We start from the raw sequence: 451548 nt of genomic DNA, 5'->3' as shown, positions 1-451548 counted from the left end.
TTCATCAGCGCCATGGGCTTGCGCCGCAGGCTGTGAATGACGTGGCGATAGTCGACGACGTGTCCATGCTTGCCGTCGCCGGGAGCCCGTCCGCGGCGAAGCGTCATGAGGCGTGTCACGCCGAGGAAGAGATCGAGCCGGTCGTCGTACAGGCGGACCTTCACCCTGTGGCCGATGAGGCGGGACGGGACCGTGTAGAACACCTTCTTCAGCGTGAAGCTGCTGGTCGAGGTGACCGTGACGATGGTCTCTTCATAGTCACCTGTCCGCACCGGCGGCAATGGCTGCAGCACGGCTCGCTCGGCGTCGATCCTGGTCGCGTTGCGGCGGTTCTTGCGCGCGACGATCTCGTCGATGAAGGCCCGGTAGGCCGCGAGATCCGCGAAGTCGCCAGACCCCCGCATGAGCAGCGCATCGTTCACGGCATGCTTGAGATGGCCGTGCGCGCTTTCGATGGCGCCGTTCTCGTGGGCGACGCCGCGATTATTGCGGGTCGGCTCCATCGCATAATGTTCGCACAGTGCGTCATATCGCCGGGTGAGATCCGTCCGCGCGTCGGTGTCGAGATTGCGGAATGCCGCAGACAGGCTGTCGCTACGGTGCAGCCGCGGCGCGCCGCCCAGCGCCCACAGCGCGTTCTGGAGGCCTTCGGCCAGGGCAACATAGCTCTCGCCGCCGAGGATGACATGGGCGTGCTCGAAGCCCGACCAGGCCAATCGAAAGTGATAGAGCAGATGCTTGAGCGGTTGGCCGGCGACAGTGACCGGTACATCGAGGTCGCCCATGTCGGTGAAGTCCGACAAACCCATGCGGCCAGGTTCATGGGTCTGGCGGAAGATGACCTCCTGCACCGCACCATGCCGCGCCCGCCATATCCGGATGCGCCGCTCCATAGTCCGCCGGACACCGGGCGAGAGATCCGGATGCCGGCGCAGCATCTCCTCGAAGATGGCGACTGCCCGTAGCCCCGGCGCCGCCTGGAGAAGTGGGACGATTTCTGCGTCGAAGATCTCTGCCAACGGGTCCGGTCGGCGCCTGCCACGTGGCTCTGCCTTCTGCGACGGCAGCCTCCCGTCCTTGAGCAGCCGATAGGCTGTCGCCCGGCTGATACCGGCCTTGGCCGCTGCCACGGGCAGCGGGTCGCTTTGACGATGTTTCATGAAGAGCCTCATCTGATGATCGTTGACGTGTCCACCGCTCACCCGGCTCTTCCCTCACGGAAAAACCCGGATGTAGGTCGGCCACGACCACCAAAGCCCTTCGAAAGGGCTTCCGTTTGAGCCTGTCGGCTGCGGGCTACGCCCTACGCCGACAGGCTCAAACGGAGTCTCATCTTGATTGACGCTGCTGTCTCACCTTCATCGCCGCGCGGCAGCCAGGAGCGATCCGATCCGGTATGAAGTAATCCCGTCCGACCTTCATGAGCTAGGCACAGTTCTCGCCGAGAACCCACGCCAACTTCTTGCTGCGACGAGCGAATGGTACCGGACGGACCCGCGGTTCCATGAATATCGCGGTGGCCAGCTATTTCGTAACGTCTTCCCGAACCTGGCCGAGGAGGCTTCCGGCCCGCTGCGGGAAATCGTCGCCAGGGGTGATCGGGACGACCTCGCCTTTGTCCTCGATACGCTGGCCGCCTACCAGGGCGCCGAGCCGATCTTCGTAATCTGCATGGATGTCGTCGACCGGCTCGATGCAGGGGACGATCTGCTGGGACGCGTCTCGCGCGTCCTCGGCGAACGCGGCATTCTGACCGGTGACTATGGATCGGTCGAGGCGGATCGTGCTGAGCACGCTCAACTCGCGGCGTGGCTGGATGACCCGCGCGCGAAGGTGAAGGCCTTCGCCAAGGAAGAGCGTCGGCGGATTACCCAGTCGATGGCCCAGGAACAGCGTCGCGCAACGGGCGAAATCGAGCATATGAAGGAAGATTGGGGCGAATCCGCGGTCAAGGCCAAGCCGGAACAAGACGCAGCCACGCGGGGCGCATGAAGGCGCTCGCCGCGGACTTGAAGCGGCGAGGCGCCTGCTCGGCTAAGCCTTGGATCGCTCGCCACCCATCGTCCGAAACGCTGCCCGCGCGCCAGCCCTTATCTCGGTTTTCTTTTTGAAAACCTGCGCTCGCATAGGCCCTGCGGATGCCAGTCGTGGATCAACGTCGTCGGCGGCTGGCTGGCATCGTGCAGGATGAGAGCAAAGCTTTTCCGTGGCGCCTTTCCCGTGGCCATCAGCAGCATCGGAGGGCCGCCTCTGATCACGAGGCTGTTGCCGCGGCCTCGGCCAAGCTGAACGCCCTCGGGCGTCTCGAGACAGGTGTCCCCGCTTACCGCGTAAAATGCCTCGGGCCCAGAATGGACATGGAGCGGGGATGTCATGCCCGGCGTGAAGATCGACCGCAGATATTCGGCGGCGTAGCTCTGCGCGGGCTGGACCGGGAGCGGCCCTACGGGCGATGCGTGTTTGCCGCCTTTTGCCCGCCACGACCGGCTCTCAATGGTGAAGAGCCAAACCTCCCCGAAGGCCTTTACGACAGAACTGGTAGACGCTGCCGCGTGCTCGGCAGCCTCCTGTGAGGCGAAGCGGTCCAGGTGCCAGTAGAGCGGTCCCGATGGCAGTGATGCGAGACTTTGCCGGGTCAGCAGGCAGGCAGGGCCAACCGCTTCGTGTGTCCCACAAGGGCGGGTGGTGGCCTGACCCCAAGCCGTTTGGGTGAACAGCAACGTGCCGAGCAAAGCGAGGCCGGACAGCAATATCTTCATCGTTGCCCCCGATCGTGATGCGCTGCGAAAGGCGCCAACAGCTGCTACGCAGACTGACGGCGCCTCTTGGTTGGTGCTAGCCGTTCAGGCGGTCCTTCACCGCCTTGGCAGGCGTGAACCCGAGCTTCTTGGACGCCGCGATCGTGATCGCTTCACCGGTTGAGGGATTGCGGCCCTGGCGCTCAGGCTGATCCTTGACCTTGAATTTGCCGAAGCCGGGCAGCGAAACCTCTTCGCCCTTTGCGACGCCGTCTGCGATCGTCGCGAACACTGCATCAACGAGCTTCTTCGCCTCGGTCTTTGCAATGCCGTGACTGGTGGCAACCGCCTCTGCGATATCGGAATTATTCATGCACGATACTCTCTTACCTGTTGAATCGGCCGCAGCGCGCGCAGTCACATTGGACTGCGAATGCGCTTGCGCCCACCCACTCTAGCCGGTTCGAACCGCAGGCGAAATGGTACGATGATCATTCAACATCGTGCTTCAAATCCGCACTGCGCCTTGACGGAATCCTGCCGCTGCCGGCACCGATCTTAACGCTTTGCGGCACTTTTTCCGCGAGACTTTTTGGCCATCTTCATCCTGCGCGGCCGAAGTACCGACTCCGTGACACGCTCCCTGGAGCGGATTTCCCCAAGATCGAAGAAATGGCCTCTGATCCAATCCTCAAGATAGTCCCGCGCGCGACACGCCAGATGATCCCTGGCCCTGACATGCTTCGCCAACTCAATGTCGACAACATGCAGGGCGGCCTTCCAGTCATTAGGCCGCGATCGTACCAACTGGTCCAATAAGCGGCCGATCGCCCGGCCTTGCTGCCAGGCGGGAAGCTTCAACGTCCAGACGCCTCGCATCATATCGATCGAGACCCCGATATGCGACGGCATGTCGGCATTGCGGCCGCCCATGAAACGGATGGCGGCCTCGAACAGCGCGAAAGCCCGCGGATCATCAAGGACCAGCATTTGCAGCAGCGTCTGTGCGTCGAGCCAGAGATGATCGTGGCGCATAGCCCCGAGCATTCCCACTGCGACGAGATACTCTGCCTGGGTGATCCGTCCATTCAGCGCAAACAGATGAAGGACCACCTGCAGCCAGGCGCCGCCCTTGACGCCCTGGCTTGCCGCATACTGACGCAGGTTCAAGTCCTCCGAGAGGATGATGACATCCTCCGTCCGCGCCAGATTGATAGGATCGAATATGTCTTTCGACCCGAAATTGTCGAAGAGCTTGTCGAGCCGGCTGTCGAGCGACCCGTCGACCGGCAGGATCTCGCAATTGGTCTCGAGATCCGCGATGATCGCATTCACCCAGTCAATCCGTTTCTCGGTGTCCTCCGGGCTGTGGACCTGACGCCACGCCTGATCGCCCTCGAAACCCATGGTCATAAACTCGCGACCGCGGTTGCTCTCGATTTTCGCTCGCAGCTCGATCAGTTCGTCCATCGTCGAACGAGCGATGCACAGTCGCCCGAAATATTCCCTGGCAGTCTGGAGATGACCCAGTTCGCGCAGTTGCCAAACGGTCAGCGTATCGAGCGCAACCCCCTTGCCACGGGCCTGGCGCACAAACATCGCCGCTTCCTTGCGCTCATCCTCAGCGCCGACACAGGTGCGCAGGTTTGTCCCGGTCATCGTCAGATGCTCGGCCAGTTGTAGGACAGTCCGATTCGACATCGCCGCGATCGCGGCCAGTGGCACCGGATGAGATGTGTAGGTCGAGGCGACGAAATCGTCGTTGCTCTGGAGGTCCCGGACCACATCGAGAATCGGCTGCACATCGCCGTCCTTCATGGTCATCTCGAACATCGATCGTGCCGCCGGGAAGCGCGCGGCGTGCGACGCCATGATGTCGTGGAGAAGCCAGATATATTTGTGCTTGAGCGCCCGCACGCGGTAGCGCCGCGGGTCCCAGATCTCGGCCGGCATTTCGATGATATCGTCCACCGATTTTCCCGCGAGCGCTGCCGCCAAAGGATGATCGGGCGCATAATGGTCGATGCCCGGTATCTCCTCATCGTCGATGATGCCGGTTACGTCCCGCACACCGTCCAGACCTTTGAGATCGAACCAGAAGCCGGTCTGCGCGGGGCCCGCATGACCGATCGGCGCGGGGAGCGCCTCGTTCATGAAGATGAGGGCGGGATAGGCAGAAACCACGCTCTCTTCGCGGCGGTGGGTCGCCGCCACACGGTATGCCAGCCTCAGCGCTCTTGCGGTTTCACCGGCGTTGCGATGGCGGTGCGCCAGCCGCATGAGGTCGTCGGGAGAGCCGTCCACGGTATCGTCATCCACGCCCGCGATCAGGTCTCGCGCCGCGGCACCACGATTGCCGCGCATCAGCGTGCTCGAGAGCAGAAGTGTCGCGCGCAGGTCGGTCGAGTTCGCTGAGATCGCCGAGCGCAGGTAGCGCTCCGCGGCCTTAAGATCGCCCCTGTTATGTTCAGCTGCGCCCGCCAGTCGCGCAAAGCGGGGCAGGGCGATCACCGAAGGTCCAAGCGATTTGTAGAAGGGCGACGTCCTTGCCTGCGGCGCCGCGTTCGCGAAGGCGTGCGCTAGCCAGGCCAGTGGCTCGGAGGGTTGATCGAGCGCGACAAACCCGTCCAGCGCCTCGATGATATCGTCCCAGGCCTCCCGAAACAGAGAGAGCTGCGCGAACATCACCCGGTCCGAGTAACTCGTCTGCGATGTGATGAGAGAGCGCGTCTTCGCAGCCATTGTCGCGACCGCTTCGGGCTTTGCCGATCTATAGATATCGCTCACGGCGATATGCGCCCCGACGCCCAGTGGCCAGCGGTCCAGCAGCCGCTCGACATCCTCCTCGAGGTCTGCGCCGGTCTTCCCGGCATGCCGCGCGCGGAAGACCAGCACGTCGAACAGTTGCCGCGCCGACGCGGGCAGCTGCTCACGGCGCTCGCACGTCGCCTCTTCAATCACTTCGGTCCATTTGTGGAGATTGGAAAGCGCCACGAGAAGCGGAAGGACAGCCGTGTTGGCGATCGGGACGCTTCGCAGGACCTTCTCCGCCTCGGCGAATTCGTCGCGGTCGATCGCCACCCAGGCGGCACTCAGCGCCGCATCGGGGTCCTTGGTTCCTGTCGCCAGAACCTCCCCCGCGACCCGCTTCGCCGCTTGTAGTTCGCCCAGCGCCCTGTAGGCGGTGATGAGATTGTAGCCCACCATACACCAATTCGGCTCGGCCGCTTGCTCATAGTGCCGAACTTCGTCCCAGTGCCGCTGCAGCAACGCCGCGCCCTCGCGGAGCTTTGTTCGCCGACCTTCGGGCACAGGGCCGAGGCGCTCGACGACATCGCCCGAAAGAGCCTCGTCTATCAGCGCGTCACCCGCCATCCGGACGGAATTCCCATCGTCCGGGAAGCGCTCTAGCGTTTCGGCGGCCAAGGCCCACCAGCTGTCGGGCGCGCCCTTCTGGCGAAGATAGCTGATCTGGTGGATACGGACGCCATGATCGTCGAGGAGGTCGGCGGGGACGATCGCCATCGGGTCGCGATCGACTTTATCCATCGACGCGACCTGGAAGGCGAGCGCGGCGGCGCCAGCATTGCCAGGATCTTCGGTCAGTACTTCCTGCGCGAACGCCCACGCCCCGGCCAGATCACCTTTGATGGCAAGCGCAAGGATCCTGTTTGCCCGCGTGCGTGGATCGGTCGGATTGAGCGCATATGCTTCTTCCAGAAGGGTCCCGGTGCCCGTCTCGTCGCCGAGCTTCATCCGCGTGATCGCGATATTGACCTTCACGCGAGCGCGGATCGAGGCTGCATTTGCATCGTCGAGGCTCTTGTCCAGTACCTCGAGCAAACCCAAGGCCGTGCGCGGCTTGCCGGCGTTCAGCATGTCACGATACTGATCGATCTGCGCGTCGAGATGCTGATCGAAGGCGCTGCGAGCCGTGTCGAGCGGGCTGGTCGTGATCGTCGCCAGGATCACCTCGAGATGCTGATGTGTCTGCTCGTTCTGCGCCCGAATCTCTGCCTGTCCGGAAAGCGTTTCACTGCCCAGTTCGAGCAGCCGCCTGGTTGAAGCGCTATAGTCGGGATCGAAGGCGGCAAGCGCCTTGGGATCGTTGCGGATCTTCTCCTGTAGCGTGTCCCAGCCCCAAATCTGGATATCCACCGTCCGGCCAAGTTTTGCCTGATCCTGCGCCAGCTCGATCGCGAGGAAGTCGTGGGCAGGCTCGTCGGTCGCTGTGGTGACGATGTAAAACTCGGTCAGCGCCGGCTTGATGCCCATCGCCTGGCTAACTTCCTTGCGTATGACTGCTTCGGTCAGTTTAGCGCCGCGCGTGATGAGCTTGCACTGGATACCGACGGGCTGAGCGGGATCGCGATCCCGCTTGCCGATCAGATCGAGTCCGAACTGCTTTTTGCCTCGGGTCCCGAGAAGCTTGACGTTGGGGTCATTGAGAAGCCCCGCAAACAGCGGGATGCAGTTGCTCTCGAACACCTTGTCGTCGGTGGGGATATTGATGATCGTCGAGGAGGCCACGCGTCTCTTTTCCCGATCCCTGAAGGTTTGAAACGATCGCTGCCGCGGACTCATTCCTACCCGAGTTGTTCGCTGATCGTTCTTTCTGCCGCAGGGCCGGTTCGCCCGCAACCAGTTCGCCGCAAGACTGGAACGAGCCGGGCCAAGCCGCGCCACGAAAATGTCGAGTGGACAGCTGCGTGAGGTAGCCCGATTGCTTATTGTCGAGCCGCCGGGTTCCGTACCGTGCCATGCATGGTGATTGGACAAGACGAGGCCGATCACCACATCAGCGCGAAGGAGTGAAAGCCGAGATTGCGGGTATGCGCGACTAAAACGGCACGTCGTCCTCCATCTCGCCCCATGGGGTCGGCTTGGCCGGCTGGGCCGCTCTTGGCAGCTCCAAGCGGTGCGCGGTGTAGAGGTTCAGGATATGCTCGCGGTCCATGAACATGATCTGGCTTCGCTGCGATGCATTGAGCACGCCGCCGAGCCAGTTTCTCGCCGCTTTGGTGATCTCCCCGCCGGCGACGATAAAGGCATGGTCGACCAGCGCCTTCTTGTTCGTGTCGCTGTCGAACACCTCATGTCCGAGCATCATCAGGACCTGCTGATAGATCTCCGACACGTTCGCATTCGTGCCTTTCGTGGCGCCCGCTGAATCGAGTTTGCCCTTCTTCGCCTGGATGCCGAAATAGATGACGTGCTCGGTCGGCAGCTTGTACCGCATCCACACGTCCTTCCCATATTCAAGCGCCTTGTCCTTGTGGCCGACGCTGGTGATCCGCTGATACCCAAGGTGCCGGAACATCGGCAGCAGCACTTCCTCGATCAGCTCGTCTTCCGAGCAGCGGTCCAGATAGGCGATTAGCAGGCTGCGCCGTTCCGCCTCGACAGGTGTGAGCGGCCGATAGAGATTGACCGGCGAAGACACCGTACGCGTCTCCACATGCCGAATGTAGAACTGCCCGTCCTCGCCGTAATAGCCCTCATAGCCTTCGCGCCCGAGCGGTACGTTAAGGGCCGCCAGCGCGAGCGCACGATCGGCGTCGCCATCCTGCGCTTCGCGCTTGTCCATAAGGGTGCGCAGCACGATCGCGAAGCGCTCGGGGAGCTGGTTAGCCGCTGGCTGTGGATCGTTCAGAAGCTCGGCCAGCACTCCCTCTGCCCATGGCACCCGTGACGATCCGTCATGGGCGAAGTCCATCTCGCATTCTTCGAAGAAGCGCGTGATGTAGTAGCTGCTCCTGTACTGGAACCATTGGTGGTCCTTGTTCCCCACCACCATCTCGGCAATCGGTCTCAGATTTCGCGCCTTGAACTGCATGACGCCAGTCTAAAGATTTGCACCCGTTTGCCAATCACAGGACAGCGCAGTCCGGCGAGACCATCGTCGCGGCGTAAGGGATATACCCGGCGGATGAGGCCGGCCGGCCCCCTTTGCGGATGCGGACAGTCTGCATCTTCTCTCCGATTTGGTCGAGCAGTTCGAGGGCCGATGGGGCCGCCCAGACAGCAAGGCAGGGGGCGGATGCCCGCGAGCGGGCACCGGGCTCTATCTCCGCTGCGCTCCGACCAAGCCCCTGCGGGTCTTGGCCGCTGACGCGGTTACGATCCCTTCCGCAGGGGCGCGGGGCAGGGAGGGCGTTCCTTCCTGGGGCGTAAGACCATGCGGCACGACCATCGCAATGCAGGCTTCGCCTAAGGAATCGCGCTGACGCGCGATGCGGATCGTGGAGCCAGCGGACATGCCATCGCCCCCTTCGCCGCCTTCGCAGGATCCGCGCGTTGCAGAACCGGTTTCGGACACAACGAGTTGCGTCGGGGCAAAGCTACGCTAGGCAAAAAGGGGCCGGCGATGTTTGTCCGTTTTCAACGGAAGCGCCGGCCCCTTTTTGCCAAGCTCCGCTAAGCCCCTCCCGTGCCTGTTGTGTCCAAGAGCCCGGTCCTGCGCCTTCGGACCTGCGAAGGCGGCTCCGGGTGCGATGACATGTCGGCCGGCCCACGCTCCCTTTTCCATGTCTGCAGAACCGTCCGCTAGCGCGGCCGGTGCGTCTTCAGGTCTGTTGGCCGCTTCGCGGCTGTTTCTTGCTCAGGCTCACCAGGTACGATGAAAGTCTGTCAAGAAATCAATGCCATGGAAGAAATGGAGGGGAGGGAGTAGGGTTCAAATGTGGCCGGGAAAGAGAAACGGACCACAGGACAGAGAAAGGTTGAAGTCATGAAGATAGGTAACTTCAAGTTCGACGAGCGCGCCAGCGATATCATCGGCAAGATCGCCACCCGCGAGATGCGTTTTCCTTACCTCATCATGCGTCGCGTCGAGGGCCGCCAGTCCGACAGCGCCCCCGTCTACGAGATTTACGAGACGAACCGGGCGGGCGACGAAATCCAGATCGGCGTCGTCTGGGAACGCAAGATGCGCTCCAATGACGAGGTGTTCCTGTCCGGCATGATCGACGATCCGAGCTTCCGCGAGCCGCTGCCCATCGCCCTTTTCGGGGACGAGACCAACGGCTTTGACGTCCAGTGGCGGCGCGAACGGGAGCGCGAGACGCAGGGCGGCGGCTTCGGCGGGCGTTCGAGCGGCGCGCGCGCGGGCGGCGGGTTCGGGGGACGGACCGGCGGCGGCTTCTCCGGCGGCAGCACGGCAGGACCGGACGGCGGTTATACCGGCGGCGGGCGCAGCCTTGACGATGAGGTGCCCTTCTAAGGCAGCCATGGCGGGCCGGGGGAGCGCTGGAACGCTTCCCCGGTCCTGAACCGTCTCCCATCCCAAGGAGTGCATCCCATGAGCAAGCCAACGGCCTTGCGCAGCGTTAGCAGCTTAGCCGACCTGCCGGAACTCTATGCCGAACTCACCGCCACGCCCGATTTCGTGGCATCCTTCGGTGATCCCATCCCGCTTTCGATCATGGAACCGGGCGACGAACCCGCCGAACATGCAATGCCCGATCCCATCGCCGCGCAGGCCGAATGCGGCGGCATCGTCGCCGCCATTTTCGACCTGCTCTGCGATACGCGGCTGGACCCGCTCGCGCCGGAATTGGCGTGGGGCTTCGTCAACAGCTTCCACTTTGTCGCGAACCGGCTGGAAGGCCGCGAGGATCGGCTTGCCGACACCTTGCGCGACATGGCCCGCCGACTGGAACCGGGCGAGGTGTTCAACAAGGAGCTTGAGGACACCCAGCTTGAATGCCAGTCGGTCGCCGAACAGCGCACCGCCATGGAGGCAATGCGCGACTATGCCGCCGCGATGTATCGCGCTTATGCCGGTCGCCCATGGTCGCCTGCCAAAGGGTCGCGCGCGTCCCATGTCACCACCGCCAGCCAGATTTCAGCGCTCGACTTCCTGCGGGCGCGATCCGAACGGCGGCGCGACCGCTACGACCCGCAAGGCCCCGTCGTCGTCGTGTCCGGTCCGCAGGACTGGCATGACTGGCGTATCATCTGGGGCAGGCTCGACCAGATCAGGACGCGCATTCCGAACATGGTGCTTGTCACCACCGGGCAGCGTCTCGGGGTGGATGCAGCCGCCGCCGCATGGGCCGCGCAACGGGGTGCCGTGTGCATCGCGTTCGGACTCTATGGCCGGGGCAACGGCAAAGCCTTCCGGCGCAATCGCAACATCGCCGAGCTTATGCCGGTGGAAGCGCTCTTGTGCGAAGGGTCGGGCATCCAGTCGAGCCTCTATGACCTGTTTAACCCAAGCCAAGGCCACCGCGTCCCCACTCACGTTTTCATGCGGGCCGATCAGGAACCCGCCGTGCCCATCAAGAAGAAGCGCCGCGTCATAGCGGCCTGACGGGCAAGGCACCGAAAAGGAGGCCGGGGCGGCCGACCGCTCCCGGCCCCTTGTCGTGCCTTTGGCACGAGCGGGGGAAACCCGAACGGTTTCCCCCACCTCGCTCCTTTTGCGGGGCGTTCCGCCCGCCAACGTCGCTCCCCTTTCCGCTAAGGATGCACGGTCTTGGAGGCATCCTCACCGCCAGCGGGGGCAGCGGTCGCCCGCTTGCGAGGCGATCCGGCGGGCGTTTCACCCTGGACAGCGGGCGCAGCCAACTCCTTGAGCGCGGCAATCGCGGCGCCACCACCAACCCGGATTGCCTGACCCAGCACATCGCGAAACTCGCGCTCGCTCAGGCGTTCGACCGGCAATTCCGTCACCAGCTTTCCATAATACGCGCGCAATCCCCGCCGCACCGTCTCAGCTTCCCGAGCGAGACTATGCTGATCGGCCTCGATCTTCGCGAGCCGCTCACGTTCCGTCATCTTGGGCATTCTTTGACTCCTTCAAAAAAGGAGGTCTGCCCGCCACCGCCGACTATCTCTCAAGGGCTGACCCCATGCAATGCTTTCCCCACGAGCGGAGCCGATTTGACCCTGCCCGGTTCCGGTTTGGGGAGAGCCCCGCCGACCTGAGTCGGACGGGCGCAGCGGGCAAGCGCGCTGCGGAGGAGGGACGCACGCCGGAGGCGGTTGTAATGCACCCCACGCACGGGTGCTGCAGGCGCGAATCGCCCGGATTTCCGCCGTTTCCTGTCGGCACGGCGCGGCAGCCGGTTCGGCACTGATCGGCTGCCGCTGGCAGCCAGCCCATGCGATATCGCAGACTAAGTAGCTGATCGCGCTCGGCACTATGTGGCTGCCACCGGCAGTTCTGATAAATTGTTGAGATCGGGGCGTAATTCGACTATAAGGACGACGCTTCACCACGTTGCTGGCGTGCCGGACAAGGAGTCCGCCGCTTGGCACGCATCACGATCCGCATAGACGACGACCTCTATGCGAGCCTTACTGTACAGGCGCGCAATGCCGGTCTCGGTGCCGCGACCTATTGTCGCGACATCCTCGAGCGCTTCGAAGGCGCCGATCCATCGGGCTATCATGCCCGCTTCGACGAGCTCCACGCGACCGCCATCCAGGCCTTCGCGATCCTCGCGACGTCGGTGGGTGAGCGATCTCCCGACATCCTCCAGAAGGGGTTGGGCGAAGCCCGCCGCCTCCTCCGGGAAAGGGGGCTGCTCGATCCCGAGCAGGACCGGCCATGAGCATCTTCCGCCACGATACGCTCGGCTCCTGGACGAGAGGAGGCCAGGCCATCGTTCATAACGTCCGCATGACCACCCAGGTCTTCTACCAGACCCTCCTCGCCGGGCTGGTGATCTGGGTCGGCGGCACCGTCTGGTTCGCGCTCGAAAAGTCGTCCGAGTATGAGCGCTTCGTGATGCTCAAGGTCACGCAGGCCTACTTCATGGGCAACACGCTTCCCGGCAACGCGACCCCGATCCTGTTCAAGACGCCGGCTGGCAAGCAATACTGGACCACACCCAAAGGGCTCGTCAGTTCCGGCGTCGCGCACAAGACACTCGCCGCCTTCGAGACGTACGTTCTCCATGGCGCGCTGCTCGCCGGTCTCTTCGCCCTCGCCATGCTGGGGTGGGCCTGGTTTTACTTCACCCGGACGGGGCGGGGGCTCGGTTCCAACCAGTTTCTACGCGGCGCGCGGTTCGGCACGGTGCGGCAGGTCCGCCGTGCGTTGTGGCGCTATGCGAAGGGCAGCTTCGATATCGGCGGGGTGAATGTCCCCGACGCGTTCGAGCCGGAACACATCCTCATCTGCGGTGCCCCCGGCACCGGCAAGACCAACATCATCGTCAAGATGCTCGACGGCATCCGCAAGCGGAAGCGCCGCGCGATCGTCTACGACACCGCCGGCACATTCGTGGAAAAATTCTATCGGCCGGGGATCGATGTTCTCCTCAACCCGCTCGATGGCCGGGCGGACTGCTGGTCGCCCTGGGTCGATGTGCCAAGAGACTATCACTACGACCAGATCGCCGAGTCGACGATCCCCGACAAAGCCGGCGATCCCTTCTGGGCGAAGGCTGCGCGAGGCACGCTGGTCGCCGTCATGCGGAAGCTGGCGCGGCAGGAGCGCACCCTCGTTTCGATCCTGCTGGACACGCTGCTGCGCTCCAAGCTGAAGGACCTCGCCGCTTTTGCCGCCGGCACCGATGCGGCAGCCTTCATCTCCACCGAGGGTGAGCGCACCAGCGCCGGCATCCAGGCAGAGCTCGCCTCGGTGATGCGCAGCTTCTCCTATCTCGATGATACCGCCGACGGCTTCTCGATCCGCGACTGGGTCGCCAACGAGAAGGACGACAGCTGGCTCTTCATCACCGTTAAGGCGGACCAGCTTCCCTCGTTGCGCCCCCTGATCACGGTATGGCTCGATATCGCGATCAGCGCGATCATGAGCATGACGCCCGATCGCAACCGACGCCTCTATTGCGTGATCGACGAGCTTCCCACGCTCCAGCGTCTGCCCTCGCTCGGCGATTTCCTCGCCCGCGCCCGGAAATATGGCGGCTGCGGCATCCTCGGTTTCCAGAGCTACCCGCAGCTCGAAGCCACGTACGGCATCCAGGATGCAGCCGCGATCACCGGCTACTGCTCGACCTGGGTGGCGCTGCGCGCCAACGACACCCCCACCGCAAAGCATGTCAGCGAGAACCTGGGGCAGGTCGAACAGGTCGAGGCCAATGAGGGCATGTCCTATGGCGTGAACGACATGCGCGACGGTGTGAACCTCTCGCGCATGCAGGTGACCCGCCCGCTGGTCATGCACACCGAGGTCACCAACCTGCCCAACCTCATGGGCTATCTGCGGTTCGGGCGCAGCCTGCCGGTGGTCCGCTTCGAGGATAGCTACAACAAGGTGGCATCCGTCGCCGACGCTTTCGAGGAACGCCAAACCGCTCCGGTGCGGATGGCTGTGCCGGAGCCCGCAGTTTCCCCCGCGCCGGCATCATCGCCACCACCGGCCGCGCCGAAGGCGCCTTCCGCGAAGCGACTTCGCGCGACCCAAGCTGATCCCGGTGCTGAGCTACCGTTCGTTGCGCCCGAAGAAGCGATGGATCGGGAAATCCCGCCAGCGAAAGACGAGCCTAGTCCACCTTCACCACGCACTGCGGAGAAAGGGGAAGCGACCGACCCGCCGCCTCCACTCGAGCTGTTCGGCAAGCCGGCCGGCTTCCGCCTCAGCCAACACGGCCGCCATGACGGCGCCCGCAATGCAGCGAGGCCGGCATGATCAACCCGATCCGGCTCAAGGGCAAACCCGCCAACATCGCACGCTATTATACGGTCGGCGATTATTACACCAAAGGACCCGAGGAGCAGTCCCAATGGGGCGGAAAGATTGCCGCCGAACTCGGCCTGGAGGGCGAGGTCGATCCCGGCACCTTCAAGGAATTGCTAGCCGGTAAAGTCGGCGAGCAGCAGCTTGGCCGTCGCCGCAGGGATGGCGAGATCCAGCATCATCCCGGATGGGACTTCGCCGTCAACGCGCCCAAATCGGTGTCGATCATGGCTCTGGTGGCAAACGACGAGCGGATCGTCGACGCCCATGAGAAGGCTGTCACGGCGGCGCTCTCCTATCTGGAAGAACATGCGCTCATGCGCCATCGCGTGGATGGCGAAGTCACCGAGAGGACGACTGGGCGTCTGATCTGGGCGCGTTTCACCGAGCACGCCTCTCGCGAGCTCGATCCCCACCTTCACACGCATGTCGTCGTCATGAACATCACCGATGAGCGGGATGGCGCGAAAAAGGTTAGCCTCGAAACGCGGGCCATGTTCGCGGAGCAGATGACAGCGGGCCAGGTCTATCGGAATGAGCTCGCCCACCTCCTGCGGGAGCGGGGCTACGACGTCGAGTTCGACCCGCGCCGGGGCCTGTTCGAGATCCTGGGCGTGCCCAAGGGCCTGATTGCCGATATGTCCCAACGGGCCGAGCAGATCGATGCCCATGCCAAAGAGCATGGTTTGGGCGGGCAGGCCGGGCGTCAGAGATCCTTCTACGCCACCCGCGGCCCCAAGCAGAAAGTGTCGCTCGAAGGGCTGCGCGAACGTTGGCAAGGGCGCCTGGGGCAACATGCCGAAGCGGTGCGGCAGACCTGGGCCGACGCCGAGAAGATCGGTGGGCGTCAGGTCGATGTGGAGGCCCCGATCGCAGCGCGGGCAATGTTGTTCGGTATCCGGCAATCGGAAGGCAAGGAGGCGGTCAACAATCTCGGTCGGCTGTTGCAAACAGCTCTAGCCTCTCATGTCGGCGAGGTTCGCCTGTCGGATGTGCGTCCAGTTGTTGAGGAGCATCAGGCCCGCGAGAAGCTGCTCGCAACGCGCGAGCGGACGGGCGATGAGATCCACACGCGGGGACGAACAACCCGCAAGACCGCTCGCCTGGAAATCGCGCTATCGGATCAGCTGGCGCTTGCGCTGAACGATGCCCGGCCGTTGGCCTCTGTCGAGGCGTTGCGCGACGCAGGGATCGCTCGCGATCTCAAACCCGAACAGCGGACAGCGCTCCTCCATCTCGGCACATCCGACCACCGGGTCATCGCGGTGCATGGCGTTGCTGGCTCGGGCAAGTCGACGATCATCGGAGCATTGCGTGAGGCGGTGGGGGATGGGGCGACGCTCATCGCCCTTGCTCCCACATCCTCTGCCGCCAGCGAACTGGGACAAAAGGCCAGTATCGAGTCGCGCACTGTGGCGAGCCTGCTTGCCACCGGGGGAGCGAAGCTCGACGACAGCCATGTCCTGGTCGTCGACGAGGCGGGCCAGCTCGGCAACCGGCAAGCGATGCGGCTGCTCGAGATCAGCCGTGCCACTGGAGCGCGTCTGATCCTGCTCGGCGATACACGGCAGACCGGGGCGATCGAGCAGGGCAAACCCTTCTGGTTGATGATGCGGCTCGGCATGCCGAAGGCCGAGCTCAAGGATCCCGTCCGTCAGGAGAATGATGGGATCATGCAGGCTGTCCGGCTCGCCCGCCTCCAGAATTACGACGGATCGCTCAAGGCGCTCGAGTCGGTCACCAGCGGTGCCAACAGCGAAGACCTTGCCAAGGCGCTGGTCGCCGACTGGACGAGGCTGAGCCCCGAGCAGCGCGCGAAGACCAACATCCTTGTCCTGGAGAACGCGACCCGTCTGATCGTTAACACGCGGATCCGTGAGGCGCTGAAGACGGAGGGCGGGCTGGCGGCCGAGGAAGCCCGGCTGTCGATCCTGTCGCCGTCGGGCATGACGGACCAGGAGAAGCATTTCGCGCGCTTCTACGCCCGAGGCCAGGTTGTCGTGTTCTCCCGCGACAATGCCGGCCTCGGCGTCGCCCGAGATGCCGAATACAAGGTGATCGGGATCGGGCGGGACGCGCGGGGTCGCCAGATGGTCAATCTGGTCGACGAGCACGGCAGGACCATCCAGTGGGATCCTCGGCTTGGCCGTGCCTCTCAGATCAACGTGTTCAAGGAGGAGCAGCGAGACCTCGCCGCTGGTGACCGTATTCAGTGGCGCTTGGTCAGTAAGGAGCTTGGCCTCAAGAACGCCGAGCGCGGCACGGTGGAACGCCTCGACGGCTCGGTCGCAACGATACGATGGGATCGCGGTGGGCGAAGCCAAGACATCGACCTTTCTCAGCACAAAACCTGGGACCACGGCTACGGCGAAACCGTCTACTCCGCTCAATCCAAGACCTACGATCGAGTCTATGTTCTGGCGCCCGTCAACTCGCCACTCGTGACGGGCCAAAACTACTACACGGCCATCACGCGAGCCCGCTTTGGTGCGCGGCTCTGGACGGAGGATCAGGGGCGACTGGTTGATCGGCTCAGGGCCCGATCCGGCGAGAAGACCTCGTCGCTTCAGGGATTGGGGCGGATCGACCGGGACAGCGTCAGGGGGCGAACAGCCCAGCATGGAGAGCGGTGGGACCGGCTTCGCGGGGAGCAACGCGCTCAGCGCGAGGCGCGAAAGGATCGGTTGCGGGCCGAGCATGCTGAGAGGTCGGCACCTGCCAGAGAAAGCCTTGCAGCCATTTTTGCCGATCGGGCGCAGGCTGCCGCGAGATCGCTGGATCAGTGGCTCTCCAACCTCCTTGAACGCGCACGCGGCGGCGCCGATCGTGTGGTAGACGGCCGAGACGCTCGTCAAGCACAGGTTCCATCGACACCCCTGCCAGAACGAGCCCCATCACACGGGGGCGAGCATGGAGGCGGTCATGACCGCTAACCGCAGGCGCTTCGCGCCGTTGGTTCTGTTGGGGGTCGTCACCCTCTCCTTTCAACCGACCAGCGCGGCAGTAAGATCGCCGCCCGAGCATGAGGCTCGTCTTGCCGCATGCATTCGCAATGCCGCCGGCGGTCGTGTCTGGCTGGAAAAGACGCTGTGGGGCCTGCGCGACAAGGAGGGTGGCTGGGTCGGCGCGGAGGTGCCGAACAGCAATGGTAGCCATGATCTTGGACCACTCCAGGTCAACAGCTACTGGGTGCCCAAGATCGCCACGATGGTGAGCAGACGACCCGCAGACGTCAGGGCGTGGCTGATCACGGACCCTTGCTTCAACGTCCAGGCGGCGCGCTGGATTTTCCTGTCGGGGCTGCACGCGACCGGCGACTACTGGAAGGCCATAGGCGTCTATCACAGCCCTACGCCCTCGCGGCAACGGATGTATGTCGCATCCGTCTCACGTCATCTTGAGCGCCGCTTCGGTCGTAACGCTTTCTCGGCCCGACGTCCATGAGACGGACGAGATTGGAAGGCACCTTCTACGGTGAGGTAAGCCCGGTTACGGACGACGTCGGCGAATTTCCGGTCACGCTTCCATCGGATGGTGCGGAAGTCAGAGAGGACCGATGGGCGATCCGGAGAGGCGTGCTCTCGAGGCAACTGGTTCTGGATGCCCGAGACCTGTTCGCGCGAAGGCTGCAAAGGCCAGTGTCTGAAAACGAGGCACGCAACCTATTGGGCAACTTGGCCGACTATGTCTGGATGCTCGTCCAATGGGAGGTGTCCGGGCCAGACCCGAATGCGTCACCAAAGGAAAAAAACCTGACGCAGAGACCCCGTGGTCGTCCCCGAAAATCCGACAATAAGAAGAGAAAGCCGCCGGTCCGACCTCCTTCTGCCTAGCCGCTTTTAGCAGCCGGCTGGAGGGGAGAGGGGGCGGGAAGCTGAGCCGGGTTAGATAGGATTGAGTAATGGCACGTCCACGCAAACCAAAGATCACTACCACCGCGCAGGGGCGAACCAGCGGAGGTCAAAAGGCTGTTCTCTACGCTCGCGTTTCCACGGCCGAGCAGGAGAAGGAAGGCTTTTCCATCGATGCTCAGGTAGCCCTGATCCGCGAATACGCTGATCGGATGGGCTTCGTTGTCGCACATCAATACGTCGACGTCGAAACCGCGAAAAAGACCGGTCGCACGCAGTTCGAGGCGATGCTCAAATATCTTCGGAGCCACCCCGGGGTGCGGCATCTGCTGGTGGAGAAGACCGATCGGCTGTACCGGAATATCAAGGACTGGGTCACGCTCGATGGTTTCGACATCGAACTTCATCTGGTCAAAGAGGGGACGGTCCTCTCACGCGACTCGCGTTCGTCCGAGAAGTTCATGCATGGGATCAAGGTCCTCATGGCTAAGAACTACGTCGACAATCTTTCCGAGGAAGCCCGCAAGGGCATGCTGGAGAAGGCCAAGCAAGGCATTTGGCCGTCACAGGCTCCGCTCGGCTATCTCAACGTCGTTGGCCCACAGGGCAAAAAGATCATCGTTCCTGACCCCGATCTTGCTCCCATCGTTTCGCGCCTTTTCGAGTGGTTTGAGACGGGCGATTACGCGCTGAAGGACGTTACCCAGAAGGCGCGGGCTGCCGGGCTCAGGTATCGGCGAAGCCAGAAACCCGTCGGGACGAGCACGGTCCATTACATGCTCCGAAACCGGCTGTACGCGGGCGCCTTTGAGTGGGGCGGACGCCTCTATCAAGGAACGCACGAACCCCTTGTGACCCGTGAGACATGGGAGAACGTGCAGGAGGTCCTTGATGGCCGGAGCGCGAGCAACGTTCGAGCAGAGCCGCTCCGATTCGCTTTCACAGGATTGATTACCTGTGGCCACTGCGGTTGCGCGGTGGTCGCCCAGATGCAGCGGGGGCGCTACATTTACTACCACTGCTCTGGCTTCAGGCAAAAGTGTCCCGAAAAATATGTTCGTGAGGAGACGCTCGCCGACGCCTTTTCCGAGCAGCTCTCCCGTCTTCACATGGACGACGAGATTTTCGCGCTGATCGAGCGCGCAATCCGTGAATCGCATGGGGATAAAAGCAGGGAGCGACTCGAAACGCTCGCACGCCTAAGGGGTGAGGCTGATCGCCTGCAACAAAGATTGGACAAGCTATACGTCGATCATCTCGACGGTCGTATCACCGCCGAGATGCACGATCGCATGGCAGCTACCTGGCGAGAGGAGAGGGCAGGTTGCCTTCGCAGGATAGAGATCCTGAACAATGCGGAGGACGCCTATGTCGACGATGGCATCGCTCTCCTCAACCTCGCTCGGAAAGCGCATTCGACCTTCAACCTACAATCGCAAAGTGCCAAAAATTCCGCTTTGAATCTGTTGGTTTCGAACAGCACTTGGGCAAACGGGCAACTGTCCGCCGCCTTCCGAGAACCGTTTGATATGCTTGAAAAAATGTCGCTTGGAGCTTCAGCGTCCGAGCCCCCGGCAGGGCCGGGCGGCTCGGACAATCCTGAATGGCTCCCTGAGTAGGATCCAATCATCGCCGCTAACCCCTCTGTTTTATCGTGATTTTGTCTGAAGCTGACGGGCTCGGTTTCCCTGCGGATGTCCCCACCGAGCCGTCGATATTTATTTTTCGCGGACGTCCGGACGGCTCGCTTTCCACGCGGCGATGTCCTGTTCCCACCAGCCAACGCAACGCTCGCTGAGTTGCCGCTTTGCCGGGAATTCATTGCGGCGATGGAGTCGGTTGATCGTCGCGCTACTCAAGCCGGTCGCCTCGACGACGTCGGGCATGCGGAGAAATCGGCCGGTTTGCGGCCGCGATTGAGACGGAGACGTCATCGGGTCGGTGCTCGTTGTTGTGGTGAGAGGGCCGGCTTGGTCGGCTCGCTCCCGGGTTGATTGACGGGTTCGCGCTCGGCCGCGCGGGTTGCCTTCCATTTCTCGAAGGCAGCAGCATGCGCGGAGCACAGATCCTTGTTCGGCGCCGGCGACGTCGTGCATCGATCGCACAGCGGCTTGTCGCATGTGACAGATTTCCGCGCGCGGCCCCGTTGCTGCTCAGGCAGTTTCCAGTCGCAAAGCAAGGTTGCGATGCGGCCGCACCCGCAGCGGTCGTAAGGGCGTCGTGATCCGCACACGATTGCCCGACTGCCTCCGGGCAAGACGACGTGCTCGCAAGCCATCAGGCTGGCGGGCCGTAGCGCTTCGCGCGGTCGCTCACGCGAGCCCCAGTGCTTGCTTGTAGGTTTCGAGCAGCGCGTCGGCCTCGTCGCGGTGGTGCTTCTCCATCCTGCGCAGGCGGATGATCGTGCGGATCGTCTTGACGTCGAAGCCGGTCGATTTGGCCTCGCCGTAGACATCGTTGATGTCGTCGGAGATGCCCTTTTTCTCTTCCTCAAGGCGCTCGATGCGTTCGATCAGCAGGCGCAGTTGGTCGGCGGAAATGTTGTCGCTCACGAGCTGAATCCTTCTGGAATGAGGGCAGCCACGTCGCTGACGCGCATGCTGCGGGGGAAAGCCGCGTCGGGCGCATCGAGGTCGAGATCTTCGATCGCACATTGGAGCTCGATCAGATCGAGACTGTCGGCGCCGAGATCATCGATCAGGATCGCGTCAGGTTCGATGCGATGGCTGATGCCCGCGCCGAGCGTCTGGACGATCAGGTGCCTGGCAATATCGAGCGGTTCGCGGCTCACAGGCCGAACAGCGCGCGGAGCGCTGCCTCCAGATTGCCGGACGCGGCGACCAGCACGAAGCCGATGCCCATGCCGCCGGAGAACAGCAGCGTGGCGCGCGTGACGGGATCGAGCGGGCGGCGACCGCCCGGGCAGTCAGGGCAACGGCAATCCTGCCGGTGGATGAACGGTGCGGGCACTGGGCGATCGAGCGAAACGAGATCAGGCTTCATCGGGAAAACTCCCTCATGATGACGACGAAAGCGGTGACGGCGACCAACAGGGCGACCGCGAGGGTCACCAGCGCCGGGGCGGGATGGCGTGTGAGGGCGAAGGCGACGGCGACGCCGGCGACGATGATCGCGACGTCAATCGCGATTCGCGCGCGCCGGACTGCCCGAGGCGACGGGGGCGGCAGGTCGTTCACCCGGTCGCGCTCCGCGCCGGCGGGGCCGCACAGAACGAGCAGAGATCGTCCTCGACCCAAAAGCATGGACCGAACACGGTTCTGCCAAAGCATGGATCGTGGTCGCTACAGGCGCAGACGCGGCAGAGGCGTGGCGGTGCGAGATCCGCACCGAGACTGATCCGCTCGAGCGCCGCGAGCACCGCGATGTCGAATGGATAGACGTTGTTGAAGACGACGATCGTCGCGAAGCTCGCCGGCGCGGCGTCCGCCTCGATCAGTTCGATCAACTCGACGAGGGCGTGTTCGGCCAGGCGCGGCACCGTGGCGATGCGCGCGGCGACGTCGGCAACCGACAGGCGGGCCGCGCAGCGGCGCATCTTGAGATACGCGCCCGGGGTGAGCGCGGGCATCAGCGCAGCCGCTCGAAAATCACGGCAGGGGGCGCGATGAGTTGCACCGCCCGACCGAGCTCGATGTCAGCGGCCGCGAGATACTCCCGCGCGCGCGCCACGTTGAGTTGGGCAGCACCGCCGACGTTCCGCTCGACGTCGCGTAGCTCGAGCAGCGTGCGATCCAAGGTGATGCGCGCCTTGTAGAGATCAGGTCGGCAGGACATGCGGCAGGTTCCAGGCAGCAGTTTTCCGCCCCGACGATCGAGAGATCATCGGGCGGCTTGGGTTCGGAGATGACGGTGGGCGCCCGGCTTACGGCGGCTGCTGGTGGCGCTTCTCGAGGGCGACGCGGACAACCTGGATCGCCTGCGACTGCGCCGCGACCGCCTCTTCCGTTTCGCGCAGCGCGGCGCGAAGATCGTGATCGGTCGCGTCCGGCTGTGACGCGAGGAACAGCGCGAGGTGCGCCTCGCCATCTTCCTTGAGCACGTCCTTCGTGGCGCGGCCGATCGCCACGGCGTCGGCATAGACCTCAGCGCGCGCCTGCGCGACGAGCGCGCCATAGGCGGCGAACAGCGGTGTCGTGCCATCGAAGGCGAGATGCTCGATGTCGAGCTTGAGCATGTCCTGGACGGTGAGGCGCTGCGGCCGGTCCGGATCACTCGCCTCGCGCAAATACGCTGCGGCGCGACCGGTGATGAGCGCGCAGCGTGCGGGCGTGAGATCGCCTAGCACGCGCAGCAGCGCGTCTTCGAAGATCGGGCGGGCCTTCGTCATACCCCTTGCCCCGATAGGGACGACGCCGACGGGCAGGGGGTCGGCCCGCCGGCGCCGCTCGCCGCCCGCATGGCGGCCGAGCTCGAGATACGGGAATTTGGCGCCGATCCGCAGCGACGGATCGAGCGGCGCGACGTACCCATGATTGGCGGCAGCGATCGGGGAGGAGGTCGATCGCTGCCGGTACGCGGGTACGGCAGACACCCAAGGAGCTCCCGCTGGGTCGGGCGCGATCGCGTGCGCTCCGCCTCGCTGGGGAATCGGCCGGTCTGCAAGCGGCCGAAGGGGGGAAGGGTTGGTGATGATGAAAGGGTGCAGCCTTCAGGGGCCGGGCTGGACGCCCGACCCCGTCCGGCTATCGTGGTGTTGCTTACACACCCACGAAGAGGATTTGGGATGCCTGTATCTCCGATACGGCAAATCGTTGTCGCGCTGCTCCAGGAGTTGCACAGCCGCTGGACCGGCGTCGCCGAAGCGGCGGAGGGTAGGGTCAACTCGTTCGCGAAAAATCCGCCTCCCGCGGAGTTCGACAGCGCGCAGACCGGGGGCAAGATCATGGAAGGGATCACGAACCCGGCTCCAGAGTAACCTCGTCCGACTGCGCCACCGCAAGCTGGGCTCGCGCCAAACGGATGTTTGCCATGATCAGCATCTGCATGGCATTTCGCACCCCCACCTGCTCGATCGGGTGCGGTTTGCCGTTCAGTCCGGCAACCAAGGCCATGGCATCCAGTCCGCCGTCGATCCCCGTCCAATAGCGGAGGCGGTGTCGAGCGGTGGATGGCGTGTAGTCGCTGAGGGCGCTCATGGCACCTGCTCCAACACGTCCGCGTCGAAGCGGGGATCGGCTGGTTCGTTCATGCCCGGTGGTGCCACCGTCGGCTTGAGGCCGAGCGCGACGGCGATCTTGTGGGATTCGCCGCGCCGGCAGGCGCGGTTTCCAGAGAGCACCGATTGAACGAGGCTGACCGAGAAACCGCGCTCGCGCGCCCACTGGCTGATGTTGGTGCCGGACGCTTCGAAGCGCGCGCGTGCGACGAGAGCTCGTTCCTTTAGCGCTTCGGCAGGGACTCGGACGGCCAACATCTGTAATGTGCCATTTTGTTGTAAACCGCCTTAGAAATGTCTCAACCGTGGCAATTCGTCAAGAGATTTTCACCAGTGATGAGAAAATTGGCGAGCGCTTGCGGGCGTGGCGGAAAGAAATCGGCCTAAATCAAACGCAACTGGCTGAGCTGGGGGGCGTCAGTCTCAATAGTCAGCACCGCTATGAGGCGGGCGCATTGCCATCGACGGAATATCTGCTGCGAATCGGGTCAGCGGGTGCAGACTGGTACTGGATCGTGACCGGTCAGCGGATCGCGGGCGCACCGCTCGACGACGAGGCGGCGGCGATGCTCGAGGCGTTCGCGGCACTTCCAGCAGCGGTGAAACTGCTCCTCGTCCAGCACGCGCAGGGTCTGTGCCGGGCGCTTGAGAGCAATTCCTCGGCCTGATCTACAACCGTTTGCAACAATCCCGGCTGTATGCGACCTCTCGTGGAGGCGATCTTCGGAGGGATCAGAATGGCGGACGGGGCGCGCACCTATCATGTCAGCATCGTCGGCGAGGCATCTTATCAACGTGCGATCGAAGCATGCCGGGAGGGCGAACGGGTGATGTTGTTCGCGGAGATCGGCAATCCCTACGACGCGGATGCCGTAGTCGTGAAATGTAGCCGAAATGCCACGATCGGCTACCTTGGCCGCGACAACTGGTTGCGCGACGCCCTGCTACATGAAGGGCAGGGCTGTTCGACAACGATCGGGACCTTGAAGCGGGGTGACGATCAACCGTTCCTCGCTCCGTGAGTGCTCTTATTCCCGTACCCAAAGGTGAGTAACTTCATGTCCAATTCGGCGTTCGTGTCCGCTGACCGCATCGAGATATTCAACGGCACGCCCACTTCCGCGCTCGCTTATCTGATCCCCGGTTTCGGTGGTGATGGCTTCCTTCTTGCTGGGGAATGGATGGTCTATCTCTCCGGCGAGAAAATCGGCTCGGCGTTTACGTGCGAGCCTAAAGAGGTTTCTGGCGTTGGTGTATCCGGCCTCCGCCTGGAGGTTGATCTTGGCAGCGCAACGATTGATGCGGCTGAAGCGCTCGACATCCAACTCCGTGGTGGCCGCTTTGGACTGATCGCGAAAAACGAGCGTTCATATGGAGTAACGACCGTTGTTGTACCTTTGGCCGCTACCGGAAATACGGCCGTCATCGGCGAGGTTCGGTTCAGGCGCTGGCGCCTGATGCTGGATGGCAAACTCGATCCGATTGTCGCCTTCGAGCGCAAATAGCGCTTTTACTCGCGGATGAAGCCGATGCCGACCATTGGAAGCCGCTAATCCGGCTTAGCCAAGAGACCGCTTGCGCTGTTGGAAATGTTCTTGTCATGTTCTCTCCATGAGAACGATTCGAGATGACGAGCTGATCTACGTCGTGTTCGACGGAACGCGAGAGTGGACCGCCGCCGATCGCAACCTCGTGTCGGGGCGCAAGCCCGGCGAGTTGGAGCAGTGGATCGACCTGCCGGCCGGGAAGATCGCGGCCCGCTTTCGGTATATGGAAATCTTCGACGCGCAGGGACGCGAGCTGGATGCCAAGGCGGTGATGGCCCGTGTTGGCGCGGAGATCATCGCGCTGCCGCTGGAGTTGCGCCGGACGTTTCTGAGTAAGATCGACCGGTCGATGCGAAATTCGCGGATGGAGGTCGCGCACTTGATTGCCGCCGCGCTCGGCGACCTGCACATGCTCTCACAAACGCCGGAGCCGCCACCCTTCAATCTGAGCATGGGCGCCGCCAGCGGCGTGCCCTCGGTCGTGAATCCGCATGACCGAACGGCGACCAGCAAGCCGGCGGCGGGGTAACGGCGGGGTACGGCCGCGTCGCGAAAGACGCGCGCATCGCGGAAATCCGCGGGTGAGGCACGCACGCGGCGGAGGGCATGTCCGCCGTGCTTCCGCCACGATGATGACCGATTGCACTACGGGAGGCGCTGAAGCGGCGCGGCTTTCGATCGGGCGCTTGTCAACGCCACTATTGCCGTGTCACGATGAATAATGAAGACAATAGGAATCCGCGTCTCGCCCAGTACGGTGACGTTTGCCATATACGATGCCACCGCGGATGAGTTCGTCAACGTAGATGAAATCCGCATTCCCGCTGCGTTCGACACCCCTGAATCGCTGAAGTACGTTCGGAGCCACCTGCTTGATGTCATGCGAGAGTATGGAGTGCAGCGGGCCGGCATCAGGGTGACCGAACCGAGCGCGCAAAATATGAATATACGACGCGTCGAACTCGAAGGAGTGATCCAAGAGTCGTTCGCCAGCAGCGAACTTGAAGCATATTATATTGGTCATGTCTCGTCGATCATGTCGCGCCTTAAACTTACTAGGACGCAGTTCAAGCCGATCGTCGACGGCACCATTGATCCCGGTATCGACGACTGGCAAACGATGAACAAGGAGCAACGCGAAGCCATGCTTTGCGCGAAGGGGGCCTGAATGCTGCAGCCATATAAGCGGGCGGAACTTCAGTTCGCGGAAATTCGCGAAATAGGATCAGACGGCCGAAACTCTAAGACTTGGATCGTGCACGACGTCCAACTCGGCGCAGAGATCGTAATGAAGACCATTGCGAAAAGCTCTCTCCATAGCGTGAACGGGTTTTTCGATGAAGCGAAAGCGCTCTACGCCACCGCCCATCAAAATGTGGTTCAGGTGCACTATGCCTGCGAGGATCAGGACAGCGTGTACGTCGCCATGCCTCTATACAGGCGGGGTTCCGTTAAAGGGCTGATGGCCGCGAGCAATCTGACGGCACGTGAGACCGTGCGCCTCGGCTGCCAGATGCTGAGCGGCCTGCACAACATCCACAGTAAAGGTTTGATCCACTTCGACATCAAGCCGGACAACATCCTGCTTTCAAACCGGGGCGAAGCTCTGCTCGCCGATTTCGGGCTCGCTAAGCAGATGCAATTGGGGCTCGCGCGGCCCAATGGGCTCTACATTCGAATGGCACCACCGGAGGCGACGACCAATCAACAGTTCGACCTCAGGTTCGATATATACCAGGTCGGACTCACGCTTTATCGGATGACGATCGGAAACGATGCATTCAATCGGCAATTCTCCCGCTTCGAGCACGGTGGAAATATCAACATGACGGCCTTGGCTGGCGAGATACTGGCCGGCACCTTCCCTGACCGACAAGCCTTCGACGAGCATGTTCCGACGAGACTACGGAAGGTGATAGTCAAGTGCATCGAGCCCGATCGCAACAACCGCTACAACTCCGCACTGGAGGTGGCGAACGCACTGGCCTCGGTCGAGGATGGTCTAGACTGGCAGCTTGCGAGGGGAACGCTTGACAAGACGTGGATTAAGAACGAAATGGGAACAGAGAAGCGCTTCGTATTGAACGCCGATGGCTCGACGGTTTTTACGACTACTGCTCCTGGCGGAACTCCCCGCCGAAAAACGGACTTGTGCGTTCGTAGGATGACGCGACGAGAGATCGAGAGCGTTTTGAAGAAAAATTGATGGCAAACAGCAAGAACGACAAGAGCCGCTACAGGAAGCGGGAAGTGACGGCACCGAAGGGTTGTACGTCGCTGCCGACGGACTTGGATCTGAGCTCGCCGTTCTTCGTTGCTACGGCTGAGGCCGGTCGGCTGGACTGGCGACAACCCGGAGCCCCGCCAAAGCGGCGATAGCTCAGGAGGCGCTTAAATCGGCGGAGCGCAATGCATCTTTTCGGCCGTAAGCGTTTATACGTCTGAGCGTGGTGGGTACTGCCGGGGGGGGGGGGGTACAACCGCGTCATCTCCATAGGAACTCCGCCAAAATGCCAGAGCATAAAGCGGACCCGGCGGAGGGCATCTCCGTCGCGTGTACGTCCGCGTCCGCAGCCGAAGCCGCCGGCCTGAGAACGGCTATTTTAGGCCGTTGACCTAACCCAACGGCTGTCACGAGATCAGATGTTCTTCATGTGCTGATCTCACAAGCGCGTGGGCCGCGCGCGACAGATTCCGGGCCAGCGCTTAGCGTCACACCGGACAGCTCGACACGTCCGGACGACAAGGGCATGCTACGCCGATCGAGGGGGGAAGCGTGGGGACTGAGATTCATCTCGAGATCGAGGGCATGAGCCTCGATTGGGCGAAAAATGGGATAGGCTTCGATCATGGCTTCCTGTTCCAAGAAGGGGATCGGACGAGGCGCCGAAGCGACGGTATCGACTATGATTATTTCTCGGCGAACAATGAGGATCCCGCCGCATACGAGGCGGCATTTGCCCGCCCGCTAGGGCGCGTGCTGCCCCGCTTGGATTTGGTCGGACATAATCTCGAAGGCGCTCGCCTCGCCTATGAGGAAGCGGTGCGCGACGCCACCGCCTCCGCTAGCTACGTCACATCCATGAATGTGCCCGGCGTGCGAGCGCAAACCAACTTCATGCCCTTTGATGAATTCTGCGCGTTCTGCCGCCGTTTTCCGTTGACGGACCTCGACACCCGCCCCGTGAGGTTGACGGTCGAGGAGGGAAAGGAAGCGCCACCGCCAGGTCGCTTTGCCGCGCTTACCGACGAAATCAGTAGGATCCCGGTAGAGCACAGCCCCTACCGATGGATGAGTGGGTATGCCGAATCAGAAAGACAGTATTTTGGTTCGGCGATGTTCATCCTAGACGCCTATTCGATGCTTCAGGTGTTAGGTCACGATGGCAGAAACGCCGATGCGGAACTGGTCTGGCAATATGGGACGCTGGTCGAGAACGGGTGGGAGGAGGCTGCCTCCTTCATCACCGGCGCACCACGTTACAAGCGTGTTCTAGTGGCGACCGAAGGCACTTCGGACGCCCTGATTGTGAAGCGCGCTCTGAACATTCTCCGGCCCGACGTCGCCGACTTCTTCCACTTTATCGATGTGAACGAAAGTCACCCTTTCTCGGGCACCGGCAATCTGGTGAAGTTCGCCGAAGGCTTGGTCAGAATTGACGTACAGAATAACATTCTCTTCCTGCTCGACAATGATGCGGAAGGTCGAGGGGCGCACTGCCGCCTGCAAAGGCTCGGCATGCCCGAAAATATGCGATCAATGGTGCTACCCGACCATGAGACCTTCTGCGAGTTCCCGGCACGCGGCCCCGAGGGCATTTCTAGCAGCGACATCAACGGCCGGGCTGCCGCGATCGAGTGCTATCTTGATCTTGCATTGCCCAATTATGGGCCGGCCCAAGTATTGTGGAGCAATTTCAAGAAGGACGTCGAAGCCTGGCACGGCGCCCTTGAACACAAGGAGACGTACACCAGGCACTTCTTTGCACAAAGCGACGAAATTTTGGCCGGTGGCTTCTATGATACTTCGAAGCTGGAGCTGGTCATGGACCGTCTGATCGCCGAAGCCACCGTCCTGGCATCGGGCCGGAGTGCGGGGGAGCCATAGTTCTCCTCGGCTCCCGAGCACACAGGCCGGACTGTACCCAGCTCCAACATCAGGGCGTATGAGGCGGCGGTGCGGCCGGGGTACCGCGGGGGTATGATCGCGATCTTTTGGCACAACGCGCGACCTGCATCTGCGGCTTTTGCGGGAACGCGGCGGAGGGGTTCTCCGCCGCGCCCTCGTAATTTTCTGCTAAGAGCAGCTTGAATCCGAAATCTAGTTGTAGAAGCCGAGTACGCTTTGCGTCCCAGTACGAGACGGCAGTGCCGGCACGTGCTTGCTAAGCTTCCATGCACACTTCGCCCACTCGATCACCAGAATTTCGTTGTCGGCCCACTGTGTCGAAACGCCGCCTGCGATCGCGTCACGCAACCTCTGCACGTCGAGTTTGCTCTCCATTGTGTATTCAGCATGCGGAAGATCGTAGGTTTCGGCAAAGCCGCGATCGTATCCAGTGATCGTACGGGACGCTCCGATACGAGCCATCGCGGCGTGAAGCCGATCGTAGGTATGCCGGTCGGCGCTCACACCGTTTATCGCGTTGAGCTGAATGCGTACAAAATAACTGTTCATCGACTTCTTTCCTTAGAAAGAGGCCGCCGAACAGGTTGACACAAATCGGCAGGATGCTAACCAGCCGTTATCGCATTGAACCAGCCCGACGACGGGCCTCAAGTTAACCGGAGCGTTCGAAGGCGCTCCGGTTTTCTCGTTTAAAGTCAGAAAATCTCAGTGTCCAGTCGAGTTGTCCTGTTGTGGCCACAATTGGGACACTTTATCCACACTTTAGATTTCGTCCTACATAACGGAATTCTAATCTTGCCCGCATCCGCTTGGTTATAGCCCTGGCGGTGCCTCGACCGACCGTTAATATTTAAAGCTCCTGCAAACCGCCTGACGGCTCGCAATGGGCGCCTAAGGTCGAGGCAGAGTGGCTACGCCTGTGCGGCTAAGCGTGGTTTGGTAGCGGTGAGATGAAGTCTCTGTTATATGTGCGTAGGGGTCGGGATACCAATCGCGGATGAATGCACTGCTGCCAGTCCGGCCGTCGCGGAAAGCGGAGGCGTTGGCGTATATCACTGAGCATTTGCGGACGAAGGGCCATAGCCCTGCCATGCTCGACATCGCCAAAGCGCTGGGCGTTGGGAAGACCCGCGCGAAGACGCTGGTCCACCAGCTCGCCACCGAAAAGATGATCGAGCGCGCTCCCGGCTCGCAGCGCGCGATCAGCGTGCCGGGGCTGACGGAGAAGATGATCGCGGAGAAACTGCGTTCGCAAGGCTGGATCGTTGACCAGGACGTGATCGGGAGCAGCGGGACGGGTCCACAAAGTCACCTGTCGCTGATCGCCGTTCTGGATCATGTCCCGCCGGTTGAGGCGCTTGGCGGGGACGATCATGACTACGGAGATGACGGTATCGCGTAAGGAACGCGAGCGGCAGCGGGTCGAGCTCCTCGTGCTCGGCGCGCCGCGCCCTCGTCCGCCAAAACCGACCGGCAGGCGCAGCAAGAAACAACCGGCCGCGCCGATCGTGCTCGCTGACGACATCGAGGCGCGCGTCGCGCTCCGCGAGCGTTGGTCGCACAAGGTCAACGCTACTCCCGAAACGCTCGACCACGCCCAGGCGGAAAGCAGGCGGGAAGGGGCGCTCGCTCGCCTGGTGAAAGCCGGCTCGCTCGATGCGCACCAGCTGGCGGCGGCTGAGGAGATCGGCGCGGCCTATGCGGCGACGGTCGCCGACGTCTCGGTGCGGACCGCGCGGTGGACCGGGGGATTTGGCGGAGGCGGGCCGAACAGCGCGGCCGAGGAAAGGCTCGGCCAGGTGCTGCGCGAACAGGCGTACACGCGGTGGCGCGCCGCGATCGGCTCGCACGCCACCATGCTGCTCTCGATCATCATCGACGACGTCGGCCTGGTCGCCGCGGCACGCGCAGCGCGCATGTCGAACCGCCGCGCGCTGGCGATCCTGGTGCGTGCCCTGAACGGCTGGCGCCGCGTCTGATCGCAGGGGTGACCTTAGGGGCACTGCCCACAAGGGCGCGGCGAAAAGCGGTCACCGAACCGACATAAACGACCCCGGCACAGCTGTGTCCCGAGCCCGTCAGCGCACCCCCGCGCGGCGGGCTTCGTCGTTCCTGAAGGAGACTACCATGTCCCAGGACCAAGCCGCCTCACTTCGCGTGCTATCGCAGCTGCGCCGCGTCGAAGCGACGCCCCAACCGCGCCCGCAGATCGCGGATCTTCTCGACCGGATGACCCCGCGTTGGGATACGATCGTGTCGCGTGCGCGGTTGGGTACCCGCCCCCGAGATCTCCACGACGTCGAGGAACTGGCCCAGCGCTTCGCCGACGATCTTGTCGCGGCCTTCCGTGGGGCCAGCGCGCGTCGGCCGAGCGCCGCGCCGCTGGCGATCAGCGAAGACGGAACGAAGGCGATGTTCTGATGACCGACCTCGCCAAGATCGAAGCCGTGCTCGCGGCCGGCCATCCCGACAGCGCCAAGATCGGCATCTCGGTCGGGCTTCTCCGCAAACTCGCTGCCGACGCCCGTCGCGGGCGCGATATCGCCGCACCGGCTTTCGGACGGGAAATCCCTAGCGCATGAGCAAGCCCCAACATCCGGCCGCGATCGACGTCGGCGGCATGCCCTATCTGCGCGATGCGAAGGGCAGCTTGGTGCCGATCGCGACGATCAAGGCGGCCGATCTGCTAATGGATGAAACCGTGCGCGACGTTCTCGTCGCCGCACGCGCGCTGTCCGAGCAGATCGCCGTGTTCAAGGTGCAGGCGTTCGAGGCGGTGAGCGCGCTACAGGCGCTGCTGGCGCAGGATTATGGCGCGCCTCTTGGCGGTAAGAAGGGCAACATCACGCTCGTCTCCTTCGATGGATGCGAGAAGGTCCAGGTGCAGGTTGCCGATCTGCTCGAGTTCGGCCCCGAGCTGCAGTCCGCGAAAGCACTGATCGACGAATGCCTGACCGAGTGGGCAGTCGGCAGCGCCATCGAACTTCGTGCGCTGGTGAACCGCGTCTTCCAGGTGGACAAGGAAGGCAAGATCAACCGCGCCGAACTGTTCATGCTGCTGCGCGTGGATATCGCAGACGAACGCTGGCAGCGCGCGATGGACGCCATCCGTGACTCCATGCGCGTCATAGGCTCGCGCACCTACATCCGGTTCTATGACCGGCCGGCACCGGATGCCGCATGGCATGCCGTTACGATCGACATGGCGTCGGCCTAGATGCCGTCGCAACCGTCCAGCCTAGTCCGGCCCGGGCAGAAGGAGCGCAAGCCCTGGCAGCGCACGTCGACGTTCGTCGATAAACGTAAGCGCGGGCGCGCCGGCCAGCGCGATCGTGCACAGGTGCTCGCCGAGGAGCCGCTGTGTCGAGCTTGCCTCGAGCTCGGCCGCACGACCGCCAGCACGCGCGTCGACCACATCAAGCCGCTCAGCGAAGGCGGCACGGACGACCGCTCAAACAAGCAAGGGCTGTGCATCCCCTGCCATGACGCGAAAAGTGCGGCGGAACGCACCGCCGCCCGGCGCGATCGCCCGGATCGCTGAAAACGTCCCATATTGTGAGAAAAATGGCCGTTTTGGGCCGATTTCACCATGTGGGACGGGGGTGGGTAAAATCTCTGAGGCCCGGCCGGCCGGACACCGCTCGTCAGTCAAATTTTCGCGCAGGCGAAATCAAAACCAAAATGATCCCCGGGAGAACGGCCGATGCCGAGTGGTGGATCACGGCCAGGCGCCGGTCGGAAGCGTAAGGATCCAACGCGCGCGTTGACCGCAGCGGAACGTGCGAAGCTCCCGGCGACGCCGGCGAGTTGCATGGTTCCACCGCTGCATTTGTCCGATCTTGCGCAGCTACTCTTCCGAGAAACGTCGGCGATTCTCGAACACCAAGGTCGGGCCGACCCGTCGTTTATCCAGCTCGTCGCGATCCTCGCCCAGCGCCAGGAGCAAATCCAACGCTGGCAGGCGGTTCTCGAGGTGGTCGGGGACACCTGCGAAAGCACGACGGTGCGCAAGGTCGACGGGCAACAGGTCATCACGACGATGATCCGCGCGCGGCCGGAAGTGGCGATGTTGTCGGACGCGATGCGTCAAGCGCAGTCGCTCCTCGGCGAATTGGGGCTGACACCGTCTGCCTTCCTCCGCCTCACCGGCGGCAAGAAGGATGATCCGGGCAGCGGCGACGAGTTTGATTTCTGAGGTGGCCGCCATGATCGCACACGAACGCGGCAGCTATCGCGGCGCTGAGCCGCTCATCGTCTAATCGCCGTGGCGAGCGCGCCGGGCGCGCCGGCGCGTGACCACGCGGCGATCGCGCGGCAGTACGCCGGCGACGTCGTCTCGGGGAAGATCCCGGCCGGGAAGTATATCCGCCGCCAGTGCGAGCGGTTCATCACGGAGTTGGTGCGCAGCGCCGACGATGACTTCCCGTTCCGCTTCGACGAGGTGCGAGCGAGCCGGCCGTGCCAGTTCATCGAGCGCCTGCCACACACGAAAGGGCCTTGGGCGCGCCAGAAAAAGCGCTTGGTGCTCGAGCCGTGGCAGATCTGGAACATCGCGTGCGTGTTCGGCTGGGTCCACAAGGCCGGGCCGCAGAAGGATACGCGCCGGTTTCGCCGGTGGATGCTGGTCGTGCCGCGCAAGAACGGCAAGTCGGCGATCGCGTCGGGCATCGCGCTCTACATGCTGTGCGCCGACAACGAGTTCGGCGCCGAGGTCTATTCGGGCGCGACCAACGAGAAACAGGCATGGGAGGTTTTCCGGCCGGCTAGGCTGATGGTCCAGAAGCTCAAGCGGCTGAAGGAACGATACAACATCGAGGTGCTGGCGAAGCAGCTGCACCGCCCGGACGACGGCTCCCGGATGGAGACGATCATCGGCGATCCGGGCGACGGGCAGTCGCCCAGCTGCTCGATCCACGACGAATATCACGAACACGTCGACGACGCCCAGGTCGACACGATGATCACCGGCATGGGCGCGCGCGACCAGCCGTTGCAGTTGCTCATCACCACCGCCGGTGAGAACCTCGCCGGACCGTGCTACGCGATGATCCTCGAGCAGCGCGAACGGCTCGCTGGCATCGGGCACAATGGCGGCCCGCCGCTTGATGACGACACGTTTTTTGCCGAATATTCGATCGACGAGGAGGATGACTGGAAGTCGGAGGCGGCGCTCCGCAAGGCGAACCCTTGCATCGGCGTCTCGGTCGGGCTCGAGTACCTGCTGGCGCGGCAACGCGACGCGATCGCCACCCCGCGCAAGCGCGGGATCTTCAAGACCAAGCACCTCAACCTATGGGTCGCGGCGAAGGCGGCCTATTTCGACATTGAGGCGTGGCGCCGGTGTGCCGATGACGCGATCCCGGTGCGGTTTGCGGATGCGATCGAGCAGTTTCGCGGCCGACGGGCGGTCCTGAGCCTAGATCTCGCCTCCAAGGTCGATATCGCCGCGCTCGAGGTGCTGATCCTGCCGGAAGGCGACCGGCCGACCAAGGCTGACCCGTACATCCGCCTAGGCCGGTACTTCCTGCCGTCCAAAGCGGTCGAGGATGTGAGCGCTTACCAGGGCTGGGACGCTCAGGGCCTGCTCGACGTGAGCGAAGGCAACATCACCGACTACGAGGAGATCGAGATCGCGATCGGCGAGCTCCGCGAGATCCTCGATGTCGCCCACGTCGCCTATGACCCCGCTCAGGCGACCATGCTCGTGACTCGCCTGATGAAGTCGGGTGCGCCGGTGCTCGAGGTTCGGCCGACCGTCGTCAACTTCTCGGACCCGATGAAGCAACTCGACGCCTGGACCAAGGCCGAACTGATCCGCCACGCCGGTTGCCCGGTGATGGAATGGGAAATGAGCAACGTCGTCGCTCAGCAGGACGCCAAGGACAACGTCTACCCGCGCAAGCCGCGCAACGAAGCCAAGATCGACAACCCGGTCGCGCTGATCGCCGCAATCGGCGCGGCGCTGGCGACCCACGACGACGGCTTCGAATATACAGGGATGTGAGCATGGGAATGTTGGACCGTGCTCGCGCGGCGATCGACGGCTGGCGTGGCTCGGCCGCGTCGTCCGGCGCGATCGTCGCCGGCGCCGATGGGCTGAACGACCCGGGTGGCATGACCGTGCTGAACCTGCTCGGCCGGGGCTCGGCCGGCGTGCCGATGTGCGAGGCGCGCGCACTCAGCGTGCCGGCAGTACTCCGCGCGCTCGAGGTGCTGTGCGGCCTGTTCGCGATGACGCCGTTTCACTATTACCGCCGGGTTGGCGACGGCAAGGAGCGGATCGACTACGCGCCTCAGGCGCAGATCTTCCTGACCAGCGCGAACGCGGTCCAGCCCGCCTTTCTGCTCAAGGAGTTGATGCTCGGCGACCTGCTGATGTGCGGCCGGTTTGGCTCGTATATCCACCGCGACGCGCTCTACCGCCCTTCGGCGCTATCGCGGCTGCTCCCGACCGCGATCGCGCCAGTGCATCATTGGGACAAGGCCGATGGCCTCGAGATGTTTTATGACGCGCAGCTGCCGGACGGCTCGCGCGAGCGGCTGTCGCGCAACGATATCTTCTACGTGCCGGGCTTCAGCCGCGACGGGCTATGCGGCATCGACCGGCTGAAGCTGCTCGGCAACACCTTCGAGGCGGCCGCATCGACCAACGAGTTCGCAGCGCGCTTTTGGGACAACAACGCCCAGCCTTCGACCGTGCTTACGACCAAGGGCAAGGTCGCGCCCGACGAGAAGCTGAAGATCCGCAACGACTGGCAACAGCGTTTTTCCGGGCCGCGCAACGCCGGCGCGACCGCGGTGCTCGACCAGGAGATGAAGGTCGAGTTTCTCAGCGTCAACAACAAGGAATCGCAGTTCGTCGAGACGCGCGGCTTCAGCGTGGTCGAAGTGTCGCGCGCCTTCGGCGTTCCCCCGCACGTCCTGTTCGAGCTCAGCCGGGCGACCTTCTCGAATATCGAGCAGCAGAGCCTCGAGCTCTACCTCTACACCATGCTCGGCCATTTCGAGCGCGCGGCCGCGTACATGACGCACCAGTTCGCCGAGCCCGGCTGCTTCTTCGAAGCGCTGCCTGAGGCGATGCTGAAGGGTGACATCGCCACCCGCTACACCGCGTACCAGATCGCGATCGACAAGGGCATTCTGAACCCCAACGAGGTCCGCCGGCGCGAGAACCTCAACGATCGCCCGGGCGGCGACGAATACCGCGTCGGATCCGGGTCGCAGATCGAGGGCCAACAGCCCGCGAAGCCGGTCGATCACCGGCCGCCCGCGCCAGCGCCCAGCCAAGAGGAAGACGAATGAGGCACCATGTGCTCGCTGCGATCCGCTCGCAGCCCTGGGCGATCATGCCCGGCTATCTCGAGGCGATCGAGGCGATCGCGCTGCGCGTCCTCGACGATCCGGCCGTGCTGGCTCTGAGCGGCGACGGCCACGCCGGTCGCCAGATCTCGGCGGTGGCGCAGATGGGCGCGCGTGCGGCGTCGACCCGCACCGCGATGCTCCGCGACGGCGTCGGCATGCTGCCGCTGATGGGGCCGGTGTTCCCGCGCGCGAACATCATGACGGAGTTTTCCGGCGCGAGCTCGCTCGACGTCGCGGCGGCGGATCTGCGCGCGCTTCAGGCATCGCCCGACGTCAAGAACATCCTGATGGTGATCGACAGCCCGGGCGGCGCGGTCGCCCAAGTCAACGACTTCGCCCGCATGGTCGCGGCATCGCCCAAGCCGGTTTCGGTCCACGTGACGGGCCTGTGCTGCTCGGCCGCGTACTGGATCGGTAGCTCGGCCGCCGGCGGCATGAGCCTCGACCCGACCGGCGTGGTCGGCTCGATCGGCGTGATGATCTCGACGTCGTATCAGGTCGAGCCCGACGCCAACGGCCGGCGCGATCTCGACCTCACCAGTTCCAACGCGCCCAACAAGCGCCCCGACCTCTCGACCGAGGAGGGGCAGGCGCAGATCCGTCAGATGCTCGACGCGATCGAGGACGTCTTCATCGCGAACGTGGCGCAGGGCCGCGGCGTGACCGAGGCCGTCGTGCGACGCGAGTTCGGCGCCGGCGGCACCCTGACCGGAAAGGCGGCCAAGGCGGCCGGCATGGTCGACCGCATCGAACCGGACGGTCTCGATGGCGCGATCCGCCGACTTGCCAAGTCCGGCCCGGCTACGCCCCGGCGGACGGCCGCGGCGAACACCCTCACGCTCGCGCAAGCCCGCGCGGGCCTCTGAAACCCACCAAGGAGAACGTGTCCATGCGCATCACCGCGCTCAAGACCAGCCTGGCGGCCGTCGTAGCATCGATGGACGGCATCCTGGCGACTGCCTCAAACGACAATGATCGTGACCTCACCGCCGAGGAGCAGACCGCCTTCGACGCCAAAGCGATCGAGGCGAAGGATCTTCAGGCGAAGATCGCCCGTGAGGAAAGCGTGCTCGCGCTGAAGGCCAGCGCCGCAACCCCGGTCGTACTGCCCGGCGCCGCGCCTGGCGCCGCGCAGCCCGGTACTGTGCCGGCGACGGTCGCCGAGAAGCCCGAACCTGGTGCGATGGTCGGCCGCATCGCGATCGCGCTCGCCGCGACCGGCGGCCGCGATCAGCGCGCAATGGCGGCACACGCCCAGGAGATCTGGGGCGACCAGACCGGCCAGATCGTCGCCAACATGGAGCAGTCGACCGCGACCAAGGGCGGCTATCTCGTCGACACCGCCTACAGCGCGGACTTCATCGGCCTGCTCCGGCCCAAGGTCGTGATCCGCAACGCCGGCGCGCGGTCGGTGCCGATGCCGGACGGCAACATCACAATGCGTAAGCAGACCGGGTCCACCAACGCCGGCTACGTCGGCGAACGGACGCCGGCGCCGACGACGGACATCGCCGTCGGTTCGCTCAGCATGTCGGCGAAGACGCTGCGCGCGCTTGTGCCGATCACCAACCAGCTGCTGCGCCGTGCATCCTTCGGCGTCGACGCGATGGTGCGCGACGACCTGATCACCTCCGCCGCGATCAAGGAAGACCAGCAGTTTCTGCGCGGTACCGGCAGCGATCTCGCGCCGGCCGGCCTGCGCAGCATGATCATCGCCGGCAACGTGCTGACGATGACAGCCAACCCGACGCTCGTTACCGTTCGCTCGGACATGGCCCGGCTGAAGCTTAAGGTCGTCAACGCCAACGTGCCGCTCTCGAAGTGCGGGTACATCATGTCGCCGACCGTTCAGTCGTTCCTCGAGAACATCACGGACGGGAACGGCAACAAGGCGTTCCCCGAGGTAGCGAGCGGCCGTTTCGGCATCTACCCGCTCTTCGTCACCACCTCGGTGCCGGACAACCTCGGTGCCGGGGCCAACGAGTCGGAGATCTACTTCGGCGATTTCGAGCAGTTCCTGATCGGCGACACCTATCAGGTGACCCTCGCCGCGTCGGACAGCGCCGCCTACGACGACAATGGCACGATCCGCTCGGCCTTCTCCAACGACGAGACGCTGATCCGGCTGATCGAGGAGCACGACACCGAGCTCCGCTACGACGCGGCCTTCGCGGTGCTCACCGGCGTCACCTGGAAGCCGTGACCGCCTGACGGCCTAGCCGTCACCGTCGCTACCACCATCATCACCGCAAAGGGCGCCCTTGGGCCGCCCTTTGCGTATCCCGGAGAGCCGAACATGGCCGTCAAGTTCCTCAAGCCCTGCCAACAGGGCACCCTCTACAGCCCCGGCGAAATTGCCGGTTTCGACAAGGAAACCGAGGCCGCGCTGGTCAAGCAGGGTTTCGCCGAAGCGGTGAAGCCGACCGACAAGCCGAACGCCTGATCCGACGCCGGCGGGGAGCGATATGTCAGATCTGATTCCGCTCCCCGTCGCGCGCGAACACCTGCGCATCGGCGACGAGGTTTCCGACACCACGCTGGACGGCCTGATCGCCGCGTCTGAGCAGGGCCTCGCCAACCACCTCGGCCGCGACGCCCTGATCGGCGCGGCCGGCTGGCCGAGCGCCGACGCGGTCCCGGCGAATGTCGTTCATGCGGTCAAACTGGTGCTGACCTCGCTTTACGATAACCGCGACACGCCGCTGGAGGACATCGCCGGCGTGCGCTTCCTGGTCGAATATTACATCGTCGTGAGCGTCGGCTGATGACGCGCGCCTCTCTCGCGACTCGGTTGCGGCATCGCATCGACATTCTGGAGCCTAACCGCGTCAGCAACGGACGTGGCGGCTTCAAGACGCCAGACGGGGAAGACCCCTGGCGGCTGCTTGCCAGCCGCGTCTTCGCCGAAGTGATCGCGCTACGCGGTGACGAGGCCGTGCGAAACTCGATCGAGCGCTCCGTGCAGCTCTGGCGGGTGACGATCCGGCCCCGCGCCGGCGTGGCCCCGACGCACCGGCTCGTTTGGAACGGGATCGCGATGGACATCAAATCAGCGGCGCCGAACCTCGCCGGCGACGAGCTCGTGATGACCTGCGAAAGCGGAGCGAACGGGCGATGAGTTCGAAGCTCAAGGGAACGCGGCAATTCCGCCGACTCGTCCAGCAACTGCCCGACGAGGCGCGGGCGGACCTGGTCGAAGGTTTCGGCCGGGCCGGGCGGCGCGCCCAGGCGGCGATGCGCGCGCGTGCGAAGCACAAGACCGGCGCCCTCCAGCAAGGTGTCAAATACAAGGTGTTCGCGAAGACGCTGCGCCTGCAGGTCGGCCTGCTCGGCACCAAGCGCGGCCGCTCCAAACTGTTCTATGGGTTCGTGCTCGACAAGGGCCGGAAGGCGCAAACCGTCACGATCTCGCGCGGCCGGCGCACCGGCGCGCGCATGAAAATCCGGCAGATCCTCGGCGATCGCTTCGTCACCGGCGAGTATCCAGACCTGCGCGACGCTGTCACCCGCGAGGTGAAGCCGCTTTTCAGCCGCATCCTCGCGCGCATCGGCAACGGCGGCGGCAATGACTAGCGCGACCGCCGCTTGCGAAATCATGGCTTACGAGCAGCTCGATGCCGGCATCGCCGGTGCATCGGTGTTCCAGGACGTGCCCGACGACGCGCCGCTGCCGCTCATCATCATCGGCGACATGGAAAGCACGCCCTTCGCCAGCACCGACGATCCAGACCGCCGCATTACGCTGACGCTGGTCGTGGTCACCGAAGGCGACGAGCGAGCGCCGTGTTGCGATCTGCAGGACCAGATCGAGACGATCCTCGCCGGCCAGTCCTTCCTCGTCGATGGCTGGAACCTCCATGTGTCGCTGGAGAGTAGCGACGCCGCCCTGTCCGATGACGGCTCCGGCTACGTCGGCACCACGATCCTGACGATCCTCGCCTTCCGCGAAGATTGATCAACCACCCTCCAATCCACCTCCGCCCCGCCTCGTCAGCGGGGCTTTTTCATATGGGAGAAGCACGATGGCGAAGAAGCTCGGCAACGATTACCTGCTCTGGATCAAGGGCGATCTGGATTACGCGCTGGTGAAGGGCCAGCAGTCGATCTCGATCAGCCGCGACGCGGGCTCCATCGACCTTTCGACGAAGGACGACGAGGGCTACGGCACTGAAGCGCCGGGTCTGAAGAAGCTGAAGATCAGCCTCGACATCCTCCCGAACCTGCCCGACGCCAACGGCTACACCGCGCTCGAGACCAACTGCAACGCCGTCCCGGCGGAGCCGTTCGAAATCCAGATCCGCAAGGGCGGGAAGACCGGTACGGCTGCGGACGCGGTGTTCGACGGCTTGGTCTACGGCAACATCAGCTCGTCGGAGTTCGGCCAGAACGACGCCGTCAAGGCGAAGGCGGAATTCACCGCCGCTGCCGCGCCGATCAAAGACGTCCTGGGCTAAGCGATGGACGCCGCCAACGCGCTGCGCGGCGAGGTCGATCTGGTGCTGGAGGGGCAGAGCTTCGTTCTCCGCCCCTCCTATACCGCGATCATCGCTATGGAGCAGAAGACCGGCTTGCCGCTCATCAACCTCGCCCAGCTCGCTGAGCAGGGCGCACTGACGCAGGAAGCACAGGCGATCGTTGTCACCGAGTTGGTGCGCGCCTGGGGCCGCGAGGCGGTCCTCGACGAATATGCCCCCGCCAGCGAGAAAGCGGCGCTTGCCTCCGCCAAGCATGCAAACGTCGATTCAATCGGCCTGCTGCTGTTCGACGTCGGCGTGCTGGCGGTGCAGCCGCGCATCCAGATCGTGCTCGGCCTCGCGCTCACCGGCGGGTGTCTCCCATCGGGGGAACCGAAGGCGACGGGGATGATGACGACCGAGATCCCCGTCGCCGACTAGCCGGCATCGCGACGTCCGCCCTCGGGTGGACGCCGGCGACATTCTGGTCGTCCACCCCGCATGAATTCTGGGCCGCGTTCGAGGTCTGGAAGTCGATGAACAGCCCGCCAGAGGAGTAGCCGATGGCCGCTGCAGCCGACGTCAAGCAGCTGCTCCTCCAGGTTGACGCCTCGGTCGAGTTGCTGCGCCGTAACCTCAACGCCGGTCAGGCGCGGGTCGATCAGTTCGCCAACGATACTCAGCGGCGGCTCGATGCGACCGATCGCCGCTTCGGCGAGCTAGGACAGCCACTTCGGGGCATGAGCACCTCGATCGCGACCGCGCGCCGGGATATCGCGTCGCTTGGCACCTCGGTTGAGGGCGTCCACGGCCGGATCAGCAGCGCGGCGAGCGGCATCAAAGCCGCATTGCTGGCGTCCGCATCCGGCATCGCGGCAGCGTTTTCGGTCGATCGCGTCAAAGACTATGCGGACGGCTATACCCGCTACACCAACCAGTTGAAGTTGGCCGGCTTGGACGGCGCGCAGCTCTCGAAAGTCCAGAACGATCTTTATGGCGTGGCGCAACGCTACGGTGTCGAGTTGGAGAGCGTCGGCACGCTGTACGGCCGGCTGAGCCAAGGCGCGAAGGAGCTCGGCGCCAGCCAGTCGGATCTGCTGCGCTTCACGAATGGCGTCGGCGCCGCGCTCAAGATCCAGGGCGGCGATGCGGCTGCGAGCTCGGGTGCGCTGCTTCAGCTCACCCAAGCGCTTGGCGGCACCTACGTGCGCGCGGAGGAGTTCAACAGCGTCAACGAAGGCGCCCGCCCAATCCTGCAGGCGGTCGCGAACGGCATCGACAAGTACAAGGGTTCGGTCTCTGCGCTCCGTGCCGACGTCATCGCGGGGACGCTCACCTCAAGAGATTTTTTCGCCGGCTTCCTGAAAGGCTCGGCAGCACTCGAGCAGCAGGCCGCCAAGGCGAACCTGACGATCGGCGCCTCGTTCACCATCCTGAACAACGCGCTCGGCAAATATATCGGCGAAACCGATTCGAGCGTCGGCGCCAGCGTGCGGGTGTCGCAGGCGATTGTCGGTATCGCCAACAATCTCGAAATCCTGGTGCCCGCGCTCACGGCGGTTGGGGCGGGCTTCGCCGCGCGCTTCGTGATCGGGCCTGTCGCGGCGATGGCTGGCGAAATCGCGCTAGTCGCTCGGGCGTTGGATCAGGAAAAGCTGGTGCTGATTGGTGGCAAGGTCGCCGCGGCGCAGAAAGCCGCGGCAGTCGCCGCCAGCGCGGAAACGGAGGTCGCCTCAATCGAGGCGACGATCGCCGCGCGGCGTGCCGACCAAGTCGCACTTGAACAGAGCTTGGTCTTGATCAAGGCGCAGCGCGCGGACGCCTTGCAGGCGCAGGCGGCGATCGCCGCGAACAACCGGATCGGTCTCGGTACCGTCGGGATCACCCGCAGCCTTCCCGACGCGGCGCGAGCCAACCAAGATCTGAAGGCGCTTATCACCACGCGCCGGGCGCTCGGTGCGACCACCGCAGAATTGACGGCCTTGGAGAAGGCGCTCGCGATCGCGCAGGCACAGTCGACCGCGGCAACCATTGAGGCGAACGCTGCCGCCAACGCTGCCACGCTCGCCTCGCGTGCGGCGGCAGGTGCCTCGAAACTGTTCGCGGGCGCGCTCACGCTGATTGGTGGATCAGTCGCCGGCGGCGCGGCGGTGCTCGCGATCGGCGCGCTGATTGCAGCATATATGCTGTATCGCAGCCAGGCTGCGGCAGTCGAGGAGAGGAACGCAGCCACCGCGGCGTCGATGAAGGAGACAGCGGAAGCCAGCCGCGCGTTGAATGTGAACCTCACCGTCCTCGCTGCTACCGGCAGGGCTGCGGCTTCGGGAATTTCGCAGGCCGGCGCTTCCGCGACCACTGCGACGGGCAAGATGCTGACGTTCGCCGGCGCGGTTGGCCAGGCCGCCGAGAAGCTGCTGCAATTGGCCAAGGCGCGCCAGCGCGAGCAGATCGTGAGTTTCGCCACGGAGTCGGTCGCGGCCGAACATCGCGCCAATCAGGCGCAGGCGAGAATCAACGCCCGCAACCTCGATTATGCCGCACGCAAGTATGACCCGAACACGGTCGACGGGGGCGGCCTATCTGCGGCCGATCAGAAAGCGAACGCCGACGACGCTCGCATCGTCGCTGAAAATCGTGCTTTGCAACAGGCCAACTACCAGGCAGCCGTGCGGGCCAAGAGTGTCCCGCTTGCCGCGCGCATCACCGAAAACGATAAAAATGGCGGCTTCGATGTCCAAGGGGAACTTGCGCAGGTAACGCGCGACCTCATTGTCGCGCGCAAGCGCGGCATTCGTTCGCAGACCGATGAGTTGGAAGCTCATCAATACGAGCTGAAACAGTACATCAAGTATCGGGGCAAAGGCGGCAAAGACGACTTGTCCCCGACAGCGGCTAAGGCTGCTGCGGCGGCCGATGCCGCGAAGTTCCGAGATGCGGCCGCTGGTGCTCAAGGTGACCGCGACGCGAAAACCGGTCGCGCCGCCAGCAACAAGGCCGATCGCGCGGCCGCCGCAGCCAGCCGCAGGGCGAAGGCGGAGGTCCGCGACGCAGCGGCCGACGAGCGGGCCTACAGCTCGGCCGAGCGGCAGGCGAACAACCAGATCGCCGCAGCGCGTGCAGATCTGACCAACTCGGCCGTCGAGCGCGCGAACATCGAAAAGGACCGCATCGAGGACGAGCGGAGAAGCCGCGAAAACGAGATCGCCCAGCAGGCGAAGCAGGGTGGCCTCGGCGAAGGGCCGGTCGCCGAGACCCGTAAGCTCGAGTTGCAGCGCCTGAATAACGAGCGCGCCGCGCTTGAGACGCAGGTGGTCGATGCCCGCGAGAAGCAGCGTCAGGCGGATGAGACCCTCGCCGTGGCGTCGGCCGGGCGGGCGAACGAGCAGGAACTGCTCTCGAAGCAGGCCGATCTGCTGACGTCCGCAAGCCAACGTCGCGACCTCGAGCAGCGCATCCTCGACATCCAGTATGCCGAGGAGCGCGCGAAGCTCGAAGGCGTCGTCGCCTCGCGCGACGCGACCGAAGCCGAGAAGAAGATCGCCATCCAGCGCCTGGCGATGCTCGGGAAGTTGCAGGATGCCGACAACGCGGCCCTGAAAAAGAAGAACGCTGGGCCGCTCGATCAATTCCGGGATCGTCTCCAGCAGGCGACCGGCGACACGAACGAAGCGCTTCAGAATGTCGCCGTCGACGGGCTGGAGAACCTTGAGAGCGGCCTCGAAGGGTTGGTCAGCGGCACGGAAACCGTCAGTTCGGCCTTCAAGAAGATGGCGTCGTCGATCATCGCCGACCTGGCGCGGATCGCGATCGAGAAGGCCATCGTGTCGGCGATCGGCGGCGGCAGCTTCTTCGGCCTGAAGCTGGCTGGCGGCGGCAAAGTCGAGGGTCGCGCCGGCGGCGGCAGGATCTCCGGCCCGGGGAACGGCACGTCCGACAGCATCCTCGCGATGATCGACGGTCGCAAGCCGCTGATGGTTTCGAACGGCGAATCGATCGTCACGGCGCAGGCGACGCGCGACCATTGGCCGCTGATCGATGCGATGAACCGGGGCCGGCTGCCGCGCTTCGCCCGGGGCGGTGTCGTTGGAACGCCCAGGTTGCCGAGCATGGCCGCGCCGTCGCTCGACGCGATGAGCGGGACCGGCTCGCGCATCCAGCGCCTCGCGGTCGATGTGCATGCCAAGATCGACGCATCCGAAGACTTCAACGTGACGATGCAGAACGTCGCGGTTCGCACCGTCGGCGCCGCGGCCGGCCCGATCATCGCCGGCGCCAAGTCAGAAACGATCCGCACGCTCAAGCGGCCGACATTGCCGGGGGGATGGGGCTGATGCTGATCCAGTTTCCCACATCGCCGGTGCCGCAGAAGATCCAGTGGACCATCGAGCAGCCGGGACAGGCGAACCGGGGCGAGTTCACCGGACGCCGGCGCGTGACGCTGCTGTCGGCCGCCCCCCGCCTGCACGCGCAGGTTACGATGCCCCCGATCCTCGGCGAGGACCGGGTGCTCGACTGGCGCGCGTTCGTGTTCGATTGCGATGGCATCGCCAACAAGTTCCGGCTCGTTGCCTGCGAGCGCGATCAGGTCAACGAGTCCAACGTCATCGTCGATGGCGCCGGCCAGTTCGGGCAGACCCTCGCAACGCGGGGGTGGAGTTCATCCGGCCAGAAGCTCAAGCGCGGCCATTTCATCACCGTGGGCGAGCAACTGCTCGTGGTGCGGGCGCCGGTCATCGCCGATGGCACCGGCCGCGCCACGATCAGCGTCAAACCGTACATCCGCGTCCAACCCGCCGACGGCGCGGCGATCGAGGTGCGGCGGCCCTATGCCGTCATGTCGATGACCGATCCGAAAAGCGGCTGGGAGGCCGGTGTCGGCCAAAATTACGCGGTGACCTTCGAGTGCGAAGAGGCGTTCTAGATGGACAGCCGCCCCGATACTGCCGCCAACGCCGCGCTCGCGGCGGATGTGCGGCGCCCGGTGACATTCTGCTTCCTCGATCTGGCGAGCGGGCCGATCCGGGTTACGAACGCGCCGTACAGCTTCTCGTTCGCCGGCACCGGCGACGAGGATCTCGACGGGTTCACCTTCGAAGCGGTGGATCCACGGTTCGTGTCGGTCGGCCCGGTCAAGGCGCAGGAAGGTGGCAGCGATACGCTGGTGCTGACGCTTTCGGGGCTCGCCGGTGTCGATGACGAGCTCATGACCGAGCTCGGCGACCGCGCGAACTATGCGGGCCGCGATTGTCGGCTGTGGCGGGCGATGCTCGATCCGCAGCAACTGACGCGGATCGGCGCGATCTGGTCCTATTTCACTGGCTACATGTCGGTGCCGAAGATCGTCGGGGATCGCACCAGCCAGACGATCCAGCTCAGCGTCGAAACCTATCTCGCTTTCTTCGGCCAGGCGTCGAACCGAACCTACCTCGACCAAAACAGCTACGACGCCGGCGACCGCTCGGCCGAGCTCGCGATCGCAGTCGCCAACGGCGCCACACGCCGCACCTGAGAGGTCGCCATGTACCGCAAGCCCGATTGGGATGCTCGGCTCGCCGCGTATCTCGAACCCCTACGTCTGCGCCCATTCGCCTGGGGCAGTCACGACTGCTGCATCTTCGCGGCCGGCGCCGTCGAGGCGATGACCGGCGTCGATCCGATGCCAGAGTTTCGTGGCCGCTATTCCACCGCGATCGGGTCGGCGCGCGCGCTCAGCCGCTTCGGCAAGGGCACGTTGGCGGCGACGCTCGATGACAAGTTCGAGCCGGTCCCGGCTGCGCTGGCGCACCGCGGCGACATCGTGATGACCGATGGCCTGCTCGGCATCTGTTGGGGTGCGTCCCTGTTCGCGGTCGGCAGCGAGGGCGAGCGCGAGGGCCTCGTGATGATCGAGCGCCGGCGCTGGACCAACGCGCGCGGCTGGCGCGTCCAGTACGGCTTCTGACGGGTGGCTAAGGCTCTCAAGATCGTCGGCCTGGTGGTCGGCGCGGCGGTGCTTGCCGTCGCGACCGCCGGCACCGGGTTGGCGCTCGCGCTCGGCACCTCGCTCACCTCGGCGGTCGGCTTCGGCGTCGGTGCGGTCGGCACGCTCTTCGGGGTCAGCGCGGGCACATTGTTGCTAGGTGCCGCAGCGCTGTCGACGATCGGCAGCGCGCTTTCCAACCCACAGGTTCCATCCTCGCAAACCGACCGCCTGACGGCGTCGATCGACCCGCGCGCATTTCGGAAGACCGCGCTCGGCCAAACCGCTCTGGCGACCGATATCCGGTATGAGGAATGGTCCGGCAAAGATCAGGAATATTGCGACTGGATCGTCGCCAACGCGAGCCACGCGATCGACGGCGTCGAAGAGATTTGGCTCGACCAGGAGATGGCCTGGTCGGCGACCACAGGCGTCACGAGCAAGTACGTCGGCTATTTCTCGGTTCCGAACATCGTTCTCGAGGGATCGCCGGCGAGCGCCTTCACGTTCGGCAGCGGCAAGTGGAACCAGTCAGCTCGGCTGACCGGCTGCGCCTATGTTCGCTTGCGCTTCAAGACGACGGGCAACAGCAAGAAGGCTGAAAGCCCGTTCTCGAGCTCGATCCCGACCCGGATCACGATCATCGGCCGCGGTGCCAAGCTGTACGATCCGCGCCGCGATTCGACGGTGCCGGGCGGCTCGGGGCCGATGCGCTGGAACGACCAATCGACGTGGCGCTACACGACCGACGACGGCGCCGTGATCGGCGAGAACCTCGCTCTCCAGATCCTGCGCGTCGTGCTCGGCTGGCGCATTCGTAACCCCGACACAGGCGAAATGCGGCTGGCGACCGGCTCGGGCGTTCCCGGGCGACGTCTCGATCTTGTCGCGTTCCAGGTCGCGGCCAACCTTTGCGACGAGCTCGTCAATCGCTCGGCCGGCGGCAACGAACCACGTTACCACGGCGCCGGCGTCATCTCCGAAGGCGATGATCCCAAGCAAGTCTTGGACATGCTGTGCGCCGCGTGCTGCGGGCGATTCCGCGACACCGGCGGCAAGCTCGCGCTCGTCATCGCGCATAATGACCTCGCGGCGGCGGCGGCGGACGATGGGCTGCACGACGACGACGTGATCGGCGGATTCACCTGGGATCCCGATCCATCGCTCGAGGCCACGCCCAATGTCGCGCGCGGCCGCTACGTCGATGCCAGTTCCGCCTCGCTGTATCAGCTCATCGACTACCCCGAGGTCCGCATCGCCAGCCTCGACGGGCAGGATCGGATCATGACGCTCGATCTCGGCGTCGTGGAAAGCCCGAGCCAAGCGCAGCGGATCGTCAAACAGGCTCTGGAACGCCGCCAGTACCAGCGCAGTTTCTCGGCACCGTTCGACATTCGCGCGTGGAAATACACGGTCGGCGATGTCGTCCCGTTCACCTTCGCCGCGCTGAGCTTCACCCGCGCGCTGTTCCGGGTCGCCCAGCAGGAACTCGGGCAGGACGGCACCTGCAACATGACGCTCTCAGTTGAGCACCCGGTCATCTATTCCTGGGACGCGAGCGATGCGCCACCAGTCCTGGCGGCCGACCCGATCGTCTATGACTCACGCAACAACCCACTGATCCTCGCGATCGATGATGCGGCGAAGACGGCGACCGAAGTCGTGTTCCCCGGCGCGGCGATCGGCGGGACCAAGAACCCGGACGGCTCGGTTTCGGGCGGGCTTCCGGCGAAGACGACGATCGACGCGCTGGCGGAGCTCGCCGGCACGCCTGACGCCAGCACGATCGTCGACCGTGCCAAGGCGTCGGTCGCGCGTGCGCGATCGACCATCGCTAGCCAGCTCGCGGCGCAATTGCTCGGCGAGGACCGCAAGGCCCGGTACGAGCGGCTGCTGCACCTCGACGGCGTCGAGCTTGCAACGCGGGTGGTTCACGAGATCACCGAGCGGAAGGAAGGCGACACCGCGATCGTCGAGCGCGTCGATCTGATCGAGGCGACAGCGTCAGACGGTATTGAAGCAGCCCAGGCGGCGATCCGAGAGGAAGCCAGCGTGCGTGCGTCGGCCGATGAAGCCGAGACGGCTCAGCGCGAAGAAGCCGTTTCGACGGTGCTCGCAGCCGTGGACGGCGAGCGGTTGCTGCGGGAGTCGGAGATCGTGCGGGTGGAAACCACCGCCGCGAACGATCTGGACGCGGCGACGTCGCAATTGGAGACCGCGATCTCCACCGTCGAGGTGGCGGTCGGTGATGAGCGCGTCGATCGGCAGGCGGCGCTCGCCGGCGAGCGGACCACCAGCGCCACCGAGCTCGCGGCGGCGACCTCGGAACTGTTCGCTGCGATCTCGACGGTCGAGACTCTCCTCGATGGAGAGCGGCTCGATCGCGAGGCGGCAATTACGGATGAGCGCCATACCAGCGCCGACGCCTTGTCCGCGGCGACATCGCAACTGCAGGCGGCGATCTCGTCGGTCGAGGTGCTGGTGGACGGGGAGCGGCAGGCTCGCGAGGCCGCAATCACGGACGAGCGGAACACCAGCGCCAGCGAGACCGGCGCGCTCGCCCACCTCCTGACGCTTCTCGGCACTCAGGTCGGCGAGAACGAAGCGTCGATCATGTTCCTGCTCGAAACCACCAACGGCGAGCAGGCGATCGCCCAGCTTTCCGTCAACGTGAATGGCGAGATCACTGGCTTCAAGATCAACGGCCAAGAGAAACTCTTCGTCGTCGCCGCCGAGCGGTTCGTCGTCGGCAACAGTCAGATCTTCGAGGTCGATACCGTGACCGGCGAGGTCTCGATGGACAACGTCGTCGTCAGCAAGATCAAGGCGCGCACCATCGATACCGCCCAGCTCAGGGTCGGGGCCGTTACCGACAGCATCCGCTCGCTCAGCTCGACGACTTTCACAGGATCGGGGTCGGCATGGATCGAGGTGGGCCGGATCACGATCTCGGCCCAATACGATTTGACGGTCGATATCTTCGGCAACGGCCTTCAGGACTATGGCGACGGTCTCTCTTGGGGTCTGCGCATCCTGGTCGATGGCGTCGCCGTGAAGACTTTTCCGTTCGCCTCCAGGAGCGCGAAGCTCGACATCCTGACGATCCAGCGCTTCGGCGTGCCCCTGTTGGCCGGCGGCCACGTCATCACGCTCGAATGGGCGGGCAACAACATCACGTTATCCGCCGTCGATTTCTCGATTTTGCAGAGGTTTGCATGATCTACGCACTGGGCCTGCCCGGTCGGCCCGCAAGGGTGTGGATCGAGGCCTCCCTCGCAAACGCGCGTCTCCAGATGGCCCCGGGCGAGGTCATCACCGACCAGGTCGAGATGGACGACGCGACCGGGCTGCCTGTCCCGCAAACCATGCCTTTATTCGATCAAGTCTGAGGAGACCAATATGCTGAAATGCACCGGTATCAGCGTCAACGAAGTCGCCGTGCCCGGCTCGGCCGACAAGGTCGGCATGTACACCGCCACCCTGACGCCAGTCGCTGGAGGCCCGGCCGTTCGTGTGAGTGGCACCGCGGCGACTGCAGCCGGATCGATGAGCTACGGAAAGCTCTACGAGATCGTCGAAGCCGCCGCGCCCGCCCAGGCCAAATAGGAGAGCGCGCGTGGCAACGACCGATGACATGCTTTCCGAGTTGCTGGCGCGGAACGCCGATCTGTTTGCCACGCTCGAGGCGCGGGAGGCGGCGTACACCCTGCTGATCGCCGGGACCGTCGATGATCCCGACAGCTTCAACGAGACCGGCGGGAAGACGGGCGCGCTCGGCTATTATCCGATCCTAAACGTCAACGGGCAGACGATGTATTTTCCGTGCCAGGCGCGGCTGAAGGCCATCGCTTTGGGCGGCGCCAATGCGGAGACCCTGGACGCGCTCGTGGCGCAGGTGAGCGACAAGCTGGTTACAGTCGATGAGGCTGTCACACAGGCAGATGCTGCCGCGAGTAATGCTGCCGCCAAAGCTAGTCTCGCCGATGAGAAAGCCACGCTGGCGGGACAAAAGGCGGCAGATGCTCAAGCTGTTGTCGATGCTGGCGCAGGCATTCTTTCATCCGTCCCGGTGGTCCAGGCGGCGAAAGCCGTCACCGAAACCGCGCGAGATCAGGCGGTCGCGGCTAGTAACGACGTCGTCGATCGCGTCGGGAATATGCGCGTGGTACCGTTCGTGAGCACGCAATATTCCAACATGATCGTTGACGAGGCCAACAACATCTTGGCGTTGGTCGAGCGCGTGACTGGACGTTGGAAGATGGCACTTACGCCGGACTCCCTCGTCCCTTCAGCGGATGACGCGCTGGCGAAGGCGGCTACGGCGCTGGGGCTGGCAAGCGGGGCAAGCACCCAAGCTACCGCACTGACAAACCAGCTCGGCGGCTTGCAAATGCTGCTCTACGAAAACCCAACTTACTCTCACATCATCGTCGATGCCGCGAACAACGCGCTTGCCTACATCGAACGCGCAACCGGTCGCTGGAAGATGGCGCTTACGCCAGACTCTATTATTCCCGGAGCGCTGTCGTCCGCTATTTCGTCAGCGAATATCGACGAGAGGGCAAGCGGCTGGCTGTTTCCTATCCTCGACGCCGACGGCAATATTTTGGGCGGTTGGCGCGCTGACGGGACGTTCGTCGCGGCGCTCTCGCCGCTGTCTCGGTTTCCGGCCGGCTTCGGGGTCGATGGTGTTCTATCGGCTCTCGCTGCCGGGAATATGGCGATCGTCAGCGGGCGACTGTTCTTCCTCGGCGACAGCCTGACGGCCGGTGCGGGCGGCGGTGGCGTGAACTATCCGCAAACGATGGCGACCCTGCTTGGTTTGCCGTGGATCAACACGGCGGTCGGCGGCACCCAATCCGGGAGCATCGGCGTGCGTGGGGGTGGCATTGCCATGAACCTTACGCTTGCAAGTGATCTCCCGGCGGACGGCAGCGAAGTCGATGTCGTGGCGTATAGCCAGGAGTTCTCGAACAATCAGTCCGCGCAGAGCTGGACGGGTACGTTCGGAGGCATCCCCGTCATCCTGCGTCGCTACAGCAGCCCTAGCCCGAACGAGGCGACCACGCTGAAGTACACGATGCGGCGGCAGAATGCGTCGAGCGGCAGCACGGCCATTCCAGCCGGCACCCGCTTCTTCGCGGACCTGTTCAAGGCCAACGAGAAGGATACTTTCTATATTCAGGCGGGGCGCAACGATCCGAAAACGACGCGGGCGCAGCGTATCGTCCTCCGCGACAATATCCTGTCGATGATCGACCATTTCGCTCACGATCGCTTTGGCATTTTGCCGGTCGCAAATGGCGCTGGCGAAGGCAAAGGGACGGCCGGCTACGACTATATCATGGATGCCAACCGTCTCATCCTAGAGGCGGTCGGCGACCATCATTTCTGTGACCATCGTCGTTACCTGGCCAGCAACGACGCGCAAGCTGATGCGGGCCTCACCCCGGACGCGACAAGCGCGGCGCAGATCGCGTCCGACACGATCCCGGACAATCTCCGCTCAGACTCCATCCACGGCATCGGCACCTATTATCAACTCACAGGCCAGTTCGCGGCGCGGTTCCATCGTGGCCGTGGCTGGGCCACCGGCATCTAAGGGAGACACAGTATGGCAGGCGCAGCGCTCAAATTGGCGGGGGCGGCACTTACCTCGCCGTTCGGTAAGTTTCACGCGATCGAGGGGACATACGACAGCACCATCGCGCTTTGGGATGGTGGCATTCAGATTGCGGGTGGAGTCCCCGCAAACGGCTCGGTTGTGTCAAATCTCGTGCGGGACCGCGCAGCAGCGGTGACTGGCCTTTCGGCCGCAAACTGCGATTTCACTATGGCCAACGATACGGCCAATGGCTTCGTTGCGGCTGAGCGTACAGCAAAGGGCGGCCTTCACATCGCCTCAACTCAAGCCGGGGCTCAGGATCGTTCGGCCAGCGTCGGCTTCCTTTACCCGCAAGCGTTCGCGGACTGGCTCTTGGCAAACACGGACGCCGGTGCTGATTACGCGATCGTATCGACCGTCTGGGCACAGCGCACCCGAGTGCAGGGAGCATCCAATACGGCCGTACAGCCGCTGTCGTGGATCGCGGCGGCGGCGGGTGCGACCAGCAACTTCTTCTATCACTCGCAGGGTGGATTACCGTTCCCGAACTCGGCCGCAGCGCCCGGCTTCGTGGTCGGTCAGGCATTGCCCGCCGGTGTTATGGCCAGCGCGGCGATGCAGGTGGTGTCGGCGCAGGGCTGGACAGGCGCCAAGCCCAGCGCCCTCAATCAGGCCGGTCGGCTAGCAATGCTTGCGAACGTTGGTGCCTGCGCTGGCTGGGGAAGCCTGAACTATAACAAGGCCCCCAGCTTCATCATCTACCGCGCGCAGCTCGATTTGGTCGACCTATCCGATGCAGCCGGGAGCGACCGCAACGCGAAGGCTGCGACGATGATCGCGGCCCTGAATGCGCAGCTCGCGCGCGATTTCGGCGTGGACGGGCGGTTTGCCGGAGACACATTCACCCCGCCCGAAACGCTGAAGGCGTAACATGCTCAATACCCTCGCTCCCGCCGACCCAAATGCAGGTCGTCAATGGTCGGATGAAACCACAATGGAATGCTGAGTATGCCAGCGGCCTCCGGGTGAGCTTCTGCATATTTGATGGCCAAGTGCGCGGAAAGCCTTTGACTGAAATCAATAACCGTCTCTGGTATTTCTTCTGGCTTGAGTGTTCTAGACATCTTCATATTTATGTCGCCTAAAGGTATTTTATCGACTTGAGGCGAGAATGTTTGTACGGTCATACCCCCTCCAAACAATCCGAACGACACATTAAGGTACGAAACAGAAATCCATATTTTAAAATATTTCGTTTCATGAAGAAAAAAAGTTAGCGACGGACTGTTCGGAAGATCATAATTTTTAGATGTTACAGAGATAGAATATACTAAGCTTGTGAAATCGCTCGATTGCATAGCTCCTATTTCTTTAATGCTTATATCATCTTCGTCGACGATTTTGCCAGAGACGTTCATGATTGGGCAGACGCAAGAATAAAGATACGTTGCAAAATCATCCACTGTCGCATCTAAAAGCAGCTTTCCGGTGAACTTTTTTCCATTGATGCGCTGGTTTGTCGTAAAACTTAACCCTGTTCGGCCGATCGAGGGGTGAAGAGAGAAGCGGCTTTCATCTTCCTTGCCGACTTCCATGAATATCGGATCACCACCAATGGTGTTAGTCCAGCCCTCGAAGTTATCTTCGGGCGTCATGGATATTATAACCGTATCGTCGCTCGTCTCACGCATTGCGAAAATCTCGAACAGAGTGCCGTCTTGCCTGATACAAAATCGGGCGACCGATGATTCCGGCATGTTCGTATCCTCCCATTTGGTTGCACGATCATAGACGCTGCGAAGGCACCTGTCCCCAGCCCGTTTACAAGGAAAATTCCATGCGCGACCTGGATTACACCGGTTCGTCCGGTGGACTGTTGGCGCTTGCCTTCGGGGCCGGCTGGGCGACAGCCACCACGATGTGGTTCGCGGTCGCTGGCATGGTCTGGCGCTTCTTCCTCGAGCCGCAGATCGCGCAGTTGAAGGCCGACAACCTAGCCAACCGCGAGCAGATCATGCGCCTCGAGACGGCGCTGCTGATCCACGGCTCGGCCAGCGTCAAGCGCGCAATCCAAGCGACCGCGCCCGAGCCCGCCGCCGACGAAGCGGCCACCCCTTAAAGGAGAAAATGATGGCGGCGAACAACACGCCGGCGTTCGCACGCGCGATCGCCGGCGCCCTCAGTGCTGTCTCGATCGCGGCGCTCGCGATCGCGACACCCGCGCTCGAGCAGGACGAGGGCAAGGCGAATGTCGGCTACCTCGACATTGCGAAGATCCCGACCGAATGCTTCGGCCACACCGGCCCGGATGTCCGCATCGGCGTGCGGCGCTCGGATGCCTATTGCCGCGCCAAGCTTGCCGGCGATGCCGAAACGCACCTGCGCGGCGTGCTCGCCTGCACGCCGACGCTCGCCGATCGGCGCTACCAACTCGCGGCCGCGACGCGGACCGCGTTCAACATCGGCGTCGCCGCCTTCTGCAAGTCGACGATCGCGCGGAAGTTCAACGCGCGCGACTGGCGCGGCGGCTGCGACGCGATGCTCGCCTGGAACAAGGCGCGGGTGAACGGTCGACTGGTCGTTGTCGCTGGCCTCGCCAAACGGCGCGAGCGCGAGCGCGCCATGTGCCTCACTGGCCTGTGAAGGAAACGACCATGCTCAAGATCGACCTGTCGCGCTGGCTCATCGATGACGCGAAGCGCTGGTGGAAGCTCGCCTCGGCGCGCCTGGCGCTCGCCGGCGGCGTGATCGTCACCACGATCGTCGCCAACCCGGGCATCATCCAGCAGACGCTCGACGTGCTGCCCGCCGAGCTTCGCCCAGCGGTACCGCCGATCGTCGGCCTGGTCGCGGCCGTTCTGCCGATCGTCGTGCGGCTGTGGCGCCAGGCGCCGGCGGCGGAGCCGAAGGCATGATCGCCGCGCTCGCACTCCGGCTGCTCGGCCGAGCTGCGCCGGCATGGCTCAGCAAACCGATCTCGATCGCGATCGACGTCGCCATCGTCCTGGTGCTGCTCGCCGGCGTCTACGGCTGGATCTATGGTCGAGGCGAGGCGAGCGGCGCGGCCAAGGTCACCGCCAAGGTCGTGCTCGATCACAATGCCGCCGTCACCGATGCGCGCCATGACGAGCGCGCCGCACAGACGGCCGCCGGCGCGATCGGCGCGGCCGCCGCGCGCACCAACCAGGACGCAACCGCGTTCGCCCAATCCAAGATCGAGGATATGCACCATGCGATCGATGCCATTCCGCCCGCGCCTGCTGGCGCTGCTCCCGCTCGTGTTGACAGCGGCAACCTGTCAGCGACCCTCGACGCCCTCATCGATGGCGCGAACCGAGCGGCCGACGCTGCCGACCCGCAGCGCTGAGCTCACCGCCACCGAGCGCTTGAAGCCGATCGGCCATCCGGAGACCGGCGTGTTCGTCCAGGTCGACAAGGGGTGGCTCGACACGGTGCTGACGCGATTCGGCGAGGCGATCGCCGCGGTAACGCGCGCCAATGCCCGCGCCGGCGCGAACAAGCTTCAGGATGCATGCACGCATGCAATCTTCGAGACCGGCGTCGCGCCGGCGAACTGCGCGGCGCGCTGAACCACCCTCGACGCGCCGCAAAAGCGCTGGCATAGGTCAGCCGTTCGATCGGTCGTAGCCGAAAGGTCGAACCCGCGCGCGCGCGGTCAGACAGGTCACCGGTTCGCCGGGTGGCCTGCGAAATAGAAGACCTTTCGGGGGAATACGTAGGGCGCAGTTGCCTGTCTCTGCGCGGCTAACCGCCCGGTACCAGGCGGTGAAGCCGCCGGGTACCGGCCCAGTGTTCCCCCGAAGCCACTTCCTGATTTCGGCGCCGACGGCGCCACCGAGAACCGCGACCCTGTCGCGGCACGCCGATCGATCCGATCGGCGCCCACCTGCGCGCGTAGCCGACGTGCTTCACCCCAAAGGACGAAGACACGAATGAGCAGCATCGCTGTGCGAACCCCCGCGCCATATCTGGGCGGCAAGCGTAATCTGGCCCGGCACCTAGTCGGGTTGATCGGCGAGACACCACACCGGACCTATGTCGAGCCGTTTGTCGGCATGGGCGGGATATTCCTCAAGCGCCACCAGGCAGCGCCCGTCGAAGTGATCAACGATCTCTCGCGCGACGTCGCCACGCTCTTCCGAATCCTGCAGCGCCACTACGAGGCGTTTATCGACACCCTGAAGTGGCAGCTCACCAGCCGGGCCGATTTCGAGCGGCTGATGGCGGTCAACCCGGACACGCTCACCGATCTCGAACGCGCAGCGCGATTCCTCTACCTTCAGAAGCTCGCCTTCGGCGGGAAGGTGACAGGCCGCAATTTCGGCGTGACCCGTTCGCCCGGCCGCTTCGACGTGATCAAGCTCCGCGAGTATCTCCCGGAAATCCACGAGCGGCTCGCCGGCGTGACGATCGAGTGCTTGCCCTATGCCGATGTGATCCGGCGCTACGACGCTGCCGACACGCTGTTCTACCTCGATCCCCCGTATTGGAACTGCGAGCGAGACTACGGCGACGGTTTCGAGCGAGCGGATTTCGAGCGCCTGGCCGAGCAGCTCGCCGGCATCGCCGGCCGGTTCATTCTCTCCATCAACGACACGCCCGGCGCGCGCGCCGTGTTCGCACGCTTTAACCTCTCGGACATCGAGACGACCTACACCGTCGGCTCGGCAAGCGCCGGGCGCGGCTTGCGCGCCGGCGAGCTCATCGTCCGCAACTAGAGCATAAATCGACCTGATTGAATCGCGGGCGATTCCCAAAGCCGTTGCGATCTGATTCAGTGCGACCTCCGATCAAGGAGGTTGATACATGCCCAGGGCGTTGTCGGTTGATCTACGCAAGCGGGTAATCGCGGCGATCGAGGCTGGCGCGTCGTGCCGGCAGGCTGCGAAGCGGTTCGGCATCAGCGCGTCGAGCGCCATCCGGTGGCATGCGCTTTCGAAGGCCAGAGATGACGTCGCCCCGCAGCGACAAGGGGGCGACCGCCGATCGAAGCGGATCGAGGGCCATGCCGATACGATCCTGGGAGAACTGGCCAGAACACCGGACATCACACTTGTGGATCTGCGGAACTCGCTTGCCGGGCAAGGGATAGCGGTGAGCGTGGCAGGCCTGTGGCGCTTTTTCGAGCGGCGGCAGATCACGCTTAAAAAAAGTCCGGGCATGCGACCGAGCAGGATCGCCCCGACGTCTTGATACGGCGCGAGGCCTGGTTCGAGGGTCAGCCCGATCTCGATCCGCACACGCTGGTGTTCATCGACGAAACCTCGGCCAATACGAAGATGGCCCGTCTGCATGGACGTGCGCCGCGAGGCGAACGCCTACGTGCCTCCATCCCCCACGGCCATTGGAAGACCACCACATTCGTCGGCGCCCTAACGACTTTGGGGATGACCGCGCCGATGGTGCTTGACGGACCGATGACCGGCGAATGGTTTCTCGCCTATACCCAGCAGGTGCTTGTGCCCACGCTCCACCGTGGCGACGTCGTCATTCTCGACAATCTGCCCGCTCACAAGGGCGATGAGGTGCGTAAGGCCGTCGAGGCCGCCGGCGCCACGCTCTTGTTTCTTCCGCCGTATTCGCCCGATTTCAATCCGATCGAGAACGCCTTCTCGAAACTCAAGACCTTGCTACGCAAAGCCGCCGCCAGAACGGTTGATGAACTCTGGCGCATTATCGGTCAATCTATCGACGAATTCACCCCGGCAGAGTGCAAAAATTACTTCGCTCACTGCGGATATGATGCTTTTTGATCGAAAAATGCTCTAGGCGGGCGATATGGGGTATCGGCTGGGGTATGCCCCTGGTCGATACCCGCCTGTAAGGCGCGGAAAACGGTCATTCCTAGCCCGACGCGGCGGAGGGATTGTCCGCCGCGCAAACCGGTAATCCGACCCTCTAATTAATTCACTTCGCCTTAAACCTCTTCAACAAGCGGCTCCGGAAAGTCGCCCGTCAAGACGCGATCAACTAAGCGGGAGAACAAAGCGGTATCCAGAAAATAGTTTGGGTAAGCCTTTTTAAGGGCTGCAATATCAGAGGCGGAAACCAAAACGACCTGTCGTCGCGATCCTTCTGGAATTTTACTCTCAAGTTCCGTGTAGCGTAAATTTGCAGAAGATGACTCCTTCGCCTTGAAGCGTCGCAGCGTGGTTTTTCCTTCTTCGGGATCTACTTCTATAATGAAGTACTTCGCGTCCTTCGCCGCTCCAATTGTTTCAAGAGTTGTATTATATGCCCGCAACATATCCTTTGCCCGCAACTTTTGCGAAAGTCGCTGTATTTCGTTCACGAGTTCGACCTTCGCGATAGGGGCGCCGGGCACGCTAGGGGTCCTCTCGATCGCCGCGATAGCCGAACTCATCAATGCAAAAAACCGCAGCCAGTCTTCGTCACCCTGATTGGATTTTAGAGCTTGTCGCGTGAACAAGCCAACCGCTTCGACAGCAGTCGCCCAAGAATGTTGCATTTGGGTTCTAATTTGAATTTCAACTCGAAGGCCGCTGTATTCCGCTGTCGCGTCAGTGCCAACATACTCATAAACTAGGTGATACGAACGATATCCGTCAGGCTTCGGGTTCTCGATATAATCTTTCTCATTGCGAAACTTGTGATCGAAATCTTTTGTCTTGTAGAATTCCGCGAGTCTATAGACGCTCGTAAGGCGAGTGAAGATCGCGCGGCACCCAGCAATGTCCTGCATCTGAGTAAGGCGCATCGTCTTCTTGGAAATAAGTTTCCGGTGGATAGAGTCCAGACGCTTCGCGCGTTGCGCAACTGTTACAGATTTCTCAAATTTTCTCGCCCGATTTCGGAGAGTGATTTGGAAGGTGTTCAGGGGATAGGCGTGCGCCGATCTCCAGTTGTTTATGACGTCAAGCGCGTGAAGGCCCTCCAGCGTGGATACCGGGAACGCTGTCCGAGCCAAGAGGCGGGCGGCAGCATTGTACTCGTCCGGCTGGAATTCAAGCGTAGTCCAGGCCATGATTACACCTTCGCTTTTGGTAACGGGTCGCCGCCGTCCTAGTCCGTTTTAGAATCTAGCGGTTCCGAAGTGACAATCCCGAGGAATGCGCTCGGATTGATGTAATGACGACTGGCGTAGCCCGTGAGGCAGACAAGTTGACCGTCTATGTCAGCCGCCGAAATCATGAAGGCTTTCGGGCCTAATCCTGCGACCATCGCTGAGACAGTAGCGCCCCGCTTATGCGCTAATTCGACCGCGCGAACCAGCGCCACCGCTCGAACGTAATCCTGATCCGACATCCCGCGTCTCCCGTTGCGCGGCTTAAATCCCCCAAGTGAGAGTGAATGTCCATGCTGACCAGCGCAGCGGTGAAAGCCGCGCGGCCGCGTACGCGCGCGTATAAAATGTTCGACGAGCGCGGGCTGCACCTGCACGTTGCGACCAGCGGCCGCGCGACGTGGCGGCTCAAGTATCGGCTCGCAGGCGCCGAACAGTTACTGACGATCGGCTGCTATCCCGAGATTTCGCTCAACGCGGCGCGCGGCCACCTCGAGGTGGCGCGCGAGCAGATCGCGCGCGGCATCAAGCCCGCGTCGCCGGCGGCGGCCGCGGCATCGCTGATGTCATTCGAGCGGATCGCGCGCTCCTGGCACGCGCGCCGCCTGTCCGGCTGGACCGATCGCCACGCGGTTGACGTGCTCGCCAGCCTCGAGCGCGACGTGTTCGCAGCTGTCGGCGCGCTCCCCTGCGACGAAATCAGCGCTTCCGACGTGCGCGAGCTCTTGGAAGTCGTCGAGGCGCGCGGCCGGATCGAAACCGCGCGCCGCCTGCGCCAGCGCATCGAAGCGATCTTCGCCTTCGCTATCTCACACGACCAGGCCACCGCCAATCCGGCGAAGCCGGTCGCCGCCGCGCTGGCGGCCGTGCCGCGCCGGCGCCGCCAGCCCGCGCTGCTGACGATCGTCGAGGCGCGCGCGCTGCTCGCTGCCAGCGATCGCGCGGCCGGCCGCCCGATCGTGCGGCTTGCCTCACGGTTCCTCGCCCTGACGGCTGTGCGCCTGAACGCGCTGCGCGGCGCGCGCTGGGCCGAGATCGAGGATCTCGACGGGCCGGCGCCGGTGTGGCGCGTGCCGGCGGCGCGCATGAAGCTGGCGCGGATCAAGAAGGCCGACGCGGCATTCGATCATCTGGTACCGCTCGCGCCGGCGGCGGTGGAAGTCCTGCGCGCGACGCGTGCCATTGGTAACGGCGGCGAGCTCATCTTTCCCGGCGCGCGCGGCGATTTGCCATTCGCCGAGGGCGCGATCGGCGACCTGTACGATCGCGCCGGCTACGCCGGGCGGCATGTCCCGCACGGCTGGCGCGCGACGTTCTCGACGGTGATGAACGAAGCGATGCCGGCGGAACGCGAGGTGATTGACCGGGCGCTCGGCCACACGCTGAAGCGCGACGACGGCCACGAGGCGAAGGTGGAGGCGGCATACAACCGTAGCGTGCAGTTGGGGCCGCGCCGCGCGGTCCTCGAGCGCTGGGCCGCGGATCTGATCGCCGCCTGATCGACGGCGCGGCTGGACGATCGGCCGAACCCGTTTGGCACGGATCGTGATCCTCCCCCACGCCAAGCCCGGGGCGGCGCAAGCCGCCTCGCTCCGACAGCCGGGTCTTGGCGGTCGGGTGAGTGGGGCGGGCCGTCACGGCCTGGGGGAGCATCAAACTGGCGCATGAGATCGCTAAAAGGCGATCTCATTCCTCATCCTTACCCCTGAGCCGGGATAGCGGGTGAACTTGGTAAACTCGCGTTGTCGAAAGAAGAACGCATCTCCGACAGTGCTTTGCGAAGAGGCGAATAGGCGGGCTGGGGAGGGCTGTCAGGCGTAGGGGGCGGGGCGCCGTACCTTTTTCCGATCGCCGCCAGCTTGCGATCCCATAGCTGCAGCAGCCGCTGCCGCACCGTCTTCGGGAGCGCGCCCGGGTCGAAATAATAGGCGTTGCTCGTCTGCTCGCGCTGCGGGCCGAATTCGCCATCCTTGCCGGTCTTCCGCGAGCGACGTACCCAACGCAGGAAGCCGTGAGCGCGCAGGCGTGCCAGGGCACGCACCACGGTAACGCGGCACAGGTTCGCCGCCTCGGCGATCGTGTCGATCGCGGGGAAGAGCCGCCCTGTCTTGAAGTCGATGGGGATCCGCTTGCGGCCGCGTCGGCCAAGCAGGATCTCGAGCACGGCCAAGCCGTTCGCGCCAAGCGGCCGCCCACCGCCCTTGCGCCGCTCCAGGTCGTCGAAGTCGCGCGCGACCTCGAGCATGCAGTCGATCCAGCCGAGCGCGCCATCGCGTGTTCCATCGCCGATCGGCCGCCAGGGCTTCGCCTCTGGCTTTTCCTCGTCAAAGCTATGGCGCCGCACCTCGCGATCGGGGCCACGCTGTTTGCCCGAGAGCTCGGCTGCGAGCTTTTTGGTCAACTGGCGCGCCTGACGCGCCGTGGTCGGGTCCGATGCGCTCATCGCGCACCGCCGCTTACGCGCGTCGACGCCGCAAATTGCGCTCCGAGGTGCCCCGCTCCCCATCGAAGAGGGTGATCGCCGGCGCCGCCCCCTCCATCAGCAGATCTGCCCACTCCTGCGCGAGCTCGCGCCGGCGCGGCAGATACGCATAGCGGTTGTAAATGGGCTCGACGCCGGCAGCCATATGCGCGAGCATCAGGTCGATGATCTCGCGATCGCCGACGCGATTGTGGATTGCGGCGAGCGCGTTCATCACCGTCGAGAATGTCGAGCGCCAACCATGCGGGACGTGTCGACCCGCATAGCCAGCCTGTCGGTAGACCTTGCTCAGCGTCGAATCGCTGATCGGCGTTCCGGTCGTGCTGGGGAACAGCACCGTCCGATCCCCGCAAACCGCCAGTGCGACCTTCACCACGTCGACCGCCTGCCGCGACAGCGGCACGATGAACTCGTAGGTCACATCGCGCTTCTGGACGGCGGTCAGCTTCATTTTGGCGGATGGCACGCGCCAGATCGGCTCCGGTCCGTCGAGCCCCTCGAACTCGCGTGGCTCGGCCAGCCGGACAACGCCCGGACGTGCCGCCGTCAGCGCCAGCAGGCGCGAGGCCAGCTTTGTCGAGGGGTAGGACTGTTCGTCCTCCACGCGGCGCAGCACGATCCGGGCGGCCGGAACCTCGAGCACAGCAGGGCGCCGACCTTTCACGACCTTCTCGAGCGACTTGCGGACGCCCGCCGCGGGATCGGTCGTCGCGATGCCGTTCGCGATCGCCATCGCGAAAACGTCCGACAGGTGCTGTCGCAGCCGATGTGCGAGCTCGACCGCGCCGCGATCCTGAACCGTCTTCAGCACCCCAAGCACCAGCGGTACCGTGACCTGCGAAATCGGCAGGGAACCGAGCGCCGGAAAAACGTCGTTCTCGAATCGCTCGAGTACCTGCCGACCGTAGCGTGGCGCCCAATGCTTCGCCTGCATCGTGTGCCAGCGTCGCGTCACCGTCTCGAGCGTGTTCACCACCTCGGCCACCCGAATCGCGGCGCGTTGCTTCTTGTCCACGTCCGGATCGATCCCGTCGCGAAGCAGTCTGCGCGCGTCGTCGCAGCGCTCCCGCGCTTCCTTCAGCGAAATCTCCGGGTATAGGCCGAACGCCAGCCGCTTCTCCTTGTTGGCGAAGCGATACTTCATGCGCCACGATCGCGAGCCCGAGGGCAGCACGTAAAGGTAGAGCCCGCGCGCGTCGCTTAACTGGTATGCCTTGGCTGCGCCCTTGGCCGTCCGGCATGCCAAATCGGTCAGCATGGGGAAATCCGCCGGTGTCCCCACGGTTTCCCCAAATTCTCGCGCTGTCGTGTTCTGCTGTGATCGGCCATGATCGTCTAAACTGCTCGTTTTCCTTGCCGAAGCAAGGACTGTGCGCAGCCGTGATCGGCTCTGATCTTGTAGTGTGGCTCCCTACAGTGGATACGGTTCGCAACCTTCTTTGCCCAACCCACGAGCGAGGCTCGTCGGCTGGTCTCGCAATATAAGGCTGCGTTCGGTAAAGAAGTCAAACGTGCCGCGGGCTAAACCGAGAGTTGGACAACGCGTTCGGTACGAACGGCATCGATCCGGCGGTCGAGGACGTGCTGCGGAACATGGACTGGGACATGGCGCGTCAGGTCGAGCTTGATCTGACGATCGACATCAGCGACGGAATCCACCGTATCCGGGCGCCGACGCTCGTGATCGGCTTCAGCCACGACTAGATGGTTGTGCCGTTCCATGCGGAAGCGTCCTCGGCGGCCGGTCCCGGCGAGCGGTGCTGACCGCGCTCGCCCTTCTGGCGGCCCTCGTATCGCTCGCGGCTACGGCGCGTTCTCAATCGCCGTGACCCGCTCAGGCATCGACAGCAGCTCCGTCGCCGCTGCGGTGATGGCTTCGGCGATCGACGGATAGGTTTCGGCCGAACTCATGGAAACCCCGTCCGGGAGGGTGACGGCGGCCTGATAGCCATTGCCCTTGGGTGTCGCGCTCAACCTCACTTCGCCCATCGTCCGTCCTCCTGTCCGCCTCTGGCACGCAGCGCGTTGCTGAGCGGTCGTCCGTCCAGGCGGCAGGCGGCGACGACCCGGTCATAGCTCTGACGTCCGGCGCGGCAAAACAGAACGCGATTCATGACGCGACTTTCCGGCAGCCGCTTCGCCTCGCGCCCGCCGCGATCGCACGGTTCGGACGCGTTGAAGTCCGCCAGTCGGATTTCGATCCAGCGAGCCGGTCGACCGGCAGGACCGACGCACAGACTGTTTCCGTCGCCGATGTAGCGAACCACGCCGAAGACGGTCTCGCCAAGTTGCGTTATGGTTCTCTGGCACGGACCGGCAACCATCAGCTCGGACTGAGTATTCATCGCCGCTTCTATCGTGTCCCATAGAAAATGGCGGCGACAGGTTGCTCCAACGCCACCAACATAGTGAGGCGCGTTCCCTCAGATAAAGTGCAGTGTCGAGCGACCCAAGCCGACGGGCGTATTATCTCCACTCATTGATCGACTCCAATTGAGAGGCGAATGCAGCATGGCTGCAAGCTAACACCATTGCACGCGCGGAATTCATCGGCGGACGGCGTCATTTCATAGGCAAGTGGATCTAGAGATCAAGGCATCGGCATTCCACCTAACGCATTGGTCCCCACGACTGGCAAGATGGCGGAAACACCTGATTGTCGTGCATGAGGCTGGGAATGGCGAGCTTCGCGTGGAAAGGCGACCATCTGGTTTCGGAAGCGAGAGGATGTGCTACCCACCTTCGTTGAAGGCGGACCATTTGAACCGCCGGAGCTAAAGATGCGTATCGTCCTGCGGCCTGCTACAAACTCAGATGCCGGATATCTCCTTCGATTGGAGGAGACTTGTATGCGTGTTTACGCAGAGGCGCTTTGGGGATGCTGGAGACCAAGCGCGACAATTGAGGCGTTTGATCCCGCAAACCATTATATAATAGAACGCGATGGTGTTGCCGTTGGCTGCATCGCCGAAATCTGGCAGCCCGATCATGTTTTTATCGGCAAGCTCTATGTCGACGCTCCATTTCAGAGGCAGAGCATTGGTGCTGTTGTCTTGGAAATGAAGTCGAAGGAAGCATGCGCAAAAGGCATCCCTATCAAGCTGAGCGTTCTTACCACAAATCCCGCCGATGCTTTCTACCGACGAGAAGGCTTCGAGGTCGAATCTGAGACCGCCGAGCGACGGTGGATGTTGAAGCGGTGGGCGGCTACGGCAGCTTCGGATAGCGCGATCAGCAGCCTCTAACGACCGCAACCTGGGCGCATCCGGATCGGGAGCATTCCCGACGGCAAACACATGCCAGACGGCGGCACTCGCCTGTTTGTCGGAAACGCTACGGCCATGACACTGGACCAGATCCATCATGAGCACTAATAAAAAGCTCATGTGCAAAGCATCCACGAACCAGTCTAACATTTCCGGCTCCTGTCTTTGCGGAACCGTTCGCTTCAAGATCAACGGCTCCTTCGACAGCTTCTTTCTATGCCATTGCTCGCGGTGCCGAAAGGGAAGCGGCACGGCCCATGGCGCCAGTCTCTTCGCGTCTGATGCATCAATCCATTGGGAAGCGGGGGAGGATGAAGTCAAAATTTTTCGGCTACCCGGCACCCGACATCAGCGCAGCTTCTGTCGTGGGTGTGGGGCAGCGCTTCCTGATGTTCAGATGGACGGCGCAATGCTCAAGGTTCCCGCTGGCTGCCTTGATGGTCCCATCCAGATTCGGCCGACGGCACATATTTGTTGCGCCAGCCGTGCAGACTGGGATGTCGATCTGGATGAGATTGCCATGATGAGTGGCCTGCCCGGTTGATCGCCCCAGATGCCTGGATATCGACAATCAGAATCCCGCCTAGATGTCGGCAACCGCCCGTTTGTTGGACACTCGCGAGTTGTCCCGATGGGATCGAGAATTGGGAAGGACGGATCAGAGCGTGCGGGACAGTGGCAGGATGTAGTTGCGGGTCAAAGGTGCCAAGGGCATCGTCGTAGCGGTGACGCGATCGACCCATACGGCCTCCTCAATTTCCGACCGCGTAGCCGGGTCATGCTGCATCCGCACATGAAAGACCTCGGCCTCGACGGTATGCCCGGGTTCGTTGGCAGCGGGTGCGGAATAGCGACCGAGATAGCGTGCATCGTCATCGGCCAATACCAGCCCGATCTCCTCGCTTAGTTCGCGACGGAGGGCACTCAAAGGGCTCTCGCCGTTCTCTATCTTACCGCCGGCCTGCATGAACCACTCGGTCCCTGCCTTGCGGACCAACAGCAAACGGCCTGCATCGTCGTCGATTAAAGCGGCTGCTATCTGGATCGCGCGGGGGGCTCGTTGCTCATGCCACCATGCTAGCAGTTGCGATCTCAAGCTCAACCAGCTTCCCGAAACGAATGTTCAATGGACATGGCTGTGACGGAAACCGCATGGCGGCGAATGGTCGGCGTTGCCAACAGGGATTTCCGGTATTGGGTACCCGAAATGTCCTGATTTCCGTCACACCGCCTCTTTCCCGGAAAGGATCGAGTTTCGGGAACGGCAGAAGCATCCTCGAAATGCATCCACAACGATGTTTCAAAAAGATACGGAGGCTGGCAGCGGGTCGAACAGCAGCCTATATGCGGCTCTGACGCTGCGCCAGACCAGCATCCGGTCATTCGAGCCAGCGAATGAGGGAGTTATGACAGCCCAAGTTGGTAACGGCGTCGATCGGCGGCAGATCGCCGCGAAAGTAGCGCCCTTCGTCATTGTTGCGCTGGCCGGAATGGCGGTGCGAACGCCGCTAGCGACGACACGTCCTCTCCCGGCGCTACTCCTGTTCCTCTGGATCGTCGCAGACACGCTGATGCTGTCGCTCATTGCCCGATCATCGCGGAAGCCGGAGCGCAGCGCCATTCTGGCGGTGCTGGCCGCGGCAAGCTTTACCGTCTGGCTGGGTTCACCCCCGGCAATACGGGACACGCTACTCGAAATGCCGATCTTGGTGTTGGCGATGGCGACCGTCGTTCTGGGTCATGTCGCTTGGGCAACGGCCCGAGCTAGGCGGCTCGTGAACCAAGAGGGTATTGATCGTGAGGAGCGATGGGTGGCTGCCGCATCGGAGTTCTTTCCGCCCGCACTCGTTCGACTGGCCGTGGCGGAAATGACGGTGCTCCACATGGCGTTGTTCCGCTGGGGCGGCCCGGCCGACGTGCCGGCAAACGCCCGAGCCTTTGCCTACCATAAGCACCTGACCCCGATGTGCGCGACGCTGCTGATCCTGTCGGCGATCGAGATCGCGGTTTATCATCTGCTGCTTGGGCATTGGAGTCGCACCGGTATGATCGTCATGTTCATCCTGAGCGACGTGGGGTTCGTGTATCTGGTCGGCCTCATCAAGTCTTTCCGGTTTAAGCCGGTATTGTTGACGCCCGAAGGCATTCGGGTACGGGCCGGCTTCCTGATCGACCAATTCGTACCGTTCGACGCGATCGTCGCAATCGACGGAGCGTTCATCGGCGACGATGTCCGCGATCCGGCCACCCTCAACGCGGCGCTGCTCGCTTGGCCGAACGTCATGCTGCGGTTGGGCCGCCCGCTGCATCGTCGCTCGCTCCTGAAGAAGCGCGCGCCCTTCGTGCGTGTCGCGTTCCGCTTGGACGATCCTGAGCAGTTCACACGGCTCTTGGGGTGGAGGCTGGGCCTCCGAACCAGCTAGGCATTGTGCCTTCCTGATTGGGAGCGCGTAGCGAGAAATCGCGGACGATGATTGCCTTGACGCGCAGGTGCGGAAACCACTTTCCCAAAGCCTGTTCCCGATTGTTAGTTCTCGAAATGTTCCTTGAACATGGAGAACCGGGAAATCCGGGGTGTCGGAAATCACATTAATCTCGGCGAGACTGTTGGCGCTGGGGATGGACGGCGCAGCCCAGAGAGGCCACCTGAGCGCAAGGTAATACCTTTTGCTACGGAGGTCGCATTGTGGCAGCGGCAACATCAATAAAGCTCGATGATGCCCGTAAGGGGCGTGTCCAGCACCTTGCCGATGTGCGGCGGCGCAGCTCGCATTGGATCATGCGCGAAGCTATCGCACAGTATGTCGAACGCGAGGAAAAACGCGAGACGTTCCGACAGGACGCTATACGGGCATGGCACGAATATCAGCAGACGGGCTTGCATCTGACGCTTGAGGAAGCCGATGCTTGGTTGGCGAAGCTCGAAGCGGGCGAGGATGCGGAGCCGCCTAAGTGCCACGTCTGATCTGGACGCCGAATGCGTTAGCCAATGTTCAGCGACTCTATCGCTGGCTCTTGCCCAAGGATGCCGACGCCGCAACGCACGCGGTTGCGACGATCCGGGCCGGGGTCAGGATTCTGGCGGCATCACCGGGCATAGGCCGTCCGGTGGAAGATATGGACCCCGAGTATCGGAAAAAGCTGATCGACTTCGGCAACAGCGGCTATGTCGCCCTCTATCGCCTTGATGACGAGACGGTAGCGATCCTGGCTGTCCGCCGCCAAAAGGAGGCGGGCTATCCATAGCCGTCGACATGGCGGCTATGGCCTGATTGTCGTTCAACAATATTTATGAAGGTATCTTGATCCAGCCTTGCTCGATCGGGCGTCCGTCGCGGTACTCGAAATAAATGGCAACCTGCTCGCCTTCGGCGACATCCGGCCCACGCGGACCGCAAGTGCCGGGGCTAATGGGCCAGCCAGTTTCATATATCGCCTCGGTGAACTGACCCGCCAGAACGGCCTGCACGCGGACGCGGAACCATTTGCCGACAATGGGCACGTCTTGTCGAATTCCTGCGACCCGGCCCACAATGATGACGTCCGAACGCGCCAGCGTCGGATTGAATGGCCCTCTCGAAATCCGGCATGCATGGGCCGGGATCGCTACAAGCATTGCCGCTAATGCAGCGGCGCTCAACAGCATGTTTGAAATTGCCTTCATGATGCGATCATAACCTATCAGCTTTGCAAACAGGTTAAAGCGGCAATTCGCTAGCGCACGATGACCTGTTATCGCATTTTCTTCTCGGCAATCTTCTGCTTAATTAGCGACACTGCCATTCCAGCAAGAAAGCCGGGCAATAGATAACCCCACCATTTTAAGAAATTTGCGGTTGAGAATTCGAATGCTACGCATCGAATGTTCCCACCCAATATCTCGTATCCTTGTTTCTGGGCCAGCCGAATTTGATCCAAACAGACATCGGTCACCTGCGCAGCCTGCGTTTGTCCGAGCACGACAAGGAACAACGCTTCTGTCAGTATGAGCAGTATTGAAATAAATGCGTGCTTTTGAACGATATAACCAGCTACGCTCGGGAATATTATTAGGCAGATGCCGAAATTCACCAAAATAATCGAAACATCCGCACCCATCAGAGAAAAATGTGTTGGTTGAGGAACTGGCATCGTGCACCTCTCTCAAGTGCCTTGTTTGAACAGACTTTAGGCATGAGGGGGCAGGATGGACAAGCAGCGCTCGCCCTGATGCCCGTGTCTCATCTCGCGACAGAAAACGCATGGCCGACGGCGGCTGTCGCCTAATTTTCGCGCATCCGGGATAGGCTGACTTGGGTAGATTACGGACCGTAAGGTTACGGATATATCCTTGGCAAAAGTGAACATCAAAACCATGCAAGATTCCGTGCAAATCCAGTCACAGCTCGGCAGTGTGGCGGTTTATGGTCGCTTGATTTATCTAAAAAGTCTCTACGTTCGTAGGACCAATTTCGGCTAATGTCACCCGATGTCAATAATTGACCATGAAAATTCGCTGCTGATTTTCCAGTCTCGCGACCTCGCATTATGAGCGGTGTAAGATCGAGCAGATTTTTTGCTGTTCGATAGTCACTGCCGTCTGCAACCACTACGCAGTATGGCCGTCCCCCCGCCTTTTTCTCCGCCGCTTCTATAATAGCGAATGGCCAAATCAAAATTGCGATAGCTCCGGTGATCAGCGCCGTTCCGGAAGTGATGAATAACACGCGATGGTGCGGCATAAGCCTCGCTATGCCAAGCATCAGTGCTGATAGAAGAATAGCGGCCGCAACGCATGGCGCGGCTCCGACAAACGAGGGAACGATGGGCGTAAGCAACCACGCTACGCCCCAAATTAGAACGAATAGACAGCTTGCCTGAGCGGGTTTCCAATCGATTTTTTCAGGTAAATTTTCGACTTTCCGTAGACCCAGTAGCAGGCGGAAAAATGCAGGGACTATCCCTAAGAACAATGCGATTGAAATTATAAATCGATCAAACTCACCCCAATCGTCACTTATTGGCAAAGGCCTGCTGATGATCCAGAATAACCATGCATAGGTGGGAACCGTTACACCTATCGCCCACGGATATCCTCGCTTGGGTATAAAAAGGAGAAGCAGAAAAATATAGAGGATGATTTTGAGCACAGTCATAGCTCAGTCATACGCTGAATAGGTGAACGACTGGTTTTAGCGCGTTTCACTTCTTGCATGAATGTCTTGAGACGGTCGCCTACAGTCGCGCAGCTTTGCCCACGACGGGAAGCACATGATGGGCGCCAGCCACGTCCGCGTGAGTTGGAAACCTCAGTTGCCTCGATAAGGCTCGCAGGCAATTCCGTCATCGTCCCCGTCCATTTCAGTTCGATAACCTGGCTCTCCGCGGTAGATCGGCGCGGTACCCGCCGCTCGAGCAGCATCGCACCCAGACCAGTAGTCTCCACTCTGAGGTGCGCGAGCTCGACTCACGCCGGCAGTGACAGCCAGGGAATGTGCCGCTGACGCAATGCGCTGGGGGCCGCCCCCGCTTGCCGCGATCGATCCCAAGCCCACAACAGCTCCAAGCGCCGCCGCTGCGCCAAGTAGCCTGGCTTCCACAGGAACGGGCTTCGACCGCGTTTGCCGCGGATAGAACCGGCGTTGCCTTTTGGACGAAGTTTGATCGAAAGAGGAACGGCGACGCATTGGACTTGGATAGCGGCCCAGGGTTAAGGGCCGGTTGCTTCCGGCGCTGACCATCCGATACGCTCCAGTGCATCCGCGAGCGTTGAACGAGGCACATTGAATGTGCGGCAGACGGACGACTTGATGGCACCAGCGGCAAGGGCCGCGGTTATCAGCTCAATCTTCTCCGCGTCGATCGTTTTAGGGCGACCGCCATGTCGATCACGCCGCTTCGCTGCCGCCAGCCCCGCCATAATCCGCTCGCGTGTAAGCGCCCGTTCGTATTGAGCGAGGGCACCAAAGAGCGAGAATAGAAGCTCGCCATGCGGGGTGCCCGTATCCATCTGCTCGGTGAGCGACCGGAATGAGACCCCACGCTCCCTAAGATCGGTAAGGATCGCCAGCAAATGCGGCAAAGAGCGTCCGAGGCGGTCCAGCTTCCAGACTACCAGCGTATCGCCCGCCTGCAGATAGTCCAGACAGGCCCTAGTCATCTGGAACTGAAGTAAGTCACATTGTATATAACGTCGTCCGAGAGGGAGGCGTTGATGGCGAACGCGTTTGCGAAGGGTCGTCCGATTGAGCCGTTGGTGGTGACGGCGGAGGAACGCGCGTATCTGGAGCGACAGGTGCGTCGGCACCGGGTATCGCGCTCGCTGTCAGAACGATGTCGGATTATTCTGCGCTGCGCCGGTGGTTTGCAGAACAAGGTTGTGGCGACCGAGCTTGGCATTCACGAGCACACGGTGGGCAAGTGGCGTCGGCGCTTCTTGGCTGATCGTATCGACGGGCTTCTGGACGAAGCTCGCCCCGGCAGGCCGCGCTCGATCGATGACGATCAGGTCGCCGCCGTGATCGAGCGGACACTGCGCACGACGCCTGCCGATGCGACCCACTGGTCGATCCGGTCGATGGCGGCAGAGACGGGCTTTTCGCATACGACGATCCGCCGGATGTGGAACGCCTTTGGGTTGCAGCCGCATCGTAGCCAGACGTTCAAGCTATCGAGCGACCCGCTGTTCGTCGACAAGGTGCGCGATATCGTCGGGCTTTATTTGTCGCCTCCAACCCGCGCGATCGTCCTTAGCGTCGATGAGAAGAGCCAGATTCAGGCGCTCGACCGCGAGCAGCCGGTGCTGCCCATGATGCCGGGCATTCCCGAGCGCCGGACCCACAGCTATGTGCGGCACGGCACCACCTCGCTGTTCGCAGCGCTCGACATCGCATCGGGTTTCGTCATCGGCAAATGCTACAAAAGGCACCGCGCCACAGAGTTTCTCGACTTTCTCAAGCAGATCGACCGGGCGGCACCTGACGGGCTCGACGTACACATCGTCATGGACAATTACGCGACCCACAAAACCGCCAAAGTAAGGGCCTGGCTCGCCCGCCGTCCGCACTATCACGTGCACTTCACGCCGACATCGGCGTCATGGATCAATCAGGTCGAGCGCTGGTTCGCCGAGTTGACCAGAAAGCAACTCCAGCGCGGCGTCCATCGTTCGACCGGTCAGCTCGAAGCCGACATCCTCACGTTCATCGACCGGCACAACGAAAGCCCGAAGCCCTACAGATCGACCAAATCCGCCGACGAAATCCTCGCCTCGGTCAAGCGCTTCTGCCAGAAAACCGAGCAAACCTTATGTGGCGAACTTTAGATTCACATGACTAGGTGCTGTCTGCATTTGTAGGATTTCCTTGGGCGAAGAGTTCTGATTCAAGGCTGGCGAAGGAGCCAAGCCATGAGCAGACGCATGCTGACGGACGAGCAATGGGATCGCATCAAGGGATATCTTCCTGGGCGCGACGGGACACGGGGCCGCAGCGGTGTTGATAACCGGCTGTTCGTGGATGCCATTTTGTGGATGGCCGGCAATGCGGCGCGCTGGCGTGATCTACCGGCAGTGTTCGGCAAGTGGAGCGGCGTCCATGCGCGGTTCCGGCGCTGGTCGCACGCAGGCGTCTGGGAGAAGCTCTTCCACACGATGGCCGACACGCCGGACTTCGAATATGTCCTGATCGACAGCACCATCTCGAAGGTTCACGCCGATGCAAGCGGCGCAAAAGGGGGGCTGAAGCTGCCGCGATCGGCCGTTCGCGGGGCGGGCTGACGACCAAACTGCACGCCGCTGTCGATGCGATCGGCCTGCCGATCCGTATCCATCCGACACCGGGGCAGCGTGGGGACGCCCCGCAAGCGAAGAGCCTCCTGACCGGCCTGCACGGCATCGGCCATGTCATCGCCGATGCCGCCTACGATGCCGATCCGCTACGCGCCTTCATTGCCGATGATCTCGGCGCAACCGCGCAGATCAAGGCCAATCCCAGCCGGACCAGAAAGCCACCGATCGACTGGCAGCTCTACAAGGAACGCCATCAGGTCGAATGCTTCTTCAACAAGCTCAAGCGCTTCCGCCGGATCGCCCTGCGCTGCGAGAAAACTCTCCCCGCATTCATGGGCTTCGTCCATCTCGCCTGCACCATGATCTGGCTACGATAAATGCAGACAGCACCTAAGGCTAGTGCGATCCTCGCGGGCGCCCGAGGCCTTGTCGGAAAAGAGGTGCCGGGAATCGACCCCGGCTGCGATCAACGCATCGCGCTGAAGATCGACCGGTTGCCGGTCGTCGGTAGAAGAAACACGCATGTAGCCAATGAGCATGTCGGATAACCCCTGATAGCATGTTATCGGACAGGGCTTCTTTCCGACAGGGATTTCCGGACACCATAGGATTATCGATACGCACGAGATCGCTGGGGTTCACGCAGTTCCGTGCGTAAGCAGCCCGAACCCGCCGGATTTCATGTGATTTCCGGTCGCAATCGGCTTTCGCGCGGACCCTTTACCGCGTATCGCCATCTGGCTTCATCCGAACAACGCGGCCAACAACCATTGCAGCCGCCGCTAATAGGATTGTAGGCAGGATAAACGGATTTAGGCTCCCAGTAGCCGTCGCAAGAAGGCCGGCAAGGATAGGGCCAATTACCCGTGCGATTGCGAACGCGGACGCATTTTGACCAAGGACAGCACCACGATCAGAGTTTTCAGTAATAGTCGCAATTCTCGTTGATATAAACGCCCATGAAATGGCTCTAGCGAGACTTGTGAATGCCATTAGAGAAACTGCTAGCGCTACGTCATTTGCGATCAACTGACCCAATGTTGAAAATGCCACCCCGGCAAAACCAATTATAATACCAGTCTTGAAAGAAATGCGCGACATCCACAGTGGGATAATAATTAATTGTGTAATCGCGGCAACTAGGGCGGAAAATGCGAAAAATAGGCCTATTTCTTTTGCTCCCCATCCAAATTCGTGGTTAGCCCATAGAGAAAATAGGACCTCTATGGATGAAGCTATCGTACCATATAGAAATGTCAGGCCAATCAATGATTGCGTCTCCTTCGGGATTGCCCGCCAGATCATTTTCTTACTTTTACTTTGAGATATATTATTCTCATTTGGGAGAATAATGGCCATTAGAAAGGCGGCAAGGATAGCTAGAACGGTGCAAGTTAGGAACACCGTTTTGTATCCAAGTGGGCTATGTGGATCTCCAACCAAAAGCCCCCCGAGTACCGGGCCAGCCATGAAACCAAAATGAGAAGTCGCACTTAAAATGCTTATAGCTTTTAAGCGCTGCTCTCCTGAAGTGCGATCGGATACATATCCTTGCAAAACAGAATTATTGCCTGCGACGAATCCAGTAACCACTCTTATAAACACGGATAGAAGCACGCTCCCGCTAAATGAGAGCGCAAGCCAGCAAACTGCACTCATGGAAAGTGTCAAAATTAAAACCCGTTTTCGCCCGATTTGATCAGATAAGCGCCCCCAATATGGCTCTCCGAATATTGCCCCAATAGCGTATGCTGAAAACAAGACAGCAATTAACCACGGCTCTGATCCAAATGACCTTCCATAGAGCGGTAGAAGCGGCACAACTACGCCTGAACCCAAGAGGCTTAAAAATGCCGGAAAGGCCACAGCAAGGATAGGAAGGCCGCTAGATGATTTCATTATTCCTCACCACATTTGTAAATTATACAAAATGAATCTATTCGATGCTGCTGAATATTAATTCTGTGCTGGAAAATATCGGTCGTATATCGGACACAAATTTGTCCATGTCCGCTTTAGCATCGTGGAGTGCGACGATATCACGCTCCCGCTGTTCCCATATCGTGAGGCTCGGCCATTTTGCGTGGGCATAGAGTCCTCCGTCTAAACCACGATATAGACTTGAGCCGTTGCTGCCGCAGTGAAGCTTTAACAGCAACGACATATTTTTAGCTGCCTCGATCGCCTTCAGTTCCAAACCTGCTTTAGGTATAAGCTTGAATGAAGAAACAAACATTCTTATTATCCACCCTTATTTTTGGAAGCCACATCGACCAGATTCACTAGATCTCCAATATTTATAATAGAATTAAAATTATCTTCTGGTAGCTTAATCTCCAATATGTCCTCTAGTTCAACAACTATTTCCACCATTTCAAGACTATCTATATTTAGATCGGTTCTGATATTTGATTCTGGGGTGACACTATCTTTATCTATTTTGAGCATTTCGTAAAGTATGTCGCTTATGTGGTTTAGAGATGTCATGATGCTTTCCTCGATCCGCCGGATTTATTCGATGGACTGCCCTTGCCGTTTAATAGCCGCGTTTATGGACTGAACGATCACAACGGTTTGGTAGTCTACTTCGAGATTGACGCGTGCGTTTGTCCCCCGAAGCTCAAATACAGTTTGCCTGAGCGTTTCGGGTATCAGATTGAGTTCGAAACCGGCTCCGTTCGTCCCGATCCGTCCGACCGTTAGACTTGCGCCATCGACGGTGATAAAACCCTTGGTGAATATGAATGGCATGAGATCGGACGGCGCTTCTACAAATACGAGCGCACCACGGCCAACTTTTGTCATACTAGCAATCCGGCCAACGCCGTAGATGTGGCCGGAGACCGCATGACCGCCATTCTCGTCGCCGAAGCGTAATGAACGCTCGAAGTTCAGGAGGTCACCAACGCGTCTATCGCCAATATTAGTTGCATCGATCGTGGCCTGCACCGCGTTGAAGGTCACGGTGTTTTCGCTGTGGTCCACCACCGTCATGCAGACACCGTCTAATGCGATGCTCGCCCCGATTTTGACGTCCTTTAGATGATCGGGACCGACTTGGACGGTTACGTTTAGGGCTCCATCGTGCTCATCTACACCTACGACCCTGGCGCGGGTCTGTACGATTCCACTATACATTTATCGCTCCCAGCCTTGTGCGGTACCAATTGAGGACCCGTCGTCATGCCCATCGTGGTGGGCTATCCAACCACCATCGACCCTCTCGGCGATGCGTATGCTTCCTTGAACACGATCCCTGATCTTGACGGTATGGCCGAGCGACTCCAGTTCCTCGCGTTCCGCCGTGAGGCCGCTTTCTAACTCGATGCGCCCTTCCTCTCCGGCCTCGATGAGATCGGCGCCGGGGAAACAGGTGAACCTAGGGGCGTGGGCGGCCTGCTCTAATCGCATTCCATCGACGAGTGCAGCCGCCAAGGTGGCTGCATTCCACTGCACCTGCCCATCCCCACCAGGTGTCCCTCCAGAGAATGATAGTCCATGCTCCGTTGTCACGGCGTAGGCGTGGATAGTGTTGACAGGCCGCTTTCCCGGTTTGAGGGAATTTGCCAGACCGGCTTTGAGGGGCATGCTTCTGCCCAATCGACTGTTGAATATGATGCCAGTGCTCGGTTCCGCCACGCCTGATCCGAAGCCGAGCGACAAACTAAGTATCATCGAGACCGAATTACCAACCTTATCGCCTACGACGAACTGGGTAGTGTCACCCTCGCTGTAGTGGCCCTTGTAAAGGCACTGCGATCGGTGACGGGCTTTGATTGCGGAGCAGTCTCCCGGAAGGTCTTCGAGCCAGAAATCGGTGCAATATGCGTCTAGATCACCTAGCGCGCGAAGTCGCCAGTTGTAGGTCTGGTTGAATATCTCTCTCCAGACATGAATACGGTTTGTGCCAGTATGTAACGAATTTTGAACTGCAAAATCATACATGGCGAGATTACGCAGAAGGATCGCTCCTTGACTCGGCGCTGGGTTCGTGTGAACCGTATGTTCGCCTAAACGCAATGTGATCGGCTCGTGAATATCAACCTGTGATTGTTCAAAGTCGGAAAGTGAAAACAATCCACCTTGTTTTTCTGTGAACTGTAACACCGCGTTACGATATTCATCGCTTTGTAGATAGCTGGCAGAACCACGCGCAACTTTGTCTAGGAATGCTCCCAATTGGGGTTGCCTAAGTATAGATCCAGTCTGGATAGCCTTGCCACCAGGCAGGAATATCGCAGAGCATGTTTCATCGTCTTTGATAACCGTGATATTGTTCTTAATCCATTTGTGCATTTGACCGGTAACGACCACGCCATCGCGGGCCGCCGTGATCGCCGGTTCGAACAGCTCTTCGAGCGGTCTCGTACCCATACGATGGTGCATTGACACCAGCCCCTCTGCTGCAGCGGGTATGGTAGCTGACATTATGCCGATACGCGGGACGGCCTTATGCCCTAAACTGGCTAGAAACTCCCGCGTTGCCCTTTGAGGGGTACGACCAAAGGCGGTATGGGAAAGAACCTTTCTTGACGCTGCATCGAAACAAATCGCCGCCAGGTCACCGCCAGGCCCACAACACATTGGCAACGTGACGAACAGAACCGCGCTCGCAGCTATCGCTGCATCGGCTGCGGTCCCTCCGGCCTGCATAACGTCCAATGCCACCTGACTTGCGTAGGGGCAGCTCGAATCCACAACCGCCGACGAAGCCAAGTTCATGATAGCATCCTCGACACCTGCGAGGCCGTCAATTCTGAACGGATCGAGCGACGATCAGGGTAGACCAGTGGCCGACACGGAACTCCTCTTGATCTGCCAGAAGCTCAGCGGCTAAGGACGCCTCTCCGCCCGGAAGCTCCGTCCAAGCGCGCCCGCTCGATGAAGCCCAGGCAACATATTCAGCAGGGGCCACGTTCGTAGCCCGCTCGATGATAAACGCTTCGATGACGTCCAACCCGGCCGCCTCGCAAAAACGGGTGGCCTCGTCCGGGCTGATCCGCCGTTGACGGAATGGATGGCGATCGATCGTTCCACCAACCGCTACGATGGCGTTCGAAATTTTCTCGTCGAACTCTTCCGAAGCTACCGATCGGCCCGCTGTTGTGAACGCGATGCATCCGCCAGGGCGAAGAAGTCCCGCGAGATGATCGATGGCGCCTCCGATGTCCGGATAGGTCCAATGCAGTGCAGCATTTGATATGATCAGATCATAGGGTTGAGATCCGCCTAAGTCTGTAATGGACTGATTAACATACAGAATTTCGTGTTCGCGGAACCTCAGCAAGTTCCGCTCAGCCTGAGTAAGCATCTCCCGCGACACGTCCACGGCTGTCACGGTTCGCACGGGACGCGCTTCCAGCAAGGCGGCCGTCGCAAACCCAGTACCACAGCCAGCATCGAGCACATGACTATAGACTGGGCCGTTCGGAATGGCGTTAGCTAAGATTGCCGCATTGCGTTTCTGCAAGCGTGCCGCGAATTGATCATAATCCGCAGCCGCAGTCCAACGGTTTTCCATGATCTATCCCCTATAACAAATGGCGCAACCTGGCTCGTTTTGCGCTCAGGTAATTTGTGTTGTGAGTGTGTACCTCGGCCAGGATAGGAACACGCCTTATGACCGTCACGCCAAGGGCGGTGAGTGCTTCGACCTTATCTGGGTTATTTGTCATCAACTCGATCACATTAACGCCAAGATCATCAAGAACTTTGGCGGCTCCAGTAAAATCCCGACTGTCTATTGGCAGGCCAAGAGATGTGTTGGCATCTACGGTGTCCGCCCCACCGTCCTGAAGTGAATAAGCACGCAACTTATTCATCAAGCCGATGCCCCGGCCTTCATGGTCGCACATGTAGATCAATATGCCGGCGCCTCGATCAACGATCGCCTCAAAGGCACCATGAAGCTGAGCCTGACAGTCGCAACGCGCTGAGCCCAAGGCATCGCCTGTGAGGCAGGCGCTATGCACCCGCACCAAGGCGGGGGGAGCCTTCCACTGACCATATGCAATCGCCAGGATCTCATCGGAATTATGGACATAGCCAGTAACGTCGAACGAGTAGATCTCGCCTTCGACAGTCACAGGAAGCTTGGCCGAAGCAGCTCGCGTCAGCATGCGGAAATCACCTCTTCCTTCTGTCGGATTCCGATAATTTCCCGTGCGATTCGAGGTGTAACGGGCTCCCGCCCGAGTTCCCTTCCTAAACGCACCAAGCGCTCAACTAGCCGAGGATTTGTTGCCGGTTCTCGCGTTCGCCAGTCAAAATATGGATTATCCTCAAGACCAACGCGGACATGTCCGCCAAGGGTCAGCGACGTTACGTTGGCGGAAAGCTGATATCTTCCGATGCCGGCAAGCGCCCAGGTCGATCCCTCGGGCAGGGACCCTACTATCGCAGCTATATTCGTAGCGTTGAAATCCGCGGTACCTAAGGAACCCAGAAGGATGTTAAAATAGTAAGGCGGCTTTAGACGTCCCGCCTTCGCCAAAGAGCGGGCGTAGTTCGCCATACCGACGTCAAAGACCTCAAGCTCAGGCACGATGTTAGCCGCCTGCATTGCATCTATAAGGCCGATGATCGTGTCAGGTGCGTTAACGGATGCACTCTTGGGAAAGTTCATCGACCCCAGAGTTAAGGACGCTAATTCCGGCTTGTGTGGGTCTGGGATTGATAGCGCTTCGGTTCGACGAGGCAGATCGCTCCAGTTTCGCCCGCTACTTGTCACACAGACTATAATTTCGGGTGCCCTCAAGAGGACCTCGGTGATGATCTCTTCGAACCGCTCACCCCGCCATGTTGGGCTCTCGTCATCCTCGCGCGCATGGAGGTGCACCATCGCCGCCCCGGCATCGTAGCAGCGGCCAACATCCAGACCGATCTCCTTCGGCGTGATCGGGACAGCGGGAACCTGGGCTCGAACCGGAATCATCCCGGTGGGGCAAAGATTGACTATAAAGCCCGAATTTCCCTTGTCATTTTCCCGCTCCTCTAGCCTTAGTGAACTTGAAAAATTATTCATACTTGAAGGCGCCCTAGATACATCTTCAACTATGATGGCACCGGCAACGCCATGACCGTAATGAGATTTCTAAAACAATTAGAGAGATAAACTCATAAGCAATTAAAGCCAATCAATGCATTCATTTTGGATGTAACCCGGAGACAAATTCGATTATTGCCAACGACTGCGTATCGGAGGTATCTATCCTATCGACTTGTCGGCGTGGAGGGTGATTTGATATCTAGACCGCTAAAGCACTTTCCCAATTTGGTCCGCATTCGGGAAGGGAATGGTCTCGGCACCGTCGTTTGCTTTCATGCCATCGGCGGAATGATCTCGTCCTACGGGAGTTTGTTCCGCGAGGTTCCGGCCGGTTTCGCTCTGTATGGGGTGGAGTCGCCAAGAAATCCCGAAACGATCCAGCAGCATGCCGGCATTGAAGCCCTTGCGAGCTACTATGTTGGGTTGATCGAGGCTCTACAGCCCGTATATCCTCTTGTTTTGGGTGGATGGTGCGTTGGAGCTGATCTGGCGCTCAACTTACAGGATAAGCTCGATCGGCGGGGTATCCCTGTCGCGGTGGCGTTTGGGCTCGACGCTAATTTGGACTTTTCAGTGCGGAAGGTTATGCAGCAATGCCGCGAAAAAGGCAGTGAAGACGTCTGGCGATTTTTCACAAAAATAATGGCGGGTCCAGAGTTCATTGACGAGCTATTCGCCAGTTCAGACTTCTTAAAAGCGGACAAGGTTGGGCGCGTTGAACGTGTTTATAAGGCTCGCGACGGCCATCCCGACCGCAGCCATATAAAGCGTGACCTTGTAAATCCGACTTGGCAATTCGACTTTATAGACGAATTGCTGGATGCGTCGAGACACTATCGCTTTCAGGGGAACCGCTCTAATAGCAAAATACTTTTGTTCTCGGATGCGTCCGATAAGCACTTTGTCCTTCGTGAAGCCATCAATGTTGACGCGCCTGCGCTCGAACTCGCTTTTTATGATACAAGCCATCGTGGACTGCTTGAGTACCCGCACATCAAACATATTGTCGCACGGGTTATCGACACAATCGAGTTGACGGCAGCAGAATAGATTGCTGTTGATGATTCAGTGGCGCTTCCCGTGCTCGAGCGTAAGATTTCGGCTCCCCCTTTCCTTTCGCGCTGATTGTGGGCCTACTTCATGCCTAAGATGTACGACAATCAGGCGAAAGCCGCCGCCCGCCATGTGATTGGCGTCAGGCGTTTCAATGACAGGCAGACCTTAACGCCTTGCCAGTATCAGTTTCCAGATATGGGAGATTTCGCGAGCCTGTTCGGCGCGCAGGAGGCAGCGTGATGGTTTGGGGAATGAGTTTACCTTCGAACTTCGGTGAATTTTGGCCGGACGCAGATTTTGAGTTCGATGCCAAGGTGCGGGATGGTCGATGGAGCGAGCGTCTTCGCCTTCACTACTTGGCGCAGACTCCTGAGGAGCAGCGGAGGCTGTTCGACTATGGCGACAATCACGTCGGTTATGGAGCCGGAAACTACGGCAATTTTGTTGTTGGGAAATTTACGAGAGAGCGGGGAACGGTGAGGCCGGGCAGTCCGGACTATCCGCCTTTCAGGCCGGTTGAACCCCACGAGGCACCGCGATCGTTTGCAACCGAAAAGAGCTATAAAACGCTCGGATCTTTGATTGAGTTAAACGATGGCGTCGTGGCAGTGGACGAGGCCCTGAAAACAATAATCGAGCGACTTGAACCGGGAATCCATCAGTTTTTCCCGATTGAGATTTGCATGCCGCGCGGTCAAATTTATCCCGGACAATATTACACAATGGTCATCGGTCAATTTGTTGACAGCTTTTTGCCAGAGAACAGTCAGGGGGATTCGTGGAACGGCTACGGTCCAGAATATCCGAATGCTTAATCCTATAAAGAATCGAATAAGGGCATTTCTGGACTAGCGCTGTCTGGAGAAAATTTTGGAAATGCGAATCTGTGGCGGGAGCAGAGATTCACTAACATTTTGCTGTGTTTTTCGGATGCGTTGCAGGCGGAAATCGAGAAGTCTGGCATTCGCGTTCCCGATCATTATCACATATAGAGCGGGCCGTGAATCCCGCAGGGCGTGATTGAAGTTTCGCCTCCGGCGCTGACCCGCCATGAAAGCTCCATGATGACATTCGGATTTCGACGGGGATGGGGGTGGCTGCTGCTGGCGACGCTGACGCTCTCCACCATCGGTGACGAAATCACGCTCATCACCCTGATGTTCCGCACCGCTGGCGATCATGCGGCGCTGGCCATTCCCCTGCTGCTCATCGCGCAGCTCGTCCCCGGGTTGCTTGCCGCACCCTATATCGGCCGCCTGACCGACCGGCGCGACGCTGGGCTGATCCTGATCTTCGCATCGCTGGCGCAAGCCGCGATTGTGGCCTGGCTCGCCTTCAGCGCCTCGCTCCTGGCCACGATCGTCGGCGCGTCGATCCTCGGCCTGCTGTTCGCAATCAGCGGCACGGCAACATTCGCCCTGATCCCGGTCCTCGCCCAGGGCCTCGGCATGACGCTGGCGCGGGCCAATGCCGGTCTGGAGTTCGTTCGCAGCGCCGGGATGCTGGCGGGGCCGGTCGTCGGGGGCATTCTCGTGTCCTCGGGCGGCACCCGCAACGCCCTCCTGATCGACGCCGGCAGCTTCGCCCTGCTGGCGCTCGTAGTCTGGGGCAGCGGCATCAGGCGGCGGACGCAGCCCGCAGATGGGGAGGAGCAGGCCGCACCGACATTGCTCGCGGAATATCTGCCGCTGCTGCGCAATCGACGCATCGTCATCATGGTCGCGGCGCTGACCCTGGAGGTATTCGCCACCGCCATCGCCGATGTCGCCTTCATCTTTCTCATAACCATTTCGCTCAGTGCAGGCGCTACCGCGCTTGGCGTCTTGACGGCCTTCTGGGCAGGCGGGATGCTGCTGGGCGCAGCGCTCGCGGGTGCAATCGCCGAGCGCTATCCCGCCAAATGGGCGTTCGCCACGGCCGCCCTCATGGGCGCGTCCATGCTCGCGATCGGCGTCATGCCCGTCATCGTCGTTCCCAGCCTCGCCGGCGTCGCCGTCGCCTTTGTCGTGGGAGGCGCGGCCAATAGCGTCCACAATGTCGCGGTCCGGACTATGCTGCAAAAGGAGGCTCCGCCCGACGCGCATGGCAAGGTGGCGGCGGTCTATGTCACCGCAACGCGCAGCGCGACGATAGCGGGCTTTCTCGCTGGCGGCCTGTTCGTCCCTGCCAGTGCATTTACCGCCTATATCGTCGGTGGTCTTTTGGGGGTCATCGCTGGCCTCGCCGGATGGGGCCTGTTTCATTTGATGCGTTAATGGCCTCGCCGGCATCAGATTTTTACATCGCAGAAGGGTGCGGAAACCGCCATTTCCATATTCGTGCAAAACTTTTGATTTTCGGTTCAGCGCCTTTAGGCGATCCTCTGACGCAGCCTGTGCGCTTTCTCACCCGATTGGTGAGAAAGCGTCATAGTTGGGCGGGAAATAGCAATTTGATGGAAAGCGGTGACTGGAACTAACTGTGCAGCCTATTGGGGGGAAGCTGTGCATTAACGTTAAGATTGCTACTGGCGTTGACGCGCCATAATATAGAGGATCTGTTGCTGATCCTCGTCATTCCGCTGCTGACGTTGCCATCAATGGCGATCCTCCTCCATTCTGCTCCCGGCCCAACCTGGAGGAAGTCTATGTTCATGTCGTCGGGGATCGTGGGCTGAAAGTCTGACAAGCGTCAATTCGATAGGGAGACCCGCTTGCCACGCCATGCCTTCATCCTCGGTGGAACAGGCCAGATTGGCCGTGCAGTAGTCAGCAATCTGCTCGCTGCCGGATGGGCCGTGTCGATTGCCTCTCGCCAACGGCACTCGCCGCCGGCGGAACTCACTGCCTTGGGGGCAAAGTTCGTGGCGCTTGATCGGGAACGCCCAGGCGAACTGGCCCGATCCCTCGGTGATGGTGCCGACGCGCTGATAGACGTGACGGCCTATAGCCCCGCCGAAGGCCGACAGCTTCTCGATGTGCAGAGCAACGTCGGCGCACTGGTGGTCGTATCGTCGTCCAGCGTTTACCGGGATACTGAAGGGCGGACGCTCGATGAGGCCGCACAGAACGGCTTTCCCGAACTCCCCGAACCGATCGCCGAAACGCAGCCAACGGTCGCGCCTGGTGATGCGACCTATTCGACGCGCAAAGTCGCCCTGGAACATCTGCTGCTCGACAAGGCCACGATCCCCGTCACGGTCCTGCGCCCCCCTGCGATCCACGGCCCCGGCTCCATACATCCCCGCGAATGGTGGTTCGTTAAACGCATATTGGATGGTCGTCAGGCTATACCGTTGGCCTACGAGGGGAGAAGTCGCTTCCACACCTCATCTGTTCTCAACATCGCCGAATTGGTCCGCGTCGCCTTAGATCGGTCGAGCACCCGCATCCTGAACATCGCCGACCCTGTGGCGCTGAGCGTCGCCGAGGTTGGCTCCGCAATCGCGCGACACATAGGCTATGCGGGCAGGTTCGTGCCAGTGACCAGCAACACTTTTCCAGCGAAGATCGGCCGCACGCCGTGGTCCGTGCCGCGTCCGTTCGTGCTCGACAACAGCGCCGCGCTGGCGCTGGGTTTTGTTCCGGTCACGACCTACCCGGAGGCGGTTGGTGCAATATGTGATGATCTTGCCAATGTGGGGGCCAGCGAGGGCTGGCAAGCCCGCTTCCCGATCCTCGCCAGCTACCCTTACGATCTGTTCGATTATAGCGCGGAAGATGCCTTCTTCGAGCGCCCCTCCTCTGCGTTCGCCGTATGACGCCAACGGCGCAAATTTATCTGCTCCGGCATGGCGAAACGGAATGGAATACTGCTGGCCGCTTCCAAGGTCGCTTGGATTCTGCGCTCACATCCAAGGGGATCGCGCAGGCAGAAGCTGCTGCCCGACGACTGGCCCATGTCGCCCCGACAATTGATGCAATGTTCTCAAGCCCGCTTGGTCGCGCGCGGCAGACGGCCGATATTCTATGCTCACTGGCGACTTACCCACCCGTTCAATGGGACGACCGACTACAAGAGGTATCGGTCGGTTCGTGGGACGGTTTGACGCATTTTGACATCGATGCCTGCTGGCCTGGTCTGCTCGATGGCACCTCTCCCTTCGATTGGTTTTTCAGGTCGCCAGATGGCGAATCCTACGACGCCGCAGTTGAGCGAGTTCGGGACTGGCTAGCGGGCTTGGTTGGGACCGTGATCGCCGTCTCGCATGGGCTATTGGGCCGGATCATCAGGGGTGTTCACCTCGGCTTGCCGAAGGCACAGGCGCTTCAATTGCCCGTCCCACAGGATGTTATCTGGCATCTACACTCCGGCAAGATTGATGCCCTGACGGTGGAGGCCGAATGATCGAACGTAAGGCCGGCGCAGCTACCAGTCTGCGCACTATCGTGGCGGCAAGCCCAATCCTCTGCACCATCCTGGATCGCTGGACTTCCATCGACCTACCGGATTGCTGGCTGTCGGGTAGCGCCATCGCGCAAACGGCATGGAATGCCGCATTCGGCCTGTCGCCCGAATATGGCCTCGCCGACATCGATCTGGTCTATTTCGATGATGCCGATCTGTCGGAAGAAGGCGAGGCGCGCCAGGTAGCGCGCATTCGTGGTCTGTTTCCTGATCTACCGCTATGGATTGATGCCAAGAACGAGGCACGGGTCCATCTCTGGTATGAGGCGAAGTTCGGCTACCCGATCACGCCCTACCGATCGAGCGAACATGCCATTTCCACTTTCCCGACGACAGCAGGCGCAGTCGCGATCCGGCCCGGTACTGCCGGCCTCTCGATTTTTGCTCCCTTCGGTCTGGATGATCTGCTGAGCTACACGGTTCGGCCTAACAAGGCGCAGATTACCCAAGTTATCTATGAGGCAAAAGTCGCTCGCTGGCAAAGCTGCTGGCCCGCACTGACGATCGTTGATTGGCACGAGAACTAGCTCGGGTGACCCAGCCTGTACGACAATCAGGCTTTTACCGCCACGAACAGCGATGTGCCGCCCTACGGTCATGGTGATGAACGTCCATCACATAAAGGCCGATCCTTCACTTGGTCGTGTAGCCGCCATTCACGAGGATGGTCTGCCCCGTCATCCACCAGCCGTCCGAGACGAGGAACCGGATGAACGGCACGATGTCCTCGATATCGGTAAGGCCGGTCTTAGAGAAGTTTGATAGCGCGGCCGCAGTCTTATGGTACGCCACCGCATCGGCGCCCTCGGCGGGATAAAAGAACGGCGTATCCATCGGTCCCGGTCCGATCGCCGTCACCGAGATGCCGCGCTCGCCAAACTCCTTCGACGCGGCGCGGGTGAAATGCTCCACTGGCGCCTTGGTGCCGGCATAGGCCGCGTAAAAGGGCGTGAACGCGCCAAGCAGCGACGTGACCAGGGTAACGATCTTGCCATTGTCGTTCACATGACGGCCGGCCTCTTTCAGGAAGAAGAAGGCTGACTTGGAATTGACCGCCGTCATCTCGTCATATTCGGCCTCGCTGATCTCGACGAAGGGCTTCTTGAGCACCTTGCCGACCGTGTTGATCGCGATGTCCGGCCTGCCGACAGCGGCGATGCTGTCGGCAAACAGCTTTTCGATCGCGCCCGCCGAGGTCAGGTCGCCCTGAAAGGCGGCAGCCTGCGCGCCCGCAGCCTGGATGGCGGCAACGGTTTCATCTGCTGCGTCTTTCGTGGCCGAGCTGTTATAATGGATGGCGACCGCTTTCGCACCTTGTTCGGCAAGGTCGCGGGCGAGCAGCCCGCCCAGATTCTTCGCGCCGCCGGCGATGAGGACTGTCTTACCCTTGATGCCGTGATCGGCCATGTGCCTGTCTCCTGCCGGTTGCGGGAGTCGCGGTGATCCCGTCGGAGACGAACCTACAATCTAGATTGTTGCCATAAAGCCGATCATTCTGACATGACATGTCAGAACAGGCGAACAATGGATGGGGCAGTGGATCGGATCGATCTTTTCAGGACCTTCGTACGGGTCGTCGAATGCGCGAGCTTCACCCGTGCCGCCGACATGCTGGGGATACCGCGATCCTCGGTATCGGCCGCGATCCAGGCTCTGGAGGGGCGCGTTGGCGCACGCCTGCTGCATCGCACGACTCGCCGGGTCACACCGACGCAGGACGGCGTCGCCCTCTACGACCGCTGCCTGCGCCTGATCGCCGATGTCGAGGAGGCCGAAGGCCTGTTCCGGCAGACGTCGGTGGGACCGAGCGGCATGTTGCGGATCGATGTGCCGGGGCGGATCGGGCGGCTCATCATCGCGCCCGCACTGCCGGATTTCTTCGCGCGATACCCCGATATAGAGATCGGCCTGGGCGTTTCCGATCGCGCGGTCAATCTGGTCGAGGAGAGCATCGACTGTGTTCTGCGCGTCGGGCCATTGGCAGACTCAGGAATGATCGCACGATCCATCGGCGAACTCCCGCTAATCAATGTCGCCAGCCCTGACTATCTCTCTCGTCATGGTACTCCGGCGGGACCGGCAGACCTCCATTCCCACCGGGCGGTGCGCTACGCTTCGCCATCGAGCGGCCGGGTCGAGAACTGGGAATGGATGGATGGCGAGATCATGAGGACGATGGCCATGTCGGGTTCGGTGACCGTCAACAGCGCCGAAGCCTATATCGCCTGCTGCCTGGCGGGGCTCGGCCTCATCCAGACACCGGCCTATGACGTGAAGGCCCATATCGCCGCTAGCGAACTGATCGAAGTGATGCCGGATCATCGTGCCGAACCAATGCCGATGACATTGCTCTATCCGCACCGCCAGCATCTGTCGCGGCGATTGCAGGTATTCGCTGATTGGCTTGCCGACTTGCTGGCCCGGGAAATTCTGGCCTAGCCGCCAAGCCATCCTGAAAAACTGGATAGGTAGCGGCCACCTTTGCAACGGACGCTCCGAAAAGTAGCGATCGCGCTTTCACAAATCCTGCCCTTTGAGACATTCGACGACCAAAAATCAGGCGGTTGCCGACATCTAGGCGGGATTCTGATTGTCGATATCCAGGCATCTGGGGCGATCAACCGGGCAGGCCACTCATCATGGCAATCTCATCCAGATCGACATCCCAGTCTGCACGGCTGGCGCAACAAATATGTGCCGTCGGCCGAATCTGGATGGGACCATCAAGGCAGCCAGCGGGAACCTTGAGCATTGCGCCGTCCATCTGAACATCAGGAAGCGCTGCCCCACACCCACGACAGAAGCTGCGCTGATGTCGGGTGCCGGGTAGCCGAAAAATTTTGACTTCATCCTCCCCCGCTTCCCAATGGATTGATGCATCAGACGCGAAGAGACTGGCGCCATGGGCCGTGCCGCTTCCCTTTCGGCACCGCGAGCAATGGCATAGAAAGAAGCTGTCGAAGGAGCCGTTGATCTTGAAGCGAACGGTTCCGCAAAGACAGGAGCCGGAAATGTTAGACTGGTTCGTGGATGCTTTGCACATGAGCTTTTTATTAGTGCTCATGATGGATCTGGTCCAGTGTCATGGCCGTAGCGTTTCCGACAAACAGGCGAGTGCCGCCGTCTGGCATGTGTTTGCCGACATCCGAGAACGACCTTTAAAGCGCGATGGCTATAACCGGAATAGGTCCAGCCCTTCTATGATCTCCACTTTGGTCTGTTCCGTTACTTGCCGGCCCGTCTTCGCACCAGCACGTAGGATGTCCATCATCATGTCGGGACGGGCGCTTAGCTCCGCGCGCCATTCCCGAATTGGGGCCACAATCCCTTGAAGAATGCCGGTGAGACGGCGCTTTAGAACCATGTCGCCCAAGCCGCCGCGTTGATAGTCCGCCTTCAACTCACCAATCGCCTCCACGTCCGGATCGAAAGCATCAAGGTAGGTGAACACAACGTTGCCTTCCACGCGCCCCGGATCGGAGGCGCGGAGATGGTTTGGGTCAGTATACATGCGCTGCACCGCTGCCGCGATTTCGGTATCACTGGCCGATAGTGGGATAGTGTTGCCCTGTGACTTACTCATCTTCGCCTTGCCGTCCACGCCGGGCAGTCGTCCCGATCCTGGCCGCAAATATCCGCCGTTACCGCAAGGAGCGCGGTGTCAGCCAACAAGATTTCGCTTATGATATCGAAATGGATCGGACCTATTTCGGCGGTATCGAACGAGGCGAACGGAATGTTCCGATAGATAATATCGAGCGTATCGCGAATGGTCTGGGAATAAGTGCCGATAGCTTATTGATCGAGAGCGGGGAAGATCCAGAGGGAATTTCTGTCCCTGTACCCGAGGGGTAATTCGGTTCGAGAACCAATCACGGGCGTGCCCTTTATTCATTGATCACCGTCCGTTGCGGGTGAGGTTTTGCCAATGAAGTTGGCTGGGCAGCGGCGCGGATGAGCGGGCGGTGGGTGAAGCCTTTCTCGACAAGGATTGTTTAGTGGCCCTAGCGGTAGGGCGCCTGGCTGAGCTTGCGACCGATAGATTCACGCCGCCCTCCCGTAGGCGGGACCTCGTGCATGAGGCAGTCGGAGATCGTCAGGAACAGGCCGGAAAAATTTGCGACTTACACCTCGCCGCCCCATTCATGCCCGACAATGTCGTGACAAAGCGGATGCGGTCTGCTATGGAGGTTGAAACTGGAGATTGAACGATGGCAGTAGCAACAGTCCGATCTGAAAAGCTGGACCTGCGGTTGACCGCAGACGCGAAACGGACACTCAGCGCCGCCGCGAAAGCAACCCACCGGTCGGTGAGCGAGTTTGTTCTCGAGAGCGCGCTGGCGCGCGCGCAGGAGGCGTTGCCCGATCGGCAGCATTTCGGGCTGGATGCGGAACGCTGGCAGCTCTTCCTGGAGGCGATGGACGCTCCATCGCGACCGATCCCGCGCGTGAAGCGCCTGTTTGAGACGCCGAGCGTATTCGAGGCAGAGCAGACTCGATAGCTTCATGGCGTTTCTGATTGAGAAGTTGCGCCGCGATCATAAGGTCGATGCTTTCGATTGCGGCAAAGAGCCTCTGAATAGATTTCTGATCCGGTTTGCATATCAGGCGCAGCTTTCTGGTAGCTCGCAAACCTACATCGCTTTTTCGAGCGAGGAGATCATTGGATATTATACGCTGGTGTTCGGCGACGTCAGCTTCGAGGACGCGCCGGAGCGTTTGCGTAAGGGCCTCGCGCGTCATCCCATACCCCTGATGGTGCTGGCCAGGCTGGCCGTATCGGCGACCTGGGCGGGCAAAGGGATCGGCTCCGGTCTGCTCAAGGACGCGATGACCCGCACGCTGGCGGCCGCTGATATCGCGGGCCTTCGAGCCCTTGCGGTTCACGCCAAGGATGAGGAGGCGCAGTCGTTTTACCGACATTTCGACTTCATCGAATCCCCGAGTGACCCGATGCACTTTTTCCTTCTCTTGAAGGACTTGCGCTCCGTCGTGAGCACAGCGCCTTGATATCGTGCGAACTCCATAAGATTGAGGACATGGACTGCAGAAGCTCGCAAAGCGGGAACAAAATCAACGGGTTCAAATCTGCTTGGGGGCAATTTCTGCCACATGCCGGATCACGAACGATGGAATATCGAAAAGATTTCTGCTATAGTCGTTTGCGAGGAATTCCCGATGAGTACCGCACTCGATACGCGAGAAATCGCCTCCGCAACGCCACGGCTGAGAGTAGCCGATTGGCTGTGGCGTCCATGGTATGCGAAGCTCTGGTGGACCACGATCCTGATCTATTGGCTGGGCATGGCGACGTCGTCCACGCTTCCTGTGTTGGCGGATTTCTATTCCAGCGCTCTGGCGGGATTTCTCAACGTGCTGTTTTTCCCGATGACGGCGCTTATGGTGCTGGGGGTGGGCTATGTGCAGACTTGGCTGGAAGGCTTTTCCTCTGCAGCGGGCGGTAGTCCTTTCCCGGCTCAAGGTACGGCGATGGTGTCCAAGTTGGAGGAACAACACGCTCGGGCGTTCGAGGAACTCAACGCGATCACCGACATCAATGACCCGCGATCTGGCAGTCTCTGGATCGGAAATCCGTTGAGTTTTCAGTATCCGAACCGGCGCCTCTAGCGTTTCTTAAAGCTGCTATCTCCGTCGATCGGGCTTCCAACGACGTCTGTAGAAAAGCTCCCACGTTCCAATATGGAATGCTGCTCAATCGACGTAAGCGGACCTGTAATATCAAACGTCGCTCGATCCGAGTCCGCTTGCTCTAGATAACGATTTCGCATTCCATTTTGGCCCAAGATCCGTTCTGACAGTTCGCGTGATAAGGTTGCCTCTGGGTTGCTGGAACGAGCAGCGGCTCGCTCAGACGCGGCAATCACCTCTCGGACGTCGTAATTTACTATGTCCAGCGTCGATTGAGCAGTTTCATTTGCCGTTCCCATGTCCGAACTGGAGAAGCCGAGCTGCGCACCAAGCCGCCCGGATGACGAACTGACTTTCTGCGGCGACTGGCTGCGGCCAGCCGATGGATTACTCTGAGGCGCCGCTCCGCGTCCTCCGATCGCTTCCGAGTCCGAGATACCAACTGCACCACCAATCTCCGCCCCAACCTTCGTCCCCATGCTGACTTGGTCCTGGGCGGACCGGGCAATGCCACGTTGCCAGCCGGTCTGGGCAACTATGGCTGAGACATCGCGTGTGAGCGTGTCAGCTACCTGTGGTTTGAGGCGCCAATTGCCGTGCCGATCCATCTCGAACCCGCCCTTGAGCCAGTTCTGCATCATGGCCTGGCCCTGTTCGCCACCGCCGAGGAAATGCTCGACGGTATCTGGCCCGGCCTGTTTGCCTGCCTCGAACCGGGTGCTGGTGTCGCTGCGTGCGGATTGCTGAAAACCTACCGAGCTTGAGACCAGCACGTCGTTATGCGCGAAGCTGAACCGGGCTCGTCCTCCGTTTGCGATCGCGCCGAGCTGGCTTTCGTTGATGAGCCCACCCCGCCAGAGCTGCGCAGCGGTGTCCGGCGTGAGATTGAGACTGAGATCGCCGTTCTGATCCATCGCGATCTGGCGCTTCGACATTTTGACGCCGTGTTCTCCGAGCAATTGCTGCATGCGGGTGAGGCGCTCATTATCGACGATCCGGGTCAGCCGATCGTTGCGGGCGCGGTCCGCAATCCCTTCCGCGCCTCCCTCGGCCATATCGACCTGATTGCCTGCGCCCTGGCTGAGGGTTCTGATGAAGCTGTCGAGTTGGGCTGCCTGGCGCACCGACATGCCTGCAGCTCCAGCGCCCTTGGCAAAGCCCGCATTTTCGGCTTGACGGCGTTGCTCCCCGATCCTCGCGGACGAACGGGTGCCATCATGGCCGACCTCGCGCTGCGCATCGAGCTTGCCCGCGCGCTCGGCAACGTCATATCCGGCTGCCTCACGCGTACGGCCATAAACGCTCGTTCCCTCGCGGGCGGTTTCCGCTGTGGCTCCATCGGCCGTGCCCAATTGAACGGAGGCGTTATAGGTCTCGAGCGCATGCATCACCTGAGCCTCGTTCCGACCCGTAGCGCGGGAGAGTTGCGTGATGGCGGAGGAGCGCGCCTCGCCGGAGAGAGCGTTGATGAAGGCGATGCGGCGTGAGGTCTCCTGGACCGACAAGCCGAGCATAGATGCCGCGTTGCGCTGGCCATCGTTGCTGCCGGTGCGGTGAGCCTGCTCGGTCGCCACATTCCCTCGTTCGATCCGGGCTACGTTGTCGCCAGCGAAATCCCGCCTGCCTTCCATCGCGCCGACCTGGATCTGAGCTCCGGTAAGATCATTCCGAAGCATCGCTTCCTGCTCGAAGCTATTGGCGATGAGCTTGGCGAAGGTCGGGTCGGCCGACGCCTGCGCGACGACTCCGGACGCCTTGAGTTCAGCATCCTGGCGCGAGTAGCCCGCCCGCTCGAAATGACGCGACGCGCCCTGCATCATCATGTCGTAGGCGCGCGTATCGCCGAAGGCCTTCCACTGCACCATGTTCTGAAAGAAGGCGGCGAACGCTCGCTCGCCTGTCTGGCCTCCGCCAAAATAGGTTGTACCAAGTGTCCGCAGCGCGTCCTTTTCCGCAAAATTGTGGATCGCCGCGGTTGTGGCGTTGGCGCGGACCGCGCGCACCGTTGCGGGATCGCTGAGATCGCGGCCATTGAGTGCCGGCGATATCCCGCCCAATTCCCTAGCGGCGTCGAGACCACCCAGCCCGAAGGCCGCCGTACCCGACGCACCGCCGCCATGTTCGCCCATCACCGCGCCCGCGGCGCCAAAGCTCCTGTTGGCGGAGAAGGTAGAGCGCTCGCCAAAATCTCCGAAGCTGGAGGATGCGTTCCGCCGGGCCATGGTGCCTGTCGCGGAGGCCTGGGTCTCAAGCGCGGAGGCATAGCCCTCGCGCGTCGCCATCGGTGCGGCGGCCATGGTGCCTTGGCCCTGCGCCTGCAGAGCGCCGCTGGTGAATGCCGTGAACACATTGCCGGAGAAGCGGAAGACCGTAAACACGAACGCGCCTGCGAGCCCGGCCGCAGCGGTCCGGAAGCTGCCGAAGATGGCCAGGGCCTTCATTGCGGACGAGGGCGCGAGCATCCACGCATTTGCGCCGACGTGATTCGACCGCATATCGGAAAGCACATCCATCGCTCGGCCAAGCGTCAACTGATAGATACCGGCATCGATCACGCCCCAGAGCGCCACGAACACGAACAGGCCCAGCGCGAAATTCGCCACACGCAGGTTGATCGGCGTCAGGATGAACAGCAGCGCGATCGGGACCATGAACAGCATGATGCCGAAAACGACTGCGCGGATCGTCGGCATCCACTCATTTGCGACCGACATGGTCGCAAGGCCGTTCGAAATCATGGCACGGTTGGCCATCACCCGCGCAGCTGTTGCTGGGCTGTCCTCAAACAGAACGTCGCCGACGCTATTGCCCAGCAAGACATCGGTCATGAACGCCTGAAGCGAAAGTGGCGTACCCATCATCATCTGCCCCATCTCGCCCAGGCGGGAACGACAGCGTGCGAGTTGCGCGGCGTTGCTTACGTCATAACCGGTGCGCTGGCAGACCTGCGTCGCATAGTCATCAAACAGCGTCGGGTCGCTGAGGCGGGACTGGATATGATCCCAGGCCTCGGTGCAACTGACCGTCGTGCCGCCTTTGTCCGCTGCCGTGTACACCGTGGAAAACGTAGCCGGGCCAGCCATCGCCGCGAACGCTGCCGGCAGATCCGTCGTCGTGCGGAACAGCTGATCATCGTCGACGCCATAGGCAGGCGAAACGCGGGCCACGGGATAGCATTGCCGCACATAGTCCTTGATCGTGGCGTCGAGGAATGTGTCCGTCATCGGGCCGCGCGGGCTGACCGCGTTCAGGAAGAGATCGAAGCTATGGCCGCCCGCGCCGAACTCGAGCTTGGCATTGGGATCGAGCGTATTGTCGTCGATCGTCTCGGCGAGCGATCGCTCCATGAGATTGGTGACCCCGGCGATCAGCACGAGCAGGTTAGGAACGTCGCCGACAGGCTGATAGGCGTTCCGGACACGGTCGTAGACATGAACCGTGCCGGTGGTCGAGACGAGGCCAACGAACAGTCCTATCCCGATCAGCATCTGGAAGCCGAAAGCGACCAGGCCCAAGCCCTGGCCGCGAACGCTTGCGATGATGGCGCCGAGCGCGATCCCGACCACGGCGACGATCAGCACCAGCGTCTCGTAGCGGGCGTCAGCGAAGATCATCGAGACCAGGCGGAAGGCGTCCACCGTCTCCTGGAAGCCGTCATAGGTGTGGAAGCTCGTGTCGATCGCCAGCGCGGGCGTAGCGAAGAGCGAAAGGAGGATGGCTGTGGCTGCATGGCGAAGGCGGCGCATGGGGGCTTTCCTGCTTAGCGGTTGCGGTTGGCAGCGGCGCCAGCGGCATCGCGTGCATCGCGATCGCGCTGGCGGAGCAATCCAGCGTAATTCGCGGACAGATTGGCGGCGCCCAGTGCTGCCACATAGGCCTGCCGCATCTGCGCACGCTGGCGCAGGACCTCCTCCCGCAAGTCGCGAAGCTGTTCGATGCCCTTTGTCAGGATACGGGTCTGGCAGACATTGGCGTTGCCGGCGTCCGCTGCACCGGCCGTGTTGGCGCCGCGCTCTGCGTTGTTGACCGCAAAATCGATCGACCGCGTCAGGTCGTTGAGCATCTGATAGGCGAGGGTGAGCGCAACCAGCTCGTCCGTGTCCGCGATCACCGAGTCCGGCACACCTTGCCGGACGCCCCATTCCAGAATCCGGTAGACCGGCAGCGTCCGGACATTGGCGACGAATTGACGCTCATCGGCGGAAAGCGCCGAGCGCGTGCGGATTTTCGTCGCGATCGATTGCATCCGGTCGCGCGCAAGCTCCAGCGCGCCCTTGCCTGTGTCGGGCGTGCAGTCCGCCCCGCTGGGCGGGATGTTCAGCGCACGGCGCTGAACCTTCCCGGTCAGGAAATCGTCCGGAGATTCGGTGTCCTGATGAGGGCAGGCGGGGATCGCCGAAAAGATCGGAACCTTGTCCGTTGTGTCCCAGCGCATATACACGTCGCCAACGCGGGCCCGCATGACACTGGCCCAGTCGCCCGCACCCACGCGCGTCGCGGCGTGGGAGAGAAGAGAGCCGCTCTTGAAGATGTCGGTGACTTCGGCGGGGCAGTTGGCGAGAGCCTCTTTCAGATCCTCGGTGGGATTATTCTGATTCGCCTGGATTTTCTCACGCGAGTTCTGGTAGCTCTTCGCGAAGCCTTCCTTGACCGATTTGTAGCCGGTCATCTCCTCGATGATCCCGCTCATATTGTCGTCGCCCTTGGCGATCTGGACCATCCGATTGGCAAGGCGACAGTCGTTGACCTGGATGGAATTAAGGAAATTGGTCGCCGCCTCCATCTTCGAGATTATATTTCCCATCTTCTCGTCAAGAGTCTCGAGAAGATATTGAAAAGCCACGGCCGGTGCGGCCTGGAGGATCGATTCCAGCTTCTGCACGAGATAGTCCGGGTCGAGGAAGGACATGCCGCCGAGGAACATATCGATCCCACCGCAGCCCGCCTTCACCTTGGGCAGCGTAAGGCTCATCAGATAGTCGTTGTGGACATCGACGCGGCCTGACATCCCACCTGCGGTCACATAGCCCCGGGTCTGATCCTGGAAGCTGCCCGGGCTCGTATAGGTCACATTGTCGAACCAGCTCTCCGCCCAACTCTGCGCCGCAGCGGGCGCGGGAGTGCAGGCGAGGAGAAGGGGCCAGACGGTCAGAGTCAGGCGGGCACGCAGGGAAGCCATGGCGGGAGTCCTTCGAGGAAGTGGACAAGGAGCTGGCCCGCCATGCTCAGTTCCTTGGCCGTGCGGAGGGTGGGGGCGTGGCGGAACCCACGATCCCGGTGAACTTCGACATGCCGCGCACTCCAACCGCCGGCCTGACCCCCGTCAGCATCTTGGCGGCGAGATAGAGATTGCGCGCAAGATTGGGCGCCTGGTCCGTTCCGATCGCGATGGGCACGATACGGTTAGCGTCGGCGAGGGGCCGGACCCAGCCCACAGGATGGCCAACCCAGGGAAGGCCAAGCCTGCCCGAGCGCACCATCGCTTCCTGAGAGCCGATCGTTCGGACCTGCCAGCCATAGCTTCGCCCGAGGGCGCCGAGCTTGCCCCAAAGGTCAGCACAGGGCAGACAGCCCGGAGCGGTGCTCATCTCGATCACGAAAGCCGGTGCCGGGCCTTTCAGCGTGTCCGCAAAATCGGGAGGCCATTCGTGCGTGACGGGTACCCGCGCAAGCCAGGCACGCATGTCAGCCTCCGTCGCGACGGGATGAATCGCGGCACGCATCGCCTGTTCGCGGGACACTGTCTGTGCTGAGGCGGACGCGGGCGGCAGGAGGAGGACAGCCAGTGCGGCCGCAAGAGGGAGCTTCATGGCCGAGGCTCCACGCTGGCGCCGACCAGATCGCCCCCCAGCGCGCGGGGATCGGTCGCCGAAACCGGACCATTGGCGAGCGCATCGAAGAAGCCGTCCTCCTCGCCAGCACCCGTCATGAACTGTTCGGGCCGGATATCACCGGCCAGCAGCCTGACCGCCTGGTAGGCCATCTGGATGAGATTGGGATACGCCTCGACACCGCTGGCGATCACCATGCGCTGCTGGCTGCCACGGCGGATGATCATGGTCGTGGGCGTTATCTCGACGCCAAACCGCTGAGCCAGCTCAGGCCGGCGGTCGATGTCCATAAGCGTCACCTGCCAGCCCATCTCCTCCTGGAATCTTTGAACGATCGGCCATTGGACGCGGCAGTATCCGCAGGTCGAACGCGAGAACATGACGAGCGCGAATTCCTGGGCATGGCCCCTGAGGTACTGGCGGCGGACGTCGTTCTTGTAAGCGGAGAGCTGATCGCGCGCGTCGCCCACCATCGGATTTGCTGACTTTGCGTTTAGCTCCGGATGCTGGAGCATCGCGATCTGCGTGACGCCGGCGAAGGCGCGCGCCTTGCGCCGTGCGAAATCCTGCAAGCGCCAGAAATCCGAGACGGCATCGACGGTGAGAACGGTCGCGGCATAGTCGCGCTGCTGCTCGATCAGTTTCCTGATCTTCGGCGGCGTCCAGGTCGCCAGTTCCGCCATCGGAGGGATCGCCGGCTTGACAAGGGCTTCGGGATCTTCCGCTTTCTCCACAGGCTTGGGCGGTGCCTGATACCACCAATAGCCGGTCCTCGCCTCGCGTTCTGCGCGCGCGGTCTGCGCGGCCGCAGCCGAGGCTGCAAGCAGAAGAGACAGCCCCAGAGCGAACCGGCCGCCGTTCACAGCACCTGCTCCACACGCCGGAGGCGTCCGGTCTCGACCGGCCCATAATAACGGCTGTCGAACCCGCTTGGATGGCTGGACCCGACATAGATCATGCCGGCGGGTATGGTCCCGTAGGCCGGCAGCCAGTGGTCAAGTTTCATCCCGTTATGGCCGACCGGCTTGCTCACGCCCAGGAGCCGCCCGTTGCAATAGTACCAGCCATCCCAGGTCCCGGCTGTCATCGAGGGCTTCTCGATCATGTCGATCCGGTCGCCGGGGAAGCATAGCGCATATTTGGTGACCATGACCGGCTTGGGTCCGGCGAGCGGATGCGAAAGGCTGAACGACACGAGATCGCCCCGAGCAATCGGGCCAGGCGCGTTGCGCACGAGGCTGGCGTCGATCGAGGGGCTCATCACCAACGTCACCTGAGGGATTGCCCACAGGGTCAGAAGGCCTACTGGCAAGACGATGCCATAAGCCTTCCACAATTGTGCCGGGCGAAGCGGCTGGCCCAGGCCTGAGCTGCCGAGTGCCACCGCCGCCTTCAACGGCAGGAGCTTCAGCTCCGACCAGGAGGCTTTAGCAGCAGCGAAGGCGAGACTGAGCATCGCGAACCTCCTGCTTGCCGCCGAGGCGGGAATATTCCTCCAGAAGTCCGGAGAGGGCGGCGTCGCCATAAATGACGTGCGTCGCGCGCGGACTTTCTTCGTCCCGCTCACAATAGGACTGGGCGGGATCACCCGGCACCATTGCAAGGGCCGGTACACGCACGACGGCGTGCTGACGGAAGATGAGCGGATCGACGATGAGCTGGACGTCGCGCATGGCGCAGGCAGGACCCTGGCAGCCCGGATCAAGGCGGAGGATCTCGGCTGACAGTTTCGCCATCGGGCCGACCTTGGTCAGCCCACCCGGCATTCCGCGAAAAGCGATGACGCCGTGCGCCTTCTCAAGCTGCGCAGCATAGGTGCGAAGCGTCGTCACCGGCATCGACGATGAGACAAACAATACCGGCACCCAGCCCTTGCTGGCCGGCGGCGCGGCGATGCCGGCGACCGCCTTCATGTCGGGCGGTTCCAGCCCAAGGGCCTGGCCGAGCCGCCTTGCCATCGCTTCGCGCTCGGCGACCATTGCGTCCTTACCCTTCTCGAGCGCAGCACGAGCGCGTGCGCCCATTGCCGGCGAGGGCGCGCGTTTGCGTAACCCGTCGAACGCGCGGCGCCTGGTCTCTTCCGGTAGCGCCGGGAGCGCGGCCGGTCCGGTTGCCGGCGCTGCCTGCTTTTGCCGAGCGACGGCACCGCGCAGCCGCTCCATGGCGGCGTCGCCTTCATCGGCCGCCCGATCGCGCGCATTGCCCGCGGAACGGCTGTCCTGCGCTAGCGCAGACGTGGAGAGGAGCATCAACAAGGCGAGCTCGAGCACGCGACGCGCGCTAGCGCCCGATGACCTGCATGTAGGCATCGATCTTACCCTTCATATCGATCTGAATGTCGGCCTGGGCCTTGGCCTCGATCTCGGAATAATATTCGGAGAGGTCCATCTTGCTGAAATCGAGGGACTGAAACTCTTCCGGCGTGAAGCCACGGCAATAGGGTTGCTTGGCGGTGCCCCAGCCGATGCCGTTGAAGCTCTTGAGTTGCGGCCGGCCCTGTTCCTGGATGATACGGCCGAGCTTTGTGTTGAAGCAACAATGCCCCGTGGACTTCTGGATGCAGATGCCGAGGATCTTCGAGGAGCAATAGGTGCCGATTTCGTGGCACATGCCCGACCCGCGCAGCATGCCCACTTCCATGTCCTGCTGGTCGCAGCCCGAAAGCAGGAAATCCATCATGAAGTTGATCGCGAGGCTGATCGCGATCGAGGTCGGATCGATACCCACGATGATGGCATTGGCGCCGGCACTGGCCGCCTGGCTGGCGGTCGCCCCGGCCTTGAACGCCGCATAGGCGGCCTTCATGCCAGTGAACACGCCCTTGGCGACGGCGATCTTGGTGCCGATCGACGAGATCGAGCCACCCATGCCGTCCTTGACGATCTTGCCCTTGTCCTTGCAGCAGTTCTGGAATGTCGTCTTGAGGCCAGCGGGCCGGCAGCGAGCCGCACGTCCCGAGAAAATCTCGATCGAACCAAGGCAATTGCCATCGGCATCGACCGCTCCATCCGCAGGTGTTCCGGGATCGTCGATGACCGGCTCATCGACGATCGGCGTCACGGACGTATCGACGCAGGCGTTGGGGGAACAGGTCGGTGCGCCGCCACTGGCCGGTTCGGCGCAGCCATGGTCCGGTCCAAGCGGGCACGTATAAGTATCAGGCGCCGTGAGCGTGCAAGCGACAGCCTGGATCGGGCACTGCCAACCCCCGTCGGCCGTCAGATTGCAGCTCGCCGTCTCGCCAGGATCGTCCGCGTCGCCGTTGCCGTTCAGATCGGCGGCGCATAGCTGCTGCGCGCTCGCGGGCGCGGGTGCCACGGCGGCCAGGACGAACGTGGCGAGTGCGACAATGGCGAGCGGGGAAGGGAGGAGGGGCACGAAGCGCATCACCGGGCCTCCGAGGTGCAGATGAGATCGGCACCGCCCAAGCGAACGGTCTGCATCATCACCACGGCTTCGGGAAAATCATCAAGACACCCACAAGCCGACACCACTTCCTCGCCGGGGCCGGTCGGGCAAACATTGTCGGTCGAACAGGCGTGGTAGAAGGTGTCCCATCCGGTCGGACTGTTCTGCTTCGCGCCGACGACACCATCCACCGCCGCTTCCGTGTTCGCCTTGGGAGCGCGGGTCTTGCAGATTGCCTCGCACGCCGGCACCGATCCACGGTCGGGAAGGGCAAAGGGCTGCGACGAGGTCGAATAGCTCCCGTCACCCGTTTTCACGCGGTCGGCCAGAAGCGTTTCGGTCGAATGGTCGATGATATAGGCGCCGCGACTCAGGTCGGGCTCCGGCAGGGTGCCGGTGTCGATCGAGCACCGATAGCTGCGTTCGCGCAGGAAATAGTCGCGCGCAATAGTAAGCGAGCACGCGCCGCGTTCAAAGAGTCGCGTCTGGCGTATGGGCGTGAGGCCGGTGCCTACGCCATTGCGGAACGTGACGACGCCATCGACCGTCTCATTGTCGAGGCGACATTTCGCGTCCCCTGCATAGCCCGAGCAGAGGTCGATCAGACGTTCGGATGTTTCGCAGGTCGTGTCGACCGTCGCCTGGACCATGGCGAATGCGTTCCCCTCGTCGCCGACGGCGACGCGAAGCCAGATTTCGTGATCCCCCGCGGTAAGCCACGGCTTCAAATCGACATTGGGATAGGCGTAAAAAGTGCCGTTCTTCTCGCATTTCCCCGGAGGCAAGCCCATGCCTGTCCAGTTCTGGGGTCCTGAACCAATCTGTTGGCCATCGATGCGCACCTGTGCCCAGTCATCGGCGGCAAACGAAGTGAGCCGGACATCCCTAAGTCGCGCAGGATCCGCCACGTGCAGTGTCATCCGAAAATCGAAAATGCCGCATTTGCCGCCCTTTAGGCTCCTGCCGCTTGGCGATCCCATCATGAACGCGACCGTCTGGGGATCGTAAGCATAGGTTCCATACCCACCCGAAGCCCGCTCGATCACGTCCTCGATCTTGACCTCGTTCAGCGTCACTTCGCGTGCGATCGTGCAGGCCCGCACCGTCTCGGCTTTGCCGACGCCGGCCGGCGAGGCGACCAGCGCCTGGAAGATGCTGTTGGACGCCGCGGCGCTGGCGGCGTCGCCCTGGATTGCGGCGGGATTGGCGCGATAGGCGGTCTGGCCGATCGAAGGGCTAGCGGCGCACGCGGTCGTCTGCGCGCCGACATATCGAATGACCAGACCGTCAATCACGGCCTGGGCGATACCGATGCGAGGGTCCGCGGTCGTCAGCGCTCCGATCACGCCGCCGCCCAGGTCCTTCAGGACCGAAGCCATGTTGCCCCACACCAGATTGGTGCCGCAGCTGTTGTTGACGCAATAGCAGCCGGCAAGCTGCGTAAGATCGACTTCCGTGAGCTTGAGGTCGCCGGATGGCGCCACGTCCCATTTGAAGCTGTGGCACCCGTTCCAGCTGCCGGGCTGGCAGGAGATCACACCGTTGGCGCAGATCCCCGAGACCGACATCGGCAGGTTCAGCGTCTGGTCGACGCTTCCATCCAGATCCTTGTCTCGCGATACCCGGAGGGTTCCGATGTCGCCGGTCGAAACAGGCTGCGCGAGCAGTTCGAGAACCGTCGCCGTCTTCTGGCAGGCGATGTTGGGGTTGAAAGTCCGGCTGTTGTCGATCGTTGCGATGGGCTGCCCCGCCAGACCCGGCGTTACGTAATTCTGCTGCAGGGCGTCGCTGTCTCCCGTCTTCGCCCGTGCCGCCTCGGCTGCCGCGCGGGCACGGTCCTCCACGGTCTGAGCCGCTGCCGGTATCGACGCGAGAAGCGCGATTGCGGCAAGGAGTAGCCATGCCGGCTTCATGGGATGTCTCGCCTGCCGATGTGCGTCCGCGATCCGCGGCGCAGGCGGAAGATTGCGCCTGGCGACGGCGCCCCGGCGGTCGAGGCCAGTGTCCGGAACACGGCCTGTCCCTCGAAGGTGGTCAGCACGGCCGTTGCCCGGACAAGCGCGGCGGGGGGAGCCGCATCCATCGAGGCTGGACCGGCCGTGCTGACCGGGGTTGGGGCAGCGCCGCATGGGGCTGGCAGCGCTGCCCCCCGCTCGCACAGATCCGGGCAGCCTTGCAGGCTGTGGCGGGCAGGCTGCGGCCGGCCCTCGGCATGTGCGGAACGGTCCGGGGATACCGGTGCCGCGCCGCATTCAAGGCGTGGATATACCGGCACAACAAATGACCTTTTCGAAAAGCATGAACTGCGCGTTGTCCTTGCCGGGCGCATGTTTGCCCGAGGACCAGAGCGCGCCGGGACGACCGATGTTGACGCATTTCCCGCCCTTTACGGGCTCCATGATCTGGAGTTTGTAGCGGGACTTGGTCCAGATCGGCTGCGGCTTGAACGAGCAGCCGTCGGACGAGGATATGGTGAGCGCGCCAAGGCGGCCCATCATGAACGTGGAGCGTGCGGCAAGGCCCGCCCAGGCCTCGACGCTGTCGTCGAAGTGGATGTCGCCGGCGACGGGATAGGTCGCGCCCCAGCTGCCCATGCACCAGAACAGGGGGTCGATGACCTTCCCCGCGGCGGCCGCGGCGCTATCCGCCATGCAGGCGAGGCCAGCGGCGGGATTTCCGAAAAGTATGCCTTCGGGCTGGATGATCGCACCCAGCGTCCCCGACTGCCAGGTCGGCAGCACCTCCGTGATCATCGCGACGTCGAAGCCGTCGTCCTCGATGCACGGCAGGTCGGTGAACATGTCGAGCATCTTCCAGACCGGCGAGATGTAATAGTGCGCCTGGGCGAACATCTTGCGCGTGTTGGTCCCGTCCGAGATGGACGACTGACTGCCCTGGAGCTTGCCGCCGGTGGGCAGAAGGTCGACGCCCAGGGCCATCATGCAGCCCGGTTCGGTCACGACGTCGACCATGCGGCTCGGACTCCAGAACGAGACCTTGACACCGAACCAGAATGTGACGCCCTTGCGGCAGGCGCAGAGCGGCTTTGATGCCGACTGAGCATCGAGTCCCTTGTCGAGCTTGTCGAAGCTGCCGACCCGCACGCCCCCGATGGTGATCGGGAAGATGCAGTTCCACCGGACCTTGGTCACGGGATTGAAGATGGTCCCCGTCTCGCATTTGGAGGCGTGGGCGGGGCTGGCCGGCGCCAGCAAGGCCACGAGGACCGCGGCGGCACTGGCGCGCAAGGTGGAGGCAAGTCGGCTCATTGGGGACGCCCTCCCTTTCGATCGATGCGCACTTCGGTCAGCTCGAGCTTCTGCCCGACCTGCCGGACCATCACTGGCGCGACCGTGAGGCCAAGGCGCTCCTTCATCCGCTCTTCGAGGATGAACAGCGGGCGGCCGACCTTCTCGCTGAGCGAAAGGGCATCCTGTCCGGAGGCATCGCCGCCCGTCAGGATGATCCAGTCGGTAAGTGCCGCCGTCCTGGTCGCCCAGCCAAGGTCGCGCGGGTGGACGATGACGAGCCGCTGGGGGAGCGTGACATAGGTGAGCGGATTGAAGGTGAAGCCCTTGGGATAGAGCAGCTTGCCGTCGGGAAGCCGGATTTCGGTATCGAGCGTATAAAAGGGAACGACGCTACGAACCCTGTCCGCGTTTGCCGTGCCGAGCGTGGCGCCCTTGAGCGCGCTCCACCCGGATCGTGGTCCGAACTTCTCGGCCATGTTCGCCGGCTGACGTGCCGCGCGTGCCTCGATCTCGGCCATGGCGTCAGGTTCGACGATCGGCCAGGTCCGGCCGATCGTTGCCGTGTCGGCATGCGCGACCGAAGCGAGCAATATTGCGCCTGCGATGAGGCCGGCGATGAGCGTCGACTGGAATACGACGATGCGCCAGCCCTGCGGGTGGAGGTCGTTATTTGCCACGGATCCGCCTCCGCCAATGGGGGCGATCGTCGCCATTCTCACCGCGAACGGCGCAGATGAAGGCGGCGAGCGCGAGGGCGAAAATCATCGCGACCAGGGCGCGCAGCCCGCCCAGATCCGGCGCCGACCACATGACAAGGGCGGCCTGCACCAGAAGCAGGAGATGCGTGCCGACGAGAAGGCGGATCGCCGCTTGTCCGGGTTGCGAGGAGAAGATGCCTCTCATGTGCGCCGCCATGCGGTGACGACGCCGGCCAGGCGTTCGGCGATACGCGCACCAGCGATGAGGGCGTGGCCGCTCAGCAGAGCGACAAGGCCCACCATCAAACTGCAACGCAAAGGATGCGCGGGCGCGGTCGGCAGCGCGGAGGTCACGCCCGCCCAGGCAGCCGTCAGGACATAGGCTTGCCCGAGCAGGACATTGTGCATGCGACGTCTCAATGCGCCCAGGCTGTCGGCCTGCGCATCCGAAAGTGCGCGCAACGCGGCCAACTCCACGCCCATTTCGTGGCGCGAGCGCACCAGATAGTCGTAGAGGGTCTCGTCGGCCCGGCGTGGCTCCGGGTCACGACGAAGCCGTTCCACGGAATCCTGGGCGAGGGAAACCCTGATCATTTCGCCCTCCGCCACCGGCGATACCGGGATACGAGCAGGCCGGTCGCACCTGACAGCCCGATCAGCAGGATGCCGCTTGCAAAGCAGGCTGCTCCCACGATGAGCGCGCCGCGCAGGACGAGCGCTGTGGGTTGATTGAGGGCAAGACCGGCCGCCAGCACTAGTCCCGACATCATGAACGTCTCGAGGACGATGAGGCGGAATCGCCAGCGCATTGCGTCGTTTTCGGCGCGGATCGCGGCGCGGACCTCGATAATCCGCTCGAGCTCCGCGTCCTTGCCGAGTTCCAGCGTCATCTGATCGGGATGGGGCTTGTGCTTGAACATCACGCCGTCTCCTTGAGATATGCGGGCGGAGGAGCCGCGTTCGGCCCGAGGATCTCCCGGGGGTCGACGCCCGCCAGTTCACAGACCGCCTCGAGCGGGGATCGACCGGCCCGCAGCAGGGCTTCGAAAGCGGCGACCTCCTGGGGCGCGCTGGTGTTGATCCAGTAGCTGAAGGGATCGACGACGAGCCGCGCGATGCCGAGGCCAAGCGGGGAGTCGATGAAGACCTCGGAATAGTTGGGCTTGTTGTTCCGGACCGATTTCAGCAGGTCGAGGACGAAGCCGGAATAATCGAGTATCTTGTTCTCGACCGCCTTGTCATAGGTTGAACCCTGCAATAGGAAGCGGGTCGCGGCATTCTCCAGAATCACCTGCCCGGTCCCACCGAACAGCAGCAGATCGTTCATCGACTGCATGACGATGCCGAACGAACCCTGATATTTGCGCGCGCGGCGATAGCCCTGGCCGAAGGCCTCGGCGAGCCGGCTCAGATCCTGCCCGTCGGTCCGCGTCATGAACTGGGCCGCCTCGTCGCACAGCACAAAGCGGGGCCGATCGCGCGCGGAGAGGTAGAGCTCCTGCGTCACCGCATTGACGACGACCATGACGACCACGTTGAAGAGGTCGGGCATGTTTTTGAGCCGTTCGAGCTCCAGCACGACGAATTCGTCGGATGAGATGTCGAACGTCGACGGCCCGTTGAAATAATGGCCATAGGCTCCCGCACTGCCGAAATCCCGGAGGTTGAAGGCGAGTTCGCGCGCCGCGGGAACGAGATGCTCGACCTTGTCCAGATCACTCGCGGTGTTGGCGGGATAGGCGCCCAGCCATTCGCGAACCGCATCGATGCCTTCTTCGGCGCGGCCAGCATCGATCGTCCATTGGACGGCCGATTTCAACAGGTTCCATTCCGACGTGGAGACGCCCTTACGGGTGGCGGCATTCGCCATCTCCGCGACGATCGCAACGGCCATGCTGATCGCCGACTGGCGATCGTCGCCATCCAAGGCAAAGCCCATGTCGAACGGGTTGAGGACCAGCTTTTCCTCGCCGACATCGATATACCGGCCGGAGCACAAGGCGCAGAGCTTGCGGTAGCTGCCACCGATGTCGATGATGCGAATGAGCGCGCCGCTCGCATAATATTGCTGGCACAGGTTGTTGAGCAGGAAGCTCTTGCCGGCGCCGGACTCGGCGGACACGATGAAATTATAGTTGTTGATGCGCTGGTCGAAGAGGTCGAGCGTGATCAACTGACCTTTGCGCCCCGTGTAGAGCAGCGCCGGACGGCCGCCGCCGCGAAAGTCGGTCTGGATCGGAGCCATCAGCACCGCCGCCTTGACCGGCATCCGGAAATCACGCTCCAGCATCCGGATGGTGCGACTGTCCGGATAGAGCCCGAACGGGAGGCTCATCGGCAGCAACACGGGCAGCAGATAGCTTTCTTCCTGCATCATGAAGGGCAGGGGCTCACTCTCCCAGAGCCGCTTGGCGCGCGCCGCCATTTCCCGCGCCTGGGCCCGGTCGCGCCCGAAGACCCACAGCGTAGGAATGACGCGTACGAAGCGGGAATTGCCCGCCTCATCGAGAACCCAGCCGATCTCTTCGATCTGCTTTCCGACCTCGACGGCGAAGCTGCCCGCCGCCTTTTGCGCGGAGAGGATCTGCGCGCGCTTGTGGATCTCGAACTGAGAATGATCGAAGAGGACGTTCAACGTGTAGAGGAAGGGGCCGCCGATCTGGTCGCTGTCCTCAGCGGACCCGCGCATGCCGCCGGTCAGCCGATTGGCCCGTTCGGCACCGATCCGCCGCGCCAGTGATTTTGGTGTCAGACACCGCGCGACCTGGTTGCCGAGGAAAAGCTCAGGTCCTTCGAACGCCAGGTCGGGACCCGCATTGATGATCTGCTTGCGGACAGGCGGGGCCGGAAATTTGTCGCTTCCGCCTGTGACGAAGCTGCCGGGCGCATCCTCGAAGACGCCGTTGAACACGCGCCGATAGAAGGAGACCATCTTCTCGGGCGGCAGGCGGCGGATACCGAGCTTGGCCAGCTGCTCCTCGATCTGTCGCTTGAGATCGCTCGCCATCGGCACCCGTGTCTTGACCGAGAGCAGCGTGCGAAAGTTACGCACGGGAATGCCGTGAAGGGCATCCAGTCCGTGCCGGCCATCGCGCAGATAATCGCATGTATGCCGGGCCGAGGCCTGGATGAGCGGATCATCGCGGGTCTTGAGTTCGAGATAGGCATCGAGTGCATCATCGATCAGCGGATCGGCAAAGCTGTGGATCTGCAGCACCGTCCCAATATCGAAATGAATGTTAAGCAGCCCGAGCAGCGCCTGCTGGACATGCGCGAACATATAGGCCGTCGGCACCAGCTCCCACGCATAGCCCCAGCCATCGTCAATGGTGAGGAAGGCTTCCTCCTCCTCGACCCAGGCGACAAGCGGCAGATGATCCGAAAAGGAGTCTCGTGCGACACCGCGGCGCAACGCTGCGAAGGAGAGACCGCCGCCGGTTCCTGTTCCCGGCGCCCTCATGGGTGGTCTCCATGACCAGGCTCAGGCGAAGGCGGGGTCGGAGGATCGACCGCATCGGCGGGACGCTCGCGCACCTGGTCGAGGACTGGTGCGCGGGCGGCGGGGGACACCGGCTCGACCAGATAGCCGCCAACTACCCAGACCGGCTTGTCGACGATCGAATAGACGTAGCGCGGCATATACAGGCGATCGGGCCGCTGCCGATCGGCATAGGGGAGGATCAGCGTGCGGACCGTAACCGATGGCTTGAGCATCGGCGTGACAGGCTGGTCGATGAGGCCCTGCAGCTCCCGATAGACGCTGTCGCGATAACCGAGGAAGGGGGAGGGAACGTCGGCCTTTGCGCCGCGACGCGCGGAACCAGCGGGGGCGCCGTCTGCGCCTGCCTGGGCTCGCAGAAGCTTGCGGTCGTTCGTGACCCTTGGATCGGACCGCGAGGCCCGGCCCGCGACCGCGTCGTCATAGGCTTTGTCGGGGTGAATGCACTGGCCGTGATCGCTGTTCTTGCATGAGAACTTCTCGGAATAGGGCGACATCAGCGACCCGACCGTCGCGCAGCCTGACAGGCCGAGCAACAGCAGCGGGGCGAGGGACGCGCGCAGCGCGCGCCGGTAGGAGGCAGGTTCAAGCATGGCAGTTTCTCCAGGGCGTGGGTGAAGCGAGCGCATCAGAACTTGCTCCCCGCTGTCGGCTTGATCTCGAGCGTGACACCTTCCTGGATGACGACGACCACATCCTTGGCAGCGCCGACCTCGACGATGGGCCCCGCCTGACGCGCAAGATCGAGATAGAAGTCGGTGAGCTTGTCGGACGATTTCGACAGGCCGCCGGCGATCCCGGTCTTGGCGGCATCGCCCGCATCGAGCGTGCGAACGGTGCCCAGGGCCGATGTCGATGTCTCCCCGAAGGTGTTCTCGACAGTCTGGCTGATCCCGCTGATCGTTCCCGCTATGAAGGCGCGAGCCAGGCTGGCGCCCGCCCGTGTTACAACCTTGCCGCTCAATCCCTTCTTGCCGTCGGTGTCGACGAAGAAGCCCTTGACCGGCTGATCGACCACCGAGCGCTCGTCAAAGTCGACGCAGGACAACGAGACCAGCTGGATCTCCACGCGCTCCTTGGCCAGGCTTCCCGTGGCATTGCCGATCACGAAGCAGCCCGAGAGGTTCGCCTTCACGTCATTGGGAAGCACGGCGGGTGCCTGTACGCGAGCGATCAACGGCTCGGGATTGCTCGTCGCGTCCCGGCTCGCCAGCGCGTCGATCCCCGTCAGCAGACGCGCTTTCATGAAACCAGGCGGCAAATAGATCGTCCGGTTCTTTTTTTTCGAGTCGGCCGCCGCACCGTCAGCGCCGCGCGGCACGATCGGCGTAGTGGCGGCGCCGATCGAGCCGACGACCTTTTCCACCGGCGGTGCGGGCGGTGCGGGGGGCGCTGTCGGAACCGAGGGCGGCGGCGGAAGACCGCCCCCGTCAGAGCCGTCGGGCGCAGGTGGATAGTCGGGGACGGAGCCGGGCAGGGCGGGCGGAAGCGGACCGCCATCACCCTCTCTGCTTGCGCCCGTCGCACCGCTGCCGGGGATGACCTTGCCTTCCTCGATCGCCGTGACCCGGTCGCCGAGCAAGGATTGGCCGTCGAGGATCTTCTTCAAATCGCCGCGGAGTTTGAGTTCGAGGCTGTCGCCGCGCAGGCCGGCGCCCATGTCCAGCTTGGACGCGGAAGGTGCGGTCGCTACGGGTTCGCCGCCGCCCGTGCTCGCGGTGTATAGCCCGTAGCCCAAGAGCGCGATCCCGCCCGCCAGCGCCGCGCGCTTGGCTCTCAGCTTGCCGGTGGAACTCAGGCTTGCCCAGCGCGCCTTGAGGTCGAGCAGCGCAGGTCCACGCTCTGTTGCGTCGTCCTGATCCGCGGCCGCCGCCAGATGTGCCTGATAAGCGCTCGGTTCGTCGGCCCCCAACGGCACGGCGGGCGGATCCTGATCCCCGCCGCTCATTGGACCGCTCCGCGGCGAATGACGATCAGGCGCGCCGTATCACCGGGTTGCAGCGAGACGCGATCGAGTGTGACCGCGAAGATGTTGGCGCCCAGCGCCCGGTCGAGGAACGCACGCTCCTCAAGCGTCGTGGCAGACGCCGCGCTGACGAGATATTCGGAAGCAGAGAGCCCGGCGCCCTCGATCTCGACCCGCCGCCGCTCGGTCAGCTTTGCGCTCGGCAGGGCGGCAACGGCGAAGCTGTCGATGCGCGGTGCCACTTCCGCGAAGCTCGCCGGAACACGGTCCTGGAGCAGCGAGAGCGTGATGGAGACGGCGCGTTCCTCCTCCACCAGCGGACCCAGCAGTTCTTCATTGGCCCGCGCGCGCTGCGTCGAGCCGGGAACCAGTGTCACGGTCTGCGCGGGGATATCCGACGGTTCCGCGTAAAGGGGATAGACCGCGCCGTTGCAGCTGACGAAGAACTCCGAGGGCGTCGTCACGAACGTGCGCGTCGAAATGCCGGCGTCCTCGACCTCCTTGACCAGGAACTTGATCCAGGCATCCGAACCGGCGCGCTCGACGGCGATGGCCTTCTCGGCGGAAAATTTGACGTCGTCGATCTCGCCGCCGACGCAGATGATGTGATTGACGTCGTGATTGGAGAGACGGATGCTGCTGGTCTGGTCGGGCAGCGCGACGATCGGCTGAGCGGACACGGGGGCAGCCGGCGCGATCGCCAGTGCCACCAATATCGCGCCGGGCATGGCGCGCACGGCGGTTCGTCTACCGAAGCTCGGCATCGAAGTTCTCCTCGGAAAGGCGGGTGAGCCAGAAACGGCCGTTCTCGATCGCGTACCCGATGCGCAGATTGCCGCGGAATTTGCGGATCACGCCGCCGATCACGCGGACCTTCTCGACGGGGACGAGGATCTCGCTAGCCGAATAGGTGACCGGCTGATCCGGCCGGATGTAGGTGGCGATCGACAGCGTCGGGTTGTTCGACAACTCGTCCAGGATCGCGTTCAGATTGTCGCGAATTCCGTTGAAAGCGGACGGGTGGACGATGCTCAGCAGCTCCTGGAACTGCCGGTCGGCCGAATAGGCGGAATAGGTGCCCGCCAGCGACACGACGTTGCGGGTCATGGTCCGCATGTAGCCGGCCGAGGGGGAATTGCCGGTGACGTAGAGATCGCCGCTCGATCCGAAGGGCACGATGACCGTGCGCTGATTCTGGTTCGAGGTGTAGATCACCATGCCTAGCACCGCGGTCACGCCGAACAGGCCGACGATCGCGAACTTCAGCAGGCGGTTTTCCTCGAACAGGTTCGACGAGCCCTGGAGATAGCGGTGGATTCCCCAGCTTGCCGGCTTGCCGAGCAAGGGGTCGCTCTGTTGGCGTCCCGAGGATTTGAGAAAGGACATCGTCGACCTCACTCGTAGAACCGGGTCTGCGTGGGACCCGGATAGTGGCGGAAGCGCACGAGGCCCCAGCGCCAGGCGAGATGCGGGATGAAGCCCCGCGCCTTGGTCCGCTTCCAGGGGATGAAAAGGAGAAGAGCACCGATGAGCGCCCAGCCGATCACTCCGCCGACGATCACGGCGACGAAGACGGTCGACACGACCAGAATGAACTCGTCCGATCCGAACCAGAGGATCTGAACCGGGCCGTGCAGATACTGGGGCAGACGCTCATCCAATGCCCTTCTCCTCCTGCTGCTCACGTCCTCGCGAAGCGGGGGCGTCATTTCCGGGGCGGTCGCCCCGGCTCGGGGGCCGGTGCCGGCAAGGGCCGGCGCCGGCCGATAGGTGTCAGATCACCATTCCGAAGGTCTGGAGGATGGTGTCTGCTTTGATGAGGCAGACCGCGGCGACGATGGTCGGGATGCCGATCATGACGTTCGAGAAGAGCCGCGAGACGCCGAACAGGAAGGCCGCGACACCGGCCACGAAGCCGAGCGGACCCTTGACGCCCTTGTTCACCACGATGTCGTAGATGTCGTAGCCAAGGTCGCCAGCGGCGGGTGCCGTGAACGCATGGGCGCCGCCGCTCGCCATCGCGAAAAGCGCCAGGGGGACGCCGATATTCGCGATGCCGACCACATTTTTTCCGATTTTCTTCAACATATGCTGCACTCCAAGCATGGGAGCCGTCCGCGAGTGATGCCTGCCGACCCCGAGGGACCTCGTTGGCGGCCGACGGCAGTGGTGGACGGCTCCCTCGAGCCGCCGCCGCCGGCATTCCGGTCCTCGTGCGGGAGCGGGCGCGAAGCGCTCGCTCGCCGGCAGTTCGAGGTCCGCCAGATGGGAAAGCGGGACATCGCGCCCCGCCGGTTGTTCATTTGTCGCCACGGGACGGGGCCACCTTGCTGGCAAGGAACTCCTCGAGTTCGGCTTGCTGGAAACCGGAAATCAGCTTCCCGTCGACAAAGAGGGTGGGGGTGCCGCCAATGCCAACCTGGCGCACAATCTCGGCGTCACCCTCGACCTTGGCGTGCCCGGGCGTGCATTTGCGCAGTTCCTTGGGCTCCGCGCCGGAATAGACCGCCTTGAAGGCCTCGGCCTTGTCCGGTGAACAGAGGATATGCTCGGCCTTCGCAGCGGCCTGCGGATGGATGCCGCTGACGAAATAGACGAGGCGGCGGACCGGCTTGCCCTCGGCCGCCTTCGCGAGCCAGAACCTCTCAAGCGCCCGGCAATAGGGGCAATCCGGATCGGTGAACTCGATGACGGTCGGCGCGCCCTCGGGACCGATCGCCAGGGCCTTCGCCGGATCGATCACGGCCAGCCGTTTGCGGGCGCTCTTGTCTTGCGTCAGCGCCGTGACGTTGACGCCATTCTTGTCGTAAACGGCGGCGAAGAGGATGTGCTCGCTTTCCGGCGCGAAATAGATGACGCGTCCGCCTGCGACGGCCTGGTAGATCGGCCCTTTGACCGGAGCAGGTCCAAAATCCTCGAACTGAAGATTGGTGAATGTCTGCTGCAGTTGCTTCTGGGCCTGCACAGCTTCGGCGGTCAGAATCCTGACCTCGGCGTCGCCTTCGCTCGCCGTTTGTGTGCTTGCAGCTTGCGCCCCGGCGGGCGCGGATCCCAACAGCGCGGCCAGCGATAAAAGGGCGGTGAATGCCGCCTTGGGGCGGTTAGATGCGCGCATCGCCATTGTCCTTTCCATTCGATTTCTTTTCGAGAAGCTCCCGGTCGATCCTCACCGCGCCGCCCAGGGGGATGAGCGACGGCTGGCGCGGCGACGGGGTCTCAGCTGCCGGCTTGACCTGCGCGATGACGAATCCTGCGGCTGTCTGGACGATCGCCTGCAGCACCACTTCGGGAGCCTTCGGTTCGGCTGACTTTCGCATCGCCCGGGTTTCGGCCGGCAACGCGTCCGCCATGCAAAGATGAGGAAGCAGCAGCACCGCCATCGATGTCCGAACCTGTCGCACCGGGATTCCCCCTTCTGAATGAAGCGCTTGCGCGCACTGCCGGCGGCTCTTGGCATCGCCATGCCTCGATCAAGGCATGGTGGGCAGGCCGTCCTGCGTCTGGGGCTGGAATGATGTGTTTCACTTGCCGCGCACAAGCGAGGAGCTAAAGGAGTGGCGATCGCGCCACCCTAGTCGTCAAAGCGCCACTGAAATGCGATTATCGCCACTGATTTGGCGCTCGCAGAGATGAGCCGCGGGTGATCGGACGGCGTTCACACAATATGCGGAGCAGGAAGCAGCGATGATTCGTGGTGGGAGAAGTTCGAGGACCTTCAGGCTCAGGCTTTCACCGGCTGGCGTGGAGATGTTCCTTGATTGTCACCATCGCCTCGGCTGCCTCGTCAGCGAGATGCTTCCCTTCGGAACGACATTATACTGCGCTCTGCTGTATCTCGATCGGGTCGAGGTGACGTTTGTCGTGGATGACCTTCAAACATTGCCGCGATCAGGATTGAGTGGAGATCGCGACTGCTTTGTCGGGGCTCCGGCGAGCCTCGCCGATGTGCTGACCAGAATTGCCGACCGCGTCGAGGCAGTGCCGGCGCGGCCCAAACTCGCGGCGCTCGGCACAAGGATCTGCGTGGTTGCGCTGAAACGCTTTCGGTTGGCGCCGGTGAACCTCGTTCTCGAAGCCTATGATCAGTTGCTTTCCGACGCCGGCGACAATCTCAAGATCGCGAAAGGCGGACGCGGGCAACGCGACATTTTCAAACCAGGACAAGAAGATCGGTAAGATTAATGTTGCAAGAATGGGTCGTTTCTCAGTTGACCTAACTGTGTGTGATACATCATTTTCTGATGGTCGTGCTGGCCGTGGCGGGCTCAGAGTGCAGTCAGGAGTAGGAGATGGCGCATCAAAGCGTAGACTCCGGATCCGGCGCGTCTCCGCTCGGCTTGATGAAGCAAATGGCGGGAAGACGCATCGAAGACGAACGGAGACGGATTGGCGTGAGCCAACGGCGACTCGCCCTGCGCGCTGGATTTAGCGTGAGCTGGGTGCGTGAGATCGAGTCGGGAAATCCGAAGGTCCGCATCGACGATCATCTGCGCTGCTTCGAAGCGCTCGATATTTCGCAGAGCTACATCCTCATACCGATGATCTTCAATGCTGGCGGGCGGTTCTTCCCGCCCCAGCTGCTCGTGGGAGATATCCGCCATATGGAGGCGAGGCTTCTCGATTTTCTGGTGGAGGAAAACCTGACCTACATTCGCACACTCCTGGATGCGAGCCGGGCAACGAGCGCCAGCCAAAGTGAGGGTGACGGCCGATCTGGCGGCGGCGGGGAACTCCATAGAACGCAGATCGATGACACCGAGTCGGATCGACCGTAACGGCGGCGATCCGCCCAACGCTCGACCTATTGTGGGCCGGCATCTCGAGACGGGCGCCATCCCGTTGCAAATACGCACTTTCGTTGCACTGAACCTTGCATGGCGCTAAATATGGCCCGGCCAGGACGCGTTAGGTCCCGTTCCGGCCACCAACGGGGAACGATCCTTAACCGGTCAACCGGCGCTCTCTCGTTATTGCAAATCATTCGCAAATCAATTATCGGGGCCGAGTTGCTGGAAAGAGCGAAGCATGCCCTCGAACGCTGCCGTCTTGTCGCGATTGATCGCCACCGAACAGCGCCCGCTGCGGCGGATGTTCGCGCGCATGGTTGATCGCGAGAATCTGGAGGACACGCTGCAGATGCTGTGGCTCCGGGTCCAGCGGGTCGAGGACCATCCGCCGATCAACGACAAGCTGGCATTTCTCTACTATCTCGCCCGCAACGTGGCACTCGACCAGGGCCGAGCGGAGGCCCGCCGCAAGCGCCTCAACGCGGAGATTGAGAGCATCGTCTGGGGCGCGGACTATGTACCGCCCATCGACGAGGTGGTGATCGCAAAAGACGAACTCGCCCGGGTGCTTGCCGCCGCGGAAGCGATGCCCGAACCGACACGGACGATCTTCTTCCTCAATCGCATCGAGAATGTTCCCCAGCGTGATATCGCGGTCAGGCTCGGTGTATCGCGAACGACGGTCGAAAAGCATATGGGCCGGGCGCTCGCGACACTTGGCGATGCGCTCGCGGAACGCTAGGAGAATCCGGACCCAAGGTTAGGCAACAGGCTTCATCATTCGCCATAGGATTGAGGGTCTGGAGTCGCCTTGACCCTACCGGATTGCGTGATGGCCGCTTCTTTGGACAGGTACGAGCAGAAACTGACCGACGAGGCGAGGCGTTGGGTTGTCCGGCTGACCTCGGGCGGTATGACTGAATTTGAGATGTCCCGATTTCGCAACTGGGTGGCTGATTGCGATCATGAGCGGGTGCTCCGCCGCGAGATGACGGCGTGGCGGAAACTCGGTCAGCTCGGGGATTTCCTGGAGAGTACGATTTGTCTCCCATCCCCAGTTGAACTCGCCCGTAAACGCGTTCGTAGATGGCGAGTCAGCGGTCTCGCGGTCGCTGCAGGGTTGGCGGTAATCCTCGCGACCCCATCGCTTCTACTGCATGCCCGTGCGGATCAAATCGCGCACGCGTCCATTGAGCGACTGACCCTTCCGGACGGCTCTAGTGTCGTTCTCGATGCCGGGGCGGCGATAGCGGTTCGGTATGCCGAAAGTGAGCGCAAGGTCGAACTATTGCGGGGGCGCGCATGGTTCGAGGTGAAGCACGACAAAAATCTGCCTTTTAGAGTTTCGGCCCGTCCTTGTGCTCGACGCCCTGCCGCTCGCTCGACGGCAGTCAAGTCTGCATCCATGACTGTCTGCAGATCAAGCTGATGGATCGACCTTATGTTCGCCCGGACCTCAGCCGCGGGGGCGATTCCGGTTCATGGCTGATCGCACGGGGGATCACCGGGCTCCATTGGGCGGGCCTCCTGACGGGTGGCGATGTTGATCGCGCTGGCATCGTTCCCGCGCGCCGGATCGTCGATCGAATCGAGAACCAGTTGAGCCTTTCGGTGCTGGCGTACGTCTAGCCAATATGGCTCAACGGCAAATCAGATCGATGGCTCGGCCACGACGACAGACCCGATTAGGTATTGGTCGCCTGTCGTGGCTGTTACAGCGTCGGCGCCGACGAGTGGCCCTGCCGGTGCTCCGTTCTCAGAGCTTGTCTTTTAGCCCCTTTGCGGCGGCGAACGACACCTTCTTCGACGCCGCGATGGTCATCGCCTCACCAGTCGCCGGATTGCGGCCCTGACGCTCGGGTCGATCCCTGACGGAAAACTTGCCGAAGCCGGGGATCGCTATTTCTTCGCCCTTGGCGGCCGCAGCGGCAATCTGATCGAACACGGCCGTTATCGCAGACTTGGCGTTCGCTTCGCTTGTGCTCATCGCCGCAGCGGCACCTTTTGCCAGTTCACCGATATTCATACAGACGATACTCCCATACAATAGGTCAACCCTACTTATGATCGGCCCTGATACAAGTGCGACAGGCGGGAATGGGTGTTTTCGGCCAAATCGGGGAACCTAGCTTTCCGCCGATCATCAATTGGCCACGGGTGCCATGGCATGCTCCCCATCACGCGATGCTTCAGCCATAATGGACGTAATTGATGGGTTCATTGGATTCGTTAGCCAATCAATAGGTTTACCTGGGTTAGTGCAGGGAGTAGCAGGCCATTGGGGTGTTCGGGGGCGAACGGTGTGCATTTTTCCGGCATAAGTTTCGGTAGCGGCAAGGAAAAGCGAGCTGGTGACGAGAACGGAATTTCAGGCAATTTAGCCTTTGTCCTTGCCCTCTGCACGATGAGCCCTGCTGCAGTTCGCGCGCAGTCTGTTTCCCTTCCACCACCCAATCCCCGCCCGATAAGCTCGGCGACCCTTGCCGATCCGATATTGGAGATTGCAGAGCGAAGTGTTCCAGCCTCGCTGTTCCGTCCCGAAATCGAAAGCGCAGTGCTCAATCATCCATCCCTGCAAGAAGCCCGCGCGGGCGAGGCCGAAGCGGCGGCTGCACGACGGCAAACAAGGGCAGGGCTGTTTCCCACAGTAGATATCACGCTCAACAGCAACCGGTCGATCGCGCGTGATTTTTCCAACGATCCGGACAATGTCGTCGAGCGTTCGCGGGCATTGGGTCGGACCGATGCCACCCTCACCCTGCAACAGAATGTGTTGGATTTCGGCGCGACCTCGAGCCGGATTGTCGCGGGCAATGCGCGGGTCCGGGCCGCGAAGGCAGGCACCAGCGCCTCGGCCGACGATATCGCATTGCGGGCGATCAGCATCTGGTATGAGGTCTATGCCCAGCGGGTGCTCGAAAAAGTCGCCAGCGCCTTCGTCCTGAGCCAACAGCGCCTGCGCCATGCCGTCGAGCGGCGGATAGAACAGGGTGTTTCCGCTCCGGGGGATCTGGCGCGGATCGATAGCTATATCGCGAGCGCCAACATCCGACTGGCATCCTACCGACGCGGGCGGCTAGGCGCGGAAGCGCAATATGCGCAAATCATGGGCCACCCAGCCCCCGTTGAACTGATGCGCGCGCCCGACGTGTCGCCCGCTTCGATCAGCTCGGAGGATTTCGCCGGCCTCGTGGATGCCGTTCCGGCGGTGAAAATGGCGGAGGCGCAAGCGGCAGCGGCGCGGCATGATGCAAGGGCGGCCCGCGCAGAGAAACTCCCCACCGTGTCCGCCGGGATCGATGCGGGGCGCTATGGTCTCTTCGAAAACAGGCAGGATTATGACGTGCGCGGCCGTATTACCCTGCGCGCCCGACTTTCGGCGGGAATCACGGCACGGGAAGACCAGGCTTCCGCCCGCGCGCATGCGGCGGAAGCACGGGCCGCACGGATCAGAGAGGAAGCGCTACGCGATGCGACCATCGCCTTTTCCGACACTCGCGCGCTCGAAGATCAGTTTGTCGCCGTCGCTGCCAACTATGTCGCGAGCCGGGACGCGAGGGATGTCCTTGCCGAACGGTTCCGCATCGCGCGCGGCACTCTGTTCGACGTCCTGGCGGCAGAAGACAGCTATTTCAGCGCTGCCGCAAGCTATGTGCAGACGTTGCTTGAAAGGGATGTCGCCAAATACGCCCTTCTCTCGCGAACGGGCCGACTGCTCCCGTATCTTGGCATCACGATCGAAGACGAACACGGCTCGGGGGGCCAGCCATGAGTTATGATGTGCCGATAGTCGCCCCCAAACAGCGCTTCGCGCCCTGGCTGCTGGAGCCCATGCGGCGCAACAAGGCGATTTACCTCAAGGTCGCGCTGGCCGCCACGACCATCAATCTGTTGGGCCTCGTCAGTTCGCTCTTCACGATGACTGTCTATGACCGGGTGGTGCCGAACAATGCCACTTCCTCGCTGATCGGCCTTTCGATCGGCCTTGGCATCGTGATCATATTCGATTTCATCCTGCGCCTGCTGCGCGCCTATTTCGTCGATGTCGCCGGCGCGCAGATCGACCACGAGGTCGGCGAGACGCTGTTCGCCAAGCTGCTCGCCATCCGCCTCGACAAGCGCAAAGGGTCCACCGGGTCTCTGACGGGCATCATGCGGGAGTTGGAGACGCTGCGCGATTTCTTCGCGTCTGCGACTATCACGGCGATCGTCGATGTCCCGTTCATCGTCATCACGCTCGCGCTGATCGCCGTGATCGGCGGACCTGTCGTGCTGGTTCCGCTCGCTATGGTCCCTCTCGTAGTCCTGGTCGGCGTCCTCACGCATCCCGCCATGGATCGCCTTTCCGCGCGAAGCATGGGCGACGGCCTGCTCAAGCAATCGGTTCTGGTCGAGACCATCGGCAGCCTGGAAACCGTGAAGGCGTCGGGCGCCGGGGGAATGCTGGCCAACCGGTGGCGCAAGGCTGTCAATCAGCATGCCGACAGCTCGCTCGGGCAAAGGCTGATCTCCACCATCGCGGTGACAACCGCCACCAGCGCCAACACCATGTCCTATGCGGGCGTTGTCATCGTCGGTGTAGGGCTGTTGCAGGCGAACGAAATCACCATGGGCGGCCTGATGGCCTGTTCGATCCTGTCGGGACGCGCGGTCGCGCCTTTGGGGCAGATAGCGACCCTGCTTTCGAGGATGACCGCAACCCGCACAGCCTATCGCCAGATCAACGGCCTCATGGATTCGCCAAGCGAAGGTCCGCCAGGAGAAGCGCTCGTTCCGACCGCCTTCCAGGGTCGGGTCGAATTGCGCAATCTCTCGTTCCGCTATCCCGGTGCCCCCGAAAAAACACTGGAGGGCATCAATCTCAAGATCGAGGCGGGGGAACGGGTGGCGCTGATCGGGCGCGTGGGGTCCGGGAAATCCACGATCGCACGCCTCCTGCTCGGGTTATATGAGCCGGAGGATGGTCTCGTGCTCATCGACGGCACCGATGTCCGGCAATTCGACACCGCCAGGCTTCGGGCACTGATGGGCGCGGCTTTGCAGGATAATATCCTGTTCGCCGGAACCGTCCGCGAGAATATCTGCCTTGAGCGATCTGGCATCGATCAGGAAGAAATGCTCCGTGTCGCCGATCTTGCCGGCACGCATCGTTTCATGGGACAGATCGCCAACGGATATGATCTCAGGCTCACGGATCGCGGAGAAGGGCTTTCGGGCGGTCAGCGCCAGTCCATCTCTTTGGCGCGCGCTTTGGCTGGCAAGCCGCAGATACTGGTGTTCGATGAACCCACAAGCGCGATGGATGCGCAAACCGAAGCGACATTGATCGAAAGACTGCAAGGCGAACTGCAGGGGCGCACCGTCATCCTCATCACGCATCGGCCCAGCCTCCTGCGACTGGTCGATCGCGTCCTTGTCGTCGAGGGCGGGCGCATTGCTGCAGACGGGCCGCGCGAAGATGTGATGCAGCGGATGGCGAAAGGCAAGGCGGCGTGAGCGACGGGGCACTGATCGAGGATCGCGCCATTCGTATCCGCCCGAAGGCGGCCTCCAATCTTCTGCTATGGACTGTCCTCGCCTTGCTCGCCATCGCGTTCGCCTGGGCCGCGCTGACCGAGATCGACCGCACCGTGCGGGGGCAGGGCAAGGTCATTCCCAGCTCGCAGCTCCAGATCATTTCCAACCTCGAAGGCGGTGTGGTCGAGGCCATATTGGTGCGAACCGGACAGGTGGTGAAGCTGGGCGCGCCGCTCCTTCGCCTCAATCCGATCCAGTCCGGCGCGGACCTCGAAAGCGGCCAGGCGACGCACGACGCCCTGCTACTCAAGATAGCGCGACTGGAGGCGGAAATCGCCGGCCATGAGCCTCGCTTTCCTCCCACATCCAATCCAGCGCTCGCCAACCAACTCGCGGCCGAGCAGTTGTTACATCGATCGCGGATCGCCGACCTCACCAGTCTTCTGCGCGCCAGCGAGGCGCGGGTCAGCCAGGCCGAACGGGCGATTGCGGAGGCACAGGCGGCACAGGCCTCGCGTCTTTCGGCGCGCGAGGCCGCGCGTACCGAACTGGAAATGATACGGCCGCTAGTGCGAGAGGGCATCGAACCTAGACTTACGCTGGTCCAGGCAGAGAACGCCGCCGCAATCGCGGCGAGCGATGCCGCGGGTGCGGCCGCGACACTGGCGCGTGCCCGTTCTTCGCTGGCGGAAGCCCGTGCCAGCGCCTCTCAACAGCATCAGGACTGGAAAGCACGCGCTGCGGACGAACTGACCGTAGCGCGTGCCGAACTGAACAGTCGCAGCGCAGCGCTTCCAGCGCTCACCGACAAAGTGCAGCGGACGACGGTGCGCGCACCCTTGGCGGGGCGCATAAACCGTGTGCTGGTGACGACGGTGGGCGGAAGTGTCCGGCCAGGTGATCCCCTTCTGGAAATGGTGCCCAGCGACGAAAGCCTGCTCATCGAAGCCATGGTTTTGCCCAAGGACATTGCCTCGGTTAAACTGGGACAGAAAGCCAGGGTCAATATCTCGGCCTATGATAGCGCTGTCTATGGCTCGCTGTGGGGACGCGTGGTTTCGGTTTCCCCTGATGCCGTCGTCAACGAGCGCACGGGCGATAGTCACTATCTTGTCAGGGTCCGGACTGACGGCGACGCCATTATCGATCGCGCTGGACGCAAGCTGCCGATCGGTTCCGGCATGGGCGCGGATGTCAGTCTCATCGGCGACAAACGAACTGTTCTTTCCTACATCCTGACACCAATTACCCGACTTCAGGATGAAGCATTCCACGAGTAATATTCTGGTGGAAACACTTCAGCAACATTGCCAGATCGATTGAACCATTCTGGACTTTTATTTCAAAGTTTAAAGCAAGTTAAGATTGATTCGCAGAAAAGGATCGCGCATCCTTGGCCACGAATCTTGCAGGGTTCGGGGGCCTCGCTAATGTTTGATCCAGTGAAATCGGCAGTTTTGCCCCGAGTGGTTGTTACAGGCCGCACGCATTCCATCCAGCGTAGCCTCTGAAAGACGTGCGCTTGGGACTGTTCTCCAAGAAAAATCTCCTGCTCTTAGCCCTAGCGGCCGGGAGCGGCTGCGCGCCTTCCCGCGGGGATGTTTGTGCACCTGGGAACGACATCCGCATATCTGTTGGCAACGCCACGTATGTGGTCCGCAATGAAGACTTAGTGTTCACCTCGCCCGAAGCACCTCCTGGGCTCATCAATCATTCGGGAAAGAATTCTGACGGCATTTTTATTCGTTATTGTCAGAAAAAGGGGCAGAAATCAGTAAATGTCAATTCTTTCGGCTTGAAGATTGAAGGCAAAAGAACAGAGGCATCCCGCAATATTCGTGAAATTTTAATACAAATATTTGATTCGAATCACCTTAATTCTTCAGCTAAACCGCCATGGCCATATATAAACTCCAATAATATACGTAAAATTTATTATGGGGAGATAGTTGGCAGGCCCAAGAATGAAGTTGTAGTTCCGGTTGGCTTCACTCTGAATCGTGGGCGTGACAAAAGCCTCAGCGTCAAATGCGGATGGACTGATCTGCCCTTTGGAAGACTTAAGCGAGGAGGATGGATTGCCACTTGTCGGCCTATCCTTCCATTAGCGCATGGCAATTTCCTTGAGATATCCACCGGCGGAACACCGGACGACCGCTTAGATGCGATCGGCGACGACATTCTGCATGCACTGGCGAGCGTTGAATCTTTCACAGCAAAAGGGACCTCCAGATGACCACCTTGACGGCGCAGCAGATAGCGATCCTGAAAGACATCGCCAATGGCGGATCTGGCGGCGGTTTATATTCTGATACCTCAAAACCATATGCAAATTCATATAACTATATCCGCAGCTTTTTGGGCGGCGATGCTCCAGGCGAAGGCGCGGACGTTGCAGTTTGGAACTGGCTGAGAGGCGCGGAGGGCGTCAACCGCAGCGAGGGACAATTCAGCGCTTTCATTCGCAGTTATACTGCTGCACAGGTCCAGATTCGTGAAGGCCGGACCATGCAGCAATCCGAACTGGACGATGCATCCAATCGCATTGCACTGGCCGTTATCAGCGACATTGAAAACAGCGGTGGCATCATTCCGTCGCTGAGGCAGATTGGTGAGCGGGACGCTCAACAATCAATTCGCGATTTGCCCCTCAAGGACGTCGCGATTTGGTCAGGGAATCCGTTATTTGTATTGCTAGGCGACGACACCTTTTTAAAAGAAAATATTCTAGAAAACACGAGAGACTCTTACGACTTTTTCGTAATGGTAGAGGCCGCATCCCGTGCTTTGCCCACAATAAACTCAATCCCGGATCTCTTTTTCCAATTATGGGATCTATTGGGAATTGAAGGCATGCCTTTCACGGCTGCTTCCGCTATTCTAGAGATCAACCATTTCATATCTGAAGCCTACGGTGGTCAATACCTCTCTGGTGACGTCATAGCGGCTTTGGACCAACGCGACATCTGGGCTGCCAGACAGAATGCCGATGGCAACATTTCGCTCAATGATGATGTTGGCATTATTCATGCGGGCAATGGCAATGACTCAATCACGGTTTTTAAAAATGCAGCGCTGATTGACGGTGGCAGCGGTGTCGATTCAATAGAGTTTAAGACACAGAACGCCCTCCGGCTGGTTTTCTCCGACCAGAGCTCGGCGGTTCCCTTTTCGGGCTTGGTGTTCGAGGAAGGCGGAGGATTCAATCCAGGCGGTCTCTTCGATTTCAAGCGTGCATCGCTCTACGATATCGAAAAAAATCAAGCTGACCGAACATGATGACACGGTGTCGGTAGGTTCTCTCGCGAACGTTCCATCCACGGTCTCGGTCGATGGTGGGGAAGGAACCGACAAGGCGGATCTCGGCAACTCCGACAAGGCAATTACCATTCAATTGGGTAGCGGAGGCAAGGTCGCCGCGTATAACGATGATGGCCGGTTGGAGCTGACGTCCGTCGAAGAATGGATGGGCACAGGTCGCGCGGACACGCTGCTTATTTCCGATTCGACCGAGATAGCGAGCTTTGCCAGTTACAGCTTCAACCTAAGTTCGTCATCCGCCTCCCCTGGCTTTGCCGATACGGTATCTGTCTATGGTATGACGGGTAGCGTCACGATTAATTTATCCGACGTCGCCCGCCAAACGCTCACTGCAGCAGGCGGCACGATCACTTTCAGAAACGCTTATGCCGCCGTTGGTGGAAATGGCGCTGACATCATTACCGCTAACTCCTCGGGCGGCTATATTGAAGGACGGGGTGGTGCCGACGTGCTCCGCGGCAGTACCGGTTCAGACATCATCATCGGAGGCTATAAGGACGGCTCAGTCTATTCGGACGATGGCGTCCGTGATGTCATCTACAGCGGTGGTGGCGCCGATAAAATCTACTTCAGCAATCAGGACCATCTTGCAGATAGGGCGGGTTCCGGCTCAATGCTGTATACTGCGGAAGGAACCCCTCGCAGCATGGCACGTGCCGCTCTGCCAGCCGGCGGGGAAGAAGGTGGGCAAGCCAAGCTGCTGATAGGTGGGGAGAGGACTCTCCCTCCAGAAAATCCGTGCGCACCCAGCCCATCGGACGAGGAAGAAGATGGCCTCACATATCTTGGAGCTGATGGCACCAAGTACATATTGTCGGGCGGTGCACTTACCATCGATTACGGAAGTGGAAAAATCTATCTCGACGCCTTCCGTAACGGCGATGGCGGAATCCGCCTTCGCGAGGAGCGCCCCGACCAGCAGCAGGCCGAATGTACCCGCGACCCGCTCATCATCGACCTCGACGGCGATCGGAATGTCGTTCGCGAACTGTACGACAGCACGGCCTATTTCGATCTCGACAATGACGGCTTCCGCGAACGTGTCGCCTGGTCGCTTTCGGGTGATGGCTTCCTTGTCCGCGACCTCAACGGAAACGGTCAGATCGACAATGGCAGCGAACTTTTCGGCACAGGAAGCGTGGACTCCCTGGGAGGCCGATCGCGCCTCGATGATGGCGGCCGATCGGGAACCGATGGCTTCGTTGAACTGGGCCAGCTCGATAGCAATCGTGACGGTATCATCTCGGCGCTGGATACGGACTTCGCTACGCTGCGGGTTTGGGTGGACGCCAATGGCGATGCCATCACCGACGAAGGTGAACTGAAAACCCTGGAAGAATTGGGGCTGGTCTCGATCAGCCTGTCGACGCGGCAATCCGATGATCTCGACTGCGGATGCGACGGCACCGAAGTCACCTACATGTCGTCGATCACGCGATCGGACGGCGCGCTCGTGCAGATGTACGACGCCTGGCTCTCGATCGATCAATATGACACGCGCGAGAATGTCATCGACGTCACTATCTCGGCCGACATCTCCGCGCTGCCGTTCCTGATCGGCAGCGGCACGCTCAGCGATCTCGACGTGGCAATGGCGCGCGACCCGGCGCTGGCCGAGATGGTTCGGGCCTTCGCCAACCTCGACGCTTCGCAGGTCGGGGAAATCACCGAACGCGTCGAGCAGATTCTCCTGCGTTGGACCGGCGCCGATGCCGTCGCGCCGGATTCGCGTGGCGTCAACATGAACGCGCAGTGGCTCGCGGCGATCGAACAGATCAGCGGCAGCGAGTTCGTCCAGAGCCGCGTCGGCCCAAATCCGCGCGCGGACGCAGCCGCTATCCTGATCCCTGAATGGCAGGATATCCTCACCCGCACCGCCGCGCAGCTTCTCGGGCAGACCAGCCTCGGCGCCACGCTGACGCCAGGCCTCAGCTATGCGGGCGCCGCGTTCTTCTCGGCCGAAGATGGCGCATCGCTCTCCGGGATCATGACCTCGATCGCGGCGCAAACGCCCGCCGATGCCAGGGACGCTCTGACATATTGGCACACCATGCTCGGCCTGGTGTCTCATTACAAATCGGCGCTGGGGGTCACAGACGCCCAGATTGACTCATCGGCAAGCTCCTATCTCGCCATAAGCGGCCTTGGCTATACGACAGCCCAGATCAGAGCAGCCATCATCGTCACCGATGCGTCGCAAATTGCCATTGGACGTATCAATCCGGACATCATCATTGCTGGCGATGGGGTCCACGATCTGGTCGGCGGTGGCGGCAACGACACCTATGTCGTGTCGAGACAGGCAGGCGATATTCACGTCGATGACATCAACGGCCAAAACACCGTTCACCTCGTCGACGTCGATCGCGCGGAAGTGGTCGTGGACTATGCCTTTGTCGATGGTCGAGGGATTATCACGCTGCATACGCTGGATGGCGGCTTTTCTCTCGATTTCAGCCTTCGCGTGTTCCAGTCGCAGGCGCATTTCGGCGTCGAGATCATCAAGTTTGCGGATGGCAGCAGCGCTTCGATAGCAGAGCTGATGACCGACGATGAAATCGTCGGGCCAGACGGCACGGGCGGCACGATCATACTTGGCCGCGCCGGGGACGGGATCAGCTTTAGTTACCGTAGCACGGACGATCAGCTCATCGGCTCGGGGAAGGCCGACATCTATCATTTCGGACCGAATTCCGGCAACGACACCCTTCTGGATCGCTCGGTCAACGGCGCGGGGATCGACACGCTCGTCATTGCCGCCGATCGGGCCGATGTAAGTTTTGCCCTGGTCGAAGGCAGCTCGGGCGATGTCCTCGTCCGCATCGCCGGAAGCGAGGCGACGCTCGTCATCAAGGGCCAGCGCCTCGGCAACGGCACGCAGATCGAGGCATTCACGTTTGCGGATGGCGCGACGATGCCGTTCGGACACCTGGATCAGCTCCTCAACACCGGCACAGCCGGCAACGACACCATCATCGGTGCATCCTATGCGGATACCATCGAAGGCGGCGCGGGCAACGATGTCCTGCGTGGAGACGGCGGGGCGGACGTCTATACGTTCGATCCCGGTTTCGGACGTGACCTCATTATCGATCCGACAGCGGACAATGCCATCATGTTCCGGGCCGGGATAACCCGCGACATGCTCCAGTTCGAGCGCACGGGGGTGAGCGGCGGCGATCTTCTCATCCGTGTCGCGAATACCGATGACCAGATCATCGTCGCGGGTGGCCTGCAGCATTCGGTGGTCACCGAATTGCGGCTCTCCGACAGCTCGATCGTACCGCTCTCGGATATCCTGGCGGAGATCCAGACCAACTATGATACGGCCGTCATCACCGGAACGGAATATGATGATCTTCTGGCCGGATCGCTCCTCAACGATGTCTTCAAGGGGCTCGGTGGCAACGATGAGATCGATGGCTTTGGCGGCAATGACACCTTCTATCTGAGCGAAGGTCAGGACAGCATCAATGTAGGCTCGGGGAACGCCCGCTTCATTGCCCCCGAGGGCATGACGGCCCAGGATTTCCGCATCATCAATGGGAACAACTGGATCACCTTCAACGGCTTCAACGGTAGCACATTCATCTATTACGCCGATGGCGCCTCGTTCACCATTGAGTTTGAGGATGGTACAGTCCTCGATTTGAGTGCCCTTGATCGGACCGTTGGCACCGACGGCAATGACGTGCTGTTTCACAGGAGCTACCAATATCAATCCACCACCGTCTTTACGGGTGGAGCTGGTAATGACGTGCTCATCGGAGCCTCTAGCGAGGGGCTAGCCGACGCCTATAGGTTCGAGGCCGGTTTCGGCCATGATATCATTTATGACAATGGCGGACGTCAGGACTCCATCCTTTTCAGCGGCCCCGGTGTTACTCTTGCGGACGCTGATATTTCGCGGGATGGTTCCGATCTGGTGATTGCCTTTACGGGCGGCGACAAGCTCACCGTCGAAGGCTATTTCTGGCAGTTCCCAAATTATGACGGCGATTATCAATATTGGGGCCAATATGCTGGCGTAATAGAGAACATCTATTTTCAGGATACAACGACAGAAACCTATAGCGGCTTGACGAGCTTCGATGTCGTCGAACTGCTTTCGTCGAAGACCGATGGTGATGATTGGGTGATGACGGGTGTTCGTGATGGCGGCGCCGGCAACGATATACTGGTTGGCGGCGGACTGGCGAACACCTATGTGTTCGCGGCAGGCTACGGCCATGACGTCATCAAGGACGGTTATTATGACCGGAATGGCTCCTATTATCAGGACACGCTAATCTTCACCGGCCTGTCTTCCAACGACGTTACCATCTCCCGCGACCCCAGCGATCCGCTGTCGATCGTCTTCACCATCAAGGCGACCGGAGAGACGCTGACGATCGACGGCACACCTGACGATGGCCACAATGCGGTGATCGGGATGAACAGCTCGGAAGGCCCAGGCGGGATCACGATCGAGCATTTCCAGTTCACCGACGTGACGCTGAGCTTGGAAGATGTAGCAAATCGGGTACTGGCCGCACGGGCCTCCGATGGCGATGATGTCATCTACGGCATCAATTCCTATGGCCGCATCGACGGCGGCGCAGGCGATGACACGATCATCCTGCCCGCCGGCTCGGAAACCATCATTATCACCCCCGACAGCGGCCATGACATCCTAACGATTGAGGAGGTGGCTCGCTACGGCTTCACGATCGAGTTTCAGGGCATGGAGCCGGGAGACGTGGTTCTCCTCCCTGTGGGCGAGGTGAACGGCATCAAGGGCAATCATCTACAGATTGTAACCCGTTCTGGCGCCTCGCTCACGATTCTCAACGGCGCGGACGAACAGCTTCAAACGCCGTCCGAGTTGGGCCGGGGGCCCGCATTCGAGATCCGCATTCCTGGCGCGGACTTCTACGCCTCCTATTCTGGCGGCTATGGCCCGCTTGGCGAGCCGCTGCAGAACGGCACCGCGGGCGTCGATTATCTCTCGGCCAATTTCTGGGATAGCGAGGGCGCCACGTTCGATCCTCAAGGGGGCAACGATCTGATCTTCAGCGCCGGCGGTATCGATACGGTTTTGTTCGGTCGCGGCTATGGTGAAGACCGACACTACGCCGCCCCGGCACAGACAGGCGGCCTGCCGCCCCAAAACGGCTTCGCTGCGGCCAACGGCGATGTGCTGATCGTCGAAATGCTCGACGGGCTTGGCCCCGACGATGTTTCGATTTCCTGGCTGCAGGACCAGATCGGTCTCGCCGAACTGCGAATCAATGACACGGGCGACCGTCTCATCTTCGACGCGGCCCTGTTGCAGGAAATCCGCTTTGCCGATGGCCAGACCATCATCCGCGACGGCGACACTTTCCTGCTGGACGGCTTGGGTGAACAGGTCGTGCTGCCAACGCCCACGGTCGAATATGGCGACGATATCGTGGTTGATGCCGGGGAAGAAGCCGGCGGCACCGCTCTGGACGAAGGTTTTGTCCTCACCGGCGGCAATGCGACCTTCCATTTCGGGACGGGGAGCGGGTTCGATTATGCCTGGGATGAGACGATCGACGCAGTCCTCTACAATGACGAGGAGCTTCCCGTCGACTGGCAGCCCAGCACGCTCGTGCTGGACGATGTCGATGACATTTCCGAACTGCTACTTGTTCGGTCCGGAGACGATCTCGAAATCTACATCCCCTCGACAGGCGACAAACTCGCTCTGGCAAGCCAGTTCGGTGTCGCATCGGGCATAGTCGGGACGATCATCCTGTCGAACGGCACGCAACTCGCCTGGAACGATGTTCTGACTTCCATATCGATCGTGCGGGACACCACCCAATATGATGAGCCCGTGATCGCGCAGAGCAACGAGACGATCACAGCGCCTCCAGGCTTCGTGTCGCTGGTCGCAAACGGCAGCAATGTCACCTTCGATATTCCTTCCGCCACAGGCGTCCAGTTCATAGGCTTCACTGTCGGTATCACCCTGGACGGCGAGCCTGCCGATCCCGATTGGCTTCCCAGCAATATCGTTCTGCATCACGAGATGTCCGCCTATCATTTCAGGCGCGCGGACGACGATCTCATCATCCGCGATACCACGACCGGGAACGAAACCTATATTTCCGGGCAGTTCGCGATGAACGGCGGGGTGATCGCGAACTTCACTTTCGCCGATGCCGCAGATCCTTCCGGTTCCATTGCGTACGACTGGTCCTATTTCGATGGCGACAACATCATCCTGTCGCTTCCTTCCACACCGACCTATTTCAGCACGCTGGAACAGATCGCGACGGCGGGCATCGATCGCCTTCAGCTCTCTGCCGGAGATGAAATCGACAGCCTGGCCGGAGACGACGCCATCATCAGCCTGGAGGGCGGCAGCACGCTCATCTTCGGGGCCGGGGACGGCAATGATCATTTCTCATCGGCAACGATCCGTACCGGCTCGATCTATGACGAAAGCTATGTCGGCGACACCGTGCGCCTCGAAGGTATTGCAAGCCTCGACGAACTGCGCTTCCTTCGCGGAGGCGATAATCTCGTCGATCTGGTCGTGGAGATCAGGGCAACGGGCGAAAGACTGACGATCGCAGAACAGTTTGGGCTTGCCGAGAGTCCTTTGCCAAGCGCAACCAGCGTCCATTATCTGCCGATCGTGACGTCTTTCGTGCTTGATGGCGACACCATGATTGATTGGGGGACGGTCGCCAAACGCATCGAGGGGACCGATCTTGGCGGCGGCAACAGGATCGTCACCGGCACGCAAGGCGGCGTGCTCGACGGCGGCGCAGGCGCCGACAGCCTTGAGGGCGGTACGGGGGACGATATCTACGTCTTCGATCGCGCCTATGGCGAGGATGTCATTCGCGATGCGGGCGGCTCCGATCGAGTCCGCTTCGGAACGGACATCACGCTGGCTGACGTCTATTTCTCGCGTGCGGGCGAAAATGGCGCAGACCTGCTGGTCGAAGTGATGGGGGCCGATCGCCTCGCACTCACCATCGCGGGGCAGTTCTCCTCGTCGGGTAGCCGTGTGGAAAGCTTCGAGTTCGGCGACGGCCAGTTGCTCTCCTGGCAGGATGTGCAGCGCATCATTCTGTCGAACATCTCCACCGGTGGCGACGACGTGATCGTCGCTTTCGCGACGAACGACCAGATCACGGCCAAGGCCGGTAACGACCAGATCACGGGTGGCGCGGGCGATGATGTAATCGACGGCGGCGCTGGCCGCGACGTCGCGATCTTCGCGGGCGTCGCGTCCGATTATGAGGTTACCATTCTCGATGGCGTGACCGTGGTGCGTGATCTCATAGCCGGGAGGGACGGAACCGATACGCTGCGCAATATCGAGGATTTGCGCTTCCTGGGCGACACCGCGTCCGTTCCGGTCACACCGCCCAACAGCGCGCCTGTTGCCGGTCCTCTCGCGGCATCCGCCATCGAAGATCAGGTGCTCGTCATCACCCGCGCCACGCTGCTGGGTCTGGCAAGCGATACCGATGGCGACAGTCTGAATCTGACCGCGGTCGTCAACGGCACGCATGGGCAGGCCTGGATCGACCTGGACGGCAATATCCGTTTCCGGCCTGCGGCCGACTATGCTGGTGAGGCCTGGTTCGATTATGTCGTCAAGGACGGCAATGGCGGTCAGGCGTCTGGTCGCGTCACCGTGACGGTCAGCCCGGTCAACGATGCGCCGGTCGTGGCGGTTGCTCTCGCGACGCAGATAGTTGACGAGGATATGCCGGTATCGATTGCGATCCCGGCCACGACCTTCGCCGATGTCGATGGCGATGTTCTCACGCTCTCGGCGACCCTGGCGGACGGCACTCCGCTGCCCGCCTGGCTATCGCTGGTCGATGGCGTGCTGGCCGGTCAGCCTCCTGCCAACTTCAATGGTACGCTTTCGATCGCCGTCGCAGCCTTAGATGGCAGCCTCACGGCCACGACGACGTTCGATCTTGTCATCACGCCGCGCAATGATGCCCCGACGGTAATCACGCCCCTGCCCGATGTGACGATCGTGCCCGGCGCCATCCTCTCCATCCTCATCCCCTCGGCCATGTTCAGCGATGCGGACGGCGACACGCTGGTGGTTTCGGTTTCGGGCGTCGAAGGCACGTCATTGCCGGCATGGCTCTCGTTCGACGGTCAGTATCTTTCGGGCGCCGTCCCTGCCGATTTCACGGGTTCGCTCGATATTCAGGTCGCCGCCAACGACGGCCGCGCCCGTGCCATCGATCTGTTCACCCTGTCCGTCTCCGGCAATAGCGCACCGATCGTGGCAAATCCGCTCCTTGACGTCTCGACGCTGGAAGACGGCGCGATCGATTTTTCGATCCCCGCCAATACGTTCAGCGATGCCGATGGCGATACGCTTGTGCTGACCGCCACGCTCGGCGATGGCTCTGCCCTTCCGGCATGGCTCAGCTTCGACGGCGGGCGCTTTACCGGTATGCCGCCAGCGAACTTCAGCGGCTCGCTGGCGCTGCGCGTTCAGGCCAGCGATGGCAGCCAGCATGTGGCGTCGAGCTTCGATCTGGTCATTGCGCCGGTCAACGATGCGCCTACGGCGACGATCGACCCGCAGGACCGTATATCGTTGCTCGAAGGGGCGCCGGTGAGCCAGCTCGTCCGCATCGTCGGGCAAGACGTTGACGGCGACGCGCTTGGATATGCGATCCAGTCGGGCAACGCTGTGGGCCTCTTCAGTATCAATCAACAGGGATTCCTGTCCTCTACCAGGACGGCGGTGCAAACCGATGTCGGCATCCATACGCTCGAAATCCTCGTAAGCGATGGGCACGGCGGGACGGTTCTCCAAACCGTTGAGGTCGAGATCGTCGACGTCAACAACGAGCCGGGAACCTCGACGCCGGAAATCAGCGTCAGCGCAACCGAGGATCTGCCGTTCAGCTATATGGTGCCGGCTGATCTGTTCACCGATCCGGACGGCGATCCGCTGACTATCACCACGTCAGCGCTGCCCGACTGGCTGAGTTATGCAGATGGCGTGTTTTCGGGCACCCCAGACCAGTCGGCCGTCAATGACGGCTCCGTGATCATCACGCTCAGCGCGACCGATGGGCATGGCGGCGCTCCCGCGACCGCCCAGCTCACGATCATGCCGGCCAACGTCAATGATGCGCCAGTGCTTGCTGAAACGCTGGCAGATCACACGATCGGCGGCGGCACGGCGGTGAATTTCACCTTGCCGCCGAGCGCCTTTACTGACGAGGATGGCGACAGCCTCAGCTATGCTGTCGCGCTTGCGGATGGAAGCGCTCTGCCTGGCTGGTTGTCGTTTAACGCCGGCACACGGACCTTTACCGGCACGGCGCCAGCCAACGCCTCCACGCTGGATATTCGCGTAACGGCTTCCGACGGCAGCCTGACCGCCAGCGACGATTTCTCCCTGACGATCGAGCAGGGGACATCCGGTAGCGGCAGCACTGCCGGGTTCGGCTTCGCGAACCTCAATAGCTGGTACAACCCCTCATGGGGCGGTGGTTATATCGTGACCTACAACTATACCGTGCAGGCCGACGCCATCGTCGACGGACATCTCAAGGCATGGGACATCGTGTCGGGCTATGACGGGCCGGGAACGGTGGTCGGCGGTTGGCTAAACGGCTTCAACGGCGGCGCATCCTTCACCATCGCTCAAGACGGCGCGGTGTTCTCAACCGTGGGCCAAGGCTATCAGCCCGATCTGACGGTAGGCACCACCTTCCAGCTATCGCTACAGGTCAATGGCGCTGGGTATGAAGCCGATGATTTCGACTTCACGATCTTCGATCGCGACGCGCAGCCCAATCTGGCCGACGCCGGCGACACCGATATCGAGGTCGGAATGACGAGTGATTGGGGAGGCGGTCTTTCGCAATCCGTCACGGTCAACAATATCGGCTTTGCCAAGATCGATGACTGGTCGCTGATCCTCGACACGCCCAATGGGGTCGATCTTGACATCACGAGTGTCTGGGGGGCAACGGCTACAGAACTGGCAAATGGCGATATCCGCTTCGAGGCGCTGGATTGGAACGCTACCATTGCGGTCGATGGGGAAACGAGCTTCGGCTTCAACGCCAACTATTCGGGTGTTTCCTCCCTCCATCTCAATGAAGAACAATTCGCGATCGCCTGATCGCAAGGTTGCAACCTCCATAAGAAAGATTGGGCCTCCCGGCGACATCAGCATTGTCATCGGGCGGACCAAGCTCGATCTTCAATTCACTGGTTCTATGCGCTGTCGGCGCCTCCGGCCCTTAGCGCGAGGCGATGCCGCTGACGGTGTCGCCTCGCGGCCAGTGAGCCTTTCGGTGCTGGCGTCGTCTAGCCAATATGGTTCTACGGCAAATCAGATCGATGGCCCAGCCATGACGATTGACCCGATTGGGTGTTGATCGCCTGTCGTGGCTATTGACGCGCCGATAACAGTGGCAATGCTGTTGCAACAGGAAGGTATAGCGTCAGAGGTCGTGCGATAAGCGGTGTGAAACCGTAGGCCGCATAAAATGCAGCTGCCTCATCGTCGATTGCGTCGGCAAAGATGGCGTGCGCACCGATAGGCGCTGTCGCGATCGTCTTGATTGCATCGAAAAGCAGGGCTTCACCCAGTCCAAGCCCGCGATAGTCGACATGCCGCCCCAACCAACCGATCAGCACGGCCGGCACCGTCGGGTAACGAGGCAGCTTCGCTGCCAGCGGCTCGGGCACGTCGGTCAAGGGAACATTGCTGGACGATAGCGTATAGAAACCGGCGACCTGGCCTGTGGCGTTTTCGCGCGCGACGAAACATTTAGCGTAATGCCGCCTCACGTCCTGTTTTACAGTTTCCCTGAAATAGCGGTCGATCCGCTCGTTTCCGCACGTGAAGGCTGATCGTTTGTGCCCCCTCTCAAGCGGTTCGATCGTGAAGCGGGAACTCACCGGGCCTGGATCAGATCGGCATGTCGTCGAGCCGCGCGCACGAGCTTCTCATTGGCCCTAGGTGGGTCGACCAGTGCCTGGGCGAAACGGATCTGATCCTCCCGGGCGAGTCTCAGGATTTCGGCGTCCTCCACAACGCGTCGGGCGTCCTCTCCGGCTGTAGCGAGCAAATAGCCGGTCAGCGTCATCCCCCGCAGGCGGGCGGCACGCTGCATCTGGTCATAAACCTGCACTGGAATGCGAGCCTCGAGTCTCGCGGTATCTTCATTTGGCCTGGGCATGACGTATTCCTTTGTAGCCGATATACGGCAATATGCCGTATTTATCAACCCTCGCTCGGGCGATCGCGCACTCAGCCCATAAGCCCGCCAGCCTGCCGCGCATGTTTCCCCAGACGCCAGAACGCTCGGCTTCGATGGAACTGACCCTGATCGAGACCCGGTGTATCACCGTGAACGAATTCGCGCGGATCGCAGCCGGAATGGATGGTTTCCCGCGGACCGGGACCGGCGCGCGTGGGCCTACATTTCCGCGCGGTCGACAGCTTCATACGCCATCATCATCGATGTTGTCGATAAATCCCTCGAACAGGCTCACCACGACCGCGTCTGAAAAGAACCTCTGAAACTCGTTTGGATGCAGGAAGGTGTCGCTGAACCAGGGATAGATGTCGGGACAGAAGGCGTTCCTGAGCCACGTGATTGCCTTCCGCACGGCCGGCGACCGAGCGCGCGCCGTTGGACTGATGCAGTAGATCTCTCGTCTGAGCTGGACTCCGATGTCCAGCGGTCGGACCCGTTTGCTGATCGCCCGGGCATAGGTCGGAAGAAATCCGATGCCGGCACCAGCCGATACGGCTCTGAAATGGGCAGAACTGTTGTTGGTGGTGATACCGATCAGACCATTGGGTTCGGATGTGCCTACGAAATATGGCAGGAGATCGGAGGCAACCTGATCGGCCTCTTGCCACACAAGCTTGTGTTTCGGCCAGTCGTCGACCGATTGGGGTACGCCCGCGTGCCGAAGATAAGTCTCGGATGCGAACGGCATCACATGCAGGGTGCCGAGGCGCAAGGTCGTCAGCTTTTCATCGTCGGCTGGGTTGTCGAGTTGAACGGCGAGATCGAAATCACCCGAATCGAGGTCGACGCGTTGCATGTCGCAGTTCAAGGTCAAGCGAAGATCGGGGTTGGCCTTCTGAAACTCGACCATCCGCGGCATCAGCCAGAAGGTACCGAGCCCTTCGGTGACCGCGATTCTGACGTTTGTCGCCGGGCGCCGCGGCCCGGTCGGGCGATTGCTCGTATTTCCGTTCAAGAGCCTCATTCGACGGCCTATCCGCAACAACTCGCTTCCAGCCTTCGTAAGCTTTAAACCCTTGGGAGATCGCCTGGCCACCGGCGCGCCCAGCAAATCCTCAATTCTATCGAGATGGATGCGAAGTGTATTGATCGCATGTCCGGTTCGGACGGATCCGGCGCGCAGGCTGCCGGCCTCCGCGACGTCGAGAAAAAGCTTGAGATCGTGCCAGTCGAGCCGGCTCGCACGCGCTTCGAAAGATGTGTCGTGAAAGCGTGTCTGGCTTGCATCCGACTTTCCCTCGCCATCGGGCTTTGGCACGCTCCGGCGCGGAAGTCTTCGCCGCTTCCCGGCAGGATAGTGGGGCGCCTTCTTCATTAGGTATACGGAAATCTGAAGCGCGAAAATTTGAAGTTGGCCTGTTGGACGCTTACGGGGCCGCCCGTCACTCGGGCCGAATAGGCGGCACATGCCATGAGGGACTGATGAGCATCGAAGATCGATGGCGCGTCATCATCATGGGCAAGCGATCTACAATTCATCGTCGACCTCAGTGCATATTCTTCCCTCAGGAACTAAGGCGTTTCGTGACGCCATCTGCCTAACCCGAAATGTTCGAAATGGAGCAATCCCGCCCCGGAGAGGCTCGAACCACGACTGTCCATGACCTCTGAGTGTCGCAATTATTGATACACCCTGGAGAATCTCTCACTCGCCACGAACGACCGTGATGGCCCTACTGATTGCGACCTCAACACCAAGCCATCGAGGTCAAGCCAATGCGTCATCAGAAGGTCGAAGCCGGGTTCGGTGCCGGATACCAGACAATGTCGTTTTCGGGGCGCGTCAAGCGGCTGTGTGCAGATCCCAACGGAACCGTCCCCAGCGTCCGCGCGGCCAGCAAGGCGGAAGCTCTCGCCGCGCTGGCGGTGGCCCGAACGCATCTCGATGGTCTGGTCGACGACGCCGTGGTCGAGGCGGTGCTGGCCCGCAATCACGACATCTTTCAGCTGATCGAGGGAGAAGGAATTCCCGAGCAGCACACAGCCTTCCTCGCCTATCTCCCACTCACCCATGCAGGCGCCAGCTCTCTTGTCGAGGGGCGCTTTCAAGGGAGTAATCCCGATATTCGCCTGCTGTGCACGCCTGGCGATGTGCCGGCCGCCATCTATGTCTGGCTGATATTCACGCCGGCGGTCATCGCTCCCGCCCTGCGTGCGCTTGAGCCGCTTCTTGCACGTTTGTCGCCGGAAGGCTGTCCGCTGTTCACGCGCGCGGTAACGAGACAGACCCGCAAACTTTTTCCCGCGATGGGGTTCATAGACGCAAGCGGCGCCTATGGCTCGGCGCCTGACGATCTGCTGGTACTGCCGCCCGTTTCGGGCCTGCCGCCCTTCGAAGCCCGCGCCGATGATGTCCTAGCCGGACCGGCCACACCAATTCTCTCCGTGAGGATCGCGCGGACGCTCGAGGACATGATGAAGGCCTTCTCGGTTCGTGCCGCGACCTACATGAATGAACAGGAATGCCCCTATATCGAGGAGTTCGACGGCAACGACTTCTGCGCCACGCATTTCCTCGGCGAGATAGATGGCGAACCGGCCGGCTGTCTCAGGGTGCGCTATTTTGCCGATTTCGTGAAGTTCGAACGTCTGGCGGTTCGTCATGAGTTTCGAAATTCCAGGCTTGCCTTTCGCCTCGTCCGCGAAGCCATCGAGCATTGCCGGCGCAAGGGCTATCGGCGGGCCTACGGCCACTCGCGGCGTGATCTCATGCGCTTCTGGGGGATCTTTGGGTTTCGGCCCGTTTCGGAACGTCCGGCCTTTTCCTTCTCCGACATGGAATATGTCGAATTGGAGGCCAGCTTCGAGCCGTCCAATCGCCGCATAGCGATCGGGGACGACCCCTACGTCCTGATCCGCCCCGAAGGGGACTGGGACCGGCCGGGTCCGCTCGACGTGTCCATCCTGCGCTCCCAGCAGCGGCGGGCCAGGATCACGGCCAATGTCCGCACCGTCCGGACGCAAGCCACCCCCGCATAGAGCGTCGGGCTCGGCGCACATCAGCAGCAGGAGGAAAGGATGGATCAGGAGCGCCCACGGCACTCCGGTGAACGGTCGAAACGTGGCCGTTACCGCAAGCGTCAGATCCCGAACGGCAAACCGCCGTTCCGCGTGGCTGAAGAACCCGGCCCGATACCCGAACCCCTCGATGAGTCGGCGCAGGAGATTTACGCTGAAGGTGTTCGTCTGGCCAGGCAGTGGCTCGCGGCGCTTCGCTTGCGCGAAGACATTTTCGGCAATGAGCTTTTTGCCGACCCGGCCTGGGATATGTTGCTCGATCTCCTCAGCGCCGAAGAGCGGAACGAGAATGTCAACGTGACGAGCTTCTCGGCCATGGCTCCGAGCACGTCAGTTCGGTGGAGCGTGATACTCGAAGAGAAGGGGCTGGTCGTCCGATTGAGGGACCCAGGCGACAGGCGCCGGATGCTCGTCAAGCTCAGCCCGGAAGGTCGGCAGCTTATGCGGAGCTATTTCGATACATTGGTTCGCAAGGGCTCGTGCCCGGGAAGATGGCCCAGTCCCCCGTGACTTTCTCATCGTCGACAGTGATTTCGCCCGGTCCCTGGGAACTTTACCCGGACCTCGGGCCGAATAGAATGATCGCCGCGCCGGCAAGACAGATGACAGCTCCCGTCGCATCCCAGCGATCAGGGCGCATTCCTTCGATTGCCCACAGCCATCCAAGCGAGGCTGCGATATACACCCCGCCATAAGCGGCATAGGCGCGCCCTGCGGCGTCGCTGTCGACCAGCGCCAGCAGCCAGGCGAACAGCGCCAAGGACAGCATGCCCGGCGCGACCCACAGGACAGACTTACCGAGCCTCAACCATGCCCAGAAGGCAAAACAGCCGAAGATCTCGGCCAGGGCGGCGCCGACATATACGAAAGGCGTCACGATCAATTCACCCCTCAAAGATCGCGTGCGGCGCGAGCGCCTCGATGATCCGGCAACACGCGACGGTGCCGCCGGTGCAGGACGCGATCAGTGCCGACAGTTCGCTCCGCAGCGCTTCCAGGTCGGCGATTTTGCGTTCGACCTCTCCCAGATGGGTTCGGGCCAGAGCATCAACTGTCGCGCAATCCTGTCTCCGTTCATCCGACAAGGTCAGCAGCGCCCGAACCTGGTCGATCGAGAAACCCAGGTCACGCGCTCGCCGGATGAATGACAGCCGCCCGAGTTCGGCAGCACTATAATCACGATAGTTTCCGTTGGTTCGAACCGGCTTGGGAAGCAAGCCGATCCGTTCATAATAGCGGATAGTCTCGATCTTGGTGCCCGTCGCCCGTCCGAGACCACCGATCGTCAATGCCATGCTCTTGACCCTGTAGTTGGTACAGGGTCCATTTACGCGATCGTATCCGAAGAATCGAGGAAGTGACATGGCAGGTGGATGCTGTGGCGGCTGCGAGCCCATACCGCCAAAGCCGGACAAGACATGGCGGCGGGTCCTGTGGATTGCCCTTGCAATCAACGCGGGCATGTTCGCGGTGGAGATCATCATGGGCGTGAGGGCGCATTCGGCCTCGCTGATGGCCGATGCGCTCGATTTCCTTGGCGATGCCGCCAATTATGCGATCAGTCTCGCTGTCGCCGGGCTGGCGCTGCGTTGGCGTGCACGCGCCGCGCTGCTCAAGGGCGGCTCCTTACTACTCCTGGGACTTTGGGTGCTGGGCAGCACGGCCTCGCTGGCCCTTGCCGGAACCTTGCCCGCCGCAGAAATGATGGGAATGATAGGGGTGCTGGCGCTGGTCGCCAACATCGTCTGCGCTATCATGCTCTGGCGGCATCGCGAAGGCGACGCCAACAGGCGATCGGTGTGGATCTGTTCACGTAACGACGCGATCGGCAACATCGCTGTAGTGTTGGCCGCCCTGGGAGTCTTCGGCACCGGCGCCATCTGGCCCGACATCATTGTCGCCATCGTTCTCGCGGGGCTGGGGGTGAGCGGTGGATGGCAGATCATCCGGGAGGCACAATCCGAACTAAGACACGAACGAGTTGATCGCCCGCCGGTCACACGCGCCGGATCGGAGGCTGTTTCCCAATCCTGATGACGAAACGAGCGCGAGCGCTCGAGGCATGCGCTGCCTAGGAACGCCCTCGTCACGCCTGTCTGACCGCGACTTGCTCCAGATCGGATCCATCAATCGCTTCCGCGCAGGTTAGGCAAACGGGCTGCCAGCGCGCCTTAAGTTGTGAGGTGGACAGCAAAACCTGAAACGGAGGAGCGATGCGGAGAGCGTTTCAAAGCGGCATAGCGCACCTTTCGTGCTCCAGATTTCTCGCCCGCTTCAGGAGACTGCTGCCCGTGCATGCATCGATCCAACGCCGCATTGCGCAGGCCGCGGGTCAACACGCAGCGAGCCCTCGACCGTCACGGCGAGTCCCGAGCCACAGCTCGACGCATCATCGGCCGGTAGCCCAAGCAGCAAGATATAGCCGTCAGGAGTAACTCATGAACGAGCAATCACGGTCATTTCCGCCGCGCGAACTGCGCGACAATCCGGCAACCGACTATGACCAAGGGATGGGTCTCGCCGGCGACGCGAGCGGCGTCGAATCTGCAATTCTTGAACAGCTGGCTGGTCTCAGATCGAACCAAAGCTATGAGGCCGGGGTTCAGATCGCCAATCTTTGGCTCATGGCCCTGCGTTTGCGTCAAGTGATCTTCGGGAACGACCTGTTCGCCGATCCGGCTTGGGACATGTTGCTCGATCTTCACAGTGCCGAGGCCCGGAACGAGAAGGTCAAGATTACCAGCCTCTCGGCTATGGCGCGGGTTCCGTCCAGCACGTCCTGTCGATGGGCCCGAATACTGACCCAAAAGGGCCTGATCGTGAGGGAGAAGGATCCGGTGGACAAACGCAGGGTCTATGTCCGCCTGAGCCCAGATGCGCGTCAACTCATGCGGGTCTATTTCGACACCCTACTCGAAAAGGGCACGCATAACACCAGCTCGTAGCCGCCAAACTGGCTGGCGGCAGGCGAAATATCACCTGCAGCGCTGGGATGCCGCTCTTGGTGTGCGTGCCGTTACCCTATGTTTCTCGTGTATTCCCGTCATTTTCTCACGGACTTATACTTAACTCAAAGGAAATACTGCCAGATCGGCCTATTTTTATCGGGACTTCGATCGATCTTTTAGCCGGTGATTAAGCAAACACCTTTAAACCCTTGTCCTTCGGATGGGGTTGGTGGGGTTGGACTGTGCTTGTCCTGCAAAACAAGATACTCGAAATGATTGCAAGGGGGGCGAGCCTGGAGGCAACGGTGGCTCAGCTCTGCGAGGAAATCGAGGCAATGCTGCCCGATATCACCTGTACCGTCCTGCGGGTGGATCGAAACGGTCTCGTCCATCCGCTCGCTGGGCCCAGCCTGCCGGCAGACTATCTGGCCGGCCTGGACAATGTCGTGATCGGCCCGCAGGTCGGCTCATGCGGCACTGCGGCCTATTTCGCCGAGCCAGTCATTGTCACCGATATCGAGCATGATTCCCGCTGGGTCCGTTTCAGGGAGCCGGCCCTCAAGCTTGGGATGAAAGCCTGCTGGTCCATGCCGATATTTGATGCCGAACGCATAGTGATCGGCACGATCGCCTTCTATTGCCGCACCTACCGAAGCCCCGGCGATAGCGAGCGCCGCTTCATCGAAACCTGTGTGCATTTGTGCGAGATAGCCTTCGGGCGCCACGAACGCGTGCTCGAACGGGAACGCCGCGCCACGACCGACGCGCTGACGCAATTGCCCAATCGGTACGCTTTCAACCAGGCGCTTTCTCAATTGCCTTGCGACGAGGCTGGAGCGTGGGCCGTTCTGATCATCGATCTCGATAATTTGAAGGTGACGAATGATTTCTACGGTCATGATGCGGGGGACTGCATGATCGAGGCCGTCGCCGGGCGCGTTGCAGCCGGCGTGGCGCCGGACAGAATCTTCCGCATTGGCGGCGACGAATTTGCGATCATCGTCCAGCAGGAGGAAAGCCTCCACGACCTCGATGCCTTCGCCCGCGGGATCCTTTCGCGACTGGATGACCCGGTTCATTGCAATGGCTCGTTGATTGCGCCTGCTGCGACCATCGGCGGCGCTGTGTTCATGCCGGAAGATGGGGGACCTGAAACGGTCAAGCAGAATGCGGATTTCGCCCTGTATCATGCTAAGGACAGCGGAAGAGGCGGTTTCATACGCTATTGGCCCGGTCTGGACACGCGGATCACGCATCGCATCGTAGCTGTGCGAAATCTCGAATCTGCCTTGAACGACCGGCGCATCGAAGTGCACTATCAGCCGGTCTTCGACCTCCTGACTGGTGAGATCAGATGCCTTGAGGCGCTTTGCAGGCTCCGCAATCGCGCCGGCGGAGTCGTGCCGGCTCGCGACTTCCTCGATGCAATTTCTGACCGCCGCCTCGCGCGCGCCCTCACGGGACATATGTTCGAGCTCATCGGTAACGATGCGCTGTATTGGCGGGATGCCGATCTCGAAAACTATCCAATCACGGTCAACATCACGGAGGCCGACATCCGCGAGGGACATGTTCTCGACCAGTTCCAAAGGTTGTCATCGACATATCCGATCGCGCCCGACGGCATCATCCTCGACCTGTCCGCGCATCTCTATCAGTTGGTAGGGCGAGGCGAGGTCAACGGCCAGGTGCAAATCCTCCGCGGTCTTGGGATCCGGGTGACCCTCGACGACTTTGGCACCGCGCCGGTATCGCTCAGGAACCTTCTCACTGCCCCTGTCGATGCCATCAAAATCGACGTGGGCTCGTTAGAAACCGCCGTGGAGAACGGGCCTGAGACGGCGTTTATCGAAGCGGCGGTGCTGATCGGCCGCAGACTCGGCATAGAGCTTATCGCGAAATCCATTGATAACCGTCGATGTGCTGCCACTTTGGTCGAGTTGGGCTGCCAGCTAGGGCAGGGGATGCACTGCTCGCCGCCGCTCTCGCGAGACGAGATAAGGGACATGCTTGTCGGGAAGCCTCGAGAAGGAATTCGATCGGCCACAGCAGTTTAGGACGGCCGCTGAAATGGTCTCGCATTTGACCAACGGGCCAAATCGTTTGCCGGTGCCGCTCGGCCGGGTTGCGGCCGCCTTCGGTGTCAGATTGCGCGCTCGATATCAGTCTTAGCGAAATCATCGCCGACGAAGAGCAGGGGACAGTCATGCTCTTTGGCGACATCATATGCGAAGCAATCACCGAAATTGAGCGCTGCGGGGTGAATGCCCTTGCCCCATTTGGCGTAGGCTTCCGCAATCCGCCGTGCGCTGATCGGCGTGACAGTCACGATGTCAAAGCCAAGGCCGTCGATGAGGCTCGCGATTTCCTCAGCAACATTGCGCCGGGCAGACACGATCAATGCTTCCGCCACGGTGCCGGCGGAGATCAGGAGGTCGTCCTCCGCCTCAAGGATAGCAATGCAGGCGGCTGCCTGTGGCTCATCGAGGACGACGGCCATCAGTGCCGATGTGTCGACGGCAATCATCCAGGCAAGCCGTCGTCGCCATAGAGGAAATCCTGGCTGCGCGCGGCATTTGGTCCGGGATGGGCCTTTGCCGCTCCCGTCATCCGAACAGTGTCCAGGAGCTTGCGGCGCTCCTTTCCGTTACTCACCCGCCGGACCGGAACGAGCTTCACGGCGGCTTGCCCATGGCGTGTCAGGATGACTTCATCGCCCGCTTCAGCGCGACGCACGAGATCCGTGAGTTGCCCTTTGGCATCGCTGACGGAAATATGCATGCTATTCACCCTGCTTCAGAAGACACTTTCCAATTTGGACTACTCAATGGTCCATGTCAACGCGACGACGGGTCCACCCGTTTCGATAGCAGCGTCGGAAGTTTAGGTTTTACCCGAACTGGCGCTTGAGAAACGCCCGGTCATTTTGAGAACGACTCGCAATAATTGAGAGGCCGTGGTAGGGACTCGGAATGGCCCATGAACGATCCACGCTCGTCAGGAGCTGCGAGAATATAGGTTACTGCGAGGAACGCGCTCGGCGTGAGTGGACGGCTGCGGAAACCGCGACCGCCCCCGAGGCGGCCGCCGCACATCGGCTTCTGGCGGTCCAGTACGACGTCGAGGCGCATGACATGCTCAAGCAGCTGGCGACCAAAATCTGAAGGCCGTTCGAGGCTCCGATAAGCCGGGTTTTCAACGGGAGAAATGCAATGGAATATGGTTTTCTCGGATGGATCATTGTCGGCCTGATCGCCGGCGCGCTCGCCAAATGGATCATGCCCGGCAAAGATCCCGGCGGTATCATTGTCACGATCCTCATCGGGATTGCTGGCGGCCTGGTCGGCGGCTTCATCGGCAGCCAGCTGGGCATTGGCGGTAACGGCCATATCGTGAGCATCCTGATCGCGACCGCAGGAGCAGTGCTGCTCTTGTGGATTTACCGCCTGATCAGAAGCCGGAGTGCTTGAGTCCGGGCCGGCGACCGTTTCCCAGCGCCTGTAAGGCTAGAGACGTCGGTTCGACATTCAAGGAAATCGCCCCGTTCGAGCCGATCGATGATATTGTGCGACGTCGGTCACGATCGCGCGTGATCGTCTAGCGGATCATCGAAGGTTGGAAGGGTCGGATATGGATGCTGAATCCCTCGAGAGCGTCGGGGGAAAATTCACGATCGAGGGCATGCTCGAAGTGCGTCGTCAGACGCGGCTTGCGATAGAGACCATCGCGCAACGCATAGCGCCGGGCATGTCCGAGAAATTTGGCGTCGCCACCGCAAAGGCGACGTTGCGGGAGCTTGGCCTCCCGCGGGGATGGCACAAGACCTATGTCCGCTTCGGAAGAAATACCATTCGGGAATATGGCAACGCCTCGGAAGAGGGCGTTGTCCTGTCCGACAATGATATCTTCTTCATCGACATCGGACCTCTGCTCAACAATCTCGAGGGGGACGGCGGAGAGACATTTGTCATCGGTTCGGACGAAGACATGCATCGCGCGCGTCGAGATGTGCTGACCTTGTGGCATCGCGTGCATGACGTCTGGCGAGAAGAAGGACGGACAGGCCGTCAGCTTTATGAGTTCGCCACGGCGGAAGCCGCCGCCATGGGCTGGGAACTCAACCTGAAGCGAATGTCGGGCCATCGGGTCGGAGACTTCCCGCACAGGCACCGATACGAAGGATTGCTCATCGAGGTCGACATCAATCCCAGCCCTTTCGTGTGGATCCTCGAGATGCATATCCGGCATCCAAACCGGCCCTTCGGCGCCTTTTACGAAGATCTGATGATCCCGTCCGGCCGGTAATGGCCAATCCAACCGAGGGGCATCTGCTGCACGAGATCTCGATCACCGCGGCTTCGCGTCGTCGAGCATTCCCCTCGCGAGCTGCAAGGCTTCCGGATAATCACGCGTGAACATTGCGCGGCCGCTCGCCGGGGACAGGTCGAGCCGCTCTAAAATTTCGCGCGGCTGATCTCGTACATCCACAAAATAACCCGAATGCCGGTCGAAGTCGCCTGCCGGACCATGTCGTCGATGACGGCTCCGCCACTCGCATCGAGCAGAGGCACGCCGCGCATACGGAATATGATGACCTTGGGCGCCTTGCCAAAACGGCGCAGCGTATCGAGCAATTCATTCGCAACTCCGAAGAAGACCGGCCCCTCGATCCGAAACACTTCCACCCCATCCGGAAGCGCATCGCGTTGACCGGTCTCTTCCCCTTCCTCCCCCTCGTCCAGATCGGCTCCGCCGGAGGGCCCGGTACTGATCGCGACGGCCTGGCTCATTCTCATCATGAACAACAGCGAAGCGAGAGTAACGCCGACAGCGATGGCGCCGGTCAGATCCACCAGCACCGTCAAGCCGAACGTCAGCAACAGCACGCCTCGGTCGCCATTCGGCATGCGCAGAAGACGGTTGAAGCGATCATGCTCGCTCATACCCCAGGCCACCATGAACAGGATCGCCGCAAGGGCGGGTAGCGGAACGAAGACCATGAGGTTCGAGGCAAACAGGATGAACAGCAGCAAGAACCCCGAATGGAGCATTCCGGCGACAGGAGTTATAGCGCCCGCCTTGATATTGGTCGCCGTCCGCGCGATCGCACCGGTCGCCGGCAGGCCTCCAAACAAAGCGGAAGCGAGATTTGCGACACCCTGGCCCACGAGTTCCTGGTTCGATCGGTGGCGCGACCTGGCCATTCCGTCAGCGACAACTGCCGATAGAAGGGCTTCGATACCGGCCAGAAAGGCGATGATGAACGCTGACGGGATCACTGCCTGCACTTTGCTCAGTGAAATGTCGGGCACGCTGGGAACGGGAAGACCGACGTGCATGCCGGGGAACCGCGAGCCGATCGTCTCGACCGGCAAATGAAGAAGTGCCACGAGTGCGGACACGGCAACGACGGCGATCAGGAAGCCAGGCAATTTCGGCGCCTATCTTCTAACGCCGACAATAGGCGCCAGTGACGCAATACCCATGGCCAGCGTTGCGCCATGCACGGAGCCCAGCGCCGAAAAATAGGCCTGCCACTTCGGGATGAAATCCGCGGGCACGCTCTTCATCGATAGCCCGAAGAAATCCCTCACCTGACTGGACGCGATGATGACGGCAATTCCCGCGGTAAAGCCTGTCACCACCGGGAAAGGAATGAAGCGGACCAGGGACCCAAGCTTCGCATAGCCTGCCACGATCAACAATGCGCCTGCCATAAGGGTCGCCAGGAGAAGCCCATCATAGCCATGTTGCGCGATGACGTTGAACACGACGACCACGAATGCCCCCGTCGGGCCGCCGACTTGGACCCGGGAACCGCCTAGTGCTGAGATCAGAAATCCTGCGACGATCGACGTAGTGACACCCTTCTCAGGCGAGGCACCGCTGGCGATCGCCAGCGCCATCGCGAGAGGCAGGGCTACGATCGCGACAGTCAGACCGGCGACGGCATCGCGTCTCAGCCTCGTGAGGCTATAGCCTTCTTGGAGGACAGTGATCAGTTTTGGCGTGAAGGCGACGAGGCGGGCATCACTTTCCATCGCCGTCGCTTTCCGGTGACGAGCCCTGGTCGAAAAGAAGCGAAGGCATCCGCTGCGGCCTGGCGCCTGCCGCTGTCTCCTTGAGGCGCACGCCGCGACCAAAGCCACTGCTCGGCGAATTCTGCCCAATGATCTCTATGCCCGCAGCCTCCAGCGCACCCACCACCTTCACGAGCGTATCGACAATGCCGCGAACCTGACCTTCAGTCGCTTGTCACGAAAGGCGGCGGGATCGAGATCCCCGTCAGCCCATCCTGCCGCATCGAAAACGGACGTCACCACGTTGCACCCCGCCAACCGCTTCAGGTGCCAGGGAATGAATCATGCTTGATTCCAGGCGAGCAATGCTCATGCGGCCAACGGAATCCCGCTCGCGACCACTTGTGGGTAATTGAAAGCTCCAGGCCACGCTTACGTGTGAGACATCATATCTCAATCTGAACCATACATCGGCCGCCCTGTGCCGACAATCATGGATTGGGGCGATTTCGCTCCTTCATGCTGCCGAGCACAGTGAGAGTATCAAGCAGCGAAGGGCGTGGGCTTCGACCTTTCACCCCAAGAGCCAATCGACAGCCCTCCTAAACAGGTTCGGCCGAGCCTCGTCAGTCGGCCACCTGCCACTGAGCGGCTCTATCTGCGTCACTCCGAGCAGATCGAACCCGTCGCGTATTCCTTCCAGTCGTACGCGCTGGCCGATCAGGTGGTAAGCGCGGTGAGGCGCATCGAGTTGCCATACACCGCCATCGTCTCTGCGGAGCGCGAGGCCGTGCGAACTTCGAAGGAGCAATCCTGTTTCGCGATGGCGGCTTCCATGCGGCATTTGCAGATAGTCACTGTCCTGAGCGCTGCTGTCCAGCGCTGTCATTCTGGTTCCGAGCCACAAACTACACCAAGGCACGACGGTCGGGGAAGGGAGGGAGGGGAGAAGAGCGAACGGCCAGGAGTTCGCACATGTCGCAGTCTGCTCTCAAAAAACCAAATCCATATCTTGAATCCCTCGGCGCCGATCTCGTGAAGCGCCTTGGCGGGATCTGGTCGTCGTCGGGAGGAATGTGCCGTTGTCCAGCCCACGACGATGCTAGTCCGAGCCTGTCGGTCCGGGTCGGCGACACGGCGCTTCTCTTCAAATGCTTCGCTGGTTGCGACACCCGCGACGTCCTTCGCGCGATCCGTCGGCTCGATCGGAATGCGCTACGATCTTATCCGGCAGACGCTGCCACACACTCCAGTTCATCCTCTTCGCTTTGGCTCCGCGAACGGGCGTTGGAGCTGTGGGATAGCTCTGTGCCCCTTCCCGGCACTTCTGGTGCAGATTATCTCCAGCGCCGAGGCCTGCCTGCAGACTCGCGCGTTTTGCGTTTCAACCGCCGCACCCGGCTTGGGCCGGGCAGGATAGCCAGCTGTCGTCCAGCCCTGATCTCCGCACTTCACGAGGCCGGACATTTCGTTGCGGTCCAGCGCACATTTCTCGAACCCAACGAGCCCCGACGCGCACGGGACCTGGCCAATCCGCGGCGAATGCTAGGCCGCCCGCTGGGGGGCGCGGTCATGCTTGCTTCGGCGGGAGCTACGCTCGGCCTGGCCGAGGGCATGGAGACGGCCTATTCTGCCATGATCCTATTCGGACTCCCGGTGTGGGCTACGCTTGGAAACGAGCGCCTGGCAGGGATCACGATCCCCAAGAGCGTTACGCGTCTCCTCCTGCTCCCCGACAACGATCGCGGCGGCAAGATCGGCGCCGCGAAGGCCGAGCAGGCCTATGCCATGCCTGACCGGACGATCGAGACAGTTTGGCCGCCTCCAGGTTTCAATGACTGGAATGACGTGTTGCGGAAATATGGTGCCGATGGAGCGGCGTTCTATCGCCAAGCGGCATAGCACCTTTAGCCACTCACCATTTCCGGTTTGTGATGCGGGCCCATTTGCCAAAGTTTGCAAGCCTGTGACGGGCGAACCCGGGTTACCTACAGCGCGGAACCCGCCACGTCACCGGCTGATTCTCTTAGAAATTCCTATCGCGCGCGATAACAATAGAGTTTGACCATCATAGTTTTGTCTACCAACCCTTACGCATCGATTGAGCAGTGATGAGGAATGTCTAACTGCGGATGACGGACTCGCAGCAAAACCGAGCGGGAAGACCGATTAGCAACGGCGTCCATAGTTTTGAGGTGAGGATCGCGCAGCATTGCGCCGCTCGCATGTTCGGTTGACGTGAGAGGTGGCGAATTCCTTTCCTTCGACGCCAGCCTCGAGCGGATATCCGCCTGACGTTGACGGCATTCCGCGATGGCGGCTGCGGCACCAAGCGGCATTCGTACCATTGTGCGGTCTACGGAGTGCCAAAATGTCCGGCCCGTTATTGCCATCAGGCAGGTAGCTCCCGGGAGATGTCACCCGAAACCGTCACGATTGAGCGCGTCTACGCAAGGCTGAAAGCCGATGTCATTGGCGGAAGATATCTGCCTCGGTCGGAAATCGTGATTGCAACAATTGCCCGAGAATATGGCGTCAGCATTGCCCCTGTACGTGACAGCGCCCAAAGACTGGTCGGTGAACGCTTGCTTGTGCCGCTCCGTCGAGGCGGATTTGCGATACCCGATCTGACAGAGGAAGGATTGCATGATCTGCTCTTCTGGCACGGCCATCTTATTCGCAACGCCGTTAAGCTCAAACGCAAAGGCTCATGCCTAGGGCAGGATATAAGCCATGATTTTGAAAAGGCTTCGAGCGATGCGCTCGCCAGGACTGCCGCCTCACTTTTTCATGAGCTTGCAATCCGCGCCCAAAACAGCGAGATCGCTCCCGCCGTACTCGCGGCCAGCGATCGCCTACACGCCGTTCGCCTTAAAGAGCCCGAGCACCTCCCTGGCGTCGCGCAGGAGCTCCAAGCGGTTCAGACCTTGGCCACCAGCGGTCGTGATCAAGACCTGATTCAGAGCCTTTGGGCGTATCACCGCCGCAGGTTGCGGCGAGTTCGTCAACTGGTGGAAGCGGCGGGTGGAACTGTGCGGCCACTGAAATTGGCAGAATGACAAACCCTTACGAAGGCTTGGCTCGAACTGCGCAACGGGGGACGGGGTCGATAACCCCGTTAGTGCCCTGACTGATACCTTATAAGTTCGGATATAAGAACGACCATCATTTATCCTTCCCATGCCGTGATCACGCGGCATCGATGGAAGGAAATGCCATGAACCGGAGCGACGAGCACCGCGACGACGAGCTGATCGACCTCGGCTCGGTAATCGAGCAGACCAAGGGCATGGGTGCGCCCTTCAGCGACACTGGGGACGGCCGGCAACTGCAGCCCGGTCTCACCGACGATTGATCGATCGAGCGCGCGGTGACCGTTCGCCGCGCGCTCAACATTCGGGACCTCGATGGTGTACCGGCTGCGACAGGATCTCTTTTTTTGCGTCACAAACGGACGCGCGGTCTTCCTTGACCTTAAGGCGGACCGCTATTTTTGCCTTCCGCGCGTCATCGACGCAGTATTCCAGTCTATTTGTGCGGGGCAAGAATTGACGGTAGCCGATCAAGAATCCGTGAAAGTGCTGCTCAAGAGGGACATCATCAGCGAAGACCCGCTTGCAACCTCACCCCCTGCGCCGATGGTGATTGAGAGAGCAGAGTTCGAGCCCGCGCTCGGTTCCCATTCGCGCCCCTCGGCGCTCATGTTGGCACGGGCAATCAGCGCGCAGCTTACATCAGCCGTCGCCTTGCGAACACGTTCCTTTGCTTCAATCAGCCAATCGATCGCCACGAGGAAGCGCCAGCAGGACATCACCACTCTGGAGGTCGAGCTTCGCTACGCGCAAATTATCGAGGCCTTCGCGAAAACGACCTTATTGTTCCGACCCGGAGACAGATGCCTTCCGCGTTCCCTCGCCTTTTTCTCGGTGTGTAGGGCGTATGGTTTAGAACCAACGCTAATCATTGGCGTGAGAATAAACCCCTTCGTTGCGCACTGCTGGGTCCAAAACGGAACCCGGATTGTGCACGATGATTCGGGCGAGGCTACTCTGTTTGCGCCGATTTTAGCCGTCTGATGCTTTACGAATATCTGATCATAGTCGCCAAGGGATCAAACATCCGCGAAGATATGCTTCATCGCCTGGCAGATCTGACCGGATTGGCAGCGAAATTTTCTTCTGAAACACTTGCCGTCCTGGCGAGCGTTGAGCTCACGGTCACGCCATTGGGCGAGACTGGCGCGATTGTCGGCACGATATTCCACCGCCATGGACCGCCCGAGGCGCTAGCCGCCTTCACCATAGATGAAGTTCGAGCTATTCAAAGGAGTGATGGTTCCCACTTGCTAAGTCGATATTGGGGTGGATACGTGGCGGTCTTCGAGACTGAGCACGGCTCGCGGATCATAAGAGATCCGTCCGCATCGATCACATGCTACCAAGTCGAAGTCGATGGTTTGTTTGCCTTTGCTTCGAGTGCTGAAACTCTTCACAAGGCGACGCTGTATTCTCCGACAGCAAATTGGCAGAATCTGGCACGACACATCTACACAGATGGCCTTCCTGCAGTCGAGACAGGCCTGACCGGCGTCAAAGAAGTTTTACCAGGTACGTCTGTCGTCCTCGAAAACGGCCAGGATCAGAGCTTGCCCTGCTGGTCTCCATGGGATCACGTTGAAGTCGAAACATCGAGCACCGAGCGGTTGCGGCGTGCTGTGTTGCAGGCGGTCAGCGCATGGGGATCCTGTTACCCGCGGGTGCTGATTGGCGTCTCCGGAGGCTTGGATTCGTCAATTGTCGCGTCCTGCCTCTCGTCAAAAGGCCATGAACTGACTTGCATGACGATGACAACCAACGACGCTGATGGCGATGAACGACGCTACGCACGAATCTTGTGCGATACCCTCAACGTCGAGCTCATCGAAGACCATTACTCGCTTGATGATATCGAGCTCGGCCGCTCGGCCGCTCGTCATCTCCCTCTACCTGTCTCCCGAACGCAATCCTTGGCCTACAATGCCGCCGTTGCTCGGCAAGCGCTTCGCAGTTCAGCCGATGTGTTCTTCTCTGGAAATGGAGGGGACAACGTTTTTGCCTATTCGCAGTCAGCTACCTCGCTGTACGATCGATATCTTCATGAGGGATGGTCCCTCGATCTCCTACGGACCGTGGGCGACATCTGTAAGTTGACCGGCTGCAGCCCAATACAAGCAGTGAAATCAGCCAGGCGTATATCGAAGTCCAAATCCCGGAGCTACCGATGGCGACCGCAGCCTCTCTTCCTCGCACAAGAGGTGTTGGCAATCGAGACTTCAATCCCGATCTCTCACCCGTGGCTTGAGGCACCCAAGAACGCACTGCCCGGGAAGGCAGCTCACATAGCGGGGCTGCTACGGGTCCAGCCGAACCTGCAAACGAGCGAAGCCGCCATTGGCCTTCCGGTCGTCAATCCACTGATGGCGCAACCCGTGATGGAGGCCTGCCTCCATATTCCGACATGGCGCTGGTGTGCGGGGGGCGTGAACCGTGCGGTCGCACGCGAAGCCTTCGCCGGCGTGCTGCCCAGCGACATTGCGTACCGGACCACAAAAGGCAGGCCCGACGGTTTCTGCAACGAGATCATTGATACTCGACGCGGACACATCCGCGAACGGCTTCTTGACGGGCACCTGGTCAGGAACAAAATTCTCGACGCGAAGTCGATAGATCAAACCCTCGCTGAAGAATCTCCAAACCGAGGCATCGAGCAAATCCGACTGCTATCGCTTATCGAAATGGAGGCTTGGCTCGATCACTGGGTGGGACCGTAATCGCGCTCCCCGCCTTCCTGCGCGCTAGCGGTCTTCCGAAGGTCCTCCCAGTGCGCCAAATCGCTCGTCCGAGTCCGCGGGAATTGCCGAATATCCCGCATCCAATAGTCGAACCAGTCTAAATTTCTCTCGTATATCGACAGGCGGTGGGCTGGTTGCCATTTGACGTGATACTCTCCTGGGAAAATGAACAAATCAACAGGAACTTTTTTCTCGCGCAGCGCCGTGAAGCTCTCGAGAGACGGCAGATAGGAATCATCCGCCATTTGCATCAAAATGGGAGTGCGTTGTGTCCTCGCGCTTCGCGACAACGAGAGCTGCTGCCAGAATGGCGAATTCGTATCGAGGGTCGTTGGGAAGCCCTGCGCAGCGAATTCACGAGCGGCGGCAGGCCCCACCATTGAAGCGTACGATACGTCCCACAACATGCTGCTAACGGCTGCGGCCGCGAAGGGCACACCATTTGTCAGCGCGAATTGGACAGTGGTCGCTCCATCACTGAACCCGGTGATGCCCACCCGATGTTCGTCGACGATGCCGCGACGTACGAGCTGTTGTACCCCCGCCTTCAATGCGGACAAGATGCTTCGCCTGTCGGCAAAACCCGTCAGGTTTTCTCTTTCAACATCGATTGCTGTTTTTGCGGAGTTAAGGAGCCCCACCATCTGCGGACGATTGAAGCTGAGAACGACATACCCGCGGTTTGCGAAAGCTTGAATCGGGTACTCGTCGCCGGTCCCTCCGCGTAGAAAGCCTCGGCTCTCGTATTGCACGATAATCAGTGGGTAGCGTTTGCCTGGTCGATATCCCACCGGAAAAACGACGTCGCCGTAGGTTTCAAGCCCTAGATAGTTGCGCCACTTCATCCTTTCGACATGTCCCATCAACAAGAATCGAAATTCTGGATTTGGATCAAATATCACAGAGGAGGCCCCAGATTCCGGCGATAGCCGGACAATCTGGCGCGGTTGGGTTGAGGACTCGCGCAGGCAAATGAGATCGCCGCTCCGAGGGACGCAGTCCAAGAGGACGTCGTTCGTTGTGTATATCCTTCTGGGCGGGCCATCCCCAGGCTTCCATTCATAGATCGCAGTAGATTCCTTTGACCACCCTTCGCGCCGGAAAAACCGCAACGACCTACCGTCCGGCTGCCACCATATCTTGCCCCGTCGATCAATGCAGCTCTCTGCGAGGCATGGGATACTTCGACCGCCGGGTCCATCTACGAACAGGTAGCTGCGACTGTTGATTGCGTCTTGCTCAGACTGCGTGATCCAGGCCTTGCGTCCCATGGGGCCTACGACGGTTCCGTGCCCGCCATTGAGCACTCCCGCAGGGCCTCGGAGAATCTCTATCTCTGCCTCCGTTGCCCGTCGCAAGTCGGTGGAACCAAGTGTCTCAGTCCAAAACTCGGTACTAATAGGTGGCGCTGCGAACGGCCGGCTAGCCGCCATTGGTGCAAAGCGGTCATCATAATGGTAGCCCGATAGGCCCTCTTTCTGGATCTGCTGCTGCGTGCGCAACAGGCCTTCTCTGGTCGAGAAAATGATGGAGCGTCCGTCAGCACTGATTCTAAAATCTTCTACATCCACGGGGCTTCGCGTGAGCGCCACACTTAGTCCACCGCTCACTTCGGCGCGCCAAACCTGCGTCGAACCGGCAACCCTCTTCAGAAATGCCACCCATTGCCCGTCTGCAGACCATTGGGGCGCGATAGGAAGTGGAACGCCTGTCGGGTACGCTGCTTTGCCGCGAAAATCATATGTCGCTCGAACTAGCTCGCCACCACTATCGACAATTGTAGGCGGGCCATTGGCATGCACAGGCACCACCACCATTGCGAGGCAGTAGTTGTTGATTTCCGGTACCGCCTCGCGGACTTGAAAGGCGATCATCTGCCCATCGGGCGATAGTGCGATCGAACCAGACTCCGGGAAGACGCGGTCCGGCGGGCCGATATCTTTGAGGCGGACCAAATCCTCGGGCGTCAGTGCGCGCGGGACCGCGGCCGTATCCACTTGCCCCGCACGTGACGCTTCGCAAGGGGGCGGCGCGGCGGTCGCCGGCGTGAACTGGAGTGCCAATACAACGGCAATAGCGAAGCCTGGCACTTTGTGTCCTGAAGGGCTTACCACGCCTTCGACACGGTCAGCCCGATCACTCGGCCAGACACTGGATAATTGGTGGAATCGTAGGGCCTGTCGGCCGGATTGTTGTTTCTAATTCTATCCGGCTTCTCGTTGAATAGATTCGTAACTGCGATCGTCGCGTCAATTCCGTGAAACGGCCCCTTGGATGAGGTTGTTCGCACCCTCAGCACCGCATCTAACGTCGTAAATGACCCCACCCGAACGAACGGCTGGAGACGGTTATCCAGCGTGCCGCCTATGTAGCTCCCGAATGCCGAGAGGCTCCAATTGGCATGTTCATATGTTCCCCCAACCCGTCCCCGCCAGTGCGGTGGATTGAAAATCAATCCCGTGAGCTGAATGATGGGCTTTCCCTCAGCAATTTGCCTTTCGCTCTCTTGATAGCTCCCTGACGCAATGAGCTGGAAAGCTTCATCCTGTCCGAATTCGAGCCGATATTTGACCGCAAGGTCTACTCCCTTCACCGTTTGTCGCGCAGCATTTTGAAGCGTTCCATCCAGAATGCCGCCGATGACAACTTCGTTTTCTGGTAGGCCGGTAAAGTTTGCGGCAGCCTGCGGCAAACGCGCTAGTTCCTCGGCGATCCGCTCGGGGGAGGGATTTCGGATGGCAATTTCGCTGATGCTGGGATCATTGAAAGCGTTCAGTGTGTCAGTGATCGGCGATGCGGCTCGATTGCGGAAGCGAATGTCAAAATAGCTTGCCTCGACTCTCAACCCGGCAATGAAGCGGGGCTCAAACTCTACTGATGCGGTCCATGTCGTCGCGCGCTCCGGACGAAGAGCGTCGTTGCCACCCGCGACCACGAGAACCGCTCGGTCGGCAGGAAACCCGAAAAAGAACTCTCCCGGCGTGAGATTGCCGTATCGAACCTGATAGGACTGGTAGAGCGTAGGGGCCTTGAAGGACTTTCCCCAACTGGCGCGGATAGTTACATCCCCGTGCGGCTTGTAAATGACGCCAAATTTCGGGACGGCAACATCACCAATGTCTTTGTAGCTCTCATATCGTACGGCACCATTCAGCGTCAAACTCTCGACAAGCGGCAGAGCGTTTCCTGCCCCAACGAGCGGAACGGACAATTCGCCATATCCGAAAGCGACTTTGCGATTTCCTCCAGTCTGCTCGGCGATCGTCGTTTGACCGCCGGTCGGGGTGCGTGCCACATTGACGTCGAGGCTAAGCGAACGGTAGCCTCCACCGATCGCAAGGCGTACATCGCCGCCCGCAATCCGGAACAATGGCCCCTCCGCGGCAACCTCAGCTGCCGACACATCGTTTGTATATATTAGGCGCGTCCGCCTCGTTTGCGCTCCCTGACTAAACGTTCGGGATATGGTGTCTGATTTGCTGCTTCCCACCGTTCCGCTGAGCGAAAGCGCCCAACCTTTCGGTAGAGAAAACCGCAACGTCGGCGTCACGGTGTAACTTGTGACTTTCGGATTGAGATATATGCCATTCGTAAAGACGCTCGCCGTCGCGAGTGCGGGGAGGGCATTGGCGGATCGGCGATCGTTGAACTGGCCGTCAAGTTCGAACTCGATGCCGCTAGCAATCTCTTGATGACCGGCAAGCACCAGACTCAGCTGCTTTTGGCCCGGGATCAGAGTCGCAGATGGGTCGAGCGTATTCGTGTACGTCCGCTGCTTTGCTGAGATTTCAGTGAAACGGCTGTAGTCGATCGCCGCCATAAAGCCGCCGGAGGACCAACGACGTCCCCCTACGGCATTATATTGCTGTTGTTGATTTCCGCCATCTGTCGAGGCGCCAAATCGCGCTGACGTGACGAGACCATCATAATCACGTCTCAGGACGACATTCGCCACGCCACCCACCGCGTCCGAACCATACAGCGCGGATGCCCCATCGGCCACGATCTCGACACGGTCGATGGCGGCCAGTGGAAGTGCCGATATGTCCACGCCCTGCAAAAGACCGTCATAGGCAACCCTATGACCGTTTATCAGCGTTAACGTGGCGTCTGCTCCGAGACCGCGAAGGTTTAAGGCCGACGAATTGTTCACGTTATCGTTACGCGAACCCTGATTGCTCGAGACGCCCGGATTTTGGCCCCCCGCATAATTTTGCGTGAGCGTGCGCACATAGCCGCCGAGATCGGTGATACCAGCGTCCTCGATCTGTTCCCGTGTCTGAGAGGTAACCGGGGAAGATGGAGGGGCTCCTCGAATTCGAGAACCTGTCACGACGATGTCGCCGCCTTCAGATGTTTCGCTGCTCACCGCGGCCTGCGCGGCCTCCGATCGCCCCCGAATAAGGATACTCCCGCCACGGTCGATCGCAATCAGGCTGCTTCGCGCAATGAGGCGCTCGATTGCTTCGTCGGTGGTGTAGGTTCCATCCAAGCGCGGCGATCGCTTCCCCTCGACAAGATCGGAAGGAAACATCACCTCCCGGCCCGATATCCGACCGACCGCTCTTAGCGCATCTCCAAGATCCTGCTCTTCGAGGTGATATTCTTGACGCTTTTCCTGGGCTGCGGCTGGATCGCCCGCAACCATTGCTCCTACTGCCGCGACGCCGAAGAGCCCCAGTCTCAATCCATGCTTCATTTCGCCCCCTTGGCTCTCTCATCGAGCTTCCTGGGACGGTCATGCAGCCGGGGCCGTGACTATGAGGGCGGGCGACAATTTTCCCGTGTGGGAGTGGGGCATGTTTTCGCGAGGACAAATGCGTCAGCGCGGTCGATCAACGCCAACCCAAGCAAATCACCGATGTTCTCCGCCAGTTTTCGGGTGTCCCGAAGACGGAACGTGCCTGAAAGCCGACGTTCGCCCAGTTCGGCGGCTTCGAACATGAGCGGCTTTGTGGCGTAACGATTTGCTTCTGCAATCAGATCGGCAAGGCGCACTCGATCGAGGTCGGTGACGCCCTCGGGCCAATCTGCGCTCTTGAGGGGTGACTGTTGCTGCTTGACCGGGGCAGCCGCTCCGAAGGTCACGACCTCTCCGACCGTCATGCGTTGAATATCACTCTGAGAGGCGGCATTTGCCGACTTCTGGCGGATCTCGACATCGACGCTTCCGCGCAACAGCCGCACAGTTACCCGATCCTCCCGATCCACGGCGACGTCGAACACGGTGCCGCGGGCGGTCACAGTACCACCGACGACGGCGACGACGAACGGGCGCGCATCGTGGGCCACCGTGAAGCGTGCACGGCCCCGCGTAAGATGCAGATCACGCCGAATGCCCGAGATCGAAACCAGCACGAGGCTGTCACTGTCGAGCGTGACCGTCGAGCCGTCGGCAAGAGGGAAACTCTTGATCTCGCCAATCCTCGTCGCAAGCTGGCCGGGTGAGGGTCTCGCTCCCGCTTGGACGTCCGAAACCTGCTGCTCTGAGGGGACAGGTCGAAGAAAATGGCTTCCGAGTACAGCTGCGCCGGCGATCAACGCGACCGCGAGGCCCCTGGCGGCAAGGCGGCGGCCTCCTTTCGAAGGTGGGTCACGGTCGGACTCCCGAACGGCATCTCCATCTTCAGAGGGCTGTTTCAAGCCCTTGCCGAGGCTGAATGTTTCGGCAATCCGGTTGTAAGCTGTCCGATGCAGAGCACCGCGTGCAAGCCACGCCTCGAACTCGGCACGCCGATCGTCCGCCTCTGGGCCGCGCATGATCGCAAACCAGTTGGCGGCTTCATCACGCAACTGGCCCCCTTGGGGTATTTCGTCCTTGCCTGCGGTCATTCTTGTTCCAGAGCGGCATCGATGTGGGCGAGAGCCCGCGCAACATGATATTGGACGGTCGGAACGCTGATGCCAAGTCGCTCGCCAATTTCCTTATATGTCAGCTCATCGACACGATGGAGTAGAAAGACCGTGCGAGTCTTCTCAGGCAGTTCGGCAAGGGCCTGGCGGTACACGCGCATCACGTCTTCCGCCTCGATACGATGGGCTTGATCGGGGCCGATCGCCGGGTCCATCCCTTCACCGATCGGGACGTGGAAGGCCGCCATCCGCGATTTGCGCCGACGTGTTCGCTCGAAAAGAAGATTGCGCGCGATACGCTGTAGATATGGAGCGGGGTTGCTAAGCGTCTCTCGTGACATGAACGACGCAAGTCGCGCGAAGGCTTCCTGCACCAGATCCTGAGGCTCATCGTGCTCTCGCAACTGCCGGCGAAAGAATCGTGTGAGGCGAGGGGCCTGCTCGCGATACATACCGTCCAGATCAAAGGGAGCGCGCGCCTCATTGCTATCCTCGCCGCAAGACACGACTATGGGTTCAGAAGGCTCGCCGGGGAGCCCACGATTGGCGATAGGCGGGGACATTGATGCACTTGGCCTCGTCGGGCCGACAGATGCCGTGCCCCGGCAACCGGTGCTTACGACGAGCTAGCGACGCCTGGAGCGAACTCCGGCCACCCGACACACGGCACGGGCGTAGTGATGCCTGGCTGGATGATCCACAGGGCCGGCGCCGGCATTCTCGCCCCTGCACCTGTCACATTACCGCAACGCAGCACGCTCGCAAGAGTCAAACGGCGGGAGTGGGGAACAGCGCGGCGTTTTCCGCAACTAAGATAGGCGATACACAGGTTTTCCGCTCAATGTGGGAGTCCTGTTAGCGGTAGCTACATGCCGTTTTCCACGCCGACACGTTGCCCCCCGGGCGGCTGGAATTAGAATTTTACCCTGACGGAACCGACCAGGCCAGCCTGACCGTTGGTGCTGGCCTGATCATGTCCAGCATAGTTTGTGACGACATACATAAGCGATAGCTGGAATGCGTCGAAGTTCTGAATGACGCCGAAGCTCATATCCCATTTAGAGTGGACCATTCCGTCTTCCCAGCCCAGATGCGCGCGCGCCGCGGGGCCGTCATGCCAAACAGGGATGGCAATTGTCTCGGCGATGTACAAGTTTGTGCGCCTCGAATTTGCTTGGCCGGGAGCGACCGCTATGAGCGTCTCACTCGACCCGACCCCGAAGTCGCGTATGATCAAGGCCTCGAAGTCATAGGTGTTTACCCGCTTGCCGCCCGGGTACACAAAGCCATAGGCAGTCAGCGTTATGTCGAAACCCCCGAGCTTTCGGCGAACCCCGGCATAGATGTCCAGCTCCACGTTGGAACCGTGATAATCGGCAATCGTCGATGCCCAGATCCCAGCAACAAATCCGTTGCTGCTTCGTGCGTCGATGCTCCCCTGCAGAGCGGGACCTCGTTCCGATGCGCTCACGCCCCTAAAGCGATAGTCCGAAACAACTGCGATCTCCGCAGAGACGGGGCCGCCTTGGGCTCGCAAGGATGATGGCACTACCAGAAGGACCAGTCCAGCCATGGCGCCGACGGTGTGACAGCCCCATCGAGCGCATGCCTGCCTCGCATCTGGCCGACAGACTGTCACCGGCTAGGTATAGTGAGAGAGGATCTCAACGCTGCCAGTGCGGCGTCCACCTCGGTAAATATTGCCAATGATCTCGTAGCTCGGGTTCTCGCCAGGTCTTTTCACGAATCGGGATAGGTTGACCGCGATCGAGTCCCCCGGCGCCACCATGACGGGCGGCATTGCCAGAAACACTGGGGCCCAAGAGGAGCCCTGCCACGAACTCACGATATTATCAGCATCGACGTGTAGCTCGATCCAAAGAACGAACCCTTCACATCGGCCGGCCTTCATCGTTGTGAACGTCACACTGTCCGAGGCCTGCTCGATCGAGTCTGTATTGAAGTCCAGATCTTCAAAAGGTTTCTTTGCCGCGAGCAGATTGGCTTCCGGAAAGTTAAAGGTGACAATCCGGGTAAGGGGAAACCTATGGCCGATCGACCTGTATATGCGCTCTGCGTAGTGATCCGCGACCGCCGTGCAGTCCTCATCGACATAGACGGGTGACGCCGCCTCAGCCGGGGCGAACCAGGTGATGCATCGGCTAGGGAGCATGCGGCCACCGGGACCAAGCAGGCGTTTTGCATCCTTCAAAGCTGCGGTCACGCCTTCCGCGCCGGCGATCATTCCGATGATCTCGGATACGCAAAGGTCCGCCGGCTGATCGAGGGTCACAGTCGAAGACGACCCGCAATGCACGTCAATCTGCCCGTCGAGGCCCAATTGCGCGATACGGCGTCGCGCGGCGGCGGCAGAGTCTGGCATGACCTCGATGGCATCTACATGGGATGCCCCGGCCTTCGCACACATGATCGCCAGCGGAGCGTCCGCCCCTGTCCCTAGATCTACAATACGCCGCCCCGGCGCAGCGGCTTCGATCGCGCGCCGGTAGGCCTGCATGCGCTCATGATCTTCGAGCAACCACCGATATAGGTGATCGTCATAAACTGGATATTCGCCAATGGTCGGTCTGCAGGTGACCTGCGTGCGCCAGCTATGAAACGCGCGATCAAACACAGCGCGAGAGGGCTCGGCCGTCCACATTTCAGCGTGCCGCTACGCTGGCACTGGAACCACCGAATTGCGCGTCATGATGACGCCGATAGACGCTGCCATGATCGTGCCAACTCCTGCGACCTGCATGATTGACAGACGCTCTCCCAGGATGAGGAGGGCCGATATCGACGCCAGCGCTGGCTCCATGCTCGTCAGAATTCCGAAAACCCGCGTGGAAAGGCGATCGAGCGCAAGCATCTCCAACGAGTAGGGGATCGCACTTGTGAGGAGCGCCACTGCCAAGGCCAAAGGCAGGATTTCGATCGAGAAGAGGCCTGTGCCAGCGTGAGCGACGCCGATCGGCATGACAAAAAGCGCCGCTATAGTCGTTCCATAAGCAACCGCCGGTCGGCCGCCCGACGCGGCTGCCCGCTTGCCGCTGAGGATATAGATTGCCCAGCAAGCGCCTGCACCAAGCGCCAATATGGCGCCCGTCGGATCGAGAGGCGTCGCGCCAAAACTTCCCGGCAACAGGAGAAAGATTCCGCAAATGGCCAGAGCCACCCAGACCAAATCGACTAGGCGCCGCGAACTGAACAGGGCTACGGCGAGTGGTCCGACGAATTCGAGCGCGACAGCGATCGCGAGCGGCGTGGTGCGGATCGCCATGTAAAACAGCAGGTTCATCCCGCCCAACGCCACACCATAGATCAGGATGGGTCTGAGCGCAGCCCTCGTCACCGGAACGCGCCAGGGTCGCCAAAGGGCAAGCAACATCGCAGCCGCAATGCCAAGCCGTAGGGCCGTCGCGCCTTGCGCCCCAACATAGGGAAACAACTGCTTCGCGAGTGCTGCACCGCCCTGAATCGATACCATCGCGAGCAGAAGGGCGATGACTGGCACCAAAGGCGAGCGCGCTGTTGCTGGCTTCATCAATTCGCCCAAATAGGTGTGGACTGCCGCCCGCGCCCTTTGTCGGGAAGCTGTGATCCTGTAGCAGGTTTCGGAAGCTGGCGTCGCATTGCATGTGCCGGCCCATCATGCCGCGATGCGGACCTCGGTGGCCTGCGACAGGAGGTCCTGCCACCACTGCCGCATCGCATCGATCGCGCTTCGCCCGCCCTGGAGCGCTAACGCAGCATCTATCGAACCTTCGGCCGCACCCTGGTCTTCGACCTTCATTCCCACCATGAAGATCCCGAGCTCATCCTTGTGACTCTGTTCCACGCCACCCAGATGCATATCGTGGAAATATTGAAGCCCTCTTCCCTCCGAAGAGAGGTGGCGACGAACGATGACCTCCTTTGAGATGTCGCGGAAAACCTCATGTTCAAAGATCGCGGCTGTTTCTGTCGCGTACATTGCACCGAGCATCCGAGACGGATCCTCGCCGATCAGCTTCGCGATGCGATAGAAGAAATAGGGCGTTGGCGGAAACTCGATGCGATTATCGACATCGACACGGATATCGGCCAGCGCCCGCTTGTACATGGCTGCGTGGCTATTCTCCTCGGCGAGATTGCGCCGTAGTTCGCCTTCGATGTCGGTATTTGTGAACTTTTGAGCGACATCCGCAGCGGCCGCCAGAAACCCGGTATTGCGCGCTGAGAACTGATAGTGCTCGATCATCAGCCAGTCGAGAAACGTATCGCTGAACCTGCTAAGATCGGACAGCCGGTCCTTCACTGCTGAGGTAAAAGTCAGATTTTCGAGGTCCAGGATCTCGGTGAGTGATGATGAACTTTCCACAAAGTACCTCTCAAGCCGCAGGGACGGCAAATCGATTTCGCTTGAGATGGCGCGGGGACGCATGTTAGTGAATTTCATTCTCCTTATGCAAAGTAAGTATGGCTAATCCCGCTCTGGAATATCCTGCGCTAGCGGCGGTTGCCGCAGTTGTCCGAGAGGGCAGCTTTGAGCGCGCTGCTTCCGTCCTCGGTGTCACCCCATCTGCTGTCTCGCAGCGGGTAAAATCGCTCGAAGAAAGGCTCGGCGCCGTTCTGGTGGTGAGGGGGCAGCCGTGTAAGGCCACAGCGACAGGTGCCAGACTCTGCGCTCATTTCGCTCAGGTAAGGCTCCTGGAGAGTGACATGATCGCAATCCTTCCGAAGCTTTCTACCGAGCCATCCGCACCAGGCCTCACGATCAGTGTTGCCGTTAACGGCGACAGCCTCAGCACTTGGTTTCCATCTGCCGCAGCGTCGTTCACGCGTCATTCCGACGCGCTGCTCGACCTGAAACTGGCAGGGGAGGATCAAACGGCGGCAAAACTTAGGTCAGGGGAGGTCCTCGCAGCGGTCACCGCCGATCCCGTGCCGGCGCCGGGCTGCCGTACGGTCTGCTTGGGCGCATTGAGATATGTCGCCGTTGCGGAACCTGATCTGCATCGCCGATACTTCCCGGATGGCGTCAGTGAACGCAGCCTGGCATCTGCGCCGATGCTGCGCACCGATCGTGACGATGCGCTTCAGACTCGATGGGCGTCGGAAATATTAAGCGTCGCCCATCTCCCTCCGACCCACTGGGTCCCCTCGACGCAGGGCTTTATCGACCTCCTGCTGGCAGGCCTCGGATGGGGTATGGTGCCGCACCTGCTTGCGGAGCGGCATATCCAAAATGGCGCTTTGATAGCGTTGCAACCAACCCGCGTTCTGGATGTCAAACTCTACTGGCAATATTCTCGTTTGTTCGCGCGTGCACTGGCAGAACTAAATCGCGCGGTGATCAGTGCCGCGAAGACTGCGCTTATCTCCTGTGATGCGTGACGGCACTTGTGGGCGAGCAATTCCCTACCGCAGGGCCGAACTCGTCATCCATGGTGCCATTCGTCTTGGATCCGGTGGGCAACGAACTGGCACGTCGACGGTTTGATCGTCCCCAAGATGCGGGCGCTATCGCCTCGAGGGCGCGGTCTGCCTTGCTGCATCGACGGTCGCCTGCGCGGCAGTCGGATCGGCTGATTTAACTCGGTAGCGTTCTTTGGAATCTCCGCAGCAATTGTACGACTGTTGCAACGGGACGGCTGACGGTATCACGCAGGAATAGCCTTTTGCAGGTCCTCAAGACGCCGCGTGCAGATATCGTGTACCTTTCGCCCCAGATCCTCGACCCGGCCTCCCAACCAGTCCAGTTCCTCTCTCGAAATCTCATAATGTTTTGAGTAGCGCGCCTTGCGATAGGCATCCTTGAGCTTCTGATACATCGCGCGTTCGGCACGCGTCCCGCGCGGCCACACGTTGAAGAGACTGTGATCCAGACCTTCCGCAAGGGAGCGGAGGAAATTGATGTTATGATCGAACGGGGTGTAGAGCGTCAACACGAGCATCACGCACTGATAGAGCGGCTCGGTCGCCTGATGCAGATCGAACGCAGCCTTCTTAAGATCTCCATCGCCAACCGCATGCTGAAACCCTCGATAGAAGCTCTGCGAATGCCCCATATATTCCTCGAAATAGTCCTTCGCGGCGAGATAGACATCCTCAGGAGTCTTGGGATTGAAGGTGGCCAGCTCCCTGTCATCGGACTGGTAGAGCGCGATCCCGTCCTTGACGATCTCCCTGAAGATCAGTCGGCCATGCGACAGCGCATCATTGACCTCATGGAGCGAGTGGACGATGAAATTGGCCGGCGTCCGGATGACCTTCTCGTAAAGATAGGCATCGACCAGACGCTGCTCGGTCTCTTCCCAATAATCGGCCCTGTCTGCCAATTCGGCCTGGTTGACGATGATCAGAATGTCATAGTCGGACTTGTACTGGTTAGCGTCGAGCGGAGCATCGACCCAGTCGCCCCGGGCATAGGATCCGAACAGGATGATCTTGAGGATCCGCGCTGCCTTTTGACGCCGCCCGGTCGCATTCTGCGTCGCCTCGCGAAACCCCTGGAAGATCATCTCCACGACACGATCGAGCTCGCGCAGCTTGGCGGCCGGCAGATAGTTCAGGTCCGTCCTCATCAGCGCGCCGATCCCGCCGCCGTTTCAGCTGGATACGCGCTCGAAATCCTAGTCATGCCGTTTCAATATCCGTGTGGGGAAAGTCGTCGCCCTTGTAGAGCAACGGCACGCGCGCCTGACGAGCACAGGCGTATGCGAAGCAATCGCCGAAATTCAGATTGGCGGGATGACGCGACTTTCCAAACCGGTCATAGGCGTCAATCGCCATGCCTCTGGTCTCGGGCGAGACGGCCACAACCACGATATCCGCAAGCCGCAAAAACTGCTCGACAGCATCATGCGCATCCCGGACGCCGAGGCCGAGATTGCGGGCGACCGCGACGACCGTTTCCCAAATCGCGAGCGGAGAGGTGAGCCGCTCCTGAGACTTTTGGAGCCTGGCGAGAAGTTCGTTTCCGTCATTCTCGTCGCACAGGATGGCAGTGATCGCTGACGCATCGACGAACATCAGCTCTCACCGTAAAGGCTGTCGATGAACGCCTTGTCGGTCTTGGCGGCTTTCCCCGGATTACCACGCGCCCGAAGTGCTCGTGCGAATTCTAGCCCGCGCTCCACCAAAGAGGGAACGGCTTCCTCCCGCTCCAGCTCGTGCTGAAGCGCGCTTCGGACAGCCTCCTTCTTGCTGATCCGCCGCAGCATCGCCAACCGCTCAGCCATTCGGGCGACTTCGGCATCTTTCACGTAGAGCGCCATTGCATATCCTCCTTGGATATTGGATATACAAACTAGGCTATCGCGACACAAGGCCGAGTTGCAAGCGGGCGAGGCGGTCGAACTCGCTTGTCTCTAATCGATCGCCCAGAGCGAGCTCAGCGAGTCCATGAGCTTGTCGAACACCGTGCGCATTTCGGGCGTCAGCGTGACCTTGATGCGCCGGTTGTCCATCGGATCAAGCGCCCGTTCCACCACGCCCAATTTTGCCAGCCGCCGCGACTGACGATGGGGATTGGCGGGCGGCGCACTGGGGGCGAGACAGCTCTGATAAACCAGGCGCCCCTCGAACTCTGCAAGATAGATCTCGAGCAATATGTCCCACAGCGGATTCGATGTGAAGGTCTTGTCGAGCAGTCGGCCGGCAATCTCCCGTTCCGCAATCAGGAGCCGGCACATCCGGGCGCGTCGTTCTGCCGCCATGCTGATTTCTCTATCGACAGTGGGGAAGCCGGAATGGACGCCGCAATTCATTCGACTGCATCCACCGGCCTGTATTTGGCAGCACCGATGGCCCCGATGCCTGGGCTCCGGATGGGGGCGTGCAGTAGGGGAAAGAGCATCCCCACGGGTGGTCCGGCTTGCCGGCGCCGATCATCGCCCGACCCATCAGACTGCTGCCCGCCAAGGTCGGGAGTGGCTTTCTCCAACAATTGCATTCGCTCCTCCTCAACCTGCAAATGGCTCCGCCGGGCGCACGCAAAGAGCCTGCGTCCGCTTGGCTGCGGCGCTACCTCGGGGACGGTCGTGCCTCAGCAAACTGCCGCACGAACCAAATATGACAATAGCATGAAATGCGTGCGATTTCCGTCCCTTCCTTCAGAAATCGTTGCCAGAATGGGAAGGTTTTCGGCCAACCCGAAACGGTTCAGCGGGGTCCCCAAATCCTGCGCCGCACGGCTTCGACCCGCCTCTGCAGGCTCCATTTCGCCCACCGCTTGGAGGGCATCAGGCTCATCTTCCTCCTTGGCTTTGAACCATCAACGACATGCTTCGGAAGGGAGGGAAGGGGGTGGGGAACTGGTGGCGTCAGGTGGCCTGAATGGTCGGGTCACCGCCGCCAGGAGAACGAACATGAATTATCCGATCATCTATGTGGCGGCGCGCAACTGCGCTCTCTCGCCCCTCAATGTCCGAACCCAGAGTGATCCCGAGGCCGACGCCGAACTCGACGCCCTGATCGGCGAGACGGGTTATGTCATCCAAAACCTCATCGGCGTCGAGGTGAAGCGGAAGAAGGGCCATTACAGCATCTTCGCTGGTGGGCGGCGTTTGACGCGCGTCCACAACCTGATCGAGAAGGGCAAGCTGACCGAGGACTTCGAGGTTCCGGTCCTGGTGATCCCCAACACGAAGGACGCCATCGCGCTCAGCCTCGCGGAAAATCAGAAGCTGCCGATGAATCCGGCCGATGAGTGCGTCGCCTATCGCGATATGATCCAGAAGGAAGGCAAGTCGGCCGCCGAAGTCGCCGTTCGGTTTGGCAAGTCCGAGCGCTTCGTCGAGGGCCGGGTCCGACTCGCGGATCTCGCCAAGCCGGTGTTCGAAGCGCTGCGCAACCGTGAGATCACGCTTCAGATCGCCATGGCCTACGGCAGCAACCCCGATGTCATCAAGCAGGCGGCTGTCTTCGAACAGATGGGGCAGGGCCATTATAACCCGAGCGCGAGCGAAATCCGTCGCGAGCTTGCCAAGGGAACCTATGTCGGCGGCGACCCCAAGGCGCTGCTTGTCGGCCGAGAAGCCTATCTCGCGGCTGGCGGGCAGATCGATCCCGACCTTTATACCGACGAAGCAACCGAACGCTGGCTCGACGGTCATCTGGTCGACAAGCTCGCCAACGAGAAGCTGGCCGAAGCCGCAGACGCCATTCGCGAGCGTGAAGGATTTGCCGAGATCCGGATCTTGCCCACCACCCATGTCACCTATCACGAAACCTATGACCTGCGTCGCGTCCGCGGCGAGCTTCCGCCGCTCGCCCCCGAGCAGGAAACGCGGTGCGAGGAAATCCAAGCCGAACTCGAAGCGATCGAGGAACGCGCGGCCGATGAGGAAGGCGAGGGCTACACCGAGGACGACGAGGCCCGGACGCGCGCCCTGGAGGCCGAGTATCAGTCGATCATGGATCGCACGCCGGTCCTGACCGAAGAGCAGAAAGCCTCGTCTCTCGCCTATGTCGTGATCGGCAGGGACGGCCAGCCGCGGCTTCACGAGCAGCTCTATGTCGCGCCGTCGGCTAACGACGACGAGGACGGGGAACAGGGCGAGGATCTGTTGGAGGACGAGGGCCCGGATGAGCCGGGGCAGGCAAAGCCCATCATCAGCCAGCGGCTTGCCGACGAACTGGCGACGATGAAGGCCGAGCTCCTGCGCGTCCACGTCGCAAGCGATCCCCGGTTCGCGCTCGATCTCGGAACCTTCTACATGGCCGAGAAGGCGAGGCTGCGCTACGGCGGCATCGAACTGGCGACCGAGCTCCACGCCGAAGCTGCTCCGTCCCGAGTGGTCGCCTTCGAGTCCGGCACCCATGCGGCGGAAGAATGGGCCAAGCTCGACGCGGCGCTCGACCGCAGCTGGACCGATCATGACGATGTCCGGGATCGCTATGACGCGTTCTGCGCGCTGCCCGAAGAGGCCCGCGCTGCGTGGCTTGGGTGGGCGATCGCCCGCACGATCCATGCTGTCCCTGCCGGCAAGACCGGCAGCGCGTTCGTCGATCATCTGGGCCAGAAGCTGGAGATCGACGTCGCGACCTGGTGGCGGCCGACCGCGACGAACTATTTCGACAGGATCAGCAAGGCGGCTATCCTGGCGCAGTTCGAGGACATCGGTGGTGCAGAGCTTCAGAAGCGTTACGGCGCGTCGAAGAAGCATGACCTCGCCGCCTCGGCCGAAAGGCTCTTCGCCGGCGACATTCACATCGACGCGGACGACAAGGCCAGGGCCCTTGCCTGGCTGCCCGATGCCATGCGCTTTGAGCCCGCCTTGCCCCAGCCGGCGAACGACCTCGGATCCTCGAACGATCAGTTCGCCGATGGCGATGAATCGGTCGAGGACGAGCCGGGCGTTGAAGCATCTATCGCCAATGCGGCCTGATACGATGTAAACGACGCAGGGGCGCAGCGCTTAGCTGTGCCCCTGTGCTTTTTCCTCACGGCTGGGAGCGGATAGGCGCGACCCGCTTCGAAATGTCATCTCGCCAGGAATTAGCCGACGAACCATCATAATACACTACGGATCAGCATGACTAACCCCTTGGTTGGGGGTGTTTACAAAGCATGGGCACTTCGCCTTCCTATCGCGATCGAAGATGACAGGAGCGAATGTCATGCGGCACTTCAGCGGAGAATTTCACGGCCTTAGGCTGCTCATGCTTGATGAACTCGACGCAATCGCGGGAGGCGAGGGCGAGGATACCGACGAAGTCGCCGATCCTGACGAGGAGATTGTCGTCACCGGCCGGCGGATTACCATGACGCCGATAAATCTCAATCTTCCCCCGATCATCATCGATCTTCCGCCCGACTATGATCCTGATCCGGGTCAACTCGGCATCACTGGAGATCCCTGCCCAGTCGTGCGAAGCGAATTGAACGAGGCGCTGAGCAACCTCGAGGCCGGTTCCCCGACCGGGGCGCTGATCATCGCTGCCGCGCGCGAGTCTTATGTAAACATCAATCTTATGCAGATCGGCGTCAATTACGCCGACGACTTCTACGATGACTGGACGAAAACCATCTACTGGGATCCCTTCAGCGCCTTGAGCGGGGTGAATTCCGACGGCGTGACCTATTTCGCCGAAAGCCCGACAATGCTTCTCATGCATGAACTCGTCCACTGGGCCAATCCACAGCTCGGGCATGAAGGCGTTTGGCGACTGACCAATGAGATCGCGCGCGAGATGAACGCCAACACAGGCACGTCGCACGGCACGAACAGGGACAATGGCGGGGGTAGCAACTACATCGTCACCGATACCGACAGCACGAACTGGCCAGGGCTGGGGGTCGCCAGGCCCGGATGCTGAGATTCAACCGGATCTCCGACTATCGGCTGTCGATCCGAAACCCGCACATCGAATGGAGAAGCCATGATACCCCTCCTGCTTTTCGCGCTCGCCGCGACCGCGCCAGGCGCGGGGGATGCATCGCCATCCCTGTCAGCCTGCCAGATACCTGACAACGCCCGCGCGGTGCTCGACCTGCACGATCTGCCTCCCGCCATCAGGACCGATCTGAATACGCGTCTGCCGAATCTGGCGCCCCGCGACGCTGCATTCCAACGGAGCGACGTTGTGCGTGAACCCGGTCTCCCGACCCGCCGATTCATCGGCGCGGTCTCCGCTCCCGGCTCCTGGATTATCCTCTATGAGCATGGTGTCATCGACCATATCCACGCTGTGAAATACGCGGCGTATCCGACGCGGTCGGCGCAGGACGCGACCTATTCGCTCGTTCCGCACGGCAACTTGACCGGGCCCCTGTGCGCCATTTTGCAGGCCTCGCTTTCAAATGTGAGCGCGGCGGATCCCGGTCATCTCTGACCAGTCCGCCGCGGGTGTGGCGGCCCTTTGCTGATCGGCTACCGCACCCTTCAGGCAGTCGGGGATGCAGAACTGACCATCGACGGTAGCTCCTATCGCGTGACGCCCGGGCGCCTCGATTAGGCGCCGTCCTTAGTCGAACCGCGGATTCGAAATCTCACCCGTCTTGCTGACATCGAAGAACATATATTCAAGCCGCGGCGCGGTGGTGTATGCTGCCGTCGTCGCGAGCCGAACCCGCGCACCGTCAGCGGTGCACTGATCGATCACGGCCTCAGAGATGGCTCGCCCGGCGAGCTTGCTGTTCTGAAGCTCGTTCAGATCGCCGCCGCTCGCCGATCGCGCGTTGGCGCTCAATAGGCTGATGAAGCCGCTGGGATGAGCGGTGTCCCAGGTCAAGGCGACACTGTACCGGTCACCGCCGCAGCGCCCGTCGAACTGACGGGTGACGTCGCTGGGCTTGACCGCGTGTTCGAACACGATTCCCGGTTTCTCGGCGTCTCGGGCAGCCGCGCCGGAGCCGGCAAAACCAACGACAACGAGGATCAGGGCCGCAGCGGGCGCCTCATAATTTAGCAGTCGCATGACGACACTCCTTCAACTCGATCCATGGCGCCTTCAGGGCGTGCAGTCCACGGTTTGCCCGGGCAGGCTATTTCCCAAAGCGCGATCCGACGAGGTCATTGCCTGGTAGCTGGCCTTGTCGGCATAGCGAAATTCGCGCGTAACGCCCCACGGGTCAACGATGTACATCGATAACGAGGCTGCAGGTGCGCCTCTCGCCACGAGCGTATCGAGGGCCTGCCAGTCTGGATCGCTGGGATAGCGCTGCTGGAAGTTGTCATTCGCGTCGTGAATGTTCCACGGATGATTGTGGACTACGCCGCGGACGTCGGCATAGTCCGAAGGCGCGGACAAGACGCTGTACGTCGCCGAATAGGATGTCTGGATAACGTCCCCGCTCGCGCCGTACGTTCCATCATGATTGTCCACGATGAGGGCGCCAAATTCATACTGGCTGCCAAGAGGGTTCTGAGCCGCCAGGCCCTTGATGTGATCGGCGAGATGGACCGCTTCGCCATTTTTGCAGTCGTCGTCCTCGCTATGACCGGTGCTGCCACTGTCACCGCCGCCACCACCGCCGCCTCCGCCACCCAGGCCGATAGGGATTCCGCCGATCAAGGGCGGACCCCAGTCGATCTGCCCGGAATAGCGATGCCCGTTGACGACGATATCCGGCGGAGGAGGCGGAACGTCATCGGTATCCTCGCCATCGCCGCCGGCAATGGCATCAAGCTCGTCCAGCATCAGAAGCCGTAGCCCGCTGAACTCGCCGCTGAAATGTCTCATCGTCCGCGCTCCTGAATACTGTCGAGGAAGCCAGACAGACATTCTGCTCACAGCCCTGTAAACACCCCTAGTCAGGGGTGTCCGTATCGCTTGAGGGCTGTTGGCGCTGCCGCCCTCCATACGTTGTGCTGCCGATAGGCCGTTTGATCAGGCCGGCCCTCCCAAACCTGCATATCACCCCCCTGACTAGGGGTGTTTACGTCAAGTCCCTTCAAGGTCCACTTCGCGAGTGTCCAATGGGGAGACTTGATATGCGCCACTTTAGCGGTGAGTTCGGCGGCATCCGCCTGCTGATGCTCGACGAACTCGATGCCATTTCCGGCGGTGACGGTGAAGACACGGACGACACCTCGACCCCTCCGCCCGAACCGCCGAAGCCACCCGTCAACGGCCCGGTGAATCCACTGCCGCCGACGCCGCCCTGGACGCCTTTGCCTCCTGAGATTCCGCTCCCCGGCGGCGGCACGATCCAGCCGGGACTGCCGCCCGGCACCAGCCCCGGAAACCCTGGCGGCGGAGTGATCATCACGATCCCCTTTTAAAGGGGAGGGGGCGATTGTGTTGGTGTGCTCCGACGAAGGAGGAGCCTGGGAGCAATCCCGGGCTCTTTCCGATTTTGACACACGCAACAGGCTGAAACACATAGGTGCGACATGGTCAGACCCCACAACTTTTGGGCAACCCTCGCCGCGGCAATACTGCTCGTTCCCGCGATCGGGCAGGCGCGAACGCCCAACGCCGCTGCTACCCTTACCGAGGCTCAATCCCGGCTGGACCAGCTCAGCGTCCAACTGGGCTGGCAAACATCGCTGCGCGTACAAGGCGTGGCAGCAGGTGACGAACGCAGCGGACGACGCGTGGACGACAATCTGTTGCTCTCCGAGCCTTTGCTGGCAACGGCGGGTGAACCTCGCGAGCTCACCACCTTGCTGATCTTCCTCGCCGAGGATCACCGTGCGGCCAATTCCTCCGAAGATCCGAGACGTCAGCGCAGGACTGATCCCGGCCCGATCCTGGCCGCGCTCGCTGTCGCTGCCGCGGCAACGGCTCTCGATCCACCCGATCGGACGGATCCATCCCAACGCTACAAGCCATCGCTGGGTAAACCCCATCAGCTGGCCACGCCGGCGGCCGCGGACGAACAGGAGGCGGCGCGGCTTCTCGCCGATGTCGAGCGCGCTGGCAGTTGCTCCGGTCCGTTCGTGGACGTCTTGCGCAAACTTGCACGCGCTGACGCCCTGCCGCTACCCGTGCGCAACAGGGCCGCACGGACATTGAAAGGCCTGGGCTCGGGAGCCTATCCCCCCGATTATTTCTGTGTCGGCTAGGCTGGAGAGCGCAATGCGTCGATCGCTCCATGGCCTGCTGGCGATAGCCCTTATTCTCTCTGCAAATCCGGCTGCGACGCAGCCCGCGGACGTTGACTTCCGCCCTGTCGACGCAGCCGGCCATGGACCCTGGACGCCTTTCGCCGCCCAGGCCGGTGGGGCGCCAGCGGTCACGGCGGCTATCAACGGCCGCCAGGTCTCAGCAATTCTCGACACAGGCGCCGGTTTCTCGATTGCCAGCCCGCAAACCGTGCGGGCTCTTGGCCTGTCGAGCCAGGGCACCGTCACCGTTGATACCGTCGCCGGGCCGGTCGAGATGACCACCGTCGGTCCGGTCACGATCGAGCTGGGCAACTACAGGGTCGAACGCAAGGCAATACTTGCTCAGCCTGCTCCGGCGACCGCGCAGCGTGCCGTCGCGGTTAGCGATCTCGTGATCGGCCGGGACGTTCTGACCTGTTGTGCTCTTGAGATCGACCATGATCGCAACCGGTTCCGGTTCGCCGCTGCAATCGAGGCGCAGCCACGCCAGACCAGGCACGCCCTGCAGTTCACGCCGGGGCGCGCAGACATGGTCCTCCATGCCGGAATAAGCGGGAACCCCCGGCTCAAGCTGATCGTCGATCTCGGATTCGACGGCGAGCTCATGCTGGCATCCCATGGCTGGCAATCTTTTCCCAGTCGCCGCCTCAAGATTACCGATACCCTCGTCGGGGGACTCGGCGGACCGGTGCTCAAGAAACTGGCGATCCTCCCGGAACTCGATCTTGGTGGCCGCAGAATCCGGAACGTCGAGACCTACCTCGAGGACACGAACGGCTATGCGGACGCACGCGGCGTCGATGGCATCATCGGTGCGCGTCTGCTCGCGCGATTCAACCCAGCCTTCGACGTGCGGCATGGGATCCTGGCGCTTACCGACCGGCGTGGCGCCCCAGTCCCTCGGGTCAAGTCCACCAGCGGGGTAGTCGTCCTTCCGGAGGGCGATCGTCTTCATGTACTTCATATCATGCAGGGAAGCCCGGCGGCCCGATCGCCTCTGAAACCCGGAGATCTGATTTGCCGCGTCAACGGCCGTCCTATCCCCGAGGATTATTACAAGAGCGACCTTCGCAAATGGTCGATCGACACGCCGGGCAAGACAGTCTCACTGGACCTCTGCGATGGTCGATATGCCACCCTTGTCCTTCGTGATTTCTATTAAGCGGATCCAATACAGCACTGACCCTAAGGCTTGTGGATCTTGCGCAATGAGCCGCAGCGGGCGCTAATGGACCCTTTTAAAAGGGGCCGTGCTTCTATCGCGCGTCCGCGCTATGGTCTGTCAAAAGCATAGGCGGTGTCGGTGAAGAAATCAGCATGTCTTATTGGCCTAAGTATCGCGCTCGGCGCCGCTATCGGGGCAGCGACCGGCCACGTTGCCATGGGTGTCGCCCTGGGCGTGATCTTCGGTTCCGTCATTGGTCAAGCAAGACCGAGGCGGAACGTGCCGCCTCAAAATTCGAACTGACCGTCGGCGTGAGCGCCGCTTCGCGCTGAGCTATCGCTGCTGAAGCCCACCTGAAACCACAAGGTCGCCATCCTGTCGGTCCTATCTGGACACCGGAAGCACCGTATCGGCGGAAATCCCGCTTGAGCAATCGGCATGGCGCCTGTGCATGTCCCGCCGCTCCCTGGGATAAATGCGGCCTGCCTGTGTAAACACCCCTGATCAGGGGTGTTCCCTTTTTCCGCCTCAATGCCGAACCTGCCCCAAGAATTTGGGGGTCCCGATGATCAATTTCTCGATGAGTCGCGATGAGTTCAGGACCCTCCACTTTGAGCAGAAACCGAGGTTCCTGCGCAAATGCTTCGATCCAGCGCCCTATGGATGGTCGCTGATCGATCGTGCACTGGATCTTCAGGATCCGACCCGCGAGCTGCTCAAGGTCCTGTATAATGGACGGACCGAGCCTTCCGCCTATGTCGAGGAGTTCATCGATGTCGGCCTGCGGCGGCGGAGAATACTCAAGGACCGCCTCTATAATATGATCGCGTCCGGCGCGACGATCGTCCTCAACCGCATCGAGCTCGTGTCGACACCCGTCCGCGATATCTGCCTGGAGATCGGGCGGTTCGTGGGAGCCCAGACAAGCGCCAACGCCTATGCCTCGCTAGGCGAGGAGGCTGCGACCAACGTGCACTGGGACACCCATGACGTGTTCGTCGTCCAGGTCGCCGGTCGCAAGCACTGGCGTCTTTACGAGCCAACGCATCCGCTCCCGATCAGCAGCCAGGTCAGCAACGAGCGCAAGGATGAAGTTCCGGCCACGCCGGTCTTCGACGACGTCGTTGAGGCCGGCGACATTCTTTATGTCCCGCGGGGGTGGTGGCACCGCGTGGTTCCCGTTGCCGGATATGACACGATCCACTTTACCGTGGCTGTCCATACCCCGCTCATCCTCGACTATCTGGTCTGGGCGTGCGCCTCGACGCTGCCGGATCTGGTCGAACTGCGGCATTCGCTTCTGGGCGACACCCATGACGCCGCCCGCGTCGACGAGGCCGCACAGGTCATCGCCAAAGCATTGCGCGACCCTGCCATGCTCGATGCATTCTACACCCGTTCCCAACAGCGCGAACGGGTCGTGACGCCCTTCAATATCGACGCCCTTGTCAAGCAGGCGGACCGGCCGTTGGCCGCGCAAACCCGTGTCACATTGAATGCGCGCCAGGCCAACGCCGAAAGTCCCGTCATCCATGTGAACGGCAATCCGATCCACTTGATGGGCGACCATGAGCGTATCGTCCGGCAATTGGCCGACACGACCAGTATCGACATCGAAAGCCTGCAGGCCCGGATTTCCGACATCCCGGCCGAGGCCCTCCAAACCTTGCTCCGCGACCTCGCCCGAGCCGATCTGATCCGGCTCGAAGCAGTCGTGGAGCCGCTGCGCGAGCAACTGCCCGCCGATCTTTGAGCGACGGCAAGACCATGGCATCGCTGTTCCGCGAACAGGTCATCAGGAAACGGCGGGACCGCCTCTACGGCGACATCGTCATCGCGGACACGCGAATCAACTCCGTATTCGTGACCGTCATGGGCCTTTTCAGCCTTGCCCTGATCCTGTGGGCGGTGAACGCTAGCTACCCCCGCACCGCGCAGATCCCGGGAACCGTGGTAACCAGCCTGCCTTCCGCAAAGGTCTTCGCTGCGCGGGCCGGGACCATCGAGCGCCTATATGTCCGCGAGGGTAGCCAGGTCCGAAAAGGCCAGCCGATCGCCTTCATCGGCGTCGATATGCGCGACGGCGCCAGCCGCGGCTCCGCTGGCGAAACGCTGACCGCGCTCGGACTCCAGAGTGATACGATCGACCAGCAACTGGACGCCGAAGCGCGAACCGCCGCTGACGAAGAGAGGCGCCTTACGACCGCGATCGCCTCGAACGCCGCCGAGAGTCAGTCCCTGAGCCATCAACTCGACCTCCAGACTGCGATCGTTCGTTCGATGTCCGAGACGCTCGAGCGCATCCAACCAATCGCCGATCGCGGCTATATCAGCAAACTCGAGATGGAACGTCGTCGGCAGGCGCTCTACAGCGAACAACAACGCGCGGAGCAGCTACGCCAGCAACGAACCCAGCTTGCGGCACGGCAAAGCGATCTCACGGCCCAGCTACACCAGCTGCCCCTGGTTCAGAGGCAGAAATCGGCCGAACTGCGTGGGCAATTGCTCTCACTCTCCCAGCAGCAGTCCCGTGCGCGCGTGGAGGTGGGCTATACGATCGTCGCTCCGATCGACGGGCGTATCACCGCGCTTCAGGCCACCATTGGCAGAAATGTCGATGCCCGAATCCCGCTGATGGTGGTTGTGCCGGACGGATCGGCCTTCGAGGCAGAATTGTTCGCCCCGTCCCGATCGGCCGGCTTCATTCGTGACGGACAGGCCGTCCGCATCATGTACGACGCCTTTCCCTACAAGCAGTTCGGCAGCTTCGATGGCCGGATCCTCAACATGTCCAAGGCGGCGTTCACCCCAGGCGAACTCGACACTCCGCTCAAGATCGAGGAGCCCGTCTACAAGGTGCGCGTCAAATTGGCGCGGCAGATCGTGCCGGCATTCGGGCGCCCCCTTCATCTTCAGACCGGGATGAGCCTGACAGCGACGGTGATCCTCGAGCGGCGATCTTTCCTCGATTGGGTGCTCGAGCCATTGAACGCCGTCAGGAGGCGCTCTTGAGCCTTATCGAAGGTCTGTCCGAGCACCGAAAGCTGATCCGGCAGGCTGAAGCGGGCGAGTGCGGCCTCGCCTGCCTGGCAATGGTTGCGCGGCACCACGGCGAGCAGGGCGAACTCTCCGGTCTCAGGCGACGCTTTCCGCTGTCGTCACGCGGCTCGTCCCTGAAGGATCTCGTGACCATCGCCGATCAGATGGGATTTCACACCCGGGCTCTTCAATGCGGGATCGCTTCCCTCGACCAACTCGCGACGCCGGCCATTTTGCACTGGGACCTCAATCACTATGTCGTGCTTGATCGTGCCCGTCGGGGCGCACGCGGCGGCAAATACACGATCCTCGATCCTGCCCGGGGCCTGCAGACGCTCGAAGACGAGGAACTTTCTGAGCATTTTACCGGCATCGCCCTCGAACTGACACCAAGCACGAATTTCACACCGGCGCGGCAGCGCGATCGCCTCCGGCTCACCCAGCTTTGGACACGGGTATCGGGGCTTGGACCCGCGCTATTGAGGATTCTCATCCTCTCCTCGATCATGCAGGTCGTCACGCTGATCATGCCGTTCTTCACGCAGCTCGCAATCGATACGGCATTGCCGGGCTCGGATCTCGACCTGCTCAATATCATAGCGATCGGCTTTGGCGCGCTCGTCTTCCTGAATGCCATGACGAGCTGGGTCCGCGCGAGGCTCGTTATCAGCCTCAGCAACAGCCTCAGCCTCCAAACAGCGGCCAATCTTTTCAGGCATACGATATTTCTCCCGTCCGCCTGGTTCGAGAAGCGTCATCTCGGGGATGTCGTCTCGCGTTTCGGCTCACTCCAGCCGATCACGGACCTTCTCAGCCGCGGCCTCGTCAGCGCCGTGGTTGACGGCATTCTCGCCCTTTCGACGCTCGCGCTGATGGTAATTTACTCGCCGGTGCTCACGGCGCTCACCGGATGCGTCGTCCTGCTCTACGTCGCGGTCAAGCTTCTGTTCTTCCAGTCGATGAAGCTTGCAAACACCAATCTCCTGACCGCCCAGGCGATCGAGAGCTCGGCTTTTCTGGAGAATGTCCGGGGAATTTCAGCGATCAAGATCTTCTGCCAGGAAGGCAATCGCCAGCGGCTGTGGCAAAACAAGAAGGCCGATGTCGTCAATGGGTCCATCCGCCTCGGCAGGATCACCTCTGGCTTCGACACCACCAACGCTTTTATCGTTGCCATCGAGAACATCCTTTTCATCTATCTTGCGATCAAGATGGTGATGGCCGGCGAGATCAGCCTCGGCATGCTCTTCGCCTTCCAGGCCTATAAGCAGAATTTCGTTGGTGCGCTCACCCGGCTCATTGACCAGTCATTGAACTACAGGCTGCTCGATGTTCATCTCGACCGGCTTTCCGATATCGCGTTCGAGGCCCGCGAACCCGATGCCTCGCCGCCGGTTCTGGCGCCCTGCGGGGTCGTGGAGGTTCAGAATGTAAGCTATTCCTATGGTCTCGGTCTCCCGCTTGTGCTGGATCAAATGTTCATGCGGATCGAGCCGGGCAAAACCACCGTCATCATTGGCGCTTCGGGCAGCGGCAAGACGACATTGCTCAAGATATTGTCCGGCCTGCTCCAACCCACGTCGGGACGAGTCCTCATCGATGGCGTTCCGATGTGGGAGTTCGGAACACGCTCCTACCGCGGGCGGCTCGGCGTGGTGAGTCAGGAGGACACGCTCTTCGCCGGCACACTGGCTGAGAACATCGCATTCTTCGATCCGGACTACGACATGGACTGGATCGTCGAGTGCTGCAGACAGGCCGCGATCCACGACGATATCGCAAAAATGCCCATGAAATATGAGACCATGGTGGGAGACATGGGATCCAATCTCTCCGGTGGCCAAAAGCAGCGCGTCCTCCTGGCGCGCGCGCTCTACAAGAAGCCGGATATCCTCCTGCTTGATGAGGGAACGGCTCATCTCGACGTCGTTACCGAGGCAAAGGTCGTCAGCGCCCTGAAGGCGTTGCGGATGACGCGTCTCCTCGTCGCGCATCGTCCCGAGACGATCCGTATGGCCGATGTCATCTACCAGATGAGCAATGGCCGGACTGCGCGGATTTTGTCCATGGACCAGGAGGAAAACACAGTCACCCCGATGGTGCTGCAAAGGGAAGCGGAATAGATCAGTTTAAAAATGACGGTGCGCCAGATTGCTCCACGTCAACCTCCCATATCCGGTCACCATACAATTTACCCGAGCGATGGCTTGTATTCGGAGGAAATTGGATAAAGGTACAAACTTCTCGCCAAGTTATTAATAATGATTTGCATTATTTAATGCCGAATTGGCATATATTCGTGTTGATCTTGATTGGCCATCAATTCAACCTCGCTTTATGGCCGGAGATTGTCCAAGTATATACAGATTTGTGTTGGCCTGTCGCCGGCCCTGCAAGGTTGACCGCGCCATAGCCTGCGAACCTTTCGGTATATCGCTCCTGCTGTCACTGCCCGCGGATGCTTCCACCTATCAAGGCTGCCGATCCTCATGATGTTTGCGCTGGGCTCTTCCTGCCTGCCGCATGTTCCCGCGCTGGTGGGCCAGTGCAGCAGAGCTTCATCGATGGCAGCGATGATCCATATCCTCGAAACCTTCTGCACGATGAGCGGCTTTCGCTGGTTCTCCTTGTCACATCTTGGCAGCCCCGGCGAACCGACCGTAAAAATGGTGGACGTGACCAATTTCCCGTTGGCTGCTCGCGAAACCTCCCTGGTCCATCCTCTTCATCTCAACAATCCTATGGCAATGGCGGTCGCCAATTGCGCGACCAGCGTTTCCTGGAGCGACATACCAAAGCGTGTCCGGCTGACCGACCAGCATGTAAGGCTTCTGGAGCTTCTGTCGGTCCACGGGCTGCGCTACGGCGTCACCGTCGCCGTCCGCATCCCAGGCGACCGGGGTGGGCTGGTGAATTTCGCCTCCGATGATCCTTCCGCGGCGCTGGATGAGGGACGATACGCAGCAGAGCTGCTCGCGCCTCACGCCTTCGAAGCGGTTCGCCGTATCGCCGGCCTTGTCCCGCCGACCAATCACGCGAGCAATCTTCCCCTGACCGGCCGGCAGACGGAATGCCTGATGCTGGTCGCCCAGGGGAAAAGCGACTGGGAAGCGGGGCGTATCCTCGGCTTGAGCGACCAGACGGTCCATGATCATGTCGAGACCGTTCGCCGGCGATATGGCGTTCGCCGCCGAACGCAACTCGTCGTCCAGACCCTCTATGACGGCCATCTCTCCTTCCACGACGTTCTCTGATTGACGGCCTTCGATCTGCGACTGCCGCAGTGAAATCGATGCCGCCTCCCGGCGCAGTGGGAAGCCCCGAAAGGCGCGGCGCGCTCCTGCTTCACAACATATCCACCGATGATGCGGAACGCATTCCCATGGTCGCGTTCGCCCCTTGGCATTGGTCGCACCAGAGGAAGGAGAGGGGGAGGGCGGTGGGCGGCGGGGCTGTGGAGCCCCAGAGCCCAGGAGCTTGCCATGACCCTTCCTCTCCTCAAGCTGGTAGATCCGGCTAACGATACCGACGACAAACCGGGGCGTCTCTTCCAGGTCGCCCGCGCTATCGCTGACGGCCTCGCGCGCGGCGACATTCCTACACGGCACGCCCTCAAGCGCCACATGACCGAGGCCTTCGGCACCTCTGATGCCACGGGCGACTGGTCCATGCGCGACGCCTATGACGCGCTCGAGGCCGCACAGACAATCCTGCTCTCGCGAAAGGATTTCGCGCTCCGACGCGACTGTGAACCTGAAGAGACCTTCGCCGCCATGCGCCGGTTCCAGGACCGGCTGCCAACCCAAACCTATCGCAGCGAGCACCAGGTCGCGATGCAACAGTTCAGCACACCGCTGGCTTTGGCCTGGCTCGCGGCATTTGCGGCGGGACTTGGTCACGAGGATCGGGTCCTCGAGCCCTCCGCCGGCACGGGCATGCTCGCTGCCCACGCCGCCTACCTCGGCCTCCCGCTGACGCTCAACGAGCGCGATCCGCAACGCGCACGGCTCCTCTCGCTCGCGCTCAATCAACCGGTAGCCCAGCACGACGCTGAGTTCGTCCACGACCGGCTGCCGGTAGACGATCGGCCCAGCGTCGTCCTCATCAATCCGCCTTTCAGCCGCAGCGAAGGGCGGGGAAGGGACCGCCATGCCGGCGCCCGGCACCTGCGCTCCGCGCTGCTCCGCCTTGCCGATGCCGGCCGCTGCGTTGCGATCATGCCGCCGAGTTTCGCGGCCGACGGCAGCGATGCCAGCGGCTATAATGCGGTTGCCGAACTGGTGACGCCGCGCGCCGAGATCACCATTCTCGGCCATCCCTATGCCAAGCACGGCACCGCAATCTCGGTCAGGCTGATCGTCTTCGACAAGGGCTGGTCTGGTTCGCCGACACGTCACACTGTCGACGATATCGATGCTGCGCTCGCCCCGGTTCTTGCCTTGCCGCCGCGTCTCGACCCTTCGATACCCCCTCCGCCGCCGGCGGCCGCACCGGTTCGGCTCCGACCGCGCCTGGCGGATCCGTCCGGCTCGCTATTCGGTGGCGTTACCGGCCAGAAAATCCCCGTTCCCGACCGGATCGCGGCCACTGGTGATCCGGCCCGGCCACTCTCCTATGCCGTGCGGGCCACGCCCCGGACGGCAGGTGACCCGGTCGGCATCTATGCGCCATGGCGGCTTGCCCGCATCGACATCGAGGATGCCACGGCCCATCCGGACGAACTGGTCGAATCCATCGCAATGGCCTCGGTGCTTCCGCCGGCCCCGAGCCACCAACCCTTGTTGCAGCGCCGGGCATTCGACGCGTTGTCCGACGCGCAGCTCGAAACGCTGATCCATGCCGGAGAGGCCTTCTCTCGCGATCTGCCCGGCACATTCATACCCAATCAGGCTGGCGACCAACTTCACGAAAATGCCACAGGTCACGCCTACCGCACGGGCTTTTTCGTGGGCGACGGCACAGGCGTCGGGAAGGGACGTGAAGGCGCGGCCATCATCCTCGATCAATGGAACCAGGGCCGTCGCCGCGCGATCTGGATTTCAAAGAGCGCATCACTGCTGGAGGACGCACGGCGCGACTGGAGCGCTCTTGGCGGCCTGCCTATCGACATCCAGCCGCTCGATGCCTTCCCACTGAGCGAGCCGGTCGCGATGGCGAGCGGCATCCTGTTCCTCACCTATGCAACCCTGCGCTCATCCCGGCACGACCAGAGTTCGCGCCTCCAACAGATACTGCAGTGGACCGGCCCCGACTTTGAAGGCGTCATCCTGCTCGACGAGTCCCATGCGCTCGGCAACGCGGCGGGAACCGAAAGCGAATTCGGCAATGCCAAGGGATCCGAACAGGGGCTCGCTGGCGTCAGGCTTCAGAATGCGCTGCCCCGCGCCCGCATCGTCTATGAGTCCGCGACGGGCGCGACCAAGCCAGAAAATCTGAGCTATGCCTCCCGTCTGGGGCTCTGGGGGCCCGGCACCGCCTTTCACGACCGCAATGCCTTCATGGCCGCAATGGAAGATGGCGGCATCGCAGCGATGGAGATCGTCGCACGAGATCTTAAAGCGATGGGCCTCTACACCGCACGCGCGCTCAGCTTCGCCGGCGTCGAATATGAGCCGCTCGAGCACAAGCTCACACCCGATCAGATCGACATCTACGATGCCTATGCCGACGCCTGGGCCATCATCCATCAAAATCTCGATGAGGCGCTGAAGGCCGCGAACATCGTCGACCGCATGTCGGGCGCGACAATGAACGCGATGGCCAAGGGTTCAGCGCTCAGCCGGTTCGAGAGTTCGAAGCAACGCTTTTTCTCCCAGCTCCTCATTTCGATGAAGATGCCGACGGTCATCCGCGCCATCGAGGCGGAGCTTGCCGCGGGCCACGCTGCCGTCGTCCAGCTCGTGACCACCGCCGAAGCAATCCTCGACCGGCGCCTTGCGGACCTTTCAGCAGACGAACGCGCCAATTTGTCGGTCGATGTCTCGCCCCTCGACACGCTCATCGACTATTTGAAGACCGCGTTCCCGACGCGGCAGATGCGCGCTTTCCGCGCGTCGGACGGAACGATGCGCTCCGAGCCGATGGTGGACCCGGACGGACGCCCCGTTCATTGCCAGGAAGCGGCAGCGGCCCGCGACGATCTTGTCGAGCGGCTCTGCGCCATGCCGCCGGTTCCGGCCGCACTCGATGCGCTGGTCTGGCATTTCGGCACCGACAGGATTGCCGAGGTCACGGGCCGCTCCCGCCGCATCGTGGTCGATCCGCAGTGCCGACAGAAGATCGAGCGCCGCAGCGCCCGATCGAACATATCCGAAACGCAGGCCTTCATGGACGACAAGAAGCCGATCCTCGTCTTCTCCGACGCCGGCGGCACTGGCCGTTCCTATCATGCCGACCTCAAATGCAAGAGCGCGCACCGCCGCCGCGTTCATTTCCTGCTCGAGCCCGGATGGCGGGCTGACGTTGCAATCCAGGGGCTGGGCCGTACCCACCGCACCAACCAGGCCAGTCCACCGGTATTCCGGCCGGTCACTACCGACTGCAAAGGCGAGCGGCGTTTCATCAGCACGATCGCCCGACGTCTCGACAGCCTGGGCGCACTCACCCGCGGCCAGCGCCAGACTGGGGGGCAGAATCTCTTCAATCCCGCCGACAATCTCGAAAGCGACTATGCCCGCGAAGCGCTCACGCAATGGTATCATCTGCTCCACGCGGGCAAGCTCTCCAGCGTCACACTCGATGCGTTCCAGATCATCACCGGCCTCAAGCTTACCGATGACAATGAGACGTTGCTCGACAAGCTGCCGCCGATCCAGCGCTGGCTGAACCGGATACTTGCCTTGAAGATCGCCACCCAGAACGCGATCTTCGAGGAATATATGGGACTCATCCAGGCCCGTGTCGACGCTGCCCGGGAAGCAGGTACGCTCGATGTGGGCGTGGAGACCATCCGCGCCGAACGCATCGTTCCCTTATCTGAACAGGTCCTCAGGGTCGATCCCGTGACTGGCGCCGAAACCCGGTTGCTACGCCTGGAGCTGCACCTGAAACCGCACGTCACGAGCTTCGCGCGTCTCATGCAGCTTTGGGATGGCACCGACGACGTAGCCTTCCTGCGTAACGGCCGCTCGGGACGCGTCGCGCTGCGCGTGCCATCCTGGTCGATCACCGACGAAGAAGGTCGCCCGGTTCCAATGTGCCAGCTTGTTCGCCCCACCGGCGCGAGCCGTATCCAGTTCGCCGAACTCTGGCATACGCACTGGAAAACGATCGATCGCGAGAGCTTCCAGCAATTCTGGGAGGCCGAGATGGAAGAAGCCGTCGCCGAGGTGGACATTCAGGTGATCAGCGTCGCGACCGGATTGCTTCTGCCTGTATGGCACAAGCTGCCGGAGGAAGACGTACGCGTCTGGCGGATTGACGATGCTGCCGGAATGTCGATCCTCGGCCGCATCGTGATGCCACGAGCGGTCGAAAAGCTCGAAGCGGAATTCGGTCTGGCGGGTTCGATCCAGCTGACGCCCGAGGAGCTGATCGCCGCAGCGAAAACTGGCGATGGGGCGCTCATCCCCGGTCTCGACGGCGCCCGCCTGGTGTCCGCTTTCGTCAACAACAGCCGGAGACTCGAAATTCGGGACTTCAAACCGCATGACCGCGACTGGCTCAAGGCGCGCGGGGCGTTCAGCGAGGTGATCAGCTACAAGACCCGTCTGTTCCTGCCCGTCGACCGCGCGAACGAACTGCTCGTCACGATCATAGCCGAGCGATCATAGCGATTTCCGGGCGCAGCCGGATGCTCGCCAGCATTTCTGCCCCAGCCGCCGGCTAATTGGGCAATTCAGACGTGGGCTTTATACCGAATGCCCGGAATTCCTCCACGAACCAGTCTCGAAATTGCGCAACATACTTGCTGCCTTCTGCCTGAAAGTCGGCGACCAGTTCGTCGCTTAGTCCAAACTCGTCTATCTTCAGATGGCGAAGAGCACGGATCAGGGCATGCCTCTGGTACACGTAAATCGCGCATCGCAGATATCCACGAACAATAGCTTCGATGGCCTTGTCGTCTTGTCCATGCTTCGCGATCAACGCATCGAGTTCTGCAACCGGCGGATTGGGATCGGTCATCATTTGTCTCCGTCTGAGGCGCCATTCCCTCATATCTAGCCGGCGCCAATCGAAACAACCATCAAGTCGACACGCCCACGTCCATGATCGGCCAATATATGATCCTGGAAGATCGTGTAGCCATCGCCCTCATGCTCGCGAAGCCGCCGCACGACGGTCTGAAACGACTCGATATCTTCGATACGATCGCTGACCGGCCGAAATGTCGCGCTCTTCCCCCTGCATTCTGCGAAAAAGTGTCCGCCGTTCTCCACCATTTCATCGACAAAACTCAAGTCTACCTCCAATTTGTTCCCTAGAGGCTGTTATGAACCTGTGGCGAGTGCAATGGCCTGTTTCATCATGAGGCAGGCGAATGCGACGACGTGAAATCCTGCGAGTGTTTCAGCATAGCGTTCGTAATCTTTGACGAGACGCCGGAAGCGGATCGCCCATGCGAATGATCGCTCGACCACCCAGCGTCGTGGCAAAAGAACGAAGCCACGCTTGGCTTCGTGCAGTTTGACGACCTCGAGGACTATGCCGTGTCTGGCTGCAGCATTGGCAGCACGCTCGCCGGTAGCCCTGATCGACCCAGGCGAGTTCGACGGCCTTGTCTGTGACCCCCTGCACGGTACGCGCGAGCCGCTCCACCTCGCCGGGGCCCTCGGCACTGGCCGGCGTCACGTGGAGCGCCAGCAGGTGGCCCAGCGTATCGACCGCCATGTGGATCTTCGAGCCTTTCTTGCGCTTGTCCCCGTCATAACCGGCGCGCTCCACGCTCTCGGGCGTCGATCGCAGCGTCCGACTGTCGATGATTGCGGGAGTCGGCTCGGCGTTGCGACCCGCCGCCAGCCACCGCTGTGTCTGCTCGTACACCGCGGCCCAGGGCGGCAGTTCATTGGGCAGCCAACGCCACGGCGCGCCGGTCTTCACGATGTAGCGCAGACCCCTGAACACCTCGCGCAGATCGTGCTCCCGTTGGCCCGTATCCTCACGCTGCAACAGCAGGTACGGCGTGACCAACTGCCATTCCTCATCGCTGACGTCAGACGGATACGGCTTGCGGCAAATGCTCATCCAATATCGGATGAATCACTCCCGCCGCCAAGTCCATAACAGCCTCTAGCTCAAAGTTGCGCCTTCATCGTCGACTGCGTTCAGCTCTTTGCCTCTCCACCCATGCGAACTGTAAGTGCGACCCACAAAACTGCCTCGGCTGAAATCCTGTTGGGCCGATCTTATCGAACACAGTTCGATATCAGCTTAATTCTCCAGTTCCCCACTTTTCTTCACCCCGTTCCTGCACCGTCTCGCAACTGGCCGCTATCTGCCGGAGGGAAAAGGGAAGGAGGACAAGGCAGGGGATCGCAAATTCTGCGGTCGTAGCCCGGAGAGAATCCATGCCCGACAAAATCGTCGTCGACGACACCTTCGTCGAGTCCTTCAATCTCGCGCTCACCAAGATCGGCAGTTCTGCCTCCATCGCGATCACGACGCTGACAGATGCCGGAGACGTGTTCGAGTTGCATGACGATGAGGGACAATTCGTGACCCTGCTACCCGCTACGGCGACGCCGGAAGTTACAGCCGCAGCATATCGTCTCTATGGCCAGGGACTCAATCGCGGTCTGCACGCAGGTGAAGAAATGGCCTGGGCCAAGCTTCGCCATCTGATCGGGGTCGCAGGCAAGGATTGACGTTGTCCGGCTCTGCCGGACTTGCCCATCGGCATGCAAATGCCGATGGGCAATCAGCGTTATTCCACGGGCTCCGCTGGTGTAGCCTTCGCAGTCTTCCTACCACCGACCTTTTCAGGAGCGGGTGCTGCATTGCTCTTGGCGCGCCGTGCGCGTGTCTGCTTCGGGGCCGTTGGTTCGCCCTGCCTGTCCAGCTTGGCCTTGACCGTCGCTAGCTTCCCGGGCCGTGGCTTACGTGGCTTTGCAGCAGCCTCAGGTGCACCTTCGAGCGCTGCCTGCTCAGTTTCGACCGCAGAGCCAACGACGGGCTCAGACTTTGCCTTGTGCGCGCGCGAGGCTTTTACCGGCGCAACGATGGCTGCGGGTGTTGCCTCCGCTGCGAGCGGCGCATCGATCGTAGCGGGGGCTTCCGCCGGGGGCGCCGTTTCGGCCGCAGGCTCTGCCGCCGCGACGGGTGCCGAAGCGACGCTCTTCCTGTTCCCCAAACCAAGACGCTGGGCGACTTCCCGTCGCTGCTGTGAATAGCCCGGAGCGACCATCGGATAGTCCGATGGAAGATTATAACGGGCGCGATATTCGGCAGGCGTGAGCCCATGCGAGGAGAGATGGCGCTTCAGGCTCTTATAGAGCTTACCGTCGATCAGACTGATGATGTGGTCGCGGGATCCCAAACTTTTTCGAACCGTCACCGCCGGCACATATTGCAGCTCGGCTGTCGGCGCCGGAGCAATCTCGCTTTCCAAGGCAACACGCGTCGACCGGATCAGCTCGGCCAGTTCATTGCTGGCCACCGTGTTGTTCGAAACATAGGCGCTCAGCAATTGCACCGTCAAATTCGTAAGATCGGGCTTTTCTGCCTCGGACATGCTCAGCTCCATGGAAATTGCCACTGCGGATGGGTCGGTCCCCGATAAACAGACCGTCTTTCGAAGAGGTAAAGCAGACTTCCTGCCTTGCGCGATGCATGAAGTCAAAGGGGAGGGGGAAGAAAGCGGGGTGCACCGGGAATTGTCTCGGGCCGATGCTTATATGGGAGACCACCATGGCAGACCGCGCATCCGCATCAATCATCATCGGCGGCACCATATCCCGCTCCGTCATCCCCGAACTGATCGACGCCATCGGTACCGACCATGGCAGAGCGGACTGGGAAGGCGAGGCGCTCGACGCCGAAAAGATTGTTGAAGGTGTTTCGCTCGAAATCTGCGCCTACGACCTTCCCGGCGGCATTTTCGAGCATGTCGAAAGCTTCTGCTTACGGCACAAACTTTCCTATCGGCGGTCCTCAGGCAGCTGTTCCGGCATCTTCGGCCCGGAGCGTGTCGTCTATGATGGGCATGACCAACCGCGACACTATGAACTGAACGAATCCGACGCTGTGGTTCTGACCCTGCGGGAATTGCAGGATATCGGCTCGTACGAGCGCGCCGAGATCTGGTTCACGGGCGCCGAGTTCACACCCCCGCCAATCCTGCTCTCCGATTCAGACGCCCGCCGTCAGGCCTGATCGTCGTATCGAGAAGGAGCCCCGGCATGAACGATCTCGTACGCGCATACGGCCCATGGGGCGAGCATCCCGACTACCGGCTTTCCGATTGGAAAACCGAAGTCCAAAATGACGACACGCGCCTAGGTTATTGGGCCTGGGTCGCATCATGCGCTGACCGGGCGCAAGCATCGCCGCCACCGCTGCCCAATTAGACACCGTGCATGCGCCGCCACCCGCCACCAGCTTCATCGACTGCAAAAGGCCCGGCTCATGCCGGGCTTTTTCATTTCAGGAGACTCTCTATGACCAAGACAGCCCAATCGATCTATGACGACGCGCCCCTGGGCGCCCGCATTCGCTATTCAGATGGCACGCCGCGGCCGCCGGAGCGCTTCACGCGCAAAGTGCGGGCATGGGAAAGCCGCAATGGCGGCGGACGCCTCACCCAGCTCTCTCCCGCAGGTACGGGCAGCCACCCTTATCCCGCTACCTTCACGTTACACGAAGCCGATTATGGCAGCGAGGACGTCATTGTCCTTTCCGTGAACAAGATGTTCGCTGTCACCGATCAGCGTGTTTTCGAGATAGTCGATGTTCCGCCCCCGGGGGCTGCGCTTGTCTTGCAGGAGTGGAACGATCAACGCGAGCTGCTCCATGTCGCGGCTGACCGGGCTGCGGCCGAGAGCTGGCTCGATCGCCACGGTTACAGCCGCGCCCTCGTCGAGATCGTCGGCGAAGCGGAGACCGCCATCAAGGCCGCCTGACGTGCCGACCTCTCCGCAAATCAGGACTGGCGACTATCTTCGCCGCCACGAACGCGAGGCGATCGCCTGTCACGCACGCACGGGCATCGCTCACTGCATCGTACAGCGCGAAGGCGCGACCTGGCCGGCCATTCTGCCCGAAACCGAAGTCGTTGCGGGCGGCCAAACGCTGATCGACGCCATCGTCTGGAGCACCGACACCGCCGAGACCGAAGGGCTCGATCCAGCGCTCCTGGCCTGACCACCCAAAAAGGAACATTCTCATGACGCAGGCACCGCCGGCGAACCCTTCGCCACGTCTGTACAGCCAGACCGTACATGACGATCGTGGCAACTTCCACTATCAGGGCGACCTCTACCGTGAGCGCGAACCCCTGTCCTCGATCTGCAAGCGCATCGAACGGCACCTCCCTGAGGTTTTCGCCGATACCTCCTTCACCATCCAAAGCCAGACCTTCGCAGGTGGCAGGAAGATCATCGCCGAACTTCTCGACGCTGCGGATGATCTTCAGGACAGGTCCGCACGCGATGCGTTCGTCGCCAAAGTCCGCGACCAGATCAAGCGCTTCAGCTTCACCGACTCCAATTTCTACCAGGACTATATGAGCTGCGCCTTCTTCATCGAGGTGCGCATCAGCGGTGCCTATTGGGCCGCACTCGCCGTGCGGCGCGGCTGCACCAATCCAGTCGAGCCGTTGGTCCCGCTCGCCGTCTTCAAGCGCCGTCTCAAGCCTGGCGACCAGCTCAAACTAATCTCTGCAGCGGCGGGGCATCGCGCGCTGGGTACCACGCGCACGGTGCAAGCCGTGCGGTCGGGCGATCTCATCTTCGAAGGCAAAATCTATCTCAGCTTCCCGCGTGCCTCGTGCTTTGCCTGTGACGGCAAGCGGGTGCGATTTGCCATTGGCAGCGAATATGACCCGGACAATCATCTCCTCTACGAATGGCAACCAATCGGAGGCTGACGGGTCCGACCGATTTGGACGCTGCAGCCTGGTTTGTAAGCGCTACGCCACCTGCGTTCTTCCTCCCAAAGCCCGGAACGTCCGCCGCTCACCGCTATACTCGTCGCGCTCTGGTCGCCGCCGCCTGCAGTGTCTTTCCAGTGCGATCCGCCGGCACCGATCACCGCCGCCACCCCGACACATTTTGCTCCCAAGCCGCTTCGCATCCGATGGCGGGAGCGGAGAGGGAGGGGTGCGGGTGCAATCCTAATGGGAGAACAGCATGAAACCCGCCATTCGTATCAAGGCCACCGACCAGCACGGCAATATCGCCTATATCCACCGCGATAGCGATCGCAGCTTCCGATGCACTTTGGCCAGCGGTCTGCCAGCGAGCTTCTTCTATGCCGGCATTCTCCCTGACGAGATGGCGTGCCGCTTTGCGCTCGACAGTTGCACGACGAGCAAGCAGGCGCTGGCCATCGTCCAGAGTCACGGTTCTGCGACGCATATCTATGAAATGCTCGGTGTTCCGGATGCCAGCATTGAACCGCTGACTGCCTTGCGTGCGCTTGAAGCCGAGGTCCAACGGCTGAAGGCATTGCTGCCGCAAGTCTCCGAGCATCTTGATGACCATGTCATCGACATGGCGAGGGCCACGCTCGCGCAAGGGTCCGGGAACGACATTCCTGCCCGCGCGACTGTCCCAGCCTCTTCCGATCCGGACCAGGACAGTGAACCGCCGCAACTCTATCTTCGACTATACCATGGCCGGCGCGATCCGGCCGAGCAGCTCGAGGATTGGGGGAGCGAGGGCCCCATCATAGGTCCTCTAGCCTTTGTCCAGACGACTTACATGTGCGACGTCAAATTCGCCGCCGCTCCCGAAGTGATGGACCGTTTCTTCCCAACGGTCATGGCAGGCTGGCGCGAGCGCGGGCTTTCGAACGCCGACGGGCCACTGTGCGACTGGCAATTCTCGGTCACCAGCGATCTCATCGACTATGACGGCGTCTATTATGGCGACTGGACCGTGTTCCTCGCCAACCCCACCGATATTGAGAGAGAGCGGACCATTTCCCAAGGCGTCGGATAATGGCGCACATCGTCAAGGGAACGGCCTTCTGCCAGAAGCCGGGCTGCGGAAAGACATGGCCGGTCGATCCCGTTCTCACCGTTCAATGCCCCGACTGCAAGGCGCCGGCCGGGGTCGGCTGTCGAAGGCCGAGTGGCTGGTCCGGTCCTTTCGTGGACTTCCACGCCTCGCGCGACCTGCTTGCCGACCGCGAGGGCAGGTACGGCGCATGCCCGCTCAAAATCTGCGGTCTCGACCGCGCATCCGCTCAGGGAACACTTCCCCTTTTCGAGAAGTGCTGATCCGCCGCACGCACCGGGCACCCGGCAACGGAAAGGACCCAAAATGGCAGACGCTATATTCACTCTCGGCCTTTTCCCCGCCGAAATCGAAATAGTGCGCCGTATGGTGCTCGCACAGCGCGACAACGCGACCGGCGAATGGGAGGCCGTCAGAGCCACCAATCCGAAGCGCGCAGGCGAGTTCGAGAGCGTCAGCCGCGGACTCCAAACTCTCGCGGACAAGTTCGCCGTCAGGGCAGGGACATCCATGCTGATCTCGGGCCGCTACTACCCGGATTATGACGGCGAGCAGCGCATATTCCCGATCGAAGGCCTCGGCATCGATGCAGTAAACGCGCACGCGTTCGTGGCCAAAGGCTGACCCGCCGCCAACTGGAGAATAACCGAGCCCGGCCTGGCCGCTGCTGGCGTCGACCATGTGTGTACGCGTGCGAGGCGCCGGCTGACAGCCCGCGGGACGAAGCGCCCCAGGATAAAACGCGCCAGCACCCCCTTCGACTAATTCCCCGGCCGTGACCCCGCGTTCGCCCGTCCTGCCGCCGACAAGCAGCCGCGCACGGCTCGTTCCAGAAAGCATGATCCGATGAAGTCTCGAGACTCGCATCTCAAGGCGGTGTGCAAGCTGCTCAGATCCTGTCAGCCCCGCCATGACCCGTACACGTTCTTTTCCGACAGCATGGAAGCGAGCGCTATCGGCATTTCGAACAGCGTCGACCTACACCAACGCGAACCCAGAGAAGCCCGCTATCTCGAAATCGTCGGCCGCTATGACCGCGATATCGTCGAAATCTTCCCGCGCATCTTTGCCGAGGTGGCGCTCGCGCGGGGAGCTGAACCCGGCGATGTCTTGGGCACAGTTTTTGGAGAACTCGAACTCCACAATGCGGCGCACGGGCAGTTCTTCACCCCTTATGACGTGTGTGACCGGGGTATGTGAGATAACCAAGCTGCATCAGCCCGCAATTTTGGATACGCCTGAACCCGAACACTCGTTAGAAATCCTCGAGAATCGATGGACGTTGCAAATTCTGCTCTTACTGAAAGAAAGACAGCGGCGCTTCTCGGATCTGCGACATGCCCTACCGGCGATCAGCGCCAATGTCCTGACCACACGGATGCGCTCGCTCGAATCTGCAGGACTCGTGAGACGCAACTATCTTCCGCCACCCGCTGCAAGCCATGTCTATGAGCTCGCGCCCATGGCGGATGCCCTGCGGCCGGCACTGGATCGTTTGGCCGACTGGCGAGCAGGCCTACAGGGCTGAAGCTGCCCTGAGACAAGCTAACTCGGCTTGTCTCAGGGCAGTTGCACAAGGGCTCGCCTGTCGTCAGCTGCCACTGAATGCGCGTGGCCCGATCCTCTTGAGCATGGACGGCTTGAGATCCCGCGGCGTCGCCGCGCCGAGCAGCGCCATCGTGCGCTCATATTCTTCTCGCATGATGTCCAGCGCGCGCGACACGCCCTGCGCGCCGCCGCCGGCAAGCCCGTAAAGATAGGGACGGCCGATCGAGCAGGCATCGGCGCCGAGCGCCAAGGCCTTGGCGATATGCGAGCCCCGCCGGATCCCGCCGTCGCAGATGATCTTGACCCTGCCCCTGACCGCATCGGCAACGGACGCGATCTGGTCGATCGGCGCCACCGCCGTCTCTAGCTGGCGGCCGCCGTGGTTGGAGATCATCACCGTGTCGGCTCCACATTCGCTCGCCTGCCGGGCATCCTCTGCCCGCAGGATGCCCTTGACCGCCAGCGGACCCTTCCACCGTGCAGCCAGCCATTCGACATCTTTCCAGGTTATGGAATTGTCGAACTGCCCGGCGACATAAACGTGCAGCGGCACCTGCTTGTCCGACATCGTCGCGACGCGGTGCGCGACGTTGACGAAATCGAACTTGCGACCAAACAGAGCGGGCAGCGACCATCGCGGCTTTGCCGCAAATTGCAGGAAGGTTCGCGCGTTGAGACGGGGCGGAAGGCTGAGGCCATTGACGAGATCGCGCTCACGCTTGCCCGCGACCAGCGTATCGACAGTCAAGACCAGACCGTCATATCCGCCCTCCTGGGCTCGCGAGATGAACTCCTCTGTCAGACCGCGATCCTTGAAGATATAGATCTGGAACAGCCGCGGCGCTGTGGTCATGCGTGCGAAGTCCTCCATCGTGGTCGTGCCCAGGGTGGAAAGGCAATACGGTAATCCGGCCTTGTTAGCTGCTTCGGCGACCGCGACTTCGGCATCCTTGTGAAACAAGCGGGTCAGACCCGTCGGCGCCAGCATCAAGGGGAATGGGATGGTGCGTCCGAAAATCTGCGTTTGGTGATTGGACGCCGACAGATCAACCAGCGCCTGCGGAAGCAACTCGATGTCATCATAAGCGCTGGTCGCACGGCGCAGAACGATTTCGTCTTCCGCCCCGCCGTCGAGATAGTCGAAGATCGGACGCGGTAACGCCCGTACGGCCGCACGACGCAGGTCCATAATATTATGATGATTTTGCATGGATGAGTCCTTCCCCCTGTCAGCAACCTAGCGGGCGCGATGTGCTCTCGCTGTCGCTTTCGCGACACCGCAGATCTTTTGTGGGTGGGTGTCGCCAGATTGACAGCGGACGGGACGATCCCCCGCTAAAGTGCCATTCCATTGGGAGAATGGTGTGCCTGGATCAGCGATTGTGGCGTTACGGACGGTGTCTCTGGACGACAAATGGGCCTTGAGCCGGGGGCGTGTCGTAATGAACGGCACGCAGGCGATTGCACGCGTGATGCTCGCGCAAAAGGACATGGATCAACGCCGCGGACTCAATACCGCAGGCTACATCACTGGATATCGTGGATCGCCTCTCGGCAATGTCGATACCACCTTATGGTCAATCGGCGATCGATTGACAGCTGCGAATATCCGGTTCCAGCCTGGGGTCAACGAAGACATCGCCGCCACCGCCGTCCGCGGCACGCAGCAGCTCGATGCTGTGCCAAACCCACGCTATGATGGTGTGTTCGCAGCCTGGTACGGCAAGGGTCCGGGGGTCGACCGGTCCGGTGACGCGTTCAAGCACGGCAATTATGCCGGCGCGCATCGCAACGGTGGCGTGCTCGTCTTCTATGGTGACGATCATGCGGGCAAATCCTCCACCGTCGCGCACCAGAGCGAACAGGCAGTGGCGGCAAGCCTCATTCCGTCGCTCTATCCCGCCAATGTAGAGGAGATATTGCGCTTCGGGCTGCTCGGCATCGCGCTGTCACGCTTCAGCGGATCGTGGGTCGGCATCAAATGCGTGAACGAGGTTGCCGAGCAGACTGCCACCATCGACCTCGACCTTGATGGTTTCGATATAGCGGTGCCGGAACGCCCTGCTGACCTGCCGACCGGGATCAATATCGAGCAGGCGGCCTATAATCCGCTGCGCGAGGAACAGATCGTCGTCGAGCATCGTCTTCCCTTGGTCCACGCCTTCGTGCGGGCCAACGGCATCGACCGGGTCGTGGTTGATGCACCGAAACGGACGCTGGGCATCGTTGCGGCGGGCAAATCCTATGGCGATGTTCGCGCCGCGCTCGCGTTGCTGGGTCTGGACGAGGGTGCCGCCGCTGCCCTGGGCCTGTCGCTCTACAAGGTCGGGTGCATCTGGCCGCTGGAACCGGTCGGCCTGATCGATTTCGCGCGGGCGCAGGAAACGCTGTTCGTGATCGAGGAGAAGCGCAGCTTCCTAGAACAGCAGATCGCGGCCACGCTGGTCAATATCCCCGGTCATCCGCGGATCATCGGCAAGGCCGATGAGGACGGCGCCCCCTTGTTGTCGTCGATCGTGCAGCTTGACCCGTCCGGGCTGGCGATCGCCATCGCCGATCGACTCGACCGGCTCGGGCTGTCGAATGATGCTGTGCGGGCGACGCGATCCCGTCTGGCGGGTGCCGGCCAGGCGGTCGCGGCACCGCTACGTCGCAGCCCCTATTTCTGCTCCGGCTGCCCGCATAACCGGTCGACCCGCGTGCCGGATGGCAGCGTCAGCATGACCGGCATCGGCTGTCATACCATGGTCAATTTCGTCCGCCCCGACGTGGCGTTGCTGCCCACGCAAATGGGCGGGGAAGGCGGCAACTGGATCGGTCTGGCGCCGTTCACCGACACGCCGCATATTTTCCAGAATATGGGTGATGGCACCTATTATCATTCGGGTCTGCTGGCGATCCGCGCGGCCGTCGCGTCCGGCGTCAACATCACCTACAAGATCCTCTACAATGATGCGGTGGCGATGACCGGCGGGCAGCCGGTTGACGGTCCCATCTCCGTCGCCGAAATCGCACGGCAGGTGCAGGATGAGGGCGTGAAGACCATCATCCTGCTGAGCGACGATCCATCGCGGCATGAGGGCAATCGCGAACTGCCTGCAGGCGTCGAGATCGGGCATCGCGATACGCTGGACGATGTGCAGAAGCGGCTGCGGGAGGTCAGCGGCTGTACGGTCCTGATCTACGAACAGACCTGCGCGGCGGAGAAGCGTCGCCGCCGCAAGACCGGCGCCTTTCCCAATCCGCCCAAGCGGCTGTTCATTGCGCCATCGGTCTGCGAGGGCTGCGGGGATTGTTCGGTGCAATCCACCTGCGTCAGCCTGGTCCCGATAGACACCGAGTTCGGCCGCAAACGCGCGATCGACCAGTCGAGCTGCAACAAGGATTATAGCTGCCTCAATGGATTCTGCCCCTCCTTCGTGACGGTGTACGACGCCGAACCGCGCAAGCCCCAAGCGCTGACGATCGATGAGGCGCTGTTCGCCGACCTTGCGGACGCGCCGCGCGCCATGATCGGGGACGCGGGCTATAATGTCATGATCACGGGCATCGGCGGCACCGGCGTCGTCACCGTCGGCGCGCTGCTGGGCATGGCGGCGCATATCGAGGGCCTGTCGATGTCGCTGTTCGACATGACCGGCCTCAGCCAGAAGAACGGCGCGGTCTACAGCCATGTGCGGATCGCCGCCAATCAGGGCGCGGTTCATGCCCAGCGGCTGGGCCGGGGTGAGGCGGACCTGTTGCTAGCCTTCGATCTGGTCGCCGCGCTCGGCGCGGAGGCGGCGATGACGCTCAGTCCCGTGCGCACCAGCGCCGTCGTCAATGGCGATGTGTCCCCGACGCTGGCGTTCCAGTTCAATCGCGACTTCGATCCCGATACCACGTTGCTGACCGCGCAATTGCGCCGCGCGGTGGACACGGACAGCTTCACCGGGGCGAACGCCTCCGCGATCGCGCTGGCCATCATGGGGGACACGATCGGGGCCAATCTGTTCCTGCTCGGCGTGGCGGCGCAGGGCGGCAAACTGCCCGTCGGGGTCGAGGCGATCGAGCAGGCGGTGGCGCTGAATGGCGTGGCGGTGCCGTTCAATATCCGCGCTTTCCGGCTGGGGCGGCTCTACGCTGCCGATCCGCGGGCCGTGCTGGACATGGCGCGGGGCGCCACGCCGCAACCGCCGCCGCGCGCGCAAACCGTCGATGAGATTGTCGAGCATCGCGCCGCGCATCTGACCGCCTATCAGAATGCGGCGCTGGCGCAGCGCTATCGCGACGTCATGGCGCAGGTCCGGGCTGTCGACGCGGGCGTCGCGTCCGGCAACGATAGAATGTCCCGAACCGTCGCGTGGACCTATGCCAAGCTGCTGGCCTATAAGGACGAATATGAGGTCGCCCGGATGCTGACCGACAATCGCCTGCGCGCGGACATCGCCAAGGCGTTCGATGACAAGGCCCGCATCGCCTTCAACCTTGCGCCGCCGATCCTGGGCGGGGGGCTGGTGAATGGCAGGCCGCGCAAGCGCGAGTTCGGATCATGGATCCTTGGCCCGCTCAGCGTGCTGGCCCGGCTGCGTGGTTTGCGCGGCTCCGCTTTCGATCCTTTCGGTTATACCGCCGAACGCCGGATGGAGCGCGGGTTGATCGCGGATTATACGCAGCTGCTGTCGGCGACACTCGCAGCCCTCACGCCGGCCAATTACGACCGGGCCGTAGCGCTGCTGGCCGCGGCGGACGAGATACGCGGCTACGGTCCTGTAAAGGACCAGGCGGTTGCCGCCTATCGGACCAAGCTGGCCGAACTCGACGCCGCCTTTCGAGAAACCCCGATTGCCAGCGATCCGCCGCGACCGCTGGTGAGAGCCGGGTGATGGCGCGATGTCTGCACAATGAATCATGAGAGGATTTACCAATGACCAAGGCTAATTACGGATTGTCGGGCAAGAAGATCGTTTTCGTGGGCGCAAGCAGCGGAATCGGACTGGCCGTCGCGACAGAATTTGCGCGGCAAGGCGTAGATCTGACGATTACCTCGCATCTCGACGACGTCTTTGAGGCGCGGGACGCTATCCAGAAGGAGACCGGCGCGAAAGTCACCGCCCTGAAATTCGATATTTCTCGCCGGGAGGAGGTGATCGCCGCCTTTGCCGACATGGGCGATATCGACGTCCTGGTGAACAACGCCGGCATCGGCATCCCAACCCCCCCAGCCGATCGCAGCGACAAGAATGCCGAGACTTTCGTTCGCCATTTCGAGGTGAACGTGTTCGGCCTCTATTGGTGCGCGCAGGAAGCCATCGCCCGCATGAAGCCCGGCGGGAAGATCATCTTCACGGCGTCGATCTGGGCGCGCCTGGCGATGAAGGGCAATTTCCTGGCCTATATCTCGTCCAAGCACGCGGTCCTGGGCATGGTTCGCTCGCTGGCCTGCGATCTCGGGGAGAAGGGCATCACGGTCAACGCGGTATGTCCTGGTTCAATGGCGACCGAAATGAACATGAACGGGCTGACGGCCGACGATCAGGCGGCGCTGATGGCGCAGATGGTGATTCGCCCCGGCCTGATCGATCCCAAGCATCTGGCTGGCGCCTATATGTTCCTGGCCTCTGACGGCGCATCAGAAATCACCGGACAGGAGATCAGCGTCGATCGCGGACAATCCATCGGCGGAAACCAAGGATAATATCGAAATCTTGGGGAGAAGCCGTATGTGCAAGCACCATAGCCAGGATAATGCCGGCGCATTGCCGACGGCCGCAACGCCCGGCCAATATCATCCTGGGGGCAAGGCTGGCGGCGGCTCGCCTATTTTAGACAATGCCCGGAGGTCGACACCGTCAGAGATGCCGAGCGCATCCGGCGAGGATGGTCGGCGGCTTCTTATCCGGGGCGGCAGCGTCTTGTCGATGGATCCACACGTCGGCGATTTCGCCTGCGCCGACGTCCTTGTGTCCGGCCGGCGCATCGAAGCCGTTGGCCCGAATATCGACGCCGGAGACGCCGCGATTCTCGATGCGCATGGCATGATCGTGATGCCGGGTTTCGTCGATACCCATCACCACCAATTCGAGACAGCGCTACGCGGCTTCCTGGCGGACGGCATCCTGATCAACGACGGGCTTCCGCATAGCGCGATCAACTATCATGAGGACATCCTCCAGAAGTTCTCGATGGTCTACCGTCCGCAGGACGTCTACATTAGCGAGCTCTTCGGCTCGCTCTCGCAGATCGACGCCGGGGTGACGACGGTCATGGACGTCTCACAGATCCATCATTCTCCTGAACATTCGGACGCCGCCGTACAGGCGCTGCGTGACGCTGGTCGTCGTGCGGTTTTCGGCTATTTCGAGGGTTGGGGCGACCGCGCGCAATACCCGCTCGATGCACGGCGGTTGAAATCGGAACATTTCTCATCTGACGACCAGCTCCTGACCATGGCCATGGGCGGCGAAATCTATTTGCCCGGCCATGCGGAAGCCTGGAAGATCGGTCGGGAACTGGCCATTCCGATCGCGCTGCATGTGGTTGGCACCTTCGGCGTGCAAGCCGTCTTCGATGAGCTCGCCCGTTCCGGCCAGTTCGGTGCGGACAATATCTTCATCCATATGACCGGCATGTCCGATCTCGCCTGGAAGGCAGCGGCTGATGCAGGCGCCCATATCTCGCTGTCGGTGCCGATCGAGATGACAATGCGGCACGGCATGCCGCCGATCCAGAAGGCGCTCGATCTAGGCATGCAGCCGTCGCTCTCGAGCGATGTCGAATGCACGATGACGGCCGACCCCTTCACGCAGATGCGCAGCGCGATGACGCTGCAGCGTGCCTTCGTCAACGAACGGGCACTCAGTGGCGACAGCGACCTGCCGGATATGGTGACCTCACGCGACGCGATACGCTTCGCGACGATCGAGGGCGCGAAAGGCCTGAAACTTGATCGCAAGATCGGCAGCCTGACACCCGGCAAGGACGCCGACATCCTGTTGCTCGACGCATCGGCGATTAACGTCGCCCCGCTCAACCATGTGACCGGCGCCGTCGTCACGTTGATGGAACGCTCCAACGTCGACACCGTGATGGTCGCCGGTGCGATCCGCAAATGGCGGGGGGAAGTCGTCGGCGTCGATGTTGCTAAACTCAGGAGCGAACTGGAAGCCAGCCGCGATTATCTGTTCGAGGCGTCCGGCATATCCCGTGATATTTTCAGATAATAAGCCGACTTTAATGGACGCAATAACCTTGCGTAATATAGAAATGATTGTACTTAAATTTACAACAATAAGTAATTTCGCTATAATAACATGTAACTATTTTATTTAATTACATAATTAGTATGAATTATTGGATCATATAATATTGATCAAAATAATATATGTTTGTATATAGCGATTCACACACTATCTCTTACTAGAGATATGAGATCGTGTGTTAATTTGTTTGAATATTATATAATGTGTCGGAAATATTGCGATTATTTGGAGGAATTTATGAAAAATATATTCGCCATTACGTTGAATATTTTAGGTGCAGCTTTACTAATCTCTTCCGTTGCCGGGCCAGCGCAGGCGACGAGTGGAGGGCGGCGTCTCGATGTGTCTAACGATACAAGGGGAACCTATCGGCCGACCAGCACGTCGCGCGTCAGTTCCGCTCCCACATTGTCTGCGAATGGTGGCACCGGTACGATCCTGTGGGCCCCGAAACCTTCGTCTGCTGGAACATATTTCGGTAAGGTCATCTTTACTAGCACGGATAGTGCTTACGCGAGCTATGCGGCGGAGATTGATGAGACTCTGACTATTTCCACGTCAGGAAACTGTAGTGCGCAATACCAGACGTTCTTCAGTGCGCCAGGGGCGTTCAACAGCGCCAACATCCAAAGTGCCGGGTGTCAGTTTGCTTCCGGTTCAATCTGGTCATTTGGAAACTAGCTTCACTTCTTACCGCTTTTGGCACCCCGTCTTATGCTGACGGGGTGCCATCCAGCTTTCTAGTGAAATCGGGGTGGAGATGCGCGCAATCAAGTCATGGCTGATCGCTTCTATGATGGTGTTGTCTCTCATTCTTCTACCTGCCACCTGGGCTGGAGCAGATGCCGATCTCAAGAGATTTGAAAGCCACAAGGCAAAGACACAAAGCCAATTCAAGGCCTTGCCGCAGGCCGTGATAAATCTTCGTGAGGGAAGAAGATTTCCCTTTTTTGGAAGGGACAATCCAGCCGGGGTAGTGCGTGGTCTGACAATCCTTGTTTGCAGTATCCAGTCGCCAAGTTGCGCCAAGACGTATCGACAGGCGCGACAATCAGCGAACGCTCTTCAGGGTTTACGTATCATCTATCTGGAAATGCCGAGCGCCCAGCCTGGAGGCGTTGATATGGCCAAGCTCGTTCTTGCTGCGGCTCGTGAGGCAAAGCTGTCAGAGTTCCTCGATGCGGTCACGAACGACCCGACTTCCACCGGGCATCCCGACGCCGCCGCTGCGCAGGCCGGGCTAGATTGGAGGAAGCTGCAAGCGGACGCTGGAAGCGATGTTGTCAACGAGGAGCATGAAGCCATCCGCCGCTTCCTAGGCGAGGTACATATTTCCGACGTACCGTTTTTCGGGGGGATGCTGAGGACGATCCAAAAAGACGGACAGCCCGATGATAGCACGTTTGTCGTGACACAACCCTTCGCCAGTAAAGACTTCAAACAGAATGTTGATGCGATGATGCACTGTCGGACGGCCCATTTTGCCGATGTCGCCATAGGCCGTTATCATTGCGATGGGTGAACGGTTTATGGACAGCCTGTCACAGGTCAGAAGTTTGGACAAAAACGTCCTTATGACGCGTTCGGGTCAGGCCTAGAAAAAAAGTCGCTGTGTAGGTTCACGGGAGTATATGCTGCCTTTAGCCATTCTCCGCTTAGCGCCACTTTCTTCGTTGGCTATTGTGCTTGTTTCGGCTTCGCAGGTTCATGCACAGGAGTTTCCGTCGGCAGCGGTGACGGAGGCGAAGGTTGCCTTAGATGAATTAAGCGACACGGCCATCGTGGTTACAGGCAGGCGTTTGACGCCCATCGATGATATCAAGCCGCGTCGGATCCTGTCAGACGATACTCTGTCTGCCTATCGTACAACGACGCTCGGCGAATTGCTGGAGGCCATCGCGCAGCACGAAGGCGTTGCGCCAGACGTCGTCGTTAATGGCCGGCGGCTCGGCTCCCTCGCGGATATCGAAGCACTGCCGCCCGAAGCGGTCGAGCGGGTGGAGATATACGATGCGCCCGTTGGGCAGCGCTTCGGCTTTGCTCCACGCGGGGGCCGCACCCTCAATATCGTGCTGAAACGCAATTTTCAGAGCCTGACGGTTGAAGCCAAAGCCGGCGGCACGACCCGTCGCGACCGTGGGCTCGTCAGTATGGTGGGACGCGGCGCACGGTTGCGGGGAGATCGTCGATTGAACGCTACCGTGTCTGCGGTCAGGGACGGAGAGGTGCGCGCCAGTCGGCGGCCCGCAGTCGGTGGCAACAGCGAAACCGGCGTCCAGGGAAATCGGGACCGCAGCCTGGTCCCTGGACGGAAGGAGTTGGACGCGAGGCTTGGTTTCTCACTGCCGCTTGGAAACGGAATGCTCGATATGGGCGTCAAAACGAACCACGACCGTACCTTCAGCTTGCTTGCTCTGAGCGATGTCTCTGGCGTCCTCCTCCCCGCGCAGCGGCGCCGACAGCTTACAAGTGTCGATGCGCAGGACATCTCCGCGACTTACAGCGTTAATCGCGGCGCATGGTTCACCAGCATAATGATCGGATTAAGCCATTCTGTCTCGCATAGCATTACGCGGCTGCAACAGGATGCCTCGACGGCACTTTGCACCGATGTTGGGCCCGTCTGCCGCTCCCAGAGCGTCGCCTTGAGCACCACGACCGGATCCGTGGACGCACAACTCGGCGGACCGCTACTGGATCTTACGCCCGGGCAGGTGCGGCTCGACATTCATGCTGGACACGATCGATCCTCGGTGGTGAACTTTGATCGGCTCTATGCAACGCGCCCCACTTACCGATACCGCTCCACTCGCGCACAAGTGACCCTGACGCTACCGCTTGTCGGCCCGAAGACACCGTTGTTGGGGGTGCTGGGTACGATCGATTTCAGTCCCACGCTTACGATCGAAAGCCTCGCCGGGACCGGCCGTATGTTCGGCAGGGCTTTGTCGGCGAGTTGGTTGATATTTCCGGAACTGTCAGTGAATGCCGTGATGGAAAGCCGTGGCAGCTTTCCGTCGATCGCACAACTCGGCGCCCCTCGACTGGTCGTGCCTGACGTCAACGTATATGATTATCGTGTCGCCGGAATCGTGGCAACCAACTATCTCACCGGCGGCACTGCGCTGGCACGCGAGAGCAGCGATACAATCACGCTGTCTGCCAACTACACGCGAACATTTGGAGGCATGAGCGCCGCCTTCGGAACGACCTACTTAACGATACGGACGAACGAGCCAATTGTCAGCTTGCCGGAACCGTCGCCGCTTCTGGAAGCGTATTTTCCAGATCATTTTATCCGCGACGCGGGCGGAAGGTTGACGCTCATCGATGCGCGTCCATTCAACGCCAGGCGCCTTCTACGCAAATCGCTGACCCTAACCCTTAATCTCGCCGGAACCTCTGACGCGTCATCGACAGCAGGGCCGAAGGCGACCGTTGTACGCCCCTTGCAATGGCGGTTGGGCGTGCGTGCCGAACATCTTATGGAGCAATCGCTGCAACTTATGCCCAGGTTCGCGCCGATCGACCTTCTGGCGCACCCGCTCAGTATTGTGGGGGGGGCCCCATCGGCATGGAATCTCACCCTGCAAGGGGGGGTGACAGGGGCGCGTACAAGTCTGGTGGTCGACTATTCGTGGCGCAGCGGAGTACATGCACAAGCGCAAAACGGTCATGATGCCATACACAGCGAACCGCTCGGTATGCTTGACTTCACCGCATCCCGGGACTTCGGAAATGCTGGGAATACACAGTCGACGCCTACCTTCCGCGTTACGGGCAGGATACGCAACATTCTTGATGCACGTCCGAACATCACCGTCTTCAGCCGAGCTGGCGCATCGCGCCTTAATCCGTGGTTGCTTGCGCCTGAGGGCCGTTCAATCCTGATATCCCTGACCGTACCGATCGGAAAGGAGTACCCGCCATGAACATGCTATCTCGGATTTATACCATCAGCTAGATACCGTTGTTTTGCACGTCATTAATTAAGTCATTTTGATGTTGCTCGTTCAATGTACCCGTCCGGTGAGGCTTGCGAGTACCCTAAGTATTTTAATTAATTACGGGTCTTCGGGCAATAATTGTTGAAGCGAATGAAACAGTTATGATTCAATCACGCGCACCGTGATGTCGAAAAAGTGGCGACGGCTCATGGACATCTCGACAGGATACAACCTTGCTCTCAAAGATGTGGGTGATTGAAAGCTCGGCGCCACGGTTACTTGAAACCAATAGCGCCTCGCTGCGCAACGTTCGCAACCATTTCGGACCCTCATGGCTCCTCGATCTCAAAAAGGCGACGCTCGATGCTGCCGAGAGACGCTTGGCCAATCGTACGCCTTCGGTGAAGGCCGCCTTGCGGTGATTGGCTGATATTTGGAGATGGCACCGGTGCAAGCACTGGTGCTTGCACCGGTACTAGAGACGGTGCGATGGGTCAGGTGACGATAATTTCGGGGGTCGAGCGGCGGCGCTCTTGGTCTGATGAACAGAAGCGGGCGCTGGTGATGGCGGTTTCGCAGCCCGGTGCGAACGCGGCGGAGATCGCGAGGGAAGCGGATCTGCGGCCCGGCCAGATATATCGCTGGCGGCGTCAGATGTTCGGTGATGGACAAGGTTTTGCTGCCGTTGCGGTGAAGCCTGATCCAGCACCGCCGATGGGGCCAGCGGTTGTCGTGGAACTGGGCAGCATCACGGTCCGCCTGGCTGCGGATACACCACCGGATCTGGCTGCTGCCGTCCTGCGGTCGCTGCGACGGTGATCCCGATCCCCTCGGGTGTCAGGATATGGATCGCGACCGGGCATACGGATATGAGGAAGGGCATGCGGTCTCTGGCTTTGCAGATTCAGCAGAGTTTCAAGCGCGATCCCCATGCCGGGGATCTGTATGTCTTCCGGGGTCGTCGCGGCGACCTGTGCAAGATCCTGTGGCATGACGGCATTGGCATGTCGCTCTATGCCAACTAACCGGTTTCATACTACAGCCCTATCGTCGAGATCGGTGCATTTTGAGCCGCTGAGCCGACGGACGGTCTCAGCCCGGTGGACCAGTTGGTTCCATCGGCTGCACTGCTTGGCCGGGACGTGCGGTCCTGGCGGCTCATAGAGGCCGATATAGCCGTTGTAGGCGTGTCGTTTTACGATGCCGTATTTCGCCCATCTGACCAAGGTACACTCGGTGATGCCGAGTTTTGCGCAGGCTTCCGCTTTTGTCAGCATTCCCCGCTCGCGCAGCCGGTCGTAGCGAGAGCGCAGACCATATTGTTTGACGATATAGATGACGCGCAGGTCGGTAAACTGGGCATCGGCCTGATCACGCCGCGCTGAGCCGCCAGGTCGGATTCCCTTTGCATTCAGGATATCCGCGATTTCGGCGCAGATATGGTCGTCGAGAAGCTTGTCGACCAGTTCGATCACCTCGGGCCGCGTCTTTACCTGCTGTGCGGAGGATTTGGGATTCTGGGTCGTCAGTGTTTCGGTCCTCCCGCCTCTGAAGCGGATGTGGATCCTGGTCTCTCCCTCGGCGGGGAACTTGAGCAGTGTGACGTCCTCGACAAGGTAGGCCAGAAGCTGCTTGCGTTCACGGTTCGGCAGGGTTGGATCGTACCAGACCGTTTTGAAGTCGGTCGTCATGGCGATCAACCGATCGCGGATCGCATCGTCCAGTGTTAGCCGGTCTTCGCGTAGAGCACGCTCTCCTTCTTCCTGCAGGTCGGCCAGCATGCGCAGCTTGTCGTTCCATTCCCGTTCAAGAGTGTCGGCAACCAGACGGTTGTTCGGATCGACCAGCATGAAGCGCCGCTGCGGACCTCGCTGGATCCCGATCCCCATGGCGGCAGATCCACGCCCTTCAGGCCGGAGAAGGAAGGGGGGAGTGGATGAGTGCCGGATTGGCGAAGGTCGCTCCGGTCCGTCCCATCCATCATCAGGAGAGCCGCCATGGCCAGTCTTGCCCAGACCGTCGATCGTCCCGTCGATGGCGCTTACCGCGTCGACATCTCGCGGGGTCGTAATGTCGGCCGCGTATCCTCCGAATGGTTCTCGCGACCCGACGACGAAAAATTCCTCTCGTTGACGGATCTCTATGCGAGCGTTCGTTCCCGCGCGGATCGCGCGACGACCCGTGTCATCGAAAGCAATGCCGTTCGCGTCGAGGCACGCAGCGAAGATCCGGAGCGACTTTCGCTGATCGTGCCCGGCGACGATCGCCCGATCGCGCCGACCAACTGGTCGTTCGGCCAGTTGTGCAGCCTCGTGAGCGCCCCCGCCTCCTACTTGCGGGCCCTTCCAGGGGCTCTCGCCGGTATCAATCTCCAGCACGGTCTGCTCAGCCATCGCGGCGAGCAGGTGAAGTTGCTCCAGACCGATGAAGGCCACTCCGAGCTTCGTGCGGTAACCGGCCCGGATTACGGCAGAATCTGGGATCACGAGCTTGTCGGCGCCGTCATGAAGATCGCCGGCAACGGCGTCGACGAGACGCGCTGGAAGGTGCCTGGCGTGCTCGATTGGGGCAGCATGCGCTATAACCCCTATGTCGACGTCAGCCTGGAGACGACGACGCTCTACGCCTCGGACCGCGACGTCTTCCTCTTCCTCGTCGACGATACGCATCCGATCGAGGCTGGCAAACTCGCCAATGGCGATCCTGATTTGTACTTCCGCGGATTTTATTGTTGGAACTCGGAAGTCGGCTCCAAGACATTGGGAATGGCTACTTTTTACCTCCGCGCAGTGTGCATGAATCGCAACTTGTGGGGCGTGGAAAATTTCGAGGAAATCTCGATCCGCCATTCCAAATTCGCCGCCAATCGCTTCGCGCACGAAGCGGCCCCTGCGCTCGAGCACTTCGCGGACTCCTCGCCCTTGACCTTCATCCAGGGCATCAAGACCGCGCGTGAGCGCATCGTCGCCCGCAAGGATGAGGATCGCGAGACGTTTCTGCGCAAGCGGGGCTTCTCGAAGGCCGAGACCTCGAAGATCATCTCCACGGTCCTGGCCGAGGAGGGCCATCCCCCGTCGTCCCTGTACGACTTCGTTCAGGGGATCACGGCGCACGCCCGAACCAAGACCAATCAGGACACGCGCCTGGAAGTCGAAACCAAGGCGCGCACGCTGCTCGCAACCGCCAACTGAAATGTTCGTCGCCGCGGTCTCACCAGACCCCGGCGGCGCCTAGCATGGAGGATTTCAGCCATGACCGCGACAACTGCCCGTAGTGAGCTTCTCGATAGCATGTACCATCTCCTGTCGATCTATCTTGGCGATGAGTGCCCCGAAGACGAAAATTGGGAGGACTTCGACCCCGACATCGACCGAATTCGAACAGAAGTAGGCGATCTCCTCGAAGGCGAGACCCAGCAAATTGCCACGATGCCGACCGTGCCGCAGCGGTTCGTCGTGGAAGTGGAGTTCCTGAGCGGCGGCGTGCGCTTCGCTGCCGAAACCCATGCTGTCGACGCCGTCGACTGGACCGCGGCGAAGCGTGCCGCATTCCGCCAGGCCGACGACAGCATCTACGACAATGACCGTATCCCGGACCTCACGCGCCGCGCGATCGACCGCACGACCGGCGATCCAGCCCCTGTCCGATGATCACCGAGCGCACCCAGCGGTGGCGCGAACGGCGCTGCCGCTGGATTCCCAACGCTACCGAAATCGATCCGCGACAGCTTGCGGTCGACGTCATCGATACGCGGAAGCAGGCCGCACCTTTCGTAAAGGCGCACCATTATGCCGCTTCCATGCCGGTGGCGCGCCTGTCGGTCGGCCTGTTCGCTAACGGCCCCGCTGGCCGGTCGGAACTAGTCGGCGTCTGCGTCTTCTCTCACCCCGTCAACAACGCGAGTATCCCGAAGAATGCAGGGCTCTCCGATCCCCGATCGGCCTGCGACCTCGGGCGCCTCGTTCTGCTTGAAGGCACTGGAGGCAATGCAGAAACCTTCCTGCTGGCCCGGGCCTTTCGCCTCCTTCGCCGGGAAAAGCCGGAAATTCTCTCGGTCATATCCTATGCGGACCCGGTGCGGCGCGTCGATGCCCAGGGCCGCGTTTTCATGCCGGGCCATATCGGCGGCGTCTATGCCGTGATGGGAAGCCAATATACCGGCCGTTCCAGCCCGCGCACCGAACTCATCATGCCTGATGGGCGTCCCATATCCTCCCGCGCGATCTCGAAGATCCGCAATGCCGAATGCGGGCAACGCTATGCGATGGACGGTCTGATCCGCGCTGGCGCGCGCGATCCTCGCTTCGGCGAGGACAGGGCCGATTGGCTCGCGGAGCTCGAGCGGGTCGGCTTCCTGAAACGGCGCCGCCATCCCGGCTGTCATGGCTATCTCTATGCCCTGACAAAAGCTGCCCGCCTCGCAGCGCGCAAGGTGCCAAATCTACCCTATCCAGTGCTCGATCGTCGCGCGGTCGAAGGCGACGTGACCGCTCTGCCGCTGCTGGCTCGGGCGGCCTAGCCACAGCCCGAACCATCGGGTCAGCCGAGCAGATCATCAGTAAAATTGCAGATGGAGGCAATCATGACCGGACAAGCGAAAAGCTTTGCCGAAACCTACACGATGCGCAGCACCTTCTGGCGGCTTCTCGGTGAAGCCGGGAAGCTGTTGGCGGACGCCTACACGCAAGCCGACCTGGAGAATCAGGCCGCAATCAAGGAGCTGGCGTTCGACGCGATGCTTCACTCGCTGATCGAGCACAACGGCTACACGCCCGACGACCTGCCATGAGCCCGAAAGCCGACCCGTTGGAGGTCCTGGCCTTCATTGCATCCGGCATGTCCATGACCAGCGAGGACATAGCGGCCCGCTGGCCCACATGGTCCAGGATGAAGGATGCCGCGCTGTCCCGCTATGCTCGCGAAAGCCGGGCATACCGTCACAAGTGGGGCGACCGGGCGCGCGGAACGTCGGACCCGATGGTCGATAGCTTTGCGGCCGCCCGCCACCACTGGGTTTATCTTCCCCTGATCCGCGCCGCCCTGAAAGAGCAACCGATGAACAATTCGACATGAGGAGGGCACTGTCATGACGAACTCGACCGAAGCCGGCGGCCAACCGAAATTTCTATCCGGACGTTCCACCGCTCGGCTGCTTGCCAGGGCCCGCGCCGCGATCGCTGCGCCCGCGGACATTGATGACGCACTGCGGGCAGTTCTGCTCGACGACATCGCCAGAGCCGAACACCAGCTCGCGACCCTTTCCGCATGCTGCAAGGACGACATTCACCTCGGGCGCGTCGCCCATGAGGGATGCGTCAGCGTCTTTGCCGCCCATTCGCGCGAAGCGCTGCTGCAGCAACTCCTCACCTATTGCTGTGAACGCTGGCCATGCCCCGACGAACCTGCGCCGCACCAGCTGCAAGGCATCGACCGGCGCCTGCGAGAATATCAGGAAAGGGTCTCCGGCCTCAGTGTCGGCATCTGGACGAGCAGCGCCGGCGACCCCAGCGCGCAGCACCATGAGAGCCTGGAGGCGGGAACCTATTGCGTGCTCGGCACTGCCCATGTTTCCGCCGGGACCGCCAATCTCCTCGACCGATGGTGCAGCGAACGGTCGGACGGCGGTCCTATCCTCATCGCCCGCAGTATCTACGGATGGTTCGTCCCCACCAGGGAGGTCAGTTCGGAAACCAACGATCAAATCCCCGACGATCTGCTTGCAGCCATGTCGTTCGGACGACGACAGGGATATGATCATATTCTGTTCGATTGCGATGCGGCCACCGTCCCGGATCTTCCCGTCCACGACTGGTAGATCGCGCACTGTTCGGAAGGGAAGGGGGCAGGGGTGGATGAGCGGGCTGGAGCCTGTTTTCCCTGCCCATGGAGGCCCCCATGTCGGACCACGATACCATGGCGCTTCTGCTTGAAGCGCTCGAATTCCTGAATGACCATCCCAACTTCGGCCTGCGCCGCGACCGCCGCCGCACGACATATGATCTGGCGGCACGCATCGACCGCCATCTTGCGCTCAGGACCGCGCCAGCACACCCGGCAATCGCCGAAGCGAGGGATCGCTGGGCATCGACGCCATTCCTTCGCATCGACGCCGACGAACATGTCGTCGAGCCGGCAACCGCAGGCTGGTGGGTTCGGGGCTGGATCCTCATTGGCCACATCAGCCTTGAACAATCCGCGCCCGAACTGCGCGCCCGATATGAAGCGGCGGTCGTAGCTTTACCCGCCCTGACGCGCCAGGTCTTCATCGCCCATCGCGTCAAAGGCCTTGCCTATGACGCGATCGCAGAACGGCTCGACATCAGCATCAACGATGTCCAGTGCCGCATCGCCGAGGCACTCATCGCCATTTCCAAAGCCCTTGAGGCCGAGTGAACGACAGTCGTCAGGCTTTGAGGCCGGCCTCCAGCAATTGCAGCCGATCCGCCGCGACTTCGGCGACCCGCGCCTGAATCGTATATCCCTTACCTTCTAGAATTTCGCTCAGATCGCGCATCATGCCGATCAGCGCGGGTGTCGGCACGCCCTCGTCGAGGATGCGCAGCAGTTCGGTTTCCTCGGCGTCCAGTTCGCGCATCCCGGTTCCAGTCCTGTTGAGCTGCGGCGTCCCAGCCGATGCCTTGTCTATCTTGCCTGGCAGGGACGGTGAGTCGGCCTGAACAGATATAACACCGTGCCGGCATGGCCGATATCGCGGAGAAGATCATGCACGCTCGTGACATGGAAATGACGCTTGATAGCTTCGCGCGATCCGGCGGCATTGCGCCCGTTCGCGCCTATTACATATCGGGAGAGTTTCACATCGTCGCAGATGGCGAGACCCTCTACAGCGATGAAGGCCATGAATATTGTCTGCAATGCGCAGAGGGGCTGCTTCGAACGGCGCTGGTCCACCTGTCGGGAGACAAACGGGATGAGCATCGTGTTTCATCCACCGAGCTTCATCACGAAGATACATGCAAGCACTGCCTCATTTGCGGCGCGCTTCTGGACTATGCGCTTAACGATATTGGCGTTGCCTCGGAGCTCGATCATTACCTGATGCATCCGTTGTCGCGTGACCTCCGGCCCGGAGACGCCTTCCACATCGCCAGGATGCTCGAAGCAGCGCCCGCCGACCGGACGGTCCTGCGCATCGCTCGACAGGCGCTACGCCAAATTCCTCGAGTGCATCGACGCAATTAGACGTGCGTTCCCGCCCGGCGATTGTTCATCGATTCACGGACCCCAGTCGCACGCTCCCATAATGGCCCCTTCGAAAGACTGAAGCCTTTCGAGATGGAAGGAAACGATGCGCGAACCAGTCAACGAAGTCAGTCGGGAGAAACACCATGGGCGAACGCAGTCTATTCGCCAAGACAGCAAGCGAACAGCGTTGGACCGAAAAAGCCCAGGTCGATCTGCTCCTCCGCTACATTGAAAATCAGGACTCGGCGGGCGCCTTCGAGGATTTCCTCGCGGAACAATGCGCAGACATCTCGAGCCTGATTCATGATCCGGCCGACAGGTTCCTCTGGGCCGTGGCGGAAGAACTCGAGCACGCCGGGCTCATCCATCGATCCGAATTCCAGAGTTTCTGCGCTGACAGCTTTGAGACCATGACGGTCGGGCAGGCGGCCGATTTCTGGCGGATGCACGAGGGCAACTGAGCCCCGCATCACCACACAAACGGGAGATATTTCCATGTCGGCAAATGCAAGACGCGAATTCGCGCAACTGCTCGCAGGCGCTCGGAGCGCGCTCGAGTGCCCCGATGGTCCCGATCATGAGACGCGCCTCCGGCTCATCTCCCATTTGGAGCGTGCCGAAAGCCTTCTCGACATGCATGTCGTTCCCTGGGAAATCGCTGTTCATATCGGTCAGATCGACCACCGTCATGGTGCCGAACTCTTTGCTGCGCTTGATCGCGACGTCCTTATGGCACAGGTCGGCGCCTATCGCCGCCTCTGGTGGTCGGAGATCGAGGACAAGCGTGACCCTGCCGCGCTTGATAATGACATGGTCGCAAGCATCTATTTCTCGCAGAACCAGAGCGAATGTCTTGCCACGGAAATCATCTCCATACCCGGGCCCGAAAGCAATGTGGCGGCGCCGGTTCAAGGCGGCCGCTACCTGAGCATCAGCACCCATCATGTCCTGCCTTCGACTGGCGATCTTCTCGACGCCTGGGCGCAGCTGCCGCCCGACCAGCGACCACTGCGCATCGCCGATACAGGCTATGGCTGGTTCGTTCGTACCGACGCAGGCGTCCAGGTTCCAACCGCGCAAGTGCCGTCGGATCTGGTTGCGGCCCTTTCCTTCGCCCGCGCTCACGGCTTCCGATATCTGCTCCTCGATCGCGACGCCGACGAACTGGACGAACTGGATCATTTCGACTGGTAGGATGAGCCGCCGGGATATCCGGGCCAGCGGCCCTCTCGATTCACCGGCAATCGAATGGTTCGCGCTTGGAGCCGTCTTCCAGCCATCGCGGAGGGGAGGCGGTGGCGGGTTTGGTGACAAATCCGGGAGACCGAAGCCATGCCCAGTTCCACACCCCTCTGCGTTACACAGTTGCTGTCCCGCGCCCGGGACGCGCTCCAAAACCCGGAGGGTATCACTGCGCCAGACCTTGTCGTCCTGCTCGACGAGCTCGGAAACGCCGCCGATTCCGCAACTGCCGGCAATTCGGACTGGCCCCTCGACATCCATGTCGCATCGATCGCGCACCGCGAAGGCGTCAATCACCACGCGGCTTGCACCCGCACCGCGCTCTTCCGCGAAATCGCCGCCTATTGCCGGGAATGGTGGTACGAGCTCCCGGACGACCAGGACCCGGCCAGGATCGACGATGAACGCGTCGCGCAGATCTATTTCGAGGAGCATCCCGAGGAATCGCTCTCGACCAGCGAACTCACTCTGGAGAGCACGCCAAGCGAGGTCGCCGACCGTCCATCGGAGACCAGCATCCCGGCCGCAGACATCGCTTCCGCCGAAACCGACATTTCGTCCCGCCAGCAAGCCACCGCGACCGCCATCTATAAACGCTATGACTTCGGCCGACCCGTTGGCGATGCCGACGCATGGTGGACCACCATACCCGGCGACATATTCAGCCGGACCATCTGGTTCTCCTGCGATCACACCGGCATTCCGGTCCCGCCGGCCACGCTTTGCATCACTTTCGAACCGGGAACCGATCACCTCGTCTCCGCTGTGGCTACCGACAGCGATGGCAATAGCGTTGGCAGTCTGCGTCCTGCGGGCACCCGATAGCGCCTTCAACCACCGCGCGATTGTAACGCGTTAAGCCGACCCGGGGCGCTGACCAAAGCGCCCACGTTCAGTCTCATCGGGACAGTTCCCGCTTCCATCTTCACCCCAAATCCGGGAGGCAGACATGCTTCAGTCCCGCGACTCCGTGCGCGTCTATCGCCACGGACACATGGCGTGCGGCATCGGTGCCGGCGCACGTGGCTTCAACCAGGCCAACCCCCGCATCGGCAACATGGTTGCCCGCTTCGAATGTGCTGGCGGCATCGACGTCGATCCAGGCGCCATCCGCAATTTCGAGCGCATGACCGGCGTCAAGGGCACGGTCATGGATCTTTTCGACCGCGGCCAATATACTGCCTTCCATGGACACGAGCCTCCGCCGGGCTGGAAGGAGGTGGTTCCCGCCGACATCCGCGCGGTGTTCGGCCGTCTCGATGTCTGCTTCGCTTCCTATCCATGTAAGGGCTTCAGCGGACTTCTCTCCAACGCGGTTTCGAAGACCCAGAAATACCAGGCACTCAATGGCCTGACGCTCCGCGGCATGTGGCTTACCCTCGAAGCCTATCGCGACGATCCCATCCCCATACTGCTGTTCGAGAATGTCCCGCGCATCATGACGCGCGGCCGCTGGCTGCTCGACCAGATCATCGCACTGCTGCGCGGCTATGGCTATCACGTCACCGAAGACACGCACGACTGCGGCGAGATCGGTTGGCTCGCCGAATCCCGCAAGCGCTATCTGCTGATCGCCCGCCACCCGGACAAGGTGCCGCCCTTCATCTACCAGCCGACCAAGCACCCCTTGCGCGGCGTTGGCGAGGTGATCGGCAAGCTGCCACTCCCCGGCGATCCGGCCGGCGGCCCGATGCACCGCGTGCCCGCCCTGCAATGGCGCACGTGGGTCCGGCTCGCCTTCGTCAAGGCCGGCCATGACTGGCGCAGCCTCAACGATCTTGCCGTCGAAGACGGCTTCCTTCGTGACTATGGCATCATCCCCGAAACCGAACTCAGGCCCAACGCCTACGGCGTCGCGCGGTGGTCCGACGCCGCCGGCGTCATCACATCGGCCCGCGCGCCGGGGCAAGGTCGCTTCTCGGTGGCCGATCCCCGCGCGCCATCGACCCGCGAAGGCAGCGGCTTTCTCGGCGTCAATCTATGGGCCGGCTCGACCGGTGTCATCTCGACCAGGGGACTGCCGACCAATGGCGCCTACAGCATCGCCGATCCGCGACCCGGCTACGGCGTTGCCACCCACCGACATGTCCTGGGTGTCCGTCGCTGGGGCCAAAGCGCAGGCGTTGCTTCATGCACGCCCAACCCAACCACGGGCCCGAACTGCGTTGCCGATCCGCGGCCCGGCTACAAGCCCGGCGCCCATCATAACCTGCTTTCGGTTACACCCTATGGCGCACACGCCAGGACGATCGGGGGCGCATCGCATGTCGCAGGCGGTGCGGCAAGCGTCGCCGACCCGCGGCAGCTTACCGGCAACCTGACCTACCAGCAATATGGCGTCCGCCCATGGCGCGGATCAGCGGGTGCGGTGACCGCGCAGTCATTGCCCGGCGGCGGAGCCCATTCGGTCGCTGACCCGCGCATCCAGGGTCGGCCTCGGTTCAACAACGTCTATCGCGTTGTCCCCTTCGATCGCGATGCACCCGCCGTCGCCGGGCCGGGCGGTCCCGCTGGCGGCCTATGCGTCGCCGATCCGCGCGCGCCCGAAGGTCGACACGTCAACGGCAAATACCGCGTCACCGGGTTCACCATGTCGGCAAACGCCGTGATCGGCGCGAGCTCGACCGGCATGGGGGCGTTCGTTGTCGCCGACCCGCGCTGCACATGGGGACCCGACAGCCATCGCAACAAGCTCAAGGTCGTCGCCATGTCCGGGCAGTCGCCCACCGTCACCGGTGCCGACCGCGTCGGTAGCGGTGCCATTTCGATCGCCGATCCACGACCAGCCTGCCTGTCCCGTCCCGGCCGGGACAGCTACCTGACGCAGGGCCATTACGGCGTGGTCTCTTGGGGCGGCGCAGCCGGCGCGATTCCAGCCTTCGCCAAGAACAATAATGGGCGCTGGTCTCTCGCCGATCCGAGGATAGGTGAGCCTGCGGACCTGCCCGAGCCCGCGAACGACTGGGCTTTGCCGTCCCTCGACGAGCGCCTCGTCGCCCGGATCATCGCGCTCGACAACACCTGGCATCGACCCTTCACCACGCTGGAGCTTGCCGCCATCCAGTCGCTGTTCGATCCTGAAGAGATCTTCGTCTTCGACCCGGCGATGGATGCCTATGTCCGCCGCTGGGAACGAAGTTGGGCGACACGGGGCTTCGATCTGGAATCAAGCTCCGACTCGACACGCCGCGAGTGGATCGGCAACGCCGTTCCCAGCGCGTCCGCCAAGGCGATGGCCGAGGTGATCGGCGAGGCGCTTCTGCTTGCCGAAATGGGTGAGACGTTCACGCTATCATCGCGCGAGATCTGGGTGAAGCCACTCGCCCTCGCGCTGGCCGTCAATCCCGACCAGGCTGCCTTCCAGCTCGACATGGGAGCGGGGGCATGAGCGCGCGCCAGCCGCGCAGAGGTCCGTAACCCGGTCCTTGCGCTTCCCTCGACGCGCGCTCTCAAAGCACAGCATCCGCAGATTCTGGCCCTGATTGCCGCCCTGATGTATGACATGCAGCGCGACGCTCGCCAGCGCGCCGACAAGGCGTGGCGGACCCGCAAGGCTTTCATCGCCGCTTACTGGTTCACCATCGCAGTATATGCGGGCCACATAGCCAAAGCTGTTCGACCTCCCCATTACGCGCGGAAAAAGACCGCCCCGTTCCAAGTGCGCCAACATGGCTATGCCGATGTGCCCGCGGTGCACTGGGCCGACGCATCGCGACTCTATTGCGAGCGGCGCGACGACCTCTGTCTTGGGGCCAGTCAGTTTCCCGATGGCGAACTGTTCCTCGATGGCATCCCGATCGCACACATCAGCTATAATGGCCGTATCTGGCCGCTGGGAGCCTACCATGCGGGCATGGAGCCTATCTACGACAACCGCCTCGCCGCAGGTGCGCCATGACGCGCCCCGCCGAATGGGACGAGCCGGCGGGTTATGACCGGAATCTCCGGCGCATGCGCACGCCAACGGACGATTTCTACGATCACCGCAAGCTTGTCCTTGAGAGAATCAGGCATGCGCTCGCTCGCCAAGGGAGGAGGCATCGCTGATGGATATGACCCGAGACCAACTGATCGACTTTCTGATCGACGACACGTTCGACACATGCCGTCAGGACGATGGCTATATGCGATCGATCCTCCGGGAACACTGGACCGGCATGAGCGATGAGGAAATCCAGCGATCCTATCACGACTTGGCGCCCGAGAGTTCCGAAGAACCGCCGGATGACGGCGATGCCGCGCCAAAAACTACAATCCTTCGCTTCAGGCCGCAGGCATGGATCAGGGACTATGCCGTCGATACCGATCCAGACCATCCCGATACCTGGGAAGTGCCCGTCTCGCTCCTGCTCGAACGGTTTCCGACGAGAGAGAGTTGGCACCAGCACGGCAACGATCGCGATGACATACGGTTCGAAGGCAGCGCACCGGCATGGGTACGGGACTGGACCGGCCCATTTGAAGTCGAAATCCTCGACGATACGATCTGGCAGATGGGAGACGGGCGATGATAGCCAAACGCCACTTCGTCCATGTCTATGCGACGATCCGCGTCAAGGTCGCAGTGGACGCGCTTAACCACCAGGACGCGATGGTGTCCGCTGACCATATCCTGTTCGACGATGGCTTTGCGGTTCGGCTTGTCCCTCATGCCGCCGCCGTGCTGGATGCCGAATATGCGGCAGAGGTGACCGGCTACATCGTCGACGAAGCGAACGACCCGGACTTCCTGCGCACACGCAACTATGACCCGGATCACCAGCCCGAAAGCACCCCATCATGAGGACGCAGGCCCGTACGATCGCAGCAATGATTTGCGAACTTATCGAGACCCACATCGAAGGTTGCGACCGCGCGCTCGAACGTCCCGATGACCAACCCCCTCATGTCGTTTCGGAAGTACACAAGACCCAAGCCAATATCGATAGCCTGTCGAGCACCGACAATGAGGACGGCGTCGAAATCACGCTGATCCTCGACGATCATTCGGCATTCCGGGTCATGGTGGAGGCATTGTAGTGGCAAGCTTCAAGATCAAGGTCGTCCAGATCTTCCGTGTCGAGCGCGAGGTCATCATGGATGTCATGGCAGCTTCCGAAGAAACCGCCTGCGAGCTGATGGACACCGGCGAAGTCGACAAGCCGGATCCGCGTGCCTGGAAGGATCACTGGACCCTCGAAAGCGAGATGGTCGAACCCGCATAGCGGCGCGCCAGGGCGCTATTCGGAAGCGGAGGAGGAGCGGAGGGACGCTCCCGGCTTGGGAGCAGACCGGAGGCTCCCATGAAGATCGAACTGCGCCGCATCACCTACAGCGCCGCCCTGTCCCAGGAAACCAGTGCCTATACCGCCGACATCTACGTCGACGGCGAACTGGCATTTCACGCCCGCAACCAGGGCACAGGCGGTGCCGATTTCTTTCATCAGGTCGGGCGCTGGACCGAAGCCGAGGTCAATGCATGGCTCAAGGCAAACCGCGCACCCCGGACCAGTGACGCTTTCAGCTACGACCACGATCTTGAAACCGAGATTGGTGACCTGCTGATGCGCGAACTTGAGGGCCGTCGCGTCAAACGCTTGCTCAAGACCAACCTTGTCACGGTCGAGCACGGCCAGGTCTTCCAATATCCGCTCCGCAAACGTCCGCTCGAGATCGTGACGCGCGCCGTGCGCGCCACCAATCCAGCAGCCATCATCGTCAACGGCGCGAGCGAAGACGTGCTGGGCCAGGCACTCGACATCCTGCTGGCCAGCTGCTGACGCCAAAAACCGGAGGCCCGACATGGCTACCGCACTCGCGGCTGTTCAGTGCGCGCACGAACACGAGCCGCAGATCGCAACCGACCACCTCATCATGGATGCCATCCGGCAAAACGCCTGGTTCGCCTTCAACCTTTCCGGAGGCAAGGACTCCACCTGCGCAGGGCACGCGGCATCAGCGCTCCTTGACCAGCTTGGACATCCGCGCAAACGCCGGATCGCGGTCCATGCCGACCTCGGCCGCGCCGAATGGCGAACGACGCCGGCCCTGGTCGAAGCTGTCGCGCGTCGACTGGATCTCCCGCTTCTTGTCCTGCGTCGATCCGCAGGCGACATGGTCGCACGCTGGGAACAGCGATTTGCCAGCGGCAAACGGCGCTATGAGGCGTTGGAAACCTACAACCTCATCGGCCCATGGTCCTCCTCTTCGCTGCGCTTCTGCACCTCCGAGTTGAAGGTCCAGGTCATCGGCCCGGAACTCGCCCGCCGCTTCCGCGGCGAAACCATCGTGTCCGTCGTGGGCCTGAGGCGCGAAGAAAGCACCGCTCGCCGCAGCACACCCATATCCCGCCTCGATGATCGCTTCGCCAGAACCGGAAACGCGATGGGAACGCGGATGATAAGCTGGCATCCGCTGGTCGACTGGACCGCGAGCCAGGTCTTCGACGCTCATGATCGTCATCGTCTTCCGCTTCACGAAGCCTATTGCCGGTACAATTCGACGCGACTGTCGTGCGCTTTCTGCGTCCTCGCGTCCGGCCGCGATCTTGAAGCCGCATCGCGCGCCGCAGGAAATATCGATCTCTACCGTCATCTCGCTTCGCTCGAGGCGGCCTCCACATTCTCCTTTCAGCCTCAACGATGGCTGTCCGACGTTGCGCCGCATCTGCTCCCGCTGTCGCTTCGCTGCGATATTGAACGCGCAAAACGCGACGCGGCCGAGCGACGACAAATCGAAGCGGCGATGCCCCCAGGCCTGCGTTTCGTCAAAGGCTGGCCGCCACGCCAGCCGACTTTCGACGAGGCGTCGGCTATCGCCGCCTCACGCGCCCCCATTTTGCAACGACACGAACTCGAAAATCGCTATCCGACAGCCGGAGCGGTACTGGCTCGCTTCGAAGAACTGATCGCTCTCAAACATGCACGCCGCCGCTGAAGTCGGGCGTCGCCTTCGCGGGTCGGCAAGCGAGGCTTAGTGGAGCGTTCGAACGCACGCAGGCAAGGGATAGAGCGAGCGCATCTCTTCGATCTTCCGCACCTCTGCGATCCTGCGCTGCACGAGACTCGCCGATAACCCGACCTGGCCGGCAATAACACGGCAGGTCAGTCCCTCCAGATCATGCAAATCCCGCAGCGCGACCGCATGGTCGAGTGCCTCTCGTCGTTGCTCGGCAAGACGGGCACGATTAGCCAAACCCGCAGTCAAATCGCGCTGCTCCTGCGCAAGCCGCAGTCGCGGAAGATCTCCCCACGCCCAACCGAACATCTTCATCACTGCGTAGAGATCATAATAGCAATACCGCCCGAAGTTCGGCACTCGAAACATCTCGCCAGCGGAAACCCCGGCAACGTCGCCGAGGCGGAGATCCTTCACTGGGATCCCTCCCGGACCAACTCCGGCCGCGAACCAGCGGGTTGCCGTATCGAGGCAGTGATAGGTTCTGAGGGTGATCAGATCCCAGGCGCTCAGCGCAATGATCAATGGATTAGCAGAGGGCGTAACGCGACGCTCTACACTCCTGGATCGGGCGGAAAGCGCCGGTTGCTTCGCCATTCTCCAAAACTCCCGTCAACCGCCATATGCCTTTCGCACGCATCGATATTCCACACGACCAATACTGCCATGAACTGCAGAAGCATTGAATGCCTCTCGGATCGATTCATCGCACGTCTCAAAATGCCGGTCGCGCCGCGCACCGATTCTCGCGCTTGGACAGGCTATCGATGATTACCGTCTAGCGGGGCTTCGATCGCCCTATCGCCCGGGTATAGCTCAACGAGCGCGGATTGGGGAGGGAAGGGGGCTGACGAGGGCGTGGGCGGAAATGTCCGCCTGCCTGACAGGAGTCAGCCCATGGACATCATCGTCACGCGGTCTCGTATCGCGGGAACACTTCCTTTCTACGAATATCGGGCGCTGGTCCTTGCCGACAGCGTCGATCAGGCGCGCCGCAGCCAAGTCGCCACAATCGTTTCGCCGCGGGTCGCCGGCCGAACCGCGTGCGTTCGGATCGCGCAAGTCATCGCGCCAGCCCGCTATTTCGACCTGCCCCACTGCAGTCGAGTCGACATCGCCGCGCGCGTGGGTCTCCTGGCGAAGCTGATCGAAACCCTCCTTGTGCAGGACGTCTTTCCTGAAATGACCGCCGATCTACTGCCAGTGGTTTTCCAGCTGGACCATGATCCCGGCGACGCCTGCACATGGGCGTCCATTGACGATCTGACTGCAGCCTTTGATCGCCTCGAACCGGCATGGGCGCAACTTACGGCATCCAGCCTGGGTCTTCCGCAGGATCACCACCTTCGAGCTGCCTGATCGCTGACGGAGCCGTCACGCAGTTCAACCGCGTGGTTCCTGCACCTGACCATCGAAACCACCGGCACGAGTCCACCTTTGGGGCGTGCCGTCACACGGAGATCTCGCCATGCTGGGTCACTATACCGATGACACGCTGGACGCTGCCGCCTGCCTGTGGGGCACTATTCTCGAAATGCGACATGCCACCACTTCGCGCAATCCTGAAGAAGCGTCACTCGCTCGCGACATCGCTGCCAGTTTCGATCGCTTGGGCATGACTGTTCTTCGGCATCATATCCTCGGCTGGACCGAACATGTCGAGGCCGCCTGGTACGACGCCGAGCCGACCTACGAAAAATCTTTTGACCAGCATTTCGTCCCTGAGTGGATTTTGGAGAATATCGACTGGTCATCGGATGACTCGCCGTCGCTTCGCGAAACCGAGCCGGCTCCGCTACCGCCGGGCTACGACGTAGCGATAACGCTCGTCCTGAATGCAGTCGTCCGCACCGGGGGCGGTGAGCCAGTTGCGCTCGCTGCCGCCAAGCAGCTTCTCAATCGGATCGAGGAGCGCCACAGCTGCGCGGCAGGTTCGGATATTGGCGTTCCCGCCGTCACCGAGTTCAGCATCGGTTCCGCCGGGGAAGCCATCGACATCGATCCGATCTCTGACGAGTTCGAAGCCGACGCGCTGTCTCCGTCCGGCCAACCTGACAGACATAGCTGAATTATCGCGCTCCGCAGAGCCGATCGAGCGCGTGACGCGGTAACCGCTGCGATCCCGAGCATCAGCTTCCACGCCCATCGGGTGCGTCTGCCCACTATCATGTCCCCAGGAGTTCAGACGATGATGATCTACATCACGACCGGTACGCATTGCGCTCACCCGACGATCCTACGACGCCATTTCGGGACCTATTCAGCGGCACGTGAAGCGGCTGTCGATATGGTCAATCTCCTCCGCGAGCATATCGGCCAGGACAAGCTTCCACCCGTTTCGGCTGAAGAGTGGCAGCAGGGGCTGCGCGAAGCTCAGCGCGAGCGCCTCCGCCAGCTGGGCGAAGACGTCCAAAATCTGGATAGTGATGACCTTGCGACCCAAGCCGAGTGCGATGTCTGGATCGAACGTGCGAACGTCGACAACATCGCGCCGTTCCCGGTGCTGGGCGATCGTGAACTCGCTGCTATCCTCGCCGCGCTTCGCCTCTTGCAGCGGCAAAGCTGTCCAGCTGATCTTGTCGACATCGTCACCAAGGGCGATACGGTTACGGCTTTAGACCCGGGCGAGATCGACGGTCTTTGCGAGCGCCTGAATGGTGCCGATGGATCCGATGATGTTCCTCGGATCGTCGTAGCCATCGAAGGAGGCCTGGTCTCCGGCGTCGTCACGGACCGACCCGTGATTCTGCACACCGTCGACTATGACATCGAAGGCGCAGGTGACGATGAGATATCTCTCGTTCCGCAGGACGAGCACGATCCCGTCGAGGCCATCGTCAATCGCTGGTCTGACGTGGCGCTTACCGTCGATCCCGACTGGGTCAGCAGGGTTGAAACCGCGCTGATCGAAGCACCCGAGGCCTGAGCTATGCCCAGATTCTTCCTCAGCGCCCGCTACTGCACGCGAAACGGCAACGCCCGCACCTGGTCGGATATGCTTGAGGCCGAGAATATGAGTGCCGCCGTCAGCCTCGCACAGACCGCTGTCGAGAAGCGGCACCGAGGCGCGTCAAAGATCGATGTGACGGTATCGCCGGAAACCCGTCTGCGAATACCCACTCCGTGATTGGTCCAGCCCACTAACGGCCACCCAGGGTCGCGGCGTGGGAACTGAAGGGGAGGAGGGGAGCGGTCTGCGGCCGAAGGATCTGGACGGGTCCAGCCGCCTTGCTTCCCTACAGACAGAGGAGACATCCATGTCCCGCTTCGTCATCATCGCCCACGCCGCCGAGTTCAGCCCTCCCGTGAATGGTGTCGGCTTCGTCAAGTTCGAGCCTTTCAACCCGATTCTTCGAGAAGAATTCGAGGCGACAAAGCTCGCCGAGGTGAAGGCCAAGCTCGACAAGACAGGCCACCGCTTGCGCGCTTCGGCCGAGAGCTTTGTGGCCACCGTTGTCCATATCCGGAATTCCGGCCGCAAACCCGCCGGCTTCGACAAGGCCCGCCTCCGGATCGAGCATGAAGCCCAGAAGCCAGCTCTTCAGGAGGTTACGGCATGACGTCGTCGCTCCTCGAAACGCCAGCATCGTCGGATCTAGCTCCCACCCATGTCGCGCTCAACAGCTTTGAACTGTCCGCCCTGCTTCTCCTCGACTTCGATCCCGACGCTGCCCTTGCCATCCGGCAAGGTGCGCGCATCAATACGATCGACGACGATGACAGTGGCGCGATTCGCCATCTTGTCCCGTTGTGCGGCTTTCCAGAACCAATCTGGCGCGTAGTGGCATCTGCGATCCCGAGCCTGCCGAACGGCCCCGGCACCCAGCCGCTCAAACACATCTATGCCACGCGTATCATGCCACCAGGAGCAACCGAGCCCCAATTCTATCGCCTTGATCCGTTCGAACTTGCGGCCGGCCTGCGGGCCGATCATCCTGATGCCTTCGATCAGAACAATGCCATAGCGGCTCGAATTCACGCCCTCGAATGCCTCAGGGGCGTCGGCGACCTATGCTACCCCATCGAGCCCGATGAACTCACGGACACAGGATGGCTCGCAGCCATACGCGCAAGCTTGTGCAAACACGATGACGTGGTTTGGTCGCCAGCCTTGTTGCGTCTACGCCGGGCAATAGCGGGCAAAAAAGCTGTCGAAGAACGTGCCTGGTCGGTCATTGCCGAGCTTCAAACTGCGATCTGCGTCATCCATGAAGCCCCATTTGGCGCGGGTCTAGATTTCGCGACCTATCTCTCCAGTCTGATCAGCCGCCTTCGCGACGACCCGGCCGCTATGGCGCAGCTCGCCGCCGACGCCCGACCAGACCTCGATATGGTCCGCCATGCTCTCGCATCCGGCGACGGACCGGCGTTTCTCGCCTCGTTGTAGGCACGGCCCGCGCGCCGGCGATCAACACTTCGATCCCTTCTTGTCCTAGCCCCGTGCCGCGAGTTGCTCCGTCGCGGCGCGTGAAGGAGCACGCCCATGAACCTCGCCACACATAGTTTTACAGCGGAGGCCAGTGTCCCTCTTGGTCACAGCGCTAACGGTCCCCTCGAACTTGATCTTCCCCGTCTGATGTCAGGTCGTTGCCTGATCCAGGGCTCCTCCGGGGCTGGAAAGAGCCAGACACTCCGCCGCATTGTCGAAGAGGCTTTCGACTACCTCACCACCATCATCGTCGACCCCGAAGGCGAGTTCGGCAATCTTGCCGAGCATATAGGCGCCACAACCGTCGAAGCGCGCAAGATCGCGACAGACGGCCTCACAGCGACCGCTTTGCGCGCACGCCAGCACCGCCTGCCACTCCATCTCGATCTGACGGATCTGGAGCCCGACCAGCGGATCACGAAGAGTGCCGCCTTTTTCGCCGGTCTGCTCGGCGCTCCGCGCGAGCACTGGAAGAATACCGTGCTGGTGTGCATCGACGAAGCCCATCTCCTCGCACCCCATCTGGCAGCGTCGGCGCGTGATGCAGAAACCCGCCGCCTCGGCGTCGCCACCCTGACCGACATGTGCGCCCGCGGCCGCAAGCGCGGCATCGGCACGGTGATAGCCACCCAGCGCCTAGCCAAGCTCGCCAGCTCCGTCGTCTCGGAACTCCACAATCATCTGATTGGCCTCAACATCTTCGACCGCGATGTGGTTCGGGCAGCCGATCTTCTCGGCTTCGGCAGCGAGCAAGCCAACCTCCTTCGCCAGCTCCCACCAGGTGAGTTCTTCGCTTTCGGGCCTGCCTTGAGTTCGACGCCCTGTCTGGTGAAGATCGATCCGACGATCACACCCCATATCGGCCGCACGCCGGACCTTGTATCCGCTTCGGACCTCTCAGCCGATGAATCCAGGGCGCTGCTCAATCTCGAGGCTCTGCGTGAGACGGGCGAGTCTCGCCGCGGAACCGAGCACGCGCTTCGGGGAATGAGGGCACTCGACAGCTTCCTGCTCGATCCTGCCGCGCCGACCGCCGTCCGAATTCTTGCGGCCCTTCGGCCCATCGCGCCCAATGCGACCACCGCTGGCGAACTTTCGGGCCATCTCGCTCTTCCACGCGACGATATCGACGCTGGCCTCGATCTGCTGGCGATGATCGGCGCCGCCGACACCATGCCGAGAGACGATACCCGCATCGCACGACTGGCGGCGCGTCTCCGCCTGCGTGTGGTCGATACGCCCGTAGTAGGTCTCGCCTGAAGGGAGCCAGGCATGGCCAACAGCCACATTCTCGATCTCGATGCCGATGTCGTCGAACTGGCACCCTATGTGCCCGGGTCTCCCACCGCCGCCGGACCACTACGCGAAATCGCGTTCCGGACCGACGCCTGGCTCCCCGAAGAGACATCGAGGCTGAAGACGCTGTTTGCAGGCGATCAGTCACTCGATGAGATCGCCCTCTCGCTCGGGCGGACCCGCGCAAGCATTTCGACCCGGATCTATGACCTCGGCCTCAGGCGGAATTCCAAGCGAAGCTGGACCGAATGGGACGATGCGTTGCTGCATTCCCGGTATAGCCAGGATCCAACTTCGCGGATCGCCGCCGAACTGGGCCGCGGTGTCAGCGCCGTCTACGCCCGCGCACGACTGCTGGATCTAACGGAACCTGCGGCACCGCCTTATGACGGTTGGGAAGACGCCCAGATTCGAACGGGCTATGAAACCGGTGTTCCTGTAGGACAGATCGCCACACTGATCGGGCGGCCGATGACGGGTGTTATCGGCCGTGCCAGCCTGCTCGGTATTCGTCACGCGGCCCAGCCATCTGGCTGGACCGCGCAAGAGATGAACCGGGCGCTGGAACTGGCCGAAACCGGCATGCGATATCTGGCGATCATCGAACAGCTTGTATCGGAGGGGTATCCCCGCCGGTCCAAGCAAGGCCTCGGTCCGCGGCTGCGCCAGCTTGGCTATGGCCGGGGTTGGGGCAGGGCTTGGACTCCGGAAGAGGATGAACTCCTTCGCCACGCCTATGAAACAAGCGCCAGCCTCACGCTCCTTCGCACCCGCCTCGGACGATCGCCGCATTCCATACGATGGCGCGCCGAAGCGCTCGGGCTGCGCGGCACCCATGCCAACCGGGACGGTTTCCGCCTGGGGCCGATCTGGTCGGAGGCAGACGAGCAAATCCTTCGCGCCGGATACGGGAAAATCCCGAGCCGCGAATTGGCTCGATCCCTTGGTCGCAGCCCGGCCGCCATGTTCAGCCGGGCCAATATTCTGGGGCTCGTGCATGGCTACATCCGTGGGTTCAGCAAGGACGAGGACATCGCCATTCGCAACGCCTGGACTCATGGAACATCGCTGACCGACGTCGCCGAGGCGCTGAACCGCGATTCCGCAGTAATCAGCAAGCATGCCATCCGTCTCGGCTACCGCTTCAGCGACCCAAACCGTCCTGCCCGCGCACCGCGCAACGACAGGTCGAAGCGACCGACAATCACGCTTGCCGAACTCGTAGGCCTCGATCCAGAGCAGTTGGGGCTTTCCCGTGACCGAACGACGCGAGCCGGGACAAAGGCCAGCTCAAGCGCCTCATCGTAGACGGCCTTCCATACCCGCATCTTTTGCTCGTGAACCACTTCACCGCAGCAGCCCACGCCCATGCCGAAGGTTTAGCAGATGACGATGATCCGCGTCACATTTCACGCGCAACTTTCCACAGCTGCCAAGGACTCACCTGCCGGCATCATGGACCCGGTCCGCATGAGCCACGTCTTGTACAATACATGGCTGGATCGTCGCACGATCGCGTGGCACGTGAGCGACAAAACGCCGACTCCCCGGCAGAAATCCCATTCAACTGCTTATCCCGCGACACTGGTCCTCGACTATGCCGCCGCGAGCGCGCTTCCCAACGGCCCCACGGCGCGGCTGTCGATCGATGTCGATCTCGCCGATGCTCAAGACCCTGTCGAAAAGGCAAAGCGACTGCTCGATCTGCCGATTGTGATTGCGCCGCGCTATCGACGCCCGGGAAACGACCGATCTTTCGGCGGGGCATCCTTCCACACGATCAAAGGTGCGTCCGTCATCGGCCCTATGCCGGCACAATGGCCGGTGGACCGCACCATAACTGCCTATTCCCAATATCTCGGCAGTTACGGACAAGGGGGCGTCGGACTTTCGGGATGGCAGCTCAATGGCGGCTCCTGGATAGTGCTGCCGATCTCGGATTCTCAGAGCTGGATCACGCTGACCAAAGAGGAAATGAACCCCAGTGCCGATCGCGCTCGTCTCGACATCAAGATCGATCAACGCATCATCGGCGTCCACCCTAATGGCATGCAGGAATTCTGGCCTTGGGAGCATCGCTATTGCAGCCATGATCCCATCATGGATCTGCCTGACTTCGCGCAGCTACGGCCGCGCGTAGTCCGCTTTGCTGCCACTGCGAGCGGCTTCCTTCTTGAAGCCGGCGATGGCGGACAAACCTGGCGGTTCGAAATGGGCGATCATCTTCCACGACCCCGCTGGGGTGGGACCGGCACACCCCGCGATCTGTATGACGGAGAGAATGTGGCCGCTACGTTCATCCTCACCCACGGTTGCTATCTGGACGTCTGACGCTCCGCACGTTGGCCCCCCAATTGCAGGAGGGAGGAGGCGGCGAAGAGAGCGGGACGGGGAATAGTCCGCTGTCCTCCCGGAGTTCTGTCTCATGACCTTGCCAGCCACGATCCGCCCATCTGTCGGCCAGTCATTGATCACGAAAGTGTCGCGCCTGTTCAATGGCACGATCACTGACGTCCTCAGTGAAATGCTGCAAAATTCGCGCCGAGCCGGGGCCACCGATGTGGAAATCGATCTCGCCCAATTCGACGAGAAGCCGACACTGATCATAAGCGATAACGGTTGGGGTATAGACGATCCGGCAAATATTGTCACGCTCGGGCAGTCGGGATGGAATGACGACCTCGCCCGTCGCGAAGATCCTGCCGGAATGGGCATATTCAGCCTTGCAGGCCGGCGCGTCCGGATTCGGTCCTTCTCGCGCGACGCCGGTCGTGGATGGCAAGTCGAGATCCCTGCGGATGCCTGGCATGGCACGGCTCATTTGGCTGTGCAGCCTTGCGACGTCCTGCAGGGCACGAGCTTTCTCATCGAAATGCCCGACATCTGGATGCAACAAGTCGAAGGGGCCATCAAAGACGTTGCCCTCTACTATCCCCTGGCGGTTCGCTTCCAGGGCAAGCTGCTTCAACGCGAAGACTTTCTCGCCAAGGCACACCGCGTCGAGGAATGGAACGGGTGTCGGATCGGCGTATTCCGCAATCACGATCACGAACCGCCGCATCCGCCGCGCATCAATTTCCACGGCGTCAAAGTGCCCTGTCACCTGCCGACCGTGTCCGAGATCGATGCACCCCACCGATGGATCGCCAAGGTCGATATCGTCGACGCGCCGGCTCTTCAGTTGGTGCTACCGGCACGCAAGGAGATGGCCGAGAGTGATGCCCTGGCTGCGCTCCGCCTCGAAATAGAAGCCACGACCTACCGCACCATCCGCGCCGAATCCGAACACCGCCTGCCATTCAAGTCGTGGAAGCGGGCAGCCGAACTCGGAATTTCACTTCCAGAGGCTGCTGAATGGCTCGAAGCATGGCAACCGACGACGGCCGAGAATTACCAATGCGAAATGGGCGAGCCCATCCGCGAAGAACCGATGATCATCATTCCCGCTCACGAGCCCGATATTGAACAGTGTGCAGCACAAGTGCTGAATCAGGATGGTATGCCACTCGGTTATCGCGCAGTCCGTGCGGAACAGAGCCTCGAAGGCTATAGCTGGTATGACGAGTTGCCCCGCGTCATCGAGTTATCCTTCACGATCAAACGAAGCGAAGGCGTTCTCTCCTACTCCAGCGATCAATCGCTGCCGCCAGACACGTCGTCGGGCGATGCCATCGACATTCGTCTTCTCGTCCCCGTCGCGCGGTCGGCCGAATATGACGACGAACCAATCGCCATGCTCAGTATCCCGCTCGACATTCTGGTCTGCCGCAACGACGGTAGCGATCTTGATGAAGCCATCATCTTCGTCAGGGCAGGGGCCTCGGTGACACCGGCGCGCCTCGCATCGCTGATGGAGCTATGCTGCTTCTGGCACAATGACGACTCCGATTGTGACAGCTGGGACACTCAGCACCGCGAGTTCGAAAAAAATGCCAGAAACCTCGCGAATATCCTTCTCCTCGGTGAAGAGGAAGCCCTGCTAGAGCATATCCGCAACGCCATGCATGAGGAAATACTCTGGCTCATTCCCAAGGATCGTCGCATCGAGATCACCGCATCCAACAACGAACTCTCGCTACTGTTTGCTGACCCGGCCTGACGCTGTCCAAACGTCACCCGATCGATCACCGCGCTGCGGCAGCACCGCCCAGCGCCGATGGTAACGTCATTGGTCACGTCCCGCCTTTGGCGGAAATATTTCCGCCATCCGCTGACAGCTGAACCATTCTTGCTCTCGCATCGGAATTCCCCATGGCACCGCGCACCCACGCACTCGCGCTCTCTCCGCGCCGCGCCGAACTGGCGTCGTTCGACCATGCCTATGCGGTTGCTGTACAGCGCCGCCGCGAAACCGGGCGACATCAGTTCGTTATCCACACAGACGAACCACTACAGCCATATCGCGTGACGACGGTGCCGCCGGTGGACGCCCAGGACGTCGTTATGCACGTCGCCTGAGAGATCCGCGCCGCGTCCATCGATCAACCCGCCAGCGCTCTGAGCGCAGCAGTTTCGCCTACGGCCAGCCGGAATCACCTGCCTTCCGCGCCGGCAACATCATTCTGCACCGCTGTTACAGGCTGCCTACCCTCCAGGATATCCGATATGCCAATCAACGCGCATGTAGCGTCGGCGACGGCGCACGCCCCCGATCTATCATCTCCCATCGTCGCGGCCTGGGGAATGGGAGTCGACAGCACGGCCATGATCATCGAATGGGTGGCCCGTGGCTACCCGCTCCACGCTGTGCTTGCGGCGGATACGGGCGCAGAAAGACCTGAAACCTACGCTTTTCTGCCAATTTTCCAGAAATGGATGGATGCTCGCGGAATCCCGAACCATGTCGTTCGCTATCAACCCAAGCGGTTCAAGAATTGGCCACCATATTACACCATCATCGAAAATTGCCTCACCAATGGCACATTGCCTTCCATTAGCTTTGGGGTGACGCATAGCTGCAGCGCAAAATGGAAAATTCAGCCCCAAAACAAGTGGGTCCAAGAATGGGAACCTGCGCAGCGGGCCTGGGCGGTCGGTGAAAAAGTCCTCAAACTGATCGGCTACGATTCCTCGCCTGCAGACAGTCGTCGCTACGCACATCGAGAAGGCCATCTCGACGATCGCTACGACTATCACTACCCTCTACGAACATGGGGCTGGGATCGGGACGATTGTATCCGCCGGATCCAGCAGGAAGGCTTGCCGGTCGTGCACAAGAGCGCTTGCATTTGTTGTCTCGCAACCCAGCCTTCAGAAATCAGAACACTGCCGCCTTGGTGCCTTCGTCTTATCGTCCTGCTGGAAGCACGCGCCGCACCACGCCTTCGCACCATCGATGGGCTATGGCGCAAGGGCACCAAAGGGCTCCGCGGTCGCGAGGCCCATCCCGGCTCGATGACCGAGTTCATACGCATCGAAGGATTACTGCCACGCAATGAGATCGAGCACATCGTTGCGAATGCACCGCCCGACCTTGTTCGGTTCCAAGACGTCGCGGCACTCGTTCCGCTTGAGGAACGCGAGCCACTTCGACACTGGCTCGACCGTTTCAATGCCGGGCTCGACCGGTTGAATGCTCGCGATGAAGGCTTGGCAGCCTGACAGTCACAAACTGATATGTCGAAACCTGAACGTCCTCCTAGGGGTATAAGGCAAATGCTTATCCCGCGTGCCGGAGATCAGAAGATCACGGAGCCCGCCGACGCTCAGCAGGAGGCCGAGCAATTCTGCAAACGCTTCGGAAATGACTTCGATCTCTGCTTCGAAGGCCCACGAGGAAGCATTTCTACAACCAAGCCAACGGCGCCAGTGATATGCTGGCAAGCGCTTCTGAACGCCCGGGAATCGCATGCGCCTTGTCGATGAACTCGCCGCCCGTCGGCTCCTTTACAGTCGGTCCATCCCGACACTTCCGGACATTTTGCTGATCGACATACCCTCACGGTTTGCCGCTCCAACCCTCCCGATGGGCCGCTATTATCCCGTCATCCTGGAAACGCATGCCGAGGCCGCAGAAATGGAACAATTCCTTCAGACGCAACGTCCGACCGAGGTGCCACCCAATCTTTTTGACCGGCGCTCCTCTGCGCTCGTGACCGAAGACATAATTTTCGCCCGATACGCCCCGCTACAGCCGGACTGGCCGTGGCTGCTCTTATGTTGCTGGCCAGCTGCCTATCGCGCCGTGGTTCACTCAGATAGCGAGCAGTTCGCCCGGGACCAATATACGTCGGAGATATTCCCAACACTCGCCGAGTTGCAACGCACCGAAAACCTTCTTCTGAAAACACTTCGTATGCGGCAGGTCGTGCAAGTCAGGCACTCCCCCGGGCCCCACGGGCACGCGTAGGATTCTGCAGTCTATGCGTTCGGCAATGCGGGCATGGCGGCGCCCGTGGCTTGAATCACGCGATACATATCCGCGCGGTTGCCCATCAAATCCGCAAGCCAGCGAAAGTACGCCAGAGCCTCCACAAAGGTCAAATCCGCGACAGCCTCGTGAAGGCTGCGCTGATAGTGGCAGGCCGGACACGCGATCAGCTCCATAAGATCCTGAGCAGCCTTGCTTTCGAGCATATCAAGCCCGAGATCATTGTCCGAGGCCACGCCAAGCGTCAGATCCGCGAGCTGCCGACTCTCATAATAGCCGCCATCAAGCCCTTGCTTGAGGGAAATCGACGCCAGCTTTCGTTGCCTCTCGTCCGACGCCGGATCCTCGATAACATCGAGCAGAGGGAGATCGAAATCATAGGTTTCGAGCAATGCGGCAATCACGGTTTCCTCCAAAACACACGGAACATAATCAGAACAAGATTGCAAGAATGGCTTTCGGCGTGCCAGAGCGCATCCTCAGGGAAGCGAGAATATGAAGCATACGATTTTATCACGCCACAATCGGATATGGGCATTCCCAAGATCTTCACGTTTGGTCCGGTCATGACAGGCGGTCCGTATCGCCGCCTCACGGGAATGCTGCGCTCGAGCGGGCGCAGTTCGATCCTCGAGACCGACGAAGGGGACCTTATCCGCCTCGCGAGTCCGGAAGAACTTTCCGGCTTCGATGCGACGCGCGTGATCGTCGAAGGCCACCTGTCCGGAACGGACCTCCTCAAGTTGGTCTGGATCGGGGCAGCCACGGACTAGTCGGCTGCTGCCGGCCAGCGCCCATGTTCCTGCGCAACAGAGTACTCGACCACCTTTCTGCTTACCGCGTTTCCTTCATTGACCGTGCCAACCGTCTTTAAAATGCGCGCCTCCTGCGCGCCGGGAGGCGTCGTGCCCACTCCTCATCCGCCTGATGGTTGCGCGGGCGAGAAAGGTGGGGAGCGGGGGGAGGGGGGAGGGCGGATCGCGAGCGCGTGACCGCCGCGTAATCGATTTTTACCCTTCCCGTTACGCCCTGGTCCCCTGTTCCAGGACCAACGCTGATCACCTGCAGATTCCGGTCGTCCATGGGCTGATCGCAGGCCGTCCAACGATCTTCATATGGAGCCCGTCCCTCCGGCGTCGACAGGCCAAATCGCAAACCACTCTTCGTGCGAACGAGCTTCGAGCAACCGTTGGCTGAAGAGAGAATGGGGCGATCTCGGCGCATTGATGGCAACGGAGTGCCCGGCGGAGAGGCCTGCGCCATAGAGGAGAGAAGGACTTGAGAGAGTGTCCTCGGGAATGAGTTCCGAGTGATACTCGAAAGGTTAAGTCCATGAATATCGGTGAAATTCGCAGCGTCAATGGTCGTCTGATGGGTTCTATCGCCACCCGCACGATCGATCTTCCCCGGATCGGTTTGCGCGTGGTCGAAAGCGACAATGAGCGCGCGCCGGTCTACGAAATCCTCGCCCTCAACGTCGCCCGCCGCTGGGTGCAGATCGGTGCGCTCTGGAGGGCGTATTCGAAGAAGACGGGTGAGGAGTTCCTCGCCGGGAATATCGACGATCCGAGCCTGCCCGAGCCGCTCCCGGTGGCCCTGTTTCCGACCGAGAACGACGGTTTCTCGATCGCGTGGCGTCGCGAGACGGTGCGTGCCGAGTTCGGCGGCGGCTTCGGCTCGGGCTCCGCTGGCAGCGGCGGTTTCGGTGGCGCGCAGCGTTCGTATGACGATCGGAGCGGGGGCGGCTTCGGCGATAGCACGGCCGGCACCGACGGCACGCTGGTCGGAGCGGGTGCAGATCTCGACGACGAGATCCCGTTCTCCTGAGCACAAAGGGCTGAACCTCACAGCCTGAACCGGGCCGGGGGAGCGGTGAGCCGCTTCTCCGGCCCTTTGCTTTCTCCAGAATCGAAGGAATTGCGTCATGGCCAGCAAGGCACAGTCGCGTCAGGTGAGCAGCTTGGCGGACCTCAAGGAACTCTACGCCGAACAGGTCGCCACACCTGAATTTCAGGCGTCATTCGGCGATCCCATCCCGCTTTCGATCGTCGAGCCGGGCGAAGAGCCGGGGGAGCATGATATGCCGAGCCCGTTCGCCGCGCAGGCAGAATGCGGGGGCATTATCGCCACCATCTTCGACCTTTTTGCGGGCACACGTCTCGAACCACTCGCCGCGGAAATCGCTTGGGGGTTCGTCAACAGCTTCCACTTCGTCGCTACGAAACTGGAACGCCGCGAGGACAGTCTCGCCGAGGAAATCGGAGACATGGTTCGCCACCCCGACATGAGCGAGGTGTATAACAGCCAGCTCGAAGAAAAGCAGCTTCTCTGCCAATCGACGACCGAGCAGCGCGATGCGATCGAATGCATGCGCGACTATGCGGCGGAGATGTATCGCGCGCAGTCCGGGTGGCCATGGTCCCCGGCCCGGGGATCACGCGCATCTTCAGCGTCAACGGCCAGCCAGATCGCCGCGCAGGATTTCCTGCGGGAACGTGCTCTCAACGAACGCGAAAAGCATCTGCCGCAAGGCCCGATCGTCGTCTTCTCCGGCCCGGCGCAGTGGCATGATTGGGAAATGCTGTGGCGCAAACTCGACGAGGTTCACGCCCGCGTCCCGCATATGACGCTGGTCACCACCGGGCAGCGTAAGGGAGCCGATGCGATCGCTGCCGCATGGGCTGCGCGAGCCGAGACCCGCGTCCCTGTGGTGGCCTACGGTCTCTACGGCACGGGCAAGAAGACCGCCTTCACCCGCAACCGCAAGCTTGCCGAATTGAAGCCGGTCGAGGCGGTGCTCTGTGAAGGCTCCGGCCTTCAGGCCAACCTCTATCAGACGCTGCGCAAGGCCGGTATTCCGATCCATGCCTTCCGCAAAGTCGATCAGGCTCCGGACACGCAACCGGCCACACGCCGAGGACCCGGGCATGCCTTCGGGAAACGCCAGCCGAGTGACCAGTTTTCCGCAGCCGCCTGACACGGCCCGACGGAACACCCATCGAATATCGAGCCGGTCACTTCGTGGCCGGCTCTTCTATTTATAGGAGAAATCCATGAGCCGTCATTTGCTCCAACCAGTGGTGGGGGTTCTACCCTATCCGTCCTCCATCGCAATCGGATGGGATCCACCGTTGGCGACCTTTTTTGCGATCGTCTCTCGCTCCAACGATGACGAGGATAATATGCTCCTTTGGATCGGAACACACTATGCCGAACTCCCGGAGCCAGACGCGGCCATTGATGCCGTTCGTCCCTATGCGGTCATCCCGGACGACCTGAAGTCGAACCTCGAAAGCGATCGTCGTAACGAAGGAGCACGACCGCGGCCACCTTGGCTGGCCTGACGTCCACAATCATCACGCTATAACATCAGTGGGTCGGCCGCGGCTTCGCGCGCCGGCCTTTTTTTTGTCTAGCATAAGCCACCTACCGTTCCATAACGCGGCCGCAGGACGAACAACACGAACAAAGGCTCGCGTTGTTCGATGCCATTCGGGGACTTCGCGCCCCCGAATGGCAGCCTTTTTCATTCTCTCAACTCTTCCCAGGATGGCACGGTGTCATCGCCAGCCTCAAGGACGGCGGGGGTCCCACCATTTTCTTCGGCGGAGCAGGCGTTAGCCTTTTAATTTCAGCTTTGGTGCCCGCCATAGAAAATCGTGACCCCCACCGACGCTGCGCGGTCGCGGACAGGCTCGCGCTCCCTGACTCCGAGGTTGCGCCTAGCGGCACCTATTACGAATCAGGGGCATCGAACCCCTGATTCGCAAGCCTCCTCCTCTCTCTCAAGTCTTCTTAGCGTGGCACGGGACCACGCCGGCCTCAAGGACGGCGGGGCCCCACCATTTTCTTTGGCGGGTCGGGCGCGGGCACTTCTTCGTCACCACACTGGCCGCCAAAGAAAATCGTCTCCCCCACCGCCGCTGCGCGGTCGGGCTTTGCCCGATCCTTGACCCCGTCGCTCGAAGCCCGTGCCGAATGGGAAGCCTCTTTCAATTCAAAGGAGGTTATCATGGCTCAGTTCAAGCGCAGCATTCGGGATTTCAAGGACATCGCCGCTCTCATTGCGGAGGAGACAGGACAGGCGAATGACAATTTCGCCACTGCCTTCGCTTCCGATCTGGACGGCGTTCGGGTCGGGCGTGGTGAGGAGGAACTGACCACCGACATGCCTGATGCGACCGAGGTCCAGCTCGCTGTCGAACTCATCATCACGACCGTCTTCGATGTTCTCCGCGACACGCGCCTCGAAAGTGCAGCCGAACGTATCGCATGGGGCGTCATCTTCAGCTTCCATCGGGTCGCCGACCAGTGGGCCGCGCAAGCCGACAAGGCGACGCGAGACGTGCAGGACCTGCTCGGAACAGCGGATGGAAGCGAAATCCACAGCGTCGAACTGGAACGGGTTCATGACCTGCTGGAACTCCTCGACGAGGGAGCCGACGCGCTCGGATGCATGCGGGATCACGCAACCGAGGTGTTTCACGCCGAGACCGGACGTCCGTGGTCGGCACCGAAGGCGACGCTGGTATCCTCGAAGCGCACGCACGCGGTCATCCAAGGGACCGACTACCTTGCCGCACGCCGCCAGAAGCGCATTGGTCAGCACCACCCGGCAGGACCGCTGGTGGCTTTCTCAGGCGGCAGGCAGTGGAGTGATTTCAGGCCAATCTGGAAAGCGCTGGACGAGATGAAGGCGATCCGACCGACTATGGTTCTCCTCACGACCGCACAGGACAGAGGAGGGGATGCGATTGCCGAAGCATGGGCAGCACGGACCAAGACTCCACTGGTCAGGCTGGGACTGGACGTCGCGCGCTGGGGATCGAAGCGTGCGGGGTTTGTCCGCAACGATCAGATTGCCAGACTGCAACCGGTGGATGGGATTGTCGCCGAAGGGAGCGGGGTGCAGGCACAACTGGTCCGGGTGCTACGATCCACCGGCATCGAGCCTACGCTACTCTCACTCTATGGCGGGCCAGCGCATTGGGCCTCCTGATCCGATGAAGGGCGGGACTGGTCCGGGAGACATCCCGGGTCGGTCCCGCTTTTTTTCTCTTCGCTTCACTAATCGCCGCCCTCAGGAGCCAGACGCTTTCGCGCCTGGTCCGTCGGGCAGCGATGCGACACCTGCGGTGCCGGCCTCCTGCGCGCGGCTCCGCCGTGCTCGTCGCAGGGCCGCCCTACGGGCGAATTGATCGATCAGGATTTGACTGCGGGCAGCACCTTTAACGCCGCAATAGAGGGGGCTCCGCCCACACGGATCGCGCCGACCAGAACGTCCTTGAATTCGCGTTCGGTCAACCCTTCGACCGGTAGATCGCTTACGATAGCGGCATATTTACCGCGCAATGCGCGGCGTGCGTTCTCCACTTCCTCCGCTGCTTTACGCTGGCGTGCTTCGAGGTCAGCGAGTCGTTCTCTTTCACTCATCTTAGGCATGTCATCTTCCTTGCGATGGCCTGCCCGCCAATGCATGACATCGCTCAACCGGGCCTTCCTTGCAAGCCCTTGAGATTGATGGCCGGCGTTCGCCGGCGAAGAGAAACCTCCTCCGGTAAGAACCGCACGCCAGCCATTCCTCGACGGATACTTGTCCGTCATAAAATCTCCTGCGAGTTAGCACCTTCGGCTCAATCATGCGGTGCTTTGCTGTTAACCCCGACCCCTGCGGGGATCGGGGGCAAAGCAGTGCGCTTTCACATCTCGGTATCAGACGGGGCTTCATCGCCAAAGCATGACGCTGGGTGTCCATCGGCCGTCAAGGATCAGTGGTCCCCCCAATTTTGCGGCCGCTCCGCGACAACAAAATCGGTTCCCCCACTGCCCGCTACGCGGCGGCTTCGCCGTCCCTGACTCCCTCAACACCGCGTCCTGATGTTTCCATCCTCATCTGATGGAGATGGGGAGCGCTTCATGATGGAGGCTCTCATGACCTACACGAAATCCTACCTCACCCGCATCGTCGCGTCGCACGAACCCGACTACTGGCGCGCGCAAGCCACAGGCTTCCGACTCATTCGTCTCCTTGAGAAATACATTGGCCTCGCCGACCTTTGCGGACACCTCATCAGCACTGCACAGACCCACACTGAACGAGATTTCTTCAGAGCCGAGTATGACCGCCTTCACCAGACAATCTGTCGGATCGCCCGGCAGGTCTCCCGATCAAACGGCTACACTATATTACGGGCACGCGCTGACGATAGCCCAGCCTATCGCGTCATGGTCCAGCGCCAACCTGTCCCACTGGCCGTCGAAACTCGCGCCGCCGAGACGCCGCTATTCCTCGCCCTTCAACAATTCCGGGCGGACGCGGAGCGGATCGCTGACGCCGAGATGCGGGCGACCTCTTGCGCGTCCTACGAACTCTACGTCTGCCGCTTCAGCGGGATATGCGCGGGCTATATCGACAGGCTCGATCCCCAGATCCGGCGCTACGCGGTCATAATCGCCAGCGAGCACGGCTATACCGAGGACGAGGACGAACTCTATCCCGACTTCGGCCCGGGTTACTGCTCCCTCACGGGCATCGACGAAGATTGCTGCCCCTGCGGCCGTCATCCCTGACGGCACCCGGGACCGGGCCTCGCGCTCGGTCCCTTTCTTTTACCGCTGGCAGCAAGTCCCGGCTCGCTCGCGGCCCAAGCGGACCATTCGGTCCGCATGCCGCTACGCCTTGCCGGGGTCTCCCGACGAGAGGAAACATCTCTCACAGACTTCCCATTATGTCGGACGTCCGAGACCGCATCAAGGACGGCGGGGCCCCACCATTTTCTTCGGCGGATCAAGCGCGGCGCTTCTCCTTCGGTGTCCGTGGCCGCCGAAGAAAATCGTGACCCCCACCGCCGCTTCGCGGTCGCTTCGCGATCCTTGACCCGGTCTCGGCCGCCCGACGCGCCGCTCCTGTCATTCAAGACAGACAGGAGCTTATCATGCACATCATTCCGAGCAGCGTCGCCCAAAACGAATCCTACCAAGTAGCGCTCGGCACAGCGCAACGCCGGGCGTTCAACAGCTACTTCGACCAGCATGTCATTACGGATGACGAAGGGGGCTACATCGCCATCGACGAGGGCGACTACGGCGCGCTGCCGATGGCCATCATCGACCGGATCATCTACACCGAGCCTTGCGGGCTGATCGACGAATACTGAAAAAGCGAAGGGGAGGGGCGGGAACGCCTCTCCCCCTTTTTTTGTGAGGCACAGGCATATGAAACGAGGTTGCCGATCCCCTTGCGGGGATGCCCCGCCCGTGCCCGGACGAGGCATTCGCAGCGACGCAGTCGCTGCGCTTAGTGGACGCACGCGCAGAGGCGTTTGTAATGCACCGTACGCACGGGTGCTGCGAAGCGATTATCGCTCTAAATCAATATGATATACGTGTCCTACAGGTGGGACAATTTCGCGTTTCGCTGTCCCACGCGTATCACCACTTTGCCTTCGGTGTCACTCGAATGGCGCAATTCCACCATTCTTGCACGTCCTACAGGTAGGACAGACTAAAAAGCTTGTGAATCCGCCGATCTTCCAGTTATAAAGCACTTGCTCCTCATGTCCTCGCGAAGCTCCTACTCGGAGCCTTCGCTTGGCAAAGCTTAATCTGCGCATCGACGATGCCTTGCACGAGCGCCTTTCGCGTCGTGCCTATGCCGCCGGCATATCCGTTTCAGACCTGGTCCGTCCTGCGATCGAGCAGGCGGCTGATCCCGATCGCGGTTACGTCTATACGTCGCAGGACGAGATCCTCGCGACCACGATCCAGATCCTCGCGATCCTTGCGGCATCGCTTCGCAATCGGGCACCCGACACGCTGACCCAAGGCATGTCCGATGCGCGTGAACTGCTCCGGAAAAAGGGGCTGCTTGCGCCGGAGTTCGACCGGTGAACGCGTGCATTCGAAACAGCGTCTGGGTCATCAACAGTCGTCCCGACGATGCGGATCTCGATGTCGCTACCCGTCCCGCTTCAGACAATCCATCGACTCTATCGTTCCCCGCCGGGCGAGTGAGCGCGGGGTGCTGGAGTGCGCCCCAATGAGCATCTTCCGGAACGACACATTAGGGTCATGGACAAGGGGCGGTCAGGCGATCGTCCACAATGTTCGGATGACCACACAGGTCTTCTTTCAAACCTTCATCGCAGGCTTTGTGATCTGGGTGATGGGCATCATCTGGTACGGGCTGGAGAAGTCGAGCGAGTATGAGCGCTTCGTCCTGATGAAGCTCATCGAGGCGACGTTCAAGACCGACGCTGCCCCTGGAACGAATGATCCCGTCCTCTTCAAGACCCCTTCCGGGGAGCAATACTGGACGTCGGCTGATTGGCTATTGGCGTCGTCGCTGGCGAAGAAAACGCTTCACAGCTTCGAGACCTATCTCATTCACGGCGCGCTCCTCTCGGGTTTCTTTGCGCTCGGCGCGCTGGCCTGGGCCTGGTTCTATTTCACTCGTACGGGGAAGGGGCTCGGTTCCAACGAGTACCTGCGGGGTGCCCGATTTGGCACGATCCGTCAGGTCAAGCGCGCGCTCTGGCGCCAAAGGAAGGGGAGCTTTTCAATTGGGGGCGTTCCCGTTCCCGATGCCTTTGAGCCGGAGCACTTCCTGATCTGCGGGGCGCCCGGGACCGGGAAGACAAACCTCATCGTCAAGACGCTTTCGGGGATTCGCAAGGCCAAGCGTCGAGCAATCGTCTACGACACGGCCGGCACCTTCGTCGAGAAATTCTACCGCCCAGGAATCGACGAACTTCTGAATCCGTTGGACCGGCGCACGAGCCAATGGTCCCCCTGGGTCGATGTCCCTCGGGACTATCACTACGATCAGATTGCGGAGTCCACGATCCCCGACAAGGCGGGCGATCCCTTCTGGGCCAAGGCTGCCAGGGGCACGCTGGTTGCGGTCATGCGCAAGCTCGCCTTCCAGGGACACATACTGGTGTCGGTGCTCCTCGATCGTCTGCTGCGCTCCAAGCTCAAGGATCTCGCCGCTTTTGCAGCGGGCACCGACGCCGCTGCCTTCATTTCGACCGAAGGCGAGCGAACCTCTGCCGGTATCCAGGCAGAGCTGGCGTCCGTCATGCGCAGCTTCGCCTATCTCGACGATACACAGGACGGCTTCTCGATCCGCAAATGGGTAGAGGACGACGAGGATGACAGCTGGCTCTTCATCACCGTGAAGGCTGACCAGTTGCCCTCCCTGCGGCCGCTGATCACGGTGTGGCTCGACATCGCCATTTCAGCGATCATGAGCCTTACGCCGGATCGGGAGCGGCGACTCTATTGCGTCATCGATGAGTTGCCGACTCTCCAGAAGCTGCCATCGCTCTCCGACTTCCTCGCGCGGGCCCGAAAGTATGGCGGCTGCGGTATCCTGGGGTTCCAATCCTATCCTCAATTGGAGGCAACATATGGCATTCAGGACGCGGCGGCCATCACCGGTTACTGCTCGACCTGGGTAGCCCTGCGCGCGAACGACACGCCGACCGCAAAGCATGTTTCTGAGAACCTCGGCCAGGTCGAACAGATCGAGGCCAATGAGGGGATGAGCTACGGCGTCAACGACATGCGTGACGGCGTGAACCTATCCCGTCTTCAAGTGACGCGGCCGCTCGTGATGCACACGGAGGTCACCAACCTTCCCAACCTATCGGGATTTCTCCGGTTCGGTCGAAACCTGCCCGTCGTTCGCTTTTCGGATAGCTACAATGAGGTGCCCGACGTCGCGCCGGCCTTTATCGAAAGGCAGACCCCGCCGCTCCGTCTTCCGCAGGGAAAAACTATCATCGCGCGGGCAAAGGATGAGGCCGACGCCCGCGAAGCAGTCGAGCAAACGCCGCCCCAAAAACCAGTGGCCAGAAAGCAGAAGGAACCGGAGCCTGATCTCTTTACCGTCCAGTCAACCCCCGCCGATGATCAGGAGCCCGGCCACAAACGGGAGGAAACCCAGCAGGAGAAGACCGCAGACACGGGTGAGAATGCGGCACCACCGAGTGGCATCGACGATCTTCTGTTGGGACCCGCGCAGGGCGATATGCGGGTGCCCCTTCAAAGCCATGCGCGTCGTGCCGGACCTCGGGAAGCAGCGAGGCCGGCATGATCCATCCCCGACGCCTCAAGGGAACGCCCCAAAACATCGCCCGCTATTATACGGTAGGAGATTATTACACCAAAGGAGGCGACGAACATTCCGAATGGGGTGGGGCGATCGCAGCCGAACTCGGACTCGAAGGAGAGAAGGTCGATCCCGAAATATTCAGGGATCTGCTTGCCGGCAAGATCGGCGACCAGCAACTAGGGCGGCACCGAGCCGATGGTCAGATCGAGCACCATCCTGGCTGGGACTTCTCCGTCAATGCCCCGAAATCGGTGTCGATCATGGCACTTGTCATGGGCGACAAGCGGATCATCGAAGCCCATGAAAAGGCTGTCACGGCAACCCTGGCATATATGGAGGAGCATGCCACGCTCCGCCGACGGGATGATGGCAAGATCGTCCATGAGACTACGGGACGCCTGATCTTCGCCCGGTTTACGGAGCACTCCAGCCGCGAACTCGATCCTCATCTTCATACCCACACGGTCGTGATGAATATCACCAACCGCGAAGGTGGCTCGCCCATGGCCAGTCTCGAGACGCGCGCAATGTACGCCGAGCAGATGGTCATGGGACAGGTCTATCGCAACGAGCTCGCGCATCGCGTGCGGGAGATCGGCTGGGAAATTGAAGGCGATCCGCGGAGCGGATTGTTTGAACTGGCGGGTGTCCCCAAGGGCCTCATCAAGGACATGTCTCAGCGCTCGGAGCAGATCGATGCCCATGCGAACGAACATGGGCTGACTGGCCAGGCCGCCCGCCGCGTCTCCTTTTATGAGACCAGGGGGCCGAAGGTGAAGGCAAACCTCGAGGAGCTAGGCGCGCAATGGGCTGAGCGCATCAAGCCGTATGAGGCAGAACTCGCCAAGCTCATGGCGGAAGTGAACGAGCGAGGCGAGCGCACGATCCCTGTCGATCCGGGAACCGCCGGACGGGCAAGCCTGTTCGGGATACGCCAGGCGGAATCAAGAGAGGCGGTCAACAACATCGGCCGCATGTACAGACTGGGCCTCGCGAGCCACCTCGGAGAGGTACGGCTCGTCGATATTCGGCCACTGATTGCGGAGCATGAGGCGAGCCGCAAGTTGCTCGCCACGACGCACCAGACAGGAGACCAGGTCAATACGCGCGGGCGAACCAGTCGACGCAGCGCGCGCCAGGAACTCGCTTTGTCTCAGCACCTGGCACTTGCCGTCGATGATGCTCGGCCGGTCGCATCAGCGGACAGACTCCTGACTGTCCTGGAACGGGCGGGGCTAACGCCACATCAGGAGCAGGCTCTGGTGCAGGTCGCGCTATCGCGTGACAGGGTGACGGGTATTCACGGTGTAGGCGGCGCGGGCAAGTCGACACTCATCAAAGTGCTAGACCAGGCGGCCGAGCCGGGAACCATACTGATCGCGCTGGCGCCAACGTCGTCGGCCACAGCAACGGCCGGTGAAATGGCCGGCGTCGAATCGAAGACAGTGGCGAGCCTTCTGGCGGGCGGTGGATATGGCATCACCGACCGACATGTTCTCGTATTGGATGAAGCTGGGCAACTGGGTACCCGGCAGGCCCTCCGCGTCCTGGAGATCAGCCGCGCTACCGGTGCCCGCGTCATCCTGTTGGGCGATGACCGGCAGACCGGTGCTATCGAGCAGGGCAAGCCATTCTGGCTCATGCAGAAGTTTGGCCTCGTAACTGCGCAATTGACCGAGTCCATGCGGCAGAAGACCGACGCCATGAAGGATGCGGTCACGCATGCGCGCGCCGGCGATTATGCGGCTTCCCTGGCCAAGCTGGATAAGGTGGTAAGCGGCGAGGAGGCGGAGGCCCTGGCAAAGGGACTGGTAGCCGAATGGACGCGCCTTAAGCCGATCAATCGGGCCAATACTAATATTCTTGTGCTCGAAAACGCAACCCGGCTCATCGTGAACAGCGCAATTCGCGAGACGCTCAAATCGGAAAGTGCACTCGCCGCCGAGGATGCTAGGCTCGCCGTGCTGACCCCGTCGGGTATGTCGGATGAGGAGAAGCACCACGCCCGTTTTTATTCCGGCGGACAGGTGGTGACGTTTGCACGCGATCTCGTCGCCGCCGGAATCGCCCGGAACACGGAATATCGCGTCGTCGGAATTGGCCGTGAAGCGAGCGGTCGGCAGGTTGTCCGCTTGGTCGATGAGAACGGCCGGATGATCCGCTGGGATCCCAGACTGGGTAAGGCGCAGCACGTCAATGTGTTCAATCGCGAGGAACGTGATCTCGCCGAGGGTGACCGCATTCAGTGGCGCTTGGTCAACAAGGAACTCGGCCTAAAGAATGCGGAACGAGGCACGGTCGAAAAGTTGGACGGGCATATCGCAACGATCCGGTGGGATCGTGGTAACGGGCCGATTCAGGAGGTCGATCTTTCTCAGCACAAAACCTGGGACCACGGCTACGCGGAGACAGTCTATTCCGCGCAATCCAAGACCTATGCCCGCGTCTACGTTTTGGCTCCCGTCAACTCAGGTTTGGTCAACGGTCAGAACTACTACACCGCCATAACGCGGGCCGAATTTGGCGTAAAGCTTTGGACCGAAGACCCTGAGCGGCTCGCCGAGAAGCTGGCGTCGCGTTCAGGTGAAAAGACCTCCTCGCTCGAGGGTCTTGGCCGGCTGGAGCGTGACGGACGTCGAGCGCTCGCGGACCGCCATTCCGATCGGTTGGACCAAGCGAGAAGCGAGCAGGAACGAATTCGGCAGGAGCGGCGTGACCGCACGCTCGAGAAGCAGCTTGGGCGAAGCCGTGAGCCACAGGGGCTCGGCGAACGGATCGCCGAAAGCGCCTTCCGTATCGGTGAAGTTCTGGATTGGTTCCTGCAGTCGATGCGGGATCGTGATGGTGCGCGCGACACACAGCGCAGTGACCGGTCCGGGGCGGATCATGTCGGCCGACAAGGGCCCGAACACACTCACCAGCCTGAACAAACAGAAGGTCCGGAAAGGTAGAGCCCATGCTTATCGGATTGCTTGCCTTCGCCATCATTCTTCTAGCGGCGATGGTTCACTTTTGCCGAGTGCCGGTCCGGCATCGATGGCGCCGGCGTCAGGCCAGGACGATGTCCGCTCAACTCCGCGGCCGGGATCGTTGCCAGCCCGCCGGCCTCATCTACGCGCGGGTCCGGGCGATGGACGCCTTGGCCTTCGAAGAGCTCCTTTTGGAATCGTTCCGTTGTCGCGGCCATCCCATCACTCGCAATAGCCGCTACACTGGAGATGGCGGGATCGACGGACAGGTCACCCTCGACGGTAGGCGTTGGCTCATCCAAGCAAAGCGGTACCAGTCTGCGATTCGCCCGGAGCACGTGGAGCAGTTCGCCCAGCTCTGCCGCCGTCGCAACATGCCGGGCCTTTTTGTCCATACCGGGCGCACCGGGCCTGCGAGCCGTAGCATTGTGACGCGGTCCGCCGAGATTGAAATCATCTCCGGCCGCCGTCTTCTCGCACTGTTGTCCGGAGACCCCTTCATCATCGGCACGGAGGCAATCTGATGTCGCACATTTCGCTTGGGAGTTGTCTGGCTGCCTCCCTGTTCGTCATTTGCCTTTGGCCGGCAAATAGCGCCTCGGCGCGGGCGCCAATCGATCCACAGTCCGAGGGACGAATCGCTGCCTGCATCCGAAAGTCCGCAGAAGGGAAACCGTGGCTCGAGAAGACGCTCTGGGGATTGCGCGATCAGGAGGCGGGATGGATCGGAGCGGAGATCAAGAATGACAATGGGAGCCATGATCTAGGTCCGCTGCAAATCAACAGTTGGTGGGTTCCAAAGCTCGCTGCCATAACGGGTCGACCTGAGTCTCATGTCCGCTACTGGTTAAAGCAGGACGCCTGTTTCAACGTCGATGCCGCTCGATGGATTTTTCTTTCGTGCCTCGGCATGACGAGAAACTACTGGGATGCCGTTGGCGCATATCACAGCCCCACAACATGGAGACGTCGCCGGTACGCGAGCAATGTCGCAATTCGACTTGAGCGTCGCTTCGGATCGGAAATTTTTGGAAAGCCGCATTCGGTCCCGCCAACCCGATGCACCAATACCATCGATGGCTCGTTTAGGTCAGGCGCGTGTCCAAACCGCGGAAATGTTCCATGAAAAGGATGCGGCTGGATACGACGTCCTACGGAACCCCGACCGAGGCATCTGAAGCTTCGGGGGCAGGCGAGGCTGACCAGACGGAGCAATTCCGGGGGTTATCCCACGCCAGGATCGCTCGACGGCGAAAATTTTCCTCCGCCCTCGTGGAAGAAGCGCGGCTCGTATTCGAGCAGCGGTTGGGAAGAACGGTTTCCCCGAACGAGGCAAGGAACATGCTTGGTGATCTGACGGACTTCATGTGTCTGCTAATCGAGTGGGAAGTCAGCACCGAGACCATCGAACCTGAAAAGTCTGCCCTCACGCGTCCGCGTACACGAAGAAGGCATCGATAGGACGGATTCCCACAAGACCTCATTGCCAGTATGTTCCACCGGAGTCGTCTTTCGGGTCTGAACCTGCTTGCCCAAGGAGGGGAGCGTAGAGGGCGAGTGAAACGTTCAAGGAGTGATTCAATGGCGCGGCCAAGAGTGAACAAACGGGCGAAAACCGCGAGCGAACGTCCTCGCAGCCGCAAGCGGGCGGTTCTTTATGCTCGTGTCTCTACGCCGGAGCAGGAGCGAGAGGGATTTTCGATTCCCGCGCAGTTGGCCGTCCTTAAAGAATATGCCGCCCAACATGGCATCGCGATCGCACAAGAGTTTGTTGATGTTGAAACAGCAAAAAAAGCGGGACGTACCAATTTCGAAGAGATGCTTCGCTTTCTCCGCTCACACCCTGCTGTTGACGTCGTGCTGGTTGAAAAAACAGACCGCCTTTATCGCAATATCAGAGATTGGGTTACGATAGACGATCTGGATGTGGAGATACATCTGGTTAAGGAGAATGTTATTCTCTCACGCGACTCTCGATCTTCTGAAAAGTTCATGCATGGGATTAAGGTCCTTATGGCGAAGAACTATATTGATAACCTTTCCGAGGAAACTCGGAAGGGAATGCTGGAAAAAGCCCGTCAGGGGCTTTGGCCATCCTTCGCGCCCATCGGATATCAAAATACGGTGTCGGCCGAAAAAAAGAGAATCATCGTGCCCGATCCCACGACCGCAGAAATGGTCTCGCGGCTCTATGAATGGTTCGAGTCGGGGCGATATTCACTCAAGGATGTCAGCAAAATGGCCCGGGATGCCGGATTCGTAAATCCGAAAACCCAGCGTCCCGTTGGCGTCAGTACAATCCACGTGATTCTCAGGAACCGAATTTATACTGGTTCCTTCCACTGGCTGGGGCGGCTCTATCAAGGGGTCCATGAGGCCCTGGTTCCCCTTGAGACTTGGGAGAATGTGCAGGAGATCCTGGATGGTCGCAGCTATTCCAACATCCCCGTAAACGTCACTTCGTTCCGCTTCTCGGGACTGGTCCACTGCGGTCACTGCGGGTCGGTGATGACCGCTGAGATCAAAAAGGCTAAGTACATTTACTACCACTGCTCAAGGTTCAAAGGGAAATGCCCTGAGCCCTATGTTCGTGAAGAGGTGCTCGCTGAGCGTTTCGTAGAGGCGCTGAGCAAGTTGCGCGTCGACGATGTGATTCTGTCCCTGATTCGCCAAGGCATCCTCGAGGCCCACGGCGATGAGCGACGTGAGCGCGATGAAACGATCGCGAGGCTCCGAGCCGAAGCCGATCGCCTACAGGCCCGACTCGACACTTTGTACATCGATAAGGTCGATGGAACGATCACGGCTGAGTTTCATGATCGGATGTCTGCAACATGGCGCGAGGAGCGGCTCCGCTGTCTCAACGATATCGACCGCCTTTACTCGGCCGAGGATGCCTTGGTGGACGACGGAGTTGCTCTGCTCGGCCTTGCAACCAATGCGCATCGCACCTTCGCCGAACGGCCAAATGGCGATCAAAAAACGCTTTTAAATTTGCTCATATCGAACTGCTCTTGGGCCCACCGGGAGCTGACTGTCCAGTACAGGCATCCCTTTGATATATTGGTAGAAATTCCCGACGACGGATCGTCGGGTTCCGGGCCGAAAAAACAGCCTATCCAAAATGGCTCCCTGAGTAGGATTCGAACCTACGGCCGCTCGATTAACAGTCGAGAGCTCTACCGCTGAGCTATCAGGGAACAGCGTGGAGGGGCTCTATAACCGGCTGAAACGGCGATGCAACCCCTTATCGATCACGCGACGAATTGCTCCATCGTGATGCGATCATCGAGTGCGTGTTCGGGGTCGAACAGCAGCGTCAACTCGCGTGACCGGTCGATCGCGATCTCGACCGAGGCGACATCGCGCACCTCGCGCTGGTCGGCGACGGCGCTGACCGGGCGTTTGCCGGGATCGAGCACGCGCACGACGATCCGCGCCTTGTCGGGCAGGATCGCGCCGCGCCAGCGACGGGGGCGAAACGGGCTGATCGGGGTGAGCGCGAGCAGCGCGGAGCCGAGCGGAAGGATCGGCCCCTGCGCGGAGAGGTTGTACGCGGTCGATCCCGCCGGGGTCGCGACGAGGATGCCGTCACAGGCCAGTTCGGGCAGCACGACTCGATCGTTGACGGTGACCTCAAGGTTCGCGGTCTGCCGGGTCTCGCGCAGCATCGACACTTCGTTGATCGCCGGCAGAGTGTGGATCGCGCCGTCGATCGTCGTCGCGGTCATCGACAGTGCGGTGACCTTGAAGGGTTTGGTGCGCGCCAGCCGCCCGTCGAGATCGAAATGGCGCCATTCGTTCATCAGGAACCCGACGGTGCCGAGGTTCATGCCGAACACCGGAATCGGCGGCTTGCGGCGCTCCAGGATCGAATGCAGCGTCTGGAGCATGAAGCCATCGCCGCCGAGCGCGACGATCAGGTCGGCCTCTTCGGGTGCCACCCAGTCATACGCATCGGCGAGCGCCTCGGCGGCGGCCTGGGCGGGCGGGGTCGGCGACGCGACGAGCGCTCGCTTCTGTGGCGCGGCACCGCGATTCATTTCAGCCGCCGGTCACGCTCATGTGGCGCGCGACGGCGGGGGTGGCGGCGGCGATGTCGAACTCGTGGCGTTCGGGCTTGCTTGCCATCGCCGCATCGAGCGCGGCATCGAGCGCGCCGACGCCGTCCGTGCGCAGGACGCGCTTGAGATCGACGCGGTCGTCATGGCCGAGGCAGGTGTAGAGGATTCCCTCGGTGGTGAGTCGCACGCGGTTGCAGGCGGCACAGAAATTGCCCGTTAGCGGCGAGATCAGCCCGAGCCGCGTCTTAGTGCCATCGACGCTCCAGTAGCGCGCGGGGCCGCCGCTCCCGCGCGGGTCGCGCACCAGTGAGAACTGGCGCGCGAGATCGTCGAACACCGCCGTCAGCGGCAGGAAGCGATCGGTCCGATCCTCGTCGATCGCGCCCATCGGCATCGTCTCGATCAGCGTCAGGTCGTGACCCTGATTGACGCACCATGCCAGCATCGGCGCGATCTCGGTGGCGTTGAGGCCCTTGAGCGCGACCATGTTGATCTTGACCGCCAACCCGGCCGCGCGAGCCGCCGCGATGCCGCCGAGAACCTGTGAAACATCGCCGTGCCGGGTGATGTAGCGGAACGTCTCGGGATCGCGGCTATCGAGGCTGACGTTGATGCGCCGCATTCCCGCCGCCACCAGCGCATCGGCATGGTCGGCAAGGCGCGTGCCATTGCTCGTCATCGTCAGTTCGTCGAGGCCCGCTCCCACGTGCCGCCCGAGCCGTTGAACCAGTTCGATCACATCGCGCCGCACCAGCGGCTCACCGCCGCTCAGCCGGATCTTGGTGATACCGCGCGCGATGAAGCGTTCGGCGATCACCGCGATTTCCTCGAGCGAGAGCAGCGCCGCTTTGGGCAGGAAGGTCATCGCCTCGGCCATGCAATAGCGGCAGCGCAGGTCGCAGCGGTCGGTCACCGAAATGCGCAGATAGCTGATCGTGCGTCCGTGGCGATCGATCAGGGCTGCTGGTGCGGGCATTACATGGAGCTAGGCGTTCGCGCGCTGCCGAACAAGAGGCAGCGTTTTTGCGCTTCTTCTTTGTCCTGTCCCGGGGCAGAAGGGGATTCCACGGTGTATCGGGCGGCGTGGTGGGGCAGGGAGCGAGCGTGGACGAAGATGGGTTGCGCGCCGGGTCCGGCATCTCCGCCGGCGCCACGCCGCTGTTCATCCTCTCGTTCCGCCAGCGTGACGAGCTTGCCGCGCTGGCCGGCGGGGCGGGCTGGCAAGTGGTCGCGGCGCGGCGCGCGGCGGGCCTGGAGCGGCGCTTCCTCGCGAGCGGCTCCGCCGTCGTGGTGCTCGACGCGCGTGGCGCGCTCGACGAGGGGCTGGCCAGTGCCCGCACGCTCGGCGGTACCATCGAGGCGAATGGCGGCGCGATGCTGGCGCTCGTCTCGCGCGGCGACCATGAAGCGCTCGGCGCGCTCTACGAGGCCGGCGCGACGCATTTCCTCTCGAGCCCGTTCGGCGAGACCGAGTTCATTCAGGCGCTGCGCTACGCCGCGCGCCATGCCGAGCGGATGGCCGGCGAGTGGCGCACCACCGGCGTTGCCGAGCCGCTTGGCTGGCGTTTCGATCTCGCCACGCGCACGATGCTGATGACACCGGCGTTCGCGCGGCTGCTCGGCACCGACGAGCAGCCGGGACGCGCCGCCTTGCTACGCCGGATTGACCCGACCGAGCGGCGCGCGGCGTTGGCGGCACTGCGTCGCCTGTCGCAGGCACGGCCGACGACCGCCTTCGCGCATGATGTGCCGGGCATCGGTCGCGTCGTGCAGCATCTGCACTTCGATGGGACCACGCGACGGATCGACACGATCGTCGAGGTGCTCGGCAGCGCGCCCGAGCCGACCGCCGAACTGCGCGAGGCGCTGGCGGGCGCGCGCGATGCCGGCAGCGCGCGGCGCTGGATCAGTCGCCGGCTGCGCGAGGAGGATGCGGAGCCGCTCCACGCGATGCTGGTCGCGCTCAACCGCTTTGACATGGTCAACACCGCCTACGGCCGCAGTGCTGGCGATACGTTGCTGCGTGGCGCGTTGAAGCGGATCGAGGATGCCGTTCGCGACGTGCTGGGGCGGGGGGCGCTGGTATCGCGGCTGAGCGGCTCGTCCTTCCTGGTCGCCGCACGCGCGCCGCGTGCCCGCATCAAACTGGCGGCGGAACGGATCGCCGGCGAGATGGCGCGGCCGTTCGTCGCGGGTGACGCGATCGCGGTGCTCGGCTGTCGGATCGGCGTCGCGCAAGGAGAGAGCGATGACGATGCCGCCGCGCTGTTGCGCCGCGCCAGCGAAGCGCTCGCCGACGCGCGCGAATCGGACAGTGCCACGTTGCGCGTCGCCGAAGCGCGCGGCGACGAAGCGCCGATCGATTCGCTCGCGGTAGCGCTCCATCACGCGATCGAGCGCGGCGAGATAGACATCCTTTTCCAGCCGCAAGTCTCGGTGTCGAGCGGCGCGATCGTCGGAGTCGAGGCGCTCGCGCGCTGGGAACATGCCATGCTCGGCACGATCGGCGCGGAAACGTTGTTCGCGGCGGCCGCGCGTGCCGATCTGGAAATCGCGCTGTCCGATCATATCCAGCGTATCACGCTCGAGCGTGCCGCCGCCTGGCCGGCGGCGCTACGCGGTTTGCGGCTGTCGCTCAATCTCACCGCAGCGGACATCGCCCGGCCCGGGTTCACCGACCTGTTCCTCGACCGAGTCGATTCGAGCGGCTTCGCGCGGACACGGCTGACGCTGGAGATCACCGAGAACGGACTGATCGAGGATCTCGGCGTGGCGGCGGCGCTGCTTTCGGCGCTGCGTACCGCCGGCTGCCGGATCGCGATCGACGATTTCGGCACCGGCTATTCGAGCCTCGCCTACCTCAAGGCGCTGCCGCTCGATTACCTCAAGATCGACAAAAAGCTCGCGCAGGACATCACCGGCACCCCACGCGACCGCGTGGTGGTGCGCGGCGTGATCGACATGGCGCGTTCGCTCGGGCTGACGGTGATTGCGGAAGGGGTCGAGACGAACGAGCAACTGGAACTGCTCGCGAAGGAGGGGTGTCAGTTGTACCAGGGGTTCCTGTGCTCGGAGGCGGTGACGAGCGGGGCGTTGGTGGGGCTGGTTGCGTAGCGCGGTTGCTAGCGGCGCCGATCCGGGGCCTCGCCGGGTGTGGCGGCGTCAGCCATCCACGGTCTTTGCGTACATGGGAGGCCTACAGCCCGGCCATGCCATGCCATGTGCGATGATGCGTCAGACCCAGCCCTCAAGTACCTGATCCGGCGGGCGGTGGCCGTCGGCCCAGGCGCGGATGTTGCGGATCACTTTCTCGCCCGTCGCCATGCGGCCCTCGAACGTCGCCGAGCCCATGTGCGGGGTCATCACCACGTTGGGGAGCGCGAGCAGGCGCGGGTCGATCGCGGGTTCGTGCTGCCACACGTCGAGACCAGCGCCAGCCAGCCGACCGGCTTCGAGGGCATCGACCAGCGCCTCTTCATCGACGATGCCGCCGCGCGAGGCGTTGATGACGTATACGTGCGGGCGCAGCAGCGCGATCCGCTCGGCATCGAGCAGGTTCTTGCTGTCGGCGTTGAGCGGGGTGTGGATCGTCAGGATGTCGATGCTGCCCAGCATCGCGTCGAGGTTGGCATGCCATTGCGCGCCGAGTTCGCCCTCCAGCACTTTGGGCAGGCGCGAACGGTTGTGATAGTGGATCGTCAGCCCAAAGCCACGCGCGCGCCGTGCCACCGCCTGGCCGATCCGCCCCATGCCGATGATGCCGAGCGCCTTGCCGCCGATGCGGTGGCCGAGCATTCCGCCCGGGCTCCAGCCGCTCCACTGGCCCGACCGCACCAGCTTCTCGCCCTCCGCCAGCCGGCGCGGCACCGACACGATCAGCGCCATCGTCAGATCGGCGGTGTCCTCGGTCAGCACACCCGGCGTATTGGTGACGATGATGCCACGCGCACGCGCCGCCTTGAGATCGATATGATTCACGCCAGCGCCGAAATTGGCGATCAGTTTGAGCCGCTCGCCCGCGCCGGCGATCAAGTCTGCGTCGATCGAGTCGGTGACGGAGGGGACCAGCACGTCACACGATGCCATCGCGGCGGCGAGCTGTTCGCGCGTCATCTTGCCCTCGGCGCGGTGAAGCGTGGTGTCGAACAATTGCTCCATGCGCGCCATCACCGCTTCGGTGAGTTCGCGCGTGACGATGACCTTCGGGTGCGCGACGCGTCTCGTTTCGGGCATATATCGCGCTTGGCGAAGCGGCGGCCTCGCGTCAACGCTGTTGAAGCCCGCTTGCCGCACGCGCTAAGCAGATCGCATCCAGTTAGGGGCGTATATGCGTTGGTTCGGTAGAAGTGCTTTGATGGTGGCGGCGATCGCCGTGACCGCGCCGGCGATCGGTGCGCTGGTGCAGAAGCGTATGCCGTATTTCGCTTCGATCTCGGCGGCGAAGGCGCGGATGCGGACCGGGCCTGGGCGCACCTACCCCGCGATCTGGCTGTATCAGCGCGCCGACCTGCCGGTGAAGGTGCTCGACGTGTACGATCACGGCAATTGGCTCAAGGTCGAAGACCCGGGTGGCACGCAGGGCTGGATGCTGGGCGCACTCATCAAGGAGGTTCGTACCGGCTTCGTGATGGGCACCCAGGTCGAACTGCTCGACCAGCCGGAGGCCGGTTCGCGGGTGCGCTGGCGGGCTGCGCCGGGCGTGGTCGGGCGGCTGAGCCGATGTTCGCGCGGCTGGTGCTATTTCGACGTCCACGGGCAGGGCGGCTACGTCGAGGCGATCCATCTGTGGGGTGTCGAGCCCGACGAGACGCTGTCGTGAGCATGCCCGCGATCCGGTTCGAGCGTGACGATCTTTCGCGCGGCGTGGTGCTCGAACTGGTCGACCTGCACATGCGTGAAGCGGTCGAAAATTCGCCGTGGGGATCGGTGTTCGCGCTCGATCCCATCGGCTTGCGCGATCCGGCGATCACGGTGTGGACCGCGTGGGAAGGCGATGCGCTGCTCGGCATGGGCGCGCTGAAGCGGCTTGATGCCGGGCATGGCGAACTCAAGTCGATGCGCGTCGCGCCTGCGCACCTGCGGCGTGGCGTCGGTGCCGCGGTCCTCGCGCACCTCGTTTCGGAAGGTCGCGCGGCGGGCTATCGGCGGTTGAGCCTGGAGACCGGATCGAACGACGCGTTTGCTGCGGCGCGCGCGATGTATGCGCGCGCCGGCTTCGTTCCTTGTGGCCCGTTCGCCGGCTATACCGACACCGCGTTCAGCCGTTATTTCACGCTCGATCTCTGAACGGCGGACGCACGACGGCTTGCTTCGTATCAATCTGGCGCGGCGCGCGCTGCGGCCCTAGGGCTGCTGGATGGATACATTGACCACCGTGCTGAAATGGACCGCCTCGGGTGGGGGGATGATCGCAGCGGCGCTGGTGTCGCTCGATCTCGGGCGGCGTGTCACCGGCTGGGCGCTGGTGCTGTTCGCCGCCTCGGCATTGGCATGGATCGGCGGGGCGATCCTGACGCACGACGCGGCACTTGGCACGCAGAACGTCGTGCTGCTCGGGATCGATCTGTTCGGCGCCTATCGGTATCTGATCCGCAAGAAGCCGAATGGCTGAAGGGCTGTTCTGGCCGGTGCTGCTCGGGCTGCTCGGTGCGGTGATCGGAAGTTTCATCGCGACATTGGTGATGCGCTGGCCGCAGGGGCGATCGGTGCTGCGTGGGCGCTCGCGGTGCGACGGCTGCGACGCGGTGCTGCGCGCGCGCGATCTGGTACCGCTGCTTAGCGCGGCGTTTGCGCATGGGCGGTGCCGCCGCTGTGGCGCGGCGATCGACCCGCGGCATTGGCGGATCGAAGCCATAGCGCTCGTCATCGGTCTGGCGGCGGGGCTGGCGGTGCCGGGTTCGATCGCATCGGCGGGCGCCGCGTTCGGTTGGCTGTTGCTTGCGCTCGCCGCGCTCGACGTCACCGAATTCTGGTTGCCCGACGCGCTGACGCTGACGCTGGCGCTCGCCGGCCTCGTCACCGGTGCGTTGGGGATCGAGCCGTCGCTCGCCGACCGGCTGATCGGCGGTGCGGGTGGTTTCGGCGCCTTGTGGCTGATCGCGGCGGCATACCGGATCGTGCGCGGCCGCGAGGGGTTGGGTGGGGGCGATCCCAAGCTGTTCGGCGCGATCGGGCTGTGGCTCGGCTGGCGGATGCTGCCGGTGGTGCTGTTCCTCGCCGCGCTGACCGGGCTGGCGATCGTCGCGATTGCTATGGTGCGGGGGCGGGCGGCGCGGCTCGACGATCGCGCACCGTTCGGCGCGTTGCTCACGGTCGCAGCTTATCCGGCGTGGCTGTTCCTGCTAGGCTCGGCGGGATGAACCCGCCCCTCTTCCTCCTGCTCGCCGCCACGCCGATCGCGGGCCTGCCGCTCGACGTGTTGCCCAAGCAGGATCTGCCTGCCACGGGTTGCGCCGCCTTTCTGTGGACCGCAACCGAGCAGCGCACCTTGGTCGCCATGGCTGCGGCTGAACCCGCGCATCTGCGCGTGTCGCTCGACGGTGCGATCGTCGACCTGTCCCGGTCCGCGCAGCGCGGCGCGACCAACTTCGGGCTGAGCGATTCAACCGACTATGCCGCGCCCGGCATTCGCGCCACGCTTGATCTCACGATTCAGACGCGCGCCGATCTGGTGAAGGGCGCGGCCATTCCAGACGGCGCGCTCCGGATCGATCGTGACGGTAAGGACGGCGTGGTTGTGCCCGTTACCGGGTTGGTCGGTTGCTCGGGCTAGGCGGCGCAGGCAGTGGCAGGTTCGAGCCGTTTTCGTTGAGGAAGCGGATCACGTCGGCACGGTCCATGCCGTCGGGGAGGCCGGCGAACATCATGTTGGTGCCGGGTGCGAAATGCCGCGGGTCGGTGAGCCACGCGTCGAGCCGTTCGAACGTCCACACCCCGCCGACCGCTTCCAGCGCGGCGGTGTAGTTGAAGCGGTCGCTGCCATGCCCGACCGGGCGGCCGACCACGCCGTAGAGCGCCGGGCCGCCGCGATCACCGGCGCCTTGCGTGACGGTATGACACGCCGCACAGCGCGAGAAGACCGCCGCGCCCGAGTTCGCATCAGCCGCCGCCAGACGGGCTGCGAGCGGGGCGCTCGACAGGTGGGGGTCGCGTTTCACGGCGGGGGCGCAGGCTGCCACGCAGCAGGTGAGCGCAAGGATCGAGGTGCGGATCATGGCTGGCGTGCTTCCATATCAATGGTTTCGACGGGCTTCGGATTGCGGATCGACGGCCGCAGCCGCGCGACGCTGCACAGCCCCGCGATCACGCCCAGCCCGGCGGCGACCAGCGGCGGTGTGCGCCCGGCGCCGACGCCGAACGCGAGCAGCATCGCCACCAAGGTCGCGCCGGTGGTCTGGCCGACTTGCCGCACCGTCGAGACGAGGCTCCCCGCCGCCGCCGCGCGGTGCGGCGGCGCCGAGCCGACGATCAGCCGCGCGTTGGGCGGCAGGAACAGCCCGAAACCCGCGCCGCACAGCATCATCCGCCAGACGATGTCGATATAGGTCGCATCGGGCGGCAGGAACGCGAGCAGGCTCAAAGCGGTGACGGCGATCGTCATGCCGATCCCGCCGAGCACGCCCGCCGGCACGCGATCGGACAGATAGCCCGCCATCGGCGCGACGAAGATGTTGGTGAGCGGCCACGGCGCCAGCACCGCGCCGACCTCGGCCGGGCTCATGTGGAACTCGTGTTGCATGCGGAACGGAAAGGAGATCAGCAGCGTCATCGAGGCGACGAAGGCGGTGTACGAACTCAGCACCGACAGCGCGAGCACGGGGCGGGCGAGCAGATCGATCGGCAGGATCGGGTTGTCCTCGTGCCGCTCGCGCCGCACGAAGAACACGCCAATCGCGATGCCGACCGCGACGATAGCGCCCGAGACGACCGGGCTGTCGCCGTGGATTCCCGTCTCTGCGCCGCCGATCACCAGACCGAACATGCCTGCGCACATCACCGCGCCGAGCACGTCGAACGGCGTGTCGCGCGGTTCGGCCCTGGGGAGCGCGCGGCCGAGCAGCAGCGAGCCGATCGCGAACGGCACCGCGCTGGCGAACACCCACGGCCACGGCGCGACTGCGAGCACCAGACCGCCCAAGGTTGGCGCGAGCGCGTTCGCGCTGGTGACGACGACCGTGTTGAGCGCCAGCCCGCGCCCGAGTTGGGCCTTCGGATAGACCGAGCGGATCAGCGCCGACGAGACGCTGAGCGCTGCCGCCGCGCCGATCGCCTGCGCCGCGCGCACGATCAGCAGGAACGGCAGGCTCTTGGCGAAGAAGCACAGGATCGTCGCGACGGTGAACACCATCTGGCCGATCTGGTACATCCGCTTGAGCCCGAGCCGTTCACCCAACGCGGCGAAGGGGAGCAGCAGCATCACCAGGATCAACTGGTAGATCGTCACGATCGAGACGATCGAGGCGCTGTCGACGTGCAGATCGCGGGCGATCGTCGGCAGCGCGACGTTGGCGACGCTGCCGTCGATCATGATCAGCGCGGACCCGCACGACACCGCGCCGATCGCGAGCAGACGCCGGGGCATCGGCAGGCCGTCGCTCATCGCGGTGGCGACCAGCCGGGCGGGGCGAGTTCCCAGCCGGCGAAATCGAACCCCGGCGTCACCACGCAGCTCACCAGCGCCCAGCCGTGCCGCGCCTCGGCGGATTGCCAGGCGTGGGCGGGGACGAGGCCCTGCGGCGCTTCGCCATTGAGCAGCACGTCGTCATGCCCGATCCGCAGCGTCAGCGGCGATCCCGCGTGCCACAGCCACAGTTCGGCGGCATCGACCCGGTGCCAGTGCGAACGCTCCCCCGCATCGAGCAGGAACAGGATCGCGGTGGCCAGCGCTCGCCCGCCGTCAGGCGCGGGCTGGCGCAGCGTTTCGCGATACCAGCCGCCCTCGGGGTGCGGCGACAGGCCGAGGCTGGCGACGAGCGGGTGAACCATGCCCGGCTGATATGGGCCGGTTCCGCGCTTGTCGAGCCGCCGCGCACACGTGCCTGCCGCATCCGCACTTGCTGGACCGGCACGCGCGGGTTAAGGCCGCCGCCGTTCCCCCATACCCGAAGACCATGCCGTGACAGACTCTCCCGCAGGCGACGTACCCACCGTATTCGAAGGCATCGTGCGCCAGCGCTGTCTCGCCGCGACCTATAATCGCACCGAAGTGACGCTCGCGCCGCATGTCATCTACACGCGCCACGGCGATCTGTTCATCGACGGCGTCGTGCTGGAACGCGACGGGCGGCCGCCCAAGGAGCTCAAGCTCGGCACGTTCAAGCTCGCCGGGCTGACCGGGCTGCGGCTGACGCCGCGCGCGTTCAAGGCGAACCCGTTGTTCTCGCCGAGCGACCCCAAATACGGCGACTCCGTGCTGATGACGGTCGAACTCGGCTGACGGTGAAGGCCGGCGCACCGCTCGACGATGCGCCGCGCGCGCTGGCGTGGTTGTGGCCGCTGGTGGCGCTGCTCGCCGTATCGGCATTGCTGCTCGGCATCCATATCGCGCGCGTGCTGATCGCGGGTGAGGGCTTCGGCTTCGACGTGCCGCTGCTGCTCGCGCTGCGCGTGCCGGGGCATCTCGACACACCCGTCGGGCCGGTGTGGCTGCGCCAGTCGGCGATCGACGTGTCCGCGCTCGGCGGGTTCACGCTGATGTGGCTGTTCGGCGGATCGGGTATCGCCGCCCTGTGCTTCCTGCGCCGCCGCGCCGAGGCGGCATGGATCGCGGCATCGCTGGTCGGCGCGTCGCTGCTGTCGAGCGAACTCAAGAGCGTGATCCACCGCCCGCGCCCGGACGTGGTGCCGCACCTCGTCTGGGTCGACAACGCCAGCTTCCCGAGCGGCCACGCGATGATCTCCGCCGCGACCTATCTGACGATCGCGCTGATGCTCGCCGGCATCGAGCCGCGCCGCGCGGTGCGCGTCGCGATCGTGAGCTTCTTCAGCCTGCTCGTCGTGCTGATCGGGTGCAGCCGCGTATATCTCGGCGTGCATTGGCCGAGCGACGTGCTCGGCGGCTGGTGCTTCGGCACGGTCTGGGCGCTGCTGGTGTTCGCGGCGAACCGCTGGTTGCGGCGGCGGCGCTAGGGAAACGTGGCTAAGGTTGTCCACTGCGCGCACGGTTGGCGGAGTGCGATGTTTGGGGGCCGGGTGCGCGGTGGGGCTGGCGGCGCGGGGCGGCGTGGGTGAGGCGATCAGGGGCAGGCGGACGGGCATGCCGCAAGTCTGGCATGGGGCGGGCGGTGTAGGACAGCTTTTGATCTTGGTGGAACGGACAGCGGCTTCAGCCAGGCGGTCAGGCGCTGCGATCCAACGCATATTCGCGCACCAGCAGCCGCTCGGGCACCTGCCATTCGCGTGCGATCAAGCGGATCATCGGCAGGGTGAGTGCGCGCTTGCGGCGGAGGATTTCGGACGCGCGCGATTTGCTGCCGATCAGCGCGGCGAGATCGGCTCGGGTGCGCCCGTCATGCGCCATTGCCGCCTCGATCGCCGCGATCGGATCGGGATCGGCGATCGGCCAGCGCTTGTCCTCATACGCTTCGACGAGCGTGGCGAGCACGTCCAGCCGGTCGCCTTCAGGCGTACTCTCGGCGGCGCCCCACAGCGCCTCGATCTCTCGAAGCGCGGCCTCATGATCGGCATCGGTGCGGATCGGGGTAATGTCCATTGTCCGGTCCTTCAAAACAGATCGACTGTGAGCGCGTCGATCCGATCATAGTCGGCGTGCGTGCCGACGAACTTCACGAAGGCGATGCCGCGGCGGAAGTCGAACGCGACGATCAACCGATAATCGCCGCCCGCTACTTCGAACCTTACACGTTCGCCGTTCAAAGCTTTGGCCTTGGAAAAAGCGGCCTGCACGTCGGAAGCATTTGCCCAGCTCGCCGTCTTCACGACGCTTTGCCAATGCGTCAGCGATGCCCGCGTTTCCGGGTGCTTCTCGATGAACGCGGCGAGCGTGCTTCGGGCGATCAGTCTCACGGGACTTTATAGTGGTTCCCAATTTGGGAATCAAGCGTGTGTGGGCCGTAGCGGCGCCTGCCCTCGAAATAGCTCGCCGCTTCACCCCGCATCACGCCGGCAGCGTAACAAACGTATCCATCACCCGCTTGCGCCCGGCCTCGTCGAAGTCGATTTCCAGCTTATTCCCCTCGATCTCGGCGATCGCGCCGTAGCCGAATTTCTGGTGGAACACGCGCATCCCCACCGTCAGATCGCTGCGGCCCTTGTTCCCCAAACTCACCGCACTGGCGCGCGCTTCCACGACGCGCGTTGGTTCGCGGGAGAACGTGCGGCTGGTGAAGGCGCCGCCGTCTTTCACCCCGGCCGCGCGTTGCCAGCCGGGGCCGCGGCCGGTGCCGCGCGCGACGTCGGCGAACGGGTCGGCGCGTTCCGACCAGTTGGCGCGCCACAGGCTTTCGCCGCCGCTCATGCTGTTTTCGCTCTCGATGTGCGCGGCCGGGAGTTCGCCGACGAAGCGGCTTGGGATGCTGCTGGTCCATTGGCCGTAGATGCGGCGGTTGGCGGCGTGGAGGATGATCGCGCGGCGCCTCGCGCGCGTGATCGCCACGTAGGCGAGGCGGCGTTCCTCCTCCAGCGACGCGTTGCCGCCTTCGTCGATCGCGCGTTGCGAGGGGAACAGGCCTTCTTCCCAGCCGACCAGGAAGACGGTGTCATATTCGAGGCCCTTGGCGGCGTGGATCGTCATGATCGTCACCTTGGCCTCGTCGGCCTGCGCCTCGTTATCCATGACGAGGCTGACGTGTTCGAGGAACGCGCCGAGGCTTTCATATTCCTCCATAGCGCGGACGAGTTCGGTGAGGTTTTCGAGCCGCCCCGCCGCCTCGACCGATTTCTCGACCTGGAGCGCGCCGGTATAGCCACTCTCGTCGAGGATCTGGCGGGCGAGTTCGGCGTGGGGCAGTTCGTTCGCCATGCGCCGCCAGCGGGCGAGATCGATCACGAAATTGCCGAGTGACTTGCGCGCGGCGCCGGTCAGCTCGTCGGTGTCGAGGATACGCGCCGCCGCGACGCTCAGCGGAATGTTCTCGGCCCGCGCGAGCATGTGGAGCTTCTGCACCGCCTTGTCGCCCAGGCCACGCTTGGGGACGTTGACGATGCGTTCGAAGGCGAGATCGTCGGCGCTCTGGTGGACGACGCGCAGATAGGCGAGCGCGTCGCGGATTTCGGCGCGCTCGTAGAAGCGGAAGCCGCCGATGATGCGGTAATTCAGGCCGATCGCGATGAAGCGATCCTCGAACTCTCGCGTCTGATGCTGCGCGCGGACGAGGATGGCGATGCGATCGAGCGACTGGCCGTTGCGTTGCGCCGCCTCGATCTCCTCGCCGACGCGGCGGGCTTCCTCGGGGCCGTCCCACACGCCGAACACGCTGACCTTGTCGCCGTCGGCTTCCTCGGTCCACAAGGTCTTGCCGAGCCGCCCCGAATTGTTGGCGATCACGCCGCTCGCGGCGGCGAGGATGTGCGGGGTCGATCGGTAATTTTGTTCGAGCCGGATCACCTTGGCGCCGGGGAAATCCTTCTCGAACTTGAGGATGTTCTCGACCTGCGCGCCGCGCCACGAATAGATCGACTGGTCATCGTCGCCGACGCAGCAGATGTTCTTGCGCTCCTGCGCGAGCAGGCGGAGCCAGAGATACTGGACGCTGTTGGTGTCCTGATATTCGTCGACCATGATGTATTTGAAGCGGCGCTGATAATCGGCGAGCACCTCGCGGTCGCGCTTGAGGATGGTCAGCATGTGGAGCAGCAGATCGCCGAAATCGCAGGCGTTCAGGGCGGCGAGGCGAGTCTGGTATTGCTGGTAGAGTTCGCCGCCGCGCCCGTTGGCGTAGCGTTCGCTCTCGCCCGCGTCGATATCGCTGGGGACGAGGCCCTTGTTCTTCCATTCGTCGATCAGCCCGGCGAGGCTGCGCGCGGGGAAGCGCTTCTCGTCGATGTCGGCGGCGATGACGAGCTGCTTCAGGAGCCGCAACTGATCGTCGGTGTCGAGAATCGAGAAATTCGATTGCAGCCCGACCAGTTCGGCATGGCGGCGCAGCATCTTCGCGCCGATCGCGTGGAAGGTGCCGAGCCACGGCATCCCCTCGACGACATCGCCGACGAGCCGGCCGACGCGCTCGCGCATCTCGCGCGCGGCCTTGTTGGTGAAGGTGACGCTGAGGATTTCGCTCGGGTAGGCGCGGCGGGTCGCGAGTAGGTGGCCGAGCCGGGCGGTGAGCGCGGCGGTCTTGCCGGTGCCTGCGCCGGCGAGCACCAGAACGGGGCCTTCAGTGGTGAGCACGGCATCGCGCTGCGGCGCGTTGAGGCCTTTGAGATAGGCGGGTTCGGGGGCGGGCGCGGGGATATTCATCGGCGAACAGGTAGGGAACGGGAGCGGCGAGGGCAATCTTTGATCGCCGCGCAAAGCCGCGCGCGATGCGACGAAGCGATGCCGGCCCGGTGCGCGCCGGTTGCCGCCGAAACAAATCGAGATTAAGGGGCGCCGCAACATCGGTGCGACCAACGCGCCGTTTTCGACGGGGCTTCGCCAAGAACGCTGCTGTCATCATATGGTAACAGAAGCAGGCCACGCCGACTTTATGGATATATCCACTACAGCGTCACTCGAACCGAGTGAACGTGCCGTCGGCGTGCCGCATATTGACCGGCCCTTGCACCCGGCGGGGCGCTGGATCTTCCTCGCGATCATCGTCGGTGCGATCGGTTATGCGGGCGCGAGCATCCTGTTCGATACCGCGCAGGCGGGCGAGGGGCTGGCGACCGCGACCTTCGCGTTCCTCGCGCTGGCGCTGCTGATCGCGCTTGGGTTCGAGTTCGTCAACGGCTTCCATGACACCGCCAACGCGGTCGCCACGGTGATCTACACGCACTCGCTGCCGGCTCCGGTGGCGGTGGTATGGTCCGGGTTCTTCAACTTCCTCGGCGTGATGTTTTCGAGCGGCGCAGTGGCCTATGCGATCGTGACGCTGCTGCCGGTCGACCTGATCCTCCACGTCGGGTCGGGCGCCGGATTCGCGATGATCTTCGCGCTGCTGCTGGCGGCGGTGATCTGGAACCTCGCGACCTGGTATGTCGGGTTGCCCAATTCGTCGAGCCATGCGCTGATCGGCTCGGTGCTGGGCGTCGGCTTCGCCAACCAGATCCTGGCGCATGGCGGCAACGGCACCTCGGGCGTGGACTGGGGGCAGGCGCAGAAGGTGCTGTCGGCGTTGCTGTTCAGCCCGCTGATCGGCTTCGTCGCGTCGATGGTGCTGCTGCTGGTGATGAAGCGCGTGCTGCGCAACCCGACGCTCTACACCGCGCCGAGCGCCGATTCACCGCCGCCCAAGGGCATCCGCGCGACGCTGATCGCGACCTGTACCGCGGTCTCCTTCTTCCACGGCAGCAATGACGGGCAGAAGGGCATGGGGCTCATCATGCTGATCCTGATCGGCTGCGCGCCGACCGCCTATGCGCTCAACCGCACCATGCCGGCGAGCGAGATGCCCGCCTTCACCGCATCGGCCAACGCCGCCGCCACCGCGTTCCGCGCGCATGGCGGCACGGTCGGCAGCGATGTCGGCGCGGCGCGGGTGGTGCTGACTCATGCGCTGGAGACCAAGAAGGCGACCGGGCCCGCGACCTATGGCGCGATCGACACGCTTTCGCACGATGTCACCGCGCGCATTTCGGGATATGGTTCGCTCGACAAGGTGCCGGCGGCGGCGACGCCGAACCTGCGCAACGACATGTATCTTTTGCAGGGCGTCGCGCAGTTCGTGACCAAGGACAAAGCGTCCGAAACGATCTTCTCGGCGGACGAGCTGGACGCGATCGGTGCGTATCAGAAGCATCTCGAAAAGGGCACGCGCTTCATCCCGCTATGGGTGAAGGTGATCGTCGCGATCGCGCTCGGGCTCGGCACGATGGTCGGCTGGAAGCGGATCGTCGTCACGGTCGGCGAGAAGATCGGCAAGACGCATCTGACCTACGGCATGGGCGCCTCCGCCGAAATCGTTGCCGCCTTCACGATCATGACCGCCGATCTGTTCGCGGCGCCGGTTTCGACGACGCACATCCTGTCGAGCGGTGTGGCGGGCGCGTCGGTGGCGAGCGGCAGCGGGTTGCAGACGCGCACGATCCTCAACATGGTGCTCGCCTGGGTGATGACGCTGCCGGCGGCGATGCTGCTGTCGGGCGGGTTGTACTGGCTGCTGCTCGGCGTGGTGCGCGCTTCGGCGGGGTGAGCCTTTAAGCGCGCGCTCCGGGCACGCCCTTCGACACGCTCAGGACGAACGGCGAGAGTGCGCGCGTTTCTTTAACCGTTTCAAACCTTCACCCGTTCATGCTTCGAAACGCTCGGCACGAACGGGCGGGTGTCGTTATGGCGCGACGGGTACGCAGCTCGTCCGGGCGGCGGCGCAGGCGCGGGTGGCGGCGGCGCTTGAGGCGAGCGGGCCGGCCTGGAGGCGGGTGACCGCGCCGGTTTTCACATAATAGGGTTGCAGGCCGGGCAGGCGGCCCTGCACCGATTGCCACAGGCCGCGCGCATTGCCCTCGTCGCGGAACGCGCCGAGCTGGATTCGCCAGCGGCCGTTGCCGGCCAGAGTCGGCGCGGGCTGCGCCGGTGCGGGGCGCGGGCGGGGCGGCGGCGGCGTCGGGCGTGTGCGCGGCGCATCGGGAGCGTTGCCGCGCGGCGGTGCGTCGGGTTCGTCCTGCCGGGGCGTATGGACGGTGGGCGCGGGCCGCGCGTTGGGATCGTAGGCGGAGGGCGGCAGATCGGCGCCGCGCATCGCGGTCTGCGCGCCGGCGTTCGCGATTTCGGGTGGGAGCTGCGGGCGTTTCTCGTCCGCCTCGTACTGGCGGGAGAGGGCCATGCCCTTCTGGCGGTCCTCGGGCGAGAGATACTGGTCCATCTGCGCCTGCACCTGCGGCGCGCGTGGCTGCCCTTGCGCGGCCGAGCGCAGGATCAGCGCATAGGCGCGCGGCCAATCCTTGCTGACGCTGTCGCCGTTGAACAGCATCGTGCCGTACACGAGCTGCGCGCGCGGCTCGCCGCGTGTGGCGGAACGTTCGAGCCAGTGGACCGCATCGGTGCGCTTGCCCTGATCGAACAGGATCAGCCCGTAATTGTCCTCGGCCTGAAGATGGCCCTGCATCGCCGCCTTGCGATACCAGCTTTCCGCCATCGGCAGATCGGTGGGAACGCCGCGGCCGAGCTTATAGGCCTGGCCGAGATTGAACTGCGCGTCGGCATCGCCCTTGATCGCGGCCGGGCGCCATTCGTCGATCGCCTTGCGGTAATCGCCACGGCTCCACGCATCCACGCCGGCTTTGACGTCGGCGAACGCCGGCACCGCGAGAGCCATGCCACCCGCCGCCACCGAGACCAAAATCCATGTCTTCATACGCGGACCCGCATTTCATCGCCCCAAAATCACCTTCGGTTACGCTGAGATACGCAAGATTGGCAAAGATTTCGTTAGGCAGACCGTGCCGAAAAGGAGCGTATCGCCCGGCATTAACCTGTTCTTGACCAATATTGGGGCAATGAGCGGCTTCTACAGGCGGGGGTTGAACGGGGCACATGCGCGTTGTCGCGATGGCATCACAGAAGGGCGGGTCCGGCAAGACCACGCTGACCGGGCATCTCGCCGTCCAGGCAGAGCGTGCGGGAGCGGGGCCGGTGGTGCTGATCGACGTCGATCCGCAAGCCTCGCTGTCGCACTGGTGGAACGACCGCACCGGCGACAGCCCGGCGTTCGCGCGGACCAGCGTGACTCGGCTCGCCGCCGATTTGGAAGCGCTGCGTGTGCAAGGCTTCAAACTCGCGATGATCGACACGCCGTCCGCGATCACGACGGCGATCCAGAGCGTGATCGCGGTCGCCGAACTGATCGTCATCCCGACGCGGCCCAGCCCGCACGATCTGCGTGCGGTCGGCGCGACGGTCGATCAATGCGAGCGCGCGGGCAAGCCGTTGCTGTTCGTCGTCAACGGCGCGACGCCCGACGCGCGCCTCACCACCGAGACGACGATGACGCTGTCGCGGCACGGCATCGTCGCGCCGGTGTTCGTCCACCATCGCGCCGATTTCGCGGCGGCGATGGTCGATGGCGGCACCGTGATGGAGCGCGACGCCGAGAGCGAATCGACCGCCGAGATCGAGGCATTGTGGGGCCATGTGTCGGATCGGCTCGAAAAGAATTTCCGCCGCACGGTGTTCGCGGCGCCCGCAGCGACGGGCACGTTCGGGCAACGGCCGGTGACCGGCGGGTTCGGACGCCGGGTGGTGAATTAAGATGAGCAGCGCCGGCTTCGTGCGTGCGCCCGACCGATTTTTGAACGGCAATCCCGTGGCCGGGGTGCTGGTGAGCGATGTGCCACCGCGCTCGCGCCCGGATGGAGAGATTCGATGAAGACGCGTGCGATCATTTCCCTGGCCGGCTCCGTGCTGCTGTTCGGCGGCGCGCTGGCGGGCGGGGTGCAGGGCATCGCCTTCGCCGGCAGCCACAAGCAGGGTGGCGATGCGCGCAAGGCGGCGGCGGAAGCCGGCAAGGCGCGCGCGCTGCTGGCGCGCGGCAAGGGTGCCGATGCCGTCAAGCACGCCGAGCGCGCCGCGCTGGCCGCGCCCGAATCGGCCGAGTTCCGCATGCTGCTCGGGCAGTCGTATCTCAAGGCGGGGCGGTTCACGTCGGCGCGTGACGCGTTCGGCGATACGCTCGCGCTTGACGCCGGCAACGGCAAGGCGGCGCTCAATCTCGCGCTCGCGCAGATCGCGACCGGCGATTGGGAGGCGGCGCGCAAGACGCTCGCCGCGCATACCGACACGATCCCGGTCAGCGACCGTGGCCTCGCGATCGCGCTGGCGGGCGATCCGGCGGCGGCGGTCGATCTGCTCGCCAGCGCGGCGCGGGCCGATGCGGCCAGCACCAAGACTCGCCAGAACCTCGCGCTGAGCCTCGCGCTCGCCGGTCGCTGGACCGAGGCGCGCGCGGTGGTGGGGCTCGATCTCGCCGCTGCCGATGCCGACAAGCGAATCGTCGAATGGGGTGCGTTCGCGCGGCCCAAGGCGGCCTCGGATCAGGTCGCATCGCTCCTCGGCGTGACCGCCGTTGCCGACAAGGGGCGCCCGGCCGCATTGGCGCTCACCAGCGCCGCGCCGGTGGCGGTGGCGAGCGCCGCGCCGGTCGAGCCAGCGCCGGCTGCGGCTGCGCCGGTAGAGCTTGCCGCAACGGCCGCGCCGTCGCTCAATACCGGGGTGCCCGCGGTCCAGTTCGCCGCGCGTCAGGAAATCGTCCAGCCGCTCGCGGCGAAGCCCGAGGCGGCGCGTGAGCGCAAAGCGCTCGCCAAGGCGGCTCCGGCCGAGGATGCGCCCCGCGCGCTCGCCGCCGGCAAATTCTATGTCCAGCTTGGCGCGTTCGACAATGCCAGCGTCGCGCGCGATGCGTGGAAGCGGGCCGCGCGGCAGTTCCCGAGCTTCTCGGGCCGCACGCCGCAGGGCGCCGCCGTCAAGACCGGGGCCGGAAGCTTCTACCGGCTGTCGCTTGGCGGCTATGCGCGTGGCGATGCGGTGAAGCTGTGCCTGTCGTATCGCGCCGCCGGCGGGCGATGTTTCGTGCGGACGGGCGCGGGCGATCAGCTTGCCGGCTGGGTCAAGCCGGGGGCTGAGCTGGCGTCGCGGTGATCTGATCCTCCCCGCAAGCAGGGAGGATCGGGTTAGCGGGGTTTTTCCACTTTCCACAGCCCGTCCAGCCGTGGGGCGGAGGCGGTGCGTTCGCGCAGCATCAGGCCCTTGAGCTTGAGCTTGTGGCCCCAGATCAGCCCGCCTTCGGTCTCCCAGACGAGATCGTAGATCGCCGTATCGGTGCGTTTCTGGTCGCCGTCCCAATAGCTTGCGGCGACGAGGATCGGCAGGCGGCCCTCGCGTTTGTCGGGGCCGTCCCTGGTCGCTTCGAGCAGCGGCTTGGCAATCCAGTCGGCATCGACATGGGGGCTGAGGATGCTGTTCTGCGCGGGCACGCCGAGCGCCTTGGGGAAGCGGATATCGACGCTCTGCACGTCATGCTCGGCGTCTTTCAACGCGAGACTCGCGCCGCCGTGTTCGGGGGTTGCGGTGAGGCGGACGAGCGTTCGGGTGCGCGCCTCGGTGATTTTCTCGATCTGTTTTTCGTGCTCTTCGCTACGCCGGTCGGACCAGCTCAGCCAGGCGGTGGTCGCCGAGATCAGCAGCCCGGCGACCGCGACGATCTCCGCCAGCGTGACCCAGCGTTTGCGGATCGCGCGGGCCTCGGCGCGTTCGGTGGCGTTGGGTTCGCTCCCGGGTGCGCTCATCGTCCACCTGCTTCCAGAAGCCGCTCGGGCGCGGCGAGTTCCCAGCTTGTCGCGATCCGGTCATCGACCCGATCCCAGTCGAGATCGTCGCGGTCGAGCCGCATCGCCACCCAGCCGAACGTGCCGAGATAGGGCGGCGCGTAATAGAAGGCCGGATCGCTCTCGATCAGCATCGCTTGCTCGTCATGGCCGGTGGTGCGGACGATCGCGACGGTCTCGCCGTCATTGTGATGATTGTGCCAGAAATAGGCGAAGAACTTGCCGCCGGCGATGAGAAATCCGGGCGATCCGTGCGACATCTGCTCCTCCGCCTCGGGCAAGGCGAGGCAGTAGGACCGGACACGGGCGAGGGCGGCTTCGGGATCGGGGCTCATTGCGGACTCACCTTAGCTACGAAGTCTGGGCTACGAAGTCTGCCAGAACGCGCGGATACAGGCGATGCTCCGCGACCAGCACGCGCGCGGCGAGCGTTTCGGGGGTGTCGCCGGGTTCGATCGCCACCTCGGCCTGACCGAGCACGGCGCCGCCATCGAGTTCCTCGGTGACGACATGGACCGAGCAGCCGCCGTGGCTGTCGCCCGCTTCGATCGCGCGCGCGTGGGTGTCGAGACCCTTGTATTTTGGGAGCAGCGAGGGGTGGATGTTGAGGATGCGACCGCGCCAGCGCGCGACGAAATCGTCCGAGAGCAGCCGCATATAGCCAGCGAGCGCGATCGTTCCGACGCCCGCGTCGCGGAGCGCGGCATCGAGCGCGGCTTCATAGGCTGGCTTGCCGATCCCCTTGGGCGAGAGCGCCCAGGTGGCGAGGCCCTGCGCCTTGGCCCAGCCGAGGCCGGCGGCGTCGGGCTTGTCGGAGGCGACCAGCGCGACCTCATAGGCGCCGTCCGCCGCCGCGACGAGGCTCATCATGTTCGAGCCTCGGCCGGAGATGAGGATGGCGACGCGCTTGCGGTCAGCCATGCAGGTGAGTCGCCGACCAGGCATCGCGACCGCCCCAGGTTTCGATGCGGCCGTTGACGGTGCAGCCACGCTCGCCTGCGACGATCTCGCCGATGCGCAGCACGGTTTCGCCCGCGCCTTCGAGCATCGCGGCGACATCATCGGCGGCGTCGGCGGCGACCACCACGGCCATGCCGATGCCGCAGTTGAAGGTGCGCGCCATCTCGCCCGGTTCGATGCCGCCCTGCGCTTGCAGGAACGCCATCAGCCGGGGCTGTTCCCAATCGTCGGCGTGGATCATCGCGTGGGTACCCTCGGGCAGAACGCGCGGGATGTTTTCGAGCAGTCCGCCGCCGGTGATATGCGCGAGGCCCTTGATGCGGCCGACACGGAGCGCCGGGAGCAGGCTCTTCACATAGATTCGGGTCGGCGCCATCAGCGCGTCGATCAGCAAAGTGTCGATGTCGAACGGGGCGGGGCGGTCGAGCTTCCAGCCCTTGTCGGCGGCGAGGCGGCGGACCAGCGAGAAACCGTTCGAATGCACACCCGTAGAGGCGAGGCCGAGCACGACGTCGCCGGGGGCGATATCCTTGCCGGTCAGCACGCGGTCCCGCTCGACCGCGCCGACGCAGAAGCCGGCGAGATCGTAATCGCCGGGGCCGTACATGCCGGGCATCTCGGCGGTTTCGCCGCCGATCAGCGCGCAGCCGGCTTGCAGGCAGCCTTGCGCGATCGAGGCGACGACGCGCTCGGCGACGCCGGCTTCGAGTTTGCCGGTCGCGTAATAATCCAGGAAGAACAACGGTTCGGCGCCCTGGACGATCAGATCGTTGGCGCACATCGCGACGAGATCGATGCCGACGCCATCGTGGTGGTTCGAATCGATCGCGAGCTTGAGCTTGGTGCCGACGCCGTCGTTGGCGGCGACCAGCAGCGGATCGACGAAGCCCGCCGCCTTGAGATCGAAGAAGCCGCCGAAGCCGCCGAGATCGGCATCGGCACCGGGGCGGCGCGTCGCTTTCGCCAGCGGGGCGATGGCGCGGACGAGCGCATTTCCGGCTGCGATCGAGACGCCGGCCTGCGCATATGTATAAGGTTTGTCGCTCATACTGCGTCGCCTAGCCATATCCTGCTTGGATTTCCACGTCTGCTTCGCCAAAAGGGCGCCGACATGCCCCCGCGCCTTTCCCGCCCGTTCCAGTTCCTCGTCGCATCGGCGCTCGTCGCCAGCGGTGGCTTGCTGCTTGCCCAGGATGCCGCGCCGCCGGCGCCGACCTCCCCGTCCGGCGCGATCGGCGACGGATCGGGCAGCTACGAGGTCAGCGGGATTCGCGTCGACGTGAGCGCGGGCAATGCCGATGCCGCGCGCTACGCCGGCTGGCGGCTGGCGCAGCGCAAGGGCTGGCAGATGCTCGCCGCACGGCTGGGGTCGGGCGCTGGCAGCGTGTCCGACGGGACGCTCGATTCGATGGTGTCGGGCATCATCATCGAGAACGAGCAGATCGGGCCGAACCGCTATATCGCGCGACTGGGCGTGCTGTTCAGCCGCGCGCGGGCTGGCGCCTTGCTCGGCGTCGCCGACCAGGAGCAGCGCTCGACCGCGATGCTGACGATCCCGATCGCCTATTCGGGTGGCGCCGCCATCGCGTTCGAGCAGGATAATCCGTGGGTGCAGGCGTGGGGGCGCTTCCGCACCGGCAACAGCTCGATCGATTATGTGCGGCCGAGCGGCACCGGCAACGATTCGCTGCTGCTCAACCTCGGCCAGACGACTCGGCCGGGGCGGGCGTGGTGGCGGATCGTGCTCGACCAATATGGCTCGAACGACATCCTCGTGCCGATCGTGCGGCTGTCGCGGCAATGGCCGGGCGGGCCGATCATCGGCGCGTTCGAGGCGCGGCACGGGCCGGACAACAAGATCGTCACGCGCTTCACGCTGCGGGTCGGCAATGCCGATGCGCTGCCGTTGCTGCTCGACGAGGGCGTGAAGCGGATCGACGCGGCATATCAGGCGGACCTGCGTTCGGGCGGGTTGCGGCCCGATTCGAGCCTCGCCTACGTGCCGCCGGTCGCGCCGACGCCGACCCCCACGCCGACGCCGACCGACACCCCGACCGACGCGGCGGGCACCCCCGGCGGCGCGATCACGCTTGCGCCGGGCGACACCGCGACGGTGGCGATCACGGTTCAGGTCGATACCCCCGGCGCCGCCGCCGTCACTGCGACCGAGGCGGCGCTGCGTGGCCTGACCGGGGTGCGCAGCGCGGTTACCACCAGCCTCGCGCTCGGCGGAGTCTCGGTGATGCGAGTCGCTTATGATGCCGATCCGGCGATGTTCCGCGCGCAACTGGAGGCGAAGGGCTGGGTGGTGACGGGATCGGGCACGACGATCCGAATCCGCCGCGCGCAGGCGAGCGACGGTAATCCGGGGTGAGCGCGCAACTCGCTTTGCCCCTGGAGTGGCCGGCGGACCCGCGTGACGACGAGTTTCTGGTAACCCAATCGAACGAACGCGCGATCCAGCAGCTCGAACACTGGAGCACCTGGCCGGTCGCGGCGGTGGTGGTGACGGGCCCGCGCAAATCGGGGCGCAGCCTGCTCGCGCGGATCTTCGCCGCCAAGGCCGGCGGCCAGTTGATCGACGATGCCGAGCAGCAGAAGGAAGCCGACATCTTCCATGCGTGGAACCGCGCGCAGGAAACCCGCAAGCCGGTGGTGATCGTCGCCTATGCCCCCCCGCCCGAATGGGCGATCCGGCTGCCCGATCTGCGCTCGCGGCTGGTCGCCAGCCCGACGCTTCGGCTGGGCGACCCCGACGAGGCGCTGATGCGCGCGTTGTTCGAGCGGCAATTCTACCGGCGTGGCCTCGATGCACGGCCGGACCTGATCGAGTGGCTGGTGCGGCGGATCGAGCGGACGCATGTCGCGCTGCTGCGCGCGGTCGACGTGCTCGACGAAGCGGTGCTGGGCAGCCGCAAACGGCTGTCGATCGCGCTTGCACGCGCCACCTTGGCCGAGGCAGGGCTGATCGACGGCACCCAAAGCGAATCGGCAGACTCCTGATGACTCGACCCGCGCACATCGTCCGCATCGACAATGACGAAGATCCTTTCGCCGCGACCGAGGGAAACGACCGCTATTTCAACCGAGAGCTTTCGTGGATGGCGTTCAACCGCCGCGTGCTGGAGGAAGCGCGCAACCCGGCGCATCCGCTGCTGGAGCGGCTGCGCTTCCTGTCGATTTCGGGATCGAACCTCGACGAATTCTTCATGGTGCGTGTGGCGGGCCTCAAGGGCCAGCAATTGCAGGATGTCACCCAGCGCTCGCTCGACGGACTCAACAGCAGCCAGCAGCTCGCCGCGATCGTCGGCGAGGCGGATGAGCTGATCGAGCGCCAGCGCACCGTCTGGCGCGAGCTGCGCGGGCTGCTCGCCGAGACCGGCATCGTCGTGCTGAGTTCGCGCACGATCGACGAATCGGTGACCGCCGACGAACTGCGCTGGCTGGAGACCCAGTTCCGCGAGCAGATCTTCCCGATCCTGACGCCGCAGGCGCTCGACCCGGCACATCCGTTTCCGTTCATGCCCAACAAGGGGCTGGCGGTGATGTTCGATCTGGTCCGCGAATCGGACGATGAGCCGATCCGCGAACTGGTGATGCTGCCGGCGCCGATGCCGCGGTTCCTGCGCATACCGGGCGAGATGGTGCGCTATGTCGCGGTGGAATCTTTGGTGAAGCGGTTCGCGCCGCTGATCTTCCCCGGCTACCGCGTGCTCGGCGGCGCCGAGTTCCGGGTGCTGCGCGACAGCGATATCGAGATCGAGGAAGAGGCCGAGGATCTCGTCCGCTACTTCGCCAATGCGATCAAGCGGCGGCGGCGCGGGCGCGTGATCCGGCTCGAACTCGAAAGCGGTATGCCCGAGGTGCTCGGCGCGGTGCTGCGCGACGAACTTGGCGGGCCGGATGCGTTCGTCACCGAAAGCGGTGCGTTCCTTGGCGTCGGCGATCTCGATGCGCTGGTCGATGAGGACCGCCCCGATCTCAAGTTCCCGCCGTTCTCGCCGCGCTTCCCTGAGCGCATCCGCGAATTCGCCGGGGATTGCTTCGCTGCGATCCGCGCCAAGGACATCGTCGTCCACCACCCGTATGAGACGTTCGAGGTGGTGCTGGCCTTTCTCAAGCAGGCGGCGGCGGACCCGGACGTGGTGGCGATCAAGCAGACGCTGTACCGCGCCGGCAAGCAATCCGCCGTCATCAACGCGCTGATCGCGGCGGCGGAAGCGGGCAAATCGGTGACGGCAGTGGTCGAGCTGAAGGCGCGGTTCGACGAGGAGCAGAATTTGCTCTGGGCCTCGGCGCTGGAGCGTGCCGGCGTTCAGGTCGTCTACGGGTTCATCGACTGGAAGACTCACGCCAAGGTGTCGATGGTGGTGCGCCGCGAGGCCGGGCAGTACCGAACCTATTGCCACTTCGGGACGGGCAATTACCACCCGATCACCGCGCGCATCTATACCGATCTGAGCTTCTTCACCGCCGATCCCGCGATCGGGCGGGATGCCGCGCAGATGTTCAACTATGTCACCGGCTATATCGAGCCGACCGGCATGACCAAGGTGAGCCTGTCGCCGCGCGACCTGCGGCCGCGGCTGATGGGGCTGATCGATTCGGAGATCGCCAACGCGCTCGCCGGCAAGCCCGCCGCGATCTGGGCGAAGATGAACTCGGTGGTCGATCTCGCCGTGATCGAGAAGCTGTACGAGGCGAGCAACGCCGGCGTCGAGATCGACCTCATCATTCGCGGCATCTGCTGCCTGCGCCCCGGCGTGCCGGGCATGTCCGAGAACATCCGCGTGAAATCGGTGATCGGGCGCTTCCTCGAGCACAGCCGGATCTGGTGCTTCGGCAACGGCAAGGCGCTGCCCAATGACGGCGCCAAGATCTTCATCTCCTCGGCCGACTGGATGCAGCGCAATTTCGACCGGCGTGTCGAATATATGCTGCCGATCGAGAACCCGACCGTCCACGACCAGATTCTCGACCAGGTAATGGTCGCCAATCTGATCGACAACGAGCAGAGCTGGGAATTGCAGCCCGATGGCAGCTATGTCCGCGACGATCCCGGCGATCGGCCGTTCAACCTGCACCGTTACTTCATGACCAATCCGTCGCTGTCCGGGCGCGGCGCGGCGCTGACCGCGAGCGATGCGGTGCCCAAGCTGTCGCTGCGGCGCACGCGCTGAGCGTGGCGCTGTTCGGCACCAGCAAGGTTGCGACTGTGAGTGAACCGCGTACCGCGATCATCGACATCGGCTCGAACTCGATTCGCCTCGTCGTCTATCAGGGGCCGGCGCGACTGCCGGCGATCCTGTTCAACGAGAAGGTGATGGCCGGGCTCGGGCGCGGGCTGGCGGTGAGCGGGACGATCACGGGCGCTTCGCTGCGGATGGCGAAGAGTGCGCTGCACCGCTTCGCCGCCGTCGCGCGCGAGATGGAGGTCGATCGGCTGCGTACCGTTGCCACGGCGGCGGTGCGCGATGCGAGCAACGGCGGCAAGCTGCTCGCGATCGCCGAAGCGGCCGGGCTCGAGGTCGAGCTGTTGTCGGGCGAGGAAGAGGCGATCGCCGCGGGCTATGGCGTGCTGTCGGCGATCCCCGAGGCGGATGGCATCGTCGGCGATCTTGGCGGCGGCAGTCTCGAACTGATCCGCGTATCGGGCGGCGCGGTGCAGGACCGGGTTTCGTTTCCGCTCGGCGTGCTGCGTATCGCCGCGATTCGGGGCAAGGGGCCGGGCGCGCTCCAGCGGCAGGTCGCGCGATTGATCGAGGCCGCCGGCTGGAGCGGGCGCGGCGAGGGGTTGCCGCTGTATCTCGTCGGCGGATCGTGGCGCTCGCTGGCGCGGCTCGACATGCATCTGCGCGGCTATCCGCTGCCGGTGATCCACCAATATGCGATGCCGCGCGGCGCGATCACGCGGATGAGCCGCACGATCGCGCAGGTCAACAAGAGCTGGCTGCGCGCGGTGCCCGGGCTGCAATCGGGCCGGGCGGGAACGCTGAGCGACGCGACGGCGGTGCTGGCGGTGCTGCTCAAGCAGCTCAAGTGCGAACGCACGATCGTCTCGGCCTATGGCCTGCGCGAAGGGCTGTTGTATCAGGCGCTCGATCCGGCGACGCGCGCGCTCGACCCGCTGATCGTCGCGGCGCGCGACGAGGGGCGGCGGCACGGGCGCTTCGCCGAACATGGCGATCTGCTCGACGGCTGGATCGCGCCGCTGTTCGCACAGGATTCGCCCGCGATGGCGCGGCTGCGGCTGGCGGCGTGTCTGCTCGCCGATGTCGGCTGGCGCGCCAACCCCGATTTCCGCGCCGAACGCGGCGTCGAGATCGCGCTGCACGGCAATTGGGTGGGCATCGACGGACGCGGGCGCGCGCTGATGGCGCAGGCGCTGTTCACGAGCCTCGGTGGCGGGACGGAGGTGCCGGCGCCGGTTGGCGTACTGGCGCCGCCGGCGGACCTCAAGCGCGCGATCGGCTGGGGGCTGGCGATGCGGCTCGGCCAGCGGCTGAGCGGCGGGCTGGAGGGGCCGCTGCGCCGCACCCGGCTGAGCGACGAGGGCGGCGCGGTGGTGCTCGGCGCACCCAGTGCGGACCGGGCGCTGTACAGCGAGGCGGTGGAGCGGCGGCATACGACGCTGGCGGTGGCGCTGGGGCGGACGGCGATCTTCACGGCGTGAAGGCGGGCCGGTCAGCGGATGACGACGATTTCGGCTCCGGTGGTTTCCGCGATGTTCCGCCAAGCCTTGTCCGCTGTCCATGCCGGCAACGCCTCTTGAATGGACAGCGCCAGACAGCAACGATCACCCAGCGATAGTCCGGCCGAAGCCGTGGCGGCGCGCAGCCGTCCCGCGCGTTTGGCGGTGTCTTTGTCGAGCGGAACCACATCAATCGGCAACGGATCGAGCATCATATCGATCTCGCGCTCGGGCATGCCGGCATGGATGAAGTGGCTTACCACCTCGGCATAATTGACTGAACTCATCCGGGAGCCGGCGATCGCTTCGGCGACGATCGTCGCGCCAGCCTCGCCTTTCACCAGCGCTATCAGTGCGGATGCGTCGAGTACGATCCTGCTCATTCCCCGGCGGCGGCGCGGCGACCAGCGAGAAACGCATCGACCGACGCCTCCGGCTTGCCATCGGTGTAGCGCTTGGCGAGCGCTTGCGCGTGCGCGACCGCTTGAGCCGATGTGCGCAGCACGATGCCGTCCTCGGTTTCTTCGAGCCAGACCTGGCCGCCTTCGGCCAAGCCCATTTTGCGGCAGATGTCGGCGGGCAGGCGCATTTGGCCTGTCGGGGTGATACTGACCTGAACCGTCATCGCGCCACTCCCATCATCCAGGGCAACATATTCGTTTAGTCTCAAGCGGGATCGCGCACAACGAACGCGCTTCGTGGGTTACCCCACCCGCACCGGTATCCCCGGCAGCGCCTTGGCGGTGCGGATCGTCAGCGAGGTCTTGACGCTGGCGACGTTGGGGGCGGGGGTGAGGTGGGTCATCAGGATTTCCTGGAAGCCCTTGAGGTCGCTCGCGACGATCTTGAGGATGAAGTCGATCTCGCCGTTGAGCATGTGGCATTCGCGGACTTCGGGGATGGTCGCGACGTGCGCCTCGAATGCGGCGAGATCCTGCTCGGCCTGGCTGCGCAGCGAAACCATCGCGAACACCGTGATCGGATAGCCGAGCGTTGCGGCGTCGAGATCGGCGTGATAGCCGCGGATCGCGCCGGCTTCCTCCAGCGCGCGGACCCGGCGCAGGCATGGCGGCGCGGTGAGGCCGACACGCTCGGCGAGTTCGACATTGGTCATCCGTCCGTCGCGCTGTAGCAATTCGAGAATCCGCCGGTCGATCTGGTCGAACGCCATTACGAGCCGCTCCGCTGAAACATATCTTTTCCAATGCCTGTAGGGGCTTTATCATAAGATAATTGCGAGAGAACGCAATTGTCCCACATTGCGACCGGTCGAAAATCAGCTATTCCAGACGGGCCTCGCGCGCGTTAAGGATTCATTACAGCGCGGGTCGTCTCCGCGTGGGTCAGCTAAAGGGTATTTGCGGGTTGCGCTTCGACGACAGTCTCGAAACGGTGCTTTCGGCCGACATGTCGACCCCGTTCGGCGCGCAGTCGGCATGGCGGCAGCTCGTCGATCTGATCGGCCGGGGCCGCGCCGATGCCACACCGGCGGCGATCGCCCGGCTGCGCGCGCTGCGCGGCATGGTGCCTGCGACGGTGCGTGCCGCCAGTGCGCGCGCGCTGGCCGATGCCACACCGCCGGCGGCGCTGGTTCGGCTGTTCAGCGAGGATGACGCTGCGGTCGCCGCGCCGGTACTGCGCACCGCGCAGCTTGAGGAGCGGGACTGGATCGGATTGCTGCCCGGATTGTCTTCGGTCGGCCGCTCGGTGCTGCGTCATCGCCGCGATCTGCCCGCCGGCGTGGTGCGTGCGCTGGCGGCGTTCGGCGGCGTCGATTTCGTGCTGGGCGCGTCGATCGAGGCGCTGGCCACCGTCGATGCCGGGCACGATCCGGTGCCGGTCGCAAGCGCGCCTGACGCGGAGCCGGCGATCGAGCCCGTGTCCATGCCCGAATCCTCGTTCGCGTCGATCGCCAGCATCGCGCAGGGCCTGCCGGTCGTCGCCGAGGCGCTGCGCCAGCAGAACGCGCCGCCCGCACCTGCCGCCGACGGGACGTTCGAGATCGCGGATCTGGTCGCGCGGCTCGACGCGTTCCACCGCGAGCGCGATGAGAATGGCGTGCCGATCGAGGCCGAAGTGTTCGCGTTGTCGCCCGTCGAGGCGCGCGGTTTCCAGTTCGAGACCGACGCGAGCGGCATGATCCGCTGGATCGAGGGCGTGTCGCGCGCGCCGCTGATCGGGCTGTCGCTCGATCACGTGGGCGAGGGCGCGGCGGTCGATGGGGTCGCGTCCGGTGCGTTCCGTCGGCGTTCCGGGTTCGTCAATGCGCGGCTCGTCGTCGCCGGCAGCTCGGATGCGGCGGGGCAGTGGCGGATCAGCGCGGCGCCGGTGTTCGACCGGGGGAGCGGGCGCTTCACCGGCTATCGCGGTTCGGCGCGCCGGCCGCGCGTGGAGGAAAGCGCCGAATTGTCGCGGGGCCGTGGCCGCGCCGGACCCGACGCGCTGCGCCAGCTCGTCCACGAACTGCGCACGCCGGCGAACGCCATCGCCGGCTTCGCCGAGATGATCGAATCCGAGATGCTCGGGCCGGTGCCGCCGGTTTATCGCGGGCGCGCCGGGGCGATCCGCGATCAGGTCCATGCGCTGCTCGGCGCGATCGACGATATCGACATGGCGGCGCGGATCGACACGCGGGCGCTCGATCTGCGAGACGATGCGGTGCCGCTCGCGCCGCTGCTGGCGCGCGTCGTGGGTGATCTCGCGCCGCTCGCCGATTTGCGCTCGGCGACGATCGACTGCCGCGCCGCGCCCGACATCGTCATCGCTGGCGACGACCGCGCGGTCGAACGGCTGATCGGGCGCTTGCTCGCCACTTTGGTCGCCTCGACCGAGGCCGGCGAGCGGATCGGCGTTACCGCGCGGATCGAGGATATGCAGGCGGTGATCGTGTCCGATCGTCCGCGCGCGCTCGCCGCGTATGCCGCCGAGGGGCTGTTGCGGATCGATGCCGAGGCCGAGGCCGAGCAGATCGGCGCGCCGTTGCTCGGCACGGGCTTCGCGCTGCGGCTAGCGCGCAATCTGGCGGGCGAGCTCGGCGGCTCGCTGACGCTCGGTGACACCGCCTTGACTTTGCGGCTGCCCGCCGCCGTAAGTGCCAACGTGGGACAGGCTTTTTCAAACTAGATCGTGGCGCGCGCGCACCCGCCCGGGTTTCGGCCGGAGCCGCCACACGCCGCCGATATGGTCGCGTGGCCGGACGATTTCGGCACGCGCTTCACCGTGTTCGTCGATACCGAGGAGGAGTTCGACTGGAGCGCCCCGCTCGCGCGCGCGGGCCACACGCTTGCATCGGTGACGGCGCTGCCCGGGGCGCACCGCCGCTTCGCCGATCATGGCGTACCGCTCACCTACATGGTCGATTATCCGATCGCGACCGATTCACGGGCAGTCGACATCCTGCGCGGGTTGCTGGCGGACGGGGTTTCCGCGGTGGGGACGCAATTGCATGCGTGGGTCAATCCGCCGTTCGACGAACCCCTGACGCCGGCCAACAGTTATGCCGGCAATCTGCCCGAGGCGACCGAGGGGGCCAAGCTGGACACGCTGACCCATGCGATCGAAGCCGCGTTTGGGCGGCGGCCGGTGGCGTATCGCGCCGGGCGCTATGGCATCGGCCCGGCGACGCTGCGGCTGCTCGCGGCGCGCGGGTATCGGCTCGATAGCTCGATGCGCGCGCGCTACCGCTACAGCGCCGATGGCGGACCGGATTTCGGCGCGATCGGCAATGCCGCGTTCCGCTGCGGCCCGGACAAGGCGATCGTCGAACTGCCGCTGACGACGGTTTTCACCGGCGGGCTGCGGCGCGGCGGTGCGCGTCTGTACGATGTTCTGGGCAAGATCCCCAAGGGGCGCGGGCTGGCGGCGCGGCTGCGCCTCGTCTCGCGCGTCGCGCTCACGCCCGAGGACATGCCGCTCGCCGACGCGCTGGAGGCGATCGCGGTTGCGGTGGGAGAGGGCGTGCGCGTGCTCAACTTCGCGTTCCACTCGCCCTCGCTCGCGCCCGGCCACACGCCGTATGTTCGCGATGCCGCCGATCTCGCGCGCTTTCATGGCTGGTGGCAGGCGGTGCTCGCCGAGCTGGACCGGCGCGGTATCCGCCCGGCGTCGCTCGACGCGCTGATCGCCGCCGCCGGATGAGGGACGCCTTGCCACCGCGCCTGCGCATCCGCTAACGGGGGCAATCGGTGGGGCCTGTAGCTCAATGGTTAGAGCTGGCCGCTCATAACGGCTAGGTTGCGGGTTCGAGTCCTGCCGGGCCCACCATGCCTTTCGGCGCGTGCCTTAGACGTCCTTGTTGCCAAGGGTTTGTCCGGGGCCGGCTTGCTTGAAACAGTCATAGGTCCGTTTCAGCGGCTCATCCGTAAAATCATTCAGGATGACACACCGCCCGCTGCGAGAGCGGGCGGTGCGTCCTTTCTGTCTGAGCCGGCTCAGCCTGCCTTCGGCGCGTCGCACGCGCCGATGCGCTTGCCGGTGACATGGGTCTTGGTGGTCACCTTGCCGCCTGTGGCCGCACCGCCGGGTGCCGCCGGCATGTTCATCGTCGACTCGCTCGTGATGTCATAGCTGGTGCTGGCGAAGTTGCCCGACATGGACGCCCGCATCTCGCCCGCTGGCATGCCGGGCGCGCCCTTGCACACCAAGGTTCCGCTCATCTTGCCGCCACCCATCTCGAACTTCTCATAGGTACAGTTCTTGGCAGCGCCGAACATGTCCTGCGGCGGCTTTTCGGCCTGTTCGGGCGTGAGGCAGGTCTCGACCTTCTGCGCCTTCATCTGCTGCTTCATCGCCGTCGCCATCTCTGGGGGAACGCCCGGACCGTCGACCGACAGGATCTCGACCGCCGTCTCCCACTTGCCGGGTTCGAGCTTGACCGCATTTTTGGTGGCCTCCGCAACGTCGGCGACCGAGGCGTTCTCCGCCTTGACGGTCGGGTTCGAGTTGCAGGCCGCCAGCATCGCTATGGCGGGCAGAATGATTGTCAGACGCTTCATGCATTTCTCTCCCGGTTGAAAACGACCAGTCCTGATCGTTTCTTCTACGTAACGTCGGGAGGCACAATGAAGCTCCCCGTTAACACAGATTTATTTCGTTCGGCCGGAGTACGATGCTTTCCGTCCCGAGCGTGACGTCGATCAGGAAGCGCAGCGCCGAAACCGTCGCGTCGATCGTAAACTTCCCGACACCGTGTTCGGGCTAAAGGATTCGGTATGAGTCGTTCGCCGGATCGTCGAGGCAACGGGCGAGGAGACGCAACGACGAGGGTGACGGGCGCGGTGGACTTGGGCTAGCGCGGGTGCGTTGGCGTCGTGCGTAGCTGAGAAGGAACGGTTTTTGGATTTCAGTCCGCTTCCGCTTGGGAGTGTCGCCGGCGCGTTTCTGCTGGCGTTTCCGACCCTGTTCTCGATCGTCAACCCGATCGGTGCGGCTTTGATCTTCAATCAGGTGATCAGCAATCGGACGCGTGAGGAGCGTCAGGAGCTGGCCCGGAGAATCGCGAGCTATTCGCTCATCGTGCTCCTCGCGTCGCTTTTGCTTGGTGGCATCGTCCTGAACTTCTTCGGGGTGAGCTTGAGTGCGCTCCGCATCGGGGGCGGTCTGGTCGTCGCGGTGCGGGCGTGGGGCTTGCTGATGCAGCCCGAAGTTCACGAGGAGCGCAAGGCGACTTCGGCCGAGCCGGCCCAGTCGGCCGACGATGTGGCGTTCTTCCCGCTGACGATGCCGTTGACGACCGGCCCCGGCACCATCGCCGTGGCGATCGCATTGTCCTCGCAACGGCCGGGCGGGGACGGCGGGGTGATCAGTTTCTTTGCCGGGGTGAGCCTGGCAGCGGCTTGTATCGCGGTGACGATCTGGCTCTGCTACCGCTGGTCGGACACGGTTACCGCGCTGCTTGGGCCAGCCGGCGCGCGCGTCCTCTCACGCTTGGTCGCGTTCCTGCTGCTGTGCATCGGGGTGCAGATCATGATCACCGGCGTTGTCGGGGTCGGTCAATTGCTGCTGAGTTCGAGATGACATGATCGGCATAGCTGAGGTCCTCGCCGCAGCCGGGCGCTTGCGCCTCAGGGGAGCGGGTCGGACGCCAGCCGCGCGCCGCCATCGACGGCGAAATCGAGCATCGACGGTTGGCTGGGCGAATAGCGCGGCCACGCCGGCAACGCTTCCCCGTTGGGATCGCCATGTTTGACGAAATTGACGAGATAGCGGCTGATCGTCCGTGAGGCGGCGCGATCGGTGGCCGTGGTTTGGTCGCCATATTTGATGGGTGCGGTGTTGAAGAAGAACGGAATATCCGATGCGTGTTTGGCACCTTTTCCATCCGCCGTCCGGGCTGCATCCGCAACGTAGGAGAACCGGTAATAATAGGTGGGCACCCCGTCCGAAGCGAACAGCGCAGCCATCTTGCGAGCGCCGCTGATCATGTAGCCGGACGGGCCGCCGATATCGTCGCTGGTGGCGCCGAGCATGACGGGAACCTTGCTGAACCGGCCGTTCCGATAGGCCGTGGCGAGATCCACGGCGATCCTGCCATCGACGATCGGGCTGGTGAAAGTCCTGGGCTGACCGGCGGGTGTGGCCATGGTGGCGAGGTTCAAGCCAGCGACGATCTGATCGGCGGGCAGCGCGCGAAGCTTCGCGAGCGCTTGCGCGTCGTCCGGCGCGATGCCCTTGGACTTTGCGAAGGCGAGGCCGATGTCCTCTGCCGCGGCGAGAGTCGTGCCGGGGCCTATGCTCGGGCCGCCGGACTCGATGACCGCCTTTTCGAAAAGGCCATCGGCGAGCGGCGACGTGAGGAGGGCGTGAACCGACATTCCGCCGGCGCTTTCGCCGATGATCGTCACATTGGCGGGATCGCCGCCGAAGGCCGCGATGTTGCGACGGACCCAGCGCAGCGCCGCCAACTGATCCATATATCCATAATTCGCGAGCAATCCGCCGTCCGGGTTCGTAGCGGTCAGTTGCGGATGGGCGAACGTGCCGAAGCGGCCAAGGCGATAGTTGAAGCTGACGACCATGATGCCCTGTCTGGCAAGTTCGGCACCCGAATAGGTCGGCGGGGAGGAGCCGCCATTGACGAAGCCGCCGCCGTAGATCCACACCATGACCGGCAGCTTCGCTTTGGCGCCAACCGGCTTCCAGACGTTCGCGTAGAGACAGTCCTCGGCCGGCGGGGTGCCGAGCGGAGCGGCATCGCTTGGAAACGGTAGCTGCATACAGTCATGGCCGTATTGGGCGGCATCGCGTTCGCCGGACCATTTGGCGGCGGGCTGGGGCGCGCGCCAGCGCAGGTCGCCCACGGGAGGCGCCGCGAACGGAATCCCCTTGAAAGACGTGATGCCGTCCGCGCTCCGGCCGAGCAGCGCGCCGGTGTCGATCACGGCGCGGGGACGATCCGCCTGCGCGTGCGCGGGAGCCGACAGAGTCACCGCCAGGGTCGCGAGGATGAAGGTGCGCATGTCGTCTCCTGGCGTGGATGATCGTGAGGCTATGAGCGTAGCTGCGCCGTGAGAGCGTGGCGAGAGTGCGTCAGCCAGCTCCGCCGGTTCAGCCCCGGAAAAGCAGCGGCGCCATCTCGTGCAGGCTGCGGCGCCAGGTGAGGAACTCGTGCGCGGTGCCCGGGGAGACATAGAAAACGCTGTTGACGCCCGCCGCCTTCAGCGCCGCCGCATTCGCGCGCGGATCGGGGCGGGGGCCGCCGTCGGGAGCGCGCGCGCGACCGCCTTCCAGTTCGCGGCTGCCGAAGCTGACGAACACGAGCTTCACCTTGTCCTTGAAGCCTGGAGTGGCGTTGACATCATCCACTCCGAAGGTGCCGCCGCTGAGCAGGCCGATGGAGCCGAATGTGTCGAGGTGCTTGGGCGCGATCAGCTTGGTTTCGAAACCGCCCATCGACAACCCCGCCATCGCCCGGTGCCGAGCGTCGGCAACGGTCTGGTAGGTGCGGTCGACATAGGGAATCAGTTCGTTCAGCAGCATTGTCTGGAAGGGGCGGATGTCGAAGCTGGCGAGGCCACCGGGGCTGCCGGGCTTGACGTCGTTGGTCATTCCGTAGGTCATCACGATGATGAAGGGCAGCGATTTCCCTTCGGCGATGAGGTTGTCCATGATGAGATTGGCATGGCCCTGGTTCGCCCATGCGGTCTCGTCCTCGCCCCATCCGTGCTGAAGGTAGAGCACCGGATACCGGGTGTGCGGGGTCTTTCCGTAACCGGGCGGCGTGTAGACGAAGGCCCGACGTTGCGTGCCGGTGCTTGGGGACGGGAACAGAATCTGCTCTACGCGCCCGTGCGGCACGTCTTTGAGCGCATAGAAGTCCGCGTCATGCGCGGGAATCTCGATTCCGCTTTCCCAACGCGTCGAACCGTAGAAGTTCAGAGCACCGGGATCGTTGAACATGCCGCCGTCGACGGTCAGGTGGTAGTAGTGAAATCCCTCGTCGAGCGGGCCTTCCGAGGTGCCGACCCAGGTGCCGTCAATGGCCTTGTTCAGAACCGTGCCGCCGCGTCCGCCCAGGCCCAGGCTGACCTTCACCGCCTTCGCATCGGGTGCGACGATCCGAAACCGCGCATAGCCCTGCGAGTTCACCTGTGGGTATTGCTGCCCCGGCTGGTTGAGCGACGACGGCTTGAAATCCTCGGCTACAGGCACCGCCACCGGCGCGGCAGTGGTCTGCGCGAACGCGGGACTGATGGTGGCGCTGGCGGCCAGCAACGCTGCTACGATGTGTTTCATGACAAACCTCCCCAAACGGCTTCCGCGCCCCGATCGAAGCTGCGGACGATCTTATGAGACGGTTATTGCAACCGCCGTTTCGGACGGCAACGATTAATTACTCCGACAAACCGCTGCTTCGCCATTCCCGCGCCGGAGCGATGGGGCCGGAATGGCATCCGAGACGTTGAAGAGGTCAACTCGAGGAGCACCGTGTGACATCATATTTGGGGGGATCGTCAGCGCTGGCGCTGATTCTGGTATTGAGTGGGTGCAATTCGCCCGGACAGACCGGCGCGCAGCAGCAATCGGCGGCGCAAGGTCCGGCCGCTCAGGCGGGCGGGTGGACGGACGGTACCGCCGCTCAGTTGCGAAAGGCGATTGCCGGCCGCGCCGCGCACGGCCTCGATCAGATGCGGTTCGATGCCGTGGGCGAAGGGAGCGGCGCGCAGGACGCGGTCGCGCTGACGCGGGTGGCATTGAGCTATGCCGCCGCACTCGCACGCGGGGCCACCGATCCCGCCAAACTCTATGACATTTACACCGTGGCGCGCCCCAACCCGGACCTGAAACAGGGGCTGTCGGCCGCGTTGAAAGCGGGGGATGTCGCCGGCTGGCTGAACGGCCTTGCGCCTGCGGACGCCAATTATCGTCGTCTTTCACAAGCCTATCTCGCGTTGCGCCGGCAGCCGGCCGCGCAGGCGGCCGGGATCTCCGACGCCGGCGAACCGATCAAGCCCGGTGTCGCCGATCCGCGCCTGCCTTCCATCGCGCACCAGCTCGTCGTCCTCGATTACCTCAAACCAGAGGCAGCGCAGGGCGATCGCTACACGCCTGCGATGGTCGCGGCGGTAAAGGCGATGCAGGCCGATTACGGCATGGAACCCGACGGCGTCATCGGTGGCGAGGCACTGGCCATCCTGAACCTGTCGAATGTCGATCGCGCGCGGGCGATCGCAGTCGGCATGGAGCGGCTGCGCTGGCTGGAGCGGACCCCGCAACCGACCCGCATCGACGTGAACCTCGCCGCGGCGAGGCTCAGCTATTGGCGCGACGGCAAGCTGGTGGACAGCCGCAAGGTGGTGGTCGGCGAGCCCGACAAGGAGACGCCGCAGCTCGGTTCGCCGATCTTCCGGCTGGTCGCCAACCCGACCTGGACGATCCCGCGCTCGATCGAGCGGAGTGAGCTGGCGGGCAAGAGCGGCAGCTACCTGCGCGCGCACAACATGGCGCGGAAGAACGGCTGGATCGTGCAGCAGCCGGGGCCGAAAAACTCGCTCGGTCTGGTCAAGTTCGACATGCAGAACGAGCATGCCATCTACCTCCACGACACGCCGGCCAAGGCCATGTTCGCGCTCACGCAGCGGCAGCGCAGCCATGGCTGCGTCCGCGTGGAAGATGCGCTTGGCTTTGCCGAAATCCTCGCACGGGACGAAAACGTGCTGGACGAATGGCACAAGGCACGGGCGACCGGAAAAGAGACTTTCGTGAAGCTGCCCCGCCAGATTCCGGTGCGGATGCTCTACCAGACGGTGCTGTTCGACGAGAAGGGCGAACCGATCGTGCGCAACGATCCTTATGGCTGGGACGACCGTGTCGGCGCGGCACTCGGGTTCAAGGTGGGGAAGGCGCTTCGCGTGCGGACGGACCAGGCGGACGTCGGGCCGTAAGCGCCGAGCCGATCCGACGCGCGGCCCGAGGTCCGTTATCGCACAGCGGCGATTTCGGTAGCCTCGGGCGCGGGGTCTTGCGGCGCCGGCGGGAGGCCCAAATCCTCCGCGTCCAGGGGCGGGGAGGGCGCATCGGCTGCCAGCGACTCGTCGGTGACCGTCACAGCCGCGCCAAGCCGCGTGATCGCGTAGAGCCGCTTGGCGAAGGCGATCGGCACCCGCACGCAGCCGTGCGACGCCGCGTAGCCCGGATCGCGCCCGGCATGGATCGCCACGCCGTCCCACGTGATGCGCTGCATGTACGGCATCGACGCATCGTTATAGAGGTTCGATCTGTGCTTGACCTGCTTCTGCAGGATCTTGAAATCGCCGGTCGGCGTGTCGTGCCCCGGCTTGCCGGTGGAGACCGCCGATACCGCCATGAGCCTGGCGCCGCGATAGACGTACATCTTCTGGTCAGGGATGCTCACCACGATCCGCACGTCACTCGCCTTCGGCTGGCTTGCGGCATCATCGTTCCAGAGGAAATCCCCCGGACTCATCATCGCAACCGCCTCACTGGTCGGCTCGGCGTCGCGCGCGTGCGCAGCGTTCGAGACGCCCACCAATGCGGTAACCACCGCCACGGCACCAATGCCGCGACGAAGAAGCGTCGAAGTCATCGCGCACCTCGTTTGCAAATCCGAATTCACAGGCCTGTGCCAGGCGTCTGGATATACGGTAGAAAACGCGATTCGCCGGGTTTCGATCCGAATTGCAGTGATGTGCCGCCGTTGCGACGAAGCGAAACCCGGTCGCGACGGAATTAAGAAAAGTCGGGAACAAAATGCTGTTTAGGCAACGAATTTCTTACGATTTCATGGTAAATGGTCCCATCGCTTATCAACGGGATGTCTACCGAGCCGTGCAAAATCCTGTGCTTAGCCTGTCACGCCGCAACTTTGCCAAAACCGGGATCGCTTTGTTGGGCGCAGCAGCCCTGCCGCGCGTCGCGGCGGCGCAGCTTCCCACCATTCAGCCGCTCGCGTCGCGGAGTGTCGTGCGTCCCGAACTGCTTCGCCGCGCGCTCGCCGCGCTTCAACGTCACGGATCACAGATTCCGCACCGTGACCGGATCGCGATCGCGGACTTCTCCCAGCCTTCGGCGCAACCGCGCTTCTACCTTGTCGATATGGCCAACGGCATGGCGACGACCCTGCTCGTGGCGCATGGCAGCGGCAGCGACCCTGCGCATACCGGCTATCTTCAGCGCTTTTCGAACGAAGAGGGCTCCAATGCCTCCAGCGAGGGCGCTTTCCTGGCTTCGGACTATTATGTCGGCAAGCACGGCAGATCGCAGCGTCTGATCGGTCTCGATCCGACCAACAGCAATGCGCTGTCGCGCGCGCTCGTGGTTCATTCGGCCTGGTATGCGAATCCCGACATGCTGCGCACGCACGGCCAGCTCGGGCGCAGCCAGGGGTGCTTTGCCGTCAGCGAGGCCGATCTTCCGCAGGTGTTCGCGCGGCTCGGCCAGGGCCGCATGATCTATTCCGCAAAAGCCTGACGTTGCGGTGCCGCGTTAGCGGCGCGCGGGCGGCAGGTGGGTGAAGCCGAACTCGACCAGTTCGGCGGCGCGGCGATCCCGCGCCCGTAGCGAATCCGCGCCGAGCACGACGGCGACGATCCGTTTCCCGCGCCGCTGGGCAGAGGTCGCGATGTTGTAGCCGGCGTCGGCGGTGTAGCCGGTCTTAATGCCATCGACCCCGCCGACCTTGCCGAGCAGGTGATCGTGATTGACGATGCGCCGCGAGCGCCAGACGATCGAGCGGAGGCTGAAGACCCGATAATATCGGGCGTGCCGCTTCAGCAGTGCCAGCGAAAGCTTGGTCATGTCGCGCGCGGTGGTTTGATTGCCGCGGTTGGTGAGCCCGGTCGCGTTCGCGAAACTGGTGTGGGTCATGCCGAGCTGCCGCGCCTTGGCGGTCATCACCGCCGCGAATCGCTCCTCGCTGCCGCTCAGCCGTTCGGCGATGGCGACGGTCACGTCGTTGGCGGACTGCACCGCCATCGCCTGGATCACCGCGCGCACCGACAGGCGCTTTCCGGCCGCGATCCCGAGACGCGAGGCAGGCTGCCGCGCGGCATTGCGCGAGATCGTGATGGCATCGTCGAGCCGCAACCTGCCGGCATCGAGCGCGTCGAACACGAGATACAGCGTCATCATCTTGGTGAGCGACGCGGGACGGCGCGGCTCGTCCGGCAGGCTGGCATAGATCGGCCGGCCGCTCGACGCATCGATAAGCAGTTCCGAGGTAGGGCGCGCCACCGTGCGCGCGAACACGGGCTGCGGGCCGGCAGCGCACAGCAGCGCACATGCGCCCAGGAGTGATCGGCCCGGAAACGCGAGACTCAAACGATTCATTCGATATTCCAATGTCAATCGGATGCTCCTGCCGACGCAAAGCTGAACGATCGCTTTCAGCGGCGCAGAATTATCGACGGATCGGTCGATCGCTGCGGGCATTAGGGCAAGGCCGATGCGGGTGCCGCCGGGCCGCCGCGATGCTGGAGATAGGACCAGCCACTGGAAACGACCGCAAGCGGCCCCCGCAGATTTCGCGCCACGCAGCGTATTGAATGGTTCGCTGTGTGCGAGGCGGCGTTTTACGCCTCGGGTCGGCCGACCTGCGCCGTCTCGGCGTCGAGATCGCGTAAGTCGCGGCCGCGTGTCTCACGGCCGAACCACGCGATCAGGATGAGCGACACGGCCGTCGGCAGCATTACCAGCGCGGAGGATAGGCCCATCGACAGGACGATGCCGCTGATCGTCAGCCCCTGCGCGAGCAGGCCGCCGCTTTTGGTGCAGGCCGCGACCCAGCCGGTCGCCCGCCCGCGGACTCGCATCGGGAAGCTCTCGGCGGTGTAGGGCAGGACGATGGCGATGATGCCATTGGTGCCGACGATGAGCAGCGCCACCGGCAGCACCGGGCTGCCGCTGCCCGCCAGTTCGAGCCGCAGCACCAGCAGCAGGCCGGCGAGCGTCATCGCGATCATCGTCACCAACGCCCATTTCGTGCTCCAGCGGCTGTAGAGAAACGCTGCTATGAAGACGGTGGGGAAGGCGATCAGCGCGCTTTCGGCGAGTAGGCGGCTCGACACGCCGACCGAATAGCCTTTCGCCACCAGATCCGCCGGCAACCACAGCAGCAGCCCGAAGTTGATCAAGCCCCAGGACAGCGCGCACAGGCTGAGTGCGGCAAGCTTGCCGTAAAGCCTGAGGCCGGTGAGCGCGTGCGAGCCCGGCGCCGCGGCGGCGACGGTCGCGCTCGCGCTGGTGGCCCTGGCGCCGAAGCGACGCATCACCGCTTCTGCCTCCTGCACCCGGCCACGCGCGAGCAGGAACTTGGCGGATTCGGGGATCAGCGCGCCGAGCAGCACCAAGGTCAGACCGGTGGGAAGGTTGGCCAGCCACAGGATGCGCCAGCCGAAGATCGGTTGCAGCACCGCCGACAGCCCACTCGCCGCGAAATAGCCGCCGACCGCGCCGAGACCGCCAACCAGCACGAGGCTCCAACCGCGATGCCGGCTCGGCATCATCTCGGCGAGCAGAGCGTAGGTCACCGGCAGCATCCCGCCCGCCGCCGCGCCCATCATGAAGCACATCGCGATGTTCCACGCGAGGCTCGGCATCGCGCCGCAGATCGAGGTGCCGACGAACATCACCGCCGACAGCAGGATCGACGCCTTGCGGCCGTAGACGTCGGCGATCCAGCCCCACAGCACCGAGCCGGTGACGGTGCCGGCGAGCGCGAAGAACGGCACGAGCGAGACGGTCTTCTTGGGGACGCCATATTCGCTGATCATCCCCGGCACGGTGAAGCCGAGCGAGGCGGGCTTCATCACGTCGATGACGAGCGCGACCACCAGCACCGCCATCAAACCCCAATGCGCCGGGCCGAGCTGCGCGTCTTCGGGTGCGGCGACGACGATGTCGGCAGCGGCGGCGCGTTGCGCCGCGACGTTGCGCGGCAGCAGCCCGTAGGCGGCGATGAAGGTGCCCGCCACGATCAGCCCCATTCCGACCAGCATGAAACTGTCCATCGGCATTCCGGCGAGATGATAATGCATCGCGCGCGCCATCGCGAACATCGGCAGATGCGCGCATACGCCGACCGTGACCGCGAGGCAGCCGAGCGCGAAGGCCCAGACCGCCTGCCGGTCCGACAAAGTGCTGCTCAGTCCGCCCATTTCGAAAACCCCGCCCAAACCGCGCGAGGGTTAGCACATTCGCGTCGCCGGGCGAGCGGCTTTGCTGTGGTCAGGCGGCGGCCGCCATCGCGTAGCGGCGGCAATGTTCGAGATAACCCGCTTCGTGCCGGCCGGCGAGATCGACGACGCTTTCCCAAAGCCAAGACGGCGCATCGATCTTCGTGGCGCGGCTTCGGTTGAGCTCGGCTTGCCAGAGGCGGCGGTCTTCGGCGCCGAGCTGGCGGGCGTGCGCTTTGCCGACGACAAAGGCGAGATAATGCGCCGCCTTGGTTGCCTGATCGGTGGTGAACTGATCGACTTCGAGCTTGAGATCCTGGGGCATCAGTTCGCGCACGAACACCGACGCATCGAGGATGTGCGCGGCGGCGATCCGCTCGCCCAGATGCGGGGAGAGCGCCCGCGCGGCGGCGACGACTCGCTCACCCTGCCGCTGCGGCATCTTCGCGCCGCGCGCGGCGGGCGCGATCGGCGCGATCGCCTGCTTGATATCGACGAGCGCATAGGCGCGGTCGTCGTCGGGGTCGCGCATCTCGACGATCGCGGCGATGCGCAGCAGGCCGAGCGAACTGCACCCTTTCATCCAATAGGCCGCATCGGTCATGCTGACGCGCTGGTCGCCTTCGCGGTGCCGCAGCGCGAGCACCATGCCGGCGACGGCGGGCTCTTCGAACACGGTGGCGACCGCCTGTTGTTCGCTTTCCTCAAGCCGCCAGAACCTCTTGCCGAGCGGGATCGATGGCTCGACATCGTCGAGACGTTCCTTGGCGAGATGCCGCCAGCGCCGGCCGAGCGCGCGGCGGCGGACGGTTTTCACCGCGTCCGGCTCGGGGCCGGCATCGCCGCTGGTGGGATCGGCGAGTGCGGCTTCGTAGCCGAGCATCATCTGCTCGATCATGCGCGCGGTGGTGACGCCGGGCAGATCGGAGCCCCGCGCCGCCGTCGCCAGCGAGAGGCCGAGCCGGATGAGATCGTGGAGCGGATTGCCGATCACCGCCTGATCGAGATCGCGGATCTGGATCTCGACCTTGCCGGCGCCGTTCGCGATCGGGCCGAGATTGCCGAGATGACAATCGCCGCAGATCCAGATCGGCGGCCCCTCGGGCAAGTGCCTCGCCGCTGGTGACTCGACCAGCCATTCGTAAAATTTCGCGGTGTTGCCGCGCACATAGGCATGTGCCGATCGCGCCATCTTCAACGTTCGTTTGGCTTCGAGAACCGCGTTCCGGTCTTCGCGGGTCGGATGGTCGCTCACGCAGTACTCCTTGATGCAGCGCCAGAAACCGTTTGGAAACAAAGCTTGGTTCCATGACAAGCCTGTCATAATCGTGACGCAGCCCGTTTGAGCGCGTTTTATTCCGCCGTCTCGGCGCTGTGGCTGTCTTTCGCCGCGCTGCGTAACGCCGTCGTTCGGGCGGTCAGCCAGAGTGGCGTTCGGCCATGTACCGCCCCGGCGAGGTGCCGAGCGCCTTGCGGAACATCGTGACGAAACTGGGGACGCTTTCATAGCCCAGGTCGCCTGCGACCTGCTGGATCGAGGCGCCGGCGGCCAGCCACTTCACCGCCAGTACGACGCCGAGTTGCTGGCGCCAGCGGCCGAACGTCATGCCGGTCTCGCGGCTTATCAGCCGCATCAGCGTCCGTTCGCTGACGCCCGCGCGCGCCGCCCAGATTTCCAGCGATCCGCGTTCGGCGGGCGCGGCGAGCATTTCATCGACGATCCTGCGCAGGCGCGGGTCGGCTGGCATCGGTAGATGGAGATCCTCGACCGGGGCAGCGGCGAGTTCGTCGAGGAACACCGCGACCAGCCGCGAATTGCCACCGCCCTCTTCGTACAGGAAAGGCAAATGCGCGGCGCGGGTAAGCAGTTCGCGCAGCAGCGGCGTGACCGAGACGGCGCAGCAAGTGGTGGGCAACGGCGTGCCGACATCGGGATCGACGAAAGCATTATAACCTTCGAGCGCGCCGGTCGCGCGGATCGAATGGCGCGCTCCGCCGGGAATCCAGATCGCGCTGCGCGGCGGTACGATCCACAGCCCGCCTTCGACCTCGCAGCTCAGCGCGCCGCGCTGGACGAGCAGAATCTGGCCCTTGCGGTGATGATGGGGGTCCAGTTCGAACCCGCCGACATCATCCATCGCCGCGCCGAACGCGACGATCGGGCGGGGCACGTCGTCGGGATCGACCCACTCGACATCATGTGCGCCGGTCAGGATCGGCATGATGCGCTCGTCTGTATCATGGCAAGATCGGATAACATTCTGTCCAGCCTTCGGAATGACGCCAGTTCGGGATCGCGATATCCGAACCGCGTGCAGCAGTCGAGGCCGCAGCGGCTTCGCCGATCGAAGGGCAGATATCATGACCACATTAAGCAGCGTGCGAGTCGCCGGGCTTCTGGATCGTCTCCACGAGGAGGCCGAAGTTTCCGATCGTGAGCACCGCGAAGAAATGATGACGCAGATCGACGCAGCCGGCGGGGCGATCGACGCGGTGATCACCGACATGCTTGCCGAGGAGCGCGCCGACTATCGCGCAACCTATCGCCGCTATGCCGGTAATTTCCTCGCGATTTCGCCCGCTTACGGCCGGCTTCTCTATGCGGCCGCGCGCGCCTGCAAGGCGCGCCGGATCGTCGAGTTCGGCACGTCGATGGGCGTTTCGACGCTGTATCTGGCCGCGGCGCTGCGCGACAATGGCGGCGGGCAACTCATCGGCAGCGAGATGGAGCCGGCCAAGGCCGCTCGCGCCCGTGCGAACCTCGAGGCGGCGGGGCTGGCCGATCTCGCCGATGTCCGCGAGGGCGACGCGCTCGATACGTTGCGCGATGTCGGCGGCGAGGTCGATCTGTTGCTGATCGACGGCGCGTTCTCGCTGTATCTGCCGGTGCTCAAGCTGATCGAGCCGCGGCTGAGGTACGGCGCGATGATCTTCGGCGAGAACGCGTTCGATCCGGCGTACAAGGGGTACGTTGGCGATCCGGCCAACGGCTATCTCGCGTTCGCGTTGCCGGACGAGAGCCGGGGCAACATCTTCGCCGTGAAGGTGGCGTGATGTTCGCGGACACGCTGCCGAACCGCCCCTCCGCCAAGGCACCGGGGCGGTTGAGCAAAGCGTTAACACGGCTGCTGATGAAGCGAGCCACCGTCATCGCGAGCGAGCGGCTGACCGATCGCTTCCGGCTGATCACGCTCGAAGGCGCGGCGCTCAAGGGCGCGGCGTGGACGCCGGGCGACAAGGTGCAGATCGCGATGGGGTCGGCGTTCGTCGCGCGGACCTATACGCCGATCGAATGGAACGCGGCGGCGGGGCGGATGTGCATCCTGGGCTACGCGCATGGCGACGGGCCGGGTGGTGCGTGGGTGCGGACCGTCCGGCCCGGCGACGAATGCGACATCTTCGGGCCGCGCGGATCGCTCGACCTGCGTCGCCTGTCCGGCCCGCTCGCGATCTTCGGTGACGAGACGGCGATCGGACTGGCCTATGCGGCGACGCGTCAGGAGCCGAGGCGCGTCTTGTCCTGTCACTTCGAAGTCGGCGATCTCGAGAGCGCCCGGCAGGTGGCAGTCGAGCTTGGTCTTGATGACGCGGCACTGGTCGAGCGATGCCCGGAGGAGTCGCATGTTGCGGCGATGGCGGCGGCGCTTCCCGATCTGGCGGCGGCCGGCGCTTCGTTCGTGCTGGTTGGCAAGGCCGGGACGGTTCAGACGCTTCGGCGCGCGCTCACGCTTCCAGCGAGCCGCCTGCTTACCAAGGCGTATTGGGCGCCGGGCAAGACCGGGCTCGACTGATCGGCACGGTTCACGCGACGAGGCGGACGGTGGCGCCGGGGCGATCGGGTTCGATCGCCAATATGCGCGGACACAAGGCCTTGAGCGTGGGCCGGTGCGTGACGAGGATGAGGCCCTGACCCGTCCGGTCGAGGCGGCTGCGCAGCCGGTCGGTGAGGACCGCTTCGGTGGCAGCGTCAAGGCCTTCGCTCGGTTCGTCGAGCAACAGCCACGGCGCGCGCGCGCAATAGGCGCGGGCGAGCGCGAGGCGGCGGCGCTCGCCGCCTGAGAGACGCACGCCGTTTTCGCCGATCCAGCCGTCGAGGCCATGGTCGAGCGCGCGGACGCGGTCTTCGAGAACGGCGTCGTGGAGCGCGGCCCATAACGTCGCGTCGTCGGCGCATGGATTGGCAAGCATCAGGTTTTCGCGGATCGTGCCCGACAGCAGCATCGCATCCTGTGGTGCCCACGCGAAGCGGTGGCGGAGAGCTGGCAGGGGCACGGTGGCGAGGTCGATCCCGTCGAGCGTGATCTCGCCGGGTGTGGCGCGGCGCAGGCCGATCAGCGTCTCGACGATCATGGTCTTGCCAGCGCCCGACGGGCCGGTCAGCGCGAGCCGCTCGCCCGGCGCGACTCGGCAGGGCGCGGGATGCTGGAAGGTCAGGACCGGCGTGTCCGACGGAATCGCGGTCGCGCGTGCGGGCGGGAGAGGCGCGAAGAGCGTGTCGAGCCGGGCGGCCGCTTCGCGCATTTTACCACGGTCGATCTGGCCGTGCAGCAGCGGGGCGGCACCGTCGAGCGTCATCGCGGCGGCGAGCGCCGCCAGCGCGGCAATCTCCGCGCCCGCCGGGGCGGACAGCAGCGCCGCCGCCGATGCCGCGAGGGCGATCGACAGCGCCTGGATCAGTTCGAACCAGCCCGCCACACTCGCCTGTGCGCGCTGGGCGGCGGCGAGCGCGCGGCTGGCCGCGTCGATGCGATCGGCGGCCCACGACTCCAGCCCGAAGCAGCGCAGTTCGGGCGCGGCTTCGATCGCCTGCGCGAAATCCTCCCGCAACACGCCGGCGGCGATCTGAACCGCGCGGCCGGGCGCTTCGAGCCGGCGCGACAACGCGCGCGCGGAAAGCAGCAGCGCGGCGAGGCAGGCGACCGTCGAGAGCGCGGCGAGCGCGCCGCCCAACACCGTCAGGCACAGCCCGGATGCCAAAGCGGCGGCGACGCCCCACGGCGCGGACAAACGGACGAAGCGAGTCTCGATCGCATCCACGTCGCCGATCATCCGTGCGGTGGCTTCGCCGGTGCTCAGCGCGAGCGCCTTGCCGACCGGCGCGGCGGCGATCGCGCGGAACAGCGCAGGGCGGATACGGGCGAGCGCGCCGAACGCCGCCTCGTGCGCCGCCAGCCGCTCGCCATAGCGCGCGCCCGTCCGCACGATCGCGAGCAGGCGGATGCCGGCACTCGGCAGCATGTAGTTGAACGCCTGCGCGGCCAGCGTCCCGGCCGCACCGGCGAAAGCTGCGGCGGTGATGAACCAGCCGGACAGGCCGAGCAGCACGACCGACGCCGCCGCGACCAGCGCCGCATACAGGGCGGCGCGGCGCAGCAGCGGGCGCTGGGTGCGGCGTTCGGCGGCGATCAGCGTTTCGAGCGGCTGGCTCATGCGGTGTCTCCGAGCCGGATTACGCGGTGGGCGATGGCGGCGAGTTGTTCGCTGTGCGTGGCGATGATCGTGGTGCGGCCGGCGCGGGCACGATCGATGGTGGCGATCAGATCGTCCTCGGCCTCGGCGTCGAGATGCGCGGTCGGCTCGTCGAGCAGCAGCAGCGGCGCGGCTTTGAGCAGCGCGCGGGCGAGTGCGATCCGCCGCCGTTCGCCGCCCGACAGGCCACCGCCGCGCAGGTCGATCGGGCTGTCGACACCCAGCGGGCGCCGCGCCAGCATCGGGCCTAGACCGGCGGCGTGGATCACGTCGCTGAGCTCCTGCGGCGACGCCCCGGAGCAGGCGAGCAACAGGTTCTCGCGGATCGACCCCGTGACGATCAGCGGGGTCTGGCCGACCCATGCGGCGATGGCCGCAACGCTGCCGGCCTCGGCCAGATCGATGCCGCCCACGCGCACCGCGCCATCGCTCAGCGGCGCCAACCCGAGCAGGAGGTGCAGCAGGCTGCTCTTGCCGCTGCCCGACGGGCCGAGCAACGCCACTGTTTCGCCGGGCGCGATGTCGAGCGAGAAGCGGCTGATGGCGGCGGTATCCTCGCCGGGGTAGCGGATCGTTACCGAGTCGAACACGACGCGCGGCGCGATGCGGGGCAGCGGCATTTTGGTGACGGGGGGGCGACCTTCGCCCTCCAGCGCCGCGAGCCGGTCGGCCGCGGTCTCGGCGGATTGCTTGTCGTGATAGGCGGCGGCGAGGCGGCGCATCGGCGCGTAGAATTCGGGCGCCAGCGCGAGCACGAAAAGCGCGCGGCCGAGATCGAGCTGCTCCGGCACCGGGAAGGGCAGGAGGTGGAGCAGGTTGAACCCGCAATAGACCGCCACCAGCGCGACCGACAGCGCGGCGAAGAATTCCAGCGCGCCCGAGGACACGAAGGCGACGCGAAGCACGCGCATCGTGCGGCGGGCGAGGTCGTCCGCGGCGCGGCCGAGCGCTGCGGCCTCGCTCTCTTCAGCACCGAAGGCGAGCACGACCGGTAGCGCGCGGATGCGGTCGGCGAAGCGGCCCGACAGCCGGGACAGCGCGAGGAACTGCTGGCGCGACACATCCGCCGCCGCGCCGCCCGCCAGCGCCATCACGAGAATGAAGGGCACCAGCGTCGCGAACAGGATGCCGGCGGCGACCGGGCTGGCGAAGGCGGTGGCGGCGAGCACGAGGAACGGCGCCACCGCGCCCGCCTGCCGCGCGGGCAGGAAGCGGGCGACATAGCCGTCGATCGCGTCGACCTCGTCCACCGCCGCGTTCATCAGCGTGCCAGTGGTCGCGGCCGATCCAGGCGCGCGGTGGAGCGATGTCTCGACGATCCGGCGGCGCAGGCGCAGCTTGCTCTGTTCCGCACCGGCCGCGCCGGTGCGGGAGGCGAGCATCGCAAACGTCCCACGCGCGCCGCCCGAGACCGCCATCAGCGCCGCCCAGGGCAGCATCGCGCCGATCGACGGCACCGCCACCACCGTACCGGCCAGTCCGGCGGCGAAGCCGATCGCCGCCACCGTATCGAGCACCAGCAGGCTTGTGGATTGGCGGGCCCGGCCGCCATCGGCCACGGCGGCTTTCAGCCACCGCGTGCGTATACGCTGCGAGGTCCGGTCGATGGTGATCGCGTTCATGGCAACGTCCTCGCCTGATTGGGCATCGTGGTCTTTGACTCGCGTCAATGTCGATGCCCCGGTGCGCGCCTAATCCGCTGGCAGCTTGGGGCCGAGTCCGGCCCCGCGGGGAGACACAAATTATGGACCCGGGTGTTATCGACCTGTCGCGGCTGCAATTCGCGCTGACCGCACTCTACCACTTTCTGTTCGTTCCGCTGACCTTGGGGCTGAGCTTCATGCTCGTCATTATGGAATCGGTGTATGTGATGACCAACCGGCCGATCTGGCGCGTCATCACGCGCTTCTGGGGACGGTTGTTCGCGATCAACTTCGTGCTCGGCGTCTCGACCGGGCTGACGATGGAGTTCGAGTTCGGCACCAACTGGTCGTATTTCTCGCATTATGTCGGCGACATCTTCGGCGCGCCGCTCGCAATCGAGGGGCTGATGGCGTTCTTCCTCGAAGCCACGATGGTCGGGGTGATGTTCTTCGGGTGGAACCGGCTGTCGAAGCTCGGACATCTGATCGTCACCTTCCTGGTGGCGCTCGGCACCAACCTGTCGGCGCTGTGGATTCTGATCGCGAACGGCTGGATGCAGAATCCGGTCGGGGCGCAGTTCAATCCCGAGACGATGCGGATGGAAGTGTCCAGCTTCGGGCAGGTGCTGTTCAATCCGATCGCGCAGGCCAAGTTCGTCCACACCGTCAGCGCCGGCTATGTCTGCGCTTCGGTGTTCGTGCTCGGCATCTCCGCCTTCTACCTTCTAAAAGGGAAGTATCGCGGCGTCGCCAAACGCTCGATGGCGGTGGCGGCGGCGTTTGGGCTGCTGTCGTCGCTGTCGGTGGTCGTGCTGGGTGACGAGAGCGGCTATGCGCTGACCGACAACCAGAAGATGAAGCTCGCCGCGATCGAGGCGGCGTGGCACACCGCGCCGGCACCGGCCGGCATCACGCTGATCGGTATGCCCGATACGGTTGCCCGCAAGACGCGCTATTCGGTCGAAGTGCCGTGGGTGCTCGGCCTGATCGCGACCCGCAGCCTCGACAAAGAGGTGACGGGCATGTCGGAGCTCGTGCTCAAGGCACAGGAGCGGATCACCTCGGGCGTGGTCGCCTATGACGCTGTGCAGAAGCTCAAGCGCGATCCCACCAATGTGGCCGAGCGGGCGCGGTTCGAGGCGCACAAGCGCGATCTCGGCTATGCGTTGCTCTTGAAGGCGCATGTCGCCGATCCTCGCATGGCCAGCCCCGAACTGATCGCCAAGACGGCGTGGGATGTCGTGCCGAACGTGCCGCTGATGTTCTGGAGCTTCCGGACCATGGCGTTCATCGGCTTCTACATGATCGCGCTGTTCGCCACCGCGTTCGTGCTCGCCAGCCTGCGGCGGCATGACAGCACGCGCTGGTTCCTGCGGCTAGCCGTGATCTCGATTCCGCTGCCGTGGGTGGCGATCGAACTCGGCTGGCTGTTGGCCGAGATCGGACGTCAGCCGTGGGCGATCGAGGGCGTGCTGCCGACCTTCCTCGCCGCATCCTCGCTGTCGCGCGGGGCGCTGTGGACGACGATCTTCGGCTTCACCGCGCTGTACGGCGTGCTGGCCGTCATCGAGGTGCGGCTGATGCTCACGTCGATCAAGAAGGGGCCGTTCGAACATGACGAGGATCCGCAGCCGGAACCCGGCACGCTCCCCGCGACCCCGCTGGCCGCTTGAAAGGGACATAAACAATGTTCGACTATGAAAACCTGCGCCTGATCTGGTGGGTGCTGATGGGGGTGCTGTTGATCGGCTTCGCGCTGACCGACGGCTATGATCTCGGGGTGGCGGCGCTGCTGCCCTGGGTCGCGAAGACCGACCCCGAGCGGCGGATGGTGATCAACACCGTCGGGCCGAACTGGGAAGGCAATTTCGTGTGGTTCATCACCGGCGGCGGCGCGATCTTCGCCGCGTGGCCGTTCGTTTACGCGGTGAGCTTCTCGGGCTTCTATCTGGCGATGTTCCTGGTGCTGGCCGCGCTGATCCTGCGGCCGGTGGGGTTCAAATACCGTTCGAAGCGCGACGACCCGGCGTGGCGGACGCGGTGGGACTATGCGCTGTTCGTCGGGGGTCTGGTGCCCGCGCTGGTGTTCGGCGTCGCGGTCGGCAACGTGCTGTCGGGTGCGCCGTTCCGGCTCGATAGCGATCTGCGCTCGTTCTATGAGGGGGGGCTCCTGGGGTTGTTCACGCCGTTCACCTTGCTGTGCGGGCTGTTGTCGGTGGCGATGCTGGTGCTGCATGGCGCGACCTGGCTGACCTTCAAGGTCGAGCACGGCCCAGTCCACGACCGCGCACGCGGCTATGGCTGCATCGCCGCGATCGCCGCCGTGGTGCTGTTCGCGCTCGGCGGGGCGTATGTCGCGTTCGGCGACATCGGCTATCACATGCTGACGGTCGCTGATCCGTCCGGCCAGTCCAACCCGCTGCGCACGACCACCGAGCATGTCGCCGGCGCGTGGCTCGGCAATTACGGGCTGTATCCGTGGATGCTGATTGCGCCGGCGCTCGGTTTCGGCGGGGCGGTGCTGGCGTTCGCCGGCATCACCAATGGCTGGGAGAAGACCTCGTTCGGCGGCTCGGCGCTGGCTGCGACGGGGATCATCGCCACGGTCGGACTGTCGATGTTCCCGTACATCCTGCCGTCGAGCATCGACACGCATTCGAGCCTGACGGTGTGGAACGCTTCTTCGACCGCCAAGACGCTCGGCATCATGGTGTTCGTGACGGTGGTCTTCCTGCCGATCGTGCTCGCCTACACGAGTTGGGCGTTCAAGGTAATGTGGGGCCGCGTCACCACCGATGAGGTTCGCACCAACCCCGATTTCTACTGAGCCCGAGAAGGATCAAGCGATGTGGTATTTTACATGGGTGCTGGGCCTGGGCCTGGCGGTGGTGTTCGGAGTTCTCAACGGGATCTGGCACGAATTCTCGTTGCCCATCGAGGATGACGAGGACGCGATCACCAACCAGTGACACTCGGACCGGCGTCGTGAGACGCCGGTCTTTTTGTCGATCTTCAAAACGATACGATGGCAAGACAAACGGTGCGAAGCCCTTTATAGGGGGGCTATGCTCGTCACAGACATCTGCGCCGATTGCGCCGTGCGGGATCAGTCGCTCTGCGGGAGCCTGACTGATGCGGAGCTGACCGCGCTCAACACGCTCGGGCGCCGCCAGACCGTCGCGCGCGGCGAGACGGTGATATGGGCGGGTGACGAAAGCATCGTTTGCGCCAATCTGCTCGCCGGCGTACTCAAGCTCAGCGCCTCGACCGCCGACGGCCGCGAGCAGATCGTCGGGCTGCTCTATCCCGCCGATTTCGTCGGCCGGCCCTATGCCGAGCAATCGGATTTCACCGTTACCGCGCTGACCGACGCCGAGCTGTGCGTGTTTCCGCGCAAGCCGTTCGAACGGGTGCTGGAAGATCATGTGCGGATGGAGCGGATGCTCCTCCAGCGCACCTTCTCGGCGCTTGAGGAAGCGCGCGGACGGATGCTGATGCTCGCGCGCAAATCGGCGGAGGAGAAGATCGCCGGCTTCCTGCTCAGCATGGCGGATCGCGCCGGCAGCGCCGGGTGCCGCGCCACCGAATCCGGCCCGGTGACGTTCGATCTACCGCTGACGCGCGGGCAGATCGCCGACGTGCTGGGGCTGACGATCGAGACGGTGAGCCGGCAATTGACCAAGTTGAAGGCGGCGGGGCTGATCGCGCTTCCCGGCGCGCGCGGCGTGACGATCCGTGATCGTGCGGCGCTGCAGGCGCGGGCCGAGCCGGCCTGAGCGGGTCAGGCGGCGGCGAGCCGCCCGGTGAGCAGCGCGCGCGCTTCGCGGGTGAGCCGCGTGCCGGCGAGCACGACGATCGCCAGTTCCTCGAACGCCATCGCCGCGCGGCACCCGTCGAAGAAGCAGCGTAGCATATAGCCGAGCGCCTCCGCGCAGATGGTGCGGTGTCCCGGCGCGGTGGCGTCGAGCGAGGCGATCAGATCCTGCGCGAGCACCGTGCAGGCGACATGGCGCGTGTGAATATGGTCGAGCAGCGCGTGACAGAGCGGATCGCGCAAATCGTGCGCGAACATGGTGGCGAGGAAGCGGTCTTCGGATTCGACGTGGTCGACGATGCTGGATTGCAGCGCCGCGCACAGATCGCCGATCTCGGCTGGCGCAGGGCGCTGGGGAAGCTGGTCGGCGCAGGCTTCCAGCCGCGCACAGAGCCGTTCGGCGGCGGCGTGGTCCGCGACGAGACCGACGAGATCGATCTCGTCGATCACGTGCCAGCGGCCACTAACGAAGGGGTAGCCTCCGGCTCTGGTGTCAGGGTCGTGCATGCAGGCTCTCCTTGCCTGCTATTTCGGCGGAAGGCTCGCGCACGGCGTTGACTGAGGTCAAAGCCGTGCGCGCATTGATCAAAGCCGGAGGCCAATGCCGATGCCGAACACCAGCGGATCGATGCTGACCTTGACGCTGTTGGTCGCGCTGCCGGTGTGGAGCCGGGCCGTCGTGTCCATGTCGATATATTTGACGTCGAGATTGGCGAAGACCTTGCGCGTGATGTTGACATCGACGCCGGCCTGAAGCGCATAGCCAAAGCTATCGTTGAGGTGGACCTTGGTATCGCCGATCGCGGCGTTGAGCGCGCCGCTCGCCTTGGACGAATAGAAGATCGTGTAGTTCACGCCCGCGCCGACATAGGGGCGCACCGTCGCGTGCGGATCAGCGAAATGATATTGCAGAGTCAGCGTCGGCGGGAGCACCCAGGTTCCGGCGAGCTTGTCGATCCCGGAGAGCGCGGCGCGGCCCTGCACGTCATGCTTGGTGGTGCCGAGGATCAACTCGGTGCCGATATGATCGGTCACCATATAGGTGAAATCGATTTCGGGTGCGTAGCTGTCGGTCACGCCGACGCGGGCGCCGGGGAAGCTCGGCTCTACCCCGCCGGATTTCTCGTTGGGCGACACCATGATCGCGCGGACGCGCATCAGCACGTCGCCCTTCTCCTGGGCTTGAGCTGGCATCGCGGCACAGGCCGCGGCGGTGAGCGCGAGGGCGGTGATGATACGCATATTGGTTCCCCATCTGGTTGGTGGGGCCGGGCTAGAACCGGGGTTGGGTGGCAACATTGATCCAGCGCAAATTTTCGGGCCGCTGGATTTGACCGGGATCAAGGATGGTCGCGCGAGGCCCTGCGACCAAAGTGCATGCGCCGCTATATCCCCGATCTCGCGAGCCGGTCCGTACCGCGCTATACCAGCTACCCGACGGCGGCGGAGTTTCACGACCGCGTCGGTGTCGCCGATCAGAGGGCTGCGCTGGATGCGGTCGCGCCGGGAACGCCGGTGTCGCTCTATGTCCACATCCCCTATTGCCATGAGATCTGCTGGTATTGTGGCTGCAACACCGGCGCGATCGGGCGGCCCGAGCGGATGGCGGCATATCTGGCCGCGCTGGGGCAGGAGATCGACGCGGTCGCGGCGCGGCTGCGCGGGCGCGTCGTCGCGGTGCATTTCGGCGGGGGCAGCCCCAATGCGGTGCCGGCGGAGGATTTCATCGCGCTGACCGATCTGCTGCGCCACCGTTTCGATTGCGCCGAGCGACTGGAGATCGCCGCCGAACTCGATCCGCGCACGCTCGATCGGGCGTATTGCGATGCGCTGGCGGAAGCGGGGGTGACTCGCGTCAGCCTCGGTGCGCAGACCTTCGCGCGGCACATTCAGGAGAAGATCAACCGGGTGCAGCCGTATGCGATGGTGGCGCGCGCGGTTGCCGATCTCCGCGCCGCGGGGATCGCGGCGGTCAACCTCGACCTGATGTACGGTCTGCCCGGCCAGACCGCTGACGATCTGACCGAGACGCTGGAGCTGGCGCTGGATCTCGCGCCCGACCGGATCGCGATGTTCGGCTATGCGCATATGCCGCGCCTGCTGCCGCGCCAGCGCATGATCGACGACGCGCTTCTGCCCGATGCCGCCGCGCGCTTCGGGCAGAGCACGCTGGCGCATGATGTGCTGACTGCCGCCGGCTACGCCGCGGTCGGGTTCGATCATTTCGCGAAGGCGACCGACAGCCTCGCGGTCGCGGCGGCGGAGGGGCGGCTGCGGCGCAATTTTCAGGGCTTCACCGACGAGCCGGGCGAGGCGATCGTCGGTCTCGGCGCGTCGTCGATCAGCCAGTATGCGGGGCTGCTCGTGCAGAATGAGAAGCATGTCGGCCGGTATCGGTTGCGCGCGGCCAACGGCGGTCTCGCGGGCGCGCGCGGGATCGTCCGGGCCGCCGACGACCGGCTGCGCGGTGACATCATCGAGCGGCTGCTGTGCGACGGGAGCGTCGATCTGTGCGATGTCGCCCGCGCGCACGGCGCTTGTCTGGGGCCGTTGCACGGCGCACTCGGCGGACTGCGCGAGCTTGTGGCGCACGATCTGGTGCGCGTTCAGGGCTGGCGCGTGACGGTGCGGGACGAGGGCCGAGCCTATGCCCGCCTCGCCGCCGCCGCGTTCGACGTCTATCGCCAGTCCGACGCGCAGCGGTTCAGCCGCGCGGTGTGAGTCAGACCTCGACGATCGCCTTGATGACACCGACGTCCGGGTCCATCCACTGGGTGATGACGTCGGGCAGATCGGCGAGCGCGGCGCTGTGCGTGTGCATCGCATCCGTTGGCACGCGGCCTTCGCGGATCAGCGCGATCACCGCCGCGAAATCATCGAGCGTGGCGTTGCGGCTGCCGAGCAGGGTGGTCTCGCGCTTGTGGAATTCGGGATCGCTGAAGGTGATGTCCGCCGCGACCACCGACACCAGCACGTAGCGCCCGCCGTGCGCGACATAGCCGAAGCCGGTTTCCATCGCCTTGGCGTTGCCGGTCGCATCGAACACCGCGTCGAAGAAGGCACCATCGCTGATATCGGCGAGCCGCTGCCGCGTGTCGGCATCAAGCGCCACCGCCGCGTGCGCGCCGAGCTTTTCGACGCAGAAGCGCGCGCGGGCCGCGTTGCCGTCGAGCACGGTGACATCCGCGCCCTGCAAGCCCGCGAACAAGGCCACCGCCATGCCGATCGGCCCGGCGCCGACCACCAGCACACGCTCACCGGCGGAAAGCGCGGCGCGCCTGACCGCGTGGTAACCGATCGCGAGGAACTCGACCATCGCCGCCTGATCGAGCGTGAGGCCGCTCGCGTCGAGCAGGTAGCGCGGTTCGATTGCGAGCAGTTCGGCAAGGCCGCCGTCGCGGTGGACGCCGAGCACCTGGATGTTGACGCAGCAATTGGTCTTGCCCTTTATGCAGGCGACGCAATGCCCGCAGAACAGATAGGGCATGATGCAGACCGGCGTGCCGGTTGCGAAGCCGCTCGCCGCGTCCGCCGCTTCGACGACGCCGGCCAGTTCATGACCCATCACGCGCGGATAGTTGAGATAGGGCTGGGTGCCGCGGAAGATGTGGTAATCGGTGCCGCACACACCGACGCGGCGGATGCGGACCAGCACCTCGCCGGGCGCGGGCACGGGGGCGTCGCGGGTTTCGAGAGCAAGCGTGCCGGGTTCGCAGCATGTTACGACGTGCATGGATCAATCACCAGAGTTGGATGGGAGAGGGCGGCGCAACGCGCCGAAAGCGAAAACGGCGATCGCGACGAACGCGACGGCGGGCACGAGCATCGCGGTGGCGATCGAACTGTGGTCGGAGGTCCAGCCCATCAGCGCGGTGAGCGCCGCGCCGCCGATGATCGCCATGATGATGAGCGATGCGCCGGCGCGTCGCAATGGCCCGAGACCTTCCACGCCGAGCGCGAAGATGGTGGGGAACTGGATCGACATGAAGAAGCTCGCCGCGACCAAGGCGTACAGGCCGATCTGACCGCCCGCCAGCGCGGCGACGGCGGCGAGCGCGCAGGAGAGAAGCGAGAACACCAGCAGCAGCGTTGCCGGTCGCACGCGGCCCATCAGCGCGGTGCCGGTGAAACGGCCGATCGCGAACAAGACGAGCGAGGCGAACAGCATGTCGGCGGCGGCGCGTTCGCCGAGGCTGGGTACGTTCGCTTCGGCATAGCGGATCGTGAAGCTCCACAACCCGACCTGCGCGCCGACATAGCAGAATTGCGCGAAGGCCGCCGCGAGCAGCCACGGCTTGCCGAACACGGCGGAGAAGGGCGGACGCGGGGCTGAACTCGCGGCCTCGCGGTCGCCCTCGGGGAAGCGCACCACGATCGCGGCGACCGCGAAGGCGAGCACGACCAGCGCGATGATGAGATACGGCGTCTGCACCGCCTGCACCTCGGCGCGGTAATAGCCGATGCGCTGCGCCGCCGACATGCCGGCGAGCGTGGCTTCGTCATGACGGATGCCGGACAGGATGAAGTTGCGGCCGACGAGGATGCCGGTGATCGCGCCGATCGGGTTGGCCGCCTGCGCCCAGTTGAGGCGGCGTGCGGCGGTGGTGGCATCGCCCAACTCGGTCATCAACGGATTGGCCGACGTCTCCAGAAAGGCGAGGCCCGAGGCGATGACGAACAAAGCGAGGAGGAACAGCTCATATCGGCTCGATGCCGCCGCCGGATAGAACAGCAACGCGCCGATCCCATACAACACCAGCCCGGTGACGATCCCGGCCTTGTAGCCGCGCGCGCGCAGCAGCAGCGAGGCGGGGATCGCGAACAGGAAATAGCCGAGGTCGAACACTTGCTGGACGAAGCTGGTCGCGAAATCGGTGAGGACGAACGCCTTCTTGAACTGCGCGATCAGGATGTCGTTGAGGTTGTTGGCCATCCCCCACAGGAAGAACAGGCAGACGGTGATCGCGATCGCCGCGGCATAGCCGCCGCGTGTCGTCGTGCGTTCCCGCGCGCCCGGGGTCTCCTCCATTGCCAGCATCGTCTATCCTCTCGTTCTTGGGTCAGCGGCGCTTCACGCCGTCGTATCGTTCTGAAAGCGGTATCGCACGAGTGTCTCGGGCTTCATCTCGATCGAGAAGCCCGGGCGCGTCGGCGGCAGATAGGCGGCGTCGCGGATCGTGCAGGGATCGAGGAAATGCTCGTGGAGATGGTCGACATATTCGATCACGCGGCCCTCGCGCGTGCCCGAGATGGCGACATAGTCGATCATCGCGAGGTGCTGGACATATTCGCACAGACCCACCCCGCCCGCGTGCGGGCAGACCGGCAGATCGTATTTGGCGGCCATCAGCAGCACCGCGAGGATCTCGTTGACGCCGCCGATCCGGCATGCGTCGATCTGAACGACATCGACCGCGCCGGCCATGATGAACTGTTTGAAGAGGATGCGGTTCTGGCACATCTCGCCGGTCGCGACCTTGACCTCGCCGATGCCGCGCCGGATCGCGGCGTGGCCGAGCACGTCGTCGGGGCTGGTCGGCTCCTCGATGAACCACGGCTTCGCGAAGGCGAGCGCATTGACCCAGTCGATCGCCTGATCGACCTCCCACACCTGATTGGCGTCGATCATCAGTGCGCGGTCCGGCCCGATCGCCCCGCGCGCGATGCGGAGACGGCGGATATCGTCGTCGAGATTGGCGCCGACCTTGAGCTTGAGGTGGTTGAAGCCCGCCGCGACCGCTTCTTCCGCGAGCCGCCGCAGCTTTTCATCCGAATAGCCCAGCCAGCCCGCCGAGGTGGTGTAGCAGGGGTAACCCTCGGCCTCGAGCGTGGCGACGCGCTCGGCCTTGCCGGCCTCGCGCGACCGTAGCAGCGCGAGCGCCTCATCGGGGGTGATGCAATCGGTGAGATAGCGGAAATCGACCGCGCGGACGATCTCCTCGGGCGACATCTCGGCGACCAGCCGCCACAAAGGCTTGCTGGCGGCCTTCGCCCAAAGATCCCACACCGCATTGACCACGGCGCCGGTGGCGAGATGGATCGCACCCTTGTCCGGCCCGATCCAGCGCAACTGGCTGTCGGAGGTGATGTGGCGCCAGAAACGCCCGGCGTCGGCGGTGATCCAGTCGAGATCGAGGCCCACCACCAGATCGCGCAGCGCCTCGATCGCGGCGACGCAGACTTCGTTGCCGCGCCCGATCGTGAAGGTGAGGCCGTGGCCGCCGAGACCCGGGACGTCGGTGTCGAGGATCACATAGGCGGCGGAATAATCGGGATCGGGGTTCATCGCGTCCGACCCGTCGAGCGACGCACTGGTCGGAAAACGCAGGTCGAGCGTGCGGAGGCCGGTGATGCGTGTCACGCGTCCATGTCTCTCACGATGATACGATAATCAGATTTCATATTTAAAAGTTAGGGCCAATCTTATAGGCTATCAAGCGTAAACACGTCGGCGAGCATCGCTTGCAAACGCGTTTTCACAACGACAAACGGTTTCAAACAATCGAGGTGGAGCGGGATGATCGACGAATCAGGAGCGGTCACACGCCGCGAGGCGGTCGCGCTCGCGCTGGCATCGGGTGGCGCCGGCGTGGTTGTTGCGGGCTTGCCTTCCGCCGCGGCCGCGACACCGGCGCAGGCGGCGAGCGAGACCTTGCTGTGGTACACGCGCCCCGCCGCCGTCTGGACCGAGGCGTTGCCGGTCGGCAATGGGCGGATCGGCGCGATGGTGTTCGGCGGGATCGGCGCGGAACGGCTCCAGCTCAACGAGAGTAGCTTGTGGGGCGGTGGCCCCTATGATCCGGTCAACCCGCAGGCGCGTGCCAGCCTGCCCGAAGTGCGCCGGCTGATCTTCGCTGGCCGCTACGCCGAGGCCGAGGCTTATGCCCAGGCGCATGTGATGGCGATGCCGCTCAAACAGACCAAATACAAATCCGTCGGCGACCTGGCGATCACGATGCCGGGGGTCACCGACGCGCAGGCGAAGGACTATCGCCGCGCGCTCGACCTCGACGCGGCGGAGGCGGTGACTCGCTTCACGCACGACGGCGTGCGCTTCACGCGCACGGTGGTGGCGTCGGCGATCGATCAGGTGATCGCGGTGCGGATCGCCGCCGACACACCCGGCAAGGTTTCGCTGCGGCTCGCACTGACTACGGGGATGAAGGAGTCGTCGGTCGTCGTCGAGGGGCGCAATACGATCGTGCTCAGCGGCCGCAACGAGCCCGACGAAGGCATTCCGGCCGCCTTACGCTTCGCTGCGCGGGTGCGCGTGCTGGCGCAGGGCGGCACGGTCGCTGCCGATGGCGCTGCGCTGACCGTGTCTCATGCGGACTCGGTGACGGTGCTGATCGCAATGGCGACCAGCTATCGGCGGTTCGACGATGTCGGCGGCGATCCCGACGCGATCACGCGCGCGCAGATCGCCGCCGCCAGCGGCCGGAGCTTCGCGCGTATCGCCGCCGATACCAGCGCCGACCACCGCCGCCTGTTCCGCCGCGTCGCGATCGACCTCGGCGCCACGCCAGGCCGCGCGCTGCCGACCGATCAGCGCATCGCCGCTGCGGTGACTCAGGACGATCCGGGGTTGGCCGCGCTTTATTATCATTATGGCCGCTATCTGTTGATCGGTTCGTCGCGGCCGGGCGGGCAGGCCGCCAATCTGCAAGGGCTGTGGAATGAATCGAACAACCCGCCGTGGGGCAGCAAGTACACGATCAACATCAACACCGAGATGAACTATTGGCCGGCGGAGACGACCAATCTCGCCGAGTGTGTCGAGCCGCTGGTGCGGCTGGTGCGCGATCTGTCGGTGACGGGCGGGCGCACCGCGCGCGAGATGTACGGCGCGCGCGGCTGGGTGGCGCATCACAACACCGATCTGTGGCGCGCGACCGCGCCGATCGACGGCGCGCCGTATGGATTGTGGCCGCTTGGCGGGGCGTGGTTGTGTACGCATCTGTGGGAGCATTATGACTTCCACCGCGACGCCGCTTTCCTCGCTTCGGTCTATCCGCTGATGCGTGGCGCGTGCCTGTTCTTCCTCGATACGCTGCAGGTCGATCCGGCGAGCGGGCATCTCGTCACCAACCCGTCGCTCTCGCCCGAGAATCCGCACGGGCATGGCGCGTCGCTGATCTTCGGGCCGACGATGGACATGGAGATCCTGCGCGACCTGTTCGACCAGACGATCGCAGCGGCGAAGATCCTTGGCACCGATGCCGCGCTGGCGGGCGAGATCGCGGCGGCGCGAGCGAAACTGCTACCGCTCAAGATCGGATCGGCCGGGCAGTTGCAGGAATGGCCGTTCGACTGGGACATGGGCGCGGAGGACATTCACCACCGCCACGTCTCGCATCTCTATGGGCTGTTCCCGAGCGACCAGATTGACCTTGACCGCACGCCCGCGCTGGCGGCGGCGGCGAAGCGGTCGCTCGAAATCCGTGGCGACCGCGCGACCGGGTGGGCGACGGCGTGGCGGATCAACCTGTGGGCGCGGCTGCGCGACGGCGACCACGCGCATGAGATCCTGCGCTTCCTGCTCGGGCCGGAGCGCACCTACCCCAATCTGTTCGACGCGCATCCGCCGTTCCAGATCGACGGCAATTTCGGCGGCACCTCGGGCATGACCGAGATGCTGCTGCAAAGCCAGGGCGGGGTGATCCGGCTGCTGCCGGCGCTACCGAAGGCGTGGCCGAGCGGATCGGTGCGCGGCCTGTGCGCGCGCGGCGGCTATACGCTGGATATCGCGTGGCGCGACGGTGCGCTCGCCTCGGCGACGATCGTCGCGACGCGGGCGGGGCCGGCGACGGTGCGCTATGGTGGGGTTTCGCAGCGGATCGAGTTGGTGCCGGGGCGTCCGGTCGAACTGACGCGGGCGCGGTTCCGCGCGGCCTGACGGTCTCCGCTTCGAATCAGGTGCCCGGCTGGATGTAGGGGATGCGGGCGAACAGTTCGCGTTGCCAGCGGCGCGGATCGTTCTCGACCCGGCTGTTCGCGTCGAAGACCATCGTCGCGCGGGTGGCGAGATCGTAGCGCGGCCACGCCGGCAGTCCGGCGTGGTTGGGGTCGCCGGTGCGGGCGAAGGCGACGAAACTGTCCTGCATCGCATCGGAGGCGGCGCGTGCATCCGGGCCGGTGCCCGCTTGCGAGCCGGTCGCGCCGAGCGTGCCGAACACGAGCGGGATGTCGATCGTATGGAAAGCGCCGCGCCGCGGATCGGTGCGCGAGGTGAAATCGACCTGATAGACCCAGGCCGGCGCGCCGGCGCGGGCGCGCTCCTCGGCCTCGATCACTTGTCCGCGCCAACTTCGCCCGGCGGTGCTCGCGGCGTAGAACACGTCGCTCGATGACCAGTCGGGGAACTGCGTGCGATATTCGCCGACGACCCATTCGGGCAGCACGTCGATCCGCAATTCGGGGGCGAGCCGGTCTGGCAGCGTATCCCAGGTCAGCGTCTTCGTGGTCTCAGGCGCGATGAAGCCGCGTGTCTCGTCATGCGTGTTGCCGAGGATTATCGGGATCGAGCGGCCGATCGGGTTGGCATCGGGCCAGAACGGGTGTCGGACCAGCCAGGTCATGTCGAGCACGGGCGCGAACGAGACCGCGCCGGCCATCACCGGATCGCGCGCGTGCAGCCCCTCGACAAGCCTTTCGGCGGGCATGTCGAGCAGCGGCTGGAGCGCGCCCGGTTTGACGCCGACCGCGTCGAGGAAGGCGCGCGTGCGCTCGGTCGCGTGGAGCGGGCCTTGCGCGGTCACCTGCTGGCCGCTCATCGTCGCGGCGCGGTGGAATAGGCCGGTGGCGGCGGGCATGCCGGTGAGCGTGGCGATCTTGGCGCCGCCGCCGGACTGGCCGAACAGCATGATCCGCCCGGGATCGCCACCGAAGGCGGCGATGTTGTCGCGCACCCAGCGCAATGCGCAGATCAGATCGAGCTGGCCGGCGTTGCCGCTGTCTGGGAAACGTGGATCGAGCCGTGCGAGATAGAGATAGCCGAACGCGTTGAGCCGGTGGTTGACGGTGACGACGACGACATCGCCGCGCCCGGCGAGCGTGGCGCCGTCATTGAGCGGATCGGTGACGCTGCCACCCGAATAGGCGCCGCCGTGGATGTAGAGCATCACCGGCAGCTTCGCGCGCGGCTCCGGGTTGGCGGTCCAGACGTTGAGGTACAGGCAGTCTTCGGATTGCGGAGCGTAGGCGTTGCCGGTTTGCGGGCAAACCGGGCCGAAGGCGGTGGCGTCGCGGTGCTTGCCCGGCGTGGCGTAAGGGCGTGGTGCGCGGAAGCGCTCGGCGGTGGCGTAGCGGATGCCGCGAAAGCTCCAGACAGGGGTGGAGACATTGCCAACCTGACCTTCGCCGACGAAGATGCCAGCGGGCGCGGTAACGCGCTTCGCGGCTGCGATGGCGCGGGCGGAGCGCGGCAGCAGTGCGAGCGTCGCACCGGCGGCCGCACCGCCGATCAGCGCGCGGCGGTCGATCACCGCCGGATGATTCTCTGGCGCGTGTGCCATGTCCGTTCTCTCCATCCGCTCTGTTTGGGCTGATGGTAAACCGGTGTCATCACGATTGGCAACGGCGCTGCGCTGGCGCGATCACTGTGGCTCATCGCACTTTCTGTCTAGTGATATTGATAATCGCTCTCAAATACGGCACTTGGCCGCCCTGAGACTTGATTCGGGGAATGGAATGACGCGTCATCTTTTCGCTGGCCTGCTGATGAGCACGGCCGTGTATTGTACCCCGGCATGGGCAGCGCCCGCCGTCGCCGAGGGTGCGAACGCTGTTGCGGACAGCGCCCTGAATGACAGCATCGATGATCGCGACACGATCGTCGTCACTGGCGCGCGGCCGCGCACCGAATCGTCGGCGGGCACCAAGAGCGTCGCGCCAATCGCCGAGACGCCGCAGTCGATCAGCGTCATCAGTTCAGCTGACATCGCGAATCTCGGTGTCGCCAATCTCAATCAGGCGCTGCGCTTTGTCGCCGGCGTCACCACTGAGCAGCGCGGATCGAGCGCCGAGGTGTACGACCAGTTCAAGCTGCGCGGGTTCGACGCGCCGCAATTCCTCGACGGATTGAAGCTGATCGGTGGCGCCGGCTATCTCAGCCCGCAGATCGACGTGTCGCGGCTCGACCGGATCGAGATCGTCAAGGGGCCGGCCTCGGTGCTGTACGGCCAGTCCGGCCCCGGCGGTCTGGTCTCGCTGACCAGCAAGCTGCCGCTCGATCAGGATTTCTACGGCGCGGTTTCAGGCACCTACGGCACGTATGATCTGTACCGGGTCGATGCCGATGTCGGCGGCAGCGCCGGTTCGTCGGTGCATTGGCGAGTCTATGGCAGCGTCAACGGCGCCCATACGCAACAGACCTTCAGCCGCCGCGAGCGCCAGACGATTTCGGGGGCGGTGACGATCGACCTCGATCATGCGACCAAGCTGACGCTGCTCGGCGCGTATTCGCACGATCCTGAGAACGGGAGCTACGGCGTGTTCCCCGCCTCGGGCACGTTCCTCGCCAACCCGAACGGCCAGTTGCCGACCGACCGCGATTTCGGCGAGCCGGGCAATTACTTCAAGCGCAATCAGGTCGCGGGTACGTATATCCTCAATCATGATTTCGGGTCGGGTTGGAGCTTCCGCGCGGCGGGCCGCTTTCAACGTGCTACGTCGCAGCTCGGTATCGTTTATGCGGCAGGGCCGCTGGCCGATGCGGCGACAAATCCGAATTCGACGCTCTACAACCGGGCATCTTACGCGACGCGGGAGCGCGGCACGTCTTGGGTGTTTGATAACCAGATGCACGGCAGCTTCGACACCGGCGCGTTAAAGCATGACGTGCTGTTTGGCGTCGATTACCAGACCGGCGACTCGTATGAGGCGTCCGCCTTCGGTTCGGGCACGGTGCTGAACGGCTTCGCGCCGGTCTATGGCACGATGCCCGTTCCGCAGGGGCCTGAGACCGTGCCGGACAGTTTTGGCGTAAGCATCCTGAAACCTCATCAGAAACAGACCGGCATTTATGCGCAGGACCAGATTTCGGTGGGTGGACTGCGGGTTCTGCTCAGCGGGCGCCAAGACTGGGCGGAGACGCGCGCTACCGAAGCGGCCGCGCCCGAGAAGTCCGACCGGTTCACCTATCGCGCCGGCATCCTCTACAAGACCGCATTCGGCCTTGCGCCCTATGCGAGTTATTCGACATCGTTCGAGCCACAGAACGCCGTGGTGGTTCGTTCTGACGGAACGCTTGGCGCGGCACGCCCGTCACTTGGCAAGCAACTCGAACTCGGCGCGAAATACATGGTGCCGGGCACCAGCATTCTCGTCACGGGCGCTTGGTTCCATATCAACCAGACGAATGTCGTGACGTACAATCCCATAACCTTCGTCGGTTTGCAGGGTGGCGAGGTCCGCTCGGAAGGCTTCGAGGTCGAGGCGAATGCGCCGCTGCCGCATGATTTCAACGCGCGTCTGGCGTTCAGCCGCCAGAAGGTTCGGACCGTGAAAGACACCGCCAATCCGGCGACGGTCGGCTATGGCATTCTCGGCGTCGGTCGCGGCGGCACCACGTTCAACCTCGAATGGGCGCCGCATACTGGCGATCTGGAAGGTTTCGCCATCGGCGGCACGGTGCGCCAGGTGGACAGCATTTCCGCGAGCAGCACTTCTGCGGTCAGCACGCCGGGCTTCACCGTGTTTGATGCGCTCGCGCGGTACAATCTCGGCAAGCTCTCGCCACGGCTCGACGGGCTGGCGCTCAGCGTGAACGCGGCCAACATATTCGACAAGAAGTACGTGACGACTTGCTACCTCGATTATGCGTGGTGCTGGTACGGCAATCGCCGCACCGTTCAGGGCACCATCTCGTACAAGTGGTGAACGGCATGATGTGTCCCGTCGTCCGCCGGAGCCTCGCGTGAGCCGGGTCGCGGCGGGGCGGGGTGCGCGCTGGCGGCATCGCGGCGACACGGCGTTGCGCGTGTTCGTGGCGATGCCGGGCGGCTACGCGGTGGCGAGCCTGTGGGCGATGGCGCTGGCGCGGGTGTTGCCGGGCGGCCCGGCGCAGGCGGCGGTCGCTGCGACTCTGGTCGCATTCGCCGTGTGTGCGGTGACGGCGATGTGGGCGTTCGCGGCGCGTAGCGGCTGGCGTGCATTCTGGACCGTGGCGCTCGCCGGGCTGGTCGCGGGTGCGATCACCTGGGGATCGATCCTCGCGGGCGGCCGGGCATGAGCAAGGGCTTCCGTCAGAGCCAGTCGACGCTCCATACGTGGTCCGGGCTGCTGGTCGGCTGGGTGCTGTTCGTCGTCTTCGTCGCGGGCACCGCCGCCTATTGGCGCGAGGCGCTCAACCGCTGGGCGCAGCCCGAACTGCCGCGCATCGAAGACCCGGCACGGGTGTTGCGCGGCGAGCAGGCCTTCCTGACGAAACGCTCGCCCGACGCCGTGTCGTGGTTCATCACCGTTCCATCCGAACGATCGGCGAGCGGTACGGTGTTCTGGGTGCCGGGTGCGAAGGAAAAGCCCGGCACGGCGCGCGGCGAGACGATCGCGATGATCGACGGCAATGGCCAGCCCGTGGTCGCGCGCGAGACGCGCGGCGGCGACTTCTTCTACCGCTTCCACTTCGACCTCCAGTATCTGCCGGTGATCTGGTCGCGCTGGATCGTGGGGGTGTGCGCGATGTTCATGCTGGTCGCGATCCTGTCCGGCATCGTCACGCACAAGAAGATCTTCCGTGATTTCTTCACGTTCCGGGGTAGCAAGGGCCAGCGGTCGTGGCTCGATGGACACAATGCCGTGGCGGTGCTCGGCCTGCCGTTCCACCTCATGATAACCTATACCGGCCTCGTCACGCTGATGACGATGCTGATGCCGTGGGCGGCGGTCGCCAACTATCGTGACCCGACCGCGTTGTTCACCGAGCTGTTCCCCCAGTCGGCCCCGGTTGCGCGGTCCGGCGAGCCAGCGCCGTTGGTCGACCTGACCGCGCTGCTCAAGGATGCCGAGCGGCGGCTCGGCGCGCCGGTCGAATATATCCAGGTCGCGTCGCCGGGCGATGCCGCCGCGCGCGTCACGCTGTCGCAAAGCGCCCACGGCACGCTCTCCAGCTACCCGCCGTCGCTGAGCTATGACGGGGTGAGCGGGCGGCTGATCTGGGTGTCGCCGCCGGTCGGCGCGGCGGTGCTGACGGCGGGATCGATGATCGGGCTTCATGCCGGGCGTTTCGCCGACGCGCCGCTCCGCTGGCTGTATTTCCTGTGCGGCGTCGGCGGGTCGATCATGGTGGCGAGCGGGCTGGTGCTGTGGACGGTCAAGCGACGCGAGAAACTGCCCGATCCGGCGCGGCCGCATTTCGGTTTCCGGCTGGTCGAGCGGCTCAACATCGGCTTCGTCGCCGGTTTCCCGACGGCCATGGTCGGGTTCCTCTGGGCGAACCGCCTGCTGCCGCTCGGCATGGAGGCGCGCGCGCAAGGCGAGATCAACGCGATGTTCGCGTTCTGGGGTGCGCTGATCGTCCACGCGTTCGTGCGCGCGCCGCGCCGCGCGTGGATCGAGCAACTCGGGCTTGCTGCTGGGCTGTTGCTGGCGCTGCCGGTTTATGACGCGCTGGCAACGCGCAAGGGGCTGCCCGCGACGATCGCGGCAGGCGACTGGACGCTGGCAGGTGTCGATCTCACGCTGCTCGCGCTCGGACTCGGTTTCGGCTGGGCGGCGCGCGCGGTGAGTCGCCATGCTCCCGTGAAACGGCACAGCCGCGCCCGCGCGATGGTGCTGGCATGATCGCGGCCACGTTCGCGGTCGCGGTGGCGGCTTTCCTGCTGTTCGCGTTCGCGACCGACCGGCAGTATCGTGCCCGGTTCGGCGAAGCGCTCGCGGCGCGGCGACAAACCGTGTTGCGCGGCGCGGCATGGGCGTGTGTCGCGACCGATTTCGCGCTTGCGTGGCTGGCATGGGGCAGGGTGTTCGGGCCGGTCGGCTGGATCGCGATGCTGATGGCGGGTGCGGCGGCGAGCTTCACATTGCTCAATTTTCTCGTTCCCGATCGGCGCGGCGGCCGGTAGCGGCGCTTTCTCTCGCGTTCTTCACTCTTCCTCCACTCTCGCGGCCATATGGGGTACATGGTGTTACGCGAGCATTCCAGCCGATGAATTCGATGACCGAGATACCGGTGGAAAAGACCTTCGCGTCGCAGATCGTGCAGGCGATCGCGTGGCGTTCGGGCAGTCAGGTGATCGCGCAACTCATCATGTGGGCGGCGACGTTCTTCGTCATCCGTATCCTCGACCCGCGCGATTACGGCCTGTTTGCCATGACCCAGAGCGTTCTGGTGTTCCTGAGCCTGCTCAACGGGCAGGAATTCACTGCGTCGCTGATCCGGACGCCCGAACTCGACAAGATGCTGATCCGGCAGGTGTTCGGCATCCTCGTGCTGCTCAACGGCGGGATCGCGCTCGCGCAGGTGATCCTCGCGCCGCTTGCCGCGCAATATTTCCATACGCCGATGGTCGGCAGTCTGCTGGTGGTGCAGGCGGCCCTGTACCTCGCGACCCCGTTCGTGGCGCTGCCGAGCGCGCTGCTCAGCCGCCAGCTCAATTACAAGGTGCAGGCCAAGGTCAACCTCGTCTCGGCGCTGATCGGCGCGGGCACGTCGCTCGGCTGCGCGCTGGCCGGATGGGGTGTGTGGACCCTGGTCGCCGCGCCGATGTGCGTGATCTGGTCGCGCGCGGTCGGCATGATGGTGGCGGCGCGGATCGACATGCTGCCGACCTTCCGGTTGAAGGGCGCAGGGGTGATCGTGCGCTTCGGCGGGGCGATGCTGCTCAGTTCGCTGCTGTGGCTGTTCCAGACTCAGGCGGATGTCATCATCGGCGGCCGCACGCTCGATGCGCGGCACCTCGGCCTGTACGCGGAATCGCTGTTCCTCGCGCAGATCGTGACGAGCAAGTTCGTGCCGCCGCTCAACGATGTCGCCTTTTCGGCTTACGCCCGCCTTCAGGCCGATCGCGCGACGACGGGCCGGGCGTTCGAGAAATCGGTTCGGCTCATCATGTTCGGCGCTTTGCCTTTCTATGTCGGGCTGGCGGCGGTGGCGGGGCCGTTCGTCGATGTCGCGCTCGGGCCGAAATGGGATGATGCGACGCCGATCGTGCGGCTGCTCGCCATCGCCATGCCGTTCCTGACCGTTCAGGTACTGTTCGCGCCCGCCACCACCGCGCTTGGCCACCCGCGCTTGCAGGTGTGGGGCGCGGCGGCGGGCGCGCTCATCATGCCGCTCTGCTTCGTGGTCGGCGTGCGCTACGGCGCGGTCGGCATGGCGTGGGGCTGGGTGGTCGGGGCGCCGCTGCACATGGCGATCACCGCTGCTTTCGCGATACCGATCATCGGCACCTCCGCGCCTGCGCTGCTGCGCGCGGTGATGCCGGCGGCGATCGCCTCCGCAGGGATGGGCGCGGCGGTGCTGGCGGTGTCCGAGCTGATCGCCGGTCTCGCGCCGCTGCCAACGCTCGCGATCCTCGTGAGCGTTGGCGTCGTGGTGTACGGCGTGCTGGTTCTGCTGGTCGCGCGACCGGTCATCGGCGAGTTCGCGAGCCTCATCGCGGCGCGGCGTGGAGTGGTGGCGTGAGCACCAACGCTGATTCTCGATACCGGGTATCCTACACCCGTTCGTGCTGAGCCTGTCGAAGCACGTGCCCAAAACCAAACACCGCGCTGCTTGGCACGCCCTTCGACACGCTCAGGGCGAACGGAGTGATCCGTCACCCGTCCCGAAGCAGCATTTCGGCAATCGCCGACCAGTCCTTCTCGCCCATGCCGGCATCGACCGCTTCGCTCATTCGCGTGCGGACCGTGTCGAGCATCGGCAGGCGCTTGCCGGCGGTGTCCGCCGCCTCGGTCGCCAGCCGCAGATCCTTGAGGCCGAGCTGCATCCGGAAACCGGGTTCGAAGTTCCCCGCTGCGATCGAGGCGCTGTACGTCTCGTAGATGCGGCCGCCGAAGAGGGTGCCGAGCATCAGTTCGAAGAACGCTTCGGTGGTGACGTCATTGTCGCCGACCAGCACCAGCGCTTCCGCCATCGCCTCGATCGCGAAGGTGATCATCATGTTGCCGGCGATCTTGGCGGCGTTGGCTTGGCGGGGGTGTTCGCCGAGCACCCAGATTTTCCGCGATATCGCTTCGAACGCGGGCCGGGCGGTCTCGATCGCGGCGGGGTCGCCGGCAACGACCACGCTGAGCTGCCCCGCCGCCGCCGCATCGGGCCGTCCGAACACGGGCGCGGAGAGATAGCCGATCCCCGCCGCCGCATGCGCCGCTGCCAGCTCCTCGGCGAAGGCGACCGAGATCGTCGCGGTGACGGCGTGGATCAGCCCCGGCCGCGCGTTGGCGAGCAGCCCTGCATCGAGCACGACCGAGCGGATCGCGGCATCGTCCGACAGCATCGTCAGCACCAGTTCGGATTGGAACACCTCGGCCGGCGTCTGGACCAGCCGCGCGCCCGCGATCGGCTTGCCGCCGTCGCCCGAGCGGTTCCAGATCCGCACGTCATGCCCGCCTTTGGCGAGGTTCTCCGCCATGCCGCGCCCCATCGCGCCGAGTCCGATCAGTCCGACCTGCATTTCATACGTCCTTTCAGTAGCGATCGAGCGAGAGATCGCTTGTTTCGATGTCGGGCGCGCGGCCGCCGATGATGTCGGCGACGATCCGACCCGATCCGCACGCCATCGTCCAACCGAGCGTGCCGTGGCCGGTGTTGAGGAACAGGTTGGGGAGGGCGGTCTTGCCGATGACGGGTGTGCTATCCGGCGTCATCGGGCGCAGGCCGGACCAGAACGTTGCCGCGCGTAAATCGCCCGCGTTCGGGAACAGCCCGCCGACCGAATGTTCGAGCGTCGCGCGACGCGTTTCGGGCAACCGATTGTTGAAGCCGGAAATCTCCGCCATGCCGCCGACGCGGATGCGATCACCGAGCCGGGTGATCGCGACCTTGTAGCTTTCGTCGAGCAACGTCGAGACCGGCGCGCGCGCCGGATCGGCGATAGGCACCGTGATCGAATAGCCCTTCACCGGGAATACCGGCAGCTTCAGCCCAAGCGGCCGCACCAGCGCCGGTGAAAAGCTGCCGAGCGCGACCAGATAGGCGTCCGCTGTCAGCCGCCCGCCATCGGTGATGACGCCGGTGACACGGCCGCCTTCGTTTTCCAGCCGCGTGATCGTGCGGCCGTATCGGAACGTTACACCTTCAGCCGCAGCGAGGTCGGCGAGGCGGTTGGTGAATTTGAAACAGTCGCCGGTCTGGTCATGCGGCAGCCGCAAACCGCCGACGATCGGCACGTCGCTGTGCGCGAGGCCAGGCTCTGCGGCGAGGCAACCGGCGCGGTCGAGCAGTTCGAACGGCACGCCGCCGTCCCTGAGCACGGCGATGTCCTTGGCGGTGCCGTCGAGTTGCCTGGCTTCGCGAAACAATTGCAACGTGCCGAGCACGCGTTCGTCGTAGCGGATGCCGGTCTCGGCACGCAGCGCGTCGAGACAGTCGCGGCTATATTCCGCCACGCGGACCATCCGCGCCTTGTTGATCGCATAGCGCTCGGCGGTGCAGTTTTGCAGCATCGCGACCAGCCAGCGTAGCATCGCCATGTCGAACTGCGGGCGCAGCACCAGCGGCGCGTGGCGCATCATCAGCCACTTCACCGCCTTTTGCGGGATTCCCGGCGCCGCCCACGGCGAGGCGTAGCCAGGGGAAATCTCCCCGGCATTGGCGAAACTCGTCTCCAGCGCCGGCCCCGGTTGACGATCGACCACCGTCACCTCGTGTCCGGCGCGCGCGAGATACCACGCCGAGCTGACGCCAACCACGCCGCTGCCGAGGACGACCACTTTCACTCCGTGCCCACTCCAATACGATCAGCTATCGCGCAACAACCGATCGACGCGCGCGACAAGGTCGTTCACCGCGAAGGGTTTGGTCAAGACTTCCATACCGTGCCCGATATGGCCGTGGTTGAGAACCGCATTCTCGGCATAGCCGGTGATGAACAGGATGCGCAGATCGGACACCACCTCACGCGCGCGCTCTGCCACCTCGCGGCCGTTCATGCCGCCGGGCAGGCCGACATCGGTGATGAGCAGATCGATATCGCCGGCGCCGCGCAAAATCTCGATTCCCTCCGCGCCGGTCGCCGCCTCGGCGCAGGTATAGCCGAGCTCCTCGAGCGCATCGACGACGAGCATCCGCACGCTCGGTTCGTCATCGACGATCAGGACGGTTTTTTCGGCGGCGGTGCGCAGCGTTTGTAATGCGCTCGGTTCGGGTTCGGATGGCTCCTCGTCGCCGAGGTTGCGCGGCAGATACAGGCACACCATCGTACCCTGGCCGACCTCGGAATAGATGCGGACGTGGCCGTGGCTCTGCCGGGCGAAGCCGTACACCATCGACAGGCCAAGGCCGGTGCCCTCGCCGAGCGGCTTGGTGGTGAAGAACGGATCGAACACGCGGTCGAGAATATCCTTCTCGATGCCGCAGCCGGTATCGCTGACGCTGATGGTGACATATTGGCCGGGTTCGAGGCCGTGCGCCTTGGCGGTCTGCCGGTCGATCCAGCGGTTGGCGGTTTCTATGGTGATCCGGCCGCCGTCGGGCATCGCGTCGCGCGCGTTGATGCACAGGTTGAGGATCGCGTTTTCGAGCTGGTTGGCATCAACCAGCGCCGGCCACAGCCCGGCGGCGGCGACCGTCTCGACCTCGATCGCTGGGCCGGCAGTGCGCTGGATCAGCTCGACCAACTCGCTCATCAGCCGGTTGATGACGATCGAGCGCGGGCTGAGCGTCTGGCGCCGGGAAAAGGCGAGCAGCCGGTGAGTCAGTGCCGACGCGCGGCGGGTCGCGCCCTGGCCTGCGGTGAGATATTTCTCGACGTCGCGCGCGCGGCCTTGTGCGAGGCGTGTGCCGATCATCTCGAACGATCCCGATATGCCGGCGAGCAGATTGTTGAAATCATGCGCCAGTCCGCCGGTGAGTTGCCCGACCGCCTCCATCTTCTGCGCCTGGCGCAGCGCCTCCTCGGTCGCGCGGAACCGGTCCTGCTCGCGCAGGCGATCGGTCACGTCATAAGCGAACTGGAACACGCCGATGCGTTCGCCCTCGACATTCCGCAAGGCGTTGAAGCGCAGTTCGTAGGAGCGCGTTTCGCCATCGGGACCGTCGATCTGCGTGACGGTGACGAACTCCTCGCCGGCGAGCGCCGGCGCCCAGGACGCTCGCATCAACGCCGCGTGGTCGGGTCGGTCGGCGAGCAGCCCGAACAGATTGTCGCCGACATGGGGCAGCACGCCGAACAGCCGCTCGAACTCGCGCGCGGCGGCGCTGTTCATCGCCAGCCAATTGCCCTCGAGATCGACGATCGTGACGAAGGCGTGCGTGGCCTCGACGACATCGGCGAGCAGCCGGCGCTCGGCGATCGCCTCGGTCACGCGCGCTTCCAGTGTCTCGTTGAGGCGGATCAGCGCGAGTTCGGCGTCGCGGCGCGCGGTCACGTCCTGGAACAGCACCGCGACCTGCTTGCGGCTGGCGGGTTCGATGCGGAAGGCGGACAGCGACAGATAGCGGCCGGTCGCCTCCAGTTCGCGTTCGAAGCGAATCGGTTCCCCGGTTCGCAGCACGCGGCCGTACCGCTTTACCCAGTCGTCGGCCTCGTCGCCGACCATCTCGCGCAGCTTCTTGCCGACCACGTTGGGAATGCCTGTGTTGAGAGCATAGGCCGCGTTCGCCTCGACATGGACATAGTCGCTCAACGGACCATACGGGCCATCGCAGAATTCGATGATGCAGAAGCCTTCGTCCATCGTATCGAACAGCGTCCGGTAGAGATCCGCCTGTTCGGTGCGTTCGCGGATCGCGCGGCGCATCTCGAACTGGCTCATCACCTGATTGGCGAGAACCTTCAGCGCGCGCTGCTGCAACTCGCTGAGGTCGCGCTGCTGCGTGTCGAGCACGCACAATGTCCCGATCGGCAGTCCCTCGGCGGTCTTGAGCAGCGCGCCGGCGTAGAAGCGCAGGCCCGACGCCGCCGTCACCAGCGGATTGCGGTTGAACCGCGCGTCGGCGGTCGCATCGGGGACGAGCAGGAAATCCTGTTCGAGAATCGCATGTTGGCAGAACGAGGTTTCGAGCGGCGTTTCGCGCACGCCAAGCCCGACCTCGGCCTTGAAGAACTGGCGGCCGGCGCCGATCAGATTAATGACGCCGATCGGGGTGCCACACAGATCGGCGGCAAGGCGCGCTACCTCGTCGAACGCCGGCTCGCGCGGCGTATCGAGGATGTGGTAGCTGTCCAGCGCCTCCAGCCGACGCCGTTCCCGGTCGTCCGCGTCCATCTCACTCATGTTGTCGCATTTCCGCTGTTGCCCGCCCGACCGGGACGGGCGTGTTCAAGATCGCGAGGCAAGCAACGCACTTCCGCGCGGTATGATCCGGCGCGAGCTTGATCTATGTGTGAGCGGCGGACTTCAGATCGGCGACAAAGCGGGCGTATTCCTCGGTCCTGGCGACCGGGTCGGGCAGACGCAGCAGATAGCTCGGATGGACGGTGATCCACGCTTCACCGCCGCCGGGGAGTTCAAGCGCACGGCCGCGTTCCCGGCTGATCGTTACCGCCTTGCCGAACAGCGACCGCGCCGCCGTCGCGCCGAGCGCGACCGTTCGCTTGGGCCGCAGCAGGGCGCGCTCCTGCTCGATCCACCAGCGGCAGGCGGTGATTTCGCCGGCATCGGGCTTGGCGTGGATGCGGCGTTTGCCGCGCTGTTCGAACTTGAAATGCTTGACCGCGTTGGTGACGTAGATGGTGCCGCGATCGATCCCGGCTTCGGTCAGCGCGCGGTCGAACACTTGGCCGGCGGGGCCGACGAACGGGCGGCCGGCGAGATCCTCCTGATCGCCCGGCTGCTCGCCGACGAACATCATCGCTGCGTCGACCGGCCCTTCGCCAAACACGGTCTGGGTGGCGTGTTCGTGAAGCGGGCAGCGCGTGCAGCTCATCGATTCTTCGCGCAAGGCCGCCCACGCCGCTTCGATATTACCGCCCGCCTTGGTCCGCGCCGTCTCCACCATGCCCGCCTCCCGCGCCTGTGCGCCTGCAATCAACTGCGGCACCAACGCGGTTTCGGGCATGTTTTTCCAATATTTGCGCGGCATCTCCTTGAGCATCATGCCGACCTTCAGCCGGGCCGGGTTGAAGATCGCGGCATAATAGCTCTGCCACATCGCTTCGACGGGATCGCCATCGGGGGCCTCGGCCTTGGTGGCACCCGGCCCCTCGGCGAGCGTCGCGCCATCCCAATGGATCGACACCTCCGGGGTCAGGATCGACCAGCGCATCGCCGCGAACCGGTCCATGAAAAACCCGGCGTTGGCGCGGACGATGTGGAAATCGGGTTCGAACCACGCGACGAAGCGTGCGCCATCGGGCTCGACGACTTCGCGAAAGCGGACGAACGCGCGCATCTTGTGGATGTCGCGACGGACCTCGCGGGCGAGACCCTCGACGCGGCGTACCAGCGGATCGGCGGCATCGTCGAGCAGCCCCGGCCGCACCAGCAGCGTGTGGAGCAACGCGAAGCGTTCGCGATCGGTGTGGAGGATCGCTTTGCGGGCGAGATCGACAAAAGCGCGCGGCACCGTGAAATTGGCGGCCGAAGCGGTTGCGGGGGCTTCCGACCCGAACAGTTCGCCCGGCTGGTCTCCGACGCGCCACACGATCCGCTCGGGCGCGACGTGATCCTGAACTGCAGCGCGGACACCCTCGCGCCAGCCGTCGAAATCGTCCTCCGCGTCGAGCGCGATCACGCGCATTGCGTCGGCCGTGCGCATCGTCACCCGAACAATTCCATCTGCTTCGCCGCCGGTTTGGGGAGCTGCAGATCGGCCTTGTCGGCGAGCGCGACCGGCCGCCAGTCGCTCGCGATCAGGAAGGGACGCACCTTGGCGAGCGAAACGGTGAGCCGCCCGATGTCGGCGAGGGTGAGCCGCCGTCCGCGCCGAGCGGCGACGATCTTGTCGACCGCGCGCGTGCCGAGGCCGGGCACGCGCAGCAGCATTTCGCGCGGGCCTGTGTTGACATCGACCGGGAAGGCGCCGCGGAATTTGAGCGCCCAGGCGAGCTTGGGATCGATGTCGAGCCGCATCATGCCATTGTCATCGGCCGCATCGGCGACCTCACCGGGCTTGAAGCCGTAGAAGCGCATCAGCCAGTCAGACTGGTACAGGCGATGTTCTCGCATCAGCGGCGGGCGCTGGAGCGGCAGCACAGCGCTTGCATCTGGGATCGGCGAAAATGCCGAGTAATAGACGCGCTTGAGGTTGAACGATCCGTACAGCCCGGCAGCGCGCGAGACGATGTCGCGGTCGGTCGCGGCGTCGGCGCCGACGATCATCTGGGTCGATTGCCCGGCGGGGGCGAAGCGCGGCGCGGACCTGTAGTGTTTCTTCGCGTCGGCGGTGTCGAGGATCGCGTCGGACATGCCGGCCATCGCGTCCTCGATGCGATCCTGCGACTTCTCGGGCGCGAGCCGCTTGAGACCGCTTGCGGTCGGCAGTTCGACGTTGATCGAGATGCGGTCGGCATGAAGCCCGGCCTGGTGGATCAGTTCGGGATCGGCGTCTGGGATCGTCTTGAGGTGAATGTAGCCGCGAAATTCATGATCCTCGCGCAAGCTGCGTGCAACTTCGACGATTTGCTCCATCGTGTAGTTCGACGAGCCGATGATTCCCGAGGAGAGGAACAGGCCCTCGATGTAGTTGCGGCGATAGAAGGAGAGGGTGAGCCGCACCACTTCATCGGTGGTGAATCGCGCGCGGCGGACGTTGCTGCTCTTGCGGTTGATACAATAATGGCAGTCGAAGATGCAGCTGTTGGTGAGCAGGATCTTGAGCAGGCTGATGCAGCGCCCGTCCGGCGCATAGGCATGGCAGATACCCATACCGCTATCGGTCGAGCCGATCCCCTTGCCGTCGCGCGAGGTGCGCTTGACCGAGCCGGACGAAGCGCAGCTTGCGTCGTATTTGGCGGCATCGGCAAGAATCTCGAGTTTCGCGCGGGTATCGAGCTGGGCCATACGTTCTGTATATGTTCTAATCGGTTGGATGTCGAGCGGCCATCATCTTTGACCGCTTATCAGGTCCAATCACCCCCACCGTTCGCACTGAGCTTGTCGAAGTGCGTATCACGATGGACGCCGCTTTGGGCACGTGCTTCGACAAGCTCAGCACGAACGGGGAGACGGGGCTCGTCGCGATCTACCGCAGGCAGGCATCCAATCCGTCGTTGCGCACCACACCGACGCGGCGCGACAGCACATTGCCGTGGCGGCGCACGAAGCCGTGGGGATCGATCACCGCGCGCTTCTTGGGCTGGGGCAGCACCGCCGCCATACGACCGGCCTCGGCGGGGGTCAGCGAAGAGGCGTCGTGGTGGAAATAGCGCATCGCGCCGGCGTTGACGCCGTAGGTGCCGATCCCCGTCTCGGCGACGTTCAGATAGACTTCCATGATGCGGCGCTTGCCCCACAGATTTTCAATGAGGACGGTGAAATACGCCTCCAGCGCCTTGCGGGCATAGCCGCCGCCCTGGATGAGAAAGACGTTCTTGGCGGTTTGCTGGCTGATCGTCGAGCCGCCACGGATACGGCCGCCGCGCGCGTTGCGCAGATAGGCTTTCTCGATCGCGGCGACATCGAAGCCGTGGTGCGAGCAGAAGCGCGAATCCTCACCGGCGATCGCGGCGCGCGGCATATCGGGATCAATCCGCGATAACGGCATCCACGATTTGGTGATGCCGTGCCCGCTCAAGCCATCGGCCAGCATCGTCAGCGTCACCGGCGGCGGCACGAAGCGGTACACGATCACCATCGCCACCGAGAGGATCAGGAAGCCAAGCACCAGCTTGAACACCCAACCGATCAGCCGGAGGATCATCGATCGCCGCCGGTGCGGTGAAATATCGTCATGTGTGGTCCGGCTCGGCGGGGCGTGGGCGGTTTGGCATGCCGCATCATCACGCCCCGCGCGCCGATCCGCAAGCGCTCAGGCGGCGACGAGCATGCGCTTGTCGCCGGCGAGCCGCATCATCGCCTTTTGCAGCTTCTCGAACGCGCGCACCTCGATCTGGCGGACGCGTTCGCGCGACACGCCATAGACCTGGCTCAGCTCTTCGAGCGTTTTCGGCTCGTCGGTGAGGCGGCGTTCGGTGAGGATGTGCTGCTCACGCTCGTTGAGGTCGGTCATCGCGCTTTCGAGCATCGCGTGGCGGACGTCGGCCTCCTGCGCGTCGGCGACGATCGTGTCCTGCAACGGCGAATCGTCCTGAAGCCAATCCTGCCACTGGCCGTCGCCATCCTCACGCATCGGCACGTTAAGCGAGGTGTCGCCACCCATCGACATGCGACGGTTCATGCTCGTCACCTCGGCCTCGGTCACGCCGAGATCGTGCGCGATCTTGGCGAGATGCTCGGGGCTGAGATCGCCGTCCTCGAACGCGTCGAGCTTGGACTTCATGCGGCGCAGGTTGAAGAACAGCTTCTTCTGCGCAGCCGTGGTGCCCATCTTGACGAGGCTCCACGAGCGCAGGATGAATTCCTGAATCGACGCACGGATCCACCACATCGCGTAGGTGGCGAGCCGGAAGCCGCGATCGGCCTCGAACTTCTTCACACCCTGCATCAGCCCGATATTGCCCTCCGAGATCAGCTCGGACACGGGCAGGCCGTAGCCGCGATACCCCATCGCGATCTTCGCGACGAGTCGCAGGTGCGAGGTGACGAGCTGCGCTGCCGCATCGGTATCGCCATGCTCTTCGAAGCGCTTGGCGAGCATATATTCCTGCTCGGGCGCGAGGATCGGAAACTTCTTGATCTCAGACAGATAGCGGTTGAGGCTCGCCTCACCGCCAAGAGCGGGGATCGTCGCCGGTACGTTGCTGCCGGTGGCCATGATCAATCTCCCTTAATGACGAACGTCCCGATAGCGTGGCGACGTCCGCGCTTGAACCTATACGTTGAGACTATCGAACAGTTCCTGCATGTCCGACGGCATTTCGCTTTCAAATGCCAAAGCGTTGCTTTCCAGCGGGTGAATGAACCCCAGGCGGGCGGCGTGCAACGCCTGCCGGCGGAAATTCAAGGTTTCCAGAATGGGCCGGTGTCCCGGTTTTGTTCTACCATAGACCGGGTCACCCAGCAAGGGATGGCCGATCGAGGCCATATGGACGCGCACCTGATGCGTGCGCCCGGTCTCCAGCCGGCACTCGACGAGCGCGGCATCGCGCAGCCGGGTGAGCGTGCTGAAATGGGTGACCGCCCGCTTGCCGCCAGCGACGATCGCGACCTTCTTGCGGTTTTGCGGGCTCCGCGCGAGCGGCGCGTCGACGCTGCCCTGCGCGGGGGTCGGCCTGCCCGAGACGATCGCCTTGTAGCGGCGGTCGATGCTGTGGGCCGCGAATTGCTTGGCAAGGCCCACGTGTGCACGATCGGTCTTGGCGGCGACCATCAGGCCGGAGGTGTTCTTGTCGATGCGGTGGACGATGCCCGGTCGCGCGACTCCGCCGATCCCTGACAACCGCCCCGCGCAGTGATGGAGCAACGCATTGACGAGCGTGCCGTCGAAATTGCCCGCCGCCGGGTGGACGACGAGCCCGGCTTGCTTGTCGATCACGATCAGATGATCGTCCTCGAACACGACGTTGAGCGCGATGTCCTGCGGTTCGTTGTGCGCGGGCTGGGGATCGGGGACGGTAACGTGGTAGCGCCCGCCCGGAACCGCCTTGCTCGCCGGATCGCGCCGCAGCACGCCTTGTGCGTCGGTGACGGCGCCGCTCGAGATCAGCGCCTTGAGCCGCTCGCGCGAGATTGTCGGCAGCGCATCGGCGAGCGCACGGTCGAGCCGCAGCCCTTCAGCGTCGGCGACACATGCTTCGATAGTGGAAACCCCCCGGTCCATAGGATAGGAATCTGGGGGATATGTTGGAGATTTCAAGCACCGCTCTGCATCGCATCATCGCAGCAGCGAATGCAGATCCTGCACGCGAGGTCTGCGGACTGCTGTTCGGCGACGATGCGCGAATCACGCGGGCCGAGCCATGCGCCAATGTTGCCGCCGATCCGGCTCGCACCTTCGAGATCGATCCCGCCGCGCATTTCGCCGCGCTTCGAGCCGAGCGTGACGGCGGGGCGAAGCTGATCGGATACTGGCATTCGCACCCGAGCGGCGACGTCCGCCCGTCGGCCACCGATGCCGCGATGGCGGCCGCCGACGGCAAGCTGTGGCTGATCGTGGCCGGGCATGAGATCGGCGTATGGCGTGCGGGGAGCGCCGGCGCGCATGGTCGTTTCGTTGCGGTGCCTTATCGCATCGCCGCCGTCACCTGACTTGCGGCGGAGTCGATGCTGGGCCACATAGGCGCGACACGCGGGAGCATTGTCCTTGAGTATCAACGCCGTCGATTTCGCCAGCCTGCTGTGCTCGCGCCTCTGTCACGATCTGCTCAGCCCGGTGGGCGCGCTCAACAACGGTCTCGAACTGCTCGCTGACGAGCATGATCCCGACATGCGGGCGCGCTGCCTGGAATTGCTCAGCGAGAGCGCCAAGGCGTCCGCCAACAAGCTCAAATTCTTTCGACTCGCGTTCGGCGCGGCGGGCGGTTTTGGCGAGACGATCGATTCGCGCGAGGCGCGCGCCGCGATCGAGGGGCTGTTCGGGGATACTCAGCGGGTCAAGCTCGGCTGGCTGGTCGAAGATCCGATTCTGCCCAAGGCTGGTATCAAGGTGCTGCTCAACCTCGCGCTGATCGCGGGCGACGCACTGATCCGGGGCGGACAGCTCGATGTCGGCGCGGAATGTGTTGGCGATCAGGTCGAGATCGTCGTGCGGGCGGACGGACCGCGTATCGTACTCGATGCCGAACTGCGCACCGCGCTGACCGGTGGAGCCGTCGATGCCGCCGTCACCCCGCGCGCGGCGGCGGCCTGTCTCGTCCACGCGCTGGTGACGGAAGCGAACGGCACGATCCAGGTGTCCGAACCCAACGATCCGGTGCTGCTGTTCGGCGCGACGCTCAAGGTAGCACGACCGTAACAGTGTAAACCCGGCCTTAACGGCTGGACGGGCAAAGAGGCTGCCGCCGATCCGCGGGGCCGCATGGACGATCTTCTACGGGAATTCATCGCCGAGACGCGCGAGACGCTGGAGGCGCTTTCCGGCGAGATCGTCGCGTGGGAAGCGACGCCGGACGACCGTGCGCGGCTCGATGCGATCTTCCGGTTCGTCCACACCGTCAAGGGCAGTTGCGGCTTTCTCGACCTGCCGCGGCTCAGCCGACTGAGCCATGCCGCCGAGGATGTGCTGGCGGCAGTGCGATCGGGTGAGCGCACGCCCGACACCGGCCTCGTCAACGCCGTGCTCGCGATCGTCGATCGCATTGGCGAGATCGTCGAGGCGATCGACGCCGGCGCCGCGCTCGACGATGCGTGTGAGGAACTGCTGATCGCCGCGCTCGACGCGGGTGCGGAGGCGGCAATGCCCGTCCCCGTCGTGTTGGCCCGGCGCAATCCGGCGCGCAGCGTGCGACTCAGCGTCGATCTGCTCGATCGCATGATGAGCGGCATGTCCGACATGATGCTGGCGCGCAATGAACTCGCCCGGCGGGTGCGCGACGCGGGTGCCGATCCCGCGACCGAGGGTGCGCTCGAACGGCTTTCCGCCACCGTCGCCGAAATGCGCGATACCGTCACACGCACGCGTATGCAGAAGATCGACGCTTTGTTCTCGGCGCTGCCGCGCATGGTGCGCGACACGGCGGCCGAACTCGGCAAGTCGGTGACGCTTCACCTCGAAGGTGGAGACGTCGAACTCGACCGCGAGATGATCGAGATGATGCGCGATCCGCTCGTCCATATCGTGCGCAACGCGATCGACCACGGCATCGAGGCGCCGACCGCGCGACGCAAGGCCGGCAAGCGCGAGAACGCGCGGCTCGCCGTCTCGGCGCGCCAGTCGGGCAACCAGATCATCATCGTGATCGAGGACGACGGGCAGGGCATCGACACCGATGCCCTGGTGGCGAAGGCCGCGCAGGGCAGATCGCGCAGCGAAGCCGATTTGCGGCGGTTGAGCGAGCGCGAAAAGCTCGATCTGATCTTTGAGGCCGGTTTGACGACCAGGGAAAGCGTCACCGCCATTTCCGGGCGCGGCGTCGGCATGGATGTGGTGCGCGCGAACGTCGAGCGGATCGGCGGCCGAATCGACCTGACCAACACACCGGGCAAGGGGCTGGCCATCGCCATCCATGTGCCATTGACGTTGTCGATCATCGCCGGGATCGGGGTGAGCGTTGGCGACCAGCGCTTCGCGATCTCGAGTCCGGCGATCGACGAGATCGTGTCGATACACGGCGAGGCGATCCGTATCGACATGCTTGGCAGCACGCCGGTCGCCACGGTGCGCGACCGCCGCCTGCCATTGGTCGATCTCGCTGATGCGCTGGGCATCGTGCGAGACCGGGAGGCGGGCAAGCTCGTGATCCTGAGTATCTCGGGCGGCAGCTATGCGCTCGCGGTCGATGATGTGCTCGATCACGAGGAACTGGTCGTCAAGCCTGCCGCGCCGGCGGTGATGGCGACGGGCCTCTACGCGGGGCACACCTTGCCCGATACCGGCGTGCCGATGCTGCTGCTCGATTGCGCCGGCATCGCCGCGCAGGCCGGCATTCGCTTCTGGCGCGAGGCGGCGGCCGAGACCTGCGCGGGCGAGACCGAGATTCCCGCCGTTCCGGCGCTGCTGTTCGACGATCTCGACGGCGTGCGCCGGCTGGTGGCGCTCGCCGCGGTAGATCGGATCGAATCGGTCTCGACCGAGACGATCTGCCATTCGGCGGGGCGCTTGCGGCTGTCGCTCGACAAGCGGATCGTGCCGCTGGTCGCGCAGGGTGAATGGGCGGGGCGCGATCAGGTCCAGATCCTTCGCGTGCGCGATGGCGACGCCGAAATCGGCTACGCGATTCGCGAGGCGCTCGACATCGTCGATCTGCCTGAGACCATCGTTTCCGCGCGTGTGCCCGGCCCGGTTGCCGGTGTAGTGGCGCTGGCCGGTCAGCAGATCGAACTGCTCGACCTGTTTTGGCTGTTCGGCGAGCATGGCGACTTGGCGCCGCGCGGTGCCGCGCCGCTCTGCCTGCTCGACGGCAGCGAGACGGCATGGATGACGAGCTTTCTCAAGCCGGTGCTCGAAAGCGCGGGCTACCGCGTGACGGCGGCGCTGAACGGCGGCGACCGGCCAGACGTGGTGCTGACGATGGACTCTGCTACGTTCGCGCTCGGCGCGTCGGTGCCGGTGGTGCGCCTGCGCCGCGACCGCGAGGCCGTCGCCGAGTCCGACACGATCTATCGTTACGATCGCGAAGCCTTGCTCGCGGCGATCAGCCGGTCCAGCGGCGGCGCGACATGACTGGCCTGTTCCTGATCGCGCAGCTCGCCGGGCGCACGGTGGCGATCGATTCGGCGCAGGTTGAGTCGGTCGTCGATATCGGCACGATCGTGCCCGTGCCCCGTGCCGGGGCGCAGGTGCGCGGTCTTGCCGCGTTGCGCAGCCGCGTCGTGACGGTGATCGATCCGGGCGCCGTGCTCGGTGAAGGGGTTAGCGTTAGCGATCGGGCGGTCATCGTCGTCGTCGACGGGCATCATTATGCGGTCCTGGTCGACGCGCTGGAGGATATTGCGCCATTCGACATTCGGCCGCTCGCCTCCGGTGTGATTCTGGACGGCGTGTGGAGCCGCGTCGGCTGCGGCACGATCGAACTCGACGGCGCGCCGATCCTGGCGATCGACGCGCGCGCGCTGGTGCCGGGCGCGCTCCCGGTCGCCGCCTGAGCGGTAGGTTAACCCGAAGCAAAGTTTTTTCCGCCAAAACGGATGTTTAGCGTGTAAAACGGATTGCCCATGAAAACCTGTCTGGTCGTCGATGATTCCAAGGTGATCCGCAAGGTTGCGCGGCACATTCTCGAGACGCTCAATTTCAAGGTCACCGAGGCGGGGGATGGCCGCGAGGCGCTGGACGCTTGTGTGGCGTCAGCGCCGGACGTTGTGTTGCTCGACTGGAACATGCCGGTGATGAGCGGCATGGATTTCCTGCGTGCGCTGCGCGATGCCAAGATCCCGCACCGCCCCAAAGTCGTGTTCTGCACCACTGAGAACGGCATGGCGCATATCCGCGCCGCGATCGAGGCGGGCGCCGACGAATATGTCATGAAGCCGTTCGATCGCGAGACGCTCGAAAGCAAGTTGCAGATCGTCGGAATGGCCTGACCGGCGTTCCGCGGTGGCCGCAGTCGGCCGAGGCTGGGCGACTGCGGCGTGTATGAGTTGGCGAACGCGGCCAGATTGAGTATCGCACCCGCTTGATCCGCCCTGCGCATGTGCCCGCGCAGGCGGCGAGCAGGAGCGTGCATGACGATCATCGAGACGGCGTCCCCCAATTTCGACGAGCGAACGCTGCCGATCACCATGATCGTTCTTCATTATACCGGGATGGTCGATGCGGCAGCGGCGCTGGAGCGGCTGTGCGACCCGGCCGCGAAGGTTTCGGCGCATTATCTGATCGACGAGGACGGCGCGGTTCACCGGCTCGTCGCCGAGGACAAGCGCGCGTGGCATGCCGGCGCGGCGCGATGGGGGCGGATCGAGGACGTCAACAGCGCCGCGATCGGGATCGAACTGGTCAATCCCGGCCATGAATTCGGCTATCGCGACTTTCCCGAGGCGCAGATCGACGCGCTGGTCGGCCTGGTCGGCGATATCAAGGAGCGCTACGCGATCACGCGCGGCAACGTCGTTGGCCATTCGGACATCGCGCCGACACGCAAGCAAGATCCGGGCGAGCTGTTCCCGTGGCATCGCCTCGCACGGCTCCGCCTCGCGTTGCCGCGTCCGACGCGCAACCTCATGGACCCGATGTGGAGCGATGCCGGCTTCCTGATCGCGCTCGAACGATTCGGCTACGACGTGAAGGACAAGCTCGCTGCCGTCGTCGCGTTCCAGCGCCGCTACCGCCCCGAGTTGATCGACGGCGAGATCGACGGCGAGTGCCGCAGCATCCTGCTCGCTTTGCTATTGCCCAAACCGCAAGGGGACGACTAAGGCGTTCGGACCAGAGGGTCGGGCGGCCGCGTCATGTGCTTGCACATGCCGAGGAAAGTCCGGGCTCCGCGAAACGACGGTGCCGGGTAACGCCCGGCGGGGGTGACCCCAGGGACAGTGCCACAGAGAGCAGACCGCCGATGGGCTGCGCGCGAGCGTGGCGACAGGCAAGGGTGAAAGGGTGCGGCAAAAGCGCACCGCGCCTCCGGTAACGGCAGGCGGCATGGCAAACCCCACCGGGAGCAAGACCGAATAGGGACGGCACATGGGCATCGTTTCTGCTCGTCGTCCGGGTTGGTTGCTTGAGGCGGCGTGCAAGCGTCGCCCTAGAGGAATGGTCGCCTATCCTTCGTAAAGAGGGTGGACAGAACCCGGCTTACAGACCCTCTGGTATCCCCTTGCGCGCGGGAAACGTGGCTAACGTTGCCTATGCAGCGCACGGTGCGCAAACGTGGTGAACGTTGCGTCGCGTCTCACGTTTGCGCGCGCAGCGGCGCGGGATTCGGTCTTGCCGGCGGTGTCAAAGAGCGTGCGGCCAGACTGCCAGGACGTCGGCGTGTAGGACAGGGTTACAGCGGCTCGCCGTCCTTGCCGATCACCTCGATCCGGTAGGAACAGCCGTAGAAAGTCTTGCCCGGATGGGTGGTGACGTTCGAGACGTTGCGTGAGACGACGATGTGCGCGCCGAAGCTCTCGCCCGCCGCCGGGGCCTCGGTGCGGTCGACGACGATCTTTTCGCCGAGGAATTTGCGCGAGGTGGTGGCCGCCGCGATGTCCGCTGGTGTGGCCTTGCCCGAGGCGATCATCGCTTCGAGCAGGGGGGAGGGATCGACCGCGTTCTCGATCCCCTGTTCGCGCGCGAGCCCGTTCGGGTCGGCGAGATCGAGCATGGCGAGGACGCCGCTGGCGGTGAAGGCGATCCGGCGCGTGCTGTAGTGGCCCGCCACCGTGATCGGCGCGGGCAGATCATATTCGTTCATGAACGCGTTCTTGGTGGCGACGCGGACCCAGTGGCGTTTGGCGGCGATCTTCTCCTCGCCGTTGAGCGCCAGCGCGAAGCCCATGTAGGCGGGCGCATCGAGCCGGCATTCGATCGCATCGACGATGTCGATGCTGTTGGGGTCGACGGGCTCTTCGGCGGCGCGAAGCGGCGTCGCCAGCGTCAGGGTGGCGACCAGCGCCGCAAACATCGATCCCGATTTCATCACGTGCCGTCTCCCCGTGTGGCGGGTCGCCTCGTGTTCGAAAAGCCGGCATCGCGCAATCGCGCAGTTCCACCCGCTCGCCAGCCGGCCGCACACACCCCAAAATCGCCGCCGCCGCCAATCCGTCATGGCATTGCCGCACCGGCGTGCTTAGATGGTCCGCTATGGCGCGTGCGACGAGACAAGACGATTGGGGATTTCCGCGCTGGCGCGCCTATGGCGAGTCGAGCCGCGAGGCGGCGAAGGTGCGCCTGTGCGACCGGCACGGATGCACGCAGCCGGGCAATTGCCCCGCACCGAAATCCCCCAACAGCCCCGATCGCTGGTATTTCTGCCAGGAACATGCCGGGGAATATAATCGCGGCTGGAATTACTTCGAAGGGTTGAGCGCCGAGGAAGCCGCCGAGCGCGAGGCGGCGGAGACTCGCACCGCAGACGGCTACACCACCTCGCGGCACCAGCAATGGGCTGGCTCCGGCGACGGCAGCCGATCGCGCGACGAGCTGCGGGCGCTGGAAGTGCTCGACCTTGAGGTCGATGCGGATTTCGATGCGGTGCGGGTGGCGTGGCGCAGGCTCGCCAAGCAGAACCATCCCGATATCCGCCCCGGCGACAAGGATGCGGCGGCACGTTTCCAGGCGATCCAGGCGGCATATGATGTGCTGCGCGTCGCCGAGGAGCAGCGGCAGTGGAAGCCTGACGTGTGACGACGGTCCGGTCGGACTGGTCGCGGACTGTGCTGGTCTGCGCGAAATGTTCGAAGAAGCTCGGCGGCGGATTCGGGCCGCGCGGCAAGACGTCGCTGGCCAAGGCGCTGCGCAAGGAACTCGGGGTGAAGTTGGGCCGCAAGGCGCCGATCGGGATCGTCGAGGTGAAATGCCTCAAGGTCTGCCCGCGCGGCGCGGTGACGGTGGTGGACAGCAACGACAGCCGCACGTGGCAGATCGTGCGCGCGGGCGCTCCGCTCGAGACGGTGATCGACGCGCTGGGTCTGGACAGGCCGGACCTCAACGGGTCATCGCAGGTTCAGCACGACTCGGCTATCCTCGAAGCATAGGAGAAATTGGATGCGCGTTTCCCAATATCTTACCGTGATCGCCGCTTTGGCGGGGGTCGCTTCCGCTGTGCCGGCTCAGGCCAAGGAGCGGCTGACCGGCGAGGCGCAACTCGCCAAGATGCTCGATGGCCGGGTTGCCGGAAAGCCGGTGGATTGCTTGTCACTGACCCAGATCCGATCGAGCCAGATCATCGACGATACTGCGATCGTCTACACCACCAGCGACGGCACGATGTACGTCAACCGGCCGAGCGGGGCGAATTTCCTCGACGACGACGACATCCTCGTTAGCGAGCCGCGGGGCGGTCAGGCCTGCCGGATGGACATCGTGCGGCTGATCGATCGCGGCTCGCGGATGCCGGGCGGATCGATCGGGCTGAACGATTTCGTGCCGTATCCGCGCCCGCCGAAGGTGCCGAAGAACTGATCCCTACGTCACCCCAGCGCACGCTGGGGTCTCCCGGAGGCGGAGCGCGCCTGTAACCGCAAGAGATCCCAGCTTTCGCTGGGATGACGGCTTACGCGGCGTACCGCAGCGCCGTCTCGCGGATCAGCGCGATCATGTTGGGGATGCCCTGCGTCCGGTTCGAGCTGAGCTGGCTCTTGAGATCGAACGGCGCGAGCGCGGCGGTGATGTCGGTGGTGGCGATCGTCGCGGCGGGCTGGTCCTGAACGGTCAGCAGCACCAGCGCGATGATGCCCTTGGTGATCGCCGCGTTCGAATCGGCCAGGAAGTGGAGCGTGCCGTCGTCGCGCCGCATCGGATAGACCCACACCGAGGCCGAGCAGCCGCGCACCAGAGTCGCGTCGGTCTTGAGCGGATCGGGCATCGGTTCGAGCGTCTTGCCGAGATCGATCAACAGCCGGTAGCGATCGTCGGCGTCGAGGAAGGCGTATTCTTCGTGCAGGTCGGCGAGTGTCGTCATGGCGGTTGGCGGTAACGGGATGGGGCGGGGGCGTCTACCGCGTTTCCCTACCCCGTTCGTGCTGAGCAACTGTGTTCATGCATGCCGGTATGTTTGCTGTGATTTGAGCATGGCATTGAGTGTGATGATGAGTTTTCGCATGGTTGCGACGAGGGCGACCTTGGCGGGTTTGCCGTTGTCGCGGAGGCGCTGGCAGGTTTGTGCGAGGGGGCCTTTTTTGGAGCGTGCGATAGCGAGAGCGGCGAGGTAGAGGCACCTGCGTACAGCGGGTCTTCCGCCGGCGCACCGTCCGGGTTTTCGGGTGGCGCCGCTTTGCCGGTCGAAGGGGGCGACGCCGACGAGGGCTGCGGCTTGTCGGCTGGAGAGCGCGCCGAGCTCTGGCATGTGCGCGAGCAGGCATGCCGCCACGATCGGGCCGATACCGGGTGCGGAGCGCATCAGGCGTTCGCGTGTCGCCAGATCGGGGCTTGCGGCGATGAGGGCGGCGATGGCCTTTTCGATCCGCAGGGCGAGCGCTTTGAGTTTGCCGACCTGGGCTTTGACGAGGCGGCGCATGGCAGGATCGTCGAGGGTCTCGAACTGATTGCCGAGCTGGATGCGCTGGGCGACGGCGAGATCGCGCATGCGGACATGCTCGGCAAGGCGTGCTGCCTGAGGATCGTGCCGATATGGGGTGAGTTCGGGATGGAGCGCGGCGAGGCAACGCGCGATCACGGCGGCATCCAGCGGGTCGGTTTTCGCTAACTGCCGCTCGGCGCGGGCGAAGTTGCGCACCCGGGCGGGATCGAGCAGATACGCGGTCAGCCCGAGGCGGTCGAGCAGCGCGGCAAGCTTGCGCTCGTAGCCACCCGTCGCCTCGAAGCCGATGAGGAGATGATATCGGGCGGCAAACGCCTTGAGGCGGTGTTCGAGCGCCTTCAACCCCGCCTTGTCGTTCGCAAAACGCCATTCCTCACCGAGAGGATGAAGGCGGACAACCAATTCGTTTTTGGCAACATCGATGCCGACAAACAGGTCGGGCTGTGGCATGATCCGGTCTCCCAAGCTTGTGATGCGGGGTCCGTAATGGCCCCAAGCAACTGTTCGGGGTTTGGGAAGACGGATGCGGCCCTGCTCAGCAACGATCTTGCAAGATCGCCAAGTCGAACGGCCTCACATCCGCCGCCGGGACGGGGTGGCCACCCCGTCCCGGCAATCGCCATTATGCACATTTCCAACACACAAGCGTGTCGAAGCACGTGTTCGGAACACAATGATATCGAGCGTGATGGCCCGTTCGTGCTGAGTAGGGATCGAGTAGGCGCTTGCGCCGTATCGAGATGAGCAGGTGGGACTCGTGGCCTGTGCTTCGATACACGACCTCGATACGCCCTGCGGGCTACTCGGCCGTTACTCAGCACGAACGGAGCTATTTAACGTCGTCACGCTCTAAGTGGCGAGTTGCCCGCTTGGTACACGCCCCCTTCGGCTGGCCGGCAAAGCCAGCCGCTCAGGACAGGCTTCGACAAGCTCAGGGCGAGCGGGGTGGGGAGGACTGGCGTTTCCAGTCGTGGGTTACAAATCCACCCCCGCCGCGATCGCTTCAAGCTTGCGGATGCGTTCCTTCAGGTCGGCGATCTCGATGCGGGCGCTGGCGTTGGGCATGGCCGGGGCGGTGCGGTCGCCGCCGGGCTGGTGCTGCAATTCCTGCTGCTTGAGCGCGAGCCAGCCGCGCCAGCCGGTCAGGGTGGTGTAGGCGAGGATGGCCACTCCGGCCAAAGCGGTGGCGGCCATCGTCATGTAGAAACTCGGGTCGGTCATGATCCCTGCTCCTGCGGTCATGAGGGTCACTTCGGGTCGCGCAGGCGTTCGATCTGGCGATCGAGGCGGGCGCTGCTCGTGTCATTGTCGGTGGCGAGGCGTTCGAGGACGGCGAGCCGCTCCTTCATGCTGCGCAATTCCTCCTGCAGCCGGGCGTTCTCGGCCTTGGTCGCGCCGTCGTCGCGGAAGGCGACCTGCTCGCCGTGCTTGCTGTGGACCACACCGAAGCGGGCCATCAGCACGCGGCCGACCGTGATGACGACGATGATCGCGACGACCATTTCAAACGGGTTCATGTGGAAAACTCCCCTGCCAAGGCGGTGATGTTACTGCGCATCGCCCTGCGGGGCGAGCCGTTCGCGGCGGCGGCGCGGGCGATCGACGCGTTCGGTGGCGAAGACGCCGATGGCGGTGATGGTGGCGAGGACAGCGAGAAAACCGAGAAGCATGAGACGAGCCTTTCCTGTCGGCGCGACCGTATGGGTCGCGCGCGGGTGGATGTTCAAACGGGGGTAGGAAACGTGGGGCGGCGGATCAGTCGCTGGTGCGAAGCGCCTCGATCTCGCGCGCGGTGCGCTCGGCGGGGTCGGTGGCGATGCGTTCGAGCACCGCGATCCGCTCCTCGAGCCGGCCGATCTTGCCGGTCAGCCGCTCATTCTCGGCGCTCAGCAATTCGGTTTCGCGCGTGGTCGAGAGGCGATCCTTGTCGCGGCGGCGCTCGTCTTCGAGCGGGTAGCCGTGTTTCGCGCGAACCCAGGTGTTGAACACCTTGCTCAGCGGGAAAATCGTGATCGCGGCGAGCGGTACGAGCAGTCCCCAGGTGGTCGACATCATCGGTATCCTGTTGCGGTGCGTGGTGCAGGGATCGAAGCCGCGCTTAGCGCAGGCTTTCGATCTCGTCGGCGAGGCGCGTGTTGCGGCTGGTGTACATCATCTCGATGTCGGCGAGGCGGCGGTCGATGTCGCGGAACTTCGAGCGGACCTCGGCGGTCGAGCGGGTCGGGTTGCTGCGCACGCCCTGCCAGAATTTCTGGTCTTCCTTGCTGTCATACAGGCCGTAGGGCTTGGCATCGGCCATCCAGGCGACCAGCCAATAGGCGAGGAGCGTCCAGGGGAAGCCGCCGGCGATGGTGAGGACCACCGCGCCGACGCGGACCCAGGTGGCATCGATGCCGGTGTAATCGGCGATCCCCGAACAGACGCCCAGCCATTTGCGGTTCTGCTTGTCGAGGTAGAATTTGGTGCGGCTCGCGCTCATGGCTCAGTTCCTCTTGGAAAGGTCGTAGGAAGGGCGCGGGTCGGCCGAAACGCCGGGGCGCCAATCGGGATGGTCGGCGGCGACGATCCGCTCCACCGTCTGCAACCGGTCTTCGAGCCGGCGGGCGAGCAGGTGGAGCTCGTCGAGCAGTTTCTCATCCTCGTCGGTGATCTTGGGGGCCTGCTTCCACTTGGTGATGTAGTGCAGGATCACCCAGGGCATGCCGACGAAGAGCATGCCGCAGATGACGATGGGGAGGAAAACGTCTTCCATCTCAACCGTCCTTGTTCATGCGCGCCTTCAGCGCGGCGAGTTCGGCATCGACCTTGTCGGCGGTCTTGAGCTCGGCGATTTCCTCTTCGAGCGACTTGGGCTGCGAACCCAGACCGGCGGCGTCGGCGCGGCCCTCGGCCATGTCGATGCGGCCTTCGAGCACGTCGAAGCGCGAGAACGCATCCTGCATGCGCGGGCCGTTGTAGAGTTCGCGAAGCTTGTAGCGGTTTTGCGCGCTCTCCAACCGGGTGACGATCGAGGTCTGGCGGGTGCGGGCCTCGCGAAGCTTGGTCTGGAGCTTGTTGATGTCCTCCTCCGACGCGCGCAACGCCTCGTCGAGCACGGCGATTTCGTCCTTGAGGCGATCGGCCATGTCGGCGGCCTTCTGCTTCTCGACGAGGGCGGCCTTGGCGAGATCCTCGCGGCCCTTCGACAGCGCCAGTTCGGCCTTTTCGGTCCAGCTATCCTGGAGCTTGCCGAGCTTGTCGATGTGGCGGCGCATCTCCTTCTGGTCGGCGATGGTGCGCGCGGCGGAGGCGCGCACTTCGACCAGGGTTTCCTCCATTTCGAGGATGATCATGCGGATCATCTTCGCCGGGTCTTCCGCCTTGTCGAGCAGGTCGGTGAAGTTGGCGGCGACGATGTCGCGGGTCCGGGAAAAAATGCCCATCTTGGAAAAACTCCTTGGAGTAACGCGGTACTCGTTGTGTACGGGATGAGCTTTGCAGGGTTCGTGCCAGTTTTGAAAATGGCGGGTTTGCGCGGTTTCCTGAACGGATCGACAGCTTTGCCGCATTGTGCGCTTGCCAAGCCTTGGGAATTTACGCCAAAGCTTGGCAATGGAGCGTGTGACCCAGGTAATCGGCCAGTCAGGCCCGTTTCTCGATGCGCTGGAGCGCGCCAGCCGCGCGGCGGCGCTCGACCGGCCGGTGCTGGTGATCGGCGAGCGCGGCACCGGCAAGGAACTGGTGGCGGAGCGGCTTCACCGGCTGAGCCCGCGTTGGGACCAGCCGCTCGTCATCATGAACTGCGCGGCGCTGCCCGAGACGCTGATCGAGGCCGAACTGTTCGGGCATGAGGCGGGCGCGTTCACCGGCGCGACCAAGGCGCGGCAGGGGCGGTTCGAGGAGGCGCATGGCGGCACGTTGTTCCTCGACGAACTCGGCACGCTGTCGATGGCGGCGCAGGACCGGCTGCTGCGCGCGGTCGAATATGGCGAGGTGACTCGGATCGGATCGTCGCGGCCGCTTCGCGTCGACGTGCGGATCGTCGCGGCGACCAACGAGCATCTGCCCGACAAGGTGGCGCGGCACCAGTTCCGCGCCGATCTGCTCGACCGGCTGTCGTTCGAGGTGGTGACGCTGCCGCCGCTCCGCGCGCGGACCGGCGACGTGCCGGTGCTCGCCGAGCATTACGGGCGGCGGATGGCGTCGGAAATGGGACGGCTCGACTGGCCGGGCTTCACGCGCGAGGCGATGGCGGCGCTGGTCGCCTATGACTGGCCGGGCAACGTGCGCGAGCTTCGCAACGTCGTCGAGCGCGCGGTGTACCGCTGGGAGCGCGACACGCCGATCGACGCGATCGAGTTCGATCCGTTTCAGTCGCAATATCGCCCGCGTGGGGGCCAGGGCGGGGCGATGACGGTGGAGGCGGCGCCGATCGCGGCGGCGGCTGCGCCGGTGGTCGAGGAAGACGAACCGGGCGACTTCAAGAGCCGGATCGCGCGCTTCGAGCGCGATCTGCTCAAGAAGGCGATGGCCGAGCATCGCTTCAACCAGCGCGCGACGGCGGATGCGCTGGGGCTGAGCTACGATCAGTTGCGGCATGCGCTGAAGCGGCACGGGCTGATCTCGGCGGGGGCATAGGTGCTCGACACGTATGGTTGCAAATGATTCGCAGTAAGTAGTTGCGATTCATTCTCAATTCCGAATCGGTTGCGTAATAATCTCCACGGACCCATTTCCAGCCCACAGGCGTTTGCGCCGTGATCCTGAACGTCTCTGAAGGAGGATATCCTATGGCTTTCGAACTTCCCCCGCTGCCTTTCCCCAAGGACGCGCTCGCCCCGACGATGTCCGCCGAGACGTTCGATTTCCACCACGGCAAGCATCACAAGGCCTATGTCGACAAGACCAACGGTTTCGTCACCGAGAAGGGCCTTGAGGGAAAGTCGCTGGTCGAGGTCATCCGCCACGCCAAGGAAACCGGCGACAAGGGCCTGTTCAACAATTCCGCGCAGATCTGGAACCACACGTTCTTCTGGAACTCGCTGACCCCGAACTATGCCGCGCCGACCGGCAAGCTCGCCGAGATGATCGAAGAGAGCTTCGGCTCGACCGAGGCGCTGGTGAAGGCGTTGGTCGCCGAATCGACCAACCATTTCGCGAGCGGCTGGGGCTGGCTGGTGCTCGAAGACGGCAAGCTCAAGGTGACGTCGCTGCACGACGCCGACACGCCCGTCGTCTATGATTACAAGCCGCTGCTGACGATCGACGTGTGGGAGCATGCCTATTACATCGATTACCGCAACGCGCGCCCGGGCTATCTCGAAGCGCTGACCGGCAAGATCCTCAACTGGGAATTCGCCGCGCAGAACCTCGACGGCGAGGGTGTGAGCCGGGCCGACCAGCAGGGCTGATCCGAGCGCTGACAGTTAGCGAAGGGGCCGGAGACCGCAGGGTTTCCGGCCCTTTTTCTATGTCGTGAGCGCGGGTGCTGGACGTATCTGATGGCGAGCAAGCCGAGGGGCATGCTGTATATCGGCGTATTGCCGTCGTTATGGCATCAAGACCTTGGTTCATGCCGAGCAGTTCGACACGATCGAGGAGGCCATTGCCCGCGAGAAAGCGCTCAAGGCTTGGCGGCGCGACTGGAATGTCGAGCTTATTGAGGTGGGCAACCCGGAAGTGCGATCTGTTCGACGCGCTCGCGTGATTGCGGGAGACCCCAGCTTGCGCTGGGGTGACGTATGAAAGCCGGGGCGACGTATAAAAAGGTGTCAGCCTTCCGGCGGTACGATCGGCGGCTTGTCGTCGCCCAGCGTCAGGCCATGTTTCATCAGCATCGGCACGTTCGCCATCGCGAAGACGAGCGTGATGATGACGCAGCCGGGCATCTTGTACCAGAGCCACGCGTTCCAGCCCGCGTCCTTGCCCCACAGCATCGCGGTGCCGCGCCAGACGGCTTCGTTGCCGATCGCCATCAGGATGAAGAAGATCGCCCAGTTGCGCGTGAGCTTGCGCCAGCCTTCGGCGTCCAGCCCCGGATAGGCAGTTCCGAGCAGTTGCTGGAGGAGCGGGCGGCCGGTCAGCCAGCCGAACAGCAGGAGGCCGCCGAACAAGGCGTAGACGAAGGTCGGCTTCATCTGAATGAACTGCTGGTCGTGGAAATAGATCGTCAGCCCGCCGAACACGAGCACCAGCGCGCCGGTGATCCACAGCATCGGCGAGATCGAGCCGAGCTTCAGTTGCGAGAACAGCAGGGCCGCCACTTCGGCGATCATGAAGGCGATGGTCGCGGCGACCGCCTTGGCCACGGTCGGGCCGGGGGCGAGGTAATTGACCGCGAAGAACACGACGAGCGGGCCGTAATCGACCGCCATGCGCAGGATTGGCGCGTTGACGGGCTTCTTGCTGATCTCAACCACGACGCACTCCATCCACACCGGCGATGATCCGCGAGACTTCGTTGGCGTCGAACGGGCGGAGATCGCCCATGCCTTCGCCGACGCCGATCGCATGGATGGGCAGGCCGTATTTCTCCGCCGCCGCGACGAGGATGCCGCCGCGCGCGGAACCATCGAGCTTGGTCATGACGAGGCCGGTGACGCCCGCCATTTCCTTGAACACCTCGATCTGTGACAGCGCGTTCTGGCCGGTGGTCGCGTCGAGCACCAGCACCACGTCATGCGGGGCGGCAGGGTTGAGGCGACCGAGCACGCGGCGGATCTTGGACAGTTCGTCCATCAGCTCGCGCTTGTTCTGGAGGCGCCCGGCGGTGTCGACGATCAGCACGTCGGTGCCGATCGCGGTCGCCTGCTTGACCGCCTCGTAGACGATGCCGGCGGCGTCGCCGCCTTCCTTGCCGCGAATGATCGGCACGCCGGCACGCTCCGCCCAGGTGGCGAGCTGGCCGATCGCGGCGGCGCGGAAGGTGTCGCCGGCGGCGAGCATCACCGCATAATCCTGCTCTTTCAGCCAGTGCGCGAGCTTGGCGATGGTGGTGGTCTTGCCCGATCCGTTGACGCCGATGACGAGGATCACCTGCGGGCGCGGGAACGCCTCGATCTCCAGCGGCTTGGCGACTTTCTCCAGCACCTTTTCGACCTCTTCGGCGACGGTGAGGCGGATGCCGAGATCCTCCATGTCGCGCTCGAACATGCCGGCCGCGAGCCGGTCGCGGATGCGGCGCGCGGTCTGCGGGCCGAGATCGGACGCGATCAGCGCTTCCTCGATATCGTCGAGCGTGGCGTCGTCGAGCGGCGCGGTGCCGAGCCCGACGAGGTTGCCGATCAGCCGATCGGAGGTGCGCTTGAAGCCGCCGAGCAGGCGCTCGTGCCAGCCGGGTGTGGTGCTCATGCGATTGCCTTTTGTAGCGATGGGGCGGGTTGGTTCGCCGCCGGAGGGAGGTGAGAGAGCAAGCGGCGGGGTGATCGTGAGGAGGGCACGTCCGCCCCCTCCGTCGCCTTTGGCGACACCTCCCCCTGGCGGGGGAGGATCGCGGCGTGGAGGGTTAGACCGTCGGTGGCGGTTATTAGGAGGCGCGCAACCTCGCCCACCCATTCCGTTCGTGCCGAGCTTGTCGAAGCACGTGCGCCCGGAACACGTGCTTCGACAGGCTCAGCACGAACGGGGGGGAGCGGGCTGACCGGGGCGGGGAAGCGGACTTCGGCGAAGTTGCCGGCGTGGCCGCGATCGCCGGGCCGCTCGACCAGCACGTCCTGTTCGCTGCCGACGAGGGTGCGCAGCCACGCCGCCTTGCGCGTCGCCGCTGCCGCGCGGAGCTCCGCCGCGCGCGCCTTGCGCACGTCCGGCGCGACTTGCGGCATCCGCGCGGCGGGGGTGCCCTCGCGCGGCGAATAAGGGAAGATGTGTGCGTGGACGATGTCGCATTCGTCGATCAGCGCCAGCGTGTTGGCGAACATCGCGGCGTCTTCGGTCGGGAAGCCGGCGATGAGGTCGGCGCCGATCGCGATATCGGGGCGGGCGGCCTTGAGGCGCGCGACCAGGGCGACCGCCTGCGCGCGGCTGTGGCGGCGCTTCATGCGCTTGAGGATCATGTCGTCGCCGGCCTGAAACGAGAGGTGGACGTGCGGCAAGATGCGCGGTTCATGCGCGATCAGGGCGAACAGCCGGTCGTCGATCTCGACCGAATCGAGCGAGGACAGACGCAGCCGTTCGAGATTGGGCACGTGGGCGAGGATTCGCTCGACCAGCATCCCGAGGGTCGGCGCGCCGGGCAGATCGGGGCCGTAGCTGGTGAGATCGACCCCAGTCAGCACCACTTCGCGGTAGCCGGCGTCGACCAAAGCCGCGATCCGGTCGATCACGCCGCCCGCCGGCACCGAGCGGCTGTTGCCGCGCCCATAGGGAATCGCGCAGAAGGTGCAGCGATGGTCGCAGCCGTTCTGGACCTCGACGAAGGCGCGCGCGTGCGCGGCGAAGGCGCTTGCCAGATGCGGGGCGGTGTCGCGCACCTGCATGATGTCGCCGACCACGACCGGAGCGGACGCATTCCAGGCGTGCGAGGACAGCTTTTCGGCATTGCCGATCACGCGATCGACCTCGGGCATCGCCGCGAAGCTGGCCGGATCGATCTGCGCGGCGCAGCCGGTGACGACGATCTCCGCCGCCGGGCGGTCGCGCCGCGCGCGGCGGATCGCGGCGCGAGTCTCCGCGACCGCGCTGTTGGTGACGGCGCAACTGTTGACGACGACGGTGTCGCGCCCGGCCAAAAGCGCGCGGATCGTCTCGCTCTCGGCGATGTTGAGCCGGCAGCCCAGGCTGACGATATGGGGGTCAGCCACGACAGGGGCCGGCGCGGTCGATCATGCGCGGTGATCTAGGGACGGGCGCGACGGATGTCCATTCTGCGGCTGATCGCGTGGCGGGTGAAATCCTCCGCCTGGCGGGGGAGGATTTACCGGACCGCGCGGTTCACGCCGGCGATCGCCGGGCCGGGTTGGCGCAGCAGGCCGCGTTGCGCGAGCAGGCGGCGGGTGTTGGTGATGCTGGCGGGCTGCGCATAGAGAGAGCCTTGCCCGCGCGTGTAGCCGAGCGCGCGCAGCCGCTCCGCGGTTTCGGCGGTCTCGATGCCGATCGCGGTGATCGGCAGGTTGAAGCATTCGCCGAGCCGGGCGACGGCGTTGGCCATCACGGCGTTATCGGGCGTGGCGGTGACGAAGGTGCGGCTGAGCTTGATCCGGTCGAACGCGGCGGCGCGCAGATGCGCAAGGCTGGCGAAGCCGCCGCCGAAATCGCCGAGCACCAGCCCCACGCCCTGATTCTTGAGGCTGGCCAGAATCGACTGGACGAGCGGGAGCGTGTCGAGCAGCGCGGCTTCAGTAACCCCGACCTCGAGCCGGCCGGGCGGGAAGCTCGCCTCGGTCAGCGCCTTGATGATCTTCTGCGCGAGCCATGCATCGCTCAACTGGCGTGGCGAGAGGGTGATCGACAGCGTCAGCCCGGAATCCCAATCGCGCGCGGCGACGAAGGCCTGTCGCATCACCGAGAGCGACAGGTCGCCGATCAGCCCGGTGCGCTCGGCAGTGGGCATGAAGACGGCGGGGGTGACGACGCCATCGGGCGTCTGCCATCGCGCCAGCACCTCGAAACCGCACAGCCCGCCCGTGGCGAGGTCGATCTGCTGTTCGAAATAGGGGACGATCTCCTGTTTCGGGATCGCGCTGCGCAGGCTCGCTTCCAGCGTGGCAAGCGTCGCTTCCTCGCGTTCCATCGCCTGATTGAACCACGCGTAACGGTTGCGGCCGGTGTGTTTGGCGGCGCGGAGTGCGGTATCGGCGCCGCGCATCAGCGCCTCGAAGCTGGCGCAGCCATCGTCCGAACGGGCCATGCCGACCGAGGCGCTGATCGCGAGCACCAATCCTTCGCATTTGAACGGCTGGGCGAGCTTGCTGATCGTGCGCTCGGCGATCCGCTCGACCGTGTCGGGGTGGCCGGGATCGAACAGGACGCCGCAGGCGAAAGCATCGCTGCCGACCCGTGCCAGCACCGCGCCGGCCGGCATGATGCGCGTGATCTCGGCAGCGACCCGGTGGAGCAGCGCATCGCCGGTGGCGTGGTCGTGTCGATCGTTGATCGCCTTGAAGTGATCGAGATCGATCAACATCAGCGCCATCGCCTTGTGGCGCCGCCGCGCGCCGACCAACAGAGTCGCGCCCGCTTCGGCGAGGCTGCGGCGGTTGAGCAAGCCGGTGAGCGGATCGCGCGCCGCCAGATGATGCGCGCGACCCTCCGCCGTGGTGCGCGCCGCACCCTCGGTGTTCAACGCGCGGTGGCGGCGCCAGCCGAGCAGGATCAGCGCGAGGTTGAGCAGTAACGCGATCATCAGCCCGCGATTGATTGTCGCGCCGGCAGGGACATAGGCGTCGAGCGCCTTCGCCAGCACGGCGCTGCCGATGCCGACGAACAGCACGATCGCGGCCACAATGATGGCGACGACCCAAACGTCTCGGCTGGGCGGGGGCTTGGCCTCCGCTCCGTCGTCGTGTCCAGAACCCATTGCAAACGCCTTAGAAACCCGATCGACCGGCTATGCCGTTCGAGCTGTGTATTTCCCGTTAAGCGCCGGCGGGTTGCGAGATGCACGCGAAACCGCTAAAGGCCGTTTCGATCGCGTCCCCACCGGGATTCGTGAAAGGCTTGCCCTGCGGGGCTACGCCGGCCGACGAGGTTTCGTCCGCCGGCGTCTTTTGCGTTTTTCCATAGGGCGATAGCGTTCGAAGTGGAAGGTTTGACGATGTTCGAGAGCCTCAGCGACCGTCTTGGCGGTGTGTTCGATCGGTTGCGCGGCCGCGGGTCGCTGACCGAGGCGGACGTGCGCGCGGCGATGCGCGAAGTGCGCGTCGCGCTGCTCGAAGCCGACGTCGCGCTGCCGGTGGCGCGCGAGTTCGTCGACAAGGCGACCGAGCAGGCGATCGGCCAGCAGGTGCTGCGCTCGGTCACGCCGGGGCAGCAGGTCGTCAAGATTGTCAACGACGCGCTGGTCGCGATGCTGGGCGGCGATGGCGACGGTAGCGCCGCCGAACTCGACCTCGGCGTCACGCCGCCCGCCGTCATCATGATGGTCGGCCTGCAAGGCTCGGGCAAGACGACGACGACCGCCAAGATCGCGCGGCGGCTGTCGGGCGGGCAGGGCGGGCGTGAGCGCAAGAAGGTGCTGATGGCGTCGCTCGACGTCAATCGCCCGAACGCGCAGGAGCAGTTGGCGACGCTGGGCACGCAGACCGAGGTGGCGACGCTGCCGATCGTCGCTGGCCAGCAGCCGGTCGATATCGCGCGGCGCGCGCTGCAGGCGGCGAAGCTGCAGGGCTATGACGTGCTGATGCTCGATACGGCGGGCCGTCTGCACGTCGATCAGGCGCTGATGGACGAGATGCGCGCGGTCGCCGATGTCGCGCGTCCGGCGGAAATCCTGCTCGTCGTCGATGCGCTGACCGGACAGGACGCGGTCAACGTCGCGACCAGCTTCTCGCAGCAGGTGCCGCTGACCGGCGTGGTGCTGACCCGCATGGACGGCGATGCGCGCGGTGGTGCGGCGCTGTCGATGCGGGCCGTCACCGGCAAGCCGATCAAATTCGCGGGCACGGGCGAGAAGATGGATGCGCTCGAAGCCTTCCATCCCAGCCGCGTCGCTGGCCGCATCCTCGGCATGGGCGACGTGGTCAGCCTGGTCGAGCGCGCCGCCGAGACGATCCAGCAGGAAGATGCCGAGAAGATCGCGGCGCGGCTCGCCAAGGGGCAGTTCGATCTCAACGATCTGCGCGCGCAGCTCCAGCAGATGCGCAAGATGGGCGGCCTCGGCGCGCTCGCGGGCATGCTGCCGGGGCTGAAGAAGGCGCAAAGCGCGGTTCAGCAGGTCGGCGGCGACAAGGTGCTGATCCATATGGACGCGATGATCGGTTCGATGACCGAGAAAGAGCGTGCCAAGCCCGAACTGCTCAACGCCAAGCGCAAGATCCGCGTCGCCAAGGGCTCGGGGACGACCGTTCAGGACGTCAACAAGCTGCTCAAGATGCATCAGGAAATGGCCGGCGCTATGAAGAAGATCCGCAAGATGGGCGGATTGAAGGGCATGGCGGCGATGTTCGGCAAGGGCGGCATGGGCGGTGGCGGCATGGGTGGCCTCGGCGGTGCCGGCATGCCCGATATCGGCAGCCTGATCGGCGGCAATTCCGGCGGTCTGCCGGGGCTTGGCGGTGGCCAGGCCAAGCTGCCGCCGGGGTTCGAGAATTTGATGAACAAGAAGAAGTAACCTGCCCAAGTCGTCACCCCAGCGCACGCTGGGGTCTCCGGCGGCAAGGGCACAACCGAAAACCAGAAGACCCCAGCTTGCGCTGGGGTGACCAGATCAAAGAAGGAAGTAGTTCAAGATGGCACTCAGCATTCGTCTGTCGCGTGGCGGCTCCAAGAAGCGTCCCTACTACCGCATCGTCGTCGCGGACGCGCGTTCGCCGCGCGATGGCAAGTTCATCGAGAAGATCGGCACGTACAATCCGCTTCTCGCCAAGGATGACGAGAAGCGCATCATCCTCGACGCCGAGCGTGCGAAGCACTGGCTCGGCAACGGCGCGCAGCCGACCGACCGTGTCGCGCGGTTCCTCGACGTGGCCGGCGTGAAGGAGCGTGCCGTCCGCAACAACCCGAACAAGGGCAAGCCCGGCGAGAAGGCAACCGAGCGCGCCGAAGAGCGTGCCACCAAGATCGCCGAAGCCGAGGAGGCCGCCAAGGCCGCCGCTGCTGCGCCGGCTGAGGAAGCCCCGGCCGCTGAAGAGGCTTCGGCCGAAGCATAATGTCGGCAGATCGCCCCGTTACGCTTGCCGTCATCATCGGCGCGCATGGCGTGACGGGGGAAGTGCGGCTCAAGGTCTTCACCGAGGATCTGGCGCGCTACAAGGTGCTGAATGCCACTGTCGCCGGGGTTGCGCTGACGCTCAAGTCGGCACGCCCCGGTAGCAACGGCACGATCGCGCGCTTCGCCGAAGTGACCGATCGCAATGCCGCCGAGGCGCTGCGCGGCACCGAACTGACGGTGCCACGCTCAGCCTTGCCGCCGCTCGAGCCGGGCGAATATTATCATTCCGATCTGATCGGTCTTGCCGCCGTCTCGACGACGGGCGAGGCGTTGGGTCGCGTCGTACTGATCGAGGATTTCGGCGCGGGCGACGTGATCGAGATCGAGCGCGAGAACGGTCAGCGCTTCATGGTGCCGATGAACGCCGACGCGGTGCCCGAATGGGACGGCGAGCGGGTGGTGGTTGACGGGGCGTTCGTCATCTAGTATATACTTATCGTATATACGGAGCGAGGGCCATGAGCGAGGAGTATAAAGCCAAGGTGTTCAAGTCGGGCAATTCGCTCGCCTTGCGACTGCCCAAAGCGCTTGGCCTTGAGGAAGGCGCCGAGATGCGGCTGCGCGAGGAGCATGGCCGGTTCACGTTCGAGCCGGTCGATGCGCCGAAGCGCAAGATCGATCTTACCGGCATCGCCGGGTCGATGCCGTGGCTAAAGCCGCTGCCGCGCGAAGATTTCGACGATTCGCCGCGCGATTGGCACCTGCTCGATCGCGATGGCTGATGCATCTCGTCGATACGAACACGATCATCTATCTCGTCGGTGGCAACTATCCAGCGCTCACCCGGCGGGTCGAAGCGACAGCGATCGGCGACATTCGGATGTCGGCGATCGTCTTCGCCGAGCTTGCGCTCGGCAGCGAAAATGGTTTGGCGCCCTCCATTGACGTGCTTGAACGGCTCATCGAGCAGATGCCTCTGATGCCGTTCGACGAGGCTGCGGCCCGCGCTTACGCCAAGATGCCGTTCCGGCGTGGTCGTTTCGATCGGCTGTTGGCGGGACATGCCCTCAGCCTCGGCGCGACCATCGTCACGCGGAACCTCGCCGACTTCGCCGACATTCCGGGTTTGCGCGTAGAGGACTGGACTCGCCCGTCATGACCTTCGCCGCCACGATCCTGACGCTCTACCCGGACATGTTTCCCGGCCCGCTCGGTATGTCGCTCGCGGGGCGGGCGCTGGCGGAGGGGCGGTGGAGCCTCGACGCGCGCAACATCCGCGACTTCGCGACCGACAGGCACCGCACCGTCGATGATACGCCCTCGGGGGGCGGGGCCGGGATGGTGCTGCGCGCCGACGTGCTCGCCGCCGCGATCGACAGTGTTGCGACGGGCGCGCCGCTGATCGCGATGACGCCGCGCGGAACGCCACTGACGCAAGCCCGCGTGCGCGATCTGGCCAGCGGCCCCGGCGTGACCGTGCTGTGCGGGCGGTTCGAGGGGTTCGACGAGCGGATCTTCGAAGCGCGTGGCATCGAAGAGGTGTCGATCGGCGACTATATCCTGTCGGGCGGGGAGATGGGGGCGCTCGTCCTGCTCGACGCTTGCATTCGGCTGCTTCCCGGCGTAATGGGCGCGCCTTCCAGCGGAGATGACGAGAGCTTCGAAAGCGGCCTTCTCGAATATCCGCATTATACCCGACCTAATGAATGGGAAGGGCGCACGATCCCCGAAGTGCTGCGATCGGGGGATCATGCGAGGATCGCGGCCTGGCGAAAGCTGATGGCCGAGACCGAGACACGGCTAAGGAGGCCGGACCTTTGGGAACGCCACGAGGGCGTTCGGGTCAAGCCTCCCTCTGGCGCGCGGCGACAGACGAAGGACGCATGAGATGAATCTCATCCAGACGATCGAAGCCGAAAACATCGCCAAGTTCCTGGCGACCAAGACGATCCCGGAATTCCGCCCCGGGGACACGCTGAAGGTCGGCGTGAAGGTGGTCGAAGGCGACCGCACCCGCGTGCAGAACTACGAAGGCGTGTGCATCGCGCGGTCTAACAAGGGCATGGGCTCGAACTTCACCGTTCGTAAGATCAGCTTTGGCGAGGGCGTCGAGCGCGTCTTCCCGCTGTATTCGCCGAACATCGACAGCATCGAAGTCATCCGCAAGGGCGCGGTGCGTCGTGCCAAGCTGTATTATCTGCGTGGTCGCACCGGCAAGTCGGCGCGTATCGCCGAGCGCCGCGACAACCGTCCGGCCAAGGGCACCGTCGCCGCCGAATAAGCGACGACCGCAAGGTTTCAGGAAGGGCGCGGGGGCGATGGCTCCCGCGCCCTTTTCTGTTGCGCGGGCGCGGTGCGTTCGAGCAACGCCCATCACCGCCAACCCGGCTTGCGCGGGGGTGACGGGTTCTGTCGAGGTGTGTTGCATTTACAGGACACGTACGTTGCGATACGCACGGCGCGCGAAGGGAGAGCTGGGGTGAACGACGTACCGATGACCACGGCGGCCGAGCCGGACGGTGCGCCGCGGATCGCGGTGCTCGATATCCTGCGCGGCGTGGCGATCCTCGGCATTCTGTTCATGAACATCAACGACATGGGGCAGTCGCTGGTCGCCTCGTTCGACGACATCCGCCATCTCGGCTGGAGTTCGACCGACCAAGCGGCGTGGTGGCTGCGCGAAGTGTTCGCCGACGGCACCGCGCGCTGCATGCTGGAGATGCTGTTCGGCGCTGGCATGGTGATCCTCACCACCCGCGCGGCGGAGGCGGCGGGGCATTTGCAGGTGCTGGGGCGCTATTATGTGCGCAACCTGATTCTGTTCGGCTTCGGCCTCATCCACATCTTCATCCTGCTATGGCCCGGGGACATTCTCCACACCTATGGCATCGCCGCTTTGATCGCGTTTCTGTTCGCGCGGTTGCCGGGCAGGTGGCTGGTCGTGATCGGCCTCAACCTGGCGGCATTCACGCTTGTCACCGGCGCGAGCGACTTCAATCGCATCACGCAGCGGCAGGTCACGCTCGCGCAGGCGGCGGTTAAGCAGCGCGCCGGCATAGCGCTCGACGCCGCCGATCGTGCTGCGATCGCCGCGCAGAAGACGCATGAGGTCAGCAAGGCCAAGCGCGACCGCGAGATGGCCGCGCGCGTCGTCGCCGAGGACAAAGCGCGCAGCGGCACTGCGCTCACTTGGGCACGGGCGCAGTGGAATACGATCATCGTGATCGAAGGGTACGGGCTGGAGGCGCTGTTCGTCTGGGAAGCCGCCTCGACGATGCTGATCGGCGCGGGGCTGTTCAAGCTCGGCATCTTGCAGGGGACGCGCTCGCGGCGGTTCTATCTCGGCATGACGGTGATCGCTTATGCGGTGGGCGTAACGCTGCGCAGCGTGGCGGCGTGGCAGACGATGCAATTCGACGACGCGCCGAAGCTCGATTGGGCGACCTCCGAACTGGCGCGGTTGGCGGTGACGCTCGGGCATATCGGGCTGATCAACGTTCTGGCGACGACGGTGGTCGGCGCGCGGCTGCTGCGGCCGTTCGTCGCGGCGGGGCGGACGGCGCTGACGCTGTATATCGCCCAGACGCTGATCTGCCTGTGGCTGCTGTTTCCGCCGTTCGCGCTGGCGCTGTACGGCAAGCTGACGTGGGGACCGCTGATGGTGGTGGCGTTCGTCATTGATGCGGTGCTGCTATGGGCGGCGAACGTCTATGTCCGGCATTATGCTATCGCGCCGGTCGAATGGGCGTGGCGCTCGCTGATCGAGGGTCGGCGATTGCCGTGGCGTAAACCGGCCCCTTTACGCACCGCGCGCGCATCGCGATAAGGCCGCTCCCGCCTGCCGCTCGCGCAGGCGATGGCCTGTGAGATGCGGAGATGATGTTTGCGAAAAGGCGCTTTGCTCGCTGGGGTGTTGCTGTTGTCGGCGCCGGTTCCGCTCATGGCCGCTGAGCCGGCGCAGCAGGCGCTGACGCTCGAGCGCGTCTTCGCCAGCCCCGATCTCGCCGGGCCGCAGCCGCGCGCGCTGAGGCTGTCCCCGGACGGCACCTTGCTGACCTCGCTGCGCCCGCGCGCCGACGAAAAGGACCGGCTCGACCTGTGGGCGCGCGACACGCGCACCGGCGAAGAGCGGATGCTGGTCGATTCGCGCAAGATCGGCAGCGGCGCCGAACTGTCCGAAGCCGAGAAGATGCAGCGCGAGCGCGCGCGCATCGGCGGATCGAAGGGCATCGTCGCCTATGACTGGGCGCCCGACGGCAAGGCGATCCTGGTGCCGCTCGACGGCGATCTCTATCTCGCCTCGCTCGACGGGGCGGTGCGGCGGCTGACCAGCCAGCCGCGCGGCCAGCTCAACCCAACGGTATCGCCCAAAAGCGGCTTTATCGGTTTCGTGCGCGACCAGAATCTGTTCGTCCAGCCGCTTGGCGGCGGCGCGGCGCGGGCGGTGACGCAAGGTGGCGGCGGCACGGTGCATTGGGGCGAGGCGGAGTTCGTCGCGCAGGAGGAAATGCACCGCTTCACCGGCTATTGGTGGTCGCCCGACGAAACGCGCATCGCAGTCGAACGGTTCGACGAGGCACCAGTCGGCGTCGTCACGCGCGCGGCGATCGGGGCTGAGGGCACCAAGGTCTATGACCAGCGCTATCCGGCGGCTGGCACGCCAAACGCCTTGGTCGATCTCTACGTGATCGGGTTGGACGGCAAGCAAGTGAAGGTCGATCTCGGTGCGAACCGCGACATCTACCTCGCGCGCGTGGACTGGACGCCCGACGGGTCCGCCTTGCTCGTCCAGCGCCAGAGCCGCGACCAGAAGACGCTCGACATGCTCAGCGTCGATCCCGCCACCGGCAAGGCGCATGTGCTGTTCACCGAGAAGTCGGGCGTGCGGAGCTGGCTCAACCTCAGCGACGCCTATCGCGTGCTGGGCGATGGCAGCCTGATCTGGGCGTCCGAGCGCAGCGGCTATCGCCACCTTTATCGCTTCGCGCAGGGCAAATGGACTCAGCTCACCAAGGGCGAATGGGTGGTGCAGGCGCTGATCGGGGTGGACGAGAAAGCGGGCCGGATCACCTTCGTCGCCAACAAGGACGGCCCGCTCGAACAGCATGTCTATGCGCTCGATCTCAAGCACGGCAACGCGATCACGCGGCTGACCGAAGCCGGCTGGTGGAACAGCGCGACGATGGACGGCGATGCAAGCCGCCTGATCGTCACGCGCTCCAGCCCCGACCAGCCGCCGCAGGCCTATCTCGCGGACAATGCGGGCAAGCGGCTGGCGTGGATCAACGAGAATGCGGTGGTGCCGGGGCATCCCTATTACCCGTACCGCGCCGCGCACCGGAGCACGCAGTTCGGCACGATCAAGGCGGACGACGGCACGCCGCTCTATTATGAAATGATCGCGCCGAAGCTGGAGCCGGGCAAAAAATATCCCGTGTTCTTCCAGCATTATGGCGGCCCCGGCACCGGCCAGCAGGTGACGCGCGCGTGGGGCGGGGCATTGCCGCAATATCTGGTGCAGCACGGCTATGTGTTCTTCCAGATCGACAATCGCGGATCGTACAATCGCGGCAAGGCGTTCGAGGACGCGATCTACCGCGCGATGGGGACGGTCGAGGTCGCGGACCAATTGGCCGGGGCCAAGTTCGTCAAGAGCCAGAGGTTCGTCGATCCCGCCAAGGTGGCGATCTACGGCTGGTCCTATGGCGGCTATATGACGATCAAGATGCTCGAGGCGAACCAGGGCGTCTATGCCGCCGGCGTATCGGGCGCTCCGGTGACGAAGTGGGAACTCTACGACACGCATTATACCGAACGCTATATGGGCGATCCCGGCAAGGACGCCGCCGCGTACAAGGCGTCGGACGCGATCGGCGATGCCGCCAAGATCGCCGATCCGCTGCTGCTGATCCACGGCATGGCCGACGACAATGTCGTGTTCGAGAATTCGACCGCGTTCGCCGCCGAGATGCAGCGCCAGGACCGCGCGTTCGAAATGATGTTCTACCCCGGCCAGACTCACCGTGTCGGCGGGCCCGGTATCAGCGCGCATTTGTGGGGGACGATCCTCAACTTCCTCGACCGCACTGTGAAGTCCAAGCCCTAACATCATGCGGTTCCTGACGACCTTCCACCTGTGGCCGTTTCTCGACACGGTCGTCAGCTATCTCGTCGCGTTCGTGCTGGGCACGCTGATCGGCGCCGAGCGGCAATATCGCCAGCGCACCGCGGGTTTGCGCACCAACGCGCTGGTCGCGCTGGGATCGGCGGCGTTCGTCGACCTCGGGCAGCGGCTGGGCGGGGATGTCGAGTCGATCCGGGTGATCGCCTATGTCGTCTCGGGGATCGGCTTCCTCGGCGCCGGCGTCATCATGAAGGAGGGGATGAACGTCCGCGGGCTCAACACCGCCGCCACCTTGTGGTGTTCGGCGGCGGTCGGCGCGATCGCGGGCAGCGATCTGATCGCGGAAGCCACGCTGCTCGCGTTCATGGTGATCCTCGTCAACACCGTGCTGCGGCCGCTCGTCGATTCGATCAACCGCGTGCCGATCGAGGGGCGGCATGTCGAGGCGACCTATTCCGTCACCATCACCACCGATGCCGATACTGCCGGGCCGATGGGCGACCTGCTGACCGAGCATCTCGAAACCGCGCAACTGCCGGTTGCCGAACTCGACGTGGTGCCGCGCGGCGAGGACCGGGTCGAGATCGTCGCCAAGCTGGTCAGCACCAATGTCGCGGCGGCAGAACTCGATGCGCTGACCGATCATCTCGCCGAGGTTCACGGCATCACCCATGCGACCTGGCAAGCGCGCACGCACGATTAGCAAAGTCGATGGACGCTGCCGCGCAATGACGCTACGGGCACGGCCCGAATTGGAGAATATCATGGGTTATCGGATCGTCGTCGCGGGCGCCACGGGCAATGTCGGGCGCGAAATGCTGAACATTCTGGCGGAGCGTGAGTTTCCGGCGGACGAGATCGCTGTCGTCGCATCCTCGCGCAGCCAGGGCGAAGAGGTCGATTTCGGCGAGACCGGCAAGAAGCTCAAGGTCCAGAACATCGACAATTTCGATCCGACCGGCTGGGACATGGCCTTGTTCGCGATCGGATCGGACGCGACCAAGATCCACGCGCCGCGCTTCGCGGCGGCGGGCTGCACGGTGATCGACAATTCGTCGCTGTACCGGATGGACCCCGACGTGCCGTTGATCGTGCCCGAGGTGAACCCCGAGGCGATCGCCGGCTATCGCGTCAAGAACATCATCGCCAACCCGAACTGCTCGACCGCGCAGATGGTGGTCGCGTTGAAGCCGCTGCACGACGCCGCCACCATCAAGCGCGTCGTCGTCGCGACCTATCAATCGGTGTCGGGCGCGGGCAAGGCCGGCATGGACGAGCTGTTCGAGCAGAGCCGCAACATCTTTGTCGGCGACAGCGCCGAGGCGAAGAAATTCACCAAGCAGATCGCCTTCAACGTGATCCCGCATATCGACAGCTTCCTCGACGACGGATCGACCAAGGAAGAGTGGAAGATGGTCGTCGAGACCAAGAAGATCCTCGACAAGAAGATCAAGGTCCACGCGACCTGCGTGCGCGTGCCGGTGTTCGTCGGCCATTCGGAAGCGATCAACATCGAGTTCGAGCGCGAGATTTCGGCCGAGGAGGCGCAGAACATCCTGCGCGAAGCACCCGGCATCATGCTCGTCGACAAGCGCGAGGACGGTGGTTACGTCACGCCGGTCGAGTGCGTCGGCGAATATGCGACCTTCATCAGCCGCGTGCGCGAAGACCCGACCGTCGAGAACGGCCTGTCGCTGTGGTGCGTGAGCGACAACCTGCGTAAAGGTGCCGCGTTGAACGCGGTGCAGATCGCGGAGTTGCTTGGGCGGCGGCATTTGCAGAAGGCGGATTGAGATGACTTGAGTCAGTGATAGCAATATGCTATCACTGACTTATGGGACAGGTTCTTATCCGCAATCTCGACGACGGCTTGCTGGAGGATTTCCGGCGTGCCGCGAAGGATGGAGGTCGTTCGTTGGAGGCTGAGCTTCGCGACGCGCTTCAGCGTAGCCGCCCGGTCCCAAAGCGAATGTCCAAAGAAGAGCTCGTGGCATTGTCGCGCCGGATGCGCGCATTGACGCCACCTGGCGCGGGCGAGGTCGACAGCACCGAGATCATTCGTGAAGCCCGTGATCGGGGCTATGGCGCATCGGAGTGACGGTGATCGTGCTCGACGCGAGCGTTGCCGTGAAGCTGGTCAGCGAAGAGGCGGGAAGCGATGCCGCATTGGAGCGGGTTGGTGCGGCAGGCCGGATCATCGCGCCGGACTGGATGCTGCTGGAAGTGACGCACGCGCTTTGGAAGAAAGCCCATCAGTCGCGTGCCGACGAGGCGGTGGCGGAGTCGGGCGTCAAGGCGCTCAAGCAAGTCGTCGATGCGTTCTTCCCAGCCGATGATCTGCTCTCGGCGGCGCTGGCGCTGTCTTTCCAATTACAGCATCCGGTTTACGACTGCCTGTATCTTGCATTGGCGCAGGCCGAGGGGGCGGTCGTGCTGACGGCGGATGAGAAGTTCGTACGCGCTGCAACTCAGCATGGTCATGGTGGCCAGACGGAGCTTCTGGCATCATGACCGAAACCCTCACCGGCGGCTGCCAGTGCGGCCGCATCCGCTATGCGGTCGCGATCGACGATGACGATGCGTATCTCTGCCATTGCCGGATGTGCCAGCGCGCGACCGGAGGCGTTTCGATCGCGTTCAAGAACGTGCGGATCGCCGATGTCGCGTGGACCACGCAGCCGCCCGAGCGGTTCCGGTCCTCGCCGATCGCCGAGCGCGGGTTTTGCCGCGACTGCGGTACGCCGTTGACGTTCGAGTTCGTCAAGCCCGGCGCGACGATGGACCTGACCGTCGGCAGCTTCGACGAGCCCGGGCGGTTCGTGCCGCGCGAGCATTCCGGCGCGGAAAGCCTGCACGAAGCATGGATCGACACGCGTGGCCTGCCACGGGTAAGGACCGAGGATAACCCCTCGACCTCAGACCGTTGGATCGACGCACTTGGCAAGCTCCCCGATTGAACCGCAGTTTTTCGACAGTTTCGACGGCACCCGTATCGCCTGGCGCGAGACGGGCGAGGGCAGGCCGGTCGTCCTGATTCACGGGTATTTCTCCGACGCGTTCACCAACTGGATTCGCTACGGTCATGCGGCGTTGATCGCGGCGCGCGGCTTCCGCGTCATCATGCCCGATCTGCGCGCGCACGGCAGCAGCGCCAAGCCGCACGATCCCGCCAGCTATCCGCCCGACGTGCTGATGCACGACGGCTTTGCGCTGATCGCGCATCTTGGCCTCACCGATTACGATCTCGGCGGCTATTCGCTCGGCGCGCGCACGGCTGTGCGGATGCTCGCCAATGGCGCGACGCCGCGCCGCGCGGTGCTGTCCGGCATGGGCTATCAGGGCATCGTCCATACCGCCGGGCGCGGGAGGCACTTCCGCCATGTCCTCACCAATCTCGGCAGTTTCGAGCGGGGCAGCAACGAATGGCTGACCGAGGCCTTCCTCAAGACCACCAAGGGCGATCCGGAGGCGCTGCTGCGCATCCTCGATACGTTCGTCGATACGCCCGCCGAGGCGGTCGCGGCGATCACGATGCCGACTTTGGTGTTGGCCGGCGTCGACGACCACGACAACGGTTCGGGCGCGGAACTGGCCGGCGCGCTGGTCGATGGCACCTTCCGGGAGATCCCCGGCAACCACATGAGCGCGGTGGTGAAGCCCGAACTCGGCCGGGAAATCGCCGACTTCCTCGCGGCTTGACCTGACCGTCGCTGCGGCACAGTTTGCCGCATCGAGACAAGGCTAAAGGGCATTTCCATGATCCGCACCGGCATCTCCACCGTCGCGCTGGCGCTTGCGCTCGCGGCAACCCCCACGCTTGCGCAGACCGCCGCGCCGCAGACGCCGGCTCAGGCCGATGCGTTCGTCGCCGATGCCGAGAAGGTGCTCGGCGATTTTTCGGTGCCAGTGCAGCAGGCGACGTGGATCAACGAGACCTATATCACCGACGATACCGATGCGATCGCCGCGCGCTTCGGCGCGGAGAGCACGGAATTGCAGGTGAAATACGCGCTTGGCGCGGCGCGGTTCGCGACGCTGCCGGGACTGTCGTATGACACCAAGCGCAAGCTCGATCTGCTGCGCGGCGGGCTGACGCTGCCTGCGCCGACGACGCCCGGTGCGGCGAGCGAGCTGGCGACGATCGTCACGCGCATGTCGTCCGAATACGGAAAGGGCAAGGGCACGCTCGACGGCAAGCCGATCAACGGCAGCGATATCGAAGCGGCGATGGGCACCACGCGCGATCCGGCCAAGCTCAAGGAGATGTGGGTTAGCTGGCACGACCAGGTCGGCGCGCCGATGCGCAAGGATTATGCGCGGCAGGTGGTGATCGCCAATCAGGGCGCCAAGCAGCTCGGCTTCGCCGACACCGGCGCATTGTGGCGCGCGGGCTATGACATGACGCCCGACCAGTTCGCGGCGCTCACCGACACGCTTTGGAAGCAGGTCGAGCCGCTCTATCTGGCGCTCCACACCTATGTGCGCTGGAAACTCAACGAGAAATACGGCGACGCGGTGCAGGCCAAGACCGGGCCGATCCGTGCCGATCTGCTCGGCAATATGTGGGCGCAGGAATGGGGCAACATCTATGATGTCGTCGCGCCGAAGGGGGCGGGCGACCTCGGCTTCGATGTCGGCGATCTGCTCAAGGCCAAGGGCTATGATCCGGTTCGGATGTTCAAGACCGGGGAGGGGTTCTACACCTCGCTCGGTTTCAAGCCGCTGCCGGAAAGCTTCTGGAAGCGCTCGCAGATCGTCAAGCCGGCCGACCGCGAGGTGATCTGCCACGCATCGGCATGGGATCTCGACAACAAGGACGACCTGCGCATCAAGATGTGTACCAAGGTCAATTCGGACGATTTCACCACCATCCACCACGAGATGGGGCATAATTTCTACCAGCGCGCCTACAATACCAAGCCATTCCTCTACGAGAATGGCGCCAACGACGGCTTCCACGAGGCGATCGGCGATTTCATCGCGCTGTCGATCACGCCCGATTATCTCGTCAAGATCGGCCTGCTCGATCCGGCGAAGGTGCCGACGCCGGACAAGGACATCGGGCTGCTGCTGCGGCAGGCTATGGACAAGGTCGCGTTCCTGCCGTTCGGGCTGCTGATCGACAAATGGCGCTGGGGCGTGTTCTCGGGCGCGATCCCCGAGAGCCAGTATGAGAAGGGCTGGAACGACCTGCGGCTGAAGTATCAGGGCATCGTGCCGCCGGTCGCGCGCGACGAGACCAAGTTCGATCCGGGTGCGAAATTCCACGTGCCGGCGAGCGTGCCGTACACGCGCTATTTCCTCGCGCGGCTGCTCCAGTTCCAGTTCTATCAGGCGGCGTGCAAGCAGGCCGGGTGGACGGGGCCGCTGCACCGCTGCTCGTTCTACGGCAACAAGGAGGTTGGCGCGAAGCTGAACACGATGCTGGCGATGGGCCAGTCGAAGCCCTGGCCCGAGGCGTTAGAGGCGTTCACCGGCAGCCGCGAGATGTCGGGGCAGGCGATGGTCGATTATTTCGCGCCGCTGAAAGTCTGGCTCGACGCGCAGAACAAGGGCAAGCCCAGCGGCTGGTGACGTGGGTTCTCCATTGAGAGGTCCGCACAAAGGGGGGAGGGCAAAATGCACTGGTCAGTGTTCGTTACGACCGCAGCAATGGTTTTGATTATGGTTACGGTGCCAGCCGAGCGCCGTTCTGTTCCTCGGAAATGGGCTCTGCAATTTGGTGCGATACTTTGTGTCCCGCTCGTTGCATGTGGGATATATAACTATCATCAGGGAGACGTTAGGACGGCGAGAGCCTTGTTTGTCGGCGCAGCCGCTATTCTGGCTCTATTCTTCGGCCGTTCTCGGGGTTGGTTTGGCTCGGAGACATAACGCTACCCGCGGAGCAAATGTCTGCAGTTCACTCCCTCACGCGACCGGCGGTGGCTGCTTTTCCACCTGTGGCAGCGCCGGATCGAAATGCGCCCATGTCGGGGCTTCGCTGGTCCAGATCGTCGCGCCGGGGGCGATGAGGTTCGGATCGTCGAGCGAGCCGGCGCGCACGAAGATCAGGTGCGGGCGGGCATCGGTGGCGCTGAACAGCGGCGTGCCGCACTCCGCGCAGAAGCCGCGGCGGAGCGTGTTGCCGCTGTCGGCGGTGTCGGTGCGCCAGCGCGGTTCGCCGGTGATCGTCACGCCCGCGCTGGGGAAGGCGACGTTGACGGTGCCGCTGCCCGCGCCGAGATATTGGCACAGCCGGCACCAGCAGGCGCGCGCCGCGATCGGCTCACCCGGGATCTCATAGCGCACCGCGCCGCACAGGCATCCGCCGTTGGTCATCTCGTTTCTCCCTGTCTCGCCGCAGGATAGGGGGAGTGCGCGGGGTCGCGCAAGCCGCTCAGCCGTGGTGATTGCGGGCGCTGGCGCGGGCTTCGAGCAGGCTCCACAGCCCGCGATGCTGCGCGAATACCTGTTGCGCGCCAAAGGCGATGGCGCGCTGGGTCGCGGGCGAATCGCTCACGGTGGCGACGAAGGCGGCGAGTTCGGCACGGTCGGGCAGTTCGGACGGTGGCACCGCGACGCCGAGCCGATGTGCGGCGGCATCGAGCACGATGCGGATCGCCTGCCAGTCGATCACCAGCGCGATGGCGGTGCCGATCGCGCAGCCCTTGCGATCCGAGCGGGCGAGCATGTCGAACGCGTGGCGCTGGTTGGTGAAAGCGGCGTCGGCCTCGGCCTGGCCAGGCGTCGACGGCAACGGACCGACGGCGGCGGTGAGATGCGCGAGATAGGCGCGTTCGTTGGTGAAGGCGGTGGTGATGCGGACGAACCAGTCGGCGGTCTGCTGGTCGCGTTGGAGCGCGATGTCCTCGAACAGATAGCGACCGTGGATCGTACAGACCGCGTGGACCGCATCCGCGACGTCGCGCTTGGCGGCGTTCGGCGCTGCGAGCGCCGCGATGCGGGGGTGGGCGGCGCTACCATCGGCGGCGGCCAACGCGGCGAGCATCTGCCAGGCGTCAGCGGCTGGTTTCATCGATGGTGCCTCGAACGCCATGTAATCGGTGTGCCTTTTTCGAAACCGTTGCCGGTATGCTCGATATGGGGGTAGCCGGGATGGTTTATACGAAGCGCGTAAAGACGTGGTTTAGATCGGCTTAACGGTGTTTCGGTCAGCCGGTGATCGCCGCGCCGGTTGCCCGGCGCGGCGTAAGACTTACTGGTCGAGGAACGAGCGCATCTTGCGGCTGCGGCTCGGGTGCTTGAGCTTGCGGAGCGCCTTCGCCTCGATCTGGCGGATGCGCTCGCGAGTCACCGAGAATTGCTGGCCGACCTCTTCGAGCGTGTGATCGGTGTTCATGCCGATGCCGAAGCGCATGCGCAGCACGCGCTCCTCGCGCGGGGTGAGGCTCGCCAGCACGCGCGTGACGGTCTCCTTGAGGTTGGCCTGGATCGCGGCATCGACCGGGATGATCGCGTTCTTGTCCTCGATGAAATCGCCGAGATGCGAATCCTCCTCGTCGCCGATCGGCGTTTCGAGCGAGATCGGCTCCTTGGCGATCTTCATCACCTTGCGGACCTTTTCGAGCGGCATCGACAGACGCTCGGCCATTTCCTCGGGCGTGGGCTCGCGGCCCTGCTCGTGGAGGAACTGGCGGCTGGTGCGGACGAGCTTGTTGATCGTCTCGATCATATGGACCGGGATGCGGATCGTGCGCGCCTGATCGGCGATCGAGCGGGTGATCGCCTGCCTGATCCACCACGTCGCATAGGTGCTGAACTTATAGCCGCGGCGATATTCGAACTTATCGACCGCCTTCATCAGCCCGATATTGCCCTCCTGGATGAGGTCCAGGAACTGCAGGCCGCGATTGGTGTATTTCTTGGCGATCGAAATCACGAGCCGCAGGTTCGCCTCGACCATTTCCTTCTTAGCGATCCGCGCCTCGCGCTCGCCCTTCTGGACCATGTTGACGATGCGGCGGAACTCGCCGAGCGCCATGCCGGTCTGCTGGCTGATCTCGGAGATTTCGAGACGGATGCGATCGGCGGCGTCGGTCTCGTTGAGGACGAACGCGGCCCATTTCTTGTCGACCTTGGCCGCGCTCGACGGGAACGCCTCGTCGAGTTCGTGGCCGATGTAGCGATCGAGGAAATCCTTGCGGCTGACCTTGTGACGCTCGGCGAGGCGCAGCATCTGGCCGCCCAGCGCGGTGAGGCGCCGGTTGAACGAATAGAGCTGATCGACGAGATATTCGATCTTGGCGTTGTGGAACTGGACGCTCTCGACCTCGGCGGTGAGTTCCTCGCGCAGCTTCTGGTACTTGCGCTCCTCGGCCGCCGACAGCTCGCCACCGGCGCCCATCTGGTCGAGGCGCTGCTGCTGCATCTTCGAGAATTTCTTGTAGATCGCCGTGATGTTGGCGAAGCGTTCAAGCGCGATCGGCTTGAGCTGCTCCTCCATCTGCGCGAGGCTGAGGGTGTTGTCCTCTTCCTCCTCGTCGGAGGCGCGCGGCGTGCGCCGCTCGGTCATCGAATCCTCGTCCTCGTCGGCGGACGCCTCCTCGGGCTCTTCCTCTTCCTTGAACGAAGGACCGGCGGTCTTCTCCGAAATTTCAGCATCCCCGCCCTCATCGTCGTCGGAAAGGCTTTCCGGCGCGGGGTCCTTGGAGAGCATCGCGTCGAGATCGAGGATCTCGCGGAGCTGCATCGTGCCCTCGTTGAGCGCGGTCGACCAGTCGATGATGGCGTTGAAGGTGATCGGGCTTTCGCACAGGCCGAGGATCATCGTGTCGCGACCGGCCTCGATCCGCTTGGCGATGGCGATTTCGCCCTCGCGGCTGAGCAGCTCGACCGCGCCCATTTCGCGCAGGTACATCCGAACCGGATCATCGGTGCGGTCGACGACTTCCTTCTTCTTGACGTCGAGATTGGGCGCGCTTTCCTCCGCCGTATCGGCGGGCTCTGCCTCGTCCTCGGGCTGCTCCTCGGTATCGCCCTCTTCGCCCTGCTCGTCATTCTCGACGATGTTGATGCCCATCTCGCTCAGCGCGGAGGAAATATCCTCGATCTGATCGGACGACATCTCACCCTGGGGCAGCGCCTCGTTGAGCTGATCGTAGGTGATGTAGCCGCGCTTCTTCGCGCGTGCGATCACCTTCTTGATGTTCGCATCGTTGAGGTCAATCAGCGGCGCATCGCCACCCTCGTTGGTGTCCGAAACGTCCGCCATATCGGTCTTCGCCATTAACTGCCCTCAGATTTAAAAGCTCTGGCGTCTTCGTTCGCCTGCACGAGATTTGCAAGCCGCGTATCCAGAGCATGTCTTTCTTTCACCAGCGATACCTGCCGTTCGAACGCCTCGTCCGAATAGCGTGACTGCATCGCCGCTGTCGCTTCGCTCAGCGCCGCATCGATCTCGGGGCGTGCGACCAGGATGGCGATCGCTTCGTCGAGATCGGCGCGCGCCCGGATCGGGTCGGCATGCTTTTCGGTGAAGGAGCATTGCAACTGGTCGGCCCTGAGCAATTCGCTGGCGATCTGATCGAAACCGGAAGACGCCAATATGGTGAGAAGCCGGTCACTATCAAGCGCCTGATCCTCGACCGCGAGATCGACCACCGCCTCGAACAGCCGCCCGAGCGCGCCGTCGGCAAGTTTGAGCGAGCCGAGCACTTCCATGTGGCGTGCGATTTCGGCCGGATGGCGGATCAATCCCGCGACAACCGCTTTGGCGAGAATGCGATCGACGCCATTGGCCTGCGCGGCCTTGGTGGCCTGATGCACGGGCGCGATAGGCGCTTTCCACGGCTGTCCCGGACGGCGACCGCCACCACCACCGGGCGCGCGCGGCGCGAACGGTACGAAGGGCGTGCGCTGTGGGCGGAACATCTCGTCGAAGCGGCGGCGGAAGTCGGCGAGATATTCGTGCTTCACGTCGTTGTCGGCGATGCTGTTGGCGAGTTCGGTGAAGCGCGCCTTGAGGCCGGCCTTCTGCTCGGGCGTGGCGGTAGGTTCGGCGGCGACCTCGTGCGCCCACAGTCGATCGACCAAAGGCTGCGTCTGGCGCAGCAGCGCCTCGAACGCGGCCGGCCCCTTGGCGCGGACCAGATCGTCCGGGTCTTGCCCCTGCGGCAGCGTGACGAAGGCGAGGCTGCGGCCCGGCGTCAGCATCGGCAGAGCGCGGTGGGCGGCGCGGATCGCGGCTTTCTGGCCGGCGCTGTCGCCGTCGAAGCACAGGATCGGCACGTCGCTGATCCGCCACAACCGTTCGAGCTGCGGTTCGGTGAGCGCGGTGCCGAGCGGCGCGACCGCCTCGCCGAAGCCGGCCTGGGCGAGCGCGATCACGTCCATATAGCCTTCGACCACCAGCACGCGCCCGGCTTTGCGCGCGGCGGGGGCGGCCTTGTCGAGATTGTAGAGCGTGCGGCCCTTGTCGAACAGCGGCGTCTCGGGCGAATTGAGGTACTTTGGCTCGCCGTCTCCGATGATGCGGCCGCCGAACGCGATGGCGCGGCCGCGCTGGTCGCGGATCGGGATCATCAGCCGGCCGCGGAAACGGTCGTAGGGGTCTTTGCCCTCGACCGAGATCAGCAAGCCGGCTTCGACGAGTATCGGATCGCCATAGTCCTTGAGCGCGGCCTTGAGCTTGCCGCGTGAATCGGGCGCGAAGCCGAGGCCGAAGTCGCGGGCGGTTTCGGGGCGGATGCCGCGCTTTTCCAGCACGGCGCGCGCCTCGGCACCGGCGAGGCCGTGGAGTTGCTCGGTGAACCACGCGGCGGCGTCGTCACAGGCTTCGTGCAGGCCCTTGGCGGCTTCGGCGCGTTCGGCGGCGCGCGCGTCCATCGCGGGCAGTTCCATGCCGGCGGCCTGCGCGAGTTCCTTGACCGCATCCATGAACGGCAGACCGCGCTGGTCGGTCAGCCAGCGGATCGCGTCGCCGTGCGCGGAGCAGCCGAAGCAATGGTAGAAGCCCTTGTCGTCGTTGACGTAGAAGCTCGGCGTCTTCTCGTTATGGAACGGGCAGCACGCGCGATACTCGCGCCCGGCCTTCTGGAGCTTGGTCGTGCGGCCGATCAGCGCAGACAGAAGCGTCCGCGATCGCAGCTCGTCGAGAAAGGCGGGGGAAAGACTCACCGCGCGATTCTAGCACGGTTATTGGCAGAAAGGGGGAGGGATTTGCAAGGGGGGTGTTAACTCCCCTCCCGCTCGCGGGAGGGGCTGGGGGAGGGTGTGTCCGCAAGCGCGCGCTGTATAGTGTATGCAACGCCCTCAAGGTTCTCCATCACCTCGGTGTTCCAGAAGCGGAGTACGCGGTAACCCTGCGTCTCGAGGTAATGTGTCCGCTTAGCATCCGCATCTCTGGCGGCATCGTGTTGGCCGCCATCCACTTCTATGACGAGCTTCATCCCACGCGAGACGAAATCGCAGATGAACGGGCCGATCGGTACTTGGCGGTTGAAGCGCACACCTGCGAGCTTGCGGGCGCTTAGCACAGACCAGAGCCGTCGCTCCGCATCCGTGGCGTTGGCGCGCAATTCGCGAGCGCGCATGGTGGGTCTGGCGTAGGCTTTGTCCAACAGGCCCTCCCCCAGCCCCTCCCGCAAGCGGGAGGGGAGTGTGTTGCGTGCGTGTTTTAGCCTAGCTCAGCGCGGCCTTTACCAGTCCGCTGGCCTTGCTCATGTCGAGCGTCTGGGCGTGGCGGGCCTTCAGTTCGGCCATGACGCGGCCCATGTCCTTCATGCCTGACGCGCCAAGCTCGGCCTTGATCGCCTCGATCGCGGCGCTCGTCTCGGCTTCGCTCATCTGCTGCGGCAGGAAGCGTTCGATCACCGCGATCTCCGCGCCCTCGGCGTCGGCGAGTTCCTGGCGGCCGCCCTTCACGAACATCTCGATCGATTCGCGGCGCTGCTTGACCATCTTCTGGAGCACTTCGACCACCAGCGCGTCGTCGCTGTCGGGGGCCTTGCCGGTGCGCGCTTCGATGTCGCGGTTCTTGATCGCCGACTGGACGAGGCGGAGCGTGGCGGTGTCGGCTTTCTCGCCCGCTTTCATCGCGGTGACGAGCGCGGCCTTGATGTCGTCGCGGATCATGATTGTGTCCTTTTGTTGGGAGCGGAGCGGCACCGCCAAATCGAAACACGCCGCTTAGCCCAACCGGCGCGGCGATAACAGATTGACGCTGCCGCCTGCGGGTTCTAGCTGCCGCGCCTTAGCGACATCGCCAAACCCAATGAAGGAGTGCCCGCCGATCATGGCCGACGCCAAACCTATTTCCGCGCCTGAAGGTGCCACGGGCGTGCTGGTTCTCGCATCGGGTGATGTGGTGTGGGGGCGTGGTTTCGGCGTTGAAGGCGCGGCGGTCGGCGAGGTGTGTTTCCACACCGCGATGACCGGCTATCAGGAGATCATGACCGACCCGTCGTTCGCGGGGCAGATCATCACCTTCACCTTCCCGCATATCGGCAATGTCGGCGCCAATCCCGACGATATCGAGGCGGACGAACCGCATGCGCTCGGCATGATCGTGCGCGAGGACGTGACCGAACCCTCCAATTTCCGCAGCGTCGAGCGGCTCGATGACTGGATGAAGCGGCACAACCGCATCGGCCTCGCCGGGATCGACACGCGCGCGCTGACCAAGCGTATCCGTGCCGGCGGCGCCCCCAACGGCGTGATCGCGCATAGCGCGGACGGCGTGTTCGACATTCCCGCGTTGCTCGCGCAGGCGCAAGCGTGGCCGGGGCTGGAGGGCATGGACCTTGCCATCGACGTGACTCGCGAGACTCATGGCGCTTGGGAGGGCGGCATCTGGCGGCTCGGCTTCGGCTATGCGGAGAGCGGTGCCTCGACTTCGCTCGGCACGAACGGAGAGGAACAGCCGTTCGTCCCGAGCGAAGTCGAGGGACAAGCGCACCGCCCGCATGTCGTAGCGATCGATTATGGGTCGAAGCGCAACATCTTCCGCAACCTCGTCGCCGCCGGCGCCAAGGTTTCGGTGGTGCCCGCGACCGCGAGTTTCGAGGATGTGATGGCGCTCGCGCCCGACGGCATCTTCCTGTCGAACGGCCCCGGCGATCCCGCCGCCACCGGAGAATATGCCGTGCCGGTGATCCGGCAGTTGCTGGAGACCGGCAAGCCGCTGTTCGGCATCTGTCTGGGCCACCAGTTGCTCGCGCTCGCGGTGGGCGCGCAGACCAGCAAGATGTTCCAGGGGCATCGCGGCGCCAACCATCCGGTCCAGCGGCTGAGCGACGGCGGCGTCGAGATCACATCCATGAACCACGGCTTCGCGGTGCTGAGCGACAGCTTGCCCGGCCATGCCCGCGCGACTCATGTGTCGCTGTTCGACGGATCGAACGCGGGGCTCGAACTGGTCGATCGCCCGGCGTTCTCGGTGCAATATCACCCGGAGGCATCGCCGGGGCCGCAGGACAGCCTGTATCTGTTCGGCAAGTTCGTCGACATGCTCGCGCCGGCGGTGGCGGCATGACGCTGCCCGAGGTCGATCCCAAGCGGCTCGAAGCCGAATGGGCGGCGGACAAGGACGTGCTCGCCAGCCTCGCCGCGAACGGCGACCGTGCCGAGATCGTGCGGCTGGTCGATGTGAGCTTTCGCGGCGACGAAGACGCGCTGGAGCGGCTTGAGGACGATGCCGAGACGCTCGGCTTCAGCTTTATCGAGCGCGAGGAGGATGAGGACGGCGAGATCAGCAGCTTCCTCGGCATCGAGCAGAGCGTCGAGGCCGACGCGATCCGCGCGCTGACGCTCAAGTGCCTGCAGATCGAACTGCTGTACGACGTGGAATATGACGGCTGGGGTTGCACCGCCGAAACCGGATTGAAGAACTGACATGCCCAAGCGCACCGACATCTCCTCCATCCTCGTCATCGGCGCGGGGCCGATCGTGATCGGCCAGGCCTGCGAGTTCGATTATTCGGGCGTGCAGGCGATCAAGGCGCTGCGCGAAGAGGGCTATCGCATCGTCCTGGTCAATTCGAACCCGGCGACGATCATGACCGATCCCGATCTCGCCGACGCGACCTATGTCGAGCCAATCACGCCGGCGATCGTCGCCAAGATCATCGAGAAGGAACGGCCAGACGCCGTCCTGCCGACGATGGGCGGGCAGACCGCGCTCAACACCGCGCTGGCGCTGTATAACGACGGCACGCTCGCGAAGTTCGGCGTGCAGATGATCGGCGCCGATGCCGCCGCGATCGACAAGGCCGAGGACCGGCTCAAGTTCCGCGACGCGATGGACAAGATCGGGCTCGAAAGCGCGCGCTCGGCGATCGCGCATACCGTCGAGGAGGCACTTGTCGCCCTGGAGCGGACCGGGCTGCCCTCGATCATCCGGCCGAGCTTCACGCTCGGCGGCACCGGCGGCGGTGTGGCGTACAACCGCGAGGAGTTCATCGCGATCGTGCGCTCGGGGCTTGATGCCTCGCCGACCAACGAGGTGCTGATCGAGGAGTCGCTGCTCGGCTGGAAGGAATATGAGATGGAGGTCGTGCGCGACCGCCACGACAATTGCATTATCATCTGCTCGATCGAGAATATCGATCCGATGGGCGTGCATACCGGCGACTCGATCACCGTCGCGCCCGCGCTGACGCTGACCGACAAGGAATATCAGATCATGCGCAACGCGAGCATCGCGGTGCTGCGCGAGATCGGCGTGGAGACGGGTGGATCGAACGTTCAGTTCGCGGTGAATCCCAAGGATGGCCGGCTGATCGTGATCGAGATGAACCCGCGCGTGTCGCGCTCGTCGGCGCTGGCGTCGAAGGCGACCGGCTTCCCGATCGCCAAGGTCGCCGCCAAGCTGGCGGTGGGCTACACGCTCGACGAGATCACCAACGACATCACCGGCGCGACGCCGGCGTCGTTCGAGCCGACGATCGACTATGTCGTCACGAAGATCCCGCGCTTCGCGTTCGAGAAGTTCAAGGGCGCCGAAGAGGTGCTCGGCACCGCGATGAAGTCGGTCGGCGAGGTGATGGCGATCGGCCGCAACATCCACGAATCGCTCCAGAAGGCGCTGCGCGGGCTCGAGACGGGCCTCAGCGGCTTCAACATGGTCGAGCGGCTTTCGGGCGCGCCGCGTGTCGAGATCGAGGCGGCGCTGGCGAAGGCTACGCCCGACCGGCTGCTGGTCGCGGCGCAGGCGCTGCGCGAGGGCTTCACCGTCGCCGAGGTGCATGCGATCGCCAAGTACGATCCCTGGTTCCTCGAGCGGATCGCCGAGATCGTGCGTGCCGAAGAGGAAGTCTGCCACAACGGCCTGCCGCGCGATGCGGCGGGGATGCGCAAGCTCAAGGCGATGGGGTTCTCCGACAAGCGGCTTGCCTATCTGGCGCTGAAATCCGCCAATCTGCGCGGCAACGCCAGCGGGATCGCGCGTGGGCGCGGGCTGATCCACGAGGCGGTCAAGGCGATGACCGGCGGCGTGACCGAGGCGGAGGTGCGCGCGGCGCGCCACAAGCTCGGCGTACGGCCGGTGTTCAAGCGGATCGACACGTGCGCGGCCGAGTTCGACGCCAAGACGCCGTATATGTACTCGACCTACGAGGCGCCCACGTTCGGCGAGCCGGAGTGCGAAAGCATGCCGACCGACCGCAAGAAGGTCGTCATTCTCGGTGGTGGACCGAACCGGATCGGGCAGGGGATCGAGTTCGATTATTGCTGCTGCCACGCCTGCTTCGCGCTGGCGGACGCAGGCTACGAGACGATCATGGTCAACTGCAACCCCGAGACCGTCTCGACCGATTACGATACGTCGGACCGGCTGTATTTCGAGCCGCTGACGGCGGAAGACGTGCTCGAAATCCTTCATGTCGAGCAACAGAACGGTACGCTTGCCGGCGTGATCGTCCAGTTCGGCGGGCAGACCCCGCTCAATCTCGCGCAGGCGTTGCAGGATGCGGGCATCCCGATCCTCGGCACCTCGCCCGATGCGATCGATCTCGCCGAGGACCGCGAGCGGTTCGCGGCGATGATCAACAAGCTGGGCTTGCGCCAGCCCGCCAACGGCATCGCGCGCAGCCGCGACGAGGCGGTCGCGGTGGCGGAGCGGATCGGCTACCCGGTGCTGATGCGGCCGAGCTACGTGCTGGGCGGCCGGGCGATGGAGATCGTCGACTCACTCGTCCAACTCGACGATTATATCCAGACTGCGGTGCAGGTTTCGGGCGATTCTCCGGTGCTGATCGACCAGTATCTGCGCGACGCGATCGAGGTCGATGTCGATGCGATTTCGGACGGCACCGATGTCGTCGTCGCGGGCGTACTCCAGCATATCGAGGAGGCGGGCGTCCATTCCGGCGACAGCGCGTGCTCGATCCCGCCGTACAGCCTCGGCGCCGACGTGATCGCCGAGATCGAGCGGCAGACGCGGGAACTCGCCAAGGCGCTTTCAGTGGTTGGGCTGATGAATATCCAGTTCGCGGTGAAGGAGGGCCTTGTGTATCTGATCGAGGTCAATCCGCGCGCCAGCCGCACGGTACCATTCGTCGCCAAGGCGATCGGCGTGCCGGTCGCCAAGATCGCCGCGCGGGTGATGGCGGGCGAGAAGCTCGCCGATCTGCCGACGATCGACCGCAACATCAGCTATTATGCGGTCAAGGAAGCGGTGTTCCCGTTCGCGCGCTTCCCTGGTGTCGATCCGGTGCTATCGCCCGAGATGAAATCGACCGGCGAAGTCATGGGAATCGACCCGAACTTCGCGCTCGCTTTCGCCAAGGCGCAGCTCGGCGCGGGCACGGTGCTGCCCAAATCGGGCACGTTGTTCGTCAGCGTGAAAGACAGCGACAAGCCGGTCATCCTGCCGGCGATGCGGCAGCTTGCCGACCACGGCTTCACGATCGTCGCGACCGGCGGCACCGCCGATTTCCTTGAGCGTAACGGCGTTTCGGTCGAGCGAGTCAACAAGGTCGCGCAGGGCCGGCCGCATATCGTCGACCGGATCAAGGACGGCGGGATCGACCTGATCTTCAACACCACGGAAGGGTGGCAGAGCCTGAAAGACTCGCAGCCGATCCGCGCTTCCGCGCTGACTCAGAAGATTCCGCACTTCACCACGGCATCAGCCGGCGTGGAAGCTGCACGGGCGATCGTGGCGCTTGCGACGCAAAACCTTGAAGTACGGCCGCTGCAATCCTATTATTCCTGATCGCACGATTACTCCCCGACAGTTGAACACAGTGCGGGTCGGCCCGGAAGGGCCGGCTTGGGGACAGATTTCGGGACGAAGGATTTCAAGGGATGGCGACCGTCGACAAGATGCCAATGCTGCAGGAGGGCCATGATACGCTCACTGCGCACCTCAAACAGCTCAAGGCCGAGCGTCCCCTGATCGTCGATGCCATCGAGGAAGCGCGCGCGCACGGCGACCTTTCGGAAAACGCCGAATATCACGCCGCCAAGGAGCGGCAGGGCCAGATCGAAGCCTCGATCTCCGATATCGAGGACAAGCTGAGCCGCGCGCAGGTGATCGACCCGCGCGATCTTTCCGGCGACAAGGTGGTGTTCGGCGCGACGGTGACGTTGCTCGACGAGGACGAGAAGCCGGTGACGTACCAGATCGTCGGGCAGACCGAGGCGGACGCCAAGGGTGGCCGGATCTCGTACAATTCGCCGCTCGGTCGCGCGCTGATCGGGCGCAAGGTCGAGGACGAGGTCGAGGTGACGGTACCGTCGGGCGACCGCTACTACGTGGTCTCAAAGATCGAGTTTATCTAAGCGGCGGCGAAGGGATCAGCGAAGCTGATCCCGAGCTTCAGCCGCGCCCGGCCGGCGGCGCTATAGCGCCGACCGACGACGCGGGATTTACGCCCGCGTCGCGCTGTTTTGCGCGCGCGTCCGCCGAAACACGACACCGTCGCCCCGGCGCAGGCCGGGGCCGCTGTGTTTGGGGCAGGCGGCCAGCCAAGTTACATAGCGGCCCCGGCCTGCGCCGGGGCGACGAGTATTGGTGACCAGCGCCGGCGGCAAAGCCGCCGTCGGACGGGTTCGCTGGCGCGACCCCGGCCGGCCTAGGCGCTGCGCTTCGCGCATCGGCGACGAAGCCGGTCTGCGCCTCAGACGGCGGGCGGTGCCATCAGATCCGGCTCCAGCAGCCGGTGCATGTGGACGATGACATACTTCATCTCGGCATCGTCGACGGTGCGCTGCGCGGCGGCGCGCCACGCCTTTTCGGCGCTGGCATAATCGGGGAAGATGCCGACGACGTCGAGCGAGGACGTGTCGTTGAAGTCGAGCGTCTGCGGATCGCTGACGCGGCCGCCGAAGACGAGGTGGAGTTTGCTCATGACCGGTCTTTCCGTGGAGGAGGGGACGCGCCCCTCTTAGGGGCGAGGCTCGCGGATTCCAACCTGCTGCGCTGCAACGAAGCGATATTCGCCCCCCCGGAAAAGACGCGCGTATCAGCTGGCGGCGAGCCTCGCGTCGGACGCGTCGGGCAGCTCGGTCGCCACCAGCCCGGCGCGCTTGGCGACGATCAGCGGCACCAGCACCTGCCCGGCGACGTTGACGGCGGTGCGGCCCATGTCGAGGATCGGGTCGATCGCGAGCAGCAGCCCGGCGCCCTCCAGCGGCAGGCCGAGCGTCGAGAGCGTCAGCGTCAGCATCACCAGCGCGCCGGTCAATCCCGCAGTCGCCGCCGAGCCGAGCACCGAAACCAGCGCGATCAGCACGTAATCGACCGCCCCGAGCGTCAGTCCGAAATATTGCGCGACGAAGATCGCGGCGATCGCCGGGTAGATCGCGGCGCAGCCGTCCATCTTGGTGGTCGCCGCGAACGGCACCGCGAAGGCGGCGTAGCTGCGCGGCACGCCGAGGCGTTCGGCCGCTTGTTCGGTGACGGGCAAAGTGGCGATCGAAGATCGCGAGACGAAGCCGAGCTGAATCGCCGGCCACGCACCCGCGAAGAAGCGCGCGGGCGAGATGCCGTTGGCGAGCATCAGCAGCGGATAGACCACGAGCAGCACCAGCGCGAGGCCGAGATAGACCGAGCCGGCGAACGCGCCGAGCGCCGAGAGCGACTGCCAGCCGTAGTGGACGATCGCATTGCCGAGCAGCGCCGCCGTGCCGATCGGGGTCAGCCGCACCACCCAGCGCAGCAGCCGGCGGAAGATCGCGAGAGCGGAGGCGTTGAAGGCGAGGAACGGCGCGCCGGCTTCGCCGACGCGCACCGCCGCCGCGCCGATCGCGACCGCGACGACGATGAGTTGCAGCACGTTGAACGACAGCGCGGTCTTGACCGAATCGCCCTTGATCGTGGTCGATGCGCTGAGACCCAGCACGTTGGCGGGGATCAGCCCGCGCAGGAAATCGAGCCAGCTTCCGGTCGTGTCGGGCCGAACCGCTGCCGCGCGCTCGATGCCGGCGTGAAGCCCCGGCTGGATCGTCACGCCCAATGTGATGCCGATCGCGACCGCGATGGCGGCGGTGATCGCGAACCAGATGAGAGTCGATGTCACCAGCCGCGCGGCATTGTCGAGCGAGCGGAGCGCGGCGATCGACGCGACGATCGCGGTGAACACCAGCGGCGCGACGAGCGCCTTCAACAATTGGACGAAGCTCTCGCCGATGATGCGCAAAGCCTCGGCGAGCGGCCCCGGCGCCTCGGGCGTCACATAGCCGCGCGCGACCACGCCGAGCGCGATGCCGGCGGCCATGCCGACCGCGACCTGCGCGCCGAAGGGGAAGGAGAGGCGGCGAGCCTCGGTCATGATACAGTCCTTACATTGGTGGCGAGCGCCGTGCCGATCCGGTCGAAGAATGCGCGGCTGGCGGCGCTGGTGCCGATGTCCCATTCGGGGTGCCATTGCACCGCGAGCACGTCGGCGCCGCAGGGCTGGGCGGAAAAGGCTTCGATCAGCCCGTCCTCGGCGGCGGTCGCCTCGATCGTGAGGCCGTGGCCGAGCCGGTCGATGCCCTGATGATGGACCGAATTGACCGTTTCGGCGGCGACCCCCGCCTGCGCCTGCAACATCCCGCCGGGCGTGAGCGTGAGATCGTGGCGATGGTCGAAATGGCGTTCGTAGTGCGTGCCGTCGGCGAGGCCGCAATGGTGGACCGAATCGAGTCCGTCGGTGAGCGTGCCGCCGAACAGCACGTTCAATTCCTGCAAGCCCCGGCAGATGCCGAACACCGGGCGCGCGCCCTCGATCATGTGCGCGGCGAGGCGAAGCGCCACCTCGTCGCGCTGCTCGTCGACGGGGCCGTTATCGTCACGCGCCGCGCCGTAGCGGGTGGCGGCGACGTTCGAGCGCGAGCCGGTCAGCAGCAGCCCGTCGAGCCGGTCGACCAGCGCGAGCGCGTCGCATGCGTCGGACACCGCCGGGATCAGCACCACCGCCACGCCGGCGACATCGGCGAGCGGCTGGACGAAGCGGGTCGCCACCACCTGTACCGGGCGCTGCGAAAATTCGTTGCAGCACAACACGCCGATCACGGGGCGGCGTGCGCAGCCCGACTGGCGCGGCCACGGATTGAACCACGCGCTCACGCGTTTCGCCCCGACAGCGCGGCGCGTAGGTCTTCGGCGGTTTCGCGGTCGGCGATTTTCGCCGCAGGCTGGGTGACGACGCTGCCGGGTGGCACATCCTCGAGCAGCCAGACGTTGCCGCCGATGGTCGCACCGCGCCCGATCGTGACGCGGCCGAGGATCGTCGCGCCGGCGTAGATCGTCACGTCGTCCTCCAGCACGGGATGGCGGGCGTAGCGTTCGCGCGGGGTCACGTGAGTTAGCCCGAGCGGGCTGCGCGCGCCGAGCGTGACGTGCTGGTACAGTTTCGCACGCGCGCCGATGATCGTGGTCTCCCCGATGACGACGCCGGTGCCGTGATCAATGAAGAAGCTCGGGCCGATCGTCGCGCCGGGATGGATATCGATGCCGGTGCGGCTGTTGGCGATTTCCGAGATGATCCGCGCCACGATCGGCGCGCCGAGCGCGTGGAGTTCGTGCGCGATGCGGTGATAGCGCACCGCGATCGCGCCGGGGTAGCAGATCAGGATCTCGTCGACGCTGCGCGCGGCGGGATCGCCGAGGAACGCGGCTTCGACATCGGCGTCGATCAGCCGGCGGATATCGCCGAGCGTGGCGGCGAACAGGCGCGCGATGAGTTCGGGCTGTTCGGGATCGAACGGGGTTGCGGTCTCATCCTGCCAATAGGCGAGTTCCTTGGCGATCTCGCCGCGCAGCAGATCGAGGCCGAGCGCGAGACGATCGGCGACGAAGCCATCCTCCTGCGAGTCCGGGCCGGCGAAGTCACCGATCCGGCGTGGGTAGAGCGCGCCCGAGAGATGGTCGATCGCGTTGGCGAGCCGGCCCGAGGATGGAAACAGCGGCACCGGCGTGCGGCCGCCGCGCAGATCGGTGCGATAGTCGATCCGCGCCGAGCGCAGCGCCGCGACCGCATCGTCGAGTGCCGCTGCTCCCGGCCATGATGTCGCTTCGATACCCACGAACGCGGTGTCCTTTTCGATCCTCGTCAGGTCGAATGTCCACGTAAGCGCTGGGAGTTTCAACATGCCGGTTGGTTGGGCGTGCGAAAGTTTTGCTTCGCCTCACCCTTTTCCGGGCGGGGCGCTCTAAAGCCCTTCGCCGCCGACCCATTGCGCGTTGGCGAGGCGGCGCGCGACCGACCAGCTCTGGACGCGGATGTCGGGGACCGCGACGATCTCCCAGAAGGCGCCGCGTGTCATCGGGCCGAGCGCGTAGAGCCAGTCGTTGCTGGTGCCGTCGGCGGCGATGGTGCGGCTTTGCGAATCGACGTCGATGCCGATGCGCAGCGTATCGGGCCGGAGCGTGCCGCGCGCGACGAGATCTCGGAGCAGCGGTTCCGCGGCGCGGAGCAGATCGCCTTGCGGGCCGGTGCAGTTGATCATCCGCGCGATGCGCAGCGTCTCGGGCGTGGCGCTGGTGCGGGGGCGCCAGGTGACGGTCAGCGCGTCACCGTCGCTGGCGGTGGCGACAATCTTGCCGGCGCAGACGGTCAGCGTGCCGCTGTCGCGCAGGGCCGCGAGCGCCTCGGCCACCGAGGGGGCGAGGCGGTGGCGGTGAACGTCCCACCACGGGCGGAGATGGCGCAGGAAGCGCGCGCGTTCCTGGTCGCTCGCCGCGCGCCACATATCCTGTGTGAAGCGGCGCAGTTCGTCGATCGCGGCGCGCCAGCCGATCGCGTTCGCGCGGGCTCGCACCCGGTGCAGCAGCGCGGAGCCGGTTTCGCGCGGGCGCTCGTCGAGCGGATCGGGCGGCGGCGCGGCGGCGGCGTGCGGATGCGGCAGCAGCCCGCGCCGCGACATCGCGACGATCCGCCCGGCGAACCCGCGCGCGCGCAGCGCCAGCACGACATCGACCATCGTCAGCCCGGTGCCGAGCGCGAGCACGGTATCGTCGTCGCCGAGCCCGTCGAGCGCGCCCGGCGCCCACGGATCGGGCGCGTACAGCCGCTCGGGCAGGCCGGCGGTGCCCGGCTGCGGGTGCGGCGGCAAATTGCCGATCGCGAGCATCGCCGTATCCACACCGATCCGCCGTCCATCGGCCAGCACGACCTGCGTCGTGTCGCCGTCGCGGATCACATCGACCGCGTCGCCGCGCACGATCTCCAGCCGACCGTCCGCCGCGTGGCGGGCCTCGTCGAGCAGTTCGCGCAGATACTCGCCGTAGCGCAGCCGGGGCACGAACGGGTTGGGATCGCCGCCCGGCGCCTGCGCTGCGACCCAACGGTGGAAATGGCCGGGATCGTCGGGGAAGGCGCTCATGTTGGCGGCGCGGACGTTGAGCAGGTGCGCGGGGTGCGCCGCGCCATAGGCCAGCCCCTCGCCCGCGAGCGGGTGGCGTTCGATCAGCACCAGTCGCGACTCGCAATGCCGAAGCAGGTTGATGGCGGCGAGCGTGCCCGAAAACCCGCCGCCGATGATCGCGATGCTCTTCGTCATGCCTATTTGCCCAACCGAATCGTGCTTTGCGCTTCTATCGCAGATCGACACATGCGGCGTCAGACCAGCGCTGTGCCGCCCTTGAACAGCCGCAGCACCTTGCCCTGAACGGGCAGGCCGTCGAACGGGGTGTTGCCGGCCTTGGCGACGAGCCGATCCGAATCGATCTGCCACGGCGCATGTTCGTCGAGCAGCAGCAGATCGGCGGGTGCGCCGAGGGTGAGCGATCCGGTCGGCACGCCGAGCACCTTGGCCGGGTTGAGCGCCAGCAGCGCGAACAGCCGGTCGATCGTCACCAAGTCTTCGCGGACCAGCCCGAGCGCGAGCGCGAGCAGCGTTTCGGCGCCGGCCATGCCCGCATCGGAATCGGCGAACGGCAGGCGCTTGGCTTCCGGCCCGCGCGGTTCGTGGCCCGAGCACAGCACGTCGATCGTGCCGTCCTGCACCGCCGCCAGCGCCGCCCGGCGGTCGCTTTCGGCGCGCAAGGGCGGCGAGAGGCGCGCGAAGGTGCGGAAATCGCTCATCGCGATATCGGACAGGAACAGATGCGCGGGCGTGATGCCGCACGTCACGCGCACGCCGCGTCGCTTGGCGGCGCGGACAAGATCGAAGCCGGCGGCGGTGGTCACCTGACGGATATGGAGCGCCGCGCCGGTCTCCTCCGCCAGCATCAGATCACGCGCGACCGCGAGCGCTTCCGCGATGGCGGGGGCGGCGGGCAGGCCCATGCGGGTCGCGGTTTCGCCGGCGGTGGCGACCGCTGCGCCGACTATACCGGCGTCCTCGGCATGCGCGATCACGGTCAGGCCGAGATCGCCGGCATAGGCGAGCACCTTGCGCATCACGCCCGAGTCGGCGATCCACGTCGCTCCGGTGCCGACCGCGCGGGCACCCGCCGCGCAGTTGATCGCCATTTCGGCGAGATCCTTGCCGGCGAGGCCACGCGTCGCGGCGGCGATCGGGTGAATCCACAGATCGGGCCGCCCGATCAGCGCGGCACGCTGGACGAGGCCGGGGTTGTCGAGCACCGGCGACTGATCGGGCATCAGCCCGACGCGGACGATGCCGCCCCTGTGGAACGCCGGCAGGTCGATCGCGAACACGCCGAGATCGACGATCGCGGGGGCGAGCAGCTTGCCCTTGCAATCGATCCGCTCGGCGGCTTCGGGCACTTCGAACAGCCCGGTCGCGGCGATGCGATCGTCGACGATCAGGATACCGCCCTTGCTGACGCCTGCGAGCGGGCAGACGAGCGTGGCGTTGAGCAGCGCTATGGTGCGGTTCATGCCCAGCCCTCCACGCCGCGCGCACGCCTGGTCAGCACATCAAGGCAGGCCATTCGCACCGCCACCCCCATTTCGACCTGTTCGGTAATCGCCGATTGCTCGGGATGGTCCGCCACCGCCGAATCGATCTCGACGCCGCGGTTCATCGGCCCGGGATGCATCACCAGCGCGCCCGGCGCCCGCGCCAGCCGTGCCGGCGTCAGGCCGTAGCGCAAGTGGAACTCGCTGTTCGAGGGGATGAAGCCACCCGCCATGCGCTCGTTCTGGAGCCGGAGCATCATCACCACGTCCGCGCCCTCCAGCGCCGCATCGAAATCGGTGTAGGCGGTGACGCCCATCTTCTCGATATCGACCGGCATCAGCGTCGAGGGCGCACAGACCCGCACGCGCGCGGCGAGCGCGGTCAGCGCGAGGATGTTCGAGCGCGCGACGCGGCTGTGCAGGATGTCGCCGCAGATCACCACGGTCTGCCCGGCGATGTGGCCGCGCCGCCGCCGGATCGTCAGCGCATCGAGCAGCGCCTGCGTGGGGTGTTCGTGCTGGCCGTCACCCGCGTTGAGCACCGGGCAATCGACCTTGCCCGCGATCAGCCGCACCGCGCCGCTCGACATATGGCGGATGACGATCACATCGGCGCGCATCGCGTTGAGCGTCATCGCCGTGTCGATCAGCGTTTCGCCCTTCTTCACGCTCGATTGCGCGGCGTGCATGTTGACCACGTCCGCGCCGAGCCGTTTGCCGGCGATTTCGAAGCTGAGCAGCGTGCGCGTGCTGTTCTCGAAGAAGGCGTTGATCTGCGTGAGGCCCTCGAGCCGCTTGTCGCTCTTGGTGCGGTTGCGGTTGGCCTCCACCCAATGTTCCGCCTCGTCGAGCAGGAACATGATCTCGTGCGGCTGAAGGCCGTCGATGCCGGTGAGGTGCCGATGCGGGAAGACGGCGCTTCCGGCAATCTGCGAAGCGGGGCGGTGATCTGAAGGTTGCATTAAAGCCGTGGCCTAGCCGGGGCGGGGCAGGGGCGCAAGCGGTGTGCGTCAACTGTCCAGATGCGCGAGATGGCGGAGCTTGTCGGGGTTGCGCATCACGTAGATCGCCTTGATGCGCCCGTCCTCGATCAGCAGCGCGGTGGTCTGCAGGATACCGTCGGGTTCGCGCGTGACGAAGCCGGGCAAGCCGTTGACGAGCGTGTAGCGCAGCAGGTGTACCGTGCGGTCGCGCGCCAGCTTCGCCAGCGCGGCGTGGGTGCGGGTGATCTCGTCCGGGCCGTGGATGACTCGCGCCACCGCCGGGCGCTTGCCGCCGCCGTCCGAATACATCGCCGCGTCGCCGGCGAGCAGCGCGCCGAGCTTGCCGATCTCGCCGCCGCGTGCCGCCGCGAAGAAGGCGTGCGCGATCTCCAGTCCGTGCGCGCGATCGACCGGATAGCGTGGCCGCTCGGTGCGGACGTGCGCCCGTGCCCGCGCGGCGAGCTGCCGACAGGCGGCGGCATCCCGGCCGAGCGCATCGGCGACGTCCTCGAAACGCTCGCCGAACACATCATGCAGCAGGAAGGCGGCGCGTTCGAGCGGGGAGAGCCGTTCGAGCGCGAGCATCAGCGGCAATGTCACGTCATCGTCGGGCGTATCCTCGACGATCGGCTCGGGCAGCCATTGGCCGACATAATCCTCGCGCTGCACGCGCGCCGATTTGAGGTGATCGAGGCAAAGCCGGGTCACCGTCCGGCGCAGGAAAGCGGCGGGAACGGCCACGTCGCCGCGATCGGCCGCGGTCCAGCGCAGCCACGCGTCCTGCACCACATCCTCGGCATCGGCGACCGAGCCGAGCATGCGGTAGGCGACGCGCAGCAGCATCGGCCGCTGCGCGCCAAAGTCGGCGGGGTTGCCGCTCACGCTTTCCAGCCGTAGCTCGGATCGAACATGTCGAAGCCGATCGCGATCCGGTTCCACGTGTTGATCACGCTGATCGCCATCGTCAGCTTCACCTGTTCCTCCTTGCTGAACTGCGCCGCGAGCGCGGCATAGACATCGGCCGGCGCGCGCCTTGTGGCAATCTGCGTCAGATGATCGGTCCAGTCGAGCGCGGCGCGTTCGCGGGGGCTGAACACCGGCGCGTCCTGCCATGCGGCGATCAGCGCGATACGCTGTTCGGTCTCGCCAGCCTGGCGCGCTTCATAGGTGTGCATGTTGAGGCAATTCGCGCAGCCGTTGATCTGCGAGGCGCGGATCTTGACGAGTTCGAGCAAGGGCTTTTCGAGGCCGCTCTGGGCGACCTGGGTGGAGAAGGCGAACCATGCCTTCATCAGCTCGGGCGCGGCGGCGAAATAGTTTACGCGAGTGGTCATCGTCAGGCTCCTTCAGGGTATGCAGACCTGACGAGCGAGCGGGCCCGGATGTGACATCGGTGCGCGAACTTTTCAGTTCCCCCGCGAAAGCGGGGTCCAGAGCCGCAAACGTTGTCCCCCGTGGCTCTGGACCCCCGCTTTCGCGGGGGAACGGCTCACGTCATATAAAGACATCTTTATATTTGATCTGGAGCCGATCTCGCGCTAGAGCGCCGGCCATCCAACCGCGTAATTCGGAGATTTCTCACGTGGCCACCGTACTCGACCGCAAGAACGACTATGTCGTCGCCGACATCAGCCTCGCCGATTACGGCCGCGCCGAAATCAACATCGCCGAGACCGAGATGCCGGGCCTGATGGCGCTGCGCAGCGAGTTCGGCGCGTCGCAGCCGCTCAAGGGCGCGCGCATCACCGGATCGCTGCACATGACGATCCAGACCGCCGTGCTGATCGAAACGCTGACCGCGCTCGGCGCCGATGTCCGCTGGGCGACCTGCAACATCTATTCGACCCAGGACCATGCCGCCGCCGCGATCGCCGCGTCGGGCGTGCCGGTGTTCGCGATCAAGGGCGAGAGCCTTGCCGACTATTGGGATTATGTCGGCTCGATCTTCGACTGGGAGGTCGATGGCGACGGCCAGACCTGCAACATGATCCTCGACGACGGCGGCGACGCGACGATGTTCGCGCTCTGGGGCGCCAAGCTCGAAGCCGGCGCGACCATGCCCGAGCCCGAGAATGAGGAAGAGGTCGAGATGCAGCGCGCGCTCAAGGCGTTCATCGCCAAGAAGCCGGGCTACCTCACCGAGACCGTCAAGAACATCAAGGGCGTGTCGGAAGAGACCACCACCGGCGTCCACCGCCTGTACGCGATCTCGAAGAAGGGCGAGCTGCCGTTCCCGGCGATCAACGTCAACGACAGCGTCACCAAGTCGAAGTTCGACAACCTCTACGGCTGCAAGGAATCGCTGGTCGACGCGATCCGTCGCGGCACCGACGTGATGCTCGCCGGCAAGGTCGCCACGGTCGCCGGCTTCGGTGACGTCGGCAAGGGCTCGGCCCAGTCGCTCCGCAACGGCGGCGCGCGCGTGCTCGTCACCGAGATCGACCCGATCTGCGCTTTGCAGGCGGCGATGGAGGGCTTCGAGGTCGTGACGATGGAAGAGGCGGTCACCCGCTCGGACATCTTCGTCACCGCCACCGGCAACGCCGACGTCATCACCGCCGACCACATGAAGGCGATGAAGAACATGGCGATCGTCTGCAACATCGGCCACTTCGACTCGGAGATCCAGATCGCCGCTCTGTCGAACTACAAGTGGACCGAGGTTAAGCCGCAGGTCGATCTCGTCGAGTTCCCCGATGGCAAGCAGATCATCGTTCTGTCGAAGGGCCGCCTCGTGAACCTCGGCAACGCGACCGGCCACCCGTCGTTCGTGATGTCGGCGAGCTTCACCAACCAGACGCTCGCGCAGATCGAACTGTTCACCAAGGCCGAGAACTACAAGAACGACGTGTACGTCCTGCCCAAGCACCTCGACGAGAAGGTCGCCGCGCTTCACCTCGAAAAGCTCGGCGTGAAGATGACCACGCTCAGCCAGAAGCAGGCCGATTACATCGGCGTGCCGGTCGAGGGGCCGTTCAAGCCGGATCATTATCGGTACTAAGGCGCGATCATCGCGAGAGCGGGAGGGGCTGCGGGAAACCGCAGCCCCTTTTTTGCGTCATGCCGCCTCGGGTCCGATCCACGGATCGAAAGCGCGGGCGCGAATCCACCGGGTCGCGATCCATTTCGCGCCCTGGGCGACGGGCAAGCCGGCGTGTTGGGCAGTTGGATCTGGCATGCCGTTGGCGGTGGTGTTGGCGAACAGGATCGCGTCGCCCGCTCTGGGCCGGATCGTCAGGCCTGCTTTGGCGAATACCGTTTCGCCACCGGTGAAGCCGTCGTTAAGATAGACGATCACGGTTAAGACGCGCTGGTTGCGCGTCTGCCCAATCGTATCGAGATGCTGGCGATATTGCTGGCCCGGTCGATAGCGCAACACGGTCAGCGCCTCGCCCTGATCGGTTTCGGTGCCGCTGATCGCCGCGATCCGATGGTTGAGCGCGCGGATGACGAGATCCTCGCGCGCAGGGCCGATCACCGCCGCGTCTGAGGTGCGGATCGGGTTCACAGCGTCGCGCCCGGTGACGGGATCGACGATCATCGCGGGTTCCAGCAGGTCGGTCGCGGTGCGTGCCACATGTGCGCACTCCGCCGGGGTGAACAGCCGCTCGAAACGCAGGATGCGAGGAGTCTTCGCCAGCGCCATGGACAGGCGGCGTCTGACGGGCCGCCCATCGACCGTCAGGTCCATCTCCGCGAGGAGATTGCGCTGCGCCGCCGCGACGGGATCGCTACGCGCCGCCTGGTCGAGCAGTGCTCTTGCCGTCGGCCAAGAAGCGGGGCCGCCAGTGCCGTTCGCGGTGAGCGCGACGTCGAGCAAAGCGGCATCGACATGCCCGATCCGCACCGCCCGCCGCAGAAACTCACGCGCAAGCGGCAGATCGCGGGGCACGACCGCCCCGATCAGGTACAGGCCAGCGAGTCGGAAGCACGCCGGGGCGTTGCCGGTCCGTGCCTGCTGTTCGAGCACTGCCAGCGCCTCCGCTGTGCGATTGGCGGCCAACAATGCGTCCCATTCCTGCTTAGGATCGGTGCTCATCGTCTTCTCATAAAAAAAGAGCCGGCGATTGTCGCCGGCTCTTTTCGAGTTGATCGTGTTCGGGTCAGAATTTGACGTTGATACCAGAGTAGAAATACCGTCCCTTGTTGTCGAAGATGCCGGTGCCGCCGTTGGCATCGGTTGAGTTGCCAATGCCAACCGATCCGAGCGGCGGAAGTTTGTCAGTTATGTTGTCCACACCGATGTAGAACATCGAGTCCTTCATAACGTTAACGCCTACGCGAATGTCGTGGTACATGACAGATTGATAGTACAGATGGTCGGAATAATCGGCGTTCTGCGCCGGGCGTCCTTGGAAGCTATTGAGGCTTTCATACGCCGTCACCGACTGTTTCGACAGATAGCGACCTTCGTAGTTGATGAAGAACTTGCCGACCGTGAAATCGACGTTGACGTTCACGGCATCCTTCGGCGAACCGATTTCGCCGACTGTCGTGTCGCCATAGCTCGAATTGGTCGGATCGGTGAACGACGTGTTCTCGAACTGATGCGTCCAGATCGCTCGCGCGTTGACCTGCATGTTGTCACCGATGCTGTGCACATAGGCGATTGCGCTGTTCAGACCACGTGCGCGTAACTGTGCATAGTTGAGCGGGCTCGCGAGCAGGCTGCCTTCGACGATGCGAAACGGCGTGCCGGTGGCCGAGCCGGAGGCATTGTCACGTCTGAACGAGCCGCAGAACGGGTTGCTCAGCGAAGGCGAGTCGTAGCACTGGTTGACGATCGTCTGCGCATCGACCGAAGTGATGACGTTGCTGACCTGGATGTTGTAGTAATCGACCGAGAGCGACAGGCCGCGAACCCAATGCGGCTGCACAACAACGCCATAGGTATAGGAGTCCGAGGTTTCCGCCTGCAGGTTGGGATTGCCACCGCTGAGAATCTCCAGCGACGACGAGTAGATGTAGTCGAACGGCGTCGCCCCCGTGGTGTTGATGCCGGCCGCCGCGCAGTTGGCTGCACGATATTGCGTGCCTTCACCGATCTGGCGAGCCGCGCACGGGTCCGAGAAGGTCGGTGCGAAGTTCTGCCCCTGCGGCGCGTACAATTCGGTCAGGTTCGGCGCACGCACCGACCGCGAATAGGCTGCCCGGAAACGAACGTCTTCGACCGGGGCATAGGTAACGCCGGCGTTGTACGCCCAGACCGAGCCGGCCCCGCCCTTATAGTCCGAGAAGCGGAAGGCGCCGGTCGCGGTCAATTCCTTGATGAGGAAGATGTCCTTGAGCAGCGGCACGCGCACTTCGCCGAAAGCTTCCTTCACTTCGAACGCCGGCGGAGTGAAATCCGCGAGTGCGTTGTAGAAGGTGTAGCCTGCGGAAACGAGCGGGTCGGCGCGGAAATAGTTGGTCTCGCGCCGATACTCGCCACCGAACGAGAAGCCGATTGGGCCGCCGGGCAGGTTCAGGAAGCCGCGCGTGCTGCCCGAGATACTGCCCAGCAAATCAAGCTGGGTGATCTTGCCGACCGAGGTCGTGTCTTGGAGGACATAGTTCTTGGCCGCCTGCGACACTGCGCCATAGCCGAACGGATTGAACGGTTGGCATCCGGCGATATCCGCCGCCAGCCGCGCGGGATTGCCGGCGAGGTCGCCGCCCTGGACGGCCGTGTAGCCTGCGCCCCCATCAAGTTTCGAGCCGCAGACGATGTTGCCGCTGCCGTCGCGCTGGGAATCCATCGCGAGCAGGAAGCGTTGGACGTTCAGATTGCCTTGGACGCGCGTCCGCTCTTTGAACTCGCCATAGTTGGCGGACAATTCATACTTCCAGTCGGTGTTGAAAGTGCCGCGTACGCCGCCGACGATCCGGAATGTCTCGCGCTTGGCAGCCTCCGAACGTACGCCGAGATCGAGCAGGTTTTCGCGCAGCGGGAAGCGGAACGAGCCGTCGGCGATCGACGCCAAGTCATCGGCCGTGAGCGCAACCTTGGTGGTGGGGAAATTCGGATTGAGACCGCTTGCGAGAATCTGCTGCGTGATAACCGAACGGGCTTGCGAGCTCAGGTACGGGTTGTTCAGCTCCGGATTTTCATAGAACCCGTCGAGGGTTTGCCCCTGGAAGAACGCCGGGCCTGAGTTTCCCGAACCGAACGAGTTGGTGCGGACATAGCTGGCTTCGATAAACGGCACAAACGCCGGCGAAACCTCGAAATGGCCGATCAGGTTGGCCGAGTAGCGATCGAGCTGCGGCAGCAACTGCACCAGTGCGCCCTCGCGACCGGTGGTGCCGTTACCGCCGATGAACGAGCCGTTCGGTCCGAGGCCGACACGCGTGCCGGTCTGCGGTACCAGTGAGCCGTCGCCATTGAAGACATAGCCGCACGAGAAGGCCGCCCCGTTTTTGTCCTTGCCGCAGATGCCCGGGCCGCCGTTGGCTTGTGGGAACAGGATGTTTCCGCCGAGCGAGATCGTCGCCGAGCGGATGTCGCGCATGAAGGTTCGATCCGGGATGCCGTCACTGCCGTTAACCGCGCCCGCAGGATCGGTGTCGGTCACGACGAAACCATCGGCGCGCGAAAATTCGTTGACGTCCGAGGCGAGATATTGATTCTGCCGGGCATATTCGAGGTTGATCGCGATATTGCCGCGACCCTCGGCAAAGTTCTTGCCGGCGAGGATGCTGGCGTAATAGGCGCCGGCCGCGCCTCGGCTGCTGACGCCGCCTTGCGCATGCGCCTGCAAGCCTTCGAAATGATCCTTCAGGACGAAATTGACCACGCCCGCGATCGCGTCGGACCCGTAGACCGCGGATTCGCCGCCGGTCACGAGATCGACGCGTTCAATCAAGTCGGTCGGCAGGGTGTTGATGTCAGTCGACACGGCGTTGTTGAGGATGTCCGCGCCGACATGGCGGCGGCCGTTGACCAGCACGAGCGTGCGCTGCGGCCCGAGGCCATACAAATCGACCAGATTGAGGCCGGCTGTGCCGAGGAAGCGTGTCGAATTCGATTGGCTGAACGTGTTGGCGACTTGCGGCAGATTGTTCAGGACATCGCCGATCGAAACGCCGCCGGTTTGTTGCAACTGCGCCCCCGTTATCGACGTGATGGGAGACGTCGAGACGAGGTTTGGCGCGGAGATTCGGCTACCTGTAACAACGACGAGGTCGGTTTCGTCTTCGTTCGCTGGAGTTGAGGTTCCTGCCGCCGGTTGTTGGTCTTGCGTGGCGACCGGCGCAGTCGTCTGCGCGCTTGCTGCCGGGGTGCCCGCGATGGCGCCAAAGAAGACCACCGACCCCAATGCGGTTGTCGTAAGGAGTTTGAACGAACGCATTTTTTTAAGCCCCTTTTATTTCTGCGATGACACAACCTGCCGCAAATTCGTCGTCGTTCAAGCGTGGTTCAGACCGGAGATCCATTCTGCCTAACGTGTGTTGCATAAAAGCAACGTCAATTATGGCGGGAAATTCAATCGTTTCAGAGCGGAAGATGAGATTCGGCGATGCCTGTCAAAGCCGCAGTGCAATTCTCTAGCGCGGGCTTTGCCTTCGGTGGAGCACGCGCTAGGACCGGGCGGACGAGGACCACGGGTATGGCGCAAATCGACGAAAATCATCAATGAACGCGACGGGCGTACCGGAACTTGTGCTGTCTGGCGCGGTGCTCGCGATATTATTGATCGCGGCTTCGTGGACTCTCTATTTTGGCCTGCGCACCAGGCGCGAGGCCACTGCGTCCGTGGCGGATCAAGAGCGGCTTTCCGCACTTCTCCGAACCTCCCCCGCGTTGGCGGTGATCGTGCGCGCTGATGGGCGGCTCGATGCGCCCGACCAGCTTGGCGACTGGCTCGGGCTTGCCGCGGCGCCGCGCTATCTTGCTGATCTCGCCAGCGAGGCGGGGGGGCTTTCTCCGCGCGATGCCGATGCGCTCGCCGCCGAGATCGCGGCGGCGCAGAAGTCGGGGCGGCCGTTCAGCCGGTCGGTGCGGGCGATCGGGTCGTCGCGCGCGCTGATGATCCGCGGCGCCAAGGCGGCGAGTGAGTTGCGCGCGCCCGGCGGGGTCGTGCTGTGGGTGTTCGACGCGACCGACGACCTTGCCGAGATCGAGCGGCTGAGCGACGAGGTCGCCGCCGCGCACCGTGCTTTCGACGTGCTCACCGGGCTGATCCAGGCGGCGCCGATGCCGATGTGGTATCGCGGTGCCGACATGCGGCTGGCGATGGTCAACAGCCATTATGCCGATGCGGTCGATGCCGCCGATCCCGAGGATGCGGTCGGGCGCGGACTCGAACTGCTCGAGGGCGGCGGGCTGGGCGGGCCGCTCGCGGGGGCGGTCGCGGCGCGTGACAGCGATCGGTTGCAGGTCAAGGCGATGCCCGCGACGATCAAGGGCGAACGGAGGATGCTGCGCGTCTACGACGTGCCGATGCCCGATGGCGGCGTTGCCGGGTTCGCGGTCGATATCGAGGATCTCGAACAGGCGCGCGCCGCGATCAAGCGGCTCGGCGAAACCGAGCGCGCTACGCTCGACCGGCTTTCGGCCGGGGTCGCGCAATTCGGCGCCGATCGCGCGCTGAGCTTTTTCAACCAGCCGTTCCAGCGCATCTTCGGCATCGAAAGCGAGTGGCTGGCTGATTCGCCCGAGTTCGATCGCGTGCTGGAGCGGATGCGCGAGGGCAACCGCCTGCCCGAAGTGCGCGATTTCCCCGGCTGGAAGGCGGAGCGGCGCGCGTGGTTCGTCGCGACGGGCGGGGCCATCGAGGAGCAATGGCATTTGCCCGGCGGCGTGCACCTGCGTGTCGTCGCGCAGCCGCTGCCCGATGGCGGACTGTTGCTGATCTTCGAGGATCGCACCGAGCAGGTCCAGCTTGCGAGCGGGCTCGACACGCTGCTGCGCGTGCGTGCGGCGACGTTCGAGAATCTGTTCGAGGCGCTCGGCGTGTTTGCCGCCGATGGCCGGTTGCAGATCTGGAACAACAAGTTCCGCATGCTGTGGGATCTCGACGAGGCGTTCCTCGCCACGCACCCGCGCGTCGATGCGCTCGCCGAGAAAGCCGCGCCGAGGCTCGCCAATCCCGATCGCGCGGCGCTGATCGGCGAACTGGTGCGCGCCGCCACGGTCGAGCGCCAGCAGCGCGGCGGGCAGGTGCGCTTTGCCGACGGGCGCTATTTCGAGTTCGCGGCGGTGCCGCTGCCCGATGGCAACGGCCTGTTCACGATGCTCGACACCACCGATCGCCGCCGCATCGAGACGGCGTTGCGCGACCGCAACGAGGCGCTGGAGGCGGCCGACCGGGTGAAGACCTCGTTCGTCGCCAACATGAGCTACGAGCTGCGCACGCCGCTGACGTCGATCAGCGGTTTCGCCGAGATGCTGAGCGCGGGGTACGGCGGCAAGCTCAACGATACGGCGGGGAGCTATGTCGAGGCGATCCTCGAATCGGTGCAGCGGCTCGGCGCGCTGGTCGATGATGTGCTCGATCTCACGCAGAGCGATGGTCCCGAGCCGGCGGTGGTGCGCGAGGAGGTTGATCTGGTGCCGCTCGCGCGCGGCGCGGCGCGGGCGGTCGCGCCGCTGGTCGAGCGGCGCACGCTCGAGTTCGTGGTCGAGGTGATGCCCTCCGCCGGGATCGTGCGGGGCGATCCCAAGCGAATCCGGCAGGTGATCGAGCATTTGCTGCGCCATGCCGTTGTCGGCACGCCGCCGGGCGGGCGAATCCTGCTCCACGTCGATGGCGATTCGAGTGCGGCGCGGGTCGTCGTTTCGGACGACGGCGCGGGGATGACACCGCAAGCCGTGGCGCGTGCGTTCGACCGGTTCGCTGAGCCTGGCCTGACGCGCGACGGCGAGCGCGCGCTCGGGCTGGGCCTGCCGCTCGCCAAGCAGTTCGTCGAGGCGCATGGCGGGACGATCGAATTGATGTCTGAGCCGGGCGAGGGCACCGCGATCACCGTGCTGCTGCCGCGCAACCGATGACGCTCGATCTTCCCGATGAAGCCGCCAGCGCCGTGTTCGGCGCGCGCCTCGCCGCGCTGGTGCGGCCGGGCGATGTCATCACGCTGACCGGATCGCTCGGCGCGGGCAAGACCAGCATCGCGCGCGGGCTGCTCGCCGCGCTGGGGCTGGAGGGGGAGGCGCCGTCGCCAAGCTTCGCGATCGTTCAGCCGTATGCGCCGCCGGAAACCGTGTTGCCGGTGCTTCACGTTGATCTCTACCGGATCGAACACAGCGACGAGATCGAGGAACTCGGGCTCGACGAGGCGGCGGCGGAGTCGCTGCTGATCGTCGAATGGCCCGACCGCGCACCGGGCGCATGGCCCGACGCACTGGCGCTCACGCTCGATTTCACGCCCGACGGCGGCCGCCGCTTGACAGCGCAGGTGCCGGCGGCATGGAGAGCGCGATGGCCTTTCCCATGATTCCACCGCCGCAAGCGCGCGATTTCCTCACCGCGCTTGGCTGGGGTGATGCCGAAATCCTGCCACTCGCGGGGGACGCTTCGTTTCGCCGCTATTTCCGCATCGTCGCGCCGAACCGGCGCGCGGTGCTGATGGACGCGCCGCCGCCGCAGGAAGACCCGCGCCCGTTCATCGCCATCGCCGGCTGGCTCGCTAAGCGCGGTTTTCGGGCGCCGGCGATCCTCGGCAGCGATCTGGTGCATGGCCTCGTGTTGCTGGAGGATTTCGGCGACGACCGGCTGTGCGAGGCCGCCGATGCCGAGCCGGAGCGCCAGATGGCGCTGTACGGCGCGGCGATCGACATCCTCGTCGATCTGCACAAACACGATGCGGGCGACGTGCCGGCTTACGATCGCGCGGTGCTTCACCGCGAGGTCAACCTGCTTCCCGAATGGTATTGCCCAGCGGTCGGCATCGAACCGGATCTCGCCGGCTATGCCGCCGCGTGGGACGCGGTGTTCGACGCTGCGCTCGCCGGCCCGCGCGTGACCGTGCTTCGCGATTACCATGCCGAAAATTTGATGCTGCTCGAAGACGGCAGCTTCGGCCTGCTCGATTTCCAGGATGCGCTCGCCGGCCACCCGGCCTATGATCTCGTCTCGCTGCTCCAGGATGCGCGGCGCGACGTTCCGGTCGAGATCGAGGCCGCGATGCTGGCGCGCTACCATGATGAAACCGGCGCGGGCGATGCGTTCGACACCGCCTATCGCGTGCTCGGCGCGCAGCGCAACGCCAAGATCGTCGGCATCTTCACCCGGCTGTGGCAGCGCGACGGCAAGCCGCGCTATGCCGCGCTGTGCCCGCGCGTGTGGGGCTATCTCGAACGCGATCTCGCGCACCCCGATCTTGCGCCGGTTGCGGCGTGGTTCGATGCCAACATCCCGCCCGCGCTGCGCGGCGATCCTATGCAGGTGACGCAGGCATGACCGCCAAGAAGACGCTCGCGCTGCGCCCGGTGCCCGATGCGCGCGTGCCCGAGACCGCGATGGTGATGGCGGCAGGGCTGGGCAAACGGATGCGGCCCTTGACCGCCACGCGCCCCAAGCCGCTGATCGAGGTCGCGGGCAAGCCGCTGATCGATCATGTGCTCGACCGGCTGCGCTCGGCGGGGGTCAAGCGTGCGATCGTCAACGTGCACTACCTCGCCGATGCGCTCGAGGCGCATTTGCGCAACCGCGTGAAGGGTATCGAGGTCGTCGTCTCGGACGAGCGCGCGCGGTTGATGGAGACGGGCGGGGGCATCGTCCAGGCGCGCGACCTGATCGGCGACGCGCCGTTCGTGGTGGTCAACAGCGACAATCTGTGGGTCGACGGGCCGAGCGATGCGATCCGCCTGCTCGCCGCGCAATGGGACGATGCGCGGATGGACGCGCTGCTGCTGATGGTGCCGCTGGCGCGCGCGAACAACCATGTCGGGCAAGGCGACTTCCGGCTGGCGCCCGATGGCCGCATCACCGGCTGGCGCACGCCCGGCAAGCCGGCACCGTTCGTCTATACCGGCGTGCAGATCCTGTCGCCGCGTGTGATCCGCGACTGGCCGGAAGGGGCGTTCTCGACGCGGCTGTTCTGGGAGCGCGCGATCGAGGAGGGCCGTGCTTACGGCATGGTGCATCAGGGGCTGTGGTTCGACGTCGGCTCGCCGGCTGCGATCGGCAAGACCGAGGCGATCCTCGCCGATGGCTGAAGCCGATCGGCGTTTCTCTTCGTCCCGGCGAAAGCACGTCGGAGCCGCTTGCGATCGAACGGGTTTTGAGAGTGGTGTGATCGAACGTCGATCTAAGGTCACTTGGCGGACGGTCGGATGACCAGCTCCGGCAAACCCCAGCTCTACACGATCCCGGCGCATCGCGCGTTCGCCGACTCGCTGGCGGCGGGGCTGATCCGGCGGTTCGGCGAGCAACCGCTCGGCCTCGCGCGCGGGCTGGTGCTGCTGCCCAACAACCGTGCCAAGCGCGCCGTCACCGACGCTTTCGTGCGCGCGAGCGGCGGCGGGCTGCTGTTGCCGCGCCTCGTCGCGCTGGGCGATCCGGCGCTCGATGAGGCGGCGGGCGCGGCGCTCGACCCTGCCGACGAGGCCGATCCGGTGCCGCCGGCGGTGGCGCCGATGCAGCGCCGGCTGATCCTCGCGCGGCTGGTCGCGGCGGCACGCGAGCGCGCTGGCCAGCCAACCGACGCGGCCGAGGCGGTGCGGCTGGCGGGCGATCTCGCGCGGACGCTCGATCAACTGCTGGTCGAGGAGGTGCCGCCGCAGCGCCTGCGCGAGATCGATCTCGGCGAAGAGCTTTCCACGCACTGGCACCGCGCGCTCGATCTGTTCGGACTGGTGCTCGATCGCTGGCCCGCCGAACTGGCGCGGCTCGGCTGTATCGATCTCGCCGACCGGCGCGCGCGGCTGCTGCGGCGGCTGGCGGTGCGCTGGAAAGATGCGCCGCCGGCGGGCTTCGTCTGCGCGGCCGGCGTCACCGACACCGCGCCCGCCGTCGCCGCACTGCTGCGGCGGGTGGCGATGCTGGAGCGCGGCATGGTCGTGTTCGCGGATCTTGCGACCGCGATGGACGAGCCGGAGTGGCAGGCGCTCGGACCGCATGCGCCCGATCCCGTCACCGGCATCATCAGGCGCTCGATCGAGACTCACCCGCAATTCCACCTCAAGCTGCTGCTCGACCGGATGGGGTTCAACCGCGCCGAGGTGTCGGTGTGGCGCGGCGGCAGCGAGTTCGATGCGACGGTGGCGCGCGGCAAGGCGATCGCCAGCGCGCTCGCGCCGGCCGATTTCACGGGCAAGTGGACCGACCTTCCTGCCGCCGAACGTCGCCTCGCCGGCATCGAGGCCGCGGAACTCGCCACCCCCGGCGAGGAAGCGCAGGCGATCGCGCTGGCCCTGCGGCAGGCGCTGGAAACGCCCGAACGGACGGCGGCGCTGGTGACACCCGATCGCGCGCTGGCGCGGCGGGTGGCGGCGCATTGCAAACGCTGGGGAATCGATATCGACGACACGGCCGGGCGGCCGCTGTCGATCCTGCCGTCGGGAACCTTGCTGTTGGCGCTCGCCGATGCCGCCGCGCAGCGCTTCGCGCCGCTCGCGCTGCTGACCTTGCTCAAGCATCCGTTGGTGTGCGCGGGCGAGGGGCGGCGCGGCTGGCTGGAGGGCGCGCGGAAGCTCGATCGGGTGCTGCGCGGGCCGCGCCCGGCGGCGGGGCTGGCCGGCGTCGACTCGCATCTCGCCGATGCTCCAAAGCGCGAGGCGGCGCGGCGCGCGGCTGCGGCGGTGTGGTGGCCGGAGGCGCGCGCGCTGCTCGCGCCGCTGGAGGCGGTGTTCGAAGCCGGTGCGCAACCGCTCGGCACGCTGGTTGCCGCGCTGCGCGAGACCGCGCAGGCCCTGTGCGGTGACACGCTGTGGAGCGGCCCCGCCGGCCGTGCCGCGTCCGATTTCCTCGCGGATATAGAGGCGCGCGCCGACGAAGGCCCGGCGCTGGTCGATCCCGATTCGCTCGCCGCTTTGCTGCGCACGCTGATGGACGAGATCGCGGTGCGGCCTCAGCAGCACGGGCATCCGCGCCTCGCGATCTACGGCCTGATCGAAGCGCGGCTCCAGACCGCCGATCTGATGATCCTCGGCGGCCTCAACGAAGGCGTGTGGCCGGGCCAGCCCGCGCCCGACCCGTGGCTCGCACCGCGCATCCGCATCGCGATCGGGCTGCCGGGGCAGGATCGCGCGATCGGCATGGCCGCGCATGATTTCGCCAGCGCGCTGGGCGCGCCGAACGCGCTCATCACGCGGGCGCGGCGCGATGCCACGCAGCCGGCGATCGCATCGCGCTTCTGGCTGCGGTTGCAGGCGCTTGCCGGCGAGCCATGGGCGCGGGGCCGCGCGCTGCCGCTCGAACGCTGGACGCGGGCGCTCGACGACCCGGGCGTTCACGAACCGGCCGATCAGCCGGCGCCATCGCCCGAGGCGACGCTGCGGCCCAAGCAGATCGCCGTCACCGATGTCGATCGGCTCAAGGCCGACCCGTTCGCTTTCTACGCACGCCAGATCCTGCGGCTTTCCCCGCTCGATCCGGTCGATGCCGATCCGAGCGCGGCATGGCGCGGCACCGCCGTTCACGCGATTCTGGAGGAATGGGCGCGCGAGGACGATTGCCATCCCGACAAGCTCCACGACCGCGCGCGTGCGATGCTGGCGGACGAACGCACCCATCCGATGATGCGCGCTTTGTGGCAGCCGCGACTGATGCAGGCGATCGACTGGATCGCGCGCACGATCGCGACACAGGCCGAGGAGGGCCGTGAAGTAATCGCGGTCGAGCGCAAGGGCAGCATCGATTTCGCCGGGGTGACGCTGGGCGGCACGTTCGACAGGCTCGACCGGCTCGCCGACGGCAGCCTCGTCGTGATCGACTACAAGACCGGCATGCCGCCATCGCCCGCCGCCGTGCGCGCGGGGTTCAGCCTGCAACTCGGGCTGCTCGGGCTGATCGCCGAGCGCGGCGGGTATGCGGGGATCGTGGGCCAGGCGCGCGGTTTCGAATATTGGTCGCTCGGCAAGCGCAACGACCAGTTCGGCTATGTCACCTCGCCGGTCGATCCCGCCGGCAAGAACGACAAGGTCTTGCCGGAAGCGTTCACCACGCTCGCCGCGCACCATTTCAGCGAGGCGGTCGGCCGCTGGCTGACCGGGGGCGAGGCGTTCACCGCCAAGCTTCACCCCGAATTCGCGCCCTATAGCGAGTATGACCAGTTGATGCGCCGCGACGAATGGTATGGCCGTGAGCGATAGCGGCACGACATCGCTGCCACCGCTCAAGCACGATCAGGCGCGTGCGAGCGCGCCCGACGGGCATGTCTGGCTGTCCGCCTCGGCGGGGACGGGCAAGACGCAGGTGCTGACCGCGCGAGTCTATCGGCTGCTGCTGCGCGGGGTCGATCCGTCGGCGATCCTGTGCCTCACCTTCACCAAGGCGGGGGCGGCCGAGATGGCGGGGCGGATCGGCGCGCGGCTGGCGGCGTGGGTGCGGATGCCCGAGCCGCAACTCGTCGCCGATCTCGACGCGCTCGGTGAGGATGCGACGCCCGAGTTGCGCCAGCGCGCGCGCACTTTGTTCGCCAAGGTGCTCGATGCGCGCGGCGGCGGCATCCGCATCCAGACGATCCACGGCTTCTGCCAGAGCCTGCTCGCCGCCTTCCCGGTCGAGGCGGGGCTGGCGCCCGGCTTCCGCCCGATCGAGGCGCGCGAGGAAGCGGTGCTCGCGCGCGAAGCGCTCGCCGAACTGCTGGTCGATGCCGATCGCGAGGGTCGCGCCCGCCCGGTCGAGGCGGTCGGCGCGCTGAGCGTTCGGCTCGGCGAGGGTGAGGCTGAGAAGTTCCTGATCGCCTGCGCACGCGCGCCCAAGGCAATGGCGGCGCTGCCGATGGGCGGCGAGGGTGTGCGGGCGTTCGTGCGGCGCCAGCTCGATCTGCCGATGGGTGAGATCGAGGCGGCGATCGTCGCGGGGTGCAGCGACGACGAATTCGACTGTGACGCGGTCGCGCGGCTCGCCGTCGCCAACCGCGCGTGGGGCACCGCGACCGGCGGCAACCACGCCGACATCGCCGAATGCTGGATCGAGGCCGACCCGGAGATGCGCGCGCGGATGCTGGTCGATCTCGTCACCGTGCCGTTCACGACCAAGGGCGAGCCGCGCAAATATTCGAAGAAGCTGATCGACGCGGACTTCGACTATGCCGATCTTGCGCAGTCGGTCGGCGACGCGGCGAGCGCCCTGCTGTCGATGCGCCACCGCGCCGTATATGCCGATCTGCTCGCCGATGCGCTCGATGTCGGGCGCGACTATGCCGCCGCCTATGTGCGCGCGAAACGCCGGCTTGGGGCGGTCGATTTCGACGATCTCATCACCGCGACGATCGATCTGCTGGGTCAGCCCGGTATCGGCGAATGGGTGCGCTTCAAGCTCGACCGTGAGACGTCGCACATCCTGATCGACGAGGCGCAGGACACCAACCCCGAGCAATGGGCGATCATCGGCGCGCTCGCCGACGAATTCTTCGCGGGCGAGGGCGCGCATGGCGGCGAGACGCGCACGCTCTTCACCGTCGGCGATTTCAAACAGGCGATCTTCGGGTTTCAGGGCACCGATCCGGCGTTCTTCGCGGCGGCGGAGGATCGCTTCGGCAAGCTCGCGCGCGGGGCGTGGGACGCCGAGGAAGAATTGCGCAAGCTCGGCCATCCGACCGCAGCCGGCGCGTGGAACCGGCTGTCGCTGACCCAGTCGTTCCGCTCGACCCGGCCCGTGCTGGAGTTCGTCGATGCGACGATGGCGGTGCTGCCCGAACCGGGGCTGGGCGCGGTCGCGGTGCTCGAACGTCACGCCAGCGAGGTGCCTGGCCCGGGCACCGTCACGCTCTGGCCGCTGATCGTCGCGGGCGGCAGCGAGGAGGACGAGGAAGGCTGGATCGCGGATTCGACGCGCGAACTCGCCCGGCGGATCGCACGCACGATCAAGGGCTGGATCGGCACGCTGATGCTGGAGAGCAAGGGCCGCGTGCTCGAACCGCAGGATGTGATGATCCTCGTCAAGCGGCGCGGCGATCTCGCCTCGCTGATCGTCGCGCGGCTGTATGCGGAGGGTGTGCCCGTCGCGGGCGTCGATCGCTTGCGGCTCAACGCGCCGCTGAGCGTTCAGGATCTGCTCGCCGCGATCCGCTTCGTGCTTCAGCCCGAGGATGATCTGTCGCTGGCGTCGCTGTTGGTCTCGCCGCTGATCGGCTGGACTCAGGAGCGGCTGATGGCGGCGGCGCCGCGCGGTTCGGGCAGCCTGTGGCGGCATCTCGAACGCACGATCGGCGACGATCTCGGCGCTTTGCGCGCGATGCTCGATCGGGCTGATATCGCCACGCCGTATCAGTTCCTCGAAGAATTGCTGTCGGGGCCGCTCGGCGGGCGGCGCGCGCTGCTGCGGCGGCTCGGGCAGGAGGCGCGCGATCCGATCGAGGAATTGCTCACCGCCGCGCTCCAGTTCGAGACTCAGGGCACGCCGTCGCTGCAACGTTTCCTCGACTGGTTCGATCGCGGCGAGGTTGAGATCAAGCGCGATCCCTCGGCGCCGCTCGATGCGGTGCGGGTGATGACCGCGCATGGCGCCAAGGGGCTGCAGGCGCCGCTGGTGATCCTCGCCGATGCGGCGGTCGATCCCACCAGATCGCCGCGCACCACGCTCAAATGGCCGGTCGACGAGATTCAAGCCACGCTGCCGATCTTCCGCCCGCGCAAGGAGGAGGCCGGGCCGCTTGCCGAGATCGCCGAGGCGACCGCGCGGCGTGAACTGGAGGAGCATTGGCGGCTGTTCTACGTCGCCGCGACCCGCGCCGAGGAGCGGCTGGTGATCGCCGGTTCGCTCGGCCCGCTCGCCAAGGGCGAGCCGCCACCGGCGAGCTGGTACGCCGCCGCCGATCTGGCGATGACCGACCTAGGCGTCGCGCGCGCGGCTGACGGGACGCGCAGCTTCACCGGCAGCGTCGATCTGAAGCCGGTCAAGCGGCGCGACACGGGTGCGGCGATGGCTGAGGCACCTGCGCCGGTGCCGGACTGGGCGCATCAGCCCGCGCCGCAAGAGGCGCGCCCGCCGCGTCCGCTCTCACCCTCGTCGCTCGGGGACGATGCGGTCGCCGATCCGCCGCCGACCCCGCTGATGCGCGAAGCCGCCGAGCGCGGCCGGCTGATCCATGCGCTGTTCGAGCGCCTGCCGCCGATCGCGCCCGAGGCGCGCGCCGCCGCCGCCGATCGCTGGCTGGCGGGGGCGGGGGGCGTCGGGGCGGCAGATGCTCGCGCGGAGATATCGGGAACGGTGCTGGCGATCCTCGACGATCCCCGCTTCGCCGCTTTGTTCGGCCCCGATGCGCTTGCCGAAGCGCCGATCGCGGCGGTGATCGGCGACGGCGTGGTGGTGTCGGGCACGGTCGACCGGCTGCTGGTGACGCCCGACGCGATCATCGTTGTCGATTTCAAGACCGGCCGGCGCGCGCCCGCGTCGCTCGAAGAGGTGCCGCCGTATCACGTCCGGCAGATGGCGGCCTATGTCGAGGCGCTCGGCGTGATCTTCCCCGGCCGGTCGATCGAGGCGGCTCTGCTCTACACCGGCGCGCCGGCGCTGTTCACGCTTCCGCCCGCGCTGCTCGCCGCGCACAAGCCGGGCTTTGTGACCAAGCAGCAAAGCTAGGCGGAAGCGGCTTGAGCCGGGGGGGCGGCCACCCTACGTTACCGCTCGTACAAGGAGACACCAGATGGCCACCAAGCAGATCACCGATTCGAGCTTCGATACCGATGTCCTCAAGGCCGACGGCCCCGTGCTGGTCGATTTCTGGGCGGAATGGTGCGGGCCGTGCAAGATGATCGGGCCGAGCCTCGAAGAGATTTCCGAGGAACTCGGCGAGCAGGTGACGATCACCAAGCTCAACATCGACGAGAATCCGGATGCGCCGGGCAAGTACGGCGTGCGCGGTATCCCGACGATGATCCTGTTCAAGAACGGCGTGCCAGCCGCCACCAAGGTCGGCGCCGAGCCCAAGGGTCGGCTGAAGGCGTGGCTCGAAGGCGAACTGGCCTAAGCTTCGTCGCCGCCGGACGGGTTCGCGGGCCCGTTCGGCGGCGCTGCATTTGGAACGACACAATCCGCAGTTACGCTCTGCCGACCGGCGATTCGCCGCCGACCGCGAGAGGTACTCCATGAAATTCGCCGCCCTTCTGCTTGCCACCATCGCCGCGCCCGTGCTTGCGCAGGCCCCGGCCGCCGTTCCGGCAGCGCCCGCCGCCATACCCGCCGCGAAATTCACGCTCGACACGCCGGTCGAGACGATCGCCGCCGATCCGGCTGGCAAAGCGGTGCTCAATGCCGATATTCCGGGCCTGCTCGTGCATCCGATGTACGAGAGCTTCAAGAGTATGGGGCTGCTCGACCTGCAGGGCATGTCCCAGGGCAAGCTGACCGACGCGATGCTGGCCAAGGCCAAGGCGGACCTCGCCGCGATCAAATAGGCTGACCAAGGGTTTCTCCCCTCCCTGGAAGCAGGGCTATCGCATTTGGCGGAGGAGGGTTGCGAGGTAGTGGTCATCCCATCCGGCGCGTTTGATTTTGGCGCGGATGGAAAGCTTTCTTGGATCGTGCTGGAGAAGGTTGAGGGCGAGCCTTCGCAGGAGGGCGAGGTTTTCGGCGCAGTGATCGGATCGGGTGTGGATGCGATCTTCGCCGAAGGCGACATCGAGCAGCCAGTGTTGCTGATTCTCGATCGTCCAGTGTGCCCTGATCACCCGAAGCGCCTCGCGCGGCGGCAGGAAGCGGGAGAGGATGGCATAGCGGGTGTCGGTTTGCTCCTCGCCTTTGACGCGGCGCAGACTGTCGATCCGCACGATGGCGCCCAGACCCTCGAAGCCATATCGATCGGCCCAGTCGGCGGGCGCGGGGACGACCCATGCCCGCCGCTCTTCGTATCTGCCATGCGCGGTCTCGCTGGTGCTGGCAGCCTGTGCGGCGTCGGGATCGGCGAGCAGATCCCGGATCGCGGCGTGCAGCGGTCCGCGATTGCCTTTGATGATCAGAGCATAGTCGCCACCGCGCGCCCGTATCGCCGAGACCGTCCGGCGGCTGGCATGCAGCGCATCGGCGGTAACCGTACAGCCGGTCAGGTCGAGCAGGGCGATGATCTCGCGGGCCGCGGTGACTTCGCTGCGATTATGCGCGCGGCACTGGCTCAGCACCAGCCGATGATCGGCCGCCCAGGCGCTCACCAGATGCAAAGGCATGGTGCGGCGCGCGCTATCGACGGCCCCCCGCAACGACTTGCCGTCGATGGCAATGATTGGCCCGGCGATCCCCTGGCGCTCCAGCGTTGCGGCAAAAGCACTGACGAAGCGCTGAAACGCCCGCTCGAACGACGGCGGATCGAGCGTGCGAAAGACCCGGCTGAACGTGTCGTGGCTCGGCGTTCCATGATCCAGCTTCAGGAACTGGCCAAGACAGTCCCGCTTCGCCTCGCCGAACTCGGCGATATCGACGCATGTCTCGGCCCCACACAGCAGCGCGGCGAACGCGATCAGCAAGATATCCGGCAAAGCATGGCTGCTGTTCGAACGTCGTGGGTCCGGCACGACATCGAACACCTCACGGAACCCGCGCATACCAATCTCCCCGGCAACCCAGGAGAGACTACAGAATCCAATCTATCAAACTTGGATAGCCCTCTCATCGCCAAATGCGATTCCCCTGCCCTGGAAGGGAGGGGCCGGGGGTGGGTCGGGTAATGACGCACGGCAGCGCTTGCCCCACGCCAACCCACCCCCAACCCCTCCCTTCCAGGGAGGGGAGACATCAGGGAGGGGAGATATGAGCGTTCGACGCCGCTGGTCTCGAGCCTCTCGAGTCCCTAGATCAGCGCGACCATGTCCGTGCCCAACGCTCCCGATCGCTTCAACGAAGAGAAATCGACCTACACCGTTCGCGGTTCCGATACGCCCGATCTCGAAGCGGGCGTAGCCGCGATCCGCAACGTGTTGAAAACGCTGCCAGTCCGCCCCGGCGTGTACCGCATGCAGGATGCGCGCGGCGACGTGCTGTATGTCGGCAAGGCCAAGGCGCTCAAGAACCGCGTCACCAATTACACGCAGATCGACCGGCTCTCGAAGCGGCTCCAGCGGATGGTCGCGCAGACCCGGTCGATGACGATCGTCACCACCAACAACGAGGCCGAGGCGCTGCTGCTCGAGGCGCAGCTCATCAAGCGCTACCGGCCCGCCTACAACGTGCTGCTGCGCGATGACAAATCGTTCCCGTTCATCCTGTTACGCGCGGATCATGACTATCCGCGCATCCAGAAGCATCGCGGCGCACGCAAGATCAAAGGCGATTATTACGGCCCGTTCGCCAGCGCCGGATCGGTCAACACCACGCTCAACGCGCTCCAGAAGCTGTTCCTGCTGCGCTCCTGCACCGACAGTTTCTTCAAGACGCGCGACCGGCCCTGCCTGCTCTATCAGATCAAGCGCTGTTCGGCGCCCTGCGTCGAGCGGATCGCGCGCGAGCCGTATCTGGAGCTGGTCGCGGACGCCAAGGCGTTCCTGGCCGGCAAATCGACCGAGGTTCAGGCCAAGCTCGGCAAGCAGATGGAAGCGGCAGCCGAAGCGATGGACTTTGAACTCGCCGCGATCCTGCGCGACCGGCTGCGCGCGCTCACCTTCATTCAGGGCAGTCAGGCGATCAACGCGGAAGGGGTCGGCGATGCCGACATCTTCGCGATGGCGTGCAAGCAGGGTGTGATCGGCATCCAGGCGTTCTTCATCCGTGGCGGGCAGAATTGGGGCCACCGGAGCTTCTTCCCAGCGCACACCGCCGACGTGCCCGAGGATGAGGTGCTGACCAGCTTCCTCACCCAATTCTATGAGGAAGTGCCGCCCGCGAAGACCGTGTTTATCGACCGCGAGTTGCCGGAGGCCGCCTTGCTGGCGGAGGTGATGAGCACGCAAGCGGGCCGCAAGGTCGAACTGTCGGTGCCCCAACGCGGCACGCGGCGGCGGCTGCTCGATCAGGCCACGCGCAACGCCGAGGAAGCGCTCGACCGCCGCCTCGCCGAAAGCACGACTCAAGCGAAGCTGCTACGCGAGGTCGCCGAACTGTTCGGGCTGGGCGAACCGCCCGACCGGATCGAGATCTACGATAACAGTCACATCCAAGGCACCGCCGCGCTCGGCGCGATGGTGGTCGCCGGGCCGGAGGGGTTCCGCAAGGGCCAGTATCGCAAGTTCAACATCAAGACGGCCGCGACCAACGACGATTTCGCGATGATGCGCGAGGTGTTCCAGCGCCGCTTCGCCCGTGCGCAGAACGAAGACCCCGATCGCGATTCGGGCGACTGGCCCGATCTGGTGCTGATCGACGGCGGGCGCGGGCAGCTCAACGCGGTGAAGGAAGTGCTGGAGGACATGGGCATCGAGGATGTTTGCCTCGTCGGCATCGCCAAGGGGCCGCACCACGGCCGCGACGGGCGCGAGGTGTTCCACATGCTCGACGGGCGCGAGTTCCAGTTGCCGGTCAACGCGCCGGTTTTGTTCTACCTCCAGCGGCTCCGCGACGAAGTCCACCGCTTCGCGATCGGCGCGCACCGCGACAAGCGCAGCAAGGCGATCGGCGCCAGCCCGCTCGACGAGGTGCCCGGCATCGGCCCGGCGCGCAAGAAGGCGCTGCTGATGCATTTCGGCACGGCACGGGCTGTGCGCGGGGCGAGCCTGGAGGATTTGCAGAAGGCGCCGGGGGTTTCGCAGGCGGTGGCGCAGCAGGTGTATGATTTCTTCCACGTTAATTGACGGAATTTGCACCGAACCACACTTGTCGGGCGCGTGGGGCGCGCTACCATCGGCGTATATTTCGGGGGCACATCATGATCCGTCGGCTTGTTTTCGTGGCGTTGGCCTCGATCAGCGGAGTCGCTCACGCGGGCGACAAGCCGCTTTACGCACCGGTGCCCGATTGGGTGAAGCCGGGGCCGGCAATCGATGCGAGTGCGATCAAGGACGGAGACCCGGTCTTACTGTCGATCGATACGCAGCAACGCATGAAGGACGGTCAAGTCTGGGGCTATGTTGAGTCCGTCACGCGTGCCGCTTCCCAGCAGGTGCTCGACACGATCGGAACGATCAAGCTGCCGTGGTCGCCCGAAAAGGGCGATTTGATCGTCCACAAGATCGAGATCGTGCGCGGAACCGAGCATATCGATTTGCTCGCGAGCGGTAATAAATTCTCGGTGCTGCGGCGCGAGGAGGGGCTGGAGCAGCGTGTGCTCAACGGCATCCTGACCGCGACGATGCCGGTGGAGGGCCTTCGCGTCGGCGATATCCTGCACATCGCGGTGTCGATCACGCAGAAGGACGGGACGCTTGGCGGCAACATGCAGACGATTAGTGGCGTTGTGTCCGATCCGTTCCGCATCCAGTTCGCGCGCATACGGCTGCTTTGGCCGGCGGGTGACAAGGTGGCCTGGAAGACCAATGCGACCGGCGTAGCCCCGCAGATCACCGACGCGAACGGCTATCATCAGGTCGAAATCCGGATGCCGCTCGCCAAACAGGCTGACATGCCCAACGACGCGCCGTTGCGCTATCGCGCGCCGAAACTGATCGAGGCCTCCAGCTTCGCCGATTGGGCGGCGGTTTCGAAGACGATGGCGCCGCTATATCGAACCGAGGGGCTGATCGCACCAGGCACGCCGCTCGCTGCCGAGGTCGCTCGAATCAAGGCGGCGGAGACCGATCCGCTCCGGCGCGCCGAACTCGCGCTTGAACTGGTGCAAGGCAAGGTGCGCTATTTGTTCAAGGGTATGGACGGCGGCAACTACGTACCGCAGGCGCCTGCGGACACATGGTCGTCGCGCTACGGCGATTGCAAGGCGAAGACGCTTCTGCTGCTCGCCTTGCTGCGCGAATTCGGCATCACCGCCGAGCCGATCCTTGCGAACAGCCAGCTTGGCGACATGGTGCCCGACCATCTCCCGCTGCCGGGCGCGTTCGATCACGTCCTGGTTCATGCGACGATCGGCGATGACCAACTCTGGCTGGACGGGACGAGCAGCGGCGCACGGCTCGTCGATATTCACGATACGCCGCCGTTCGGTTGGGTGCTGCCGGTGCGGCCCGAGGGCGCTGCGCTGCTGAAGATCGCGTATCATCCTGCGGCACGTCCCGATATCCGAGTCGATCTCGCACTCGACGAGCGAACCGGGGTGGGGATGCCGGCGCCGTTCAAGATCGCGGCTGTCTATCGCGGCCCGATTGCTCAGGTGATCCACGCCGCCGCGCAACAAGCGAGTAAGGATGATCTCGACACCTTCACCGCGCAGCAGCTCGGCGGCTTTTACGGCAGCGGCAAGATCGTCACGCGCGCGTTGAACTATGACGAGGCGACTGGCGAAGTGTCTTTGAGCGCCACCGGTATTGCCTATCCCGACTGGAAGCGGGAGGAGCAACGCTATCGCGTGACTCTCGACAAAAGCGTCAGCTCGATCACCTTCGCTCCCGATCGGGCGCGTCAGGCCTGGCGCGATATTCCGGTACTGGCGGGCACCGACGGCAACCTGCTGTCGCGCACCACCATCACATTGCCCGATCAGGGCGCCGGTTTCACGCTCGACGGCGACCAGACGTTGGCCACCACGCTGGCTGGATTGCGGATCGACCGCACCTCGACCCTTGCCGGCGAAACGTTGACGATCGAGGACAAGGTGCGCGGCACCCGTGCCGAAATCGCGGTCGCCGATATCGCATCGGCGCGCGCGAGCGTCACAACGGCGAAATCGCATCTGCTCCGTGTCCAGGCGCCGACCGCGTATCCGGCACAATGGCAGGTGGTCGAGGCGGGCAAGCGCAATCACCGCTTCGATGCGGTGCTGGCGCTGTACCAGGCCGACATCGCCGCGCGGCCCGACAAGGCGGAGGCGCTGACCGATCTCGCATGGTTCCATGAAAGGATGTACCAGCGACGCGAGGCGATTGCCGATCTCACCAAGGCGATCGCGCTCGATCGCACGGCGGACAGCTATACGTGGCGCGGTCGGCTTCAATCCGAGCTGGGCGATCGCGCGGCGGCCGTCGCGGATCTCACCGAGGCCCTGAAACTTGATCCCGGCTCGACGGACGCCGCCGATGCCATGGCGCGCATCGTCGCGGCGCGCGGGGACACGGACGCGGCCGTCACGCTTCTTGACGAGCGGATCGGGGCTGGCGGCGAGAAGAAGAACGATTTTCTCGCCACCAAGGCGGAGGTGCTGGCGCGCGGCGGACGAAAGGACGATGCAATCAGCGCGATTGACCAGGCCGTCGCGGCCAGCCCCGGCAATCCCAACATCCTCAATGCCCGCTGCTGGGTGAAAGGCATCCTCAACACCGCGCTAGACACCGCGCTCAAGGATTGCACGCGCGCGATCGAACTGGGCGATTCCGCGACGGCGGCGCTCGACAGCCGGGCGATGATCTATTTTCGGCTCAGCCAGTTCGACAACGCTCTCGCCGATCTCGATGCGGCGCTCGATCTCGATCCGACGCTGGCGCCCAGCCTGTTCATGCGCGGGGTGGTTCACAAACGGATGGGCGATACGAAAGGCAGCCAGTCCGATCTTGCAGCGGCGCGCATGATATTGCCGACTGTCGAGCAGGATTACGCGAAGCTTGGAATCGCGCCGTAGTCGGCAGGGTTATGTGATGCCGCTTTGCGCGGGTGCCCTCAGTCCCGCCCCTTCAACAAATCGCGATACTGGCGCGGTTGCGAGCGCAGATACTGGTTCGGCGCGGTCACCGTCGCGCCGAGTGCCGCTGCGGCGTGCCACGGCCAGCGCGGATCGTAGAGGATGCCGCGGGCGAGCGCGATCAGGTCGGCGTCGCCGGTGGCGACGATCGCTTCGGCCTGCTCGGGTTCGGTGATGAGGCCGACCGCGACGACCGGGATCGCCACCGCCTGTTTGACCGCGCGGGCGAGCGGCACCTGATAGTTGGGGCCGACCGGGATCGCCTGGCGCGGATCGAGGCCGCCGCTCGACACGTGAATCGCGGCGCAGCCGTGCGCTTCGAGCGCCTGCGCGAAGGCGATGGTCTGCTCGGCATCCCAGCCGCCCGCCACCCAGTCGCTGCCCGAGACTCGCATCGTCACCGGCTTGTGCGCGGGGAAGGCGTCCCGCACCGCATCGAACACTTCGAGCGGGAAGCGCAGCCGGTTTTCGAGGCTGCCGCCATACTCGTCCTCGCGCTGGTTGGAGAGCGGCGAGAGGAACTGGTGGAGCAGGTAGCCGTGCGCGCCGTGGAGCTGGATCGCGTCGATGCCGATCCGCGCCGCGCGCTTCGCCGCCGCCGCGAACGCATCGCGCAGGCGCTTGAGATCGGCGTGGTCGAGCGCGAGCGGCGGGGTGTCGCTGGCCGCGAAGGGCAAAGGCGAGGGGGCATAGGTCTGCCAGCCGTTCTCGGTGCCGGGCGGGATCTGCTTGCCGCCGAGCCACGGCAGCTCGGTCGAGGCTTTGCGCCCGGCGTGCGAGAGTTGCAGCGCGATCGGCATGTCCGAGTGGCGGCGAACGCTTTCCAGAGTTCGCGCCATCGCCGCCTCGGTCGCTTCGCCCCAGAGGCCGACGTCGCCGTAGGAGATGCGCCCCTCCGGCACCACCGCCGTCGCCTCGATCGTCAGCAGCGCCGCGCCCGATAACGCGAGCTGGCCGAGATGGATGACGTGCCAGTCGTTCATGCAGCCACCGACCGCCGAATATTGGCACATCGGCGCGATGACGATGCGGTTTTCGAGCGTGAGCCCGCCGAGGGTGAAGGGTTCGAAAAGTTTGGGGCCGCTCATCATTGCCTCATTCGTCGGAGGGACGTTGCCGTTTGGGAATGGCCGCTGCGGGCAAGGCGCTCAATAATATCTCGGTATAGGTCCAAGTTGCGGCGTCTGGTCGGGCAGGTCGATCTCGATCTCGTCGACATAGCACCAGCCCCAGCCTTCGGGCGGATCATAGCCCTCGATGATCGGGTGATGAGTCGCGTGGTAGTGCGCGGTGGCGTGGCGGTTGGGCGACTGGTCGCAACAGCCGACGTGTCCGCAGGCGCGACACAGCCGCAGATGGACCCACCAGTCACCGGTCTTGAGGCATTCCTCGCAGCCTTTGGCGCTGGGCGTTACGTCGGTGATCGTGGCGCTGTGCTGGCAACTGGTCATGCTGGCCTCCGTTCGATATTGCACTGCGATACCCAAACGTCTCAAGCGCAGAAAGGGTGGCGATGCCGATTTTCCCCGAAGATGTCTTCACCGAGCCGACCGACGTCGATCCCGATACGCTCGCCAATCTCGGTCCCTTGCGGCGGCTCGCGGGCGGGTGGCAGGCGCGCAAGGGCGTCGATCTGAACCCCAAGGCGGATGGCCCCGAGCGGCGCGCGTTCATCGAGACGATCCAGTTCGACCCGATCGACCCGCAGGCGAACGGCCCGCAACTGCTCTACGGCCTGCGCTATCACATCCACATCACCACCGAGGAAGAGGATATCACCTTCCACGATCAGGTCGGCTATTGGTTGTGGGAGCCGAAGACCGGTGTGGTGATGCAGACGCTCGCGATTCCGCGCGGGCAGGTCGCGCTCGCGGGCGGGCAGGCGAGACCCGATGACGACCGGATCGTCGTCAAGGCCGAGCGCGGCCAGACCGAATATGGCATCTGCTCGACCGCGTTCCTCGAATATGCGTTCCGCACCGACAGCTACCAGATCGAAGTGGTGTTCAACCCTGACGGCACGTGGAGCTACACCACCGACACGATGTTGACGGTCCACGGTCAGGACGCGCCATTCGCGCACCGCGACCAGAACACGCTCTCGCGGATCAGCGATCCCAAGCCCAATCCGTGGAAAGCGATCCTCGACGCGAGGGCCGCCAAGACATGAGCGACCGCGTCCTGATCTTCTACGGATCGTATCGGGCCGATCGGCAGGGCATCAAGCTGGCGCGCTTCCTGGTCGATGGCTTCGCGGCGCGCGGGGCCGATGTCGAGCTGATCGACGCCAAGGCGATCGACCTGCCGATGCTCGACCGGATGTACAAGGAGTATCCGCCCGGCACCGCGCCAGCCAAGCTGGAAGCGCTGGCGGGCAAGATCCGCGCGGCGGACGCGTTCGTGTTCGTCACCGGCGAATATAATTGGGGCGTCCAGCCGGGCCTCAAGAACCTGACTGATCATTTCCTGGAGGAATGGTTCTGGCGGCCGGCCGCGATCGCCAGCTATTCGGCGGGGCGGCTTGCCGGTGTGCGTGCGGGGACGGCGTGGCACGGCACCCTTTCGGAAATGGGGATGGTGGTGATCTCCAGCACGCTCGCCGTCGGCGGCATCGGCGGGGCGTTCGATGCCGAGGGTGTACCGACAGGTGAGGGCGGTTCCGCCGCCGCGCGCGCCTTCCCGCGCTTCGCCGACGATCTGGCGTGGTGGACCGAGGCGGCACGCGCACAGCGCGCGCGGCGCGATCCGCCATATTGATGCCAGCGGCATCACCCCCGACATAAGCCGCCCCGACCCGGAGCCTCAGCATGTACGCCTTTGATATCGACGCCGCCTCGAAGACCGACCTGTACCGCGATCTCGCCGCCGCGCTCGACGCGCTGACCGCCGACGAAAGCGATCCGATCGCCAACATGGCGAACATGGCGGCGCTGCTCTGGGAATATCTGCCCGATCTCAACTGGGCGGGCTTCTACCGGCTGGTCGATGGCGAGCTCGTGCTCGGGCCGTTCCAGGGCAAGGTCGCGTGCATCCGCATTCCGCTCGGCAAGGGCGTGTGCGGAACGGCGGCGGCGACGCTGGAGACGCAATTGGTCGAGGATGTCCACGCCTTCCCCGGCCATATCGCCTGCGATGCGGCGAGCCGGTCCGAGCTGGTCGTGCCGATCGTGTATCAGGGGCAGTTGCTTGGCGTGCTCGATCTCGACAGTCCGCTCCCGGCGCGTTTCGACGCGGGCGACGCGGCGGGATGTTCCGCTCTGGCACGGATCATCGCGCCGCGCCTCGTCGGCTGATCCGTTTCGGCACACAATTTCCAACCCGTCGCTGGCGGACACGACGCCGATTTGGTAGCCACGCCGTTCAGTCGAAACGGTGCGCGGGGTCTGTGGCGCCGAACGGGAGTGTTTTGACGATGCGAAACCAGACGATCGCCACTTTGGCGCTGATCGGTGCCGCCCTTGCCGCGCCGGTGAGCGCGCAACGCGCCGGCATGGCGCCGCACGGCGGCTTCCAGGGCGCGATGCCGGGACGGCCTGCGCCATCGATGCCGGCGCCGGCCGCGCCGCAGCAGCCGCACTGGAACGGTGGCGGCGGCCAGCAGGGTTGGAGCGGTGGCGGCCGCCCGGGCTGGAACGGTAACGGCGGACCCGGCGGCAACGGCGGTCAGCATTGGAACGGCGGCGGCCAGCAAGGCTGGAATGGCGGTGGTCGTCCGGGCTGGAACGGCAATGGTGGCCGGCATTGGAACGGCAATGGCGGCGGTGTTCGTCCCGGCGGCTGGAACGGTCGCCCCGGTGGCGGTTCGCACTGGGGCGGGCGGATCAACGGCCGCTGGTCGGGCGGCTGGAACGCGCCCGGCGGGTGGAATGCCTATCGTCGCCCGTCGCGCGGCTGGCGACTGCCGAGCTACTGGTTCACGCCGAACTTCTACATCAGCGACTATGGCCTCTATGGCCTCGCACCGCCGCCCTACGGCTATAGCTGGACCCGCTACTACGACGACGCGGTGCTGGTCGATGGTTCGGGCCGCGTGCGCGACTATGTCGGCGGGCTCGACTGGGACCAGTATGACAGCGGCTACGATTCGGGCGGCTATGACGACGGCTATCAGGGCGACGGCGGCTATGGCGCGTCCTATCCCGCGCCGCCGGCCGGACCGGACTATGGTGCGCCCGGCTATGTTTCGGGCGGCAGCGGCGTGACGACCTATTCGATCGGCGGCGGCTATTCGGCGAATGGCTATTATTATCCGCCCGCGACGACGACCACCGTCACCATCCAGCAGGCGCCTTCGGTGACGACCACCACCACCGAATATGTCGAGACGGTGAAGACGCGCTACGTCGCGCGCAAGGCGTGGAAGCCCAAACGCAAGTGGCACCCCAAGCCGCGGATCAATTGCCTCTGCGGTAGCTGAAGTCGGCCGCTTTGATATAGACAGGTCTCCCGCGAAAGCGGGGATCCAGAGCAGCGAACGCTGACGCTTATGGCTCTGGACTCCCGCTTTCGCGGGAGAACGGTTTCTGTATCGGCGAGAGTCGTGGAACGAGTCCGGGGTGACGAAGTGTTCCTGGCGATCTGCCTACCTTTGCAAAGTCTCACGAGGTGTCGGCATTCCGCCCGGCGGCGGATTGGCTTAACGTGCCGCGATGCAGTTCCGCGCCGAAGCCATCGTCCTCGCCGTTCGCCAGCATGGCGAGCACGGCGCGATCGTGCGCGCGCTGACCGCCGAACACGGTCTCCAGCCCGGCTATGTGCGCGGCGGCCGCTCGCGGCGGCTGCGGCCGATCCTGCAACCCGCGAACCGCGTGCTCGGCGAATGGCGCGCGCGCACGCCCGATCAACTCGCCCAGCTTTCGGTCGAACTGGTCGAGAGCCGCGCGGCCTCGCATGCCGAGCCGCTTCCCGCTGCCGCGCTCGAATGGGTGACGGCGCTGACCGCAAGCGCATTGCCCGAGGCACAGCCATATCCGCGTATTTATGCCGCGCTGACGGGGGTGATCGGCGCGATTGCGGCGGCGCCGGCCGCGCGCGATTGGGCACTGGCGCTGGCGCGGTACGAACTGCTGTTGCTGGCGGAGCTCGGCTTCGGTCTCGATCTCGGCGTGTGCGTCGCGACCGGCGCGAGCGGCGATCTCGCCTTCGTCAGCCCCAGGAGCGGCGGCGCCGTCAGCCGGGGCGCGGCGTTCGGCTATGAGGACAAGCTCTTTGCGCTTCCGCCCGCGTTGCTCACCGGCGGCGAGGCCGACTGGCCCGATATCCTCGCCGCGTTGCGGATCACGGGGCACTTTCTCGCGCGCGATATCCTCGCCGGGCAAGTCGCCGGCCCCGCCGATGCGCGCACGCGGCTGGTCGAGCGGCTGAAAAGGGCGGTTGCGTGACTCGCGCGGCGGCGGCAAAGGCGGCTGCGCTCCGGTCTTGACGGAGCATTGACTGGCTCGATCCGAACGGGGGCGATGTGACGACGATTGCGATTTTGGCCGGCGACGGCATCGGCCCCGAAGTGACCGTACAGGCGCGCCGCGTGCTCGAAGCGCTCGATCTCGATCTGACGTTCGAGGAAGCGCCGGTCGGCGGCGCCGCCTATTTCGCGGCAGGACATCCGCTGCCGCCCGAGACGCTCGACGTCGCCAAGCGCGCGGACGCGATTTTGTTCGGTGCGGTGGGCGATCCGCGCTGCGATGCACTCGAACGCAAGTTCCGGCCTGAACAGGCGATCCTCGGCTTGCGCGCCGCGCTCGGGCTGTTCGTCAACCTTCGGCCGGCCACGCTGTACCCGGGGCTGGAAGACGCATCCGCGCTTCGCCCGGAGGTCGCGCGCGAGATCGACATGGTGATCCTGCGCGAACTCAACGGCGACGTGTATTTCGGCGAGAAGGGCTATCGCACCGCCGCCAACGGCACGCGCGAAGGCTATGACGTGATGTCGTACAACGAAGCCGAAGTGCGCCGCATCGCCATCGTCGGCTTCGAGATGGCCAAGCGCCGCAAGAACAAGCTCTGCTCGGTCGACAAGGCCAACGTGCTCGAGACCTCGCAATTGTGGCGCGACGTGGTGATCGAGCTGTCCGCCGACTATCCCGAAGTCGCGCTGACGCACATGTATGTCGATAACGCCGCGATGCAGCTCGTGCGCAATCCCGGTCAGTTCGACGTGATCCTGACCGGCAACCTGTTCGGCGACATCCTCTCCGATCAGGCGAGCATGTGCACGGGTTCGATCGGCATGTTGCCTTCGGCATCGCTGAGCGCGTGGAGCGGTGCGAATGGCCTGTACGAGCCGATCCACGGTTCCGCGCCCGACATCGCCGGCCAGGGCAAGGCCAATCCGTGCGCGGCGATCCTGTCGGCGGCGATGCTGCTGCGCCATTCGCTCGAACAGCCCGAAGCGGCGGCGCGGATCGAGGCGGCGGTGTCGGCGGCGCTGGTCGCGGGCGCGCGCACGCCCGATCTCGGCGGCACCATGACCACCAGCGAGATGGGCGACGCGGTGCTGGCCGCGCTGGTGTGAGCCAATCGCTCGACGTTGCGATCGTCATCCCGACCTTCAATGAGGTCCGCAACGTGCCGGTGCTGGTCGCGCGGCTCGATGCGGCGCTCGCGGGCCGGGCCTGGGAAGCGATCTTCGTCGATGACGACAGCCCCGACGGCACCGCCGACGCCGCACGCGAGATCGCGCGGCGCGACAGCCGCGTTCGCGTGATCCAGCGGATCGGGCGGCGTGGGCTTTCCTCGGCGTGTATCGAGGGGATGTGCGCGACGGCGGCGCCGCTGGTGGCGGTGATCGACGGCGATCTCCAGCACGACGAGACGATCCTGCCGGCGATGGCCGACGCGCTTCACGCCGACGCGAGCCTCGACGTGGTGATCGGATCGCGCTTCGTGAGCGGCGGCGGCACCGGCGACTGGGACCGTGACCGCGTTGCGAAATCCGCTTTCGCGACAAAGCTTTCGCGGCGGGTGCTCAAAGCCGATCTCACCGATCCGATGAGCGGATTCTTCATGATCCGCACGCAGATCGTGCGCAATCTCGCCCCGCATCTCGCCGCGATCGGCTTCAAGATCCTGCTCGATATCATGACCGGTGCGCCGCACCCGCTCAAGTTCGTCGAACTGCCCTATACGTTCCGAGTCCGCAGCGAGGGCGAGAGCAAGCTCGATCACGTCGTCGCGATGGAGTTCCTCATCGCGCTCTACGACCGGATGTTCGGGCGGATCGTGCCGGTGCGCTTTGCGATGTTCTCCGCGATCGGTGCGCTCGGGGTGGGGGTGCATATGGCTGTGCTCACGCCGATCCTGCTGGTGTGGGGCGATCGCGCCTTCCTGCTCGGCCAGGTGATCGCGGCGGTGGTCGCGATGACGGTGAACTTTTTCCTCAACAACGCGCTCACCTATCGCGACCGGCGCCTCACGGGCTGGCGGCAGTTGCTCGATGGCTGGGTGTCGTTCTGCGTCGTGTGTAGCGTCGGGCTGGTCGCCAATGTCGGCGTCGCCGGCTTCCTGCACGAAGCGCGCGACGGCACCTGGGCGACGGCGGCGCTGGTCGGCGTGTTGATCGGCGCGGTTTGGAATTATGCTCTGTCTTCGCGGTTTACGTGGGGACGTTACTAACAATCCTCTCAACCGTTCGTGCCCAGCGAAGTCGAGGCACTTGCGCATGTCCCTCGACCTCGCTCGGGACGAACGGAGAGGATGGATCGGGAGAACGACCGTGAAGCCTGAAATCCTGATCGGCGCGCCGATGCCGCCCTCTGTCATCGCCGCGCTTGAGGCGGTGTTCACCGTCCACAGGCTCTGGGAGATCGAGGACAAGCAGGGGTTCTTCGCCGATGCCGGCAAGCGTGTGCGCGGGATGGCCGCGAGTACCCTAGCTGGCCGTATCGACGGCGCGCAGATGGACCGGTTGCCGGCGCTGGAGATCATTTCGAGCTTCGGTGTCGGCTACGACACTATCGATGCGGCGGCTGCGGCCGAGCGCGGCATCGTCGTCACCAACACGCCGGGCGTTCTCGATGACGAGGTGGCGGATCTGACGATCGGGCTGCTGCTCGCGACGCTGCGCCAGCTTCCGCAAGCTGACCGCTTCGTGCGCGAGGGGCGATGGCCGCAGGGGCCGTTCCCGCTCTCACCGACGTTGCGCGGGCGGCGGATCGGCATTCTCGGGCTGGGCGCGATCGGCAAGGCGATCGCGCACCGGCTGGAGGCGTTCGGGGTCGAGATCGCCTATCACACCAGATCGCCGAAAGATGGCGTAAGCTACGCATATCACGACACTCTGATCGGGCTGGCGGCGGCGAGCGACGTGCTGATCGCGATCGTGCCGGGCGGTGCAAGCACACGCCATATCGTCGATGCCGAGGTGCTGGCGGCGCTTGGTGCGGATGGTGTGTTCATCAACGTCGCGCGGGGCAGTGTCGTCGATCAGCCCGCGCTGATCGCCGCGTTACAAGCCGGTACGATCCTCGCTGCCGGCCTCGATGTCTACGAGGACGAGCCGAACGTGCCCGAGGCGCTGATCGCGCTGCCCAACGTCGTGCTGTTGCCGCATCTCGGCTCCGCATCGGTGCATACGCGCGCGGCGATGGGGCAACGCGTCGTGGACAATCTCAAAGCCTGGTTCGCGGACGGCCAGCCGCTGACGCCGGTTGCGGAGACGCGGCATCTGGTGAGCTAGCCGCCCCGCCGTTCGTGCTGAGCTTGTCGAAGCACGTGCCCCAAACGCTCCGCTTTTGGCACGTCCTTCGACTTCGCTCTGGACGAACGGGGACGGGGGTCAAGGCCAGCTCGGAAACCACATCCAGCGGTGGAAGCTCTGCGGCCCGGCCAGCGGCGCGGCGGACAGGATCGGGTAGAAGAAGGCGAACAGCCCGAGCGCGGCCAGCAACGCGGCTTCGTCCCACCGCGCGAAGCGGCCCTTGCAGAAGCGCTGCAAGGCGGCCGCGATCGCGACCGGCAGGAAGACGCTCGGCAGATAGTAATAATAGAAAAAGCCGAGCGATTTTGGGATGATGATCCACGGCAGATACGCGCCCGCCCACAGCGCCGCCGCCGCCAGCAACCGTAGCGACCGCTCGCGCCAGCCGACGTAGATGCAGGCGCCCACCGCGACGAGGCCGCCCCACAACACCGCCGGATTGCCGATCATCAGCACACCGCGCGTCGCGCCGTCGACATATTCGTAGAGATACCAGATCGGCCGGATCATCAGCGGCCAGCTCCACCATTGCGACTGGTAGGGATGGCTCGGCAGCACCTCGGTCTGCTGCGCGTACATATTGCCCTGGAACCACAACAACCGGTCGAGGCTGAGCGGCAGGTCGTGATAGTAGAGCGCGGGCGCAAAGGTCGCGAAATAGACCGTTGCCGAGACGATCCCGAGCGTCATCAGCGCCGGGACCGCCGCCAGCCCCGGCCAGTGCCGGTGCCCGCGCGCGTTGAGCGCCCACCACACCGAGCGGCCGGCACGGCGCGCGTCGACCAGCCGGATCGTGAGGAACGCAGCGCCCGCGTAGGCGACGAACGGCACCGCCGTCCATTTCGCCCCGACCGCGAGGCCGAGCAGCACGCTCCCCGCCAGCCAGCGCGGCCACGCCGCAGCGGCGGAGCGCGCCCGCATCGACCACAGCACCGTCCCGGTCCCCAGCACGACGAACATCGCCATGAAGCCGTCGAGCATCGCGATCCGCGCCTCGATGAAGATCGTGAAGTTGAGCAAGGCGAACGCCGCACCCAAAGCCGCCGTGCGCGTGCGGCCGAACATCAGCCACAGCATCCAGAACACGCCCAGCACCGTCGCCGTGCCCGCCAGCGTGGAGAAAGCGCGCCAGCCGAGCGGGTTGTCGCCGAACAGCGCGATGCCGGCGGCGATGATCTCCTTGCCGACCAACGGATGCTCGGTGTTGGCGGGTGCGGCCAGCGTCAGCAGCTTGCGCGCGGCGGGTACGTAATGGACCTCGTCGAACATCACCGCATGCGGGATCGTCAGCCGGTAGCTGAACAGCGCTTGGGCCGTGACGCCGATCAGCGCGGCGACTCGGCCCGGATGGGACAGGAAGGCTCGCGTGTTCATGCTTGCCGTTCCCCCGCGAAAGCGGGGGTCCAGAGCCAAGCAGCGCTACGTTCGTGGCTCTGGACCCCCGCTTTCGCGGGGGAACGGGATTCATCGGTCGCTGGCATCGCGCGGCTATTCCCGCTTCCACCCCCGGTTTCAAGCGGACCATTGACGGGGAGGGACCGCGAGCGGCAAAGCGTGCGCCATGAAACGCCGTACCGGACAAGACCAGAGCATCACCCGCCAATGGCGCCCCGCGACTCAGGCCGTGCGCGGCGGCACCGCGCGCAGCGAATTCGGCGAAACCTCCGAGGCGATCTTCCTCACCTCGGGCTACAGCTATGATTGCGCGGGCGACGCCGCCGCGCGCTTCGCGGGCGAACAGGTCGGCATGACCTATTCGCGACTCCAGAACCCGACCGTGGAGATGCTGGAAAGCCGCATCGCCTTGCTCGAAGGCGCCGAGGCGTGCCGGACGATGACGACCGGCATGGCGGCGATGACCGCCGTTCTGCTCTGCCAGTTGCAGCAGGGCGATCACCTCGTCGGCGGGCGCGCCGCTTTCGGATCGTGCCGCTGGCTGACCGATACGTTGCTCCCGAAGTTCGGCATCGAGACCACCGTCGTCGATGCGCGCGATCCGCAGCAATGGATCGATGCGGCGCGGCCCAACACCAAGGTGTTCTTCTTCGAAACGCCCGCCAACCCGACGATGGACGTGGTCGATCTGAAGGCGGTGTGCGCCATCGCGCGAGACCGCGGTATCACCACGGTGGTCGATAACGCCTTCGCTACGCCCGCCTTGCAGCGACCGATGGAATGGGGCGCAGACGTTACCGCCTATTCCGCGACCAAGATGATGGACGGGCAGGGCCGGGTGCTCGCCGGGGCGGTGTGCGGCACCAGCCAGTTCATCAACGACGTGCTGCTGCCGTTCACGCGCAACACCGGGCCGACGCTCAGCGCGTTCAACGCCTGGGTGGTGCTGAAGGGACTGGAGACGCTCGACCTGCGCATCCGGCGGCAGAGCGAGAACAGCATGAAAGTCGGCGCGTTCCTGGAAGCGCGCGTGCCGCGCATCCTCCATCCCGGCCTCGCCAGCCATCCGCAGCACACCCTCGCGATGGCGCAGATGGACGCGTGCGGGCCGATCTTCGCGTTCGAGGTCGATGGCGGCCGCAAGCAGGCGCATGGGCTGCTCGACGCGCTCGCGCTGGTCGACATCTCCAACAATATCGGCGATTCGCGTTCGCTGATGACGCACCCCGCATCCACCACGCATTACGGCGTCGCCGAGGACAAGCGGATCGAGATGGGCGTGACCGAAAACCTGCTCCGCCTCAACGTCGGCCTCGAAGATCCGCAGGACGTGATCGAGGATCTCGACCAGGCGCTGACGAAGGTCGGGCTATGATCGGCGACGCGATGAAGTCGCTGTTCCCGCACGTCGCCGAGACGCGCGGCGTGGTGGTGCGCGTGTCGGTCAGCTATTTGCCCGAACAGTCCGAGCCCGCGCGCGGGCGCTGGTTCTGGGCCTATCATATCCGCATCGAGAATGAGGGCGACCAGACCATCCAGTTGCTGACCCGCCACTGGGTCATCACCGATGGACGCGGCGCGCGCCATACGGTTGAGGGCGAGGGCGTGATCGGCGAACAGCCGCTGATCGCGCCCGGCGCGAGCTACGATTACGTCTCGGGCTGCCCGCTCGCCACGCCGACCGGGGGGATGCAGGGGACGTACCACATGATCGGCGCCGACGGCGAAGGGTTCGACGTGGAGATCCCCAAATTCGCGCTGCTCGCGCCGGCGGTGGGGGCGTGAGACTTCCCTCCCGCAAGCGGGAGGGAAGCGACCTTCTCCCCTCCCGCTTGCGGGAGGGGCTGGGGGAGGGCATGTGCGCCCGATGATGCGTACTTTCGGACAGGCCCTCCCCCGACCCCTCCCGCAAGCGGGAGGGGAGAAGACGGCATGAAACGCACCCACCTCCCCTTGAACGGCCTGCGCGTGCTCGATGCCGCCGCGCGGCATCTATCGTTCACCCGCGCCGCCGACGAATTGGCGGTGACGCCGGCAGCGGTCGGCCAGCAGATCCGCGCGCTCGAGGATACGCTCGGCGTCGTGCTGTTCCGCCGCACCACGCGCGGGCTGGAATTGACGCCCGAAGGCGAGGCCGGTCTCGAGGCGCTGCGCACCGGCTTCCTCCAGTTCGAGGAGGCCGTCCGCGCGATGCAGGCCGGGCAAACCTCCAAGTCGCTCACCATCGCCGCGCCGCGTGACTTCACCGAAAAATGGCTGATGCCGCGCCTCGCCGAGATCGCGCGTGCGGACCCCGAACTGCGCTTCGCGATCGTATCGGCGGATGAGACGATCGACTTCACCGAGGCCAATCTCGATCTCGCGATCCGCTGGGGCGACGGCCCCGGCGAGCATGAGGGTGAAGCGCTCGAATCCGAAGGCATGGTCACGGTCGAGCGGCCGGGTGGCGGCGTCGATACCCGGATTTCCTGGCCGGGATGCCTGAACGATGAGGCGGTGTCGCTGGTCCGCGTCGGCGATGCCGGCCTGGCAATCGACGCGGCCGCCGAGGGGCTGGGTCGCGCGACCGTGCCCGAATTGCTCGCCGCGGCCGACATCGCCGCCGGGCGTGTGGTGGTCGCGAGCGGCCCCAAGCCGTTCGCCAAGGGCTATTGGCTGATCGCGCCCTTGCCGCAGTGGCGGCAGAAGAAGGTGCGTGCGCTGGTCGAAGCGCTGGTCGCATGACCGATATCTTCGCGAGCGAGCGGCTCGTGATGCGGCCGCAGCGAGTCGAGGATGCCGAGGCGCTGCATCTCGCCTATCGCGACGTCGAGCTGATGCGCTTCTGGTCGAATGGTCCGCATGCCAGCGTCGCGGAGACGCGCGACTATCTTACCGCGCGGAGCGGCCCATCGCCGTGGCGTGGCTGGGTCATGACTCTCGCGGACGACGATACCGCGATCGGCACGCTTGCAGCGGGCGAGAAGCGGCCCGGCGTAGTCGAGATCGGCTATCTGCTGGCGCGCGCACATTGGGGGCGGGGTTATGCCCGCGAGGGCGTATCGCGCCTGCTCGACCTGCTGTTCCGCGAAGAGGGGGCGCGGCGCGTGTTCGCCGATACCGACCCTGAGAATGACGCGTCGAACCGGCTGCTGCGATCGCTCGGCTTCACGCTTGAAGGTTTGCTGCGCGCCGACTGGGAAACGCATATCGGCGTGCGTGACACCCATCTCTGGGGCCTGCTCGCAAGCGAATGGCCAACGAAATGACACCGCCCGACCTCTCCGATCCCGCCCAGCGCGCGGCTTATGCCCGCGAGCTGCGCGCGGTCGCCCGGCCCGTGCGGCTGATGGGTGTCGCGCTGGCGGTCGCGGGCGCGCTGCTCGCCGCGCTCCAGCGCACGCGCTACCCGGCGATTCCGACGGTCCTCCCGCTGGTGCTGCTCTCGCTCGGCGCGTTGCACATGCTCGCCGCCGTGGCGGTACGGCTGAAGTACCACCAGCGGCGTATGAAGGGCGACCGTTAGAGGCGGATGACATCACCTTCCCCCGTTCGTGCTGAGTAGGGATCGAGTAGGCGCTTGCACCGTATCGAGAGCCCGTATCGAAGCACAGTTGACGCGCGGGGCCTGTCCTTCGATACGCTACCTCGATACGCCCTTCGGGCTACTCGGCAGCTACTCAGGACGAGCGGGGTTACTTAGCGTCATCGCGGTGTAGTTTTACGCCGCAGCGACGAGCAGCCCGTGGTGCTTCTTGCCGGCGGCGATTCGCACCGGATCGGCGCCGACCGTCACGATCAGCGCCTCGTCGCTCACCTTGTCGTCACCGACGCGCGCGCCGCCGCCCTTGATGAGCCGCTTCGCCTCGCCCTTCGATGCGACGAGGCCGAGCCCGACCAGCGCATCGAGGATGCCGATACTGCCATCCACCGCCAAAGTCGGCAGCGAATCGCCGGCAGCGCCTTCCTCGAAGGTACGGCGCGCGGTCTCGGCGGCTTCGGCGGCGGCGGCTTCGCCACGGCACAGCGCGGTGGCCGCATCGGCGAGGATCTTCTTGGCGTCGTTAATGCCGGCGCCTTCGAGCGCTTCCAGCCGCGCGATTTCGTCGAGCGGCAGATCGGTGAACAGCCGCAGGAAGCGCCCGACGTCACGGTCGTCGGTGTTGCGCCAGAACTGCCAGTAATCATAGGCCGAGAGCTGCTCTTCGTTGAGCCACACCGCGCCCGACATGGTCTTGCCCATCTTGCCGCCGTCGGCCGTGGTGATGAGCGGCGTGGTGAGGCCGTACACGGTTTCGCCGGCGACGCGCCGGGTCAGCTCGATGCCGTTGACGATATTGCCCCATTGGTCCGATCCGCCCATTTGCAGGCGGCAGCCGGCGCGGCGCGTCAGCTCCAGGAAATCGTAGCCCTGGAGAATCATGTAGTTGAATTCGAGGAAGCTCAGCGATTGCTCGCGATCGAGCCGCAGCTTGACCGAATCGAAGCTCAGCATCCGGTTGACCGAGAAATGCTGGCCGATCTCGCGCAGGAACGGGATGTATTCGAGCTTGTCGAGCCAGTCGGCATTGTCGACCATCACGGCATCGGTCGGGCCATCGCCGAACGTGAGGAAGCGTTCGAACACGCGCTTGATCGAGGCGACGTTGGCGGCGATCGTGTCGTCGGTCAGCAGCTTGCGCGCCTCGTCCTTGAACGAGGGATCGCCGATCTTGCCGGTGCCGCCGCCCATCAGCACGATCGGCTTGTGGCCGGCTTGCTGGAGCCGGCGCAGCATCATGATCTGGACGAGGCTGCCGACGTGGAGCGACGGCGCGGTCGGATCGAAGCCGATATAGCCGGGCACGATCTGCTTAGCCGCGAGCGCATCGAGGCCGTGCGCGTCGGTAAGCTGGTGGATGTAGCCGCGGCTGGAGAGCAGGCGGAGCAGGTCGGAGCTGTAGTCTGTCATGATGCCGCGCCGCTTACAGGCTTGGAGGCGTCCTGAGTAGGGGGGACGCGCGCACGGTGCGGCGGAGCAGCTTGCCGAGATCATTGTACGGCAGCGCGTCGAGCACCGCGATCCGCTCCGGCACGTGCGAGGAGCGTAGCCGCGCCTTGACGAGCGCCTGCATCTCGGCCGGGTCGGGCGCGGCATGGCCGGGCCGCAGCACCAGCGCCGCGCCGACGCTCTCGCCCCATTCGGTGGAGGGCAGGCCGACCGCGCACGCCTCGGCGACGGCGGGGTGGGTGAGCAGCACCGCCTCGATCTCGCCGGGCGAGATGTTCTCGCCGCCACGCACGATCACGTCGTCGGCGCGGCCGGCGAGAAACAGATAGCCATCGGCATCGCGCCAGCCGAGGTCGCGCGTGGCGAACCAGCCGCCGGAGTCGCGCGCGTCGCGGTCGCGATACTCGCCCGAAACCTGCGTGCCGCGCGCATACACCTCGCCGCGCGCGCCGGCGGGAAGGGGGATGCCGGAAGCATCGCGAATCTCGATTTCGATGCCGGGGAGCGGTCGCCCTGCGGATCGCAGCCGGGCGCGCATGGCCGGATCGCGACTGGCGAGCGCGGCGCGATGATCGTCGGGCGTGAGCGAGGCGATCGTCGCGCAGGTTTCGGTGAGGCCGTACGCGTTGGTGAAGCGCACGTCCGGGAAGCGCGTTAGCGCGCGTTCGAGCAGCGCTGGCGGCATCGGCCCGGCGCCGTAGGAGATCGCCGCCAGCGACGCGGGGCGTTCCTGCCCGGCGTCCTCCAGAAGGTCGAGAATGCGCGCGAGCATCGTCGGCACGACGAACGCATAGGTCGGCGCCTCGGCAACGGCCAGCCGCAGCCATGCCGCCGGTTCGAACGCGGGCAACAGCACAAGCCGGCGGCGCGCCTGGATGGCAGTCAGCAAGGCGACGACGTTGGCGATATGATAGGGTGGCACGCTGACCAGCGAGCCTTCGTGCGCGCCCGCCGGCGCGGGCGTCGCGGTGGCGGCGACATAGGCGAGCAGGTGCGTGTGCCGCAGCAGCGCCGCCTTGGGCGCGCCGGTGGTGCCGCTGGTGAAGATCTGGACGGCGATGTCCTCGCGATTGCCGTCGATCGCGGCGGGCGCGGCCGCTTGCGCCGTCGCCACGAACGCAGCCGGACTGGACACGGTCGCTCCCGCCGCGGCGCCCAACCGCGTCGCCCGGTCGTCGCCGGCGATCAGCCACGCCGGCGCGATCCGGTCGAGCAGCGCGGCGACATCGGCGTCCGCGCGGCGGTAGTTGAGCGGCGCGAACGGCACCCCGGCGAGCGCGGCGCCGAACAGCGCGATCACGCCGGCTTCACCATTGCCATCCAGCAGCGCCACGTGTTGCGCGCGGCTCTCCCGGAACAGCGTCGCCGCACCCTGCGCCGCTGCCCACAGCGCGGCATAGCTCCAGCGCCGGCCTGCGCAGACCAGTGCGGTCCGATCGCCGTCCTCCTCGGCGGCGCGGCGCAGCATGTCGGCGATGGTCATGCGATCAGCCGCGTGCGATCGCGTCGGCCAGCGCGATCAGGCGATTGGCGTCGTCGACATGGAGTTGCTCGACCATCGCGCCGTTGATCCGGGCGACGCCGAGACCCTGCGCGCGCGCCTCTTCCCATGCCGCGACCATCGCGCGGGCGCGCGCTATCTCCTCCGGGGCAGGACCGAACACCCGGTTGGCGATGGCGATCGAATTGGGATGGACGAGCGATTTGCCGTCGAAGCCGAGGTCCGCGCCTTGCCGACATGCCGCCTCGAACCCGTCGAGATCGTCGAGATCGAGATGCACGCCGTCGATCACCGCCAGCCCATACGCGCGCGCGGCCAGCACCATCAGCGACAGCGCCGTGAGCAGGGGCGTGCGCGACGGTGTGTGCCGCGCGTGCAAATCCTTGGTGATATCGTTGGTGCCCGCGACGAACCCCGCCAGACGATCCGAAGATGCGGCGATCTCAGCCGCGCGCAGCACGCCGAGCGGCGTTTCGATCATGCACCAGATCGGATGCGGCATCCGCGCCGCCGCATCCGCCACGGTCGCAGGCGACTCGACCTTGGGCAGCAGCACGCCGTCGATCGGCAGTGCGCTCGCCAGCGCGAAATCCTCGGCGCAGTCCGGCCCGCTCACCCGCAGGATCAACTCGCGACGTCCATAGGCGCCCGAGCGCACCGCTTCGGCGATCCCGTCGCGGGCGCGCGCCTTGTTCTCCGGTGCGACCGCGTCCTCCAGATCGAACAGGATCGCGTCGCACGCGAGCGTTTTCGCCTTTTCGAGCGCGCGCGGCTTGTCACCGGGAACGTAGAGCATCGAGCGGCGCGGGCGGATCGGCTTGGTCATGCCAGCGTTCGTGGCGGCAGGCGGCGTGCTTGGCAAGCCGCTGGCTCTGGTGCGTGGCGGAGGATAGGACGCGGCGTGGCACGGATACGGATCTTTTTCGACGGCGGCTGTCGGCCCAATCCGGGTCGTCTTGAGATCGCGGTCGTCGCGCGCGGTGTGGTGACGATCGACCGTGATCTCGGCGAGGGATCGAGCATGGACGCGGAGTGGCACGCGTTGCTGCGCGCGGTGGCGGTGCTGCGGTCGCTCGGGTTGGACGAGGCGGTGCTGCTGGGCGATTCGGTGGCGGTGGTGAACCAGGCCGGGGCGGCGCTCGCCGGGCGCGCACGTCCGGGCCACGCGACCAGCTTCGTCGCGGCGGCGGCGGGGCTGAAATTGCGCGTGCGGCACGTGAAGCGCACGCAGAACCTCGCCGGCATCGCGCTCGCCGGGTTGCATCGGTGAGCATACTCTACAGCTTCCGGCGCTGCCCCTATGCGATGCGCGCACGGATGGCGCTGATCGTCGCGGGCGTGCGCTGCGAAATCCGCGAGGTGGTGTTGCGCGACAAGCCCGCCGACCTGATCGCCGTCTCGCCCAAGGCGACCGTGCCGGTGCTGGTGACCGACGACGGAGCGGTCATCGATCAGAGCCTCGACATCATGCGCTGGGCGCTCGCCCGTCACGACCCGGAGGGCTGGCTCGCGGGCGATGACGCCGCGCTGATCGCCACCAACGACGGCGCGTTCAAGCATCACCTCGACCGCTACAAATATCCCGACCGGCATGGCGGTGATCCGCGCGAACACCGCGCGGCCGCGCTGGCTCTGCTCGCGCCGCTCGAGGTGCGGCTCTCGGCGCATGCGGATCTGTGCCGCGACGGGCGTTCGCTGACCGACATCGCGATTTTCCCGTTCGTGCGCCAGTTCGCCGCCGTCGATCCCGACTGGTTCGCGGCGCAGCCGGTCGCGCGTGTGCGGACGTGGCTCGCGCGCCAGTGCGACTCGGCGCTGTTCGAACAGGCGATGGTGAAACACCCGCGCTGGCGGGCGGGAGATGTGCCGCCAGCGTCGTAACACATGGAAACCAAAACGGGTTTCCGGTATCTTCCGATACTCCGGCGGACGGTTACGATCGCGCCTTTCCGGGTCGCGCCGCGAACGCGATTCGGCGGAAGGCCGCGTCTCGACGCTTGTAAATTCGGCGGGGCGTAATAATTAGGAACCTAATGGTTGCGAACAGAACTTCCCTCGAAGCGCAGATCGCCGGGCGCCTGTTGCCCCTCGCGCGCATGTGGCGGAAGCTGGCGGACGAGGCGCTGGAGGGGCAGGGGCTGTCGGCGGCGACGGCATGGGTGCTTACCCATCTCGGGCGTATCGGCCCGGACGTGCGGCTCACCGATCTCGCCGAGGCGACCGAGATCGCCGCGCCCTCGCTGGTGCGCCTGCTCGATCAACTCGTCGAACAGGGCCTCGTCACGCGCACCCTCGACGACCATGACCGCCGCAGCAAGAAGCTTGCACTCACCGACCGCGCCCGCCCGATCGTCGCGGCAAGCGAACGCTCGCTCGCCGCGCTGCGCCGACGCATCCTCGGCGATATCGACGAGGACACGCTCGCCATCACCGCCGCCGTGCTGGACCGCATGAGCGCGGCCGCCATCGTCGCGAGCGCGAAATGAACGATCGCTACGGATTCGATATCGCGCTTTTCTCGCTCAAGAGCTTCATCGCGGCGATGCTTGCGTATTACATCGCGCTCAAGATCGGCCTCACGCGCCCCTATTGGGCGGTCAGCACGTCGTACATCGTCGCGCAGCCGCTTGCCGGGGCGGTCATCTCCAAGGCGGTGTTCCGGTTGATGGGCACGGTGCTGGGCGCGGCGGCGGCGGTGGTGCTGGTGCCCAATCTTGTCAACGCGCCCGAACTGCTGTCGCTCGCACTCGCGCTCTGGCTCGGGCTGTGCCTGTTCATCTCGTTGCAGGACAGGACGCCGCGCAGCTACGTGTTCCTGCTGGCGGGCTATACCGCCTCGATCATCGGCTTCCCGAGCGTCGCCGCGCCGGGGCAGATCTTTCAGACATCGGTGTTGCGCGTCGAGGAGATTTCGCTCGGCATCCTGTGCGGCAGCCTCGTTCATGCGCTCGTCTTCCCGCAGAGCGTGGCGGGGCGTCTGCTCGCGCGAGTCGACGCGATCGTCGCCGACGTCGAACGCTGGTCGCGCGACGCGCTCACCGGCGCGCCGAACGAGACGGTGCTGCGCGAACGCCGCCGGCTCGCGCTCGACGTCAACGAGCTTCACCAACTTTCCACACACCTGCCGTTCGATACCGCGCGCTTCCTGCCGCGGGTCCGCACCGTGCGCGCGTTGCAGGACCAGCTTTCGTTGCTTCTCCCGCTCGCCAGCGCGGTGGAGGATCGGATCGTCGAACTGGAGTCGCACGGCGGTGTGCCCGAGCGGCTCGCCGCGCTGATCGATCGCGCGTGCGGCTGGCTCGCCGTGCCTGCCAGTTCGTTCGTCGAGCGCGCAACGTTCGTCGAGGCGCTGGTCGCCGAAATCCGGGCGGAGGAGCCGCCGATGACGGCACCACTCGTCTGGCGTGACGCGCTGATCCTCAGCCTCGCGTCGCGGCTCGCCGATCTTGTCCAGTCGCACCGCGCGGTGCGCGACCTGCGCGACCAGATCCGCTCGCCGAGCCGCGCCGCGATCACGCCCGTCGTTCGCGACGCGCTCCGCAGCGCCTCGAAGCGGACGTTCCACCGGGACCGGCTTGTCGCGTTGCGCGCCGCGTTCGGCACGATCACGACGATGGTGCTTGGTTGCGCGTTCTGGATCTATTCGGGCTGGCCGGATGGCGCGGGCGCGGTGCTGATCGCCGGCGTGTGCTGCGCGCTGTTCGGCAACAGCGATAATCCCGCTCCGGCGATCCGCACGTTCCTGTGGGGTTCGATCATCGGCGTGGTGATCGCTGGGATCTATCTGTTCGCGATCCTGCCCGGCGTGACCGATTTCGTCACCCTTGCCGCCGTGCTCGCGCCGATGTTCCTGATGCTGGGGGCGTTCCTCGCGATCCCGAAATATACGTTGATCTCGCTCGGCGTAGTGCTCGGTCTTGCCAATCTGATCGGCCTCAACGCCAATTACGTGGGGGATTTCGTGAGCTTCGCCAATGGCGCGGTCGCGCAACTCGTCGGCACGGCCTTTGCCGTCGTCACGGTCGGGCTGTTCCAGACGGTCGGCGCCGAGCGAAGCAGCGCGCGGCTGATCCGCGCCGGCTGGCGGGATCTCGCGCGGCGCAGCCTGCTGCCCGGCGAACCCGACGAGATCGGCTGGGTCAGCAAGATGCTCGACCGGATCGGGCTGCTCGCGCCGCGCCTCGTCGCGCGCGGGCAAGATCCGGGGCGGCCGCTGTTCGACGTGCTGGTCGATCTTCGCGTCGGCATCTCGGTCGCCGGGTTGCGCCGTGTGAAGCTCGCCGCAGGCGATTTCGGGCGCGGCATCGTCGATTCGGTGCTGGCGCGGGTGAGCGAACATTACCGCGCCCGCTCGCTCGACCAGCCGGCGGTTCACGATCCAGACCTGCTCACCGCGATCGACGCCGCCATGACCGCCTTCGCCGCCGATCCTCAGCCCGACGAGCGGCGCGACGCGCTGCTCGCGCTCACCAGTTTGCGCCGCAACCTGTTCCCCGCCGCGCCCGGCTATGCGGAGGCGGCGGCATGACCGGCGAGGTAAGCCTGTTGGGCGTGTACGTGCCCGGCCTGCTGTTGCTCGTGGTGGCGGCGGCGGTGCTGGTGGCGTTGGTCTCGCGGCTGTTCGCGCTGACCGGCCTGTACCGCATCTTCGCCTATCGTCCTTTGGTCGATCTGGCGCTTTATATCCTCATCCTCGGCGGGCTGGTGCTCGCCTTCGCGCCCCCGGGAGTTGCGCTGTGAAACGTTGGACTCGGTATCTCGCCCCAGCCGGCCGCTTCACGGCGACGCTTGTGCTGGTCCTCATCGCGTTGCTCGTCGCCCTGTGGCTGTGGCGCCGCTACGAGGTCGATCCGTGGACGCGCGACGGGCGCGTTCGCGCCGACGTGGTGCGCGTCACCCCCGATGTCGGCGGCCTGATCACCACGGTGGCGGTGCGCGACAACCAGATCGTCCACACCGGCGATCTGCTGTTCGTGGTGGATCGCCCGCGATATGCGCTCGCGCTCGAACAGGCGCAGGCGGCGATCGCCAGCGCGCGGGCGACACTGGCGCAGAACCGGCGCGAGGCGGCGCGCGATCTCGCGCTCGGCGATCTCGTCGCGGCGGAGGCGCATGAGCAGAACGTCGCCCGCGTCGCCACCGCACAGGCCGCGCTCGCCCAGGCCGAGGCGCAGGCCGATACCGCGCGCCTCAACCTCGCCCGAACGCAGGTCCGCGCGAGCGTCAACGGCACGATCACCAATCTCGATCTCCATCCCGGCGACTATGTCGCCGCCGGTCAGCAGGCGCTCGCGCTGGTCGATGCCGATTCGTTGCGGATCGAGGCGTATTTCGAGGAGACCAAGCTCGGCAACGTCCGCCCCGGCGCGGCCGCCAAGGTGCGGCTGATGGGCGACCCGCGCGTGCTGACGGGGCATGTCGAGAGCATCGCCGCCGGCATCAGCGACAGCGAGCGCACCAACACCGGCAACCTGCTGCCCAACGTCAACGCGACCTTCTCCTGGGTGCGGCTCGCCCAGCGTATCCCGGTGCGCGTCAAGATCGACTCGGTGCCGGCCGATCTGCGGCTGATCTCGGGCCGCACCGCAACGGTAACGCTTGAACCGCCCGCGCCGCAGCCTACGCTCGCCAAACCGCGCCCGACGCCGACGCCGAGCGCGACGCGATGAACCGGCGCATCGTCTCGATCGCGGTGCTGGCGGCGGGGTTGTCGGCCTGCACCGCCGGACCCGACTATCATCTGCCCGAAGGCGCCGCCGCCAGATCGCCCGCCGCCAACGGTGCCTTCGTCGGTGCGAAGGACAAGGCGTTCGCGGCGGTGCCGCTGCCCGATCATTGGTGGCGGCTCTATGACGACGCATTGCTCGACAGCCTGGTCAGCGAAGGCCTTGCCGCCAACACCGATCTGCGCGCCGCCGATGCGAACCTGCGCGCGGCCAGCGCGGTCGTGCGCGAGGCGCAGTCGGAACGCACCATCCAGACCGGCCTCTCCGGCGGCGCGTCACTGGCGCGACCGTATGGCACGGGCCAAGGGCTGCCCGGCCAGGTCGGTTATGATCTCGGCGGCAGCCTGTCCTATCCGCTTGATCTCGCCGGCCGTATTCGCCGCTCGATAGAAGCGGCGCAGGCCGATGCCGAGGCGAGCGAGGCGGCACGCGACGAGGTCCGCGTCACCGTCGCGGCGGCGGTGACGCGCGCCTACGCATCCACCTGCACCGCCAACGTCCGTATCGCCGCCGCCAACCGCGTGATCGGCATCCAGCAGCAGACCTTTACCGCGACGCGCCGGCTTCAGCGCGGCGGGCGCAACACCGCTTTCGACGTGACGCGCGCCGAGGCTGCGGTCGAGCAGAGCCAGGCGCAATTGCCGGCTTTGGTCGCGGCGCGGCAAGCCTCGCTGTTCGAACTTGCCGCGTTGCTCGGCCGCGCGCCCGCCAACTATCCGCGCGCGGTGGAGAATTGCCAGAAGCTGCCGCTCGTCCGCAGCGTCGTGCCGGTCGGCGACGGTGCCGCGCTGATCCGGCGCCGCCCCGATATCCGCCGCGCCGAACGCTCGCTCGCGGCGGCGACCGCGCGGATCGGCGTCGTCACCGCCAACCTCTATCCGCAAGTCACTCTCGGCGGATCGGCTGGGTTCACCGGGCCACTGTCCCCGCTACGGGTCGGTGATGCTTTCAATCTCTCGCTCGGCCCGCTGATTAGCTGGACCTTTCCCAACCGCACGCTGGTTCGCGCGCAGATCGCGGTGGCGGGCGCGCAGGCCGATGCGGCACTCGCCACCTTCGACGGCACCGTGCTGGAGGGGTTGCGCCAGACCGAAACCGCCTTGTCCGCGTATGCGCGCACCCGCGATCAGGTCGCCGACCTCACCCGCGCGCGCGACAGCGCGGCGCGTGCCGTGTCGCAAGCCAACCGGCTCACCCGCTTCGGCCGCGGCACCTTCCTCGATACGTTGAGCGCACAGGCGACACTCGCGAACGCCGAAGCGTCGCTGGCGAGCGCTCAGGCGGCGCTGGTCGATGCCCAGGTGAGCCTGTTCCTCGCGCTGGGTGGCGGCTGGACGGCGGATACGGCGCAGCCGGTGAAATAGGCCGAAACCTATTCGCCGGGGATATGCCGCTCGACTTCGCTCACGCAGCCGCCGCCCGCGTCACCGGGCCGATCGCGCCCAGGTCGAACGGCGCGGTCTGGTAAATCTCGTTGATCCAGTTGCCGAACAGCAGATGCGCATGGCTGCGCCACGTGTTCGGCGGTGGGCGCGTTGGGTCATCGTCGGGGAAGTAGTGCGCGGGCACCGTGCCTTGATCGCGCGCATATTCATCGGCGAGCGTATTGGTGTCGTATTCGAGGTGGTTGAACATATACAGCCGCCGCCACGCGGGGTCTTCGAGCAGACACGGCCCGGTCTCATCGCTGTCGGCGAGGATGCGCAGGGCTGGCGCGCGCAACACGTCTTCGCGCCGCACCTCCGTCCAGCGCGAGACCGGCACCGCGAAATCGTCCGAGAAACCGCGCAGATAGGGCGAGGCGGGGGCGAGGTTGCGGTGCGGGAACACGCCGCTCGCCTTCGCTTCCAGCGGATGCTTGCCGATGCCGTGGAAATAATAGGCTGCCGCCTGCGCCGCCCAGCAGATCGTCAGGCAGCTATGCACGTGGCTTTGCGTCCAGTCGAAAATCTGGCGCATCTCGCCCCAATAGCGCACGTCCTCGAACGGCAGCTTCTCGACCGGCGCGCCGGTGATGATGAAGCCGTCGAACCGCTCGTCGCGCACGTCCGTCCACGGCCGGTAGAATGCCGCCATATGATCGGCCGAGGTGTTGCGCGCGACATGGTCGGTCATCCGCACCAGCGTCAGCTCGATCTGGAGCGGCGACGCACCGATCAGCCGGGCGAGTTGGGTCTCGGTGCTGATCTTGTTGGGCATCAGGTTGAGCAGCCCGATCCGAAGCGGGCGAATATCCTGCCGCGCGGCCTCGGTCTCACGCATCACGGTGATGCCTTCGGCTTCCAGCGTGCGGGTGGCGGGCAAATCGTCGGGAATCTTGATCGGCACGGGCGTTCGGTCCTCTGACGGAGCGGACGCTTGTCTGTGGCTGGGTCCGTTTGGTTGCCGGATCGGCCACATCCTTCCTGATGGAAGTGCCACCTTGCCCGGAAGGCAGGTTGGCGTCGGGCGTCGCCCCAACTCTTGATGTATCGCGTGCATTACGAAATCGCGTGGTGCTTGGCAATCCACCTATGAGGCTTACATCTGCGCTTATGAGTGAAAGCAAGATCGTCATCTGTCCCGCCTGCGCGAGCGCCAACCGCGTGCCCGTGGAAAAGCTCGGCGCGGGCGGCACCTGCGGGCGCTGCCACGCGGCCTTGTTCCAGGCCGCTCCGCTGACGCTGACCGCCGCCAATTTCGACGCGCATGCGGGCAGGGGCGATCTGCCGCTGCTGGTCGATTTCTGGGCGGAATGGTGCGGCCCGTGCCGCCAGATGGCGCCGGCGTTCGCCGCTGCCGCGCGTGATCTGGAGCCAAGGATGCGGCTCGGCAAGCTCGACACCGAGGCGGAAAGCGCGATCGCGGCGCGCTACGCGATCCGTTCGATCCCGACGATGATCCTGTTCAAAGGTGGCCGCGAGCTTGCGCGACAATCGGGCGCGATGCCGGCCAGCGCCATCGTCGGGTGGGCGCGGGGGCTGGTGTAGTCTTACGAAACCATCTGCCAACCGTTCGTGTCGAGCGACGTGGAGGAGGGCACGGCCTCCTACCGACGGTACGGGTTGGGCTGGCTCACCGCCGCACGAACACCACCGAGAGGTTGTTCGCCGGCATCTCCACAACCCGGTCCAAACTCAGCCCGAGCGTATCGGCGGCGGCCGCCACGACGGCCAGATCGCGAATGCCCCATTCGGGATTGCGCGCCTTCAGGTCCGCGTCGAACGCGATGTTGCTCGCCGCCATCGGTTCCGCGCCGCGGCGGTACGGCCCGTACAGGAACAGCGGCCCGCCCGCCGGTAACAGTCGCGACGCGCCAGCGAGCAATCCGAGCGTTGCCGCCCACGGGCTGATATGGACCATGTTGATCGCCAGCACCGCGTCCGCCGCTGCGACCGGCCAGTCGTTCGCGGACGCATCCACGTCCAGCGGTGGCAGGATGTTCGCCGGTTGCTCCGCCGTCAGCCACGCCGCGATCGAGGCGCGCGCTGTGTCTGACGGATCGCTCGGTTGCCAGGTCAGCCCCGGCAACGCGGCGGCGAAATGGACGATATGCTCGCCCGATCCGCTCGCGATCTCCAGCACGGTGCCGCTGTCGGGCAGCACCGACTTGAGAACGTCGAGAATCGGATCGCGATTGCGAAGGGCGGCCGGGCTGCTCAGGCGGGCGTCGGTCATTGGGGAATCGCTCAGCAGTGCGCCGGCACTGGCTCGGCCGCGCGCGTCCGCTCGATCACGCGCAGATAGGTGTCGAGCACGACCTGATTGATCCGCTCCCACTTATACCCCGCCGCTTCGGCCACGCCGGCCCGGCCCGCGCCGAGCCGGAACGTTTCGTCCTCGCAGAAGCGTTGCAGCGCGTTGGCATAGCCCTCGATGTCGGTCGGCGGCACGATCAGCCCGGTCACGCCTTCCTCCAGCAGCCCGACCGCACCGCTCGCGCGTGCCGCCACCACCGGAACGCCCGCCGCCATCGCCTCCAGCGTGACGTTGCCGAAGGTTTCGGTGACGCTCGGGTTGAAGAACACGTCCATCGAGGCGACGGCGCGGCCGAGATCGTTGCCGGTCACGAACCCGGCGAACACCGCGTCGGGAATTTCCTTGGCGAACCAGTCGCGAGCGGGGCCTTCGCCGACCACGAGAGTCCGGTGCGGAACGCCCCGTGCGTCAAGCGCGTGCATCGCCTTGGCGAACACGTCGAGGCCCTTTTCCTTCACCAGCCGCCCGAGAAAACCGACCGCGATCTCGTCGTCGCCGATGCCGAGCGAGCGCCGCCATTCGAGGCTGCGGCGCGACGGGTTGAAGCGATCGTGGTTCACCCCGCGCGACCAGCGCGTCACCGGCGTCGTCACGCCCCATTCGCGCAGGATCTCGCCCATCATCTGGCTGGGCGCGAGCACCTCGTCGACGCTCTGGTAGAATTTGCGTTGCACCTTGACGATCAGCGGCGCGACGAAGCCGATGCCGTAATATTGCACATAGGTCTCGAACCGCGTGTGGTACGAAGCCACCACGGGTATGCCCTTTTCCCGCGCATAGCGGACGGCCGAGTGGTTGAGGAAATCGGGCGCCGATACGTGGACGAGATTGGGCGCGAACGCATCGAGATCGGCGCGCACGCGCGCATCGATCGCCAGCCCGAGCTTGTACTCAGCGCGACCGCCGGGCATCTTGACCGAGCGCGTGCCGACGAGATCGCCGACCGGCGGAAAGGCCGGCTTGCGGCTGACCGGCGAATAGACGCGCACCGCCGCGCCCTGTTTGAGCAAATAGCCGACGAGCAGGTTCAGCGTCTGGTTGGCGCCGTCCCTTGTGTAATTGTAATTGCCGCTGAAGAGGGCAACGCGGAGGTCTGTCGCCTGCATCGACGCGCCATAGCCGCGTGCTGACGGCTTGGGAACAGACGGTTTCACCCGCGCCGAGGTGCGGTGCGGCGCGACACGCCCTATATCTGCGCCGCAAAGGAGACTCACCCATGTCCACCGAAACGCCGCTCGCCGGTTTCCCGATCACCGCACGCTGGCCGGCGCAGCATCCCGACCGGTTGCAGCTCTATTCGCTGCCGACGCCCAATGGCGTGAAAGTGGCGATCATGCTGGAGGAATGCGCGCTTCCCTATGAGGCGCACGCGATCGATTTCGGCGCCGACGACCAGCATTCGGCGGCGTTCGAATCGCTCAACCCCAACGGCAAGATCCCCGCGATCCTCGATCCCGACGGCCCCGGCGGCAAGCCGCTCGCGCTGTTCGAGAGCGGTGCGATCCTGCTGTACCTTGCCGAGAAGACCGGCAAGTTCCTCCCCACCGATCCGGCGCGGCGCTATCAGACGATCCAATGGCTGATGTTCCAGATGGGCGGCGTCGGGCCGATGTTCGGGCAGGTCGGCTATTTCGTGAAATTCGCCGGCAAGGACATCGAGGACACGCGCCCGCGCGACCGCTACGTCGCCGAGGCGAAGCGCCTGCTTGGCGTGATGGACCGGGTGCTCGATGGGCGCGCGTGGTTCATGGGCGACGACTATACGATCGCCGACATCGCCACGCTCGGCTGGGTGCGCGGGCTGGTCAATTTCTACGAGGCGGGCGATCTCGTCGCGTTCGACCGCTTCGCCAACGTCAAGGCCTGGCTAGACCGCGGGCTGGCACGGCCGGCCGTCCAGCGCGGCTTATCGATCCCGGCGCGGCCGTAGTCCCGAGCGCGATCCGCGCGCTGAGGATGGTGGCGACCTGTTCGGCGAACCCGCACAACGTCGCCACCATGTCCGCGGAGTTGAGCCTTCGTGGTGCGGAATCGATCGCGCACAACGTACCGAAGAAACTGCCGTCCGCGAGCAGGATCGGGATCGAGGCATAGCTCTCGAAACCGTACATCGCCGGCGTATGGTGCGTGCGCCACGCCGGATCGGCCGCGACATGATCGATCACGACGAGCTTCCCGCTTTCGCGAATCTCGTCGCAGATCGTCGATTTCAGGACGAGTTCGTCACCGGGTTCCAGCCCGAAGTCGATCTTGTCGGCCACCTGGCAGGCGATCCAGCGTTGCTCGGCAATGCGCGCGACCGCGGCGAAACCCATGCCGGTGCGGTCGCAGACGGCGCTCAGGATCGCGCGAATTTCCGCAACGTCGCCGAGAATAACGGTGTCGCGCGCGAACTGGTCGATATCTTTCACGGATCGGCGATAGCTGATCAGCGCAGCATGGCAATGGTGCGCTTCGTCTATAGTCGCTTCGACAACACCGTCATGAACAGCGGCGGATGCACCGCCACCGGGAAATCGCGGCGCTCGCCGGTTCGCGCATAGCCGCGGCGTTCGTAATAGGCGATCAGCTCGGTGCGGTTCTCGATAACGGTCATCTCGATGCGGTGCGCCGCGAACGTGTCGCGGGCGGTGCCCTCGGCGGCGGCGATCAACTGCCGACCCAGACCGGCGGCCTGCCGGCGCGGTTCGATGCACAGCAATCCGAGATAGGCGGTGCCGGCGCCGTGGTCGCTCACCTGTACGCAGCCGATCGGCGTGTCGCCGTCGAACGCGACCAGCAACCGCGTGGCAGGATCGGCGACGATCGCTTCGAGTGTGGCAAGATCGGTGCGCTCGCCGTCGAGCAGGTCGGCCTCATGAGTCCAGCCGGCGCGCGCCGCATCGCCGCGATAGGCGCGCTCGATGACCGGATGGAGGTGGGGCAGGTCGGTGGGAAGGGCGGTGCGGATCATGGCGATCGTTTGGTCTCCTCAAGCGCCGCGGGCAAAGGCCGCGTCGTCGGTCGGCGCTGTAGCGCCGCCGGCCGGACGCGCCCGGTTCGGCTGGCCGCAGCTTCGCTGCGGCTTCGCCCAGCGTGTCGTCACAGTGTCGCGCTGATCGCCCGTGCCGCCGCATCGGGATCGCTCGCGGCGGTGATCGGACGGCCGATCACCAGGATCGACGCGCCGGCGTCGAGCGCGGCGCGGGGCGTCACCACGCGCTTCTGGTCGCCGATCTCGCCATCCGCCGGGCGCACGCCGGGCACGACGAAGAAACCCTTGGGCCAGAGTTTGTGCGCCGCCGCGACTTCCTCGCCCGAGCAGACGATGCCGTCGACGCCGGACTCGCGCGCGAGTTCGGTCAGCCGCAACACCTGGTCGTGCGGGGCATTCGCGCAGCCGATCGACCTGAGATCGTTCGAATCGAGGCTGGTCAGCGTCGTCACCGCGACGACCTTGGTGCCGAGCGGCGCGGCGGCCTTGGCATCCTCCAGCATTGCGCGGCCACCCGAAGCGTGGACGGTCAGGATCGCCGGATCGAGTCCGCGCAGCGCCTGGATCGCCTTGGCGACGGTGTTGGGGATGTCGTGCAGCTTGAGATCGAGGAAGATCGGCAGGCCGAGCTCGTGCATCTCGGTCACGCCGTGCCGGCCGTTCGCCATGAAGAATTCGAGCCCGAGCTTGATGCCGCCGACATGGTGGCGGACGCGCTGCGCGATCGCGCGGGCGCGCGCCATGTCCGGCGTGTCGAGCGCGACGAAGATACGGTTGGTCATAAACGGCTTTCGGGCGCGATGGATTCGGTGGTTATCGCGATCGGCTGGGCCTCGACGACAACGGCGGCGGGCGTGGCGACCACCTCGCGCAGCGTCGCGATCGTGCGTTCGGCGGTGGCGAGGCGGCTGCGCATCCGCCAGCGCGCGGCATGATATACGCCGAGCATCGGCACGAAGCCGACAAGGAAGGTGATGAGCAGCAGCAGCGGCAGGTTGATCTCGGCGATCAGCCCACCCCACAGATTGACCGGCACCGTCGTCCAGTTGTTGCGTGTGAACATCGCCGCGACGAACGCGAGGAGGCACCAGAACAGTGTCTTGAGGAACTGCATGCGTAACGGTTAACCCGCTTTGCCGCGCTTTGCCAGTCCATGAACGCCAGTGCGAAAACGATCGCGCAGGATCAGACCGGTTCGAGCACCGCCCAGATCGGCAGATGGTCCGAGGCGCGGCGGGCGGTTGCGCTGGAATGGACGCCGCATTCGACGACACGCAGCGCGCGCGACGCCATGATCCGGTCGAGCCGGCCGACCGGGCGGCGCGCGTGAAAGCTCGGGCCGGTCGGTGCGCTGGGGTAATGCGCGCAGAAATCGCGCAGGCACCCGCCGTTCGGGGTCCATTCGTTGAGGTCGCCCATCAACACCGCCGGCATCGGGTGCGTGCCGGATTCGACGTGCGCGATGATCGTGTGCGCCTGCCGCCTGCGCCACAGGCCGGAGAGATCGAGGTGCATCCCCACCACGCGGATCGCCGTGCCATCGACGCGCAGATCGGCGGAGACGGCGCCGCGCGGCTCCAGCGCGGGCAGGTGGATCGTCTGGTGATCGATCACCTCTGCGGTCTTGCGGACGAGGATGGCGTTGCCGTGCCACCCCATGCTCGCGGTGTTGCGGCCGAACGGCACCGCGTGCCACCCGCTATGCTCCTCAAGCAGATGCTGCGGGATGACGCGCGCCTTGGTGCCGAAGCGGCGGTCGCATTCCTGAAGCGCGATGACATCGGCATCGAGTTCGCACAGCACATCGAGGATGCGGCGCGGATCGCGCAAGCGATCCAGGCCGATGCCCTTGTGCATGTTGTAGCTGGCGACTTTGATCATTCGGGTTCGTGAACGCCTCTAGGGGGAAGTTGGTGCCGAAGGCGCAACGATATCGTGACCCGATCCTTAACCGTTCGTGGCGAGCGAAGTCGAGGCCGCCCGCGCTCGGGACGAATGCGCGGGGTCAGGCAAGGGCTGCGCGCTCCACACCCGCCCAGTGGAGCATCGCGGCGATGAGCGCCGCGGCCACCGGGTTGCCGGCGCCGGGCCCGATCATGACGAATTCGATCTCGGGAAGCGCCGGAAGGCTCGGGTGGGGGGCGACCACGGCAAGTTGCGCGGGCATCAGCCGGGCCGAGTGCGGCATCAGGCCGATGCCGGCACGCGCGGCGGCGCTGAGCCCGGTCAGGCTCGCGCTGGTGAAGGCGATGCGCCAGCTCCGCCCGACCCGCTCCAGCGTCTCGATCGCTTGCGCACGGGTAACGCTCGGCGGCGGATAGAGCAGCAGCGGCAAGGGCGCTGCCGGATCGACGCGAAAATCGGGGTGCGCGACCCAGCGGATCGGCTCGCGCCACGCGGTTGTGCCGCGCCGGTCGCCGGCCTTGCGCTTGGCGATGATCACGTCGAGCAAGCCGGCATCGAACGCGTCGTAGAGATTGTGGCTCAGCCCGGCGCTCAATTCCAGATCGACATCGGGGTGGCGCCGCGCGAACGCGGCCAGCACGTCGGGCAAGGCCGACAGCACGAAATCCTCCGACGCGCCGAGCCGAAGCCGCCCGCGAAGCGGCTGATCGGAAAGGCTGGTTTCGAGCCGCGCCTGCGCATCGAGCACACGGCGCGCGTGATCGAGCAGCATCTCGCCATCGACCGTCAGCGCGACGCGGTGCGTGTCGCGGTCGACCAGACGGCGGCGGACGAGCGTTTCGAGCCGACCGATCTGCTGGCTGACGGTCGATTGCCGAAGCCCGAGCGCCTTGGCGGCGCGGGTGAAGCTGCGCCCGTCGGCGACGGCGACGAAGGCGGCGAGCAGGTCGGGCGGGATCATGGTTATACGTATACGTGATGACTGTTATTGCTGCCATCGCAATTGTGCATGATGATGAGAGGTTTACATCGCTCCTACACACCCGTTCACTTCGACTTCGCTCAGGACGAACGGGCTATGGAGATAGCCGCATGCCCACCTTCCTCCGCCGTATCGATCGCTATCTGCTGTTGCTGATCGCCACCGTCGTCCTAGCTGCCGTGCTGCCCGCGCGCGGCGATGCGGCGGTGTGGGTCGAGCGGGGCGTGAACGTCGCGGTGGCGGCGCTGTTCCTGTTCTACGGCGCGCGGCTCAAGCCCGAGGCGATCTGGGCCGGGATGTCGCACTGGCGCCTGCAAACGCTGATCTTCGCCAGCACCTACATCCTGTTCCCGTTGATCGGCGTCGCGGTGACGGTTTCGCTACGGGGCGTGATGTCGGCGGACGTGCTGGCCGGGCTGCTGTTCCTGTGCCTGCTGCCTTCGACCGTGCAATCGTCGATCGCCTTCACCTCGATCGCGCGTGGCAACGTGCCGGGCGCTTTGTGCGCGGCGTCGCTGTCGAACATGCTGGGCGTCATCATCACGCCGATCCTCGTCTCGCAACTGCTGCCGGTGGCGAGCGGCGGCTTCTCGCTCAAGGCGCTGGAGGATATCGCGGTTCAGATCCTGCTGCCGTTCGTCGTCGGGCAGGTGCTTCGGCCGTGGATCGGTGCATGGCTGCTGCGCCAGCCGGTGCTGACGATGGTGGTCGATCGCGGATCGGTGCTGGTCGTCGTCTATGCCGCGTTCAGCGCCGGCATGGTCGCGGGCATCTGGCACCAGCTTTCCCCGGAGAGCATCGCCGGCGTGCTCGCGGTCGACCTGTTCATCCTCGCGCTGGTGCTGGCGATCACGACGGTCGTCAGCCGCCGGCTCGGCTTTTCGGTCGAGGACGAGATCGCGATCGTGTTCTGCGGCTCCAAGAAAAGCATGGCCGGCGGCATCCCGATGGCGGCGATCCTGTTTCCCGGCCATGCGGTCGGGCTGATCGTGCTGCCGCTGATGCTGTTCCATCAGGCGCAGTTGTTCGTCTGCGCGACGCTGGCGCGGCGCTATGCCGGGCGCGGTACCGCCCCGGATAGCGCACCTCGCGCTATCCCGGCCACCGCCGCGTAAGCCGAGTCAGTTCCAGTCGCTGTGCTCGACCGAATCGAGGATGCGCGCGCCCGCCATGAACACCGCGACCGGGCAGACCGCGAACAGCATCCAGCCACCGACGCTGCCATGATATTGCTCGACATAATGCACGCCGCGCTCGGCCGCGCCGAGGCCGAGGCCGTAGATGACCAGAAACGCCTCGAACTTGGTCTTGATGACGAACAGCCGGGTGAATTTGCGCCACATGGCCCGTGGTTAAGCAAGGCGCGGGCCAACGGCGGAAAAGCGCAGATTCACGTTAATGGATATGGTTACGTGTAAGCTAATTCGACAAGGTCGAGCGCCTCCAGCAGCACGCGGCGGGCGTTCTCGATCGTGGCAATCAACGCTGGGTCGCCGATTGCGTCGGGCGCTATGTCCTCGGGCCAATGTTCGGCGACGATGCCGGCAATGCGATCGAGCTTGGCGGCGTCGACGAGGAAGCGCGGGTCGATCGTCGCGGGATCGGCAACCACGCGCAATCGCAGACACGCCGGACCCCCGCCGTTCGCCATCGACTGGCGCACGTCCACGATCTCGACACGGCGGACCGGGCCGTTGCCGGCGAGCATCGCTTGCAGATATGCCCAGACCGATGCGGTCTCGCGGGCTTCCTGTGGCACGATCAGCGTCATGACGCCATCGGGCGGGGTGACGAGCTGCGCGTTGAAGAGATAGGAGGCGATGGCGTCGGCGAGGGTGACCTGCGAAGCGGGCACCTCGACGATCTCGACTTCGGGCAGACGCTCGCGGAGGTCCGCGTAGAAGCCCTCCCGATCGGCGAAGGCGTGTTCGTGCGCGAACAGCACGCGTTCGTTGGCGACCGCGACCACGTCGTTGTGGAACGCCCCTGCCGCGATCGCCGCTTCGGATTGCTGGACGAACAGCGTGCGGTCGGGCGCGAGCCGGTGCGCGCGCGCGATCGCGGCGCTTGCCTCGCGGTGCTGGCGCGCGGGGAAGGGGCCACCCGTCACGCCGTAAACGAACACTTCGACGCCCGGCGCATCGTGCGTCGCACACAGTCGCATGTGGTTCGCGGCGCCCTCGTCGCCGAACGGCGCCGGCACCGGGCCATGCACCACGAAGGCGGGGTCGGCGAAGGCGAGGCGGAGTTGCGCGAGCGTGCCGGGCCATTCGTGGCTGCGGTGGGGCATCGTCACGAGATTGGCGGCGGAGAGATGACAGCGCGAATCCGCGGTGTCGGGGGCGGGCGAGACGGTCGCGGCATTCGCCGCCCACATCGCCGAGGCCGACAAAGCCTGCGCCCGAAGGTGTGGCGCGGCGGTTGTAAAATCCACCGACAGGCTCTCAAGCCAGCGATGATCGGGCCGCGCGAGCGGCACGAAAAGACCTTGCGTCAGACCAAGCGCGAGGTTGGCGCGCATCTTGGCAAGTCCCTCCAGCGCGGCCCTGCGCGGATGCGCCACGCGCCCGGCGTTGGCGGTCGCGGCGAGGTTGCCGGGGCTGAGGCCGGCGAAATTGTGGCTCGGGCCGATCAGCCCGTCGAAATTGATCTCGGTGAGCATCAGTAGCGCGCCACCCAGGCAAGGTTGTCGCCCTCGATCAGCCCGAGCGCGGTGGCGCAGGCGCGGTCGATCGCGACACCGTCGCCGACCGCGCGCAGCTTGCCATAGGCGCAGTGGAAATCGCCGAGCCGGCCAGCGGCGACCAGCACCGGCTCACCGCCGTCACCGTCGATCGCGATCAGCCGCGCGGGGCGGACGTTGGCGATCGTGTTCACCTTGTCGGTCGGCGCGGTCATGGTCGGGCCGCCGTCGAAAATGTCGATATATTTGTCGAAGCTGAAGCCCTCGATCTCCAGCATCCGCATCGCCGCGCGGCCCGACGGGTGCGGCAGGCCGATCGCGGCGCGGGCGTTCTCCGGCAGCATCGCAATGTAGATCGGGTGTTTGGGGAAAAGGTCGGCGATGAACTGGTGGCCGTGGATCGCGTTGAACTGGTCGGCATCCTGGAAGTTCATTCCGAAGAAGCGGCCCGCCAGCCCGTCCCAGAACGGCGATCCGCCCGCCTCGTCGATCACCCCGCGCAGTTCAGCGAGGATGCGGTCGGCGAAGCGCGCGCGGTGCTGTGCTATGAACATGTAGCGGCTGCGCGCGAGCAGCATGCCGAGGCCGCCGGCACGCTCGCCGGGATGCAGGAACAGCCCGCCGACCTCGCTGCATCCCTCCAGATCCGTGGTGAGGCTCAATTGGTCGGCGCGGAAGGTGCGGCCGAGTTCCTTGCTGTGCTGGGTGAGCGTGCCGATGCGGTAGCTGTAGAACGGGTAATGCTGGCCGACATGGGTGAAGATCTGGCAGGTGCCGCGCACCTCGCCGGTCTGCGCATTCTCCAGCACCAGCACGAACAGCTCGTCGGCGAGCGTGTCGTCGGTCTTGGCGAAGGCGGCGTGGCTCTTGTCGAGCTTGGCTTTGAGCGAGGGGCGATCGGGCGGCAGGTTGGTGAAGCCGCCGCCGGTCAGCTTGGCCATCTCGTAGAGTGGCTGGAGATCCTCGTCGCGCGCGGCGCGGATACGAAACGTCACAGTCCCCCCTTTTCGGCAATGCGCAAGATGGTGAGCGCCGAGAGTGCTGCGCGTTCGGCGAGGCTCTCGGGAATCAGGAATTCGTCCGCCGAGTGGATCGCGCCGCCACGCACCCCCATCGTATCGACGACGGGTACGCCGCACGCGGCGATGTTGTTGCCGTCGCACACCCCGCCGGTGTCGCGCCAGGCGATATCGAGGCCGAGGTCGGCGCCGGCCTGTTTGACCACGCCGAACAGCTTTGCCGCGCCGGGATCGATCGGCTTGGGCGGGCGGTTGAAGCCGCCGTGGACGCTGATGCTGACATCATGCGCGGCGGCGACATGCGCGACGGTTGCGTCGATCCACGCCTGCGCGCGCGCGATCTCGCTGGCGTCGGCGGGGCGGAAGTTGACTCGCAGGATGGCGAGATCGGGCACAACGTTGTTCGGCCCGCCGCCCTCGATCCGCGCGGGATTGACCGACAGGCGCGGCGAGCGCGCCTCGGCCAGCCGAAGCGCGATGTCGGCGGCGGCGAGGACGGCGTTGCGGCCGTCGTCGGGGTTGCGACCGGCATGTGCGCTTCGCCCACGGATCAGGATCGAGAAATTGCCCGTCCCGCCGCGCGCGCCGGCGAGCGTGCCGTCGGGAAGCGCGGGTTCGTAGGTGAGCGCCGCCGCCTTGCGTCGCGCGGCGCGGGCGATCAGCGCGGCGGAGGAGAACGAGCCGGTTTCCTCGTCCGAGCCGATCACCACCTCATAGCCGATGCGATCGGCGAGCAGACTCGCTTCTACCGTTGAGAGCGCGGCGAGCATCACCGCGAGACCGCCCTTCATGTCGGCGACGCCGGGGCCGTTGAGGCAGCCGTCGTCCTGCCAGCGCATCGTCTGGAACGGGTGGTCGGCTGGGAAGACGGTGTCCATATGGCCGGTCAGCAGGATCTGGACGGGCGCTTGGGGGCGGACGGTCAGATGCAGATGCCGGCCGTGATCGAGCGCGGCGAGCGTGCCGTCGGCGAGCAGCGTCTCGGCGCGTGCCGGTTCCGCGAGCGTGAGGTCGCCGGGGAGGATGGCGAACGCGTCGGCGAGGTTCGCCGCCATCGCCGCGAGCCCGGCGAGGTTGCGCGTGCCCGAATTGATCGCCGCCCACGCTTGCGTCTGCGCGAGCATCGGCGCGCCTTCGACCCGCTCGATCGCAGCGCGTTCACTGGGGGCAAGGGTTACCATCGCCAGAGCCTAGCGCGGGACCGGGCGTTACTCCACCCGTTGCGGTCGTTTGCGGTCGATCCGTCACTCCAGCGCGAACCGCCCGCGAATCAGAAACTGTACACGATCGAAGCCGTGCTCGACGTGTCGGTGCTGACCCGCCCGATCGGCGGCGCGCTTTCATATTGCACGGCGTAGGAAAGTTTCGCGGAGAGCGGGCCGAACAGCTTGGCGTTGATCGCCGAGACGCTGCTGACCGTGCTGTTGATCTTCTGGAAATAGACCGACGCGGCCTGAGTCACCGAGATCGCGCGGTTGAGCTTCAGCGCGAAATCCATCGATCCGCGCGCCGCGAAGCTGTTTTCCTGAGTCGCATCGGTGAAGGAAGTGCGGCGATAGGCCGGGCCGACTTCGAGATCGAGCTTGATGCCCGGCGAGCGGATCACGCCGAAACCCGCGCCCACCGACCCGGCATAGCGGTTGTAATAGCCGAGGAAACGGTCGCTCTCGTAGCTGCCGGTGCCGTAGATATAACCGCGTTCGGAAAATTTGTAGTTCGGCTCATAGGCGGCGAGATAATGTTCGCGGCTGATCAGGCCGCTGCTCTGCTTGTAGTCGACCGCGAGCGTTACCGTGTGCTTCCACTGCAACGTCTCGCGGCTGAGTTTCACCGCCGCGTTGACGCCGAGGTCGTTGGTGTTGCCGGTTGTGGCATAGCCACCGAGCTGGACGCTGCCCTTCCACAGATCGAACGGACCGGCCTCGACGATCGTCTCGACCCGCTTGGCCTCACGCGCCTTGCGCCAGCCATCGACCGACGCCTTGATCGTGCGTGCGGATTCGGGCGCGGCGTTGGACGCGTATTTGGAGATGATGTTGATGTCGTTCTCATTGCCCGAAGCGATCGCCGCGTCGAGCATCGCCCTGAGCTGTGGCGGCAGCGGTGCGTCGTTCTTGGCCGGCGTCGTGGCTGACGGCGCTTGCGCCGGGTCCAGAACCGGCGCCGCGACGAGGATCAACGGAAATACCATGACATTCCCATAGCATCGACAGCCACCGTGACGATCTCAGCCTGCCGTCGGCGCGGGGCCGCTGATCGCATCAACCGAGATAGTCGCGGAACAGGAGCAGGACTTCCTCATACAGCGCCTTCTTGAATGGCACGATCAGCGCGGGCAGTTGCGCGGGTTCGATCCAGCGCCAGGCGATGAATTCCTCATGCTCGGTGGCGATGTCGATCTCGCTGTCGTCTCCGAGAAAGCGGCAGAGGAACCAGCGCTGGCGCTGGCCGCGCCATTTTCCCTTCCACACCTTGCCGACCAGATCGGGCGGCAGATCGTATCTGAGTTCGTGCGGGGCGATGGCGATCAGTTCGACGCGATCGGCGGCGATGCCGGTTTCCTCGCGGAGTTCGCGCAGCGCCGCCGTCTCGGCGTCCTCGCCGGGATCGATCCCGCCCTGCGGCATCTGCCACGCTTCGATGCTGGTGTCCTTGCGCTGGCCGACGAAGACGCGGCCCTCGCGGTTGAGGATCATCAGCCCCGCGCACGGGCGATAGGGAAGCAAATGGGGATCGGTCATCGCTCAACGCGCCTCTGAGGTGGGAGCGGGCGACGTTAGCCGCGTGGCGACACTCTCCGCAATCATCGTCTTCGCAAGTGCGAAGGCGCCGGCGCAGTCCGCGACCGCCGAGGGAATCGCCTGACGCAGCGTGATGAAGCCGTGAACCGTGCCATTCGCCTCGCGGAACGTCACCGGCACGCCGGCCTGCGCGAGCGCGGCGGCATAAGCGCGACCCTGATCGCGGAGCGGGTCGAGGCTGGTGGTGAGCACCGTGGCAGGCGGCATGCCAGCGAGATCGGCGAGCAGCGGCGAGGCGCGTGGGTGGCTGAAATCGGCCTGATAGGCGTCGGCGAACCACCGGAGGCTGTCGCGATCGAGCAGATAGCCGCTCTCGAACGCGGCGAGGCTCGGGTACGTGCGCGAGCCGTCGGCGGCGGGGTAGAACAGCAGGTGCGCCACCACCGGCAGCGGTGCGGGATCGTCGCGCAGCGCCATCGCGGTGATGATCGCGAGGTTGCCGCCCGCGCTGTCGCCGCACAGGACGAGGCCCGTTGCGACGCGCGGCAGCGCGGGCGGCGCGCTCGCGACCCAGCGCGCGGCGGCCTCGCAATCGTCGGGCGCGGCGGGCCAGCGATGTTCGGGGGCGAGCCGGTAATCGACCGACAGCACCGGCAGATCGAGCGCGCGCGCCATTTCGGCACAGAAGCTTGCATGCGTGTCGAGATCGCCGATGACGAAACCGCCGCCGTGGAAGAACAGCACCAACGGGCCGGGGTCGCGCACGCTACGCGGATCGAACAGCCGCGCGGGCAGATCGCCGGCCGGGCCGGGAATGGTCAGATCGAGCATCGTGCCGAGCGTGCCGATCGGCAGATCGGCGATGTCCTTGATCGACCGGAGCATCATGCGGGCACGGGCGGCATCGACTTCGTGCATGCGCGGGCCGGGCGCGGCGTTGAGAAAAGCGAGAAAACCACGCACATCGGGGCGAACGAAAATATCGGCCAAAAGCATCTCCTTGGCGCCGCTTTGCGCCGCGCCGCCCGCGACCTTACCTAAGCGTGGTGATCCCGATCGTCCATCATCCCGCCTATGTTTCCGCCGCGCATGCGAACAGCCCGACTCAGCTCAGCAAGAACGGGCTGCTCCGCGATCTACTGCGCGCGGAGGGCACGCGCCTCAACTGGGTCGAGCCCGAGCCGATGCCGCGCGCGTGGCTGGAGGCGGTGCATGACCCGGACTATATCGCCGAGGTGATCGAGGTGCGCGTACCGGCGGAAAAGGAACGCCGCATCGGCTTCGCGGTGACGGCGGCGGTGGCGGAACGATCGCGTCATGTCGTCGGCGGGACATGGCTGGCGGGGCGGCTTGCGCTCGACCACGGCTATGCGGCGAACACCGCGGGCGGCAGCCATCATGCGCTGGCGGGCACCGGATCGGGCTATTGCGTGCTCAACGATCTCGCGGTGGCGGCGGTGCGGCTGGTCGAGGAGGGCACCGTCGAGCGGCTGCTGGTGGTCGATTGCGACGTGCATCAGGGCGACGGCACGGCGTCGCTGTGCGCCGGGCGCAGCGGAATCGCGACCTATTCGATTCATGCCGAGAAGAACTTCCCGGCGCGAAAGGCGCGCTCGACGCTCGACGTGGCGCTGCCCGACGGCACCGGGGACGCGGCCTATCTTCGGGCGTTGGAGGAGTCGCTGGCGCCTTTGCTCGATAGCGTGCGGCCGCAGCTCATTCTCTATCAGGCCGGCGTCGATCCGTTCGGGGGTGACCGACTCGGCCGGCTTTCGCTCACCGAGGCGGGACTGGTCGCGCGCGAGACGCTGGTGGCGCGGCTTGCGATCCAGCGCGGCATCCCGCTCGCCAGCACGGTCGGCGGTGGCTATGGTGCGGATACCGCCGCGATCGCCGCACGCCACGCCACCGCGATCCTGACGCTGGGGCAGGCCTATGCCGCGCGGACGTCTTGAACCGCGCGAGCGCGTCCCCACATGGAAGATTGCTAACGACCCGAGCGCCATGCTACGGGCCTGCCGCTGTGGATTCCATCGGTGGATCACTGGGGCGCGATCGGTCTGCATATGCCATATATGATTGATTTTCGGGCAAGAACTGCCTTCCAGTGAGCAATATCGTCACCAGCGCGGCTGAACCCGCGCCCGCCGGAGCCGATCTCGCGACGCCCGGCGCTCCCTCGCATGGCGCGGACCCGCTGCCGAAGCTCGCGCTCGGCGCGATCGGCGTGGTGTTCGGCGACATCGGCACCAGCCCGCTCTACGCCTTCCGCGAAACCTTCGCCGGGCATCACAAGCTCGCGGTCGATGCGCTGCACATCATGGGCGTGGTCAGCCTGATCTTCTGGTCGATGCTGCTCGTCGTGACGATCCAGTACGTCACGATCATCATGCGCGCCGACAACAAGGGCGAGGGCGGCAGCCTCGCCTTGCTCGCGCTGATCTCGGGGCGGGTGAAGCAGATCCGCTGGTCGCGCGGGATCGTGCTGCTCGGCGTGTTCGCGACCGCGTTGTTCTACGGGGACAGCATGATCACCCCGGCGGTGACGGTGCTCGGCGCGGTCGAGGGTCTTGCCGTCGCGCAGCCGAGCCTGTCGCATCTGGTGCTGCCACTGTCGGGGCTCATCATCATCGCGTTGTTCGTCATCCAGAGCAAAGGCACCGCCAAGATCGGGCTGTTCTTCGGCCCCGTCATGCTGCTGTATTTCGTGGTGATCGCCGCGCTCGGCGTGATGAGCATGGTCAAGACGCCGGGCATCCTGTGGGCGCTGTCGCCGCACTATGCCGCCCTGTTCTTCTACCACGATCCGCTGCGCGCCTTCCTCGCGCTCGGTTCGGTCGTGTTGGCGGTGACGGGCGCGGAGGCGCTTTATGCCGACATGGGGCATTTCGGCCGCAATCCGATCCGCGTGTCATGGATGTTCTTCGTGCTGCCCGCGCTGATGCTCAACTACATGGGGCAGGGCGCCTTGTTGTTTCGCGATGGCGTGCCCGCGCTGGAAAGCCCGTTCTACAAACTCGCGCCGGCCGGTTGGGAATTGCCGCTCGTGCTGATCGCGACGGCGGCGGCGATGATTGCCAGCCAGGCGGTGATCTCGGGCGCGTTCTCGGTGACTCAGCAGGCGATCCAGCTCGGCTTCATGCCGCGGCTGCGGATCGAGCATACCAATGCCGCGACCGCCGGGCAGATCTACATCCCGCTGATCAACTGGCTGCTGCTGGCGATGGTGCTGCTGCTGGTCGCGTTCTTCCGCAGTTCGTCGAACCTCACCGCCGCCTATGGCATTGCGGTGACGGGAGCGATGCTGATCGACACCTGTCTACTGGTGGTGGTGCTGCGCCGCTTGTGGAACTGGCCGCTGATCGCCGCCGTGCCGCTGCTGGCGGTGTTCTTCCTGGTTGATGGCGCGTATTTCACCGCGAACCTGACCAAGATCGTCTCGGGCGGCTGGTTCCCGCTGCTTGCCGGCTTCATCATCTTCACGATCCTGACGACGTGGTCGAAGGGACGGCAGTTGATGATCGCGCGGATGCGCGAGGGCGCGATGCCGATCAAGGTGTTCATCCAATCCGCCGCCACCGCCGCGACTCGCGTGCCGGGGACGGCGGTGTTCATGACCTCGACGCCGGAGGGGGTGCCGCACGCGCTGCTCCACAACCTCAAGCACAACAAGGTGCTGCACGAGCGCATCATCCTGCTGACGGTGAAGATCGTCGATGAGCCGTATGTCGCGGAAGGGCAGCGCTGCCATCTCGAAGACCTGACGCACGGCTTCCACCGGATGATCCTGAAATACGGTTTCATCGAGGAACCGGACGTGCCGGTCGCGCTCGCCAACGTGCATCGCTGCGGCGCCGAGTTCCGCATGATGGACACCAGCTTCTTCCTGGCACGGCAGACATTGCTGGCATCGTCGCGGCCGGGGATGATGATCTGGCGCGAGAAGCTGTTCGCGTGGATGCTCCGCAACGCCGAAAGCGCGATGGAGTTCTTCCGGCTGCCCACCAACCGGGTCGTCGAACTCGGCAGCCAGCTCGAGATTTGAACGAGGCCGCACCCGTAATCGTGACGGCGCTGTTCGGCAAAACCGATGCGGCGTTCTTCGACGGGTTGCGCAAGCGGCACTTCCCGCCCGAGCGCAACCAACTGGCGGCGCATCTCACCATGTTCCACCATCTGCCGCCGTCGATCACGGCCGAACTCAAGCAGCGCCTGTCGGCGGCAACGCGCGGGGTGGCGCCGCCAGACGCGCGGATCGGCGGGCTGATGTCGCTCGGCGGCGGTGTCGCGTTCCGCATCGAAAGCCCCTCGCTGGAGGACATTCGCGATTCGCTCGCGCACGCATTCGCGCCATTGCTGATGCCGCAGGATCGCGCCGGCTGGCGTCCCCACGTCACCATCCAGAACAAGGTGCCGCCTGCGGAGGCGAAGGCGCTGCTGAGCGCGCTGGCGGTCGATTTCCGCCCGCGCGCGGTGGCGATCGCGGGTCTGGCGAGCTGGTATTATCGCGGCGGGCCGTGGGAGCCGCTGTCGCGCCATATGTTCGCTTGACCGCCCGGTTTGACGCACTTATAGGCGCCGCTCTCGCGATGACGAGGCGAAGTAGCTCAGCTGGTTAGAGCACGGGAATCATAATCCTGGGGTCGGGGGTTCAAGTCCCTCCTTCGCTACCATCGTTCACAAACGCGCCGCGAAAACGTGGTGCGGATCGTTCATCACCAGCATCGCATCCTTCCGCGCCAGCGCGACCAGACTGAGTCCATGCGCGCGCGCGTGATCGACCGCGAGTCCGGTCGGGGCGGAGATGCCGACGAGCAGCGGCGCGCCGGCGACCAGCGCCTTGTCGACCATTTCGAAGCTGATTCGGGAGGTGACGAGCACGAAACCCGCTGCGATCTCCGCAGGCGCGCAAGCGCCGATCAGCTTGTCGAGCGCGTTGTGGCGGCCGACATCCTCGCGCGCGGCGACGATCGCCCCGGTGGTATCGCACACCGCCGCCGCGTGCAGCGCTCCTGTCGCGGCGGTGAGCGGCTGGTGCGCGCGGATCGCCTCCAGCGCGGTGAACACGGCGGCGGCGCTGGTGTGCGGCGTCGGCGCATGCCGCGTAACCGGGCGGACGACCTGTTCCAGCCCGGAGACGCCGCACAGCCCGCAGGCGGTATCGCTGGTGCGGTGGCGGACCCGGTCATGGATTCGCCCCGCGCAACGCTCGGCGACGGTCACGCGGACGATCCAGCCGGCGGGCGTCTCGAACACGTCCATGTCGAGGATGTCGGCGGCCGCATCGATCAGCCGTTCGGTGAGCAGGAAGCCGGTGGCGAGATCGTCGAGCGCGGCGGGGGTGGCCATCAGCACGGCATAGCCGATGCCGTTCACCTCGATCGCGACGGGCGCCTCGATCGCGATGGTGCGCTCATCCGTATGCGCGCCATCGCGGGTGAGGACGAGGATGTGTTCGGTGCGCGTGGTCATATCGGCAAATCCGCGGGCGTGTTGACGTTGAAAAGCGGCTCGGGCGCGGGCAGGGCGGTCGCGCCCACCGCGTCGGCCCAGCGCCGGATCGACAGCGCGGCGCTCTTCGTGCCGCTGACGTACCCGTCGAGCCGCGCCGCGAGCATCTCGGCGGCATCGGCACGCCAGCAGCCGAGGATCGGCGCGTCGCCGCAATAGGCCGGTGCGCCCGCGATCACATCGGCGATCAACGCCGGTGGCACGCGCGGCATGTCGCAACCGATCGTGAGGACGTGCGTATATCCCGTCGCTTCGGCGTGGAGCAACGCGGCGGCGATCCCGCCGAGCGGGCCGAGGCCGGGACGTGGCCGGTCGGCAAGCGACTGCAAGCCATTCCAGTCTCGGCCACACACCACGATCGTCTTCACGAACGCTCCGAGCGCGGCGGCTGCGTGCGCGATCAGCGGTTGGCCATCGAGCAGCGCCAGCGCCTTGTCGCTGCCGAACCGGCTCGACGCGCCGCCTGCAATGATCGCGCCGAGGATCGTACGAGAGGTCATCAGCACTATCCCGAGTTCGTCAGCCACCCTCCTACCGTCCGCAATGAGCGTGGGGTGTCGAAGCGTTGTGATAGCATCGTCATGGCGTCGCAAAACAAAACTGTCGCGCGCGCGGTTTGTACCGACGCGCTGCCATGCCGATATTGCC

General features: G+C 64.0%; 466 protein-coding genes, 3 tRNA genes, 1 other RNA gene, 4 pseudogenes and 1 riboswitch (1 of these 475 only partly in view). Of the genes and pseudogenes, 276 read left to right on the top strand and 198 right to left on the bottom strand.

From position 1 onward, the window contains the following. On the bottom strand, positions 1-1202 hold the 5' portion of the coding sequence (gene istA / locus J0A91_RS19575) for an IS21 family transposase (protein WP_069206300.1). 307 nt of this gene lie to the left of the window's left edge; only the first 1202 of its 1509 coding nucleotides appear in the window; it begins with the start codon at positions 1200-1202; its stop codon lies beyond the left edge, outside the window. A gap of 136 nt (positions 1203-1338) precedes the next feature. On the opposite strand from istA, the gene J0A91_RS19570 reads away from it, so the two are divergent. Then, complete coding sequence (locus J0A91_RS19570; RefSeq protein ID WP_069206299.1) at positions 1339-1992, top strand: hypothetical protein; 654 nt, start codon at positions 1339-1341, stop codon at positions 1990-1992. 98 nt (positions 1993-2090) lie between these two features. Here J0A91_RS19570 and J0A91_RS19565 read toward each other — a convergent pair whose 3' ends face one another. The 4 genes from J0A91_RS19565 to J0A91_RS19550 all read right to left on the bottom strand — a co-directional run bounded on the left by J0A91_RS19565 (position 2091) and on the right by J0A91_RS19550 (position 8574). Then, the gene (locus tag J0A91_RS19565) at positions 2091-2759 is read right to left on the bottom strand and encodes a hypothetical protein (RefSeq protein WP_069206298.1); all 669 of its coding nucleotides are present in this window, start codon (positions 2757-2759) and stop codon (positions 2091-2093) included. Between the two features lie 76 nt (positions 2760-2835). After that, a complete protein-coding gene (locus tag J0A91_RS19560) occupies positions 2836-3111 on the bottom strand; it encodes an HU family DNA-binding protein (RefSeq protein ID WP_069206297.1) in 276 nt (91 codons plus the stop codon). 185 nt (positions 3112-3296) lie between these two features. Next, entirely contained in the window at positions 3297-7268 is a 3972-nt protein-coding gene (locus J0A91_RS19555) for a tetratricopeptide repeat protein (RefSeq protein ID WP_069206296.1), read from the bottom strand. Positions 7269-7578: 310 nt separating this feature from the next. Then, a complete protein-coding gene (locus J0A91_RS19550) occupies positions 7579-8574 on the bottom strand; it encodes a hypothetical protein (protein ID WP_069206295.1) in 996 nt (331 codons plus the stop codon). An 846-nt stretch (positions 8575-9420) separates the two neighbouring features. Here J0A91_RS19550 and J0A91_RS19545 point away from each other — a divergent pair. After that, positions 9421-9960 (top strand): DUF736 domain-containing protein, encoded by a 540-nt coding sequence (locus J0A91_RS19545; protein WP_240502094.1) that lies wholly within the window; start codon positions 9421-9423, stop codon positions 9958-9960. Positions 9961-10038: 78 nt separating this feature from the next. Continuing rightward, positions 10039-11052: a DUF2493 domain-containing protein gene (locus J0A91_RS19540; RefSeq protein WP_069206293.1), complete on the top strand. Its 1014-nt coding sequence runs from the start codon at positions 10039-10041 to the stop codon at positions 11050-11052. Between the two features lie 149 nt (positions 11053-11201). Here the strand turns inward: J0A91_RS19540 and J0A91_RS19535 are convergent, their stop codons facing one another. Further along, positions 11202-11528 carry a hypothetical protein gene (locus J0A91_RS19535; protein WP_069206292.1) on the bottom strand — a complete coding sequence of 109 codons (327 nt, stop codon included), beginning with the start codon at positions 11526-11528 and terminating at the stop codon, positions 11202-11204. Positions 11529-11995: 467 nt separating this feature from the next. On the opposite strand from J0A91_RS19535, the gene J0A91_RS19530 reads away from it, so the two are divergent. The 5 genes from J0A91_RS19530 to J0A91_RS19510 all read left to right on the top strand — a co-directional run bounded on the left by J0A91_RS19530 (position 11996) and on the right by J0A91_RS19510 (position 19861). Then, positions 11996-12298: a hypothetical protein gene (locus tag J0A91_RS19530; RefSeq protein WP_069206291.1), complete on the top strand. Its 303-nt coding sequence runs from the start codon at positions 11996-11998 to the stop codon at positions 12296-12298. Further along, entirely contained in the window at positions 12295-14343 is a 2049-nt protein-coding gene (locus J0A91_RS19525; protein WP_069206290.1) for a type IV secretion system DNA-binding domain-containing protein, read from the top strand. Before J0A91_RS19530 ends, J0A91_RS19525 begins: the two co-directional genes overlap by 4 nt. Next, a complete protein-coding gene (mobF, locus tag J0A91_RS19520; protein WP_069206289.1) occupies positions 14340-17324 on the top strand; it encodes a MobF family relaxase in 2985 nt (994 codons plus the stop codon). Before J0A91_RS19525 ends, mobF (J0A91_RS19520) begins: the two co-directional genes overlap by 4 nt. Next, positions 17314-17835, top strand: a complete 522-nt coding sequence (locus tag J0A91_RS19515) for a lytic transglycosylase domain-containing protein (protein WP_240502093.1) — start codon at positions 17314-17316, stop codon at positions 17833-17835. The genes mobF (J0A91_RS19520) and J0A91_RS19515 overlap by 11 nt, the downstream gene beginning before the upstream one ends. Before the next feature lie 457 nt (positions 17836-18292). Continuing rightward, the gene (locus J0A91_RS19510) at positions 18293-19861 is read left to right on the top strand and encodes a recombinase family protein (protein ID WP_083224798.1); all 1569 of its coding nucleotides are present in this window, start codon (positions 18293-18295) and stop codon (positions 19859-19861) included. Positions 19862-19960: 99 nt separating this feature from the next. On the opposite strand, the gene J0A91_RS19505 is transcribed toward J0A91_RS19510, so the two are convergent. From J0A91_RS19505 to J0A91_RS19460, 10 genes are all read right to left on the bottom strand, one after another. Continuing rightward, complete coding sequence (locus J0A91_RS19505; RefSeq protein WP_240502092.1) at positions 19961-20128, bottom strand: helix-turn-helix transcriptional regulator; 168 nt, start codon at positions 20126-20128, stop codon at positions 19961-19963. 426 nt (positions 20129-20554) lie between these two features. Continuing rightward, a complete protein-coding gene (locus J0A91_RS19500) occupies positions 20555-20794 on the bottom strand; it encodes a DUF2312 domain-containing protein (RefSeq protein ID WP_069206286.1) in 240 nt (79 codons plus the stop codon). Next, positions 20791-21033, bottom strand: a complete 243-nt coding sequence (locus tag J0A91_RS19495) for an acyl carrier protein (RefSeq protein WP_069206285.1) — start codon at positions 21031-21033, stop codon at positions 20791-20793. The genes J0A91_RS19500 and J0A91_RS19495 overlap by 4 nt, the downstream gene beginning before the upstream one ends. Beyond that, complete coding sequence (locus tag J0A91_RS19490; RefSeq protein ID WP_069206284.1) at positions 21030-21245, bottom strand: hypothetical protein; 216 nt, start codon at positions 21243-21245, stop codon at positions 21030-21032. Before J0A91_RS19490 ends, J0A91_RS19495 begins: the two co-directional genes overlap by 4 nt. Next, positions 21242-21439: a hypothetical protein gene (locus tag J0A91_RS19485; protein ID WP_069206283.1), complete on the bottom strand. Its 198-nt coding sequence runs from the start codon at positions 21437-21439 to the stop codon at positions 21242-21244. Before J0A91_RS19485 ends, J0A91_RS19490 begins: the two co-directional genes overlap by 4 nt. Continuing rightward, positions 21436-21831 carry a hypothetical protein gene (locus J0A91_RS19480; protein WP_069206282.1) on the bottom strand — a complete coding sequence of 132 codons (396 nt, stop codon included), beginning with the start codon at positions 21829-21831 and terminating at the stop codon, positions 21436-21438. The genes J0A91_RS19485 and J0A91_RS19480 overlap by 4 nt, the downstream gene beginning before the upstream one ends. Next, a complete protein-coding gene (locus tag J0A91_RS19475) occupies positions 21831-22037 on the bottom strand; it encodes a hypothetical protein (protein WP_069206281.1) in 207 nt (68 codons plus the stop codon). The genes J0A91_RS19480 and J0A91_RS19475 overlap by 1 nt, the downstream gene beginning before the upstream one ends. Before the next feature lie 88 nt (positions 22038-22125). Beyond that, positions 22126-22794 (bottom strand): hypothetical protein, encoded by a 669-nt coding sequence (locus J0A91_RS19470; RefSeq protein WP_069206280.1) that lies wholly within the window; start codon positions 22792-22794, stop codon positions 22126-22128. Between the two features lie 361 nt (positions 22795-23155). Next, entirely contained in the window at positions 23156-23398 is a 243-nt protein-coding gene (locus tag J0A91_RS19465; RefSeq protein WP_069206278.1) for a hypothetical protein, read from the bottom strand. Beyond that, a complete protein-coding gene (locus J0A91_RS19460) occupies positions 23395-23676 on the bottom strand; it encodes a DNA-binding protein (RefSeq protein WP_069206277.1) in 282 nt (93 codons plus the stop codon). The genes J0A91_RS19465 and J0A91_RS19460 overlap by 4 nt, the downstream gene beginning before the upstream one ends. Before the next feature lie 47 nt (positions 23677-23723). Between J0A91_RS19460 and J0A91_RS19455 the strand changes: the two genes are divergently transcribed. From J0A91_RS19455 to J0A91_RS19425, 7 genes are all read left to right on the top strand, one after another. Next, on the top strand, positions 23724-24086 hold the full coding sequence (locus J0A91_RS19455) for a helix-turn-helix domain-containing protein (RefSeq protein WP_169833177.1): 363 nt from the start codon (positions 23724-23726) through the stop codon (positions 24084-24086). A gap of 42 nt (positions 24087-24128) precedes the next feature. After that, a complete protein-coding gene (locus J0A91_RS19450) occupies positions 24129-24440 on the top strand; it encodes a hypothetical protein (protein WP_150126991.1) in 312 nt (103 codons plus the stop codon). 36 nt (positions 24441-24476) lie between these two features. Next, positions 24477-24923 (top strand): hypothetical protein, encoded by a 447-nt coding sequence (locus tag J0A91_RS19445; RefSeq protein WP_069206275.1) that lies wholly within the window; start codon positions 24477-24479, stop codon positions 24921-24923. A 142-nt stretch (positions 24924-25065) separates the two neighbouring features. Beyond that, positions 25066-25494, top strand: coding sequence for a hypothetical protein (locus J0A91_RS19440; RefSeq protein WP_150126990.1), 429 nt, complete (start codon positions 25066-25068; stop codon positions 25492-25494). Between the two features lie 192 nt (positions 25495-25686). Next, on the top strand, positions 25687-26133 hold the full coding sequence (locus J0A91_RS19435) for a hypothetical protein (RefSeq protein WP_069206273.1): 447 nt from the start codon (positions 25687-25689) through the stop codon (positions 26131-26133). Then, entirely contained in the window at positions 26134-27171 is a 1038-nt protein-coding gene (locus tag J0A91_RS19430) for a serine/threonine-protein kinase (RefSeq protein ID WP_069206272.1), read from the top strand. Between the two features lie 570 nt (positions 27172-27741). Further along, positions 27742-29073 carry a HEPN/Toprim-associated domain-containing protein gene (locus J0A91_RS19425; RefSeq protein WP_069206271.1) on the top strand — a complete coding sequence of 444 codons (1332 nt, stop codon included), beginning with the start codon at positions 27742-27744 and terminating at the stop codon, positions 29071-29073. A gap of 213 nt (positions 29074-29286) precedes the next feature. Here J0A91_RS19425 and J0A91_RS19420 read toward each other — a convergent pair whose 3' ends face one another. Then, positions 29287-29643, bottom strand: a complete 357-nt coding sequence (locus J0A91_RS19420; RefSeq protein WP_069206270.1) for a hypothetical protein — start codon at positions 29641-29643, stop codon at positions 29287-29289. A gap of 541 nt (positions 29644-30184) precedes the next feature. On the opposite strand from J0A91_RS19420, the gene J0A91_RS19415 reads away from it, so the two are divergent. From J0A91_RS19415 to J0A91_RS19280, 28 genes are all read left to right on the top strand, one after another. After that, a complete protein-coding gene (locus J0A91_RS19415; protein WP_069206269.1) occupies positions 30185-30496 on the top strand; it encodes a hypothetical protein in 312 nt (103 codons plus the stop codon). Then, complete coding sequence (locus tag J0A91_RS19410; protein ID WP_150126989.1) at positions 30468-31073, top strand: hypothetical protein; 606 nt, start codon at positions 30468-30470, stop codon at positions 31071-31073. Before J0A91_RS19415 ends, J0A91_RS19410 begins: the two co-directional genes overlap by 29 nt. 148 nt (positions 31074-31221) lie before the next feature. Then, entirely contained in the window at positions 31222-31515 is a 294-nt protein-coding gene (locus J0A91_RS19405) for a hypothetical protein (protein ID WP_069206267.1), read from the top strand. Next, a complete protein-coding gene (locus J0A91_RS19400; protein WP_169833176.1) occupies positions 31515-31676 on the top strand; it encodes a hypothetical protein in 162 nt (53 codons plus the stop codon). The genes J0A91_RS19405 and J0A91_RS19400 overlap by 1 nt, the downstream gene beginning before the upstream one ends. 38 nt (positions 31677-31714) lie before the next feature. After that, positions 31715-32311 (top strand): DUF3164 family protein, encoded by a 597-nt coding sequence (locus J0A91_RS19395; protein WP_240502091.1) that lies wholly within the window; start codon positions 31715-31717, stop codon positions 32309-32311. Then, a complete protein-coding gene (locus J0A91_RS19390; RefSeq protein ID WP_069206265.1) occupies positions 32312-32635 on the top strand; it encodes an HNH endonuclease in 324 nt (107 codons plus the stop codon). 270 nt (positions 32636-32905) lie between these two features. After that, positions 32906-33289 carry a P27 family phage terminase small subunit gene (locus tag J0A91_RS19385; RefSeq protein WP_240502090.1) on the top strand — a complete coding sequence of 128 codons (384 nt, stop codon included), beginning with the start codon at positions 32906-32908 and terminating at the stop codon, positions 33287-33289. Positions 33290-33358: 69 nt separating this feature from the next. Continuing rightward, positions 33359-35098: a terminase large subunit gene (locus J0A91_RS19380; protein ID WP_083224796.1), complete on the top strand. Its 1740-nt coding sequence runs from the start codon at positions 33359-33361 to the stop codon at positions 35096-35098. Between the two features lie 8 nt (positions 35099-35106). Continuing rightward, the gene (locus J0A91_RS19375) at positions 35107-36396 is read left to right on the top strand and encodes a phage portal protein (protein WP_169833175.1); all 1290 of its coding nucleotides are present in this window, start codon (positions 35107-35109) and stop codon (positions 36394-36396) included. Continuing rightward, complete coding sequence (locus J0A91_RS19370) at positions 36393-37322, top strand: S49 family peptidase (protein WP_069206262.1); 930 nt, start codon at positions 36393-36395, stop codon at positions 37320-37322. The genes J0A91_RS19375 and J0A91_RS19370 overlap by 4 nt, the downstream gene beginning before the upstream one ends. 23 nt (positions 37323-37345) lie before the next feature. Then, positions 37346-38659, top strand: a complete 1314-nt coding sequence (locus J0A91_RS19365) for a phage major capsid protein (RefSeq protein WP_069206261.1) — start codon at positions 37346-37348, stop codon at positions 38657-38659. Between the two features lie 93 nt (positions 38660-38752). Next, positions 38753-38899 carry a hypothetical protein gene (locus J0A91_RS19360; protein ID WP_169833174.1) on the top strand — a complete coding sequence of 49 codons (147 nt, stop codon included), beginning with the start codon at positions 38753-38755 and terminating at the stop codon, positions 38897-38899. Between the two features lie 22 nt (positions 38900-38921). Continuing rightward, positions 38922-39221, top strand: coding sequence for a head-tail connector protein (locus J0A91_RS19355; RefSeq protein ID WP_069206260.1), 300 nt, complete (start codon positions 38922-38924; stop codon positions 39219-39221). Between the two features lie 26 nt (positions 39222-39247). Beyond that, complete coding sequence (locus J0A91_RS19350; RefSeq protein WP_169833173.1) at positions 39248-39574, top strand: head-tail adaptor protein; 327 nt, start codon at positions 39248-39250, stop codon at positions 39572-39574. Further along, entirely contained in the window at positions 39571-40029 is a 459-nt protein-coding gene (locus J0A91_RS19345; RefSeq protein WP_069206258.1) for a hypothetical protein, read from the top strand. Before J0A91_RS19350 ends, J0A91_RS19345 begins: the two co-directional genes overlap by 4 nt. Continuing rightward, positions 40022-40411, top strand: a complete 390-nt coding sequence (gp17, locus tag J0A91_RS19340) for a tail completion protein gp17 (protein ID WP_069206257.1) — start codon at positions 40022-40024, stop codon at positions 40409-40411. Before J0A91_RS19345 ends, gp17 begins: the two co-directional genes overlap by 8 nt. Positions 40412-40478: 67 nt before the next feature. Further along, positions 40479-40910 (top strand): hypothetical protein, encoded by a 432-nt coding sequence (locus J0A91_RS19335; RefSeq protein ID WP_069206256.1) that lies wholly within the window; start codon positions 40479-40481, stop codon positions 40908-40910. Between the two features lie 3 nt (positions 40911-40913). Beyond that, positions 40914-41351, top strand: coding sequence for a hypothetical protein (locus J0A91_RS19330; RefSeq protein ID WP_069206255.1), 438 nt, complete (start codon positions 40914-40916; stop codon positions 41349-41351). After that, positions 41285-41470: a phage tail assembly chaperone gene (locus tag J0A91_RS25280; RefSeq protein ID WP_420852805.1), complete on the top strand. Its 186-nt coding sequence runs from the start codon at positions 41285-41287 to the stop codon at positions 41468-41470. The genes J0A91_RS19330 and J0A91_RS25280 overlap by 67 nt, the downstream gene beginning before the upstream one ends. 393 nt (positions 41471-41863) lie before the next feature. Next, positions 41864-45241: a tape measure protein gene (locus J0A91_RS19320; protein ID WP_169833172.1), complete on the top strand. Its 3378-nt coding sequence runs from the start codon at positions 41864-41866 to the stop codon at positions 45239-45241. After that, complete coding sequence (locus J0A91_RS19315) at positions 45241-45831, top strand: hypothetical protein (RefSeq protein WP_150126988.1); 591 nt, start codon at positions 45241-45243, stop codon at positions 45829-45831. The genes J0A91_RS19320 and J0A91_RS19315 overlap by 1 nt, the downstream gene beginning before the upstream one ends. Further along, positions 45832-46419 (top strand): hypothetical protein, encoded by a 588-nt coding sequence (locus tag J0A91_RS19310; RefSeq protein ID WP_069206252.1) that lies wholly within the window; start codon positions 45832-45834, stop codon positions 46417-46419. It abuts the gene before it with no gap. Between the two features lie 9 nt (positions 46420-46428). After that, a complete protein-coding gene (locus J0A91_RS19305; protein WP_069206251.1) occupies positions 46429-46851 on the top strand; it encodes a DUF6950 family protein in 423 nt (140 codons plus the stop codon). Between the two features lie 3 nt (positions 46852-46854). Continuing rightward, entirely contained in the window at positions 46855-50088 is a 3234-nt protein-coding gene (locus tag J0A91_RS19300; protein ID WP_069206250.1) for a hypothetical protein, read from the top strand. Next, the gene (locus tag J0A91_RS19295) at positions 50085-50258 is read left to right on the top strand and encodes a hypothetical protein (protein WP_169833171.1); all 174 of its coding nucleotides are present in this window, start codon (positions 50085-50087) and stop codon (positions 50256-50258) included. The genes J0A91_RS19300 and J0A91_RS19295 overlap by 4 nt, the downstream gene beginning before the upstream one ends. Positions 50259-50268: 10 nt before the next feature. After that, on the top strand, positions 50269-50475 hold the full coding sequence (locus J0A91_RS19290; RefSeq protein ID WP_069206249.1) for a hypothetical protein: 207 nt from the start codon (positions 50269-50271) through the stop codon (positions 50473-50475). A gap of 10 nt (positions 50476-50485) precedes the next feature. Beyond that, on the top strand, positions 50486-52471 hold the full coding sequence (locus J0A91_RS19285) for a hypothetical protein (RefSeq protein ID WP_150126987.1): 1986 nt from the start codon (positions 50486-50488) through the stop codon (positions 52469-52471). A 12-nt stretch (positions 52472-52483) separates the two neighbouring features. Beyond that, complete coding sequence (locus tag J0A91_RS19280; protein ID WP_150126986.1) at positions 52484-53404, top strand: hypothetical protein; 921 nt, start codon at positions 52484-52486, stop codon at positions 53402-53404. Between the two features lie 5 nt (positions 53405-53409). On the opposite strand, the gene J0A91_RS19275 is transcribed toward J0A91_RS19280, so the two are convergent. Next, entirely contained in the window at positions 53410-54231 is an 822-nt protein-coding gene (locus tag J0A91_RS19275; protein WP_150126985.1) for a hypothetical protein, read from the bottom strand. A gap of 80 nt (positions 54232-54311) precedes the next feature. Between J0A91_RS19275 and J0A91_RS19270 the strand changes: the two genes are divergently transcribed. The 7 genes from J0A91_RS19270 (at position 54312) to J0A91_RS19240 (ending at position 58248) form a co-directional block, all read left to right on the top strand. Next, positions 54312-54593, top strand: a complete 282-nt coding sequence (locus J0A91_RS19270) for a hypothetical protein (RefSeq protein WP_069206246.1) — start codon at positions 54312-54314, stop codon at positions 54591-54593. An 11-nt stretch (positions 54594-54604) separates the two neighbouring features. Beyond that, positions 54605-55117, top strand: a complete 513-nt coding sequence (locus J0A91_RS19265; protein WP_069207496.1) for a lysozyme — start codon at positions 54605-54607, stop codon at positions 55115-55117. Between the two features lie 11 nt (positions 55118-55128). After that, positions 55129-55389 carry a DUF7940 domain-containing protein gene (locus J0A91_RS19260; protein ID WP_150126984.1) on the top strand — a complete coding sequence of 87 codons (261 nt, stop codon included), beginning with the start codon at positions 55129-55131 and terminating at the stop codon, positions 55387-55389. Continuing rightward, a complete protein-coding gene (locus tag J0A91_RS19255) occupies positions 55386-55841 on the top strand; it encodes a hypothetical protein (protein ID WP_150126983.1) in 456 nt (151 codons plus the stop codon). The genes J0A91_RS19260 and J0A91_RS19255 overlap by 4 nt, the downstream gene beginning before the upstream one ends. Then, entirely contained in the window at positions 55798-56064 is a 267-nt protein-coding gene (locus tag J0A91_RS19250) for a hypothetical protein (protein ID WP_069206243.1), read from the top strand. Before J0A91_RS19255 ends, J0A91_RS19250 begins: the two co-directional genes overlap by 44 nt. Before the next feature lie 363 nt (positions 56065-56427). Continuing rightward, positions 56428-57213: a DNA adenine methylase gene (locus J0A91_RS19245; RefSeq protein ID WP_069206242.1), complete on the top strand. Its 786-nt coding sequence runs from the start codon at positions 56428-56430 to the stop codon at positions 57211-57213. An 88-nt stretch (positions 57214-57301) separates the two neighbouring features. Beyond that, positions 57302-58248, top strand: a protein-coding gene (locus J0A91_RS19240) for an IS630 family transposase (protein ID WP_150126793.1) whose coding sequence is annotated in 2 segments (ribosomal slippage) — positions 57302-57647 and positions 57647-58248 — 948 coding nt in all. Because the reading frame shifts where the segments join, the coding sequence is not laid out codon by codon here. Between the two features lie 164 nt (positions 58249-58412). On the opposite strand, the gene J0A91_RS19235 is transcribed toward J0A91_RS19240, so the two are convergent. Further along, entirely contained in the window at positions 58413-59480 is a 1068-nt protein-coding gene (locus J0A91_RS19235; RefSeq protein WP_069206241.1) for a RelA/SpoT domain-containing protein, read from the bottom strand. 326 nt (positions 59481-59806) lie between these two features. Here J0A91_RS19235 and J0A91_RS19230 point away from each other — a divergent pair, with 326 nt between their 5' ends. After that, on the top strand, positions 59807-61018 hold the full coding sequence (locus tag J0A91_RS19230; protein WP_240502089.1) for a tyrosine-type recombinase/integrase: 1212 nt from the start codon (positions 59807-59809) through the stop codon (positions 61016-61018). 200 nt (positions 61019-61218) lie between these two features. Here J0A91_RS19230 and J0A91_RS19225 read toward each other — a convergent pair whose 3' ends face one another. Beyond that, positions 61219-61962: a helix-turn-helix domain-containing protein gene (locus J0A91_RS19225; protein WP_083224794.1), complete on the bottom strand. Its 744-nt coding sequence runs from the start codon at positions 61960-61962 to the stop codon at positions 61219-61221. A 13-nt stretch (positions 61963-61975) separates the two neighbouring features. Further along, entirely contained in the window at positions 61976-63259 is a 1284-nt protein-coding gene (locus J0A91_RS19220; protein ID WP_069206238.1) for a tyrosine-type recombinase/integrase, read from the bottom strand. 275 nt (positions 63260-63534) lie between these two features. Between J0A91_RS19220 and J0A91_RS19215 the strand changes: the two genes are divergently transcribed. Next, complete coding sequence (locus J0A91_RS19215; RefSeq protein ID WP_169833170.1) at positions 63535-63705, top strand: hypothetical protein; 171 nt, start codon at positions 63535-63537, stop codon at positions 63703-63705. A gap of 99 nt (positions 63706-63804) precedes the next feature. On the opposite strand, the gene J0A91_RS19210 is transcribed toward J0A91_RS19215, so the two are convergent. Both J0A91_RS19210 and J0A91_RS19205 read right to left on the bottom strand, forming a co-directional pair. After that, positions 63805-63990 carry a hypothetical protein gene (locus tag J0A91_RS19210; RefSeq protein WP_069206237.1) on the bottom strand — a complete coding sequence of 62 codons (186 nt, stop codon included), beginning with the start codon at positions 63988-63990 and terminating at the stop codon, positions 63805-63807. Further along, the gene (locus J0A91_RS19205) at positions 63978-64268 is read right to left on the bottom strand and encodes a hypothetical protein (protein ID WP_206364930.1); all 291 of its coding nucleotides are present in this window, start codon (positions 64266-64268) and stop codon (positions 63978-63980) included. The genes J0A91_RS19210 and J0A91_RS19205 overlap by 13 nt, the downstream gene beginning before the upstream one ends. 513 nt (positions 64269-64781) lie before the next feature. Between J0A91_RS19205 and J0A91_RS25275 the strand changes: the two genes are divergently transcribed. Next, on the top strand, positions 64782-65246 hold the full coding sequence (locus J0A91_RS25275; protein ID WP_083224793.1) for a GNAT family N-acetyltransferase: 465 nt from the start codon (positions 64782-64784) through the stop codon (positions 65244-65246). Positions 65247-65364: 118 nt separating this feature from the next. Further along, complete coding sequence (locus J0A91_RS25270) at positions 65365-65811, top strand: GFA family protein (RefSeq protein WP_206364929.1); 447 nt, start codon at positions 65365-65367, stop codon at positions 65809-65811. A gap of 114 nt (positions 65812-65925) precedes the next feature. On the opposite strand, the gene J0A91_RS19190 is transcribed toward J0A91_RS25270, so the two are convergent. After that, positions 65926-66363, bottom strand: coding sequence for an NUDIX hydrolase (locus tag J0A91_RS19190; RefSeq protein ID WP_276204585.1), 438 nt, complete (start codon positions 66361-66363; stop codon positions 65926-65928). Positions 66364-66673: 310 nt separating this feature from the next. On the opposite strand from J0A91_RS19190, the gene J0A91_RS19185 reads away from it, so the two are divergent. From J0A91_RS19185 to J0A91_RS19175, 3 genes are all read left to right on the top strand, one after another. Then, positions 66674-67690 carry a hypothetical protein gene (locus J0A91_RS19185; RefSeq protein WP_069207493.1) on the top strand — a complete coding sequence of 339 codons (1017 nt, stop codon included), beginning with the start codon at positions 66674-66676 and terminating at the stop codon, positions 67688-67690. A gap of 263 nt (positions 67691-67953) precedes the next feature. Further along, positions 67954-68232, top strand: coding sequence for a CopG family ribbon-helix-helix protein (locus J0A91_RS19180; protein ID WP_083224792.1), 279 nt, complete (start codon positions 67954-67956; stop codon positions 68230-68232). Further along, complete coding sequence (locus J0A91_RS19175) at positions 68220-68513, top strand: type II toxin-antitoxin system RelE/ParE family toxin (protein ID WP_069206233.1); 294 nt, start codon at positions 68220-68222, stop codon at positions 68511-68513. Before J0A91_RS19180 ends, J0A91_RS19175 begins: the two co-directional genes overlap by 13 nt. A 43-nt stretch (positions 68514-68556) precedes the next feature. Here J0A91_RS19175 and J0A91_RS19170 read toward each other — a convergent pair whose 3' ends face one another. The 5 genes from J0A91_RS19170 to J0A91_RS19150 form a co-directional block, all read right to left on the bottom strand. Next, positions 68557-68931 carry a hypothetical protein gene (locus tag J0A91_RS19170; RefSeq protein ID WP_150126982.1) on the bottom strand — a complete coding sequence of 125 codons (375 nt, stop codon included), beginning with the start codon at positions 68929-68931 and terminating at the stop codon, positions 68557-68559. Between the two features lie 68 nt (positions 68932-68999). Continuing rightward, positions 69000-69398: a hypothetical protein gene (locus J0A91_RS19165; protein ID WP_150126981.1), complete on the bottom strand. Its 399-nt coding sequence runs from the start codon at positions 69396-69398 to the stop codon at positions 69000-69002. A 215-nt stretch (positions 69399-69613) separates the two neighbouring features. Then, the gene (locus tag J0A91_RS19160; RefSeq protein WP_150126980.1) at positions 69614-70402 is read right to left on the bottom strand and encodes a hypothetical protein; all 789 of its coding nucleotides are present in this window, start codon (positions 70400-70402) and stop codon (positions 69614-69616) included. Positions 70403-70555: 153 nt separating this feature from the next. Beyond that, on the bottom strand, positions 70556-70933 hold the full coding sequence (locus J0A91_RS19155) for an excalibur calcium-binding domain-containing protein (protein WP_083224791.1): 378 nt from the start codon (positions 70931-70933) through the stop codon (positions 70556-70558). Positions 70934-70956: 23 nt separating this feature from the next. Next, the gene (locus J0A91_RS19150; RefSeq protein WP_083224790.1) at positions 70957-71406 is read right to left on the bottom strand and encodes a recombinase family protein; all 450 of its coding nucleotides are present in this window, start codon (positions 71404-71406) and stop codon (positions 70957-70959) included. A gap of 54 nt (positions 71407-71460) precedes the next feature. Here J0A91_RS19150 and J0A91_RS19145 point away from each other — a divergent pair, with 54 nt between their 5' ends. Continuing rightward, on the top strand, positions 71461-72570 hold the full coding sequence (locus tag J0A91_RS19145; protein WP_069206230.1) for an IS630 family transposase: 1110 nt from the start codon (positions 71461-71463) through the stop codon (positions 72568-72570). Between the two features lie 84 nt (positions 72571-72654). Then, positions 72655-73412 (top strand): IS5 family transposase gene (locus J0A91_RS19140; protein WP_150126979.1). Its coding sequence is split into 2 segments (ribosomal slippage): positions 72655-72973 and positions 72973-73412, totalling 759 coding nucleotides; the frame shifts between segments, so codons are not numbered across the junction. On the opposite strand, the gene J0A91_RS19135 is transcribed toward J0A91_RS19140, so the two are convergent. The 9 genes from J0A91_RS19135 to J0A91_RS19095 all read right to left on the bottom strand — a co-directional run bounded on the left by J0A91_RS19135 (position 73404) and on the right by J0A91_RS19095 (position 80059). Further along, positions 73404-73559, bottom strand: coding sequence for a recombinase family protein (locus J0A91_RS19135; RefSeq protein ID WP_476749576.1), 156 nt, complete (start codon positions 73557-73559; stop codon positions 73404-73406). The genes J0A91_RS19140 and J0A91_RS19135 overlap by 9 nt on opposite strands. A 196-nt stretch (positions 73560-73755) precedes the next feature. After that, a complete protein-coding gene (locus J0A91_RS19130) occupies positions 73756-74934 on the bottom strand; it encodes an MFS transporter (protein ID WP_083224788.1) in 1179 nt (392 codons plus the stop codon). 37 nt (positions 74935-74971) lie between these two features. Then, positions 74972-75271: a hypothetical protein gene (locus tag J0A91_RS19125; protein ID WP_150126978.1), complete on the bottom strand. Its 300-nt coding sequence runs from the start codon at positions 75269-75271 to the stop codon at positions 74972-74974. A gap of 5 nt (positions 75272-75276) precedes the next feature. Next, entirely contained in the window at positions 75277-75522 is a 246-nt protein-coding gene (locus tag J0A91_RS19120; protein ID WP_083224787.1) for an acyl carrier protein, read from the bottom strand. Positions 75523-75546: 24 nt separating this feature from the next. Beyond that, a complete protein-coding gene (locus tag J0A91_RS19115) occupies positions 75547-76173 on the bottom strand; it encodes a riboflavin synthase (protein ID WP_069206227.1) in 627 nt (208 codons plus the stop codon). Further along, positions 76174-77757, bottom strand: a complete 1584-nt coding sequence (locus J0A91_RS19110) for a gamma-glutamyltransferase (RefSeq protein WP_083224786.1) — start codon at positions 77755-77757, stop codon at positions 76174-76176. A 28-nt stretch (positions 77758-77785) separates the two neighbouring features. Beyond that, entirely contained in the window at positions 77786-78556 is a 771-nt protein-coding gene (locus J0A91_RS19105; protein ID WP_083224785.1) for a class I SAM-dependent methyltransferase, read from the bottom strand. Between the two features lie 10 nt (positions 78557-78566). Then, positions 78567-79154: a GTP cyclohydrolase II gene (locus J0A91_RS19100; RefSeq protein WP_069206224.1), complete on the bottom strand. Its 588-nt coding sequence runs from the start codon at positions 79152-79154 to the stop codon at positions 78567-78569. Then, the gene (locus tag J0A91_RS19095; protein ID WP_083224784.1) at positions 79148-80059 is read right to left on the bottom strand and encodes a beta-keto acid cleavage family enzyme; all 912 of its coding nucleotides are present in this window, start codon (positions 80057-80059) and stop codon (positions 79148-79150) included. The genes J0A91_RS19100 and J0A91_RS19095 overlap by 7 nt, the downstream gene beginning before the upstream one ends. A 249-nt stretch (positions 80060-80308) precedes the next feature. Here J0A91_RS19095 and J0A91_RS19090 point away from each other — a divergent pair, with 249 nt between their 5' ends. The 7 genes from J0A91_RS19090 to J0A91_RS19060 all read left to right on the top strand — a co-directional run bounded on the left by J0A91_RS19090 (position 80309) and on the right by J0A91_RS19060 (position 86052). Continuing rightward, on the top strand, positions 80309-81133 hold the full coding sequence (locus tag J0A91_RS19090; protein WP_150126977.1) for a thioesterase domain-containing protein: 825 nt from the start codon (positions 80309-80311) through the stop codon (positions 81131-81133). Positions 81134-81223: 90 nt separating this feature from the next. Beyond that, positions 81224-81379, top strand: a complete 156-nt coding sequence (locus J0A91_RS19085) for a hypothetical protein (RefSeq protein WP_169833169.1) — start codon at positions 81224-81226, stop codon at positions 81377-81379. Next, on the top strand, positions 81379-81954 hold the full coding sequence (locus tag J0A91_RS19080; RefSeq protein ID WP_069206221.1) for an imm11 family protein: 576 nt from the start codon (positions 81379-81381) through the stop codon (positions 81952-81954). Before J0A91_RS19085 ends, J0A91_RS19080 begins: the two co-directional genes overlap by 1 nt. 246 nt (positions 81955-82200) lie before the next feature. After that, positions 82201-83394 (top strand): MFS transporter, encoded by a 1194-nt coding sequence (locus tag J0A91_RS19075; protein WP_240502086.1) that lies wholly within the window; start codon positions 82201-82203, stop codon positions 83392-83394. A 437-nt stretch (positions 83395-83831) separates the two neighbouring features. Continuing rightward, the gene (locus J0A91_RS19070; RefSeq protein WP_083224782.1) at positions 83832-84878 is read left to right on the top strand and encodes an NAD-dependent epimerase/dehydratase family protein; all 1047 of its coding nucleotides are present in this window, start codon (positions 83832-83834) and stop codon (positions 84876-84878) included. Beyond that, positions 84875-85465 carry a histidine phosphatase family protein gene (locus J0A91_RS19065; protein ID WP_069206220.1) on the top strand — a complete coding sequence of 197 codons (591 nt, stop codon included), beginning with the start codon at positions 84875-84877 and terminating at the stop codon, positions 85463-85465. Before J0A91_RS19070 ends, J0A91_RS19065 begins: the two co-directional genes overlap by 4 nt. Next, positions 85462-86052 carry a nucleotidyltransferase family protein gene (locus tag J0A91_RS19060; protein ID WP_069206219.1) on the top strand — a complete coding sequence of 197 codons (591 nt, stop codon included), beginning with the start codon at positions 85462-85464 and terminating at the stop codon, positions 86050-86052. The genes J0A91_RS19065 and J0A91_RS19060 overlap by 4 nt, the downstream gene beginning before the upstream one ends. A 106-nt stretch (positions 86053-86158) precedes the next feature. Here the strand turns inward: J0A91_RS19060 and J0A91_RS19055 are convergent, their stop codons facing one another. After that, the gene (locus J0A91_RS19055; RefSeq protein WP_069206218.1) at positions 86159-86932 is read right to left on the bottom strand and encodes an SDR family oxidoreductase; all 774 of its coding nucleotides are present in this window, start codon (positions 86930-86932) and stop codon (positions 86159-86161) included. 129 nt (positions 86933-87061) lie between these two features. Between J0A91_RS19055 and J0A91_RS19050 the strand changes: the two genes are divergently transcribed. Further along, positions 87062-87964 (top strand): LysR family transcriptional regulator, encoded by a 903-nt coding sequence (locus tag J0A91_RS19050; protein WP_069207490.1) that lies wholly within the window; start codon positions 87062-87064, stop codon positions 87962-87964. Between the two features lie 178 nt (positions 87965-88142). Here J0A91_RS19050 and J0A91_RS19045 read toward each other — a convergent pair whose 3' ends face one another. Both J0A91_RS19045 and J0A91_RS19040 read right to left on the bottom strand, forming a co-directional pair. Then, complete coding sequence (locus J0A91_RS19045; protein ID WP_206364929.1) at positions 88143-88589, bottom strand: GFA family protein; 447 nt, start codon at positions 88587-88589, stop codon at positions 88143-88145. Positions 88590-88697: 108 nt separating this feature from the next. After that, positions 88698-89126: a hypothetical protein gene (locus tag J0A91_RS19040; protein ID WP_069206217.1), complete on the bottom strand. Its 429-nt coding sequence runs from the start codon at positions 89124-89126 to the stop codon at positions 88698-88700. On the opposite strand from J0A91_RS19040, the gene J0A91_RS19035 reads away from it, so the two are divergent. The 4 genes from J0A91_RS19035 (at position 89096) to J0A91_RS19020 (ending at position 91153) form a co-directional block, all read left to right on the top strand. Continuing rightward, a complete protein-coding gene (locus tag J0A91_RS19035; protein ID WP_240502085.1) occupies positions 89096-89380 on the top strand; it encodes a helix-turn-helix domain-containing protein in 285 nt (94 codons plus the stop codon). The genes J0A91_RS19040 and J0A91_RS19035 overlap by 31 nt on opposite strands. Positions 89381-89736: 356 nt before the next feature. Next, complete coding sequence (locus J0A91_RS19030; RefSeq protein ID WP_069206216.1) at positions 89737-90027, top strand: type II toxin-antitoxin system TacA family antitoxin; 291 nt, start codon at positions 89737-89739, stop codon at positions 90025-90027. 4 nt (positions 90028-90031) lie between these two features. Continuing rightward, positions 90032-90535 (top strand): GNAT family N-acetyltransferase, encoded by a 504-nt coding sequence (locus tag J0A91_RS19025; protein WP_069206215.1) that lies wholly within the window; start codon positions 90032-90034, stop codon positions 90533-90535. Between the two features lie 168 nt (positions 90536-90703). Next, a complete protein-coding gene (locus J0A91_RS19020; RefSeq protein WP_069206214.1) occupies positions 90704-91153 on the top strand; it encodes a hypothetical protein in 450 nt (149 codons plus the stop codon). Here the strand turns inward: J0A91_RS19020 and J0A91_RS19015 are convergent. From J0A91_RS19015 to J0A91_RS18910, 22 genes are all read right to left on the bottom strand, one after another. Continuing rightward, entirely contained in the window at positions 91150-94920 is a 3771-nt protein-coding gene (locus J0A91_RS19015) for a conjugal transfer protein TraG N-terminal domain-containing protein (RefSeq protein ID WP_069206213.1), read from the bottom strand. The two genes, J0A91_RS19020 and J0A91_RS19015, sit on opposite strands and share 4 nt — an antisense overlap. Positions 94921-94934: 14 nt before the next feature. Next, positions 94935-96353 carry a conjugal transfer protein TraH gene (locus J0A91_RS19010; protein WP_069206212.1) on the bottom strand — a complete coding sequence of 473 codons (1419 nt, stop codon included), beginning with the start codon at positions 96351-96353 and terminating at the stop codon, positions 94935-94937. A 46-nt stretch (positions 96354-96399) separates the two neighbouring features. Then, complete coding sequence (locus tag J0A91_RS19005; RefSeq protein ID WP_069206211.1) at positions 96400-96984, bottom strand: hypothetical protein; 585 nt, start codon at positions 96982-96984, stop codon at positions 96400-96402. Next, the gene (locus J0A91_RS19000; protein WP_069206210.1) at positions 96981-97868 is read right to left on the bottom strand and encodes a conjugal transfer protein TraF; all 888 of its coding nucleotides are present in this window, start codon (positions 97866-97868) and stop codon (positions 96981-96983) included. Before J0A91_RS19000 ends, J0A91_RS19005 begins: the two co-directional genes overlap by 4 nt. Continuing rightward, a complete protein-coding gene (locus J0A91_RS18995; RefSeq protein ID WP_069206209.1) occupies positions 97865-98461 on the bottom strand; it encodes a S26 family signal peptidase in 597 nt (198 codons plus the stop codon). Before J0A91_RS18995 ends, J0A91_RS19000 begins: the two co-directional genes overlap by 4 nt. Then, a complete protein-coding gene (locus J0A91_RS18990) occupies positions 98433-99314 on the bottom strand; it encodes a TrbC family F-type conjugative pilus assembly protein (protein WP_069206208.1) in 882 nt (293 codons plus the stop codon). Before J0A91_RS18990 ends, J0A91_RS18995 begins: the two co-directional genes overlap by 29 nt. Beyond that, positions 99286-100392, bottom strand: coding sequence for a conjugal transfer protein TraN (gene traN / locus J0A91_RS18985; protein ID WP_069206207.1), 1107 nt, complete (start codon positions 100390-100392; stop codon positions 99286-99288). Before traN ends, J0A91_RS18990 begins: the two co-directional genes overlap by 29 nt. Further along, the gene (locus tag J0A91_RS18980; RefSeq protein WP_069206206.1) at positions 100392-102326 is read right to left on the bottom strand and encodes a hypothetical protein; all 1935 of its coding nucleotides are present in this window, start codon (positions 102324-102326) and stop codon (positions 100392-100394) included. The genes traN and J0A91_RS18980 overlap by 1 nt, the downstream gene beginning before the upstream one ends. Positions 102327-102665: 339 nt before the next feature. Next, positions 102666-103682 carry a TraU family protein gene (locus J0A91_RS18975; protein ID WP_069206205.1) on the bottom strand — a complete coding sequence of 339 codons (1017 nt, stop codon included), beginning with the start codon at positions 103680-103682 and terminating at the stop codon, positions 102666-102668. After that, on the bottom strand, positions 103679-104341 hold the full coding sequence (locus tag J0A91_RS18970; protein WP_240502084.1) for a conjugal transfer protein TraW: 663 nt from the start codon (positions 104339-104341) through the stop codon (positions 103679-103681). The genes J0A91_RS18975 and J0A91_RS18970 overlap by 4 nt, the downstream gene beginning before the upstream one ends. Next, a complete protein-coding gene (locus J0A91_RS18965; protein WP_240502083.1) occupies positions 104331-104579 on the bottom strand; it encodes a hypothetical protein in 249 nt (82 codons plus the stop codon). Before J0A91_RS18965 ends, J0A91_RS18970 begins: the two co-directional genes overlap by 11 nt. Next, positions 104564-104956 carry a hypothetical protein gene (locus tag J0A91_RS18960; RefSeq protein ID WP_150126975.1) on the bottom strand — a complete coding sequence of 131 codons (393 nt, stop codon included), beginning with the start codon at positions 104954-104956 and terminating at the stop codon, positions 104564-104566. Before J0A91_RS18960 ends, J0A91_RS18965 begins: the two co-directional genes overlap by 16 nt. Then, positions 104953-105282 carry a hypothetical protein gene (locus J0A91_RS18955; protein WP_069206203.1) on the bottom strand — a complete coding sequence of 110 codons (330 nt, stop codon included), beginning with the start codon at positions 105280-105282 and terminating at the stop codon, positions 104953-104955. The genes J0A91_RS18960 and J0A91_RS18955 overlap by 4 nt, the downstream gene beginning before the upstream one ends. Then, complete coding sequence (locus J0A91_RS18950) at positions 105282-107822, bottom strand: TraC family protein (RefSeq protein WP_069206202.1); 2541 nt, start codon at positions 107820-107822, stop codon at positions 105282-105284. Before J0A91_RS18950 ends, J0A91_RS18955 begins: the two co-directional genes overlap by 1 nt. Continuing rightward, positions 107819-108454, bottom strand: coding sequence for a TraV family lipoprotein (locus J0A91_RS18945; protein WP_069206201.1), 636 nt, complete (start codon positions 108452-108454; stop codon positions 107819-107821). Before J0A91_RS18945 ends, J0A91_RS18950 begins: the two co-directional genes overlap by 4 nt. 35 nt (positions 108455-108489) lie before the next feature. After that, a complete protein-coding gene (locus J0A91_RS18940; RefSeq protein WP_069206200.1) occupies positions 108490-109809 on the bottom strand; it encodes a TraB/VirB10 family protein in 1320 nt (439 codons plus the stop codon). Further along, positions 109806-110591 (bottom strand): type-F conjugative transfer system secretin TraK, encoded by a 786-nt coding sequence (locus J0A91_RS18935; RefSeq protein ID WP_069206199.1) that lies wholly within the window; start codon positions 110589-110591, stop codon positions 109806-109808. The genes J0A91_RS18940 and J0A91_RS18935 overlap by 4 nt, the downstream gene beginning before the upstream one ends. Further along, entirely contained in the window at positions 110575-111213 is a 639-nt protein-coding gene (locus tag J0A91_RS18930; RefSeq protein ID WP_069206198.1) for a TraE/TraK family type IV conjugative transfer system protein, read from the bottom strand. The genes J0A91_RS18935 and J0A91_RS18930 overlap by 17 nt, the downstream gene beginning before the upstream one ends. A gap of 8 nt (positions 111214-111221) precedes the next feature. Then, positions 111222-111488: a type IV conjugative transfer system protein TraL gene (locus J0A91_RS18925; RefSeq protein WP_069206197.1), complete on the bottom strand. Its 267-nt coding sequence runs from the start codon at positions 111486-111488 to the stop codon at positions 111222-111224. 112 nt (positions 111489-111600) lie between these two features. Further along, positions 111601-111915: a hypothetical protein gene (locus tag J0A91_RS18920; protein WP_069206196.1), complete on the bottom strand. Its 315-nt coding sequence runs from the start codon at positions 111913-111915 to the stop codon at positions 111601-111603. 211 nt (positions 111916-112126) lie between these two features. Further along, positions 112127-112942 carry a DsbC family protein gene (locus J0A91_RS18915; protein WP_069207487.1) on the bottom strand — a complete coding sequence of 272 codons (816 nt, stop codon included), beginning with the start codon at positions 112940-112942 and terminating at the stop codon, positions 112127-112129. Continuing rightward, positions 112929-113207 carry a hypothetical protein gene (locus J0A91_RS18910; protein ID WP_069206195.1) on the bottom strand — a complete coding sequence of 93 codons (279 nt, stop codon included), beginning with the start codon at positions 113205-113207 and terminating at the stop codon, positions 112929-112931. The genes J0A91_RS18915 and J0A91_RS18910 overlap by 14 nt, the downstream gene beginning before the upstream one ends. A gap of 367 nt (positions 113208-113574) precedes the next feature. Between J0A91_RS18910 and J0A91_RS18905 the strand changes: the two genes are divergently transcribed. From J0A91_RS18905 to J0A91_RS18885, 5 genes are all read left to right on the top strand, one after another. Next, positions 113575-114003: a hypothetical protein gene (locus tag J0A91_RS18905; RefSeq protein ID WP_240502307.1), complete on the top strand. Its 429-nt coding sequence runs from the start codon at positions 113575-113577 to the stop codon at positions 114001-114003. Between the two features lie 113 nt (positions 114004-114116). Next, positions 114117-114602 (top strand): helix-turn-helix domain-containing protein, encoded by a 486-nt coding sequence (locus tag J0A91_RS18900; RefSeq protein ID WP_083224779.1) that lies wholly within the window; start codon positions 114117-114119, stop codon positions 114600-114602. A 250-nt stretch (positions 114603-114852) separates the two neighbouring features. After that, positions 114853-115356: an RNA polymerase sigma factor gene (locus J0A91_RS18895; protein WP_069206192.1), complete on the top strand. Its 504-nt coding sequence runs from the start codon at positions 114853-114855 to the stop codon at positions 115354-115356. A 90-nt stretch (positions 115357-115446) separates the two neighbouring features. Further along, positions 115447-116043, top strand: coding sequence for a FecR family protein (locus J0A91_RS25265; protein WP_083224778.1), 597 nt, complete (start codon positions 115447-115449; stop codon positions 116041-116043). Further along, on the top strand, positions 116043-116243 hold the full coding sequence (locus J0A91_RS18885; RefSeq protein WP_083224777.1) for a hypothetical protein: 201 nt from the start codon (positions 116043-116045) through the stop codon (positions 116241-116243). Before J0A91_RS25265 ends, J0A91_RS18885 begins: the two co-directional genes overlap by 1 nt. Before the next feature lie 127 nt (positions 116244-116370). Here J0A91_RS18885 and J0A91_RS18880 read toward each other — a convergent pair whose 3' ends face one another. Then, positions 116371-116640 carry an HU family DNA-binding protein gene (locus J0A91_RS18880; protein WP_069206190.1) on the bottom strand — a complete coding sequence of 90 codons (270 nt, stop codon included), beginning with the start codon at positions 116638-116640 and terminating at the stop codon, positions 116371-116373. 276 nt (positions 116641-116916) lie between these two features. On the opposite strand from J0A91_RS18880, the gene J0A91_RS18875 reads away from it, so the two are divergent. The 6 genes from J0A91_RS18875 to J0A91_RS18850 all read left to right on the top strand — a co-directional run bounded on the left by J0A91_RS18875 (position 116917) and on the right by J0A91_RS18850 (position 133593). After that, positions 116917-118386: a TolC family protein gene (locus J0A91_RS18875; protein WP_240502081.1), complete on the top strand. Its 1470-nt coding sequence runs from the start codon at positions 116917-116919 to the stop codon at positions 118384-118386. Next, positions 118383-120110 carry a type I secretion system permease/ATPase gene (locus J0A91_RS18870; protein ID WP_069206188.1) on the top strand — a complete coding sequence of 576 codons (1728 nt, stop codon included), beginning with the start codon at positions 118383-118385 and terminating at the stop codon, positions 120108-120110. The genes J0A91_RS18875 and J0A91_RS18870 overlap by 4 nt, the downstream gene beginning before the upstream one ends. Next, positions 120107-121411, top strand: coding sequence for an HlyD family type I secretion periplasmic adaptor subunit (locus J0A91_RS18865; protein ID WP_240502080.1), 1305 nt, complete (start codon positions 120107-120109; stop codon positions 121409-121411). The genes J0A91_RS18870 and J0A91_RS18865 overlap by 4 nt, the downstream gene beginning before the upstream one ends. Positions 121412-121653: 242 nt before the next feature. Then, positions 121654-122367, top strand: coding sequence for a hypothetical protein (locus tag J0A91_RS18860; RefSeq protein WP_150126974.1), 714 nt, complete (start codon positions 121654-121656; stop codon positions 122365-122367). After that, a complete protein-coding gene (locus J0A91_RS18855; RefSeq protein WP_069206187.1) occupies positions 122364-123410 on the top strand; it encodes a hypothetical protein in 1047 nt (348 codons plus the stop codon). Before J0A91_RS18860 ends, J0A91_RS18855 begins: the two co-directional genes overlap by 4 nt. Beyond that, entirely contained in the window at positions 123364-133593 is a 10230-nt protein-coding gene (locus tag J0A91_RS18850; protein WP_150126973.1) for a putative Ig domain-containing protein, read from the top strand. Before J0A91_RS18855 ends, J0A91_RS18850 begins: the two co-directional genes overlap by 47 nt. 272 nt (positions 133594-133865) lie before the next feature. Here J0A91_RS18850 and J0A91_RS18845 read toward each other — a convergent pair whose 3' ends face one another. From J0A91_RS18845 to J0A91_RS18835, 3 genes are all read right to left on the bottom strand, one after another. Continuing rightward, on the bottom strand, positions 133866-134378 hold the full coding sequence (locus J0A91_RS18845; protein WP_069206185.1) for a GNAT family N-acetyltransferase: 513 nt from the start codon (positions 134376-134378) through the stop codon (positions 133866-133868). Further along, complete coding sequence (locus J0A91_RS18840) at positions 134375-134611, bottom strand: type II toxin-antitoxin system TacA family antitoxin (RefSeq protein ID WP_240502079.1); 237 nt, start codon at positions 134609-134611, stop codon at positions 134375-134377. Before J0A91_RS18840 ends, J0A91_RS18845 begins: the two co-directional genes overlap by 4 nt. A 313-nt stretch (positions 134612-134924) precedes the next feature. Then, complete coding sequence (locus tag J0A91_RS18835) at positions 134925-135998, bottom strand: LysR family transcriptional regulator (protein WP_069206183.1); 1074 nt, start codon at positions 135996-135998, stop codon at positions 134925-134927. 458 nt (positions 135999-136456) lie between these two features. Between J0A91_RS18835 and J0A91_RS18830 the strand changes: the two genes are divergently transcribed. Then, positions 136457-137719 (top strand): GNAT family N-acetyltransferase, encoded by a 1263-nt coding sequence (locus J0A91_RS18830; protein WP_069206182.1) that lies wholly within the window; start codon positions 136457-136459, stop codon positions 137717-137719. Positions 137720-137758: 39 nt separating this feature from the next. Further along, on the top strand, positions 137759-138268 hold the full coding sequence (locus tag J0A91_RS18825) for a helix-turn-helix domain-containing protein (protein WP_150126972.1): 510 nt from the start codon (positions 137759-137761) through the stop codon (positions 138266-138268). 43 nt (positions 138269-138311) lie between these two features. Here J0A91_RS18825 and J0A91_RS18820 read toward each other — a convergent pair whose 3' ends face one another. Both J0A91_RS18820 and J0A91_RS18815 read right to left on the bottom strand, forming a co-directional pair. Next, a complete protein-coding gene (locus J0A91_RS18820) occupies positions 138312-138635 on the bottom strand; it encodes a YnfA family protein (RefSeq protein ID WP_206365063.1) in 324 nt (107 codons plus the stop codon). A gap of 7 nt (positions 138636-138642) precedes the next feature. Beyond that, positions 138643-139053, bottom strand: coding sequence for a MerR family transcriptional regulator (locus J0A91_RS18815; RefSeq protein ID WP_069206180.1), 411 nt, complete (start codon positions 139051-139053; stop codon positions 138643-138645). Positions 139054-139120: 67 nt separating this feature from the next. Here J0A91_RS18815 and J0A91_RS18810 point away from each other — a divergent pair, with 67 nt between their 5' ends. From J0A91_RS18810 to J0A91_RS18800, 3 genes are all read left to right on the top strand, one after another. Then, the gene (locus tag J0A91_RS18810; RefSeq protein WP_083224774.1) at positions 139121-139792 is read left to right on the top strand and encodes a cation efflux transmembrane domain-containing protein; all 672 of its coding nucleotides are present in this window, start codon (positions 139121-139123) and stop codon (positions 139790-139792) included. 404 nt (positions 139793-140196) lie between these two features. Continuing rightward, positions 140197-140703 (top strand): MarR family transcriptional regulator, encoded by a 507-nt coding sequence (locus tag J0A91_RS18805; RefSeq protein WP_150126971.1) that lies wholly within the window; start codon positions 140197-140199, stop codon positions 140701-140703. A gap of 308 nt (positions 140704-141011) precedes the next feature. After that, positions 141012-142763 carry an EAL domain-containing protein gene (locus J0A91_RS18800; RefSeq protein WP_169833168.1) on the top strand — a complete coding sequence of 584 codons (1752 nt, stop codon included), beginning with the start codon at positions 141012-141014 and terminating at the stop codon, positions 142761-142763. An 86-nt stretch (positions 142764-142849) separates the two neighbouring features. Here J0A91_RS18800 and J0A91_RS18795 read toward each other — a convergent pair whose 3' ends face one another. Both J0A91_RS18795 and J0A91_RS18790 read right to left on the bottom strand, forming a co-directional pair. After that, positions 142850-143233: a type II toxin-antitoxin system VapC family toxin gene (locus J0A91_RS18795; RefSeq protein ID WP_069206179.1), complete on the bottom strand. Its 384-nt coding sequence runs from the start codon at positions 143231-143233 to the stop codon at positions 142850-142852. Further along, entirely contained in the window at positions 143230-143487 is a 258-nt protein-coding gene (locus J0A91_RS18790) for a type II toxin-antitoxin system Phd/YefM family antitoxin (protein ID WP_069206178.1), read from the bottom strand. Before J0A91_RS18790 ends, J0A91_RS18795 begins: the two co-directional genes overlap by 4 nt. A gap of 191 nt (positions 143488-143678) precedes the next feature. Between J0A91_RS18790 and J0A91_RS18785 the strand changes: the two genes are divergently transcribed. From J0A91_RS18785 to J0A91_RS18775, 3 genes are all read left to right on the top strand, one after another. Next, a complete protein-coding gene (locus J0A91_RS18785) occupies positions 143679-143870 on the top strand; it encodes a hypothetical protein (protein WP_069206177.1) in 192 nt (63 codons plus the stop codon). A 48-nt stretch (positions 143871-143918) separates the two neighbouring features. Beyond that, positions 143919-144176 carry a GlsB/YeaQ/YmgE family stress response membrane protein gene (locus J0A91_RS18780; protein ID WP_069206176.1) on the top strand — a complete coding sequence of 86 codons (258 nt, stop codon included), beginning with the start codon at positions 143919-143921 and terminating at the stop codon, positions 144174-144176. A 160-nt stretch (positions 144177-144336) separates the two neighbouring features. After that, positions 144337-145011, top strand: coding sequence for a M24 family metallopeptidase (locus tag J0A91_RS18775; protein WP_069206175.1), 675 nt, complete (start codon positions 144337-144339; stop codon positions 145009-145011). A gap of 149 nt (positions 145012-145160) precedes the next feature. On the opposite strand, the gene J0A91_RS24935 is transcribed toward J0A91_RS18775, so the two are convergent. From J0A91_RS24935 to J0A91_RS24925, 4 genes and pseudogenes are all read right to left on the bottom strand, one after another. Then, positions 145161-145496, bottom strand: coding sequence for a sodium-independent anion transporter (locus tag J0A91_RS24935; RefSeq protein WP_240502306.1), 336 nt, complete (start codon positions 145494-145496; stop codon positions 145161-145163). 147 nt (positions 145497-145643) lie between these two features. Then, positions 145644-146612, bottom strand: a pseudogene (locus J0A91_RS24930) (SulP family inorganic anion transporter); the annotation flags it as partial. A 124-nt stretch (positions 146613-146736) separates the two neighbouring features. Continuing rightward, complete coding sequence (locus J0A91_RS18765) at positions 146737-146919, bottom strand: hypothetical protein (RefSeq protein WP_206364928.1); 183 nt, start codon at positions 146917-146919, stop codon at positions 146737-146739. 381 nt (positions 146920-147300) lie between these two features. After that, the gene (locus tag J0A91_RS24925; protein WP_240502305.1) at positions 147301-147570 is read right to left on the bottom strand and encodes a DUF5818 domain-containing protein; all 270 of its coding nucleotides are present in this window, start codon (positions 147568-147570) and stop codon (positions 147301-147303) included. Between the two features lie 131 nt (positions 147571-147701). On the opposite strand from J0A91_RS24925, the pseudogene J0A91_RS25260 reads away from it, so the two are divergent. The 6 genes and pseudogenes from J0A91_RS25260 to J0A91_RS18740 form a co-directional block, all read left to right on the top strand. Next, positions 147702-148244: pseudogene (locus J0A91_RS25260) on the top strand (DUF7146 domain-containing protein); the annotation flags it as partial. Between the two features lie 54 nt (positions 148245-148298). Further along, complete coding sequence (locus J0A91_RS24920; RefSeq protein WP_240502078.1) at positions 148299-148628, top strand: toprim domain-containing protein; 330 nt, start codon at positions 148299-148301, stop codon at positions 148626-148628. Between the two features lie 512 nt (positions 148629-149140). Next, entirely contained in the window at positions 149141-149785 is a 645-nt protein-coding gene (locus J0A91_RS18755) for a GntR family transcriptional regulator (RefSeq protein ID WP_083224772.1), read from the top strand. A gap of 158 nt (positions 149786-149943) precedes the next feature. Continuing rightward, positions 149944-150081: a benenodin family lasso peptide gene (locus J0A91_RS18750; RefSeq protein WP_169833167.1), complete on the top strand. Its 138-nt coding sequence runs from the start codon at positions 149944-149946 to the stop codon at positions 150079-150081. A 52-nt stretch (positions 150082-150133) separates the two neighbouring features. Beyond that, on the top strand, positions 150134-150802 hold the full coding sequence (locus tag J0A91_RS18745; protein ID WP_069206171.1) for a lasso peptide biosynthesis B2 protein: 669 nt from the start codon (positions 150134-150136) through the stop codon (positions 150800-150802). Next, entirely contained in the window at positions 150802-152535 is a 1734-nt protein-coding gene (locus J0A91_RS18740) for an asparagine synthase-related protein (RefSeq protein ID WP_083224771.1), read from the top strand. Before J0A91_RS18745 ends, J0A91_RS18740 begins: the two co-directional genes overlap by 1 nt. Here J0A91_RS18740 and J0A91_RS18735 read toward each other — a convergent pair. The 8 genes from J0A91_RS18735 to J0A91_RS18700 form a co-directional block, all read right to left on the bottom strand. After that, entirely contained in the window at positions 152517-154646 is a 2130-nt protein-coding gene (locus tag J0A91_RS18735) for an Atxe2 family lasso peptide isopeptidase (RefSeq protein WP_169833166.1), read from the bottom strand. The two genes, J0A91_RS18740 and J0A91_RS18735, sit on opposite strands and share 19 nt — an antisense overlap. Positions 154647-154663: 17 nt before the next feature. Next, on the bottom strand, positions 154664-157255 hold the full coding sequence (locus J0A91_RS18730; RefSeq protein ID WP_069206168.1) for a TonB-dependent receptor plug domain-containing protein: 2592 nt from the start codon (positions 157253-157255) through the stop codon (positions 154664-154666). 59 nt (positions 157256-157314) lie between these two features. Then, positions 157315-158388 (bottom strand): FecR family protein, encoded by a 1074-nt coding sequence (locus tag J0A91_RS18725; RefSeq protein ID WP_069206167.1) that lies wholly within the window; start codon positions 158386-158388, stop codon positions 157315-157317. Further along, positions 158385-158972, bottom strand: coding sequence for an RNA polymerase sigma factor (locus tag J0A91_RS18720; protein WP_069206166.1), 588 nt, complete (start codon positions 158970-158972; stop codon positions 158385-158387). Before J0A91_RS18720 ends, J0A91_RS18725 begins: the two co-directional genes overlap by 4 nt. Before the next feature lie 350 nt (positions 158973-159322). Then, positions 159323-159982, bottom strand: a complete 660-nt coding sequence (locus J0A91_RS18715; protein WP_069206165.1) for a TorF family putative porin — start codon at positions 159980-159982, stop codon at positions 159323-159325. A gap of 69 nt (positions 159983-160051) precedes the next feature. Continuing rightward, a complete protein-coding gene (locus J0A91_RS18710) occupies positions 160052-160927 on the bottom strand; it encodes a methyltransferase domain-containing protein (RefSeq protein ID WP_069206164.1) in 876 nt (291 codons plus the stop codon). A 156-nt stretch (positions 160928-161083) separates the two neighbouring features. Beyond that, complete coding sequence (locus J0A91_RS18705; RefSeq protein WP_069206163.1) at positions 161084-161956, bottom strand: EamA family transporter; 873 nt, start codon at positions 161954-161956, stop codon at positions 161084-161086. Between the two features lie 105 nt (positions 161957-162061). After that, positions 162062-162850, bottom strand: a complete 789-nt coding sequence (locus tag J0A91_RS18700) for a DUF3865 domain-containing protein (protein ID WP_083224769.1) — start codon at positions 162848-162850, stop codon at positions 162062-162064. Positions 162851-162870: 20 nt separating this feature from the next. Here J0A91_RS18700 and J0A91_RS18695 point away from each other — a divergent pair, with 20 nt between their 5' ends. Continuing rightward, a complete protein-coding gene (locus J0A91_RS18695) occupies positions 162871-163788 on the top strand; it encodes a LysR family transcriptional regulator ArgP (protein WP_069206161.1) in 918 nt (305 codons plus the stop codon). A 266-nt stretch (positions 163789-164054) separates the two neighbouring features. Here the strand turns inward: J0A91_RS18695 and J0A91_RS18690 are convergent, their stop codons facing one another. From J0A91_RS18690 to J0A91_RS18675, 4 genes are all read right to left on the bottom strand, one after another. Continuing rightward, positions 164055-164978: a nucleotidyltransferase domain-containing protein gene (locus tag J0A91_RS18690; protein WP_069206160.1), complete on the bottom strand. Its 924-nt coding sequence runs from the start codon at positions 164976-164978 to the stop codon at positions 164055-164057. Between the two features lie 52 nt (positions 164979-165030). Beyond that, positions 165031-165426 carry a type II toxin-antitoxin system VapC family toxin gene (locus tag J0A91_RS18685; protein ID WP_069206159.1) on the bottom strand — a complete coding sequence of 132 codons (396 nt, stop codon included), beginning with the start codon at positions 165424-165426 and terminating at the stop codon, positions 165031-165033. Then, positions 165426-165671, bottom strand: coding sequence for a type II toxin-antitoxin system VapB family antitoxin (locus J0A91_RS18680; RefSeq protein WP_069206158.1), 246 nt, complete (start codon positions 165669-165671; stop codon positions 165426-165428). The genes J0A91_RS18685 and J0A91_RS18680 overlap by 1 nt, the downstream gene beginning before the upstream one ends. 93 nt (positions 165672-165764) lie before the next feature. Beyond that, on the bottom strand, positions 165765-166112 hold the full coding sequence (locus J0A91_RS18675; RefSeq protein ID WP_150126967.1) for a hypothetical protein: 348 nt from the start codon (positions 166110-166112) through the stop codon (positions 165765-165767). Positions 166113-166145: 33 nt separating this feature from the next. Here J0A91_RS18675 and J0A91_RS18670 point away from each other — a divergent pair, with 33 nt between their 5' ends. From J0A91_RS18670 to J0A91_RS18660, 3 genes are all read left to right on the top strand, one after another. Then, complete coding sequence (locus J0A91_RS18670) at positions 166146-168785, top strand: ParB/RepB/Spo0J family partition protein (RefSeq protein WP_338056897.1); 2640 nt, start codon at positions 166146-166148, stop codon at positions 168783-168785. Between the two features lie 232 nt (positions 168786-169017). Then, entirely contained in the window at positions 169018-169716 is a 699-nt protein-coding gene (locus J0A91_RS18665) for a hypothetical protein (RefSeq protein WP_150126966.1), read from the top strand. A gap of 63 nt (positions 169717-169779) precedes the next feature. Then, entirely contained in the window at positions 169780-170232 is a 453-nt protein-coding gene (locus J0A91_RS18660) for a hypothetical protein (protein WP_069206153.1), read from the top strand. 132 nt (positions 170233-170364) lie between these two features. Here J0A91_RS18660 and J0A91_RS18655 read toward each other — a convergent pair whose 3' ends face one another. Both J0A91_RS18655 and J0A91_RS18650 read right to left on the bottom strand, forming a co-directional pair. Continuing rightward, entirely contained in the window at positions 170365-170817 is a 453-nt protein-coding gene (locus tag J0A91_RS18655) for a hypothetical protein (protein ID WP_069206152.1), read from the bottom strand. A gap of 33 nt (positions 170818-170850) precedes the next feature. Continuing rightward, the gene (locus J0A91_RS18650) at positions 170851-171582 is read right to left on the bottom strand and encodes a hypothetical protein (protein ID WP_069206151.1); all 732 of its coding nucleotides are present in this window, start codon (positions 171580-171582) and stop codon (positions 170851-170853) included. A 251-nt stretch (positions 171583-171833) separates the two neighbouring features. On the opposite strand from J0A91_RS18650, the gene J0A91_RS18645 reads away from it, so the two are divergent. The 9 genes from J0A91_RS18645 (at position 171834) to J0A91_RS18610 (ending at position 184928) form a co-directional block, all read left to right on the top strand. Continuing rightward, positions 171834-172124 carry a hypothetical protein gene (locus tag J0A91_RS18645; protein ID WP_069206150.1) on the top strand — a complete coding sequence of 97 codons (291 nt, stop codon included), beginning with the start codon at positions 171834-171836 and terminating at the stop codon, positions 172122-172124. Positions 172125-172235: 111 nt separating this feature from the next. Beyond that, positions 172236-172910, top strand: a complete 675-nt coding sequence (locus tag J0A91_RS18640) for a hypothetical protein (RefSeq protein ID WP_069206149.1) — start codon at positions 172236-172238, stop codon at positions 172908-172910. Between the two features lie 13 nt (positions 172911-172923). Beyond that, positions 172924-174114, top strand: a complete 1191-nt coding sequence (locus J0A91_RS18635; RefSeq protein WP_069206148.1) for a retropepsin-like aspartic protease — start codon at positions 172924-172926, stop codon at positions 174112-174114. Between the two features lie 135 nt (positions 174115-174249). Next, complete coding sequence (locus J0A91_RS25315; protein ID WP_476749567.1) at positions 174250-174420, top strand: glycine zipper domain-containing protein; 171 nt, start codon at positions 174250-174252, stop codon at positions 174418-174420. A 262-nt stretch (positions 174421-174682) separates the two neighbouring features. Beyond that, positions 174683-175870, top strand: coding sequence for a JmjC domain-containing protein (locus tag J0A91_RS18630; protein WP_069206147.1), 1188 nt, complete (start codon positions 174683-174685; stop codon positions 175868-175870). Positions 175871-175884: 14 nt separating this feature from the next. Then, positions 175885-177129, top strand: a complete 1245-nt coding sequence (locus J0A91_RS18625) for an HlyD family secretion protein (RefSeq protein WP_069206146.1) — start codon at positions 175885-175887, stop codon at positions 177127-177129. Then, positions 177126-179279, top strand: a complete 2154-nt coding sequence (locus tag J0A91_RS18620; protein ID WP_150126965.1) for a peptidase domain-containing ABC transporter — start codon at positions 177126-177128, stop codon at positions 179277-179279. Before J0A91_RS18625 ends, J0A91_RS18620 begins: the two co-directional genes overlap by 4 nt. A 441-nt stretch (positions 179280-179720) precedes the next feature. Further along, the gene (locus J0A91_RS18615) at positions 179721-180410 is read left to right on the top strand and encodes an autoinducer binding domain-containing protein (protein WP_069206145.1); all 690 of its coding nucleotides are present in this window, start codon (positions 179721-179723) and stop codon (positions 180408-180410) included. A 228-nt stretch (positions 180411-180638) separates the two neighbouring features. Then, the gene (locus J0A91_RS18610; protein ID WP_069206144.1) at positions 180639-184928 is read left to right on the top strand and encodes a strawberry notch-like NTP hydrolase domain-containing protein; all 4290 of its coding nucleotides are present in this window, start codon (positions 180639-180641) and stop codon (positions 184926-184928) included. A 52-nt stretch (positions 184929-184980) separates the two neighbouring features. On the opposite strand, the gene J0A91_RS18605 is transcribed toward J0A91_RS18610, so the two are convergent. From J0A91_RS18605 to J0A91_RS18595, 3 genes and pseudogenes are all read right to left on the bottom strand, one after another. Further along, entirely contained in the window at positions 184981-185280 is a 300-nt protein-coding gene (locus J0A91_RS18605) for a hypothetical protein (RefSeq protein WP_069207481.1), read from the bottom strand. Between the two features lie 35 nt (positions 185281-185315). Next, on the bottom strand, positions 185316-185555 hold the full coding sequence (locus J0A91_RS18600; protein WP_069206143.1) for a hypothetical protein: 240 nt from the start codon (positions 185553-185555) through the stop codon (positions 185316-185318). Positions 185556-185585: 30 nt separating this feature from the next. Further along, positions 185586-186339, bottom strand: a pseudogene (locus J0A91_RS18595) (IS5 family transposase). Positions 186340-186662: 323 nt separating this feature from the next. Here J0A91_RS18595 and J0A91_RS18590 point away from each other — a divergent pair. Continuing rightward, positions 186663-186959: a hypothetical protein gene (locus J0A91_RS18590; RefSeq protein WP_069206142.1), complete on the top strand. Its 297-nt coding sequence runs from the start codon at positions 186663-186665 to the stop codon at positions 186957-186959. Between the two features lie 59 nt (positions 186960-187018). On the opposite strand, the gene J0A91_RS18585 is transcribed toward J0A91_RS18590, so the two are convergent. Next, positions 187019-187825: a Ros/MucR family transcriptional regulator gene (locus J0A91_RS18585; RefSeq protein ID WP_069207480.1), complete on the bottom strand. Its 807-nt coding sequence runs from the start codon at positions 187823-187825 to the stop codon at positions 187019-187021. A 176-nt stretch (positions 187826-188001) separates the two neighbouring features. Between J0A91_RS18585 and J0A91_RS18580 the strand changes: the two genes are divergently transcribed. The 10 genes from J0A91_RS18580 (at position 188002) to J0A91_RS25255 (ending at position 192798) form a co-directional block, all read left to right on the top strand. Then, a complete protein-coding gene (locus J0A91_RS18580; protein WP_069206141.1) occupies positions 188002-188466 on the top strand; it encodes a hypothetical protein in 465 nt (154 codons plus the stop codon). Between the two features lie 26 nt (positions 188467-188492). Then, on the top strand, positions 188493-188660 hold the full coding sequence (locus tag J0A91_RS18575) for a hypothetical protein (RefSeq protein ID WP_169833165.1): 168 nt from the start codon (positions 188493-188495) through the stop codon (positions 188658-188660). Positions 188661-188750: 90 nt separating this feature from the next. Further along, positions 188751-189212: a hypothetical protein gene (locus J0A91_RS18570; protein ID WP_069206140.1), complete on the top strand. Its 462-nt coding sequence runs from the start codon at positions 188751-188753 to the stop codon at positions 189210-189212. 1 nt (position 189213) lies between these two features. Further along, complete coding sequence (locus J0A91_RS18565) at positions 189214-189453, top strand: hypothetical protein (protein ID WP_069206139.1); 240 nt, start codon at positions 189214-189216, stop codon at positions 189451-189453. A 22-nt stretch (positions 189454-189475) separates the two neighbouring features. Then, a complete protein-coding gene (locus tag J0A91_RS18560) occupies positions 189476-190177 on the top strand; it encodes a hypothetical protein (RefSeq protein WP_069206138.1) in 702 nt (233 codons plus the stop codon). A 262-nt stretch (positions 190178-190439) separates the two neighbouring features. Beyond that, complete coding sequence (locus J0A91_RS18555) at positions 190440-191252, top strand: hypothetical protein (RefSeq protein ID WP_069206137.1); 813 nt, start codon at positions 190440-190442, stop codon at positions 191250-191252. Continuing rightward, positions 191252-191533 carry a zinc finger domain-containing protein gene (locus J0A91_RS18550; RefSeq protein WP_069206136.1) on the top strand — a complete coding sequence of 94 codons (282 nt, stop codon included), beginning with the start codon at positions 191252-191254 and terminating at the stop codon, positions 191531-191533. The genes J0A91_RS18555 and J0A91_RS18550 overlap by 1 nt, the downstream gene beginning before the upstream one ends. Positions 191534-191576: 43 nt before the next feature. Continuing rightward, positions 191577-191894 (top strand): hypothetical protein, encoded by a 318-nt coding sequence (locus J0A91_RS18545; protein WP_150126964.1) that lies wholly within the window; start codon positions 191577-191579, stop codon positions 191892-191894. Between the two features lie 222 nt (positions 191895-192116). Then, positions 192117-192470: a hypothetical protein gene (locus J0A91_RS18540; RefSeq protein WP_069206134.1), complete on the top strand. Its 354-nt coding sequence runs from the start codon at positions 192117-192119 to the stop codon at positions 192468-192470. Then, positions 192376-192798, top strand: coding sequence for a winged helix-turn-helix transcriptional regulator (locus J0A91_RS25255; protein WP_150126963.1), 423 nt, complete (start codon positions 192376-192378; stop codon positions 192796-192798). The genes J0A91_RS18540 and J0A91_RS25255 overlap by 95 nt, the downstream gene beginning before the upstream one ends. A 63-nt stretch (positions 192799-192861) precedes the next feature. Here the strand turns inward: J0A91_RS25255 and J0A91_RS18530 are convergent, their stop codons facing one another. Further along, positions 192862-194028 (bottom strand): alpha-hydroxy acid oxidase, encoded by a 1167-nt coding sequence (locus tag J0A91_RS18530; protein ID WP_069206133.1) that lies wholly within the window; start codon positions 194026-194028, stop codon positions 192862-192864. Between the two features lie 130 nt (positions 194029-194158). Between J0A91_RS18530 and J0A91_RS18525 the strand changes: the two genes are divergently transcribed. The 8 genes from J0A91_RS18525 to tnpB all read left to right on the top strand — a co-directional run bounded on the left by J0A91_RS18525 (position 194159) and on the right by tnpB (position 205031). Further along, positions 194159-197683, top strand: a complete 3525-nt coding sequence (locus tag J0A91_RS18525; protein WP_338056896.1) for an indolepyruvate ferredoxin oxidoreductase family protein — start codon at positions 194159-194161, stop codon at positions 197681-197683. Positions 197684-197724: 41 nt separating this feature from the next. Further along, positions 197725-198495: an SDR family NAD(P)-dependent oxidoreductase gene (locus J0A91_RS18520; RefSeq protein WP_069206131.1), complete on the top strand. Its 771-nt coding sequence runs from the start codon at positions 197725-197727 to the stop codon at positions 198493-198495. Between the two features lie 25 nt (positions 198496-198520). Beyond that, positions 198521-200020 (top strand): amidohydrolase family protein, encoded by a 1500-nt coding sequence (locus J0A91_RS18515; protein ID WP_083224764.1) that lies wholly within the window; start codon positions 198521-198523, stop codon positions 200018-200020. Between the two features lie 799 nt (positions 200021-200819). Further along, the gene (locus J0A91_RS18510; RefSeq protein WP_150126962.1) at positions 200820-201581 is read left to right on the top strand and encodes a DsbA family protein; all 762 of its coding nucleotides are present in this window, start codon (positions 200820-200822) and stop codon (positions 201579-201581) included. A 109-nt stretch (positions 201582-201690) separates the two neighbouring features. Next, positions 201691-203991: a porin family protein gene (locus tag J0A91_RS18505; protein WP_150126961.1), complete on the top strand. Its 2301-nt coding sequence runs from the start codon at positions 201691-201693 to the stop codon at positions 203989-203991. Between the two features lie 248 nt (positions 203992-204239). Further along, positions 204240-204428, top strand: coding sequence for a hypothetical protein (locus J0A91_RS18500; protein ID WP_169833163.1), 189 nt, complete (start codon positions 204240-204242; stop codon positions 204426-204428). 67 nt (positions 204429-204495) lie between these two features. Then, the gene (locus tag J0A91_RS18495; protein ID WP_069206128.1) at positions 204496-204825 is read left to right on the top strand and encodes a transposase; all 330 of its coding nucleotides are present in this window, start codon (positions 204496-204498) and stop codon (positions 204823-204825) included. 62 nt (positions 204826-204887) lie between these two features. Next, positions 204888-205031: a transposase gene (gene tnpB, locus J0A91_RS18490; protein ID WP_240502076.1), complete on the top strand. Its 144-nt coding sequence runs from the start codon at positions 204888-204890 to the stop codon at positions 205029-205031. 6 nt (positions 205032-205037) lie between these two features. Here tnpB and J0A91_RS18485 read toward each other — a convergent pair whose 3' ends face one another. Next, positions 205038-205895 (bottom strand): hypothetical protein, encoded by an 858-nt coding sequence (locus J0A91_RS18485; RefSeq protein ID WP_069206127.1) that lies wholly within the window; start codon positions 205893-205895, stop codon positions 205038-205040. 108 nt (positions 205896-206003) lie between these two features. Here J0A91_RS18485 and J0A91_RS18480 point away from each other — a divergent pair, with 108 nt between their 5' ends. The 7 genes from J0A91_RS18480 (at position 206004) to J0A91_RS18450 (ending at position 210399) form a co-directional block, all read left to right on the top strand. Then, the gene (locus tag J0A91_RS18480) at positions 206004-207197 is read left to right on the top strand and encodes a DUF932 domain-containing protein (RefSeq protein ID WP_069206126.1); all 1194 of its coding nucleotides are present in this window, start codon (positions 206004-206006) and stop codon (positions 207195-207197) included. Positions 207198-207257: 60 nt separating this feature from the next. Further along, positions 207258-207656 carry a hypothetical protein gene (locus J0A91_RS18475; protein ID WP_206364926.1) on the top strand — a complete coding sequence of 133 codons (399 nt, stop codon included), beginning with the start codon at positions 207258-207260 and terminating at the stop codon, positions 207654-207656. Next, positions 207653-208525 (top strand): Mom family adenine methylcarbamoylation protein, encoded by an 873-nt coding sequence (locus J0A91_RS18470; RefSeq protein WP_069206125.1) that lies wholly within the window; start codon positions 207653-207655, stop codon positions 208523-208525. The genes J0A91_RS18475 and J0A91_RS18470 overlap by 4 nt, the downstream gene beginning before the upstream one ends. A 63-nt stretch (positions 208526-208588) precedes the next feature. Continuing rightward, complete coding sequence (locus J0A91_RS18465) at positions 208589-208795, top strand: hypothetical protein (RefSeq protein WP_240502075.1); 207 nt, start codon at positions 208589-208591, stop codon at positions 208793-208795. Further along, positions 208792-209079 (top strand): hypothetical protein, encoded by a 288-nt coding sequence (locus J0A91_RS18460; protein WP_069206123.1) that lies wholly within the window; start codon positions 208792-208794, stop codon positions 209077-209079. Before J0A91_RS18465 ends, J0A91_RS18460 begins: the two co-directional genes overlap by 4 nt. 13 nt (positions 209080-209092) lie before the next feature. Further along, on the top strand, positions 209093-209821 hold the full coding sequence (locus J0A91_RS24915) for a DUF5983 family protein (protein WP_240502074.1): 729 nt from the start codon (positions 209093-209095) through the stop codon (positions 209819-209821). A gap of 80 nt (positions 209822-209901) precedes the next feature. Beyond that, a complete protein-coding gene (locus tag J0A91_RS18450; RefSeq protein ID WP_069206122.1) occupies positions 209902-210399 on the top strand; it encodes a sigma factor-like helix-turn-helix DNA-binding protein in 498 nt (165 codons plus the stop codon). A gap of 10 nt (positions 210400-210409) precedes the next feature. Here the strand turns inward: J0A91_RS18450 and J0A91_RS18445 are convergent, their stop codons facing one another. Beyond that, entirely contained in the window at positions 210410-210601 is a 192-nt protein-coding gene (locus J0A91_RS18445) for a hypothetical protein (protein WP_069206121.1), read from the bottom strand. Between the two features lie 104 nt (positions 210602-210705). Between J0A91_RS18445 and J0A91_RS18440 the strand changes: the two genes are divergently transcribed. The 12 genes from J0A91_RS18440 to J0A91_RS18385 all read left to right on the top strand — a co-directional run bounded on the left by J0A91_RS18440 (position 210706) and on the right by J0A91_RS18385 (position 219369). Then, positions 210706-211209, top strand: coding sequence for a hypothetical protein (locus J0A91_RS18440; protein ID WP_069206120.1), 504 nt, complete (start codon positions 210706-210708; stop codon positions 211207-211209). A 146-nt stretch (positions 211210-211355) separates the two neighbouring features. Further along, the gene (locus tag J0A91_RS18435; RefSeq protein WP_069206119.1) at positions 211356-211673 is read left to right on the top strand and encodes a hypothetical protein; all 318 of its coding nucleotides are present in this window, start codon (positions 211356-211358) and stop codon (positions 211671-211673) included. A 34-nt stretch (positions 211674-211707) separates the two neighbouring features. After that, positions 211708-212406: a DUF5983 family protein gene (locus J0A91_RS18430; RefSeq protein ID WP_069206118.1), complete on the top strand. Its 699-nt coding sequence runs from the start codon at positions 211708-211710 to the stop codon at positions 212404-212406. A 138-nt stretch (positions 212407-212544) separates the two neighbouring features. Then, positions 212545-213279, top strand: a complete 735-nt coding sequence (locus J0A91_RS18425; protein ID WP_150126959.1) for a hypothetical protein — start codon at positions 212545-212547, stop codon at positions 213277-213279. Between the two features lie 124 nt (positions 213280-213403). Beyond that, positions 213404-215842 carry a DNA cytosine methyltransferase gene (locus J0A91_RS18420; RefSeq protein WP_083224762.1) on the top strand — a complete coding sequence of 813 codons (2439 nt, stop codon included), beginning with the start codon at positions 213404-213406 and terminating at the stop codon, positions 215840-215842. Between the two features lie 105 nt (positions 215843-215947). Beyond that, complete coding sequence (locus J0A91_RS18415; RefSeq protein ID WP_083224761.1) at positions 215948-216352, top strand: hypothetical protein; 405 nt, start codon at positions 215948-215950, stop codon at positions 216350-216352. Between the two features lie 148 nt (positions 216353-216500). Then, entirely contained in the window at positions 216501-216965 is a 465-nt protein-coding gene (locus J0A91_RS18410; protein WP_069206115.1) for a hypothetical protein, read from the top strand. Continuing rightward, positions 216962-217237, top strand: coding sequence for a hypothetical protein (locus J0A91_RS18405; protein WP_069206114.1), 276 nt, complete (start codon positions 216962-216964; stop codon positions 217235-217237). Before J0A91_RS18410 ends, J0A91_RS18405 begins: the two co-directional genes overlap by 4 nt. After that, complete coding sequence (locus tag J0A91_RS18400; RefSeq protein WP_150126958.1) at positions 217234-217473, top strand: hypothetical protein; 240 nt, start codon at positions 217234-217236, stop codon at positions 217471-217473. Before J0A91_RS18405 ends, J0A91_RS18400 begins: the two co-directional genes overlap by 4 nt. Continuing rightward, a complete protein-coding gene (locus tag J0A91_RS18395; protein WP_069206112.1) occupies positions 217473-217658 on the top strand; it encodes a hypothetical protein in 186 nt (61 codons plus the stop codon). The genes J0A91_RS18400 and J0A91_RS18395 overlap by 1 nt, the downstream gene beginning before the upstream one ends. Before the next feature lie 78 nt (positions 217659-217736). Further along, positions 217737-218213, top strand: a complete 477-nt coding sequence (locus J0A91_RS18390) for a hypothetical protein (protein ID WP_069206111.1) — start codon at positions 217737-217739, stop codon at positions 218211-218213. A 22-nt stretch (positions 218214-218235) separates the two neighbouring features. Continuing rightward, on the top strand, positions 218236-219369 hold the full coding sequence (locus J0A91_RS18385; protein ID WP_069206110.1) for a phosphoadenosine phosphosulfate reductase domain-containing protein: 1134 nt from the start codon (positions 218236-218238) through the stop codon (positions 219367-219369). Positions 219370-219405: 36 nt separating this feature from the next. On the opposite strand, the gene J0A91_RS18380 is transcribed toward J0A91_RS18385, so the two are convergent. After that, on the bottom strand, positions 219406-219987 hold the full coding sequence (locus tag J0A91_RS18380) for a hypothetical protein (protein WP_150126957.1): 582 nt from the start codon (positions 219985-219987) through the stop codon (positions 219406-219408). 300 nt (positions 219988-220287) lie between these two features. Here J0A91_RS18380 and J0A91_RS18375 point away from each other — a divergent pair, with 300 nt between their 5' ends. The 12 genes from J0A91_RS18375 to J0A91_RS18320 all read left to right on the top strand — a co-directional run bounded on the left by J0A91_RS18375 (position 220288) and on the right by J0A91_RS18320 (position 231464). Continuing rightward, positions 220288-220749 (top strand): hypothetical protein, encoded by a 462-nt coding sequence (locus J0A91_RS18375; RefSeq protein ID WP_069206108.1) that lies wholly within the window; start codon positions 220288-220290, stop codon positions 220747-220749. Positions 220750-220858: 109 nt separating this feature from the next. Continuing rightward, on the top strand, positions 220859-221458 hold the full coding sequence (locus J0A91_RS18370) for a hypothetical protein (protein WP_069206107.1): 600 nt from the start codon (positions 220859-220861) through the stop codon (positions 221456-221458). Between the two features lie 120 nt (positions 221459-221578). After that, a complete protein-coding gene (locus J0A91_RS18365; RefSeq protein WP_069206106.1) occupies positions 221579-222316 on the top strand; it encodes a hypothetical protein in 738 nt (245 codons plus the stop codon). A gap of 331 nt (positions 222317-222647) precedes the next feature. Next, positions 222648-222950: a hypothetical protein gene (locus J0A91_RS18360; RefSeq protein ID WP_150126956.1), complete on the top strand. Its 303-nt coding sequence runs from the start codon at positions 222648-222650 to the stop codon at positions 222948-222950. Next, entirely contained in the window at positions 222947-223777 is an 831-nt protein-coding gene (locus J0A91_RS18355) for a hypothetical protein (protein WP_069206103.1), read from the top strand. Before J0A91_RS18360 ends, J0A91_RS18355 begins: the two co-directional genes overlap by 4 nt. A 96-nt stretch (positions 223778-223873) precedes the next feature. Then, complete coding sequence (locus J0A91_RS18350; protein ID WP_069206102.1) at positions 223874-225079, top strand: ATP-binding protein; 1206 nt, start codon at positions 223874-223876, stop codon at positions 225077-225079. Between the two features lie 12 nt (positions 225080-225091). Further along, positions 225092-226423: a hypothetical protein gene (locus tag J0A91_RS18345; RefSeq protein WP_069206101.1), complete on the top strand. Its 1332-nt coding sequence runs from the start codon at positions 225092-225094 to the stop codon at positions 226421-226423. Between the two features lie 84 nt (positions 226424-226507). Next, positions 226508-227446, top strand: a complete 939-nt coding sequence (locus tag J0A91_RS18340) for a hypothetical protein (RefSeq protein ID WP_169833162.1) — start codon at positions 226508-226510, stop codon at positions 227444-227446. A gap of 94 nt (positions 227447-227540) precedes the next feature. Then, positions 227541-229214 carry a sensor histidine kinase gene (locus tag J0A91_RS18335; RefSeq protein WP_069206099.1) on the top strand — a complete coding sequence of 558 codons (1674 nt, stop codon included), beginning with the start codon at positions 227541-227543 and terminating at the stop codon, positions 229212-229214. A gap of 152 nt (positions 229215-229366) precedes the next feature. Further along, complete coding sequence (locus J0A91_RS18330; protein ID WP_069206098.1) at positions 229367-229573, top strand: hypothetical protein; 207 nt, start codon at positions 229367-229369, stop codon at positions 229571-229573. A 147-nt stretch (positions 229574-229720) separates the two neighbouring features. Continuing rightward, positions 229721-230716 carry a hypothetical protein gene (locus tag J0A91_RS18325; protein ID WP_083224759.1) on the top strand — a complete coding sequence of 332 codons (996 nt, stop codon included), beginning with the start codon at positions 229721-229723 and terminating at the stop codon, positions 230714-230716. 247 nt (positions 230717-230963) lie between these two features. Beyond that, positions 230964-231464 carry a hypothetical protein gene (locus J0A91_RS18320; protein WP_069206096.1) on the top strand — a complete coding sequence of 167 codons (501 nt, stop codon included), beginning with the start codon at positions 230964-230966 and terminating at the stop codon, positions 231462-231464. Between the two features lie 11 nt (positions 231465-231475). On the opposite strand, the gene J0A91_RS18315 is transcribed toward J0A91_RS18320, so the two are convergent. Then, positions 231476-231889 (bottom strand): hypothetical protein, encoded by a 414-nt coding sequence (locus tag J0A91_RS18315; RefSeq protein WP_069207475.1) that lies wholly within the window; start codon positions 231887-231889, stop codon positions 231476-231478. A gap of 126 nt (positions 231890-232015) precedes the next feature. On the opposite strand from J0A91_RS18315, the gene J0A91_RS18310 reads away from it, so the two are divergent. The 5 genes from J0A91_RS18310 to J0A91_RS18290 all read left to right on the top strand — a co-directional run bounded on the left by J0A91_RS18310 (position 232016) and on the right by J0A91_RS18290 (position 236484). After that, entirely contained in the window at positions 232016-232258 is a 243-nt protein-coding gene (locus J0A91_RS18310) for a DUF5818 domain-containing protein (protein WP_240502073.1), read from the top strand. A gap of 559 nt (positions 232259-232817) precedes the next feature. Beyond that, entirely contained in the window at positions 232818-233312 is a 495-nt protein-coding gene (locus tag J0A91_RS18305; RefSeq protein WP_069206095.1) for a DUF736 domain-containing protein, read from the top strand. A 97-nt stretch (positions 233313-233409) separates the two neighbouring features. After that, a complete protein-coding gene (locus J0A91_RS18300) occupies positions 233410-234462 on the top strand; it encodes a DUF2493 domain-containing protein (RefSeq protein ID WP_069206094.1) in 1053 nt (350 codons plus the stop codon). A 76-nt stretch (positions 234463-234538) separates the two neighbouring features. Then, positions 234539-234829 carry a hypothetical protein gene (locus J0A91_RS18295; RefSeq protein ID WP_083224757.1) on the top strand — a complete coding sequence of 97 codons (291 nt, stop codon included), beginning with the start codon at positions 234539-234541 and terminating at the stop codon, positions 234827-234829. 668 nt (positions 234830-235497) lie between these two features. After that, complete coding sequence (locus tag J0A91_RS18290) at positions 235498-236484, top strand: DUF2493 domain-containing protein (RefSeq protein WP_069207473.1); 987 nt, start codon at positions 235498-235500, stop codon at positions 236482-236484. Between the two features lie 203 nt (positions 236485-236687). Here J0A91_RS18290 and J0A91_RS24910 read toward each other — a convergent pair whose 3' ends face one another. Continuing rightward, positions 236688-237089, bottom strand: a complete 402-nt coding sequence (locus J0A91_RS24910) for a hypothetical protein (RefSeq protein ID WP_240502072.1) — start codon at positions 237087-237089, stop codon at positions 236688-236690. A 327-nt stretch (positions 237090-237416) separates the two neighbouring features. Between J0A91_RS24910 and J0A91_RS18280 the strand changes: the two genes are divergently transcribed. The 7 genes and pseudogenes from J0A91_RS18280 to J0A91_RS18250 form a co-directional block, all read left to right on the top strand. Then, positions 237417-238055 (top strand): hypothetical protein, encoded by a 639-nt coding sequence (locus J0A91_RS18280; protein WP_069207472.1) that lies wholly within the window; start codon positions 237417-237419, stop codon positions 238053-238055. A 365-nt stretch (positions 238056-238420) separates the two neighbouring features. Further along, a complete protein-coding gene (locus tag J0A91_RS18275) occupies positions 238421-238642 on the top strand; it encodes a hypothetical protein (RefSeq protein ID WP_069206092.1) in 222 nt (73 codons plus the stop codon). A 433-nt stretch (positions 238643-239075) separates the two neighbouring features. Continuing rightward, positions 239076-239375 (top strand): toxin-antitoxin system HicB family antitoxin, encoded by a 300-nt coding sequence (locus tag J0A91_RS18270; protein ID WP_069206091.1) that lies wholly within the window; start codon positions 239076-239078, stop codon positions 239373-239375. A 148-nt stretch (positions 239376-239523) separates the two neighbouring features. Continuing rightward, on the top strand, positions 239524-241584 hold the full coding sequence (locus tag J0A91_RS18265) for a type IV secretion system DNA-binding domain-containing protein (protein WP_069207471.1): 2061 nt from the start codon (positions 239524-239526) through the stop codon (positions 241582-241584). After that, the gene (gene mobF, locus J0A91_RS18260) at positions 241581-244553 is read left to right on the top strand and encodes a MobF family relaxase (protein ID WP_069206090.1); all 2973 of its coding nucleotides are present in this window, start codon (positions 241581-241583) and stop codon (positions 244551-244553) included. Before J0A91_RS18265 ends, mobF (J0A91_RS18260) begins: the two co-directional genes overlap by 4 nt. A 110-nt stretch (positions 244554-244663) precedes the next feature. Further along, on the top strand, positions 244664-245095 hold the full coding sequence (locus J0A91_RS18255; RefSeq protein WP_240502071.1) for a restriction endonuclease: 432 nt from the start codon (positions 244664-244666) through the stop codon (positions 245093-245095). Positions 245096-246062: 967 nt separating this feature from the next. Further along, positions 246063-247139, top strand: a pseudogene (locus J0A91_RS18250) (recombinase family protein); the annotation flags it as partial. A gap of 183 nt (positions 247140-247322) precedes the next feature. Here the strand turns inward: J0A91_RS18250 and J0A91_RS18245 are convergent. The 4 genes from J0A91_RS18245 to moaA all read right to left on the bottom strand — a co-directional run bounded on the left by J0A91_RS18245 (position 247323) and on the right by moaA (position 249611). Continuing rightward, on the bottom strand, positions 247323-247550 hold the full coding sequence (locus J0A91_RS18245) for a hypothetical protein (protein ID WP_206364925.1): 228 nt from the start codon (positions 247548-247550) through the stop codon (positions 247323-247325). 146 nt (positions 247551-247696) lie between these two features. After that, a tRNA-Asn gene (locus J0A91_RS18240) sits at positions 247697-247771 on the bottom strand. A gap of 54 nt (positions 247772-247825) precedes the next feature. Further along, positions 247826-248614 carry an NAD kinase gene (locus tag J0A91_RS18235; RefSeq protein ID WP_069206086.1) on the bottom strand — a complete coding sequence of 263 codons (789 nt, stop codon included), beginning with the start codon at positions 248612-248614 and terminating at the stop codon, positions 247826-247828. A gap of 1 nt (position 248615) precedes the next feature. Beyond that, on the bottom strand, positions 248616-249611 hold the full coding sequence (gene moaA, locus J0A91_RS18230; protein ID WP_069206085.1) for a GTP 3',8-cyclase MoaA: 996 nt from the start codon (positions 249609-249611) through the stop codon (positions 248616-248618). A 128-nt stretch (positions 249612-249739) separates the two neighbouring features. On the opposite strand from moaA, the gene J0A91_RS18225 reads away from it, so the two are divergent. After that, a complete protein-coding gene (locus tag J0A91_RS18225; RefSeq protein WP_240502070.1) occupies positions 249740-251749 on the top strand; it encodes a putative bifunctional diguanylate cyclase/phosphodiesterase in 2010 nt (669 codons plus the stop codon). 120 nt (positions 251750-251869) lie between these two features. Here J0A91_RS18225 and J0A91_RS18220 read toward each other — a convergent pair whose 3' ends face one another. Further along, positions 251870-252868 carry a 2-hydroxyacid dehydrogenase gene (locus J0A91_RS18220; protein WP_069206084.1) on the bottom strand — a complete coding sequence of 333 codons (999 nt, stop codon included), beginning with the start codon at positions 252866-252868 and terminating at the stop codon, positions 251870-251872. Positions 252869-252989: 121 nt separating this feature from the next. Here J0A91_RS18220 and J0A91_RS18215 point away from each other — a divergent pair, with 121 nt between their 5' ends. From J0A91_RS18215 to J0A91_RS18195, 5 genes are all read left to right on the top strand, one after another. Continuing rightward, entirely contained in the window at positions 252990-253454 is a 465-nt protein-coding gene (locus J0A91_RS18215) for an SH3 domain-containing protein (RefSeq protein ID WP_240502069.1), read from the top strand. Between the two features lie 2 nt (positions 253455-253456). Then, a complete protein-coding gene (locus J0A91_RS18210; RefSeq protein WP_069207469.1) occupies positions 253457-253921 on the top strand; it encodes a GNAT family N-acetyltransferase in 465 nt (154 codons plus the stop codon). 70 nt (positions 253922-253991) lie between these two features. Further along, the gene (locus J0A91_RS18205; RefSeq protein ID WP_240502068.1) at positions 253992-254246 is read left to right on the top strand and encodes a hypothetical protein; all 255 of its coding nucleotides are present in this window, start codon (positions 253992-253994) and stop codon (positions 254244-254246) included. Then, positions 254239-254994, top strand: coding sequence for a prepilin peptidase (locus tag J0A91_RS18200; protein WP_069206082.1), 756 nt, complete (start codon positions 254239-254241; stop codon positions 254992-254994). The genes J0A91_RS18205 and J0A91_RS18200 overlap by 8 nt, the downstream gene beginning before the upstream one ends. Then, positions 254991-255407: a hypothetical protein gene (locus J0A91_RS18195; RefSeq protein WP_069206081.1), complete on the top strand. Its 417-nt coding sequence runs from the start codon at positions 254991-254993 to the stop codon at positions 255405-255407. The genes J0A91_RS18200 and J0A91_RS18195 overlap by 4 nt, the downstream gene beginning before the upstream one ends. Here J0A91_RS18195 and J0A91_RS18190 read toward each other — a convergent pair. From J0A91_RS18190 to J0A91_RS18180, 3 genes are read right to left on the bottom strand one after another with little or no spacing between them, the layout of a single operon-like run. Next, positions 255379-255849: a c-type cytochrome gene (locus J0A91_RS18190; protein ID WP_069206080.1), complete on the bottom strand. Its 471-nt coding sequence runs from the start codon at positions 255847-255849 to the stop codon at positions 255379-255381. The genes J0A91_RS18195 and J0A91_RS18190 overlap by 29 nt on opposite strands. Beyond that, positions 255846-257234 carry an MFS transporter gene (locus tag J0A91_RS18185; protein WP_069206079.1) on the bottom strand — a complete coding sequence of 463 codons (1389 nt, stop codon included), beginning with the start codon at positions 257232-257234 and terminating at the stop codon, positions 255846-255848. Before J0A91_RS18185 ends, J0A91_RS18190 begins: the two co-directional genes overlap by 4 nt. Continuing rightward, a complete protein-coding gene (locus J0A91_RS18180) occupies positions 257231-257620 on the bottom strand; it encodes a cupin domain-containing protein (protein ID WP_069206078.1) in 390 nt (129 codons plus the stop codon). The genes J0A91_RS18185 and J0A91_RS18180 overlap by 4 nt, the downstream gene beginning before the upstream one ends. 130 nt (positions 257621-257750) lie before the next feature. Between J0A91_RS18180 and J0A91_RS18175 the strand changes: the two genes are divergently transcribed. Together J0A91_RS18175 and J0A91_RS18170 are read left to right on the top strand one after the other, a co-directional pair. Then, the gene (locus tag J0A91_RS18175) at positions 257751-258071 is read left to right on the top strand and encodes a hypothetical protein (RefSeq protein ID WP_069206077.1); all 321 of its coding nucleotides are present in this window, start codon (positions 257751-257753) and stop codon (positions 258069-258071) included. A gap of 2 nt (positions 258072-258073) precedes the next feature. Next, positions 258074-258763: a phosphatase PAP2 family protein gene (locus J0A91_RS18170; protein WP_069206076.1), complete on the top strand. Its 690-nt coding sequence runs from the start codon at positions 258074-258076 to the stop codon at positions 258761-258763. A 208-nt stretch (positions 258764-258971) separates the two neighbouring features. Here the strand turns inward: J0A91_RS18170 and J0A91_RS18165 are convergent, their stop codons facing one another. The 3 genes from J0A91_RS18165 to J0A91_RS18155 all read right to left on the bottom strand — a co-directional run bounded on the left by J0A91_RS18165 (position 258972) and on the right by J0A91_RS18155 (position 262052). Then, complete coding sequence (locus J0A91_RS18165) at positions 258972-259346, bottom strand: helix-turn-helix domain-containing protein (RefSeq protein WP_069206075.1); 375 nt, start codon at positions 259344-259346, stop codon at positions 258972-258974. A gap of 11 nt (positions 259347-259357) precedes the next feature. Next, the gene (locus J0A91_RS18160; RefSeq protein WP_069206074.1) at positions 259358-259660 is read right to left on the bottom strand and encodes a type II toxin-antitoxin system HigB family toxin; all 303 of its coding nucleotides are present in this window, start codon (positions 259658-259660) and stop codon (positions 259358-259360) included. Between the two features lie 91 nt (positions 259661-259751). Continuing rightward, positions 259752-262052 (bottom strand): ATP-dependent helicase, encoded by a 2301-nt coding sequence (locus tag J0A91_RS18155; protein WP_069206073.1) that lies wholly within the window; start codon positions 262050-262052, stop codon positions 259752-259754. A gap of 229 nt (positions 262053-262281) precedes the next feature. Here J0A91_RS18155 and J0A91_RS18150 point away from each other — a divergent pair, with 229 nt between their 5' ends. Beyond that, positions 262282-263928 carry an inorganic phosphate transporter gene (locus J0A91_RS18150; RefSeq protein ID WP_169833161.1) on the top strand — a complete coding sequence of 549 codons (1647 nt, stop codon included), beginning with the start codon at positions 262282-262284 and terminating at the stop codon, positions 263926-263928. Between the two features lie 135 nt (positions 263929-264063). On the opposite strand, the gene J0A91_RS18145 is transcribed toward J0A91_RS18150, so the two are convergent. After that, positions 264064-265089, bottom strand: coding sequence for an SPOR domain-containing protein (locus J0A91_RS18145; RefSeq protein WP_069206072.1), 1026 nt, complete (start codon positions 265087-265089; stop codon positions 264064-264066). A gap of 179 nt (positions 265090-265268) precedes the next feature. On the opposite strand from J0A91_RS18145, the gene J0A91_RS18140 reads away from it, so the two are divergent. Both J0A91_RS18140 and J0A91_RS18135 read left to right on the top strand, forming a co-directional pair. Further along, positions 265269-265982: a ParA family protein gene (locus tag J0A91_RS18140; RefSeq protein WP_069206071.1), complete on the top strand. Its 714-nt coding sequence runs from the start codon at positions 265269-265271 to the stop codon at positions 265980-265982. 114 nt (positions 265983-266096) lie between these two features. Continuing rightward, the gene (locus J0A91_RS18135; protein WP_069206070.1) at positions 266097-267368 is read left to right on the top strand and encodes an SPOR domain-containing protein; all 1272 of its coding nucleotides are present in this window, start codon (positions 266097-266099) and stop codon (positions 267366-267368) included. Between the two features lie 32 nt (positions 267369-267400). Here the strand turns inward: J0A91_RS18135 and J0A91_RS18130 are convergent, their stop codons facing one another. From J0A91_RS18130 to purM, 4 genes are read right to left on the bottom strand one after another with little or no spacing between them, the layout of a single operon-like run. Further along, complete coding sequence (locus J0A91_RS18130) at positions 267401-268015, bottom strand: hypothetical protein (protein ID WP_069206069.1); 615 nt, start codon at positions 268013-268015, stop codon at positions 267401-267403. After that, entirely contained in the window at positions 268012-268389 is a 378-nt protein-coding gene (locus J0A91_RS18125; protein WP_069206068.1) for an MmcQ/YjbR family DNA-binding protein, read from the bottom strand. The genes J0A91_RS18130 and J0A91_RS18125 overlap by 4 nt, the downstream gene beginning before the upstream one ends. A gap of 16 nt (positions 268390-268405) precedes the next feature. Next, positions 268406-268975 carry a phosphoribosylglycinamide formyltransferase gene (purN, locus tag J0A91_RS18120; RefSeq protein ID WP_069206067.1) on the bottom strand — a complete coding sequence of 190 codons (570 nt, stop codon included), beginning with the start codon at positions 268973-268975 and terminating at the stop codon, positions 268406-268408. After that, positions 268968-270062, bottom strand: a complete 1095-nt coding sequence (gene purM, locus J0A91_RS18115; RefSeq protein ID WP_069206066.1) for a phosphoribosylformylglycinamidine cyclo-ligase — start codon at positions 270060-270062, stop codon at positions 268968-268970. Before purM ends, purN begins: the two co-directional genes overlap by 8 nt. A 63-nt stretch (positions 270063-270125) precedes the next feature. Between purM and J0A91_RS18110 the strand changes: the two genes are divergently transcribed. From J0A91_RS18110 to J0A91_RS18095, 4 genes are read left to right on the top strand one after another with little or no spacing between them, the layout of a single operon-like run. Beyond that, positions 270126-271388 carry a hypothetical protein gene (locus J0A91_RS18110; protein ID WP_069206065.1) on the top strand — a complete coding sequence of 421 codons (1263 nt, stop codon included), beginning with the start codon at positions 270126-270128 and terminating at the stop codon, positions 271386-271388. Continuing rightward, entirely contained in the window at positions 271385-272017 is a 633-nt protein-coding gene (locus J0A91_RS18105; RefSeq protein WP_069206064.1) for an HdaA/DnaA family protein, read from the top strand. The genes J0A91_RS18110 and J0A91_RS18105 overlap by 4 nt, the downstream gene beginning before the upstream one ends. Beyond that, positions 272017-274194 carry an RNA degradosome polyphosphate kinase gene (locus J0A91_RS18100; RefSeq protein ID WP_069206063.1) on the top strand — a complete coding sequence of 726 codons (2178 nt, stop codon included), beginning with the start codon at positions 272017-272019 and terminating at the stop codon, positions 274192-274194. Before J0A91_RS18105 ends, J0A91_RS18100 begins: the two co-directional genes overlap by 1 nt. Before the next feature lie 35 nt (positions 274195-274229). Further along, a complete protein-coding gene (locus tag J0A91_RS18095) occupies positions 274230-275687 on the top strand; it encodes a Ppx/GppA family phosphatase (RefSeq protein ID WP_240502067.1) in 1458 nt (485 codons plus the stop codon). An 11-nt stretch (positions 275688-275698) separates the two neighbouring features. On the opposite strand, the gene J0A91_RS18090 is transcribed toward J0A91_RS18095, so the two are convergent. The 3 genes from J0A91_RS18090 to J0A91_RS18080 all read right to left on the bottom strand — a co-directional run bounded on the left by J0A91_RS18090 (position 275699) and on the right by J0A91_RS18080 (position 276876). Then, complete coding sequence (locus J0A91_RS18090) at positions 275699-276088, bottom strand: type II toxin-antitoxin system VapC family toxin (RefSeq protein WP_069206061.1); 390 nt, start codon at positions 276086-276088, stop codon at positions 275699-275701. Continuing rightward, complete coding sequence (locus J0A91_RS18085; protein WP_069206060.1) at positions 276085-276330, bottom strand: AbrB/MazE/SpoVT family DNA-binding domain-containing protein; 246 nt, start codon at positions 276328-276330, stop codon at positions 276085-276087. The genes J0A91_RS18090 and J0A91_RS18085 overlap by 4 nt, the downstream gene beginning before the upstream one ends. A gap of 78 nt (positions 276331-276408) precedes the next feature. Further along, positions 276409-276876: an Lrp/AsnC family transcriptional regulator gene (locus tag J0A91_RS18080; protein WP_069206059.1), complete on the bottom strand. Its 468-nt coding sequence runs from the start codon at positions 276874-276876 to the stop codon at positions 276409-276411. A 194-nt stretch (positions 276877-277070) separates the two neighbouring features. On the opposite strand from J0A91_RS18080, the gene J0A91_RS18075 reads away from it, so the two are divergent. From J0A91_RS18075 to J0A91_RS18065, 3 genes are all read left to right on the top strand, one after another. Beyond that, positions 277071-278828, top strand: coding sequence for a sensor histidine kinase (locus J0A91_RS18075; RefSeq protein ID WP_338056895.1), 1758 nt, complete (start codon positions 277071-277073; stop codon positions 278826-278828). 57 nt (positions 278829-278885) lie between these two features. Further along, complete coding sequence (locus tag J0A91_RS18070) at positions 278886-279842, top strand: polysaccharide deacetylase family protein (RefSeq protein ID WP_069206058.1); 957 nt, start codon at positions 278886-278888, stop codon at positions 279840-279842. 50 nt (positions 279843-279892) lie between these two features. Next, positions 279893-279968: transfer RNA gene (locus J0A91_RS18065), tRNA-Ile, on the top strand. 167 nt (positions 279969-280135) lie between these two features. Here J0A91_RS18065 and J0A91_RS18060 read toward each other — a convergent pair. Further along, positions 280136-280699: a DUF3617 domain-containing protein gene (locus J0A91_RS18060; RefSeq protein ID WP_069206057.1), complete on the bottom strand. Its 564-nt coding sequence runs from the start codon at positions 280697-280699 to the stop codon at positions 280136-280138. 436 nt (positions 280700-281135) lie between these two features. Between J0A91_RS18060 and J0A91_RS18055 the strand changes: the two genes are divergently transcribed. Next, the gene (locus J0A91_RS18055) at positions 281136-281720 is read left to right on the top strand and encodes a MarC family protein (protein WP_240502066.1); all 585 of its coding nucleotides are present in this window, start codon (positions 281136-281138) and stop codon (positions 281718-281720) included. 47 nt (positions 281721-281767) lie between these two features. On the opposite strand, the gene J0A91_RS18050 is transcribed toward J0A91_RS18055, so the two are convergent. Together J0A91_RS18050 and J0A91_RS18045 are read right to left on the bottom strand one after the other, a co-directional pair. Beyond that, the gene (locus J0A91_RS18050) at positions 281768-283162 is read right to left on the bottom strand and encodes a carboxylesterase/lipase family protein (RefSeq protein WP_069206055.1); all 1395 of its coding nucleotides are present in this window, start codon (positions 283160-283162) and stop codon (positions 281768-281770) included. Between the two features lie 88 nt (positions 283163-283250). Continuing rightward, a complete protein-coding gene (locus J0A91_RS18045; RefSeq protein ID WP_069206054.1) occupies positions 283251-284438 on the bottom strand; it encodes an alpha/beta hydrolase-fold protein in 1188 nt (395 codons plus the stop codon). Between the two features lie 194 nt (positions 284439-284632). Between J0A91_RS18045 and J0A91_RS18040 the strand changes: the two genes are divergently transcribed. After that, positions 284633-286087 (top strand): L,D-transpeptidase family protein, encoded by a 1455-nt coding sequence (locus tag J0A91_RS18040; RefSeq protein ID WP_069206053.1) that lies wholly within the window; start codon positions 284633-284635, stop codon positions 286085-286087. 35 nt (positions 286088-286122) lie between these two features. On the opposite strand, the gene J0A91_RS18035 is transcribed toward J0A91_RS18040, so the two are convergent. Then, entirely contained in the window at positions 286123-286749 is a 627-nt protein-coding gene (locus J0A91_RS18035; RefSeq protein ID WP_069206052.1) for a L,D-transpeptidase family protein, read from the bottom strand. 302 nt (positions 286750-287051) lie between these two features. Between J0A91_RS18035 and J0A91_RS18030 the strand changes: the two genes are divergently transcribed. Next, positions 287052-287633, top strand: a complete 582-nt coding sequence (locus J0A91_RS18030; protein WP_240502065.1) for a murein L,D-transpeptidase catalytic domain family protein — start codon at positions 287052-287054, stop codon at positions 287631-287633. Positions 287634-287648: 15 nt separating this feature from the next. Here J0A91_RS18030 and J0A91_RS18025 read toward each other — a convergent pair whose 3' ends face one another. The 4 genes from J0A91_RS18025 to J0A91_RS18010 form a co-directional block, all read right to left on the bottom strand. Then, positions 287649-288491, bottom strand: coding sequence for a D-alanyl-D-alanine carboxypeptidase family protein (locus tag J0A91_RS18025; RefSeq protein WP_069207464.1), 843 nt, complete (start codon positions 288489-288491; stop codon positions 287649-287651). A gap of 242 nt (positions 288492-288733) precedes the next feature. Then, the gene (locus J0A91_RS18020; RefSeq protein WP_069206051.1) at positions 288734-290317 is read right to left on the bottom strand and encodes an MFS transporter; all 1584 of its coding nucleotides are present in this window, start codon (positions 290315-290317) and stop codon (positions 288734-288736) included. A 70-nt stretch (positions 290318-290387) separates the two neighbouring features. Continuing rightward, positions 290388-291590 carry a DUF2252 family protein gene (locus J0A91_RS18015; protein WP_420852804.1) on the bottom strand — a complete coding sequence of 401 codons (1203 nt, stop codon included), beginning with the start codon at positions 291588-291590 and terminating at the stop codon, positions 290388-290390. A gap of 163 nt (positions 291591-291753) precedes the next feature. After that, complete coding sequence (locus tag J0A91_RS18010) at positions 291754-292557, bottom strand: AraC family transcriptional regulator (RefSeq protein WP_069206050.1); 804 nt, start codon at positions 292555-292557, stop codon at positions 291754-291756. 139 nt (positions 292558-292696) lie between these two features. Between J0A91_RS18010 and J0A91_RS18005 the strand changes: the two genes are divergently transcribed. Both J0A91_RS18005 and J0A91_RS18000 read left to right on the top strand, forming a co-directional pair. Continuing rightward, entirely contained in the window at positions 292697-293389 is a 693-nt protein-coding gene (locus J0A91_RS18005; RefSeq protein ID WP_069206049.1) for an O-methyltransferase, read from the top strand. Then, on the top strand, positions 293389-294126 hold the full coding sequence (locus tag J0A91_RS18000) for a siderophore-interacting protein (protein ID WP_069206048.1): 738 nt from the start codon (positions 293389-293391) through the stop codon (positions 294124-294126). Before J0A91_RS18005 ends, J0A91_RS18000 begins: the two co-directional genes overlap by 1 nt. A gap of 10 nt (positions 294127-294136) precedes the next feature. Here the strand turns inward: J0A91_RS18000 and J0A91_RS17995 are convergent, their stop codons facing one another. Together J0A91_RS17995 and cydD are read right to left on the bottom strand one after the other, a co-directional pair. Then, positions 294137-295765 carry an amino acid ABC transporter ATP-binding/permease protein gene (locus J0A91_RS17995; RefSeq protein WP_069206047.1) on the bottom strand — a complete coding sequence of 543 codons (1629 nt, stop codon included), beginning with the start codon at positions 295763-295765 and terminating at the stop codon, positions 294137-294139. Next, the gene (cydD, locus tag J0A91_RS17990) at positions 295762-297426 is read right to left on the bottom strand and encodes a thiol reductant ABC exporter subunit CydD (RefSeq protein ID WP_069206046.1); all 1665 of its coding nucleotides are present in this window, start codon (positions 297424-297426) and stop codon (positions 295762-295764) included. Before cydD ends, J0A91_RS17995 begins: the two co-directional genes overlap by 4 nt. A 122-nt stretch (positions 297427-297548) precedes the next feature. On the opposite strand from cydD, the gene J0A91_RS17985 reads away from it, so the two are divergent. The 4 genes from J0A91_RS17985 (at position 297549) to J0A91_RS17970 (ending at position 301223) form a co-directional block, all read left to right on the top strand. Further along, positions 297549-299120, top strand: a complete 1572-nt coding sequence (locus J0A91_RS17985; protein ID WP_069206045.1) for a cytochrome ubiquinol oxidase subunit I — start codon at positions 297549-297551, stop codon at positions 299118-299120. Between the two features lie 14 nt (positions 299121-299134). Then, positions 299135-300274 (top strand): cytochrome d ubiquinol oxidase subunit II, encoded by a 1140-nt coding sequence (gene cydB / locus J0A91_RS17980; RefSeq protein ID WP_069206044.1) that lies wholly within the window; start codon positions 299135-299137, stop codon positions 300272-300274. 19 nt (positions 300275-300293) lie between these two features. Continuing rightward, positions 300294-300416 (top strand): cytochrome bd-I oxidase subunit CydX, encoded by a 123-nt coding sequence (gene cydX / locus J0A91_RS17975; RefSeq protein ID WP_069206043.1) that lies wholly within the window; start codon positions 300294-300296, stop codon positions 300414-300416. Positions 300417-300512: 96 nt separating this feature from the next. Further along, the gene (locus J0A91_RS17970) at positions 300513-301223 is read left to right on the top strand and encodes a Crp/Fnr family transcriptional regulator (protein WP_069206042.1); all 711 of its coding nucleotides are present in this window, start codon (positions 300513-300515) and stop codon (positions 301221-301223) included. A 5-nt stretch (positions 301224-301228) separates the two neighbouring features. On the opposite strand, the gene J0A91_RS17965 is transcribed toward J0A91_RS17970, so the two are convergent. Together J0A91_RS17965 and J0A91_RS17960 are read right to left on the bottom strand one after the other, a co-directional pair. Beyond that, the gene (locus J0A91_RS17965; protein WP_069206041.1) at positions 301229-301768 is read right to left on the bottom strand and encodes a hemerythrin domain-containing protein; all 540 of its coding nucleotides are present in this window, start codon (positions 301766-301768) and stop codon (positions 301229-301231) included. 78 nt (positions 301769-301846) lie between these two features. Further along, complete coding sequence (locus J0A91_RS17960; RefSeq protein ID WP_069206040.1) at positions 301847-302503, bottom strand: OmpW/AlkL family protein; 657 nt, start codon at positions 302501-302503, stop codon at positions 301847-301849. 135 nt (positions 302504-302638) lie between these two features. On the opposite strand from J0A91_RS17960, the gene hemN reads away from it, so the two are divergent. After that, entirely contained in the window at positions 302639-303982 is a 1344-nt protein-coding gene (gene hemN, locus J0A91_RS17955; protein ID WP_069206039.1) for an oxygen-independent coproporphyrinogen III oxidase, read from the top strand. 1 nt (position 303983) lies between these two features. On the opposite strand, the gene J0A91_RS17950 is transcribed toward hemN, so the two are convergent. Genes J0A91_RS17950 through J0A91_RS17940 form a run of 3 tightly spaced genes read right to left on the bottom strand, consistent with a single transcriptional unit; the run spans position 303984 to position 307622 of the window. Further along, a complete protein-coding gene (locus J0A91_RS17950; RefSeq protein WP_069206038.1) occupies positions 303984-304994 on the bottom strand; it encodes a zinc-binding alcohol dehydrogenase family protein in 1011 nt (336 codons plus the stop codon). A 3-nt stretch (positions 304995-304997) separates the two neighbouring features. After that, positions 304998-306299, bottom strand: coding sequence for an L-fucose:H+ symporter permease (gene fucP, locus J0A91_RS17945; RefSeq protein WP_338056894.1), 1302 nt, complete (start codon positions 306297-306299; stop codon positions 304998-305000). A 33-nt stretch (positions 306300-306332) separates the two neighbouring features. Further along, the gene (locus tag J0A91_RS17940; RefSeq protein ID WP_069206036.1) at positions 306333-307622 is read right to left on the bottom strand and encodes an L-fuconate dehydratase; all 1290 of its coding nucleotides are present in this window, start codon (positions 307620-307622) and stop codon (positions 306333-306335) included. Between the two features lie 156 nt (positions 307623-307778). Here J0A91_RS17940 and J0A91_RS17935 point away from each other — a divergent pair, with 156 nt between their 5' ends. Beyond that, a complete protein-coding gene (locus J0A91_RS17935; RefSeq protein WP_069206035.1) occupies positions 307779-310157 on the top strand; it encodes a glycoside hydrolase family 95 protein in 2379 nt (792 codons plus the stop codon). A 16-nt stretch (positions 310158-310173) separates the two neighbouring features. Here the strand turns inward: J0A91_RS17935 and J0A91_RS17930 are convergent, their stop codons facing one another. Then, entirely contained in the window at positions 310174-311775 is a 1602-nt protein-coding gene (locus J0A91_RS17930) for a carboxylesterase/lipase family protein (RefSeq protein ID WP_069206034.1), read from the bottom strand. Here J0A91_RS17930 and J0A91_RS17925 point away from each other — a divergent pair. The 5 genes from J0A91_RS17925 to J0A91_RS17905 all read left to right on the top strand — a co-directional run bounded on the left by J0A91_RS17925 (position 311774) and on the right by J0A91_RS17905 (position 317885). After that, complete coding sequence (locus J0A91_RS17925) at positions 311774-314140, top strand: TonB-dependent siderophore receptor (RefSeq protein WP_240502064.1); 2367 nt, start codon at positions 311774-311776, stop codon at positions 314138-314140. The genes J0A91_RS17930 and J0A91_RS17925 overlap by 2 nt on opposite strands. Before the next feature lie 37 nt (positions 314141-314177). Beyond that, positions 314178-314492: a hypothetical protein gene (locus J0A91_RS17920; protein WP_150126955.1), complete on the top strand. Its 315-nt coding sequence runs from the start codon at positions 314178-314180 to the stop codon at positions 314490-314492. After that, positions 314489-316042, top strand: a complete 1554-nt coding sequence (locus tag J0A91_RS17915; RefSeq protein ID WP_069206031.1) for a PepSY-associated TM helix domain-containing protein — start codon at positions 314489-314491, stop codon at positions 316040-316042. Before J0A91_RS17920 ends, J0A91_RS17915 begins: the two co-directional genes overlap by 4 nt. After that, the gene (locus tag J0A91_RS17910) at positions 316039-316323 is read left to right on the top strand and encodes a DUF3325 family protein (RefSeq protein ID WP_069206030.1); all 285 of its coding nucleotides are present in this window, start codon (positions 316039-316041) and stop codon (positions 316321-316323) included. Before J0A91_RS17915 ends, J0A91_RS17910 begins: the two co-directional genes overlap by 4 nt. Before the next feature lie 92 nt (positions 316324-316415). Further along, the gene (locus J0A91_RS17905) at positions 316416-317885 is read left to right on the top strand and encodes a lipopolysaccharide biosynthesis protein (RefSeq protein ID WP_240502063.1); all 1470 of its coding nucleotides are present in this window, start codon (positions 316416-316418) and stop codon (positions 317883-317885) included. A 133-nt stretch (positions 317886-318018) separates the two neighbouring features. Here the strand turns inward: J0A91_RS17905 and J0A91_RS17900 are convergent, their stop codons facing one another. From J0A91_RS17900 to J0A91_RS17865, 8 genes are all read right to left on the bottom strand, one after another. Next, positions 318019-318876 (bottom strand): NAD(P)-dependent oxidoreductase, encoded by an 858-nt coding sequence (locus J0A91_RS17900; RefSeq protein ID WP_069206028.1) that lies wholly within the window; start codon positions 318874-318876, stop codon positions 318019-318021. Between the two features lie 13 nt (positions 318877-318889). Next, positions 318890-320140, bottom strand: a complete 1251-nt coding sequence (locus tag J0A91_RS17895) for a D-amino acid dehydrogenase (RefSeq protein WP_069206027.1) — start codon at positions 320138-320140, stop codon at positions 318890-318892. A 21-nt stretch (positions 320141-320161) separates the two neighbouring features. Beyond that, a complete protein-coding gene (locus J0A91_RS17890; RefSeq protein ID WP_240502062.1) occupies positions 320162-322639 on the bottom strand; it encodes a PAS domain-containing protein in 2478 nt (825 codons plus the stop codon). 103 nt (positions 322640-322742) lie between these two features. Continuing rightward, on the bottom strand, positions 322743-324104 hold the full coding sequence (locus tag J0A91_RS17885) for a UdgX family uracil-DNA binding protein (RefSeq protein ID WP_069207461.1): 1362 nt from the start codon (positions 324102-324104) through the stop codon (positions 322743-322745). Positions 324105-324124: 20 nt separating this feature from the next. After that, complete coding sequence (locus J0A91_RS17880; protein WP_069206026.1) at positions 324125-325366, bottom strand: putative DNA modification/repair radical SAM protein; 1242 nt, start codon at positions 325364-325366, stop codon at positions 324125-324127. A gap of 181 nt (positions 325367-325547) precedes the next feature. Continuing rightward, a complete protein-coding gene (gene mtgA, locus J0A91_RS17875; RefSeq protein WP_206364924.1) occupies positions 325548-326225 on the bottom strand; it encodes a monofunctional biosynthetic peptidoglycan transglycosylase in 678 nt (225 codons plus the stop codon). 108 nt (positions 326226-326333) lie between these two features. After that, positions 326334-327239: an RNA polymerase sigma factor RpoH gene (gene rpoH, locus J0A91_RS17870; RefSeq protein ID WP_069206025.1), complete on the bottom strand. Its 906-nt coding sequence runs from the start codon at positions 327237-327239 to the stop codon at positions 326334-326336. Between the two features lie 57 nt (positions 327240-327296). After that, on the bottom strand, positions 327297-328244 hold the full coding sequence (locus tag J0A91_RS17865; RefSeq protein ID WP_069206024.1) for an RluA family pseudouridine synthase: 948 nt from the start codon (positions 328242-328244) through the stop codon (positions 327297-327299). 20 nt (positions 328245-328264) lie between these two features. Between J0A91_RS17865 and J0A91_RS17860 the strand changes: the two genes are divergently transcribed. The 7 genes from J0A91_RS17860 (at position 328265) to rnpB (ending at position 333828) form a co-directional block, all read left to right on the top strand. Beyond that, on the top strand, positions 328265-328672 hold the full coding sequence (locus J0A91_RS17860) for a M67 family metallopeptidase (protein WP_069206023.1): 408 nt from the start codon (positions 328265-328267) through the stop codon (positions 328670-328672). A 55-nt stretch (positions 328673-328727) separates the two neighbouring features. Then, positions 328728-329378, top strand: coding sequence for a histidine phosphotransferase family protein (locus J0A91_RS17855; protein WP_069206022.1), 651 nt, complete (start codon positions 328728-328730; stop codon positions 329376-329378). Positions 329379-329441: 63 nt separating this feature from the next. Then, positions 329442-331745: a chemotaxis protein CheA gene (locus J0A91_RS17850; protein WP_069206021.1), complete on the top strand. Its 2304-nt coding sequence runs from the start codon at positions 329442-329444 to the stop codon at positions 331743-331745. Further along, positions 331742-332167 (top strand): chemotaxis protein CheW, encoded by a 426-nt coding sequence (locus J0A91_RS17845; protein ID WP_069206020.1) that lies wholly within the window; start codon positions 331742-331744, stop codon positions 332165-332167. Before J0A91_RS17850 ends, J0A91_RS17845 begins: the two co-directional genes overlap by 4 nt. A 69-nt stretch (positions 332168-332236) precedes the next feature. Continuing rightward, positions 332237-332602, top strand: coding sequence for a response regulator (locus J0A91_RS17840; protein ID WP_069206019.1), 366 nt, complete (start codon positions 332237-332239; stop codon positions 332600-332602). Between the two features lie 141 nt (positions 332603-332743). Further along, complete coding sequence (locus J0A91_RS17835) at positions 332744-333433, top strand: N-acetylmuramoyl-L-alanine amidase (protein ID WP_069206018.1); 690 nt, start codon at positions 332744-332746, stop codon at positions 333431-333433. A gap of 10 nt (positions 333434-333443) precedes the next feature. Continuing rightward, positions 333444-333828, top strand: an RNA gene (gene rnpB / locus J0A91_RS17830) — RNase P RNA component class A. Between the two features lie 174 nt (positions 333829-334002). Here rnpB and J0A91_RS17825 read toward each other — a convergent pair. After that, complete coding sequence (locus J0A91_RS17825; RefSeq protein WP_069206017.1) at positions 334003-334641, bottom strand: hypothetical protein; 639 nt, start codon at positions 334639-334641, stop codon at positions 334003-334005. A 161-nt stretch (positions 334642-334802) separates the two neighbouring features. Here J0A91_RS17825 and J0A91_RS17820 point away from each other — a divergent pair, with 161 nt between their 5' ends. The 3 genes from J0A91_RS17820 to J0A91_RS17810 are packed head-to-tail and all read left to right on the top strand — an operon-like array spanning position 334803 to position 336122. Beyond that, positions 334803-335345, top strand: a complete 543-nt coding sequence (locus J0A91_RS17820; protein ID WP_069206016.1) for a J domain-containing protein — start codon at positions 334803-334805, stop codon at positions 335343-335345. Beyond that, entirely contained in the window at positions 335342-335695 is a 354-nt protein-coding gene (locus tag J0A91_RS17815) for a thioredoxin domain-containing protein (protein ID WP_069206015.1), read from the top strand. The genes J0A91_RS17820 and J0A91_RS17815 overlap by 4 nt, the downstream gene beginning before the upstream one ends. Before the next feature lie 10 nt (positions 335696-335705). Then, positions 335706-336122, top strand: coding sequence for a hypothetical protein (locus J0A91_RS17810; RefSeq protein WP_069206014.1), 417 nt, complete (start codon positions 335706-335708; stop codon positions 336120-336122). A gap of 91 nt (positions 336123-336213) precedes the next feature. On the opposite strand, the gene J0A91_RS17805 is transcribed toward J0A91_RS17810, so the two are convergent. From J0A91_RS17805 to pspA, 9 genes are all read right to left on the bottom strand, one after another. Then, on the bottom strand, positions 336214-336621 hold the full coding sequence (locus J0A91_RS17805) for a SufE family protein (protein WP_069206013.1): 408 nt from the start codon (positions 336619-336621) through the stop codon (positions 336214-336216). A gap of 75 nt (positions 336622-336696) precedes the next feature. Beyond that, complete coding sequence (locus tag J0A91_RS17800) at positions 336697-337650, bottom strand: IS110 family RNA-guided transposase (RefSeq protein WP_069204281.1); 954 nt, start codon at positions 337648-337650, stop codon at positions 336697-336699. A 525-nt stretch (positions 337651-338175) separates the two neighbouring features. After that, a complete protein-coding gene (locus J0A91_RS17795) occupies positions 338176-338421 on the bottom strand; it encodes a hypothetical protein (RefSeq protein WP_069207459.1) in 246 nt (81 codons plus the stop codon). Positions 338422-338447: 26 nt separating this feature from the next. Next, positions 338448-338717 carry a hypothetical protein gene (locus J0A91_RS17790; protein WP_069206012.1) on the bottom strand — a complete coding sequence of 90 codons (270 nt, stop codon included), beginning with the start codon at positions 338715-338717 and terminating at the stop codon, positions 338448-338450. 30 nt (positions 338718-338747) lie between these two features. Further along, entirely contained in the window at positions 338748-338870 is a 123-nt protein-coding gene (locus tag J0A91_RS25080) for a hypothetical protein (protein WP_276204581.1), read from the bottom strand. A gap of 85 nt (positions 338871-338955) precedes the next feature. Beyond that, on the bottom strand, positions 338956-339252 hold the full coding sequence (locus tag J0A91_RS17785) for a hypothetical protein (protein WP_069207458.1): 297 nt from the start codon (positions 339250-339252) through the stop codon (positions 338956-338958). A 46-nt stretch (positions 339253-339298) separates the two neighbouring features. Next, positions 339299-339679, bottom strand: coding sequence for an envelope stress response membrane protein PspC (gene pspC, locus J0A91_RS17780; protein WP_069206010.1), 381 nt, complete (start codon positions 339677-339679; stop codon positions 339299-339301). 3 nt (positions 339680-339682) lie between these two features. Further along, positions 339683-339952 (bottom strand): envelope stress response membrane protein PspB, encoded by a 270-nt coding sequence (gene pspB / locus J0A91_RS17775; RefSeq protein ID WP_069206009.1) that lies wholly within the window; start codon positions 339950-339952, stop codon positions 339683-339685. A gap of 1 nt (position 339953) precedes the next feature. Next, positions 339954-340622, bottom strand: a complete 669-nt coding sequence (pspA, locus tag J0A91_RS17770) for a phage shock protein PspA (RefSeq protein ID WP_069206008.1) — start codon at positions 340620-340622, stop codon at positions 339954-339956. Between the two features lie 169 nt (positions 340623-340791). Here pspA and pspF point away from each other — a divergent pair, with 169 nt between their 5' ends. The 3 genes from pspF to J0A91_RS17755 all read left to right on the top strand — a co-directional run bounded on the left by pspF (position 340792) and on the right by J0A91_RS17755 (position 342924). Continuing rightward, on the top strand, positions 340792-341817 hold the full coding sequence (gene pspF / locus J0A91_RS17765) for a phage shock protein operon transcriptional activator (RefSeq protein ID WP_069206007.1): 1026 nt from the start codon (positions 340792-340794) through the stop codon (positions 341815-341817). A 152-nt stretch (positions 341818-341969) separates the two neighbouring features. Continuing rightward, on the top strand, positions 341970-342590 hold the full coding sequence (locus tag J0A91_RS17760) for a superoxide dismutase (protein WP_069206006.1): 621 nt from the start codon (positions 341970-341972) through the stop codon (positions 342588-342590). Positions 342591-342744: 154 nt separating this feature from the next. After that, positions 342745-342924, top strand: a complete 180-nt coding sequence (locus tag J0A91_RS17755; RefSeq protein WP_069206005.1) for a GIY-YIG nuclease family protein — start codon at positions 342745-342747, stop codon at positions 342922-342924. A gap of 26 nt (positions 342925-342950) precedes the next feature. On the opposite strand, the gene J0A91_RS17750 is transcribed toward J0A91_RS17755, so the two are convergent. The 4 genes from J0A91_RS17750 to J0A91_RS17735 all read right to left on the bottom strand — a co-directional run bounded on the left by J0A91_RS17750 (position 342951) and on the right by J0A91_RS17735 (position 347692). After that, a complete protein-coding gene (locus J0A91_RS17750; protein ID WP_338056893.1) occupies positions 342951-343598 on the bottom strand; it encodes an inner membrane-spanning protein YciB in 648 nt (215 codons plus the stop codon). Beyond that, positions 343591-344529, bottom strand: coding sequence for a signal recognition particle-docking protein FtsY (ftsY, locus tag J0A91_RS17745; RefSeq protein ID WP_069206004.1), 939 nt, complete (start codon positions 344527-344529; stop codon positions 343591-343593). The genes J0A91_RS17750 and ftsY overlap by 8 nt, the downstream gene beginning before the upstream one ends. Then, positions 344526-345977 (bottom strand): tRNA (N(6)-L-threonylcarbamoyladenosine(37)-C(2))-methylthiotransferase MtaB, encoded by a 1452-nt coding sequence (mtaB, locus tag J0A91_RS17740; protein WP_083224749.1) that lies wholly within the window; start codon positions 345975-345977, stop codon positions 344526-344528. Before mtaB ends, ftsY begins: the two co-directional genes overlap by 4 nt. A 113-nt stretch (positions 345978-346090) precedes the next feature. After that, on the bottom strand, positions 346091-347692 hold the full coding sequence (locus J0A91_RS17735) for a putative bifunctional diguanylate cyclase/phosphodiesterase (RefSeq protein ID WP_069206003.1): 1602 nt from the start codon (positions 347690-347692) through the stop codon (positions 346091-346093). Between the two features lie 237 nt (positions 347693-347929). Here J0A91_RS17735 and ffh point away from each other — a divergent pair, with 237 nt between their 5' ends. The 16 genes from ffh (at position 347930) to J0A91_RS17660 (ending at position 361682) form a co-directional block, all read left to right on the top strand. Continuing rightward, on the top strand, positions 347930-349444 hold the full coding sequence (ffh, locus tag J0A91_RS17730) for a signal recognition particle protein (RefSeq protein WP_069207456.1): 1515 nt from the start codon (positions 347930-347932) through the stop codon (positions 349442-349444). A 118-nt stretch (positions 349445-349562) separates the two neighbouring features. Then, on the top strand, positions 349563-349982 hold the full coding sequence (rpsP, locus tag J0A91_RS17725) for a 30S ribosomal protein S16 (RefSeq protein WP_069206002.1): 420 nt from the start codon (positions 349563-349565) through the stop codon (positions 349980-349982). After that, positions 349982-350470 carry a ribosome maturation factor RimM gene (gene rimM, locus J0A91_RS17720; RefSeq protein ID WP_069206001.1) on the top strand — a complete coding sequence of 163 codons (489 nt, stop codon included), beginning with the start codon at positions 349982-349984 and terminating at the stop codon, positions 350468-350470. Before rpsP ends, rimM begins: the two co-directional genes overlap by 1 nt. Positions 350471-350502: 32 nt before the next feature. After that, a complete protein-coding gene (locus tag J0A91_RS17715; RefSeq protein WP_069206000.1) occupies positions 350503-350766 on the top strand; it encodes an AbrB/MazE/SpoVT family DNA-binding domain-containing protein in 264 nt (87 codons plus the stop codon). Beyond that, the gene (locus J0A91_RS17710; RefSeq protein WP_206364923.1) at positions 350766-351143 is read left to right on the top strand and encodes a type II toxin-antitoxin system VapC family toxin; all 378 of its coding nucleotides are present in this window, start codon (positions 350766-350768) and stop codon (positions 351141-351143) included. Before J0A91_RS17715 ends, J0A91_RS17710 begins: the two co-directional genes overlap by 1 nt. Further along, on the top strand, positions 351140-351871 hold the full coding sequence (trmD, locus tag J0A91_RS17705; RefSeq protein WP_069205999.1) for a tRNA (guanosine(37)-N1)-methyltransferase TrmD: 732 nt from the start codon (positions 351140-351142) through the stop codon (positions 351869-351871). Before J0A91_RS17710 ends, trmD begins: the two co-directional genes overlap by 4 nt. Position 351872: 1 nt before the next feature. Further along, positions 351873-352265 (top strand): 50S ribosomal protein L19, encoded by a 393-nt coding sequence (rplS, locus tag J0A91_RS17700; protein ID WP_069205998.1) that lies wholly within the window; start codon positions 351873-351875, stop codon positions 352263-352265. 198 nt (positions 352266-352463) lie between these two features. After that, complete coding sequence (locus J0A91_RS17695; protein ID WP_240502061.1) at positions 352464-353810, top strand: DUF418 domain-containing protein; 1347 nt, start codon at positions 352464-352466, stop codon at positions 353808-353810. A 114-nt stretch (positions 353811-353924) separates the two neighbouring features. Then, positions 353925-356090: a S9 family peptidase gene (locus J0A91_RS17690; protein ID WP_083224981.1), complete on the top strand. Its 2166-nt coding sequence runs from the start codon at positions 353925-353927 to the stop codon at positions 356088-356090. A 4-nt stretch (positions 356091-356094) separates the two neighbouring features. Beyond that, the gene (locus J0A91_RS17685; protein ID WP_069205996.1) at positions 356095-356811 is read left to right on the top strand and encodes an MgtC/SapB family protein; all 717 of its coding nucleotides are present in this window, start codon (positions 356095-356097) and stop codon (positions 356809-356811) included. A 61-nt stretch (positions 356812-356872) separates the two neighbouring features. Further along, the gene (locus tag J0A91_RS17680; RefSeq protein WP_069205995.1) at positions 356873-357901 is read left to right on the top strand and encodes an aspartate-semialdehyde dehydrogenase; all 1029 of its coding nucleotides are present in this window, start codon (positions 356873-356875) and stop codon (positions 357899-357901) included. 41 nt (positions 357902-357942) lie between these two features. Next, complete coding sequence (locus J0A91_RS25250) at positions 357943-358206, top strand: FitA-like ribbon-helix-helix domain-containing protein (protein WP_069205994.1); 264 nt, start codon at positions 357943-357945, stop codon at positions 358204-358206. Between the two features lie 2 nt (positions 358207-358208). Next, complete coding sequence (locus J0A91_RS17675) at positions 358209-358619, top strand: type II toxin-antitoxin system VapC family toxin (RefSeq protein WP_069207453.1); 411 nt, start codon at positions 358209-358211, stop codon at positions 358617-358619. Next, positions 358616-359065, top strand: a complete 450-nt coding sequence (locus tag J0A91_RS17670) for a GFA family protein (RefSeq protein ID WP_069205993.1) — start codon at positions 358616-358618, stop codon at positions 359063-359065. The genes J0A91_RS17675 and J0A91_RS17670 overlap by 4 nt, the downstream gene beginning before the upstream one ends. Next, entirely contained in the window at positions 359046-359807 is a 762-nt protein-coding gene (locus tag J0A91_RS17665) for an alpha/beta fold hydrolase (RefSeq protein ID WP_069205992.1), read from the top strand. The genes J0A91_RS17670 and J0A91_RS17665 overlap by 20 nt, the downstream gene beginning before the upstream one ends. A gap of 57 nt (positions 359808-359864) precedes the next feature. After that, a complete protein-coding gene (locus J0A91_RS17660) occupies positions 359865-361682 on the top strand; it encodes a M2 family metallopeptidase (protein ID WP_069205991.1) in 1818 nt (605 codons plus the stop codon). Positions 361683-362018: 336 nt separating this feature from the next. On the opposite strand, the gene J0A91_RS17655 is transcribed toward J0A91_RS17660, so the two are convergent. The 6 genes from J0A91_RS17655 to J0A91_RS17630 form a co-directional block, all read right to left on the bottom strand. Then, entirely contained in the window at positions 362019-362429 is a 411-nt protein-coding gene (locus J0A91_RS17655) for a GFA family protein (RefSeq protein ID WP_069205990.1), read from the bottom strand. 58 nt (positions 362430-362487) lie between these two features. Beyond that, positions 362488-363126: a DUF6975 family protein gene (locus tag J0A91_RS17650; RefSeq protein ID WP_240502060.1), complete on the bottom strand. Its 639-nt coding sequence runs from the start codon at positions 363124-363126 to the stop codon at positions 362488-362490. Between the two features lie 180 nt (positions 363127-363306). After that, entirely contained in the window at positions 363307-365337 is a 2031-nt protein-coding gene (gene rpoD, locus J0A91_RS17645; protein WP_069205988.1) for an RNA polymerase sigma factor RpoD, read from the bottom strand. Further along, the gene (gene dnaG / locus J0A91_RS17640; protein WP_069205987.1) at positions 365337-367226 is read right to left on the bottom strand and encodes a DNA primase; all 1890 of its coding nucleotides are present in this window, start codon (positions 367224-367226) and stop codon (positions 365337-365339) included. The genes rpoD and dnaG overlap by 1 nt, the downstream gene beginning before the upstream one ends. 56 nt (positions 367227-367282) lie before the next feature. Beyond that, a complete protein-coding gene (locus J0A91_RS17635; RefSeq protein WP_069207452.1) occupies positions 367283-367669 on the bottom strand; it encodes an endonuclease domain-containing protein in 387 nt (128 codons plus the stop codon). Between the two features lie 61 nt (positions 367670-367730). After that, positions 367731-368183 carry a GatB/YqeY domain-containing protein gene (locus J0A91_RS17630; RefSeq protein WP_069207451.1) on the bottom strand — a complete coding sequence of 151 codons (453 nt, stop codon included), beginning with the start codon at positions 368181-368183 and terminating at the stop codon, positions 367731-367733. A gap of 160 nt (positions 368184-368343) precedes the next feature. On the opposite strand from J0A91_RS17630, the gene carA reads away from it, so the two are divergent. The 4 genes from carA (at position 368344) to greA (ending at position 373832) form a co-directional block, all read left to right on the top strand. Beyond that, complete coding sequence (gene carA, locus J0A91_RS17625) at positions 368344-369582, top strand: glutamine-hydrolyzing carbamoyl-phosphate synthase small subunit (RefSeq protein ID WP_069207450.1); 1239 nt, start codon at positions 368344-368346, stop codon at positions 369580-369582. Beyond that, complete coding sequence (locus tag J0A91_RS17620) at positions 369579-369941, top strand: ribonuclease E inhibitor RraB (protein WP_069205986.1); 363 nt, start codon at positions 369579-369581, stop codon at positions 369939-369941. The genes carA and J0A91_RS17620 overlap by 4 nt, the downstream gene beginning before the upstream one ends. A gap of 1 nt (position 369942) precedes the next feature. Next, positions 369943-373263 (top strand): carbamoyl-phosphate synthase large subunit, encoded by a 3321-nt coding sequence (carB, locus tag J0A91_RS17615; protein ID WP_069205985.1) that lies wholly within the window; start codon positions 369943-369945, stop codon positions 373261-373263. Between the two features lie 92 nt (positions 373264-373355). Continuing rightward, on the top strand, positions 373356-373832 hold the full coding sequence (gene greA, locus J0A91_RS17610; protein WP_069205984.1) for a transcription elongation factor GreA: 477 nt from the start codon (positions 373356-373358) through the stop codon (positions 373830-373832). Positions 373833-374170: 338 nt separating this feature from the next. Here the strand turns inward: greA and J0A91_RS17605 are convergent, their stop codons facing one another. The 9 genes from J0A91_RS17605 to J0A91_RS17565 form a co-directional block, all read right to left on the bottom strand. Continuing rightward, complete coding sequence (locus J0A91_RS17605; protein WP_069205983.1) at positions 374171-374401, bottom strand: DUF4170 domain-containing protein; 231 nt, start codon at positions 374399-374401, stop codon at positions 374171-374173. 114 nt (positions 374402-374515) lie between these two features. Then, positions 374516-375823 carry a dicarboxylate/amino acid:cation symporter gene (locus J0A91_RS17600; protein WP_069205982.1) on the bottom strand — a complete coding sequence of 436 codons (1308 nt, stop codon included), beginning with the start codon at positions 375821-375823 and terminating at the stop codon, positions 374516-374518. Beyond that, positions 375820-376602: a gamma-glutamyl-gamma-aminobutyrate hydrolase family protein gene (locus J0A91_RS17595; protein WP_240502059.1), complete on the bottom strand. Its 783-nt coding sequence runs from the start codon at positions 376600-376602 to the stop codon at positions 375820-375822. The genes J0A91_RS17600 and J0A91_RS17595 overlap by 4 nt, the downstream gene beginning before the upstream one ends. Beyond that, positions 376599-377627 carry a serine O-acetyltransferase EpsC gene (epsC, locus tag J0A91_RS17590; protein ID WP_083224747.1) on the bottom strand — a complete coding sequence of 343 codons (1029 nt, stop codon included), beginning with the start codon at positions 377625-377627 and terminating at the stop codon, positions 376599-376601. Before epsC ends, J0A91_RS17595 begins: the two co-directional genes overlap by 4 nt. Positions 377628-377687: 60 nt before the next feature. Beyond that, positions 377688-379037 (bottom strand): FAD/NAD(P)-binding protein, encoded by a 1350-nt coding sequence (locus J0A91_RS17585; RefSeq protein ID WP_069205981.1) that lies wholly within the window; start codon positions 379035-379037, stop codon positions 377688-377690. A gap of 59 nt (positions 379038-379096) precedes the next feature. Next, complete coding sequence (locus tag J0A91_RS17580; RefSeq protein ID WP_069205980.1) at positions 379097-380323, bottom strand: dihydroorotase; 1227 nt, start codon at positions 380321-380323, stop codon at positions 379097-379099. Next, a complete protein-coding gene (locus J0A91_RS17575) occupies positions 380320-381306 on the bottom strand; it encodes an aspartate carbamoyltransferase catalytic subunit (protein WP_069205979.1) in 987 nt (328 codons plus the stop codon). Before J0A91_RS17575 ends, J0A91_RS17580 begins: the two co-directional genes overlap by 4 nt. Before the next feature lie 48 nt (positions 381307-381354). Next, positions 381355-382170, bottom strand: a complete 816-nt coding sequence (locus J0A91_RS17570) for a sigma-70 family RNA polymerase sigma factor (protein ID WP_069207447.1) — start codon at positions 382168-382170, stop codon at positions 381355-381357. Between the two features lie 35 nt (positions 382171-382205). Then, entirely contained in the window at positions 382206-382661 is a 456-nt protein-coding gene (locus J0A91_RS17565; RefSeq protein WP_069205978.1) for a carboxymuconolactone decarboxylase family protein, read from the bottom strand. A gap of 248 nt (positions 382662-382909) precedes the next feature. Here J0A91_RS17565 and ahcY point away from each other — a divergent pair, with 248 nt between their 5' ends. After that, a complete protein-coding gene (gene ahcY / locus J0A91_RS17560; protein ID WP_069205977.1) occupies positions 382910-384328 on the top strand; it encodes an adenosylhomocysteinase in 1419 nt (472 codons plus the stop codon). 57 nt (positions 384329-384385) lie between these two features. On the opposite strand, the gene J0A91_RS17555 is transcribed toward ahcY, so the two are convergent. Both J0A91_RS17555 and J0A91_RS17550 read right to left on the bottom strand, forming a co-directional pair. Next, on the bottom strand, positions 384386-385366 hold the full coding sequence (locus tag J0A91_RS17555; protein ID WP_069205976.1) for a 2OG-Fe(II) oxygenase: 981 nt from the start codon (positions 385364-385366) through the stop codon (positions 384386-384388). Between the two features lie 64 nt (positions 385367-385430). Continuing rightward, positions 385431-388433: a TonB-dependent receptor domain-containing protein gene (locus tag J0A91_RS17550; RefSeq protein ID WP_420852838.1), complete on the bottom strand. Its 3003-nt coding sequence runs from the start codon at positions 388431-388433 to the stop codon at positions 385431-385433. A 509-nt stretch (positions 388434-388942) separates the two neighbouring features. On the opposite strand from J0A91_RS17550, the gene J0A91_RS17545 reads away from it, so the two are divergent. From J0A91_RS17545 to J0A91_RS17510, 8 genes are all read left to right on the top strand, one after another. After that, positions 388943-391300 carry a sensor histidine kinase gene (locus tag J0A91_RS17545; protein ID WP_069205974.1) on the top strand — a complete coding sequence of 786 codons (2358 nt, stop codon included), beginning with the start codon at positions 388943-388945 and terminating at the stop codon, positions 391298-391300. Then, the gene (gene tsaE / locus J0A91_RS17540) at positions 391297-391743 is read left to right on the top strand and encodes a tRNA (adenosine(37)-N6)-threonylcarbamoyltransferase complex ATPase subunit type 1 TsaE (protein WP_069205973.1); all 447 of its coding nucleotides are present in this window, start codon (positions 391297-391299) and stop codon (positions 391741-391743) included. The genes J0A91_RS17545 and tsaE overlap by 4 nt, the downstream gene beginning before the upstream one ends. Beyond that, a complete protein-coding gene (locus J0A91_RS17535; RefSeq protein ID WP_083224746.1) occupies positions 391740-392708 on the top strand; it encodes an aminoglycoside phosphotransferase family protein in 969 nt (322 codons plus the stop codon). The genes tsaE and J0A91_RS17535 overlap by 4 nt, the downstream gene beginning before the upstream one ends. Beyond that, on the top strand, positions 392705-393466 hold the full coding sequence (locus tag J0A91_RS17530; protein WP_069205971.1) for a nucleotidyltransferase family protein: 762 nt from the start codon (positions 392705-392707) through the stop codon (positions 393464-393466). Before J0A91_RS17535 ends, J0A91_RS17530 begins: the two co-directional genes overlap by 4 nt. A gap of 117 nt (positions 393467-393583) precedes the next feature. Next, complete coding sequence (gene addB, locus J0A91_RS17525) at positions 393584-396562, top strand: double-strand break repair protein AddB (RefSeq protein WP_069205970.1); 2979 nt, start codon at positions 393584-393586, stop codon at positions 396560-396562. Beyond that, entirely contained in the window at positions 396546-399998 is a 3453-nt protein-coding gene (gene addA / locus J0A91_RS17520; RefSeq protein ID WP_069205969.1) for a double-strand break repair helicase AddA, read from the top strand. Before addB ends, addA begins: the two co-directional genes overlap by 17 nt. 64 nt (positions 399999-400062) lie before the next feature. Further along, the gene (trxA, locus tag J0A91_RS17515; RefSeq protein ID WP_069205968.1) at positions 400063-400386 is read left to right on the top strand and encodes a thioredoxin TrxA; all 324 of its coding nucleotides are present in this window, start codon (positions 400063-400065) and stop codon (positions 400384-400386) included. Positions 400387-400504: 118 nt separating this feature from the next. Further along, on the top strand, positions 400505-400813 hold the full coding sequence (locus tag J0A91_RS17510; RefSeq protein ID WP_069205967.1) for a hypothetical protein: 309 nt from the start codon (positions 400505-400507) through the stop codon (positions 400811-400813). 36 nt (positions 400814-400849) lie between these two features. Here J0A91_RS17510 and J0A91_RS17505 read toward each other — a convergent pair whose 3' ends face one another. Next, complete coding sequence (locus tag J0A91_RS17505) at positions 400850-401953, bottom strand: ISAs1 family transposase (RefSeq protein ID WP_069203655.1); 1104 nt, start codon at positions 401951-401953, stop codon at positions 400850-400852. A 261-nt stretch (positions 401954-402214) separates the two neighbouring features. On the opposite strand from J0A91_RS17505, the gene uvrC reads away from it, so the two are divergent. Further along, a complete protein-coding gene (gene uvrC, locus J0A91_RS17500; RefSeq protein WP_069205966.1) occupies positions 402215-404131 on the top strand; it encodes an excinuclease ABC subunit UvrC in 1917 nt (638 codons plus the stop codon). A gap of 74 nt (positions 404132-404205) precedes the next feature. Continuing rightward, entirely contained in the window at positions 404206-407001 is a 2796-nt protein-coding gene (locus tag J0A91_RS17495) for a DUF3857 domain-containing protein (protein WP_069205965.1), read from the top strand. Between the two features lie 38 nt (positions 407002-407039). Here the strand turns inward: J0A91_RS17495 and J0A91_RS17490 are convergent, their stop codons facing one another. Both J0A91_RS17490 and J0A91_RS17485 read right to left on the bottom strand, forming a co-directional pair. Next, entirely contained in the window at positions 407040-408149 is a 1110-nt protein-coding gene (locus J0A91_RS17490; protein ID WP_069207446.1) for an NADH:flavin oxidoreductase/NADH oxidase, read from the bottom strand. A gap of 60 nt (positions 408150-408209) precedes the next feature. Further along, entirely contained in the window at positions 408210-408512 is a 303-nt protein-coding gene (locus J0A91_RS17485; RefSeq protein WP_069205964.1) for a UBP-type zinc finger domain-containing protein, read from the bottom strand. A gap of 62 nt (positions 408513-408574) precedes the next feature. Between J0A91_RS17485 and J0A91_RS17480 the strand changes: the two genes are divergently transcribed. From J0A91_RS17480 to J0A91_RS17445, 8 genes are all read left to right on the top strand, one after another. After that, complete coding sequence (locus tag J0A91_RS17480) at positions 408575-409231, top strand: FABP family protein (RefSeq protein WP_069207445.1); 657 nt, start codon at positions 408575-408577, stop codon at positions 409229-409231. Next, positions 409228-409818 carry an NADPH-dependent FMN reductase gene (locus tag J0A91_RS17475; RefSeq protein ID WP_069205963.1) on the top strand — a complete coding sequence of 197 codons (591 nt, stop codon included), beginning with the start codon at positions 409228-409230 and terminating at the stop codon, positions 409816-409818. Before J0A91_RS17480 ends, J0A91_RS17475 begins: the two co-directional genes overlap by 4 nt. Positions 409819-409868: 50 nt before the next feature. Beyond that, the gene (locus tag J0A91_RS17470; protein ID WP_069205962.1) at positions 409869-410354 is read left to right on the top strand and encodes a GAF domain-containing protein; all 486 of its coding nucleotides are present in this window, start codon (positions 409869-409871) and stop codon (positions 410352-410354) included. Between the two features lie 119 nt (positions 410355-410473). Continuing rightward, positions 410474-411478 carry an RcnB family protein gene (locus tag J0A91_RS17465; RefSeq protein WP_069205961.1) on the top strand — a complete coding sequence of 335 codons (1005 nt, stop codon included), beginning with the start codon at positions 410474-410476 and terminating at the stop codon, positions 411476-411478. A gap of 232 nt (positions 411479-411710) precedes the next feature. Continuing rightward, on the top strand, positions 411711-412442 hold the full coding sequence (gene recO, locus J0A91_RS17460; protein ID WP_069205960.1) for a DNA repair protein RecO: 732 nt from the start codon (positions 411711-411713) through the stop codon (positions 412440-412442). A 77-nt stretch (positions 412443-412519) separates the two neighbouring features. Continuing rightward, positions 412520-413572, top strand: coding sequence for a 3-isopropylmalate dehydrogenase (leuB, locus tag J0A91_RS17455; protein ID WP_069205959.1), 1053 nt, complete (start codon positions 412520-412522; stop codon positions 413570-413572). Then, entirely contained in the window at positions 413569-414672 is a 1104-nt protein-coding gene (locus tag J0A91_RS17450; RefSeq protein ID WP_069205958.1) for a glycosyltransferase family 2 protein, read from the top strand. The genes leuB and J0A91_RS17450 overlap by 4 nt, the downstream gene beginning before the upstream one ends. A gap of 100 nt (positions 414673-414772) precedes the next feature. Continuing rightward, entirely contained in the window at positions 414773-415735 is a 963-nt protein-coding gene (locus J0A91_RS17445; RefSeq protein WP_240502058.1) for a 2-hydroxyacid dehydrogenase, read from the top strand. Positions 415736-415834: 99 nt separating this feature from the next. Here J0A91_RS17445 and J0A91_RS17440 read toward each other — a convergent pair whose 3' ends face one another. After that, the gene (locus J0A91_RS17440) at positions 415835-417130 is read right to left on the bottom strand and encodes a phospholipid carrier-dependent glycosyltransferase (RefSeq protein ID WP_069205957.1); all 1296 of its coding nucleotides are present in this window, start codon (positions 417128-417130) and stop codon (positions 415835-415837) included. A gap of 187 nt (positions 417131-417317) precedes the next feature. Here J0A91_RS17440 and J0A91_RS17435 point away from each other — a divergent pair, with 187 nt between their 5' ends. The 5 genes from J0A91_RS17435 (at position 417318) to J0A91_RS17415 (ending at position 420656) form a co-directional block, all read left to right on the top strand. Further along, entirely contained in the window at positions 417318-418526 is a 1209-nt protein-coding gene (locus J0A91_RS17435) for a trans-sulfuration enzyme family protein (RefSeq protein ID WP_069205956.1), read from the top strand. 11 nt (positions 418527-418537) lie between these two features. Continuing rightward, a complete protein-coding gene (apaG, locus tag J0A91_RS17430) occupies positions 418538-418936 on the top strand; it encodes a Co2+/Mg2+ efflux protein ApaG (protein ID WP_069207443.1) in 399 nt (132 codons plus the stop codon). Positions 418937-419083: 147 nt separating this feature from the next. Then, complete coding sequence (locus tag J0A91_RS17425; RefSeq protein ID WP_069205955.1) at positions 419084-419875, top strand: LysR family transcriptional regulator; 792 nt, start codon at positions 419084-419086, stop codon at positions 419873-419875. After that, entirely contained in the window at positions 419872-420399 is a 528-nt protein-coding gene (locus J0A91_RS17420; protein ID WP_069205954.1) for a GNAT family N-acetyltransferase, read from the top strand. The genes J0A91_RS17425 and J0A91_RS17420 overlap by 4 nt, the downstream gene beginning before the upstream one ends. Further along, positions 420396-420656, top strand: coding sequence for a hypothetical protein (locus J0A91_RS17415; protein WP_069207442.1), 261 nt, complete (start codon positions 420396-420398; stop codon positions 420654-420656). Before J0A91_RS17420 ends, J0A91_RS17415 begins: the two co-directional genes overlap by 4 nt. Before the next feature lie 195 nt (positions 420657-420851). Here the strand turns inward: J0A91_RS17415 and tyrS are convergent, their stop codons facing one another. The 3 genes from tyrS to J0A91_RS17400 are packed head-to-tail and all read right to left on the bottom strand — an operon-like array spanning position 420852 to position 424447. Continuing rightward, the gene (gene tyrS, locus J0A91_RS17410; protein WP_069205953.1) at positions 420852-422081 is read right to left on the bottom strand and encodes a tyrosine--tRNA ligase; all 1230 of its coding nucleotides are present in this window, start codon (positions 422079-422081) and stop codon (positions 420852-420854) included. A gap of 13 nt (positions 422082-422094) precedes the next feature. Beyond that, entirely contained in the window at positions 422095-423603 is a 1509-nt protein-coding gene (locus J0A91_RS17405; protein WP_069205952.1) for a class I adenylate-forming enzyme family protein, read from the bottom strand. 4 nt (positions 423604-423607) lie between these two features. Beyond that, positions 423608-424447 carry an HpcH/HpaI aldolase/citrate lyase family protein gene (locus tag J0A91_RS17400; RefSeq protein WP_069205951.1) on the bottom strand — a complete coding sequence of 280 codons (840 nt, stop codon included), beginning with the start codon at positions 424445-424447 and terminating at the stop codon, positions 423608-423610. A 75-nt stretch (positions 424448-424522) separates the two neighbouring features. On the opposite strand from J0A91_RS17400, the gene J0A91_RS17395 reads away from it, so the two are divergent. From J0A91_RS17395 to J0A91_RS17365, 7 genes are all read left to right on the top strand, one after another. Continuing rightward, entirely contained in the window at positions 424523-424891 is a 369-nt protein-coding gene (locus tag J0A91_RS17395; RefSeq protein ID WP_069205950.1) for a ribonuclease HI, read from the top strand. 35 nt (positions 424892-424926) lie between these two features. Then, positions 424927-425502, top strand: a complete 576-nt coding sequence (locus J0A91_RS17390) for a glutathione S-transferase (protein ID WP_069207441.1) — start codon at positions 424927-424929, stop codon at positions 425500-425502. A gap of 152 nt (positions 425503-425654) precedes the next feature. After that, positions 425655-426107, top strand: coding sequence for a MarR family winged helix-turn-helix transcriptional regulator (locus tag J0A91_RS17385; protein ID WP_069205949.1), 453 nt, complete (start codon positions 425655-425657; stop codon positions 426105-426107). Continuing rightward, positions 426104-428149 (top strand): FUSC family protein, encoded by a 2046-nt coding sequence (locus tag J0A91_RS17380; RefSeq protein ID WP_069205948.1) that lies wholly within the window; start codon positions 426104-426106, stop codon positions 428147-428149. Before J0A91_RS17385 ends, J0A91_RS17380 begins: the two co-directional genes overlap by 4 nt. After that, positions 428146-428361: a DUF1656 domain-containing protein gene (locus J0A91_RS17375; RefSeq protein WP_069205947.1), complete on the top strand. Its 216-nt coding sequence runs from the start codon at positions 428146-428148 to the stop codon at positions 428359-428361. Before J0A91_RS17380 ends, J0A91_RS17375 begins: the two co-directional genes overlap by 4 nt. Before the next feature lie 50 nt (positions 428362-428411). After that, on the top strand, positions 428412-429290 hold the full coding sequence (locus J0A91_RS17370) for an efflux RND transporter periplasmic adaptor subunit (RefSeq protein WP_420852837.1): 879 nt from the start codon (positions 428412-428414) through the stop codon (positions 429288-429290). Beyond that, a complete protein-coding gene (locus J0A91_RS17365; RefSeq protein ID WP_206364922.1) occupies positions 429287-430711 on the top strand; it encodes an efflux transporter outer membrane subunit in 1425 nt (474 codons plus the stop codon). Before J0A91_RS17370 ends, J0A91_RS17365 begins: the two co-directional genes overlap by 4 nt. A 40-nt stretch (positions 430712-430751) precedes the next feature. Here J0A91_RS17365 and J0A91_RS17360 read toward each other — a convergent pair whose 3' ends face one another. Further along, entirely contained in the window at positions 430752-431675 is a 924-nt protein-coding gene (locus J0A91_RS17360) for a homoserine O-succinyltransferase (protein WP_069205945.1), read from the bottom strand. A gap of 40 nt (positions 431676-431715) precedes the next feature. Then, positions 431716-431822: riboswitch (SAM-I-IV-variant riboswitch) on the bottom strand. A 59-nt stretch (positions 431823-431881) separates the two neighbouring features. On the opposite strand from J0A91_RS17360, the gene trxC reads away from it, so the two are divergent. Beyond that, on the top strand, positions 431882-432316 hold the full coding sequence (gene trxC, locus J0A91_RS17355) for a thioredoxin TrxC (protein WP_069205944.1): 435 nt from the start codon (positions 431882-431884) through the stop codon (positions 432314-432316). A gap of 85 nt (positions 432317-432401) precedes the next feature. On the opposite strand, the gene J0A91_RS17350 is transcribed toward trxC, so the two are convergent. Together J0A91_RS17350 and J0A91_RS17345 are read right to left on the bottom strand one after the other, a co-directional pair. Continuing rightward, positions 432402-433004: a DUF938 domain-containing protein gene (locus J0A91_RS17350; RefSeq protein ID WP_069205943.1), complete on the bottom strand. Its 603-nt coding sequence runs from the start codon at positions 433002-433004 to the stop codon at positions 432402-432404. Between the two features lie 11 nt (positions 433005-433015). After that, the gene (locus J0A91_RS17345) at positions 433016-434191 is read right to left on the bottom strand and encodes a glycosyltransferase family 4 protein (protein WP_069205942.1); all 1176 of its coding nucleotides are present in this window, start codon (positions 434189-434191) and stop codon (positions 433016-433018) included. A 110-nt stretch (positions 434192-434301) separates the two neighbouring features. On the opposite strand from J0A91_RS17345, the gene J0A91_RS17340 reads away from it, so the two are divergent. After that, positions 434302-435015, top strand: coding sequence for a glutathione S-transferase N-terminal domain-containing protein (locus J0A91_RS17340; RefSeq protein ID WP_069205941.1), 714 nt, complete (start codon positions 434302-434304; stop codon positions 435013-435015). Here J0A91_RS17340 and J0A91_RS17335 read toward each other — a convergent pair. The 6 genes from J0A91_RS17335 to J0A91_RS17310 all read right to left on the bottom strand — a co-directional run bounded on the left by J0A91_RS17335 (position 434942) and on the right by J0A91_RS17310 (position 438925). Then, positions 434942-435496, bottom strand: coding sequence for a GAF domain-containing protein (locus J0A91_RS17335; RefSeq protein ID WP_069205940.1), 555 nt, complete (start codon positions 435494-435496; stop codon positions 434942-434944). The two genes, J0A91_RS17340 and J0A91_RS17335, sit on opposite strands and share 74 nt — an antisense overlap. Positions 435497-435543: 47 nt before the next feature. Continuing rightward, positions 435544-436038: a GNAT family N-acetyltransferase gene (locus J0A91_RS17330; protein ID WP_069205939.1), complete on the bottom strand. Its 495-nt coding sequence runs from the start codon at positions 436036-436038 to the stop codon at positions 435544-435546. 128 nt (positions 436039-436166) lie between these two features. Beyond that, a complete protein-coding gene (gene pyrF, locus J0A91_RS17325) occupies positions 436167-436841 on the bottom strand; it encodes an orotidine-5'-phosphate decarboxylase (protein ID WP_069205938.1) in 675 nt (224 codons plus the stop codon). Next, the gene (locus J0A91_RS17320) at positions 436838-437173 is read right to left on the bottom strand and encodes a lipopolysaccharide assembly protein LapA domain-containing protein (protein WP_069205937.1); all 336 of its coding nucleotides are present in this window, start codon (positions 437171-437173) and stop codon (positions 436838-436840) included. Before J0A91_RS17320 ends, pyrF begins: the two co-directional genes overlap by 4 nt. 71 nt (positions 437174-437244) lie before the next feature. Continuing rightward, complete coding sequence (locus J0A91_RS17315) at positions 437245-437940, bottom strand: endonuclease/exonuclease/phosphatase family protein (protein WP_069205936.1); 696 nt, start codon at positions 437938-437940, stop codon at positions 437245-437247. 124 nt (positions 437941-438064) lie between these two features. Then, positions 438065-438925 (bottom strand): LysR substrate-binding domain-containing protein, encoded by an 861-nt coding sequence (locus J0A91_RS17310; protein WP_069205935.1) that lies wholly within the window; start codon positions 438923-438925, stop codon positions 438065-438067. Between the two features lie 131 nt (positions 438926-439056). Between J0A91_RS17310 and J0A91_RS17305 the strand changes: the two genes are divergently transcribed. Continuing rightward, positions 439057-440061 carry a bile acid:sodium symporter family protein gene (locus J0A91_RS17305; RefSeq protein WP_069205934.1) on the top strand — a complete coding sequence of 335 codons (1005 nt, stop codon included), beginning with the start codon at positions 439057-439059 and terminating at the stop codon, positions 440059-440061. Positions 440062-440067: 6 nt separating this feature from the next. On the opposite strand, the gene J0A91_RS17300 is transcribed toward J0A91_RS17305, so the two are convergent. From J0A91_RS17300 to J0A91_RS17270, 7 genes are all read right to left on the bottom strand, one after another. Then, positions 440068-440289, bottom strand: a complete 222-nt coding sequence (locus J0A91_RS17300; protein WP_069205933.1) for a hypothetical protein — start codon at positions 440287-440289, stop codon at positions 440068-440070. A 65-nt stretch (positions 440290-440354) separates the two neighbouring features. Beyond that, entirely contained in the window at positions 440355-441608 is a 1254-nt protein-coding gene (locus tag J0A91_RS17295; protein ID WP_069205932.1) for an N-succinylarginine dihydrolase, read from the bottom strand. After that, positions 441608-442624, bottom strand: coding sequence for an arginine N-succinyltransferase (locus J0A91_RS17290; RefSeq protein ID WP_069205931.1), 1017 nt, complete (start codon positions 442622-442624; stop codon positions 441608-441610). Before J0A91_RS17290 ends, J0A91_RS17295 begins: the two co-directional genes overlap by 1 nt. Continuing rightward, on the bottom strand, positions 442621-443829 hold the full coding sequence (locus J0A91_RS17285; RefSeq protein ID WP_069205930.1) for a hydrolase: 1209 nt from the start codon (positions 443827-443829) through the stop codon (positions 442621-442623). The genes J0A91_RS17290 and J0A91_RS17285 overlap by 4 nt, the downstream gene beginning before the upstream one ends. Positions 443830-443918: 89 nt before the next feature. Further along, positions 443919-444839, bottom strand: coding sequence for a DUF481 domain-containing protein (locus J0A91_RS17280; protein WP_069205929.1), 921 nt, complete (start codon positions 444837-444839; stop codon positions 443919-443921). Between the two features lie 70 nt (positions 444840-444909). Then, on the bottom strand, positions 444910-445389 hold the full coding sequence (locus tag J0A91_RS17275) for an RNA pyrophosphohydrolase (RefSeq protein WP_069205928.1): 480 nt from the start codon (positions 445387-445389) through the stop codon (positions 444910-444912). Positions 445390-445392: 3 nt separating this feature from the next. Next, on the bottom strand, positions 445393-446385 hold the full coding sequence (locus J0A91_RS17270) for an alpha/beta hydrolase (protein ID WP_069205927.1): 993 nt from the start codon (positions 446383-446385) through the stop codon (positions 445393-445395). 50 nt (positions 446386-446435) lie between these two features. On the opposite strand from J0A91_RS17270, the gene J0A91_RS17265 reads away from it, so the two are divergent. From J0A91_RS17265 to J0A91_RS17250, 4 genes are all read left to right on the top strand, one after another. Beyond that, positions 446436-447344: a histone deacetylase family protein gene (locus tag J0A91_RS17265; RefSeq protein ID WP_069207439.1), complete on the top strand. Its 909-nt coding sequence runs from the start codon at positions 446436-446438 to the stop codon at positions 447342-447344. A 152-nt stretch (positions 447345-447496) separates the two neighbouring features. Continuing rightward, a complete protein-coding gene (locus tag J0A91_RS17260; RefSeq protein WP_240502057.1) occupies positions 447497-449434 on the top strand; it encodes a potassium transporter Kup in 1938 nt (645 codons plus the stop codon). Beyond that, positions 449431-449940 carry a 2'-5' RNA ligase family protein gene (locus J0A91_RS17255; protein WP_069205926.1) on the top strand — a complete coding sequence of 170 codons (510 nt, stop codon included), beginning with the start codon at positions 449431-449433 and terminating at the stop codon, positions 449938-449940. The genes J0A91_RS17260 and J0A91_RS17255 overlap by 4 nt, the downstream gene beginning before the upstream one ends. A 45-nt stretch (positions 449941-449985) precedes the next feature. Further along, a tRNA-Met gene (locus J0A91_RS17250) sits at positions 449986-450062 on the top strand. Between the two features lie 4 nt (positions 450063-450066). Here J0A91_RS17250 and fdhD read toward each other — a convergent pair. Further along, positions 450067-450861: a formate dehydrogenase accessory sulfurtransferase FdhD gene (gene fdhD / locus J0A91_RS17245; protein WP_069205925.1), complete on the bottom strand. Its 795-nt coding sequence runs from the start codon at positions 450859-450861 to the stop codon at positions 450067-450069. Continuing rightward, entirely contained in the window at positions 450858-451400 is a 543-nt protein-coding gene (mobA, locus tag J0A91_RS17240) for a molybdenum cofactor guanylyltransferase (protein WP_069207437.1), read from the bottom strand. The genes fdhD and mobA overlap by 4 nt, the downstream gene beginning before the upstream one ends. Between the last annotated feature and the right edge of the window lie 148 nt (positions 451401-451548).

This window comes from Sphingomonas panacis (assembly GCF_001717955.1).
Taxonomy (GTDB): domain Bacteria; phylum Pseudomonadota; class Alphaproteobacteria; order Sphingomonadales; family Sphingomonadaceae; genus Sphingomonas; species Sphingomonas panacis.
Note: the sequence above shows the minus strand (reverse complement) of the source record. Positions and strands in the feature narration are given on the sequence as shown.

Coding starts and splice junctions, on each gene's coding strand:
- J0A91_RS19565 (WP_069206298.1), bottom strand. CDS start 2,759: ATGAAGATATTGCTGTCCGGCCTCGCTTTGCTCGGCACGTTGCTGTTC.
- J0A91_RS19560 (WP_069206297.1), bottom strand. CDS start 3,111: ATGAATAATTCCGATATCGCAGAGGCGGTTGCCACCAGTCACGGCATT.
- J0A91_RS19550 (WP_069206295.1), bottom strand. CDS start 8,574: ATGCAGTTCAAGGCGCGAAATCTGAGACCGATTGCCGAGATGGTGGTG.
- J0A91_RS19540 (WP_069206293.1), top strand. CDS start 10,039: ATGAGCAAGCCAACGGCCTTGCGCAGCGTTAGCAGCTTAGCCGACCTG.
- J0A91_RS19535 (WP_069206292.1), bottom strand. CDS start 11,528: ATGCCCAAGATGACGGAACGTGAGCGGCTCGCGAAGATCGAGGCCGAT.
- J0A91_RS19525 (WP_069206290.1), top strand. CDS start 12,295: ATGAGCATCTTCCGCCACGATACGCTCGGCTCCTGGACGAGAGGAGGC.
- mobF (WP_069206289.1), top strand. CDS start 14,340: ATGATCAACCCGATCCGGCTCAAGGGCAAACCCGCCAACATCGCACGC.
- J0A91_RS19515 (WP_240502093.1), top strand. CDS start 17,314: ATGACCGCTAACCGCAGGCGCTTCGCGCCGTTGGTTCTGTTGGGGGTC.
- J0A91_RS19510 (WP_083224798.1), top strand. CDS start 18,293: ATGGCACGTCCACGCAAACCAAAGATCACTACCACCGCGCAGGGGCGA.
- J0A91_RS19505 (WP_240502092.1), bottom strand. CDS start 20,128: ATGCCCGACGTCGTCGAGGCGACCGGCTTGAGTAGCGCGACGATCAAC.
- J0A91_RS19490 (WP_069206284.1), bottom strand. CDS start 21,245: ATGAAGCCTGATCTCGTTTCGCTCGATCGCCCAGTGCCCGCACCGTTC.
- J0A91_RS19480 (WP_069206282.1), bottom strand. CDS start 21,831: ATGCCCGCGCTCACCCCGGGCGCGTATCTCAAGATGCGCCGCTGCGCG.
- J0A91_RS19475 (WP_069206281.1), bottom strand. CDS start 22,037: ATGTCCTGCCGACCTGATCTCTACAAGGCGCGCATCACCTTGGATCGC.
- J0A91_RS19465 (WP_069206278.1), bottom strand. CDS start 23,398: ATGAGCGCCCTCAGCGACTACACGCCATCCACCGCTCGACACCGCCTC.
- J0A91_RS19460 (WP_069206277.1), bottom strand. CDS start 23,676: ATGTTGGCCGTCCGAGTCCCTGCCGAAGCGCTAAAGGAACGAGCTCTC.
- J0A91_RS19445 (WP_069206275.1), top strand. CDS start 24,477: ATGTCCAATTCGGCGTTCGTGTCCGCTGACCGCATCGAGATATTCAAC.
- J0A91_RS19435 (WP_069206273.1), top strand. CDS start 25,687: ATGAAGACAATAGGAATCCGCGTCTCGCCCAGTACGGTGACGTTTGCC.
- J0A91_RS19430 (WP_069206272.1), top strand. CDS start 26,134: ATGCTGCAGCCATATAAGCGGGCGGAACTTCAGTTCGCGGAAATTCGC.
- J0A91_RS19420 (WP_069206270.1), bottom strand. CDS start 29,643: ATGAACAGTTATTTTGTACGCATTCAGCTCAACGCGATAAACGGTGTG.
- J0A91_RS19415 (WP_069206269.1), top strand. CDS start 30,185: ATGCTCGACATCGCCAAAGCGCTGGGCGTTGGGAAGACCCGCGCGAAG.
- J0A91_RS19410 (WP_150126989.1), top strand. CDS start 30,468: ATGACTACGGAGATGACGGTATCGCGTAAGGAACGCGAGCGGCAGCGG.
- J0A91_RS19405 (WP_069206267.1), top strand. CDS start 31,222: ATGTCCCAGGACCAAGCCGCCTCACTTCGCGTGCTATCGCAGCTGCGC.
- J0A91_RS19400 (WP_169833176.1), top strand. CDS start 31,515: ATGACCGACCTCGCCAAGATCGAAGCCGTGCTCGCGGCCGGCCATCCC.
- J0A91_RS19395 (WP_240502091.1), top strand. CDS start 31,715: ATGCCCTATCTGCGCGATGCGAAGGGCAGCTTGGTGCCGATCGCGACG.
- J0A91_RS19390 (WP_069206265.1), top strand. CDS start 32,312: ATGCCGTCGCAACCGTCCAGCCTAGTCCGGCCCGGGCAGAAGGAGCGC.
- J0A91_RS19385 (WP_240502090.1), top strand. CDS start 32,906: ATGGTTCCACCGCTGCATTTGTCCGATCTTGCGCAGCTACTCTTCCGA.
- J0A91_RS19375 (WP_169833175.1), top strand. CDS start 35,107: ATGTTGGACCGTGCTCGCGCGGCGATCGACGGCTGGCGTGGCTCGGCC.
- J0A91_RS19370 (WP_069206262.1), top strand. CDS start 36,393: ATGAGGCACCATGTGCTCGCTGCGATCCGCTCGCAGCCCTGGGCGATC.
- J0A91_RS19365 (WP_069206261.1), top strand. CDS start 37,346: ATGCGCATCACCGCGCTCAAGACCAGCCTGGCGGCCGTCGTAGCATCG.
- J0A91_RS19360 (WP_169833174.1), top strand. CDS start 38,753: ATGGCCGTCAAGTTCCTCAAGCCCTGCCAACAGGGCACCCTCTACAGC.
- J0A91_RS19355 (WP_069206260.1), top strand. CDS start 38,922: ATGTCAGATCTGATTCCGCTCCCCGTCGCGCGCGAACACCTGCGCATC.
- J0A91_RS19345 (WP_069206258.1), top strand. CDS start 39,571: ATGAGTTCGAAGCTCAAGGGAACGCGGCAATTCCGCCGACTCGTCCAG.
- gp17 (WP_069206257.1), top strand. CDS start 40,022: ATGACTAGCGCGACCGCCGCTTGCGAAATCATGGCTTACGAGCAGCTC.
- J0A91_RS19335 (WP_069206256.1), top strand. CDS start 40,479: ATGGCGAAGAAGCTCGGCAACGATTACCTGCTCTGGATCAAGGGCGAT.
- J0A91_RS19330 (WP_069206255.1), top strand. CDS start 40,914: ATGGACGCCGCCAACGCGCTGCGCGGCGAGGTCGATCTGGTGCTGGAG.
- J0A91_RS19315 (WP_150126988.1), top strand. CDS start 45,241: ATGCTGATCCAGTTTCCCACATCGCCGGTGCCGCAGAAGATCCAGTGG.
- J0A91_RS19310 (WP_069206252.1), top strand. CDS start 45,832: ATGGACAGCCGCCCCGATACTGCCGCCAACGCCGCGCTCGCGGCGGAT.
- J0A91_RS19305 (WP_069206251.1), top strand. CDS start 46,429: ATGTACCGCAAGCCCGATTGGGATGCTCGGCTCGCCGCGTATCTCGAA.
- J0A91_RS19295 (WP_169833171.1), top strand. CDS start 50,085: ATGATCTACGCACTGGGCCTGCCCGGTCGGCCCGCAAGGGTGTGGATC.
- J0A91_RS19290 (WP_069206249.1), top strand. CDS start 50,269: ATGCTGAAATGCACCGGTATCAGCGTCAACGAAGTCGCCGTGCCCGGC.
- J0A91_RS19280 (WP_150126986.1), top strand. CDS start 52,484: ATGGCAGGCGCAGCGCTCAAATTGGCGGGGGCGGCACTTACCTCGCCG.
- J0A91_RS19275 (WP_150126985.1), bottom strand. CDS start 54,231: ATGCCGGAATCATCGGTCGCCCGATTTTGTATCAGGCAAGACGGCACT.
- J0A91_RS19270 (WP_069206246.1), top strand. CDS start 54,312: ATGCGCGACCTGGATTACACCGGTTCGTCCGGTGGACTGTTGGCGCTT.
- J0A91_RS19265 (WP_069207496.1), top strand. CDS start 54,605: ATGGCGGCGAACAACACGCCGGCGTTCGCACGCGCGATCGCCGGCGCC.
- J0A91_RS19260 (WP_150126984.1), top strand. CDS start 55,129: ATGCTCAAGATCGACCTGTCGCGCTGGCTCATCGATGACGCGAAGCGC.
- J0A91_RS19255 (WP_150126983.1), top strand. CDS start 55,386: ATGATCGCCGCGCTCGCACTCCGGCTGCTCGGCCGAGCTGCGCCGGCA.
- J0A91_RS19250 (WP_069206243.1), top strand. CDS start 55,798: ATGGCGCGAACCGAGCGGCCGACGCTGCCGACCCGCAGCGCTGAGCTC.
- J0A91_RS19245 (WP_069206242.1), top strand. CDS start 56,428: ATGAGCAGCATCGCTGTGCGAACCCCCGCGCCATATCTGGGCGGCAAG.
- J0A91_RS19235 (WP_069206241.1), bottom strand. CDS start 59,480: ATGGCCTGGACTACGCTTGAATTCCAGCCGGACGAGTACAATGCTGCC.
- J0A91_RS19230 (WP_240502089.1), top strand. CDS start 59,807: ATGTCCATGCTGACCAGCGCAGCGGTGAAAGCCGCGCGGCCGCGTACG.
- J0A91_RS19225 (WP_083224794.1), bottom strand. CDS start 61,962: ATGAGCGCATCGGACCCGACCACGGCGCGTCAGGCGCGCCAGTTGACC.
- J0A91_RS19220 (WP_069206238.1), bottom strand. CDS start 63,259: ATGCTGACCGATTTGGCATGCCGGACGGCCAAGGGCGCAGCCAAGGCA.
- J0A91_RS19210 (WP_069206237.1), bottom strand. CDS start 63,990: ATGGGCGAAGTGAGGTTGAGCGCGACACCCAAGGGCAATGGCTATCAG.
- J0A91_RS25275 (WP_083224793.1), top strand. CDS start 64,782: ATGCGTATCGTCCTGCGGCCTGCTACAAACTCAGATGCCGGATATCTC.
- J0A91_RS25270 (WP_206364929.1), top strand. CDS start 65,365: ATGAGCACTAATAAAAAGCTCATGTGCAAAGCATCCACGAACCAGTCT.
- J0A91_RS19185 (WP_069207493.1), top strand. CDS start 66,674: ATGACAGCCCAAGTTGGTAACGGCGTCGATCGGCGGCAGATCGCCGCG.
- J0A91_RS19170 (WP_150126982.1), bottom strand. CDS start 68,931: ATGAAGGCAATTTCAAACATGCTGTTGAGCGCCGCTGCATTAGCGGCA.
- J0A91_RS19165 (WP_150126981.1), bottom strand. CDS start 69,398: ATGCCAGTTCCTCAACCAACACATTTTTCTCTGATGGGTGCGGATGTT.
- J0A91_RS19160 (WP_150126980.1), bottom strand. CDS start 70,402: ATGACTGTGCTCAAAATCATCCTCTATATTTTTCTGCTTCTCCTTTTT.
- J0A91_RS19155 (WP_083224791.1), bottom strand. CDS start 70,933: ATGCGTCGCCGTTCCTCTTTCGATCAAACTTCGTCCAAAAGGCAACGC.
- J0A91_RS19150 (WP_083224790.1), bottom strand. CDS start 71,406: ATGACTAGGGCCTGTCTGGACTATCTGCAGGCGGGCGATACGCTGGTA.
- J0A91_RS19145 (WP_069206230.1), top strand. CDS start 71,461: ATGGCGAACGCGTTTGCGAAGGGTCGTCCGATTGAGCCGTTGGTGGTG.
- J0A91_RS19135 (WP_476749576.1), bottom strand. CDS start 73,559: ATGCGTGTTTCTTCTACCGACGACCGGCAACCGGTCGATCTTCAGCGC.
- J0A91_RS19130 (WP_083224788.1), bottom strand. CDS start 74,934: ATGAAATCATCTAGCGGCCTTCCTATCCTTGCTGTGGCCTTTCCGGCA.
- J0A91_RS19125 (WP_150126978.1), bottom strand. CDS start 75,271: ATGTTTGTTTCTTCATTCAAGCTTATACCTAAAGCAGGTTTGGAACTG.
- J0A91_RS19120 (WP_083224787.1), bottom strand. CDS start 75,522: ATGACATCTCTAAACCACATAAGCGACATACTTTACGAAATGCTCAAA.
- J0A91_RS19115 (WP_069206227.1), bottom strand. CDS start 76,173: ATGTATAGTGGAATCGTACAGACCCGCGCCAGGGTCGTAGGTGTAGAT.
- J0A91_RS19110 (WP_083224786.1), bottom strand. CDS start 77,757: ATGAACTTGGCTTCGTCGGCGGTTGTGGATTCGAGCTGCCCCTACGCA.
- J0A91_RS19105 (WP_083224785.1), bottom strand. CDS start 78,556: ATGGAAAACCGTTGGACTGCGGCTGCGGATTATGATCAATTCGCGGCA.
- J0A91_RS19100 (WP_069206224.1), bottom strand. CDS start 79,154: ATGCTGACGCGAGCTGCTTCGGCCAAGCTTCCTGTGACTGTCGAAGGC.
- J0A91_RS19095 (WP_083224784.1), bottom strand. CDS start 80,059: ATGAATAATTTTTCAAGTTCACTAAGGCTAGAGGAGCGGGAAAATGAC.
- J0A91_RS19085 (WP_169833169.1), top strand. CDS start 81,224: ATGCCTAAGATGTACGACAATCAGGCGAAAGCCGCCGCCCGCCATGTG.
- J0A91_RS19080 (WP_069206221.1), top strand. CDS start 81,379: ATGGTTTGGGGAATGAGTTTACCTTCGAACTTCGGTGAATTTTGGCCG.
- J0A91_RS19075 (WP_240502086.1), top strand. CDS start 82,201: ATGATGACATTCGGATTTCGACGGGGATGGGGGTGGCTGCTGCTGGCG.
- J0A91_RS19065 (WP_069206220.1), top strand. CDS start 84,875: ATGACGCCAACGGCGCAAATTTATCTGCTCCGGCATGGCGAAACGGAA.
- J0A91_RS19060 (WP_069206219.1), top strand. CDS start 85,462: ATGATCGAACGTAAGGCCGGCGCAGCTACCAGTCTGCGCACTATCGTG.
- J0A91_RS19055 (WP_069206218.1), bottom strand. CDS start 86,932: ATGGCCGATCACGGCATCAAGGGTAAGACAGTCCTCATCGCCGGCGGC.
- J0A91_RS19045 (WP_206364929.1), bottom strand. CDS start 88,589: ATGAGCACTAATAAAAAGCTCATGTGCAAAGCATCCACGAACCAGTCT.
- J0A91_RS19030 (WP_069206216.1), top strand. CDS start 89,737: ATGGCAGTAGCAACAGTCCGATCTGAAAAGCTGGACCTGCGGTTGACC.
- J0A91_RS19025 (WP_069206215.1), top strand. CDS start 90,032: ATGGCGTTTCTGATTGAGAAGTTGCGCCGCGATCATAAGGTCGATGCT.
- J0A91_RS19020 (WP_069206214.1), top strand. CDS start 90,704: ATGAGTACCGCACTCGATACGCGAGAAATCGCCTCCGCAACGCCACGG.
- J0A91_RS19015 (WP_069206213.1), bottom strand. CDS start 94,920: ATGCGCCGCCTTCGCCATGCAGCCACAGCCATCCTCCTTTCGCTCTTC.
- J0A91_RS19010 (WP_069206212.1), bottom strand. CDS start 96,353: ATGGCTTCCCTGCGTGCCCGCCTGACTCTGACCGTCTGGCCCCTTCTC.
- J0A91_RS19005 (WP_069206211.1), bottom strand. CDS start 96,984: ATGAAGCTCCCTCTTGCGGCCGCACTGGCTGTCCTCCTCCTGCCGCCC.
- J0A91_RS18995 (WP_069206209.1), bottom strand. CDS start 98,461: ATGCTCAGTCTCGCCTTCGCTGCTGCTAAAGCCTCCTGGTCGGAGCTG.
- J0A91_RS18990 (WP_069206208.1), bottom strand. CDS start 99,314: ATGCCTACATGCAGGTCATCGGGCGCTAGCGCGCGTCGCGTGCTCGAG.
- traN (WP_069206207.1), bottom strand. CDS start 100,392: ATGCGCTTCGTGCCCCTCCTCCCTTCCCCGCTCGCCATTGTCGCACTC.
- J0A91_RS18980 (WP_069206206.1), bottom strand. CDS start 102,326: ATGAAGCCGGCATGGCTACTCCTTGCCGCAATCGCGCTTCTCGCGTCG.
- J0A91_RS18975 (WP_069206205.1), bottom strand. CDS start 103,682: ATGAGCCGACTTGCCTCCACCTTGCGCGCCAGTGCCGCCGCGGTCCTC.
- J0A91_RS18965 (WP_240502083.1), bottom strand. CDS start 104,579: ATGGCGGCGCACATGAGAGGCATCTTCTCCTCGCAACCCGGACAAGCG.
- J0A91_RS18960 (WP_150126975.1), bottom strand. CDS start 104,956: ATGATCAGGGTTTCCCTCGCCCAGGATTCCGTGGAACGGCTTCGTCGT.
- J0A91_RS18955 (WP_069206203.1), bottom strand. CDS start 105,282: ATGTTCAAGCACAAGCCCCATCCCGATCAGATGACGCTGGAACTCGGC.
- J0A91_RS18950 (WP_069206202.1), bottom strand. CDS start 107,822: ATGAGGGCGCCGGGAACAGGAACCGGCGGCGGTCTCTCCTTCGCAGCG.
- J0A91_RS18945 (WP_069206201.1), bottom strand. CDS start 108,454: ATGCTTGAACCTGCCTCCTACCGGCGCGCGCTGCGCGCGTCCCTCGCC.
- J0A91_RS18940 (WP_069206200.1), bottom strand. CDS start 109,809: ATGAGCGGCGGGGATCAGGATCCGCCCGCCGTGCCGTTGGGGGCCGAC.
- J0A91_RS18935 (WP_069206199.1), bottom strand. CDS start 110,591: ATGCCGAGCTTCGGTAGACGAACCGCCGTGCGCGCCATGCCCGGCGCG.
- J0A91_RS18930 (WP_069206198.1), bottom strand. CDS start 111,213: ATGTCCTTTCTCAAATCCTCGGGACGCCAACAGAGCGACCCCTTGCTC.
- J0A91_RS18920 (WP_069206196.1), bottom strand. CDS start 111,915: ATGTTGAAGAAAATCGGAAAAAATGTGGTCGGCATCGCGAATATCGGC.
- J0A91_RS18915 (WP_069207487.1), bottom strand. CDS start 112,942: ATGCGCGCATCTAACCGCCCCAAGGCGGCATTCACCGCCCTTTTATCG.
- J0A91_RS18910 (WP_069206195.1), bottom strand. CDS start 113,207: ATGGCGGTGCTGCTGCTTCCTCATCTTTGCATGGCGGACGCGTTGCCG.
- J0A91_RS18905 (WP_240502307.1), top strand. CDS start 113,575: ATGTTCCTTGATTGTCACCATCGCCTCGGCTGCCTCGTCAGCGAGATG.
- J0A91_RS18900 (WP_083224779.1), top strand. CDS start 114,117: ATGGCGCATCAAAGCGTAGACTCCGGATCCGGCGCGTCTCCGCTCGGC.
- J0A91_RS18895 (WP_069206192.1), top strand. CDS start 114,853: ATGCCCTCGAACGCTGCCGTCTTGTCGCGATTGATCGCCACCGAACAG.
- J0A91_RS25265 (WP_083224778.1), top strand. CDS start 115,447: ATGGCCGCTTCTTTGGACAGGTACGAGCAGAAACTGACCGACGAGGCG.
- J0A91_RS18885 (WP_083224777.1), top strand. CDS start 116,043: ATGGATCGACCTTATGTTCGCCCGGACCTCAGCCGCGGGGGCGATTCC.
- J0A91_RS18880 (WP_069206190.1), bottom strand. CDS start 116,640: ATGAATATCGGTGAACTGGCAAAAGGTGCCGCTGCGGCGATGAGCACA.
- J0A91_RS18870 (WP_069206188.1), top strand. CDS start 118,383: ATGAGTTATGATGTGCCGATAGTCGCCCCCAAACAGCGCTTCGCGCCC.
- J0A91_RS18855 (WP_069206187.1), top strand. CDS start 122,364: ATGACCACCTTGACGGCGCAGCAGATAGCGATCCTGAAAGACATCGCC.
- J0A91_RS18830 (WP_069206182.1), top strand. CDS start 136,457: ATGCGTCATCAGAAGGTCGAAGCCGGGTTCGGTGCCGGATACCAGACA.
- J0A91_RS18825 (WP_150126972.1), top strand. CDS start 137,759: ATGGATCAGGAGCGCCCACGGCACTCCGGTGAACGGTCGAAACGTGGC.
- J0A91_RS18815 (WP_069206180.1), bottom strand. CDS start 139,053: ATGGCATTGACGATCGGTGGTCTCGGACGGGCGACGGGCACCAAGATC.
- J0A91_RS18810 (WP_083224774.1), top strand. CDS start 139,121: ATGGCAGGTGGATGCTGTGGCGGCTGCGAGCCCATACCGCCAAAGCCG.
- J0A91_RS18805 (WP_150126971.1), top strand. CDS start 140,197: ATGAACGAGCAATCACGGTCATTTCCGCCGCGCGAACTGCGCGACAAT.
- J0A91_RS18795 (WP_069206179.1), bottom strand. CDS start 143,233: ATGATTGCCGTCGACACATCGGCACTGATGGCCGTCGTCCTCGATGAG.
- J0A91_RS18790 (WP_069206178.1), bottom strand. CDS start 143,487: ATGCATATTTCCGTCAGCGATGCCAAAGGGCAACTCACGGATCTCGTG.
- J0A91_RS18785 (WP_069206177.1), top strand. CDS start 143,679: ATGGCCCATGAACGATCCACGCTCGTCAGGAGCTGCGAGAATATAGGT.
- J0A91_RS18780 (WP_069206176.1), top strand. CDS start 143,919: ATGGAATATGGTTTTCTCGGATGGATCATTGTCGGCCTGATCGCCGGC.
- J0A91_RS18775 (WP_069206175.1), top strand. CDS start 144,337: ATGGATGCTGAATCCCTCGAGAGCGTCGGGGGAAAATTCACGATCGAG.
- J0A91_RS24935 (WP_240502306.1), bottom strand. CDS start 145,496: ATGAGCCAGGCCGTCGCGATCAGTACCGGGCCCTCCGGCGGAGCCGAT.
- J0A91_RS24925 (WP_240502305.1), bottom strand. CDS start 147,570: ATGCCGCATGGAAGCCGCCATCGCGAAACAGGATTGCTCCTTCGAAGT.
- J0A91_RS24920 (WP_240502078.1), top strand. CDS start 148,299: ATGCTTGCTTCGGCGGGAGCTACGCTCGGCCTGGCCGAGGGCATGGAG.
- J0A91_RS18755 (WP_083224772.1), top strand. CDS start 149,141: ATGTCACCCGAAACCGTCACGATTGAGCGCGTCTACGCAAGGCTGAAA.
- J0A91_RS18750 (WP_169833167.1), top strand. CDS start 149,944: ATGAACCGGAGCGACGAGCACCGCGACGACGAGCTGATCGACCTCGGC.
- J0A91_RS18745 (WP_069206171.1), top strand. CDS start 150,134: ATGGTGTACCGGCTGCGACAGGATCTCTTTTTTTGCGTCACAAACGGA.
- J0A91_RS18740 (WP_083224771.1), top strand. CDS start 150,802: ATGCTTTACGAATATCTGATCATAGTCGCCAAGGGATCAAACATCCGC.
- J0A91_RS18730 (WP_069206168.1), bottom strand. CDS start 157,255: ATGAAGCATGGATTGAGACTGGGGCTCTTCGGCGTCGCGGCAGTAGGA.
- J0A91_RS18725 (WP_069206167.1), bottom strand. CDS start 158,388: ATGACCGCAGGCAAGGACGAAATACCCCAAGGGGGCCAGTTGCGTGAT.
- J0A91_RS18720 (WP_069206166.1), bottom strand. CDS start 158,972: ATGTCCCCGCCTATCGCCAATCGTGGGCTCCCCGGCGAGCCTTCTGAA.
- J0A91_RS18715 (WP_069206165.1), bottom strand. CDS start 159,982: ATGGCTGGACTGGTCCTTCTGGTAGTGCCATCATCCTTGCGAGCCCAA.
- J0A91_RS18710 (WP_069206164.1), bottom strand. CDS start 160,927: ATGCAGGCCTACCGGCGCGCGATCGAAGCCGCTGCGCCGGGGCGGCGT.
- J0A91_RS18705 (WP_069206163.1), bottom strand. CDS start 161,956: ATGAAGCCAGCAACAGCGCGCTCGCCTTTGGTGCCAGTCATCGCCCTT.
- J0A91_RS18700 (WP_083224769.1), bottom strand. CDS start 162,850: ATGAAATTCACTAACATGCGTCCCCGCGCCATCTCAAGCGAAATCGAT.
- J0A91_RS18695 (WP_069206161.1), top strand. CDS start 162,871: ATGGCTAATCCCGCTCTGGAATATCCTGCGCTAGCGGCGGTTGCCGCA.
- J0A91_RS18690 (WP_069206160.1), bottom strand. CDS start 164,978: ATGAGGACGGACCTGAACTATCTGCCGGCCGCCAAGCTGCGCGAGCTC.
- J0A91_RS18685 (WP_069206159.1), bottom strand. CDS start 165,426: ATGTTCGTCGATGCGTCAGCGATCACTGCCATCCTGTGCGACGAGAAT.
- J0A91_RS18680 (WP_069206158.1), bottom strand. CDS start 165,671: ATGGCGCTCTACGTGAAAGATGCCGAAGTCGCCCGAATGGCTGAGCGG.
- J0A91_RS18675 (WP_150126967.1), bottom strand. CDS start 166,112: ATGGCGGCAGAACGACGCGCCCGGATGTGCCGGCTCCTGATTGCGGAA.
- J0A91_RS18670 (WP_338056897.1), top strand. CDS start 166,146: ATGGACGCCGCAATTCATTCGACTGCATCCACCGGCCTGTATTTGGCA.
- J0A91_RS18665 (WP_150126966.1), top strand. CDS start 169,018: ATGCGGCACTTCAGCGGAGAATTTCACGGCCTTAGGCTGCTCATGCTT.
- J0A91_RS18660 (WP_069206153.1), top strand. CDS start 169,780: ATGATACCCCTCCTGCTTTTCGCGCTCGCCGCGACCGCGCCAGGCGCG.
- J0A91_RS18655 (WP_069206152.1), bottom strand. CDS start 170,817: ATGCGACTGCTAAATTATGAGGCGCCCGCTGCGGCCCTGATCCTCGTT.
- J0A91_RS18650 (WP_069206151.1), bottom strand. CDS start 171,582: ATGAGACATTTCAGCGGCGAGTTCAGCGGGCTACGGCTTCTGATGCTG.
- J0A91_RS18645 (WP_069206150.1), top strand. CDS start 171,834: ATGCGCCACTTTAGCGGTGAGTTCGGCGGCATCCGCCTGCTGATGCTC.
- J0A91_RS18640 (WP_069206149.1), top strand. CDS start 172,236: ATGGTCAGACCCCACAACTTTTGGGCAACCCTCGCCGCGGCAATACTG.
- J0A91_RS18635 (WP_069206148.1), top strand. CDS start 172,924: ATGCGTCGATCGCTCCATGGCCTGCTGGCGATAGCCCTTATTCTCTCT.
- J0A91_RS18630 (WP_069206147.1), top strand. CDS start 174,683: ATGATCAATTTCTCGATGAGTCGCGATGAGTTCAGGACCCTCCACTTT.
- J0A91_RS18625 (WP_069206146.1), top strand. CDS start 175,885: ATGGCATCGCTGTTCCGCGAACAGGTCATCAGGAAACGGCGGGACCGC.
- J0A91_RS18615 (WP_069206145.1), top strand. CDS start 179,721: ATGGCAGCGATGATCCATATCCTCGAAACCTTCTGCACGATGAGCGGC.
- J0A91_RS18610 (WP_069206144.1), top strand. CDS start 180,639: ATGACCCTTCCTCTCCTCAAGCTGGTAGATCCGGCTAACGATACCGAC.
- J0A91_RS18605 (WP_069207481.1), bottom strand. CDS start 185,280: ATGACCGATCCCAATCCGCCGGTTGCAGAACTCGATGCGTTGATCGCG.
- J0A91_RS18590 (WP_069206142.1), top strand. CDS start 186,663: ATGCCCGACAAAATCGTCGTCGACGACACCTTCGTCGAGTCCTTCAAT.
- J0A91_RS18585 (WP_069207480.1), bottom strand. CDS start 187,825: ATGTCCGAGGCAGAAAAGCCCGATCTTACGAATTTGACGGTGCAATTG.
- J0A91_RS18580 (WP_069206141.1), top strand. CDS start 188,002: ATGGCAGACCGCGCATCCGCATCAATCATCATCGGCGGCACCATATCC.
- J0A91_RS18575 (WP_169833165.1), top strand. CDS start 188,493: ATGAACGATCTCGTACGCGCATACGGCCCATGGGGCGAGCATCCCGAC.
- J0A91_RS18570 (WP_069206140.1), top strand. CDS start 188,751: ATGACCAAGACAGCCCAATCGATCTATGACGACGCGCCCCTGGGCGCC.
- J0A91_RS18560 (WP_069206138.1), top strand. CDS start 189,476: ATGACGCAGGCACCGCCGGCGAACCCTTCGCCACGTCTGTACAGCCAG.
- J0A91_RS18555 (WP_069206137.1), top strand. CDS start 190,440: ATGAAACCCGCCATTCGTATCAAGGCCACCGACCAGCACGGCAATATC.
- J0A91_RS18550 (WP_069206136.1), top strand. CDS start 191,252: ATGGCGCACATCGTCAAGGGAACGGCCTTCTGCCAGAAGCCGGGCTGC.
- J0A91_RS18545 (WP_150126964.1), top strand. CDS start 191,577: ATGGCAGACGCTATATTCACTCTCGGCCTTTTCCCCGCCGAAATCGAA.
- J0A91_RS18540 (WP_069206134.1), top strand. CDS start 192,117: ATGAAGTCTCGAGACTCGCATCTCAAGGCGGTGTGCAAGCTGCTCAGA.
- J0A91_RS25255 (WP_150126963.1), top strand. CDS start 192,376: ATGTCTTGGGCACAGTTTTTGGAGAACTCGAACTCCACAATGCGGCGC.
- J0A91_RS18530 (WP_069206133.1), bottom strand. CDS start 194,028: ATGCAAAATCATCATAATATTATGGACCTGCGTCGTGCGGCCGTACGG.
- J0A91_RS18520 (WP_069206131.1), top strand. CDS start 197,725: ATGACCAAGGCTAATTACGGATTGTCGGGCAAGAAGATCGTTTTCGTG.
- J0A91_RS18515 (WP_083224764.1), top strand. CDS start 198,521: ATGTGCAAGCACCATAGCCAGGATAATGCCGGCGCATTGCCGACGGCC.
- J0A91_RS18510 (WP_150126962.1), top strand. CDS start 200,820: ATGCGCGCAATCAAGTCATGGCTGATCGCTTCTATGATGGTGTTGTCT.
- J0A91_RS18505 (WP_150126961.1), top strand. CDS start 201,691: ATGCTGCCTTTAGCCATTCTCCGCTTAGCGCCACTTTCTTCGTTGGCT.
- J0A91_RS18495 (WP_069206128.1), top strand. CDS start 204,496: ATGGGTCAGGTGACGATAATTTCGGGGGTCGAGCGGCGGCGCTCTTGG.
- tnpB (WP_240502076.1), top strand. CDS start 204,888: ATGCGGTCTCTGGCTTTGCAGATTCAGCAGAGTTTCAAGCGCGATCCC.
- J0A91_RS18485 (WP_069206127.1), bottom strand. CDS start 205,895: ATGGGGATCGGGATCCAGCGAGGTCCGCAGCGGCGCTTCATGCTGGTC.
- J0A91_RS18480 (WP_069206126.1), top strand. CDS start 206,004: ATGGCCAGTCTTGCCCAGACCGTCGATCGTCCCGTCGATGGCGCTTAC.
- J0A91_RS18475 (WP_206364926.1), top strand. CDS start 207,258: ATGACCGCGACAACTGCCCGTAGTGAGCTTCTCGATAGCATGTACCAT.
- J0A91_RS18470 (WP_069206125.1), top strand. CDS start 207,653: ATGATCACCGAGCGCACCCAGCGGTGGCGCGAACGGCGCTGCCGCTGG.
- J0A91_RS18465 (WP_240502075.1), top strand. CDS start 208,589: ATGACCGGACAAGCGAAAAGCTTTGCCGAAACCTACACGATGCGCAGC.
- J0A91_RS18460 (WP_069206123.1), top strand. CDS start 208,792: ATGAGCCCGAAAGCCGACCCGTTGGAGGTCCTGGCCTTCATTGCATCC.
- J0A91_RS24915 (WP_240502074.1), top strand. CDS start 209,093: ATGACGAACTCGACCGAAGCCGGCGGCCAACCGAAATTTCTATCCGGA.
- J0A91_RS18450 (WP_069206122.1), top strand. CDS start 209,902: ATGTCGGACCACGATACCATGGCGCTTCTGCTTGAAGCGCTCGAATTC.
- J0A91_RS18445 (WP_069206121.1), bottom strand. CDS start 210,601: ATGCGCGAACTGGACGCCGAGGAAACCGAACTGCTGCGCATCCTCGAC.
- J0A91_RS18440 (WP_069206120.1), top strand. CDS start 210,706: ATGGCCGATATCGCGGAGAAGATCATGCACGCTCGTGACATGGAAATG.
- J0A91_RS18435 (WP_069206119.1), top strand. CDS start 211,356: ATGGGCGAACGCAGTCTATTCGCCAAGACAGCAAGCGAACAGCGTTGG.
- J0A91_RS18430 (WP_069206118.1), top strand. CDS start 211,708: ATGTCGGCAAATGCAAGACGCGAATTCGCGCAACTGCTCGCAGGCGCT.
- J0A91_RS18425 (WP_150126959.1), top strand. CDS start 212,545: ATGCCCAGTTCCACACCCCTCTGCGTTACACAGTTGCTGTCCCGCGCC.
- J0A91_RS18420 (WP_083224762.1), top strand. CDS start 213,404: ATGCTTCAGTCCCGCGACTCCGTGCGCGTCTATCGCCACGGACACATG.
- J0A91_RS18415 (WP_083224761.1), top strand. CDS start 215,948: ATGTATGACATGCAGCGCGACGCTCGCCAGCGCGCCGACAAGGCGTGG.
- J0A91_RS18410 (WP_069206115.1), top strand. CDS start 216,501: ATGGATATGACCCGAGACCAACTGATCGACTTTCTGATCGACGACACG.
- J0A91_RS18405 (WP_069206114.1), top strand. CDS start 216,962: ATGATAGCCAAACGCCACTTCGTCCATGTCTATGCGACGATCCGCGTC.
- J0A91_RS18400 (WP_150126958.1), top strand. CDS start 217,234: ATGAGGACGCAGGCCCGTACGATCGCAGCAATGATTTGCGAACTTATC.
- J0A91_RS18390 (WP_069206111.1), top strand. CDS start 217,737: ATGAAGATCGAACTGCGCCGCATCACCTACAGCGCCGCCCTGTCCCAG.
- J0A91_RS18385 (WP_069206110.1), top strand. CDS start 218,236: ATGGCTACCGCACTCGCGGCTGTTCAGTGCGCGCACGAACACGAGCCG.
- J0A91_RS18380 (WP_150126957.1), bottom strand. CDS start 219,987: ATGGCGAAGCAACCGGCGCTTTCCGCCCGATCCAGGAGTGTAGAGCGT.
- J0A91_RS18375 (WP_069206108.1), top strand. CDS start 220,288: ATGGACATCATCGTCACGCGGTCTCGTATCGCGGGAACACTTCCTTTC.
- J0A91_RS18370 (WP_069206107.1), top strand. CDS start 220,859: ATGCTGGGTCACTATACCGATGACACGCTGGACGCTGCCGCCTGCCTG.
- J0A91_RS18365 (WP_069206106.1), top strand. CDS start 221,579: ATGATGATCTACATCACGACCGGTACGCATTGCGCTCACCCGACGATC.
- J0A91_RS18360 (WP_150126956.1), top strand. CDS start 222,648: ATGTCCCGCTTCGTCATCATCGCCCACGCCGCCGAGTTCAGCCCTCCC.
- J0A91_RS18355 (WP_069206103.1), top strand. CDS start 222,947: ATGACGTCGTCGCTCCTCGAAACGCCAGCATCGTCGGATCTAGCTCCC.
- J0A91_RS18350 (WP_069206102.1), top strand. CDS start 223,874: ATGAACCTCGCCACACATAGTTTTACAGCGGAGGCCAGTGTCCCTCTT.
- J0A91_RS18345 (WP_069206101.1), top strand. CDS start 225,092: ATGGCCAACAGCCACATTCTCGATCTCGATGCCGATGTCGTCGAACTG.
- J0A91_RS18340 (WP_169833162.1), top strand. CDS start 226,508: ATGATCCGCGTCACATTTCACGCGCAACTTTCCACAGCTGCCAAGGAC.
- J0A91_RS18335 (WP_069206099.1), top strand. CDS start 227,541: ATGACCTTGCCAGCCACGATCCGCCCATCTGTCGGCCAGTCATTGATC.
- J0A91_RS18330 (WP_069206098.1), top strand. CDS start 229,367: ATGGCACCGCGCACCCACGCACTCGCGCTCTCTCCGCGCCGCGCCGAA.
- J0A91_RS18325 (WP_083224759.1), top strand. CDS start 229,721: ATGCCAATCAACGCGCATGTAGCGTCGGCGACGGCGCACGCCCCCGAT.
- J0A91_RS18320 (WP_069206096.1), top strand. CDS start 230,964: ATGCGCCTTGTCGATGAACTCGCCGCCCGTCGGCTCCTTTACAGTCGG.
- J0A91_RS18310 (WP_240502073.1), top strand. CDS start 232,016: ATGGGCATTCCCAAGATCTTCACGTTTGGTCCGGTCATGACAGGCGGT.
- J0A91_RS18305 (WP_069206095.1), top strand. CDS start 232,818: ATGAATATCGGTGAAATTCGCAGCGTCAATGGTCGTCTGATGGGTTCT.
- J0A91_RS18300 (WP_069206094.1), top strand. CDS start 233,410: ATGGCCAGCAAGGCACAGTCGCGTCAGGTGAGCAGCTTGGCGGACCTC.
- J0A91_RS18295 (WP_083224757.1), top strand. CDS start 234,539: ATGAGCCGTCATTTGCTCCAACCAGTGGTGGGGGTTCTACCCTATCCG.
- J0A91_RS18290 (WP_069207473.1), top strand. CDS start 235,498: ATGGCTCAGTTCAAGCGCAGCATTCGGGATTTCAAGGACATCGCCGCT.
- J0A91_RS24910 (WP_240502072.1), bottom strand. CDS start 237,089: ATGACGGACAAGTATCCGTCGAGGAATGGCTGGCGTGCGGTTCTTACC.
- J0A91_RS18280 (WP_069207472.1), top strand. CDS start 237,417: ATGACCTACACGAAATCCTACCTCACCCGCATCGTCGCGTCGCACGAA.
- J0A91_RS18275 (WP_069206092.1), top strand. CDS start 238,421: ATGCACATCATTCCGAGCAGCGTCGCCCAAAACGAATCCTACCAAGTA.
- J0A91_RS18265 (WP_069207471.1), top strand. CDS start 239,524: ATGAGCATCTTCCGGAACGACACATTAGGGTCATGGACAAGGGGCGGT.
- mobF (WP_069206090.1), top strand. CDS start 241,581: ATGATCCATCCCCGACGCCTCAAGGGAACGCCCCAAAACATCGCCCGC.
- J0A91_RS18255 (WP_240502071.1), top strand. CDS start 244,664: ATGTCCGCTCAACTCCGCGGCCGGGATCGTTGCCAGCCCGCCGGCCTC.
- J0A91_RS18235 (WP_069206086.1), bottom strand. CDS start 248,614: ATGAATCGCGGTGCCGCGCCACAGAAGCGAGCGCTCGTCGCGTCGCCG.
- moaA (WP_069206085.1), bottom strand. CDS start 249,611: ATGCCCGCACCAGCAGCCCTGATCGATCGCCACGGACGCACGATCAGC.
- J0A91_RS18220 (WP_069206084.1), bottom strand. CDS start 252,868: ATGCCCGAAACGAGACGCGTCGCGCACCCGAAGGTCATCGTCACGCGC.
- J0A91_RS18215 (WP_240502069.1), top strand. CDS start 252,990: ATGGTGGCGGCGATCGCCGTGACCGCGCCGGCGATCGGTGCGCTGGTG.
- J0A91_RS18210 (WP_069207469.1), top strand. CDS start 253,457: ATGCCCGCGATCCGGTTCGAGCGTGACGATCTTTCGCGCGGCGTGGTG.
- J0A91_RS18205 (WP_240502068.1), top strand. CDS start 253,992: ATGGATACATTGACCACCGTGCTGAAATGGACCGCCTCGGGTGGGGGG.
- J0A91_RS18200 (WP_069206082.1), top strand. CDS start 254,239: ATGGCTGAAGGGCTGTTCTGGCCGGTGCTGCTCGGGCTGCTCGGTGCG.
- J0A91_RS18195 (WP_069206081.1), top strand. CDS start 254,991: ATGAACCCGCCCCTCTTCCTCCTGCTCGCCGCCACGCCGATCGCGGGC.
- J0A91_RS18190 (WP_069206080.1), bottom strand. CDS start 255,849: ATGATCCGCACCTCGATCCTTGCGCTCACCTGCTGCGTGGCAGCCTGC.
- J0A91_RS18185 (WP_069206079.1), bottom strand. CDS start 257,234: ATGAGCGACGGCCTGCCGATGCCCCGGCGTCTGCTCGCGATCGGCGCG.
- J0A91_RS18180 (WP_069206078.1), bottom strand. CDS start 257,620: ATGGTTCACCCGCTCGTCGCCAGCCTCGGCCTGTCGCCGCACCCCGAG.
- J0A91_RS18165 (WP_069206075.1), bottom strand. CDS start 259,346: ATGGACATTACCCCGATCCGCACCGATGCCGATCATGAGGCCGCGCTT.
- J0A91_RS18155 (WP_069206073.1), bottom strand. CDS start 262,052: ATGAATATCCCCGCGCCCGCCCCCGAACCCGCCTATCTCAAAGGCCTC.
- J0A91_RS18150 (WP_169833161.1), top strand. CDS start 262,282: ATGGATATATCCACTACAGCGTCACTCGAACCGAGTGAACGTGCCGTC.
- J0A91_RS18145 (WP_069206072.1), bottom strand. CDS start 265,089: ATGAAGACATGGATTTTGGTCTCGGTGGCGGCGGGTGGCATGGCTCTC.
- J0A91_RS18140 (WP_069206071.1), top strand. CDS start 265,269: ATGCGCGTTGTCGCGATGGCATCACAGAAGGGCGGGTCCGGCAAGACC.
- J0A91_RS18135 (WP_069206070.1), top strand. CDS start 266,097: ATGAAGACGCGTGCGATCATTTCCCTGGCCGGCTCCGTGCTGCTGTTC.
- J0A91_RS18130 (WP_069206069.1), bottom strand. CDS start 268,015: ATGAGCGCACCCGGGAGCGAACCCAACGCCACCGAACGCGCCGAGGCC.
- J0A91_RS18125 (WP_069206068.1), bottom strand. CDS start 268,389: ATGAGCCCCGATCCCGAAGCCGCCCTCGCCCGTGTCCGGTCCTACTGC.
- purN (WP_069206067.1), bottom strand. CDS start 268,975: ATGGCTGACCGCAAGCGCGTCGCCATCCTCATCTCCGGCCGAGGCTCG.
- purM (WP_069206066.1), bottom strand. CDS start 270,062: ATGAGCGACAAACCTTATACATATGCGCAGGCCGGCGTCTCGATCGCA.
- J0A91_RS18110 (WP_069206065.1), top strand. CDS start 270,126: ATGCCCCCGCGCCTTTCCCGCCCGTTCCAGTTCCTCGTCGCATCGGCG.
- J0A91_RS18100 (WP_069206063.1), top strand. CDS start 272,017: ATGACTCGACCCGCGCACATCGTCCGCATCGACAATGACGAAGATCCT.
- J0A91_RS18090 (WP_069206061.1), bottom strand. CDS start 276,088: ATGAGCAGGATCGTACTCGACGCATCCGCACTGATAGCGCTGGTGAAA.
- J0A91_RS18085 (WP_069206060.1), bottom strand. CDS start 276,330: ATGACGGTTCAGGTCAGTATCACCCCGACAGGCCAAATGCGCCTGCCC.
- J0A91_RS18080 (WP_069206059.1), bottom strand. CDS start 276,876: ATGGCGTTCGACCAGATCGACCGGCGGATTCTCGAATTGCTACAGCGC.
- J0A91_RS18070 (WP_069206058.1), top strand. CDS start 278,886: ATGGTCGCGTGGCCGGACGATTTCGGCACGCGCTTCACCGTGTTCGTC.
- J0A91_RS18060 (WP_069206057.1), bottom strand. CDS start 280,699: ATGAAGCGTCTGACAATCATTCTGCCCGCCATAGCGATGCTGGCGGCC.
- J0A91_RS18050 (WP_069206055.1), bottom strand. CDS start 283,162: ATGCGCACCTTCATCCTCGCGACCCTGGCGGTGACTCTGTCGGCTCCC.
- J0A91_RS18045 (WP_069206054.1), bottom strand. CDS start 284,438: ATGAAACACATCGTAGCAGCGTTGCTGGCCGCCAGCGCCACCATCAGT.
- J0A91_RS18035 (WP_069206052.1), bottom strand. CDS start 286,749: ATGACTTCGACGCTTCTTCGTCGCGGCATTGGTGCCGTGGCGGTGGTT.
- J0A91_RS18025 (WP_069207464.1), bottom strand. CDS start 288,491: ATGAATCGTTTGAGTCTCGCGTTTCCGGGCCGATCACTCCTGGGCGCA.
- J0A91_RS18020 (WP_069206051.1), bottom strand. CDS start 290,317: ATGGGCGGACTGAGCAGCACTTTGTCGGACCGGCAGGCGGTCTGGGCC.
- J0A91_RS18010 (WP_069206050.1), bottom strand. CDS start 292,557: ATGCCGATCCTGACCGGCGCACATGATGTCGAGTGGGTCGATCCCGAC.
- J0A91_RS18005 (WP_069206049.1), top strand. CDS start 292,697: ATGACCACATTAAGCAGCGTGCGAGTCGCCGGGCTTCTGGATCGTCTC.
- J0A91_RS18000 (WP_069206048.1), top strand. CDS start 293,389: ATGTTCGCGGACACGCTGCCGAACCGCCCCTCCGCCAAGGCACCGGGG.
- J0A91_RS17995 (WP_069206047.1), bottom strand. CDS start 295,765: ATGAGCCAGCCGCTCGAAACGCTGATCGCCGCCGAACGCCGCACCCAG.
- cydD (WP_069206046.1), bottom strand. CDS start 297,426: ATGAACGCGATCACCATCGACCGGACCTCGCAGCGTATACGCACGCGG.
- J0A91_RS17985 (WP_069206045.1), top strand. CDS start 297,549: ATGGACCCGGGTGTTATCGACCTGTCGCGGCTGCAATTCGCGCTGACC.
- cydB (WP_069206044.1), top strand. CDS start 299,135: ATGTTCGACTATGAAAACCTGCGCCTGATCTGGTGGGTGCTGATGGGG.
- cydX (WP_069206043.1), top strand. CDS start 300,294: ATGTGGTATTTTACATGGGTGCTGGGCCTGGGCCTGGCGGTGGTGTTC.
- J0A91_RS17970 (WP_069206042.1), top strand. CDS start 300,513: ATGCTCGTCACAGACATCTGCGCCGATTGCGCCGTGCGGGATCAGTCG.
- J0A91_RS17965 (WP_069206041.1), bottom strand. CDS start 301,768: ATGCACGACCCTGACACCAGAGCCGGAGGCTACCCCTTCGTTAGTGGC.
- J0A91_RS17960 (WP_069206040.1), bottom strand. CDS start 302,503: ATGCGTATCATCACCGCCCTCGCGCTCACCGCCGCGGCCTGTGCCGCG.
- hemN (WP_069206039.1), top strand. CDS start 302,639: ATGCGCCGCTATATCCCCGATCTCGCGAGCCGGTCCGTACCGCGCTAT.
- J0A91_RS17950 (WP_069206038.1), bottom strand. CDS start 304,994: ATGCACGTCGTAACATGCTGCGAACCCGGCACGCTTGCTCTCGAAACC.
- fucP (WP_338056894.1), bottom strand. CDS start 306,299: ATGCTGGCAATGGAGGAGACCCCGGGCGCGCGGGAACGCACGACGACA.
- J0A91_RS17935 (WP_069206035.1), top strand. CDS start 307,779: ATGATCGACGAATCAGGAGCGGTCACACGCCGCGAGGCGGTCGCGCTC.
- J0A91_RS17925 (WP_240502064.1), top strand. CDS start 311,774: ATGTCCGTTCTCTCCATCCGCTCTGTTTGGGCTGATGGTAAACCGGTG.
- J0A91_RS17930 (WP_069206034.1), bottom strand. CDS start 311,775: ATGGCACACGCGCCAGAGAATCATCCGGCGGTGATCGACCGCCGCGCG.
- J0A91_RS17915 (WP_069206031.1), top strand. CDS start 314,489: ATGAGCAAGGGCTTCCGTCAGAGCCAGTCGACGCTCCATACGTGGTCC.
- J0A91_RS17910 (WP_069206030.1), top strand. CDS start 316,039: ATGATCGCGGCCACGTTCGCGGTCGCGGTGGCGGCTTTCCTGCTGTTC.
- J0A91_RS17905 (WP_240502063.1), top strand. CDS start 316,416: ATGACCGAGATACCGGTGGAAAAGACCTTCGCGTCGCAGATCGTGCAG.
- J0A91_RS17900 (WP_069206028.1), bottom strand. CDS start 318,876: ATGCAGGTCGGACTGATCGGACTCGGCGCGATGGGGCGCGGCATGGCG.
- J0A91_RS17890 (WP_240502062.1), bottom strand. CDS start 322,639: ATGAGTGAGATGGACGCGGACGACCGGGAACGGCGTCGGCTGGAGGCG.
- J0A91_RS17885 (WP_069207461.1), bottom strand. CDS start 324,104: ATGCGCGTGATCGCGCTCGACGCGGAGGACGATTTCGACGGCTGGCGC.
- J0A91_RS17880 (WP_069206026.1), bottom strand. CDS start 325,366: ATGGCCCAGCTCGATACCCGCGCGAAACTCGAGATTCTTGCCGATGCC.
- mtgA (WP_206364924.1), bottom strand. CDS start 326,225: ATGATCCTCCGGCTGATCGGTTGGGTGTTCAAGCTGGTGCTTGGCTTC.
- rpoH (WP_069206025.1), bottom strand. CDS start 327,239: ATGGCCACCGGCAGCAACGTACCGGCGACGATCCCCGCTCTTGGCGGT.
- J0A91_RS17865 (WP_069206024.1), bottom strand. CDS start 328,244: ATGGACCGGGGGGTTTCCACTATCGAAGCATGTGTCGCCGACGCTGAA.
- J0A91_RS17860 (WP_069206023.1), top strand. CDS start 328,265: ATGTTGGAGATTTCAAGCACCGCTCTGCATCGCATCATCGCAGCAGCG.
- J0A91_RS17850 (WP_069206021.1), top strand. CDS start 329,442: ATGGACGATCTTCTACGGGAATTCATCGCCGAGACGCGCGAGACGCTG.
- J0A91_RS17845 (WP_069206020.1), top strand. CDS start 331,742: ATGACTGGCCTGTTCCTGATCGCGCAGCTCGCCGGGCGCACGGTGGCG.
- J0A91_RS17840 (WP_069206019.1), top strand. CDS start 332,237: ATGAAAACCTGTCTGGTCGTCGATGATTCCAAGGTGATCCGCAAGGTT.
- J0A91_RS17835 (WP_069206018.1), top strand. CDS start 332,744: ATGACGATCATCGAGACGGCGTCCCCCAATTTCGACGAGCGAACGCTG.
- J0A91_RS17820 (WP_069206016.1), top strand. CDS start 334,803: ATGGCGCGTGCGACGAGACAAGACGATTGGGGATTTCCGCGCTGGCGC.
- J0A91_RS17810 (WP_069206014.1), top strand. CDS start 335,706: ATGCGCGTTTCCCAATATCTTACCGTGATCGCCGCTTTGGCGGGGGTC.
- J0A91_RS17805 (WP_069206013.1), bottom strand. CDS start 336,621: ATGACGACACTCGCCGACCTGCACGAAGAATACGCCTTCCTCGACGCC.
- J0A91_RS17800 (WP_069204281.1), bottom strand. CDS start 337,650: ATGCCACAGCCCGACCTGTTTGTCGGCATCGATGTTGCCAAAAACGAA.
- J0A91_RS17795 (WP_069207459.1), bottom strand. CDS start 338,421: ATGACCGACCCGAGTTTCTACATGACGATGGCCGCCACCGCTTTGGCC.
- J0A91_RS17790 (WP_069206012.1), bottom strand. CDS start 338,717: ATGAACCCGTTTGAAATGGTCGTCGCGATCATCGTCGTCATCACGGTC.
- J0A91_RS25080 (WP_276204581.1), bottom strand. CDS start 338,870: ATGCTTCTCGGTTTTCTCGCTGTCCTCGCCACCATCACCGCCATCGGC.
- J0A91_RS17785 (WP_069207458.1), bottom strand. CDS start 339,252: ATGTCGACCACCTGGGGACTGCTCGTACCGCTCGCCGCGATCACGATT.
- pspC (WP_069206010.1), bottom strand. CDS start 339,679: ATGAGCGCGAGCCGCACCAAATTCTACCTCGACAAGCAGAACCGCAAA.
- pspB (WP_069206009.1), bottom strand. CDS start 339,952: ATGGAAGACGTTTTCCTCCCCATCGTCATCTGCGGCATGCTCTTCGTC.
- pspA (WP_069206008.1), bottom strand. CDS start 340,622: ATGGGCATTTTTTCCCGGACCCGCGACATCGTCGCCGCCAACTTCACC.
- pspF (WP_069206007.1), top strand. CDS start 340,792: ATGGAGCGTGTGACCCAGGTAATCGGCCAGTCAGGCCCGTTTCTCGAT.
- J0A91_RS17760 (WP_069206006.1), top strand. CDS start 341,970: ATGGCTTTCGAACTTCCCCCGCTGCCTTTCCCCAAGGACGCGCTCGCC.
- ftsY (WP_069206004.1), bottom strand. CDS start 344,529: ATGAGCACCACACCCGGCTGGCACGAGCGCCTGCTCGGCGGCTTCAAG.
- J0A91_RS17735 (WP_069206003.1), bottom strand. CDS start 347,692: ATGGGTTCTGGACACGACGACGGAGCGGAGGCCAAGCCCCCGCCCAGC.
- ffh (WP_069207456.1), top strand. CDS start 347,930: ATGTTCGAGAGCCTCAGCGACCGTCTTGGCGGTGTGTTCGATCGGTTG.
- rpsP (WP_069206002.1), top strand. CDS start 349,563: ATGGCACTCAGCATTCGTCTGTCGCGTGGCGGCTCCAAGAAGCGTCCC.
- rimM (WP_069206001.1), top strand. CDS start 349,982: ATGTCGGCAGATCGCCCCGTTACGCTTGCCGTCATCATCGGCGCGCAT.
- J0A91_RS17715 (WP_069206000.1), top strand. CDS start 350,503: ATGAGCGAGGAGTATAAAGCCAAGGTGTTCAAGTCGGGCAATTCGCTC.
- J0A91_RS17710 (WP_206364923.1), top strand. CDS start 350,766: ATGCATCTCGTCGATACGAACACGATCATCTATCTCGTCGGTGGCAAC.
- trmD (WP_069205999.1), top strand. CDS start 351,140: ATGACCTTCGCCGCCACGATCCTGACGCTCTACCCGGACATGTTTCCC.
- rplS (WP_069205998.1), top strand. CDS start 351,873: ATGAATCTCATCCAGACGATCGAAGCCGAAAACATCGCCAAGTTCCTG.
- J0A91_RS17690 (WP_083224981.1), top strand. CDS start 353,925: ATGGCCGCTGAGCCGGCGCAGCAGGCGCTGACGCTCGAGCGCGTCTTC.
- J0A91_RS17685 (WP_069205996.1), top strand. CDS start 356,095: ATGCGGTTCCTGACGACCTTCCACCTGTGGCCGTTTCTCGACACGGTC.
- J0A91_RS17680 (WP_069205995.1), top strand. CDS start 356,873: ATGGGTTATCGGATCGTCGTCGCGGGCGCCACGGGCAATGTCGGGCGC.
- J0A91_RS25250 (WP_069205994.1), top strand. CDS start 357,943: ATGGGACAGGTTCTTATCCGCAATCTCGACGACGGCTTGCTGGAGGAT.
- J0A91_RS17670 (WP_069205993.1), top strand. CDS start 358,616: ATGACCGAAACCCTCACCGGCGGCTGCCAGTGCGGCCGCATCCGCTAT.
- J0A91_RS17660 (WP_069205991.1), top strand. CDS start 359,865: ATGATCCGCACCGGCATCTCCACCGTCGCGCTGGCGCTTGCGCTCGCG.
- J0A91_RS17655 (WP_069205990.1), bottom strand. CDS start 362,429: ATGACCAACGGCGGATGCCTGTGCGGCGCGGTGCGCTATGAGATCCCG.
- J0A91_RS17650 (WP_240502060.1), bottom strand. CDS start 363,126: ATGAAACCAGCCGCTGACGCCTGGCAGATGCTCGCCGCGTTGGCCGCC.
- rpoD (WP_069205988.1), bottom strand. CDS start 365,337: ATGGCGAAGACCGATATGGCGGACGTTTCGGACACCAACGAGGGTGGC.
- J0A91_RS17630 (WP_069207451.1), bottom strand. CDS start 368,183: ATGATCCGCGACGACATCAAGGCCGCGCTCGTCACCGCGATGAAAGCG.
- carA (WP_069207450.1), top strand. CDS start 368,344: ATGGCCGACGCCAAACCTATTTCCGCGCCTGAAGGTGCCACGGGCGTG.
- J0A91_RS17620 (WP_069205986.1), top strand. CDS start 369,579: ATGACGCTGCCCGAGGTCGATCCCAAGCGGCTCGAAGCCGAATGGGCG.
- carB (WP_069205985.1), top strand. CDS start 369,943: ATGCCCAAGCGCACCGACATCTCCTCCATCCTCGTCATCGGCGCGGGG.
- greA (WP_069205984.1), top strand. CDS start 373,356: ATGGCGACCGTCGACAAGATGCCAATGCTGCAGGAGGGCCATGATACG.
- J0A91_RS17605 (WP_069205983.1), bottom strand. CDS start 374,401: ATGAGCAAACTCCACCTCGTCTTCGGCGGCCGCGTCAGCGATCCGCAG.
- J0A91_RS17600 (WP_069205982.1), bottom strand. CDS start 375,823: ATGACCGAGGCTCGCCGCCTCTCCTTCCCCTTCGGCGCGCAGGTCGCG.
- epsC (WP_083224747.1), bottom strand. CDS start 377,627: ATGTTGAAACTCCCAGCGCTTACGTGGACATTCGACCTGACGAGGATC.
- J0A91_RS17585 (WP_069205981.1), bottom strand. CDS start 379,037: ATGACGAAGAGCATCGCGATCATCGGCGGCGGGTTTTCGGGCACGCTC.
- J0A91_RS17580 (WP_069205980.1), bottom strand. CDS start 380,323: ATGAACCGCACCATAGCGCTGCTCAACGCCACGCTCGTCTGCCCGCTC.
- J0A91_RS17575 (WP_069205979.1), bottom strand. CDS start 381,306: ATGCAACCTTCAGATCACCGCCCCGCTTCGCAGATTGCCGGAAGCGCC.
- J0A91_RS17570 (WP_069207447.1), bottom strand. CDS start 382,170: ATGCTGCTGCGCGTCGCCTACCGCATGCTCGGCTCGGTCGCCGATGCC.
- J0A91_RS17565 (WP_069205978.1), bottom strand. CDS start 382,661: ATGACCACTCGCGTAAACTATTTCGCCGCCGCGCCCGAGCTGATGAAG.
- J0A91_RS17555 (WP_069205976.1), bottom strand. CDS start 385,366: ATGAGCACCGATCCTAAGCAGGAATGGGACGCATTGTTGGCCGCCAAT.
- J0A91_RS17545 (WP_069205974.1), top strand. CDS start 388,943: ATGAACGCGACGGGCGTACCGGAACTTGTGCTGTCTGGCGCGGTGCTC.
- tsaE (WP_069205973.1), top strand. CDS start 391,297: ATGACGCTCGATCTTCCCGATGAAGCCGCCAGCGCCGTGTTCGGCGCG.
- J0A91_RS17535 (WP_083224746.1), top strand. CDS start 391,740: ATGATTCCACCGCCGCAAGCGCGCGATTTCCTCACCGCGCTTGGCTGG.
- J0A91_RS17530 (WP_069205971.1), top strand. CDS start 392,705: ATGACCGCCAAGAAGACGCTCGCGCTGCGCCCGGTGCCCGATGCGCGC.
- addB (WP_069205970.1), top strand. CDS start 393,584: ATGACCAGCTCCGGCAAACCCCAGCTCTACACGATCCCGGCGCATCGC.
- addA (WP_069205969.1), top strand. CDS start 396,546: ATGGCCGTGAGCGATAGCGGCACGACATCGCTGCCACCGCTCAAGCAC.
- trxA (WP_069205968.1), top strand. CDS start 400,063: ATGGCCACCAAGCAGATCACCGATTCGAGCTTCGATACCGATGTCCTC.
- J0A91_RS17510 (WP_069205967.1), top strand. CDS start 400,505: ATGAAATTCGCCGCCCTTCTGCTTGCCACCATCGCCGCGCCCGTGCTT.
- J0A91_RS17505 (WP_069203655.1), bottom strand. CDS start 401,953: ATGCGCGGGTTCCGTGAGGTGTTCGATGTCGTGCCGGACCCACGACGT.
- uvrC (WP_069205966.1), top strand. CDS start 402,215: ATGTCCGTGCCCAACGCTCCCGATCGCTTCAACGAAGAGAAATCGACC.
- J0A91_RS17495 (WP_069205965.1), top strand. CDS start 404,206: ATGATCCGTCGGCTTGTTTTCGTGGCGTTGGCCTCGATCAGCGGAGTC.
- J0A91_RS17490 (WP_069207446.1), bottom strand. CDS start 408,149: ATGAGCGGCCCCAAACTTTTCGAACCCTTCACCCTCGGCGGGCTCACG.
- J0A91_RS17485 (WP_069205964.1), bottom strand. CDS start 408,512: ATGACCAGTTGCCAGCACAGCGCCACGATCACCGACGTAACGCCCAGC.
- J0A91_RS17480 (WP_069207445.1), top strand. CDS start 408,575: ATGCCGATTTTCCCCGAAGATGTCTTCACCGAGCCGACCGACGTCGAT.
- J0A91_RS17475 (WP_069205963.1), top strand. CDS start 409,228: ATGAGCGACCGCGTCCTGATCTTCTACGGATCGTATCGGGCCGATCGG.
- J0A91_RS17470 (WP_069205962.1), top strand. CDS start 409,869: ATGTACGCCTTTGATATCGACGCCGCCTCGAAGACCGACCTGTACCGC.
- J0A91_RS17465 (WP_069205961.1), top strand. CDS start 410,474: ATGCGAAACCAGACGATCGCCACTTTGGCGCTGATCGGTGCCGCCCTT.
- recO (WP_069205960.1), top strand. CDS start 411,711: ATGCAGTTCCGCGCCGAAGCCATCGTCCTCGCCGTTCGCCAGCATGGC.
- J0A91_RS17440 (WP_069205957.1), bottom strand. CDS start 417,130: ATGAACACGCGAGCCTTCCTGTCCCATCCGGGCCGAGTCGCCGCGCTG.
- J0A91_RS17435 (WP_069205956.1), top strand. CDS start 417,318: ATGAAACGCCGTACCGGACAAGACCAGAGCATCACCCGCCAATGGCGC.
- apaG (WP_069207443.1), top strand. CDS start 418,538: ATGAAGTCGCTGTTCCCGCACGTCGCCGAGACGCGCGGCGTGGTGGTG.
- J0A91_RS17425 (WP_069205955.1), top strand. CDS start 419,084: ATGAAACGCACCCACCTCCCCTTGAACGGCCTGCGCGTGCTCGATGCC.
- J0A91_RS17420 (WP_069205954.1), top strand. CDS start 419,872: ATGACCGATATCTTCGCGAGCGAGCGGCTCGTGATGCGGCCGCAGCGA.
- J0A91_RS17415 (WP_069207442.1), top strand. CDS start 420,396: ATGACACCGCCCGACCTCTCCGATCCCGCCCAGCGCGCGGCTTATGCC.
- tyrS (WP_069205953.1), bottom strand. CDS start 422,081: ATGACAGACTACAGCTCCGACCTGCTCCGCCTGCTCTCCAGCCGCGGC.
- J0A91_RS17405 (WP_069205952.1), bottom strand. CDS start 423,603: ATGACCATCGCCGACATGCTGCGCCGCGCCGCCGAGGAGGACGGCGAT.
- J0A91_RS17400 (WP_069205951.1), bottom strand. CDS start 424,447: ATGACCAAGCCGATCCGCCCGCGCCGCTCGATGCTCTACGTTCCCGGT.
- J0A91_RS17390 (WP_069207441.1), top strand. CDS start 424,927: ATGCGCGCACGGATGGCGCTGATCGTCGCGGGCGTGCGCTGCGAAATC.
- J0A91_RS17385 (WP_069205949.1), top strand. CDS start 425,655: ATGGTTGCGAACAGAACTTCCCTCGAAGCGCAGATCGCCGGGCGCCTG.
- J0A91_RS17380 (WP_069205948.1), top strand. CDS start 426,104: ATGAACGATCGCTACGGATTCGATATCGCGCTTTTCTCGCTCAAGAGC.
- J0A91_RS17375 (WP_069205947.1), top strand. CDS start 428,146: ATGACCGGCGAGGTAAGCCTGTTGGGCGTGTACGTGCCCGGCCTGCTG.
- J0A91_RS17365 (WP_206364922.1), top strand. CDS start 429,287: ATGAACCGGCGCATCGTCTCGATCGCGGTGCTGGCGGCGGGGTTGTCG.
- trxC (WP_069205944.1), top strand. CDS start 431,882: ATGAGTGAAAGCAAGATCGTCATCTGTCCCGCCTGCGCGAGCGCCAAC.
- J0A91_RS17350 (WP_069205943.1), bottom strand. CDS start 433,004: ATGACCGACGCCCGCCTGAGCAGCCCGGCCGCCCTTCGCAATCGCGAT.
- J0A91_RS17345 (WP_069205942.1), bottom strand. CDS start 434,191: ATGCAGGCGACAGACCTCCGCGTTGCCCTCTTCAGCGGCAATTACAAT.
- J0A91_RS17340 (WP_069205941.1), top strand. CDS start 434,302: ATGTCCACCGAAACGCCGCTCGCCGGTTTCCCGATCACCGCACGCTGG.
- J0A91_RS17330 (WP_069205939.1), bottom strand. CDS start 436,038: ATGATCCGCACCGCCCTTCCCACCGACCTGCCCCACCTCCATCCGGTC.
- pyrF (WP_069205938.1), bottom strand. CDS start 436,841: ATGACCAACCGTATCTTCGTCGCGCTCGACACGCCGGACATGGCGCGC.
- J0A91_RS17320 (WP_069205937.1), bottom strand. CDS start 437,173: ATGCAGTTCCTCAAGACACTGTTCTGGTGCCTCCTCGCGTTCGTCGCG.
- J0A91_RS17315 (WP_069205936.1), bottom strand. CDS start 437,940: ATGATCAAAGTCGCCAGCTACAACATGCACAAGGGCATCGGCCTGGAT.
- J0A91_RS17310 (WP_069205935.1), bottom strand. CDS start 438,925: ATGATCCCGCCCGACCTGCTCGCCGCCTTCGTCGCCGTCGCCGACGGG.
- J0A91_RS17305 (WP_069205934.1), top strand. CDS start 439,057: ATGCCCACCTTCCTCCGCCGTATCGATCGCTATCTGCTGTTGCTGATC.
- J0A91_RS17300 (WP_069205933.1), bottom strand. CDS start 440,289: ATGTGGCGCAAATTCACCCGGCTGTTCGTCATCAAGACCAAGTTCGAG.
- J0A91_RS17295 (WP_069205932.1), bottom strand. CDS start 441,608: ATGCTCACCGAGATCAATTTCGACGGGCTGATCGGCCCGAGCCACAAT.
- J0A91_RS17285 (WP_069205930.1), bottom strand. CDS start 443,829: ATGGTAACCCTTGCCCCCAGTGAACGCGCTGCGATCGAGCGGGTCGAA.
- J0A91_RS17280 (WP_069205929.1), bottom strand. CDS start 444,839: ATGGTATTTCCGTTGATCCTCGTCGCGGCGCCGGTTCTGGACCCGGCG.
- J0A91_RS17275 (WP_069205928.1), bottom strand. CDS start 445,389: ATGACCGATCCCCATTTGCTTCCCTATCGCCCGTGCGCGGGGCTGATG.
- J0A91_RS17270 (WP_069205927.1), bottom strand. CDS start 446,385: ATGCTTTTGGCCGATATTTTCGTTCGCCCCGATGTGCGTGGTTTTCTC.
- fdhD (WP_069205925.1), bottom strand. CDS start 450,861: ATGACCACGCGCACCGAACACATCCTCGTCCTCACCCGCGATGGCGCG.
- mobA (WP_069207437.1), bottom strand. CDS start 451,400: ATGACCTCTCGTACGATCCTCGGCGCGATCATTGCAGGCGGCGCGTCG.